A 461,373-nucleotide genomic window follows, 5' to 3' on the forward strand; every position below is an offset into this window, starting at 1 on the left:
AAAATACTTCAGGTCGGGGTTACCCTGCTGGCGGGTAAAGTAATGCTCGCCGGATAGCTTGAACTGCATATCGTCCGAAGGGATATAATTAACCTCGGCCTGCTGCAGCAACTGGTTGATGTGAAAGGCCGATGCTTCCACGGCCGAATGACTGTCGGTTTGTGTAAGGGTGGCCTTATAGCTAAAATTTACCTGGTCGTTCACTTTGGTATTGGCACTTAAATTGGCAGCCTCGGTAGTGGTGTTGAACGGCAGCAGCACATTGTTTTGCAGCTGCACCGAGCTGTTGTTTTGCCATTGCAGCCCGCCGCTAAAAGTGGTTTTTAGCGCAAAGGAATACTTGCTCAGGTTGCCGCTCACCGTCCACGAATTGGTGCTGTTAGGGTAGGGCAGTACCACGCGCTGCTGTAGTGTATTGGTGATCACTTCTGAAGCGATATTATTGGAAGCCGTGTGGTTATAAAGCACATTAATGCCGGCAAAAAACAGGGTAAGCGCCTTACGGTAGTTAAAGCCGGCTGCGGCCGTCTGGTTGCCGCTTTCGGTCAGGCCGGCGTTGTTGGCCAAAAGCGTACGATAATCCGTGAGGATATAGCCGCGGTACAGATCTTCTATGGTACCCGTTTGGTTGCGGTAATTGTAGCCGAATGTGAGGTAATTCTCCAGGCTGGTTTGGTATTTTATCCTTAACTGCGGATTAAAATACAAACGGCTTAAATGCTTATTCAACGCATACAGGTTGTCGGAATAATCGATCTGCTGCAGGCTTACCGGCAAGGTCAGGTTGGCTTTAAGGATAGTGCCCGGCAGGTCGTATGCCGCTTCGGCATACAGCTTTTTCCGGGTCCAGTTCAAATGGTTTAGGGCACTGTCTGACGCAGGGCTGATACTGTTATTATTTTGCAGAACACCAAGATTGGAGGTTAAGGTTTGCGATTGTATGCTAACCCCCGTTCGGTAACTTTGGGTAATAACGCTTGCCGGGATCTTAAACGAGAGGTAATTATTGGTATACCAGGCGGGCACATTCACATTTTGCAGCAATTGGTTATAGGGTATGCTTTTATTAAATACGGTGTCGTTATAGTTTGGCCCTATAGTCCTTTTTTCAGGCTCGGCCGAATGACTGATATACGAATAGACCTGGATGATGTTATTCGATCTCAGCGATTTAATGAGGTTAAATTCGTTCGAAAAATTCAATGCATTATCCGTAAAAACCTGGTTCACCACAGTGCCGTTGGCCTGCCTGCCGGACAGGCCGGTATTCAGCGTTGAATAACTGACCGACCGGTTATTATCCATCAGCAGCGCATCATTCAGGTAATATTTATCCCGGTTAACATTCAGCGTAAATTGGGTATGCAGGATATTGGGGCCGAAACGGTTGTGTTGCGTTTCGTTATAGCGAACCGTGTCGCCCGGCAAAAAAATGGTGTTCAGCTGGCTGTAATCCTGCTTTTGGGTATCATGCAAATACCATGCATTGATCTTTAGCTGGACATTATTTTTTAGGTTGATCAAATTATTAAGGTTGATAAGTCCTGATTGATCAAATAAATACCTGTCGCGTGACAAAGCGGGCGCATGCACCGCGCCAAGGGAAAGCACCGTTGCCGGTACGTCGTTATCGATGCGTTGGGAATTATCGGAAAAGTTATGCGCCAACAGCTCCTGCTGCAGGTCATCCCCGGTATTGTTGCCTTTAATGTAATTAATGGCTTTGTATTTATCCTTAAACATCATAGCATTCAAATTCACATCGTAATTACCGGGCAAGCCTGCGCCTATGCTTTCCTGGCCTACCAATTGCAGTTTGGCCCCTTTCTTTATGGTCAGGTTTAGCGCCACATCATCACTCATCACTTTATTTTGCAGCACTTTAACCGGCTGGTCATTTTGAATTACCTGCACCTTTTCAACCACGCCCTGCGGGATAGTATTGGTAGCAATATTGTATTTATCATCCAGCAGGTTGTCGCCGCCGATATACAGGTTGGTGATGGGCTTGTTATTATAGAGGATGGTGCCGTCCGTTGCTACCGTTATGCCCGGCAGTTTTTTGATCACATCACCTATCGTCCTGTCCTGCGCGGAGGCAAAATCCGACACTTTATAGTTGATGGTATCCCCGTTTATTTTCAGTACCGGCCTGCTGCTTTTCACCACAACCGACTGTAACTGGTTAACCGAGGCCTGCAGCACGAAGTCGACGGGAGCTGTGCCGTTAACAGCCTGCGCCACGCGCCTATAACCTATACAGCGTACTTCTACCAGCAGGCTATCCGGTTTTTCGGCGGAGGGCAACATCAAATTGTACAAGCCTTTGCCATCTGTTATAGTGTAAGCAACAATGGTATTGCTTGTCTTTTTTTTCAGGCTGACGGTGGCAAACGGCACGGCTTTTCCGGCACTGTCTTTAACCGTCCCGTGGATCTTGTCCTGGGCAAAACAAAAGGCAGCACACAGCATGCTGCATAGCAGCAATATAAAAGTTCGCATAATACACATCGTTACTTTTCGCTCAGTTCAACCGGGTTATTGATCACCGGCTGCGGCCCTATCTTGATCTTGATTTGCGGCCTGGGCCCGTTTCCCGGCCCATTCATACCAGAGGATGCCATCATTGCCTGTACAAAAGCATCCGGATCCTTGCGCATGGCATCCTGCAATTTGGTAAATTCTTTATCCGTGGTATTGATAGAACGCGTAGGAAGTTGGATAATAGCCGGATCAGTGTCAGCATCATCTCCTCCTATCATGATCATTCTATGCCCATCGCCGGGCTGCGCATCACTGGCAACTACAAAAGGTTGGGGCGGAGCTACTTTCTCGATGCCGCCAAACTTAAAAACCACTTCTTTTTTGGCGTCGTATGCCTCCAGGATCACGCCGGGCAGGCCATTCAACTTCCATGGCCCGGCATGAAAAGGCATCTCCGCGCAAAACCATGCGGTGTAATCCCTGCCCTTAAAATGCGCAGTCGCTTTCTGGCAATGCATGCCGCCAAAGCTGGCGGTATCGCTGCTTATTTTCCAGTCGATAACAGGTAAGGCGTCTTCAATCAGGTAACTGTTGATGACGAGCGACTCCTTTCTATACAATTTTTGCTGCGCCGGGAATTGAAAATATTGAAGAGGCGAACCTGTGTTTTGCCTGTTTATTTTAATGTTGCCATCGGGCGAGTTAGCCATTGCTTCTTTCACCTGTTTTTTGAACAGGGCATCCTGCAGCTGTTTATCATAACTTTTGTACACACTGGAACTTTTGCCCAGGAACAGCGCCATGTTTTCGGTATACGGATTTGCCCGGTTAGTGGTATCCCTTAAATGCGAAAACTTGTAGTGGACCATGTACGCGGCGGTGTCGGGCTTTTGCGCCCTGGCAACCTGTAATGTTGCTGCCAATAACGCGCATATTGTAAGATATCTTTTCATAATTATTTCTTTTCAGGTAATTCTATCGGGTTGTTAATTACGGGGCCACGGGGGCCAGGGCCTTTCATTACCCTGATATTATCCATTTTTTCCCCGCCACCCCGGGCACTCGCGTTATTGCCGGCATTAACGGCTTGTGCAAATGCTTCGGGGTCTTTCTCCATAGTCGCCTTCAATTTATCAAATTCTTTTTGTGTGGTTTTTATGGTACGGGGCGGCATCCCTATCAAATTCATGTCATCATCCAAATCACGCAATATCGGGGGCTGATCAGCAGGGGCAGGCTCGGTTTTTGCTGGCGCAGGGACTGCTTTTTCTACCCCGTCGAATTTAAATACCACTTCGTTTTTTGCATCATGGGCATCTACGATCACACCGGGTAGCCCGTTTAATTTCCAGGGGCCAATATGCACCGGCAGGTCGGGGCAAAACCATGCGGTATAATCCCGGCCTTTAAAATGGCAGCTGGCTTTCTGGCAATGCAAGCCGCCGAATGTTGCCGTGTCACTACTGATTTTCCAATCGATAGCCGGCATCGGGCCGTCGATCAGGTAGCTGTTGAACAGCTGATCTTTCGTGTATAATTTTTGTTCGTTCGGGTACTGGTAATATTCTACCGGTGTACCTACGCCCCTTCTGTTTATCCTCACATTTCCATCCGGGCTTGCTGCTGCTGCTTCGGCAAACGCTTTCTTAAATTGCGCTTTGTATACTATCCCGTCGTAACTCCTGTACGCACCAGCAATTTTGCCTGCATACAACACCATGTTTTCCGTGTACGGATGCGCCCTGTCCGTGGTGTCTCTCACATGGGTAAACTTGTAATGTACCAGCACACGCGCCGTGTCTGCTTTTTGGGCGCAAGCGGTAAAAAATGTGCCCGGTAAGATGACTGCCATCAATAATTGCTTCTTCATAAAGTGATAATTTTAAGCAATACTATATTTTCGAAATGGCGCCCTAAAAACTTTGTTACCAACAGCGGGTGGAGGCAGGTAAAGCATCGATATTTGTTATTTGCGGATGATACGGATGTCCGGAAAGGAATTTAGGGCAGGCATAATGGCGCGGATTTCAAAATTTGCCCGTTCGCCTGCTAATCCCTCCGGTTAATCACATAAATTAATGAATATGCCCAAAGGTTTCTATTTTTGAATTGATGAACAGCATAAAAAAGAGACAGTTAGCGGAGATCGCCATCCATATCCTTTTTTGGATCTCGGTTTTCTATGCCGTTAACGTAGCAACCAGCACAGCCATTACCATCAGGATCAGCCGCAATAACGCGATAATGGAGCGAAAGGAAATAGTAAGGTTTTTACCTGCCACCTATGGCACATTAGTGCTGTTGGGCATTTTATTTTATGGTAATATTTTTTGGCTGTTTAAAAAGGTCCTTTCCTTTCGCAGCAACCTTGTGCGTTTCGCCATAGCGTTATGTTGGTTTTTGTTGATTTTTGAGCTCGATAATGTTGCGATTAATTTGCTAACCCCGCGCGACCCTGTCAAAATCGGGCCTTCGCCTACCTACCGATTGGATGCTACTTTCAAGTCAAAAAGTGTTCCGTCCGGCCCGCCGGCAATACCAAAAACCGGGCATGTTGTTCCGGATGACGGGCGTCCCCATTTCATCATGGATATGGTTGACCGGTCGCAACTGATCTTATTGCTGCTATTTATAGGTATTATGGGTGTCTCCATTGCTTATTTCTTTTTAAAGGAATGGGCAAAAACCGATGTATTGCGTGTTAAACTGGAGGCTAACCAGTTGAGTACAGAAGTCAAGTTCCTGCGCTCGCAGATCAACCCGCACTTTCTGTTCAATACACTCAATAACTTGTTTTCGATGGCGCAGGCGAAGGGTAACGATGACCTTGCCGACGGGATCTCGAAACTATCGGGCATGATGCGCTACATGATTTACGACAGTAATGCCGATAGGGTGCCGCTGAATAAAGAGATTGAATACCTGGAAGATTGCATCACGCTAAACAAACTGCGTTACGCTGATGAGGAGGCAAAGGTGACGTTTGATTACCCGGCACAAACTGAGGGTATTTTGGTTGCCCCCATGCTTTTTATCTCCTTTGTGGAAAATGCCTTTAAACATGGGGTGATCATTGGTCAATCGTCCGAAATTAATATTTCCATTGCAATGGTTAACAAACAATTAGTGTTTAGCTGCCAGAATACGATTTATAATGTCAGGAAAATGGAAGACGGGAAAGGCGGGATCGGCCTTGAAAATGTAAAAAGAAGATTGGAGTTAGTTTATCCCGGAAAGTACGAATTGTACATAAAAAACGCTGACAATAGGTATATTGTCAATCTTGGAATTATTTTAGAATGATAACCTCTATAGCCATTGATGATGAGCCGAAGGCGCTTGAAGTGATTGAACGTTATTGCCGCAAAACCAGCCTGGTTACCTTGCGGGCCACTTTTCGCGAGCCGGTTAAGGCCATTGAATTCCTGAACCGGGAAAAAGTGGACGTTATATTCCTGGACATTAATATGCCGGACATCAGCGGGATACAGCTGGTACAAACCCTGTCGAGCCGGCCGATGATCATTTTTACAACCGCTTACAGCCACTACGCTGTAGAAAGTTACGATTTGAATGCCGTCGACTACTTGCTGAAACCTATCACTTTCGAACGCTTTTTAGCAGCAGTAAACAAAGCTGAGACCTTTTTGGCGATGAAAAATAAGGCAAGCTTTAAAAGTGAGGTACCGGAAACGATTTTTATAAAAAGCGGCTCGCAAACGCATCACCTTAAAATAAGCGAGATCCTTTATTTACAGAAGGACGGCAATTATATCACCATCGTTTTAAAGGATAAAAAGATCCTTATCCGCGAAAACATGACCGATATTTTTGACATTGTCCCGCAAGACGAGTTTGTTAGGGTGCATAAATCATTTGTGGTAGCCATCAGGCATATTGCCATGATAGAAGTTCACCAGTTGATGATCAATAATGAAAAGATTCCGATTGGGAGTACCTACCGGGAGCCGTTAAGGATGAGATTGGGGTTGGAATGAGGAATTAGTGGCAGTTATTAGTAGCAGTAGCAGTTTTTGCTTGTTATAAATCTAACTGATATTGCTACTTTTACACCGCCGCTAATATTTATTCGACTGCTACTGCTACTTACCCCTGCTACTAAAACAATCTGTCCTTCATCACCAGCGTACCCGCCAGCATATCATGCATACACTGCTGTGTTTTGTTAAAGAAACTGAAAATGTAGCCTAAAAAAAATGGGGCTACAGAAAATAGCTTGGCCACGTTTCGCCATAGCGACCGGCCGAAGCTGATGCGTTTGCCTTCCATATCACAAACTTTTATCCGGATAAGCTGCTTGCCGAACGTTGCCTGTTTCGCCGAGCATTCCATAACGATATGATAGATAATCTTTACCAGTGGAACGATAACTGCCAGGCTAAAGGCTACCATGATGCGCTGCGCCTGATCCTGAATAAATACCGAAACGATAAATGCAATAGGTACACACACCAGTAGAACGAAAAACCAATCCAGCGCGGACGCTGTTAGCCTTTGATCAAAACTGCCGAAATATTGGGGGATGACGGCTTCCTTTTTAAAACCAAAAAGCTCACGGAGTTCTGCAACTTCATGAGCTTGTTTATAATCGTCCATGCCTTCAGTACGTACAAAATCGGCAGGTTTTATTTTCAGGGCCTTTAACTGTTCAATGCTGTACGGTCCTTCGGGTTTACCATTGATAACGAGGAGGTAGGTATTACCTTTGTTGGAAGGTTGCAAAGTTGAAATGTTTAAAGGTTGCATAGCTCTTCAAAATTAACATTTCAACCTTACAACTTTACAACATTTTAACTTTGCTTAATACTTGTTTACTTTAAAGCCTGATACAATGCCTTTAATATGGATGTGTATCTTGTTTTTTGCAGCAGCAAACCCGGTAGTTTCATGCCTGCTGTCGCCCACGTCATTAAAGCCTTCAAAATCATTGCCTGATAAGCCTGTGTCTGTTTCAATCTCACAGGCAGCATTTTGCGGGATCAGGATCCTGACATCCGAGGCTGCATTTGATACTTCAACATTGGTCGATTCGAGCGGGTCTCCTAATTTAACAGTGAATGAACCTGCGGCGCCGTTTAATTTAAGTTCCTTTACTTTGAATTTTGAAAGGTCGAAATCAAGTTTGGCAGCTGCGGCGTCAGCGTGGATCTCCCATATTGGGTTGGTGTTTAAGCTGAAGTCGGCCCTGCTTTTATCTGAGTCAAAGTTAGCGCCATTGCGGTCTTTCATATGAAAATTAACCACGTAAACAGAGTCTTCATCCTTTGAGCTGGTAAGTATGTAACGGTTTGAATTATCGCGGGTAGCGGCGCTGAACAACTGATCAGTAGTGCCCGATAAATAATAGCTTGTTGCGCCACCACTTACGTTCAAACGGGCAACTTTAATCCTGGCATTATAAGGTTCGTTAAATACCCCGTTAACCGCCGGTTTAACATCACCTTTGTCGTTATCGTCGTTATTATCATCTGAGTTGTTGTCATCGTTGTCGTCGTTATTGTTCCAGTTGATATGACTGCCAGGCCAAAAACTATAGCGGTCGCCAAAGTTGCCGAACAATACCAGCCCGAAGCCAAACACCACCACCGAAATTTTCAGGACGGATGCCCAGGGCGATTTGTTATGTGCGAACAGGAGGTTTATACCCCCGATAACCAGGAATATTGGCCACAGGCGGAAGATATTCCACCAATGAAAGTGCAGGTAACCGTAATTGGCCAGCAGGATGGCTGCCCCTATAAGCACCAGGATTACACCCGGGATCAGTTTATCGTTCTTCATGATCTTTAATTTTAATTGGCTATCAGTTTTATTTATTCAGCAGCTGCAGTATTTTCAGTTGCGGGCGGAATGTCGTTAGTATTATCCGGGTCTTTTTTGGCGGGCTGTTCCTCTGCAGTATTTCCCCACACTTGCCGGGTTTGACCGCTTGCAATCAGCGCCAGGCCTATTACAACAAATACAACGGGCCATAATCTTTCAAAATCAAAATCGGGTATCAGGTCGTAATTGTCAATCAAAATACCGGCCCCTATCATAATAAGCACTACCCCTACAATAATGCCCGCGTTTGACCTTTGTTTTGGCGGCATATTGGTCACCGGGTCGGTTTTATACTGGCTGCCGGCAAAAGGGTTGCTTTGCTCATACGGCGGGGTAAAAGTTGAGCCGGGCTGTTGTGGCGGAACGGTATAATCAACACCCTGGCTGCCAAATCCGTTATACGGATATCCTTTTTTTGGAAGCACTATCCACAGTACAATGTAAGGGATAAAGCCTACGCCGCCCGCAAAAAAGGCGAACGCAAAAATCAGGCGGACAATGGTAGGATCCATTTCGAAGTACTCTGCCAGTCCTGCGCAAACGCCACCTATTACCTTGTGGTATTCGTCGCGATATAGTTTTTTGTTCATTTTATTATTATTTTTTAGTGTTGATCTTATATTTGGCCAAAGGCCGGTTTAATTATTATTTCATCTACATTGGCGCCAGGACTCATTTTATAAGCATTAACAATAGCCGAGGCGATATCTTCTGGCAGTACCATTTTATCTTTATCTACCTGCATACCATCCCATGATGCGGTAAGTGTTGAGCCCGGGATAACTGCGGTAACCTTTACACCATATGGCTGCATCTCCAAACGCATTACTTTGCTGAGACCGAGCAGCGCGTATTTTGTTACACTGTAGGTACCAGCCTCAGCAATAGGGGTTAGTGACGCTACCGAACAGATGGTGAAGATATGCCCGCTGCGTGCCGTCATAAGTTTTTTACCGAAATAGCGGTAAAGCTCATAAGCCGGCGCCAGGTTGGTATTTACCTGTTTGGTAAAAGCGTCTTCCGTATCATCCAGTATGCTGGAGTAAGTATACATTCCAACATTGTTTACTATAATACTTATGGTGCCCAACTCAACTTCTGCTTCAAGCGCAAATGCTTTCACCTGTTCTTTTATGCTGCAATCGGTTACCGAAGTAAATATTTTTATTTTAGGGTTGAGGGCAGTTAATTCGGCTTTAACGGCCGCGAGTTCATCGCTGTTCCTGGAGCAGATGGCAAGGTTGATGCCTTCATTAGCAAAAGCTATTGCTATTGCTTTTCCCATTCCTTTTGTTGCTGCGGTGATAATTGCGTTTTTCATTTTGTTACTCTGTAAAGTTTAAATGTTAAAGTTAGCACTGTAACGATACATCCATCAACTTTACTGAAACAAATCTAATTGATAATGCTGCAGGTGTAATTAACCGATTGGCAAAGCAGGTCAAATTTTCGGTAAACAGGGGGAAAGTAGCGGTAAACGCGAAAGAGATTCCTTGGCGGCGCATTAATCCAATCAATTGTACAGGAAAAATGCTGTTTCTGGATCAATAAAAAATAGAATTGTTGGTCTCTGCGCTAGGGTTCTTTTCCTTTACCTTATCCATAAAAAAACCTAAGGTTTTATAAACTGGAAAAAAAGTTACCGATCGCCCGTCACCGTTATTGTCGGTAAAAAAGATCTCCCAGAAATGCATTTTATTCAGCGTAAAAGAGGTTAATTTGACCGCTGTCACTAGTTTTAAAGGGATCTCTTCATATGCTCCTTTCGCGGTTAAATACATGTTTTCATTATCAAAGTTAATAACCGCTGAATGGTGGATCTTGTAAGCGATAAAGATCGAGATTATTGCGATCGGACCCGCTATCAATACCGTTTGGTAGTCGGTTAGGTAAATGATCGTGATATACAAACAAAACAATCCAATAAAACCCAGTTCATATTTAAACGGCTGCAGATTGCGGGTTAGTCTTGATCGTTCCATGATAGGTTTGTTTTAAGCTTTGTTATGCGGCTTTAACTTAAAGAAAAAATAAGTCTGGCTGGTATAGCTGAAGATGGTGATCAAAACGGTGGTTAGTATTTTTGAAGGCGTGGCATACCATCCGAAATAATCTACAAAAAGCTTTAAAAACAAATAGTTAAACACAACGCATATCAGCACAACGATGATATACCTCACCAGTTGTGTATGCCGTTTTAAGCCGGAATGCTGGAAAACGATATAGCGGTTAAGGTAAAAGCCTGAAGGCAAGCTAAAGCAGAAAGCGAAAAATAAGGAGGCGATGTGAGGGCTGAGCGTTAACGGGCCCAGTGCCAGGTTCCGTTTGTTAAATATAAAATGATAGCTTAGGGTAAAAAGGCCAATATCAAAAGCGGTATTTACCCCGCCGCAAGCCGCATACCTGAATGTTTGCAAAGGCATGATCTTATTAAACGGGGTATAAAAAAAATCAATGCTGTGTAAAATATTCCGCCGCAGGGCATGGTGTACGTTTCTCATCCAGGTTGATTTATTGTTTTTGCAATATTTAAACGGAAACTAATTTACGATATGGATCGACAGGAAAGGACATGTAAAGCTAATATTTTAGATTATTTAGATAGTATTAAATAAAACTCTTAAGTCAGTACAATGTTAAAGTATTGGTTTTAGCCTGCATAAAGGCTACTAAAATTAAGCCCGATTGAATTACCACGACAAATTATAGTATTTTTAGCCGATTTTTAATTGATAGATGTTTCATAGTTTAGGACGATACATACTTTTACTTCGTTTAAGTTTCCGCAAACCCGAAAAGTTCAGTGTTTACTGGGACGAGATCATGCGCGAAATGGTATCCATAGGCATAGGTTCTTTAGGGATCATTGCTATTATCTCGGTTTTTATCGGCGCGGTTGCCGCTATCCAGGTAGCTTTCCAGTTATTAAGCCCTTATATTTCAAAATCGGTGGTGGGCAGTATTTCGCGCGATTCAACCATTCTTGAATTTAGCCCAACTATCTCGGCCCTCGTACTCGCCGGGCGGGTGGGCTCCAGTATTGCTTCCCAAATTGGCACCATGCGGGTAACAGAACAAATTGATGCTTTAGAAATAATGGGCGTAAATGCCCCCGGCTACCTGATAGCACCGAAGATTATTGCGGGTTTAACAATGATCCCGCTGTTAACCATTACTTCGGTAATCCTTGGTTTGTCTGGCGGCTATATTGCTTGCGCAGCATCGCGTGATATTGCCACGGCTGATTATGTTTTGGGTTTACAAAATGGGTTTAACCCCGTAATTGTTACGGTATGTGCCGTAAAATCTATAGCATTTGGCTTTATTATAACCTCGGTTTGTTCGTATTTTGGGTTTTATACATCAGGCGGATCGCTTGAAGTTGGCCAATCGGCTACAAAAGGTGTTGTTTTCAGTTGTATCTGGATCTTGTTTGCTGACCTCGTTATTTCAAGCCTCCTGTTATGATTGAAATTGTTGATATTTATAAAACCTTCGGTGAAAACGCGGTGCTTAAAGGCATAAGCGCCAATTTTAAAGCGGGCAAAAACAACCTGATTATTGGCAGTTCCGGTTCGGGGAAAACTACGTTGTTAAAATGTATTGTAGGCTTGCATGAACCAACAAAAGGAGAAGTGTATTACGATAAGGAGAATTTTACATCGATGAATTTTGAAGGGCGTGTACCAATCCGTAAGCAGATAGGGATGCTTTTTCAAAACTCCGCATTGTTTGACTCTATGACCGTTGAGCAAAATATCATCTTCCCGCTAAATTTATTTACCGAAATGTCAAAGTCAGAAAAACTTGACAGGGCTAACTTTTGTTTAAAACGGGTAAACCTGGAAGGGAAAAATAAACTTTATCCTTCAGAGCTTTCAGGCGGGATGAAAAAGAGGGTAGGCATAGCCAGGGCCATATCCATGCAGCCCAAATACCTTTTTGTGGATGAACCCAACTCGGGCCTCGACCCCAAAACAGCTATCCTGATCGATGAACTGATCAACGAAATAACCGAAGAATTTAAAACCACTACGGTAGTGGTAACCCATGATATGAATTCAGTAATGGGGATTGGCGATAATATTATATTTTTGCATAACGGCGAAAAATGGTGGGAAGGTTCCAATCACCAGATCGCGCATACAGATAATAAAGAACTGAACTCCTTTGTATTTGCCAGCAAGTTTATGCAGGCAGCGCGGGAGAAGCTTTAGAAAGTCTTTAGTCCGGAGTCGTAAGTCATAAGTTAGTTTATTTCATATTCCTATATTTGCAAAATCTTAAGTGCTTTATCCGGACTTAGGACTCAAGACTTAAGACTAAAAAATGATCCAACTTCTCACCCCCACTTACTGGAAAGATTACGAGCTGATTGATTGCGGCGATTTTGAAAAGCTGGAACGTTTTGGTAATGTAATATTGATCAGGCCAGAGCCGCAGGCGGTATGGAGTAAGGCATTAAGCAATGCCGAATGGCAAAAGCTGCACCATATTAAGTTTAAGGGTCGCTCGGCAACATCAGGCGAATGGATAAAAAAGAACCCCGCCATGCCCGACCGCTGGCATATTGAATATAAAAACCCCGAAGCAAGCATCAAATTCAGGCTGGCCTTAACGTCTTTCAAGCACCTGGGCATTTTTCCGGAGCAGGCAGTAAACTGGGATTATATCACGCAAAATATAAAAAAATTTAAAACCCCTGAGCCGAAAGTGCTTAACCTTTTTGCATACACCGGGGGCGCCTCCTTAATTGCACAAGCCGCCGGGGCTGATACTACCCACGTGGATTCTATTAAACAGGTGGTTACCTGGGCCAATGAAAACCAGGAGATTTCAGGCCTGACCAATATTCGCTGGGTGGTGGAAGATGCGCTTAAATTTGTTAAGCGCGAATTGAAAAGGGGAAAAAAATATAATGGGATCATCCTTGATCCACCAGCTTATGGCCACGGACCCAACGGCGAGAAATGGAAGCTGGAAGATAATATCAATGAAATGATGGGTGATGTGATGCAATTGCTTGATCCGGATGAGCACTTCCTGATCCTGAATACATATTCGCTTGGCTTTTCCTCTGTAATAATTGAAAACCTGATCAAAAGCGCGTATCCGCAGGTGCAAAACCTTGAAACCGGCGAACTATATCTGCAGGCCACATCGGGACCTAAATTGCCTTTAGGGGTTTTTGGGAAGTTTTTTAAGTATTGAAAGGCGAATGGCTGACAAAATTGCTGTCAAAAAAACCGCATGTCCGCCTGCTATTTATTTTCATACTACTGATAGCGGTATATTTTCAACGGGCATGTACACAGATATTGTTATCTTTGACGCCGTCATGATCAGGGACCGATCAAAACTTTTGACAAACCGTAGCCAAAAACAAATGGTTTAAATATGTTTTTGAAAACCGGGCTTTAACTGTTGATAATTTTAAACATACGGGTAAGCTTAAAGGTGTTATATTGCACGTCCCCGGTTACTTACAAACTCAAATAAAATAAAAGCAAATAATACCCCGCCTTAAGGAAAAAAATATTAAATGAAAAACATCATTCTTTCAGCTGCATTTCTGGCATCATCTATCCTTTTTATATCGGGCTGCAGCCAAAGCAAAAGCACTGCTGCAACATCCGCAAAGGACACTACTAAAAAAGGGGCCATTGCAGCCGCCGCGCAAGACACTATTCCCGAAAAGGTAGTTTACCCGCCGCTGGATAAGAAATTGTATGATACCCTGATGAAACGCCTTGCAAACGGCGATACCACCGGCAAATGGCCGGTTAAAAATGCGCCTTATCCATTGCCCGGAGCGATACTGCCATTTAAACGTGTGGTAGCGTTTTATGGTAACCTATCCGCTAAAAAGATGGGTATCCTGGGCGAGCTGCCGCCAAATGAAATGCTGGCCAAACTACATGGAGAAGTAAAACATTGGGAGAAAGCCGACCCCAAAACACCTGTTCAGCCTGCTTTGCATTATATCGCGGTAGTGGCTGCCGGTTTCCCCGGTAAGGATAACATGTACATCAACCGCATGCCGAGTAAGAAAATAGATAGCGCAGTGCGGCTGGCTAAAAGAGCCCATGCTATACTTTTCCTGGATATACAGGTAGCGTTAAGCAATATCCGCGCGGAGTTGCCAAAGTTGGAAAAATACTGGGAAATGCCTAATGTACATTGCGGTATCGACCCCGAATTTGCTATGAAGGACGGTATCCACCCCGGCAAAAAAATAGGCACTTACGATGCAGCCGATGTCAATTATGTTTCGGCTTACCTGGCCAATGTAGTGAAGAAACATAACCTGCCGCCCAAAATTTTTATTGTACACCGCTTTACGCGTAAAATGCTCACCAATTATCAGAACATTAAGCTGCACCCCGAAATTCAGTTCGTTATGGATATGGATGGCTTCGGTCCCCCTGATTTAAAGACCGGTACCTACCGCGACTATGTATATCACGACCCGGTACAGTTTACCGGCTTCAAATTGTTTTACAAAAACGACTCGTGGTTGCCGCCGCATCATATGCTTACGCCCGAGGAAATAATAAAGATGTACAAACCGCATCCGATCTATATCCAGTACCAGTAGTTTTGAGATTAGAGGTTGGAGATTAGTTAGGAAGACCATGGTCGATAGTCCATAGACCATGGTTTTGAGCGTTGTCTTCCAATATTGCCATGGACTATTGACTATGGACAAAAACACTATGAACAAACTTAAATGGGGAATCATCGGCTGCGGTCGCATTGCTCACAGGTTTGTACAGGGGCTTCGCGCAGTACCCGGAACTGAGTTGGTATCGGTATGGTCGCGCAGGGCAGAGGCGGTTGATAGCTTTGTTGAACAGTACGGCGGTAGGGCTTGCAGATCGGTTGAAGAGTTATTTTTAAGTGATATAGATGTTGTTTATATCGCAACGTTGCCTGATAGCCATGCGCAATACAGTATTTTAGCGCTGAATGCCGGTAAACCGGTACTGTGTGAAAAGCCTGCGGCTACCAATCTTGCCATTTTAGACAGTATACTTGCCATAGCCCGCGAAAAAGGCTTGCTTTTTATGGAGGGGATGAAACCTCCATTCTTTCCCCTATATCAAAAACTAAAAGAATATTTGCTTATTGACCCTATTGGCCCGGTTGGTTATGTCCGGGCGGGGTCATCAGTGGCAGACATCAGCCGAGACCACCCCAATTTCAGCCACGACCTGGTTGGAGGCAGCATCATGCAGATTGGTATTTATGAAGCATTTTTAGCAATTGATTGGTTAGGCGCAACCAAAAAGGTACAGGCACTGGGCAGGTTAGGTGAAACCGGCATCGACATGTTTTCTATCTTTCAAACCGAACATGAAAATGGTTATGCCCAGCTGTATGCAGGTTTTGACCTTCATGGGAAAGGCGATGCCCTTATCTGCGGCACTTTAGGCAACGTCACCATCCATAAAAATTGGTGGAACCCCGCGCGTGCGACGATAGATTACCTTGATGGCCGGATAGTAGAAATTGATGAACCATTTGCTGCCGGTGGCCTTAATTACGAAATAGCTCACTTTTGCGAACTGGTCCGTCAGCATAAGGCGGAGAGCCCAATCATTAGCCATGAAATGTCCCGGCAGATGATCGGTATGCTGGATGAGGCAAGGGCACAGGTTGGTTTGAAATATAAAGGGGAGTAAAATAACCCGAAGCCGCCGTCCAAAAGGCGTTACAGTTCTGCTTATCCTTTTGTAACAATTCCGAAACCTTAGCATCTGTTAAGCCAAAAATATCGTTAAATTAGCTACGTATGAAAAATGGCTACTGCTACTTTACACTACTAGTGCTCTTTATCCTGGCCTCCTGTTCGCCGAAAGGTCCGTATGCGGTAACCAACAAGGTATACAAGGAGAAAACTAAAGGGTATTTAGCCACTATTCAAATGCAAAACCCGGATACATTGCGCGATAGTAGTGGCATGCCGGTACCCTCAGCCTGGGTAGGCACCGTGAACTTTGGAATCCGAAAGCCCAATTACGTGATCATTCACTTTACGGCGCAGGATTCGCTGGCTCAAACGCTGCATACTTTTACGATTACCAGTACACAGGTGAGCTCCCATTATGTTATCGGAAAGGATGGGAAGGTGGTTCACATGGTGAATGATTACCTGCGGGCCAATCATGCGGGCCTGGGTAAATGGGGCAGCGTGACAGATATGAACAGCTGCTCAATCGGCATCGAGATAGATAATAACGGCAGCGAACCTTTTACTGCTCCGCAGATCAACAGCCTGCTGCTATTACTCGCCCAGCTGAAGAAGAGTTATAACATCCCGCAGGCCAACTTTATTGGCCACCAGGACTTTGCCCCCAAACGCAAGCCTGATCCCGGCCCTTATTTTCCCTGGAAAACGCTTGCGGCGCATGGCTTTGGCTATTGGAGTGATGACGTACTCGAACTGGCCCCTGATGGCTTTGACTATAGCATCGCCCTGAAACTGATCGGCTATGATACCTCGGACCCGAAAGCCGCCGTCGTAGCCTTTAAACGCCACTTTGTACAAACAGATATTAAGCCGGAAGTTACCCAGCTGGATTTGAATGTGTTGTATAATGTGTATCAGAAATACAGCCCCCCGGCCCCCTAAAGGGGGAGTAAAAATTCAAACGCTGTGCGCTATGCTCCCCCTTTAGGGGGTTGGGGGGCCTTCCAACTATCCTTCAGCGTTACCGTGCGGTTAAACACCAGCTTATCTGCGGTGGAGTGCTTATCCAGCGTAAAATATCCTTTGCGGATAAACTGGTAACCCTTACCGGGGATAGCCGTCGCCAAATCGTTCTCTATATAGGCGTTGGGGAGTATTTGCAAACTGTGCGGGTTTAAATATTCTTTAAAGTCGTTGTCTTCATTACTTGGGTCCTCTACCTGGAAAAGGCGGTCGTACAGGCGCACTTCGGCAGTTTTAGCATGGGCCACACTCACCCAGTGGATAGTGCCTTTTACCTTTAGCTCGCTGGTATCATGGCCCGATTTGCTTTCAGGCAGGTAAGTGCAGTGGATCTCCGTCACATTGCCTTCAGCATCCTTAACAAAGCTGTTGCAGGTAACAATATAGGCGCTTTTCAACCTCACAGATAAACCCACCCCCAGGCGGAAAAACTTTTTAGGCGGTTCTTCCATAAAGTCTTCGCGCTCAATCCAAAGCTCACGGCTGAAAGGAATCTCCCGGCCACCTTCGCCGCCTTCTGCTTCGGGGTTGTTTTCGCCAAACATGGTTTCCGTTTCATCCTCAGGATAATTAGTGATCACCATTTTGATCGGGTCAAGCACAGCCATACGGCGCCAGGCGGTTTTGTTCAGATCTTCGCGGATGCAAAACTCCAGCAGGCTGACATCGATCATGTTCTCGCGTTTGGCTACGCCGATACGGTCACAGAAATCGCGGATAGAGGCCGGGGTATAGCCACGGCGGCGCAGGCCGCTGATGGTAGGCATACGCGGATCGTCCCAATCTTCAACATGGCCCTCGGTAACCAGTTGCAGCAGCTTGCGCTTGCTCATAACGGTATAATTAAGGTTCAGCCTTGCAAATTCATATTGTTTGGATGGGAAGATCTCGAGTTGTTCAATAAACCAGTTATACAGGTCGCGGTGCGGGATAAACTCCAGCGTGCAGATGGAATGCGTGATCTCTTCGATGGCATCCGACTGCCCGTGTGCAAAGTCGTACATGGGGTAAATACACCAGGTATCCCCGGTACGGTGATGGTTGGCGTGTTTAATGCGGTACATCAAAGGGTCACGCAGGTGCATGTTATGCGATGCCAGGTCGACTTTCGCGCGCAAAACCTTAGCGCCATCCGGGTATTTTCCTGCCTTCATATCAGCAAACAAAGCCAGGTTTTCTTCCACGCTGCGGGCGCGGAACTGGTTTGGTGTGCCGGCTTCCGTTGGCGTACCTTTTTGGGCCGCTATTTCCTCGGCGCTGCTATCATCTACATAAGCCAGTCCTTTTTTTATCAGTACGACCGCAAATTCATATAGCGTATCAAAATAGTCCGAAGCATATAATTCATTGGCCCATTCAAAACCGAGCCATTTTACATCCTCCTTAATACTGTCAACATATTCAATATCTTCCTTAACAGGGTTGGTGTCATCAAAGCGGAGATTGGTTTTGCCGCCATATTTAAGGGCAAGCCCAAAGTTAAGGCAGATGGATTTGGCGTGGCCGATATGCAGGTAACCGTTTGGCTCAGGCGGGAAACGGGTAAGTACCCTGCCGGCATACTTGCCGGTACGTAAATCCTCTTCAACAATCTCTTCTAAAAAATTTAATGACCTTTCTTCACTCATGATATAGTATAACAGAAGGCAAAAATAGGAAAAATTGGGGAATGCGCGTTGAATTGGTGGGTAAAAACACTATAGGTAAGTGTTGCGAAGTTCCGGCATTTCTTTTATCTCCTGGCTTCACTCGCAGATTTGGTCAAAAACAAAACACCCTACATCAATACGCTGATCTATCCGGCCCCCCCCCCTGTAAAACCCGCAATATGATGCCGGTTTACTGGCTGGGCGAATTTAGCTGTTTGTTATTGCGTGGAGTAAGTGGCCTGGAAAGTACCTTCGGTAACATTACAGGTACTGCCGGTGGAAAGGTCTGTTCCGTGAAATGCAAATGTTCCGGCCACAGTAGTACTGGTAAATGAAGTGATGGTTACATTGCCCGAGTCGCCAAAAAACGCGGCAGAAGGCCCGGTACCAAAAGTAGCGGCGCCCGCGCCGGTTGCAAGGTCGAAGCTGCCAACCTTAACGTTATTAGGAATAGCTATATAAAGACTGGTGCTGCTGACAAAACTCCCGATGATTTGTAATGCGCCTTTGCTGTATGCTGCGGTGATGGTAGAGGTACTATATGCCGTTCCGTTAAATTTAAGCGCGATGCTGTTGGTTACTGCCGGCTTAGTGGCGCTTTTTTTACAGGAATTGAGGGTGATAGCGAATACAATAAGCGCTAAAAATGCCCATTTAATTGGTTTCATGATATTAGGTTTTTGATGCAAGGTAGTAAAAAATCACAGCGCTACCCAAATGTCAACCTGAAAAAAATAATTACCCTAACTGCTGTTTAAATGAAGCCCATTGCGCATTCAACATTCTGCAATAAGCATTAAAAAGGGCAAATTTTTTTTACCCCGGCAATTCTCATAACTTAATCTATCTTTGGACACAAATTTTACAAGCGCATTCTCATGGCAAAAGCATCTGAAATTAAAGTAGGGAACATATTACGTTTTAATGGCGAACTGGTAAGCGTTACCGAAGTGTTGCACCGTACACCAGGCAAAGGCGGAGCATTTTATTTAGATAAGTTTCGTAATATCAAAACTGGTAGGGTGGTTGAGGCCCGCTTAGCTACCGATGAGCAGGTGGAGATTTGCCGTGTTGAAACCAATGATTTTCAATACCTGTACGCCGAAGGCGATTACATGGTAATTATGGATAATACCACCTACGATCAGCATAACATCGCCAAATCATTGTTTGGCCCATCAGCCCGGTTCCTTAAGGAGGGCATGAGCGTAATCGTCTCGTTTGAAAGTGAAGAGGCCATAATGGCCCAGGCGCCCAACTTTGTTGAACTCGAAATTACCTATGCCGAGCCTGCCGTCAAAGGGGATACCTCATCAGGCGCATTAAAAACTGCCACCACCGAAAATGGCATAGAAATAAAAGTGCCGCTTTTTGTAAACCAGGGTGATAAAGTTAAAGTAGATACCCGCACCGGCGAATACGTGGAGCGCGTGAAATAGGGGCGAGGAGCTTCGTTTTATTCCAGGCATATTATTTAACCCATAAAACCACCACCCCGTTATTGCGATGACGTTGTGCTGGATTTGTGGGTTAATTTTTGCAACTTGCCTTACCCATCGTCATGATCAAAAACACAGGCATCAATACCTTTTTGCAGTTGGATAGTAATATCCCTGTGGTTGACGTACGCACCCCTGCTGAGTTTGCACAGGGCCATATTTGCGGGGCGCACAATATTCCCCTCTTCAGTAACGAAGAGCGTGTGCAAGTAGGCACTACTTACAAACAAGTAGGTCGCGAGGACGCAATTTTATTGGGGTTTGACCTCACAGGTTCCAAATGGTCGGGATTCATCAAACAGGCGCTGGAGATAGCCCCTAATAAAAAAATAGCCGTTCACTGCTGGCGCGGCGGTATGCGCAGTGGCGCCATGGCCTGGTGTTTGGATCTGTATGGTTTCGATGTTTACCTGTTAACAGGTGGCTATAAACATTATCGCCGCAGAACACTTGATACCTTTGCGGAAAAATTTAACATCAGGGTATTGGGCGGTTTAACTGGCTCGGGTAAAACAAAGGTTTTGCACCAACTGAAAGCACTGGGCGAACAGGTGATCGACCTGGAGGGCCTGGCGCAACACCAGGGTTCGGCTTTTGGGTCGATGAATGGGTTGGAGCAGCCTACGCAGGAACAGTTTGAAAACAACCTGGCTGCAGTACTCCGCTTCCTTGATCGTGAGCGGCCGGTATGGGTGGAAGACGAAAGCATCACTATTGGCAAACGTTTTATCCCCAATGGCTTATTTCACCAAATGCGGGATGCACCTATCACGGTACTTAAAGTCCCGCCCGAAGCAAGGGTTGATTTTTTGGTGGGCGAATATGGTGTGCTCAATAAAGACTTCCTGAAAGAATGTACCCAAAAGATCTGGAAACGCCTCGGCCCCGAACAAACAAAAAATGCGATCATCGCCATTGACGAAGACCGCATTGCCGATTTTATCCGAACTGTATTGGTTTACTATGATAAAACCTACCGAAACGGCTTGAGCAAACGTGACCAGGCAAAAATTACAGAAATTAATGCTGATAGCGCGGACGCCCTGGCCAATGCCAGGCTCATTATGGCGCTGGAAAATAAATTGAAATAAGACTATCGATAATCAATATTTCTAACTTTCTGCTTTACGCATTCAGTTTATAGCTTTCAAAACATGGATACCGAAAATATAAAACTTACCCAATACTCGCATGGCGCGGGCTGCGGCTGTAAAATTAGTCCGGCAATATTGGACACCATATTGCATAGCCCCATCAAACATGCGCCAGATGCCCGTTTGCTGGTGGGTAATGATACCCGCGATGATGCCGCTGTATTCGATCTGGGCAATGGCACGGCGCTTATCTCCACCACCGACTTTTTTATGCCGATTGTGGATGACGCTTATGATTTCGGCCGCATTGCTTCGGCAAATGCCATCAGCGATGTATACGCCATGGGCGGCAAACCCGTGCTGGCTATTGCGATATTAGGCTGGCCAATAGACAAGATTCCTGCGGAAGCGGCCCAAAAAGTACTGGAAGGCTCGCGTGCCGTTTGTGCAGAAGCCGGCATTACTTTAGCAGGCGGCCATAGCATTGATTGCCCGGAACCTGTCTTCGGGCTTGCGGTTAATGGAATTGTGCAGGTTGAAAATCTTAAACAAAATTCCACGGCTACCGCCGGCTGCCGCTTATACCTCACTAAAGCGTTAGGCGTAGGCATATTAAGCACAGCACAAAAGCGTGGTGTTTTAAAACCTGAGGATGCCGCCACAGCCCTGCAAAGTATGTGCATGCTCAACAAAATTGGTGAAGTAATGGGTGCCCTGCCCGAAGTAAAAGCGATGACGGATGTTACCGGCTTCGGCCTGCTGGGCCACCTGGCCGAAATGTGCGAAGGCAGCAACCTGCAGGCTGTGATTGAGTTTGATAAGATCCCCAAAATTGAAGCCGTTGATGAATACCTTGCCCTGGGCTGTATCCCCGGCGGCACCGTCCGTAACTGGAAAAGCTATGGCCATAAAATAGCGCCACTTACCGATCAACAAAAAACCATCCTTGCTGACCCGCAAACCAGCGGCGGCCTTCTCATTGCCGTTGATACCGCTAATCTTGCAGCCTTTGAAGCTTTGCTGCGCGAAAATGGCGTCGCTGAAAAATGTATTTTGCCTATTGGGTGGCTGGAGGAAAGGGCAGACGAACCGCTCGTAAGGGTGGTATAGATTTTTTTGTAATTTTAATGGTATAAACTTTTATACGTTGACCCAGGAACAATACGATACATCAATAGCCACAAGGGAGTTACATCTAAACGGCTTTTGGGAAAAGTCCAGCCATTTTGGCCTGCCTTTTTATACGCTGATCTTCCCAGCCACGCTGGTTTTAGCTCATTTATTTGGGTATTTTAAAAGTGATCCGTTGCCTTTTAAAGCGGGGGAAGCCTGGTTTATTGCCGTGCCGCTGGTATTGGGCTGCCTGTTTTTCTTTATTCAAAAAAGGCGATTGAAGTTTAAGGTCATTCAAACAACTTTAACGCATGACCAAATAAAAGCCATTATTGAAAAGGTGGCAGCCCAATTAAAATGGAATGGACATTTTACATCAGCCAAAATTTATGAAGCGACAACCAACCCGGGTTTCTTTTCGGGCAGTTGGGGCGAACAGATTACGATTCTCCTGCCGGATAACCAGGTTTGGGTCAACAGTATCTGCGACCTTCAAAAACGAAGCTCCGTAGTTTCCATGGGCCGTAACCGTAAAAATGCGCAAACTATTATTGACCGGATAAAAGCAGCGCAGCAAGGTATAACAGCGTCGGTCTGACAAAAAAATCTCACATCACCAAATCATACAATCTCATAAATATTAACACATTTTTCTATATTTATATCACCTCATTTTTCCTGAGCCAAAAACCTCATGGTAGCCTTTAAATATTTAAGCATTATAATAATTGGTTTTTATGTTTTTGCCCAATTATTTTCTATTGTTCCGCAATTGAAGGGGCCTCAAACTATTACGGTTTATAAAGAAAATAATCTGGATACTACTGCTTATATAAAGGGGTATAAAACAGCAGATACCAAAGTGGAGGTGTTCGATGTGAAGGTGACGCCCAATAGTTTTTGGGATCGCCTTTTACTGACCCACCAGGATGAAAACATAATGGTCGATATTTTAAAAGCAGCATGCGGCATGGCATTCGCCTGGTATTTTTTTAAGCTTAAATATGACAATGTTTTTTCAAAAAGAAGCTTGAATTTGTTTTGGCTTGCGCTTTCTCTTTGTGTGATGATTTTTTTAGCGTTGAGCATCGGTCAAGACCACACATCGGATTTCTATTGCGCACTTTTCCTTGCAAAAGGTGGCGATGAACTAACAAAGTATGACTTTCAACGCCAACTTATCAGGAATACAACTCAGCATGATTTGTGGATATACATGTGGGTGCCAATGATCATACTAAACTTTTATAAGGCCTTTAAACTGCACCACGAGGGAAAATCGGAGGAAGAAATGTTTTGGTAGAAATTAGGCAAAAAGATCGCTAAATACTATTCCGCATTCGGCCTTCCGCAATCCGCATTCAAAATAAATCAAAAATAATTCCGAAATCGAAATTCCGCAATCCGAAATCGCTCCATCATTCATACCTCAAAGCCTCAATCGGATCGAGCCTGGAAGCTTTTTGTGCTGGATAATAGCCAAAGAAAATACCGGTAAGGGCGCAAACAACAAAGGATAACAATACCGAAGAGTTGGAAACTACTGTTGGCCATTTGAGTAACAGGGTTACCAGCCAGGTAGACAGAAAACCCAGCAGCACACCTATAACCCCGCCGGTTAAACTGATCAAAATTGCTTCCATCAAAAACTGCAGCAATATATCCTTGCCCCGGGCGCCTATAGACATACGAAGCCCGATCTCGCGGGTACGTTCTGTTACTGATACATACATAATGTTCATAATCCCGATACCGCCGATCACCAGGGAGATGCCGGCAATAACTGTTAATAAAACGGTAAGCAGACCGCTGGTGGAACTGAGCGTGGCGATCAGTTCCTGCTGGGTACGTACGGTAAAGTCATTGTCCTCCGCGTTAGTTAAACGGTGGGAGGTCCGCAGTACCCTGGTCATTTCGCTCACAGCCGAATCGGTAACCGACTCATCAACTGCCGAAGCGTAGATGTTTTGGTAATAGATGGTAGCGAGAATACGCTTTTGTACCGATGTATAGGGTGCGATTAATATATCGTCCTGGTCTTGCCCGAAGGCGTTGAAACCTTTGGCGCTTAACACGCCGATAACCTGGAATGGGATATTACCGAAACGGATCACCTTGCCGATGGGGTTTTCGCCGTTCGGGAAAAGGTTATCAATAACCGTTTGCCCTATCAAACAAACTTTGGCAGAGGTTAAAACATCATTGTCGCTGAAGGCGATACCATCCCTAATGGTTAATTTACGAATGTCGAGATACTCTGGCGCTACGCCGGCCATGGTTGTAGGCCAGTTAAGCGCACCATTGATGGACTGTCCTTTAGCGGAAACCGAGGGCGATACTTCTGTAATATAAACCGGGTTAGCCTTTAGGGCGACAATATCTTTAATGGTAAGCGTTTGGAAACTGCTCCCCGCTATTTTTACGCCGCCGGTTAAATTACTCGCCGCCTGTACGGTGATCATATTGGTGCCCATCTTCGATAGCTGGTCGTGAATGCTTTGTTTCGACCCCTGGCCGATAGCCACCATCGCGATAACCGCCGCCACCCCGATAATAATACCAAGCATGGTTAACAAGGCTCTCAGCTTGTTTCGCTGCAGCGCCTTTAAAGCAATCCGTATCAGGTTAATTAAACTCATCCTTTTTGGTCATTTCTCATTGGGTCATTATGTCATTGAGTCGTTGGGGAGGTTTGATAAATGCAACCATTCACTAATTCACCAACTCACTATTAATAATCATCTGTATGCGGCAAGTTTTTCAACACTTCCGCTGCCGAACGTTTATCTGCTATCTGAAAGTCTTTTTGTATTCTGCCATCACGTAACTGTATAGTACGGCTGCTAAAGGAAGCAATGTCCGGTTCGTGCGTTACAAACACAATGGTTTTTCCCTGGTGACTGTTCAGTTCCTGCATCAGGGCCATGATCTCGTAGGATGTACGGCTGTCAAGGTTGCCGGTGGCTTCGTCTGCCAGTATCATTACCGGCTCGTTAACCAGGGCTCTTGCTATCGCAACCCGCTGCTGCTGCCCGCCGGAAAGCTGGCTTGGGGTGTGGTCCATCCGCTCGGCTAGTTTTACCGATTCTAAAGCATGCATAGCCCTTTCGCGGCGCTCAACGGCACTTACCTCTTTGTTGTACAGTAGAGGCAACTCCACATTTTCAAGCGCGGTAGTACGCGGTAACAGGTTATATGATTGAAAAACAAAACCAATTTTATGATTGCGCAATTGGGCCAGTTCGTCACGCGATAAACTTTTAACGTCTACACCATCCAAAAAATAATCGCCGATGGACGGTTTATCCAGGCATCCCAAAATATTCAATAAAGTTGTTTTACCCGACCCGCTGCTGCCCATAATGGTAACAAACTCGCCGGCCAGTACGTCAAAGGTAACTCCCCGCAGGGCATGTACCGTTTCGCTGCCCATTATGAAATCGCGTTTCAAATCCTTTATTTCTAATATCTTTTTGCTCATCGCGTTCTGCCGCCTCCTGATGGCCGTTTTGGCATAAACGGGCTGCCGCCAACCGATGCCGCCCCCGAGCCTTTAGCCCCACCATTGATGCCCACCGCCACCTGGTCGTTTTCTGTTAAGCCGGACAATACTTCAACCGAAGTATTGTCGTTCAGGCCTATCTCTATTCTTTTTTGTACCAGTTTGGTTCCCTGCAATATCCACACCGATGCTTTTTGTTTAACTACGCCCGAAGTATCGCTCCGGCTTTTGGCGGTATGCGAAACCTGGCTGCTAGCATTGGTTCCGGCAGCGCCGGCTGCTTTGCGTTTGCTTTTTTTGCTAACACGCCCTTCAATCTGGTAGTTCGCCATCAATGAAGAATCCGGGGCAAAAGCGAGCGCTTTTGATGGAATGAGCATAGCATTGTTAACTTCTTTTGTATAGATGATGATATTGGCCGTCATCCCCGGTTTTAGTTTCATATCGTCATTCGGCGCGTTGATAATGGTGGTATAGTTAACCACATTTGCTGATACCGTGGGATGCAGGCGTATTTCGGTTACCTTTCCGCCAAACCGGTCGTTAATAAAAGCATCTACAGTAAACGATGCCCGGTCACCGGCTTTTACATCGCCTATATCTGCTTCATCTACGTTGGCCTGCACTTCCATTTTGGTGATATCTTTGGCGATGATGAACAGGGTAGGGGTGCTGAAACTTGCCGCCACCGTTTGCCCGATACTGATGCTGCGGTTCAGGATCACTCCGTCAATCGGCGAATAAATATCTGCATAGGATAAATTTTTTTGCGCCAGCCGTACCTGTGCCTGCGCGCTGGCAACGCCTGCTTGCGCCGCGTTATAGGTATTCAGCGCACTGTCAAAATCAGCCTTGCTGATGGCCTCCGCTTTAAACAAGGTGTTTTGCCGCTCGTAATTGTTTTTTGCAAACAACAACTGGCTTTGCGCATTTTGCAAAACGCCTTTATACTGATCGAGCGTAGCCTGCAGCAATGATTTATCCAGTTGCGCCAAAAGTTCGCCTTTTTTTACTTTCGAATTGAAATCGACATATAAAGAACTGATGATGCCTGATACCTGGGTGCCCACAGTCACGGTATCAACCGGTTCAATTCTACCTGTAGCGGTAACACTTTGGGCGATATAACCATAAACCGGTTTTTGTGTTACTACCGTTGCCGGAATTTCTTTTGTGCGAAAAAATATGACCCAAACCAGTACTATGGCTATCAATACCACCGCAACGACAAGGATTTTTTTTACTATTGGTTTCATGATAGCCCGTTTTAAAGTTTAATAGGTATTCCTCTGTAAAAATCATAGATCTTCAGGGTAAGTAATTCGTTATATTTTGCCTGTATAAAGGCCTGCTGTGCTTGTATAAAAAGGTTTTTTTGTACCGAATAATCCACCGTGTTGATAGCGCCCACCTTTAGTTGTTCGGTAGCAATGCGGTAGCCCTCCTTATTGAAATTATATTGCTGCAATGCGGCATCGTACTGGCTTTTGGCGTTAGTCACATTCAGGTAAGCGCGCTCAACTGATTGTGATAAGGTGATCCGGGTGTTTTTTAAGTTGAGGTCGGCCTGGTCCACGTTTATTTTAGCTTCTTCTACCTGGGTTTTTACCACCCTCCTGGTAAAAATGGGTACCGAAAGCGTAAGCCCTACTTCCTGGTTAAAGTTGTTGTTCAACTGGTAAGGCAAACTCCCCTGGCCGGTACTATAGCTGGTATTAAGCGCGCCACCTGCCGATAAAACGGGCTTGTAACCGGCCTTTGCTATATCCACGCCATATTGCGCAATTTTTACACCCAGTTCGCTGCTTTTTACTTCGGGGCGGTTTTGCAGGGCCGTTTGCTCAACAGTTTTAAATGCCGTAACCGTATCAATTGGTACAATGGTATCGGGCTTTATAATGTCGAAATTTACATCGCTGGTTAAAAGCAGCAATTGTTTTAGGGTGAGGAGATCGCCCTTTTCGGTGTTTTTTGCATTGATAAGCGTAAACTGGTCGGTTGATTGCTGCGCCTGCAGTTGGATAAGTGCATAACGGGCCACCGCCCCTACATCATATTTCTGCTGTTCCAGTTTTACCTGGGTTGCAGATGTGTTCACCAAATCGGTATCATAAATAATATTTTCCTTATCCAGCAAAACAGCCAGGTAAGCCTGCGTAATTTGCAGGGTGATATCATTTTCCTGTTGTATAATACTCAGGTTGGCCGATTCAACCGAAAGGTTGGCCTGCTGAATGGTGTTATTAATTAAATTGCCATTGTACAAGGTTACCGATGAATTTAAACTATATGACCCCGAAGCGCTAAGCCCGGAGCCGCCGCCAGTCCCCGTCGCCGGATCGTAACTCCCCGCATTTTGATGACTAAAGTTTTGTGTAGCACTGCCGCTTAAATTTGGCAGCCTGGCAGCCTTTGCCAGTAAGTATTGCTGCTGACTGGTTAACAGCGACAAACGGTAGGTGTTGATCAAGATGTTGTTCTTTTTTGCGTAGTCAATGCATTTTGCCAGGTCCCAGTTTATGGTAGTGCCCATAAGGGTACTGTCCTGCGCAAAAAGGTTGTTGAAACAGGCCAGGAGCAACACCAGCGATAAAAGAAATTTTGGTTTTAACGGCATAGTTTTAACCCGTACCGGGAATTGTTTAAAGGTATCAAATGAGGAACAAATATTTTATGATTTAGTTTGTAAAATATTTGATTGACTGCAAGTTATAATAAATTACAACCCCGGAGAAGATAACCCGGGAACATCATTTCAGCCACTTAAACAGGCGCGTTAAAAGAAATCGCTAAAAAAATAAAAGGCTTGAAATGGAACTATTTTGCAGTTCAATTTCAAGCCCGTTGATATGGTGATACAGAAAGGATGAGCCTGCTAAATAAAGGCAAAAACGCTTTGTGCAAAGTTCCCTAGCAGAGGCATCGGCTTTTCTTCCGAATTGGTTGCCGCATTTAGCCCGATTACCCAAAAAGTAAGGAAGACCAGTGTTATCACTATTTTTAACAGGTAAATAGTAAAGATACCGGAGGATTGCACGAAGGTATGCGACACCAGGGTCAAGCCAAACCAAATGGCCAGGTAAGTAAGATATAAAAACAAGGTTTGCCTTAAGTGAAAAGCGCTTAAAGTGTTTTTATTAGGTTGATGAAAGCCGAAATACCCGATAGACCATCCTATCACAAAGAAATAACTCACCATCCCTGCGGTTCTGCCGCCATCCTCAATTCCAAAAAGATATTTACGATCCATGTAATAGATTTTTTTTATAAGCACTTTTACGGAGGAAAGACTCTAATTGTTTCTGAAAATTCGGGTTATTGAAAAACGGATTTTTTTCAGGGGATTTGTATTGACAACTGGTACCATTCAATTTTTTCCTGTTAATTTTTTTGCGAAGCCGGTTTTGTTGCTTTTCTCTTCACATTGTGGAATAACTCAACAATTATAAAACGTTTTCAATTTTATAAGTTATTGATTATGTGTGTAATGTAGTGTTTTGTGTTTTCTGGCATCGTTTTGTTCATTGTTATTGAAATTAGTTAAACATAAAACAAACAAGAAACTATGAAAAAGCTATTTACAGTGCTGATGTTATCAGCTTTTACTTTCGGAACTTTTGCCGCAACTGCTCACACTGCTATGCAGCAAGACACCTCAAAGCATAAAAAATCAAAAAGTGATACCACCAAAAAACCAATGAAGAAGGATTCCACCAAACATTCCTGAAAGTAGTCCATCTTTTAAACAAGGCTTTTCAACGGGCCTTTAAAAAAGCTTTTAGATCAGTTTTCTAAAGGCTTTTTTGTTGAAAATGAGGAACTGCTCTTCCGGCCTGCCTGATGCCGTCTGCGGTTCGTTTTTTCACACCTATTATCAAAAAATTATAGCTAAAATATTCCTTTGATGGTGGCCTGTTTGCCTCTATGCATATTCTCTGCAGTATTTTTTTAGCGGTTTTTAACCCCTCCAAATAATTTGCATGTAAAATTTATTCGAAACAACCCAAAGGCTTATACAACTGTTATATTTGAATGAGGTTTAAGCCAATTTCGTGCTGTCTTTACCATCAATACCCGGAAGTGGGGTTGGTTGGAACTGTGCAAAAAATTAATTGACCGGTTAATGCTATTATCCTAAATTAGAAACTCAAAACCAATCTACTGAATTATGGCAAATATGATCTCTGAAGGGCCTACACCTAACGATGCGGCAAAGTGTCCGTTTCTTGGTGGCGCACTCAAACAAAGCGCAGGCAGTGGTACCAGAAACCGCGACTGGTGGCCTAACCAACTAAAATTAAACATACTTCGTCAAAACTCATCGCTTTCAAACCCGATGGGAGAGGCATTTAATTATGCTGAGGAATTTAAGAGCCTTGACCTGGCGGCAGTGAAAAAGGACATCTTCGACCTGATGACCACGTCGCAGGACTGGTGGCCGGCCGATTATGGTCATTATGGCCCGTTCTTTATCCGGATGGCCTGGCACAGTGCGGGTACATACCGTATCTCTGACGGTCGCGGAGGCGCCGGCTTCGGTACCCAACGTTTTGCACCGCTGAACAGCTGGCCCGATAATGCAAACCTGGACAAAGCACGCCTGCTGCTGTGGCCGATAAAAAAGAAATACGGCAAAAAACTCTCATGGGCCGATCTGATGATCCTCACCGGCAACTGCGCCCTGGAATCAATGGGCCTTAAAACCTTTGGGTTTGGCGGCGGGCGGGCAGACGTATGGGAGCCATCCGAAGATATCTATTGGGGAGCCGAAAGTACGTGGCTGGGAGACAACCGCTATACCGGCGACCGTGAACTGGAGAACCCGCTGGCTGCCGTGCAGATGGGGTTGATCTATGTGAACCCTGAAGGCCCTAACGGAAACCCCGACCCGGCTGCTTCGGCCCGTGACATCCGCGAAACCTTCGGCCGCATGGCCATGAATGACGAAGAGACCGTTGCACTTATTGCAGGTGGCCACACTTTTGGGAAAACCCATGGCGCTGCCGACCCCGGAAAATATGTAGGAAAGGAACCTGCAGCGGCACCGATAGAAGAACAGGGCCTCGGCTGGAAAAACGCCTACGGCACCGGCAACGCAGACGATACCATTACCAGCGGCCTGGAAGGTGCATGGACCACTACGCCGGCCCAATGGAGCAATAACTATTTTGAAAATCTCTTCGGCTTCGAATGGCAGCTTACCAAAAGCCCTGCCGGTGCATATCAATGGAAACCGAAGGATGGCGCAGGCGCCGATACCGTGCCCGATGCACACGATCCGGCAAAACGCCATGCCCCAACGATGCTCACTACGGACATAGCCCTGCGTGTTGACCCTGCCTATGAGAAGATCTCGAGATACTTTCATGAAAACCCTGATCATTTTGCAGATGCTTTTGCCCGTGCCTGGTTCAAACTCACCCATCGCGATATGGGGCCGCGCGCCCGTTACCTCGGTCCGGAAGTGCCTGCAGAAGAATTGATCTGGCAGGACCCAATACCATCCGTTACGCATGAACTGATCAACGACGGGGATATCGCCGCGCTGAAGAGCAAGATCCTTGCGTCGGGACTTTCGGTATCGCAACTGGTATCTGCTGCATGGGCTTCGGCTTCAACCTTCAGAGGTTCTGATAAGCGTGGTGGCGCCAACGGCGCACGCATCCGCCTGGCACCTCAAAAGGACTGGGAAGTAAACAAACCCGCAGAATTAGCAAAAGTGTTAGAAACGCTTGGCGGGATTCAATCGGAGTTCAACGGTGGCCAGCCCGGTGGTAAACAAGTTTCGCTGGCTGACCTGATTGTTTTAGGTGGCAGCGCCGCTGTTGAACAGGCTGCAAAGAATGCCGGACACGAAGTGAAAGTGCGTTTCACTCCCGGAAGGACAGATGCATCGCAGGAGCAAACCGATGTGGAGTCGTTCGCGGTGCTTGAACCTGCTGCAGATGGTTTCCGCAATTATTACAGCAACCGCCAAACGGCGCTGCCTGAGGAAATGCTGATAGATAAGGCACAACTGTTGACACTGACGGCACCCGAACTGACCGTTTTGGTTGGCGGCATGCGCGTGTTGAACACGAATTTCGATGGGGCGCAGCATGGCGTGTTTACCAGGCGCCCCGGCGTACTCAGCAACGACTTTTTTGTGAACCTGCTTGACCTTGGCACCACCTGGAAACCTACCTCGGATGCCGGGAAAATATTTACCGGCGCTGACCGCAAGACAGGCGAAATTAAATGGACAGGCACCCGTGCCGACCTGGTCTTCGGGTCCAATTCCGAGCTAAGGGCCGTAGCCGAAGTTTACGCCTGTGAAGATGCGCAGGCGCAATTTGTGCATGACTTTGTGGCGGCCTGGACCAAGGTGATGAACCTGGACCGGTTTGATTTAATTTAGTTGGTACTTTATTTTTTTTAAAGGCGGTACGGTAACGTGCCGCTTTTTTTATGGTTATTTCATCGTACAAACCATTTAAATAAATGGCGCATTTATTTCCCGATCTATGTTTTGCCCAACCCTGTTTATTCAACGTCAATCAACGTTTTTGCCTGCCTTATTTTGTAGCACCAGGCAAATGAAATATAATTTAATGTAGTGTCTTTGACAAATTGGAAATCAATCTAAACAAATGCAGAACATGCGAGTTATTAGGGAATAAAAAAAATCACATCTATGGAACATAGTAAAAATTGGCACGAAAAACACAGAGAAGCATCGAAATTCGGACAGCGCCTTGCCGATACTGTCGCAAGCGGCATGGGCTCCTGGCGCTTCATCATCATACAAACAGCCATCGTTGGTGCCTGGATGTTGCTAAATGTTGTGGGTTTTATGCGCCATTGGGACGTCTATCCGTTCATCCTGTTAAACCTGTTGTTTTCCACCCAGGCTGCGTATGCCGCGCCGATCATCATGATGGCACAGAACCGCCAGAGCGAACGTGACCGCCACCACGCCGAACAGGATTACAGGACCAATTTAGAAGCAAAAAAAGAGATAGAGTTACTTATAGAAAGATTAAACGTCATCGAGATTGAAAAACTGGATAAAATACTGGAACTGTTGCAAGTGGACAAGCACGAAAAAAAGAAAACAGTTTAAGATTTAACGCCAGATGACACATCAATTTTATGGCGGTACCAGCGGTTTGCTGCTCGCTATGCCAAAGCGGGATTTTCCCCCTGAACACCACGATAAATCAAGACTGGCATTTTATGCCCTGCATCAAAACAGCATCGAGATCAACAGCTCGTTTTATAAACTGCCCCGGGCCAAAACGATCAGCAGGTGGGTTGCTGAGGTGCCGGATCAATTTCTTTTCACCTTTAAGCTTTGGAAAGGGATCACGCATCAAAAAGAACTTTTGTTTAACAACAATGATGTCACCCGTTTTATGGAGGCGATATCGTCGGCTAATGAAAAAAGAGGATGCCTGCTGATCCAGTTTCCGCCAGGGCTTCAAGCTAACGCGAAACCGCAGTTACAGGAGCTTTTAAAGTCGGTTAAAGCATATGACTGGCGGGCAGCGGTCGAATTCCGGCATCCGTCGTGGTACCGCGACAGCATATTCGAATTGTTGAATGCTTACCAGGCGGCGATGGTTATCCAGGATATGCCCAAATCAGCTACTCCGCTGGAACTTACGGCTGATGCCCTCGTTTATCTGCGCTTCCACGGCCCTTCGGGTAATTACAAGGGCAGTTACAGCGAAGCATTCCTCTCCGAATATGCAAACTATATAGCGGAGTGGCAGCAGGAAGGCCGGGCCGTGTTTTGTTATTTCAATAACACCGCGGGCGCCGCGCTCCAAAACCTGAACTTTTTAAAGCACTGCCTGACTCAGATTTCACCAGGCTGAACACCAGGTGTTTCAGGCAAAGGCCTTTCCGCCGGGATCTCATCGGGTACTACCTGCGGGTCTTCGGCTGGCACTTCGGGTTCCGCGGGATCTGAAGGCCGGTTTATTTCGGGCCGTTCCTGTGGTACCGGCATTTCCGGTTTTTCGCCCGGGAATGTATCATGTTGTTTTCCCATTTTTCGCTTCTTGATATTCAATTAAACCATTTACCAGTTTTTGCCACTGCATTCCGGATAGGCCTACCCTGGCCATCAGCGCTATGGCAGTATTCCTGATCTTATCATGCAGGTCAACCCGTTCATTGTTTGGCGTTTCATTACGGCCGTGTGCGCCCGCGCTCAGTAGCAGTCCGTCACGGCGCACTACAAAGGTGCTCGTTGACACGTCCTTATAAAAATGCGCTATCTCGGTATTATCTTTTCCCGGTTCAGGCATCGGGCGCACCGTCATCAGCGTATATTCTTCCGCTGTATTGGCGCCGCCCTCCGTCACCAGCTTTTCAATCATCACCCATTCCAGGCCGTCGCCGGCATCGGGGCCGGGTCCCGGCAGGTCGATACTGATGAACGCCCCTTGCCCGGCCATCTGGTCAACCTCAATGCCCAGGTTATTGCAAAGCGTAAATTTTGCCGAAGCGCCTCCGGCGTATGCGTGCCAGTTATTTACCGAAAGCATGCGCCCTGCAGCAGCCAGGAAAGCTTTATGCGCCGATTCCACGTTAGGGTATTTTTGCTCGTGTGTAAAATCAGTCTGCCGTCCGGTCTCCTGCGTAGGTAATTGATCTGACGCTGTTTTCATATCTAAGCAACGTCTTTGACCGCGCCTTGTTTTCCGATTTTTCAATTTACTTTTCACCGGTTTGTTGTTGCTTTTCGACCTGGGTGCCTTGAACCTGAGAAAATTGTTCTAATAACGAGGGTTAAATGAAGCAGCGGTTTTATGCCGGAATAAAAAAGCCACTTACAAATATTTGTAAGTGGCTGATTGTCAGGTGGAGAATATCGGAGTCGAACCGATGACCTCTTGCATGCCATGCAAGCGCTCTAGCCAGCTGAGCTAATCCCCCTTGTTTTTAGTTTGCAGCAGGCGGTGTGCAGGTTGCAGTTGTTTTACCGTTTCTTAAAAATGCCTGCAGCAAACTGATCTGCGGTCGGCAAAAGTAACAAAAAGTTGCTCAATGACAAACTTGTAAAACGAATTTTAAAAATTGCCTTTTTTTGCCCATTGTTACCTGACCGGCGACGCCCTTAAGCCTTCAGACTTCCGACTGGGGACTTAACCCCCCGCACCATCTGCTCCAGCGCATCGATCCAGGTAGGCGAATCGTTCAGGCTTTCCACCAGTTGTACGTGTTCGCCGCCGAGGGCTTTAAATTCGTCGCCATATTCAACCGTCACTTCGTAAACGGTTTCCAGGCAGTCGGCAACAAAGGCGGGGCAAAATACCAGCAGGCGCTTTTTTCCTTCGGCGGCCAGTTTGGCCACTACTTCGCTGGTATATGGCTGCACCCAGGGATCTTTTCCCAATCTCGATTGAAAACAAATAGAATATTTCTCTTTAGGGAGATTCAATTTTTCGGCGATCAGCCGGGCGGTATCATACGATTGTGCCGAATAGCAAAATTTGTTGGTATCATTAAGGGTATTGCAGCAATTGTCCACCTTTAAGCAATATTTGCCGGTATGGTCGCATTTGATCAGCTGGCGCTGCGGCAGGCCATGGAAACTGAACAGGATATGGTCGTAAGTTTCGGGTTTGTATTTTTTGCCATTGTTGGCAAAGGTTTCAATCATCAGCTCGTTATCATGAAACGAATTAACAAAAGAGATGGAGGGGATAGTTTGCCATTTGCGTACCAGTTCCATCACCTTATCATAAACCGAGCCGGTACTTGCCGAAGCATATTGCGGGAATAAGGCGATCACCTGGATACTATCCACCAAAGCGGCTTTCATCCTGTTTAACGCGGCTTCAATCGACGGGGTCTGGTAGCGCATGGCCAGTTCAACCATATACTCGCCGCCCAAACGTTCCTGCAATAACTGGTGTTGCAATTGGCTGTAATACAACAGGGGAGAGCCGGTTTTATCGTGCCAGATGGCCTTATATAATTTGGCTGATTTTGGACTGCGGAACGGGGCGATAATGCCCTTTACAAGGAGTGCCCTTGATACCGGGTTGATATCGATCACCCGAGGGTCCATTAAAAACTCATCCAGGTATTTACGAACGTCCCTGGTTTCCGGACTATCGGGCGTGCCCAAATTAACCAGTAAAACTCCTTTTTTCGACATATTATTGTTACGCAAAAATAGTGATTAGAGATTGGAGATTAGTGTTTTTTTTTGTGTGAAAGAAAACAAGGAAAGTGAGGAAAGAAGAGCACGCGGATTTAATAAAATTCAACTGCCACTGATGCTTAAAATTTTGCCCGATCCCCCTAAAAGTTACTAATTAATAAGCCTGCAAAACGCCTTTAACCTGTTGCATCAACCACATGGGGGTGGAGGTAGCGCCGGCAATGCCTACTTTATCGCCCGGAGCGAACATCGTATTTTTTAATTCAGAGGGGGAAGATATAAAATAAGTATTGGGGTTATGCTTGCGGCAAACTTCATACAAAACTTTGCCGTTGGATGATTTTACTCCCGAAACGAAGACAATCTTATCGAATTTTGCAGCAAATTTGGGCAGGTCCTGGTCACGGTTGGACACCTGGCGGCAAATGGTATCGTTGGCCTTCAGGTCATAGCCCCGTTGCAAAAGCTGGTCTTTAATACTGTAGAACTTCTCCATGCTTTTGGTGGTCTGGCTGTACAGTGTAATGTTTTTTGGCAGCTCCACATGATCCAGCTCGGCAATATCCTGGAAAACCAGTGCCTCATTATTGGTTTGCCCCTGCAGGCCAACAACTTCGGCATGGCCGTGTTTACCGAAAATCAGGATTTTTTCGTTGGCATCGAAAGAAGTTTTAATGCGGTTCTGCAGCTTTAAAACTACGGGGCAGGAGGCGTCAATCAGCGTAATATTATTTTCCAGGGCTATCCGGTAGGTATCAGGCGCTTCGCCGTGCGCACGGATCAGCACTTTCTCATTCGACAGGTTAACCAAATCGGCATGTTCAATTATCCTTAAACCTTTTGCTTTTAAACGGGCAACCTCTTCATCATTATGCACAATATCGCCCAGGCAATATAAATAACCGTCTTCTTCCAGTATCTCTTCGGCCATATCAATGGCATATACTACGCCAAAGCAAAAGCCCGAATCCTGATCGATAGTAACCTGTAGCTGATAATCACCCATTGTGCTGCAAAATTACGTTAAAAAGTCCGAAAGTCCGAAAAGTCGGTAAGTCCGAAAGTGAAATTGCTTTTACACTCTCCATAGCAACACATACCTATACCCTTCTTCCTTTCCAAACAACTGTTTTGGTAAGATGTTTTTGGATTGAGAGGAATGCGATAATGGCCATATTGATCATTTGAACGGGGTGCAGCAGGATATTGTATAACACATTTTGGCCTGCAGACAACGAAATCATCACACGGGTTAATAAAATTAAACCTCCCATAAAAAAGATCAGGCTAAAATTGAGGGTCGTGATCACGATCATCGGGCCGCTCAGTAGCATCAGCAAATAAATCAATAATCCTGCAATGCTATAATTGAACGCCGCAAGTGCATTTTTGCTGAAACCGGTTATCGCTTCGCTGTAACTGCGGTACATGCGGCAATCCATCATACCGTTAGCCAGTAATACATCGCCATTGAACCCGGCAATTTTAACTTCGCGCATAATGCCGGCATCCTCAACTATCTTATCTTTTACAAGCTGGTGCCATGCATTTTGCCTGTAAACATCCGCATCAAAAAGCATAAACTGCCCGCAGGCTGTTGCCACAGCAGCACTTTTGGTTAAAAAAACCAGCCTGAGCGGCAATAAATTTAATAACAAATAATGCAAAAGGGGCACCGTAACATGTTCACCAAAGGTTTCCATTTCCTGGTTGGCGAAAAGACTGAGCAAGGCCAGTTTATATAACTTCATCCGATGAACGGCGCTGTTGATCAAACCGTTGTTCACCGTATCATCTGCATCTAAAAATAGAAGATAGTCGCCTTTAGCTTTGCCCGCCAATTGGTGGCAGGCATGATTTTTACCCGTCCAGCCGTCAGGAAGTGTTCCGCCCTTTATTACGCTTACATGCTGATATTTAGCCGCATGGTCTGTACAGATCTGATAAGTATTATCCGATGATTCATCATCATACACAATAACCTCGTAGTTTTTATAATCCTGCAATTGGATTGCTTTTAATAGTTTAAGGATATTAGCCTCCTCATTGCGGGCAGGGATCAGTATCGAAACAAAATCGGTATAGTGCTTATTTACCCTGGTTAATTTTGGATTTGATAAAAAATTAAAAAGCGTTACGGTAAACCGCAAAACAACAAAAAACAGGGTAACGGTAACAGCAATGATCATTTATTAATTCCCACTGCAAATAAGTAAATATACTTCATATAACAACGGATTATCACGCCTGTAAATTGAGTTATAGTGGATCAGTGAATAGTCAATTATGGATAGTGGCGGTAATTTGTGAAAAGTGTTCACAATTAGCCGCTCACTATTTTTTTTCAATATGGTTCAAAATGGTGTTAGTTGCCCCGGTATGCTCTTTTACATAAGTCAATATTTTTTTATTCGCGGCCGAATAAAAGGCATCATCGTTTACCAGGGTTTCCATAATAGCGGTCAGTTGTTCTCCATTTGTAATGCTGAATCCCACCTTTAAAGCAACCAGGTCGTTCGCTTCTTTAAACCGGGTATAATTGGGGCCGAATATGACAGGCAGGCCAAAAGCAGCGGCTTCCAGCGTGTTATGGATCCCCGCACCAAAACCGCCGCCAATATAGGCTATTTCTCCATACCGGTAAAGGGATGACAACATTCCGATATTATCGATTACCAATACGCGCAGGTTACTAAAATTGCCATTTAAGCTGGAGATGATAGAATACCGGGCCGATGATTCCGTTGGCAGCAATTCCATCAGGCGATCAAGTTGATCATTATCAATTTCGTGCGGGGCGATAATAAACTTCCAGCCGGGGTACCCGGCTACCAGTTCGGCTAAAAGGTATTCGTCTTCGGGCCAGGTGCTGCCTGCAATAAATACTTTTTGCCCGTTTTTAAATGCCGCTATCTGTGGCAGTTCTTTTGGGGCAAGCGCGTTCTGCCATACCCTGTCAAAACGGGTATCGCCGCTAACCGTAACTTGTTCTTTCCCTATTTTTTTCAATAATTGTTTCGACTTATCATCCTGCACAAAAAACCAGGTAACAAAGCCCAGCATTTTCCGGTGCAGTCCGCCATACCATTTAAAAAATATTTGTCCTGGTCTAAAAATACCAGAAATAATATACAATGGTATATCCCTGCGATACATTTCCTTAAAAAAATTATACCAGTATTCGTATTTGGTAAATATAACCAGTTTGGGTTGAATCAAATCTAAAAATTCCTTTGCATTTCGCGCCGTATCAAGGGGTAAGTAATAAACGGCATCGGCAAGGATGGTGTTTTTTCTAACCTCGTATCCCGAGGGTGAAAAAAAAGTAATAACTATTTTATTTTCAGGATATTTTTGTCTTATCGCTTCTAAAACCGGGCGTCCTTGTTCAAATTCGCCCAGTGAAGAAAAATGAAACCAAATAGCATCCTTTTGACGTACAAAGGACTGTTTGCTACGACCGCTGATCCAGAGTTTCGCCTTTTTATTAAAAAAGGAAAATATCCAGACAACTACAAAATATAAACGTATTGCGGCATTGTATATTAGCAACATTTTGGTTTTGAATTAGTAACTTCGCAATCCGTAAAAGTATCACATTTTAAATATAAAAATCTATGAAAATAGCAGTAGTTGGAACAGGTTATGTTGGCCTTGTTACGGGTACCTGTTTAGCCGAGACTGGTAACCAGGTAATCTGTGTTGATATCAACGAAAAGAAAGTAAAAATGATGCAGGATGGGCAACTGCCTATTTATGAGCCTGGTCTCGAACTTCTTTTCCACAGGAATATAAAACAGGAACGTTTACATTTTACTTCAAATCTTGCCGAAGCCATTGCTGAGGCAAAAATAATTTTCCTTGCTTTGCCCACCCCGCCGGGGGGGGACGGCTCTGCCGATCTGAGCTATGTTTTGGGTGCTGCAAAAGACATTGCAAAACTAATTACTGATTATAAGGTAATTGTAACCAAATCAACCGTGCCTGTTGGCACGGCAGATAAAGTTACAGCGGTAATGAATGCAAATACTACTATTGAGTTTGCAGTAGTATCAAACCCTGAGTTTTTAAGAGAAGGCGTGGCGGTTGAAGATTTTATGAAACCCGACCGCGTTGTTGTAGGTACAAAAGATGAACGCGCCCGCAAACTGATGGCAGAATTATATGCGCCATACGTAAGGCAGGGTAATCCTGTTATCTTTATGGACGAACGCTCCTCTGAATTAACAAAATATGCCGCCAACTCCTTTTTGGCTACCAAAATATCCTTTATGAACGAGATCGCCAATCTTTGCGAATTGGTAGGCGCTGATGTAGATATGGTGAGGCGCGGTATTGGCGCAGATAACCGTATCGGTAAAAGATTCCTGTTTTCGGGCATCGGTTATGGCGGCAGTTGCTTTCCAAAAGATGTACAGGCCCTGGCCAAATCATCCGAGGAAAATAAATACAATTTCAGAATCCTTAATTCGGTGATGGAGGTTAACGAAATTCAGAAAAAGGTATTGGTTGAAAAGGTAAAGAAATATTATAAAGGCGACATAAAAGGGAAAAAATTTGCCATGTGGGGCCTTGCCTTTAAGCCCGAAACGGATGATATCCGCGAAGCGCCGGCATTATATATTATTGATGAGTTATTGGCGGCCGGCGCCGAAGTATCAGCCTTTGACCCGGAAGCGATGAAAAACGTTGAGGCATTATTCGGCGATAAGATAAAATATGCCGCCGACCAGTATGAGGCGATTGATGGCGCTGATGCACTGCTTATCGTAACCGAATGGTCACTTTTCAGAACACCTGATTTTGACCAGATGGACAGCTTGTTAAAAGAAAAGGTTATTTTTGACGGACGTAACTTATACGATTTGGATAAGATGATTGATTGCGGGTATTATTATAACAGCATCGGACGTAAAGAAATAAAATAATGGCTGAACGGAAAAGAATATTAATAACAGGCGCTGCGGGTTTTTTAGGTTCACATTTGTGCGACAGGTTTATTAAAGATGATTACCATGTAATTGGCATGGATAACCTGATAACCGGCGATTTGCGCAATATCGAGCACCTTTTTAAACTGGAAAATTTTGAGTTTTATAATCATGATGTTTCCAAATTTGTTTACGTGCCGGGCGATCTTCACTATATCCTGCATTTCGCCTCGCCCGCAAGCCCGATCGATTATTTAAAGATCCCGATTCAAACGTTAAAGGTGGGCTCGCTGGGTACGCACAACCTGTTGGGCCTGGCCAGGGCCAAAAACGCAAGGATGCTGATCGCGTCAACCTCCGAAGTTTATGGTGATCCAAGCGTAAACCCGCAACCCGAAGAATACTGGGGCAATGTTAACCCCGTGGGTCCAAGGGGTGTATATGACGAAGCCAAACGTTTCCAGGAAGCCATTACCATGGCTTACCATACTTTCCATGGCCTGGAAACCCGGATTATCCGGATATTTAACACTTACGGACCCCGCATGCGGCTTAACGACGGGCGCGTATTACCTGCATTCATAGGCCAGGCCCTGCGTGGCGAATCATTGACCATGTTTGGCGACGGTTCACAAACCAGATCGTTTTGTTATGTTGACGACCTGGTTGAAGGCATCGTTCGCCTGCTTTTCAGCGACTATGCCCAGCCGATGAATATTGGTAACCCCGACGAAATTACCATACGGGAATTTGGCGAGGAGATCATCAAGCTGACAGGGACAGATCAAAAGCTGATCAGCCTGCCTTTGCCCACTGACGACCCCAAACAACGCAGGCCGGATATTACAAAAGCCAAAAGTATACTTGGCTGGGAGCCCAAAGTATCACGCAGCGAGGGCTTGAAGATCACTTTTGAATATTTCAAATCATTGCCTGAAAAAGAGATACAGCATAAGGATTTCACTTATTATAACAAACACTAATGGCTAAAATATTAGTAACGGGCGGATTAGGCTACATCGGTTCGCATACTGTTGTTGAATTGGTAAACGCCGGTTTCGAGCCTGTAATAGTAGATGACCTTTCCAACTCGCATCACCAGATATTAGATCAATTAAGTAAAATAATCGGTTTTAAACCCGCTTTTTACCAGTTTGACCTTTGCGACGAAAATAAGTTAAAAGAATTTGCTGCCGCAGAGCCTGATCTTGAAGGTATTATTCATTTTGCTGCGTTTAAAGCAGTGGGCGAATCAGTAAATAATCCTCTAAAATACTACCATAATAATTTAGCCTCGCTGTTAAATTTATTGCGGCAGTATAGCGGTAAAACATTGAATTTTGTATTTTCATCCAGCTGCACGGTTTACGGGCAGCCGGATGAACTGCCTGTTACCGAAAATGCTGCGGTAAAACCTGCACAGTCACCCTATGGCAATACCAAACAAATTGCTGAAGAAATACTTAAAGATGCAGTTGTATCTGGCGATGCCAAAAAAGTTATTGCCTTAAGATATTTTAACCCGGTTGGCGCGCATGAATCGGCCCTGATTGGTGAGCTTCCAATTGGTGTGCCGCAAAACCTGGTGCCTTTTATCACCCAAACGGCCATTGGCAAACGGGAAAAAATTACCGTGTTTGGTAATGACTATGATACCAGGGATGGCAGTTGTGTACGCGACTATATACACGTGGTTGACCTTGCCAAAGCCCATGTGGCAGCGTTAAAATTAATGGAAGGCGAAACATTTGCCGGGTACGATGTTTTTAACTTAGGCACCGGCAACGGTAACACAGTTTTAGAAGTAATTAATGCTTTTGAACGCGCTACGGGTGTTAAATTAAATTATGAAATCGGGCCGCGCAGGAGCGGTGACGTGGAAAAGGTTTGGGGAGATGTAACCAAATCAGCAAAGCAGTTGCACTGGAGGGCGCAAATAGGGCTTGATACCATGATGTCTTCTGCCTGGGCCTGGGAGCAATATTTATCTGAAAATCCTATTTAATACTATTTTCGTAGGTTAAATTAATGCAAAAAAAATGTAGGCCGTGAATTCGGATGCATTGTTTACCTTTGCAGCCCGTTGTTACACACCTGGTTGTGATGAGAAATTAGAAAATAAGCTCAAAATAGAGCATCCTGCCCGGATAGTTTAGCGCCGGTATTTACAGGCTGTTCAATAATGCCCTTGGTAATCAATAACGGCGGGTTTTGCCTGTAAAGGTTTTGTATGATGTGCACACGATAATTATTGATAAAATGTTTGGGATCTTTAAAAAGAAAGAATACAAAAAAAATATCACGTTTGATTACAGCTCGATAGAGGTAGACATGCACTCGCATGTTTTGCCGGGAATTGATGATGGCGCTAAAAACCCTGAAGAGTCTATAGCGCTGATCAGAAAAATGATGGACCTTGGTATCAGGAAAATAATAGCCACGCCGCATATCATGGCTGATTATTACAGAAATACGCCCGAAACAATTAACGGTGCCCTTGCTTTACTTAAAGCCGAACTGGCAAAAGAAAAGATTGATATAGAGATAGAGGCGGCGGCCGAACACTATTTCGACGAAACATTTGAAGACAGGGTAAATAACGGCGAATTGATGATTATGGGCGATAATTATGTGCTCTTTGAATTTTCGTTTATCAACCAGCCACCCAATACGATACCGGTAGTGCAGCGATTAAGAGACTTGGGCTATAAACCTATCCTGGCCCATCCGGAAAGATATCCTTACCTGGAGATTGATCAGCTGAAGACTTTGCATGACTGGGGGCTGTTGTTCCAGCTCAATACCATATCGCTTACAGGGTATTACGGCAAGGAAACAAAAAAAGCAGCGGAAAATTTAATCGACAACCAGTTGGTTGATTTTATTTCGAGTGATATGCACCACTTAAGGCATGCCGAAGCTTTAAAACAGGCTTTAAAAATGCCCTACCTCGAAAAGATCATGATTGACTACCCGTTGAAGAATATTATGCTGAAATAAATGAGCGAATTTCAGATGAGCAAATGTGCAGATGAAAATCGTATTTGGTGAGCCAGCTTAATGCTCCATTTGAATATTCAGGCATCCGTACTTTACATTCCCATCTGCACATCTGAAATTTGCACATCCGCACATTATTCATACCTCAACGCTTCCACAGGATCAAGTTTGGAAGCCTTTTTAGCGGGATAAAAGCCGGAAATCAGCCCGATACAGGTACAGAGCAAGATTGCTGAAAACAGCCATATCCATGGCGCTACAAAGGCCCCGCTGATATTAATTGCTATAAGATTGCCGGCGGCCATTCCCAATATAATACCCAATATACCGCCGATGAGGCAAATTACAATTGCTTCAATTAAAAACTGCTTCCGGATAATTGACGGCGTTGCCCCCAACGCTTTGCGCAGGCCGATCTCGCGGGTACGCTCGGTTACAGATACCAGCATAATATTCATCAATCCAATGGCGGCCCCTATTAACGTAATAGCGCCTATGGCGGCGCCGCCCATCGTCATCATTGACAGGTTGCCCGACAATTCATGCTGTATCGAGTCACTTCTTTCTATTTCAAAATTATTATCGCTGGTTACATTCAGGCCCCTCACGTTTCTGAAAAGCGAAGTGGCTTCTCCAATCGTAGCGTCCAGGGCAGCAGGACTGCTTACCTGGATGGTTACTGTGAATGTTTTATTGGTATCTGGATCAATTTGTTTGGCCTTTAAAACCGGGATCACACAAAACTTATCACCACCAAACATATTACTTGAGCCCTTTGTTGCAAAAACGCCGATCACTCTGAACTGGGTGCTGCCAATATATATGGATTTATTGATTGGATCCTCATCTTTAAAAAGCTTTTTCTTTATTTCGTTGCCTATCATTACCACGTTTTCGCCGTGTTCCAGTTCTGATGAGGAAAAATTACGACCGAAAGATAATTTATACCCGCTGATCACCAGGTAATTTTCATTTGAACCCGTTACTGATATATTAGGGTTGGTTTTTTTATTGCCGTATTTTGCTACAGCCGTACCGGTAACATCAAGGTTTACCCGCGTTAATACCGGAAGTGCAAATTTCTTTTTAAACCGGTCGGCCTGGTCATAGCTTATTTTGGGATAAACTTTATCATGCCCGCCGTTGCCGAAGTTTAGCCCCGAGCCGCGGTTTTGAATGGTGAATGAGTTGGCGCCGAGGCCTGCAAAGGCGTTGTTTACGGAGGTTTTTACCCCTTCAATGGCTGTTAATATACCCACCAATGCCATAATACCAATAGCGATGATCAGGGATGTTAACGATGTTCTCAACCTATTGCCTGCTATTGACTGGAGGGCGATGGAAACATTTTCACGTAAACTGGTTTTTACCGGCATGGTTTAAAATTAACGAAAATCCTGGTGTTAAGACTATAAGGTACGCCGCTTTGTTACAAGGTTTTTAATTAATTTAAATATGCTGCAAAAAGCTGATCCCGACCGTTAATTTTTTGTTTTTAATATCGAACACCGAACGCCCAATAGTAAATAATGAAGTAATTAACTTTGAACTTCGATATTCAAGAATTCATTATTCGGTATTGTGTTTCCTTAACCAGGCAAAGCCTTAATTTACCTTCTCAAACCTTGCAGCCCATCCGCCTCCGGATGCCATTTTTACCGGTAATTTATCTGCCGCGGTTACGGTGATCACTTTGCGGGTATAGTCGGTGGCGTCATGGTTGGCGTTGGCGCCGTCTTCAAATATGGTAGCTTTGTAACTGCCTTCGCCTAAAAAGGATAGGTCCATGGTGATAACACGCGGGTTCCAGTTGGTCATTACCCCGGCGTACCAGGTGGTGCCTTTTTTGCGGGCAATGCTTACAAAATCGCCAACGCTGCCATCCAGCGCCGCACTGGCATCAAACGTTGTGGGTATGGCGGCGATAAAATCAGTGCTTTCCTGTTCCTTCATGTAAATAGTCGGGTTGTCTGACAGCATTTGCAGCGGGGCCTCAAATATGGTGTACATGGCCAGCTGGTGACAGCGGGTGCCCTGCGTCATCGGGTTTGAGTTTACCGGCCTGAAAGCATCTTTAGTTGCATTGCGCATGCCGCCTGGGGTATAATCCATCGGGCCGGCCATCATCCGTATAAAAGGAATACTCACATCGTAACCCGGCTGGTCGTTTACACCCCATTTCATATTTTCGAGCCCTTTAACACCTTCGCAGTTGATCACGTTTGGAAAAGTACGCTGCATTCCTGACGGTTTGTACATGCCATGGTAATCAACCAGTAAATGGTTATCGGCCGCTTTTTGTGCGAGCGAGTATAGCGAGCTTACTGCTTTTTGGTCGTCCCGGTCGATAAAATCTATCTTAAACCCTTTTACGCCCATCCTGGCAAATTTGGCGAACAGGCCATCGGCATCCCTCGTAATGGCGTACCACGTCGACCATAAAATAACGCCGACATTTTTCTGTCTTCCGTAATCAACAATCTGCTGCACATCCAGTTTGGATTTATTGAGGTCCCAATCGTCCGACCAGCCCTCATCAATAATAATATATTCAAGCTTATTGGCTGCCGCGAAGTCGATATAATATTTATAGGTAGGTACGTTTATGCCGGCCTTAAAATCAACATGGTTGATGTTCCAGTCGTTCCACCAGTCCCAGGCTACTTTGCCGGGTTTTATCCAGCTTACATCACTTATATGCGAAGGTTCGGCGAGGCGCTGCATCATATCATTATCCGCCAATTGTTTATCTTCTTTGCTGATGACCACCACCCGCCATGGAAAGCTGCGTGTGCCATTTGTTTTGGCAATATAACCAGCCCGGCTTTTTACCGCATAGTTAATCCTGCTTACAAATTCTTCAGTCGGCAGCGGCGCAAAAACGCCATGCAGGTTATTGCCATCGCCCGGCGTAAGGTACATGCCGGGATAATCCTGCAGGTCGGCCTCCAGGATCACCGCTTTTAAAGGGTTACCTATATCAACCAGTATGGGCAAAAATGCAAGGGTATCTTTTTAATGGCAGAAATACTGATATGATCGTAATGCGATTCAAACGAGGAATTAAATTTATCCTTATTGCGGTAATCATTCGCAAAAGGAAGAAATGCCATATCGTCATCCTTAAAGTTAAAATTCGCCTCCTCGTTCAAAATGATGATCTCGCCTTTTTTCTGCGTAAAAAAACGGTAGGCGGCTCCATCATTATATGCCCTGAAAACCAGCCCGTAATCGCCCTTGAAATTAATGGTTAGCTGGTTGTAATTATTCCGCACCTGCGTTTTCTTATAAAACGGCGTATTAAATGTTTCGTCGGCCGATGCCGGGATCGTTTTTTTAACAGATACATTTTTACCCAATACTTCACCATTGTCAAGGGTGATGGAAATTTCAGATGGCAGGACCACTTCTGTTTCGCCATGCTTAACGGACCAGGTTACATCGGCCCCGGCAGTTACGGTGATGCCGATCTTTCCGTCAGGAGAGCTTAGCTGGTAGGTTTTAGCACTTTGTGCCGAAACAAATGATAATGGCAAAACAAGACACAGCAGTAACAATATCGTGGGTTTCATCGGGCAATAATTATGGTTTAAAAAGTGGTTTAATATCCGTCTAAGCTAAATAAAATCCGGAAAAATTAAAGTGTAGTATTGACAATTTTTAACTGCAATTGAATTTGCCTATTTTCCTGTAAGCACAATTACCACCCGCCGGTTTTGATCCTGGTCGATCGAACTCATTTCGGGGTAAACTTTGGGTTCTTTGCTGCCCAGGCCTTTATAGGTAAGCCTGTTTGGGCTGATGCCCTCGCTTACCAGGTAATCATAAATAAATTTTGCCCTGGTAAGCGAAAGTTCAAATTTGCGGGTGTCAAAATCTTCGCCGTCTTTGCCGTTGTACTGGCAGCAAATATGCCCCTGTATCTCAATCTTCAGGTTAGGGTGGGCTTTTAACAGCTCTTTTAAAGCCACCATATAACGTACCGCCGATGGCCGCAAAAAATGCCTGCCCGGCTGAAACGTTAATTCGCTAAAACTGATACTGTCGCCCACATTACGGCCGCCGATATTATTGATCCGCGTGTAAACACTGTCGTTTTTCTTTGTTAAACGCGCCGTATCACGTGAACGGGGAACTATAATAATTGGTTTTTTTAGCGCCGGTTTTGGTAAGGCAGGTCTCGCAAAAATGATCTCGACCCTGCGATTAAAGGGATCGCCTATGGCAGAATGCGCCTTTGTTGAAGCATCAATCTGCCCCTTGCCATTAGCAAACAGTCGCTCGCTTTTGCTGTGCAACTTTTGCAGATAGGCTTTTACCAGGTCTGCCCTCGCAGTGGACAGCGTAAAGTTTGAATCCCTTTTGCCCAGGTAATCTGCAAAACCATGAATTTTAACGACGGTAGTATCTTTAATAAAACGGCTCAGCGAATCAAGGGTAACTTTGTGGGCAGGCGTGAGCTCCTTTTGGTTAATATCATAAAACAACCGTATGGTATCCCGCTGGCACGACCAGGAAGGCAAAGCTTTCGCAAGGAAAAAGAGGCAAAATATTAGCTTAAATTTCATTTTTCCGGGTTAACGCAATGGCTTCACCATAATATTTTTAAAAAAGGTCAAACTCTTCGGATCATGCCCCTGCAGGGCAAATGTGCCGCTTGAAAGCACCCGCTCCTCATCGCCTTTTTCACGTTTTACGTTGTCCGGTTCGGTATAGTCAAGCACCACTTTGTCGTTTAATTTAACCAGTACCCTTTTGCCCTCAACGGTAATGTACATGGTAAACCATTCGTTATCTTTTACATATACTTCCTTAATATTATCAATGCCGTATAAACTGCCGGTTCGGATCCAGTCGGTATGGCTGTTGTTTACCTGTACTTCGTAGCCTTTCGAGGGCCATCCGCCCTGCTGGTACCCGGTATGGATATAAATGCCTGAATTGCTTCCTTTGTGCGTCATCACATCGGCCTTAAATTCAAAGTTCTTAAAGTTATGGTTCAAAACCGGCCCGTCGTAAAATAAATGTGCGGTTTTACCGTGCACGATGATCATCCCGCTATCAACCGAAAAGGTTTCGGCGTTATCGCCAACCTTCCAGTTATTTAAGGATTTTCCATCGAACAGCGAGATCCATCCCTTAGCATGTTGTTTTGTTGCCGAACAGGATAGCAACAGGCAGGCAATAAAGCAGCAATACTTAATTTTTTTCATAGCGGAAGTTTTATTTAAATCGGGTTGAAAAATAAAACTAAGCTAATACTATTTATCAATGATTTAAAATGGCCTGAAATTTAGCCTGCTGATCAAGGACGAGAACGACCAGGGGATAACACCTAAAATAACCGATAAAGCAATTATTAACAAAAGTTTAATACTGCCGGTTGTTAAAGGTTTTATCGGGGCGATATTTTTGTATAACAAGTTATTATGCGGATACCCAAAGCCCTTAAGGTAAATATCATCAAATCCATAAAGGTTGCCGCTGCGCTGTGCTCAAAAAAAGGACTAAAAAAACTGGCCGCTCAGCTTTACGATCCAAATCAATCCGACGAACGGAAAGCATTTTCGGCAGCTTTAGGAATCTTCCTGGGCATCATCCCTATTTGGGGTTTTCAAACACTATCAGCAATTTTCCTCTCCGTTTTTTTTAAGCTGAATAAAGCTTTGGTATTAATATTTTCGCACATCAGCTTACCCCCGTTACTGCCCTTCGTTATATTTTTAAGTTACAAGACGGGATCGTTATGGATGCCGGCCAGTGTTCACGGAACCGGGTCTGCCCAAAATTTGAAAGCCCATTTGCAGCAATATATTTATGGCGGTATTTCGTTGGCCGCTGTTGTTTCTCTCGCCACGGGCTTGTTAACGTTTGCCACACTTAAACTCATAAAGTTTGTAAAAAAATACAGGCTGGAAGCGGGTACGAAGGCCACACTTACCCTTGCCTAACCCGGCACCGAAAATTAATTTGCGCCGGCTGGATTCAGTTGTTGCATTTTGTTAGTATTGGGCGTAAGGTATAAACGTGCGTTAAATGGAACGCCTGTTTATCAAAATCTATCTGTATAACCTTTAACCTGTTTTTAATGAAATTCAAACTTCTCCTTATCCTTTTAACTATCATCGGCATGCGTGTATTTTCACAATCCGGCAACGCCATTGCGGTAGTTTATGGTACTGCCAATACTTTTGTAGATATACACGGTTCCATCGGCGATTTTGGCTATAACAACAAAACAGGCACAAATTTTGGCCTTATTTACACTAAAAAGATCACCAAATTACTGTCAATTCAAACTGGGTTGGTTTATTCTGATGATAAAGCCGAAGAAAACTCAATTTTACCTGGGCGGGCAGGCATTAATGATGATGGCGATTTGAAGATCATCTCGATACCCCTCATTGCTAAATTTACATTTTTCAAATATTTGTTTGGCGATGCGGGGCTTTCAATAGATAAGGAAATTAATTACTCCGGCAACTATCTGTCGCTTGACCAATCCGGTATTGGGTTTGAGATCGGCATAGGCGGGCAGTACACATTCAGCCATGTTACGGTATTCGTAAACCCCTATATAAAAGATCATGGGCTTGCCCATTTCAATAGCAAGGAGGGTTTTAACCTGCTGGAAAATGGATTTAAGTTTGGATTGGGTTATAGTTTTTAACTTTTTAAGGAGGCCGCGAATTATTATTCGGTTTCAGCTGTCAGGTTTACCAGGCGGCCTGTATCCCTAATCAAAATACTTTTACCCGAAACGCCAATCAACTTTTCTTCGGTCAGGTCATTTATCACCCTGAATAAAGATTCATAAGAGGCGCCGGTAAAAGAAGCCAGGTCCTGCCGGCTGAGCTCGATATTGATATAACCATCGTTATTTGTTCCGAATTGATTTTTAAGGTTGATGAGCGCCTGGGCAACACGGCCTTTTACCGGCATATGAGCCAGGTTACGCATCCTTTTTTCCGATTCCTTAAGGTCATTGGCTAAAACCATAACCAGTTGTTTGGTAAATTGGGTATTTATATTTAATGTCGAATCAAAAAACTCCATATCCACAAAACAGGCAAGCCCGGCTTCAATAGCTGTTGCCGAAACCGGGTAAGTAGCTTCAGGGCCAAGGCCCATCTGCCCAACAATGTCTCCTGTTTTGGCAAATCGTAATATCAGTTCCTTTTCATTATCCCACCGCTTATGCACCTTTACAGCGCCTGAATAAATAAAGTAGATGCCGGCAGCAGGGTCGCCTTCTTTAAATAATTGCTGCCCCTTTTTTACCTCAAAGTTTTTGCGGTTTGCGGCAATTGCCGGGATCCAGTCCTTTAAACAAAACTTACACAAAAAACAACTTTTAAGGTCGCATTCATTTTTGGCCATGGTCTTTCAAAATCTGTATTGTGCAATATTAATTATATAAATGTAAAAACTGGTTTAATAAATTATTCGTCGGTTTTTATATAAGTTTCGCAACAAAAATTTAATTACATATGTTATATAAAATCAATATAAAAATGTAAATTTTTCAAATAAATATTGCATGTGTAATATTTATTTGAAATTTTATTTCATTTGAACTTCGTCGTTATATACCTTTGCGTTAAAATTAAAGTAGTCAGATCTAAAACTTTCGGGTTTGATTATTTTCATCATGAAATCTGCAATGAGCAACGCTAAAAATACCCCGGATCCTGCGATCCCAATTTCCCCTTTGTTAAGTGAAATGGAAAACAATACGGTAAAGCCTAAAAACAATAAGGGTTTAAAAAAACGATTGCTCTTCATTTCAGGGTTATCTATCGGTGTTGCTGTTGCTGTAAGCGTTATTGCCCGGCTACTGGTTTGGCTCATCAACATTATTACCAATATTTCCTTTTACGGTATATTTTCTCCGGCTTTTCATAGCCCTTCGGCTAACCATTTGGGTGTATGGGTGATTATTATACCCGCGATAGGAGGGATCATAGTAGGCCTGATGGCGCTCTACGGATCGGCTGCCATCAGGGGGCATGGCATACCCGAGGCCATGGAACAAATATTAACCAACCAAAGCCGCATTAAACCTTCCATCACGTTTTTAAAACCCATATCGTCGGCAATCGCAATAGGCACCGGGGGGCCATTCGGCGCCGAAGGCCCCATCATCGCAACCGGCGGGGCACTGGGTTCAACCATAGGGCAGTTGTTTAAAATAACGGCTAATGAACGCAAAGTATTACTTGCCGCCGGGGCAACAGCAGGCATGGCGGCGATATTCGGCACACCAATAGCCGGGGTATTTCTGGCTATTGAATTGCTGCTTTTTGAGTTTTCGCCGAAATCCATTTTGCCTGTTGCGCTGGCTTGCATTACAGGTGCGGCAGGTCATCATTTACTATTTGATGCCGGCCCGGTTTTCCCGATGCCCAACCTTGCAACGCCCACCAATACCGCGCTGGCTATTTATAGTTTAACAGGATTGATCATTGGATTTTTATCCCTCGGTCTTACCAAAATAGTTTACCTTGTTGAAGATGCTTTTGAACATGTACCCGTACACTGGATGTGGTGGCCCGCTATTGGCGGCCTGGCGGTTGGGGTAATAGGTTATTTTGCGCCGCATACGCTTGGTGTAGGGTACGATAATATCATCAATGTTTTATCCGGCTCCATGACGCTGATAATAGTTACCAGGCTGTGCCTGTTCAAATTCCTTTCCTGGGCCATTGCTTTGGGGAGTGGTACGTCAGGCGGTACGCTGGCGCCATTATTAACCATAGGCGGGGCCGCTGGTGCAATCATCGGCTGCGGGGTTTTATACCTGTTTCCGCAGTCGGGCCTAAGTATTCCTATGGCGGCATTGGCAGGCATGTCGGCCATGTTTGCCGGGGCCTCAAGGGCGTACCTTACCAGTATTACCTTTGCACTGGAGGCAACCATGCAATCACATGCTTTGCTGCCCTTACTTGGCGCCTGTACCGCATCCTACCTGGTGTCTTTTTTCCTGATGGAGAATACCATCATGACCGAAAAAATTGCCCGCCGCGGTGTTTTTACGCCTGATTCATTTGAAGCAGATCTGTTGGCTAAACTAACCGTTGAACAAGCGGTAAGCAGCGATGCCTTTTTGCTTAGTGGCGAGAGCACCATCAAAGAAGTGAAGGCCTGGTTAAAAATCAATAACCAGGGGGCCAATGACTTTGTTGTTTTAAATGACGAAGGTAAATTTATTGGCACTGCGTCCAGGATCGATATTTTTACAGGCGGCACAGACCCGGAGGCCCGGGTAAGCACCATTGTAACAGCCGGCCACATATCAATAAAAAAATCGGACACCTTAAGGAAAGCTGTTGAGTTGATGGCCACCCAAACCGCGGAAATATTGCCCGTGTTATCTTCAAACGGAAAGGTAACAGGGGTGCTGTCATACCGGGATATTTTATCTGTTTATAAAGAGCAGCTTGATGAAAATGAACGTGCACATGTTCATATCTCCCTAAAACGCCAGCGGTTAAAAATGCTGGCGAGGGGAAGAAACCAGTTTAATCTTAATGATTGAACAATAAGATACAATAACGTATCGGGCACTTAACCTTATCCTGATTCATTTTGATTTTTTGAACGATAATTTTGTTAAGCGCAATTGGCTTATCTTATAAAAACATTAAAACAATCTCTTTACCCAGGGTGTTCAATCACCAGGAGAAATAATAACTTTTGAGTTAATTATCGGGCGCACAATTAATCATGCCAGCCCCTCAAAAAAACAAGTAACAAACAGGGCAGTTTTAATATTTTTTTAACGCAGTTTTGGTTATATCTCCTTGTAATTTAATAATTAACGAAATAATAAAAACAATTGCATTTATTATTTGTTATATGTAGTTTCAAGCCTCAATAAGCCCATGGATATCACTGAAAAAAAGATTGTAATATTTGATGATGATGAAGATATACTGTCTATCTGCAGCTTCATTCTGGAAGAGCAGGGGTGGACGGTTTATGCGTATACCGATTGTAATAAGATCGTTGAAAAAATTTCAGCTGTTATGCCTGACATTATTATCATGGACAACTGGATCCCTGACGATGGCGGTATAATTGCAACGCAAACGCTCAAAAAAAATGAGGCTTTAAAACATATCCCCGTAATATATTTTTCCGCGAATAGCGACATTGAACAGCTTGCAAGCCATGCAGGTGCCGAAACCTACCTGGCAAAGCCTTTTGATCTTGAAGATCTTGAAATGGTGATCAACAGCGTACTGGTAAAAAACTAAATTTTTCTATTCTTTTAAAAATACCCCCGGTATTATATGTTCCGTGCGGAAGAGTCGTGATTATTCGGGGCTGCCCCCAGGGGCTCCCCCGGGTCCTCCGGCTCCCCCATCTCGTCTGAAACCGCGCATGCCTGGTTCCTGGGTTGGCGCCTTGCCGGCAAATTTTTGCAGCCTCAGCGTAAATGTGGCCAGGTAATAACGTGCCAGCCGGTTAACATGCGTCTCGGTAATTGAATTGGCGTTGGTTGAAGTAGTGAAACCTGTATTTTGGTTAAAAAGGTCAAATGCGGATATACGTATGGTGCCGCGGTGATCTTTCATAAACCGGCGTTCAATATACAGGTTTAAAATATTAGGATTAGTTATTTTAAGGCTCGGATCATACCCATAATTGGTAGCGTGGGTATAATCATAGCTAAAGGTCCAGTCGCCAAAATAATTTTTGCCATTTATACCCGTGTTCCAGGTTCTTACATTTGCCGTCCCGTTGGTTATAAAATCCTTTATTGAATTGTTTGTTTTATTGATGGAATAGTTGGTTAACAATTGGGCGTCAATTCTGTCCGGAATATCCACCCTGAATTGAAACTGGGGGGTAAATTGTAAGTTTTTTGAGATATTTTTTTCCGTTGTTGCAATGTTTGTTGTCGAATCAATATTTGTTAAAAAGCCCACGTTGTTAGCATAAGTAACGGTTCCCCTGAAATATAAAGTAAACTTACGGTTGTCCAGGGGTTTTGCATAGGTCAACTGGCCCGATGTAGTACTGTAGCCGTTTGTGTTTTGATACTTGGTTAAAATTGTGTTTTGAAAAGCAGTGTCAGGCAGGTATTTACGCGGAAACGTAATGGTGTTGGAAGCTACATAGTTGGATACAGACTGGTATTGAATACTTGCGAAAAATATATCCCCGGTTTGAAAACTGAAGTTATTATACCTTATGGAAAAGTTATTTGTAAACTGCGGTTTCAGATTGGGGTTGCCTTCTACGGGGTAAAGGGCGTTCGAAAAATCAATTACCGGCTGCAATTGCGAAAATGAAGGCGTGCTGCTTGATCCGTTATAATTTACAGAGAAGTTCCTGCTGCGCGAAAAATTATAGATAAAGCGGGCCGTTGGTATAATATTAAAGGTTGACACATGTGTGCTGGCCCCGGTTGCCGGAGAATAGCCGTTTAAGTCCGCTTGTTCTGCCCCGACACCAAGGGTATAATTATACTTTTTTTCAATAAAGCGGTAATTAAGGCCTGCCTTATTGGTAGTAAAGGTATAATTGAATTGATTGCTCAGCGCGCTGTCCCTGGTGAACACCGTACTTTGCGGGTCAATTAAAACATCAGCCTGCTTATTGTTTGTTGTAACCGCATAATTTAATGCATAGGTCAACTCAAGATACGATAACTTACCGACAGGTACCAGGTATGATAAGGAAGTCCCATAGTTATTTGTACGGCTGTAGGTGTTGATCATTTGGTTAACCGGCGCTGTTGGCGTACCCGATGTATAAGTATAAACCGGGTTTTGATAGGAGCTTCCCGGCGCAGAATTGAGGGTTATGTTAACGCTTAAATTATTGCGATGCGGCAGCCTGCGATTATACAAGGCAGTAAAGCCATAAGTTGGTGCATGTGAATTGGCATCGGTGAGCACCGTATAAATGGTGGGGGGCGGCAACTTTCGTGTCAAATTGTCGGCTTCGTTGTCAAGTGTATTTGTGCCTGAATAGGAGAAGGTTGGCGTAACTTTTAAATAATTGATGGTATCCGGCTTAAATTCCATATTCCATGTAAACCGGTGGTTTATATTTTCAATTTTATCTATACTGGTTTGCTTCTGTTCACTTGGATTTGTAGGATTTGTATTCCGCTGGTCGTTAATGGTGGTTGTTGATACCGTATTGTCTGCAAAACTGTAGCTGCCATAAACCGAAAGGTATTTACCCCATTGGTCCCTGAAATTGGCCCCGATAGAGTGGGCGTCGCTAATACCATTTTGGGTACTTGTAAGGCTGCCATTGTTTTGCCCGCCCCTGGCAGCGTTACCACGGCCGCCACCCCCGCCGCCGCCACCAAAACCACCGCCGCCCCCTCCGGCACCGCCGGCAGCGTTAAAAGAGAAGGTGTTTGCGTTAGTGTTATTGATACTCCCCAAAACAGCTATTTGCTGATTGCCGTTAAAATTAAAGGCATTTAATGATACTAAATGCCTGTTTGCATCAGGTATTCCCTGGCTTTGCGGAAGTGCATCCTCTCCATCGCCAGCCGTGGCCTGGCCAAAATAGCCATAGTTTTTATCCTTTCGGATAGTGATATTCATGATCTTTTCCGGTTCACCGGTTTTTACGCCGGTAAGATTTGCCTGGTCGCCATAATCATCAATCATCTGGATATTTTCAACTACGTCAGCAGGAAGGTTTTTTGTCGCGCTTTGCACATCGCCACCCATAAAGTCCTTGCCGTTTATCCGCACCTTGGTAACCTGTTTTCCCTGGGTAGTAACATTGCCGTTAATATCAACATCAACGCCGGGTAATTTTTTTATCAGGTCCTCAACCGGGGCATTTTCACGTACTTTGTAAGCGCTGGCCTTGTATTCAACTGTATCTTCTTTTATGGTTATCGGGATCACCCCAACAATATTCACCTGGTTAAGCATGCGCGCTTCGCTTTTTAGCACGATCGTACCTAAATCGGCAGGCGTATTGTCATTTGCAAGCGCATAATGCCTTTTAAGGGTAATGAAACCTATTGACGAAGCCGTTACCACAACTTTAGTGCCTTTGACGGAAGGGAATACGAATTTACCGTTTGCATCAGTAACGGTAATGGTGCTGTCATGCTGATCAGAAACGAGGGTAACTGAAGTTCCGGGGAGTGTTTGTTTAGTTGAATCGACGATGGTTCCGTGTACTTCTCTACCGCTTTGTGCGAAAGCCCCGGTGATGGTAAAAACAGAGAAGATCAATATTGAAAATATAGTTTTCATTTGGGGTATTAAAATACTTTTCGTTTCAATTAAATGTATAAGGCGCAAATCTGATGCAAATGTTCAATTATAAATTGTCAAATAATTAACAATCATAGTATTGTTACATACCTGGTTATAATATTGTTACAAACGAAAAAGCCCCCCGGAGAAACCGGGAGGCTTTACATATTTATTGTTTATGTTAAATATTGATTTTAGTTTGAAAGGTGCAAAGCTTGAGAAACCTGAGAGTAGTTTTTAAAGTTAAGATGCGGATTTGCAACATTCAATTGTGTAAGTCCTGAGCCCGAAATTACAACAATCCTGAAGTCGAACGCATTTGCAAGGGTGAAGTTTGCTTTAAGATCAACGTAACCTACTCCGAAATCTGACAAGTCGATGGTGTTGCCTGCCTCTGAGTAAGGGATAGCATACCAACTGCCCGAAGAGCCTGTGTTTCTCAGGTAGATCAATATTGTGCCCTGGTCAACAATATCTTGCGTAATAGCAGGGATCGAAAGCTTGGTTAAGCCAACTTCAACAACCCCCATTTTGGTTAATATAAAGCTTTGAACGTTAGCATTGCCCTGAGCGCCGGTTGCACCGGTAGCGCCAGTGGCTCCCGTAGCACCTGTTGCTCCCCTTGCACCTGTTGCTCCGGTAGCGCCTGTTGCACCAGTGGCACCCGTTGCTCCTGTAGCGCCGGTGGCTCCTGTAGCACCTTTAACACCCTGTGGTCCTGTTGCGCCGGCTGCTCCTGTAGCACCAGTGGCACCAGTTGCGCCAGTAGCACCGGTTGCTCCGGTTGCACCTGTAGCACCGATAGATCCTTGTGGGCCAGCCGGACCCACTGGTCCTTGAGCGCCATCCTTTCCGTTTGTTCCATTTGTTCCGTTTGTGCCAGTAGCACCTGTTGCGCCTGTTGCGCCAGTGGCTCCAGTAGCACCTGTTGCGCCAGTGGCCCCTGTTGCACCAGTGGCGCCGGTAGCACCTCCTGAAGGACCTTGTGGTCCGGCAGGCCCGGTTGCGCCAACTGCACCCTGCGAGCCTGTAGCTCCGGTTGCACCGGTAGCGCCGGCCGGCCCGGCTGTTTTATCTTTTTTACATGCTGCAATGCTTAACAGGCACATAAATGTAATAGGTAGTAAAAGTCTGTTTGATTTCATAACTAACGAATAATTTAATTTCCTAATAATTTCAAGTTTGATTTTGATTTCCACTTTCTACGGTAATTAGTTTCAATAGGTTACAATTCTTGTTATATGAAAATATTTACTTAGTATTTTATATTATTAAAACAGGCTTAACGATGGCAAAACCCAAACATTTGTTTAAAAATTAACAGGCGATTTTTAAAACTTATGGCACGATTTTTCGTTTAAAAACATTAAAAATTAACCTATGAAAAATGTAAGCGGATCATTGCACTCAAAAGTGCACAGGTGGATTGACGCCATCGGTTTCAGGTTAAACGGATCGCAAACCAATATCAACGACAATGTAACGACCAATCATTATTTTTTTGAAACTTTCAATTTTTTTGAAAAGGCTAAAAATAATGATCCTAAAAGCTCCAAATTTTTATGCTTTGATGCTTACGGCGAGTCTATAAAAGTTAATTCACTTTTAGATCTTCAAACAGCATTCTTTGAAAATATCAGCCAGCTGTAGTAAAAGCAGGTATTTTAAGGCAGGCTTTCAACTATATTTTCCGATTTTGAATTAAACAAAAAGCCCTCCATTTGCGGAGGGCTTTTTGTTTATAAAATGCTGCTTGCATCCTAAGGGCGGCTACCATTGCCAGGCTCAATGTTTTCGTCCACCGGAAGGTCAAGTGTTAGTGCTCTGCCGGTTGATGCCGGCAAATTGATCACCGGTTTATTTGGATTCAATGCATCTTTTATCCTGGCGTCAAGGTCGGCATAATGCGCCGCCGTTATCGGGTCACCGCCTTTAGGTAAACGCGAATCAATCAGCTTTAATTCTACACGTACCATGGGCCTGATATCCGACAAAACCATATTAATTGGCGTCATACCATAGGAGGCAAGCTGACTTGAAGAAATTCCGGGGATGCCCTTAAAATCATCGGTTAATAAACTTTTCAGGTCCTCAATATATGCACGTTGCAGGTTTCTTTTATATACATCAGGTTTGCCGCCAGTAAATATCCCGCCGCGCAGGTCATTAAAAAGGTCAGCAACTGTATAGGCTTTAGTACCATTTTTCGCTTCATTGTCGTACATTCTGGACAGTCGCGGCGGAAAAAGCACATTATTCAGTACAGCGGTTTGTACACTTTTTACCCGGTTTACCATAACACCGTTGTCAAACTTGCTTAATTCGGGGCTGTTGATAAGCCACGATGGAGTAGTAAATAATTGTGTGTTAAAAAATGCGATGGCGTCGTGCTGTTTATCTTTACTTATAAAGTCATAAACAGGTCCGTTTTGATCATACGTTTTAAAGTTTTCGTTCATGCCGCCAACGTTGGTAACCACATGGCCCATGTAGCGGTAAAACTGGGTTAATACTTCCAGGTATAATTCCTGCAGATCGCTGTAATCCTGGCCTTTCTGGTAGGTCCATGTTTCTATGTTAGGCAAAATGCGTTTTAAATTGGCTATGCCGTAAGCGCCGGCCTTCATGGCGTTATCGCCCAGGTCCTCGCTTTGCAGGCGCGGATCGATCATCGTGCCCTGGCGGCCGTAGTAGTACAATGGGTTACCGGCCTTTTCCTTCACCCATTCATCCAGCGTTTCTTTGTCCTGCTTTGGCGTTTTCTTACCCGGGAACCAGGTATAGCCCCATTTAATGGCCCATTTATCATATTCGCCTATCTGCGGATAAAAGTGGGTAACCCCGTCGCCGGGCTGCGCAATATAGTTAAAGCGGGCATAATCCATAATGGATGGCGCCGTGCCATGCTTATCAGTAAAAGTTTTTGACCTTAGCGAATCAACCGGGTAAGCGTAGCTTGACCCAAAGTTATGCGGTAAACCAAGCGTGTGCCCGATCTCATGCGACGAAACAAAACGGATCAGATTCCCCATTTGCTCATCCGTAAATTTAGCGTGGCGGGCGTCGCCGTTAGCGGCCGAGGTTTGCACAAAATACCAGTCGCGCAGTAAATTCATTACGTTATGGTACCAACCCACATGGCTTTCCAGGATCTCGCCTGTACGCGGGTCAGATATATGCGGGCCGTAGGCATTCTCCACGTCCGAAGCAAAATAACGCACTACCGTATAGCGTGCATCTTCTGTGCTGAATTCAGGATCCTCTTTAGGTGTTGGAGCTTCTTTGCCCACAATGGCGTTTTTAAATCCTGCGGCCTCAAAAGCGGCATTCCAATCGTTAATACCTGCGATGAGGTAAGGCACCCATTTTTTAGGCGTGGCCGGATCAATGTAAAATACGATCTGTTTCTTTGGTTCAACCAGTTCGCCGCGGGCATAGGCAGCTTCGTCCTTTGGCTCCAGTTTCCAGCGATGGATGTACGAGGTAACCTGGGCCTTTTGGGCATCGGTGCCGTAATCAGTTTGCGTTTGCCCGAAAAACCCCACCCTGTTGTCGCTCAAACGCGGCTTCATGGGTGTTTTTGGCAGCAGCAGCATCGAGGTGTTAAACTCAAAGGTAATGGCCGCGTTGCTGTTATCTGTTGGCGACTCGCCCGCACGGTAGGTTTTGAGCGTGCGCGCCTCAATATTTATAGGGAAGCTTTTGATGGTATCGATATACGAGCGGCTGTTATCAACGCCCGAGATCTTATAAGCCTTTTTTATTTCATCGGTGATGCCTATGGCGGCTACATCGCCATTATAAAAATCAGTAACATCAATTACTACCCCGGTAGTATCTTTATTATAGGCCTTAATATCAAATGAAGCCAGGATAGCATCCAGGTTGGAGTTTTTTACCGATTTGTACATATCGCTGGTACTATCGGCCCTTATCGTATAGCTGGGCACCTTAATAAAAATCTGTTTATCATGGCGCTCCCACTTCCATACCTGCTCATTGGCTTCTTCGCCGCCGTATTGTTGGGTAAATACCTTGATATTGGCGGGCGTTTTCAGGAAACGGGTAATCACCTCCATCTCGCGGCCCAGCAGCGAGTCCGGGATCTCGTAATAATACTTATTCTCTACTTTATAGGTATTAAAAAGGCCCTTGTCAACCTTGGTTTTCTCAGGGATCACGTCGCTGAATTTTTTAATGCCTTCCTTTTTGTCTTTGCTAACGGTGGCCGTAGTGGTTGTTCCGTTGGGCGTGGTAGTTTTAACAGTGAGCGTTTCCGCCTCCTTTTTGGTTTTGCACGAGCTGACTGCGGCACCGCCTATCAGGGCCGCAATTAACACGTAACGGTTTACTTTTAAATATCCGGGCATATCAATTATTAAATTAGTTGGTAATGATGTAAACTTAGGCAAAATACAAAGTATTTAATAATATCAATGTTTTTGTTACAAAAGGACATTTACCCCAGCCCTGGTAAAACCAACATCATCTTTCTCTCCCTATATCCTGCCAGCCGGCAGGCAGATTTGGGGGAGATGCCGACAAGGTCGACAGAGTGGGTAAAAGGGACGGCACTACCCAAAGTATTCCCCCTGAACACAGTGGAAACAGGTTGCGGTTGATACGGGGTATTGCAATGATTGAGGGCAAGAGGTAATCACCTGAACCACCCGGTACAAATGAATACACATGGTACACCTGGTACACCACATCGCAATTGATAATGAGATGGTTACGAAAATTGGATTTGCAAAAAGAGAAGGATTTGTGTCAAACCGTACCCGGACGGCATGACGGGGCGGATAAAAAGGAGTTTTAGCTCAATGGCAGAATTTGTTAAATTAAAGATGGATATTAGTCATTTATAAATGATATCACCATCCAAAGTAAGCCTTTTCCCATTATTGCCCGAAGTATTCCGGGAAGGGCTCCTGTATGGCCTGATTTCAAAGGAAGAGGTTACAGCATTGGTCGACAGCATCATTGCTGCCGAAGACTCGCCGGACTATTTCTATATTGAACTATCACTTGCACGCGATGGAAACGAGCAAATTGAAATTTTAACCAGGGTAGTTACCGGCTTAAAGCTGCCAATTGTACAGAGGGTAATGATCGGTATTGCATATCAAAAAGTTACAGGTCAAGCTATTAGCCGTGATTTGTTTACCGATGTATGCAGGCAGGTAGCTTTGTCGCAGATACTCTACCCGGTGGAGGATTTTGAACTTTTTGAGTTTGAATTTTACGACGAAATGCTTTTTATGGCCAACCCTGATGATTTTTGGGATGAAAAGATGGCCTATGTCTCTCGATACGCAGGCTTTACCCTTGATAATTACAAGCAATGGATAGCGATCAACAACCGGTTGGAGGAAATTTTAAACAAAGAGCAGGCAAAAGAAGATGAAGCCGCTGCCGAAAGCCGTAAAGCCGGCGCAAAAAGGGCAAGGATAAAAAAGCGATTGATTTATACGTTAATGGCGGCTTTTACAACACTTGCATTTGGAATCATCATCCTGGATTATACCGCTTTCATCAGCAAAACCCTTCCGTCCAAATTTGAAGCCGACCTGTACCAAACCAGCGTAGTTTACCTGGTCATTTTTGTACCCTATTTTATGTTGAGGGTGGCTTACGTTTTGTGGAAGAGGGTTAGGGGGGCTTGGTAGCAGGCGGGTACGTAAGGTGGTATGTTCCGCCAGGCGGATATACTTTTAACTGCTCCCCGGGCTGGTATTTTCATATCTGTCCAATGCCCTTGCCAACTCGGTTTTTATTTGCTTTACCAGGTGGCGTGGGCCCAAAACCCTTATTTTCGACCCAAAACCCAGCAGCTCCCGTTCCAGCTCAAAGTTGGAGATCACCCGGATGCTGAAGATCTTGCCTTCTTCATCCTCACTCAACATTTTTTGGGTATGGTGTACCGGTTTGGTAATGATGTAGGGCGCATTGGCATTGTCTATCCAAAACACCACCTCGCAATCCCGCTGGTTGGGGCTTTTGGTTACCCCTAAAACATCGCTGTAATACGTGGCCAGGTTGATGCTATTGTTTTCGCGGTAGGCATCCTCATGCACATCAATGGCCTGCACCCTATCCAGCGCCAGCGTTAACAAAGGCGAATTCCGCGCATGCGACAGCCCCAGCACAAACCACCGGTTGCGGTATTCCTTCAGTAAATACGGGCTGAAACCAAAGGTGCTTGCCTCCCGCGCCTTAAACGACCTGTAAGTAACAGCAATAGAATTTTTCGCCACAATGGCCTTCCTGATCACCTCAATCCACTCCAACCCCTTCAGGTTATCATTCTTTTCAAAATCGATCACCGGCGGGCTGTGCGTTTTTTGCGTGTAGATCTTATCTTCCAGCTTGCTCACCATTTCGCTTAGGTCGGTAAAATGGTTAAAGCCTTTAAACTGCTGCAGCAGGCTGGTCACCTCGCCCAAAACCTGCATATCGTGGTTGTTAAGGGGGATATTGGTGATGCTGTACGCTTTATCGCTATAGGTATAATACTTTTTATCCACCACCACTATCGGCGCTTCGTAACCCAGCTTGTTGCTGCGCATCATCTCGATATCGGCCTGTATGGTGCGGCGGCTTACGCCGGTATTGATGCCCTGGTATTCGTACAGGGCATCGGCACAGGCGTCGATCAGGTCGTCCAGCGTCCATTTTTTATAGCGGTTTTGGAGGCAGCTGTCCAGGGTGCGGTAGCGGATGAGGGCGTTGCGGTTAACAGGCATGGGGTGGTTTACGATTTGGTTAGTTAGTTATTACGGTTTTACCTGGCATTTTTCTTTTATTCGGAGCCGCTGCCGCTCAATTGCCGCGGGGGCTAGTCCTTTTTGTCTTGATACAAAAAGGACCAAAAAAATCAAGACAGAAAAAAGCTTCAGCGCTGCAGGCCAGACTCCCCGGCCCGCTTTTCTGTCGGGCCTTTGCCCGCTTTTGATTGGGGGTGGCGTCCTGCAACCGTCATTTTCTACATCTGCACATCTGCATATTTGCACATCTTCCGGCTTTTTCCCGAAGCTTATCTGCTGACGGAGAAATTCTTCGTGTCTTTTAGTTCAGCTTGTTCTAATATTTGCACATCTGCACATCTGCACATCTGCATATTTGTACATCCGCACATCTCCTTATTTTTCTTGAAATTTATAAAAATATTTTTTACTGCGCAAATACATTGCGCAGGTGGGGGTTTATTTTGTGGTGTTGAAATTAAAAACCCCTCTTTCCGGCTTGCCGGAGAGAGGGTGGTCGAGCGAAGCAACGACCGGGTGAGTAAATTATACGAGCGACATTGCCGCCGTTCCCTGTCCGCAGGGTTGACTCACCCCGGATTCGCTTCGCTCTCCGACCCTCTCTTTTGCAGGCAAAAAAGAGGGTAAAAATTTAAACGAGGTAAAATGAAAATTGTTAAAAATAAACCCAAAATCAAAAATCTCCCCCACCGGGGGAGATTTAGAGGGGGCTGATATGGAAAAAGAAAAAATAACCAATAACGAACTCAAAGCGCTCGGCATTAACGAAGTGGAGGTGCTTGTCAACTTTAGCCGGGTGGCTAATGGCTTGCTGAAACATGGCGTAATGGACCGTAACCAGATCCTGGCTAACCTGGAGGCGCTGATTGACGACCCGATGCCTTATGCCCTTAAAAAAGGCGGCAAGTTTAAAAACCTGGCCGAAGACGTGATCGCCCTGCGCAAGGAAGGCAAATTTGTAAAACAGCAGCGCAGTATCCACACGTTGAAGGCCGAAATTGCTGATTTCCCGGTTTTCGGGATCGAACATATCGAGACGGGGGCGCTGGCACAGATGAAAACAGCTATACAATTGCCCATAGCTGTCGCCGGCGCCCTGATGCCCGATGCGCACCAGGGCTACGGCCTGCCCATTGGCGGCGTGCTGGCCACTACGGCCAATACCATTATACCCTTTGCCGTGGGCGTGGATATTGCCTGCCGCATGTGCCTCAGCATTTTCGACATGCCGGCCGCAACTGTTGACAGCGAAACGGATCTGCTGAAAGGACTGTTGCTTGACCATACCAATTTCGGTATGGGCGGGGTTACTGAAAAATACCATGATACCTCGCTGTTCGACAGTAAAACATGGGGCGAAACCAAAGTGATCCGTAATTTAAAGGACAAGGCCTACGCGCAGCTGGGTACCAGCGGCACGGGCAACCATTTTGTGGAATGGGGCGAACTCACCATCGCCGAAGGCGCCTTGGCAGGCATCCCGGCGGGGGCCTATTTGGCGCTGTTGTCGCATTCCGGGTCGCGGGGCTTTGGGGGGAATATCGCGAATTATTACTCGAAGATTGCCATGACCAAAACCAAATTGCCGCCCGAGGCCAAACATTTGGCCTGGCTCGACCTGGATAAGGACGAAGGGCAGGAATACTGGATAGCGATGAACCTGGCCGGCGAATATGCCAGCGCCAACCACCACGAGATCCATCATAAAATTGCGAAGGCTTTGAATTTGGCGCCGCTGATGATGATAGAAAACCATCACAACTTTGCCTGGAAGGAACAGCTTGCCGACGGTACCGAAGTAATGGTACACCGCAAAGGCGCCACCCCGGCCGGCGAAGGCGTGCTGGGTATTATCCCCGGCAGCATGAGCACGCCCGGCTTCGTGGTGCGCGGCAAAGGCGACGCGGCCAGCATCAACTCCGCCAGTCATGGTGCCGGCCGGTTGATGAGCCGCAGCGCCGCCTTTAAAACCATCGACAAAGCCGCCGTGGCCGCCAACCTCATCGATAAACGCATCACCCTGATGGGCAGCGACATTGACGAGGCCCCCATGGTGTATAAAGATATCCACACCGTTATGGCCGCCCAAACCAACCTGGTAGAAGTACTGGCAAAGTTTGAACCAAGGATAGTAAGAATGGCAGATGCGAAGGAGAGACCGGAGGATTAGGGGGAAGTCTGGAGTCGAAAGTCTTGAGTCTGAAGTCAGGAATAGGATGGAGAAGAATCTGACTTAAGACTTTAGACTCGGGACTTAAGACTTAAAAGGAGTGGCAGTAGTAGTTGGTAGTAGCAGTAAAAAAAGAAAAAAGGTTTGTCATTTCGACCGTAGGGAGAAATCTTTTACGCCATGCATCCGAACTGTGCAGGCGGTAACGTCAGGTGTCGAAGATTTCTCCTCGTTCCTCGTCGAAATGACAAACCTTTTAAATTAAAAAACAAAAAAATGACCCCACTACGCATCAACATCCAGGCCGCCTTTACCCGGGATTTTTGCATCGAACTGGAATACCATTTATCCCGCGCGTTTAAAAATTGCGACGATAAGAGATATAAATGGATGTGGTGCGACGGCATCGACGATCCCGATATGGCCCATCAGCCATCTAAAAACCCCCGCCACGTTTTTACCATGGCATGGTTTGGCGAAACCGGGCAGCACCGTTATAAAATGACCATTAAATTAGGCAAATGCGCACTCAAAAACTGCCGCGAAGGTTTAAGTTTAAGCGATTGCCTGCCGGATGTTGATACGCTGGATTGGGTTACTTTGGATGCGGAGAATAAGGAGATAGTGTTGAGGTTAAAATAGGGACTTATGACTTTCGACTCAGGACTTAAGACTTAGAAGGAGTGGTAGTTCAATGGTAGAATGCGTGCTTGTCAGGCACGTGATTGCGGATTCGAGTCCCGTCGATTCCACATTAATCGAATCGGGTATTAATTTATAAATTTAAACGAAGTTCTGTTGTTTAAAAGAAGCAGGCATTGCAAATAAAAGAAAAATGATAATTATTGAAAAAGGCGCTAAAGTTAATTTGCCGAAGGAGTATCATTTGGTCAACAATATTTGTGCTCACTTATATGACCATATAACAGAGATATTAGCAGATTCGTATTATTCGGAAATGCGTTCGACAAATATAGTTTTCGGCGAAGATGAAGAACTTAAGAAGAAATTTATTGAAAAAAAGGAACTTGCTCTCGATATCCTAAAATCTTCAAATAAAAACGACGACTTGGAAATTGTCCTAACAAAACACATTGTCATGTCTATCATTTCCGACATGGTAAATTTCATATATGAATCAATGATTATAGCACAAAAAGGCAAAATGAGTGTTGCGTTTGCGTTAGTGAGAAAGCCGTTTACCGATCAACTTTTAATCCTTGAGCAGATTTTGGTTGATAGAAAAGACTTTATAGATCGTTTTTTTCATAAGGGGAATCCGGAAGACTATGACCCAAGCTCTCACAAGTTAAATAAAAAGCAAATAATTAAAAATGCGCTTTCGAAACTCGAATTAAGCGTTTTTGACCCAGAATTGATATTTGAACTTAGGGAAGAATCAAAATACTAAAAGAGATCTGCCATGTCGATTTTTCTATTTACGCCGTCATCGTTAATAAAAAAAAGCTGGAAGGGGAGGGTTTTAAATATAAACCGTCATTTTATAAATTTCTAAATGGCCTGGTCTATAAAGAACTCTTCCGGACATTCCCGGACTTGGATTTAGTTGTGGACGAACACGGGGAAAACGATTTCATGCGCCAGTTTAAAAAATATGTACAGCGCGAGCATATGCCCAATCTTTTTTCAGGTGGCGATTTTAATTTTGGGGCAAGCCATGGCAACACAATGATACAACTGGCAGATTTTATAGCAGGAACCTTAGGAAGATGTTTTGACGAAACAAAAATATCAAAAGAAAGTAAGGACTTTCTGAATATTTTGCAGCCCAAGATCACAAGCCTTAATCATTTTCCAAGCGATAACCGATCATATTATACTGAAGCCGTTAAAGAAGAAGCAACCTTTAACCCGGAAATCGCCGCAGCCGGCTTTAACAGCGCTAATCTATTTATCGATCAAAAGAAAGTAAAAAGCCAGTATGACACCGATCAAATTAACTGCGTCAAGTTGCTTCTATTATATTTCAATAATTACGGATTCAACAAATACACGGGGACGAAAGAATTGATTCGACATTTGACCGTCGGTAGGCCGGATTCCCTAACAGAACATAATTTCAGGACCAAAGTTATTGGCAAGGTCCGGGATGCGGGAGTCTTGGTCGTTAGCAGTAGCGCAGGTGAGAACACTGGCTACAAATTGCCTTCCTCTTTGGAAGATCTGCATAAATTCATTAGCCACGGAAACAGTATGATCATGCCCATGCTACAACGCATTAAATTATTCAGGGACAAAATCAAACTATCGACCCTTAACGGCACCGATATTGTGGAAAAAAATGAGTTCAAAGAATTAAAAAAGCTTTTGGATAGTTTTAAATAGCTTAATCCATGCTGCCGCAAGCGTGTTTTCCCCCGCCCGCTTTCCGTAGTCTGTGTCTACGGATTAGCTATGCGCATAGTCTCTGACTACCGGGGTAGGCCTATCATGCAGCATCAAACTAATTGGCTATTCAACAAATTATTATTTATTTTTGTGTATGCAAACACTCGAGATACAGGTTCCAGATAACAAATCCCAGCAGGTGAAGGATTTCCTGACAGCGTTGGGCGTTTCTGTTAAAGTAAAAAAGGAAAAAAATAGCCCGAATGCCGATACGATTGCTGCGATGAATGAACTGAAAGCAGGCAAAGGTAAAAAGTTTAAAAGTGTTGACGAACTTTTCAGCAGCATCTGATTCTGGCTATGTTCGAAATTGTTACCTCAACCAAGTTCCTAAAAGATTTAAAATTACTTAAAAAACGGTCGGCTGACGATTTTCATGCGTTACAGCAATTAATAACCGTTCTCGCCGAAAAAGGCCACACCGGCCTCGAAAAAAAACATCGCCCACACAAACTTACCGGCAATTATAAAGGCTATTGGGAATGCCATGTAAAACCAGATCTTCTACTTATATGGGACGAAAATGAACAAATAAACCTGCTTGAATTGGTCCGGACCGGTTCGCATGCTGATTTGTTTTAATGTGTCCATCTGCTGGGGCTTATGCCCCTAGCCGCTCTTGCTGTAGACTGTGTCTACGGATTTTGTATGCGCGTAGTCTCTGACTACCGGATAGATGCCTGCCAATAGATTTATTTAAAGCCTCCCCTCCGCCACGACCGTTTTTTTCTTTCGCGGACCACAAGCCGGGAGGACAAGCCGAAAGATTAAAACGGAAAAGTAAATTTTAATATAGGAGGCTTGATATAATAATTAAATATCGTATACTTGTTGATTGTCAGTGATTTGGCTTTCATTCCTGACTATTGATACCGCTTTGGGTATCCGAATTACCAATTATATAACCCCTGTTTGTATTTAAACTATTGTGCCTTTTTCTCCCGAAAGGATTGCATTTTTCCTTTTTAGCCCCCTATAAAAACAAAATTTATCCTGGATTTTTCGATTTGATCTTGCGTAAAATTACGCAAGAGATCACGTAGATACCCTGCAGGGTTTGCATGGCAGGTTCTATAGTTTTGGCGTATGGAAAAAAGGCTGTGTTCATACTCAAATTGGGTAAGTTATTTTTTGCTTACTATCCTTATACGTTTTTAGTGCTCTCCTTTTTCAAACAATAAACAACCAATTTTAAAACTTAAAATCAAACCTAAAATGAAAACACTTACGCTATCACTAGTTGTTTTTTTTGCCGCTACAATGATTATCATCTCGTGCACAAAAAATACCGCTGTTAAACCTGCCAAGATCACAAACGTTACCGCTGACAATTCATTTATTATTGCGACTGACGTAGCTGGTACTGCGATCTGGAGCGGTACCGACAACCCGCCCACTACTGTAGGCAACGTCGGCGATTTTTATATTAACACTACTCTTCACTACTTATGGGGGCCAAAAACTGCAACAGGGTGGGGGGCCGCTACACACCTGGTAGGGACGCCTGGCTCAGTCATTCTAAGCGGCGCCGGTGTGCCGGCTGCTACGCTTGGCAGAGTGGGCGATTATTATATCAATAAGAACAACATGTCTTTTTACGGCCCTAAAACCGCAAGTGGATGGGGTACGGCTGTAAGTTTGAAAGGCACTGCAAATGTAATTTATTCCGATTGGATCACACCTCCGACCTATAAAAAGGATACAATTTTCGGGACTTTCCATTTCGATGCCAATATAGCAGCGTCGGCGATCACCCAGGCTATTTTGGATAAGGGGTCGGTACTTGTTTATGGTAAACTGGATGGATACAACCCGGTTATATGGCCAACCGACCAGGTAAGCAGCCTGCCAATTGTGATAACTTATATGAGTGGCACAGCTGCCAATCTGGATACATGGTCGGATAATGTTACGCTTGGGAATATCCAAATTGATCTGGCCAGCAGCCTTAATGCATACGGCAGTATATCCAATGCACACCAGTTCAGATATGTGATTATTCCGGGAGGTGTACACACACTGGGTGCTGTAAACCCCCAAAATTATTTGGAGGTACAAAAGGCTTTACATATAACGGATTAAGGGGATAATCAGGTTGAGCACGAATTATAGCAGCAAATGGCGCCATAACGGCGCCATTTGCGTTATTTAGCGATGCCGGTTTTACAACATATTTATTATTCCCTGTGCATCATCAGGCATGCGGTCATGCAGACCCGCTGTCCGCAAACTATGTCAACCGATGTTGTATTCCCGATTTCTATGATCTATGCAACTAATCTTTGATAATTATTTTCATATAACCTATTTTGCTTTACACAAGCGAAGATGCGTAGAATAAGCTTGTTTCTGACAGCATTTATAACGCTCATTTTATTCTTTTTTTCGATGTTTACCATGCGTTGGTAGTATAGTTTTATTTCCGGGTCACATTGTATAGCCACCATTGCTGCCAAATGTAAAAGCGTTTTTATTTTTTTGTTGGCCATATGGGATACCCTGGCTTTCTTTGTCACCTTGCCGGAATCATCTGTAAAAGGAGCCACGCCTGAATGACAGGCAAATTGCTTAGGGTCGCTAATGTCTTTAAATTCGTTAGTGGTTACCACAACCTGGACACCAGTTACCTTGCCGACGCCAGTCACAGACGTTACTATGGTAAATAAGCGTGTTAGTTCCTCGTCCGAGCGTATGATTTTATCCATAAGTTGATCGGCCTTTTTAAGATCGGCTTCAATGGCATTTAAAGTTTTTGCACATACCGATTCGTTTTGTTTGGCTATGCGCTTATTTACGAAGGCCCCGGTTTCTTTAAGCGGTGTTTGCAGCATTTTTTTTGCATCTATCAAGCGTGCGCGCGTGGTAGCAAGATGGGCCAATTGCTGGACAACTTCCCGTTTAGGGGTCCATAAACGCAATTCATCGCGGTTTTTGTAAGCATATTCAGCAATACGAATAGCATCTATCTTATCATTCTTCCCTCGGATATTACCCAGCGAATTCTTGATCTGGGTAGCTGCCTCCAAACAAATATTGGCTTTCTTTTTATGCAAACAGTATAGTAAATGATTGTTGTAGATCCCGGTATGTTCCATGCAGAAAACAGCGGTGTTTAAAGCAAATTCCGGTAGTTTGGATAACTCTTTAAGGAACGCAATAATGTCTTGTGGATTATTGGCGATCTCCTTGTGAAATAAAAGTCTCTTACCTTGCATAACGGCAAAGTCCAGTTCATTTTTTGATACATCCGTACCAACGAAATAGGTAAATTCCATAACTTTACTTTTAAATTGTTAATAACAGGGTTAACCGGTTTAAACACAATCAATACCTTACTAATGAGCCTGAGAACTCTAATTTCTATTTGATGCTTGTTTAAACAACTGACAGAGGATTAAATCGGACAATAGGCCTGAATACCTGGTAGTCTCTCTGAAGGCGCCTCTGTCAGTGTTAACCTTTTCAACAAAAATCATGGTTATTAACAAAAGAAAAAGAAGCAAAAAGAAAACTTCAACAAGCAATAACAACTAGATTTTATTGATTTGCTAATCTAAAGGTAATCTCTGACTACCGCAGCATATCTTCGCACGGCAATATTTTGTAAGCCATGTACCGGCATCACACGAATAAGCTTAAATTCGAACCATGTTCATAACCGAAGCCATCGAATTACTCAAAACCTACAACGGCCCGCTCGGATTAACGCTTCATAAAGGAGCAAGCGGGGAGTTGATCAATAAGGCCGAAAATACTTATGGTGTTACATTTCCAACTGATTTTAAAACCTTTTACCGGTTTACCGATGGCTTTGAAACCGGGGAGGATATTTTCCATAAGATACCCCCCTCTCTCTGGGTATGCAGCGCAGGCCAAAAGAGGTGGGGTACTAGTAACCCGCTGCCAGGTATCCGTCATATTAATCAAGCTACAATAAAATAGCGGCAGTTATGACAACACAACAAAGAATCTCTTTATATTCGGACTTGTTTGCATCGCATAGGTGCCCAGTCGTACTGCCAATCTTGGTAAACCCGCGCAAGATAATGAGATTGAACTGGTGAAATTACAAGAAACTAAACCTAAAAATGACTAAAAAAATAACAAACCATGAAGATTGGTCTATATTGTTAGCGCTTGCTAAAGCAGGCGACAATGTTGCTCAATATGAAGTTGCTTCGCATTACGATTACGGATTAGCAGCAGGAGACATAGAAATTGTCGGGCAAAATAAGCCAAAAGCATTTGAATGGTATTATAAAGCGTATAAAAATGGGAATGCTGATGCCATTGTCCTTACTGCGGATTTTTTAAGTGAAGGGATTTATTGTGATCAGAATATAGAATTAGCAATTGAACTTTATAAAACAGCGATTGATAACGGTTCGGGTATTGCGGCAAATAATTTGGCAGTGCTTTTTAGAGATAAAATGGATTATAAAAAGGCATTTGAACTTTATAAGGTTGCTCAAAACCTCGATAACTCAAATTCATTAAAGTTGGCTTTGTGTTATTACTTCGGCATGGGAACTGAAAAAAGTATAAAAAACGCTTTTGAAATTTTTCTGCGAATCTCAAAAGACACCTCTGAATTGAGAAACTGTCAATATGAAATTGATGAAGCAAACTATTTTTTAGGCCAGATATATATAGATGGAGGAGTAGTTGAAAGATCAATTCACAAGGCATCCTATCATTTAAAACTTGCTGATTTGGATAATGACCATCGTTCAGCGCAAGAACTTTTGGTTTTACTCGGAAGAAATATTTAAATCCCGCTGTAAACTATGTCTACCGATGCTATATGCGCGTAATCTCTGGAATACGATAGGATCACCGGAATTTGAAACAACCAGCCAGTTTATCTGCCTTTTAATGAGTTGATTATGGATAATAAAATATTTATAGTACTTTGTATTGCATAATACTATCTAAAGCACTTATCTTTGCAGCTTAATCAATCAGCAAATGAAAATGCTTTTAAAAAGCCTCGTTATCACCATAGTGGCAGTGGTATCGGCAGCAGGCGTGTACGCACAATCGCAAAATGATTATGCCAGGAAAATTAGCCCTGAATTGCTAAAGCAGGACTTCCTGGTATTGAGGGATTCGCTTCAAAACCTTCACGCAGGGCTGTACCGGTATAAATCGGAAAGCGAAATGAATGCGATGTTTGACCGCTGCTATAAGCAGCTGGATCACCCGATGACTGAAACTGATTTTTTTGCCATCGTAAGCAGCCTGGTAAGCAGCATTGAAGACGGGCATACCGAATGCTTTTTGCCGCAGGACATGATAAAAGCCATCATAGCCGGTGTTAAAGTTTTCCCGGTACAACCAAAATACATTGGCGACAAGGCATATGTTCCCTGCGATACCAAAGAATTTCCGGCAGGAACCGAGATCGTTAAAATAGACGATCAACCGGTTAACGAAATACGAAAACATTTATTCAGCCTTTTATCCTCAGACGGCAGTATAGCAACCGAAAAGTATGTAAAGATCAATGATGGGCACGATCCGTTTTCCTATTTGTATTTTGTTGTTTATGGCGAAAAAGCGGATTTTAAAATAACTTATAAAACTTCTGCCGGTGTGTTGGCAGAAAAAATACTTCCGGCGGCGCTTTTTCCCAATATGGAATGTGCACCGGAAAGAGCCACCGTTAATCAATATCTGAGCCTTGAATATAAGCCTGGTGGCATTGCAATAATGACGCTTAAAACCTTTGCAAATGAATATCTGGAAAGGACAAAAGAGAATTTTGAAAAATTTCTTGCGGCTTCCTTCAGGGACCTGAAAGAAAAGAAAATAAGCAAATTGATCATCGACCTGCGCGAAAACGGAGGCGGAGAAGATACCAACGGCCTGCTGTTGTATCGTTACCTTGCTGACCATCCTTTTCACTATTATGCATCGCTGAATTCGGCCAAACACGTCATAACCGATCACCCAAATTTGGCTGTACAACAGCCGGAGGACAATAATTTTACCGGTAAAGTGGAATTCCTGATCGGTGGGAAAAGTTTTTCGGGCGCTGCAGAGTTTTCTTCAATCGCCAGAACTAATTCCAGGGGCGCATTTATCGGGGAAGAGACGGCCGGTGGATATTACGGCAATACCTCAGGCAGTAAAAAAGCCCTCATTCTGCCAAATACAAAGATCCGTGTTAATATTCCGCTAACCAGGTATGTTATGGCGGTTAAAAAGGTAAAATATAAAGACCGCGGGATAATTCCTGATTATACCATCGTGCCTACCATACATGATTACCTCGGTCATGAAGATGTTCAAATGAATTTTGCACTCGGATTAATAAACAAATAAACAACATCGTTTCTCAATCTCCCCACTGTCTATGAGGTACTATCTGCGGACGGCGCAGCTTATTGACTACCGCACGGCATAATTCACAAGCGATGTATCAACATACAGGAATTCTCTGCCCTGCGCTTGCCCCCCTTGCGGCCATAGCCGTTAACCTAAGGATTAAAGATGTCATGAACGATAGCATAAGCAGGTTTTTTTCCTTTTTTGTGTTCGACAAGCAGGTTTTTTATAATGGGGTAAACGAACAATTCACACCAGTCGCTTAAATTCATATTGCCTGCCAGTACTTTTCGTAGAGCATAGCTGTATTGCCTGGCTTGTTTAAAGAACTTCCAGATGGAACATGCATAGCCTGGGGAATTGCTTTTGATAAAACTGTCGATGCACTGAAATATCTTCCAGTTGATTAATATCCAAATGAATCTGGCAATCAATTGACATTCGAGCCTTTCCTTTTTAACGGCCTTAACCTGATGGATGCCCAGGAGCGACTTCCATGTTTTGAACACCAGTTCGATCTGCCATCGCAGGCGGTATAATTGGACAACATCTATAGCCTTGAGTTTTTCTGCGCCCACGTTGGTAATGAATACACTGAACCGACAGCGTTCCTTGTAGTCATCGGAAAGGGCAAAACCGTAGCTTTTAGCTTGTTTCTGTGCCTTGCGTATCCGTTCAGTCCATATCTGTTCAGGTATGACAATAGCGATCAGCCGACAGCAAAAGGCATCCTTACCAGCTCCAATGGTAACCATAGTTTCAAAATGACTATCCTTACCACGTTCCATTTGCAGATAGAGCGCTGCCCAATCAATTACCTTATTAGTATTGATCTCTACCGGCTTCCATTTGGGAGGCATTCTGTTGAGAAAAAAAGCATGTTCCTGGACCACCTTCGACAGATACTGCTGCGTAATATAGCCTTGATCCCGGATCAGCAGGTCGCCCTTGCAGATATGCTGTAATGTCTTTTTTGAATGGCTCTGGTCATTTTGGGTAGCTTTTGTGAACTCCAGGTTCTCCCAGTCGCCGTGCTTAAGGTCAAAAGCATACTGTATATTCATCAGGGCTGATCCACCACGACAACCTCCAAAGCCCGGATAATCCTCCATATATTGTTCGGGCAGGGAGAACTTGCTCGAATCAGCGATTAATACCCGGCCAAACGACTGCCAACAGTTTGCCTGGTCAAGGTTTAATTTTGAAGCTATCTGCGCTGCCAAAACCGACTTCAGGAAATCTTGGCTTCTTGAATTGAACCGCTTATGCAAGGCAACTTTGCTCAAAGATTTCCCATGCTGTTGTGCCAGATCATTGCAGCATTCCTGTAAACTGAGTTGGTTGTGATTAAACCCGCTGAACATCAGTGTATCAACAAATTCCTCTGGTTTAAGCTTGGACTTACGCTGCAAAAAACCACTTTGCCGTGCCAATGCAGAAAGTTTACCCGCGTCAAAGGCAGCGGTGATACCGGTTTGTAATTTGGAAGCACAATTTGCAATAAATGTGCTTTTTTTGAAAATAAATGGCGCTTTTCCCCTAAGAAAAGGGTGTTTGCTTCAAAAAAAACCTTATCTTTATATAAGAAAAAGGCGGTAAAATGTCTGGAAAACAACCGCCTTTTTTATAAAATAAAATCTATACAAATATGGGAAAATCTAAGTGGTTTTGCCCGGCGGCGAAGCCCCGCCTTACAACATTATCAAAAAAAAAATTCTTAGGTTAACGGCTATGCCCTTGCGGCAGGGCAGATAATTCAGCGCCAACGCACACTTTGTCGTTTATATAACACAAAAAAGATTCTTTCAGATCAATAAAATTTTGCTATCTTTTAGGGATGCTTTTTGCGCATTTTTTGATGAAATGCCACCGGAACCTATAAGGGGCAGGGTTATTGGGTATATGGTCGCGTTGGGCATAAGCCTGACTTGACACACATTTTTATCATGAAACTTAATTTTACAAAATCGGTACTTGCCCTGTCTTTAATAGGTTTGTCCGCTACCGCAGTTGCCCAGAATACGGCAACTGATTCTACCAATCGTTTTCAAAAAAGAGAATTTCGCACCTGGTCAATTGGTCTTAACGGAGGCATCCTGACCGCGGCTACCCCTTTTAATAACGTAAATAACGGCGATTTTAAAAGCCCGCAGATCAGCTGGGGTTACGGCGCTTATGTTAAAAAACAAATTTTAGCCGGATTTGGTATCCAGGCCGATTTTATGGCCGGTACCGTTAAGGGCGTCCGGGCCAATACACTGCCCGCAGGATCTGACGCGCAGAACAACAGCAGCTACGTGAGCCGCATCAACTGGTCGGGCGATTTGAGCGCTGTTTTTACAGTTGCCAATTTGAGCCTGAACCAAAAACGCAATTTCCTGGCTCCGTACCTTACAGCAGGTGCGGGTTACATGTCGTCGGCCGCGCTGGTGCGCAATACGCCTGACGGTAATACCACCAATTACCATAACAATTGGTTTGTGCCGATTGGTGCAGGTGTTAAATTAGGACTGTCGCGCGTGATCAATATCGACCTCGGCTACAGTGTTTCTTTTATGAAATCGCGTGATTTTGATGGCGTAGTAGGCCCGCTGAATGACCGTTTCGCCTATGCGCATGCCGGTATCGAAATCGCCTTAGGTAAAAAGAACAGTTCACAATTGCAGAATTTCAGCCCTATTGCCGCTATCCGCGAAGAAAGCGCTGCCGAAAGCAATGAACTGCGTAACCGTTTAGCTATTTCAGAACAGCAGCGCCTGCATGACGAAGCACAATACGCTGCAGCCTCTGCGCAATTAGCCAGAGACATGGCGGATGATGATATGGACGGGGTGGCAAATAAATATGACAAATGCCCGAATACGCCATCAAATACCGTTGTGGACGGCGCAGGTTGCCCGTTAGTTGTTCCTGCACGTATCATACACGAGAAGGTAATTGTAACTGAGGAAGACCGTAAGGTTGTAGGCGAAGCGATCAGGAACCTGGAGTTTGATTTGGGGAAAGCCACGATCAAAGAAAGATCATTTCCTACACTTGACCGCGTAGCTGGCCTGCTGGTGCAAAAAAACTTCAGCCTTAAATTAGCCGGTCATACCGATAATTCAGGTTCAATGTCGCTTAACCTTGCTTTATCAAAAGACCGTGCCGAAGCTGTAAAAGCATACCTGGTATCAAAAGGAGCCAATGCCTCAACTATTGAAGCAACAGGTTATGGCCCTAACCAGCCTATCGCCACTAACAAAACAGCTGCTGGCCGTCAGCAGAACCGCAGGGTTGAATTCTCCTTATTTTAACGGGTGCCCGCAAAGCACTGCTGCTAAATTGAAGGTGATTAGTAAAGCCTTTTAAATTCTATCAAAAAGCCGCTCCTCACAGGGCGGCTTTTTTGTTGCAGCAGGGCGTTCTTCATGCAGTTAATAAACTGTGTGCATGGGTGCGGTATGGCCGGCTGCTCTGCCACCCCCGGCTGGCCAATTCTCTCCTGTACTGCGGGGCTTATGGGGACGGGAATACCCCCTGCCGGTAAATTGCATTGAAACAATTCTGTCACTTTAAGGTTGCTTCAATACGTAGAAAACAATGTGTTTTTTATATGCTAATCAAAAAAATGAAAAAAATAATTTTCTTGTCTCTCTTTACACTACTTACTATTTTCACTTTTTCGTGTAAAAAGAGTAACTCCCATACGGTAAAATACACCATACAGGGGACAGCTAAATCTGCTGTTACCTATGTAGATGGAAATGGCAATACACAAAACGTGACCGGGGCTGACGCCAGCTGGACAACCAGCTTTGCCTCCACAGAGCATGGACTGGCTCTCAAATTAACTGTCATCAGCATTGACGGCAGTAACATTGGTGGCAAGATATTCATTGACGGCAATCAAACCGCTGCAAGCAACGGAAATTCAGGCAGCGTATCTATTACCGCCACATTGCCTTAGATAAGCGCTCTTACTTTTTAAAACCACAAGAGGCCGTTTTTTATAAACGGCCTCTTGTGGTTTTAGATTATATTTTGCTGAGGTAAGCATTTATTATATTTTAAATTTTATTAGTGTGCCATATTAAAAACGTTACCGCTTTTAAATTCAATTTACACAGGCCGTTTTTTTCAAATCAAAAGGCTTTGAAACCTGTCCAAAGCCTTTTGCTTAATGTGATTTTAATTGAGGTGAATGCTGCTGATCCCGTTTTCAAGGGCAGTTTCCTTTACACCCGGTATGTTGGTACCTTCCACGCGGAAAGTGGTAATATCTTTCAGGCCGATAAAGCTTAAGATGTGTTTCAAATAAGGTTCAACATAATCAAAGGGCTTCCATGGGCCTTCGGAATAAATGCCGCCCGAAGATAAAGCGATATACACCTTCTTGCCTTTTATCATGCCATGAGCGCCGTTTTCATCATATTTAAAAGTAATACCTGCCCTTACAATATGATCGATCCAGGCTTTAAGGCTGGAATGGATGCTGAAATTATAAAGCGGTGCGCCAATCACCAGGATATCCGCCTCCTCAATTTCCTGTATGGCTTCGTCCGAATGGCGGGCAGCTTCAATACTGGCCGCTGTCCGGTTTTCGGCCGGTGTAAAAAATGAGGCTATATGCGCCTCTTCCAGTTGGGGGAAGTGTTCGGTAACCAGGTTTCTTTCAACCACCGTGCTGCCCGGGTATTCGGCTTTAATTTTTTCGATAATAGCGTTCCCCAATTTAATACTTAAGGAAGCTGCACCCCTCGGGCTTGATATGATATGCAATATTTTTTTCATCGTTTTTAAATTTTGTTTGGGCAAAGCTATGTACATTTGCTTGTAAAATATTAGTACTATACAAAAGGTTAGTGCTAACCTTTTGTATAGTTTATTGAAAATAAGATAGTTATGGATTTAGTAGAGCCAATAAGTCACCAGGCTTGTACAGGGATGTTAACCGCTGTAGGCGATTCGCTGTATGTCATCGGCGGTAAATGGAAATTGCGGGTAATTGTTGCCCTGCGGGGTGGCAATAAGCGCTTTAACGAGATCCAAAGGACCCTGGACGGGATCTCGGCGCGTGTTTTATCCAGTGAATTAAAGGAGCTGGAGATGAATGGCTTTGTTAAAAGGATTGTTCATACACAATCGCCGGTAGTGGTTGAATACCAGATCACAGATTATGCCGGAACTTTAAATGAAGTTTTGCAGGCCCTGGCTGAATGGGGTACCCAGCACCGCGACAAGATCAGGAGAGAACGGTAGGAATTCATTCAGCCTGGCCTCGGGAGCCGACTATGATTACCGGGCCCGATCAGCATCATTTTAAGCCCACCGGCTATCCTGGCCCGGCAGTTAAATAAAATTTGTTTTTACAGGTTACATAATTTCCTTCAGTAATTACAAACAGGTATAAAACGTAATTATTAAACTTTTTAACTGTTTGTATCATGATCAATCAAAAATACCGCTATGTATATTTTACAATTGGAATTGCCCTGTTTTTATTGATGCAGTTTCAGATCTATTTAAAATACAGGGAAGTTTATGGCGCCGGTGATGCTCCTTTTTCTCTTTGGAATTTTATCGATTCCGTTAATGTTTTGGTTTTTATACTGTCAGCACTTTCCGCATTTTTTATGTGGCTGTGTCTTAAAACATTCCCCGATAACAGTACCGAAACATGGCCCTGAAGCAAAAAAACGCGGGCCGGAGATGTTACGCAAACCCGGTTGCAATATGGGTTTACAAATAGCCACGTAAAAAAAACGGGACCGTCATCACTGATGGTCCCGCTGTATGGGCCGGCCAATGCGTGGTTTATTTTACGCGGGCCGGTCTTTATTCTGTTTTTTTAACGGTAGTGGTAGTAGTGGTTTTTGTAGCCGGCGCGGTAGCTGTTGTTTTTTATAAGTTTTGTGGTAGGTATGTACCGGCTTGTGATACGTGTGTGTGGTGTGGTGGGTTGTTGCTGTAACAACCGGTTTGGTTTCGGTAGTGGTAGTTACCTGGGTTGTTGTGGTTGCGGGTGGCGCAGGTGCAACCACTGGTGCAGGCGTGCGTACAGTATCATGTACTACAACTACCGTGGGTGCCGGTGGTTCCGGTGCCGGTGGTGGCGGGGTGTTTACCACTATCGGGGCAGGTACGGGCGCCGGCTTTAAATGACCCGTTGCCGCGCCATCCGCAGCTCCGCTAATCGCATCGGACGTTCCTGTGCCGGTCATCTTAATTTTGGTTACGGTACGCCCGTGAGCGCCTTTTTTAACCTTCTTTTTAATTTCGATGCGGTTTTTTGTAGTGTCCTGCGTTTGCTGGGCCTTTGCCGTTTGGATGGTCCAAATCATGCCGGCCATAAATATTATTAAACTGATCTTTTTCATAACGATGTATATTGGTTATATATATCATTCTGTAACAAGTCCTTTACAATATTGTTTTTTATTTTATTTATTTAATTTTAAAGAAATAGATATGATTAAATTATTTTATCTGCCTTTATCTGAATACCTCCTTTAGTTTTACCTTACAAAGAAGCCGCTACGCCGCATTGGACTAAAAGAGGGCATACTCGCGGGTTTTTTTATTTGGGGAGGATGTAGCGGTATCATTTAAGATACTTACCTGTTTAAAAAGCGGGTTTTCATGCTCTCGCCTGCAGGCAGGGCGATACCGTAATTCCGCTGTCTGCATTGTTATTTTTTCTGGGTATATTTATTGGCTTTTTGTTTTATTGTAAACAGCGTTAAAACAGAGCAGAGAGAGCGTGATGAGTGAAAAATTAATGAGGACCGGCGTAGCAGCAAAGAATTTACGGAATATATTTATCCTGTTCCTGCTGTTTACCTTTATGATCACCGCAGGTTCGTTGGTGTTAAAGTATTCCATTGGCCGCAAGCTGGAAGGGCTGAGCGCCAGGCTTAAAGAGCCGTCGCCGGCGCCTGAGATCAGCAATATCCTGCTGGAGCTTAACAGCGCTGAAAATGATTTCCAGCAGGCTAACCTCAATGGTAATGCCGGTAAACTGGTGGCTTATAAGGGCAAACTCAGCAATGTCTTTGCCGAAATTAACCGGCTTTTGGTAAAATACCAGGCCGATAGCGCGCGCTATTTCCGAGGCAGCAGGCAACTTATCGCGGGGTCCTTTTCAAAAAAGCTGGAGATTTCGCAGCGGGTCTTCGATCTGAAACAGCATTTCGACTCATTGCTAAAGGCAACCACCCCGGCTATCATCAGCGGTGCGGCGGGCGCCGGCCGGCTTCGTTGGGACAAGCCCGATACTACAGTCAGTATCCGCGAGGAAGCAACGAAAACCGGCCTGCTGCGACGGTTGAAAAATGCGATCTCCAATAAAAGCCAGGTCAAAGTATTAACCATCAGGGAAAGGCAACGCCGGGATTCAGCCAGGCGCCTGCTCACACCGGCACAATTGCTCCGGCAACTCAATAAGCAGAACACCTATTTACTGCTTTCCAATGAACAGCTTATAACAGCCAACCTCAACCTGCTGACACAGCTGCACCAGCTTTTAGAGCAGTTGAAAGATGTTAACCAGGCTTCCTGGGAAAGGAGCCGCAACGATGTGCTGCAGCAGTATCAATCAACCACCAGTGATATGGACCATTTTATTGGCGTGGCCATCGCGCTGATCCTGGCGTTTATTATCCTGCTCATCTACTTTATTCGAAAAGCAGGGGCAGCCGAACAGAATTACCTGATGGAAAATGAGCGGGCGGTAGCTTTAGCAGGTCAAAAATCGGAGATACTGGCGACCATGAGTCATGAGATCCGCAACCCGCTGACGGCCATTACCGGTGCCATTTACATGCTGAATAAAACCGTGTTGTCGCCAAGCCAGGAGGCAAAGGTATCAGCCATCAATCTTTCTTCGGCCATGCTTATGGAAACGGTGAATAATATATTGGATCTCAGCGCATTGGAGCATCAGCAGGGCGCCATGCTTTTAAACGTTACTTTTACGCCTTACCAGGTACTGAGGGAGGCTGTGGAAAGTATGCGCTTTATGGCCGAAAAGAAAGGTATTTTACTGACGACAGAATTCAGTGGAGATGAAAGCGTGACGGTTATGGGCGATATTTTTAAACTTAAGCAGATCATGGTCAATTTGCTAAGTAACGCAATCAAGTACACCGATGAGGGGGGCGTAACGGTGTCAGCCGTGCTGCACACCCCGCCCGAACAAAACGCGATGCTGGAGGTCAGCATCAGCGATACCGGGATCGGCATCGCCAAAGAGCAGCAAGCGGGCCTGTTTACACGTTATTACCAGGCGGGCGGCAGTAATACCAAGCCAGGTACCGGCCTGGGTTTATATCTCTGCAAGCAACTTGTTGCTTTACAGGGCGGAACAATACGCGTGGAGAGCGAAACAGGCAAAGGTTGTGTGATTCGTTTTACGATCCCTTATCCGCCGCCGCCGGTTGATGGCAACTAAAAGCAGGCTATGGCTTTTAGTTTTTTGACAGCCGGATAGCTGCCGGCCTGCTTATAGCATCTTCAATATACTCTTTTTAGCATAGCTAAAGGGCAAGGTTGCATTACCCATGCTATCCTGGAATTTCGGCTGAAAATCTGAGGTGCCGATCAGCATGTTGGTGAGTTTTATGGATGCCCCGTTTTTAAAAACAATTTCAAATGCTTCCACCAGGTCCCGCCTGTCCAAGCGTGTCGCTTGGACACATGGCAATTTAAGCGTGCCGCTTAAATAAAATAACAAATTGCTATTTTATTTATAAATGTTGATATTTATCTCATGTCACGCAATGCCTCAACCGACGAACTTTATTTTGTAACCTTAACCGTAGTAGATTGGATCGACGTGTTTACGAGGCGTGATTATAGCGACTTCATTATCAAAAACCTTGCGTGGTGCCAGCAACACACAAATTTGAATATTTACGCCTACGTCATCATGACGAATCATATTCACATGGTGGCAAACGTTACAGATGGATCGCTTGGCGAAGTATTGGGCCGGTTTAAAAGTCATACGTCAAAAAAGTTATTTGAAATGATCGCCAATAATACGCAGGAAAGCAGGCGGGAATGGATGATCAGAGCTTTTGAGCGGGCCGGGAAATATAACCCCCTGAACGAAAAACATCAGTTTTGGCAGAATGGCAATTATCCGGTTTTTCTTTATTCGCCGGCTGTTATTGAGCAAAAGATTGAATATATTCATGAAAACCCGGTTAGGGCTGGGTTTGTGGGTTCGGCACATGAATATTGGTACAGCAGCGCCAATCCTGAAAGCCCTTTAAAGATAATTTATTAATAAAGAATTTAAGCGGCACGCTTAAATTAAAATATGTCCAAGCGGCACGCTTGGACAGGCGGATTTTATCGTCGACCGGTGATGCCTTAAGGCCTGCTTTTCGGGTGCAGTTAGCAAATCGCTGAAATATGATATTACATAGGTGGCTTTTTCAGCAGTTATCAGGTCCATTTTATAAATATCTCAATTTTTTTAAAATATTTTTTATCTGCGCAAATACACTGCGCAGCAGCCCCCAACCTTTGTATCAACAAAACAAAAGAAGGGAGGTTCCCAATGAAATTTAATTTACTAAGCAAGGCTAAAACACAGGTTACCAACCATGAAGGTGCAAAGGCGTTTACACTGACTCCCGAAATGGAGCTGTACACCGCCGTGGTTACCTGGAGCCTGAACGATTCATTTTACGAAAAGGATGAAGAACGTTTAACCCGTTTGCGCGGCCTGATTGAAAAATGCGATCCGCTGTTTGTGGGTAAGCTGGCGGTTTATGCCCGTACCAAAATGTATATGCGTTCGGTACCGCTGGTGCTGGTTGCCGAATTGGCTAAGCTACACTCGGGCGACAACCTGGTCGCCCGGGTTACAGCCGGGGTGGTAAACCGTGCAGACGAGATCACCGAGTTGCTGGCGTGCTACGAGCTGATGAACAACCGGACAGGTACCAAAAAACTGGATCGTTTATCAAAACAGCTGCAAAAAGGTTTAACCACAGCGTTTAACCGCTTTGATGAGTACCAATTTGCCAAATACAACCGCGACGGCGCCATCAAACTGCGCGATGCATTGTTCCTGGTTCACCCAAAGGCAAAGGATGAACTGCAACAGTTGCTGTTCAACAAAATCGTGAACAGCACTTTGCAAACGCCTTATACCTGGGAAACGGAGCTATCGGCCCTTGGCCAGTTAAACTTCGACAGCGAAGAGGCTAAAGCATTGGCCTTCCGGGCAAAATGGGAGGAACTGATAGACAGCGATAAACTGGGCTACATGGCCCTGCTGCGTAACCTGCGCAACATACAGGAAGCGGGCGTAAGCTATGCACATTTTCAAAAAGTATGTGCAACGCTGGCGGATGCGGATAAAGTGGCGAAAGCCAAACAGTTCCCTTTCCGCTACCTGGCTGCTTACCGCGAGTTGCTGAAAACAGATACAGTGCCTGTTAAAGGTATCGCCCAAAAACTGGGCGAATTGTTCCCGGGAAACAAAGGGTATACCGGCGCATTGCTGGATGCTTTGGAAAAAGCCGTGCAGGCAAGCGCAGCCAATATAAAAGGGTTTGGTTACGATACCCGCGTATTGCTGGCCTGCGACGTGTCAGGCTCGATGCAGACACCCGTTTCGGCAAAGTCGAAAGTGCTGCTGTACGACGTAGGTTTGATGCTGGCGATGCTGCTGCAATCGCGTTGCAAAAACGTGGAGGTGGGTATGTTTGGCAATACCTGGAAAACCATAACAGTGCCACGCAACAACATCCTGGGCAATGTGCAGGAGTTTTACAAACGCGAAGGCGAGGTGGGTTACAGCACCAATGGTTTTTTAGTGATAAAAGATTTGCTGGCGCGAAAAGTAAGAGTAGATAAAGTGTTGCTGTTTACCGACTGCCAGTTGTGGAACAGTTCGTCAACAACCGGCGATCATATCCAGCCTTTGTGGCTGCGTTACAAAGCCGAAGTTGCGCCAACTGCAAAACTCTACCTGTTCGACCTGAAAGGTTACGGTCAGGCGCCCCTGCAGGTATTGCGTAACGACGTGTACCTGGTAGCAGGCTGGAGCGATAAAGTTTTTGATGTATTAGCCGCATTGGAAAACGGCGGTTCGGCCCTGGACGAAATAAACAATGTAGAATTATAATATAGTATGGACCGTAGGTTAATAGGTCCATACTTTAAAAAAATAAGGATGCCGTAGAAACGGGTTACTTCGCTACCATTTAGGGGGATGGGCATTGTGGCGCAAGCTGTGATGAGGGTTCGAGTCCCTAAAGCGCTCCCCCGTCCCGCGTTCGCCTGTTGCTCCTTGTGAAATAAAGAAGGTGTCGTAAATAAGTCGTACTTCGTTGGGACCCGATGCCGGGCAATTGCTACGGGCGGGTAAAAGTGATTTATTGTTTTTTACCCTTCTTTTTTAAAATATTAAAAACAAAAAGGTGTCGTAAATGAGTGTTACTTCGCTGTTAACGTCCAGGTCGCCGGTTCAAATCCGGTCATTGGTTTGGGCCAGTGTAGCTCAGTTTGGTTAGAGCAGGAGCACCGGAAGGTGCATTTCACTTGTTGCCTGTTGCCTTTTTATCTATACAAAACGCCCTCATAAACTCCCCCTTTGGGGGGCCGGGGGCTAAGGTGCCGTAAATATGCGCTACTTCGCGTCGCCGGTTCGAGTCCGGTCGTTGAAGCAATTCAGCGTAGCTAAGCTGGTAGAGCAGTAAAAGCGCATATTGCCTGTTGCCCTTAAAAATATAAAGAAGATGCCGTTGCGCAAGCGTTACTTCGTCTGTCAAACGTACCATCAAACACGCTGCCGTTTGTCGCTCTTCTTTTCAAACAAAAAGGTGCCATAAACCGGTGATACTTCGGTTAGAGCATCCGCCGGAATGCGGAAGGTCGTTGGTTCAAATCCAGCCGGTAATTAAATTACCAGTAGCTCAGTTAAATTCATTCACCGCTTGCCTGTCGCCCTTTTTACCTTTGCTTACGGGTAATACCAGCTTAACGCTGGCAAATCTATAAATAAAGAAATATCTTTATAAAAAACACACCTTACCCTACCCGGTAACCCGCAGGCTAATCAGTAAAATAGCAACATTAAACACTATGTTTTCCTGCATGGACTCGAACCACGATCTGCTGAACCAAAATCAGGCGTGCTGCCATTGCACCACAGGAAATTAATAAGTGGAGGACCCGGGTAACGATCCCGGATCTCCGGATTTTCAGTCCGGCGCATACACCATGTTTGCTAATTCTCCCTTCAAATAAAATAGTGGAAATAAAAGGATTTGAACCTTTAACCGGCACCGTATAAGGGTGTTGCTCTGACCAATTGAGCTATATTTCCAATTTATGTAGGGTGACCCGGACTCGAACCGGGAGCCTCCTGCTCCCAAAGCAGGTAATCTGACCAATTGATATACCACCCTAAAAAAGTCGTTCTAAAACAAAAAATCCCCTTAGATTTTTCTAAGAGGATTCACGTATTTTGTTTATGTCAAGTCAATACATAGCCTATCCTCTCTGATAAATCAGTTGGGGTATAAAGCTTTGTATAGTTGTTGTTTTCATACTGCAAGTATACAACCTATTTTTGTAAATAAAGAATTTTTCTGTAAAATAAATTTTAAATGCAGGGGCCCCCGGGTAGTTTTCATTTCCCTTTTGCGCTTGCGTTTTTTGTAACTTTCGCCAAAATTTACACCAATGATTAAAATCCCTTGTTTGATCTGTATTATGTGGCTTTTACTGCTTAACTGCAGGCCCTGTTTTGCTCAAACGGTCGCGCCTTCAACTGGTAATACATATGGAAAAAAAGAATCCGGAGATTCGACGATTAGCCGTGATAAAGAAGCAAACCCATCAAAGATCAAAGTATTAAAAATTCCCGTGGTGCTTAATTTGAACAGGTCTGCCGGAATAGTGACGGTTGACTTTACAGTTACTAAAAACGGTGATATAATTGAAACCCATATCAACACAAAACATACAACTGTTACAGATACCAGTTTGATAAGAAAATGCGAAGCCGCTGTTAAAAATACAAAACTGGTTATAACGGGTCCAGCGCCTGCTACACAAAAGAGCCACCTGACGTTTACGTTTGAAGTAAAGTGAAGCGCTCAAAATAAATCCTGGTTCAAATAACCAGCATACAAGAGCCCGCTAACTTATAGGGCGATCTTTCGATTATAAATACTATCTTAGTATCGCGATACCCGCCGCTCAGCAGGCGATATATAAAAACTAATCAAACCAATACCATGAACCTTTTCCTCGGCGCAAAACACTGGCAATTATTTTTGTTAACTTTCGGAGTGCCTGTCATGCTAAACATCGTTATGATGTTCAACATTTTCTCGCACTTCGGTAAGCCGTACGGAGGTGAAAACTTTAACGGTGGAATGATCTTTCCGGTGATGATGGTGCTTTTTGCAGGTACACTACTTGGATGGATGTATTCAGTTGCCGTCGGGATGCAAAAAATGGTTCCCGCAACGGTTAAAATGAAAATAACTAAGTTTAAAGTATTCTTTTTTATTCCGGTTACATATATGGTACTGATTTTTTTCTTTATCGGTTTAGCCTTAAAATCTCCCGGCGCGACAGATCTGGGGCAAGCAGCATTGCTCGCCTTCGCAATCATTGTGCCTCTCCACTTATTTTCAATGTTTTGCTTGTTTTACTGTTTATACTTTGTTGCAAAAACCATTAAAACAGTTGAATTACAAAGAGAGGTAACTTTCAGCGATTTTGTTCAGGAGTTTTTCCTGGCATGGTTTTTCCCGATCGGCGTTTGGATATTGCAGCCCAGGATCAATAAAATGATAATTCAATAACAAGCCCCGGGATCCATTAAACTACGGGGCAAAATAATTCAAAGCAGCACATACGACTGATAAATCAACTTAAATACCTGCGGTGTAAGCTCGTCAGTGGTTTTTATCCTGATGTTATTGGCATACTTACCGGCATATAGGGTGCTGTTGATGATGGGATGGCTGTTTTGCGCGGTTAGGGAATAAAACTTTATATCGAGCACCTTTTGCATAGGGCGGATCACGAGGAAGGTTTTGCGGTGAACAAATACAATGCAATGTGGCGTGGTGCTTACAATAACGTCCTTCCAGTCGGTTACCTCAGCAAGCAGCTTGTCAAATACCAGTACAAGCTCTTCCGATTTGCCTTTAAACAGGCTATCAACGCTCACCCTTGCGCAATAGTGCGTTTGGTTTTCTTTTAGCAGCTCTCTGTCGCAATTCGGGCAAACCCAGCTCATTGTTTGTGTGCTATTTATTTATTTTGTAAGTATACAAAATTGCTGTTTTCTATTGTCATTTTCAGATCGTTGGGGGCATATGTGCCGGGTTCCCTTCTTGAGAGGGGCGGGTGTGTGTATCGCTGAGTTGAGGGAGGTTACAGACGAGGTCACTTCAACACTGCCGCCTTTACCGATTCATTCCCTTGCAAATCAACCGACCGAACTGTTATTTTTTTGCTAACGCGAATTTTTGCCGGAACATACCAGTACGTAAGCGGTGTAAAACCGATGCGTTGTCCGTTCAGGTAAATATTATATCCCAAAAGCAGGTTTTTGCTTTTCGGTGCATGCCACCTTAAAACCGCCGCCGTGCCTTTATTATAACTCATGCCAGATGGTGCGGGTGGCATTGCAGTGTTTGGGTGCAAAGCATTGGTGCAATTCATCAACGACCTGAAATTATGATAGGTCCCTTTCCAGATCTGCCCCTTCAGCGCCAGTTTATAATCGGGTTGTTTATCCAGGCCGCCCTGGTACCAGTCGCCATGTTCGTGGTCAATTAAATAGATTTGAATATATTGCCACAGTTGTTCAAACTTAGCATCGTATTGGTATGGATCATGAGGGTATTTATCAGCCATTGTTAACAGCGCATTCAACCCCTCGGCCTGCGCCCACCAGTTTTTGGTGTCGGCAATAATGGTGATGCCGGGTTTATCTTTAAAATAATAACCTTCATCGTAAAAACCGCCAACTTTAGCGTCCCAGCCATTTTCCAGGGCATCATCCACCATTTTTTTGGCGATGCGGTTGGTTAAAGTATCATTCCGGATGCCCAAAACATGTGAAGTCTCCAGCATCAGCCATGCCGTTTCTATATTATGCCCGAAGGAAACATGGTCAAGCTCTTTATGTTTCATCATCACCGCAAAGGTCGAGTCGTGGTAACTAACAGGTGTCCAGTCGGGTTGAAAAAATAATGTCAGATCGCCCCGTTTATCAGTGATCACATCCCTCACCAAATGCAGCATTTCCTGCAAACGCAGCTTTAAAAGGCTATCCGGCCAAACGCTGTACAATTCCGTAAATGATTCCAGCAGATGAATGGAAGTATTCTGATCTTTATAACCCGTCTCTGCCGTGGTAGGCACCGCGGTCGTTCTTTTTATGGGCGTGCCGTCCCGCTCCATGTGCTGGTAATACCCTTTAAAAACCGGGTCGTGGCTATGTGCCTCCAGCCAGTGGAATTCTTTAATTGCCAGGTTAAGCGCGCTGGTATCCCCGGTGCTCTGGTAATAAGCCGCCAGCGCATAAATCGCGAATGAATTCCCGTAAGCTTCCTTGGGTGCAAAGCCGCCTTGTTTCGGGTTGCCCTGCCGGTCGGTATAGGTATAAAAGCCGCCGTATTGTTTATCCCACATCTTATCGCGCAAAAAACGGTAGCCAACTGCCGCGCCTTTTTTATACCAGGGGATTGATGGAAACAGCTCCGCGGCTTTGGCATTGCTCCAAACATGCCTGGCCTGGGTAACAATCATTTTATCCTGGTTGCCCTGCGGTTTAAAATCATAGGTAAAGGTGCTCAAAAATCCACCGTCAACAGTATCTATGGCGGCGGGGTACCAGGGCTTCAGCAGTTCATCCACCATGGATTTTTTCATCTCGCGGCAGATCCTGAAACGCTCATTTTTGATGGTGTTTTTGGTTTGCGGAAATGCCGGTTTAATAAAAAACAGGGTGATAACAAACAGGAGTGTTGAAACTTTCATCAGGATATTTTAAAATAGAATTTGCTGACTGGCTAAAGCAAATTTATAATAAACATGCGTATAAATGGCGCAATAGGATACAACTTTACTACTTCAGCCCCCGCTTTGCTTTATCATACAGATAAATAACATTAAACTTGTGTAATTATAAAACCAATTATGCCGAATTTTAAACCGCTTCCCTACCTGTGTTTCGTTTTTTTATTGTTTGCGGGAATATCTTCCGCCAGCGCCCAGGCCCAAAACCCTGGGGCTGCAATGAAATTGAACAATCTGGAATACCTGGAATACCAGGGTGTAAATGTAATGCTTGCCCATGATTTTTACCCCGAAGGACACCAGGGCGGCGTCGGGATCATTCAAAACGGCATGCGGGTGGCTACCAATGGCGACATCCGGCTGGAGCCGACACCCGGCCAATGGCAACCCATCCCGAAAGTGGGCAAGCGGATGGTCAACCGCCAAAAACAACAGATCAGTGTGCACATGCTTTATCCTGATTCCTCCATCAACCGCAAAGGTTTTAACCCAATTATTTACCCCGACCTGAAATTCGCTTATACCACCCGGGTTGAACCGGCAGGCAAAGGCTTCAGGATCATCGTCGACCTTGACGCGCCGCTGCCTGACAGCTGGATTGGTAAAGTAGGTTTTAATATGGAATTATACCCAGGTATCCTGTTTGGTAAAAGTTATTATGCTGACAACCAGTTCGGCATCTTTCCGCAGCAGCCCAACGAACAGATGTATGCCGACGAAGACGGAGAATTGCAGGTTACCCCGATGGCATCGGGAAAAAAACTGACCGTAGCGCCTGAATCCGAAAGCCAGCGCATGCTCATTGAAAACGAGGGCCCCGGGAAGTTGCAATTATTGGATGGCCGTGGTAAACACAATAACGGATGGTTCGTTGTACGTTCCCTCATCGCGAAAGGCGCCACCAAAAATGCCATTGTATGGCTGGTAACCCCGCATGCCATTGAAGGCTGGCGCGCGCAGCCGGCGGTGCAGGTTTCGCAGATCGGTTATCATCCCAATCAATCGAAAATCGCGGTGATCGAACTGGATAAAAATGACCACCGCAAGCTACAGCCCGAATTATTAAGGATAGCCGAAAATGGCGGATTAATCCCCGTTTTAAAAGCCGGTGCCGAAGTTTGGGGCAATTTCCTGAGATACCATTACCTGCGGTTCGATTTCTCCGAAATAAAAACACCGGGGATGTATAAAGTGCGCTATGGCGATGTAGAAACCAACCCCTTCCAGATCAGCAGTACGGTCTACAGCCACAATGTATGGCAACCGACCCTCGAGTATTTTTTGCCTGTGCAGATGTGCCACATGCGTGTTAACGATAAATACCGCGTTTGGCATGGCCTGTGCCACATGGATGATGCCCGCATGGCGCCCATCGATTCCAATCATTTTGACGGCTATATCCAGGGACATTCAACCCTTAATAAATATCAACCCGGTGAAACGGTGCCTTTTTTAAACCGCGGCGGCTGGCATGATGCCGGCGATTTCGACCTGAGGGTTGAATCGCAAGCCGAAACGGTGCTTGGTTTAACTTTGGCTTATGAGCTGTTTGATGTAAAAGATGACAATACAGCCGTCGACCAGCAAAACCACATGGTTGAGATCCACCAGCCGGATGGCAAACCCGATATTTTGCAGCAGGTGGAGCATGGCCTGTTAAGCATCACAGGTGGTTTCCAATCCATGAACCGTTTTTACCGGGGCATCATTGAACCCACAAAACGGCAGTACACTACGCTTGGCGATCCCGCCAACATTACCGATAATAAATTTTACAAGGCCCCCGCAGATGGCAGCCCCATACCCGCCGTTGGCCAGCCCGGCGCACCGGACGACCGCTGGGTATTTACCGAAGCCAACCCCGGCCGCGAGCTGGAAGTAGCCGCAGCGCTGGCTGCCGCAGCAAGGGTAATGAAAGGCTTTAACGATACCCTCTCCACCCAATGCCTCACCATCGCCAAAGAAGTTTGGAACCGCAATGAAAAGGCCGCTCCCCTGCAAAAATTAAACCTCGCGGTGGAGTTGTTGCAAACCACAAAAGAAAAGCAATATGCTTATTTTCTGACCGGCCATGCGCAGGAGATTGCTGCCAATATGGGCTGGACAGGTTGGTTAGCCGCCCGTTCCGTAAAGCTGGTTAACGACGCGCAATATACCGCCACCATTACCGCAGCAGCAGCAAAACTTTTTGAGCAGGTAAAGGCGGATGGTACCAAAACGCCTTACGGTGTACCATACAAACCCAATATATGGGGAGCAGGTTGGGACATCCAGAATTTTGGTTACAAACAATACTTTTTGCATGAGGCTTTTCCGAACATCTTCCCGAAAGATTATATGCTGAGCGCCATCAATTTTATCCTGGGCTGTCACCCTGGTTCCAATACGTCTTCGTTTGTTTCGGGTGTAGGGGCAGAGTCGATGATCCCGGGCTATGGCTTTAACCGTGCCGATTGGTCATACATTCCGGGTGGCATCAGTTCAGGCACCGCGCTGATTCGTCCTGATTTCCCCGAACTGCTAAAATGGCCCTACCTATGGCAGCAGGGGGAATATGTTTTAGGTGGCGGCACCAGCGATTACCTGTTTTTGATCCTGGCGGCCGATCATATTTTAAAAACGGAGAAGTAGGCGGGTTGTGTGGATATTGGGCCTTCGTCACAGCCGCTTATATTTCATGGCAGGAAAATCATTTTTTAAAGCGATTGCCCGTTAGGGGCTACCTGTTTGTACAAGCGGAGTACCCGACAACAGATTGCCCCGTAGGTGGCAACCCTTTGCCAGGGGGTAACCCCATACGGGGTAATAATGTTGTGTTTCCTTTTTCTACAAAAAGGTAGCCCCTGCCGGGGCATGAATGTCAATATTCGTTATCTAACCGCCCTCAATAAAGCCTTGAAATGGCATCTTGAATAACAAAGCCAGATTTGATAAAAAGAAGTTTTTTAATATACCATTTCAATACTCCGGCTTCATAATCCTGACCCCCTCCGGCCCGGCGATGATCGCTCTTGTTGCCATCCTGTAAAACAGCGAATGTTCCACCACACCGGGGACCATTTTCACAAGTACATTAAGTTCATCCAATGGTATCAACTTCGTAAAATAAACATCAAGCAACATATTGCCGTTATCTGAAATTGCGGCGCCGTCTTTTTTGTCACCCATGCGTAAGTTGATCTTTGCATCGGGAAAGTGGTTAAATAACTGATATTGCACCAATTGAAGCGCTGCTGGTAAGGCTTCGATCACCAGGGGATAAGTAGCATCTAATTTGTTCACAAACTTACCGGCATCGCCTATCAAAATAAATTCCGCCGCCAGTGAAGCCAATATTTTTTCGGAGGTATGGATGCCGCCGCCGCTTTTCAAAGCGTTCAGTTCAATGTCGAACTGGTCGCAACCATCGAAATAAATATCAGGGCTTTTGGTTAGTGCGATGGATTGCACATTGAAACCATATTCCCTTATTAAACTGGTTGTTTTAAAGGATGACGAAACAAGGGTAAGCGATGCCGCAAGACTGCCTTCAGCCGCCAGCAATGCCAGCAGGGCGGCAATAGTAGAGCCCGCGCCAAGGCCAATGGTTTGCCCCGGTTGGATCAGTTTGATCGCCGCTTTTGCAGCTTCCATTTTATAATCGGCCATAGTTAAATGATGATGCCGAATATAGGGAGTTTAAGGATAAACTGAACGACTTTTACGTTTTCCCATTCAAATCAAACATCCTGCATCTTTACATGGACGCAGACGGGTCACCTTTTATGTCCTGATGTATTAATGCAATAAGCAACGGTATTATGGAAGAAAGAAAAACCGCCGCCATTGTATTATCGATATTGGCACTCGTAATTATATTTTTTACGGTTATACTGCCCGAAATCAAATTTAGAGGTACTCAAACTTTATCGTTTAAAGTATCGCAAAAACTTACCCCCTGGCACAGGTACGCGAAGCCTATCGCGACCTGGAGCAGCGGCATACCCGCGGAAAAATTGTGTTGATCCCTTAAATGATCAACATCCAAATATAAATTTTTAAATCATTTATGGAATCGCTCTTCTTCCTGCATCCTACAGGAAAATGAACGATTCCATGAAAAAACTCACCTACTTCCTTGTACCGGTACTTGTATTGTTGATAATACACGTACCGGCAGCCTTTGGCCAAAGCCCGCAGCTTACTGTGGATGGTAAAAGCAATAACGGCGTAAAGCTGCAGCAGCTGAAGATCGATGTCGCGGTGTATGGTAACATCAGCCGCACCACCTGGCAGATGACTTTCTATAACACTACTTCGCGCATCCTGGAAGGCACGCTGTCGTTCCCGCTGAAAGATGGTATCAGTGTAAGCCGTTACGCGCTGGACATCAATGGCAAAATGCGCGAGGCGGTACCTGTCGACCGTGGCAAAGGCACCGCAGTGTTCGAAGCTGTTGAACGCCGCCGTATCGACCCCGGTTTGCTGGAGAAAGTAGAGGGCAACACGTTCCGTACGCGCATCTATCCCATCAACCCGCACAGCACCCGCACGGTAATTATTGGTTATGAGGAAGAAATCCCTTTGGCGAATAACGGCGAACTCAAATTTACCCTGCCCCTTAACGTAAAAGATACCGTGGAGAAATTCTCGCTCAGCGCTTCCGTCATCCAGAGCGCCGCGGCCCCGGTTACGGATAATACAGGTGGTGATAACCTTCAATTCGATAAGCATCAAAACACCTATTTGGCGGCTATAGATAAAATCAATTATGTGCCTAATCATTCATTGTCATTCTCTATACCTAAACCAGTCGATGCCGCTGAAGTAATGATCCAGGCGTTGGGTAACAAATATTACTATTTTATCAATACTACCCTGCAGCCGCAGATCGTAAATAAAGCGCTGCCGCACCGTATCGGTTTGTTATGGGATGCTTCGCTGAGTGGCGCTGCCCGTGACGGCAAAAAAGAGTTTGCGCTGCTGGATGCTTATTTCAAAAAAGTAAACAATGCGGAGATCACTTTGGTCACCTTCAGCAACACCATTATCAACACCAAAACCTATACCATTGCCAACGGCAACTGGGCAGAACTAAAAGCCGCATTGGAGCACACAATCTACGACGGCGCTACCGATTTCGGCAAGATCAACCTCGCGCAATACCCCGCCGACGAATATTTACTGATGAGCGACGGCCACCAGACTTTCGGCGAAAAAACCATCAGGCTAAACAACAAGCCTGTTTACTGTATCAACTCCTCCGCCTCGGCTGATTACAGCAACCTGAAGCTCATCGCCCTGAAAACCGGTGGGGAACTGATCGACCTGACCTCTACAGATAGCCTCAAAGCCCTAAATAGTTTAACCACGCAGCCTTTGCGTTTCTTAGGGATAAAGGTGAGTGGCACGGTGGAAGAAAACTACCCCTCATTGCGTGTAGCCGTTGATCGTACATTTTCTATCGCCGGCATTACCCGCGACCCTAACCAGGTACTTACTTTACAATATGGCTATGGTGATAAGGTAAGCTACGAAAAAGCGGTTACGCTCGACCTGTCGAAAGACGAAGTTGATGATGTTGACGTAGCCAAACTATGGGCGCAAAAAAAAATCAGCGAACTGGATATCAACTACAACGCCAACCGGCAGGACATTGAATCATTGGGAAAGCGCTTTGGCATTGTTACCCGCAATACTTCACTCATCGTGCTGGAATCGGTGAACGATTATATCACCTATAATATTGAGCCCCCTGCCGAGCTGCGCGAACAGTTTGACGCTATAATGAAACAAAGAGGCGTCAATAACCAGCAGGAAAGAGAAAATATCGGCACAGCTGAAGCAATGCAAACAGAGCTGAACAACTGGTGGGGCGCCGATTTTAAACCCAAAGAAATTAAGGTTGCAGCGGTAAAACCAAACCCGCCCGCAAGGCCGCGAATAAGGCGCCGCAGTACCCGAATGCAGGTACCGGCGGGGACCTACCTTGCAAATCTTACCGGCAGGATTATCGCAAGTGATGACCATCAGCCCATTGTTGGAGCAACGGTACAAGTAAAAGGCGGCAATACGGGCGCTGTAACTGACGTTAACGGACATTTTTCTTTGCGCGGCAATGCCGGGAGCGAACTGGTGATATCGTTCATTGGTTTTCAAACCGGTGAGGTGAGGGTTACCGGCAGCGATTTAGGAGATATTGAGTTGCGCCCTGTGTCAAGCCAGCTAAATGAAGTGGTGGTGACTGGGTATGCCACGCAAAAAAGGGTTTCTGTTACAGGCTCCGTGACGACGGTAACCCCGGCAACTGTGCGCGAGACCCCGCCAACCGTTCGGGATATCGAGGTTGCGAACGCTGATCAAACAAAGGTTGTGGTTGCGTCCGATGCAAAAGTTAATAATCCGGCTGCAACACAAATGGGCTATTCAACTGCTACGGTAACTGCAAAAGACCTCAACCAGCCTGTTACCGGCATTGCTTATGGACTCTCGGCCCGGGTTAGCGGCGTTGTTGTTTCTCCCGATAATGCCTCACAAACCACCGCGCCTGTTGACACCAGCCTTTTTGTACGCAAAGCCTCAGCAGGAGCCGCCGAGAAGTATGTTCTTCGGGGGAATGCCAGCTTATCTAACGCCGGCGGCCCGCCGCTTTATGTCGTTGATGGTGTGCAGGTGAATGATGTTTCAAAATTGAACCCCAACGACATAAAAACCATCAACGTTTTAAAGGATGCAAGCGCGACCGCCATTTACGGGGTTGCGGGGGCAAACGGTGTGATTATTGTGACCACCAAAAATGCAAAACCGACACCGGCGAATGCAAACAGCCATATTGGCAACCAAACACCCGATGGCGACATCAGCGTTACCTATCAGCCGGTAGATGCTGATTATTTAAAAACCATCCGAAAAACAGATAAAGCGCTTCAGTATTTTAAGTACCTGGAATTAAGAACTTCGTTTGGCAGCAACCCCATTTATTATTTTGATGTAGCCGAGCATTTCATCAAAACCGGCAACAGGGAATTGGGCGAACGCATTTTAAGCAACCTTGCTGAACTCGACCTGGGCAGCTATGAACTTTACAAAATGCTGGGCTATAAATTAAAACAGCAGGGCGATGTGGAAGGCGAAGTATTCGCCTTTAAAAAGGTTACCGAATTGCGCCCGCTTGATCCGCAAAGTTTCCGCGATTACGGCCTGGCCCTGGAAGACGCCGGCGAACACCAGAGGGCGCTGGATGTGTTATACGATGCCATGACCAAAAGCTATACCAGCGACGCCGATGCACTTTATGATGGCATCCAGGAAATCTTTCTGCCTGAGATCAACCGGATCATCGCTTTACATAAAGGGAAACTGAACCTTTCGGCCATTCCGAAAACCATGATCGAAGCGATGCCCGTTGATATCCGCATCGTAATGGACTGGAACATGAACAATACCGACATCGACCTGTGGGTAACCGACCCTAACGGCGAAAAATGTTATTACAGCCATAACCGTACTGCCATTGGCGGCCGCATCTCGCATGATATGACGCAAGGTTTTGGCCCCGAACAGTTCCTGCTGAAAAAGGCTATCAAGGGTACCTATAAGATCGAGATCAATTATTATGGCGACAGGCAGGTTACTATTGCCGGCCCCACCACCATTATGGCCGAAATGTTTACCCATTACGGCACCCCCGATGAAAAGAAGGAGATCATCGTACTGCAAATGAAAAAGGATGCCAACGGTGCCGTGTATGTAGGAGACCTGGATTTTAAATAGGCATTAAAAAAAATTCTACCCTAAACTAAACACAGGATGCCCCGGCCGGTTGGTTGGGGTATTTTTTTGGTCCGAAAATATAGCAGCCAATTGTTTCAGTAGCACAAATTTACCAAAGGATTTTTAACCCGGCATCCCTGTACTCCGGGATACTTTTATCTTTAGTTATAAAAACCATATTTCGTTGTATGGCCTGCCAGATCAGCATTCTGTCAAACGGATCTTTATGATTGGTTATTTTAAGTTTATAATAAGTTGCACTTTCTTCAGAGGAAAGTGAAATAATTTGGAAGCCTGATTTTAAGGCCAGGGCTGGTATCTCGTCGGGCATCATACCATCTATACTTAGTTTGCCTACAGAGAGTTTCAGCGAAATATCCCAAAAAGAGATCGTGCTGACAAAAAAAGTATTGTCGGGGTCATTAAAGGCTTGGATCACTTGGGCCGAAAATTTCTCCTGGTCTGAAATAGCCCAGATTAAGGTATGCGTATCGAGCAGATAGTTCACAATCCTAAAAATTCTTCTTCAGTCATTTTAAAGTCCGGGCTGAAGGTAAATTTTGCTTTACCCTCTGCTATCCCTAATTTAATTTTAGGTTGATCACGTTTTTCAGGCAAAAAATAGCCAACAACTGTTTTCTTTTTGCCATAGGTTACCGCAAATTCTTCCCCTGATTTTACTTGTTCGAGCACTTCAGAAAAATGTGTTTTAAACTCCCCTACAGACATCGTTTTCATGATGATAAATTCAATTAAGTAAAAATAGTAATTTCTTGTCAAGTTGTCAAGAATGTTTTAAACTTCGTATATGCAATATCCCTTGAAAAGAGCGGAGCTGGGATGTTTGAACAAAATTTATCCATATAATTCATTAGCTAACGGGGACGCTCTTCTCCTCAACACTTCACTGTTTTTTTCTTTTTGGTTAGTGATCCCCGCGCTATGGCTTTGTTTATATACTCCACGGCATCGGGCACTTTACAAGCCGTTCCGCTCGTGTCTACATAAACAGCCCCAATCTCATTGGCCGCGGCAACGGCTTCCGGGTTCAAAGGATTGATATAAGACCCCACGCTAATAACAAAGCTGTTCATCTTTGACCTCACCCTGTTAGGCGATGCATGAATGGTTTTTATCACCCTTTGCAGCAAGCCCCGATAAGCATCAATATCCAGCTCAATATCTTCTTTCAAAGCGGCCAGGTTTGCCAGTGTTGACCACCCTGCAGCGGCGATATGGTCCTGCGGGCTGTCTATCCACTCCATCGCCATTTCAAAACCAAGCTTACCTTCGGCAGCAACCCAGGGCACGGTATATTCGTTAATATTGGTAGATAGTGCCTGCTCGGCCCAGGTTTGCAGGTCGGCTTTGGTCATCTTTTCGTCGTCAGCAATCAGGCCGGCCAGGTACATGGCATCTGCGTTCCCGGTAGCATAAAGGTCTTTTGCCAGCTGGTAATCTTTTTTTATCTTTTTTTGGATAGGTTTTAAATATTCCACCTTCACGCCAAAAAATGGCTCCCTGACGCCATGTTTTAATAAAACCTTTTTGATGCTTTCGCTGCCGTGCGATTGCAGGTCGGCCATAATTTCGTCAACGGTCATGGTTAAAATGGTTTACATATTTGATTTAAAAATACTTATTTAAACTTATGCTGTAAAAAGTTTAGTTTATTTTTTATAAACGCAGGAAGCTTTTAAAAGGCTGCCTGCGTTTGAATGTTACTTTGGATATTATATTATTGCAGCATCCGGAATTCTGTTTTTGAAAGCTTACCGCTAAAGCTCTTCGCCGTGCTGGCTGATGTCCAATCCTGCAAGTTCTTCTCCGGTGGTTACCCGCAGCGGACTGATCCTGTTAGTGACTCTCAATAAAATATATGACCCTATGAATGCGAAAGCCGATACGCCTATCAAAGCCGCAATATGCTTAACAAACAGGGCCGTTTCGCCGTAAAACAAACCATCGGCACCCGCGCTGTTCACGCTTTTGGTAGCAAATACGCCGGTAAGCAACATGCCTACCATCCCGCCGACACCGTGACAGGGGAATACATCAAGCGTATCGTCGATATTGGTTTTTGACCGCCATATCACCACAAGGTTGCTTACCACTGCTGCAACGATGCCAACGATTAATGAGCTGGAAACCGTTACGTAACCTGCGGCGGGGGTAATGGCCACCAAACCTACAACCGCGCCGATACACGCGCCAACTGCCGATGGCTTTTTACCCCTGATCATATCAAAAAATATCCACGACATGGCCGCAGCTGCTGAGGCGGTTGTTGTAGTAGCCAATGCGGTTGACGCAAGCTCATTAGCGCCAAGCGCTGAACCCGCGTTGAAACCAAACCAACCGAACCAAAGCAAACCAGTTCCTAAAATCACATAGCTGATACGTGCCGGGGTATGTGAGTCAGGTATTTCATTGCGTTTTTTTAGATAGATGGCAGATGCCAGCGCGGCCCATCCTGCCGACATGTGTACAACTGTTCCCCCTGCAAAGTCAAGCACCCCTGATTTGTAAAGGAAGCCTTCCGGATGCCAGGTGGCATGCGCCAGTGGCATATAAATAAAAATAGCGAACAGCGTAATAAAGATGAGGTATGAATTAAAACGGATCCGTTCAGCAAAGGCGCCGGTGATCAGTGCAGGCGTAATAACCGCAAATTTTAACTGGAACATAGCAAACAGGATAACGGGGATGGTGCCCCACGATACGCCCAACGTATTTTGCATCATAAAGAATGATTTGGGGTTGCCGATAATACCCAGTCCGCCAACATCCTCGCCAAATGCCAGGCTAAAACCAAACACGACCCATATTATGGTGATAAGGCCCATACATACGAAACTTTGCAGCATAGTGGAGATCACATTCTTTTTTTGCACCATCCCGCCATAAAAAAAGGCCAGGCCGGGTGTCATTAACAATACAAGCGCTGTCGAGATTAGCAACCATGCTGTATCGGCCTTGTCTATCGGGGTTTTTGAGGGTGTTACCGTATTTCCGGGGTATATACAGGCAAGAATTACCACAATGATAAGCATGCCGAAGGGTACAAATTTTTTCATTTTGCAGTTTTTTTGAGAAGAGTTTATACAATAATTTTAGTACATGGATATACGATTCCATGCCATTAAAAGGGTGGCGTAGAAATTAATGCGCCATTAAAATGAATTGTAAAAAACTATTACCAGAAAACATGATTGGGAAAAAGCAGCAGTCGCAGAAAACGCGCATATCCGCTACTGATGGTTTTGCGTTTATTTTTTAAGTATTCAGCGAAAATAAACAGGCTGAAGAGTTCAATAAAAAGACTGTTAAAAGAATGGCCTGTTTTTTGAAACCTGTAGTTCGCGGTTTGAATATAATTACTGCCATTTAGGATAATGTCTTCACCATTATTTCCAATGGAAGCTGTAATATTATGGGCAGGGTTTAACTTATGGACGGCAGAAACAGGTTTTTCGAGAGTTTGAGATGCAAATAGCGGTACTGCACGTAAAAAAAGCGCAAAAAAAAGTGCAATTATTACATAAAATCGCTTACATGCCCTGTTTTGCATATTGCAAATTACTAATTTTTTACTAAAATTAATAATTCACTACAAATTTTATAATAAAATGCATTAAATAACTGTAAAATAAAAAAATAATCAAAGATGGCAGCTAAATTCAATAATAATCAGTTATGGATATTTAACTAATAAATTCTACTCCTTCAAAAATTCTTCCACCAGTATGGCTGTTATTTCAGGCTGCCGGCTGCCTGCTTTAACGGTGCCGGCCTCGCCGATACATGCACCATGTGCTCCCGGCAATATTGCCAGTCGCGCCCCGGGTATTAATTGCGACATTTTTACTGCATGTTCGCATGGCATAACATCCTGGTCGCCTGTCATAATCAATACCTTCGCTTTTATAGCCCGCATAAGGTCATCTGCTATGTCTTTAAATTTCACCATCCTTGCCACATCCTTTTCGAACATGTTTTGCAATGCATTTTGATCAGGCCTGACTTTAAGGAAAGCGGTTCTTAACGGCAGGGGCATATGAGCTAAAGTGACATTCTTAAACCCCTCAAAAAAACCCGGGATAAAGCCATCCCTTTTATAAGCGCCGGCGAGGTTAATTATTTTATTTACAAGTTCAGGATGTCTGATGGCAATTTGCAGGCTGGTAGTACCGCCATTGCTGAAACCGAAGAAATTCGCTTTAGCTATTTTAAGATAATTAAGCAGCCCTGCCACATCATCGGCATCCTGCTCAAATGATTCGGGGACATTCCGGTCGCTGGTGCGGCCATGTGCTTGCAGTTCAACGGCTATCACCTTGCCATATGCGGCAAAATAAGGCAGGATATTCCCAAAAGAAGTTTCAATCGTTGAGCCGCCGCCGTGGATCAGCACTAAGGGCATGCCGCTTTCGCCCCACACTTCGTAATACATTTTAATGCCGTTTACAGGGGCGTACCCTGCTACCTGTATGGTTGCCATAGGTTTATTGTTTTGTGCGTTAATGCGTGTGTTTCCTGATCATTTCATGCCTTCGAGGTAAACATTCAGTTTTTCAATGTTTTGTTTTAGGCCTTCGTCTGCTTTAAATGTTTTCACCACCTGGATAAATTGCTCAGCGGTTTCAAAAAGCATATGCCATTTAATCAGCGTTTTTTCTCCCTGTGCCACAAATTGAATTGTAGCTGTAAATTTTGGCGCCGAAATATGCTGGTATACTATCTTCTTAAACGGGATGATCTCTGTAAAAATGCTCTTGTTTTTATAGTCAGTGCCATCCGGGCCATGCATTACCAGTTCCCATTCGCCGCCTGCTATAAAGTCCATCTTGCTGATGGTATTGGTAAACCCGTTGGGTCCCCACCAGTTGGCTATATGTTCGGGGTTGGTCCAGGCTTCCCAAACCAATTCAACAGGGGCATTTAATGTCCTGGTAAGGAGTAATTCCCTGTCGCGTGTGCTGCTGTTATTTTCCATATCTTTCTTTTTTTAATTTTTCCAAATACGTTTCCAAAGCATCCAGCTTATTTTCCCAGTGCTGGCGGTACTGGTCCACAAAAGCCGATACCTCGCTCAGTTTATCCAGTTGCGCTTCACAAAAACGGTCGCGGCCGCGTTGTTTGATGGTAACCAGGCCACAATCGGCTAATATTTTAAGTTGCAGTGAGATAGCCTGCCGGCTTATGTCAAATTTTTCGGCGATGGAATTCACATTATGGGGTTGGGCAGCAATCAGGTTAATGATCGCTCTGCGCGTCGGGTCGGCTATGGCCTGGTATACGTCTCTTCTGGCTTTCATATTGGCATTAAGTGCTTGCAAATATAAATGCAAGTAATTACTTGCGCAATTTTTTCTGAAATGATTTCTTTAGCCTGCTGGTTAATCGCAAGCTGTCTTAATCCCTGAATTTTGAAATTTAATTTTTAATTATATATTTGATCTTCTAAATAATTTATAGCCGTGAAAGTGAAGAAAAAAGTGCTGGTAGTTGAGAACGATTATGATATAAGGAACATTGTTGCTTTTATTTTGGAAGAGGAAGGTTTTGAATGCATGGGCATTCCCGAGCCGCAGTCATTGGATAGTTTACTGGCCTTTAAACCGCATGTAATCCTGATAGATGAGTTTATCAATAACGAGCCCGGCCACAGGTTATGTTTAAAGATCAAACAATTTGAATCCCTCAAACATATTCCCGTTATCATCCTTTCTACAGCAAATAACATCGAACTGATTGCCGAAGAATGTAAAGCCGACGATTATATCCGGAAACCTTTTGATGTTGATGAAATGGTAGGTAAGGTTATTACGGTGATCGATAAACAACCGCTTACACTTAATTAATACCAAGTCTGCACTAAAACATTCCCGTCGGGGTGTTTCAACAGGCAATATTCAGCTTTTAAAGGGTTAAAAATAATTTGCTATTTTGGCCGTTTGTCTTTATATTTGATGACATATGTCTGTTTTATGGAAAAGCCGAAACCATTTGATTTAAAGGAATTAGGCAATACAGGTGATGAAAGCTGTAAAGCATGGTGGTATTTTATCCCCGGTGAACATTCAGAGGCAAAAGCCGGATGTACTGAAAGGATGGATGTTATCAGCTGCCTGAGGCAGGGATTTCCTTTTGAAACCGTAAATTTTGTGCTCGAAAACACGTGCGTTTCCCGCAAAGATCTTTCAAACATTCTGCATATCAGCACAAGGCAACTAAACCGATACCATAACGAGGACCGGCTTTCGGCGGAACAGTCGAATTTTTTGTATGAATTGAGCCGGCTGTATGTAAGGGGCGAGGATGTTTTTGGAGATCGGCACACTTTTGAAAATTGGCTGCAAAGGCCCCAGATGGCACTTGGCATGGAAGTCCCATTGCAACTCCTCGATACTTCCGAAGGTTTCAGGATGGTGAGCGACCTGTTATCGCAAATTGAGTACGGATTTTACTCATGATCCTTTATCGTATTGCCCGTGAAAAATACGCTGCCGACCTTAGCGGGCGCGGGGGATTGTTGTCCTCGGCGCGCTGGCACGATCATTTGCCCGTTATTTACACGTCTTTCAATTCTGCTACGTGTATCCTTGAAAAGCTGGTCCATTTATTACCTGAAGAGATCCACCATGATTTAATGATGTGCATGATATCGGTAGATGAATCTCTCGCCAGCGAGATTATCGAAATTGAACAATTACCTTCAAACTGGAAGCATTATCCGGCGCCTGAGATCTTGAAAAGAATTGGTAACGCCTGGCTAACCGCCAAAAGCTCACCTCTGCTGTTCGTGCCAAGTGTGATCGATCCTTATTCGCAAAATGTGCTGATCAACCCCTTGCACCCCGGCGCAGCCCGCATTACCGTTGAAAAAATGGAACCTTTTACGTATGATGAACGCCTTACTGTCCACTGGAAAAAGAAATAGAAGAAATTCAATGGACCCATTAAAAGTAGCCCCCTATTTTCCGCCTATACCACCCTGTTCCAGCTGCGCCATCTTATCATACATAACCCTGAAAGTGTTCCAGGGGCTGTTGTCATTATCTTTAGGATTAACTGTTCTACCATAATAGCCATTTAAAAACTGCACAGGCGACGACCATACCGTCTCGGCGATCCCGTAAAAACGCCCTTTTAATTCCTTGCCCGATATTGCTCTTGACCGGTACAGATCCTCCACCTGTTCTACGGCAACGTCAGGCCGGTTCCAGGTGCAGGTAACTACCCTAAGCCCTTTCAGCGCAAAATAAACGGCAGTCTGGTTGTCCTGGTCATATTGCCAGTCGCAGATTACTACATCACGGGGGATCAGGTCAACAGCGCGGTAAGTGTCGTTATAGCTTGCTGCCCATTCGCCAATACCGGTTGCACGGCCATCAATCAGGCGGTCGCCCCATATCCAAAGCTCTTTGCCCCGTTCGGCCAAATGATCCCGGATAGTTTGTACCTCATTGGCAAAAAGTACTGCCTTATCCCGGCCGGCACAGCGCGGGCATTTATCTTCGCCCAGGTAAAAAACTTCATCCATGCCGGCGTGAAAGGCAGAGGCTTCAAAAACTTCCATGATCTCATCTACCAAATCAAAAACCACTTTGTGCACGCCAGGATGCAGCGGGCAATAGCTGCGGCAATAAAGGTTGTCGGCATTTGGCCATTTATAATCGGCCGGCGCAGGCATTTTTATCCATGGCGTTTCATCAAATTCAGGGTAAACCTGCAGTAATTTCTCAGTTTTTGCCGCCCAGCTCTGATGCCCCAGCAGGTTAATTTGAGGGATGATGCTGATGCCATCCTTTTTGCAGGCTTCCAATATAATTTTAACATCATGTTTGGATAAAGCTGCAGAGTCCCTTAGCTCGGGGTGACTTTTATATTCATAGTTAAAATCTATCCGCAGGATCAGTGTGTTCACTTTGCGGGGTGCAAGTTCTTCATTAATAAATTTTACAAAATCAGCAACTCCGCTTGGTTTGGGCGCAGCTATAATAAACCCCTTGACCTGGAACAGGCTATCGGTTTTTGCTTGTGCAAAAATGCTCTCGCTAACTAAGCTGATCAGAAACAGCAGCAGGTATGGATACTTTTTCATTTTGACAAAAATTAAGCTGGTAATTATCCCGACCGCCCCGGCTATACCCGGCCCGGAATACACATGTACAATGTAAATAAAAATCGGCAATCCAAACAAAGGTCACTGTATTGTTGCTCAAGCCCATGTGTCAACTACTTACTAAAATATACCGCTTCATCGGTATTGTGCCGGGTGGCTGCTTCAGATAGCTTTGATAAACACTAAAATCGTTATCAATCATGAAAATTCAACTGCTCATCTTCATTGCCCTGGTAAGTTTTGGCTTATCGGCGCAAGCACAAACCGAAGCGCCGGTAATAACCGAACTACACCAGTTATTACAAAGTGCCAAAAGCAATTTTACCAACGAGATTGGAAAGAAAGTGGAGGAAGATACCGTTACCCAAAACGTTTATTACGAGGCCAAAAAGCCGGCGGTAGCTGCCGACGCTTTTATCTTACATGTAAAGGCAGGCCAAAATATGTTCATTTTAAATTATGACGCAACAGGCGACAAGTTAACTGCCCTGATACCAATTGTTGGCCAGTACATAGATGAATTGAACAAAATGGTAAAAACCGGTGATTATACCGGGAATGATTACAACAATGAAAAAGGAAAAGCCGTTACCGACATCCACGATAAAGACGGCAACCTGGTTTTACGGTACACCAGCGATAAGGTGAGCCAAACAGTTTATTTATATGGATTTACAAACAACAAATAATATGAAAAAAGTAGTTTTAATATGGTTGCTGGTGGTGTCGCTGCTGTTTTGCGCCGCCAAATTATTCGCGCAAACGCCCGGACAGCAATCAGCCAGGACTTTTAAACAGTTTTATTTCCATAGAGTCAACTCAGCTATCCTGCGGGACAACCTGATGACAACGGAATTAGTGAACACAATGCCCGGCCCGAAAAACGGCAGCATTAGCATCAACCTAAGTGATAACTCGCTAAAAATAGCCGCCGATGGCGAAGACGATAAAAATTACACCATAAAAAACGTTGGCGCCGAAACCACCGATCAATACGGTAACAAAAAGCTCATCATTGCATGTACCGACGCCGCGGGCAAAAGTTGCACTGCTACCATCCGGCGCGAGTATGCTTACAGGTCGGATAATGAAATGGTCATTAATATCACCTACCCTAACGGTACAGGGAAAGGGTACTACTGCACTTTGGAAGAGAACTTATTTACGAACTAAACAACATGAAAAAGATAATCACAACCCTGATTTTAAGCGGGGTGTTTATTACTGCTTTCGCGCAAAAAACATTTAAACCAATTCATTACACCATGATCATCTCCGGAGCCAATAAAAACGCCGCCTCAGGGGATATTAAGGTCAATATGAAAGATTCCACCATTATCATCGGCGAAGGCCCGGCAAAAAAATTCAAGATCGAAATGATGGCGCCCGAACAAAACGCATTATCTGATGATAAGTCCTTGACAACATGGTTGAGCTTTCTTTGTAACGGCAGCGATAGCAAATCGTACACCATAATGATAGCACGGCAGCAACAGCCCAACGGCACCAAAATAATGAACGTACAGGTAAACTGCGACGGTGCAGATCCGGTAGTTTATGACTGCGACTACCTCCAGGAACTATACACTGACTGACCCTATAGCTACTATAACCATGAAAAAATTATTTAGCACCATCATACTTTGCGGACTGCTTTTTACAGCTTTTGCACAAAAAGCGTTTAAGCCCATTCACTTTACGTCCTATATGCAAACCCAAAAATCACTGGATTTTAATGGAGATAAGGACGGCCCGGAACAGCATGTATCCGGGATGATCCAGGTAAACGCAAAGGATTCGTTATTCACTATATCTGTTGATACCCAGGTAGTATTAAAACTAAGGATATTGACCATCGGCGACGAATTTGCTGACGGCCAATACGATAAGGTTGTTCAGCTTTCGTGTATGGACGATGCCGGGAAAAAATACGGGATCAGGATAGTTCGCACAAAAACCTCATCCTACACTTACATGAAAATGTATATATCACCGGCATCAACTATGATTTATCAAACTTATTACTGTGATTATTTAAAGAAATTATATTAATGAAAAAGCTCATCACAACATTGGTTTTGTTGCTTGCTGCGGGCATCACTTTCTGTCAGCCCACTCTCAGCCCATTAGAACAGGCCGGCACCGACCTTTACAAACAAGGGAAAATGGATGAGGCCATTACCTCCTTTAAAAAAGCATTGGTAGAAAACCCGCAAAGCCTGTATAGTATGAACGCGCTGGGCAACCTGTACCTGATGAATACCAATTACCAGGATGCTTATACGGTGGCGGATAAGGGCTTTAAACTTACCGGCGGCGCGCCAAATTTTATGGTGGTAAAGGCAAAGGCCGCTATCCGCATCAACAAAGCGCAGGAAGCCTTAACCATGGTGGATGATTATTTAAAAACCCATCAGCCTGATTTTATGATGCTGTTTGTGAAAGGCTCGGCGTATAATGTTTTAGGCGACAGGCAGCAGGCTTTAACCTATTTTAGCCAAAGCCTTGCCGCTAACCCCGATTTCCCTGATGCTTACCTGGGCCGGGGCAAGGACCTGGATGATATCGGCCGTTACCCCCAGGCTTTAAAAGACCTGGATAAATATATTTCCATAAGGGATGATAACGCGACTGCTTATTATTACAGGGCCCTGGTTTACTTTCATTCAAAGAATTTAGATGCCGCATTGGGCGATTGTAATAAATCCCTGGAACTGTCCCCTAAATATTTCGAGGCGCTGGAATTTCGCGGAGTATTGTATACCGACTTGAAGCAAACCGATAAAGCTGTTGCCGACCTGAACGCTGCAATCGCCCTGGCGCCTGACCTTGCGGTCTCTTACTACCACCTGGCTGGTGCCTATATGTACGCAAAGCAATACGACAAAGGTTTACCTTTCATTAATAGGGCAATTGAAATTATACCTAACGCCCAAGAGTACTTCTGGATCAGGTGCAGGCTTTACCTGTATCTAAATAAATACACCGAAGCATTAGCCGACGCCCAAAAAGCGATGGCCCTGGACGCAAAATCGCCGGATAGCTTTCTATTACTGGCAACGGCACAATACAACCTGGATAAATACGACGAGGCCTTACAGGTGATAGCCAAAGGCCTTGTGATAAATCCCGATTATTATCTTTTGTACATGCTGCGTGCCTCAATGTACCGCGATAAAGGGAACAATGCATTGGCCGATGCTGATGACCAAAAAGCCAAACAACTTGCTGGTAATATCAAATAAATGAAAACTGTAATTGCAATAATCCTGGTGATGTCTGCTACCCGTTTGTACGCGCAATGTACGTCGGGTAACTGCACCACCGGCACCGGCACTTATAATTATGGCTGGTGCGTGTACACCGGTGAATTTAAAAACGGCAAGCCCGAGGGTAAAGGTGTAATGAAATACGATGATTATACCTACATGGGGCCGTTTGTAAATGGGTTGGAAGAGGGCGAAGGGGTGATCATCAACAAAGATGGCTCCCGCGAAAATGCAAGCTATCAGGCAGGTAAAAAGATCGTTTCGCAACTTGAGCGGGTTGCGCCCGAGGACTATAATCGGCTTGTTACGCAGAATATCCGCTGCATCAGCGGCGATTGCATTACCGGCTATGGCACTTTTCAGTTTGATTCGGGCGGAAAATATACCGGATATTTTAAAAATAGGCACTTTGACGGCCAGGGGAAATTCGAATTTGCCAACGGAGATAAATTTGAGGGTAATTTTCACGATAACGAAAAGGTAAGCGGCGTATATCGCTATTTTACCGGCGCGGTTTACAGGGGCAATTACGATAGCCGGGGAATGGAATATAATGGAACAATAACATCGCCCAACGGCTTTAGCATACCTTATGTAAATGGCGTTGCAGTAATTCCTGTCGCGCCGGTAATTCCGCCGGGCGCTGATCTGCGTGGTGATCAGCCCCAAAAGGCAGCACCGTCCGGTCCGGTAAAAATTGCCTGTTCGGTATGTTTTGGCTCGGGCGTTCAAAGGCATGTTGAAGATTGGTCGGGCCCGGCAAACACGCACCTCGTTTCTGTGTCTACGCCATGTTACAAATGCCACGGAACCGGTTATGAGCTTTATTAAACGCAGATATTTAATTATTTTATCTTATTAATATCGCATCACCTCATATTTTTTATATATTCATTCATAAATCTTTTATGAGGAAATTCACCCTTCTTCTTCTTTTTACCATTGCGATGCGTTTTGCCGGGTATGGACAGGGCGCAAAACAGCTGATCGATTCCGCGCTGCATTATAAAACACTCAATTATCTAAAGGTAATAGCGTTTGCTGAGCCGGCTTTTAAAAAGGCCCGTGCCGAAAAGAACGAAAAACTGGCAGGCCAAAGCGCCTACTTACTCGGTATGGCCAATTACCTGGGAGGCAACTTTGATGAATCGTTACGTTGGTATTTTACTTCCGAGCGGGCTTATCAGTCTGCAAAGGATACCAGTGGGTTAACGGATCTGTATGCAGACATGTGCGTCTTCTACGTCAAACTAAAAAAATTCAACGCGGCAGACGAGGTAAGTAAAAAAGCGATAGACTTTGCAATAGCCATCAAAAATCAAACTAAGCAAGCTACCGCCTTAAATAACCGGGGGTTGATGTTTTATGATGAAGGAAAAACAGACAGCGCCATTGATGCTTTTAACGCCAGCTTTATTTTATACAAAAAAGTTAACGATAAAGTAGGGATGTCCTATTGCCTGGATTATTTATCGTCGGCGCAGTCCGACAAAGGCAATTATTCAAAGGCTTTACAATTGATGAATTCGGCGAGGGACCTGCGTGCCGGTATAGGCGATAAAACCGGGGAAGCAATGGCGATAGAAAATTTAGGCGAGATCTATTTAAAAGAAAACAAATTACCCGATGCCGCTACATATTTTTTGGACGCGATTGACAGGGCACACCAATTAAATTTTTTAGACCTCGAAATGTACGCCTATAGCATGCTGTCCAAAACATACCAGCAGCAGGGCAACTACCGGGCGGCTTTAACCGCCCAAAATAAATATGTGGAACTGAATAAAAAAATCCAGGACGAAAAGCGGGTTAAAACTATTGAAGAACTGGAAACCAAATATGAAACCGAAAAAAAGCAGGAACAAATCAAACTGCTCAACAAGCAAAACACCATTCAGCAGTTAGAGATCGGCAAGCGGAATGCTACCATAACTATTATTATTGCTGCCTTCGCTTTGGCACTGGTGCTGGCTTACCTTTTTTACTCGCGTTACCGCATCAAACATGCGGCCCAACTGCAGGCAGAAGTGATGCGCCAGCAAACACTGGCATCAAAAGGCATTATTGAAGCCGAGGAACGGGAGCGTAAACGGATAGCTGCCGAACTGCACGACGGTGTGGGCCAGTTATTTACCGCGGTAAAAATGAACATGGAGATATTGGTTGAACGTTTTTTGGTAAAAAAACCAGATGCCGGACTTCTTGCTGAAAAAACAATGGCTATGGTGGATGAAAGTTGCGCCGAGGTACGATCCATAGCACACCAGATGATGCCAAACGCACTGATCAAAAGCGGGCTGGTTTCGGCGCTGCGCGACTTTATCAATAAGATCCCGACTGAAAAATTAAAAATATCCCTGGAGACCAAAGGTATTGACACGCCACTTGACAGTACTACCGAAACTGTTTTATACCGGGTGATCCAGGAGTCGGTAAACAACGTCATTAAACACGCAGCAGCAAGCTCGCTGGATATTCTTTTACTTTGCGACCAACAGGAGATCACTGTCTCTATCGAAGATAACGGCAAAGGTTTTAACAGCAGCGATCCTGCTAAATTTTCAGGTATCGGCTTAAAAAACATCATCAGCCGCGTTGGATATCTTAAAGGGACCGTGGATATATCCTCAGCGCCGGGCAAAGGAACATTAGTAGCAATATTTATCCCGCTTATATAACGATTATGGAAAACGGCCCTAAACGCATTTTTATAGTGGACGACCACCAGATGGTGATCGACGGCATTAACCTGATGCTGGATGGCCGGCCTGAATTTATAGTAGCCGGCGAATGTACGCACCCCACCGAAGCAATTGAAATGCTGAGAACCGCTGCTGTTGATATATTAATAACCGATGTGGGCATGCCCGGCATGAGCGGTGTTGAATTAAGCCGCATCGTAAAAAGCCGTTTCCCCGAGATCAAAATACTGGCCCTTTCAATGTTTGGCGAGAGCCAGGTAATTGCCGAAATGATAGATGCCGGCATCTCGGGCTATATCCTTAAAAACTCAGGGAAGAAGGAACTGATAGAAGCCCTCACTAAAATTGCAGAGGGCCAGAACTATTTCGGCCAGGAGATCACCCTGCAGCTGATGAAATCCTTCAAACGCAACCAGGAGGAATTGAAACTAACCGACAGGGAAATCGAGATCATCCGCATGATTGAAAAGGATATGACCACCAAAGACATTGCCGAAACGCTTTTTATTAGCGAACGTACGGTTGAAACCCATCGCAAAAATATCCTTCACAAAACCAATACACAAACTGTTGTTGGCCTGCTCAAATACGCCTACGAGCGCAAGATCATCTGATATTTTTGAGTTGATTAAGTTAAGCGGTTGATTAAGTTACAGGGGGTGATAACATGTCAACTGGAACAACTTAATCCAACTTCGCCAACCTTTTCCGGGTAATTGTACGTAGTTAAATATGCCGATTGCTCGGTATTTACGCGTCATGATTTATTACCGTGCTTTGTTAAGCAGCTTGCAGCTAACCACTTGCTGCTTAAACAACTAAATCATGAGCAATTCAACCAAACCACCACTCAAAAAAATCGTACTATGCCTTTTTATAGGTTTCACCGCTTTTGCGTGTAAAAAAACAGTTCAAAAACCTGTTGTACAGGTAACGGGCACCGCTTCAACATTTAAGATCGACGGCACAGCAGTAAAGATCGATTCAGCGTCCGCAATGCTGTATACCAATGCAAGCGGCCGGCAAATGGATATTTATGCCTACAAAGGTGGCCAGGAAGTGCTGGAATTTCATTTCGACCCAAAAACAGGTAATAAAACAGCCGGTACCACGCTGGGTTCAGGCGCCTTTTTAACCTACATGGCTTCGCCCGTTTTAAGCTATGATTCCCAATCAGGCGCATTGAATGTAACCGTATGTGATACCATCGGAAAAAAGGTGGAAGCAGATTTCAACTTTGTAGCAAAGCAATACCCCTACACCGACCCTGCATCAAAAACCATCACCGAAGGACATATCTCCATCACCAAAATAAACAAGCAATAATTATGAATATTAAAAAATTATTTCCGGGCATTGTCACCCTGTCAATCCTTTTTGCAACGCAAGCCTTTGCGCAATTACCCGTTCTGGAAAAAAGCTACGACATCTCACGTAAAGCTAAAAATGGTTTTTTGGGTGGGATAGAAGTGGATCAGGCTAAAGGTACTTTTGATATGATATATGTTTTACGGTCAAGCGACCGGAAGATCAAACGTGAGATCTATACCTTTGATAAAGAGCTCAACCTCATCAATACCGTAAAAGACGAAGAGGAGGTTGAAAAAATGCGGCACAAATACAAATGGTTTAATTTTAAAGGCGATACCCGGGTAACGCATAGCTTAACCGCTTCGGCTAACCTCACCCAAAAACTGGTGTTCCGCAAAAAGGAGATCACCTGGAAATACCTGTGGCTTACCGGCAGCTACAGTAAATCTGTTAAACAGCTGGAAAAAGTTAAGCCTGTGTCAGACAATAGCGAGCAATATATTTTCCGTGGAGGATCATACGAAGTAAAATCAGACAGTACCGTTTTAATAGTTGCCGGAAAACAGGAAAAGAAAAACGACCTGGCTGGCTCCATGATGCATTACCAGATCTTAAGTTGCGACAATGATGTAAATATAAAAACCCTTGGTACCCTGGATTTTGAATATGCCAATGCGCCAATTTACTCGGCCCCACTGGAAGATGACGATGCAGAGCTGGATAACGACGATAACCCGCGCGATTGGGTGTTGGTATTTGCGCCCCAGGGCGGTTCGGGTCTGGGCAGCGTTTCTGACCCGAAACCAACCAATTATACTTACGTGCGGTTGAATACGAAGGGCGAAGTGCTGGAGCGCTTTAATTTTCAATCCCCGTCAAACGGATGGCGTATTTTGGGCGCCTATGATCATGGCGGTTCTGTTTTTATGTATGGTTCTGCAAACAATAAAAATGAGGGCAAATACATCAACCAGATCTATAAAACCACCCTGGTGCCCACTACTTCGGCAGATGATAAGGAACAGGAAGAATCAAGTTCAGGTTCGGGTGGTTTTGCAGCGCTTAAAAGCGGTATCTCCATGATCGGCGGAACTGCCGATTTTGGTATCACCCAGTCGAAAATTGATGTGATACTTGATGACCTGAAATATACCAACTTCCAGATCGGCAAGATCAGCAACGGTAAATTTGATTTCCTAAGCTCGCCCGCCGTTGATGAGTTTGACCAGAAAAAGGAAAAGCCGGTAAACCAGAAAAAATACGTTGAATTCGATGGGAAAAGCTTTGTCATCAATGGGATCTCCTTTTCGCGTTCTGGCGACATATTTGTAAACGGGCAGGACTTTAAAAAAGTAAAAGGCAAACGCAGCTATAAGGGCGTTTATATGTTCCAGTTTTCACCTACCGGCGAATTAAGGCGCAATTACGGTGTGTTTTTAGACCAGAGCAAAACTTCGGGCTTTTTTAATAATGCGCCGCTTACTTCAGATAATATTGCTTCGCGAAGCTTTATGCAGGAATCCGGAGATGGTAAAAACCTGTACTGGATGATGCGCATGGCAAAATCCATTCATAAAGAATCCCACACAACCTTCGGCGGATTTTCAAATACGATTACTACAACATGGTCGCCGCTTTACAGCATTGAATATGGATCAATTGATATGGTGAATAACCAGCTTTCAGATTTTAATACACTGGGCGAAAGCGAAAGGAGGAAGTTCTACCTGTATCCAAACATCAATGCAACAACCATTGATAATTACAGCTTGTTTTTCAGCGAGACTGAACGGGGTGATAAAGTTCTTATCTCGCGGGTTGATCTTTCCAAATAAACACTTGCCTGAATTACTACCTTCAAATAAAAACAAACCGTAAAAGCGGGCTGCCGAAAGGCGGTCCGCTTTGCGGTTTTTATGTAAATCTACCTGTAATTTGATTTTTTAACCAGCGACTGGATATCGAGGATCCTGATTTTGCGGCCCTCGGTACTGAGGATGCCTTCATCTTTAAATTCTTTTAACAGCCGGATCACGTTTTCCTGGGCTATGCCGGCCATATTGGCCAGGTCGGCGCGGGAAATATTAAGGTCGGTGTCTTTGTTCCCGCTGTTCACATCCTTAAATTTTTCGCGCAATACGATCAGCGCAATGGCCAGCCTTTCGGTGGCAGTCCGCTGCGCAAATACGGATATACTGTTAGTGAGCACAGTAAACTCGTGGCTCAGCGCTTTCAGCAAACGGTGGGTAAAATTAGGTGAACGGTTCAGTACCTCCATAAAATCTTCTGCAGGTATAAAACTAAGCAGAGACGTTTCAAGGGCAGCCGCCGAATCGGGGTACCGCTCGCCCGACAATACTGCATGGTAACCTATCAGTTCCCCTTCGTTAGCCACATAAATGATCTGTTCCTTACCGCCGCGGTCCGTTTTGTATTTTTTAACTTTTCCTTTTTTTACGATAAAGATCCCCGCCGGAACAGTGCCTTCCCTGAAGATCACTTCGCCTTTATGATATTCCTGGTCGCTTTGGTGGCTCACCAGGTAATTAAAGTCCTCGTCCGACAGCACATTCAGGATAGATTGTGTGGTAAAGTTCCATCGTTCGATCGGGAATATTCCTGATAAGCTCATATGCAAAGATATATATAATTAAAAGCTGATAAATATCAGTTTTTGTGATGATGTGATACCATATCACCGGGCCTGAACAGGTGATAAATTTGCAGGTGACCAAAATTTACCCATATACTGATTTCCCGCCGCGGCCGGATGAGCAATTAAACAGGAAACTAACCCTGGTATCTGACGAGAAAGATACCAACGCTGCGCTTTTTCAAAATGATGCCGCGTTTGACTGGATGTACCCGGAACATTTTCAATTAATATCACTTAAACAGTGGACACCCATAGCCGTTGCCCGCAAAGCTGCCGAGTTTTTAGCCGAACCAGGAGCAAGGGTTTTGGATATTGGCAGCGGGATCGGCAAGTTTTGCCTTACTGCGGGTTACCATTATCCCGAAACTACTTTCCATGGGGTGGAGCAAAGAGAGGAGCTGGTTTATTTTGCTGAAGAGGCGAGACAATATACCGCGTTGGACAATGTGAGTTTTATGAATGCGAATATCACCCAGCTGGATTTCAACCAGTTTGATCATTTTTATTTTTATAACTCATTTTATGAAAATATCGATCCCGATAATAGCATTGACGATACAATAGCCACTTCTTTTAGTTTGTATAGCTATTATACGCAGTACCTTTATAAGAAATTAGCCGAAAAGCCATCCGGAACGCGCCTGGTTACTTTTCATTGTTTTGATGACGTTATACCCCTTGATTACTGCCTGGTCAATACTTCCTACGATACTTTGCTGAGAATGTGGATTAAAAGATAAAGAGATGAAGACTATATTCCGACCAAAACTGATTGATACCCTTAAAAATTATACCAAAGCGCAATTTTACAAAGATGCCATAGCGGGCATGATCGTAGGTATTGTGGCCCTGCCCCTGGCGATAGCATTTGCTATCGCCTCAGGCGTATCGCCTGAAAAAGGATTGTTCACAGCTATTATTGCCGGATTTATCGTTTCGGCCATGGGCGGCAGCCGCGTACAGATAGGTGGACCTACAGGCGCATTCATCGTTGTAGTTTATGGTATTGTAGAGAAATTTGGCGTAAACGGCCTGGTGATCGCCACATTTATCGCGGGTATTTTGCTCATTATAATGGGCCTGGCCAGGTTGGGCAATGTGATCAAATTTATCCCCTACCCTTTAATCGTAGGCTTCACTACGGGCATCGCAGTGATCATCTTCTCCTCGCAGATCAAAGATTTTTTCGGGTTAAAAATGGCAAATGTACCTGCTGATTTCATCAGTAAATGGCTGGCTTACGGGCAGCATTTTAACCTGGTGAATTTTTATTCGCTCGGCATTGGCGCCTTAACCCTGCTTATTATTTTTTATGGCCGCGGGTTACCCATAAGGTGCCGGGCTCATTAATTGCAATAATAGTTACCACCCTGGCTGTTTATTTTTTCCATTTGCACGTCGAGACTATCGGCAGCCGCTTTGGGGCGATATCGTCATCCTTGCCTTCGCCGGTGATCCCAACCGTAAGCTTTGCCACGTTTCAGCAGCTTATCCGGCCGGCATTTACCATCGCCATGCTGGGCAGTATCGAGTCCTTGTTATCGGCGGTAGTTGCTGATGGCATGATCGGCGGTAACCACCGTTCCAATACCGAATTAATTGCCCAGGGCTTCGCCAATATTTGTTCTTCCATCTTCGGCGGCATTCCGGCAACCGGGGCCATTGCGCGTACAGCCACCAATATCAAAAACGGGGGCCGTACACCTGTTGCCGGTATTATCCACGCTGTTACACTGTTGTTAATCCTTTTGTTTATCGGTAAGCTGGCTGCCCTGATTCCTATGGCAACGCTCGCCGGTATCCTGGTGATTGTAGCCTGGAACATGAGCGAAGCCAAAAGCTTTTTATTTGTTTTGAAAGGATCAAAAAGCGATGCGGCGGTTTTACTCACCACCTTTACATTAACTGTTTTTATCGACCTCACCGTGGCTATTGAAATAGGGATGATCCTGGCGGCTTTCCTGTTTATGCGCAAAATGACGAAGGCCAGTTCGGTGGAGCATGCCGGTGTTTCTTCAGAAGATAGCGCCGACGAACTTTCCGTGCCAGACGGGTTGCCTGAAGGCGTTGACGTGTTTGAAATAAACGGCCCTATGTTTTTCGGGGCGGCCTACAAATTTAAGGACACCATGCGGGTAATTGAATATCCCGCGCCGGTGCTCATTATCCGGATGCGCCACGTTCCGGTAATTGATGCGACCGGAATCCGCGTTTTGCGCGAAGTGCACGAAGAAATAAAAAGGCGTGGGAGTAAACTTATTTTATCTGAAGTAACCAGCGAACAGGTGATGACCGAATTGCGAAAGGCACGTCTCGTGTTTCATATTGGCAAAGCGAATGTTACCGATACTTTTGAAAAGGCAATGACCAGGACAAATGAAATTTTGCTGGAGAAAAAACAAGATAAGGCAGGCGGGTAACAGTATGCACCTGCTCTAAAATTTAATGATGGCCTTCAGTTTTCCCCAAAGCTCGTTGTCGAAATCGGACCCGGCTAAATTAACTCCTCCGGCTGTGTTGCCCATGCGGATGATCACCAGCCTTTGCGAAGGCACCACGTAAATTTTCTGGTCATTTTTACCCAATGCCGCAAAAAGGTCAGCAGGTGCGTTCGGGATTATATCATGCGGAAATACCACCTGCGATTGTGGTTCCATACTGCTGGCTTTTCCGTTGAGCCAGGTTAAATAACCATAGCTCAGGTTTAAATTTTGCGATGTATTTACCTGGCTTTTTAAATAATTGGTATCGCTTAATATCACCGTTTGATCCCAGGTACCTTTGTTCAATAGCAACAAGCCAAACCTGGCCATGCTGCGTGCATTGCTGTAGTAAATATTATTTGAATTTGGCGTTTTCACCCAGGTGCCATTCATACCGATCACATTCCTTATTTTTTGCTGAAAATAGGTATTAAAGGAAACTTTTGTCGCATTGGCAATAACGCCATCCAATAGGGTATAGGCCGCATTGTGATAGGCCCAGCGCGTTCCGGCGTCAGCCTTGTAAACCAGGCAGCCCGGTAGCGCGCAATCAGGGTCGGCCACGCCGTCATCCAGGCCGGTAGTCATCGTCAGTTGATTTTTTATGGTGATCAGGTTTTCTTTCGCCAGTGGCTCCGAGGTCCAGCCGGTGCCTAAATATTTGGAACTTGCATCATTGATATCAAGCAATTTTTCCTGTTGCGCTATTCCAACTAAAAAGCCGGTCATTGTTTTGCCTGCCGACGCCCAATACCAAATGCTGTCAGCCGTAAACGTCCCGAAGTATTTTTCCGTTATAATTTTTCCGTCTTTCAAAATGATAAAGGCCTTTGTGCCTTTGCTTTGCAGGTAGGGGTAAAGGTTGTTTAACCCGGTGTCGTCCCAGCCAAGGGATGATGGGGTAGCCGTTTGCCAGTCGGTACCGGTAACCGGCGGAAAATAAAGTTTAATATCCTTTTGAACCGGGGTTGGTGTGCTGTGTTTACTGCAGCTGAAAAATAAGGCTAAAATTAGAAGAATGACGAGGCTAGCGGGTGTTTTTTTCATTACCGACTTAAACGACTTTGATATTAAAAGGTTTAACGAAAGTTTTAGATTTTTTTAGACGAGCTACAATTATCAATGTCCTTATACACCCCTTAAAACGGCATTTAACCACGCTGTTATATCCCGGGTCTAATGCTATATTTGCCTGACCAATCCAGTAAACAATGAAAGCAGTAAATATCACCCTAACTTTTAATAGCCAGGCGGAAGCAGCCTTTAACTTTTACAGGTCGGTTTTTGGCGGGGAATTTATTCATCTGCAGCGCCTGAAGGATATGCCCAGCCCAAATCCGATGTCTGCCGAAGAAGGCGAAAAAATCCTCCATATTGCTTTACCTGTCGGTAGTGCAGTTTTAGCCGGGATGGATATCCCGCAGGGGAGGCCTGAGTCTATCGCCGGAACAAATTTTATGGTGACACTGGATACCAGCAGCGAAGAAGAAACGCAGCAATTATTTGAAGGTCTGTCTGAAGGCGGTTTTGTAATGATGCCGCCGGACCACCAGTTTTGGGGAGCCTATTTCGCCATGTTTACTGATAAATTCGGTATACAATGGATGCTGAGCTATGTAGCGGATAAATAAATCGCCCTTTGTACAAGCAGGCAACCAGATGATTGTCCGCTTGTAGTTTTTATCCATTGATTTAAAACGTTATTTTTAAATCAATACAGCCTGCGTATAATTTTGATGCTGGCAAATATGGAACAGCCGGTAATGATCAGCACTTTATTGGGGTTTATTTTCTGAACGCCGGCCTGACGGTTATCTTCAAAGGTTGCCATGATGAGCGTTTGATCAGTCTCCACCCGCCAGTCTTCCGGAACAATGATGACCGTTTCTCCGAAGGTTTCAGATATATCCAAAACAGCCAGGCCCTGTATATCGGCGTTGGTAAAATCCAGTTCGGTTTTGCCAAAAACGTTATTTATTTTACCCCCTTTAAAGTCTTTGGAGATAATAATTTTTTTAACCTCACCGAATAGCGTATTTGAGTCGATACAATCTGTTGGGTTGGCGAAGAATGCTGCTGTGTTTGTCATGGTCATTAATTTTCATCAATATTATGCGGTATTGGCTGTGGAAAAAAGGCCGGTACTGCCAGGTGTTCAAAATTGTCGGTAAACGGCGGTGTTATATCGGTAAAAGGAGGCGGATGCCTGGATGATTTTACAAAACCGGTATAAATTATTATATAATTCGAAAAAAACTTTTTCCTGACAAAAAAATCTTTAATTTTAAGAACTAACCTGCACCATTCATGCGTCTTAAACTTGTATTGCTAATTCTCGTTTTTTCCGGCTTAAATACACTGGCCCAGGTGCCTGTAATTACTTCCTTCTCGCCAGCTTCGGGGCCGGTGGGTAGTACCGTAACAATTGTTGGCAATAACTTTAACACTACTCCTTCCGCCAACGTTGTATATTTTGGGGCGGCCAAAGCAACGGTTACATCAGCTACAAAAAGCCAGCTTACTGTTACCGTACCCAGTGGCGCGGATTACAGGCCAATTTCTGCTTTAAATACAGCAACGGCGTTAACAGGTTATGCTCAAATTCCATTTGTTACTACGTTTGCAGGAGCCCATAAGATCTCTACTTCTGAATTTGACCCTTACGTGCGCTTTGCATCCGGCATTATACCCACTTCAGCAATTCTTACTGACCTTGACCAGGATGGAAAGCCCGATTTGGTGGTTGGAAATACCAATAGTTCCTCAATTGCTATTTACAGTAATACTTCGGTAAAAGGGACGATCGACAGCAACTCTTTTGCGGGAAAAATCGATATTTCAGTCGGTCAGCTATTCCCGGTGGCTGTTGTGGCCGGAGATCTTGACGGCGATGGTAAACCCGATCTGGTCGTTTCCTACGAGGGGTATAACGGGATGGTTTTCGGCGTATTTCGTAATACTTCAACAACCGGCAACATCTCCTTTGCAGCCGCGGTAAATTACACTTTAACAGGTCAGCCCAGCTCATTAACGATTGCTGACATTGATGGCGATGGCAAGCCCGATCTGGTTGCACTTACCACCAATAGCTCAAAAATAAACACACTAACGGTTTTCAAAAATACGTCAACTCCAGGGGTAATCACCGGTAACTCCTTTGCCAACAGTGTTGATATCATTGCCAATACCTCCGCCACTGCGCTAACCGTCGGCGATATGGATAGTGACGGAAAACCTGACATCATACTGCTAAGTACTTCCGGCAATACCATTTCGCTGCTGCGTAATATTTCTGCCACCGGAACGATCTCGTTTGCAGCCAAAGTTGATTTCGCAACAAGTGTTACGCCCATTGGCATCGCAATCGGCGATTTGGATGGCGATGGTAAGCCCGACCTTGCGGTGAGCAATACCGTAACCGGAACTATATCTGTTTACTTAAATAAATCGCAAAGCGGCAATTTTACAGCATCATCGCTGGCGCCAAAGGTCGATTTCGCTACATCAAATTCGCCAACCCTGTTAAATATTGCAGATATGGACGGGGATGGCAAACCTGATATTTTAGCAGTTAATGGCTCTGAAGGATCAATATCGATGTTTCACAACAGGGCCACTACCGGCGTTATCAATGCAACGTCCTTTGATGTGAAAATTGATATGCCGGCACAGGACGCAAAACAGGTACCGGCATTGCTTGATTCTTTTTGTTTGGGAGATATTGATGGCGACGGCAAACCCGATATGATCGTAGTTACCGATTATGTGGCCGTTTATCATAACAATCCTCAGTTCGTCCCTGTAATTACCGGCATCAGCCCTGCCAGTGCGCAGGTGGGTGCCACAGTAAGCATTGCCGGAAAAAACTTTAATACAACCGCAGCCAGCAATATTGTTTATTTCGGACCGGTAAAGGCTAAAGTAAGCAGCGCTTCGGCAACGCAGCTAAACGTAACTGTCCCGGCAGGTGCGTCATTTGGCCCCATTTCAGTTTTAAATTCCGATTCAAAACTCACCGGTTATTCCGCAACGGCTTTTATTCCAACATTTGCTTCAAAGCATTCCATCAGTTCACTGGATTTTGATCCTAAAGCCGACTTGCCTGTTTCCGGGCAGGTTTCGGGAATAAGTTTTTCCGACGTCGATGGCGACGGCAAGCCTGATATGGTGGTCGCAAATCTTAACAAGGGCTATTTTTATGCATCCGTGTACAGAAATATTTCGACGTCCGGGAGTATCGGCACATCTTCATTTGCACCAAATGCCGATTTTATAACGAAAGGAGCGCCTGGCCCAATTATTTTAGAGGATATAAATGGCGACGGCAAGCCGGATATGATGGTGCTGAATAAAAACAATGGCACCGTGTCCTATCTGCAAAATCAGTGCGTTCCGGGCACAATTGCTTTCGGGCCGCTGGTTGATGTGGGAGGCGCAAGCTATCCGGTTGATTTGAACACTACTGATTTAGACGGCGATGGCAGGCCTGACCTTTTGGTGATATCCCCTGAAACTTATAGTACCACCGCGCTGCAAATAACACATAATATTTCATCCGGAGGAAAAATCGCCTTCGACCGGTCAATTATTTATGATACCGGCAAACAACACCAGGCCATTTGCGTGGGTGATATTGACGGGGACGGCAGGCCCGACGTTATATTGGGCAATACCGATAACACGCTTTCCATACTTCAAAACAACTCCGTTAACGGGAATATCATCTTAGCCGCTGCCATTGATATACCAGCGGCAAGCGGTTCGGTTGCATTTATAAAATTAACAGATATTAATGGCGACGGTAAACCCGATCTGGTCGTGGGGTATCATGAAGCCAACAATACCCAAAGCAATGTTATATCCGTTTTTCGTAACATTTCAACTACCGGCACCATCAGCGCGTCATCGTTTGCCGCTAAAGTGGATATTGCCACGGGAACCTCATCAGGAGAGGCAATCATCGCTGATATGGATGGCGACGGCAAGCCGGATATAGTAGTTACTGATGCGGTAATTTCGGTATTGCTGAATAACTCAACCGGAAGCAATATTACATTTAGTTCAAAAACAGATCTTTTGTCAGGGATAACGACCACTTTAAATCTCTATTCGCCTGAATACATAAATGTTTGCGACGTTGACGGCGACGGGAAGCCGGATATTGTATACCATGATCTTTCTACAAGTACGGTTGGTGCGCTGCATTATAACCCTCAACCTGCTGTTATGGCCGTAGCCCCGCCGGCTATTACCTCTTTTAGCCCTGATACGGCCAAAAATGGCTCAAACATTACCATCAGCGGTTCAAATTTTAATGGCAGCGCAACTGCAAACACTGTGTACTTAGGCACTGCTAAAGCAAAGGTGATATCGGCAACAGCCTCCCAGCTTACTGTCCAGGTTCCAACGGGATCCACCTATTTCCCTGTATCTGTAATCAACACATCCAATGGGCTTTCGGCAGCATCTGCTGTACCGTTCATCAATACATTTCAAAGTAACGGGATCATTGATACCTCGGTGTTTAAACCAAACACGTCCCCTTCAACCGGGTGGACCCCTGCGGCACCTGCAATAGGCGACCTGGATGGCGATGGAAAACCAGATTTAGTATACGCGCAAAGCCCCGGTAATAACCCCACGATCTCCATTTTGCCCAATATTTCCACCGATACCGGTAAAACGTTCGTCTTTAAACCCGAAATTGATTACCTGCTTTTAAGCTACGCAAATGACTTAAAATTACTTGATTTTGACGGGGACGGGAAGCTGGATATCCTGGTAACCTATTACGGGCAACAAAATTACAGTTTCTCTGTATTCAGAAACACTTCCTCTCCCGGAAATATTTCCTTTGCGCCCCAGCTGGAAATTCCGTTTTCGGCCATGTACCTTGCTGCCGGCGATTTGAACGGAGATGGGAAGCCTGACATTGTGGCGATGAACAGCCAGTTTAACCAGGCCAGCCTGGATTACAGGGCCTTTGTTTATAAAAACACTTCGGTACCCGGAAAGATTTCGTTCGGTGACCCGGTTATTTTTGGCACAAACGGCGCCGGGCCATTAAGTATTACCGATATTGACGGGGATGCCAAACCTGACCTTGTGGTGTCAAATACGAGCCTTAATACGGTTACGGTTTTGCGAAACATATCAGCCAATGGCGGTTTTGAATTTGCTGGCGCCGTTGATTTTACTACGGCTGCAGGTTCATCCATATTAAAAACCGGCGACCTGGACGGGGATGGAAAACCGGACATTGTTACAAGTGATAATTTTAAAACGGCAAACATTTCTGTATTGCGTAATACTTCATCGCCAGGGAAAATTTCATTCCAAAATCATACTGAGTTTATTGCAGGCGACGATATCAGGAACATAACTATTGGAGATGTAAATGGCGATGGAAAACCTGAACTTTTAACGGCCAACCTGGCCAGCGGCAATATTTCCATATTGCAGAATAAATCCACGACCGGCAAAATTGCTTTTGCTGCAAAGACAGATTTCACACCGGTATTGGGTCCGGCGTATTTAAGTTTAGGAGATTTAAACGGCGATGGAAAACCTGACCTGGCCGTTGCCTATGATTATTCAACTACTTCAGCTAACTCGTACGGGCTAACCATATTAAAAAATAAAATAAAAACGGTGCCTGTACCCACCATAACAGCCAATGGCCCGCTTGCATTTTTACAGGGAGGGTCGGTGTTGCTTAGCGCCAATCCTTCAACCGGCTACACCTATCAATGGGCAAAAGGAGGCGTCAGTATTCCGTCAGCCACCAAGCCAACGTTTACGGCTACAGCCACCGGCGCTTATACGGTGAGCATTTCCTTAAATGGTGAAACGGAAACGTCTGACAGTGTTAAGGTAGACGCGGCATTTAAACTACCTGCAGATAACTTTAAGCTGAGCGTAACAAGCGCCACCTGCAAAGGAAGCAATAACGGCATGGTGAATATAAACGCGGTACAGCTGCTGAATTATACGGCAACGATTACCGGAAACGGCATCAACGCGGCTAAGGCATTTACGGATACGCTTACGTTTAATAATTTGCCTGCCGGTAGTTATTCTGTTTGTATAACTGTTGCCGGGCACAGCGATTACCAGCAGTGTTTTGATGCTGTGGTATCAGAACCTAAGGACTTGTCGCTATATTCAACCGTTAATGAAGCGGCTAACAACGTAAACCTGGTGTTAGATGGCGGCGAAAGGTATAATATAAATTTGAATGGGGTAGTATACACTACCACCAACAGTGCCATCACGCTACCGCTTACAGCAGGCAATAATGTGCTGACGGTAACTACCGACAAGCTGTGCCAGGGTACTATCAGTAGAATAATCAGTATTTCGGGCAAGATAAACCCTTACCCGGTGCCTTTCCAAAATGTTTTGAATTTGAACCTGGGCAATGCAAACATTGGCAATGTAACGGTAGAAATTCATAATACAACCGACGGCAAACTGGTTTATTCAAAACAATATAATAATCAATCAGGGGTAATACAGTTGGATGTATCTGCTTTAGGCAATGGCATCTATGCATTGCACCTCTCCATGGACAAATCCGAAAAGATTTTTAAGATAATTAAGAAATGAAAAGGGCACTCGTTATAATTTCAGCGATCTTTATTTTGACAGGGTGCGGGGGCAAAAAAAACAACCCGGCGCCGGCTGCGCCGTCAGCGGCGGTGCTTAGTTTGCCATCGCAAAATGAAGTATGTACAACGGGAACCATCATTTCCGCTACCGCTAGCAGTATTACTTTTACCTGGAACGCGTCAGCTAACACCGATAGTTACGCCCTTACATTAAAAAATCTGCTGACTTTAGCTACTACCACGCAAAATACATCTGCCACTAAGCTAACGCTTACTTTGCTCAGGAACACGCCATATTCGTGGTCGGTTACTTCTCTATCATCAAAAACAAGTACCACGGCGCAAAGTGATGTGTGGAAATTTTATAACGCGGGCCCCGGCGTTGTTACCTATGCGCCGTTCCCGGCAGAAATTGTTTCCCCCACTTTTGGCCAGTTAGTAACAGCAAACGCCGGCACAGTAAACCTGAAATGGACAGGTAGTTCCGTTAATCCGGGAACGATCGTAAATTATGATGTTTATTTCGGAACAACAGCAATGCCACCTGTTTTAAAAAGCGCCGTTACCGGTAGTTTTATAAACAATGTAGCCGTTGTTTCAAAAACAACTTACTATTGGAAAATAATAACACGTGATATCCAGGGCAATACCTCTGATTCGGGCATATTTCAATTTACGGTAAATTAAAAAGCATAGACCTGCAATTATCAATATGAACAGCACGCTGATAAAGGTACTGGCGCGCCTGAGTTTTTTTAATTTTAAACGCAACCTGTTTTTCTATATTCCTTTAAACATATCCCGCAATCTTAAATATTTATATACCTTTAAATTCAAGTTTTTTTAATGAAATCAGTTTGCAGGTTATTCATCTTTTTGACAGGAATATGCACTTTAAGCCGGGCGTATGCTGTCTCTTCTGAAGATAGCCTGTTAAATCGCCTTGATGCGGTGCTTGCTCATAAAGAAGATTTCGTGAATAAAAAACTCAGCAGGATCAATGCGATAAAGCATGAATTAAACGGTGTTGCTGGTGCTGGCGGTAAATACCAGGTTTACCAAAAGCTTTTTGATGAATACAAGGCCTTCAGTTACGATTCGGCATATAGCTATTCGAAAAAGCTGATGGCGATTGCAACGCAATTAAATGACCCATTAAAAATTGCAAAAGCCAAGATGGACCTGGGCTTTACGTTTATTTCTTCGGGAATGTTTAAAGAAACACTGGAAACGCTTAACCAGATCGATGTGTCCCTGTTTCCTGATAGCAGCAAGATCCAGTATTATTTCCTGAAAGCGCGTAGTTATTTTGATCTTTCAGATTTCGACCGGAATAGTGATTATACCTCCATTTACAATCCGAAAGGCATCAGTTGCATAGATAGCGGCCTTAGAATCTGTAAACCGGGTGGATATGAATACCTGGAGCTTGAAGGTTTAAAGGAGCTTCGAACGCAAAAAAACGATGCCGGCCTGGGAACTTATGTATCATTGTTGAAATTACATCATCTAACGCCGCATGATTTTGCGGTTAACGCCTGTTGCCTTAGTTATATTTACGAGATAAAAGGGCAGCACGGTAAGTCGCTGGAATTGTTAATTGAGGCAGCTATTTCTGACATCCAGTCGGCCACCAAAGAGACCGTTGCTATTTATAACCTGGCGGACATACTGTTTAAAAACGGCGATATCGACCATTCCTACGTTTATATCAAGCAGGCGATGGATGATGCCACCTTTTACGGGGCACTGCAGCGGCAGGTAAAGATCAGCAGTATACTGCCCATCATCGAAGCCCAATGGATCAGCCAGATAGAGCATCAAAAAAAGTTGCTTTATACCTACTCTTTTATTATCACGCTGCTGGTAATATTTGTATTGGTATTTGCCTGGATCATTTTTAAACAATTAAAAAAACTGCGGGTAGCGGATGAACTGATCAAAGCCGCCAATATTACGCTGCAGGAAAACAACCGGGCACTGGAGGAACTGAACCGGAATTTGAGCACCGCCAACAAGATCAAAAACGAATATATCGGCTATTACTTCAACATCAACTCCATCTATATTGAAAAGCTGGAAAATTTTCAAAAATCTATCGATAAAAAGCTGAGCAGCAAACGCTACGACGACGCCCTTGCCACGGTTAAAAACCTTAATCTTGAAAATGAGCGGCTACAACTTTTCCATACCTTCGATAAGGTGTTTTTACGCTTATTCCCCGATTTTATCAATAAGTTTAATGCACTGTTCAAAAAGGAAGAGATCATTCCTGTGCCCGAAGGGCAGCTGCTCACCACAGAGCACCGGATCTTCGCGTTGATCAGGATGGGCATTCATGATAACGACCGCATTGCAAAATTGCTGGGGTACTCGGTAAACACAATTTATTCCTATAAAAACCGGATCAAGAACAAATCATTTATTCCGAATGACGAGTTTGAGGACAGGATAATGGAAATTGAGTCGGTTTAACCCTGTTCCTCCAAATCTTAAATCTATATTACCCTTTCTTGTTTGTCTTTGTAAGTTGCTTTTAATCAATTTGTTAAGTTTTTTTCATCCGATTATTTTCTATATTGACTCATTGTGCTATTGCCGTTGATCTCCCGGCTCTCTTTCTTTGATTCGGATTTGGCCAGATAAGCCAGGTTCAATTAAACCAATATTAATCTCAATATTAAATGAAAAAAGTTTACTTATTCAAGTATGGTCTGACCGTACTGTTATTAATTTGTGCATTTTCAGTATTTGCACAAAAAAGTACTTTTACAGGCAAGGTGGTTGATGAAACCGCCCAGCCTCTACCGGGAGCTACGGTTCGTATTAAGGGTACCGACAAATCAACCACGACGGATCTCAACGGAAAGTTTACACTACCGGGCAGCGATCAGTCGGCAATTGTTGTAACGATTACCTATATCGGTTATGACACTATGGAAAAGATCATGACCGCCAATGAGCCGCTTACGATCCAACTGATCCCTAACCAAAAAGCATTATCTGAAGTAGTGGTTGTTGGTTATGGTACGGTTAAAAAAACTGACCTTACCGGCTCTGTTTCAAACCTCGGCAGTAAAGATTTAAACCCCGGAGCTGTCACCAATCCTTTACAGCAACTGCAAGGCAAAGCCGCCGGTGTTAATATTAACCAGGTAGGCAGCGAGCCCGGCGTTGCACCCTCTATCCGGATCAGGGGCTTTACATCACTCCAGGGGGGTAACGACCCGCTTGTTGTGGTTGACGGCATCCAGGGTAATATGGACCTGTTACAACAGGTGCCTCCGGGTGAAATTGCCTCGGTTGATATCTTAAAAGACGCTTCGGCAACAGCAATTTATGGTTCACGCGGTGCGCCGGGTGTTATCATCATCACCACCAAAAAAACCAGCGCCGGAAAAACAAGTGTTGAGTACAATGAAAATACTTCGCTTGACGTAATTTCAAAAAAACTGCAGCTGCTAAATGCCGCATCCTGGACACAGGAAGCTAATGCTTTAGGTGTTGATGCGTCGGCAAATCACGGGTCAAATACCGACTGGTACAATTTGCTAACCCAAAATGGTGTTACTCAAAACCATAGCCTGGCATTTGGCGGAGGCTCCAACGAGTTCAATTATCGTGCTTCGCTAACAGCAATCAACGAAACCGGTTTGGTAATTGGTACAGGGTATAAAAATTATATCGGCAGGGTTACAGCGACCCAGAAAGCATTGGATGATAAGCTAACCCTTACCATGAACATTAACAGCGGTATCAATCAAGCTGCTTATGAACCCAATAGCGTGGGAAATGCGGCCTTTACCTCAAACACCATCAGCCAGGCCTATATTGCACGTCCGACTGACCCGGTATTTGATACTGACGGCAGCTACTACCGCGACCCGAACGTATTTCAATATACCAACCCTTATGCGGTAGCCAAAACGGTAAAAAATGATGTAAATTCCAATGAACTCTTCGGCAGTTTAAGGGCCGACCTGGATATTTATAAAGGCCTGTCGGCCGGTGTATTTGGCAGCTGGAGAAAAGTTGACGGCAATACCGGTTTTTACGAACCTACTTCGTCAACCATCCAATACGCGATAGACAACAAAGGCGTAGGCAATATCAGTAACTGGCACAATGACGAAAAATTAATGGACATTAATTTGAGTTACAAGCACGATTTTGATAAAAAGAATCACTTTGATGCCACATTGGTATATGAATGGCAGGCGCAAACTTATAATGGAAGTTATGCCCAGGGCAGGGGTTTTGTTAACGATATTGCTTCGTACAATGCCCTGCAGTTAGGCGATATTTCAAAAGTATTGCAAGGCGATATTTCCTCCTACAAAAATGACAGGAGACTGGTGTCCTTTTTAGGAAGGGTGAATTATAGTTTTGCCAGCAAATACCTGTTAACAGCAAGCATAAGGCGCGATGGTTCAACCGTTTTCGGGGTGAACAACAAATGGGGAAATTTCCCTTCAGCGGCTTTAGCCTGGCGTATTACGCAGGAGGATTTTATGAAGAGCCAACACCTTTTCAGTAACCTGAAATTACGTGTGGGATATGGTATTACCGGTAACCAGCAGGGAATCGGACCGCAAAACTCCATCGCTTTGGTAGGGCAGGCCGGTACCGTATTTTTTGGCGGACAAACTATCCCCAACTACGCGGCAACACAAAATGCCAACCCTAACCTAAAATGGGAAACCAAAAAACAGGCAAATGCCGGGATAGACTTTACAATGTTTAATGACAGGCTGAATGGTAGTGTAGACGTTTATACTTCAAATACCGATAACCTGTTATTTAATTACACAGTGCCGCTTGAAGGACCGTTTTTAACTACAAATATCCTTGCAAATGTGGGCAGCCTGCAGAACCGTGGCCTGGAAATTACACTGAGTTACAAGGTTATTCAATCAAAAAATACCACTTTAACCCTTGCAGGCAATGCTTCATTTATGTCGAACAAGGTATTGAGCCTCGGCGGCAATATCGAAGGATATAATATCCCGACAAATTATGTTGGATTATCAACCCCTAATTCATACCTGGTAGTTGGCAAGCCAATTGGTACTTTCCTGATCCTGCAACATAGCGGTGTTAATGCACAGGGCGTTGAAACAGTGGTTGGCGAAGATGCCAGTGGCAATGTTGACCAGGCCCCGCAAAGTAAATACCGCGTTGACGAAGGACAAGCGCTCCCGAAATATGAATTTGGATTTACACCTGCTTTTACCTACAAAAACTTTGATATGTCAATGGTTTGGAGCGGCGCCGGTGGCAATAAAATTTATAACGGCATCAGCCAGGACTTTAGCATGCTTGAAAACATAGGCAAGCAAAATTTACTGACCAGTGCTATGGCAACAGGCATCCATTCGTCGCCATTTGGTTCTGACGAGTGGCTGGAAGACGGCTCATATATCAGATTCCAAAACCTAACATTCGGTTATAAAGTTAATTTAACTAATGTAAAGTACATCAGTGCCTTACGTATATCCCTGACCGGCCAAAACCTGGCTACTATTACTAAATATAAAGGGCTGGACCCGGAGTTAAATACAAGCGACCTGGGTGCTGGTTATGACCATGGCGTTTATCCGCGTACCAGGACCTTTTCGGTTGGTTTAAATGTTATTTTAAAATAATCAGATCATGAAAAAAATATTATTAAGTATTCTAATAATTGGCCTCGCTGCACAGAGCTGCACCAAGGTTAATGAAAATGTGTACGACAAGTATGCGGCAGCGCAGTTTTATTCGACGCCCGCGGGCGCGGATGACGCGCTGGCCAATGTGTACGCAAAAATTACCGGGACCTGGGGCAGTAATTACGCCGGACGCGATAACTGCTGGTATGATTTGAACAGCTTTTCAGCCGATGAACAGGTGATCCCTCACCGCAACACCGGCGACTGGCAACTGGATTTTGCTCAACTGTATACACGCACCGAATTACCAAGCCTGGGTATTATTAACAATACCTGGAACTGGGCCTATTCATGCATTTACAGCGCAAATCTGGCCGTTTCAGAATTGACTACCGCCAAAGCCGATCCTTCAAAGATCGCCGAAGCAAAAGTGATGCGCGCCTGGCTATATTACCTCCTGATTGATGATTTTGGAGATGTGCCTTTTTATACCGATAACAATACGGACATTTCAAAAATTCCGCAGGAAAAGAGGGCAACCATTTACAGTTTCATCGTTTCCGAACTTAAAGCAAATGTCGACCTGCTTTCCGAAACAAGAGGCGGTACTTATTACGGCCGGTTTAATAAATGGGCCGGTTATATGGTATTGGCCAAGGTGTATTTAAATGCACAGGTTTATACCGGTACACCGCAATGGGCTGCCTGTTTAGATGCTTGCAGCAAAATAGCCGCGGGTAATTTTACCCTGCACCCGGCAACCGCCAATACGGCAGCCCCGCTGGGCAATACCTACTATGAGCTTTTTGGCGATGTGTGCCCTAATGACGAAACCATTTTCGCCTTGTATATCACTGAAAATGTGATCAGCGGGAATATCTATACCATCAGGAGTTTAAATAGCGCTAACGGCACTGCCCTGATCGGTTTTAACGGTTGGAATGGCACGATCATTCCGGGCGATTTTTATGATAAGTATGACGCAAGCGATATCCGCCGCAAACAGTTCCTGGTGGGTGCGCAGGCAGGTGGCGTTACTTATACCGAAGCTGTATCCTCACTGATCAATCCGGGAGCAGGGCCAAATGAAGGCATCAGGGATGATAAGTTTTTCCCGGTTGCCCCGGCAGATGCCAGCGGCGAATCAAACGATTTCCCGGTATACAGGTACGCCGATGTATTGCTGATGCAGGCTGAATGCAACGTGCGTTTAGGAAACACATCCGCTGCGGCGCCATTCCTTAACCAGGTTAGGCAACGTGCAGGTTTAGGCGATATTGCCGCCCCAACCCTTCAGAACATTTATGACGAACGGGGTTTTGAGTTAAATATGGAGGGCCATCGCAGGCAGGATATGATCCGTTTCGGCACTTATCTGCTTCCGCACGGCGCGGCGCCAAATATCGTACCGGCAGGGGCTGCTTACCAGCTGTTATACCCCATACCAACAGCCGCGCTTAATGCGAATACGACCTTAAAACAGAATCCGGGATATCCTAACTAATCATCATTATGAAAATTTTAAGCAAATTAACTTTAATAGCAATAGCCTTTACCGGCCTTGCTTGTCATAAGGAGGCTGCATTAACTACCCTGGCACCTGTTTCGTTTAGCGGCGCTTTAACCACATCAACTAACCAGGTAATACTTACAGCAGCTACCGATACTACTGCAACCTTGTTAACTTTAAAATGGCCTGCGGTGGTATATCCTTATAAAGCAAAGGTAACTTATACCTTGCAGGCCGACTTGCCGGCAGATACCGTTGGTGCAACCGGTTGGGCCAATGCCACACAGGTAACAGTAGGGCAGGACATTTTGACCAAATCGTTTAAAGAAAGCGATCTGAACGCGTTGGCCCTTGCCGTAGGTATTGGTGCCAATGACACGGCAAAAATGGTGTTCAGGGTGCAGGCTTACCAGGACCGCAGCACATTTTCAAAAGGCGTAACGGTAACCGTTAGCCCATGGAAACCGGTGGTTGCCTATTCGCATGGCTGGCCGGTACTTTGGGTACCGGGTGATTACCAGGGATGGTCGCCTTCAACTGCACCAGCAGTTGCAGCAGAAGTTGCTAATATTTACGAAGGCTATATTTATGAAAAAGCCGGAGGCACCTTCCAGTTTAAATTTACCAGCGCCCAGGACTGGAACCACATCAACTACGGCGATGCAGGCAGCGGTACACTTACTACTGATGGCTCAGCGGCAGGTATGACCTTACCGGGCGCCGGCTATTACGAGCTGGTTTGTAACCCGGCAACCCTAACCTGGAGCTATACGCTCACCACCTGGGGAATCATCGGTGATGCAACTCCGGGCGGATGGAGCACCGACACACAATTGACCTTTGACCCTGCTAAACAGGTTTGGACAGTTACCTGCAACATGTTAACCAATGCCTCATTCAAATTCAGGGCTAATAATGCCTGGGCTATTGATTTTGGTATTGATGCAAACGGCCACCTGGGATATGCTGATAACCCGGCTTATCCATACAACGGCTCAATTAATAATATTACCGTGCCCTCAAACGGCAATTACACCATTACTTTGGATCTTCGCGATCCGAATAACTACAATTTTACTTTAAAGAAAAACTAATACCCGTAAGGCAGTGCCCCAGGCACTGCCTTACTTTTTTACCTGTAATATTCATAAAATTTATTTCTGCAATAACTATCATTTTAAACGTACATTTCCTGCTGTTTTTCAGCTTAATCATGTGGTGAAAAAAACATTTAAAAGGGGTAGCCTTTTTTATGGTTTACAGCTGAATATTTGAGCCGCTTAATGAGATTTTAAGGAAAATAAATTTTAAAAAAAATCCATGAAATTTAATAAGATTACCCTTGCGCTTGCTTTTATTATCAATATTACCCGCCTGGTGGCCCAATCGCCGGTTTTAACAACCGGCAATGTGGAGACCGTTACCATTGGCGACCAGGATATAACTTTTAAAACCACCAACGCCTTCGGGAAAATAACTGTTTACAGTTCATCCATTATCCGCATCCGGCTGGATAAGAATCCCCTTAAAGGTGATTTTTCCTATGCGGTAGTTGGTAAACCTCAAAAAACGAAAACAACGATAACACAGGATGATGCAGAAATTACGCTGGTAACTGATTCAATTAAAGCGGTAATTCACAAACAGCCTTATTCCATAACATTTTATACCCCCGACGGTAAAATAATAAATGAAGAGGAGCAGGGTTTAACCACCTCCTGGGTTGGAAATGCAGTAACCACCTATAAGAAATTACAGGACGACGAACACTTTGTTGGCCTTGGCGAAAAAACCGGTAACCTTGACCGTAAAGGAAACGGGTATACCAACTGGAACGAGGATAATTACGCCTACAGCATCACCCAGGATCCTTTGTACTCAACCATTCCTTTTTATATTGGCATCCATCACCATATCAATTATGGGATATTTTTGGACAATACCTATCAAAGCGATTTTAACTTCGGCGCCAGCAATAACCGGTTTTCCTCATTCGGGGTACGCGGCGGCGAGATGAATTATTATTTTATCTGCCACAAACGTGTTGCCGACATCATCAGCTCCTATACCTGGCTTACCGGGCGTATGCCGATGCCGCCGCTTTGGGCGCTTGGCTACCAGCAAAACAGGTACACCTATTACCCTGAGACCGAAGTGTTACGCATAGCACGTACGCTGCGCGAAAAAAAGATCCCGGCAGATGGGATCACGCTGGATATCCATTATATGGACCGTTTCCAGCTTTTTACCTGGAACAAGACACAATTCCCCAACCCGGTTTTGATGAATGATACGCTTAAAAGCCTGGGTTTTAAAACAACCGTTATTGTTGACCCGGGAATAAAAGTAGCACCCGGCGCTCCCGCTTATGAAAGTGGTTTAAAGGAAGATGTATATATCAAATATCCTGACGGGCAGAATTATACAGGCCAGGTTTGGCCCGGCTGGTGCAATTTTACCGATTTTACCAGCGAAAAAGGCCGGGGCTGGTGGCGTAAACAGGTTAAGTTTTTTGCTGCATCGGGCATTAGCGGTATCTGGAATGATATGAACGAAATATCTACCTGGGGTCAAAAAATGCCTGATAATGTGTTGTTTAATTACGATGGCAAACAAACCACGCACCTTGAGGCACACAACGTTTACGGACTGGAAATGGCACGCTCCAGCTACGAGGGCGCGCTGGAACAGTTTAAAGAAAGGCCGTTTATCTTAACCCGTTCGGGGTATGCCGGCTTACAAAGGTATACCGCTATATGGACAGGTGACAACCGCGCAGAGGAAGATCATATGCTGCAGGGCGTTAGGATATTAAACAGCCTGGGATTAAGCGGTGTTTCTTTTACCGGTATGGATGTAGGCGGTTTCAGCGGTAATGAAACTATCCCGCTTTACACCCGCTGGATAGAACTTGGGGCTTTTACTCCATATTTCAGGAACCACACCACGTTAAATACCAAATCAGCCGAGCCATGGACTTTTGGCGAAGATGCCCTCGTTATCGCGCGTAACTATATCAGTCTGCGTTACCGTTTGATGCCCTACCTGTATTCAACTTTTTACGGATCGACCCAAAACGGCTTGCCTGTGATGCGTTCCCTCGCGATTGATTATACTTTCGATCCGAATGTATTGTCGCCTGAATTCCAGAACCAGTACCAATTTGGCGGCGCATTTATGGTTGCACCTTTTGAGAGTACAAGGGAATACGGCAAAGTTTATTTTCCCGGGGGTACCTGGTACGATTTGTATAATGACTCCGTGCAGGAAGGCAAACAAACCAGGGTTGTGCCTTTAAGTTTAAACAGGCTGCCGGTTTATGTTAAAGGCGGAAGTATTATCCCGATGCAATCTTTGGTGCAAACAACCGCAGTAAAGCCGACAGATACTTTATCAGTACATATTTACAATGGCGCCGCCAACAGCTTTATTTATTACGAAGATGATGGCAAAAGTTTTGCATACAAAACAGGTGACTTTTATAAACGCACTATCACGTTTAACCCATCGAACAGGAGTATAACTTTCAGCGAAGCTGAGGGGAGTTATCCGTCTCAATTTAAATATATAAAACTTGTATTGCACGGCTGCGGCCAGGTTGACGGTGTGTACACCGGTAAAAATCAGTATAAACTGCAAAACGATGCTTACTCATTTTTAAATGCGACATCTGCCAGTGATCCTATGGTAAATGCCTCACCGCGCGAAACATGCCCGGTTAAATACGTGGTGATAGAAAATAATGCAAAACTGATTCAATTAAAATACTAATCCAGGAGGAATTGTGAAATGAATGCTAAAAAACAAAAGTTAAACTTAATCGCGTTATTTGTAATAACGACGATGGCCCTGTCCGGCTGCAGTAAATCAAAAACTATTACACCGGTGGTTACCCCACCGGCAACCTACAAAGATCCGGCCCAATATGGTACCCCATTTGCAAATGTACCTGCGACCAAAGACATTGTGATGTACGAGATAAACGAAAAAACGTTTACTCCCGCCAATTTTCAGGGCGTTGATGCACGGCTTGATTCTATCAAAGCACTCGGCGTAAATGTGATCTGGCTGATGCCCACGTACCCGATCGGTGTGCTTAAAGCCTCAGGTTCGCCCTATGCTGTTAAAGACTATGAAGGCGTAAACGCAAGTTTTGGTTCGTTGGATGACCTGCGCGCGCTGGTTACCAGGGCCCACGCACTCGGCATGGCCGTAATACTTGACTGGGAAGCAAATGATACTTCCTGGGATAATGCGTGGATCACAGCTCACCCTTCATGGTACGTGCAGGATGCATCAGGAAATATACAGCAGCTTTCTACTTATTCCGACATCGCCGCATTGAATTTCAATAATTTTGACATGCGCACTGCCCTGATCAGGGCGATGAAATATTGGGTGTTTACCGCGAATATTGACGGTTACCGTTGTGATTTTGCCGATAACGCGCCGACCGATTTCTGGACGCAGGCATTGGATACGCTTAACACCATAAGCACGCACAAACTGATCTACCTGGCCGAAGGCACAAAAGGAAGCGAAATTTCTGCGGGATTCCAGATCAGCTATGGTTTTAGTTATTACGGTACGATAAAAGCTTTATACGCAGGTACCTCAACACCTTCAGGTTTGTTTGCTACCAACACCGCCGAACTGGCTTCGTTGCCATCGCCCGGCGTTAAATTAAGGTATATTACCAACCATGACGATGCCTCATCCGATGGCAGCACCATCAGCGAGTATAAAGGTAAACAGGGGGCGTTATCTGCATTTGTCATCGCGACCTATATGGGTGGGATACCCTTAATTTACGACAGCCAGGAAGTAGGTTATCCAAACGCCATCAACTTTTTTAATACGGTACCCGTGGATTACACAGCCAACCCGGATATGGTTGCCGCTTACAAAAAGATCCTGGCTTTCAGAGCCGCGCATGAGGCGGTGAAAGTTGGTACGTTGACCCCTTACACCGATGCAAGTGTGGTAGCCTTTGAGAAAAAATCAGGTACGGATGATGTGCTTGTATTGGTGAACGCCAGTAACAGTACTGTAAATTATTCTGTTCCGGCAGCGGTACAGGGCAGCTGGATCGACGGCATGTCGGGTACCAGCATCACACTATCCGCACAGCTAAATTTAACCCCTTACCAGTACGTGGTATTAAAAAAGAATTAAGTACTTCTCTTCTATATTTTTATATACAATTTGGTTGCAAAAAGGCGGGAGCTCTCCCGCCTTTTGCTATTTTCATAAGCTCTTTTTTTGTGAGTATTTGGAGTTTATGAGACCTTCTCCACCGCCCTTTTCAATATCTCAACCCCATCCTCCAGTTCCTTTACATTTAATGACGCAAAGCCCATGCGAATGAAATTACAATTATCATTTTTATGGTAATACCCGCTGCCATCACTTATTGAAAGGCCCATTTCTGCTGCTTTTTGTGATATGGCTTTTGCGTTCAGCCCGTTGAGGTACTGCATCCAAACCGCAAAGCCGCCATCGGGGATATTGAAGGATACTTGTTCACCTAATTGTTCCTGCAATAAGCGGCAAAGTACATCGCGCCGTTCGTGGTATATCTTATTGGTTTTTTTAAGGTGACGGCCGATATCGCCGTTTTTCAGCAGGTTGGCCATAGCTTCTTCCAGCAATTGTTCACCCTGCCTGTCTATCATCCGCCGCAGGCGGGTCAATTGTTCAATCAGGTTTTGCGGCGCTACTATAAAACCAACGCGGATACCCGGCGCAATGGTTTTACAAAACGAGCCGACATAAATCACGCTGCCATAATAATCGGCGCTGGCCAAAGGCAATATCGGGCTGCTGGCATAGTGGAAGTCATAATCGTAATCATCCTCCAGGATAGCGAAGCGATATTTCATGGCCAGTTCAAGCAGTTGCATACGGCGTTCGGCGCTTAGTGTTACGCAGGTGGGCCGATGATGGTGGGGGATTACATACAATAGTTTAACTTTTTTCTTTTTGCAGATATCTTCAACGGCATTTAGATCTATTCCATGATCATCCACCGGCACAAAAGCCAGCTGTGCGCCGGTATGCTCAAAAACCTCGTTCGCCATAAAATACCCTGGATCAGGCACGATTACCGTATCATTTTTCGACAGCAGCACTTGTGCGCTCAGGTACATGGCCATTTGCACCCCTTTAGTGATCAGGATATTTTCAGGACTTACCTGCAGGCCCCGCGTTTCCGAAAGAAAACGGGCCAGCTCATTCCTTAAATTTTCCGATCCCTGTTCCGGGCCGTACATCAGGTATTTAGAAGTGAAATGATAATTCCCGAAGCGCCGGTATTCTCTTACCAGCAAGTCAACCGGCGCCAAACGCGTATCGGGGAAACCATCATTAAAAACAATATTTTGCGGGGCAGGCGCTTTAAATTGTAAGGGAAAAGGCACTTGCTGTTCGCCTACCTCGTAATAAGTAATAGCCGCTATACCATTTGTGGCAGCGTTTTGGGCGATGGATTTGGGCTGTACATCGGGCAGGTTTTTGGCCACAAAGATTCCCTTGCGCGGGTACACATCCACCCAGCTTTGGGCATACAACTCATCATAGGCGGCTACAACGGTTTTACGGTGAACTTTTAACGCTGCCGCCAATACCCGGCTGCCGGGGAGAGCCTTTTCGGGCTTTAAAATTCCGCGGCGGATATGCCCAATAATGCTATTGGCAATTTGCAGGTATACCGGCACATTCAATTTTTTATCAACCGTAATCAGGCTTTCAATTATTGGCATATCTGGACTACTTGATTTGTTATTTCTGGACTATTTGTATAGTCCAATTTAGGCATAATTTTGAATTAACAAAAATAAATTACCATGCAGCTGCAAAAGTCAAAGCTTCCATCCATCTACCTGCGGGCAGCTATCGGTTCAGCCTATTTATGGGAAGTTGCAGACCGTTTAGGTCTTCTGGGTGCCAACGGCAAGCCCCATGTAGGCTGGGGCGACTGGGTGCATTTTTTAGCCTACGCCCGCCAGGTAATGAGCTTTTTACCCGCAGGCATCGTGCCTGCGCTGGCAACCTTTGCCACCATCGGCGAAGCCGTATTTGGCCTGCTGCTGATCCTTGGGCTCTTCACCCGGATCGCCGCCATAGGCAGCGGTTTGCTGAGCCTGGGTTTTGCCTGCGCCATGGCAATATCTTTCGGCATAGATTCACCATTGGGCTATTCCGTTTTTACACTCAGTGCAGCAAGCTTCCTGCTGGCAACGCTGCCTGATTATGCCTGGAGCCTGGATGCCCGGTGGCGCAGCGAACTGTGAGGCGCGTTTTGCAAAGAAAATAAATCAACCACTATTTCATCAAAAAAATAAAGACTATGAAAACATCAGCCCAAAAGCCATCAATATTTTTAGTAGTTATTGCCTTTGCCATTGTTTACGTGGTTTGGGGCTCAACCTATTTTTTTATCCAAATGGCCATTCATGGTTTCCCGCCAATGTTGATGGGAGCGCTGCGTTTTTTTACCGCCGGGATATTGTTGCTCACCTGGTGTTATATTAAGGGCGACAAAATTTGGGCGCCTAAAAACGTCCTGAACTCCTGCATCAGCGGACTACTCACGCTGTTCATCGCTACCGGCGTAGTTATTTGGGTGGAAAAAACGTTGCCAAGCTCCATCGTGGCTATCATGGTATCAGCCAACCCCATTTGGTTCGTAGTGTTGGATAAAGCGAACCGGAAGGTTAACCTGGGCAGTAAAACCACCATAGGCGGCATTGTTTTAGGCTTTGCAGGGGTTTTGCTGCTTTTTGGCGAAGCGATCAGCAAATCGCTTGCAGGCAGCATCAGCGCTGCGCAATTATCCGGCTTGCTTTTGTTGCTCATCAGCCCTGTCGCCTGGTGCGGCGGCTCGTTATTTTCAAAAAAGAGGGGCAGTAATTCTCCTGCAAGGTTAAATACCGCCTGGCAAATGATCATAGCCGGTTTGGCCTTTATCCCGGCAGGTTTTGCGCACAACGAATATACCTCATTTCATTTCAGCCAGGTACCGCTGCAGGCCTGGGTGGCGCTCATCTACCTGATTATTTTTGGATCGATAGGGGCATTCAGCGCATATGTTTGGCTGCTATCGGTTAAGCCCGCCACACAGGTTAGTACACACTCTTATATCAACCCGGTTATTGCCGTATTGCTGGGGGTATTATTTGCTCATGAACACCTTTCCGGTTTGCAATTTTTTGGGCTGATAGTGATATTGAGCAGTGTGCTGCTGGTTAATATAAACAAGTATAAATTTAAAATGCCCCGCTTTTTTATCAAACAAAGCAAAATAGAAACTTGTCAGCATATATAAAATCAATTACAAATTAATCACCAATAATATAACAACTATGAAATCGCGGATGAACATTAACCAGGCCGAACCAAGGATCTACAAGGCAATGGCCGTGGCCGATAACCAGATAAAAGATTTTGATATCGACCCCAAATTAAAAGAGCTGATAAAAGTAAGGGTATCGCAAATCAATGGCTGCGGGTACTGTATCGACTACCATACCAAAGATTCCCTTGCACTGGGCGAAAGCTACCAGCGGCTTTTCGCACTCTCTGCCTGGTGGGAAACACCGTTTTTTACCGAAGCCGAACAGGCTGCGTTAAAACTGGCTGAAGAGGTAACTAATATCGCGCACGGTGTGTCGGATGAAACCTATAACAATGCATTGAGACTTTTTGGTGAGAAGGGGATAGCACAGCTCGTTTTCATCACCATTACCATCAACAGCTGGAACAGGATCGCTATCCCCGTGCACATGGTTGCGGGGGTAGATTGATTATTGCTTCTTTTTGATAAAGTTAAAAAAACAGATGGCCGAAGATGGTCATCTGTTTTCTTTGTCACCGGCGAACATGCGGGCCTATGCCGGCCATAATCCCGCCAATTTATTTTTTTATTTGTATTATACTTGGTATTTTACTGCCAGCATTTTATGGCATGAAAAAACTCCCGGTGGCGCTGTTTGCTTTAACCTTACTTCCAGTATTATCATATGCACAAACGGCCGGTAAAGTCGCGGACGAAGCTTTTGTGATAACCCGGATGGTCAGCAAGTTTCATGCAGAGCCGCGTCAACTGAATGCTTCATTTTCGGCAGATGTATTTAAGGGGATGCTGGATAAAGCGGATGAGGACAGGATCTTCTTTACGCAAAATGATATCGGCAGGCTCAATCCATACCGTGCAGTAATTGCAGATGAAATAAAAAAGCGCAATACGGCTTACCTGGATCTTTTTATCAGCATTTACCGGCAAAGGCTGCGGCAGGCTGATTCATTGGTGGAGATCATCGCGAAAAGTCCTTTTAATTTTTATGCTATTGAAAAATTAACGGTTGCCGAAGATACTTTGTTTGCAGCATCGCCGGTGGCTTTGCGGCTAAAATTATACAAGAAGCTTAAGGCAAATGCATTGGACGAACTGGATGATGACATAACGGACGACTTTAAAACCTGGCCGGCGCCTAAACAAAAAAAATATATCGACAGCGCCGGGCTGGCCGCTCAAAAAAAAGTGGTTTCGTCCCTAAAAAGGAAGATCGGCAATATCTTGCAAAATCCGTATGGCATTGAGCGCTATTTGGGCAACCTGTATTGCGAAACCATCGCGTCATGCTTCGACCCGCATACCGAATTTTTCCCGCCGCAGGAAAAGGAAAACTTTGAAAGTGAACTGGGTAAACAGCCATTCCAATTTGGCTTCCGGATGAAAGAAGATAAAAACGGTGGCGTGCTGATTGATAACCTGGAACCGGGCAGCCCGGCGTATAAAAGCGGCAAGCTGAATAAAGGCGATAAATTTATGAGCCTGCAATGGGAAGGCCGTAAAGTAGTTGACGTTTCGGATATCTCCATGGATGACTTTATTGAACTGATCAGGCAGAGCGGTCACAATAAAGTTTTATTCACTATGAAAAAAACCGACGGATCAACAGTGCAGCTGACCCTGGAAAGAGAACAGGTTGCCGCCGGCGGAGGCGAGGATGACGGCAGGGTAAAAAGCTTTGTATTAAAGGGCAAAATTACCGTGGGTTATATTTATTTACCTGCTTTTTACGAAGATTGGGAAAGCAATAACGAAGGCCTTAACGGCTGCGCAAATGACGTTGGCCGCGAGATCATCAAATTAAAAAAAGAAAACATAAGCGGGCTGATTCTTGACCTGAGAAGTAACGGTGGCGGCTCGGTTGGAGAAGCTACTGAACTGGCAGGTATATTTATAGATGCAGGACCGGTTGCGCAGGTAAAAAGCAAGGATGAGAAGGTAGCAACGATTAAGGATACAGACCGTGGCACGGTGTATGACGGCCCGCTGGTGATCCTGGTAAATGGTTACAGCGCCTCTGCATCTGAAATGGTGGCAGGTACCCTGCAGGACTATAACCGCGCTGTTATTATTGGATCGCCCACCTATGGTAAAGCTACTATGCAGGTGGTTTTGCCGATGGATACTACGATTACCCCTGAAAATTTTTCGAAAGTGGTAACTGAGGATAATTTAAAGCTCACTGTTGGCAAACTATACCGGGTTACCGGCGCCTCGGCCCAGTTTAAAGGCGTGCAGCCAGACATTGTGTTGCCTGACATGCTTGACGCTTACATCAGCAAGGGAGCCGATGAGCCTTTTGCATTGCGCCCCGGATCAATCGCCCCCAATAAATATTATACGCCATATGCACCGCTGCCTTTAAAAACACTGGCGCAAAGTATGCAGACCGAAATAGATACCAGCCAATTTTTTAACATGGTAAAAAAATTGGTAGCCTTTACCAAACAACAAAAGGCGGCTAAAGATATACCGTTGAATATTAATGATTATCTGGCTTTAAGTATGGCCAATAATGCAGGCGCCACGCCGCCGGTGCCGCCGGTAAAAAAATTCATTGTACAAAGCAATGCTGATGAACAGGAAAGGCTGCAAGCCAACAGTTTGCTTAAGGAAATGAATGAAGATTTTAGTAAACGGGTGGCGGCAGATGCTTATATTAGCATTGCCTGTGACGTACTTGCAAAAATGAAAACCGAATAACCAACAGCAATAAATAACCCCATGAAAAAACGCTTTACCTGCACTTTATTATTTATAGCAATAGCACTGGGTGTAGTAAAAATCGCCAGAGCGCAAGATCCACAGGCCGACGCGGGTACTTATATGACTGCGATAAGTACTGCCGAAACGGATATGAACAAAGCTTATATGGCCTATATCAGCGCCTCGGCGCATAGCAGCCGTAAACGAAAGATCGAGAAATTGCGGAACATTGCGGTGGATAATATTGTGATCTGCCAGAATACCATCACCAACCTGCCGCCTTATAAAGGGGATAATTCTTTGCGCCAAAGCAGCCTTAAATTTATACAATTATGCTACAAGATATTTAACGACGATTATACCCACATTGTAAATATGGACGATATTGCCGAACGCAGCTATGACGAAATGCAGGCCTACCTTTTACTGGAACAGGCCACCAATGATTCGCTGGAGATGGGCAACAAGCGGATAGCAGCTGCCGAAAAAGCTTTTGCAGCAAAGTACGGGGTAACCCTTATTTCGGAGCGGACGGAACTTGGCGATAAGATGGAAGCCACCGGCCGCGAAACCAGGTACCATGATAAAGTATACCTGTTGTTTTACAAATGCAATTGGGAAGACAACCAGTTGACTGAAGCTGTTAATCAAAAAAATGTAACCAAAATTGAGCAGGTTCGCAGTGCACTTGGCAAATATGCCATTGAAGGCCTTAAGGTATTGGATACATTAAAGGCTTTTGACAATGACGGCTCATTGGCCAATGCCTGCCGGCAGGCGCTCAGTTTTTATAAAACCGAAGCCGACACGCAGGCGCCGAAGCTTACCGACTATTTTATGAAAGAGGAAGCCTTTAACAAACTTAAAGCCACGATGGACGCCAAAAGTGCCGACCAGCGCACCCAGCAGGACGTAGATGCTTACAACAAGGGGGTAAATGAGATAAATGCCGCAGTAAATACTTATAACCAAACCAACCAGGACCTTAACAATGGCCGCAATGATGTGATCAATACCTGGAACGCTACCGAAAAGCAATTTATGGATATACATACTCCGTATTATAAATAGCAGGGCTGAGTGAAGCTAAATGCCGATGCGGGTAGTACGGATAAATGATTTGAGCAGGTCTGTTGCTTTGTGTTGTTTTTCAGTGAGGAGGAGTTTCCTGGTTTCAGGATCTAGAAACCCCGACAAACCTGTGTTGCTAAAGCTATCCATTGCCTTAAACCCCATAGACCACTTTGGGAAATTACGATCTGTGAGTGTGCCGCTATCAATAATGGTTACACCTTTATGGCGGGGGTCGGCACTGATGCGTTCAAAAGAACATTGTACGGTTTCCTTTTCTCCCTCCAGTAATTGAATAAAATTGCCGTCGCCGTATAACAACAGGCCCGTAATACCGTCACGGGTATTGTTCCGATGGCTCACTTTTAAAAGGTCTTTCAATTCGTCACCGGTAAACCAGTTTGTGCCGGCGCTGATGTAAAGAATATAATATAAGTCCATGAGTTCCGGTGAATTTAGTTTGTAACTGAAGATGAGACTCCTTTTTAAAACAAAAACTGAAAATTATGCCAAATGTTTTTGTTTAAAGGGCAATTTCCGGCAGCAAACAAATTAACGCAGCAACTGCCAAAGATGCTTATATATCCGGTTAAACAGGCTATCTTTCAAAAAATAAGCTAAATTCACAGCCTTATCTACGCAATTCACAATACAGGAAATGATAATCCGGGAACGATTGATATTTGGGGAAGAAAACAAACCGACATGAAAAAGATCCTGCTGCTTTTAATATCAATCATTATCGTTTCAAAAGTTGCCCAAGCACAAATCAACTGGTCAACCTATTCCCAAAGCTATTCAACCGGGTTGCTGGATAAGCCCTCAAACGTTGGGATAATCGTCACTATTCCCGAAATAAATAATGCATTTTGGGATCAGCATCCTAATGAATTTTTAAAAGGAGATTTAGTTGCTGATACTTCATTTCAGCAAAACCGGCCGAAAGACTTTGTTGCCATCAATACCTTTGATGCCGCCAAAGCCCAGTTTTTCCTGCATGGGGTTGATAAAACAAACGCAGCAGACTATGAATATAGGGTGCTTGATGGTAAAAGCAAAACAATTGTACCATGGAGTACCATTATAAAATTCCCCTCAAAAGACGTGGGTGTTGTTTCAGGTATCAAAAAAATGGCCTGGCTGGGTGGTTATTCTGCATCATTAGGGAATAGGATCATTGTTGATGTGAGAAAAAAAGGTTCGGCAAATATTCTTTCAACTGCGGTTGTTGCCTGGGTGCCCATCCGGCCTGTTTTATCAGATATTTATTCAGCAAACGAATTAAATATCTTTTTAAACAGACTTTCCCATCCCTGGTCAGGTAGTAAGTACAAAAGTCAATATCCGGTTAAGCAAATAGACAATACAACTGGATTACCTCAAAAATTTATTACCGAGCCAAGAGATAACAATCTCATATTCTATTTGACGGCTAATATTTACAAAAAAGAACAACTGGAATATGAGTTGATAAAAAACGGGGTAATCTTTATCCCCTGGAAAGCAAATGATTTTGACAATGGCTTTGTATGGCTTACCAACCTTCAACCCGGTGAATATTCATTGAAAATGCGGTATACCGCGCAAAGGGAGCATGTAACTGAATACCCATTCCTGATTAAAACGCCCTGGTATCAATCCGGCTGGTTTCATTTCGTCTTTATACTTTTGCTTGCTTTTTTTGGCGGTTTTTTCGTTGTTTTAATCTTGAACAGCAGACATAGGAGAAAAGCTGAAAAAGAGTTGTCCAAAAAAACAAAATTGCAGCTTGAACTAAAGGCCATATACGCACAGCTGAACCCACATTTCATTTTCAACGCATTAAGTTCAATACAGGGCCTGATCAATAAGCAGGATATAAAAGGTGCAAACAGTTATCTGTCTGATTTTGCTGGCTTGCTGCGCGAATCATTAAATAACAGCAATAAGGAACAGGTTGCATTGAAACAGGAGGTAGCTGCTTTGGAAACCTATTTAAAGCTGGAGCAGTTGCGCTTTGGGTTTAAATATAATATATCGGTAGCTGATGATATAAATGTGTACGAAACTGAAATCCCTTCCTTATTATTGCAGCCGCTGGTTGAAAATGCCGTAAAACACGGCGTTTCGGCCCTGCAGGAAAATGGCCGGATCAGCGTGAATTTTATAAGGAAACAAAATGATATGATGGTATCGGTAACTGACAATGGCGGAGGCTTTATGGCTGCGGAAAATGAAAGCGGTTTTGGATTGAAACTAACCCGTGACAGGATAAAACTGATGAACGACCTCGCCAACGGGCAAGCTATCGGCTTTGAAATGAAGGCAAATACGCCATCCGGAACGCTTGCCGAACTTACTTTTAAAAATTGGTTTTTATGAGCGTTAGTGCGGTTTTGATTGATGACGAAAAGAATAACCTGGATAACCTGCAGGAATTGCTGCGCACGTATTGTCCCCGGATAAATATTTGCGCAACTGCTTTAAATGCGGAGGAAGGTAGAATCATCATCGGGAAGCATCAGCCGGATATTGTTTTCCTGGATATCCAGATGCCGCATAAAAACGGGTTCGACCTGTTAAAGGAACTGAATAATTACGATTTCGAGGTGATCTTTGTAACCGCGCATGACCAGTACGCCATCCAGGCCCTGCGTTTTGCTGCGGTAGATTACCTGTTAAAGCCGATCAATATCAATGAGCTGCAAGCCGCAGTTGACAGGGCCATCAAAAAATGCAAATTAAAAGTACAGAACCAGCAGCTTGAAAACCTGATCAGCCTGTTAAAGAGCCAGCAAAACAGGGGGGAACAGCGCATTACCTTAACTACCCTTAAAGAAACCCGGTTTATTAAAACCAACGACATTGTGCGTTGTGAATCATCCAATAATTACAGCACGTTCTTTTTGCAGGGGGGCGAGTCATTATTGGTTTGCAAGCCGATTTATGAATATGAGGAGATTTTAAAAGATTATAATTTTATCCGCTGCCACCAGTCGCACCTGGTGAATAAAAAATCCATTAAAAGCTGGAAGAAAGAATACGGTGATTTTTTGCTGCTCTTAAACGGTGACGAGATCCCGGTTTCACGAAATAAAAAGGAAAGCGTAAAGAAAGCGCTGGAGAATGGGTAGGTGCGGTGGCAGTGGGGCGTAAAGTTTACTTTTATCGCTTTTTTAGCAGCACAACCATCAGCCAAATGATTGAAAATGCCTGCACCATCAGCATACTCCCGAATAATAAGCTGCTGCCCGGCCAGTTCATTATTTTTAACAGCATGGCTGCCATCATAAAAGCAAAACTGGCTATAAACAATACAAGCGGGTATCGGTAATTGGAAAACATCAATTAATTTATTTAGCCCTTTTTTGTTTGATATAGGCAAATATAGCAGGTGATTTCAGGATCAGTAAGGCAACTGCGCCGCCGGCTATAATACTGCTCCAGGTTTCTACTTTTGGGTCGAAATTCATCAAACTGACAACCACCATTATGATGGCAAGAATGCCCACAAACATATACAAGTAAATATTTTTCATACTGCGAAATACGCAACCGGTTAGGCTGTAAATCTAAATAAAAATAGCAGGAATATTACGCCGAGTGCACTTCAAATTGTCGCATAACCACCATGTGTTCCGATGGAACATAAATTGCCTTTATTTTAAGCTACCAACCAGACGTCCCTATGGGACGAACGAATAAAATGTCCCTGCGGGACATCTCGTGGGTAGAAAAAACATACAACAAGGGGCATGTTCCGTAGGAACATTTGGTGCCTTTGCGACAATTTGAATTGCACCTTATTACGCCTTCCCGGTTTTGTTGTTAACCTCGGTCACCATTTTCCACGTTAGCAGGATTAGCAGCAACAGGGCCGCGATGATCGCGATCCAGATGATCATACCGTTATCTTTCTTAATTATCGTCGTATGTATTTGATAGGTCGTGTTTTTGATAACAGCCGTATGGCTGATTTCCGGTATGCGCTGATGAATGCTGTCGATAAAAAACTTCAGGTCGTAATCAGGTGCGGGGGCTTTTTTATCGCCCGTTAAAATTTTATAAGATTGCCCAGCATCGAGGTAGCTTACTATAAACTGATCCGCCTGGAAAACCCTGATGTTTTTTATGCTGAGCGGTAAGTTATCGCCATTATCAATCTGCAATTCAAGTTCGTTCCCCTTGGCGGCAAACAGCAGGCTGTTGCTTTTGCCCGGGAATAGTTCCGCGTTGCTCACCGGTATGCGGTCTTGTTTGTCCATCTGGTAAATGGCAACGTCCCGCCTGTAATATTTGGGCGCGGTTATAGTTAGTTCTATCTTGTTAACCAGGTAATTATCATTTAGCCTGATATCGATATAAGTTACCTTATTGCTGTCCTTCTGACTAACGCGGGCGTCCGGTACCTCAAAATACGACTTTGAAACCGATTGCTCAGTATAAATACCCGCTTCCAGGAATTTTAACGGCGCTTTGTTTTTATCATTTACCAATAGTTTTAAATAGCGGTAATTGCTTGCAGGGAACGAGAGCGATTGCAAATAGGCGCCTCGGCTGTTTAAGCCAGCTTGCTGTAATGGAACGTCTTCCTCAATAGCGAACCAACGTTGCAGGTCGTCACTGCCCGATATATTTACGTTGCGTTTTACCGCGGTGTTCCTGAGTTTTACCCAGAGCATATTTACGGGCAGGCTTTCCCTGTTTTCAATAACATAGGAAGTGCCTGTATCAGTTTTTGAAGCAACCCCTACCCCCGGGAATACCATAAACTTTTCGTTAGCAGGCTGCGGGAGGTTATCAGCCATTATATAGGGTACAAAATACCCCTTTTGGTTGACCAGGCGGATATCCGACAGGTCGGCATTGCTTTTTGCAACAAGCGCCGGCTGCAGGCTTATTTTATAAAACCCGGCTGAATCTGTTTTAGGAATAGTAGCCGCGTATTTAAAAGTGTTTTGTGCCGACGCAGAAAACAGTGCGCAAAACATTCCCGCTAAAAATAGTCCCGCTTTATTCTTTTGACTTCGCCTCATCGTCCACAATAATTTTTTTAACTTTTTGGTACATAAAAGATATGATGAGCAATAACACGCCCAGGCAAAAGAATGCTGCTATCTTGCCGGCAACCGGGATGTTGTTAATATCGAATATAAACAGTTTTAACAACGTAATGGTAAACAGGGTTAATGAAATAATGCGCAGATTCCGTTGTTTGTTGCGCATCCCCAGCCACATCAGGATAAATGAGATCACGCCCCATAATACGGGTAGCGTAGTTTTAATATAGACGGTTTGGATAGTATCTACACTGTTTTGTTTTGAAAAAAACAGCAATTCGCCCAGCAGGCAAATTTCTAAACTAAAAAAAGCCACAATTCCTGCGGATAACAGCCAGGCGCAGGCATCTTTTGTGGTATTGCTAAACTTATCCCGGCAAAGACGGATGATGCTGTAAAATATCATCGCTATAAAAATATCACTCACCCAGTGAACGGCAAAGTGCGACACGCTGATCTTTTTCAACTCCAGCATTTCTGCCAATTGGGTAAAAAATACCGGCGCCAAAAACAGGTAAAAAGTAGCGGTACAGGCCAACAAGGTTAAGGATAGTTCCCAGTTATAATCAGCGCCGTTTAACCTCGCTGAGATAAGACGGAACAGGTAAACAAAAACCGGGACATACAGCGCCAGGTACAAAATATTGATGCTGGTATTTGGGTAGTAGCTGGAAAACTGGTGGTTAACCTCCAGCAATCCGCCTAAAAACAACAGGGTAATGGCAACAATACGAAACATGTTTTTATTGATGGAGAAACCATTAAGTGCCTGCTCCTTGTCTCTTTTTACCAAAATATAAAGCAGGTACGAGCTTACCGCTGCAACCATAATGGTAATAAATCCTTTATTGGCAATGATGGCAAGGTGGGTGCCTGAATTTACATAAACATTGGAAATATCCATCAGCAGGCTAAAGATCATCGCGATGAAGATGACGATAGAGGTCAGTTTCATTAACCTGATGGATGATTTAAGGTAAAGCCAGTAAAGCAGCACCGTTTCAGATGCCCAGAACAGGGTAATGTTATTGCCATGCAGTTGGATGGGTGCAGTTAGTGAAATAAAGGTAAGGGTGATGCCGATGAGCAGGTAAAGAATATTCGGGTCGACAGTTTTTTTACGGAACAGGATATACGACAGCACCAGGTTAATTAATGCCAGCGCCGCGCTGAACAAGCCCCGGTATTGAGGTAGTCCCATTTCGGTTAACAAATACAGGCCTGCTGCAAAGTACAGCGCGGTATTGATGAGCAAAATGCTGAAATCAACCGCCAGGAAGCTTTTGTTTTCGCGGATGTTGTTGATGATATTGATGATGAAGAACAGCAAATAAAAGATAGTAGCGTATCTCAAGCCGATGTAATAATTGGCGCCGGTTAGGGTATACAATACGGTTGCAAAAACAATAACTGATAAACCAAATGATGAAATATTGAGGATACGCCAGGCCTTAAAATAAGCAATGACGAGCAACCCGGCATTTAAAATAAGCAGGTAAATAAAAAGCCCGTTGTAATTGTTAGTGCCGTTACTCACCAAAAATGGGCTGGCGAAACCGCCGATAAGGGCTATAACGGCCAGTTCCTGCTTGTCATACAACAACGCAAGCAGCACCGCGAAAATGGTGATGACTATCAGGATGCATAGGGCCACTAACTGGCTAAACAGGTGGAACTCCTGAAAAGCGAGGGTAATGGTAAAATAAAAAACAGCCAAACCGCCGCCCGTTAATACCGAGCTAAAGGCTTTATAGCTATTGCGCATGCGGTGGGCAAATCCAACTAAAATAGCGCCGCAAAAAATGCCGATACCCACGCGTCCGACCGGGCCTACCCAATTGTTATCAATGGCATATTTTACAAAAAAACCGATGGCCAGTACCAAAATGGCGATACCGATTTTATTCACCAGGTTTTCGCCAATGAATTTTTCAAGATCGGGATAGCGTTCAAAAAATGATGGTTCCGGTTCGGGTTGCGGAGTACGGAAATTTGGCTGCGGATCGAGCGTTTTTACAGGCCGGTGCAGGTTGGCCATCACATCATAAATAACCTCGGTGTGTTTTTCAATAACAGGCTCGGGTTTAACCTCAACGGGTTTTGGCGGCTCCGGCAGTTTGAATTCCTGCGGAATTGCCGGGCCGGGGACTTTTTCTTCAATAGTTGGTAAAGCCGGCATCGGCCTTGGCTCAGGTTTAGGGCTTTCTGCGGATTTGGTTTGCTGGAACTGCCTGAGTAAATTTTGCAGCTCAGCGATCCTGTACTCCAGGTCCCTGAATTTATCGTTGATGCCCGATCTGTTGGTGATGAGCAGAACAAGGATTACTAAAAGTAAAATGATGGTGATTGCGTCCATAATGCGAGGTTGGTGAAATAAAGGTAGAAGATTTAGAGAGAAAACGCAGCATCGCCTGAAATAATGCAAGGAAAAGGCAAATGCGGTAGGGCGGGTTTAGCCTTAAGGATCTTGCTGATGTACACTATCCACGTATAACGCACCAATGACCGTGAATGTGTAAAATATCGGTAACTAATAACAAAAATAAAAAAGCCGTGCCCCTTGATATGGAACACGGCAGGTTGCGTACCTAACGGCACGCTATACGTTTCTTTTTTATTTTTCTACCGATATTTTGCTCCTGAGCATCGAATGCTTTATACAAATAGAATTGGATTGAAAAATTATTCTTTCACCAAAGTACCAATCGGTTCGCCCAAAGCAATTTTCATAAAATTGCCTGGTTTGTTCATATCAAAAACAATGATGGGCAGCTTGTTTTCCTGGCAAAGGGTAATGGCGGTCATGTCCATTACATTAAGGCCTTTGTCGTAAACTTCCTGGTAGGTGATGTTTTCGTAACGGGTGGCCGAAGGGTCTTTTTCAGGATCGGCGGTGTAGATGCCGTCAACGCGGGTGCCTTTTAGTACTACGTCGGCTTTTATTTCAATAGCGCGCAGGGAAGCGGCAGTGTCTGTGGTAAAGTAAGGGTTACCGGTGCCGGCGCCAAAGATCACAATTTTGCGTTCTTCCAAATGGTGCATGGCGCGGCGGCGGATGTAGGGCTCGCAGATCTGCTCCATTTTAATGGCCGATTGCAGGCGAGTTTCAACCCCAATACTTTCCAATGCGTTTTGCAGCGCCATACAGTTGATTACGGTAGCCAGCATGCCCATATAATCGGCCTGGGCGCGGTCCATACCCGATTTCTCGGCGCTCAGGCCGCGGAAGATATTTCCGCCACCAACCACAATGGCCATTTCTATGCCCTTATCATGCACATCCTTAATGTCATGTGCATACTGTAAAACCTGTTTGTTATCAATTCCGTATTGCTTGTCGCCCATCAGCGACTCTCCGCTAAGTTTTAAAAGGATCCTTTTATATGTCATGAGGTCGTTTTGTCAAAAATAGAGAAATATGTTCAGTGTTAAAATTTTATGTCAGATTTGTTAAGTAATACACAAACCTGCCTGCCGGCAAGTTGCACGAATTTTTTCGGATTACACTAATTACCCGGGATCAATATTCCTTTGAAAATAGTGCTTTGTACTTCGAAGTTATCATTAAAAACGATCATATCCGCATCGCAGCCGGGTGCTATCATTCCTTTCTTATCCATTTTAGCTAATTGCGCCGGGTATAACGAAGCCATATTAATAGCTTCGGCAAGGGAAATGCCAACGTGTTCCACGCAGTTTTGTACAGCTTTTAACATCGTAAGGCAGGAGCCGGATAGGGTGCCGTCAGGCATTACAAAGCGGTCGCCGGTAAACTGGTGCTGGTAGGTCCCTTTTGAAGCGGCAGTAACCCTGTCGGTTATCAAAAACAGCTTATCGCCCAGTTCGCGTTTGGCCAGGCGCACCATGGCAAAATCAACATGGATCCCATCGTTTACAATGCTGGTGTATGGCCGCTCCTCAAAAATTGCAGGGATGTAGCCAGGGTCCCGGTGGTGCATTTGGGGCATGGCATTAAATAAATGGGTAACAGCCGGGATGGGTTTATTTAAAAACGACTTGCCCTCGGCGTAGCTGGCATTGCTGTGGCCGGATGACAGGATAACCCCATGATCGTGCAGGTAATTTATGACTTCCTGGTCCTGCAGTTCAGGCGCAATGGTCATCATTTTAATTACCCCGTCCGCACTTTCTATCCAGCGCTGCACTTCGGCAAGCGTGCCTTTTTTAATCAGTTGGGCAGGGTGGGCACCCTTTTTTATAGGGTTAAGATATGGGCCTTCCAGGTGTAATCCCCAAAAGTTTCCCTTGCAGGTTTCACGGTAAATTTTCGCCGATTCAATGCCTCTTTCTACAATGTCATTGGTGTTGGTGCCAATAGTTGCAAAAAAGCCGGTGGTCCCTTCGCTTAACAGGTCCGATTCCATGCGTTCCAGTGCATCAACTTCCGGTTCGCCGGCAAACAATTTGCCGCCGCTGCCGTAAATCTGGAGGTCAATTAAGCCAGGAGCAAGAAAAGCGTTATGCAAATCGGTTTTGTGGGCCTGTTCAGGAATGGAGTGTTCCGGAACGATGTCAATGACCTGGCCATTGCTGATCAGTACAGCTTTGCCATGGCTGATGTTGCCATCAGTAATGAGTTGAAGGTTGTGGAGTGCAGTTATCATATAAGTCAAGCCCCTCTAAATCTCCTCCGCCTATTGGCGGAGAGACTTTTTGCGAAGTATATTAAATATAAAACTATTCTCTTTAAAGCCCTCCCTACCGGGGAGGGTTGGGTGGGGCTGCAAAAAAAATCCCCCCGATAAATCGGGGGGATTAAAATATTTAAGCTCCTAAAGCAACCCGCTTAAACGCGGTTACTGTTAATCCCTTGTCAACCCCGTTTAAAAACTGGGCCACGCTTTTGGATGGGTCCTTTACAAACTCCTGGTTCAATAAAGTTGAATCTTTGTAGAATTTGTTCAGTTTACCTGCAGCGATTTTTTCAACCATTGCTTCTGGCTTGCCTTCCAAACGGATCTGTTCTTTAGCAATTTCCAATTCGCGTTCAATAGTAGTAGCGTCAACGCCATCTTTATCAATAGCAACAGGGCTCATCGCTGCAATTTGCATTGCCACGTCTTTACCTGCGTCATCGGCTCCGGCTACATCTGCGCTTAAACCTACCAATACACCTAAACGGTAATTGCCATGGATATAAGCGATCACTTTCTCAGCTTCGATTACTTCATATTTAGATACGCCGATCTTTTCGCCGATTTTACCTGTTTTGTCGATAACGGCTTCGCCGATTTTCTGACCATCAACAGCAAGATCATTCAGTGCTTCCAGGGAAGCAGGGTTGTTTTCAACGGCAACGGTAGCGATCGCGTTAGCAAAAGCAATAAATTCAGCGTTTTTAGCCACGAAATCAGTTTCGCAGTTCAATTCGATAATTACACCACGTTTGCCATCAGCCGAAGTACGTGCAATAACCACACCTTCGTTTGATTCACGGTCCTGGCGGCTTGCAGCCACTTTAGCACCTTTTTTTCTTAAAAAATCAATGGCCGCTTCAAAATCACCATTGGTTTCAGTTAAAGCTTTTTTGCAATCCATCATACCCGCACCAGTTTGCTGGCGCAGTTTGTTTACGTCGGCTGCAGATATTGTTACTGTAGACATTTTTGTATGTTTATTAGTTAAGTGGTGAGTGGTGAATAGTGAGTAGTGAGGATTATAAAAAACTCACCATTCACAACTCACCACTCACAAATAATTATTCCTCAGTTTTTTCAGCTGCAGGTGTTTCATCAGCTACTGCCGCTTCAGCTTCAACAGCCGATTTGCGTGCACGTTTGCCGCCTTCACCCTGTGCAGAACGATCTGCAGGTGCAGCTGCTTCAGGAGCATCAGCTTTTGCTTTCGCAACTGCCGCTTCTTTTTCAGCTTCGTCTTCTTTTTCGCGTTTGCGTTCTTCCAAACCTTCAACTATTGCCTGGATGATGATACCGGTGATCAATGAAATTGATTTGGTTGCATCGTCATTTGCAGGGATAGGGAAATCGATGTTCGAAGGATCAGAGTTGGTATCCACCATCGCAAAGGTAGGGATATTCAATTTTAATGCTTCCGAAACAGCGATGTGTTCCTTTTTAACGTCGATCAAAAATAAAGCTGCAGGTAAACGGTTCAGGTCAGAGATCCCGCCTAATAAAGTTTCCAGTTTAATACGCTCGCGCTGTATCATCAGCCTTTCTTTTTTCGAAAGGTTTGCATAAGTACCGTCTTTAGTCAATTTATCGATGTTTGACATCTTTTTGATCGACTTGCGTACAGTAGCAAAGTTGGTTAACATACCACCTAACCACCTTTCGGTGATGAAAGGCATGTTTACTGTTTTCGCATAATCAGCAACGATGTCTTTCGCTTGTTTCTTTGTCGCTACGAATAATACTTTACGTCCTGATTTTACAATTTGTTTTATAGCTGCAGCAGCTTCTTCAACCTTGGTTAAGGTTTTATTTAAATCGATAATGTGGATACCGTTGCGCTCCATAAAAATGTACTGCGACATTTTTGGGTCCCATTTGCGGGTAAGGTGACCAAAGTGTACACCTGCATCCAGTAAATCCTGATATGTTGTTCTTGCCATTTTGTTGTCCTCCTTTGATTAACGTTTACTGAATTGGAATCTCTTACGTGCTTTCTTGCGACCTGGTTTTTTACGTTCAACCATACGGTCGTCACGTGTCATGATACCTTTAGCGCGCAGGGCTGGTTTCTTTTCAGGGTCGAGTTCAACGATAGCTTTCGCGATGGCTAAACGAACGGCTTCTGCCTGTCCTTTTACGCCACCACCTGCAACGTTAACCTTAACATCGAATTTTCCGGTTGAACCAGAAACTTCAGTGCTTTGCATAACGATGTATTGTAATGGCAATGTTGGAAAATACTCCTTGTAATCTTTACCGTTTACGGTAATTGCACCGGCTCCCTCTGTCAGGTAGATGCGTGCAACTGCTGTTTTTCTTCTGCCCGAAGTGTTAGTTGTTGGCATTTTTTCTTTTCTCCTTAAATTAAAAGTTAAATGGTTGTTGGGTTTTGTGCTGCATGAGGATGCTCGGCGCCCGCGTAAACATGCAGGTTGCCAAATAATGCTTTGCCCAAACGATTTTTAGGTAACATACCACGAACGGCTTTTTCAATTACGCGTGTTGGATGTTTTGCCATTAACTCCTTAGGAGAAATGAAACGCTGACCACCCGGATAGCCGGTGTACGAAACATACTGCTTGTCGCTGAATTTGTTTCCGGTCAGTTTTACCTTGTCTGCATTGATAACGATCACGTTATCGCCGCAGTCTACGTTTGGGGTAAAGTCAGGCTTGGTTTTTCCACGGATGATCATGGCGATCTTCGTAGACAAGCGCCCCAAAATCTCGCCCTGTGCGTCAACAACAACCCATTGCTTGTTAACGGTCTTCTTATTGGCTGAGACAGTTTTGTAACTTAACGTATTCACTTGCTTTAAATTAAATTTATTAAACGTTTATTATACCCCGCTTTTTCGGGACTGCAAAGATAGCGGTTTTTGTTTAATTGTCAAATGGTTTTTAGGATTAGTTGATTGAGTTGGATCGGGTTGATGAAGTGAGTGGTTTTTTTGTTGGAATGTTGTAAAGTTGGAATGTTTTAAGTTTGGAATATTTGATTTATTTGGATTTTGCAGAGAGGCTATACTTTGCGTCTCCCATGTTGTTTAAATGTTGGAATATTTTAAGGTTGAAATAGGTGGGATAATTGGTTAAACAGGGTTTACGGCAATGGTAATTGGCTTTTCGTTATTTTTAGTATTATTACACATCTTACGCTTTTTAAATACATGAAATATGTTTCTATAATATTGGCTATATTAGGTATTCCGTTAGGATTTTATCTAACCGGGCTGGGTTACACCCAACCGGACGATCCTTTATTAAACAATATCTTATTTTTGGGGGGAATTTTGCTGTCCGGGAGTGCCCTCATCTATTTATTGGTCCGGATGGTTAAGCATTTTGTAAACTGATGTTTTTGTCACCCATCGGGAATAATTCAGGAAGCCTGCTGTCCGCTTGTACCCGCCTGCTGCAGGCCTGCTGCCAACTGCATTTGGGCGTTGCCGCCGTGATAGAACGGCGGCCCGTGCTATCCGCTCATACTGCGCGAGGCCTTATTCACGGGCAGGTATCCCAATGTCATTAAGTTAAGGAAAAAGAGAAAGAAATTAATATCGAATAACGAACCTGCCTGCCGGCAGGCCATAGCCGTTAACCTAAGGATTAAAGATGTCATGAACGATAGCATAAGCAGGTTTTTTTCCTTTTTTGTGTTCGACAAGCAGGTTTTTTATAATGGGGTAAACGAACAATTCACACCAGTCGCTTAAATTCATATTGCCTGCCAGTACTTTTCGTAGAGCATAGCTGTATTGCCTGGCTTGTTTAAAGAACTTCCAGATGGAACATGCATAGCCTGGGGAATTGCTTTTGATAAAACTGTCGATGCACTGAAATATCTTCCAGTTGATTAATATCCAAATGAATCTGGCAATCAATTGACATTCGAGCCTTTCCTTTTTAACGGCCTTAACCTGATGGATGCCCAGGAGCGACTTCCATGTTTTGAACACCAGTTCGATCTGCCATCGCAGGCGGTATAATTGGACAACATCTATAGCCTTGAGTTTTTCTGCGCCCACGTTGGTAATGAATACACTGAACCGACAGCGTTCCTTGTAGTCATCGGAAAGGGCAAAACCGTAGCTTTTAGCTTGTTTCTGTGCCTTGCGTATCCGTTCAGTCCATATCTGTTCAGGTATGACAATAGCGATCAGCCGACAGCAAAAGGCATCCTTACCAGCTCCAATGGTAACCATAGTTTCAAAATGACTATCCTTACCACGTTCCATTTGCAGATAGAGCGCTGCCCAATCAATTACCTTATTAGTATTGATCTCTACCGGCTTCCATTTGGGAGGCATTCTGTTGAGAAAAAAAGCATGTTCCTGGACCACCTTCGACAGATACTGCTGCGTAATATAGCCTTGATCCCGGATCAGCAGGTCGCCCTTGCAGATATGCTGTAATGTCTTTTTTGAATGGCTCTGGTCATTTTGGGTAGCTTTTGTGAACTCCAGGTTCTCCCAGTCGCCGTGCTTAAGGTCAAAAGCATACTGTATATTCATCAGGGCTGATCCACCACGACAACCTCCAAAGCCCGGATAATCCTCCATATATTGTTCGGGCAGGGAGAACTTGCTCGAATCAGCGATTAATACCCGGCCAAACGACTGCCAACAGTTTGCCTGGTCAAGGTTTAATTTTGAAGCTATCTGCGCTGCCAAAACCGACTTCAGGAAATCTTGGCTTCTTGAATTGAACCGCTTATGCAAGGCAACTTTGCTCAAAGATTTCCCATGCTGTTGTGCCAGATCATTGCAGCATTCCTGTAAACTGAGTTGGTTGTGATTAAACCCGCTGAACATCAGTGTATCAACAAATTCCTCTGGTTTAAGCTTGGACTTACGCTGCAAAAAACCACTTTGCCGTGCCAATGCAGAAAGTTTACCCGCGTCAAAGGCAGCGGTGATACCGGTTTGTAATTTGGAAGCACAATTTGCAATAAATGTGCTTTTTTTGAAAATAAATGGCGCTTTTCCCCTAAGAAAAGGGTGTTTGCTTCAAAAAAAACCTTATCTTTATATAAGAAAAAGGCGGTAAAATGTCTGGAAAACAACCGCCTTTTTTATAAAATAAAATCTATACAAATATGGGAAAATCTAAGTGGTTTTGCCCGGCGGCGAAGCCCCGCCTTACAACATTATCAAAAAAAAAATTCTTAGGTTAACGGCTATGGCCGGCAGGCAGGTTTTGAATGCCGGATTTCGAAGTTTTTTACTTCATTACCAGCCAGCCGGCTGGCTGGTTCGGCATTGGGTGTTCGATATTAAAATCCCTTAACTTAATGACATTGGCCGGTATGCGCTGCTATCACTAGCGCTGATCTTCCATAAAACTCAAAACTGCCCCCGGCCACTGCCAAAAACCTGGAAGCACCTGAACCACCCGGGACAAGTGAATAAACCTGGTACACCTGGTACACAAATAAAATCTGTAATTTATTTGTATTTATAAAGAATATTCTGTATAATTGTTCGTCCGATTTATTTTTTAGAAAAACCCGCGTTTTAATTCACCCTCTTTATCGCTTGGTGATAGAGAGGGTCGGCCATCCGCCTAAAGGCGGAGCAGTCGGGGTGAGTAGACTCGCCGCCCTGCATTGGCGGTAATGGCCGCCGGGGTTAACTCACCCGATCATCGCTGCGCTTGATCCGCCCTCTCTTTTGCAGGCAAAAAAGAGGGCAAAAAATAATTTTGGAGCACATGCTGCCTCACTTAATTACCCTTATACCCTTACATCATCTAAAACTAATTCCCCATGTCAACCCGCCCGCCCATCATCGAGATCATGCGCAACGCCATGCGCGACACCACACCACGAGAGCGCGAAAAAAATGCCCTGCTCAGCCAGTTGCGCAACGACCCCTCCCGCGAACTGTTTTATTTTAAACCCGCCGACGTTTGGCTAAAGGAAGAAAGCAAACCCGCCGCCCGCCAGCTGCTGGGCACGCTGTGGTACGAGCATGAGCTCTGCATCCTTTTTGCCGATACCAACCTGGGCAAATCGGTACTGGCCGTGCAAATTGGCAACCACCTTGCCAAACAAACCGCCATGGAACCCTTTGGCAACGAGCTTAACGAAGCGCTGAAGGTTTTATACCTTGATTTTGAGCTCAGCGCCGCCCAGTTTAAAGCACGTTACAGCGACAGCCGCTGGGGCCCGCACCACTTTGGCGGCAATTTTATCCGCGCCGAATTTAACCCCGGCGGCGACGACCCCCTGCTGTACAACAAATACGAAGATTATGTAAAGGAGCGTATCGAATACATCCTGGCCTGCACCAAAGCGCAGGTGTTGATTATCGATAACATTACCTATATGGGCAACCCGCTGGTGCATGGCGGCAGTGCGCTGCAGCTCATCAAAACCCTCAAAGCCATCAAAACAAAATACAGGCTCAGCATGCTGGTGCTGGCCCATACCCCCAAGCGCAACGCCTGCAAGCCCATCACTGTTAACGACCTGCAGGGCAGCAAAATGCTTATCAACTTTGCCGACAGCGCCTTCGCCCTGGGCCAGAGCCATTCGCAGCCGCAGCTGCGTTACCTTAAACAGATCAAGCAGCGCAACGCCGCCGCGCAATACGATGCCGCCCATGTATGCCTGTTCAGCATGGCAAAAACACAAAGCTTCCTGGGCATGCAATTCGAAGGGTTTGACCACGAGATGTTCCACCTGCAAAAAGCCGGCGCCGCCATCAGCCCCGATGTAAAACAACGCATCCCCGAACTCGCCCGCCAGGGCCTGTCCATCCGCCAGGTAGCCGACCACCTGCGCATCGGCACATCAACCGTGCAAAGGGTGCTGGCGAAGTTGAAGGAGGGGGATGGGAAGGAAGGTGATTGAAATTTTGTCGGGGCGCAATGTTTTGCGTCTCGGTTGTTGTAATGTTGGAAGGTTTTAAGGTTGGAATGTTGGGCTGGGAACAAATTTGACGCTTTAATCATACGTTGAACATAGCATGATTATACAAAATTATATGTGGCGATATAAAAACTCCGTGCCTCTCTGTGCCTTCTTTGAGCACTCTGCGGTAAAATTTAACCACGGAGGTCGCGGAGACAAGAACGCAAAGATCACAGAGGCTATTCAACCGTATAATTCATTTTTTGAGGCTTTTTTGGTACTCTTTTTTCATTTCATTTAGCAACGATTTTGCTTCTTCAATGGAAAAGGCAGGGTCGATACCGGCTTCATATCTTCTCACGCGTTCGTCAAGTTCAGCTACGAATTCTTCATCTTCCGACCAATGGTGTCCCGGAATTATCTGATCCTCGAGCAAAGTATAAATAGCCTCGATTTTTTTATCATCCGCTACCCTGATATAATCATACAATCGTTCTCTTATTACCTCGGTTGTCATAATTCAAAACTTTAAATCAAATTTAGCAATTTAAAAATATAAATTGCCTGGTAAAGATTTAGGGCGTTTCGAAACGTCGGAACGCCAACGAAACTTTCGATGTAAAGAGGAAATAAGGCCGTATATTTGATAAAAAGGAATAATTATGCCGGTAGTTAAAAAAGAAGTTAATGAAACCCAATATGGCAGCGCTATAATTGATCGTAATATTAAGAGCCATGCTAATGACCCCTATGTGCTAAAGAAAGTGGAAAAAGCAAAGCAAATGGTTAATAAATTTGGATTACCAGGAGATAAGAAAAAATAAAAGGCCAATTGCAAAACATAAAAGACAGGCTGGAGTTATTTCCGGCCTGTTTTGTTTTCAGGCTGTACGGAAAACAACGCATCCCCGAATTCGCCCGCCAGGGCCTCTCCATCCGCCAGATCGCCGACCACCTGCGCATTGGCTCATCAACCGTGCAAAGGGTGCTGGCGAAGTTGAAGGAGGGGGATGGGAAGGAAGGGGACTAAGATAACAGAGCAAACTTTTCTACTGTGCCCGGGAGGAGAAGGTATGGATTTATCAAATCATTTAAATTTACTACTTTTATCAGGCATTGGCATCTTGTGTCTTTGTTAAATATAAATCATGAGCGCAACCTTCGATGTGTTTACTAAACGAACAAGATTATTTTATGCAGGCTTAGCGATAACCATTGTAAGCGCCATTGTTCTTGGCCTGTGCGGTATATATAATGTGCAGTATGAAACGCCTTGGGAACCCCTTTTTGATGCACTGATCATTATTGCCAGTTTTACCTCCCTGGGCTTTGTACTGCTAATGGGTACGGGCATCGTCAGGACCTATTATAAAGATGGTGAACTAGTGCTGGCGGACGATCACTTGGTAATTAATGGTGTTAAAATTAAGTTAAATGAAGCAAAGGCGATAAACCTGAAAGTATCCATGGCCAGCATAAAAACCGTAGGCAATATGTTAGGCAACAGGATATCTCTAACCGATAGTAATAATGAAACTTATCAAAATCGCTTCGTGGTCAGGGGATATAACAGGTATATCGAATTAGAAAATATTTTAAATCAATGGCGCGCAAACGGCGTGGCTTTTAGCATACGTTATCATAATTTTTGATAATTTCCTGGCGGCGAACCTTTCAGCGGGGCATGAAGCTTTGCGTTTTGGGCCTTTGCGGGGATTCTCGAGAAGAAGGCTGGTACGTTCCGGCCAGCGTTGACCCCAACAGGTTTGGGGATTAATGTTCGAATATTATTCGTTATTTTTGTTATTTATCAATAACCTTATGACCAATTATGACTTCCTGAACCTATCTCCTTATGAATTTGAAGTTTTGACCCGGGATATCCTGCAGGCCCATATGGGTGTGTTTTTGGAATCTTTCGGAGCGGGTACTGACGGCGGGATCGATCTGCGGTATGCTAAAGGTGAGCAGTTTATAGTTCAGTGTAAGCGATACCAGGATTATGATAGCCTTTACCAAGTCTTAAAAAAGGAAGCGAAGTCAGTAAAAAAAATGGCGCCAGTGCGGTATATTTTGGTTACTTCGGTTGGTCTTTTGCCTGACCGTAAAAAGAAGTTATTGGACCTTTTTTCGCCTTATATTCTATCGACTGATGATGTTTTGGGTAAAGATGAACTAAACAACCTCCTGCAGCAGCATCAGGGTGTAGAGCGCAATCATTTTAAACTTTGGTTGTCGAGCACCAATATTTTGCAAACGATCCTGAACCGCCAAATTGTTAACCAGTCAAAGTTTGTCCTGGATGACATTAGGAACAAACTCAGAGTTTATGTGCAAAATGATAGTTTTAGCGAGGCTCGGAAGATACTGGAGGACAATCGGTATGTTATCGTTAGCGGTATTCCTGGCATTGGCAAAACGACCTTGGCGGAGGTCTTGGTTTATGATGCGCTGGCGAATGGCTTCGAGGAATTCGTTTACTTGTCTGGGAGTATCAAGGAAGGATTTAAGATGTATGAGGAGGGGCGTTCGCAGGTCTTTCTTTTTGATGATTTTTTGGGTAAAAACTTTTTAGCAAGTAACCTTGACATTAATGAGGAAAAGCAGCTTATTCGCTTTATTAATAAGTTGCGGAGTAGCAAAAACAAGCTACTGATCTTTACGACTCGAGAATATATCCTAAACCAAGCGCGACTGAAGTTCGAAGAACTGGATAATGCGACCCTGGTTAAATGTATCTTAGATTTATCAAAGTATACAACACTGGTCAAAGCTAGGATCTTTTATAACCATTTATTCTTTAACGGCATTCCTTACCCCTACATCCAAGCCCTCATAGATAAGAAATATTTACCCGCGCTAGTGAAGCACCAAAATTATAGTCCCAGGATTATCGAGTACATTTGTAATGAAGCGATCTGGAAAGATTATAAGGTGGCAGATTTTCCAAATGCGTTGTTGGATATGTTCAAATCGCCTTTTAAGGTTTGGGAACACGCGTTTACGCAACAGATTACGGTGCAGGCTCAAGTGGTATTGTATGCTCTGCTGATATCTGGGTCAGAGGTCGGATTAAGCAGTTTATTTAAACAATATAAAGCGCTTAAAAATGAACCGGAGAAAATGTCTAATTTACAACAAAATTCGATTTTTAAAACGGCGTTGAAAGAATTGGAAGGCTCTTTTATTCACCTGAGCCGTCAAAGGAGTGGTGACACCACCATCAAGTTCCATAATCCGTCCATTCAGGATTTCCTGATCAACTATTGTAACCAAGACGAGACAATACAAGAGGAACTGATTCGCGGATTCTTGTATATAAAACCCGCCTTGGATATTTTTAGTGACAAGTATCCGAAGGCAAAAGAAGAACAGCGCTTTGTGTTCTCAGATCGTTTAATGAATTTATTGCGCAACAGGCTGATAGGTTCTGTTGATACTTTAATTTATTCTCCGGAAGACTATCCTTATCGATCACCGTCTAAGGACGACTTGGTTTGCCTTAAACTTTCGGCCATGGATACTAAAATTTCCTACGCGGAAGGTTCTCCTTTCGAGCAGTTTTTAAGAACGATGTTCCACCCTTTGGTTTATTCAGAGGATATAGGAAGTCGGGGTGTGCATGCATACGACCAATTGTTAATGTGCCATTTCTCGGATGATGAAGAACTGGATGTGGTTCGAATCTTGCTCAATATTACGCCTTGTTTATCGGACCAGAATGATTTTTCGATATTGAGTGATTTTGAAGGCAATTTTCCAGAAAAGTTCGAGGATTTTAAGGAGGAACATTGCGATGAGTACCAGGAGATCTTCTCTGGTATTATTGCCGGTCTGAGCGACGACGGCTTGGAAAGTAAAGATGACCTTAAGCAAAATATTGAAATACTGAACGAATTGGAACGCGACTATGGCGCGGGAGTAGACGAAGTGCGATATGCTTTGGAAAAAGCGATAGAAAACATCGAGGAGCAAGAGCGACTGGCGGCGTATGACGATTATTATTACCACACGAGTCCTCGTCGCCGAATGCCAGATTACCATCATTTTGGCGGTTATGACAAGGATGACCGAGGGAGCTCATGGCCGTCTACTTTTACGAGGTCGCTTAGTGAAAATGAACAAATTGATGATCTTTTCCGATCAATGCACCAAGCCGAATAACCCATTCCGGTTTCCCTCCTCTGGCAGTATCCGCGTGGGCCAAAAGTGATGGGCTATTCATGCCCCGTTGACAGGTAGCCGCCAAACAGGTAATGAATGCACCCTGAATTGATTTGCATATGTAGAGATTGCTTCGTGCCTCGCAATGAGCGGGCGGGGGGGGATGCCTCACCTTTGTAATCCTTAAATCCGTTCATCCTACGAATCCTGGTTCAGACAAAAGGCAATGAGCAGGTGGCAAACTCCGATGCCCTCCGATGTTCCGATTTTCAAACTACGGACGAAATGCCTTGAGACTTCGTCTCAACTATCAAACTGACCGCTAACGGACAGGCTGGCCTGGTTGTTTTTTGACCGGATAACCCGCGGATTGGCAAAAGGGATATATTGATCTGGCTATAAACCCAACTGCGCAATATCAGCCATCGGCAGGAACATCTTTCCGCTGTCGGGCAGCAGGATAAATCCAAATTTTTGATAAAATGCTGTTGCCTCTTCGTCTAAAGGGTCAACAACAACGCCAATGGATCCTAAACTTTCACCCGCGACGGTAAAACTTCTTTTTAGTGCATCTAACAAAAGCAGGCCACCCAATCCTTGTCCTTTATATTTTATATCGACTGCTAATCTTCCGAGTAGTGTAACGGGAAGTGCGGTATAAGATCCCGGCATCTTCTTTTTAATGGCTTCGGGCATCAGTTCAGCGGGGACAGATGCGCTTGAAAGCGTATAATAACCTTTTATGGCAGTGTTCTCAAATAGGGCGAAAACTACGCATAGCTTGCGTTTAACATCCTGGCTTGCCTGTGTATGCAGGTATTTATCCAGCAGGTCTTTGCCGCAGCTGAAATCCTTTTTATTTAATGTCGGATTCAGCAGGTCTAATTTAACACTCATTTATTCTCTTGTATGAATAATTTATAACGTGCCGCAGCATCCCGCAGTTTTTGGTTCGGGCCTTGCGGATTCATTAGCGCATTAAAAAATATCTCCTGGTCTTTTTCAGAGGCTAAAATGGTGTTATGTTCACGGATAATGGTATTGGCTTTTTCTTGCACCGCGTTAATGATAAAATCGGTCAGTGTTCTAAATCCGCCCAAACTGGCCGCATACTCAAAAAGCTCTTTCTGTACTTTTGGTATTTTGGCATCAAACCTGGCTTTTTCTGAAAGTGTTAATTGCTTTTCCATGATCCGCTATTTTCTTAAGACAAAGATACGGAAATAATACGTACAAAATGAAAGGGAAATAATTTATCCGCTGTCGGCAGTTTCGCAACTACGGACGACTATGCCTTGAGACTTCGCCCCAACACCACCTCTCCGTTCTTCAAAACCGATGTTCAAAGTTACCGGTTGAATTGATAATCTGAACATAACTCTTTATCTTCGTTCATCCCCATTAAAAAACCTAAATACTTTAATTATGCCAGATTCAACCAACACCCTTCCCGAACAAATTATTGAAACGAGCCGGGCATTTACCCAAACGCTCGAAATGGAAAATGCGGTTTTCAGCGGCCAGGTCAATGGCGCCATTGAAATGACCGTACATGCCTTTGGTGAACTGATAGCACTTTGCAAAGCAGCGATAGCTGTTGCAAACGTTGATGTAGCCGGGGGAAAGCAAAAACTTGCAGAGACCGCACAGCAGGCGCTGTCCGACGTTCAGCACGCGGCAGGTCAGCCTGGTAGTCCTCCAACGGAGATTACACCTGCCGAGGCAATGCTTGATTCTGCCGTTTTACAGGCCGTGGGCCAGTCGTACCAGAACGCAGTAACCGCCCAGCAGCAAATGTATATCACGCAGCAGGCGGCCGCCACCCAAATAATAGCCACCATTTTAAGTGTGGCCACTGCAACGCTGGGCGTAGCCGTTAAAGAGGCAGAAAGCGAAGGGCATTAAATTCGTTAGTCCGATGTTCGTAGTTTCCAAACTACGGACGACTTTGCCCTGATGCTATACTTTTACCTTCTCGCCCGATAAAGCCAAAGAATTTGCTTGACCCCGTCTATTAAAAAAAAGATACCGGGTTAACCGGTAACATGCATACACAACAACCGGCGCTGCCAAAACATCAATGGTATAATGCACATGTTGTAAAAGCAATAAACAGGCAACGGCAATAGCGGCTATCAGCGCTATTATTTTATCAGTTCTTTTTTCAAGGCATAAAAAAATCGTCACCATTGTAGCGGTGTGCCCCGAAAAAAACAGGTCTTTGGTAATAACGGCGTTATGGTAAAAAGCACTGTTGACAGGGTCAGCCAACAGGATCATGCCCTGGGGCGGGTTGAGCGCGGCCAGGCTGAGGGTGACGAACCTCACCAAATAAATGAATATATACGTCCAGCAAAAGGTAATATAAATGGAAGGATTTTTGATGGTCCGGAAGATGATCAATAACGCCATTCCCCAGATCAGCCCAAAAATAAATACAGATACATTTTGCGGCGGGATGCGCGCCAGCAGCCAATCATTTAGCACTACCCCTTTTCTTTTTTCCAGGTAGCCAAAAAAGAAGGGTAAGGTATAAATGATGGTAAGCATGATCGCGGTGCCGGTAACCAACTGAAGCCGTTTGTAACGTGAGTTCCAGGTAAGGGTCCAGGTATCTGTTAGGGCAGGGGAAGACATTTTTTAGCGGGTTGTTATTTTGGGTGTGGCAAAATTAATAATTGATAACGTATTCGGGAGCCTTTACGTAAGTTGGCTAATTCTTATGTTGACCATTAGGATTCATGGTCCGCAGGTAAGGGAGGTGCACAGTGTAAAAATTTGACCTATTTCCATTGGTTAGCAAAGCGTATTAAATACCAGGCGACAAACTTTGGCGATAATCTTGTTAAAAAGTAAAGCATCTTGGCATCCGGGCCTACTATTAAACGCATTTTTTTACGTTTTATGCCTGCGATGATGGCTTTAGCCGCTTTTTCCGGTGTGGTGACAAATAAACGCTCCACTTGCTTAATGGCATTTTCATCGTTGCCCGCATAACGTGCATGCCTGGCGATATTTGTTTTGATGCCCCCGGGATGCACAGACGTAACGGTGACGCCTGTTTTAAGAACGCGTTCCTCAATAGCTAATGACTCTGTAAAACCCCTGATGGCAAATTTTGTGGTACAATAGGCCGCCTGATTTGGAAATCCGAGAATACCAAAAATGCTGGAAATATTTACAATAGCCGACTCCTTTTGTTTCCGTAAATGCGGTAAAAAAGCCAGGCTGCCGTACATCATTCCCCAAAGATTGATCCCCATGATCCATTCATAATCGGCAATGCTAACTTCTGATGCGGTCAGTTTGAAAATAGCCACACCCGCATTATTGATAACCAGGTCTACGCGTCCGTAATGCGCAATTACCTTGTCTGCAAATTCGTAAAACGCCGATTTTTCAGCCACATCAAATGCCTGGTGATATATATTTTGCGGTCCGCCGGCCAGCGCTACCGTTTCAAGCAAAGCAATTTCATTATTGTCGTTAAGTGCCAGTTTTGCGCCTGCCTTTTGAAACGCAAGCGCTAAAGCACGTCCTATACCCGAACCGGCACCCGTTATAACCACCACTTTGTTTTCAAAATTCTTCATTTTTTTAGTTAGTTATTTTTTTTGCAAATGGTTTAAAAAAGCAACAATTGGCTTGTAAACGGCCTCCGGGTAAGTATACAAAGTAAAATGATCGCCAATAACTTCATCGTAGGGTTCCCGCGGTGGCCTCACCACCAGGTCGGCCCGGGCGTGGATCCTTAAATCAGGGTGCACCGTAACCCGTTCGGGTACCGGTGTAAGAATGAGGCGGAGCTGATTGATGATATTCTCTTTGTTCCCGGCAATTAATCTATCAAAAATTTCTTCATAAATCTGTTTGGATGGCTTGCCTTTATAGCCCTTCGCCGTGAACAGGCGTTTCAAAAAACGGTTGAAGAACAAACCATTTCTTACCAACCAGTAGATGATTTTTACATTTTTGAGCGGTTTAATTGGCCGGTCAGGATCTGTCCAGGAAGCAATTTGAACTACCGGGCTGCCGGTAAAATGTTTAATATGCCAAGCTATCCAGCCACCCATTGAATGGCCAATAATAACATCATGTTGTGTTATATCATATTTTTCAACCAGGCTTTGCGCAAAAACCAAAACGTTTATACCGGGCAGTGGCTTATCGCCCAATAATTCCCAAACGTTTAAAAACGTATGCCCGCCCGGGATAAAAGGAACTACCTTGCTGAAAATTGATTCATTTTCGCCGAAGCCATGGATAAATATTACCCTCATGTATTGGTTATTTATAAGTTAAAATACCATCGTTAAGCGGACTTTTTTCGAACATTTTTTTGTCGTAAAAATAATTTTGTTCAATCTTCCATGGTTTTCTATTGCCCATTTTTGGTAATTTATCCAGCACTCTCAGCACATAGCCGGGGTTAAAATCAAGAAAAGGTTTTAACACCAGGTCCGGGTCATTTTGCACAGGCATGCATTGTTTATATCCCTGCTTTGACATGTAATTAATGATCCGGCAGGTATACCGGCTGGTCATTTCGCATTTCAGTGTCCACGAGGCATTGGTATAGCCAAACGCATAGGTCATATTCGGGATGCCATCAAACATCAGGCTTTTGTAGGTAACTTTTTTTGAAAAATCCACTTGCTTACCATCAACCCTAAAGTCAACATTATTAAAAAGTGCGGCGTTTAATCCTGTTGCCGTTACGATGATGTCAGCCGGCAAAAAATCGCCTGAAACCAATTGAATGCCGTTTTCTGTAAACTTTTCAACCTGGTCGGTTACAACGCTGGCTTTTTTACTTTTTATTGCTTTAAATAAGTCGCCATTTGGCACCAAACATAAACGCTGGTCCCAGGGGTTATAAGCCGGTGCAAAGTGCCTGTCAATATCAAAACCCTCCCCCATGCGCCCTTCCAGTTTTTTGCGCAGCACTTTTTTCATCAGGCCTGGAAACCGCCTCGAAAAGGCATACGAAAACCGTTGAAAAAGAATATTCCGAAAGCGATTTATTTTGTAGGCTGTTTTTTTTGGTAAATTATTATTGAGCCAAACCGCTATCTTGTCTATGTCAGGCAAGGCTACAACATAGGTGGGGCTGCGCTGCAGCATCGTTACATGCGCTGCTTTTTGGGCCAAATTAGGGATGATCGTCATTGCAGTGGCGCCACTGCCAATCACCACAATTTTTTTGCCGGTATAGTCGAGCGTTTCGTCCCATTTTTGTGGATGTACAATCGGGCCTTTAAAATCGTTGTATCCGGCGAACACTGGCGTATAGCCACTGTCATAGCTATAGTAACCCATACAGAGTGACAGGAAAGAGCAAGTGTAAAGTTGGGGATTAACTGAGTTGGGCGTTGCTACGGCAAGTGACCAGTTGGCAGTTTCGGATGACCATGACGCACTGAGTAATTTATGTTCAAACAGGATGTGCTGATCGATTCCTTCCTCCTTAACGGTTTCTGCTAAATATTCGATGATATCTTCACGCGGCGCAATGGCTTTAGGGTTTGTCCACGGTTTAAAGGCAAAACCGAAAGTATACATATCTGAATCTGAACGTATGCCCGGATAACGAAACAGATCCCAGGTACCACCGATATTTTTGCGTCCTTCCAATATGGTATAGGTTTTATCAGGGCAATCAGTTTGCATATAATGAGCAGCACTGATCCCCGATATGCCGGCGCCAATAATAATGGTGTCGAAGTAAAGAGGTTCCATTTTTAATTCGTTTTATTCCCTCGGGGTCTGTTGCAGCGGCGCCGGCCTTATTCAAGCAAGTATCACATCAATTTTAACTCTTTTAGCACTTCCCTGTCCGTCAGCACAGTTATTTTCATCTTCACCTCATTATCCGGGTTGCCATCCTTATTAACTTTTACAGCAGTTACTTTGTCAATAAAATCCATTCCTTTTACAATTTCGCCGAACACGGTATAGTTCTGGTCTAAAAATGGTGTGCCGCCGATGGTGCGGTAGGTTTCGCGCTGTGCTTCGGTAAAATGCCAGCCGAGTTTTTTTTCAATGATGTCCAGTTGCTCGTTGGTATAGGTTTTACCATCAACAAAGTAGATCTGTGTGGTAAAAGACGCTTTGTCTTTATTATCATCGCGGCCCATAGCCAATACGCCCCGCTTATGGAACAGTGCCGGATTAAATTCCGGCTGGATCCATTTTTGCGCTGGCTTTAAAGTTTTTGACTTGTCATACAGCGAATCCGGGTCGCCGCCCTGGATCACGAAACCTTTCAGGATCCGGTTAAAGGTCGTGGCATCAAAGTAACGCGCCTTAACCAGTTTGATAAAATTATCGCGGTGTACCGGCGTTTCGTTATAAAGCTTCACCACACAATAACCCTGTGGCGTTTCAATTTTTACATAGGTGTTTTTTTGCTGTGCTATGGCCGGCACCAGCAGGCAGCATAAGATGACAGTAATAAAGGACTTTAATATTTTTATCATAGCTTAAAGGTATAAATAAGCTTTGATATGGTGAATGCGCCGCTATCCACTATTTGCATTTTGAATTTAAGAAATGTATTTTTAAATCATTTCCGGTGTAAAATGTTCAATTAACCGCGGGGTATAAAAAATGGCTGCAAACACATTTAAATTGACGATTCACATGGTTGCAAGTCTCGACGGCTATATCGCTAAAAAGGATAACAGCGTTTCGTGGTTTGAGACAAAGGATAATTATGAGAAAGGTATTAAGGTTTCCCGGGAGGCCATGTGGGAATTTTTAAAAACGGTAGATTGTTACATAATGGGGGCGCGCACTTACGAACTCGCCTTCGATCTGTCAAAAACATATGGCTGGGCCTATGGCGATGTACCCACTATCGTGCTAACGCACAGAGACCTGCCGGTTGAACGGCCGAACATCGAACTTTATTCAGGCGACCCTGGTACGCTGGTGAATGAACGGCTAAAACCTAAATACAAAAATGTTTGGCTGGTTGGCGGCGCGATGCTGGCGAAAGATTTTATTTGTTCAGATCTGGCAGACGAAATAAGGCTATCCATTTTACCCATCATTTTGGGCGACGGGCTCCTGTTTTTTGATCACATAGGAAAAGAACAGGTATTACATTTACTCAATGTGACCGCCTATAACACCGGCATGGTGGAGTTGTGTTATGAAATAAAGAAATAATAACAGGGATAGCGAACTGAATACCTTCCCGCCCGCTGCCCAAACCTGTTAATTCCATACCACCCTATCTTTGCTGGCTAAGTTTTCAATCTTTAATTACTATACAATCTGCTCTTCTAAACCTGGCCAAAATCTGTAAAGGAAAGTCATTTGTCATCCCCGCCTAATCTTTTAAATAAATTGGAACGTTCGTTCCAATAAGTGTTTATGTTTGCGGAACGATTATTCCAAATATAGAAAAATTAATCCTACACAACATGAAAAAGTTAGCAAACAAAGTAGCAGTAATAACCGGTGCATCAAAAGGGATAGGCGCAGGCATTGCCAAAAGCCTTGCCGCCGAAGGGGCGTCAGTAGTAGTAAATTATGCTTCGGCTAAAGCCGGTGCAGATAAGGTAGTGGCAGAGATTGTAGCCAATGGCGGTAAAGCTATTGCTGTACAGGGCAATGTTTCAAAAGCAGAAGATGTAACCCGCCTTTTTGCCGAAACCGCCAAAGCCTTCGGCGCGGTAGACATCCTGGTGAATAACGCAGGCGTTTACAAGTTCGGCGCGATTGAGCAGATCAATGAAGCTGATTTTCACCATCAATTTGATACCAACGTATTGGGATTATTGCTGGCAACCCAGGGCGCCCTTAAAACCTTTAACGAGGCGGGCGGCAGCATTATTAACATCGGCTCGATCGTCAGCAATGTTGCGCCGGTTGGCAGTTCAATTTACACCGCAACAAAAGGCGCTGTTGACGCCATTACCCATGTTTTATCCAAAGAACTTGGATCGAGGAAGATCAGGGTGAACTCTATCAACCCGGGCATGGTTGAAACAGAAGGTACGCATAGTGCCGGCTTTATTGGCAGTGATTTCCAGGCAGAACAAGAGCGCACCGCGCCGCTGGGCCGAATAGGTCAGCCTGAAGATATCGCGCTGGTTGCCGTATTTCTTGCTTCTGAAGAATCACGCTGGTTAACCGGCGAAACCTTACTGGCCGGCGGCGGGGTAAGGTAATTTATCGAGAGCCAAGAGCCAGGACTCAAGATAAAAGAGAAATGAGGATTATTTAAGGTGCCAATGAATTTTAATAATCTGCACATCTGAAATCTGCACATTTGCACATCAATCTTAGTCTTGACTCTTATTAAAATTGAATAGCTTTGCGTAATTACAGGCAAGGCTATTCCGCATTATGGCAAGAACAAAAGATTTTGATGAAAATGAAGTGCTGGGCAAAGCCATAGATATTTTTTGGCACAAAGGCTATAATGGTACCTCTATGCAGGATCTTGTAGACGGGCTCGGCATCAGCCGTTCAAGCCTATACGACACCTACGGCGACAAACACACCCTTTTTATTAAAGCATTGGAGAGCTATCAAAACAAAGGTTCCGCAAAAGTTTGCGCCATTGCTAATAGCGCCGCGCCTGCTAAAGAAGTTATTAAAAAATTATTGGACCTGATTACGGGGGAATTACTAACGGACCAAAAGCATAAAGGCTGTTTTATGGTAAATGCCGAAGTTGAGGTAGCCCCGCATGATAAAGAAGTTAGCCAAATGGTATGTGCCAATGACCAGCAGGTGGAAGACGCCTTTTACCAGGTGATCAAAAAAGGGCAGGAGTCCGGCGAGATTAGCAAGCGGCAGGATGCTATGGCGCTGGCAAGGTTCACCTTCAACACCGTAAAGGGTATACGTGTTACGGCAAAGTCAACAACTGATAAAGCAGTTTTTGATGATATTATCAGGCTTACTTTAGCCATGCTGGATTAAGGAGTCAAATTACTTGCTGATAGGGCCCTTCCCTAAAAACAATGCGCCGCATAAATACGCTGATTCTGCCCCGGTTTTTCCCAAAATAGACTACTTTTCTGTCCAAAAAAACATACACATTTCTCTTGTCGTTGCTCGTACATACCAACGCGGCGGTGTGGCATAATTTTTATTCATTTATCAGCACAACTTAAAAACTACTATTATGAAAACCACAGCAACAAAACCAACCGTTTCGCTTAAATCAGTAGAAAAAGAACTTAAGGCAATTTTAGAGCAGGATGTTAGAAAACTGAATGCCCCGCAATATATCAATCATAAATATGCCGCTTTTTTGCAGTTGATCGCTGCTTAATATGGAGTCTTCAAAACCTGCCCCGATTATGCTTAATGCCGATGACGGGCCAAATGTATCGGTAGTTGGCGATACTTACCGGATACTGGCTTCCGGCAAGCAAACAGGCGGCGCCTTTGCTACTATTGATATGCTGGTGCCACCGGGCGGCGGCCCAGGCCCGCATTCGCACCCGGATTTCCAGGAAACCTTTTATGTTATTGAGGGAGAAATAGAGGTTAAATCGGAGGTTTCAACATACATCGCCAAAAAAGGGGCCTATGTAGTTATTCCGAAAGGCGGCATTGTGCATTGCTTTAAAAATAAAACGGATACGCTGGCACACCTGCTTTGTACCGTGGTTCCTGCCGGGCTTGAAGAAATGTTTATCACGATAGGTACCCCGATTGATGCAGGTGTATTCTTACCTCCACCGGCGATGGATCCCGAAAGTATTGGCAAGCTAATAAAAATTGCAGAACAATACGGGCAGAAAGTATTCCCTCCCGATTTTTTAGGATAATGGGAAATCTGGCTTTCCCTGCTCGAAATCCTATTTTATTTTTTTAGGTCAATTGGCTAAATATCAAATAAGTAATTAAATTTGATCAACCAATTTTATCTTTTATGAAAAAGATATCCCTGCTCGCTATCCTGTTTATGCCTGCGCTCTTTTTTACCGGTTGTAAAAAAAGTTCAACTAATTCTCCGGTGGCGCCGGCATCTGCTGATTCCTACCTGCCTGTTACCGCAGGTTCATCCTGGGATTATTACGCGCAGGTTGCCGGCTATACTGATACCATCAGTATAAGAATGACCGGCTCGACTACTAAAATAAACGGTTCCGATTTTTTTACCGCTACAGGTGTTTCGCATTTTAATAAAGCGATAGTGGAGAATTTTTACGAAGCTAACCACCTGTATATTGAACGTTATACCATTGGTGGCGATGTTTATGCAACCAATATTGATGTGGTTTTATTAAACGATACGCTGGCTGCAGGCCATACTTTTACCGCGACGGTAACCGCCATCGGCGGAATTGACGTGCAGCCGATGAGAATAATCAATACCACTGTTGAAAAAAATATAACGAAAGTAGTTGGCGGAAAAAGCTTTTCCGGTGTAATTCATACCCGTGTTCAATTGCAGGATGATTCCGGCAGCGGTTTTGAAACCAATTCAATTTACGACTACTTTATGGTTAAAGGCGTAGGTATTATTGAAATGGATTCCAGTGCACCCGGTGGCGCCGTTGATGAAACCCAAACAATAATGAATTATACGGTTAAATAAACCTATAAAATTTGTTTGTGCCTTGTATGCCTTAAACAGTTCAAATAACACTGATGCAAAATAAAACCGCCAAAAATATTTTGCGCTATTTTTTAAAAAAATCAATAGGTTTAGCCAGGTTGTTTTAAAATGCCATTCGCTTTGCTATTTTTACGGCGCGTTTGTAATTACCTGAAACAAACAGAGACCCTATGATAATTATAAAAAATTACCCCGAGTTTGAAGGCTACTTAGGTGAGGAGTTAGGTGTGTCGGGCTGGCATACCATTACCCAGGAGCAAATAAATAAGTTTGCCGATGCCACTATTGATCATCAATGGATCCATACAGACGTTGAAAGAGCCCAAACCGAAAGCCCTTTTAAAGCAACCATTGCGCATGGTTATTTAACGGTTTCGCTGCTCCCATATTTCTGGCACCAGATAGCAGATGTACAAAACCTTAAAATGCAGATCAATTACAGCATTGAAAACATCCGGTTTGCGCAACCCGTTATCGTGAATAGCCAGGTGCGGCTTAAAGCTAAACTGGTGGCTATTGTTAATTTGAGGGGCATCACCAAAGCTACTATCGGTGTTGAAATGGAAATAGACGGGCAGAAAAAACCCGCTTACACCGGGGAGGTAGTTTTTCTTTACCATTTTATCGATTAAGTGATAGAACAAGGAACCAAGGGCGAAGACTCAGGAATGATGTACGCGCATTATTCTTTTATAGGGAAGGTTGCGATTTTTTTGTCTTGACTCCCGGCTCTTAACTCCTGAATCTTTCCCTCCGCGCAATATTTTCTTCGTTTCAATGTTTACACTATAACCTGTAAACAAAAACCTTAATGAAGAAAACCTTTACCCTTATTTTAGCTGTCGCGGTTATATTCATCAGCAGCTGTAAAAAAGATTCAAAAAACAATCCGGCATCCAGTTCAACCAATAACGATTACTTTCCTTTAACTTCCAATTCGGCCTGGAAATACCTGGTAACCGGGGCAGGCGGAAGTGATACCCTTACGGTTAAGCTCACCGGTTCGGCCACGGTTATCGATGGAAAAACTTATTATAATACCAATAGTATGTACCAGAAAATGGGTACCAGCGTTGGTTATTTTTTCAGGCAAAACCATCTGTATGGCTCCAACTCATCAAACGCAACAGCAGGCTTAACCATTGAGTTCGAGTTTTTGAACGATACCGCCGCAGCCGGGCATAGCTGGATAAGCTTACCCACGGTGAATGGCCTGGTAAACAGTGTGCCGGCGCGTACGGTGAATACCATCAGGGAAGTTAATATCAGCAAAACCGTCGGCGGTAAAATATTTACCAATGTCATTCATGCGGAAGTTGATCTTCAGTACAATTATGGGAGAGGTTATGAAAGTTCGGCGGTTTACGAATTTTATTTTGCAAAGGGGGTGGGCATGATTGAAAACTCAACCTTTATTTCAGGAAATATGTATGAAACGGAAAGTATTATCAGCTACGATATTTCAGCTGTATTGATATAGATAATGCTTTAACAACCGCGTTTTATAACTTAAGTAACACGATTGTTGATATGTTGAATGTTTTACCCCTGAAATATTTTTTTATTATCAATATTTGAGCGATAAATTATTGATAGAACGTAAATGCGAAAAAACTTTTTTGTCATTCTGGCTTTACTGACAATTGGTTATTTCAGCTGCAATAAAAACCCCTATCGGGCGGCGCCACCTTTAACAGCTTACAGCTATTTCCCGCAAACTTATGGTTCCACCTGGCGGTACCGCGATTCTGTTTTTGGCGAGGCTTCCAATCCGTTAGCTATATTCGGTGTTAAAAATGACACCCTGACTTATACCATGAACGGCGCCACCACCGATTTTAACAGTAAAATATGTTACGATGTGGATGTGTCGTCCCGGCTTTTCCCCCGGCATATCGCCGATTATTTTGTGAGTAAGCATATTTATGAATTGATTGAACCCTCACTGGCCTTCGGATTGATTGATCTGCAAATTTTGAATGATACGGCGCATGCAGGGTACACCTGGAACAGTACACCTTCATTAACAACTTTACTGCATAACAGCCCGGTACGTGCTATCAATACCATCGTTGAAACAGATATGACGAAGATAGAGGCAGGCCGGATTTATACCAGCGTAACACACACCGCCATTAATTTTCAGATCAACGTTAATAACCAGGGGTTTTACAATATTGCCCATTTTGATTTTTACCTGGCGGGCGATGTCGGTATTATTGAAAAAGACGCTTATTATTATGGCTACTTAAATGAGACGCAAACGATTGTTGATTTCCATATCAAATAGCATCAGGTCATCCCTTCTTCCTTAAATCTTTACAATCACTCCACAACCACTTCCGTATTTTTGTGTTGTTATAACATATATGGACACAAAAAATATCCGCCTCGGTGTATTGGATCAATCTCCGGTACGTAAAGGGCTCACAGCTGCAGAAGCGGTTCAAGAGACAGTAGAACTTGCAAAATATACCGATGCTTTAGGCTACACCCGCTTTTGGGTATCTGAACATCATAATACGGGCGCGCTTGCGGGTTCAACGCCCGAAGTGCTGATGGCACACCTGGCAGGGCAAACAAAAAATATCCGCATCGGCTCGGGCGGGGTAATGATGCCCAATCACAGCGCGCTAAAGGTTGCCGAAAACTTCAGGACGCTGGAAGCCCTGTTCCCCGGGCGCATTGACCTGGGAATGGGCCGCGCTCCGGGTACCGACCGGCATACAGCGGCTTTGCTTAACCCATCCAACCAGTTTCGCGAGCAGGATTTTGTGGAACAACTGTATGATCTGAATAACTTTTTTCATGACAGGGGCGACCCTGGTACGCCGATGGCTAAAATAAGGGCCATACCACAGGTTAAAACTGTGCCTGCCATGTGGCTGTTAAGCTCCAGCGGGCAAAGCGGCATATTTGCTGCTCATTTTGGGATGGGTTTTTCCTTCGCCCATTTCATCAATCCAAACGGGGGCCCGCAGGCTGTTGAAGCCTATCGCGAACGTTTTCAGCCTTCCGAAGAACTGCAGCAGCAACAGGCCAATATGGCCATTTTTGTTTTTTGTTCGGAAGATGAGGAAAAGGTTGAGCGCCACCAGGCTTTAATGGATTATCGTTTTAACCAGTTTGAAAAGGGCGCCGGTATTGTGCCCATTGGATATGACGATATTAAACATGTTACCTATTCGGCAGGGGAGCAGGAAAGGATCTGGTACAACCGGAAAAGAGTAATTGCCGGTACGCCTGACCGGGTGAAAACAAGACTGACCCAGCTTGCGGAGGAATATAATGTTGATGAAATTATCGCGGTAACCATTACGGAGCATTTTGAGGACAGGCTGCAATCGTACAAACTGCTGGCCGAAATGTTTATAAGCTGAAAGCCCAAAGCTAAAAGCCGAAAACTACCCTGTGACTTAAACTTCGCATATTTGAAACAAAGCTTTCAGCTTTAACCTTTCAGCTTTGAGCTTCAATACTGGCAGGATAGTTGTTTGATGGGTTAAACATCAAAAACTATTTACCATGGAAACTACAGAAAAATCAATTGAAGTTTTAAATGATCTGATAGAGATCAATAACGACAGGGTTGCTGGCTTCGCCCACGCTGTACATGAATTGAAAGAGAACGATGGCGATCTGCGGGTGCTTTTTTTGCAGTTAAGGGAAGAAAGCAGGGAAAACGTTCATGAACTTGGCACTGCGATTAATAAACTTGATGCCGAGGTTGAAATGGGAATGAGCAGCAATGGCGCCTTGCACCGCATGTGGCTTGATGTAAAAGCTGCCTTTACCGGGCATGATCGCAGGGGGATATTAGCGGAATGTGAACGGGGAGAAGACGCAATAAAAAAAGCCTATGAAAGCGCCCTGTCGCCTGATAATGAACTGTCCCCCCATTTAACCGAAATACTTTTGCGGCAACAACAGGATATAATTGCATCTCATAACCAAATCAAGGCTTTGAGGGATAGTGAGGCTTAGATTTTAAATTGACTTTAAAAAATGGAGGATGTTTTAAACAGGCATCCTCTTTTTTTTACTGAATGAAATCAAAAAGCTTTAAAAAATCTGCCGGCGACAAAATGGGGATATTGTTAAAAGGATGCAGGATCAGTAAATCCTGGTCGCCGCTTACGATACAGGATGCTCCGGCAGTTACTGCAAGTTCAAGAAATTTGTTGTCTTTTGCATCACGGCAGGCATTGATGGCTATCGATGGAAAGAATACAAGTGCATTACGCTCAATTTGATCAATAGCTTCTAATCGTTCCTCATCTTTTAAAAAATATTTGTCAAACTTTTTTCGGAAAATAACTTCAGAAAACTCGGACAATACCGATTCGGAAATTACTATCCTTCCAATTTCTATTGCCCTGTTCAACGCCTGAGCATTAATTGATTTTTGAAGAAGGGCCGCACTAATAAGTGAATTCGTATCAAAGACAAATTTATGCTTCATCTTTTAATATGTCATCCAATATTTCCTGGGTTAGCCCTCTTTCAGCCATTTCGTTACGGAGGCCATCAAGATATTGAAGAAAGGCGGCTTTATCATATTCAAACAATTCTTTACTCATACGAATATTAATTTTGTTCGAAATATCCCTCCTTTTATCGGAAGGGGCGTCCCGCCACGCTTTTGCTACTTTATCATCTACTTCCAAAACAATTCGTTCCATAATCTACACTCCTTTTGCTATTATTCAAATATACCAAACATTTAATAATCTTAAACCGCCCCATTTTTGTTTTTACTTTTCAAATTAATTTAATCGTATCTTTGAGCAGATTATAAACATTTCTATTTTATACAATACTTCTGTGATTATTTTAATATTCTTTTTGGCCCATTGGTTCCTTTCTTTGTTCTTTCAAACATTTTATCTGCATCGCTACGCTTCTCATAAAATGTTTATTACCAATAAATTTAACGAACGTGTTTTTCATCTGCTGACATTTATTTGCCAGGGATCGTCGTTTTTAAACCCGCGTGCTTATGCTATTATGCACCGCGAGCACCATGCTTACAGCGACACCGAGAAAGACCCGCATTCACCCTATTTTTTCAGGGATGTTTTTCAAATGATGTGGCGCACGGCACAAAGCTATAAGCTTTATGAACAACGGTTGAAAGAACCGGAGCCGCAATTTAAAGGTAACTATCCTGAATGGCGTTTATTGGATTATTGGGGTTCAACCCATGTGTCGCGCCTGGCATTTGGCGCTTTTTATGTAGTTTTCTATATTTTTTTTGCTACCCATTGGTGGATGTTTTTACTGCTGCCGATCCACTTTTTAATGGGGCCTATCCATGGCGCTATTGTTAACTGGTGCGGGCATAAATACGGCTACTCAAATTTCGATAATGGCGATAAATCAAAAAACACTACACCGTTTGATTTTTTTATGCTAGGCGAGTTATTCCAGAACAATCATCATAAACGCCCCAACAGCCCCAATTTTGCCGCAAAATGGTTTGAGTTTGACCCGGTTTACCCGGTGATGAAATTTATGCACTGGATCCATTTGATCAGGTTACGGGAAGCATATTTGTAGTGGAGGTAAAAGGTTAAAGGCGAAAGGTAAAAGGTTTGCCTGCCGTATTATATCGAGGCTTGGTTTTAATCACCAGGCCTTTTTTATGAGCTTTAAGATAAAAGAACGAGTTAAACCTTTCGCCTTTTACCTTTTTCCTTTCACCTCTCCTTTATAATCCGCAATATTCAGCATTGCATCGCAAAAGTTATATTCATGCTCCTGGTTGGAGCAGATAATGGTGAGCCTGTTTTTTGAGAATTGCTGTACCAGGCTCAAATACCAGTCCACGCCCTGGGCATCCAGGTTTGAAGTCGGTTCATCAAGCATCAGCATGGGGGTATCTGCGCAAAATGCCAGGGCCAGTTTTAGCCGCTGCTTCATCCCTGATGAAAAATATTTGATCAGTTTGTTTTTACTGCCCGGCAATGACAACAGCTCGATCAGCCCATCTTTCCCAATCCCTTCCTTGAGCACGTTGAATTTAAAATGAAAATCGATCATTTCAGCCAGGCTAAATTCTTCTATCAGTTCAAGGTATGGCGCTGCAAGGCTCAGATGCTGGTACACTTTCTCCACCCCGACAGGCTGATCCTCAAAAAAGTAATCAATTTTACCTGTAGATGGCGCCAGGCTGCCGTTCAAAACCTGCAATAGAGTAGATTTTCCGGAACCGTTAGGGCCAAGGATAGCATAGATGCTACCCGAATTAAAAGAATAATCCACCCCTCTGAAAATCCAGTCGCGGTTAAAACGCCGGCCAATGTTTTGAAGGGTGATGTTCATTTTTTGGTCCATAGACCATGGACCATAGTCCATAGCTTTTTATTACTGATGTGAAAAAATCTTTGTTTTAACCCGTGCCTGCCATGGTCCATGGACTATCGACCATGGACTAAATTAACTATTCCCAAACCCCTTCATAATTCCCCGCTGCGAGTTTTGTACAAAATTGATGATCTCGTCGCGTTCAACAGTTGGGTTGAATTCGGCTTCAATAATATCGAGCGCTTTGGTAATATTATATTTTTTAAGAAAGATAATGCGGTAAATTTCCTGGATCTCGTTTATCGTAGCGGCAGAAAAACCCCGGCGGCGCAGGCCAACAGAATTAATACCCACATAAGACAATGGTTCGCGGCCGGCTTTGGTATAAGGCGGCACGTCTTTACGAACCAAAGAACCACCCGAGATCATGCTGTGTGCGCCGATCTCCACAAACTGGTGAACCGCTGATGTGCCGCCAATAAAGGCATAATCATATACATTGATATGCCCGGCAAGCTGAACCGAGTTGGCAATGATCACATTATCGCCGATAACGCAATCGTGCGCCACGTGTACATAAGCCATCAGGAGGCAATTGCTGCCGATGGTTGTGGTGTTTTTGTCCAGTGCGGTACCGCGGTTTAATGTTACGCATTCGCGGATGACGGTATTATCGCCAACCGAAACGGTGCTTTGTTCGCCGCGGTATTTAAGGTCCTGAGGAGGTGCTGAAATTACAGCCCCCGGGTAAACACGGCAATTTTTGCCGATACGGGCGCCGTCCATAATGGTGCTGTTTGAACCGATCCACGATCCTTCGCCTATCTCAACATCTTTGTGTATCGTCACAAACGGCTCAATTACCACGTTGTCGGCTATTTTAGCCTGGGGATGTATGTATGCTAAGGGTTGGATCATTCTTCGTCAGTTTTTTGCTTTTTTACAATTTGTGCCATTAGCTCAGCCTCAACAACAATACGTTCGCCAACCATGCCGATACCTTTCATTTGTGCTATACCCCTGCGGATAGGTGCGATCAGGTTGCAATGAAAGATCAGCGTATCCCCTGGCGTTACCGGTGCTTTAAACCTGGCATTTTCTATTTTAAGGAACAAGGTAATATAATTTTCGGGATCGGGCACGGTATTTAAAACCAGGATGCCGCCGGTTTGTGCCATGGCCTCAATCTGCAGCACCCCGGGGAATAAAGGCATCCCCGGAAAATGGCCCCTGAACATTTCTTCATTCATGGTAACATTTTTCAATCCTACTACATGGCTTTTGGTAAGTTCGAGGATTTTATCAATCATCAAAAACGGCTGCCGGTGGGGTAAAATGTTCATGATCTGGATGGTGTCATAAACGGGCTTTGCGTTCGGGTCGTAAATTTTTACGTGCTTACGGCTTCTTTCCTTCTTTATAAGGGTCTTTATTTTTTTTGCGAAAGCCACATTGGCCGCATGGCCGGGCCTTGCTGCCATAATGTGACCGCGTAACGGAACGCCCACCAGTGCAAGATCGCCTATCATATCCAGCAGCTTGTGCCGGGCCGGCTCATTCTGGTGGCGAAGTTCAATGTTATTTAAAATGCCCTGCGGCGCTACTTTAATATCTTTGCGGTTAAAGATCCGGGCCAGGTGAGCCAGTTCTTCTTCATCTACTTCTTTATCAACAACCACAATCGCATTGTTCAGATCGCCGCCTTTTATCAGGTCGTGCTTTAAAAGCATTTCCAGTTCATGCAAAAAACAAAAGGTACGGCATGATGCGATCTCTTTATTAAACTCGGATATCGTAGAAATACTTGCATGCTGGCTGCCCAACACTTGCGAATTATAATCAACCATGCAGGTAAAACGGTAGTCGTCCAGCGGCATTGCCACCATTTCAACTTTGCGGTCGGGCTCAGAGTAATGAATGTTATAAGGGATATGGTAATATTCCCGGTCGGCTTCCTGTTCAACAAAACCGGTTTCTTTTATCGCATCAACAAACTGGATGGAACTGCCATCCATTATCGGCGTTTCGGGTCCGTCCAAATCAATAAGCACATTATCAACTTCCAAACCAACAAGGGCCGCCAATACGTGCTCAATAGTACTTACGCTGGCGCCATTTTGCGAAATAGTGGTGCCGCGCGAGGTATCAGTAACGTTATCACAATCAGCATCAATGATGGGCGATCCGGTAATGTCTATCCTTCTGAATTTATAGCCATGATTTTCGGGAGCCGGGTTAAACGTCATGGTAACCCGTTCGCCGGTATGTAAACCAGTGCCCGAAACCGAAACCGGCGCCTTAATTGTTTTTTGTTTTACATTCATTTTATAAGACTGTTCATTGGTTCATTGGTTCAGTTGTTCATTGGTAAATAGTTCATTAATAGCCGCAAGATAGGACCAATGAACTAATGAACAAGTGAACTAGTGAACATCCTTTGTCAATTCTTTAATTATTTTTTCAAGTTCATCAATTCTTTTTTCGAGGGCGGGCAAACGGCTAAACACGATTTGCGAGCGCATGTGGTCGTTATAGGCAAATGCCGGCGAGCCCATCCATCTTTTACCTTCTTCTTTTAAGGTGCGGCTCACGCCTGATTGTGCCTGTACCTGGGTGCCTTTGGCAAGGGTAATATGGCCTACGATACCAACCTGGCCTCCGATAATACAGTTTTCGCCTAATTTGGTACTGCCGGATATGCCTGTTTGCGCAGCAACTACCGTATTTGAGCCGATCTCTACATTATGGGCAATCTGGATCAGGTTATCCAGCTTTACCCCTTTGCGGATAATGGTTGAACCCATCGTAGCCCGGTCGACAGTAGTGTTTGAGCCGATCTCCACATCGTCTTCAATAATTACATTCCCTATCTGGCTTATTTTGGCATATGTGCCATCCCCGGCAGGCGCAAACCCAAAACCATCGGCACCTATGATGGTGCCCGAATGGATGATGACGTTATTGCCCAGTATACAATCAAAATAAATTTTCACTCCCGGAAACAACGTTACATTGTCGCCTAATATTACATCATCTGCGATATAGCACCCGGGATAGATTTTGCAGTTATTGCCGACTTTTACATTTGGACCGATGTAGGCGAATGCACCAACATAAACATTTTCGCCCACCGTTGCAGACGGGTGAATAAATGACGGCTGTTCAATGCCTGTTTTATGAAGCTTCAGCGTATTGTATTTTTCCAGCAATACGGTTATCGCGCTGTACGCGTTCGGTACCCGTATAAGCGTGGACTTTACAGGTTCGGCCAAAACCTGGTCGTTATTGATAATAACGACGGATGCTTCCGTGGTATATAAATACTGCTCGTATTTAGGGTTAGCTAAAAACGATAACGACCCTGCACGGGCCTCTTCTATTTTGGCAAGTTGATTTACCGGCACCAAGGGGTCTCCCTCAACAGTTCCGTTTAGCATCAAACCTAATTCATGTGCGGTAAATTGCATCGGGCAAATTTAGTGTTAAAATTGATTTTATTTGAATATGTGAAAATTTGAAGATTTGAAAATGAAAAAAATAATTTTCAAATCTTCAAATTAACTAATTTTCAAATTATTAAGTCCTTTTTATAACAAAGTATATACTTTTTAACCGTTTTTGCTAATGCTTCCAAATTTGAATTATCGCTGGCTGCGGTTATGTCTTTTATTGTGCCGTCTTTCATTAAAATACGGATGTTGCCGTCGCCGGGGCGGTAAGCATTATTCCGTATCGTATCCTCAAATACAAAATAGGATGCCTCATGTGCTGTAAGGTCATATTTCGCCATTGCTTTTGCGGTCAGCCTTTCTATAAATTGCTTGTCCGGAGGCTGATTGGTGATGTCAACCTTGTACAGGTTGCGGTATATCATATCCTGGCAAAGTTTCGAGAGTACCCAATCATCATGTGTTGCCCATACTTTAATCGCGGCCATTATATCCGTATCATCCAGTGTGGCAAAGGTTTCCAGGTGATGATCTTCATTCATAAAAGCATCGCTGCTGATAGGCTTTCTTAAAAAATGGCTCAGCGCCGGTGTGGTAAAAACAGGCGTTCCCATTAAGGTAAGTTCGCGGCTGCGTTTCATTATCCGCGCTAAAAGTTGCTCGGCAGCGATGACGGTTTTATGCAGGTACACCTGCCAGTACATCAACCTGCGTGCAATTAAAAATTTTTCGACGGAATAGATTCCTTTTTCTTCAACGGCTATCTGGTCGTCCTTCACATTCAGCATCTTGATGATCCGGTCTGAACTGATCACCCCTTCAGAAACGCCGGTAAAAAAACTATCACGGTTCAGGTAATCCATCCGGTCCATATCCAATTGGCTCGAAACCAGCTGGTGCAGGAATTCGCGCGGATAAAGGCCTTTAAATATTTCGATAGCCATCGTTAAGCGGCCGCCAAATTCAGTATTTAGCTTACCCATCAGCATTGCTGAAATATCTTCATGTGAAATGCCCTCAACAATGGTTTCTTCAAGCGCATGCGAAAAGGGGCCGTGCCCTATATCATGCAGCAGGATAGCAATAATAACGGCTTCCTCTTCCTCGTGCGAGACTTCGTGACCTTTGTTGCGCAATGTTTCAATAGCCATGCCCATCAGGTACATTGCCCCCAGGGCGTGATGGAAACGGGTATGCAGGGCGCCCGGGTACACCAGGTGTGTCATTCCAAGTTGTTTGATATAGCGGAGCCGTTGAAAATACGGGTGTTCAATCAGGTCAAATACCAGCTCGGTAGGGATGCTGATAAAGCCGTAAACGGGGTCGTTTATTATTTTCTTTTTATTCAAAGTTTTTAATAGACTGCAAAAATGTAAATAAAGGTAATAACCCTGTACTATATTTGTTAATTTTTGTTAATGATTAGTATTAGCCGTAACAAAACCCGTGCTTTGCAGTTAGAGATTAGAGGTTAGTTGATTAGAGATTAGTTGAACGATGGTGATTTCGATAGTAACCTTCCTGGTTTAATACCCAATCTTTAATAATAAACCGATATTTAAAATTTATGCCATGCAAGATACATCCATTTTATGGGCCGACGATGAGATTGACCTTTTAAAGCCGCATATACTATTTTTAACCGAAAAAGGCTACAAAGTTACTACCGTAACCAATGGCGCCGATGCGGTTGAAACCTTCAAAAGCAACTATTTCGACCTGGTTTTCCTTGACGAAAATATGCCGGGGCTAACCGGTCTGGAAACATTGTCGCAGATCAAGAATATCAATAATGATGTGCCCATTGTGCTGATCACCAAAAGTGAAGAGGAATATTTGATGGAGGATGCCATTGGTTCAAAAATTGATGACTACCTGATCAAGCCGGTAAACCCCAAACAAATACAGTTAACCATAAAAAAACTGACTGAAAATAAACGCCTGGTTACCGAAAAAACAACCATGGCTTACCAGCAGGATTTCAGGAACCTGGGAATGACATTGAATGACAACCTGAGCTTTACAGAATGGGCCGATGTTTATAAAAAACTGGTTTACTGGGAGCTTGAGCTGCAGCAACTGGAAGATGCAGGTATGCACGAGATCTTAACGCTGCAAAAAGCCGAAGCCAACACACAGTTTTGCAAGTTTGTTGAAAAGAACTACCTGAACTGGGTAAAAAACCCGGAAAACGGGCCTGTGATGTCTCCGGCTTTGTTTAAAAAGAAGGTTTTTCCGCGGCTTGACGGGAAGGGCCCGGTATTTTTTATCTTGATAGATAACCTGCGGTACGACCAGTTTAAGATCATTAACTCGATATTGATTGAGTATTTCAGGCTGGAGGAAGAGGATACTTATTATAGTATTTTGCCTACAGCAACCCAATATGCAAGGAATGCGATATTCAGCGGCCTGATGCCATTGGATATGGAAAAACGCTATCCTGAAATGTGGCAGAATGATGAAGATGAAGGTGGTAAAAATCTATACGAAGGCGATTTTATTGCCGACCAGATCAAACGGGTTACCCGAAGGGACGTGAAGTTTTCGTATCATAAAATATTGAATATTGATGAAGGCCGCGCGCTGAATGAATCAGTAAACAACCTGATGAATAATGAGCTGAATGTGGTGGTGTATAACTTTGTGGATATGCTTTCGCATGCCCGTACCGATATGCAAATGATCCGCGAATTGGCCAGTGACGATGCCGCGTACCGCTCATTAACCTTATCATGGTTTGAACACTCGCCTTTATACGACCTGCTTAAGTTTTTGGCGCAAAAACAGGTGAGAGTGGTGCTGACCACCGACCATGGTACCATAAGGGTAAAAAACCCAAGCAAAATTGTAGGCGACAGGAATACCAATACCAACCTGCGTTACAAACAGGGTAAAAACTTAAACTTTAACCCGAAAGAGGTTTTTCATGTGCGCAACCCGCACGATGCCATGTTGCCCAAATTGCATGTAAGCTCGAGCTTTGTTTTTGCCAAGGAAGACAGCTATTTTGTTTACCCTAACAACTACAATCATTTTATGAATTTTTATAACGAAACCTTCCAGCACGGGGGCATTTCGCTTGAAGAAATGCTGATCCCGATTGCCGTTTACGGGCCGAAGTAAAATCAAATCTAACGGCTTGTATAAATATCGAACACCGAATGTAGAATAAGGAATTTAGAAAGAAACTTCGATGTTCATTATTATCAGGCCATCGGATTTTATCGGTTATTTAAGTAATTTTGACTTATTTCCAGAAAATATGACGAACGAAATACCTCAATGGCAACAGGAATTGGTTCTGGATCGAATTGAACAAGCAAGGTTGCATCCGGAAACGATGTTAGATTGGGATGAGGTTTCCAAGACGCTGATGGCTAGTCAAAGCAAAACAAAATCGGATATTAAAAAATTGCGTACAAGGCAAATTCAAAGACATAACAAAAATTCGAAAACTAACACCTAACACTTTATTAATATTTTATTAAATTTGAATATGGTTTTAGTATTAAAAGGCAGCAAAGACATTAAAAAGGTTAAAGATTTATTGGCCGAACGGCCAAGTAAAAAAAACTTTGATGCCAAAAAATTCTGTGGAGCGTTAAAAGTTGATGAAGATGCCTTAGTTATTCAAAAGCGTCTAAGAGATGAATGGAACTGATCTATTTATAGATACTAATATCTGCATCTATCTATTAAATGGCGACATTGTTTTAGCCGAACTCCTGCAGGGTCAAAATTTATATATTTCCATTATTACTGAAATGGAACTTTATGCTTATCATGGTGACAACGCTTCGGCAATTCAAGTTTTGGACAATTTCTTAAAATCGATATCAGTAATCAACATTGAAGAAAAAGTTAAGATAAACACTATTGAAATAAGAAAGCGCTCCAAACTCAAACTACCAGATAGCATAATCGCCGCTTCGGCCATATCCTTTGGCTTGCCGCTAATTACTGCCGATAAAGGATTTAGAAAAGTCAATCACATGGATCTCATATTGTTCGAAAAATAAACCGTGCTTTTATCCTCAACAACTACATCTCAACTCCCTGCGACAGCCGCTCAAATAATTGAGTTCGCCGCAAATTCCCGCATCTTCCTTTTTTACGGCGATATGGGCGCCGGGAAAACCACTCTTATTAAAGCCCTATGCGAAAGTTTAGGAACGACAGAGCCTGTTACCAGTCCCACCTTTTCCATCGTAAATGAATATGAAGGTGCCACCGAAAGAATTTATCACTTTGATTTTTATCGCCTGAAAAACGAAACGGAAGCGCTTGATATGGGCTACGAGGAGTATTTTTATTCGGGGGCATATTGTTTTATTGAATGGCCCGAAAAGATCCCCAGTTTGCTTCCCGATCATTATATCAGCATAAAAATTATCGTAAAAGATGATGATTTGAGGGAGATAAACATCGAAAACATTTAATTTATACTTAATTAGATTTTTTCCTTATCTTCATCAGCCAGAAAATACTACATAATGAGTTCAGGGAAATACAGCGGGTTTTCGGATATAGCCAAACAAGCGATGATGCAGCCCCAGGAGTCGATGCTGGAGGTGAAGAATAAAAAACACAAACTGTATATCGGCATTCCAAAAGAAATATCCTTCCAGGAAAACCGTGTACCGCTAACACCCTTATCGGTTGCTTTATTAGTAAACAATGGGCACGAGGTGATGCTGGAAAGCAATGCCGGTGCCGCCGCCAAATTTTCGGATAAGGATTATAGTGAACAGGGGGCGCAAATTGTTTACGATACCAAAAAGCTGTACGAAGCCGACATCATTTTAAAAATTGCCCCACCCACCCTGGGTGAAATCGAGATGATGAAACCGGGCCAAACGCTGATCTCGGCCCTGCAGTTATCAACATTTAAAGCCGAAAGCCTTCATGCCCTCATCAACAAAAGGATAACCGCGCTTTGTTTTGAGCATTTGCGGGATGAAGGCGGATCGCTGAGTGTGGTAAGGGCGATGAGCGAAATTGTGGGCGCCACTTCCATCCTGATCGCTGCGGAATATTTAAGCAACATCTTCGACGGAAAAGGGCTAATGCTGGGCGGCATCACCGGTGTACCCCCAACAGAAATTGTAATATTAGGAGCAGGTACGGTGGGCGAATATGCTGCCCGTACCGCCATATCACTTGGCGCAGAAGTGAAGGTTTTTGACCCATCTATTTACAAACTCCGCCGTTTGCAAAATAACATTGGCAGCAGGGTTTTTACCTCGGTTGTACAGCCCATTGTGCTGGAGAAAGCAATAACTACCTGCGATGTAGCTATCGGCGCCATGCGTGCAGAGGATGGCCGCAGCCCCTGTATTGTCAGCGAATCAACTGTAAGCCGGATGAAACCAAATTCGGTGATCATTGATGTGAGTATTGACCAGGGGGGCTGTTTTGAAACTTCGGAGGTAACCAATCATACGCACCCTGTTTTCAGAAAATACGATGTGATCCATTATTGCGTGCCAAACATTGCTTCGCGGGTTGCCCGCACAGCAACGTATGCACTTACCAATATATTTGCGCCCATTTTACTGGATATTGGCGAGCACGGCGACCTGAAGAACCTGATATGGCAAAAGGCCGGGCTGCGCGAAGCCGTTTATATTTATAAAGGGCACTTAACCAGCAAGCATATGGGCGAACGCTTTTCCATCCCCACAAAAGACCTCGACCTGTTGATTGTATCTCACCATTAAACTATGAAACGGTTTGTCCTGTTAGCATTATCAGTTGCCATAAGTACAGTAGCCTTTGCGCAGAAATACAAATATATCGACAGCTCAAAAGTAATGGGCCCTGATAGTTATTTAAAGGATATAAAAGCGCATCCCGAAACCCGGTTGGTTGAAATAAAAAAGTATATCCCCGAAATTGCGCTGGATATCCGTTATGCTACCACCAATAATTTTACGCATCAGCAAATGTACGGCGAGGCAAGGGCTTTTGCCCGGCTACCGGTAGTGCTGGCCTTAAAACAGGTGGAAGCTGACCTTAAAAAGCAGGGACTGGGACTGAAGATTTTCGATGCCTATCGCCCCTATGCCGTTACCGCTCATTTTTACGAAGTGGCGCATGATACAAATTTTGTAGCCGACCCCCGCAAAGGCTCGAAACATAACCGTGGTTGCGCGGTCGACCTTACGGCGATAAACCTTAAAACGGGTAAGGAACTGGACATGCCCACCGGCTTTGACAGTTTCAGCAAAAAGGCGGCCGCTGCTTATATGGATTTGCCAAAGGCCGAAATAGCCAACAGGGCAATTTTAAAAACGGCTATGGAAGCCCATGGCTTTCGTGAAATCGCGACGGAATGGTGGCATTTTGATTTTAACGGGTGGTCTGAATTTCCCTTGCTTGACATTCCGTTTTCCGAAATAAAATAAGGGTTCGGAAAAGCAATTAAAAACAATTTTTGTGAAAAAGCCTTGTTACCGATAGGAGAGCCTCATCCCACTCTCTCTCCAAAGCACACGGCGGCAAAAAGAGCTGAGTATACATCCTCTCCCCTGCAGAGGGATGAGTTGAGGGCTTTGCCGGTTAGATGAAGCATAAAACATAAAAAATAAGAGGATTATTTGATTTGATATGAGCACTTTCAGGAAGCATTATTTTTTAAAGAAAACATGGAAGATATTGTCGGCCACTTTTATGGGTTTTATTGATGACAATGGTTTAAAACTAAGTGCATCATTAGCTTATTATACCATTTTTTCTATCGCTCCCTTACTCATCCTGGTTATTTCAATTGCGGGCCTGGTATTAGGCCCAAAAGCCGCTGAAAATAAATTATACCCCGAAATTGCACATTATGTGGGCGCCCAGGCAGCAGCGCAGATCCAGGAGGTTTTAAAGAACCTGCAGCTTTCAGGTAAATCAGGCACCGCAGTGGTTATCGGCACCATAACGCTTTTAATTGGCGCCAGCAGCACCTTTATTGAGATGCAGGATTCATTGAACATGATATGGCGGGTAAAAGCCAAACCAAAAAAGGGTTGGGTTAAACTGATAGAAAACCGTTTTCTGTCCTTTTCGCTGATCATCGGGCTGGGCTTCCTGCTACTGGCATCGCTTATCGTAAGCGTGGTGATGAATGCAATAACAAGAGACATAGGGCAATATTTGCACGCCATAACCGCGCCACTGGTAAAAGGCGTTAACCTGGGGATCACCCTGGCGGTTACCTCACTATTATTTGCCATTATTTTTAAAGTTTTGCCAGATGTAAAGATCAGGTGGAAGGATGTAATGTGGGGCGCCGTTTTTACTTCGGTACTTTTTATGCTGGGGCAGTATTTAATAAATTTGTATATCCAGTACGCTGCCAAAACTTCCGCCTATGGAGCAGCAGGCTCCATATTGGTGATATTGATCTGGATCTACTATACTGCAGCCATCGTTTACATCGGCGCCGAATTTACCCAGGTTTACGCCGAAGCTATTGGCTGTAAAATTGAACCGGCTGATTATGCAGTGAGCGTTCAACAAACCGAAATTATCAGGGAAGTGAAGGTGCTGCCGCGTCAGAACCCCGAATTGGATGAAGTGTTGAAAAAAGGGAGTTGATTAAGTTAAGTGGTTGATTAAGTCGATTGAGTTAGGACGAAAGTTTGAAAGAAGCTTCAACAACTTATTCAACTTAATCTAACTTAATCAACCAATCAACTAATACTCATCATGTATCCATGTAATAATCCTCGCCATTTCGGCGCGGACTTCCGATGCCGGCCGGGTAAAGTTGTTGTTCATGAAAGAGAAAGCCAGGCGCTTGCCTTTGCGGGTAACAAAGTAGCCCCCCTGGTTATAAACATTATTTAACGACCCTGTTTTTGCCCAGATAAATGGCTGCCCCTTATCCGTTTTATAGGCGTGCCTGATCGTTCCAGCCACACCGCCTTCGGGTAGCAGGCTATGCAACAGGCTGTCATTTTTTACTTCGTTATCTATTTTTTGAAGGAGAGCAACGATGCTGCGGGGGGTAAATAAATTTTGCCGCGAAAGGCCCGACCCATCGGCCCATTGGGGTATATCGGGCAGATCATTCAAAAAATGAATTTTCGCATAACTCCTTACCGAATCGGAACTAAGGGTTTTAAATTTTGCGGATGAGCAAACCAGTAAAAGCTGTTCGGCAATAAAATTGTCGCTTGGCTGCAGCATGTGCCGGTAAACCGTATCGGCGTTGGCGCCGTAAATGGTTTTGGCACTATCAGGCATAGGTAGATTGATTTCCAAAACGGGCAGCTTCAGGGTATCCTGCAGCAAAGCCAGCGTTAAGGCTGTACTTGTTTTCCATGGGATATCCTGCACAAAACCCCTGGGTGGTTTTGCGGCTGGGTAAACAAATTTATTGCTGCTAAAATCGCGCTTAACGCTGAAGTTGGATGGGCGGTAATTACTGTCGCACTTTATATATCTTTTTAAATAGGAAGGCCTCACCCGGATGGAATCATTTTTATCAGTATAAAACTCAGCTACGTTATTTTCAATGGGCAATCCGGTAATTTCGGGCTGGTAGTAATCATTATAATCATTCCAGGCCCAGCCATCTCCATAAAAATCACCACTATAGTTGCCTGTTGCAAAAAATAGTTTTTTATTGGCGGCTTTCAATAAATTAAAGGCTTTTATCGCTTTAAGGTCGCTGTGCAGAAAAGAGGGGTCGCCGGTGCCCCAAAAGATCAATGAATCATGGCGGATAACATATTTTAGTGCCGGGATGCTGTCGCCCAGCATTTTAAGGCAGGTATAAAAAGTAAATAGCTTTGTATTGGATGCAGGGGTAAAATATTTATCAGCGTTTTGCTGCCATATCATTTTTTTATCATCCAGGTCGTAAAGGGCGAAGCCGGTAAAATGATCGTTCAGGATGGCGGAATGTTTAAATTGTTTTTTTATTTTCCGTTTGCGGATATGACCTGCAGCAGCATCAGTGGTTTGTAACAACAGCGCACCGAGCGCCGTCAAAATGATAAATACTTTTTGTCGCATCAGGGTTTTATGTGATTAAATTGTATATTTAATATCCAAATATAAACTTTAGTTGACGCGCCTGTCCCATACTTTAAAAATGTTACGAGTAACAGTACTGCTGGCCTTTTTGTGGTGCTGCAGCATGCCTGCCCGTGCACAATATTTCGACCTGGAGGGTGGCCGCAAACGGGTTACTGTTCCTTTCCGCCTCATCAGGGACCTGGTGGTAATCCGCTTAAACATAAACGACAAAGGCCCTTTTAACTTTATACTTGACACGGGTGTTGGGCTTATGCTGATTACCGACCCTAAATTAGTAGATTCCATCAACCTGGTTAATAAACGCACAATACATATAGAAGGACTGGGTGAAGGTGACGACCTGGAAGCTTATATTACCGCGGCATTAAACGTGCAGATACCTGGCCTTAAAAGCTATGATGTAGGCGCCGCGATTTTAAAAACAGACCATTTCGGCCTTTCTAACTATGCCGGTATCCCCATACACGGCTTACTGGGCTACGAGTTCTTTAATAATCTTGCTGTTAAAATCAATTTTGCCGACAGCACCCTGACTATTTCAAAGCCCAAAGACATGCGTCTTTTTAACAAGGGCAATAAGATTCCGCTAAAAGTTGAGAACCGTAAACCCTATTTGCAGGCGAAGGTTACTTTTACCAACGGTACTAAATCAATAGACAAGCTCATCTTCGATCTTGGCGCAGGGCACCCCCTGTCGCTTGAAAACATTATTGAAAAGCATGGCCTGCCTGATAAATTTATTGCTGCTAACCTGGGCGTGGGCCTTACCGGGCCTATTAATGGTTTTGTAAGCAGGGTAAAAGAAGTGGATATCGGGAAGTATAAAATCAAAAATGTGATCACCTCGTTCCCGGTTTCAAATGCCGGCGAAAAATCAGTTGAACAACGTGACGGCAACCTGGGGATGGGTATTTTGAAGCGCTTTACATTGATAGTGGATTATCCCGATAGCGTGCTGTACTTAAAGCCGGGGCCCAACATGGATGAACCCTATGAGCATGATATGAGTGGCCTTGAATATTACAGCACCGGTAAGGATTTAAATCACGTGGTCGTCAGCCGGGTTGAGCCCGGTTCTCCGGGAGATGAGGTAGGGCTGGAGCCGGGGGATGAGATCATGGCGATTAACTTTAAATCAGTTACAAAAATGACGCTTGAGGAAATCGATGGCATTTTCAAATCAAGGCCCGACCGCGCACTGCTGCTGGAAGTATATCACGATAAAAAATTTGACAATGTGATCATTACTTTAAAACGGCGGATTTGATTTGCAGATGTGCAAAATGACTGAAAGGGCGGCCAAACGGGGCGTCCCTATGATAATATTACCAGCGCCTCTGCTTGAAAAATGGTTACAATTCCCTTCTAAACCTCCACCGTATTTTCTTTCATCGCTTTCTTTGCTGCCAGCAAGGCCAAAAACGTGATCGCGGCAGCTATGCATAAATAGTAACCAACATAGGGTAATCCGTATTTTGTTGCAAGGGTGGTTGCCACCATCGGCGTTAAGGATGCCCCTATGATGCCCGCCAGTGTAAAAGAAACAGACGCCCCGGTATAACGCACGGATGCCGGAAAGATTTCGGCCAGCGCAGTTCCAAGCGGGCCATAGGTCATTCCCATTAAAAACATACCAAGTACCAGGAAGATTACCGTTATACCCCAACTGCCCGTACTGAACAGCGGTGCGAAAAACAACCCGAAAATAAAAATCCCCAGGGTAGCGATAGTGAGGATCTTGTTTCGGCCGTACTTATCGGCCAAAACAGCTGATAACGGTATAGCCAGCGCGAAAAACACATAGGCGATCATCTGGCCGATAAGAAAGCTTGTTCGCGTATAATGCAATGTTTTGGTTCCCCAATCAAGCGTAAACACCGTGATCAGGTAAAACAGCAGGAAAGTAGTAATGGTAATAAAAGTGCCAAGGATAAGCACTTTGGTATGATTAATAAATACGTTTATGATCGGGACCTTAACCCGCTCATTTTTTTCAATCACCTTTAAAAAATCCGGGGTTTCGGTTATCTTTAACCGGACATACAAGCCCACAAAAACTAAAATAGCGCTGGCAATAAAAGGGATGCGCCACCCATAACTAAAAAACTGCTGATCGGTAAGGGTTTTGCTGAGGATAAGAAAAGTTGCGGTGGAGATCAACAGCCCGATGGGCGCACCCAGTTGCGGGAACATACCATACCATGCCTTTTTTCCTTCGGGGGCATTTTCTGTAGCCAGCAATACTGCGCCGCCCCATTCGCCGCCCAGGCCCAGGCCCTGCCCGAAACGGAATAGCGCCAGCAGTAGCGGCGCAACAATGCCTATCGACTGGTAGGTGGGTAGCAGGCCAATGGCAACGGTTGAGGGCCCCATGGTCATTAATGCGGCCACCAGGGTGGCTTTGCGGCCCTTCCTGTCGCCGAAATGCCCGAACAGGGCAGCCCCTAACGGCCTTGCAAAAAAGGCCAGCGCGAAAGTTGCCAAAGAAGCAAGAGTAGCGGATGCCGGGTCGCCGGCAGGGAAAAATAGTTTCGGAAAAACGAGGACGGCTGCGGTTGCATAGATGTAAAAATCAAAAAATTCAATGGTGGTGCCTATCAGGCTGGCTACCAGCACACGCCTGGCCGAATTTCCGGTACTGTTTTGCTGACTCATTAATTGTTCTTTTAATTGTGATAAAAACAAACCCAAACATATCACATTCCCTGCAATAATACGTCAATAAAATAATCGGGATTGAAAACCCTGCATCGGTGAAAAGTCTGACTTATGGCTTCGGACTCAAACTTTTAACTTATCCCATGTGTTCCCAGGCACTTTGGTACCCTCCGATACCTTCAGCATAACTGATAAGGCCGGCGTAAAAGGGAAGCCGGCTAAGGGTTGAACTGTCGCCGATGATCACCAGCTTTTTACGGGCACGAGTCATGGCCACGTTCATCCGCCGGATGTCAGCCAGGAATCCGATAGTGCCTTCGGCATTGCTGCGGGTTAAACTGATGAGCACCACATCGCGTTCCTGCCCCTGGAAGCTGTCGATGGTGTTTACCGAAATTTTGTCGCCATACACATGCAGCGATGGCGTATTTGCGGATTGCTCTTTTAGCAGCCGCACCTGCTCGCTGTATGGGGAAATTATCGCGACGGATGGAAAATCGGCTAAAGCATAATGATCGCCGATTGTTTTTGCCATGCCCTCAAGATACCTGAAAAGAAAAGCTGCTTCTTCGGGATTTGATACGCTGGTACCCGCAGGTTTTTCATCAAACCCGCAGCCGGCGGTGTCAATAAATACCATCGGCAGTTCACCGTCAAAAAGTAAGCGCTCCGCAACCGTGTGATGTGCTTTCAGCGCATTATTATAAAACACGCCGGAAGAGTAGCCCATGATGGCTTTATTCATGCGGTACTGTTCCTCCAGCAACACAACCGCTTCGGGATGCAGGGCGATGCATTTTTCGATCAGGGTGGTGCTTAAGCCATTGCGCGCCGCTTCGTTTGATTTAATGGTAGGCGATAGCTGGCAATGATCACCTGCAAGAACCACTTTCTGTGCTTTCAGTATCGGGATCCAGCAGGCAGGTTCAAGCGCCTGCCCGGCCTCATCAATAAAAACCGTATTGAAATTAAGGTTTCGGATCGTCCAATGATTGGCCCCGGCCAGCGTGGCAGTTACTACCTGCGCTTTGGTTACCAGATCGTTAATGATAAACTCCTCCGTTTTGGCCACCTCCTTCATAATCTTGTGTGCCTCGTCAAACAGGGCCTTGCGCTGGTCGCGTTCGGCTTTTCCAAAACTGCGTTTGTATTTATGGCCCATGTTTTTGAACTCGGCCGCCTGTTTTTTAAGGCGTTTGCTTTCCTTCATATAAGGGTGCAGCGTCATCTGGCTATCTAAAGTGAGATTCATCAGTTTATCCGAAACCCTCGCCGGGTTACCTATCCTGATGACGTTCAAGCCTTGCTGAGAGAGTTTCTCACTCAGCAAATCAACGGCCGTATTGCTTGGCGCCACTACCAAAACCTGTTGGTTTTGCTGTTTCACTATTTGGCTGATGGCTTGTACCAGCGTGGTAGTTTTACCGGTACCCGGCGGCCCGTGAACAATGGCCAGATCTTGCGCAGCCATAATCTTCTCTACCGCAGCCTGTTGAGATTGATTCAAACCTGTCCCGGGTAGTGCCATTGGCTCCGACACAAACAGCGGGCTTTTTTTACCGGTGAGGATTTGTGCCAGCCGGCCCTCAACCGGATTTTCTATTAGTTTGGCAGCCTGCTTTAGCGCCCCAAACATCTCGTCATAGTTGTTATTGTCGAACAATAATTCAATACCCAACTTCCCGTCGCGAGCCCAATCGGGCGTTTCTTCGGTAAAAATATTGATCTTGATGCGGTCGCCGCCGATGTACGAAATTACGCCTTCAACGCGGTCGTGTTTCGGGTCGTGATTGGAGAATAACACTGCCGGGCTGCCAAACCGAAGCTGGTGAATCACATCCAGGTGTGTTTTTCTTTCGGCTTCAACGTTCAGGTAATCGCCGCGGCTGGGTTCGGTGCCGGTAATAGCGATAGGGTACCATGCCAGCCCTGCGGCCCGCCTGTCGGTTACCGAAGTAGACGAGGCTTGTTTTAAATAAGCCTCGCGGTCCTCCGTTTGTTCAATTTTCAACAGGTCGGCAAGGTTTTTGAAATAGTCCATTTACGCAAAGGTAAGCAATACGGCGATTGAAAGAATGGGTGGAAAGAACTGTTTAGATAATTTACGAAACTTACGCGGGGCTGCGAAAACGTGAAAAAAGGCCGATTTTAGGCTTATTTAAGCCAATTTAATTTTTTTTAAAATTTATTGCGAAATTAAGCCGGAAATCATACTTTTGCACACTCCAAACCGGAAAATACTCCTGAGTAGCTCAGCCGGTTAGAGCATCTGACTGTTAATCAGAGGGTCGCTGGTTCGAGCCCAGCCTCAGGAGCTTAATTATCAAGCACTTACATCATATCCGATGTAGGTGCTTGTTGTTTTGTACCAACTTTGTAAAACAATAAATGATTTATCTTTCTCACGTTACTTTCTGATCCATTAAAACTGTTGCGCGTGAAATCATATTTCTTGTCTTAGTGTTCCCCAACAGCGACTTCCTCTCCGGGATAATAGATTTTCATCAATACCAGCAATCGTTCAAAGCCTGTTAATACCAATACTGCAAAAAGTCTTTACAAAAAAATGGCAGGCGCTCAATACGCCCACCATCCAACAATCAACTAAACCCTCATTTTTTTAAGAATTAAAATACAGTTTTCATCAGTCAAATCCTCAAAAATCCAGGACGTTTGCTCCTATTTATAATACTCAATACGCTGCGGTCACCGCTCATATTTTCAATAGTAAAAACAATAACCTTAAACTCATTTAATTTAAAAATACGGTTTATTCATTTTTTGTCACTTTTACCCAATCAACCAACATTTTGCATTGGTTGTTTTTTACAGCTTGCGCTGTGGAATCGGGCATCCCGTAATAAGGGGCCTTTACACCGTTTAATTTTACAGGGTAAGCGCCGCCAAGTGCAAAATTCAGGATCAGGTATTCAGGCGTATCGAACGACCATTTGCCATAGTGCTCGGCCATGGTCCTGTTTACGCGAAACATGGGTACGCCATCATATTTAAACAACAAAGCATCAGGTGTCCAATCTACTGCGTAGGTATGCCATTGACTAACATCGTTACCAGGCTCAAAATATTTTCTGTTAACAAACGGCGTTTCGCCACTGTATCCTGACCCATGTACTGCGGCGCTGATCCAATCCCGCTCGCCAACAAATTCCATAATGTCAACTTCTCCTGTTGTGGGCCAAATGCCACCGCCCAACAGCCACCATGCAGGCCAAAGCCCCGCGCCTGACGTCATTTTTATCCGGGCTTCGGCAGTACCATAAATAAACTCAAACTTGTTTTTGGTGTTTATTCTGCCCGATATAAAATCATATCGTTGACCGTCTTTGGTTTTAAAACCAGGAGATGACCGTGGCTGTAAAACTAATGCCCCATTTTTAGCCCCCTGAGCCAAAGCTCCATGAACGATGTAGATGGTTTTTTCGGAATCAACATATGCCTGCAGCTCATTGTTGAAATGTATGCCCGTTATTTCGGTGTTCCATTTTGACCTGTCAAGTTTTGTACCGGAAAAATCATCAAAAAAAACCACCTTCTTGTTTTTGTGTGAAGGCCTTTTTATCATCAGGGATGAAGTGGTAATGATCAAGGTCATTGCACTAATAATCGGGAGAATATACTTGTATTTATTTTTTTGATAGTTCATTAAATTAAGAATAATAGGACTATAAATCCTGTTCTGGAAACCTTAGTGCCCTTTTTTGATAGTTCAACGGCTGCACTGAAATGGTGTATTTTTATTTTTTATCGATTACTGATACACCCTTACATAATCAACTTCCATAGTGCCGGAAGTAAAGTTGGGGTCAACTGAGCCGCCAAAACTACCTCCCATTGCTAAATTTAAGATGACAAAGAAGTTTTGATTAAACGGCAATGTATTATCATTGGGCACCGTAAAAAAAACATTACCGTCAACTGAAAAATTAATGGAAGCCGCCGACCAGTCGAGTGTATATAAATGAAACTGGGTTGAACTATTTTGGATGATAGTTGTGCTACCCCTTCCGTTGGCGCCTGAATGCCCCGGGTAATGAAGCGTGCCAAAAATCTTATTCAGCTCTGATCCCCGCTGCTCCATAATATCGATCTCGCCGCAATTTGGCCACCCGGCAGTTGAAAAATTATTACCCAACATCCAGATCGCTGGCCATGTGCCCAAACCCGCAGGCAATTTCGCACTTATCTCTATTCTCCCGTATTTAAATGAGAACTTACCGTTTGACAGCATACGGGCGGAAGTATAGGCGCTGCCATTGTAATTTTCTTTCACTGCCGTAATTTTGAGGGTGCCGTTAGATACGTTAACATTATTACTTCTGCTGGTATAATATTCCAGTTCGTTGTTACCCCAGCCACCTCCGCCGGTTCCGGTATCATAACCCCATTTTGAAGGATCGGGCGCACCATCGGTATTGAATTCGTCTGACCAAACCAGTGTCATCCCAGCAGGACCACCGTTTGAAACGACGGTTACCTGTACAGATTTTGCGATCGTTTGCCCGCCGCTGCTTTTAGCAATTACATTAACCGTATAAGTACCCGATGAAGGGTACTTATACGTAATAATTCCTGATGGCACAGTTTGGAACGTGCCGTTACCGAAATCATAATCATAACTTACAGCATTAGTAGCTGTTGCAGTAAAGGCAACATTACCGCTATTATCGGTACTAATTGCTGCGCTTATTGTAAGATCTGTTGGCGCCGGGCTCATATTACCATTGCTGCTGCTTTTTGAGCAGTTGGAAAATGCCATGGGCATCAAAAGGATCAAAATTATTTTTAAATATTTCATGATATGACTATTTAACTTTCAGCTTTTGATACCAGGCGTTCCCGTCGATACCAATGTTCCTCAAATAAAGGGTTGTTGGCGTAATGGCTAAGATCTCGTAAGTATTACCGCCCGTGCCAAAATTGACGAGGCCATTACCCGGCACCATAAACTGTATACCGGTTGACACAGCTGATGTAGAGCCTGAAGTGGCATTCATAAACGTCAATTGTTTGGCTCCGCTCAGCGTTACATCATAGCAGCCATCGCCACCGCTTTGGCCATAAAATGAAGTGGAGGCTGCGATCAGAAACGATTGCCCCATATTATTGATGGTCATTGAAATATTTCCGTTGGCATCTTTTGAAAATGTGATCTCATCATCATACTGGCAGGCGGCCCTTGAGTTTGGTGTTGCAGCATAGTAATCGGGCGAAAATGTGCCTGCCGGCCCAACGCCGACATGTCCTACCGCGCCTGCATCCGTGATCCAAACCTGGGATGATCCGTTTGTCAAGTCCTGGACAATATCCGTAGGTATAGTAAAGGCTGTAAAAACGGTCACTTCTTTCGTGATAGTCGAAATTGAGCCTCCGGTGCCAATTGCATTTACAGTAATGGTATAAACGTTTGTCCCCGGGGTTGAATATTTGTAGACTATATTTCCGGTAGGTACTATCTGGCTTGTGCCATCACCAAAATCAATTTTATATTTTATAGCGTTGGCTGCTGTTATGGAAATGGTTACTTCGCCTGATCCGCTGCCGTTTGGATTATTACTATCTGCACCTGATACAACGGCGTTTAAGCCTAATCCCGAAGGAGCCTGTAATGAACCAAATGAATATATTTCCTTCTTGCAGCTTATGAAAGCCATTAGCATAAAAAGGAATGTGGTTATCGATATTCTTATTTTCATGATTATTTTTTTTATTAATTAAGTGAAATATCATCAAACAGGTAAGTAAAATTAGCCGATCCGTCGCCCATTGTACCCAAATCAAATATGATGGTTACCTTGTCATAAGACTGCGAAACATCGATGGCGCTGAAATCAAACGTCAGGTTTTCCCATCCGTTAGCAGTTGTGGTGTTAACCGCCTGCTGATAACTAATTGCTCCATTTGTGCTGTTTTCAACTTTCAACAGTACATTTGCGCCAACCCTTGGCGAGTACACTTTCATACTGAAAATTTTCTTTGTTGAAAAATCAATGGGGTGGGCTAATGTGATAGAGCTTCCCCCATAAACCTGCCCGGCATTTTTTATCATTTGGGCTACGTGACCGCTTGTGTTGGTCCCGGATAACTGGGGATTTGCGACAACGGCGCATTGTCCTCCTCCAAAATCAGTAAATGTATAGGTAAGTGAAGTTGACTCAAAATCTAAAGGGAGTGCCAATACGTTAGGTACAACATTTGTAGCCAAAAACTTTACATCATCCCAATAATAGGTACGGCCATCACCGCCGTTATTAAAGTCAAAGAAGATTGACGCCATATCATACCGGTAGGTATTGTTGAAAGCAGCTGTACCTGTAGCCTGGTATTTAAAATCGAATATCAAGGTCTCCCAGGTATTGGCAAGTGAAGTTACTGCTTCGGTCTCTACCGAATGGGTATTGTCAGCATGGTCTTCAACTTTTAGCCTAACATGGATCCCTGCGGCCGGCGAATAAACCCGTACACTCATTTGGCTTGTATTCGCGGTAAGCGGAATGGCAGATGAGAATCCGGAGCCTGTTCCTAAAGTGGTACCAGCCCAGCTTGCAGCGCCTGCAGGTTTGGTAGTAATTTTAACTTTATTCGCGCCGTTTGCAGGGTCAACGCCATCCTTGGTTTGTGCATTGCCAAAATCTATCACCGAATAATCAACTGTTGGATCATCAAACGTTACAGGAAGGCTTATTTGCGTTAATACAGGTGGCGGTAAAAATACAAGGTCATCTGCGTAGAAAACTGCGCCGGAGCCGGCATTACCAAAATCAAAGAAGATGGATACTTTATCATACGTATCCGCAGTATTTAAAGCCGGTGTACCCGCTGCTTGATTTTTAAAATCAAAAACTAAAGTTTCCCATTGATTTGACTTGGTCGTCTTGACATCAGTTTCAACCGAATTGGAAGAATTGTTATGATCTTCAATTTTTAATTTGATGTCTGCCCCGGCTATTGGTGAATAAACCCGCACACTCATTTTTGTAGCAGCGAAGGTAACCGGAATAGGCGTAGCAAAACCAAGCGCTGTTCCAATGGTAGTGCCGGCCCAAACCTGGGCGCCGCTGGTTTTAGTAACTTTCAACGCCATGTTTGCACTATTAGCCGGGTCTGGAGCGACTGTTGAGCTGTTACCGCCAAAATCCGACATGGTGTAATCATACACGGGATTGTCAAAATTAACAGGCAAATCAATTTGCTTGCCTACTTTTATTGTATCTAACAAGGTAGTAGTTGCAGCCCCGCCACTTAATGCCACAACGGTGATATAGTAAACCCCTGCATTAGGATAAGTATGATAAACTGTTTGCCCCTGCAAAAAGGATTGAAAGTGTAAAGGGCTTACATTGGTTGAATCCCCGTAGTAAACCTTAAAAAGGGTTTGGTATTTTGCGGTTGCCGATAATCCGATGGTTAACCCATTGGTAGTTGTAGTAACCTTAAGGCTTTCAGGTGCCCTGAAAGAAACCGTTAACGGTTGCGTCATTTCAGTAGTTTTGCCTGTTATGCCGTGGCCCACAACTTTCACCGTGTATGCGCCTTCGGCATAGGTGTGCTTGGTGTTTTTGCCTGCGGCAACATTAGTAAAACCCGAACCCCCATCACCATAATAAATGTCATAGGATGTGGCGCCCTCACCGTTAGGTGTGATGGTAACCAGGCCAGTATTATCTTGTGTAATATCAAACATTACAGATAATTTAGCCGGTGAACCAGCCGTGTTTACAAACGAGGTATCGTTGAAGTTGTCTTTTTTACAGCTTATTACTACAAGTAATAAAGCCATACCAAGAAAATATTTTGTTAAATTCATGATTGTTCTTTTAAATAATGATCAATTAATAACCTGGATTTTGCTGTAAATGAGAAACAACAACCTCACTTTGCGGTATCGGGAACAACTCACTTTTTCCTGCTTTGAAATTAGAACCCAGTACGGTTGCTGCCTGACCGGTTCTTACCAGGTCAAAAAAACGTTCACCTTCCATCGCCAACTCTAATCTTCTTTCATTTAAAATGGCGGTATACAAAGCCGGTCCGGAAGCAGTAACGTCGAAGCTTGCATCGGATACCTGGAATGCCCTGCGGCGAACCTGATTCAGGTATAATTGCGCCTTGCTGTCATTATTGGTTTGGTTATAGGCTTCGGCAGCCATTAAAAGTACATCAGCATATCGTATGGTGCGGTAGTTGTTCAGGTAATTTAACTCAACCTGTCCACTTGTCTGGCCTTTACGCGGTAAATACTTTTTATCATAATAGCCGGTATTCTCGTAGGGTGCTACTTCGTAGGTGATGTTATAAGAAGGGTTGGCGGCAGCATAGGCGGCGACGTCAAACAAAGTGCCATCACGGCGCTGATCGCCTGCCTGGTAGGCATTATACAGATTGCCTGATGGTAGATTTGTACTCCATCCCGCGGCATAAGGCATATCGTTTGAGCCATTTAACTGCCTTACTCCACACTGTTGTACTGCATAATTGCCTTGTCCCTGTAAAACATTTGACCATTGATAATAAGGAGAAGTATTTGTGTACTGAATCTCGAATACCGATTCAGGACCATTTTCACCGGATTTAACAAAAATGGAATCGAATTTTGCTACCAGGCTGAATGTACCTGCATCAATAACACTTTGCAATACTGCCGACGCCGGAGCATATTTCTTTTCATATAAATACACTTTACCTAATAATGCTTGCGCGGCATATTTTGTTATCCTTCCGGCTTGTGATTGTACGGTAGGTAAAACAGCTATGGCACTATTTAAATCCGCTTCAATTTGCTGGTAAACATCAGCTGCTGCGGCCCTTTTTAATGTTCCTGAAGCCGAAAAATCCAAACGCTTATCTGTAAAAAGCGGTACGCCGCCAAACATTTTCACTAATGTGAAATAGTAATATGCCCTTAAAAAATAAATCTCGCCATACATGGCGTCTTTACCGGCAAAATTAACCTGGCTGCCGGCAGGGTTTGCTGTTTTGTACTGTGTAAGGTAATTGGCTCTGTTTACGCCCTCGTAGGCAAATTGCCAGATATTTAAAAGCGAACCATTGGTTGGTGAAGTTGTAAACTGATCAATTTGCTGCAAATCGAGCACATCTGAAGCGCTTTCACCTCCTGCAACAGCATTATCGGAAGCGATATCCCCAATGGGTACAACCTGGTTTAACCATTGCAATGGTGTATATACACTTATTTCCATGGTGCGGTAATCACTTTCGGATTGCAGATACGATGATGCGGTTACCAGGTACGCATCCTGTGGTTTGTAATCAACAAATTTCTTGCAGGATGCTATTAAACCAATAGCGCCGAGAAAAACTGCTATTTTAATGTTTTTTTTCATATCGATATTTTTATGATTAAAATTTAAAATCAAGACCTAAAAGGAAAACGCGTGCCTGCGGGTAATACCCGTAATCAACTCCGCTGTTTAGTAATCCGCCGGAGATTTCAGGGTCAAAGCCGGTATATTTGGTGAAAGTGTATGCATTTTTTACCTGTGCATAAATCCTGAAAGAGGTGTTTTCCCCTTTTAAAACAGACTTAGGAAGAGTATAGCCTAATTGCAAATTCTTAATTTTTACAAAAGATCCGTCTTCAATGTACCTGTCCGAAACACGGGCGTTATCATTTGGATCGGTGAAGGTATACAGTGGGTACTCTGCGTTGTTGGTAGTCCCCGGTCCTGTCCAACGGCCTAATATTGTGCTTGGCTTATTGGTAAAGTTTGCGTTCCTGTCCCAGGCTTTGAATATTTTATTGCCCTCAGATACGTAAACAAAGGCGGTAAAATCAAATTGTTTGTAAACAAGGTTCAGGTTCCAGCCGATGGTGAATTTAGGGAAAGCATTGCCAAGGCTGGTTTGATCGGCACTGTTGATTACCCCATCTCCGTTGATGTCTTTATACTTAATATCGCCAGGTTGTGCGCCTGTTTGGGTTGGTGAAGCAGCAATCTGTGCAACTGTTTGGAAAAGCCCGTCAGTTTTGTATCCCCAAAAAGTGCCGGGCGCATAACCTTTCTTAAATATTGTTGTGGGTTGCGATTGGCCATTGAAAAAGTAACCGCCCTGCACAATAGCGCTATTATCTGAGTTGGTTGACGTTACTAAACTGGAAAATGTGCCAAAAGTTAATGAAGTACTAAGTTTGAAATTTTTAGATATCCTGTCATTGTAACTAACCATGGCATCAATTCCTTTGGTGCTGGTAGTTCCAATATTTGCGTTGGATGCAGGTACTGTACCTAAATAGGCTGATTGTGATGGCGTAAATAACAAACCGCTCACGTCTTTTTTATACACATCCAGGGTGAAGGAAAATTTATGGCTGAGTTCAATGTCGGCGCCAATATCAATCTGCTTGTCCTTTTCCCATGCCAGATCAGGGTTGGCCAGCGAGCCTATTGATGAACCTGAATAGAAAACATTATTAAAGTTATAGCCATTACTGTTTCCAATGTTATTGTAAGGCCCCCCGGTTATAATGGAAGTAGTTTGCACGTTGGATGCATTGCTATTTCCGGACACGCCATAGCTACCCCTTAACTTCAGGAAATCAACAAGGTCTGAATGGAAGAAATCTTCCTTCGAAATGATCCACCCCAAAGAACCTGCATAGAAATTACCGAACTTATTGTTGGCGCCAAATACCTGGTCGCCGTCTATTCTGTCGCTCAGCGTTACTAAATACTTTTCTTTATAATCATAATTCAAACGGGCGAAGTAGGATAATTTATTATCTGAGTACTGGTAATAATAGCCGGTTTGCGCATTGGTATTTGTAGCAGTATTTACGCCGGTGGCGGCAGTATAATCAGCAAATGTCCACGAATTAAAAGGAACATCCTGGCGGCTTACACCGATCTGGTTTCCTGATGATTCGGCCAACGCAAAACCCACAACCGCCTGAAAATGATGGTCGTTTTTTAAAGTATAATCATAATTGGCGTAGGTATCCCAATTCCAGTTAAAATTGCTGTTTCTTACCGAAGTAACGGAATTATGATCGCCAACCACTGGTGATTGGTCTGCGTTCATGGTATTATCCGTATTGTTTAAGCCATAAAAAACAAGCGGATTAAATGATTTCGCATTGTCGTTATAGTCGGTATAGCCGAAGCGCGAGGTAAGCTTTAAATCCTTGATCAGCTCATACTGTAATTCGAATTTGCCATAAAGTTTATTCCCTAATCTTTTATTGTAGGTGTTTTGTAAAGTGGTTAAAGGATTATGAACTTCCTGTAATTCAAGCGTACTAAAACCATATTGCCCTGTTGTATTAGCCACATTATTGTAGACCGGAACCGTAGGGTCAAAATTTAACGCCTCGCCTATAATGCTGTTGAAAGAGTTTTCGCCAACACCTTTTGAGTTTAATACCACATCGGTTACATTAAAAATGAATTTTAATTTGGAGGTTAGGTCGAAATTAAGGTTGGCCGTAAAATTATAACGTCCGTAGTCTGATTTACTTCCACCGCCAACTATACCCGCCTGATCTGTTGCGCCGGCTTCAAGAAAGTAAGTGATCTTTTCAGACCCGCCTGTAGCAGATAGCGCATAATTTTGCAATGGGGCCTTTTTAAAGATCTGGTCTTGCCAATTAGTGCCTACGCCAACCGTGCTCAGGTTAGGGAAAATTGGGGCTCCGCCTGAAAGTGTACTCCCCTCGTTTAACATTGCAGCATACTGGCTGGCATTTAAAACAGCAACCTCATTGGCTACTTGCTGCTGGCCGTAGCTGCTGCTCAGCCTGAATTGTGTTTTCTGATTTTTTTTGCCGGATTTGGTCGTAACCAATACAACGCCATTACCGCCTTTTACACCGTAAATTGCTGTTGCGGCCGCATCTTTTAAAATAGATACCGACTCAACGTCCATAGGGTTAAGTGAATTGAAATCAGTAAGCGTCTGTTCTACGCCATCAATAACTACCAAAGGATCGCTGCCTGTGTAAGAAGGAACACCGCGGATTAATAGGGTGGGATTAGTTCCGGGCGATCCGCTTTGAATGATCGTAACGCCGGAAACTTTGCCCTGTAAGGCATCCTCAATCCGCACGGCATTTGTTTTCTCTATATCCGTGTTTTTGATTGTAGCGATTGAGCCGGTCACTTTTTCAGTTTTTTGCGAACCATAGCCGATCACAACGACTTCGGATAGTGATTTTGAGGCGCTTTCCACCAGCGGGAAATTTAATTCACCACTCTGGTTAACAATTTTTTCAATGGTTTCAAAACCAATGAAACTCACCACCACTGTTGCGCCTTTTTGTGGGAGGGTAAGTGTGTAGTTCCCATCCTGATCAGAAGTTGTCCCGGCGTTGGTGCCTTTTATTTTAATGGTAGCACCGGATAAAGCTTTTCCGTTGCCGTTTTCTGTTACTTTACCGTTTATGTGAATATTTTGAGCATAAGCACTGCTTCCAAAAAATATTAATAAAGTGAAAACCAAACAAAACGTAAATTTTAATTGCATATAAATTTTAATTTTTAGAATGATAAATATTGATTGCTTTTGCATTGGCTGTATTTGCCCTTGCAGGTATTTCTTTAATGAATAAAGACGAAGCGTGGGCTGGGTCAGGGCGGCGAAAGTTCTATTAAATGAATTGCGATTAAATGAGCACTAAAAATTTTGCGCCTGCGGGGAGCAAAAAGTTTACAAAAACTTCTTTTTCTCATATAAGTTACTTTAGGTCTTAATTTAAAAACGTAGATGACGTCGGTTTACAGCGGCAAATGTATTTGGGTATTCACATTAAGGTGAAAATCGGACTACGTCACTACTACACAGTGTCGAAAAATCTTCGATTTGACGGTTATTACCCGCATATTTGATAGATTTATAAAATATAGACCATCACTTACTATGTTTTTACGGGGTATACTATTTTTTCTGGCGCTTGCGGCAATGCAGTGGGTTTCGGGGCAAGCTCATATTGGCCAGCGCGAAATCATTAATTACCGGAAGGGCCAGTATAACGCCGGTACACAAAACTGGAAAATTCGCCAGGATGAACAGGGGAGGATGTATTTTGCAAATAACGAAGGCCTGCTGGTGTTTGATGGAATTAACTGGCAGTTGTACCCTTTGCCTAACAAGACGATAGTACGGTCTCTTGAGTTGGGTACTGATAAGAAGATTTACGTAGGCGGGCAGGATGAACTGGGGTATTTTTCTTCTGGTAAGGCTGGGGCTTTAGTTTTTACTTCAATAAAAACATTGCTTCCTGCGGCAGACAAAAATTTTTCTGATATCTGGGATATTGTCAATTTCCAAAATTCAGTTTTTTACCGTTCACATTTTAAGATTTTCAGGTACAGTGCTGGTAAAATCACTGTCTATCACTCCAATTCATCATGGTTATTCTTTGGTAATCATCTCGGCAATTTGATTGCCCAGGATGAAAAAAGTGGCTTGTTAATATTGAAGAATGGGAAATGGCAAACATTTATCGAACAAAACCGATTACCAAAAGATTTTTACATTACTTCGATAATTAAATATAGCAAAGATACCAGCCTGGTTACAACATCTAAGAACGGCGTTTTTTTGCTTTACGGCAATCAATTAAAACCCTGGCCGCTCACCGGAATAAAAGTAGATAACAATCAGGTTTTTTCAAGCGCCCTGGCTTTAGACAAAAGTAATTTCCTCATCGGCACCTATTCAAACGGTATTTATTTAGCTGACAGGTCAGGCAACATAGTTGAAAATATCTCCCAGAAAGAAGGTTTACAAAACGGTAATGTGCGCAGTAACTTTGTTGATTCAAACCATAATCTTTGGCTTGGATTGGACAATGGGATAGATTACATCGCTTATAATAATGCGGTTAAGCATATTAATCCGCCAATTTTTAAAGATGGGGGAGGCTATGCGGTGAATGAATTTGGGGGCAGTTTGTATTTTTCTTTATCAAATGGAATTTACCGCCTGCCTGTTATTAATTCGGGTGACCGAAGTTCAAGTGCTGAAAATATAAGTACAGTTACACAGGGACAATCATGGCATCTTGGTGTTATCGATAACTGTTTGCTTGCGGGTAATGATAACGGTGTGTTTCAGATCAGGAACAATCAACCTGTTACTATTGATCCAAGTTATGGATTTTGGATATTTCGGTCGCTTGTGGATAAATCGGGTACTAAACTTGTTGCCGCGGGGAATTACTACGGTGTTGAACTTTTTGAATATAAAAATGGCACTTTTATAAGTAAAGGCAACCTGGGTAACTATAAGGAATCAGCCAGATTTCTGGAAATAGACAAAGACAATAGTATTTGGACATCCCATCCATACAGGGGGGTTTATAAACTCACATTGGGTACCAGTGATAATGTAAAACTGTACACAAAAGCACAGGGGCTTCCGTCCACATTAAATAACTTTGTTTATAAAATTAAAGGTACGGTAGTTGTAGCAACTGAAAAGGGCGTTTTTGAATACAATAAAAAAGCGGATAAATTTGAAATGTCGAAACGGTTTACGGCTGATTTTGGCAACAGGAATTTAAGATATCTAAAAGAAGACCCTTCCGGTAATATTTGGTTTGTAGAGGGAAAAAATGTAGGTGTAGTAGACTATTCCACATCAAGGCATGAGATCATATATTTTCCGGAGCTCAATAATCGTATTCTCAGCGGCTTTGAAAATATTTATACTAAAAATGATTCGAACGTTTTTGTAGGTGGAGAGAATGGCTTTTATCATATCAATTTCGCCAAGTACAAAGCCAATATTCAACCTATAAAAGTTTATATCAGGAAAGTAAAGGCGATATCTACTACAGATAGCCTGCTTTTTGGCGGTTATATTGATAACTCATCCGATTTAAAAAATGCTAAAAAAAGCACTTTGGCATTAAGCTTTCTGTGGAACTCTCTGCATTTCGAGTTTTCTTCGCCGGTATTCGAGGCGCAATCTACGGTTGAATACAGCTATTTGTTGGAAGGTTATGATAAGGGTTGGTCTGAGTGGTCAAAAAAAGCGGAAAAAGATTATACAAACCTCTCGTGGGGAAAGTATGTTTTTAAGGTAAAGGCAAGAAACCTACAAAACAATACATCTTCTATTTCCAGCTACGCCTTTTACATTAATCCGCCATGGTACCAAACCATTTGGGCATACACTGTTTACTTGTTAATATTTGCCGGATCGCTGTATTATTTTTATAAGTTGCAGGAGAAACGACATGTAAGGAACCACGAAAAAGAGCTGCTGTTACAAAGGCAAAAAAATGAAGAGGAGCAGCAACAAATGGCCTATCTTCATCAGCTTGAATTGGAAATATCTGAAAAAGAAGTTATTAAGCTAAAAAATGAAAAATTAGAAACGGAGATTGAGTACAAAAACTCCGAACTGGCTTCTGCAGCAATGAACATCGTTCAGAAAAAAGAATTTTTAATCAAGGTAAAAGAGGAGTTGCAAACGCTTATCAAATCCGGCAAAGAAAGTATACAAACGTTTGAAATAAAAAGAATAGCCCGCTTGCTTACTGAGGATAAAAAAATCAATGAGGAATGGGAGCAGTTTTCCATTCATTTTAATAAGGTGCATGGTGATTTTCTTAATAAAATCAAGGAAAGGTATCCCACAATTAATCAGCAGGAGTTAAAACTATCTGCCTACCTGATCATGAACTTGTCAAGTAAAGAAATAGCGCAATTGATGTGTATTTCAGTGAGGGGCGTAGAGATCAGCAGGTACAGGCTCCGCAAAAAGCTTCAAATTCCAACAGAAACCAATCTTTTTGAATTTCTTTTTGAGATACAAAGGGAAGGGATCGCCCAATAGTTTAGCGCACAGGTCAGTATGTTTGCTGTTATAATTAAAAAATTGGGGTAAACTGGTACGATAAGAAGGGCGTGTAGCTGTGACCTTACTTATTACTGATAAGTCAGCACGTCCGGAAAGTTATTATAAGATGGAAGCTGCATTTAGTGATAATCTGTTGATGCCAAGAAAAGTTTAAACCCACCTGTCAACACCTGTGAAAGGACAATCAACCAATTTCTCAAAAAGGATAAAAACTTTATAGTGTACATTTTATACACTGTACTGTTCATCGGATGTACTTGTTTAAGGGATAGCTAAGAATATATAAAAGTGGAAATTCTCATCACCGTTTAAGGTATCGGGCTTTAGAAGTTGGGCAGGTTATCGTTTACACCAGATGACATTTAATCCTTATACGATTACGGAGCTTAAAAGTTAAAAAGCGGATAACTGTAAAGTTGTCCGTTTTTTTTAGGGATTTAATTGACTTCGTCCCGCATATGTTGATTCCTGCCGGCTTGTTCGTCAATGAACCGAATGCTTACCTGATTGAATTTGACAAATATTCTACCCATATGGCTGAAAGCCCGCACTTTTCTTCTTAAATTTTACGACCTTTGCGCAAAAATTTAACACATACTTAATGAGCCTTTTAGTTATTGGTACTGTAGCGTTCGACGCCATTGAAACCCCTTTTGGCAAAACAGATAAAATTGTTGGCGGCGCTGCCACTTATGCAAGCCTGGCGGCTTCGTATTTTTATGATAAAGTAAAGATTGTAGCCGTAGTTGGCGACGATTTTCCGCAGAGCGAAATAAAAGATTTTAACAACCACCAGATCAATACCGAAGGCTTGCAGGTAAAAGCCGGAGAAAAATCTTTCTTTTGGTCGGGCCGGTATCATAATGATATGAACAGCCGCGATACTTTGATCACCGAACTCAATGTGCTGGCTGAATTTGATCCTATTATCCCAGCCTCCTACCAGGATTGTGAATTCCTGATGCTGGGTAATTTGCAGCCGCAGGTACAGCAAACGGTGATTAACCGCCTTACCAATCGCCCAAAGCTCATCGTAATGGACACCATGAACTTCTGGATGGACGTTGCCCTTGAGGAACTGCTGGATACCATTAAAATGGTGGATGTGCTTACCATTAACGATGCCGAGGCCCGCCAGCTTTCGGGCGAACATTCGCTGGTAAAAGCAGCCCATAAAATTTTAACCATGGGCCCCGAATATTTGATCATCAAAAAAGGCGAGCATGGCGCTTTGCTCTTCCACGAAAATAAAATATTTGCCGCCCCCGCGTTACCCCTTGCCGACGTATTCGACCCAACCGGCGCCGGTGATACTTTTGCAGGTGGCTTTATCGGTTATATGGCGAAAGTAGGTACCGTTAATTTCAATAACATGAAAAATGCCATCATTTTTGGCTCAGCATTAGCTTCCTTCTGTGTAGAAAAGTTCGGTACCGAAAAGATCCGCAATCTTAGCCAGCAGGAAATAGCCGCCAGGGTGCAGGAGTTTGTGAGCTTATCGAAGTTTGAAATATAGTGTAAAGTCTAGAGTCTGAAGTCTTGAGTCGAAAATAAGTATGACTCAAGACTTTCGACTTAACACTCAGGACTTCAAAACCCCTATCGGGTCAAAATTCTGGAAAACCCACTCATCATGCGGGGCGTCTTTCAGTTCATCGGTAAGGTCCTGCCCGGCCCAGTGCTCGTAGTGGCGGCCCCGCATCCATAGCCTGCTGCGCGAAACATCATAGATCATTCCCTGATAGGCGATCCAGATCTCCGGCTTATCGCTTCCGTTCCTTAGCGCCAGTTGCGACTTGGTATATACAGGCAATTCACTCATTTTATTTCGGGTATTGTACTTGTTCACCCTCTCCCCTGGAGACGGCAGTGTGAAGCTTGCAAAATAGCCAAAACAATTCACTTTGTAAATCAAAAAAATTCTTAAAGCCCCTCTCCTTTGGAGAGGGGTTGGGGGTGAGGCCACAAAAAAAATCTCCCTGCTAAAAAAACAGGGAGATTCAAATTATATATGTTGAGCTTGTTAATTTTCAGCGTAAACAGGTTTGGCAACGCCTGTATCGTAAGCTTTAAGGCTCTTTTTAAGCAGCTTGCGGGCAACGTGAATACGGGTTTTAACAGTGCCGATCGGGATTTCCAGATCATCAGCAATTTCGTGGTATTTATGGCCTTCAAAATACATTGTGAAGGGTACGTAATAATCAGCGGGCAGCCTGTCTAAAGCTTTTTTCAAATCGTCCATCACAAATTTGGCTTCGCCCTGGTTTTTGGTCGAACTGAATACCAGGTTCGGCGAGCTGATCTCGTCGCTCTTGGTAACAAAAGTGTTCATTTTTATAAACCGGCGGTAGTTGTTAATGAAAGTATTTTTCATGATAGTGTATAACCACCCCTTCAAATTTGTTCCTTCCTTAAACTTGTTGTAATAGGTTATCGCCTTCAACATTGTGTCCTGGACAAGGTCGTTAGCATCGTCTGCGTCGCGGGTAAAGTGTAAGGCATATGACCTTAGCGAGGTTGCCTGACGTAGTACTAGGGTGTTAAACTCAATCTTTGTCATCTGTTAATGTTTTGTATCAACAGTAAGACAAACATAGTACCACTAAAAAATAGCAGGGCACAGGGCCGCCGGGCCGGTCTGCCAAATATCAATCGCCGTAAAGCTCAATTTATTAAACACTAAGGTGGTATTTAAAGTGCTGTAAAACAGGCGTTTGCTTGTGTAGTTTGTTGGGGTGTCATCTGCAGCGATTGAAAGCCGGATGCTTCAGGAAGTGGCAGTTTATTAAACCGCCTTTTGGTAAAAATAAAAAAACCTATTCAATAATGTTCACTTCGCGCTGTAGCCTTACGCCAAATTTGGCGTACACACTGTCTATAATTATGGACGAAAAACTATACACTTCCTCTCCTGTGGCCCCGCCATGGTTCACTAAAACCAGCGACTGGTTTTTCCAGGTCCCCGTATTTCCTACCACTTTTCCCTTCCAGCCGCATTGTTCAATCAGCCAGCCGGCGGCTAACTTTACATGGCCATGGCTGGCTGGATAGTGCACCAGCTCCGGAAACCGCGACTCCATCAGCTCAAATTCCGCCAGGCTGATGATGGGATTTTTAAAGAAACTCCCCGCATTCCCGATGGTAGAGGGATCAGGTAATTTGGAAACCCGGATGTGCGACACCACCTGCGACACATCCCTGATGGTAGGCGCCGTAATGCCCCTATGCTGCAGCTCCTGCTCAATGGCCCCGTATTTAAGGTTGAGGTTGGGGACGGTGCTCAGCTGGTATTTTACCGATACGATGATATATTGCCCCTTCAGTTCACCCTTAAATATGCTTTCGCGGTAGCCAAAGTAACAATCGGCTTTGGTAAAAGTTTTAAAAGCGCCCGTAGCCAGTTCAAAAGCGCAGCAGCTATGGAACACATCCTGCAGTTCCACCCCGTAGGCGCCGATGTTCTGGATCGGCGAGGCGCCTACCGAACCCGGTATCAAACTCAGGTTCTCCATCCCGGCATAGCCGCGCAGTACGCAAAAGTTCACCAGGTCGTTCCAAACCTCCCCGGCGCCGGCTTCAACGTACACGTCGGTATGGCTGATGCGGTGTTCAATACCCCGGATATTCATCCTGATCACCAGGCCGCCGAAATCGTTCACCAGCAGCATATTGCTGCCGCCGCCCAGCACCAGCAGTTCCGTTTGCCGCCATTGCGGGTCAAGGAACAGCTCCGTCAGGTCCGCCCGGTGGTTAATCTCCACAAAATAGCGCGCATTGGCCTCAACCCCAAACGTGTTGAAGTTCCTGAGCGAAACGTTTTCCTGTATCTGCAGCATGGTGGGCGAATTTAGTGTTTTTTGCGATTACACCGATTGTTTTGTGATTTCACCGAATGTTTTAGTCGATGATCCATAGTCCATGGTCCATGGTAGAAGTGGATAGTCCATAGTAGGAGTCCATAGTCCATAGTCCATGGAATGAATAAAGAAGCACAAGGCGTTTGCTATGGACCATCGACCATGGACTTCCCTCCTTTCCCTTTTTTACCATGGTCTATGGACCATCGACCATGGACTCTTCCCTTCCTCCCTTTTACCATGGTCTATGGACCATCGGCCATGGACTTCCCTCCCCCCCGGGCCCCCTGAACCACCCGATACAGATGAATAAACCTGGTACACCTGGTACACAAATAAATTCTGTAATTTACTTGGATTTTTAAAGAAAAATATGTATAAATTATCCTAACCCACCATGTCATTGCGAGCCTGCCGGCAGGCAGGCGCAGCGTGGCAACCTCGTCGCTGACAGGTCGACGATATGCATTTGCGACTGTATTGGCGGTTACTGGTCTGCCATAAGTAAGGAGGATACCGCACGCCGGAAATGTTTAGCCGGCCAGGGATGAGCCCCTGCTTTTGACTTACGACTCCAGACTTAAAACTACGCCCATGCTGGTGTTTTCACCAACATGTACCGACAGGCCCGAAGTAAGGGCGATCCATCACACCCCGAAATGTTTGAACAGCCCGGAACGGCCCCGACTTTTGACTATAGACTCCGGACTTAAGACTTAGAAACGGGGCCCGGGCCAGCCGTTCATACGCCGTTGGCCTTAGGCGCGGGCCGGTATCCACTTCCGTCCCTAACGCAGGGATACTGAATTAAATATTTATATTTTTAAAAATAATATTAAATAACGTTTAATGTTACTTTTGACGCGGATACCCCAAACCAAATCAACCTGATATTTTCAACCTTATTTATTAGCAATTATTTTTTAAAAGATGGCCCAATTTAAAAGTGGTAGTGCATTAAACGCGCAACTAGAAAAATTAATAGGAGAAGCAGACAAAGTTTTATGGCTTATTTCTCCTTACATAAAACTACATAATAAAATTATAGCTGAACTAAAGCAAAAAGCAAGTAATCCTGAACTATCAGTAATCGTTTTATTTGGGAAAGGTGATGACGGGGTTAATAAATTGAGTTATGAAGACGCAACTTTTTTTAAGACGTTTGCGAACATCGAAATTCGGCACGAGAAGAATCTGCACGCCAAGTATTATGCAAATGAACATGGTGGTATGATTGCTTCTATGAATCTGTACGAGTTCTCACATAATAATAATATAGAATGTGGAGTCTGGCTGGATACTCCGGGGGCAGCAGAAAGGTTGATCGGACTATCTAAAGACGCCGAAGTGGATGATGACTCTACGAAATTCTTTTTAAGAGTGATAAAAAACAGCGAATTATTGTTTAAAAGAGAACCGGAATTTGAATCGGGGCTTATCAGTATATTGAAGAAAAAGTATAAAGGGTCGATTACAAAGGTCGACAAACTAGACGCCTACATAAAGGCCGACGAGAAAAAGAAAGAAAGTTCGTTTTCCGGGTTTAAGAACTATGGTGAGACCAATTCGAACAAGTCTGCTGCAAGTCCAGCCTATAAGTCGAACGAATACCAGCGCGGGAATAATACTTACAATCAAAGCCGAAATAACAATGATGCGTTTGCATCGCCAAAAGGGTATTGTATCAGAACAGGTGTCGAAATCCCTTTTAATCCCGAGCGGCCATTTTGTTATGATGCATATAATACCTGGTCACAGTTTAGCAATTACGATTACCCGGAAAAATATTGTCATAAAACTGGCCGGCTTACTAATGGGAAGACTTCGTTTAGAAATCCAATTTTATAATTGCGTTTCGATGGATGTTAATAAAAAATATTAATGCAATAGCTATTAAGTGAAACTCACAGGGGAAGCTATTTCACTACCTGTCAGAGGTGAACAAGGAGCCCACCCCTGCGGGTCTTTACACGGATTCTCGCGAGAGAAGGGAGTATATTTTTTTTAATTATAGGTAATAAGATCAGTTTTATATTTAACTTAGATAATGTTTGATTTAGATTACCTTTATTGCCTTAAAACGTTCAAAAATTAGATGGAAGCAGAGGAAATAGAGATTGTTGAAACCAAGATCCCACATTTATTAAAGTACATGGGATCAAAAAGAGAGATTATAGGTTTCGTTACGGACGCAATAAAATCTTTAGATGTGCAAAGTACCTGGCTTTGTGATTTGTTCGCTGGAACATCTGTTGTTGCCGGCTCGCTAAAAAGTTCATATAATATTCATGTTAACGATATTCAAGCTTATTCGGCTGTTTTAGCAAATACTTATTTATCGAATTTAAAAGGCACAATTGCACCCGATGCGTTAGATAAAATAAAATTAAAAGTTAATAAACTAGTTCGTGAGTTTTTAAATAAATATCCCCAACTAAATTACGATTACGATAGTGCCACTACGTTAGATCAATTTATAGCTTTAGAGCAGGCGCAACAAAAGCTAATCGACAAAGATTTTCAAATTGGATTTCACTTGTTCGCTAAAAACTTTTCGGGTACTTATTGGTCTTATAGTCAATGTGTCTGGATTGACTCCATACGTGCAGTGGCCGATCAGTACATTGGGAAACCCGAATATTATGCGATTTTGTCCTCTCTGATATTTGCTATGTCGTATGTTTCCCAAAGCACCGGGCACTACGCTCAATTTAGGGATACTACTCAAGACAATATGTTGGATATATTAAGCTATCGCAAAAGAGACTTATGGGAATATTTCGAACGAAAATTTAAAGAACTTACTTTAAACCTTAATGGTGAAGCTTCTAAAGAGTATAAGACTACGACTCTCGACTATCTTGATTGCTTGCGTATAATTGAAGAAGGTTCCATAGTGTATGCTGATCCCCCTTACCAGTCAGTTCATTACTCCAGATTTTACCATGCTTTGGAAACCCTTGTACGATATGATTATCCTAAAGTATTGCATAAAGGTAGATATAGAGATGATAGGCATCAGTCTCCATTTTGTAAGAAAACAACCGTAAACCAGGCTTTCTCTGCTCTTTTCGAATGTATTAAAAAGACAAATTCTCATTTAGTTTTAAGCTATAGTGATTCGGGTATGATCAAATTACAAGATATTGAACGCCTTGCATATGTTATATTTCAAGATGACTACATATATAGCCTACTTGAAAAGGATCATATTCATAGCACTATGGGTAGAAGTGATGAAAGACAACAAGACGTAAAGGAGTACATATTAATATACAAAAAAAATAAATGGCACCTAAACCGGACATTTTAAAATTAAAATCTTCAGGGACAAAATTCGATATCGTCAAAGTAATTTCAATTACGATCGAGAACGATATCTCTTCGTATTTAAAAAAAGAGAAAGGAATAGATATTCCTACACTTTGTCATTACTTGGGGATAAATACTATAGGAGATGAATTACCTTCATTTTGGTCAAAAATATATGATTACCCTGACCAGGTGGGCTTATTTTCGCTTATGGCAGCAATTTTCACACACCATGAAAATATTGATCTATTTGCACATAAATATGGAAATGAAAGTATGTCCGGCACCCTTACAATGCAGGAAGGCAAGCTTTTTACTAATTTAAGAAGCGCTTTAGTTGTTTCTGGAGCCTCAGATAAAATATTTCGCACTAAAAAAGAGGTGCCGTATGATTTATCTAAATTATTTCAATCTGGAGATGTCGGTGTTTTGATGAAACAATTACTAATAAACAGATTGGTGACCATTGGATATTCACTCAAAGAGTCGAAGGAAAAATTTTTGGAGCTGACTACGGAATTAGATTTTCCAAAAGCTTTTAGCCTCACAAATAAGCAATTTGAAGATTGGACCAATGGCATCGGGATTTCTAACTCGCTATATGAATTGGAAAAAAATGGAATTACTTATTCAAAATACGGCCGAATTAAAGCCTTAAAAGTAAAGCAATGGTTAAATGAATGGGATAACGTTTCAAAATTTGGTCAAAAGAATAGAAGAAAACCTGAGCCATATTTTTATCAATTTAATATTCCAGCTCTCTTGCTAAAAAGGATATACGAAATACACACAAGACATGCATTTGTTGGCAGAAAAGACGAGCCATTCAGCCAGCGTAAACATAGTGAAGAGAGATCAAATGAAATTAGGGAATTTATTAAAGGAGGTTTCCCTTGGTCAACAATTTCGCTACAGCAGAAGGAAGGCGAGACATTTAAAAATTTGCAAATGCCGGGGTGGCTCCCAACGAGCATAATTGCTAATATATTAAAACCAGATAGTTTACGGAGACAAAAAAAAATTGAGGAGGATTCCGTAATAAAAATTGAACAAATCGACGATAACTTTGCTGAACTTGTTCTACCTTCAAAAATTTGGTCTGATAAATGGACCCCAATAGTATCACCAATAGAAATTATTGACGGACAGCATCGGATTAAAGCATTTGATCACATTTCTGATTTAAGTGGAAATTTCGATTTTCCCGTGGTTGCTTATCATGATTTGGATTTTACTTGGCAGGCGTATTTGTTTTACACGATAAACATTAAGCCCAAAAGAATTAATACGAGTTTGGCATATGATTTAATGCCATTATTAAGAATTCAAGATTGGCTTGAACAGGATCTTAACGGTCCAGATATTTATAAAAAAGTTCGTGCGCAAGAACTTACCGAATTACTGTGGAAGAGTCATATAAGCCCATGGCACAATAGAATAAATATGCTTGGAAATACGGGGGAATCAAAAGGCTCTCCGGTATCTCAAAATGCATTTATTAATTCATTAACTACGAGTTTTGTAAAAAAGTGGGAAGGTAAAATTGGGGGGCTTTTTGGTGGTGAAATGACCGAAGGACAAGAAGACGTAATTCAATGGGACAAAGAAACGCAGGCGGCTTTCTTAATATTAATTTGGAGATCAATAAATACTGCAATAGGTAAAAGTAAAGTTGAATGGGTGACGGATTTGAAAGCCCGCAGTACCGATAATTTGGTTAATTCTTCTGGAATAGACTTAAGCATACCTTTTTATAGCCCTCTAAGTTTTCTAACCACTGATCAAGGTATAAGGCCTGTTTTATTTATTTTTAATGATTTATGCTTTGTTGCCAATGAGATTTTGGGATTAAAAGAATTTTTTGTAGATGTTGATTACGAAAAGTACACGAGCGATGAAATAATTGAAATTATAGTAAATGCATTTCGTGCGAATAATAATATTAATAATTTTATTAATATTATTTCCACCATTTTAATAGATAAGTTTGATTGGAGGACACCTTCAGCATTTGATCAAAACGATTTAATTCAGGATACGAAAAGACAACACCAAAATCAATTTCGAGGAAGTGGTGGGTATCGGGAAATGAGAGTACAACTTCTAAGGATTTTGGCGGCGTCAACGGAAGTTTTGAATGTCGGTGAGATTGATATTCAAATAAAAGATTTAGCTGTCGAAGTTCAATCGAAATTAGGACTATAATATGCCGCCACCTACTCCCATCACTAATCTTCATTTGGCATCGGGTTCCGCTATTGCCGCAGCGTTATCTAATCTAAAAGGTACTTTTAATGGAATTAACGGGTGGCAGAATGCAGCAAATAATAAATATATAATAGATACTGTAGATGAAATAGGCAGGGATTTTAGGGCCGGCAGTATCAATAATATAGAGATAGTGAATTATATTGCTACTTCAGCGTGTATTCATTGTTTTAACGGATGGTCCTACCTTTCTAGCTCAATTAATTCATTGTTGGAAGGTGATTATGGAAATGCCATACACAGTGCTTATTATGCTGAATTGAGAGGAATAACCTCTTTTCTTGCCTCTCAAGGAATTGGCGTTTTCAATGGAAATAACGTTATAATTGATCAACTAGGCGTTGCTCATGAAGCTACTCCCAAAAAGCTACAAACGCATGTGTTTGCTAAACAGGCATTTGATGAATGGCTGAATAACCCTGCTAATTCTGAAACACTTTTAAAATCATTTATTATAGAAAATAGTTCATTAAGTGATTGGATGGTCGCCACTGGGTTTTCTACGGATATGGCCCCTCGGTTAGCATCGATCTGGTTACAAGATTGGAGCATAGACCTAAGCGTAATAAACACCGAGCAAAAACTAAGGAATTATGTGAGTTATAATCCTCAAAACTTTGATTTATCTATAGTAAGAGGAGCCGATAATATTCGAGATAGAGTAAGCTTTATAGTTGAACTATGGAAATTATGTTCTCCTAATGAAATATTTCCAAACTCGATCTTAAGGAATACCTACGAGATGCTTTACAGCAATCTCTTTTCAATGAATTTAACCGAATTAGACAGGGTGAAAGATTGGAATCCAATATTGACTGCACTAGGGAAAAATCCTGCAGATAACAGGAGCGATTTTATCATTCAATTTCTGTTACGTCAGATTGAGCCTGCAAATAATATCGTATTTGATTATGCGAATTCTGTCAGGTATTCTGTACCTGTATTAGAACATGAAACAAATCCAATAGGTATTATTTCTAGAGCTTGCTTAATTTTACTGGTAAATACTAAAATTGTAGAATCCATGCTCAAGCAGTCAGGTACAACTAAGGCAGATTTGCGATTTTGGTTCGATAATATTGGGTTAAAGTTAGGGTACTGGAATGCGGGAGCAGAACCTTATTTATTGTCTGATTTATGGAGTGATGTTGAACTTGAATTGGATAGCTTAGAGGCTTGGGTTTCCAATCCTTCAACAATTTTCACTCCGTATAATTACAAGACAAATTTCAAAGGCTCAATGCCACATTTCAGACACTTGGGTAAGGCCTGCTTATGGAATATTGGTCTATAGAAGGTTTGGGGCTACCCATGCTGCTCCTCTCGCGCGAGAATGCAGCCCCGGCCTGCAGCGTTGGGGTTCTCGTGCGCCGCTGACAGGTAATGAACCAGTTGCCGCCCCTCTTCTGGCCCTCTTCTGGCGCTGGTATGCAGCGCAGGCCAAAAGCGTGGCGTACCAGTGCCCCGCTGATAGGTAATGGCCCACAGTTTTAAACGGCGCCGCAAATCTCGGTTTTACTGTAACGAATGCTCTCCTATTTCGCCAGGGGTAGCCGCCTAACGGGGCAATAAATAATTTGAAATGAATTTTCTACAAAGGTTTTGCCCCTATGGGGCATGGCTGCCTGGTTATCTCTCAGGCCCTGTTGGCGGAGTGATGGCCGAGCACTTCAATCTTGTTGACAAAGGAAATATTAAAGTCGTCATCAATTATAGAGGATATTTTAGAATAAACTATTTCGGCCAAAGCCTGCCGGTAAACTCAATTAATGTATTTGAGTCTATTAATATCTCTTTCCCATTCAGCCCGGCTTTGCTCAATGTCCTTAATCATTCGCTGTGCATCGTCTTTGCTAATGTCAATAAGTTTGGCATAATCAGACGGCTTCATGCGATCAGTTGATTCCGACTTGATGGTAACGCCGAGTTCTTTAAGGATTTGCCGCACCAAGGGCCCTTTTTTATCAGGAACGTTAATCACTAATGTTTCCATAGAAACAAATTTAATCAATTTAGTACTTTGTTTTTCTATACTATTAAAATTTAAAAGCCTTGTTGGTGACAACGCCAACAAAAGCGAAAAATGCCCATCGCGGGAATAGCACTGGCGTTTATGCATTGGCTACGAGGTTGCTTCGTCGTTCCTCCTCGCAATGACAAATTTTTTAGGGAGAACCCCGAAGCTTATCTGCTGACTGAAGGAAAAAATTCCTTTTGAGAAGCGTTTCCAGAATTAAAGAAAAATCAAAAGCGGGCAAAGGCCTGACAGAAAAGCGGGCCAGGGAGTCTGGCCTGCAGCGCTGAAGCTTTTTTCTGTCTTGATTTTTTTGGTTACTTTTTGTATCAAGACAAAATTGCGATAGCAATCATTCACACCTAAAAAAATAAACAACCCGTGAATAACGAACAGCCCCCGCGGCAATTGAGCGGCAGCGGCTGCGGGTGAAACCAAAATGCTTATCGCGGGTGACGTCTCACCGGTTTGATTCTCCACGTTTGTTGGTGACAACACCAACAAAGGCGAAAATGCTCATCGCGGGAGTGGCTCCCCGGTTTGTATATCCTTAATCATTTGCTGTGCATCGTCTTTGCTAATGTCAATAAGTTTGGCATAATCAGACGGCTTCATGCGATCAGTTGATTCCGAGTTCTTTAAGGATTTGCCGCACCAAGGGCCCTTTTTTATCAGGAACGTTAATCACTAATGTTTCCATAAAGACAAATTTAATCAATTTAGTACTTTGTTTTTCTATCCCACAAATATTTACGCCGGACCGACCTTTTGAGGCAGGCCCGGCAGAAAAGCAAACAATTCTTCATCCTATAACCCTTCCATCCCATGTATCATAGTTCATCCCCATCAAAAAAACACCGCTACCCTCAGCTTCGCAAAAAACGGCGTGCCGGGGGTAAAGCTCATCTGGTCAATAGGGGCGGTTTCGCCGCGCAGGCGGCTCACCTGTTCAACCGCGTATTCCTGCCATTGGGTATTCAGCAGGTTTTCGATGGTTAAACCCACTTCGTAACGCTTTTGGGTATAGTTCACCTTCAGGTCGGTAACAAAATAGCCATCGGCCTTAAGGGTGTAAGTATTATTGCCGGGCCTGTCGTGCATGTAGCGGTAGCTCAGGCCGCCGTTAATGCCGTTCTTCAGCTTAAAATCAAGCCCGCCGGTGCTGGTAAAAGTAGGGGCCAGGGGCAGGTAGCCGGTTTTCGCGGCGCTGTCAGCCAGCCGTGGCCGGGCCAGGTTTAGGTTGACGGCAGCAAACAGCCAGGGCGCCAGCTGGTACCGTGCCGACAGGTCCACCCCCATGCGCCGGGTGCGGCCGCCGGGGGCAATGTCGCCGTCGTCGGTATAAATAAATTCCTGCTGCAGGTACAGGTACCAGGCGGCGGCGTTTATGTAGAGGTGCGGCATGGGTTTCCAGTTCAGGCCCAGGTCGGCGCCATAAGCGGCAGGCAAAGTTTGCAAGCCCTTATTACCGATCACCGCTATGGCATTATTGGAATGAAAGCCCTTGCCCGCTTTTAAATAAAACTGAACCTGGTTGTTAGCAGTATACTGTACATTCAGTTTCGGGCTGGCAATCACTTCCGTTTTGGTACTTCCGGCAAAATTAAAGCTGAAATAATCCAGCCGCGAGCCTGCGTTTAAAAGCCATTTGCCGCTTTCAAAAGTTTCGTCGAGGTATAGGCCCGTGTTGTTCTGGCGAATATCGCCATGGGTAACATTACTCAAAAACCGGTACTGTTGGGTCACAAAACTATAGTCCGTCCCATACGTCCGGTCGAACCGGCTGCTCAGGCCCACTGCGGAGGTCAGCTGGTTATTGCCCCAGTATTTCCTGTGGCTCAGTTTTCCGTTATAGCCAAACATGTCCCGTTCTTCGTGCTGCTGTTTCTCATCGCCATTAACACTGTCGAGTGCAAAAAAGGTAGAATTTACATGTAGCAGGAACTTATAATGGGTATAATACAGCTGGTTATCCATGGTCCAGTTATTGCCAAGGTTGGTGCTCAGTTTGGCAATGGCGTTTACGCGGCTGGTTTTGCCGCCTTGGGCACTGTCAATAGTACCAAAGCGGCTGATGGTAACCGGCGCGGCCGGGATGGTAATGGGATTACCGTTATCGTCGAGCGCTGTGCTGCCTGCCGCTACCGCCCGCTGCGGGATCTCCCCCGAAGCCACCCAGCTGGTGCTGAAAGTGGATGCGCTCAATGTCAGTTTATTGCCCTCACCCATTTGCTTGCTGTATTTGGCAAATAAATTGGTGCGTTTGTAATGTTCGGGCAGTTTAAAGGCGCCGTCGGTATAGTTGTATTCGCCTGCGATGTAGGCGTTTTCGCCATTTTGTTTGGCTTTGGCGTTTAACAGATCAATCAGCCCGGCCGCGCGGAAGGTATTAAATTGCCCCCGCTCCAAACTGATGGTGCTTTTGTCGGGCGCGTCTTTGGTGTTAAAAGCCAGGTAGGCCGCGGTGGTAAAATCGCCATAGCCTGTGTAATACGGCCCTTTGCCATAGTCAAAAGTGGCAATGGTTTCGGGGATGAGGAAATGCAGGTCGGCATAACCCTGCCCGTGGATATGTGATACCATATTTACCGGCATCCCGTCTACCGAAACATTAACGTCGGTACCGTGGTCGGCATCAAAACCGCGCACAAAAATCTGCTCCGCCTTGCCGCCGCCCATGTGCTGGGCAATAAACAAGCCCGGCACCAGCCGCATCAGATCCTGCGACGAATTGATGGGGCGAACGTTCAGGTCGATATTGCCGAGCGTATGGAAGGAATTGTTGTTTAGCCCTGGTAGTATCACCACCTCCTTCAGGTCGATAGATCCCCGGTTCAGGCTGATGAGCACAGGCCGGGCATGTTCGGCCTTAACCTGTTGTATGGTGTAACCGATAAATGAGACGGTTAGTGTAGCGGAATCGGCGGGGAGATTAAGGCGGAAATCGCCGTTTTTATCGGTGTTGGTGCCTTTGCCGGTGGCGCTCACCGTGGCATATTCAACGGGTTGGCGGGTAATTTGGTCAATAACGGTGCCTTTGTATATTTTTTGAGCGTGGCACAGGCTGATGCCTGCAATTAGCAACAGGGCTATGGGCGCTGTTTTTTTTAAAAAATGCATATAAGTATAAGATGGATAGCAGGCTGCCTTCAAAACCGGCTCCTTGTGCCCTTTGTGAAACCTTTGCGCCCATCGTGGTAAAAAATAAACCACAATGACCACGAAGAATGCACGAAGAACACTAAGCCTGTATAACTGGCAGCAGCAACTTTGTTTTTAAATAAATGTGTTGAATGGCCTCAGATGATTCCTTTTTCCTCCCTCTCCTTTGGAGAGGGCCGGGGTGAGGCGTAAAGTGTACGATTACCCGAGCCGGGGCGGCTGGTAAATGGGCAGATCAACAACGGGCAGGGTAAAACGGTGATTGGGCACCTGCATTACCTGCACTACGTGCGAGTAAAACCGGGTTTCGGCTTTTTGTCCGAATAAGGCTTCCTGGAAAAGGTTCTTCTGCGACTGGCGCTCATCATTCTTTTCTTTTTCTTCGGCCTGCCTTATTTTTTTCATGAAATAGCATTTGCCATTACAATGCAGCCATGGCTTGTCCCGGTTTTCGCATAAATGTGCGGCGATATAATTTCTGTTCAGCTCGAAACCTGCAAAAACAAACAGGCGCGAAAAACTGGCAGACATTACCGCGACAATCAGCAAATAAGCAATTAAAGGGCGTACCATATGGCCGCAAAGGTAAAAATGCCGCCGCAATTAAAATGTGTTTAAGATCACTTTTTTGCAAGAGGCCGTAAAAGATAAAAAAACGGGTATACGGCGGTCTTTGCCGGATGGTAGGTGCTTTTGCACCAGCATTTTTTATGATAAAAACAATTTGTTTGAAATTATTTTCCTCAATGTAATTTACTGCTGACATAAGGCTGTCACCGGCCTGTATTTTCTTTGTATAAAGAACAAAACAAAACCATCATGAAACAGCAAGAATTAACCATCGAAACAAACGTATCGCCAATTGTTTACTTAATGAAAAATTATGCCGGCTATAACCTTTGGGCAAACGCAAGCCTTGTAAACTGGCTGCGTACAAAGCCTGCTGATGTATTGGAACAGGAAGTGCCATCAAGCTTCACTACTATAAAATCAACCATTGTACATATCTGGAATACGCAGCGTTACTGGTTATCAATCATAAAAAGAAGCGGGCCGCAACGCGTTGAAGAATTTACCGGTACGTTGGAAGATGCTTTCAGAGGCCTCGTTGAACACTCGGACGAATTTGCTGATTATATCGAATCAATGACAGATCAGCAGATCGAAGAAAACAATATGGTGATCAATCGCTGGTTTCAATGCGATTTTCAGAATTTTGAATATATTATGCAGGTGATGAACCACAGTACTTATCATCGCGGGCAAATTGTAACCATGGGCCGCAGCCTTGGCTTTACCGATGCACCCATGACAGATTATAATTTTTATAATATCCATGGCCGGTAAGCGTCTCCACCATAAATTACGGAAAAGAGGCTGTCCCCATACAGGTACAGCCTCTTCAATACATTTAGCGGGGTATAATAACAGCGGTTACTTATCGCGTTTCAGCGTTGCATGCATTTTCATGCCGTTAAAGTCAATATCCATCCCTACCGAATCAGCATCAGGATAAAATTTACCGGTATGTTTTACATCGGTACCGTTAACCGAAACGTTGAAGGTAAAATCAGTAGGATCAATAAATTTACCATCAGTAATGTTTACGTCGCCCTGTGGCGAGGAGGCCACACCCGTTAATTTGCCGCTGTCGGTTTTAAAAGTGTAAGTCAGCGGGAACTGGTTACCATCAGGGGTATTAAGGGTGCCTGTCCATTTACCGGCTAAGCTGGCTGCAAATGCAAATGCCGCCACAACGCAGCATACCAATGCCGCAGTTGTAAAAAGTCTTTTTTTCATTATTAATTTAGTTTGCTATAAGATGCTGTAAAACAGCTGGTGTTACAGTTGGAAGAAGATTTTTAGGGAAAAGAGCCAGAAGCAGGAAGTCCATAGTCGATAGACCATAGTCCATAGCCAGGAAAAGGATGACGAAAACGTTTTCGCGTTATAAATAAATGCCTTAGTTCTTCTTTTATTTATAAAATCGTGATTCCAACTATGGACCATGGACTATGGTCTATCAACTTTACTTAGGCCTGCTCAGCTTAATATGTCCCTTATTGCCTTCAAAGGTAACATCCATACCGATAGAATCTCCGGCGGCAAAATATTTCCCTTTGTGCGAGTAGGTAACACCCTGCACCGAAACGCTGAAACTCAGGTCGTCACCGGAAACCTTGCCGCTGTCAAGTGGTACGCTCATGCCCGAAGTTTCCAGGGTGCCGGTAAGGCTGCTGCCTTCCACTTTAAAGGTGTAGCTCAGCGGGTAGGCATTGCCATCCGGCGCGTTAAATGTCGACGACCATTGGCCGCCCATGTCTGCAATTGCTGCGTAGCAAAGGGCAAAGCAGCATAACAGCACTGCTGTTATTAATAATGTTCTTTTCATATTTGGGTTGGTCTTTTAAATAAAAGTATATTTTTAGGCAGATAAAAGCAAGCCCGGGTAAAATATTTTTATCGCGCTTATTGCGCAACCCGTTTCAAGGTGGCGTGTGATTTTGCATCGCCCAGGCTGATATCCACCCCAACCGAATCGCCATAGAATTTGCCCTCATGGTCAATCTCCATATTGCTTATGATCACGTTAAAGGTAAACTTATCACCGGTGATCTTGCCATCGTTAATGGGCAGCTCGCCTTTAGGTGTTTTGGCAGTTCCGGTCAGTTCGGTGCCGGCAATTTTAAAACTGTACAGCAGCGGGTACTCATCGCCCTGGTCGGTTTTTAACAGGCCGGTCCATTTGCCGTTCAGGTTTTCAGTGGTTGCCGAAGCATAAAAAAAGCAGATCAGAAATAAGAAAGTTGCGAAGATTCTTGTTTTCATAATGGGTTATTTTTTCGTAGTTTGATTTTTTTTTCAATGGCACTCAAGTTGGCTACGCCGTTTTTCATCGCTAAAGGTAGAATCAGTATTAAAGCATATCATCAACAATATGTTAAGTTTGTTGTCGCGATGGTTTATCTGTCAACTATTTTTTAACATATTAACATATCTTAGTTGTAAAATATATGGGTTTTTATTTACGTAACTTATTGTTGATGTTGTGTTTATGTGGCACGTCAGCACTGGCGCAAACTTTTAATATCAGGGAGTACGGGGCCCTTAACGATGGCAAAACCGTTTGCACCGCCGCTATACAGAAAGCCGTTGACGCCTGCTACCAAAACGGCGGCGGCAGGGTATACGTTCCGGCCGGGCAGTTTATCACCGGTACGGTTCATCTAAAAAGCAATGTAAACCTCTGCCTGGAAAGCGGCGCGGTATTATTGGGCAGCCCTAACCTGCAGGATTACGAAAGCTATACCAAAGCAGGCTACGGCATTAATTATTATGGTATCCTATATACGGCAGATGCTGAAAATGTATCCATCAGTGGCTCAGGCGCTATTGACGGCAACAACAAAGTTTTTTTGACTTCGGCCACGCCAAAAAGATCGACGCCAACAGCGCCCGCTTCACCCGGCAAAAAGATAATTACCGCCATGTGGAAACAGGTATCGGCGATGGCCCCGTGGTGCCGAAGGACCGTCCGCGCCAGATGGTTATCTTCAGCAACTGCAAACACGTGCAGCTGCGTGATATTTCGCTGTTAAACTCCCCATTCTGGACGCTTCACTTTGCCGATTGCGACGACGTCAGCGTAAACGCCATCCGCCTGTGGAGCGGCATCCTGGTGCCCAATGCTGATGGCATCGATGTAACCAGCTGTTCCAATGTGGTGATCGCCAATTCAGATATCCGCTCCGGCGACGACGCCATTGCCATTGTGGGTTACGACCATCATTTCGAGATCCCCGGTTTTGAGGGCATCAAACATGTTTCGCAAAATATCATTGTTACCGGCTGTAACCTGCAGTCATATTCCAGCGGCATCCGCATAGGCTTTCTCGATCAGAACACCGTGCGCAACGTACACGTGAGCCATTGCAATATCACCAACTCCAGCCGCGGCATCGGTATTTTTTTGCGCGATGAAGGCTCGCTCGAAAATCTCACCTTCAGCGATATCACCATCGAAACCCGGATGCATACCGGCGACTGGTGGGGCAACGGCGAACCCATCCATATCTCGGCCGTGCGTGGTAAGGAAAACGTAAAACTTGGCACCATCAAAAATGTTGAGTTCAATAACATCACTTGTAAAGGCGAAAACGGAATCCTTTTGTATGGCTCGGAAGACAGCCAATTGCAGGATATCCGCTTTAACCATGTCTCCATGGAGTTGGTGAACAGTAAACTGAACGACGTTATGGGCGGTAATATCGACCTGCGCGGCTGCCTGGACGAACACCAGCAGCTGTTTGCCGCCAATATTCCCGGCCTGCTGGTCCGTCACATTACCGGCTTAACCCTCAATGATTTTAAACTAACCTGGGACCCCACCGTCAATCAGCCTTATTTTACAAATGCCATCACCGTGGATAATTTTAAAGATATAAAAATTGTCGATTTTGCAGGAACGGCGTCGCCGGCGGATCAAAACGCGGCGCCAATTTTATTGGAAAATGGCGACGGGGCGAAAGTGAACGGGAAAGTTAAAGTAGATAAGGTGGGGGTGACGGGGTTTGAGGGGGTGAAGTGAGGTTTTATATTTGACTGTACATCTCGTTACGCAGGGTCGTTTCCAGGTTTAAGTTTACCCATAAAATTTGATCAGGCGGATATAATCGTCGATTTCACCAAACGTTCCTACGGAACGCAGGTATTGGTAATTGTATTTTCTACCAACCAGACGTCCGCCAGGGGCGGACGAAAAAATAAAAAGTGCGTTCCATAGGAACGCCTGGTCGGTAGAAATCGATCAAAAAACGCATTTTCGTTCCATAGGAACGTTTGGTAGTCGCCGAATTAACAATGGTAAAGCGATATTTGCGCCTATTTTTATGGGTAAACTTAAACTTCCAGGAGATTATGCGGGGACAGAAAAACACGCAAACAAATATACCGAAATTGAATTTATTGCCGAAAGGCAACGTTTTCAATTTGAAAGATATGAGTCCGCCGCTGCGCTTTGACCAGTAGCGGCAGATTCGCGACTGAAGAGATAAAAAAATAAAGATTTTTTTTATCTTTATGGAATTAAAAGCTAATGCCTTCATTCATCCCTGATCCTAATCTTTGTGCTTAAAAATTTATTACCCTTATTAGTGCTGATATTGTTTATAGCGGCATGCAAAAAAGAAACCGGGCCTAAGACTACAAAGATAAACCAGGCGCAAGGGACAATAAAAGTAGATTGGGGCGATACCATAACCATTTCCGGCCAAAACTTGCCCGCACAGGTAAGCGTATTTTTGATAAAGTCTCCTCACAGGTAATCTCGAGCAATGGCCAGCAGATACGATGTGTGGTGCCCTATTTTAACACCAATCCCACCGTTTCGGTAACAGTTATTTACGGTGCCGATACCGTCAAACTAAATAATTACGCCACGCTTAACGCCCCGGTGATAACCTCTTTTACCCCAACACAGGCCCTTGGCGATACAGTTATAATAAATGGCGATCATTTTGAAAATACGGGCCTCCTTGTAACATTCGGTAGTGTACAATCGACTGTCATCTATGGATCTAAAAAAATGCTTAAGGTAATTGTGCCGGACGGGATCCAAAGCACACATACAACTATCAGTGTTAAGTCGCAATTACAAACCGTCGCTGCTACGTCCAATTTCGTGCTCCTGGAGCCGGTTATAACCAGTATCACACCTTCTGCCTTTATAGGTAATGTGGTTACAATAAAAGGTAAATATTTTCATCCCCTGGGCCCGTTCCAGCTACTCCTCGACAATAAGCCGGCAAATTTTGAGATACAGGATGATGGCACGATCACTTTCAAGGTACCGTATCAGGCTTATCCACGCAGGAAAACGACTATAACGCTAAAACTGCTCGACTATACAATAACCTACCCTGTTGATCTGATAATTAAAGATAATTGGGTTTTGGTAAAACAGGGTATTCCGTTTGAACCGTACAATGCTACGCCCCTTGCTGTTGGTTCAGATGTATATGTGATAGCACCAATAATCAGCCCTTCGAATAACCAGTTTTATTTGTGGCATTTTAACCCGGCAGATTTTTCGTGGACAGCAGTCGGCACCCAGTTATCTTTTACGAACGGTAATATTTGTACCGGGACATGCGGCAACAAAATCTATTTATATAATATAACGGGTCCGGATACTTTTTATGAGTTTGACCCTGCTACCAGCAATTGGACCGCGAAAGCGGGCTTTATTGGGCCGCCGCGCTACAACCCAATAATGTTTAGCATTAGCGGCAATTTATACTTGGGCTCCGGCCAGCATGTTGTTAATGGACAAATACAGTCTGTTGCCGATTGGTACATGTATACGCCAGGTAACGATCAATGGTCCCGTGTAGCCGATATGCTTGCCGGTTTCAACAGTAGTTACCCTATGACTTCGGCGCAAGCTGTTGTGATCAATAATATTGCATATGTAGTTTGCGGGGGATGGTTTTTTGATTATAAATACGACCCGGCAAACAATACTTGGTCGCCAATGCAAAATATGCTCGAACCACGTGTAAATGCCGGGGTAGTGGTTTATAATCAAAAGTTGTATACATTAGAAGGTACCGTAGTACAGAACGTGGGTAACCCCAACCGTAACCTTTTTAAATATGACCCGGTTGCTGACCAATGGCAGTACCTGCCCTTTTCAATGGACCCTTATGGGGCTGAATTAAATATAGCGTTTACTACAGGCGGAAAGATATATATGGTTTCATATGACACCTACGGAAGTATAAATAACCTTTATGAAGGGCTTTCGCTACCATAGGCTAACTTTATAAATTTGTGTTTCAACTGGGTCTTTCTCAGCGAACCCTGCGTTTGGTGCCGTACATCTGCCGGCACAAGGTTTCTTGCATAAAACCCCGAATGCTAATAAGTTAAAGGGAGATAATTTTTTTGATTGCACCGTTAGGTGAAAAATATTGGTAGAAAAATAGATAAAAAACGAAAAGCGTGCCATCGGTACGCAACAATCGTAGCGGCATTAGCCCTAATGATTTGCGTTTAGGTTTCGTACCGGCGGGCAATGTCATTAAGTTAAGAGAGTTTCTTTTTTTTGCCCTCTTTATCGCGTAGCGAAAGAGAGGGCGGACGAGCGTAGCAACGTCCGGGTGAGTCAACGGAGCGCGTTTATAAGCGCCATTGCCCGCTTAACTTAATGACATTGACCGGCGGGACGGGAACACCTGGTGTTTTTTCTGCCAATATTAGCCCCTGGATTGGGGCTGGTCAACCTTATTTATTAGTAGCGTTGAGGAGACCCGGCGCCACGGGAAGAGCATTTCCTGGCGGGCGAAATTTATGAGCCCTACTGTTTCTTCACTTTTGAAACCCTTTTTGTTTTGAGCAGCGCTACTTGTTTCCGCATGTCTTCTAAGGAAAGTTTGGACTTTTTTGAGTTAGCTTGTTCGGCCAGCTTGTTCATCTCCGAGAATGATATGTTGTAATTCATCCTTTATATTTTTCATTAAGATTCAACGTTCAAATATGGAGCTTTTTTTGAACACCGCAGAAGCACAATGGTTTGCCGGCTATTAGTAAAACAGCCATTTAATTTGGATTTCCGCCCGCCTCATTTCGCCAATCACCACCCCCAACACCGTAACCAACGCATTGATCCTCACCTTTGAACCCACCACCAGTGGTAAAATAATATTCCTATCCAAAACATGGGTAACGAGAAAAGTAATGAACACATAAATAACGGCGGTACTATCGGCCGATGTGCCGGGGGGTGTTGCACTGAGCACTATGCCGGCAAAGATCCCGAAATAGGGGAGGAGGTTAAAAATACCCGTGATGAGGCCCGGCAGGATGGGATAGGGTACACCCACAATAAAAAGCGTGACACTGACTGCCGTAGCGACGATCGTCATTGCTGCCAATGATCCGGGTACGGGCATTGCAAACAAATAAATTTTTTACCCGGAACAGAGTAACATTTGGATAATATTTTTTTAAGTATATTGTAACCGGTTTAAATCACTCACAATTTCACGTACCCGATGCTGCCTGATAAACCAAATGTCTCACAACCCTGCAAAAAAAGGAACAGCCTGTTTGTCGTCCTGTTATTAATATTTTTCGGCTGGTTTTTGCCCGTCCGTGCACAATTTCACCAAATTCATATCGAGCCTGATGTGGACCATGCCGTTAAACTAAGTTTTTATACGCCAGCCCAGGGCTTTGTAGCTTTTAATAAATATATCGGATTTACGACCGACAGCGGGCGAACCTTTACGCAGAAAACAATTACTGCCGGCAACGTTGACTACAGCGGCAACCCCGTCAACCTCACTTTCGGGTTTAGTATAAGTGGCGTAAAGACTTTCGATAGTAATAATATTTTTGTTTATGGCGATTATGGCTTTCAGCCAACTATCCTGCGCTCGACGGATGGGGGTAATACATTCAAGATCGTGTTCTGGATTGCGACGAATCTGGCAACAAGTACGTCTACCATTACCGACCTTGTCTTTCCGCAGAACGGCAATATTGGTTATGCCATATACGCCAATAACGTAATTAAAACAACCGATGGCGGGCAGACCTGGGCTGAAGATGCGGTGATTAACGACACCAACTACACTAACCTGCAATTTATAGACGATACGCATGGCTATGCTTTTGGCCCTAATGCATCCGTCATTTCCTACACCACCGATGGCAGCAGGTGGTTTACACTTGCCGCGACCGGCGGAACACTTCAAAGCGCCTTTTTTTTGAATACTACCAGGGGATGGGCCTGTAATACGGACGGAAGTACTTATATGACACAGGACGGGGGCAGGTCGTGGTCGCTGCAGACCATTCTGTCAGTCAGCAATAGGGTACTTACTAAAATGCAATTTGTAAACGACAGCACAGGCTATGCCATTGCCGCAGGGTTTGAAGTTTACAAAACTTCGAATAGTGGAAAAATATGGGAGCGCCTGCCCCGTAATACCACCTATCACTACCTGGGTTATTCGTTGAACGACCTGCAATTGATGAATAATTTTACCTGGGCGGCAGGCGGGCATGGCTATGTAGCGCTGAGTACCAATAACGGAGGCCCGACGGTACCGCTCCCCCTTTTTACCACCGATACCACCGGCTATTTCAATACCGGCATAGTAAAACTTGTAAACTATTCCAGGTCGGGTTACAGTTATAACTGGTTTGTAAACGGTAAGTCCGTCAGTACATCATACAACAGTTCCTATGTACATAACCCGAATCACTTTTATGATACGATTTCTTTAATTAACACCAACGGAAAGTATAAGGACACGCTGACACAATATGGCAACCACTTTTACGAGGTAATTGTAAAAAGTTTTACCCCTGCCACGGCCAAACAAGGCGATGTGGTCACCATTACCGGCGCCCGGCTGGATTATACCATAGGCGTTGAATTCGGCGGCGTTCCCGCGGCATCATTTACCATCGTATCGCCATCAACCGTTACGGCGGTGGTGGGCGCCGGGGCCTCCGGAAAAGTATCGGTGTATTCGGCCCTTAATACCGCCTCACAAGCCGGCTTTAAATTTCTTCCGGGGCCTGTTATCAGTTCTTTTTCACCGTTAACGGCCCAGGGGGGCAGTACCATCACGCTGACAGGCCAGTATTTTACCGGCGCTACCGCTGTTACGTTTGGCGGCGTGCCGGCGGCATCGTTTAAGGTAGTATCTGATACGCAGCTTACGGCAGTATTGGGTAAAGGCAGTTCGGGCAGCATTGTAGTAACCAGCCCCGGCGGCACGGGGTCTATAGCAGGGTTCGTCATGCTGCCGGTTATTGATAGCTTCACCCCCGCCAGCGGCGGTGCCGGCACATCTATAAGAATAAACGGGTCGGGGTTGGACGGTCCCACCGCAGTTACCATTGGCGGGGTCGCGGTGCAATCATTTGTTGCCGATGCTGTCGGCCATATCACTGCGGTGGCCGGAGCTGGTGCAACCGGCGTTATAACCGTGACCACAGCCGGGGGTAATTTCTCCTCAACGGCATCATTTACCTATTACGATCAACCGGTAATCACCTCATTCGCGCCTGTAACCGCAAAGATTGGAGATGTAATCACCATAAAAGGGCAGCATTTTACCGGCACAACAAGTGTTATGTTTGGCGGTGTGGCGGCGGCGTCATTTAACGTCATCTCCGACACTCAAATTACGGCGGTTTTAGGCAAAGGCAGTTCGGGAACCGTGACGGTGACTAATCCGGGTGGTACGGGTTCAATCACGGGTTTCACGCAAACACCCGTTATTGACAGTTTTACACCTTCGGCGGGTGCGGGCGGTACTATCATCAGTATTAACGGCTCCGGTTTTAGCACAGTCACAGCGCTTACCATTGGCGGGGTCGCCGCGCAGTCATTCGTCGCCGATTCTGCCGGGCACATCACGGCGGTTGCCGGTGCCGGCGGCACCGGTGTAATAACCATAACCACGCCTTCAGGCAATTACAGTTCAACCGCAACATTTACTTATTATTATCCGCCGGCAGTTACATCGTTTGCGCCTTTAAACGGTCCGGCAGGCGCTACTATCACCGTTAATGGCGGTCACTTTTCAGCTGCAGCTTCTGACAATGCGGTTTATTTTGGCGGCGTGCCGGCAACGGTGTTAAGCGCTACGCCGACTGCATTAAAAGTAACCGTGCCTGCCGGCGCAACTTATGGCTTCATCACCGTGCAAACACGTAACCTGGCTGGTGTTTCGCGGCTGCCTTTTACCGTTACTTTCCCCAACGGCGGCGTGCTGGATGCCTATTCATTCCCTGCGGCAACAAAAAAGATAGCGCCGAATGCCGGCACCAGCCCCATTGTGGCGGATATTGACGGCGACGGCAAGCCCGATATCCTAACCCGCAACTCAACCGGTATAAATGGGTTTTCCGTACAGCTAAACACGGGTACACCGGGCAATTTTTCCTACACACAACAAAATATCGACGGCATGAATGCTTATGCATTTGCGCTCGCCGACCTTGACGGCGACGGCCTGCCCGAGCTGCTTACTACCGATAACACTACAAACAACGTTGTTATTTATCATAACATTTCAACACCGGGCCACGTGGCCTTTGGCGATACGTTTTCCTTTACCCCAACCAGCTTCTCAACCTTTTCTATGGCTATTGCCGCCGCAGATCTGGATGGCGATGGTAAACCTGATATTGTGGTTACCAACAGTAATGGTCTGAACGAAATAGACCTTTACCGCAACACTTCACAACCGGGGAAGCTGTCTTTTGATACTGCTTTTCCACTGGGGGGTACGGCAGACAGTTTTACAATAGCGGATTTTGATGGTGACGGCAAACCCGACCTGCTCGCTACCTTCGGTAACAACTCCAACGGTATTGATATGCTGCGCAACACCAGCACACCGGGCAATTTTAGCTTCGACCGGGTGCCGGATGTGTTTCCGGCAAATCCTTATCCCATTTGCGCCGGTGACATAGACGGCGACGGAAAATTGGATGTGATCATCCTGGACAGGCAGAGCAATTATATCGATGTGTACCGCAACTTATCCACCCCGGGTAAAGTAGCGTTTTCCACCCTGGCCACTTATGCCGTGCCGGCCTGGCCGGTAAATGCCATGATGGCTGATTTTGACGGCGATGGCAAGCCGGATATAGCCGTTAACGCCTATGACGGCAATACTCCCGGCAACACCGTTGCAACCATTTTTAAGAATATTTCTACACCAGGTAAATTATCGTTGCTAGCCCCGGTTAATTATGCCACCGGCATTACCGTGGGCGATTTGATGGCGGCCGCGGACGTGGATGGAGACGGAAAAGCCGACTTGTTGTTTTCAGCTGACGGGCAATCGCTTCAGGCGCTTATCAACCACGTAAAACCTTCGCCAATGATCTATACGCTAACGCCCACAAACGGCGTAAAAGGCGATACGGTGCACATCAGCGGCGTAAACCTGGCAACGGCGACGGCGGTAAGCTTTGGCGGGGTTGCAGCATCTTCGTTTATCGTAAACGCTGATCAGTCTATCACTGCCACACTGGGCAATGGCGCTACCGGCGCGGTGCAGGTTATCAATCCTTACGGCACCGCCTCCGGCCCCAATTTTGTTTACGGAGGTATCCCGTCTGTTATTTCGTTTACACCGGCTACGGGCATCGCCGGCACACAGGTAACTATTACCGGTACTAATTTCGATACTGAGCCGGCTAAAAATGTAGTTTATTTCGGCGGTGCGAAGGCTACCGTCACTTCCGCCTCCGCAACACAATTGGTGGCAACTGTACCGGCCGGCGCTACCTACCAGCCCATAACCGTGGCCACCCACAACTTTGTTGCTTATTCGGCGCTGCCCTTCACACTTGCCTTTAACGGCGACGCTACCCTCGATGCGCAATCGTTCAGCAAAAAATTCACCATGCCCGGCAATGTGGTAACCACCGGCGATATCGACGGCGACGGCAATCTCGACCTGCTGTTCATGTCGCCAGCCAACGAACTGATAGTAGCGCGCAGCCAGGGGCTTAAGGATAGCGTGGCTTTTGATGCCAACAAAACAATTGCCACCGGTCTCAATATCCGCCATATTTATTTAGCAGATATTGACGCAGACGGAAAGCCCGATATTGTATGCCTTACGGTATCACCTAATCAAATTATTGTTTATCGCAATACCAGCATCGGCAGCAATATCAGTTTTGATACCGGTGTTCCTTTACCTACAGGCGGTGCAGAATACGCATATCTTACCATTAATGATGCCGATGGTGACGGGCTGCCCGATATTGTATCTACCAACTTTGCCCGGCAGTCGCTAATTGTTTACCGCAATACCACGCAGGCAGGCAAAATAAGTTTTGCGCCGCCGGTATATCATTACGTTGCCAATGCCAGCGACGAGGCGGTATTAACGGATCTTGATGGCGACGGTAAAACTGAAATGGTATCCTGCGGGGTACAAAACGTATCACTCAGTATTACAACGAATGCCAGTACACCGGGCAATTTTAATTTCGGGTCCACAACGGTTTTGTCTGGCAGCACCAGTGGCTTACTGCAGGTAGCTGATTTCGACGGCGACGGCAAGCCCGACATCGCGGCGGCCTTCGACTACTATTTTCAGCCAACCCCGACTTTTTTCCGGAATACCGGGACCGGAAAACTGGCTTTCAGCAAAGTAGTGATATCAAAAGATTTCGCCCCGAGCGCCGTACTGGCCGGTGACCTGAACGGCGACGGCAAGCCGGAGTTTATCGCGGTAGACCCTGGCTTTCAAAGGCTGGCGGTGATGGTTAATACCAGTACCCCGGGTACGATATCGTTTAACAAAGATTATTTTATTGCAAACAGGGACGCGCAGTCGGGCATTGGTACCACTGATGCCTATTCGCAGGTAGCGGCAGGCGATATGGACCAGGATGGTAAGACGGACCTTATTATATCAACCAACGGGATCATAACCATTTATCGTAACATCAGGGCGACATTAAAAACACTGCCTGATACCGACTTGAAAGTTAAATTTACCAGCCTCAGCTGCAGGGGAACGAAAGATGGTTCTATCAACTTAACGGCGGCCGTATCGGCCCCATACACCGCCACCGTGACCGACCAAAACGGTAACGTAATAGCGACCGGCAATTTTACCAAGACCTATAGCGCAACCAGCCTGGATACCGGCTATTATAACATTTGTGTTACCGATGCGGATATTTCCGGTTTCCAGCAATGCCTTAGCGGGCGCCTGGGCGAGCCCCAGGACCTTTCGGCTTTTTCGGTGGTAAACAACGGCAAACAAACCGCCGATTTGCATTTAAGCGGGGGCGATGCCTATACCATACAGGTAAATGACGAAACTTATCATACCAGTCAATCCGATTATACCGTTCCCCTGCAAAAAGGCAATAATAAATTAACCATTACAACCGGTAAGGAATGCCAGGGCGTATTTATGCAACGCATTACTATTGGCAACACCATGGTAATATACCCCAACCCTTTTGTGGCCGGTGTGCAGATAGATGTGGGCGATAGCCAGGCTTCGGCAGGAACGGTGGAGATTGTTGATGCGCTGGGGCGAAACGTATATAAAGACAATATTACCAACGATTACGGTAAGCTGAACATGGATCTGTCCGGGCTGAAAAGCGGGTTTTACGTGGTGAAACTTACTATCGACAACAAACAAACGGTTTATAAGCTATGGAAAAAATAAGGTTGTTTATATTTTTAGGCTTATTGGTTGCTGTGCTCGCCTCATGCAGTAAAAAAAGCGCACCGCCGCCGCAACCGCCGCCCGACACGGTAACCGTTAAGCCACCCGGCAAAGCCGTCCAGCTAACGCCTGCGAATAACGAACCGTGCACCGTTGGCACGAATGTTACCGGCACACAAAGCAAAGTTACTTTTACCTGGACCGCCGCCACCGCAACGGATACTTATGAGGTGCACATAAAAAACCTCGTTACCAATAACATTACAGTGCTTTTAACCCCTAACTTAACACTTGACGCTACCCTGGCGCTAGCCACGCCATATTCGTGGTATCTTGTTTCAACATCTAAAAAAAGTACGCAAACCGCGCAAAGTGATACGTGGAAATTTTACAATTCGGGGCCGGGCATTACGTTTTACCCGCCATACCCCGCCGAAGCTGTATATCCTTTGGTTGGACAAACATTGTCATTTCCGGTTGGTGCGGGAGGCGGAAGTTTAACCATAAAATGGCAGGCATCGGCAGGCAGCAGCCCGATAAAGAACTACACGTTACGCTATACAAATTTGTTATATAATATTAACACCACCAACGCATCTATAGTTACAACCACCACTAATTCGGCAACCGTTTCCGTAAGTGCGGGCAACACCTATTACTGGGAAGTAGTTACAACCGATACTGCAGGCAATACATCTGCCTCGCAGGTTTACAATTTTTACGTGGAGTAAAACAGCGGGGTAATTTGTTGGCATGGCCGGCTTAGGATGTTGATGTACAGTAATGTCCGGGAGAATTCAACATAGTTCTCGCAGTTGACCCTGCGTTTGGTTCCGTACATCTCCCGGCGCAGGGTCTCCTGAAGATTTAAGTTAACCCATAAAACTTTGTCAGTTGGGTATGGTGTCTATTTCACCAGGCGTTCCTCCGGAACGCGTTTACACCTTGTTGTTTTTCTACCAACCATACGTCCGTACCGGACGAAAGAACAAAAAAGCGTTCCATAGGAACGCCTGGTCGGTTGCAACATGGCCAAAACCCGTTTTTACGTTCCTACGGAACGTTTGGTGGTCGCGGAATTTTCATGACGGGCCGCCTCCACCATTTTATGGGTTAACTTAACCTTTCAGGAAACCCTGCGACAATGAAAAATTTGAGAATTTTATCTCCGTTTTAGCGGGGTCTCTCGCAGAGGACCCTGCGTTGGATCTTGTAAATCTCCCGTCGCAAGGTCACTTTCAAGAGACCCCGCGACGGTGAAATTTATGAGTGGCCCTTCAGCAGAATCTGTCAACGTGTTTAACCTTTTGCATCCCTCATTCCGCCTCCTCCTTATCATCTACTTCTACTTTCGTGGCCAGTTTGTTTTGTTTCTTCTCTTCGTCGCCAGGGATGATACCCCATAGCTGCAGGCTTTCCACCCGGCCTGCCGCAAGCAATTTTCACAGCCTCACCATTTATCAGGCACACTGAAAAAATATCACTTCTTTAAGTAAAATTCCGGTGTTGTATAAAAAACAGTATCAACAAAAAATAAAACAGAATTTTTTGATAGCACATTTTCATCATGAAGGTCTTCAAAAATAATTCCCAGGTCTGTATTGACGTAGTCGTTGTTGCGCGGATTAAAAAACTGATTTTAGCTCTGCTGTTTCTTTACTTTTGAAACGCTTTTTGTTTTGAGCAGCGCTACTTGTTTCCGCATGTCTTCTAAGGAAAGTTTGGACTTTTTTGAGTTGGCTTGTTCGGCCAGCTTGTTCATCTCCGAGAATGATATGTTGTAATTCATCCTTTGTATTTTTCATTAAGATTCAATATTCAAATATGGGTTTTTTTAAACACCGGAGATGCGCAATAATTTGCCCGGGGATTAATAAAACATACATTTAATTTGGATAAAAGCTGGGGTCACTCCTCCGCCACCTCCTCCTTTTCCACTTTAAGTTTCTTAGCCAGCTTATTTTGTTTCTTTTCTTCGTCACCAAGGATAATGCCCCAGGGCTTCAGGCTTTCCACCCGGTCGAAGATGATTTTGAGCACGGCAATAACCGGGATAGAGAGGAACATGCCGGAAATGCCCCAAAACATTTCGCCAATAACCACACCCAGCACGGTAACCAGGGCATTGATCCGGACCTTGGAGCCAACCACCAGGGGTAAAATGATATTGCTGTCGGCCACGTGGGTAACGAGAAAAGTAATCAGCACATAAATGACGACGGTGCTGTCGGCCGATGTGCCGAGGGTTACTGTTGCACTGAGCACCATGGCGGCAAAGATGCCGAAATAGGGGATGAGGTTAAAAATACCGGTGATGAGGCCCAGCAGGATGGCGTATTGCACGCCCAGTATAGAAAGCGTGACGCTGACTGCAGTAGCGACGATCGTCATTTCGATGAGCAAGCCGACAATATACTGCCGGATAATTACTTGCACCTGTTCGATCACATCGTGTACCTTTTGTTTGTTTTCTTCCAGGAATACCGATTCCAGGAACTTCAGGATAAGGCGGCGGTACATCAGGAAAAAGAACGTATAGATAAAGGTAAAGATGAGGAAGAGCAAAATGGACGAGAGTGACAAAAGTGTTGTACCCACGAGTGCCGCATTGGGCGAGGTTACCTTGCTGGCGGCCGAATTGACCACGTTGAGCTGCTTGCGGCGGGTGATGCCAATGTTCTCAGATATCCAGCCGCGGAAGTTCCAGAGCGAACGGCTGATCTGCGCCTGGAAGGCCGGCCAGTCCCTTATCAGGTTGGCGATTTGCGAACCGATCACGTAAAGCACCACGGTGATCAGTGAAAGCAGTATAATTACTGCTATCATTGAAGCCGCGCCGCGCGGCAGCCGGATGCGTCTTTCAAAGAAATTGGCCAGTGGCATCAGCAGGATAGCAAACAAACAGGAGAAAATTAAAGGCGCTAAAATATTTTTAGCCAGGATCACCAGCGCACCCAGCGCAAAAAGGCTGAACAGCACACAGGCAAGTTTGATATAAAAGGGCAGGCGGCTAAAGTTTTTCAGGTCCATATGTTATTTGTTTGTCGTATAAGCGTTTAATCAACAATTTGTTTGAATTACTCACGCATGTGCGGCATATTCCAGGCGTAAATGTCGCAACTTTTGGTGATGATAAGTAATTGTGTCTTTTACGTTGATGTTTGCTTTGGCTGTACATCTTGTTGCGCAGGGTGCCCGTTCAAATTACCCCACACGTATGTCCCAATTGTCCATGCACTTACTACCTTTGTCCATGTTCCGGGGGCATAAAGTGTGGCACTTTTGTATTGTCAATACAGACAAATAAAAATACATAAAAATGCCACGTATAAAAGCACTCGATCCGGAAACAACTACCGGGAAATCAAAAGATCTGTTCAACGCCATCCAGGGCAAGTTGGGTATGGTTCCAAACATGATGCGCACCATGGGTAATTCGCCCGCCGTTTTAAATGGCTATCTTGCCCTAAGTGGCGCCCTTGGCGAAGGTAAACTGGGCGCAAAATTAGGCGAGCTGATCGCCATTGCCGTAGCCAATGCAAATAGCTGCGCATATTGCAACGCTGCACATAGTTTTATTGGCGAAAAGCTGGTTCATATCGATACCAATGCCATCGCTGATGCACGTTCAGGTAAATCGGATAATGAAAAGACAGCTGCTGCCCTTGATTTTGCCAGGGTGGTTGTTGAAAAGAGAGGTATGGTTGGCGATACCGATTTGGATGCGGTAAGAAATGCCGGTTATGATGACGCCGGGATCGCCGAAATAGTAGCGCATGTGGGTTTAAATATCCTAACCAACTACTTTAACAATACTGCCCTTACGGTGGTGGATTTCCCTGAAGCGGAGCTTATTGAAGCTGCTGCTATTTAAAAAACCAGGAACCAGGAATCAAGAGCAAAGATAAGAATGCAAAAGACGGCCGGTTTACAGTATGAAAAACAAACTATGCTATCTTGCATCTTTTTATAACCTTTACACTACATCAATTTTTTTCGTTACTCTTAGCTCTTGCTTCCGGTCTCTTTATGCTAATAAAAAACAAAATGGAACAAAAACTACCGCTTCCACCCTTTACGATGGAGACCGCTTTGGAAAAAGTGCAATTGGCCGAAAATGCCTGGAATACCAAAGACCCCGAAAAAATATGCCTGGCTTATACCATTGATACCGAGTGGCGCAACCGGACCGACTTTATCAATGGCCGGGAAGAAGTAAAAGCCTTTTTAAAAAGAAAATGGGAAAAGGAATTGGACTATAAGCTGAAAAAAGAGTTATGGGGCTTCCGCGAAAACCGGATGGCCGTAAGGTTTGAATATGAATGGCATGACCATAGCGGCCGGTGGTACCGGAGCTACGGAAATGAACTATGGGAGTTTGACGAAAATGGCCTGATGGCCAAACGTTTTGCCAGTATCAACGACCTTGAGATTACTTATGCCGACCGCAAACTATTTTAAACCTTTATACCTTGATGACCCAGACAGCCTCTACATTGATCAACCCGGAAACTAAAGCATTGGCTTTTAAAATATTTGCTTTTGAGGATGATGCTTATTTTAAAGAGGTAAAAAATTATAATTATTATTCGATGGTGCTGGTAACGGAGGGTACAGGCACGCTGCGGGCCGATTTTTCGGAGTATTTGCTTGAGGCGCACTCCCTGGCGTGCTTTTCTGTTTACCAGCCATTTATGATCAAAGCCGATACTGATTTAAAAGGCATCCTCATCAATTTTCACCCCGATTTTTTCTGCATCCATAAACACCAGCAGGAGGTGGCCTGCAACGGGGTGCTTTTTAATAATATCTATGAGTCTCCGGTGGTTAGCCTGGCTCCGGCAGAGGTTCATTCGCTGTTACAGATTATAAATGAATTAAAGGCGGAGATGCAAAACGCCGCTTTGGCACAATACGAATTGCTGGTTTCTTATCTCAAGATCTTCCTGATCAACGCATCCCGGATTAAATTAAATCAAAACCAGCCGGTAATACCCGGCAATAAGCAGGAGCCTTTTATCCTGCAAACATTAAAAGATGCCATCGAGGCACATTATAAAACCAAACACAGCGCCGGCGAGTATGCCGGTTTGCTCAACATATCCACCCGGGCGCTCAACAGGATAAGTAAAGTGCATTTTAATAAAACCATCACTAACCTGATTGCCGAACGGATCATTATTGAAGCCAAGCGGGAATTATACCTTACCTCGAAGCCGGTTAAAATGATCGCTTACGAACTGGGGTTTAACGATGAATTTTACTTTAGTCGTTTTTTTAAAGGCAATGCAGATGTATCGCCGCAGCGATACCGTGATACAGTTGGTTTTTCGCGGGCGGAAGCATAAGGCGTTCCGCAAGGCAATTTTTACCCGTTATACTGTTCGTCACTCACCTGTTCCATCCAGTCAACCGGCGAGCCGTTCAGTTTTTCCTGTATGGCGATATGGCTCATGGCCGTTGTTGCCGTTGCGCCGTGCCAGTGTTTTTCACCAGGTAAAAAGTACACAACGTCACCCGGGTAAATGAGTTGTTTTGCTTCGCCTTCGCGCTGCACCCAGCCCGAGCCTGCAGTAACAATAAGGGTTTGCCCGAAAGGATGGGTATGCCAGGCTGTACGCGCGCCGGGTTCAAAGGTTACCAGCGCCATGGCTACCCTGGCCGGTTCAGGCGGGTTATTAAGCGGGTCAACCCTTACCGATCCGGTAAAATATTCAGCGGGCCCTTTGCCCGAAGGCTGCGAGCCTGCACGTTTAATTTCCATAGTGGTTATTTTTAATATCAGATTTATAAACAGTTTACCGCCCCTTAAGTTTGGCATGTTTCGGCATAAAAGTCAATAGCATGCAAACCTTAACAGTGTATTATTCCTCCGCAAAAATGGCGGCCATCTTGTCAATGCTCTGTTCCAAACCAATTTGTGCAAAGTTGCTGATCGAGCCAAATTCCGCGTATTCGGTAACGGTCATGGCGGTTTTGCCACCCGCAAGTTCGCTAAAAGTTACAATGGTTTTAATGTCCCGCGGAAAATCAGCCGGCATACCCACATTTGCCGGCTCAACTTTATTGCCGTCTTTATCGGCCAGGCTTTGGATAAACTCAATTTCTTTCAAGGGGACGATCTTTATATACTCCCAAACGGAATACCATTCCTGCCCGCCCATTTCGGCCGGGGCGAGCATGCTCACCAGTGATCTGCCGCCTTCGCGGAAGTCAATTACAGCTACCGGCGATGTAAAATGCTTCGGCCCCCACCAGCGTTTTACCAGCTCCGGATCCACCCAAACCTGCCATACCATTGCAACCGGGGCGTTAAAAATTCTCTTAACCTCAATTTGCTTAGCCATAATTTTTTACCTTTTAATAAAAATCAAGCGTTTTGCAGCGCTTCGATATCAAACTTGCGCATTTTCATAAAGGCCTGTACCACGCGTGGCATTTTTTCCGGATCTGACATCAGCTGGCCCAATATCTCGGGCACCACCTGCCATGACAAACCAAACTTGTCTTTACACCAGCCGCACATACTTTCTTCGCCGCCGTCAGCAATAAGTTTATACCAGTAATGGTCAATTTCTTCCTGGTCTTTACAGGGGATCACAAACGAAACGGCCTCGTTAAATTTAAAATGCGGGCCGCCGTTAAGGCCCATAAAAAATTCGCCGTTCAATTCAAAATTTACCACCATCCCGTTGTCAGCAACTATTTTTGAATTGGGGAAAATGGTGCAGTAAAAATCTGCTGCTGCCCTGGCATTACCATCAAACCACAGGCAAGGATACACTGGTTTTTTCATCTCGTTTAGTTTTATATTGGTTTAACTGTTATTTTGAGTTCGTGTTTTCGCCTGCATTTCGTTTAACAAATCGTCCATAGCGTTTAACCTTTCGTCCCATAGTTTACGGTAGGGCTCCAGCCAGTCGGCCACTTCTTTCATTTTATTGGGATTGAAATGGTAATAAATCTCCCTGCCCGATTGCGTTTGAGTGAGCAAAGCACACTCATTTAAAATTTGAATATGTTTTGAAATGGTTTGCCTCGATGAGTTAAAATTATCAGCAATGGCGCCGGGCGTCATGGCGTGTAAAGCCACCAGGCCCAATATGGCCCGGCGGGTAGGATCGGCTATGGCTTGAAATACATCTCTGCGGATTTCCATTATTTATGCAGTTATCTGACTGCAAATATAACGCAGTTATTTGACTGCGCAATATTTTAACATTTTTTTTAAATTTAATAGCTAACACAAATCAGGTAAATGGTGTTGTAATCATAAAAGTAAAAAAAATGAAGCTGATTGTACCCACCACTTTACTGCAGGATGTTTTTAGAATAATATTAGGAACCCTGATGGCGTTTGCCGCTGTTGCGCATTTTACGTTTGAACGCGCAGATTTCCAGGCACAAGTGCCTGATTGGATACCCATGAGTAAGGACCTGGTGGTTATCCTCTCCGGGATTGTTGAATTGGGGCTCGGTTTATGCCTGGTATTTTGGGCCGGGGAAAAAGTGCAGCTGGGTATTGCCCTGGCTATATTTTACGTTCTGGTTTTTCCCGGCAATATTGCCCAATACACCAATCATGTTTCGGCCTTTAATTTAAATACAGACAGGGCCAGGCTGATCCGCCTGTTTTTTCAGCCCGTGTTAATTTTATGGGCATTGTGGTGTACAGGCGCTTTAAAGTATCTTTTTTACCCGGGCAAATAGGCGGTCTGCGCTTATAGTTTTGCATAAAATAATTGTACAGGCGCAGTACCGGATCATTTTATACGTCAGTTCAGATTAAGGTGTAACTTTATGATATTGATAATGCCGCTCGCGGCGATCTGTAACCCCACACAGAAAATTAAGAAAGCCATAAACCTGTTGATGATCTGCTCGTTTCGCAAACCAATAAAACTGATGAGGCGGTTAGTGTTGAGGTAAAAAATAAAGATGAGGATGCATATGCCGATGATGGATACCAGTAAAGCGCAAATATTCAGCAGGTAAACAGAGAGATCGGCATTTGCGCCCTGGGCGCTTAACGTAAACAATACCGCTATAGTGCCAGCCCCGGCAGTAATAGGGAAGGTAATCGGATAAAAAAGGTTGTTCTCGGCCGATTTGGCATGTTCAGGCTCAGCTTTTTCTTTTACCTCTTTTTCTTTTACCTCTTTATCGTCAACAGTAAGAAATTGCCACCCGATGCGGCAGATCATGATACCGCCCGCCAATTGTATCACGGGGATGGATAAACCAAACAGTTCTAAAATCCAATGCCCTACCAATACGGTGGCAGCGCAAATGATGAAGCAGTACAAAGCAATTTTTTTTACAAATCTTATTCTCTCCTTCCGGGTTGTATCTACAAAATAAGGACTTACGATAAACGCTGAACCAATGGGGTTAACCACCGGGAACAGGGCCACAAAGCCTATAAATACCAGGTGAATGAAAGTGTTAATTTGCTGCGGCATATAAAGTACGATTAAACAAAAGTAGTACTAAATAATCAAATCCGCGTCCGGAAAAGTTGCACGATGCTGGGTTTGCCCTATACGCCTCGTTGCTTTCAATACACCCTCCGGAGTCAAAAAAAACAGAAAGGGCTTTGTGCCGCACGGTTCAACCGCTCGAACTTATTGATGTTGACCCGATAGCGCTGGTGGCAAGCCAGGTTAATGTTAAAGACTGTTAAACCCGCGCTGTCACTGAAATAAAAGCTTGTTTCCCCTGTTTCTATGTTGAAAAACCACACAACATAAAAACAACACTTAACATTATGAAAACAACACTTAACACTTTAATCGCAGCAACCATTGCTTGCTTTCTTTTTATCAATAATGCAAAAGCCCAAACAGCGCCCGTTAGCCCATGGCGATTCGGGGTAGGGCTTGAAACAGGTATCACCACATCCGGAATCTTTTCTAAAACCGAAATTGGCGGAACCGCCCGCCTGCAATATGACCTTTCAAAATCCTTTGCTTTAACCCTTACTTCCGGTTATTACCAATTTATCGGGAATTCCCGCGAGGCCATGGGGTTAATCCCTGTAAAATTAGGCTTTAAGGCCTTTGTGGGTTCAGGGTTTTATTTTAGCGGAGAAGCCGGCGCCGGATTTGAAACGCAAAACTTTAACGTGATTAAAAATTTAGATAATGGGGTTCCAAAAACCACCAAATTAATTTTATCGCCGGGGTTTGGCTACGCAGCTAAATCATGGGATTTTTCGTTACGGTATGAAAACTTTTCCGGCAATAACAAACCCAACTACAGCAACAGCGATTTTGGTATGGTGGGCCTGCGGGTTGCTTATTCGTTTGGTTTATAACATAAATAGCTAATTACCGGTATCAAACCGGCCCAGAATTATTTCTGCTCAATATCCTGCTACAGCCTCCGGATTTATCCGGGGGGTATTTTGAAATGCAATCAATAAATAGCCAATTCTATTACTAATACTTATTCAGGTATTCGGCATCATATGAATCATAGTAGTAATCCGGTATTTTGGTCTTCCGGTAGTCCATCCCATGTTCTTTCAAAAATGCAACTATCAGCATTTTCTTTTTATATTTCTCTGACCCAAGATCAAAACGCCATGTTCTCAAACTTTCTGTAATATATTCCTTACTACCGCTATCTGTAATGAACAACGGCTTGGTAAAATCAATGCCTTTTTGTATTAAAAACATAACAAGATCAGGATTATCGGAAAGCATAGCTGAATACAAAAGAGAACTGTGAGTCGAATAATTTTTATTGATATCTGCCCCGGCGTTGATCAATATTTTAACATATGATAGATTTCCCTGGGCGCATGCAATCATTAATGGAGTTTGGCCATGTGAGCCGCTATAATCGATATATTTTTGTTGGTTGTTTGGATTGCCGCCGTGTTTTAACAACAATATTAATAATCTGGAATCTGTTTCACCGTCAGCATACCCAATATTGACAGCCTCCATTAATGGCGTTTTCCCATCATAATTATTAGGGGCGTTAGGGTTTGCGCCTAAGTCAACAAGCGCTTGGCAGGAATTGTATTTGTCATTATAAACTGCTAATCCTAATAGCGTTTGTCCGTATTTGGGGTCTACAACATTAATCAGATGTTTATTTTTACCTACGATCTTTATAATCTTTTCGCGATCGTTACCATCAATTGCTTTAGCAAGGTCCCATGCAATTGTACCATGGAATATCCTATAATCACTGGCTAACAAGTTTTGCCCGTCTGCAACGGCATCCCCGCCCGTACATTTTGTAAGACCGATATTTAGAACTAAGCAGATAAAAAAAACTTTGCAAATATTCATAATAAGGTTTTTACTAAATTAGGTATTACATTATTGATTTGAAAAACATTTAAATCAAAAGGTAACTTTCGCGGATCCGGTTAGATATTTCTTCCACTATCCTACCACCATGTATTATTAAAAGTACAGTAAACCGCTAAAATATGGTTACAACTCGCTAATAATCGTTCATTTTAAATTTTTATAGTTTGTAATTTTGTTCTGCGTTAACATTTGTAAAATCCCTGTATAGCGACGGGTTTGAAACCCGTCGCTATGGTAATGCAAATTGATATCGCCGCATTATATCAGCTATAATTATTAAAATGATTAAAAAGCTCTGTTTGTTATTCACCCTCGGCCTCGCTTTATCAGCATCCGCGCAAAAAAAGGATTACCCAATTCAGCCGGTACCTTTTACCAGCGTAAAACTGGACGATCAATTCTGGTCATCCAAAATAGAAACCAACCGTACGGTAACCATCCCCGCATCCTTTGCCCGCTGCGAAAGTACTGGTAGGGTAAAAAACTTTGTGATGGCAGCCGAGCACCAGGGCAAATTTTGCACCGTTTATCCTTTTGATGATACCGATATTTATAAAACCATTGAAGGCGCGTCTTATTCGATGGCCGTCCATCCTGATCCCAAATTATCGGCCTATATCGATTCATTGATCAATATCGTAGGTAAGGCGCAGGAGCCGGATGGCTATTTATACACCGCCCGCTCTATCGACCCCATACATCCGCAAGCCTGGGCAGGCCCCGAACGTTGGGTGAACGAACAAAAAAGCAGTCACGAATTATATAACTGCGGCCACATGTACGAAGCTGCTGCGGCCCACTTTATGGCAACCGGCAAACGCAATTTTTTAAACATCGCCCTAAAAAATGCCGACCTGCTGGTACGCACTTTTGGTCCCGATAAAAAGCATGTTGCCCCGGGGCATGAAATTGTTGAAATGGGTTTGGTGAGATTATATCGCATTACCGGCAAAACTGACTATTTAAACCTGGCCAAGTTTTTCATCGACCAGCGCGGCATCAAAGCCTACAATAAAAAAAGCACCAATGTTTACGAGAATGGGACTTATTTCCAGGATGATAAACCGGTGGTTGACCAGGATGAAGCCGAAGGCCACGCAGTGCGTGCGATGTACCTGTATTCGGGCATGGCTGATGTTGCGGCGTTGACGGGCGATACCGCTTATTTGAAAGCCATCGACAAGATCTGGAACAACATGGTAGGCAAAAAGATGTATGTGCAGGGTAGTATCGGCGCAGTGGGCGATGGCGAACGTTTCGGCGATAATTACGAGTTGCCAAATGCAACCGCTTATAACGAAACCTGCGCGGCCATAGGCAATGTGTTTTGGAACGAACGGATGTTTTTACTCCATGGCGATTCGAAATATATTGATGTGCTGGAAAAAACGCTTTATAACGGACTCATCTCTGGCGTTGGCCTGGATGGCAAATCCTTCTTCTATACCAATGCCATGCAGGTAAGCGATAGTTTTACCCATCCCGATCTGGAGCGCGAACGTTCCGGCTGGTTTACCTGTTCCTGCTGCCCTACCAACCTGGTGCGGCTGCTGCCATCAGTGCCCGGCTACATGTATGCCGAAAACGGGAGCGATGTTTACGTTAACCTGTTCATCAGCGGTACCGCCAGTTTAATGGTGAATAACAAGGCGATAAAGATCACGCAGCAAAATAACTACCCATGGCAGGGCGCTTTGGCCTTTACTATCGACCCTGCAGCTGCCACCGAAATGAACCTGATGATCCGTATCCCCGGCTGGGCGCAAAACCGGGCTATTCCATCAGATCTGTACTCTTATGAACAACCGTCAACCCAAAAAATAGAAATAAAAGTGAATGGCAAGCCGGTGGATTACCATATGGTAAAAGGCTATGCCGTGATCAGCAAAAAATGGAAAAAGAATGATAAAGTCGAGCTGACGCTGCCAATGGATGTGCAGCGGGTGATGGCCAATAAAGCCTTACCCGAAGACAGCGCCAAAGTGGCCCTGCAGCGTGGCCCGGTGATGTACTGCGCCGAATGGAAGGATAATGGCGGCAAAGCTACCAATATCATTATCCCAAAAAATACAGTTTTTGATGCCGCGTTTGAGCCCTCGCTGTTAAATGGCGTAATGGTGCTGAAAGCAAATGTAAAAAGTGTTAATATTGATGTTGCAAATCAAACCATCAGCACCGAAACCAAATCCATGACCGCTATTCCCTATTATGCCTGGGCCAACCGGGGTAAAGGCGAAATGACGGTATGGTTTCCGGAACAGGTGAAAGCTATTGAACTATTAACCAGGTAAATCAAAACTAAATGAAGAATCTTTTTAGCGTAACACACCCCTGCCCCTCTCAAGAGGGGAACCCCGAGCACGGGGCCATTAACAATAATCATAAAAGCATTGGCCTGTGCGATTCCCCTCTCGAGAGGGGTGGAGGGGTGTGTTTGACGGATGTCCCTTTTTGGTGGCGCTTTCGGCCCGCAATAAAAATATTAATGGTGATCTTTCTGGCCGCCACCCTTGTAACGGGTGCCGCTGCCCAGGGAATTTCTATTGAACACGGCTGGCAATTCGCCAAAGGGGATTCATCCCAATGGTCATCGCCCGCGTATAACGATCTGAACTGGAAACACATTGACGTAAGCAAACCCTGGGAAGAACAGGGTTACCCTCAATACGACGGTTTCGGCTGGTACCGGCTGCATTTTGTGCTGCCATCATCCATTAAAGAAAAAGCTTTTTTGAAAGATAGCATCCGCATTAACTTAGGTGTTGTTGACGATAACGACGAAGTTTACCTGAATGGCAAACTGATAGGTAAGTACGGGGGCCTGGCGGGTGATATCAAAACTTCGCAATATGGCCCGCGCAGCTATACGATAGCGACCAGTAACCCAGCTATTTTGTGGGACAAGGAAAATGTGCTGGCCGTGCGTATTTTTGATACCGGCGGCGATGGGGGCCTTTATGGCAATAACCACAGCATTAATATGCTGAGTTTGATGGATAATGTGAGCATCAATACCAATGGTGATTTTTATTTTGGCGACAACAATAGCCTAAGCAAGTCCATCTCCCTATCCACAGGCAGCAATTATGTATACAAAGGCAAACTGACTTTTAAAGTAACTGATCCCGAAAATGATAGTGTAAGGAGTTTGATGAGCACCGATATTCAGTTTAGTGCGGGCAAGCCGTTTAATTATGCAATTTATGTTGCAAAGCTGCCTAAAAGATCATACCGGTTAACCTATACATTTGTTGAAGAAAAATCGCACGATGTGATGGTGAAAACCGAGGGTACGCCCTATGTGCTCACCCCCGACCCGGGTGCAAAACCCAGGATCAATGGTCCTGATGTTTATGGCGCAAGGCCCGGAAATCCGTTTTTATACCTCATCCCTGCAACCGGGAAACAGCCGCTCAGCTATTCGGCAACAGGCCTGCCTGGTGGCTTAAAGCTGGATGAAAGAACAGGGATCATTTGTGGCACAGTTACCCAAAAAGGAGATTACCCCGTAGTATTTACGGTGCACAACCGCCTCGGCACCAAAACAAAAAAATTTACCATAAAAATTGGCGACGTGATCGGTTTAACCCCGGCTTTGGGCTGGAACAGCTGGAACGCATTCGGCTTAACGGTAAACGACCAGAAAGCCCGCGTTGCTGCCAAAACCATGACGGATAAATTGAGCGCCCATGGCTGGAGCTATGTAAACCTGGATGACGGATGGGAAGCCCCGCAGCGCTTGGCCAGCGGAGAGATCACCCCTAACCAGAAATTCCCGGATATGAAGGGGCTGACGGACTATGTACACAGCCTCGGGTTAAAAATGGGGATCTATTCATCTCCCGGTCCGCGTACCTGCGGCGGTTATTTAGGCAGCTGGCAGCATGAAGACCAGGATGCCAAAACCTACGGCGATTGGGGCATCGATTATTTAAAATATGACTGGTGCTCGTATGGCGAAATAGCGCCGGCACATCCCTCTCTTGACGAATTTAAAAACCCTACCAGGTAATGCGCGCCTCTTTGAATAAGATCCCGCGCGATATCATGTTCAGCTTTTGCCAGTATGGCATGGGCGATGTGTGGAAATGGGGCGCCGAAGTTGGCGGCAACAGCTGGCGTTCAACAGGTGATATTGAAGACACCTGGCAAAGTATGTCAACCATCGGTTTTAACCAGGTTGCTGATGGCCCCTACGCGCAGCCAGGCCATTTTAACGACCCCGATATGCTGGTAGTAGGCAAAGTAGGCTGGGGCGATAGCCAGCGCAACAGCCGCCTGAGCCCGGATGAACAATATACCCATATCAGTTTGTGGAGCCTGTTATCTGCTCCGTTGCTTATTGGTTGCGATATGGGCAAACTGGACAGGTTCACGCTTAACCTGCTCACCAATGATGAAGTGATTGCCATTGACCAGGATGCTTTGGGTAAAGAAGCACACCAGGAAGTAAAAAAAGAAAATTATCAAATCTGGATGAAGGATTTAGAAGATGGCGGCAAAGCGGTAGGGGTGTTTAATACGTCCGATAAATATCAAACCATCACCCTTAAAACAAGTGAAAATGGTTTAAAAGGCTATACCAAAATAAGGGACGTATGGCAGCAGAAATATTTGATCGCCGCGGGAAATAATTTAACAGTGAAAGTAGCGCCGCACGGTGTGGTGCTGGTGAAGTTGAGTAAATAAAGACCGGTTGTGCATTGGCGGGCGATTTACTCACCCGATCCGCGCTACGCTGGATCACCCTCTCTTCGCCGAAGGTGAAAAGAGGGTTGGAGAAGTTTTTTCACCCTCATTAACGCTTGCGGAAGAGAGGGTGGACAAGCGTAGCGAAGTCCGGGTGAGTCAACGGAGTGCGTTCATTACCGCCAGTGCAATAAAAGAATAGTAATAAAATAGAAACAATATATGAGTATCATCTGGAAAGGCGTTTTCCCGGCAGTGACCACCAAATTCAACGACAAAGATGAGTTGGATTTCGACGCATTCGATAAAAATATCGAAGCGCAAATAGAAGCCGGTGTTAAAGGAATCATTATCGGCGGTTCGCTGGGCGAAGCCAGTGTTTTAACCGATGATGAAAAAATTACATTATTGGAGCATACGGTTAAAACCGTTAACAAGCGCGCGTATGTGATATTGAATATCGCGGAGCAAACCACCAAAGCTGCACTTTTATGTGCTGAAAACGCGTTGAAATACGGTGCAGATGGTTTAATGATGCTGCCACCGCTGCGTTACAAAGCGGATGAAAATGAAACCTTGCAGTATTTTGCAGCGGTTGCCGAAAGTACCCCGCTGCCCATCATGATCTATAATAATCCTTACGATTATAAGATCGAGGTAACGCTGGATATGTTTGAGGAGCTTTCAAAATATGATAATATCCAGGCGGTAAAGGAATCAACCAGGGATATCAGTAATGTTACCCGCATGATCAACAGATTTGGCGACAGGTTTGCCATACTTTGTGGTGTAGATACCTTAGCTTTGGAAAGTATTTTAATGGGTGCCGATGGCTGGGTTGCTGGTTTAGTGGATGCCTTCCCGAGGGAAACGGTAGCTATATTTAACCTGGCGAAGCAAGGTCGCCACCAGGAAGCGATAGCGATTTACCGCTGGTTTTTACCGGTGCTTGAGCTGGATATCCACCCCAAGCTGGTGCAATACATCAAACTGGCTGAAACAGAAACCGGCCTGGGTACCGAAACCGTGCGTGCACCACGTTTGGCTTTAGAAGGCAAGGAACGCGAAGCGATATTGGGCATCATCCGCAAGGCGCTAAAACACCGCCCTGAATTGCCTGCAGGCAGTTGGGGAGTGGAGACAGAAGTGGATGTTACCGGGGTGAGTTAAAAAAAACACGATTTATGCCCCGCAAGGGCTACCGCTTTGTAGAAAAATATTAATTAAATGACATTGCCCCATAGGGCAATGTCATTAAGTTAAGAGTTTTAATATCGAACACCCGATATCGAATGTAGAACCTGCCTGCCTGCCTGCCGGCAGGTAATGAAGTGAAAAACTTCGAAGTTCGACATTCAAAATTCGTTATTCGATATTAATTTCTCTTTTTCCTTAAGTTAATGACATTGCCCCATAGGGGCTACCCTAAACGTTCAAGGTCGCGAACCTACGGCTCGCGTTTTGGATTTTAGATGATGATTCTACAAAGGGGTTGTGCCGATGGCACATGATTTTATGCCCTGTGGGGGCTACCGCTTTGTAGAAAAATATTAATTAAATGACATTGCCCCATAGGGCAATGTCATTAAGTTAAGAGTTTTAATATCGAACACCCAATATCGAATGTAGAACCTGCCTGCCTGCCTGCCTGCCTGCCTGCCGGCAGGTAATGAAGTGAAAAACTTCGAAGTTCGACATTCAAAATTCGTTATTCGATATTAATTTCTCTTTTTCCTTAAGTTAATGACATTGCCCCATAGGGGCTACCCTAAACGTTCAAGGTCGCGAACCTACGGCTCGCGTTTTGGATTTTAGATGATGATTCTACAAAGGGGTTGTGCCGATGGCACATGATTTTATGCCCTGTGGGGGCTACCGCTTTGTAGAAAAATATTAATTAAATGACATTGCCCCATAGGGCAATGTCATTAAGTTAAGAGTTTTAATATCGAACACCCGATATCGAATGTAGAACCTGCCTGCCTGCCTGCCGGCAGGTAATGAAGTAAAAAACTTCGTAGTTCGACATTCAAAATTCGTTATTCGATATTAATTTCTCTTTTTCCTTAACTTAATGACATTGCCCCATAGGGGCTACCCTAAATGTTCAAGGTCGCGAACCTACGGCTCGTGCTTAGAATTTTAGATGATGATTCTGCAAAGAGGTATTGCCAATAGTACATGATTTTATGCCCCGCAGGGGCTACCGCTTTGTAGAAAAAAAGATAAACGATTAATATTGCCCCATAGGGGCTACCCAGAACATGCAACGTCGCGAACATATGGCTCGAGACAAGGTTTTAGACAATAATGTTACAAATGGGTTATGCCGATGGTACATGATTTTATGCCCTGTAGGGGCTACCGCTTTGTAGAAAAAAAGATAAACGATTAATATTGCCCCATCGGGGCTACCCAGAACATGCAACGTCGCGAACATACGGCTCGAGACAAGGTTTTAGACAATAATGTTACAAATGGGTTATGCCGATGGTACATAACTATAGATAATAATTAAATAGTGTTATAGCATCTCATATATGAATACACAAAACCTGGCAGGTTACAAATACCTGCCGAATAGCGGCAAAAAATTCAACGGCTTTAACCCGGCTACAGGTACCGATCTGCCCGGCGATTTTTACCCGGCAACATTAGCCGAGGTTGACGAAGCCATGAACCTGGCCGATAAAGCCTTTGCCGAATATCGCCATATCGACCGCTTTAAAAAAGCAGCATTTTTACGCAGCATTGCGGATGAAATAAATGCCTTAGGCGATGAACTGATTGAACGCGCCATGGCAGAAACCGGTTTGCCTGCGCCCCGTTTACAGGGCGAGCGCGCGCGTACCACCAACCAGATGTACCTATTTGCACAACTGGTGGAAGAAGGTTCGTGGGTGGAAGCTATTGTTGACACGGCCATCCCCGACCGCAAACCATTGCCCCGTTTGGATATCCGCCAGATGAAAGTACCCATTGGGCCGGTAGTGATGTTTGGCGCCAGTAATTTCCCGCTGGCCTATTCAGTTGCCGGTGGCGACACTGCGGCTGCACTGGCATCAGGTTGCCCGGTGGTGGTAAAAGCTCACCCTGCGCATCCCGGCACCAGCGCATTGGTAGCCTCGGCGGTTAAAAAGGCTGCGGAGCAAAACCAAATGCCAGAAGGTGTTTTCTCGATATTATATGATAGCGGCTACGCCGTCGGCGAGGCATTGGTAAAACATCCCAAAACAAAAATTGTAACCTTTACCGGTTCATTAAAGGGCGGAATGGCCCTAATGAAAATGGCTAACGAACGCGATGAGCCCATCCCGGTTTTTGCCGAAATGGGCAGCATTAATCCTGTTATTTTTATGCCGCAGGCAATGGAAGCCCGTGCTGAAGAATTGGCAAAAATTGCCGGACCCATAACCATCAATGCCGGACAGTTTTGCACCCAGCCCGGCTTGTTGATCGCCGTAAAATCACCAGGATTGGAAAGATTTAAAACAGCGCTTGCCGGCGCCATAGCTGAGATCAGTTCGACAACCATGCTTACCCCTGGTATTTGTGCCAACTTTGGCAAATTGTCGGCTGAAAGGCTATCGAACAAAACAGTGTCAACCATCGCTAAGTCTGAAGTTACAGATGCTGAACTGGCTAACCAGGGCCAGCCAATTGTTACCGAAATATCGGCAGCTGATTTCCTGGCCGATCCTCAGTTTAAAGAGGAAGTTTTCGGGCCATTCTCATTGCTGGTAGTTGCCGATGACATGACGCAGGTACAGCAGGTTGTGGGTTCATTACACGGGCAATTAACGGCCAGCATTATGGCCGAGCCGGGAGAACTGGAAAACTATAAACAATTAACCGATACACTGGCCAACTTAGCCGGAAGGGTAATCCTGAACGGCCCGCCAACAGGGGTTGAAGTAGGCAATGCCATTGTACATGGCGGCCCCTTCCCGGCAACAACCGATAGTCGTTTTACATCGGTAGGCACCACCTCTATCAAACGTTTTGTACGCCCAGTTTGCTGGCAAAACTGGAGCGATGAGCTGCTGCCCGATGAATTAAAAACCGACAACCCGCTAAAGATCTGGCGCCTGTTTAATAACGAATGGACTAAGTAGTCATTATGTCATTGGGTCATTGAATAGTTCATTAAAATTCAATCGCCAACCACCCAATGACTTAATGACCCAATGACAAATATCAATGACAAAAACTTTTTTCTGCATAGACGCTCACACCTGCGGCAATCCTGTCCGGCTGGTGGCCGGAGGCGGCCCGAACCTGGTGGGCGATAACATGAGCGACAAGCGCCAGCATTTTTTAAAGGAATTTGACTGGATCCGCAAGGGGCTGATGTTTGAACCACGCGGGCATGATATGATGTCGGGCAGTATTTTATACCCGCCGCATGATCCTGCAAATGATGTAGCCGTATTGTTTATCGAAACCAGCGGCTGTCTGCCCATGTGCGGGCATGGCACTATCGGTACCATCACCATCGCGATTGAGGAAGGATTGATCACCCCAAAAATACCCGGTATTGTCCGTATGGAGGCACCAGCCGGATTGGTATTGATCTCCTATAAACAGGAAGGTGGTAAGGTGAAATCAGTAAAGCTCACCAACGTGCCTGCTTACCTCGCTGCCGAAAATTTAACGGTGGAATGCCCTGACCTGGGTACTTTAACCGTTGACGTAAGCTATGGCGGTAATTTTTATGCCATTGTAGACCCGCAGGAGAATTTTAAAGGGCTGGAAAACCATACCGCCGATCAGCTGATCTCGTGGAGCAGGGTTTTAAGGCAAAGGATAAACGAAAAATACACCTTTATCCACCCCGAAAACCCCACCATTAACGGCTGCTCGCATATTTTATGGACAGGCAAAACCATTTCGCCTGAAGCTACGGCCCGCAACGCCGTTTTTTATGGCGATAAAGCGATTGACCGTTCACCCTGCGGCACCGGCACTTCAGCACGCATGGCGCAATGGCACGCCAAAGGGAAATTAAAAAAGGGCGATAAATTTATCCACGAGAGCATCATCGGCAGCCAGTTCACCGGCACAGTGGAGGATGAAGTAACAGTGGGAGGGAAACCTGCCATCATCCCCGGCATTGAAGGCTGGGCCAGGATATACGGCTATAACACCATCAAAATTGATGATGCCGATGATCCGTATGCGTTTGGGTTCCAGGTGATATAAGCCCCACCCAAACCCTCTCCGCCAATTGGCGGAAGGGCTTTTAAAAGATATATTATAGCAATTTAAACAAAATCAAAAAGTCTCTCCGCCAATAGGCGGAGGAGATTTAGAGGGGGCTTATGAGTAAAGCAATCATTATCGGCGGGGGCGTAATCGGCCTGTTTTCCGCCTACTACCTGCACAAATCGGGCTGGGAAGTTGAAATTCTGGACCAGGGCGACCTGGCGGATAATTGTTCGTATGGCAATGCCGGGATGATCACCCCGAGCCATTTTGTGCCCCTGGCATCACCAGGTATGGTGGAGCAGGGCATCCGATGGATGTTTGACAGCAAAAGCCCGTTCTATGTAAAGCCGTCATTAAGCGGTGAGCTGATAGGCTGGGGCCTTAAATTTTTAAAAAGCGCCACCAAAAAGCATGTGGAACGTTCAGCAGGGGGCTTACGGGATATCGCCATGTACAGCCGCGGATTGTACCACGAATTTGAAAAAGATTCGGGTGTTGAGTTTGGTTTGGAGGATAAAGGGATCCTGATGCTGTTTAAATCGCCCAAAGTTGAAGAGGAAGAGCTTCATATGGTTGAGAAGGCCACCAACCTGGGCCTCGACGCACAATACCTCAGCGCAGCAGAATGCCGTAAACTGCAGCCCGATGTGGAACTGGATATTTTAGGAGCAGTACATTATCATTGCGATTCGCACCTGTACCCCAACCAGTTGATGAAGGGGCTGATAAAATACCTGGAGACTGCAGGTATAAAGATCCATCGCCGTACCGAGGTGACCAGGATCATGCATGACAACGATAAAATAACGGCTGTAAATACACACAATAAGGAGTTTAAAGGCGACGCCTACCTTATTGCGGGGGGATCCTGGTCGCCGGCAATTGCTAAAATGGTGGGATTGAATGTGCCGCTGATGCCGGGCAAAGGCTATTCCTTTATGGTAAATAACCCGGTTAAAAAAATGAGCATCCCATCCATTTTATGCGAAGCCCGGGTTGCCGTAACCCCTATGAACGGTGGTATCCGTTTTGGCGGCACCATGGAGGTGGGCAAAATCAACCAGCAGGTAAACATGAACCGGGTAAAAGGTATTGTTGAATCGGTACCCAAATATTTCCCTGAGTTTAAACTGCCCGTACCCGATCAGAAAGAGGTTTGGTTTGGCTTCCGCCCGGTTTCGCCGGATGGATTGCCCTATATCGGCTTATCATCAAAATACAAAAACCTGGGTATCGCCACAGGCCACGCCATGATCGGCCTGGCATTGGGCCCTGCAACAGGTAAGTTGATTGCTGATACGTTTAACAGTGATAAACCGGCTGTTGATTTGGGTATATTTGCGCCCGGAAGGTACGATTGATTTCCGCAGAAAGCGATTTGACAGCTTTTCTAAAGAGTTGTCAAATTTGAGTTAATCTTTGAGTCGGTTTCTTAAGTTCAACGAATGAAAGGCCTCTAATATTAGTGATAGGGATGGTAAACAAACAGCTTTTTTTGTGCCAAAAGCAGTTTCCCTTGATTTTTTAATTCCTTTTTCTATGCTGATTTTTCGTCATATTCAATGAAATCCTTCATTACAGTGGTTTTATGCGCGGAGCAAATTTTCGTACAATTCGTAATTTTCATTGTCAAAGCAAACGAAAGTTACCTTTTTGATTTTGTCAGTTTCAGATAAAAATTGACTTACCGTGTTTACAGCAATAGTTGCAGCTTCTTTTTTAGGAAAGTGATAAATACCTGTACTAATGTTAGGGAATGCAAGGCTTTGGCAATTATTAGCAATCGCCAGCTGCAGAGAATTTTTATAACAATTGGTCAGTTTATTTTCCTCGTCATATTTCCCGTTATTCCAAACCGGGCCAACCGTATGGATAACAAATTTTGCCGGCATATTTCCGGCTGTTGTAATTACTGCTTCACCCGTCTTGCAACCGCCTTGCCTGGCGATTATTTTACGGCATTCTTCCAAAATCGCCTGGCCACCTGCACGGTGTATTGCTCCGTCAACGCCACCACCGCCCAAAAGCGATGTGTTTGCCGCATTTACTATGGCATCAACTTTTATTTTTGTGATATCGCCCTTTACTATTTCTATCTTATCTCTCATAATGGTATTCGCTAACAAATATCCAATAATAAAATTCAAAGTAAATAATCAATTACCCCATCAAACACTCACTTAATAACTAATTTTACAAAATGAAAGTCCTGCCCTTTACCATTCCTGTACCCCACGATCGGACCATCATCGTGCTGGAAGAGGTATTGCCGCATTTTTACACTTACCTGCACCGTCATGCCGAAGTGCAGATCACCTGGATCCAAAAGGGGGAGGGTACCTTGCTGGCCGGGAATAGTATGCACGCTTTCAAAGACGGTGAAATTTATCTCATCGGTGCCAATCTGCCGCATTTGTTTAAAAGCGACCCCGCCTATTTTCAACCGGATAGCGGGTTGGAGGTGCGCACGATAACAATATTTTTCAACCCCTCGGGCAAATTGTCTGCGCTTTTTAGCCTGCCCGAAATGAAATCTGTTGGTACTTTCGTGGAGCAATCGCAGAATGGTTTTAAAGTGCCGGACGGGAGCTATACGGACACAGCCAGGCAGATAGCTGACATACAACAGGCAAGCGGGGCTGTGCAATTATCGCTTTTTATTGAATTACTCCATAGTTTGAGTATCAACACAGCGATGGAACCCCTGGCATCGGGCAACTATACCCATTCCATGAGCGATCCTGAAGGCATGCGCATTGCCGCGGTGTACAATTACATTATGCAGAATTATAATAATGTGTTATCGCTTAACGAAGTTGCAATGCAGGCCCATTTAACCCCAACCGCTTTTTGCCGCTATTTTAAAAAACATACCCGCCACACCTTCGTCCACTTCGTAAATAAAATAAGGGTCAACGAAGCCTGCAAAATGCTGGTAAACGGATCGCCGGACAGCATCGCTGCAATAGCCTACAGCTGCGGCTTCAATAGTATTACCAATTTTAACCATGTTTTTAAACAGCTCACCGGCGTATCGCCGCGCGATTATGTGAACAGTTATTCAAAAACCGTTGAATAGTTTTTAACCAAAGCAATTAAAAATCAGGTATCGAATATTGTGCGGAACATGAATGGATGTCACACAACTAAGGCCCTCTCTTTCCTGGCTCCTGGCTCTTGATTCCTGGCTCTTTCCTACGGTATCCTGTAATAATAAATAGGGGTATAAACACCTTCGCTGCAGGTGTAGTAGCCCTTGCCATCAGGTGTAAAGCCAATACCTTCGCCTTGTTTTTCTTCTTCGTAAGGCAAAAGTTTCCATGGTTTTTGTACGGTTTTCCAAATGGGTTCATCGCGGTCCCGTTTCCAGTAATAAACTTTATTATAGCTTTTTATCAAAACCTGTTGTCCGTCTTTTGAGATGTCGCCGGCGGTGATCCACTTAAATGGTTTGATCCCCGGGAAAAATACTTTACAGCGTTTGGTTAGCGTAACCGTATCGTCCGGCCTGAAAATTAGCGGCGCGGTATAAACTCCTACGGTATCATGCCTTTTTGAAACGATATAGATCAGCTTTTCAACCGGGTCAACCATTAATGTTTCAGCGTCTTTAGGTCCGTCGGGGTACTTTAGATAAACCGGGGTGGCGGTGGTATTATAGTTTTTTCCACCAGCCCATTCTTTTTGTTCTTCCATCCGGTAAACCACCAGGTATTTGCGTTCGGCGTCATTATCGCCAATGTCACCCAAGTAAATGTAGCTTTTTCCCTGTACCGGACCGGGGCCAACGGCAATATCTTCGCAATCATGCACACCATATCTTTTTTCCCTGGGGTCTCCGTTAAAATAAACGGTCGATTTTAATTCACCTGAGGGGTATATCGCAAAAAAGCGGCTGGTATCACCGCTGTCGTTATGTACATAGTAAAGGTCTTCATTTATGCCCGACGCTGCGATGCCCGAAATTTCATCCATATCCCGGGTTTGAAGCCTGCCAACGATATTGCTATGACGGTCCTCATGTTTGTGACTTGCATAAGCAACCAAAAACAGGATAAAAATAATGGGAACAATCAGCCTTATTTTTTTTGCCTGGCTCATGCTTTATACAGGTAATCTAATTTAGTAAAGTTAATTAACGCAAAAATAAGCTTTTAGTGCGGCATTGAGATTAGAGATTGGTTAATTATGGATTGGGCACAAAAAAACCGGGTGCTTAAAGGACATCCGGTTTTGTAAATATTTTAAAGTGTGTTTTATTGAAAATCATTCAACCTCATCAACCATTCTCTCAATCAACTAAGCAAATCAAATCAAACAATCGTCTCCTCGGCGTACGCTGCTGCTTCATCAGCCTTAACCAATTCGATATCGGGCATTGATTCATCGGTAAGGGATACCTTTCCGCGTTCTTTTCGTACGATCCGGTTAAAAAGCGAGATCTCCTGTTCGAACAGGAACCTGAAAAATAGTTTGGTCCACGAGGTATGGTAAAGAAGCGTATCATAATACTCGGGCGCAGTTTTCTTAATCTCGGGGAGCTTGTTCCAGGGGATGGACGGAAAGTCATGGTGTTCATTATGAAAACCTACGTTAAACGCGGTAAGATTTAACGGCCCGTAATAGCTGTATGTTTCCTGCTGGCTGTCGAAAGTAAGGTAATGTTCCTGTACCCAACGTGCGCCTACCGGGTGCAAACCGATAGAGAACCAAAAACTGATAAACAAAAATGCAACGGCCTGCCCGCCCATAAAATACCATATAGCTGCTGTAAACGCAACCTGCACCAGGATGTTAACCACTACCCAGCCATCAAAAAAGTTAATTTCTTTCAGCCGCGATACGCGCGTTCCCTGGAATAAAGGGAAAAACAACAACCATAAAGTTTTACCCAAAAAGGAGTTGTTGATTAGTTTTGCTTCCCATTTGTTAGGCAGGTCGGCATCCAGCTCATGAATACCCTGGAATGAGTGGTGTTTCAAATGATATTTTTCAAATGAAATAGCACCTGGCATAACATGCGGTAAATTGGCAAATATAGCGGCCCAGCGGTTTGCCAGGCGGTTTTTAAATAGCAACTGGTGGGTACACTCGTGGATCATCACAAATAATGCATGGTTTACAAAAGCGCCGAACAAATAGGCGGCAGCGAAAACGATCCACCACGATTGGTCGCGGACCAGCCAGGCAACGCCTATCATTGATCCTACCAGGGCTAATATTACCACCATGGTGAATGGGTTTTTACCGATAAGGTTTCTTAATTCCGGAAACTCTCTTAAAATCTGCTTGGTACGAATACGGTGTGGCTCAGGCGCTGCTGAGTGTACAAAATCACTTCTCTTTATCATTCGGGCTAACTAGGGGGCATCAGTTGGTAAATATAGGAATATGTATTTAAAATATTATTTTATCGTGAATTTTATTTTAATTTTTTAATTAATTATATTAACTGTTGCAATAAAACGCTACCTTGCGGCTTTTGTTACTTAGGTGTTTAACTGAACTTGCACTAGGAAGAACGGACGCCTAATATCGAATAATCAATGACGAATTTCGAATATTGAAGTAACTTCTTTTTTCAAAATTCGACATTCGGTGTTCTATATTTCTTTTGTTCCGGCTCTTGGCTGTTCCCCCTTACTGCAATTTAAACACCAATACCTTAAAAGTGTTTGGTATTACTTTGCGCGTGCCGGGTTCAAAATCGGCAACGCTTAAATATATTTTGTGGCTCCGGGTATCTAAAGCCATTGTTTTTGCCCTTACCGGTGTTTTTAAGGTTTGAATAACGCTATAATCATCGGCTGAATTTTGTTTAATGATGGTAGTGGTGCCATCGCCGCATGAGCAAAAAATCAGCTTGGTTCCCGGGTCATAGCAAACCGCATCAACACCGCCGCCGATAGGTAAGGTGGTAATTACCTTGCCCGAAGCAGCATCAAGTACGCTCATTCCTTTGTTTTGACGACAAACAGTAAAGATGCGGCTATCGGCATCATCCAGGGCAATACCTGTAGGTCCACCTGCAGGAGCCAGGGAATAATTGTTGATCACTTTTAAAGTCTTGCTGTCAATTACATTCACGCTATTTTTATCTTCCAGGTTATTATAAATCTTTCCTTTTCCATCAGATACTGCAAATTCAGGTGCGCCACCAAGCGCCACTGTACCTACCTGTTTCAATGTGTTAGGGTCAACTACCGAGGCATTGTTGCTATCGCCGTTAAAGCTAAAAACCCTGTCAGAATAGGGATCATAGATGATACCATCAGGACCGGTTGCAGTAAGCGGGATAGTGGCAATAACTTTAAGTGTTGTTAAATCAAACGCGACAACAGCATTCGCCCTGCCGTCGCTGATAAAGCCACGGTTGATTTTGTTGACAACTGCAACACCGTGCATGCCTTTTAAATCACCAATCACGCCTATTTGCTTGTCGGTGGTAAGGTCAACAATATTTAACATGGTGCCGTGCGACACATACAAACGGTTAGCCGACATGTCGATAGCAACATAATCGTAGCCCGAATCGCCGGTTAGCGGTATTGTTTTATCCAAAACGTAAGTCTGTGCATGAAGGGATAAAGACATCATGCCCGCAGCCAAAATGGCTAAAAAAATCTTTTTCATAAACTGTTGTTTTTATTGGTAAAGATGAAGGGTGATTCTGGATAAAGTCTGAATAATAGGCACGAATTTAAATTTACACGAATTTCACGAATGGGTTAGAATGGACACTAATGCAGGCTGACTATTAGCGGCAGTATTCGAATCAAATGTTAGTTATTTTTTTCGCAAAAATCTTTATCCGCACGACAGGATTCGTGAAAATTCGTCCTCATTCGTGAAATTCGTGTCATTATAAATTCGTGCTAATTCTATTCGTGCGCATTCGTGTTAACTTCTGCTTTACTGTTTTCAGGGAAGTGCCCCTCCTTATAAAATATCCGCATCAAACTTGGTAAAACAATCAGCAACATGGGCAGCGCTACCACAAAGCCGCCAATTACGGCAATCGCCAAAGGCTGGTGCAATTGTGCGCCGGCGCCTATACCTAATGCCAGCGGCATCAAAGCGATGATTGCCCCCAGCGCCGTCATCAATTTGGGCCTTAAGCGGGTGGAGATGGAGTAGGTGACCGCTTCATCAATACTGTTCTCTACTTTTTTAGCCAGGTTTTCCAGCGCTCTTTGCTTAAACTGCAAGAAAGTAAAAATGGCGTTCTCGCCAATAATCCCAACGATCATGATCAGCCCGGTGTAGCTCCCCACGTTGAGCGGGGTATGGGTGACGAATAGCGCCAGGAAACTCCCGGAAATCCCCAAAACTGCTACAATTAAAATTAAAAATGCTATCCTGAATTGTTTGAACAGGAAAAGGATCACACAAAAAACCAGCAGGCTCGAAGTGATCAGGATGATCAGCAATTCTTTAAAGGATTGCTGCTGCTGGGCATAGTCGCCGCCATATTCAACATGATACCCCTGTGGCAGGCCAATTTTTTGTTTAATGCTTTTTTGGATCGCCGGAATCACCGAACCAAGGTCGCTACCCTCAAGGCGGGCGCTCACTACGCCCATGGATTGCAGGTTCTCCCGGTTGATTTCCGCATCCCCGGGTTTTAACTGTACCGATGCCAGTTCGCTGAGGGGCACCAGTTTGCCGCTGGGTACAAATACGGTTTGATTCTCAATACCGGCAACATTTAAACCGCGGTTGCCCGGGTAAACCATCCGGATAGGATTTAATTGTTCGTTTTCAAGAATATTACCGATCACATTTCCCTCCAATGCGGTTTGCACCTGGAACTGCAGACTGGCAGGCGTAATATTGTATTGGGCAAGTTTGCTGTAATAAGGATCGATACTTACCGAAGGGCCGGCAATCGTTATCCCGTCAAAAACATCGGCGGTGCCTTTTACATTGCGCACTACCTCAGCAACCTGTTTTGACAGGCTTTGCAACTTTTGCGGGTTATCGCCAAATATTTTTATTTCGATAGGTTGAATCGACGTCATCAGGTCGCCCAGCATATCGGTGATCACCTGGCCAAAATCAATTCTTAAGGCTGGCTGGTTGCCGGCTATTTTCTCTCTCAGTTCACTGATCACTTCTTCGGTGGTTTTATCCCGTTTCTTTTTTAACTGTATCAGGTAATCGCCACGGTTAGGTTCGGTAATAAAAAAACCCATTTCGGTGCCCGTACGCCTGGAGTAAGCTTCTACTTCGGGTTGTTTAATGATGATCTTTTCAATTTGCCGCAACATCCGGTCGGTTTCATCCAGCGAAGTGCCCGGCGGCGAAGAATAATCAAGCACAATACTGCCTTCATCCATCTCGGGGAGGAAGCCTGTTTCCAGCATTTTTGGTATAATAACTATGGTGGCTATGGCGGCTGCGATGATAATTAAACTTACATAGGGCCTTAAAATAAACCACTTTACCCATTGTTGTTTTTTTACTTCGTGAGCTACCTCTTTTACTTCCCCGGCATAATCTTTCTTGTGCCGGCTCAGCAAAATATAAACCACCGGTAAGCCAATCCACGTAACAAAAAACGAGCAAACGAGCGTAATGATCATGGTATTGGTGAGCACTTTAAAATAAGCGCCGGCAACCCCGGTCATCAATAAAAACGGAATGAATATGACGATAGTGCTGATGGACGAACCGATCATCGCCGGGAAAAGGTAATCAATGGCTGTTTTTACCAGCTTTAAAGGATGTTCCTTCGGGTGCTCTTCATGCGTACGGTGAATTTGTTCAACTACTACGATGGCATCGTCAATAATCAAACCCAAAGCGGCTGCAATGGCGCCCAGCGTCATAATATTAAAGGTGTAGCCTATACCATAAATCACCATCAAACTCAGGCAAAGGGTTATGGGTATAGTGATCAGGATCACCGCGCTGGCTTTGATGGAGCGCAGGAAAATAATGGCTACAATGATAGCCAGCAACAGCCCGATCCACAAACTATCGCTTACACTTTTTATGGAATCCTTTACAAAATCAGCCTGTTCGTAATAAGGCTTTATGCTTACATCGTGCGGCAATATTTTTTGCAGCTGCGCCACCTTGTCATCCATATCGCTTGACAGCGAAACCAGGTTGGCGTCCGGCTGTTTAATAACCGCTATTAAAACGCCGTCCTGCCCGTTGGCATTTATGCGGGTATATTCAATGCTTTCCTGTATGGCTATATCCGCAAAATCTTTAAGGCGCACCACCCTTTTCCGGTTATTGCTGATCACCAGGTTCTCTAATTGATCTTTAGCATTAATAGTGGCATCCGTAACGGTAAGGTAAAGCATTTTGTAATCAGCCAGGTAACCTTCTGACTTTACAAAATTGGTGGTGCTCAGCGTTGTATTGATGATATCAGGCGTAAGGCCCAGCGAGCTCATTTTTTGTTTATTGAGCGTTAACCAGTATTCCTTGGCTTTGCCGCCGATCACCCTGATCTCCGAGATCCCGTCAACCTGCGACAAAAAAGGCTTTACCGTGTAAGTAGCCAGCTGCCGCAATTCAATCGCCGAGCGGGAATGACTCTCTAAAGTATACCCGCTCACCGGTAAAATAGAGGGGTTCATTTTTGCGGTGGTGATATTCACATCAGCGGGCAGGTCGTTTTTTATCTGGTTGATATTGGCCTGTAATTTGGTAAGGCTTTGGTCGATATCAACATCCCAACTCATGTAGGCTGATATTTCGCAGCTGCCCCTGCTGGTGGTACTGCGTACCATTTGCAGGCCGGGAGTTTGTTTAATAGCGTCCTCCAGCGGCTTGGTAACCGTTACCATCATTTTATTTACCGGCTGCAAACCCTCATCCGCAATAATTTTTATTTTCGGGAAGGTAATCTCCGGAAACAGGGAGGTTTGCAATTTGGAGTAAGCAAACAAACCGCCCATGATGATGATAGCCAAAACCAGGCTGATGGGCTTCCTGTGGCTTATAAAAGTATCTTTTATCTTTTCGGGGATAATCATTGCTTCACAATTTTAACTTTGGCAGTATCTGTAAGGCCATAATTCCCTGTAACAATAATTTTGTCCTGCGGCGAAAATTTGGGCGACAGGATCTCTACCCTATCCCCTGATTGTATGCCTTCTTTTACAGGCACCTTCACTGCAGTAGTATCGTTTAACAGTTTCATTACCCAAAATTCCGTTTGAGTTTCATTAGCCAGTATGGCCGATTTTGGCAAGGTAGCGGTATGGCTTTTTTCCGATTTTACAATCCTTGCCTTTGCCACCAGGTTTTCAGGTATTTGCTGGCTGGAATTGATGCCGATGACAACCCCCTGTGTTTGGGCAACGGTATCCACTGATGGCATAAATGATTTTACTGTGCCAACTATCTTTGTGCCCCCGGGAAGCGTAAGGTCAACATTCTGGCCCATTTTTACATATTGTTTCAGCTCATAAGGCAACTGCATTAAAAATACAAAGCTGGAGCGGTCGCTGATTACTGCCAGCGCTTCGCCGTCCTGCACATAGTCGCCGGTTTGGTGGCTTAAGGCCGAAATATAACCCGATGCTGAAGCCTTTATTTTATTTACGCCCGAAAATTTAAAGCTGGTATCCAGTACATTAATGCTGTTGCCAATGGTTTGTGCTTCCTTAGTTTTAACCGTAAAAAGTACCTGGCCCTTGCTTACATTTTGCCCCGGCTGTACATTTGATTGGGTGATATAGCCAATCGCGTTTGATTTTACATAATTTTTTTGCAGCGTGGTTGAGGTCGCATTCAGGTCGATATAATCAACCAGGGTGCTGTCGTTAACCGTTGTAACGCCAACAGGAGTTTGCGAGGTTACTTTAGCGTCCTCATCATCGGCTCCGCTGTCCTTTCCCTTGCACGAATACAGCAATACCGGGATGGCTATTATCAAATAGAATTGCCGGATAGCAGTATATTTACTGTTTAATGTTTTCATGTTACCTGTTATAGTAATTCAGCTGGTTAATAAGCTGCAGTTTAGTAATATTGGTGGTGGTACGTAAGTTTTTTATGGTCAGATAGTTGTTGATGGCAAGTATCAGGTCGGCTATGCGTACATCGCCGGTTTGCAGCAGGTCGCTGTCAACTTTTACCAGGCTTTCGGTATATTTTATCTGTTCGTCAATTTGTTTCAGCAGGTTATCATTTTCGCTGATTTGCTGGTTCAGCTGTGCTATCTGTTGTTTAAACTGTACGTTAAAAAAAGCTTTGTAATTTTGGCGGGTGTCTTCTTCCAGGCTGATTTTCCGGTATTGCATTTTGCGCTGCCCGCCATCGTATATCGGCATGGTAAAAGTAAAGCCGGCACTCACGCCAAAATTTTTATAGGCCTGGCCCATAAAATCGGAGTTATACCCACCATCCGCAGTAACGCTTAATTTAGGTTTATAACTAAAATCAACCAGTTGCCGGCTATTTACCAGCTTCAAACTATCCAGTTTATATTGCCTGAAAAAAATAGAGGTATTTGGGTCGGGAAGAATTGGTTTTTGGATGACAGGTTCCGCCAGCTCAATCATACTGGTATCGGCAACCCCCGCCAAATAATTCAGCGTTGAGTAATCGTTTTTATAGAGCAGCCGTGCTTGCAATAGCGCTAATTGCTGTTGTTTTAGGGTTACCAAAAAGGTAAGGTAATCGCTCTGACGGTATACATTGGCACGGGTAAGTTTTTTAAGCAGGTCCTCTTCTTTGCTAAGCAATGCGATCACTTCCTGGTTAAACCGTACCTGTAACAGATCGCCGTAAGCAGTAATGTATTGGGTAGTAATTGCTTTTTTCAGGTCCTGCTCTGATATTTTGGTGGTATTGCCAATCGACTGCGATTGCAGTGTTATCGCATCCAATTGGGCGTTTATATTTTTTTTACCGATGATGGTTTTATTCGCGCTCATCAGGGCATTCAGCGTATGTTCATTGGTAATCGCGCTGGCATATCCATACCCGCCAATTACAGGCGCGTACAAGCCGCCGCTATTGGCATTTACCTGGGGTTTTAACCCGGCGAGCAGGCGCAGGCTGTCAACGGAATTTGAGGCAACCTGGTTATGCAGGTCTTTCAGTAAAGGGCTGTTGTTTTTTGCAACATCAAGGTAATGATCAAGCGTGTAAGTTTGTGCCAGCGAAACTGAACAGGTAAATAAACAGAAGATCAGGCCGTATAAAAATTTCATTCAATGTGCTGAAAAGGGTATTTATGTAGCTAAACTAAAACTTAATTTTGGATTATTTTGGGATGGGGAAGATTTTTGTTTTTAAAAACAACCGGTTTTGAACCGTTTAGTTTTAACAGAATGCATTGTAGAGGCAACCTCTTTGTAGCCTCAAGTCGCAATGATAATATTGCCCCGTCGGGTTTACTCAATGGGCGAAGGGTAGCCTCTAACGAGGCCATATTGTTTTGTTTTTATTTTCTACAAATGTTATACCCCGATGGGGTATAAAAATGCAAGGTGTCCGGGTTTTGTTTTAAGTGATGGGTGCTTGTTTTTACGGACAGATGCTTAAATAGTCTGCTTTTTACCACGCTGCCTCATAGAGGCAACCCCTTTGTAGCCTCAAATCGCAAATATAATATTGCCCCGTCGGGGGTTACCCAACCGGCGGACGGGAGATGAATTTGTGATTGTTTTTGGATAGAGGTGATTTTTATAAGCATTTTTCATAGCGATGTATTTCAACCCATCGCTATCAGCTGTTCTGCTTTAAAACCCAGCCGTAAACGTATGATACACACCCTCAAAACTATACTTTAGAGAGAAACCAAAATTTCCGCAGATTTGTTTTGATATCGTTAACCCTAATCCGCTGCCTTCTGATCCTGATGATTTATGGAAACGGGTAAATATCTTTTCCTCATTCAGCTCCGCTCCATTCCCGGTATTTTGCACCATCAAGCTATCGCCGGTTAAACTAATCACTACTTCGCCACCAGTATAATTATGCCTGATGGCATTGCTAATGAGGTTACTTAATAAAACTTCAGTAAGGTAGGGGCTGGCGTAAATTTCCTTGTCATGTAAACTGCAAGTTACTTTTAAATTTTTGTCCTGGAAGATCTCTTCAAACTGCGTGACCATTTCTTCAGTTAGTTCCCGCAGATTGATCTTTTGCTGCTCATGCAGCAAGCGGTTCTCAATTTTTACCAGTAGTAAAAGAGATTGATTCAGCCGGTTCAGGCGTGACACTGCGCTGTACAGGTCGTTTAACAACTTGCTTTGTCTTTCGTTAAAGTTTTCTGTTTGGATTAGTGTATCCAGCTTGGAATTAATAACGGCTATCGGCGTCATTAATTCGTGCGAGGCATTTTCGGTAAATATTTTCAGGTCCTTGTAATCATGTTTTGCCCTGGAGGCCATATCCACCACTACCGTATTTAATTCGTCAAATTCATCAATATCAGTTTCCAGTTTGGGGATCTCGCGGGTATCGGCGACGTTAAACAGCCGCAGCTCTTTCATAATGTTGTAAAAAGGCTTCCACAGGCGGTTTAAAATAAAGCGGTTGGTCACCAGCAAAACCAGCAGCAGCAATAAAATAACGGCAATGGTAATGGTAAAGATCAGCCGGATCAGGTCTTCCGTTTCTACCTTCGATTCAACAATCAGGATCTTATAATATTTATCACCAACCGTTACCGATGTGATCAGCCCGCGCCCCGATTCGTATTCGCCTTCACTCCGGTGTTTATGCCGTTTAACGCCTTTATCCCTGTCCCATCGTTTGTAATACTCTGTATTGATAAATTCGCGTTTTATCGAACCCGGTTTGGCTTCGCTAAAAGTGATCTGCTGGTCGTTTGATTCAAATGTCTGGGGTAAGTGATGGTTAAGCGCAACGTATTCAAATATCTCCTGCTCCTCAACCTTAAGGTCCTGGTCCTTTTGCCGGGTCAATATCCAGCTGATGGCCTGGTAATAAATAATACCGGTAATCAGCAATACAACCACGGTGGTTGCCAGGTTTACATAATTATAGCGGGTCTGCAGCTTCATTATTCGGTAAATTTATAACCCATGCCGTAAGCGGCCTGGATGTAATCGTGGCAGCCGGCTTCCATTAATTTTTTGCGCAGGTTTTTAATATGCGAATAGATAAAATCAAAGTTATTGGCCATATCAATACCATCACCCCATAAATGTTCAGCAATGGCATTTTTTGATACTACTTTTCCTTTGTTCGCAATAAAATAAAGCAGCAGTGCATATTCTTTACGGGTTAGCTTTACGGGCAAATGCTCTACTTTAACTTCTTTAGCCAGCAGGTCGATGTTGAGTTCATTAAACAGCAGCAGGTTGCTGCCGTTAAATGTTTTGCGGCGGATAATGGCCGATACCCGCGCCTTTAACTCGGACAGATGAAAAGGTTTTACCAGGTAGTCGTCGGCGCCAAGGTTAAGGCCATCAAGCCGGTCGTCAAGGGAATTTTTTGCCGAGATAATAAGCACGCCATCAGGATGATTATTGGCTTTAAGTTCCTTCAGGATATCCATACCATTGCCACCCGGAAGGGTAATGTCGAGCAAAATACAATCATACCGGTACATGCTGATCTTACTCAGCGCGGCAGGATAATTAGCAGCCGTTTCGCAAATATTGCCGTCTTCAGAAAAGTATTCTTCTATACTTTCCCTTAATCCTTCCTCATCTTCAATGATCAGTATTTTCAAAACTGTTTTTTTGTTAAAGGTACAAACACAAAGTTGGAAAGATTTTGGATAATTTGTCTGAACACGATTTACAGGGTTTAACACGATTTAACGATTTTAACACAATTTACAGGATATTTGCGTTAATCCTGTTTATCGTGTCCAGATGAGGATATTTGCATTTAATCCTGTTTATCTTTAAAATCATTAAATCGTGTTAAAAATCGTGTAATATGTGGTGGATCTTCGCATTACTCTCGGCATTTTTTGCGGCGCTTACCGCAATTTTTGCAAAAGTTGGTATCAAAGGGGTTGATACCGACCTGGCAACAGCCATCCGTACCGTGGTAATATTGCTCATCGCCTGGGCAATTGTCATTTTCCGGGGTGGCGAATGGTCTGTAAGCGGCCTTACCAAAACCAACTGGATCTTTTTGATCCTGTCGGGCTGCGCCACCGGCCTTTCGTGGATCTGTTATTTTAAGGCATTGCAATTGGGCAAAGTTTCGCAGGTGGCGCCTATTGATAAGCTGAGCGTGGCCCTGGCCATTATTTTAGCAGTTGTATTTTTAAAGGAGACATTGAATATTAAACAAATAATAGGCGCCCTGCTGATCATCAGCGGAAGCATAGTATTGATTTTTGCATAATATTTTCATTTCTGCAAAACAATTAGTGATATCCGTCACATTTTGCAAAAAATGTAAAAAAAGCTCTTGTTCTTTCGCATTTTTTTATAACTTGCCCATCGTATATGAGGACAAAGCTATTAACCCTGATTATCCTTTTCTTTGCAGTTATTGTATGCTGCAATACCGCATATGCCCGAAAAAAATCTTCCAGAGCACATAAAAGAAGGATGGCCAGGGTTGCTCATTTACGTTATAAGATCAATACCCGGGATTTTCATCCCATCAATTTTGATACCGACAGTATTTCCGGTGACAACATCGTAAACTTTGCACAAACTTTAATTGGCACCCCTTACCGCCCTGCTACTTCTGATCCGGCAGTTGGCTTTGACTGCTCGGGCTTTGTGCATTATGTGTTTAAATATTTTAATGTTGACGTACCGCGTTCATCGGGCGATTTTATTGATGTGGGCGAAAAAATAAAAATGGAAGATGCCCGTCCCGGCGATATCATCGTTTTTACCAGCCCTACTGACAGGCACCGCATCGGGCATGTAGGCATTGTGCTCCATAACGGCGGCGATGATTTTACGTTTATCCATTCCACTTCCGGCAAAGAATATGGCGTTACCATTACCGCTATGGACGATACTTACCGCCGCCGCTTTGTTCAGGTGATCCGCGTATTAAAACAAAATGATATACCTGGAATCATTCCTCCAATCGCGTTAAGTTTTTAGCCTTATTGTAACAATAACACTAATTTGGTAACAATTACTTTACGTCAGGCTAAAATCCAGTTTTAATCCAGTTTTACTTATCTATTTTTGCGCCAATATTTACATAGGCGTATTACATGAAGATTTACCTCATATTATTTTTATTATTTGCCCTTTCGTTTAATTTAAAGGCCCAAAATAATACTACTAATGGAAAAATAACGGGCAAAGTAACTGATGCGGTTACCAAACAACCGGTTGATTTTGCTACCATAAGCGTTTTTAAACAAGGCAGCACCTCTCCTTTTAATGGCGGTAGTACCGATCCAAAAGGTAATTTCAAAATAGACAATGTTGCCCCCGGCGACTATATCTTAACCGTTGATTTCATCGGCTATAAACAATATAAAATTGCCCATGCGGTGGTTTTAAGTACCAATAAAAATTTGGCACTTGGCGAGATCCTGCTTACTCCGCTTCAAACACAATTGAAAGAAGTTTCGGTAACGGCAACCGGCCCGACCGTTGCCAATAAGATAGATAAACTGGTGTACAGCCCGGCAAACGATCTTACCTCGCAGGGCGGAGTTGCACTGGATGTGTTGCAAAAAGTACCGATGGTATCCGTTGACATCAATGGCAACGTGGAGCTGATGGGCAATACCAACATCCAGTTCCTCATCAACGGCAAACCCTCTACCATTTTTGGCGCCAGTATTACTGATGCCTTACAGGCCATACCTGCCAGCCAGATAAAAAGCATCGAGGTAATTACCAATCCCGGCGCCAAATACGACGCCGCAGGAACCGGTGGTATCATCAATATCGTACTGAAGGACAATAATATCCAGGGTGTTAACGGCAGCGTTAACCTGACGGCCGGTACACGTTTGGAGAATGGCAATTTTAATATTAACGCCAAAAAAGGTAAAATTGGCGTGGGGGCTTTTTTTAGCGGTAATGAAAATTTAACCAGCGCAACCCCAAGCTCAGGCAACCGTACTTCCTATAGCAACACGCGCGATACCGTTACCAATTTGGGCCAGAATGGGGTAAGTAATTTTAAAAGAAGCGGGTACCGTTCAGGCTTTAATATCAATTGGGATATCACGCCAAAGGATGCTTTATCCGCCTCTGTTAATTTTAACCATTTTGGTAATAACAGCAATGGTTATGTAAATAATTTTCAAACAACATCTGTTGGTGGCTTATCAATTGATACCAATAGTGTTAACCACTCCACCAGTAAGTTTAATAATAACTCAACTGATTGGAGCCTTTTTTATAAAAAGACCTTTAGTAAGAAAGACCAGGAACTGGATGTTTTATACAACCAGAGCATTGGCCATAATACAAACAATTATACCCAGCAGCAGGATTATACCAATGTGCCTTTTCCTTCCTCAGGTTCAATAGGCAGCAACCCCGGCACGGATAAGGAGACGAATATCCAAATTGATTATAACCAGCCTGTAACTGAAGATTTCTCTATTGAAACCGGGGCAAAAGCGACCATCGAAAACATTGACAACGCTGTAAATACGCAAATGCTGTCCAACGGGGCTTATGTAGCCAATCCGTTTCAAACTTATAGCTTTACCTACAGCCGGAAAATTTATGCGTATTACCTGTCAACTACGTTTTCCTTATTTCATAATTTTATTGATGGTAAAGCAGGCCTGAGGGATGAATACACCGTCTCGACGTCTGATTTTCCGAACACTACTATCCCTTCCTATAATATTTTAGCACCTTCTTTTGTACTGTCGCATAAGATCGATAAAACACAAACCATCAAATTCAGCTATTCATACAGGCTGGAGCGGCCTGATTACAATGGTTTAAACCCATTTTATAATATCAGCGATCCGCATAATATCAGTACCGGCAACCCCGAGCTTAAACCCGAATACGGGCATAACTTTGAATTGGGTTATAATAAATCATTTAGCAACGGGGCCAATATTTACGTTGCCGGTTTCTATCGCTACAACACAAATGATATACAATCATTCACTACTTTTTATCCCAGCTTTACCATCGGCGACTCTACCTATACCAACGTTTCGCTTAATCAAAGGTATAATATTGGCCGCGAGGTAACCGAAGGCGTGAATTTATTTGGATCGATTCCTGCCGGAAAGTTTACGTTCCGGTCGAATATGTTTTTTGCTGACAGGATCACCAGCAACCCCGGCTCCGTACAGGTTAGTGGCTTAGCCTATCGCATCAACTTAAACACCAGTTATGAGTTTGCCAAAACGCTTGCCGCCGAATTTTTTATCAATTACCGGTCGTCACAAAGGGGGATCCAGGGAACCAACCCGGCATTCCTGTTCTACAACTTTGCCGTGCGTAAGCAGGTATTGAATAAAAAAGCAAGTATCGGTTTAACCGCTGCCAACCCTTTTAACCAGTATGTAAACGTTAATTCAACAACTTACGGGTCTAACTTTAACCAAAATAGCCTAAGGGAGATTCCCCTTCGTTCATTCGGCATCAGCCTGATGTACAAATTCGGTAAGCTTGAATTTAAAAAGGACAGAGAACAACAGGATAACGCTGCACCGGATGAAGGCGGCGCGGGCGGAGGCAGCAAGTAATTTTTAAGTCCGAAAGTCCGAAAGTCCGAAAGTCCGAAAGTCCGAAAGTCCGAAAGTCCGAAAGTCCGAAAGTCCGAAAGTCCGAAAGTCCGAAAGTCCGAAAGTCCGAAAGTCCGAAAGTCCGAAAGTCCGAAAGTCCGAAAGTCCGAAAGTCCGAAAGTCCGAAAGTCCGAAAGTCCGAAAAAAAGCGCATGCTTTTTTTCGGACTTTCTTCATAGTGACAAACTTCTGTACGCCCGACAGTCATCTTTCGGACTTTACTGACTTTTCCGACTTTCGGACTTCTTCCCCCCCTCCAACATTTATCCAGAATTTATGCTTAACTATACTCAAAAATAACCATTATGAAACCGACCCTTAAACCATTTTGCATGCTGTTTTGCGCGGTATGCATTTTGCCGTTATTCTTATCGGCACAAACAAAAACAGGCTTTCATGTTATAGCTGATTACGCCGTCCATAGCACCGGCGGCTGGGATTATATTACTGCCGATGGCTTATCCGGCAAGGTATATGTCTCCCATGGTATGCAGGTAAATATCCTCGACGCAGCCAGCGGTGACTCCCTTGGTTATATCCCAAACACCCAGGGCGTGCATGGTATAGCTATAGCACATGATTTTAACAAGGGCTATACCAGCAACGGCAGGGCCAATAACGTGAGCGTTTTTGATTTAAAAACCAACCAGGTGATAAAAACGGTAACCGCCGGCACTAATCCGGATGCTATTTTTTATGATGATTTTTCGAAAAAAGTGTATGCTTTCAATGGCCGCAGTAATGACGCTACGGTAATTGACGCTGCAACCGATAACGTGGTAGCCACTATCCCCCTTGGCGGCAAGCCCGAAACCGGTGTATCAGACGGTAAAGGAAAAGTATTTGTAAATATTGAGGATACCGGTGAAGAAGTGGAAATTGACGCCGCTACCTTTAAAATACTAAACCGCTGGAAATTGACCGGCGGCGAAGAACCCTCAGGCCTGGCGATGGACCGCGAAGCCAACCGCCTGTTTATAGGCTGCGGCGGTAACCAAAAAATGATCGTTCTGGATGCCACAAACGGCACTATAGTCGCCACATTCCCTATTGGTCGCTGCGATGGTACGGGCTTTGATCCGGGGCTTAAATTAGCGTATAGCTCAAACGGCGAAGGCACCATTACCGTAGTGCGTGAATTAAGCGCCGATAAATTTGAACTGGTAGAAAATATCACCACCGAACCTGGCGCACGTACCATTGGCGTTGACGTTGTTACCCATAAAATATACCTGCCTACAGCGCAATTAAAGCCGGTTGCACCAACAGCTGATAATCCGCACCCAAGGCCCCAGCAGATACCGGGTACTTTCCATGTAGTGGTGGTTGGGAAATAAGCTATGGCCCCCGGCGCCCTTAAGCGGAAGTATTGATAGACATTAAAAGCAGAAGGACAAACGTATTGGTCATTCTGCTTTTGTTTTCAGCATTTACACGCAGCCAATAATAAAAACATGGTGCGGTTGTTGTATAACGTCAACAAATTATTTTCACCATGATGTGTTTAAAGCTACAAAATGATCTTTAAAAAATACCAGCGCCAAATTGTCAATTTTGTACTCGGCAGCATCAGTGCCGGTTTTGTGGCGCTTACCATACTTATTATCATTTTCCCCCATTCGTTTGTTGATTTAAAATTTTCGCAGGAAATGCAGGAGCACCAGAATCCATTTTTGGATGCCACAATGAAAACGGCAAGCTGGTTTGGCTATTTTCCGGGTTCTGCCATTGTTGTATTAGGGGGAACGCTGTTGTTTTTTATCTTTAAATACCGGAGAGAAGCATTATACGTTTTTCTCACTTCGCTATCCGGTTTGGTAAGTTCAGTTATAAAATTATTGGTAAACCGGCCCCGGCCAACCTCGCCTGATGTACGTATTGTGCAAAAGGTGTATGAACAAAGCTTCCCCAGCGGCCATGTGTTGTTCTATATCGTGTTTTTCGGATTTTTAATTGTGCTCATGTACCAATTAAAAACCATTGGTAAAGTGATAAGGATCAGCGTTGCTTCTTTCTCCGCCCTGTTGATCTTTGCTATACCTTTCTCGCGCATCTATCTTGGCGCCCATTGGTTTACCGATGTGCTGGGCGGTTTTTTATTGGGTATGCTATGCTTATACCTGCTTTGCATCTTCTATTTCCGAAAAACGGCGGCGAATAAGCAGAAAGCTAAAAGCTGAAAGCCTTTCACCTTTCACCTTTTACCTTTCGCCTTTTACCTTTCACCTTTTTCCTGTATTTTTATTTCTTTATTAATTTGTGAACGAAGAAGCCATCCCATCCCGAAGCCCTCAACAATACCGTATAGGCGCTGCCATATTCTTTTTTATCTCGGGTTTTGGATTTTCATCCTGGGCGTCGCGCATCCCAACCATACAAAACCAGCTCCATTTAAACGACGGGCAATTAGGCACCGTGTTGTTTGCCCTACCCATCGGCCTCATGTTTACCATGCCCATTTCCAACTGGTTATTAAGCAAATATAGCAGCAGGGCCATTATGCTTTCCGGCTCGTTGTTTTTATGCGTGATATTGGTTTTAATCGGACTTGCTAACAGTATGCTTCAATTGATTGTGGTACTATTTTTCTTCGGGTCGGCGCGTAACATGATGACGCTTTCTATCAATACACAAGGGGTAGGGGTGCAAGCCTTGTACAGTAAATCTATAATGGCTACCTTTCATGGTATCTGGAGCATGGCCGGTTTTGCGGGTGCGGCAGTCGGGCTGGTAATGGTTTACTTTAATGTGGCGGTACCTTATCATTTTCTCATCATAAGTATACTCCTGGCAGTGCTGACGCTTTATTTTATCAATGATACACTGTACAGTAAACCAAAACCACAACCCCGCAAGCCTGTTTTTTCCCTCCCCGATAGATACCTGTTGAAATTTTCGCTCATTTGTTTCGCCTGTATGGCCTGCGAAAATACCATGTACGACTGGAGCGCCATTTACTTTCAAAAAGCAGTGCATGCCGATAAAACAACCTCAACCGCCGCATTTGTAATTTACCTTGTAGCCATGACCACCGGCCGTTTTTTCGGCGATAGGGTGGTAACCCGCCTGGGCATAAAAGCAGTACTTAAATTTAGCGGTATCTTTATTTTTACAGGCCTTGCAATGGCCGTGGCGCTGCCAATGGTTGCTACCGCTATGGTTGGTTTCATCCTGGTGGGTTTTGGCGTATCCTGTATTGTGCCCATGGTTTTCAGCCTGGCCGGCAAGTCGAAAAACATGAGCAGTTCATCGGCACTGGCTTCCATATCAACTGTAGGCTATCTTGGCTTTGTTTTGGTACCCCCTCTGGTTGGTTTTATTTCGCAGAACTTTGGCTTACGGATTTCTTTCAGCATTATCGCATTGTTTGGAGGCATTGTTGTGTACCTGGTTTCAAAGTTAAGTGATCATGATGAACAAAGCGCGCCGGTTGTATTTCCGGGTTTTGAAGAATAAATCATCTGTTTTTCTCCCTTGTCCAATAATGTTTTACCGCTTAACAATATTTGCTTTTCAATCCATGATTTGGGTATATTTATACAGTTAAATATAAACCCAGGCAGTACTTTTTCCCGGCTATTATTCTTCTGAAAATATTTTATATTTTGATAGTACTATCATGCCCTTCATCCGACTATTGACAGATTATACCTAACACGTTATGAAGAAGTTTTTATTGATGGCAATTATTTTTGGACTTGGTTTCCAAACAATTGCTTTTGCCCAACCCGGTACCGACGCAGTAAACACTGCGGTATCAAACCTGAAATCTTTACTTACCGATCATATTATAGAAAAGGCGTACCTGCACTTTGACAGGCCTTACCCGTACTATGTAGCCGGCGAGGTGGTGTATTTTAAGGCCTATGTTACCCTGGGCGAAAAGCACGAAGCATCTACCTTAAGCAATATTTTGCATGTCGATCTGATCGATAAGAATGATGTGCTGATGCAGTCCATCGTTTTGCAGCTTACCGGCGGCACTGCCTGGGGCGATTTTCTGTTACCTGATTCCCTGCAAAAGGGAAGCTACCGGATCCGGGCGTATACGCAATGGATGCGCAATGATAAAACGCCGTACTTTTTTGACCAGTACATATCTGTTAGTTCAGCTAATGGCGGGCAACTTGCTGAAAATACTACGCAGGGGCTTAAGCCAAACCTCCAGTTTTTTCCTGAAGGTGGAAGCCTGGTTGCCGACGTGCCCGCCAGGCTCGCTTACAAAGCGCTTGGCACTAATGGGCTCGGCACCAGCGTAAAAGGCATTGTTGTTGATAATGAACACAAGGAGGTTGCACAGATCAACTCCGCCCACCTGGGAATGGGGATGCTTAATTTTATACCCGAAACCGGGAAAACCTATAAAGCCATGGTTACGTTTGCCGATGGCTCCCAAGGCAGTGTCGACCTGCCGGTTGCGCAGCCCAAAGGCATTACATTGTCGGTAAATACCGATGACCCGGCAAAAATTGCGATCGTCATCAGGGCCAACCGCGCTTACTACAAAGAGAATCAGAATAAAAAACTTAACCTGCTGGTATATTATGCGGGAGCCCTGAAACGCTATTCACCGGTACTGGATGGCGAAATTCTTGGCCTCGACCTTCCGGCTAAGGATTTCCCTACCGGGATCTTAAAAGTTACCCTGCTCTCTGAAACAGGGGAGCCATTGAATGAGCGCATCTCGTTTATCCAAAATCCCGATTTGCTAAATCTCGCGTTGACGCCTGATAAACAGGTGTACAGTGCCAGGGAAAACGTACAGGTGAGTTTGAACGTTAAAAACAAAGAAGGCAACCCCGTAAGTGGCTCATTTTCGGTATCGGTTGTTGATGAAAGTAAAATTTTGGTGGATGAGGATGCGGAAAATACCATCTTGTCGTACCTGTTGCTCAGCACCGAAGTAAAAGGATATATCGAAAAGCCAAACTACTATTTTGCAAACGTTACAAAAGAAACCCGTGCCGGGCTTGATATATTAATGCTTACCCAGGGCTACCGCCGGTTTGAATGGGCAGCTCTTGAAAACGGCAGCCTGCCTGTTACAGCAAGCGCTTTTACCGCTGAAAAAACAATGGATATTTCGGGGGTGTTTAAAACCAAAAGCGGTGTGCCCATACCCGATTGTGTCCTCACCCTTATCCCAAAATCCGGTGGCAATCTGCAAACGGCTACAACAGATAACGAGGGGAAATTCCGCTTTTCAAATATGGACTTTTCTGCAGGTACCGCATTTGTATTAAAAGCCATGTCTTCGTCCGGAAAAAAAGGTGTGTTAACGCTTGATAAACCGCTGGTGCCGCCGGTAATTGCACCGGGAGAGCCCTTTAATAAAAAATACAATGCCAGTGCTGACCTGTTGATGTCTTTCCAGGATGAACGTAAAGCAAAAATAGCAGAGGCCGGTAATTTAATAACCAACCAGGCCACAACTGATACTAAGGGCAATTCATCAAAAAGGCTTGATAACTATCATTCGTCCAATATTGGCGGGCCCGGTCATGCCGACCAGGTTGTTTTAGGTGATGCCATCAAGGATGCGCCCTCTATTTCAAGCGGCTTAAACGGTTTGCTGCATGGCGTACAGTTTAATAACGGGGTGCCTTCGCTGCAAACGGGTGTTACGCTTTCAGGCGGTGGTGCCCAGATCGACCCTATGCTGGTAATTTTTGATGGTGTAACACTTGGTAACGGTGTAAGTGTTGATATTATTAATCCGGGTTCGGTTGATGCGGTTGAGTTGTTAAAAGGAGCAAGCGCAACTATTTATGGCGCCGCCGGCGGACAAGGGGTGTTGGTGATCACCACACGCTCAAGCATTGCCTCTGAACAGGTGATCAGTAAAGAAATGTCGCCGGGTATTTTTTCAATTGAACCTAAAGGATTTTTTAAAGCGCTTGAATTTTATTCGCCTGCCTATACCGGCCAGAATGCGGCTAACAAACCGGACCGGCGCACTACCATTTACTGGAAACCGGATGTAATTACCGATGCCTCCGGCAACAGCTCATTCAGCTTTTTTAATTCCGATGGTAAAGGAACTTATAGGGTTGAAGTACAGGGGATGGATAGCAAAGGTAACTTAGGTATGCAGGTATTTAGGTATAAAGTGCAATAATGGGTTCTGACGATAATTAAATCGCGTATCCTTAACCGGGGTATTGCTTCAAATATTTTTATCCATAGTTATTTAATACCATTTGTTATGAAAAAGGTGGCATTAACAACGATGATTTTGGTGGCTTTTTGTCAATCCGCCGTATTTTGCCAAACTGGTAACGGTCCGCTCAATAGTGTGATTGCGAATCTGAAAACATTATTGACTGACCATGTTTCCGAAAAGGCTTACCTGCACTTTGACAGGCCGTATGCCTATTACCGGGCCGGTGAAGTCGTTTTTTTTAAAGCCTATGTCACCATGGGCGAGCGGCATGAGCCATCAACCATCAGCAGTATTTTGCATGCCGACCTGATCGGTAAAAATGACGTTTTGATACAAACAATTGTACTGCCACTTACAAATGGCACAGGCTGGGGTAATTTTGTATTGCCTGATACCCTGAAAAAAGGTAATTACCGGGTACGGGCGTATACGGAATGGATGCGTAACGATGAACACCCCCGTTTTTTTGACCAGAATATTGCGGTAACGGCAGCTGCCGGTTCTGCCGAATCTCCGGCTCAGGCGATGAAACCAGCTCTGCAATTTTTCCCGGAAGGTGGGAATATGGTAGCAGGTGAGCCGGTAAGGGTAGCGTTTAAAGCGCTTGGCCCAAATGGCCTTGGGATGTATGTAAAAGGTATTGTTGTTGATAATGAACAAAAGGAAGTTGCCAGGATCAATGCTGTACACCTGGGTATGGGTGCGTTTAGTTTTATCCCGGTGGCAGGCAAAACCTACCAGGCACAGGTAACTTATGCCGACGGCAGCCAGGAACGCGTGGATTTACCTGTTGCTGAAGAGAAAGGGATCATGCTGACTGTTAATATGGAGGATCCTTCAAAAATGGCCATACGTATCAGGGCCAATCATGCTTATTTTGATGAGAACCGTGGAAAGCAGCTTAGCCTGCTCTTGTATTTTGCCGGTACATTAAAAACCTACAGCCTTAAGCTGGACGCCGAAGTACTTGGCCTGGAATTCCCGGCCAGGGTTTTCCCTACCGGGATTTTAAAGATGACGCTGTTTTCGGATACCGGGGAACCTTTAAATGAACGCCTTGCCTTTATTCAAAATCCGGACCTGCTGAAACTTTCAATAAACGGCGATAAACAGGTTTTTGCTACACGCGAAAATGTAAAACTCAACCTAAGTGCACGGGATAAAGCAGGGAACCCTGTTACAGGATCATTTTCGGTCTCGGTGGTTGACGAAAGTAAGGTTTTGGTTGATGACGATGCCGGAAATTCAATCCTCTCGTACCTGTTGCTGAGCGCTGAGGTAAAGGGGTATATTGAAAAACCAAATTTCTATTTTGCAAATAACACGCCTGAATCCCGGGCCGACCTTGACCTGTTGATGCTTACCCAGGGCTACCGCCGGTTTGAATGGAAAGAACTTCAAAATAACAATTCAGTTGCTGTAAACAGGTTCAACCCGGAAAAAGCCATAAATATTTCAGGCGTTTTAAAAACCCGTTCGGGTGCGCCTTTTGGCAACGCTGTAATTACTTTAATTCCGCGCGAAGGCGGGAGCATGCAAACACAAACGACAACCAGGGATGGCAGTTTCCGTTTTGCAAATGTGGATTTATTGGCCGGTGGCAGGTTTATTTTAACGATGGTATCGCCCGCCGGAAAACAGGGTAAAGTAATTCTGGACCAACCCCAGCCGGGGCCGGTTATTAATCCCGTAAACGCTGCTGAAATACGCTATGATTCCGGTGCAGACATCCTGTCGCCCATCCCCGGCGTTCAAAAAAAGGATATTTTTATGGTCGGCGATGTGTCATTAGCCGGGCAGCAACCTGGCCGGAAGCCAAACGGGATGGCAAGAATGGATAATTACCGCTCATCCAGTTTAGCAGGTCCCGGCCACGCCAACCAGGTTATACCAGGTGAAGCGATCAGAAATACGCCTTCGCTTTCAACAGGCCTTAGCGGGTTGCTTCGGGGCATACGGTTTAGCGGGGGCGTACCCTCGCTGGTTACCGGTATTGTTATCTCAGGGAGCGACACCCGCATCGCAGGCGTAGCGATAAATTCAGGTGTAAAAGTGGATCCGATGCTGGTGATTGTTGATGGGGCAAATTTAGGGAACGGGGCGGATATAGATATGATCAGCCCGGGATCGGTTGAAACAATAGAAGTTTTAACCGGAGCAAACGCCACAATTTATGGCGCTGATGGCGGCCAGGGGGTGATGATCATCACTACAAGGATATCAGATACCGCTGAAAAAATTATAAGTAAGGAAATGTCGCCGGGGATATTCGCTATTGAGCCAAAGGGCTTTGTTAAAGCGCTGGAGTTTTATTCGCCCGTTTACGGTGTTGGCAATGGGGCTGACAGACCTGACAACCGTACAACTATATTTTGGAAGCCGGATGTACTTACTGATACTTCCGGCAATAGCTCTTTTAATTTTTTTAATTCCGATGGTAAAGGAACCTACAGGGTTGAAGTGCAGGGGATGGACAGTAATGGTAATTTGGGCATGCAGGTTTTAAGGTATAAGGTGCAATAGTTTTTTGGGGAACACCTATTCCTTTTTTTTGCAGTTTTGGAATATAGTAAGCAACTGTGATAAATAATTTTGTTTTTTTATAGTACGTCAGGGCTGCTCATCCGACAATGTATCGTTGCGCCTGTTATAAAGGCATGGCTTTAACCTATATTTCCTTATTAACCTTAGGCATATGAAGCATTTATCATTTATTTTCAGATTGATTTTTATCGGAGGATGGTGCTGCTCATTTGCCTATGGGCAAAATATTAGCCCGTCACAAACCATTACAGCAAGGCTGACGGCATTCTCGGTCGGCCAGCCGGCGGAGAAAGCTTACCTTCAATTGGATAAGCCTTACTACGCTGCCGGCGATACGATTTATTTTAAAGCCTATGTAACGGCCGGTGAGCAGCACATGCTGAGTAGTTTAAGCGGCGTTTTACATGTCGACCTCATCGGCACAAAAGATAAGATCAGCCAATCCATCAAATTGCAACTGGATAGCGGCATAGCCTGGGGTGATTTTGCCTTGCCTGATTCGTTGCCGGCGGGTAATTACCGCATCCGCGCTTATACCCAATGGATGCGCAATAATGCCGACTTTGGTTTTTTTGAAAAAGAGATCCCCATAGGTTCGGTAAAAGCGGCCGGGATTCCGGAAAGTTTATCGAAAAATTCTGCTCCCGCTAATATGAAACCAGATATTCAATTCTTTCCCGAAGGGGGCAGCCTTGTTGCCGGTATCCTTTGCAAAGTAGCTTTCAAAGCCACTGGCGCAAATGGCCTGGGAATGGATATTAAGGGACGCATTGTTGACAATGATAACAGACGGGTTGCCATCTTTGCATCGTCACATTTAGGTATGGGGTATTTTTACCTTGAGCCGGCGGAGGACAAAACGTATAGCGCCGAAATAAACTATTCTGACGGCCGCACAGGCAACGTCAAATTGCCAACCCCCGAACCCAATGGGCTGGTTTTATCGGTTGATAACGATTCTATTCCGCGGGCATCTGTCAGTATAAAAACCAGTAAAACCTATTTTGCGGAAAACCGGAACAAGGTTTATACCCTGCTGATCTATTCAGGCGGATTGATCACTACCGTAAACTGCAGGCTGGACAGCCCGGTAATAAAACTGGAGATCTTAAAAAGAAAGTTGCATACAGGTGTGGCTACCATTACGCTGTTTTCGTCGGATAATGAGCCCTTATGCGAACGCTTGATTTACATACAAAATTACGACCGGCTAAGCCTTAACCTCCGTAGCGACAAAAATACTTACACTAAAAGAGAAAAGGTGAACATTAATCTGGATGCGCTAAACCGCAAGGGCGAACCGGCCGAAGGGCATTTCTCGGTGTCCGTAATCGATGAAAGCCAGTTGCTGCAGGCCGAGGATAACGGGGATAACATCCTCACTGATCTGCTCCTTACTTCTGATTTGAAAGGTTATATCGAACATCCTGCTTATTATTTCTCTGGTTCGGATACGCTTGCCCGCAAAAACCTGGATGTATTGCTGCTTACCCAGGGCTACCGGAGGTTTACATGGCAACAAGTGCTGGACACGGCAAAAAAAGAACGGGCTTACCTGCCCGAAAAAGGGATTGAGCTTTCAGGGCAGGTAAAAAACCCGTTCAACAGGCCCATTGCAAACGGAACTGTTACCCTGATTCCCTCAAAAGGTGGCGGCCTGTTAAGCACCAGTTCGGATGACAAAGGAATGTTCCGCTTTTCGAACCTGGTTTTTACCGATACCGCAAATTTTGTTTTAAGCGCTGTAAACGCTAAAAATAAGAATACGACAAAAATCACCTGGTTTGATGAAGCAAAGTACGCGCCGCCGGTGCAAAAAAACCTCACCGGCGCTTATCCGGTGTTCAATACTACCGCGATGGCCAGCTACCTGGCCAACGACAAGATCCGCCTGGCCGATGCAGTAAATTTCAAGGGTAAAGGCATCCAGTTAAAGCAGGTAGATATTCATGAAAAAAAGCCCGATGACCCATACCGCACATTCAGCCTGGCAGGTGCCGGGCATGCCGACCAGGTAATGCATGCAGAAGAAATTGAAAAGGTTCAGGGCCCGATTGGATCAAGTCTGAATGGGCGTTTACGCGGTGTAATTTTTGTTGGTTCCAATCCGATGTCGCAGGTTGCCTATTTGCGAACAAGTCTCGGTCCTCCAATGTTGCTAATCATTGACGGTGCAGAAGTTCCCGCGGGCGATATTAACTTTTTAACCCCTAACGACATTGAGACCATAGAAGTTTTGAAATATGCAAGTTCGACAATTTACGGCATGTCAAGCGGCAACGGCGTGCTGGTGATCACCACAAAAAACACAAGGAAATTAGATGCCAAAGACATCGCCTCTATTGGCGTTTTACCTATAGCCCCCATGGGTTTTTACAAAGCCAGGGAATTTTATTCGCCTAAATACGATAATACTACCTGGGTATCCAAACAAAAAGACCTGCGCTCCACCATTTACTGGCAGCCGGAGTTGAAAACAAATAAAGAGGGTAACGCTAACTTTGATTTTTATAATGCCGATGGTACCGGTAATTATAAAATAATACTGGAAGGGATTGATAAGGATGGCAATATCGGCAGGCAGGAATACACGTATAAAGTTGAATAGAAAATAACCTTAACCCCGGGTAATGTATAAATATCTTGTTTTATTGCTGTTGATTCTGCCACTGGGCAGTTTTGCCCAGGTAACCATAGCGGGAAGGGTTATAAACCAGGCCGACAAAAAACCGGTTGCCAACGCAAGTGTGTTTTTAAGCAACTCATCTGTCGGTAGTAAATCAACAGATGATGGTAAATTTAACTTAAGCAGGGTAAAGCCTGGTAAATACGACCTGGTGATTACCGTGATAGGGTTTGAAACTTACAGGCAATCCATTACGGTGAATGCCGCCGATTTGGAACTGGGAGATATACAGATTATCCCCAAAGTGATGGTTTTGAACGAAGTGCGCATAAGGCCGGTAATTGACCCTAACCGTGACAGGAACCTGACCTGGTTTAAGGATGCCTTTTTGGGCCTTTCGGGCCTGGCCAAAGATTGCACCATCGAAAACCCGGATCTCATCGATTTAGACTATGATGAACATACTGCTACGCTTACCGCCTCAGCATCAGATTTTATCGTAATCGATAATCCGGGCCTGGGCTACAAATTAAAATACCTGCTCACCAGTTTTACCTTAAATAAAGATCCGGCAGCCAAATTTCAGTTGAGTTATGAAGGGTCTGTTTTGTTTGAAGAAATGCAAGGAAAGCCATCGGAACAAAAACGCTGGAAAAAGCACCGCCAGGAAGTTTACGAAGGGTCGATGATGCATTTTTTACGTGCTTCGCTTCAAAATGAAATTACCCGCGAAGGTTTCAGGGTACTGCGCATAGCCAGGCATACCAATCCGGCCCGCCCTGCTGACAGCGTAATTGCCGCAAGAATCAGTTTTTATAAAAATGCGAAGTCGGCGGGCAGCGCTCCGGGTGCACGCGATTCACTTTCAGCCTGGATTAAACGATCAAAATTGCCCAAAATGGTGCAGACTTTAATCACCCAGCAAATGTATCCATCGGCCTACATCAAGCCAACCAACCAGCAGGGGTTGTATGCTTTTGGCCTTGCTAAAGACAGTGATGCCCTTTATGTTACCTATAATAAATACCAGCACTTTTACTCGTGGTACAATAAAAATGCAACCCGGCTGGACGATCCGCAAAATGTAGATAATACCCGGATAGATTTTTTTAACCCTTATGCCTTTTTTGATAATAACGGTACCGTTACCAACCCAACCAGCCTGGTGCTGAGCGGTGTTTGGAGCAGGAGCAGGGTAGCCGAATTGTTGCCTGCGGACTACGAAGCACCCGAAACGGAAAATTCGCTTGCCCAGCCGCCGGCAGGTAATAATATCGTTTCGCTGTTAAATACTTTTACCAGTACTCATGATCCTGAAAAAGCCTGGTTGCAATTGGATAAGCCCTGTTATGCCGCAGGTGATACGGTTTACTTTAAGGCATACGTTACCAAAGGAGACGATCACAAGCTGAGTACTTTGAGCGGTGTATTACACGTTGATTTGATAAATCCGGGTAACAGGATCATCCATTCCATCAAATTGCAGTTAGACAGCGGCATTGCATGGGGCGACTTCGCATTGCCCGATACCTTGCCGGGGGGTAATTTTAGTATCAGGGCGTATACCCAATGGATGCGGAACAACCCTGATGGCGCTTTTTTTGAGAGAATCCTGCCTGTTGGTGCATTAAAAGCCTCCATATTAGCCAGCAAACCGCTAAAACGGCTGCCTCCCAATACACCGAAGCCCGATATGCAGTTTTTTCCTGAAGGGGGCGAACTGGTTACGGGTATCCGCTCAAAAGTAGCATTTAAAGCCATGGGCGTAAACGGGCTGGGGGTTGCTGTAAAAGGTGATGTCTTCGATAATGAAAACAAAAAGGTAGCCTCTTTTGCATCATCACACCTCGGTATGGGTTATTTTTACTTCGAGGCCAAACCGGGTAAAACCTATACGGCCAGGCTAAGTTACCCTGATGGGCGGCAGGATGAAGTGGACCTGCCAAAGGCCGACCCCGATGGCATTACCCTATCGGTAAATAATGATTCGCTGCCGAAGGCCATTGTTAAAATTAGTACCGGCGAGGGGTATTTCCAGGCTAACCAGAACAAAAACTACACATTGGTTATTTACTCCGGCGGCATGGTGACAACGGTAAACTGCAGCCTTACCGACATGGAAATAAAGCTGGATGTACTCAAAAGAAAACTGCGTACCGGTGTAGCCCTGATTACCCTCTTCTCGCCGGAAAATGAGCCTTTATGCGAACGGCTGATCTATGTGCAGAATTATGACCAGCTTAACCTTAACCTTAACCTTACCGCCGGCAAAGAACAATATGCGCCCCGGGAAAAAGTAAACATCAAACTCAACTCCCTTAACCGAAGGGATGAACCGGCCGAAGGCCATTTTTCAGTTTCGGTAACCAATGAAAGCATTGTGCATGAAAGCGAAATTAACCCGGAGAATATTTTAACCCATTTACTGCTGACATCAGACCTGAAAGGTTATGTGGAACAACCGGCCTGGTATTTTGCCGATACCAGTACGATTGCCCGCGACAACCTGGATATCCTGATGCTGACACAGGGCTATCGCCGCTTTACCTGGAAACAGGTATTGGATACCACCAAACAAACGCCCAGGTGGCAGCCTGAAAATGCGATCGAAATAGCAGGGCAGATCAAAAACCTGCTGAATAAGCCCATCGAAAACGGCACCGTTACCCTCATTCCTGCAAAAAAGGGCCCGCTTTTTACCGCTACCTCTGATGAAAAAGGAATGTTCCGTTTTAAGGACCTGATGTTTCCGGATTCTACCCGTTTTGTTTTGAGCGCGGTTAACGCAAAAAACAAAAACTCCACTAAAATTACCTTTTTTGGTCCTCAGCCTGCGCCCTTGCTGAGCCCGGCTTGGTTGCGCAACCTGCCTGCTGTTGCGGATACGGTGCTGTCCCTGTTGGTTAATAACGACAAATTGCAACAGGATGAACTGGTAAAATCCGGCCACTTTAAAGGTACGCTGCTGAAACAGGTAAATATCCACGGGCAAAAAATTGAGGAAAACAGGTCGAAAAGCTATGTGGCTGAATTTGCCGCCGACCAGGTAATTCATGGTAAAGATATCCCGCATAGCGGCTCACTAATGGTCGACCTTGCCGGCTTAATCCACGGCGTGCACCTTTCCGGCTCAATGGCCATAGTAAACAACATATCACAGGGGCCGTTGACATTGATCATTGATGGAGCAACGATGGAATTTAGCAGCATCGAGGCCGATGACATCGACAGGATTGAAGTTTTGCAACCGCCAAATTCTTTTATTTATGGGCACGATGGCCTGAATGGCGTATTGGTGATCACCACCAAATCAAGGATGCAGAAAGCCGACGACATCGTTTCCATAGGCGTATTGCCAATAGCCCCCATGGGTTTTTATAAGGCCCGTGAATTCTATTCACCCAAATATGATCATCCTGAAGCTGCGGACAAAAAACACGATCTCCGCTCCACCATTTACTGGCAACCAGAGTTGAAAACGGATAAAAATGGCAACGCAACTTTCGAATATTACAACGCCGATGGCCCGGGTACCTATAAAATAATTATTGAAGGGATTGATAATGACGGTAACATCGGCAGGCTGGTGTACCGGTATAAGGTGGAGTAAAGTAAAATTAGAAATATCGAAAACTGAATGTCCAATTTCGAATGATGAAGTTTTAACTTCGATATTTTTTATTCGGCGTTCTGTATTCGGTATTCATGATGATAGGCCTGATTGGTTGCTGCACCTTGATTTATTTCCTTATCAGGTATACTTTTTCAAGCACGGTAGAACGCGTATTTGCATTGATAAATGCCGGCAGGATATTCTCTTTTGGGTAATCAGTAAACGCCCGTACGATAGTGAATTTTGCGTGGGTATGCACCAGTTGGTCCATCGATTGCTGGTTCACATAGATCAATGCATTAGCTGGAAACGGGTATTTGCCGAAATCCTCTGCCGGCACAAGGTCAACCTGCCGGTTACAGTAAAACTGGTATAGGTTGTTTTCTGCATTTAATACATACAGCGGGTCTCCGCTGTATTGCTGCTGGTTTGCAAAACCAGCAGCAGCTATTTGTCCTTTGTAGGGTACTATCTCGTTGTAAAAAGTAGTATTTACGTAAAAGCCTGCAAATAAAACGGCAATACAGCTTAGCAGGAAAACTTTGCTGTAAGTTTCTTTTATTTTGATGATCACCAGCGCAGCCATTAATCCGCCAAGTAAAATTCCTGTAAGGATAAAAAAGTTATTTTGAGGCTTTAACAACGTGTTCAGTACAATTACCGCAACCGGCAGCAGGATGATAAACACCCACTGAACGATCAGCCTGAATTTTGTACCGAATTTGCTCAACTCACCCAAACATAAGGGGGCTGTAACAATGGCAAATAAGGGGAAAATAGCATTGGTATAAAAAGGCAGCTGGAACCTGGAGAGCGAAAAAAGCAGCAATAACAACACGCCGCCGCTGATGGCATAATATTCGGGAAGGACCTCTTTTTTGTAAACTGATTTAATTTTTTTGAAAACAGCATAAAAAAACAATAGCCCCCATGGCGCAAAGGCCCATAACAGGGTATGGCCGTAAAAAAATATGCTTCCGGAAGTTTTGCGGTTAATGGGCCCGTTGTTTACAAAGCGGCCAAACTGGCTGTCCCACAAAAACCAGCGGATCCCTGATACCTGCTGCCTGTCAAATACCACCTTTTCGGGGTGCAGGTCGAATTGTATGTACAGGGCGTAAAACTCCGGCAGGGTAAAAATAAAAGTCAGCACAAACAGCAGCAGCCATTTGAATTGAAAAATGGTTTTGAACTTTTTTTGTAAGATCAACTGCCCCAGCAAGGCCCCGTAAATGGCTGTGATGACGAATATGCCTTTGGTCATAATGGCAAAGGCGGTAAACAGCGCGGCTAACAGCAGGTGTTTAAACTTATAGCGTTGCTGCAGCCCGGCAATGTGGTAAATACTGCCGATGATGAGCCCCATCAAATAGGGTTCGGCCCTTAGGTCGGTGTTGCCCAATATGGTGTTCAGCGCTGTCGCCAGTATCAATACGGCTATGGCAGCAGTTTCCCAACCATAAAACTTTTTAGTAAACAGCCAGGTATAAACCAGGCTCATCAAAAAAAACAGCAAAGCCGGCAGGCGATAGGCCCATTCGCTGATGCCAAACAGTTTAAAGCTAAAATACACCATCCAGAAAGGGAAGTGCGGCTTATCAAGCCAGTCGCGGTTGTAGGTAAACAATTCAAAAAATTGTTTTTTGTAGACCAGGTTTTTAGCGATGGAGGCGTAGAGCCCGGGGTCATCCGTAAAAAAATGCACATTGATGCCGGCAAAATTTACCGCAAGCGCCAGTATAAATATCAAAAGGTAAAATATCCTGGGGTTATCCTTCATTAATATGGCGGGCCAAATGTACCGGCAAATATAGGTTTATGTTATAAAATAATGATGGGCAAACAAAACGGCGCCAGTAAATCGTTTTTGAAATTTATCAAAACGTTTTTTATCACTAATTTCGTTTGAAACAGAACCTGTTTGAGGCATTTTTAACCCTCTTTGCGGCTTGCCGGAGAGAGGGTGGTCAAGCGCAGCGATGACCGGGTGAGTCAACCCCGGCGGACATTACCGCTAATGCGTCTGAGTTATGCTCAAACAATTTTCCAAACAAAACGCCCTCCGTATTTGTACCATTAAAAACAAAAACCCCGCATCTGTACAGACACGGGGCCAAAATCACAACAATTGTTTAACCTTTCGGTCAATTCCTAACTGCAACGTGATTATGTTATAAAAACGCTTTTATTTGCAATAAGTTTTATAACTGAACTGCTTATCGAAAATATTTATTTTGTTATCCTGTAACGAAATCAATATTTATGAGTCACAATAAAAGAATTCCCGCAATTTCAGTTTACCTTTATACCAACTAAATTAATAACCAGTATTTCACTATGAAAAGATCATTTCAATTGAAGGCCCTTACCGTTTTTGTATGCGCCTTTTTAGTATCGTCTATAGCTTTTGCGCAAAAGGGTAAAGACGGAAAACCTATACCAAGCCCCCGCGATAGTGTAAGCGGAACTGTAGCAGGTTCAAATATTAAAATATGGTATGGCAGCCCGTCGGTTAAAGGCCGCGTAATTTTTGGCGAACTTGAGCCATGGGACAAAGTTTACCGTGCCGGCGCCAATGAAGCCACACAGTTTACCACCAGCAAAGACATTAAAGTTGAAGGCCAGGTGCTGCCCGCCGGTACTTATGCCTTTTTTGTGATCCCGGCAAAAACCGGGCAATGGACCGTTATTTTTAACAAAAAAGCCAAACAATGGGGCGCATTTAGCTACGATAAAAGCCTCGACCAGTTGCGTGTAATGGTAACCCCAAAAACGATTAGCAACCAGGAAAGAATGGTTTACAAGCTAAACAAAAAAGGGTTTAGTATGGATTGGGCCACCACAAGTGTGCCGGTAACTATCAGCAAGTAAATACAACCGTTAAATATTTTGAAGAGCTCCCGGTTACCCCGGGGGCTTTTTTGTTGGATTTGATAGTTTAAACATAAAGTTTTGGCAGGTTTTAATAAGCATTATATTTACGCCCAATGAAGCTTACCCCGGGCAAAAAAAAATTAATGATACGGATTGGCGTTATTGTGGCGCTGGAGATCATTAATATTTTATTAATGTGGCTTGCCAATTACCCAAAACTGGTTGAGCGCTATTATGCCGAAGGCTTTTACCCGGTTATTTGTAAAATATTGCACCCGGTATTCAATATTTTCCCCTTTAGTGTTGGCGACGTTTTTTACATACTGGTTAGCGCTTACCTGTTGTATGCCCTGTTCCGGCTTATTAAACTGGCATTTAAAAGGCAATTTAAACAGGCAGTTATGTTTTTACTTGCTTTAATTATTGTTGTGCAAACAGGCATCCTGGTGTTTTACTTGTTTTGGGGGATGAACTATTTCCGCCCCGGTGCAGGGGAGCGGCTTAACCTGAGGGATACCGGCTACACCACCGAAAATCTTGTCAAAGTAACCAATATGCTGATAGACAGTGCCAACGTTGCCCGTGCCAGGATAAACCCCGCTGATCTTCAGCAAAATAACGACAGCATTTATCACACCGCCATAGCTGCGGTAAAAAGGCTTTCGGCCGATTCGGCTAACTTCCGCACCTGGTACCCGCGCGTTAAATCGTCGTTGCTTACCCCGCTGATGAATTACATGGGCACCTCCGGTTATTATGATCCCTTTACCGGCGAGGCGCAAATGAATTCGCAAATGCCCCTGGTGAACAGGCCATTTGTAGCCTGCCACGAGCTGTCACACCAGGTAGGATTCGCTACCGAAGATGAAGCCAACTTTGGCGGTTTTATTGCCGGTATCAACTCCCCCGACCGCCTGCTGCGCTACTCGGCCTATAATTTGGCGGTAGAGGAATGTATGTATGCCCTATTTTTTAGAGATAGCCTGCAGTTTAAAAAGCTAAAACCCCGTCTCTCGCTGCCGGTGCGTAACGATTACAAGGCCGAGCGCCTTTATTGGCAAAAATATGAGAGCAGGCTCAACCGCATCAGCGGTATCTTTTACGATCATTTCCTCAAACACAACAACCAGCCCCAGGGCCTGGGCACCTATAACCGCATGGTGCTTTTAGTGATGGCTAAGTACAGGCCGATGGTGGAGCATGGGGCACGTGCAGATTCAACAGAAGAAAAATTCGATTCATTTTTCAGCAAGTTTCAAACGGATTCCGTATTTCAAAAATCGAGGATCGTTTTTCCTCTTAAATATAAGGTTTCAAGTGATGAAGGTGAAAGCGGCACTGTTAAGTTTATTCCAAAGAACAAGTTGAGCTATTTCGGCCTTTTTGTGGCAAATGGAAAAAAGGGGATCATCAAACAAATTAACCTAAACCCGGCCACGGTTAAAATACAGTTTCAAATAAAAGATACCGGTTATCAAAAAGATTTCACTTTTGTTAAAAAGCGCGGCCAATGGCAACTTGTTTTTATTGAGGATAATTCTGATTGAGGTTACCACAGATTCAAATAAACCGGAGTGACGGTAAATGAGTCGATAGACCATAGTCCATGGCGGGAAAAACCGTTTGGAAATACTTAGAAACACTACCAACATGTGTTTCCAATGTTTCCAAATGTTAGTAACAACTATGAAATTTAATTATGAAAGAAATTGCAAACAAATTGGTCGAAATTTTGAAACAGCAAGCCGAATTATTTTTATTGGATGCCGGGCAATTCTTTCCTTTCGGTACGTATATCAATATGCAAAATGAGATCATACCAGTTGGTGCTTATTTTGAAAATGATCAAACATCATCAGCTGAAGTAATTGAATTGCTTGAAAAAGCACTGAATGATCACATTGAAAAGAGAGAATGCCAAATCGCAGCCATTGCCATTGATGTCACTATCAAAGAAAACCAGGTGAGTTATGACGCGATTGAATTACGTTTTTTTGAGCCTGAAAAGGAAGCCTGCAATATGTATCTTAAATATACTATTAAAGGCAGCACAGTTGAATTTACCCAAGCCTGATTGCGCAAACTATAGCAACTGTTTCCAATTAGCCAACCTAAACATATTACAAGAGCTGAAAGCTCATTTTATGCTTTACCGCGAGTTACGCTGCGCTAAACTCGCGGTAGCAAAGGGAGCAGGCTCAACCGCATCAGCGGTATCTTTTACGATCATTTCCTCAAACATAACAACCAGCCCCAGGGCCTGGGCACCTATAACCGGATGGTGCTTTTAGTGATGGCTAAGTACAGGCCGATGGTGGAGCGTAGTCCATAGCTGGTGGTTCATGGTCGGAGCAAAGTCTTTTGGAAACAATCAGAAACACTACCAACATTTGTTTCCAAATGTTTCCAATTTGGCTATGGTCTATGGTCCATTGACTATGGTCTTTCCCATCCATGGTACATCGATTATAGTCTTTCCTGCCATGAACCGTGAACCATCAACTATGAATCACCTCACACTTCCACGCCTTTTTCGGTAAACCGCAGCTGGTTAAGGCCGGCCTGTACGGAGTTGCCATAGCCGTTATTGTTTACAAAAAGCTTTTCGCTTTGTGCGCTGATGTGCAGGTCGCCCAGGATAAAGTCGCCAAAAATGCGGATCACTACCACCGGCATACTCACTTCCAGTTCGGCGGTAATGTTATGTTCAAGGCTCATGGCGGTATCATCGTCCAATTGATGTATGTGGATGAGGGTGCTGCCATCCGTTCTTAAAACCTCAACACTGTCGCGTGCGGTTTTTACAGTATAGGGTCCGGCATTTACGGCTTTGTTGGCAAGCAATGTAACAGGCGTGCCGTTAAGGTCTTTGATATTAATGTCGCAATCCAGGTGAGTTTCGGGAGCAGGGGCACCCTGGTCGTGGTAAACGGAGTTGATCCTCAGAAATTCCTTGTCTTCCCCCAAATTGGCATAGCTGATCACCTTACTGTGAACAACAAACGCGTTCGATCCGATAATATAGGCGTATTTCATGATATGGGTTTTTTAATAGATAATAGCAGAAATGACGAAAATGTTTATACTATTTTTTTAAAACCGGCAGAAATAAAACAGGGGGTGTTAAAGGTATTAAAGGAATCTTCGGGAACGTTACCGGAAATAAAAAATGCGTTCCGTATCTCACCCCGGAACGCATTACAACATCATCAATCAAATAATGTTGATCAACTAAATCTCAGACCTCATGTTTACTGATCATCCAAGTTCTTTATTTGAAAAATACCAGTCAGATTGCGACCGGCAGTTTAGAAATGCATTTGGTTTCCCGGAGCAAAATTAATGCCCAAGTGTTTTATTTTCAGCTATTTTGCCAAACAGCTTACTTTTAACGGGGGCTTTGTAATATTATTATGTAATATAACGTAAAATTAAGAATATTTTAGAAAAATTGTATCAGGTTGTGTTTTTTGTTTTAAATTATTCTGCAAAAATAGTGTTGCTACGATGAAATACATATTATTATTAGTGATCGTCCTGATGCGCTTTGCCGGCTTCGCTCAAAAAAACACAGCCGCTGCAATAAAGCGATTTGAGGCCGAAGCCAGGGCGGTTACCATCATTCGTGATAACTGGGGTATCCCTCATATTTATGGTAAAACCGATGCTGACGCTGTTTTTGGGCTGATGTATGCTGAATGCGAAGACAATTTTAAAGGCATCGAACAAAATTATTTATACCAGCTGGGCAAACTTACCGAAGTAGATGGCGACAAAAGTTTATACCAGGATATACAGTTACAAATGATTGCGGACACAGCTGACGCGATAAAAGATTATCAAACCGCACAACCCGGATTTCGTAAACTATTGGATGCTTTTGCCGACGGGTTGAACTATTATCTATACAAGCACCCTGAGGTTAAACCGGCTGTTTTTCAGTATTTTGAACCCTGGTATGCGCTCATGTTTACGGATGGCAGCGTATCCGCCACCGTTACGGGCGGCTTAACCCTGGAAGATACACGCAATTTGTTTGGTAAGGGGGATGAAAAGCTGGGCGCTATTAATAAACCTGCAGTTGACGAAAGGGAGACAGGATCAAACGGTTTTGCCATAGCGCCATCGCGTTCGGCATCGGGGCATGCGCTGTTGTATATCAATCCGCATGTGCCTTTTTATTTCCGCAGCGAGGTGCAAATGGCAAGTGATGAAGGGCTTAACGTTTACGGCGCAGTTACCTGGGGGCAGTTTTTTGTTTACCAGGGCTTTAACCGGCACTGCGGCTGGATGCATACCAGCAGTAATGCCGATGTAGGCGACCTGTATGCCGAAAAGGTTGTTAAAAAAGACGGCCATTGGTTTTACGAATACAACGGCGCATTAAAACCGGTTAATGAACGTAAGCTGGTAATAAAAGTTAAAACAGGCGATCATACCGAAGAAAAAACAATTACCGGTTATTATACCCACCATGGGCCGGTACTGGGCAGCCGCGAGGGCAAATGGCTGGCGCTGAAAGCCAATAACCGGTCGTACAACGCCCTGCTTGAATCCTGGCTCATTACTAAGGCCAATACTTTTGCTGAATATAAAAAAGCGATGGGCCTGCTTTCCAACGGCACCAATAATACGGTTTATGCCGACGACCAGGGTAATATTGCATTTTGGTATGGCAATTTTATGCCGAAACGCGACCCGAAAGTCGACTGGACCTTACCTGTAGACGGTACCACCCCGGCAACCGAATGGCAGGGACTGCACACGGTGGATGAAATTGTCCATGTGTATAACCCCGCTACGGGCTGGATCCAGAATTGCAATTCAACTCCTTATGCATCATCTGGCAAAAGCAGCCCCGATAAAAATAAATACCCGGCGTACATGGCGCCCGACGGGCAAAACTACCGCGCTGTAAATGCCATTAAATTATTAAAGGATGCCAGGCAACTTACACTTGACGGCCTTATTGCCAAAGGGTACGACCATTACCTGGCCGCCTTTGATGTTTTGCTGCCGGCCCTGTTTAAGGCTTACGATACAGCGCCCGATTCGGAAAAGCAGCCGCTTGCCGAACCCATAACCGTATTAAAACGATGGGATAAACGTTCGGCTATCAATTCAGTCGCCACCACGCTTGCGGTGGAATGGGGAACCCTGATGATGCGCTCAATGCCCCCGGCCAAAACGGCCGAAGCAGCTGTTTACGTAACGGATAGGGTGGACAATATGGTGAACACCCTGCCGCAACGTATTTATACCGGTAATTTAAAACAAGCAGTAATTGATTTAGGTAAGCGCTATGGAACATGGAAGCTGCCATGGGGCGACATCAACCGCTACCAGCGCCCTGCAGACGGTATTACCTTTAGCGATAGCCGGCCAAGCCTGCCTGTTGGGCAAACTTCGTCGTTGTTTGGGCAGCTGCCATCATTTGTGAGCCGAACCATGAATACACAAAAACGGTATGGCTATTCGGGCAATAGTTTTATTGCAGCTGTGGAATTTGGTACCCGAATTAAGGCAAAAAGCATTATAACCGGCGGAGAATCATTCAATTCCACTTCAAAAAACTATACAGACCAGGCTGGCATGTATATTGAAGGTAAGTTTAAAGATGTATGGTTTTATAAAAAAGAGGTGTTGAAACATGCCGCAAAAACATACCATCCGGGAATGTGAGTGAAGATCAAAATAAGTATATTTGAGTAACCATTACTTTTTACCATGAAAAAATACCTGTTCCTTTTACCTTTACTGCTTTTAGGCAGCGCCAAAATGTACGGGCAAAGCATCAAATTTGACCAGCTGGTTAACCTGGCAACCCTGAATAATGATGCGGTGTATGCCACCCTTAAACAGGGCAATGCTTTTAAACAGGATTACCTTGAAGAGGTAGACGGGCAGCAAATGGAATATTTTAACAGTATTGGTGCAAAACCCGGTTCTGAAAAAATTGCAGCCGGAAGCTTTGTTAAACTTTATAATGGTACCGTATTGCGTACGCTTGAATATACCTCAACTGATGTGCAAAACATCATTAATATGGCGGGGCAGGCGAAAAGGTATGGGCTGGATCTGCTGTTTCGGGGTGTTGACGAAACCGATAACATTTATTTGTACTCCAATAGTCTTTACATGGTGAATATCCGCATTCGCCGTGACCAGACCATGGGCGTTGTTGAGATTAAGCAGAAAGAATACCTTGGGTTGGAGTAATACTTGATTTATTGATCATCCTATTATTATATTTTTCCGAACATCATCATTAATGCTATTAACATGAAAAAGTTCAAGAAAATACTTTTGTGTTATGCTGTGGTTTTAGCCGTTGCCGCATTTTATGCCGACTTTCTTTCGCATCAAAAACTCCCTTACCTGCAGGTTATTAATTTTGCATTGTCAATTTTAAATTTCACGCTCATCGGCATCCTGCTTTACCATTGGGATAAAGTAAGGCGGTGGAACCTGGAAATTGAGCATGCTGTAGAAAATGCTGAGCCGGAACCTGAAAACGCACTTGCAGCAGGTTAACCTGAATGGTCATGCAGGATCTTCCAGCCATATTTGGTATGGATCATTACCAGCGAATACCTGCCCGATCGATCAGGTAGATTATTCCCATACAAGGTAAATGCCCCGGTTAATAAAGCATAATTATCACCCAATAGCCTCACTTTCATGTCCGAATAACGCAGATTTTGTTTGGGCATCTTACCGTTAAAGTATTTATTTACATACAAAGCCCTTATGGCATCCAAACCTACCGGGCCCGACGGCATCATCATCGTTGCTGATGGATCGTACAGGTTCATGAAACTTTCCAGGTCTCCCTTATTCCATTCAGCAGCCGAACTGTCCATTGCTGCGGTAATTTGCGCAGTGGCGGCATCAGCATTAGTTGCCTGGGCATGTACTTTTGTGGTGGCAAACGCAAAAAGCAGCAACATCACCGCTAAAATCCCTTTTTTATAATACATCAATTTTTGATTTTTCAATTTTACACTTAAACCCGTCCTGCCGTAAGGCAGGTTTCACCTTTCACCTTTCACCTTTCACCTTTCACCTTTCACCTTTCACCTTTCACCTTTCACCTTTCACCTTTCACCTTTCACCTTTCACCTTTTCTTCGACGCCTTCGCCGTTGGGTTAAAAGCCAGGCAAAGCTTTATCCAGTGGTCAAAATCCTGCTGTCGATGAAAACCTTCCGGGCTTACGTAAACATAATCCCTGGCGGGTTTATCGCGGGCCATTACCATCTGGCGCACATCGTTGTTCTCCAGCGCTGCTTCCATCTCATTGGCGCCAATACGGCATAGCAGGTCATCATGGCTAACGCAAACACACATTTTGCCATTCACCATAAAATATACCCCGCTAAACATTTCTTTTTCCTCCACATCGGGCAAATGCTGCAGGGCTTCCCGTACGCGGTCTGCAAGTGGGTTGTTGTATTTGGCCATTTTATTTTAGTTAGATAAAAAATATTTTCACCCTCTTTACGGCTTGCCGTAGAGGGGGTCGGAGAGCCTGTTTGCCGGCAGGCAGGCGAAGCGAATCCGGGGTGAGTAAACTCGCCGCAATTCATTGGCGGTAATGTCCGCCGGGGTCGACTCACCCTGCCATCGCTACGCTTGGCATCCCTCTCTTCAGCAAGCGGTAAAGAGGGATAGGAAGTTTTATTACAACCCTTACAACACACTACAACTTAATCAACCTAATCTAACTCAATCAACTTTTCCCCCAACCCAACCTTCTCCCAATCCCTATAAAACTACGATGGTTTAGCGGAAATTCCAAAATCACATGGGTAAGGCTCAGTAGAAACAGCCATTTAATACCTAGGCGGTAATTGTAAAAATACAAAGCTACGGATGCGATCCAAACCACGCCGATAAAGACTGCCCTTACCATACTGATTTGGTGCCAGTCGATGATGCGCGTTTTGCTGAACCAGTTGATATAATGGTAGGTATAAGCAAAGGCAATAAGCCTTGTTAGTAAAATGCTGATGGAGTTATTAAAAATATCAAGCTTATTATTTTTTAGGGTGACGGTATTAAGGCGGCCAAAATCGCCATAGCTATGAATGGCCCAGTTTGCGGTGCTATTATGCCAATGGGTAAACAACACACATAACAATACCGGGCAGGCCAAAAAAATGAAAAAGGCTATGTAGCCAGAAATAATTTTGTCTTTCAGCGCTCCAAATAGCATAAAGGCCCCGGTAAAAAAATAAACGTGGATGAGCGTAGGCACATACAATCCGAAAATGGTTTGCAGCAGGTTATTCCCCAATATAAAATAACCCGCCACAATGAGCAGGCAAAAAGCAAGCGCACGGTAAAGCATACTGCCGGTAACCAGCAAAATAAAGGAAAGCCCGAAGGCATAAAAAATGATATAGCCGTAAGGCAACTTCAATAAATAGGCAATGATCGCGACCGCGACAACAATGGCGTAGTCGTATTTTTTTAAGGTGAAAAACTTGCGTTCATTTAACCACGAAATCTCGGTAAGGTAATGCGCAGGCCCTAATATGGCGTACGACAACAGCACCAGCTCAAACGGAATAACCACCGCCAGGCAAGCCGATAACAGCATCGCAAGGATGTTGTAGTAATTTATCCTGTTTAATTGGGTGTTGGTCATTGAGTTAAGGCAGATATTTCTCCCGGACTTTCGGACTTTCCCGACTTTCGGACTTTTTCTAAAAATAAATTAAAATCTTTTAAAAACACAATCGTCTCTATCTTTAAACAATCATACAATTGACAACAGCCGTAATGTCCGCAGAAAAAAACAACACTATCATACAAGCCATTGGTGCGTATGGTAAAAATCTGCTGGGCTTTATCAGGCGAAGGGTTAAGAATGATGCCGATGCTGAAGACATCCTGCAGGATGTATGGTACCAGTTCAGCTCGGTATTAAATTCCGAACCTATTGAACAAACCGGCGCCTGGCTTTACCGGGTAGCTCGCAACAAAATTATTGACAAACATAAAAAACATACAGAAACGTTACTGGATGACATGATTGTGGATGATGATGAGGACGAGGCGCTGGATTTTAAGGCCATCCTGATGACGGAAGCAACCACCCCCGAAACGCAATATTTGCGCAACCTGTTTTGGGAGCAATTGTTTATAGCGCTGGATGAGCTGCCCGAAGAGCAAAGGCAGGTGTTTATCTGGCAGGAGCTTGACGATATTCCCTTTAAAGAGATAGCCGAACGTACCGGCGAGAAAATACAAACGCTGGTATCGCGCAAGCGGTATGCGGTACTACACCTGCGCCAAAGGCTGCGCCAGTTGTATGATGAAATAACTGAATATTAAAATATTAAAAAGATAAAAGATGAAACCATTTTTATACAGAGGGCGATTTATATTTATTCCGATAGCAATTGCCGCCTTCGTTGCACTCACCGGGTTTGTGGTGATGAATTTATGGAACTGGCTGATCCCGGCCATTTTCCACCTCGGATTTATTGATTTTTGGCAGGCTGTGGGCTTGTTTGTACTGAGCAAAATACTTTTTGGCTTTGGTAAAGGCGGACGCGGAATGCATGGCGGTGCGCCCTGGATGCGCCACCGCATGGAAGAACGCTTTAAAAACATGACGCCCGAAGAAAAGGAGCAGTTTAAGGAAAAAATGAGGCAAAGATGCGGCCACGGTAAATGGGGCCGTAACTGGGACGATTTTGCCGCCGAAACACCTAAAGAGCAGGTGTAAAGTCTGAAGTCTTGAGTCCGGAGTCTAAAGTCACATTTGGATTAACCGGACTTAAGACTTTTGACTCCAGACTAAGGACTTAAGACTTAACAAAATGGATATACTTATTTTTACAACAAGCGTTGAAAAACCCGAACAGGTAAGGGAAGTAAAACCCCTGTTAACCTCTGTTCCGGCAATAACCGGGTGGAACTTCGACCTGGAAGATTGTGATAAAATTTTAAGGATAGAGGCCGATGATATTTCGCCGCGCTATATCGAATCGCTGCTGCAAACCGCCGGGTTTGATTGCCGGGAGCTGGAGTATTAGCCCCCTGGCCCCCTAAAGGAATTGCAGGTATGGGAAGAAGTTAATATCGAATAATGAATATTGAATGTCCAATATCGAAATTTCTTACTTCATGATTCTACACCAGCCTGCCGGCAGGCTGGTTCAGTGTTCGATATTAAACCTGACGATAAAACCTAAAAGTATTGTTCAGATTATATTGCGCTTTATTGTGCCTCATCCGAAAAAAGCTTTCGCCTTTTACCCCTGCCTGTCGGCAGGCAGGTTTCAGCTTTCACCTCTCCAACTACACAAACTGGCTGATCACCCGCTGTAATTCACCCGCCTGTATTACCCCGCTTTGCCGCCATTTGGTTTGGCCGTTTTTAAATATCATGAGCGTGGGTACGCTTTGTACCTTGTAAGCATCGGCCGCCTGCGGGTTTTTATCAATATCAATTTTAATGATCGTTACTTTCTCGCCCATGGCGTCCTTTACCTGTTTAAGGATCGGCGGCATCATTTTGCACGGGCCGCACCACTCTGCCGAAAAATCAACCAGCACGGGTTTGTTTGACGCGATCATCTCCTGGAAATTTGCCATAATTATCTTGGTTTACAGAAGTATAACAATAATATAAATAAAAGGATTTTTTTTATTCCTTAAAATGTTCCCCATCATTTTTAGATGCAAATAAATTATCGCGCTGTCACACCATGCGTTCCGATAGAACGCTTTTTCCTTCCTGTATTTTTCTATCAACCACACGAGGCTGTATCAAAAGTCTATGAACTGAAAAGCAAACGAAATAAAATATGAATTTAGTGTTCTTAGTGAATTCTTAGTGCCCTTAGTGGTTTGTTTTTTTACCACGATGGGCACAAAGAAAGTACACTATGATCACAAAGTTCTATATGTTCAAAATATAATTTGGTTGCCTTTCACATGTAGAGACTTTTGAGACAGCCTCGTTGTAATTTGCAGGTACATCCCATAGGGATGTTTGGTGGGTAGAAGATAAAAAACAGACAGCTTAATGTTCCATCGGAACATCTCGTGATTTTACGGCAATTTGGATCGTGCCCGTCATTTTTAATTTATAAATATTGTATCTTCATTGGTTTATTCAACAACCAAACGCACAATTGTAATATGGCTAACCTGTACGAACCATCCGGAAAGCAGCGTATCGAATCGATCGACATTTTACGCGGGGCCGTAATGCTGATCATGGCTATTGACCACTGCCGCGATTTTTTCCATCACGCCGGCGCACTGGGCGATCCTACCAACATGGCAACAACCACGCCTTTTTTCTTTTTTACCCGCTGGATCACCCATTTTTGTGCACCAACTTTTTTGTTTTTGAGCGGCATATCGGCATTTTTGGCAGGTACCCGCCGCACCAAAGCTGAGCTAAGTGCTTTTTTAATAAAGAGAGGTCTCTGGATCATACTGGTTGAGCTGGTATTGCTGACCTTCGCTTTAACCTTTAACCCGTTTTATAATTCATTTATTTTGCAGGTGTTGTGGGCCATAGGCTTTAGTATGGTGATACTGGGTTTAGTGGTGCGCGCCCCACTGGCGGTTATAGGCATTCTAGGCGCATTGATATTTTTTGGGCATGATATACTTGATTTTGTAACCCTGCCAAAAGCCGGCGCAGCAGCCATTTTAATAAAAATATTCCTTACGGCGCAGGGTACGGTTATCCCCCTGGGCAAAACACACTTTATATTTGACTTGTATGCCGTAATCCCCTGGACGGGCGTAATGTTGCTGGGGTATGTTTTCGGTACCCTGTTTCAAAAAACAATCAACCCGCAACAACGCAAAAAAATATTGCTGATCACCGGGCTATCGGTAACGGCATTTTATATCATCCTGAGGTTTACCAACCTTTATGGCGACCCTAACCCCTGGGCAGTGCAGCGCAATGGGGTGTATACGGTGTTATCATTTTTAAATACCAGCAAATACCCGCCATCGCTGTTGTACCTTTGCATGACGCTGGGGCCGGCCATTACACTGCTCGCCCTTATTGAGCATACAAAAAACAAGTTTACCGCCATATTAACCGTTTATGGCAATGTGCCTTTCTTTTACTATGTACTCCATTTTTACCTCATACATTTAATAACTGTGGTGTTGTTTTTTGCGTCGGGCTATACCGTTCATCAAATTAACAGCCCCGGTGCTTTCTTCCTGTTCCGCCCGGTTGATTTTGGGTATAGCCTTGGTATTGTGTACCTGATATGGTTTTTGGTGATCACTTCACTGTACCTGCCCTGCCGCTGGTTCAGCAAATACAAAAAAACGCATAACCAGTGGTGGTTGAGCTATTTGTAGGGGATTTCGGATTTATTTTAGTGTGGAAGTCGGAATGCTGATTTCGGAATGAGGGTATTGGTAACAGCTGGTAACAATAGTAACACCTGTTTCCAATGTTTCCAACTGTTTCAATCATCGCCATGGACCATTTGTCCATCAACTATGGAATTTATTTGCCAACACTACCAACATCTGTTACCAATGTTGGTAAATGTTTGCACCAAATCAGCACGTCATAACTGCTCAATATTGACTATAGTATCGGATGCCGATACCAGTATTATTTTGACTTGCTTCATTGCTGCACTTTTCTTGTTTTAAATTTTGAGTATTGTTATATTTGTATGATATGGCACGGAAAGTTATAAAAAAAATAGTTTCAAAAGGAGAGCGGCTGGGCTGGACACCACTTGATCAGGTGCAGTCGGTAACGCTTACTTCTGTTATTGTGAAGGGAAAACGTGTTAACCCCAGGCGTCGTGTCAGGGCTTCAGTACAAGCGTCACAAAACCAAACCTCCTTCTTAATCCCTTGATATTTAATTCTCCGGGCTATCCTTTAAGGTTTATACAAAGGCAACTTTGCAGGGATGGCAGTGACCACCTGTTTACTTTAATTTATAAATTTAATTCGCCGGTTACACGCTACGCGTATATTCTGCGTGCTGAATATCACTCAGAAAATGTATTTGCATTGAAATTTTATGCACAAAAAGATAGTAAAAGCGACTTTAAATATTCGCATATTCTAAATAAGGGAGATATTTTTAACATTCTTATCACTTGCTTAAGATCCGTACAGCTCATTTTACAGGATTACCCTGATGCTTCCTTTGGTTTTATCGGAGCAAGAACAATAGACCCAATTTCAAATCGGGCAGAGGATTTTGAAAACACCCAACGGTTTCGGGTTTACAGCCAAATTGTACAGGCGACAATAGGAGATCAGACTTTTGACCATTTTACCTATGAATCGGTTAGCGGATACCTTTTAGTAAACCGAAACGCAGGAGATATTGACAACAAAGAACAATTAATAAGGCAAATGTTTACCAGTACTTATAATAATTTACTTGATATCTGATCTGCCAATCAGAGCATATCTACGCCGCTATTTGGAAACATTTACCAACACTACCAACACCTGTTTCAAATGTTTCCAACAACGCCCTGGTCTATGGTCCATCAACTATGGACTTTTCTGCCTAATGCTCCACCTTCGGCCTGTCGCCTTTTACCGGTTCAATAATATTATTGTCGTACAGCCAATCGGTTAACCTGGCGGGCCAGGAGCTGATGCTGCGTAATTTGGAGCGGTAGCCCATGTTAAAGCCGTGTGCACCCTGGGTGTACAAATGCGCCTCAACAGGCACCTTAGCAGCACGGTAAGCATCCAGCAATCGCATTAACGATACCGAGCAGCAGGGATCGTCGTTTGCCGCTAATAAAAAAGTAGTTGGGGTATCCTGCGGTACGGTATCAGGGATGAACAGCGGACCGGGATAGATCTGGATCACAAAGTTTGGTTTGGCCGTAAGACGGTCAACCGGGTCAGGGGCATTGGCATCAGGGCCGTTAGGCCCAAAGGTTACCATATCCACCACCTCGCCGCCAGCCGAAAAGCCCATTATGCCTACACGGTTTGGGTCGATACTATATTCAGCGGCATGGCTGCGTACCAGGCGCATGGCGCGCAGCCCATCCTGCCGGGCATGTACCTCAATTTTAAAAGGCGAAAGCGTATCACGGCCCAGCCGGTATTTCAGCACAAATACGGTGAAACCTAAATTGCTGAGGTATTTGGCCGGGTCGATGCCTTCGGCTGTCCAAACCAGCAGGCGGTGGCCGCCGCCAGGGCAAACCACAACTGCCGCGCCGTTCGCTTTGTCTTTAGCTGGTAAAAACACGGTAAGCGTAGGATTGGTAATGTGCCGCACCCAGTAATCTTTAGCCTGCTCTGGCTCGTTGCGCAATTGCTCAAAACCCGGTGCACCGTTTGGCCATAAGGGGATAACGGCAGGATGATCCTGCGCATGTAAAGCGGCGGGCAGGATGAATGTGCAGAGTATAAGTTTGAGGTAATTGCGCATTTTAGGTTTTGTTTACTGCTAATATAAATATTTTATTTGCCAATTGCTGCCGGTTCAAAAATCCTCATGTCCACCGGCTGATCAGCTTTCACATCATGATAAGTTTCTACCTGTAAAATCTTATCGTTGATATAAAAACTGCATTTGGTTTCGCTCCAGGCATTTTTTACAGGGATCTGTTGTTCAAAAAAACCTTCTTCCTTGGTGCCGTCATCATATTTAATAAAGCGGACGGCCACCAATTTATCCCGGTCTATCCAAAGCTGGTTTAACCTGTCGCCATCTTTACCGGCCCCAAAAACATAAACAGCTTTTCCTTTCCACGTACTGGTGTGAAATTTGGAAAGATTATAATGCAATCCGGCAAAATGGCTTAAAACTTTATCAAACGGCATGGCATACATCCCACCCAGGAAAAATATCAGCTCATTTTCGCCTTTAGTTGCCCGTACCACTTTGTTATCGCGGAACGCATAGATGGAGTCGTGCCTGAAAATTACGCCGCCGCTGCTCCGGACCGAATCAAAATCGATCCTTAACAGGTCAGGATAAACCATGGTTTCGTACCAGATACTTTTCTTTATAAGGCTGTCGTTTCGGTAGCGTTCGGTGGTCTGGTTAAAGGTGAGCGATTTATGCCAGGTTGTATGGTAACGTTTGTACATCCTTTGCAGCACCTCTGTAGAGTTTGCATTTTTTTGCATTGCCGGAAGAAAAAGACAAAGCAGCAGGGTGGATAGTATTTTCATTTGGCAGTAATCAGGATGCTTTAGTTAGTTCCTCGTAAGCAGCGGTAATGCCGCGCTGTATGCCATCGCCCTGCCAGTCGGCAATACCCGGGATGGAGGTAGCTTTTAAAATATCGTCTTTACTCTTGCCTGCTTTTATGCTGCCGGCCACATAATCTTCCAGTTTTTCCATAAAATTTTGCATGGCAATCACGTCATCCATGGTGCCGGTAACCTTTTCGGGGTCAAAGGCATGGCCGAAAACAAAAAGGGTATCCTTATCAAACTTTTTCCGGGCTTTTTCCAATGCCTGCGGCCAGTGCTGTACCGATGCACCTGCGCTGTTGTCAACAAAGGGGTAGCGGCGGTTAAACACCAGGTCGCCCATGTGTACAATATTGGCGTGCTCAAAATGGATCATGGCATCGCCATTGGTATGGCCGGTACCAAAGTAATGTGCGCTAATCTTTTCATCGCCTACCTTAATTTTCCAATGGTCGGTAAAGGTGGTATCCGGGTACAGCTGTTTATCCTCGTTTTTATTTTTTATGGCGACGGCAGTCTGGTTTTTAAGCGAGTTTTCATGCGCGGCCACATTTTTTACGATGCCTTTAAACGAGATATTACCGCTGGTATGGTCGCCATGGTGATGCGTATTGATGAGCCACTCAAAAGGCAGGTCTGATTGTTTTTTTAACAGGCCGATGAGGTGCGTAGCGGGGTCGGGAAATTCGGCGTCTACAACCACGATACCTTCTTTATTGATCATCCAGGCAATGGTGCCGCCCTGTTCGGCAAACATGCCCACATTGTTGCGCAGCGGCTTAAACTGGTAAGTTGGGTCGGCAAGCAGCGAAGCAAAACTGCGGTTGCGCATCAGGGCAACCGAGGCAGCAGTTAAAGCGGTGGTTTTTAAAAAGTTTCTTCTTTCCATGGGGGTTGGTTCATTAGTTCATTGGTTCATTAGTTCATTGGTGTTTTGATGGCCAAATATCAGGTTCAACGGGTAAAAAAACATCGTCTTAAAAAGCATTTTGGGCGATTAAATATCGGGGGATATTATTGAAAATCAGCGTAAAAACAATGTAAAATTGTTGATGGGGTAAGATGGTGCGGGGTAATGATCCGGAGCGTTTTTTTATACCAATTGTATTTTTTGTAACTTTATATCACAATTAAGGTTTATGTCAAAGGAATCAATAGAGAATAAAGAGGATGCCCGTGTTTTGGCGATGCAGCAAGTGATCAGGAAGCTAAGGCACGATGATTTAAATGAAGGGCACTGTTTTATGATTTTTGATGATGAACTTCCTGAAGGGCAGGCCTACTACGAATACCCAGACGGCAGTGTCCGGGTAGAGCAATTGGATAAGTTAAATCTTGATATACCGCGCATGGTTATAAGTGAGCTTAATAAGGATGAAATAGCATCGCTGAAAGAGAAGCATGAAGTTTTCCGGTAGGCCCCAATTATTTATTATTACGGCAGTAATGGCGCCGGGAAATCAACTTACAGGCAAGCTTTGTTGCCACCCGAGTTCAATACACTTGATATTTTCGATGGGGACATCTTTTTCACTCAACAACGTACTGCCTTTTACAAAATCAACCGTTCATCTAAGGAATCCAGAAAACTCGCAGACGATGCACTTGAACAGGAATTTTTGAGGCTTGTTGATTTGAGTATTTCACAAAAAAACAATTTTGCTTATGAGGGTCATTTCACTGGTATTGGTGCGTGGGCAATCCCCGAAAGATTTAAAAAAGAAGGCTTTGAAATTCATTTGATTTTTTGTGGATTAAATACGCCTGTAAAATCAATTCAAAGGGTAGACATGCGTGTTAAAAAAGGCGGTTTTCATGTTACTCCGCTTGCTATTGAGAATAATTATTTCGGAAATATGGAAATGCTTGATAAAAATTACAGCATGTTTGACTCTGTTGACCTAATTGATACTTCTAATTTAGTTATTCCAATTGCCAGGCTTGAATCCGGAGAGCCTGTAAGTGCTGTCCCATCAAATCAAATACCTGAGTGGTTAAGAAAAGGGATGCCGGCTATTTATAAAGCGATTGAAGGCTTTAATTGTAATAGCCACAACTTGATCTGACAGTCGGGTGGTTTTAAAGATTGTCAGATGGAATTTGTGAATATAACCATTTCTCGTCTAAATGCACTGACTCAGATTCTTCTGAGCCCTTTTTGTGAGGGCTCTGAAGAATCTGGTCTTCGGCGAGCCTCTCCAATAATTTTTCCTGGGCCATCGGAATACTGCTGGTGAAAGTTTGCATCGGTGTTTTACCGAAGCAGTACTTACCGCTGTGCGTCCTTTCATTGTTATAGTTATACATCCACCTGTCCAGATCGGCTTGCAATTCAGCTATGCTCCTGTATATCTTTTTGCGGAATGCAATGGCATAAAACTCATCCTGAATAGTGCGGTGGAACCGTTCGCAAATGCCATTGGTCTGTGGGCTTTTGGCTTTAGTTTTAGTATGGTCGATGTCTTCAATAGCCAGGTATAACTGATACTCATGCTGTTCCCTTGCACCGCAATATTCGGTTCCTCTATCGGTAAGCACTCTCAATAAACGCAGATCATGCTGCTCATAAAATGGTACTACTTTATCATTAAGCATTTCTGCTGCAACCAATGCATTTTTACGATCATACAGCTTGGTAAAGGCCACTTTAGCATAGGTATCGATAAATGTTTGCTGGTAAATGTGGCCAACGCCTTTGATGTTGCCTACATAATAAGTGTCCTGTGCGCCGAGATAACCCGGGTGGTAAGTTTCTATTTCGCCATGCGCTTTCTTTTCTTCTTTCGCTTTCTCCAAAGCAACAACTTGAGCTTCTGTCAACACCAATCCTTCCTGTGCCGACTTGGCTTCCAATGCCTTTAAGCGAAGCTTAAAGGTCTGCAAATCGTGACGCAGCCAAATGCTCCTTACCCCTCCGGGAGATATTAATATGCCTTGTTTCTTTAGTTCATTGGAAACCCTTAGCTGGCCTAATGCAGGTTGGTCAATCGCCATTTCAACAACGGCTTTTTCCACCTGTTCCTCCACACGGTTTTTTAATACCGGCTTCCTGCGGCTGATTTCCTGAAGGGCCATTTCTCCGCCCTGCTCGTAAAGTTCTTTGAAACGATAGAAGCTATCCCGTGAGTAGCCCATTACTTTGCAGGCCTGCGATACGTTTCCTAAATGTTGGGCAAGCTCCAATATGCCCAACTTGTTTTTGATGATCTTTGCTTGTGTTGTCATAATACTAATCTCTGTTACGTGTTTTAATTTTTCGTAACTGTCAGATTAAGTTTTGACTATTTCACTTTAATAACCGGTAGTGATTCTCTTTCTTCACGTTTTAAACGTCGTGATTCCTTGCAATTTATTTCTCTTAAACTGTATCGTTTAAATTTCCTGTTGCGTAATGTACAATAACCAACACGAAAAACAGTATTCACTCAAACTGATCTTATGAACGTTTATCGCAAAACTCCGCTTTACTTATTGTGTTCATTTATTGTTTGCTTCGCTTCCTGCAAAAAAGGCAATAAGGTTACTCCTCAAAATCCGGGCAAAAACCTGGTGCTTACCTCATTTGAACAACAAAAAGTAACGGCGGACAATGCGTTTACGCTTCGCTTATTTAAAAACCTCGACAGCACCAATGGCATCTTCAGTAACTTATTTGCCTCGCCTTTAAGCGTAAGTTTCGCCCTGGGCATGACGAGCAATGGCGCTGCCGGAACTACGCTTACCGCCTTTAAAAATACGCTCAACTTTTCGGGTTTAACACAAGACCAGGTGAACGCCTATTATAATAACCTGGTGACCAATTTGCCGCAGCTTGATCCGAATACAACACTTAACATTGCCAACTCCATTTGGTACAGGCAGGGGTTTAGCGTGCAGCCGGCATTTTTAAAAACCGACAGCACGAACTTTAATGCGCAAATAAAAGCGCTTGATTTTAGCAGCCCCCCGGCTGTGGGTACCATCAATAACTGGGTAAACGATAAAACCAACGGAAAGATCCCGAAGATCCTTGACAATATACCGGGTAATGCAGTAATGTACCTGGTTAACGCCATGTACTTTAAAAGCAGCTGGAAAGAGAAATTCGACCCTGCAAAAACCAAACCGCAGCCTTTTTACCTGGCGGATAACAGTAATGTGCTGGCAAATTTTATGACGGGTAATATTGATTTTAATTATTATGTGAGCGATAAGGCAAATGTTTACGAACTGCCTTACTCCAACAATAAATACAGCATGGTAATTATTACCCCCGGTTCATCCATAGCAGGATCAGGCACTACCTTAAGCCAGCTGGCTGCAGGCCTTGATTCATTGCAATGGGAAAGCTGGATGAGCAAATTGCAGCCCACCAAAGGTACCGTTACCATGCCAAAATTCGCTTTTAGCTATGGTAATTTGCTGAACAGTGCGTTAACCGACCTGGGGCTGGGGATCGCGTTTTCTGACGGGGCCGATTTCTCGCTCATTAACCCAACCGCAAAACTACAGATAAGCCAGGTGGTGCATAAGGCATTTGTGGAGGTAGACGAAAGCGGCACCACCGCAGCTGCCGCTACTTCGGTAGGGATTATTGCCACCGTTGCCGGCCCGCAGTATAACCCTACCTTTAATCATCCTTTTATCTTCGCTATAAGAGAAATGAGCAGCGGACTGATCCTTTTTATTGGCACCATGAATAACCCGCTACTGACCGGAAATTAAGCCCCATGCCCCTTGTATGCCCAACTCTCGCGGGCTAAAAGGGGCTTTTTTTAAATTTACTTTCAGATAACTTTGTGCTTATTAACTTGCGGCATCAATCAATTAATAAACCTGACGTTATGGATAATTTTTTTGCTGAACTTTTTGAACGCGAGCTGTTAAAGCTAAAAGACGAATTAAATAAATTTAAGGACGAAAATAACATTTGGCAGGCTGCCGCCGGCATTACCAATACGGCCGGTACCCTTACATTGCATTTGCTCGGCAACCTGAATTTTACTATTGGTACCCAACTTGGCCAAACGGGTTATGTACGCAACCGCGAGCAGGAGTTTTCTTTAACCGGCGTACCGCGCGAAACGCTGGTTGCTGATATTGAAAAAACGATAGAGGTGATCAGGTTCAGCTTTGAAACGGTAGACCGGGCCAGGCTTGATGAACCCTACACGCTTGACTTTGTGGGCCCCAAAAGCACAGGCTGGTATTTAACCTTTTTTTATGGCCATTTTACTTACCACATGGGGCAAATAAACTATTTGAGGCGGATACTGGAAGCAGATTAAGTTAACTTTCTACCCTACTGTTGCTCTATCAACCTGCCTTTAAGGTGATTGTATTCGGCCTCGCTGATGGTACCATTGTCTAACAGTTGTTTGTAATATTGCAACTGTACATTAAATGGAATGACCTGTTTCCGCGTGGATACCAAAACGATGATGAGGCCGATTGAACCGAGTACAAAGCCAATAAAGCCTGAGGCAATGGGGCCTATCTCGCGTTGAGCGCCAATAAAATAGCATGCTACGCCAAAAACGAGGCCATGAACTACAATGAGTAAAATAACTTGTGAAACTGACATAAGCTTATGGATTAAGTGTGAAAAGCGTTTTTCCGGAATTGGCCGGTTCTTTTTGACACTAAATTTTAGCTGATGTTACAGGTTTTTAAGGCTTTAAAATGTGATAGATCTCACATTTTAAAGTATGTAGGATAGGTGCATGTCATTGGGGCATTGCTTCGCGTCGTTCGGCCAATTGCTCTTCGCCCGGCAATGACTTTATGACTTAATGACCCAATGACCCGAATGACGTTTCGCCCTAATGTGCTAAATCCCCTGCCGCGCCTTCATCCAGCAAAATAACTGATGATGGCAGTGTTTGAAAGATGGATGCCGGTATGTGCTGGGATATGTCGCCATCCAGCGCCTGTTGAATAATGCCTGCTTTTTTAGCGCCTGCCGCTAACAATACCGCCGTTTTTGCTTCCTGGAGGTATTTAAGGCCAAGGGTAATGCCTTCCGTAAGTGCAGTTTGCTTTTTAAAGTATTTTTGACCAACCTCAACAGTTACCTGCGCCAAAGGGGCATGGTGGCAATACAGGTTAAAATCGGTGCCGGGTTCGTTCAAGCCGATATGGCCGTTCATGCCAATGCCCACGATCATCATATCCAGGGGGCCATGCAGTTTTATAAAAGCATCCATATCCAGGCAGGCGGCATCCAGATCTTTGGCTTTGGCATCAAAAAACTTTACCCTTGCCATGTCCGCTTGCAGCGGGGTAAAAAAATGCTCGTATAAAAATTTGGTGCAACTGCCATCATCATCCTTACCCAAACCCACCCATTCATCCAGCCCGACAAAATAACACTGGCTCAGATCAACCCTGCCGGCCTTAACGTCTTCAATCAAATACTTAAACATTCCCGCAGGCGAATCCCCGGACGGAAAACAGATCAGCGAGCCAGGCTTAGCTTTAACTTGCTCAACAACCAGGTCGGCCGCCGCACGGCTCATTTTGTCGTAATCTTTATTTATTGATATTTTCATTTTATTGGTTCATTAGTTCACTGGTTCATTAGTTCATTTGTGGATAGCTGATCAACTCAAACTTGCATAAAAAGACTTAACGGACTTTTTACCAATGAACTAATGAACTATTGAACCAATGAACTACATAAGTGTAAATCCATCCTCCAGCCTGATATCATCCGATGCGCTGCCGATCATCAGCCTGAAATCGCCGGGCTGGGTGATCCATTGCAGCTGGTCGTTATAAAACGACAGTTTTTGTTTGTTGATTGTAAAGGTAATAGTTTTTGTTTCGCCGGGCTGAAGCGATACTTTTTCAAAACCTTTCAGCTCTTTTACGGGCCTTACCGGCTGCGATACCAAATCGCGCAGGTAAAACTGGGCCACTTCTTCGCCTGCATATTTGCCTGTGTTTTGCAGGTCGAAGGTAACGGTGATCGATCCATCCTTTCGCATCGATTTTTTACTCAGCTTAAGGTTGCTGTACTTAAACGTTGTATAACTTAAGCCATGCCCGAAAGCAAATTTAGGGCTGTTTGGCAGGTCGATATAAGCCGAGGTATAGTTTACATCGTTATCGCCGTGCGCAGGCCTGCCGGTGTTTAAATGGTTGTAATAGATAGGGATCTGCCCTTCGGTTCTTGGGAAAGTGATAGGCAGCTTAGCCCCGGGGTTATATTTGCCGAACAATACATCGGCCATCGCAGTACCGGCCTGGTTGCCCAACCACCAGGTGTATAAAATAGCCGGAACATGGTCGGCCGTCCAGTCAAACACCATTGGCCGTCCTGACATCAGCAATACCACCACCGGTTTGCCTGTCGCCATTATTTTTTGGATCAATTCTTCCTGTACGCCCGGTAAATGAATATTTGAACGGCTTTTTGCTTCGCCGGTCATATCCGGTCGTTCGCCCATGGCCATAACTACCACATCGGCCTGCATTGCTGTTTTGTAGGCTTCATCAAAACCGGCTTTGCTGGTATCGGTAATAGCGCAGCCTTTGGCATAAAGCAGGTTGGCTTTCGGCGCAGCCTGCTGCATCCCTTCGTAAAGCGACACGATCTGGCTTTCATCACCAATATTTTGCGCCCAAAAACCTTTCATTTCTGCTTTTGATTTTACCAGCGGGCCTATCAACGCAATTGAACTCAGGTTTTGTGATAGCGGCAATAAGTTGTTCTCATTTTTCAACAAAACAATGCTTTTGTCGGCCATATCTTTTGCAGCAGCAATATGCGCCGGTGCGTTTAATACGCTGTTCTCGCGGTCGGCATTGCAAAAGCGGTAAGGGTCGTCAAACAGGCCCATTTCAAATTTTTTGGTCAGGATCCTTTTTACGGCATCATCAATTACCACAACGGAAACTTTTTTATCAGCCACCAGTTTAGCCAGGTTGTTGATGTAGCTGCGGCTTTCCATATCCATATCGCTGCCTGCGTTTATGGATGCTTTGGCAGCTTCGTAATTATCTTTTACATAACCATGGTTGATCATTTCGCCTATCGAACCCCAGTCGCTCACCACAAAGCCTTTAAAGCCCCATTTCCCTTTTAAAATATCGCGCATCAGGTAGCTGTTGGCGCTGGCCGGGGTGCCGTTCAGGTCGTTAAAGGAGTTCATAAAGGTAGCTGCGCCGGCATCTACGGCAGCTTTAAACGGCGGCAGGTATATTTCCCATAAGGTACGCAAACTCATGTCCACGCTGTTATAATCCCGGCCGCCAATGGCAGCGCCATAAGCAGTAAAGTGCTTGGCACAGGCCATAACAGCATCTAAATTACCTAAACCTTTACCCTGGAAACCACGTACCCTGGCGCCTGCTATCAGCGAACCTAAATATGGGTCCTCACCGGCGCCTTCCATCACCCGGCCCCAACGCGGGTCGCGGGCAATGTCCACCATGGGGGCAAATGTCCAGTGAACGCCGCCTGCCGCAGCCTCGGTAGCCGCCACACGGGCCGAACGTTCAATAGCCGGGAGATCCCAGCTTGCCGCTTCGGCCAGCGGGATAGGGAAGGTAATGCTGTAACCATGGATCACATCCTGCCCGAATAATAAGGGGATCTTTAACCGGGATTGCATCGCTGCTTCCTGGAAAACGCGGGTGTGTTTTACGCCGGTGATATTGAGTATCGAACCCACCTCGCCGCGTTTAATGGCATCCAGTTTATTGCCTACGTCTTTGGTAACCGGGCCGGTGGCATCCCAGTCGCCGTTATATTGGTTTAGCTGGCCAATTTTTTCGGCAAGGGTCATCTTTTTTACTAAAACCTCAACCTTTTGCTGTACCGTAAGTTTTTGTGCTGACGCGATATTAAAGGACGAAAGGATACCTATAAGGCAAAACAGGATAAGCGGTTTAATGCGTGCCATTGATTTCTTTTTTAATCAGGATAAAATAATTGGTTATAACAGGATTTGATAAATCATTTCAAGATTAGTGAATTAAATTTTAATCAGGAAATAATAGGGAAAATGGAATTGGCATTCGATTTTAAATATTCAGGGTAACCATCGGTTAAAGAAAATTAAAACGCTATTCGTGCTCCGTTAGGGGCTACCTGTTTGTAGAAAAAGAAATCACAACAAAATATTACCCCGTCAGGGGTTACCCATTCGCAAAGGGTAGCCCCTGACGGGCAATTGCAGGACGCGTATCGAACGCTACAAACAGGTAGCCCCTAACAGGGCATTCGCTTTTTAAACGCGATTTTACCGAAAAATGAACAGTTTGGGCAAAATGTTCAGTTTTTAATAAAAAATTGGACATGTTTCTTTTTTTGTCCGGTTTTTGAGTTTGTTATTGCGCCAAAAAGTGCTCTACTATGTCCAAATAGGTTTTAGGTTCTTCAAACATTGGTGCATGGCCCGAATATTTCATCTCCACAAACCTTGCATTTTTAATAAGTGAAGCCACTTCCTTTCCGTCTGCCGGCGGGTTCAATCCATCATATTTACCGCTGATCACCAGCGTTTTTGCTTTTATCATGGAGAGATCTTTTCTGAAATCAAAAGCACCAATTGCTTTGTTGGTGGCATCAAATTGTTCAGGGCTTAGTGTTGTTTCGAATATCTCCAGGTGGTTTTTCATCAGTTCAGGGTCATACACCATGTATTTTAAAAGTTTCACAATGGTTGAGTGCATATCCAGGCCTTTAATTTCCGCTTCATTTTCTTTAAATAAACGCTGTACAGATGAGGTGAGCCCGTTGGATTTGGTAACCGTCAATATCAATTTATCGATACGGTCCGGAGCTCTAATAGCTACCAGTTGGGCAATATAGCTGCCCATGGAAACGCCCAGCAAATGCGCTTTTTCAATACCAAAATGATCCATGATCCCCAAAATATCGTTCGCATGATCCTCAATAGTAAATTGTGATGGTTTATCTGATTGCCCGTGACCACGGCAATCCAATGCAATAGTTTTAAAGCTTTTCGACAGTGGTTTTATTAGGTTTTTTAAATGCGCAAGGTGATCTCCGCCCACGCCATGTACTAATATGATCGGAAATCCTGCACCTTTAACTGCCACAAAAAGTTGAATACCATTAATTTTTATTAGTCCCATACAGATCGGTTAAAATTGCCTTTGTGATACAAAGAAAGCAATTAGCTGGTTGTTTTAAATAGAGATAATAATTACGGATATGATAATGCCTATGTACAAAGTAGTATAAAGAAAAAGCCCCCTGACCAATTGACCAGGAGGCTTCTTCCTATACCTGTAAATTATTGAGCCTGGTTTGATAATTTGTCGTGCCGGATCTCCTCGAGGTACCCGCGCTCATTGATCGCATACCGGGCATCCGAAGTATCCTTGTGATTTTTAGGTAATTTGATGGCCCCTGTTTTCTTTTTTGCCGGTAAAAACAGCGGAATAATAAGTAATGCCATCAGTGCGCTGATTTCTAATACTTCAATAAACATAATCTTCTAAATAAGTAAATTCATACGGATAGCACTCATTTTTAAGTACGCGGAAACATCTTCCTTGTCTGTATAATTTAAGGTTGGTGCAATCGGTTCTATCAAAGCTAAATCAATGCCAAATAATTTCATAGCTTTAAAGTATTACTTAGAAAATGGTAAAAAAGCGTTAAAATCTCAAAAACGTTTTATTAAAAACCGGACTTAAAGCTATCATTTTGATAAGTATTTACCACTTTGATAATAATTTTAATAACCCGTTTTTTTTATTTTAAAAGATTTTCGGCGCTAAAACAGGCGAATATCTGCGTAAAAATTACTATGCATGCATAATTAAATAAACAGTTGTGAGAAATAAAATACAATGCGGTAACACTAAATAGGGGTTTAAAGTGTTAAGTATGAAATTAATGATTAAAATAAAATTTACGGTTATGAATAGATTAATGCTGGGTATAGCGCTTCTTAGCGGTTTGGTGTTTGCCGGTTGCGGCGGGCAGGGGAACAAGTCGGCAAAGGACAGCTCCAACGCAACTTCGTTTGGTTCAAATTCAAACGCCAACGTATTGCTGGGGGCGGGCAGTACCTTTGTTTATCCCTTATTTTCAAAGCTGTTTGCCGAATATGCCAAAGAGAACCATGTAATGGTTAATTACCAGTCTATAGGTTCGGGCGGCGGGATCTTACAGCTCACCAATAAGACCATTGATTTTGGCGATTCGGACGCGCCGCTGAATGAGGAGCAAACCAAAAAGATGAGTGCGCCGGTATTGCATATCCCCATGTGCTCTGGCGCGGTAGTGATCAGTTATAACCTGCCCGGATTGAAGAGTACCTTAAAACTTAATCCGGAAGTGCTGGCCAATTTGTTTTTGGGAAAGATCACCAAATGGAACGACCCGCAGATAGCGAAAATTAACCCCGGCGTTTCGCTCCCTGAAACAGGCGTGTTTATCGTTCACCGCTCTGATGGCAGCGGCACCACCAACATATTTACTACCTATTTATCAAAAGTAAACAGCGACTGGAACACCAAACCGGGTAAAGGCTCGGCCATTAACTGGCCGGCTGGTTTGGGTGGCAAAGGTAATGAAGGTGTATCCGGATTAATCAAACAAACACCCGGCGCCATAGGCTACATCGAGCTGGCGTATGCCATACAAAATAATATGGCTTTTGCCGATATGCAAAACAGCAGCGGTAATTTTATAACCCCAACTGTTGCCTCAACCAGCGCCGCCGGTAATATTACCATCCCTGATGATGCTAAAGTATCGCTCAGTAATACCGGTGCTAAAGATGGCTACCCCATCAGCGGCTTTACCTGGGCGCTTATTTATAAAGAACAGAATTATGACGGCCGCAGCCTGCAGCGTGCTCAAAAAATGCTTAAACTGCTTTGGTGGAATATCCACGATGGCCAAAAATATTGCAAGGACCTTAACTATGCCCCGCTGTCGCCCGCAGCCGTTGCCGTTGGCGAAAAGATCCTGAAATCAGCCACATTTGACGGGAAACCAATATTGGAATAGGGGGGAAGAAGTCCATAGTCGATGGACCATAGACCATGGCAAAAAGAATTTCAGCCATGGACCATGGACTATCACTACTGTCCGGTAGAAAAAAGTTTAAAGAAAAGAGCTCAAAAGATTAGTTTTGAATTACCACATTTAAAACAATCCAATGAGCTCAATTCACAGAAGTAAAAGTAATGACAAGTGTTTGTTTAGCCAAATCCTCGGCTTAATTCCTTCTACAATATTAAGTAAGTGTATTAATAAGAATTCTTCCGATGATGGCTTTAGGCGCTATAATACAGAAAGTCAGCTAATTGCTATGCTTTTCGGACAGCTGAACGGCTGTTATAGTCTCCGGGACATCACTTTAGGCATGAATGTAAACACATTGTTCCTAAAAGAACTTGGCTTAAAACAATCTCCGGCCCGTTCCACAATGTCGGATGGGAATGCAGAGCGTAACTATCAAGTATATGAGTTATTGTTCTCCGAATTAATAACTTACTACAAAGGACTGTTTTCAAAAAGCGAGCATTATAAGATCATTGAAGAGATTAAAGGGCGCTCAGTAAAGTTGATAGATTCCACCACGATGACCGTATGCCTAAACCTGATTAAATGGGCAAAATTCCGGACAGCAAAAGGCGGGATCAAGGCACATGTGAGCTTCGACCTGGCAAGCCAAATACCGGAAATGGTCTATATCACCGATGCTAAGACAGATGACAGGAAGGCTCTATCTCACCTCAAAACAAGCTACCAAAGTATTTTGGTATATGACAGAGGGTACCTTGATTTTGCCTTTTTTAAAGATCGTATTGATAACAATGGCGACTTTGTTACCCGCCTGAAAGAAAAAATAAGTTACCAGGTGCTGGAAGATCGGCCTGTAATATCCGGGGAAAACACAATCATCATTTCTGATCAGATCATCCAGATCACAGGGGAAAAGGCGCGCACTACCGGCTTGGGCACTTGTAAAATGCGGAGAGTAGTGGCTTATGACAGCATAAATAATCGTGAGATAGACCTGTTAACAGCTAATTTAGAGTGGTCTGCTGAGACGATAAGTCTGATTTATAAATCTCGCTGGAATATTGAACTGTTTTTTAAGGGAATGAAACAGAACTTACAGATTAAAACCTTTTTAGGCACATCCGAAAATGCTTGTAAGTCTCAGATATACATCGCCATGATCGCTTTTTTACTGCTGGAAGTCATCAGAAGATGCATCAGTAAAACTGTACATGGCTTTTCTAATTTTGTAAACCTGATTCGCATTTGCTTAATGCATTACCATAGCCTATCCTATATCGTTAATGACATTAGAGAGATTACGGTTCGACTAAAGCTAAAAGCAAGCCCGCAAGCTAACCTTTTATTCCCGATTTAGATACTTTTTCCCAGTCAAAATCAACTTTTAAAACGTGTCTCAATCATTTAAACATGCTTTTTTTGTAAGTTTAAACTTTCTACCGGACACCCATGATGGACTATCGACCATCAACCCAATTACCAACAGTTGGAAACATTGGAAACAGGTGTTTCTATTGTTTCTAAATGTTTCTAAGTGTCACCATTCAGCAAGTTGGGACCTGTCAAACTGTATTCTAACCAGCGCCGTTAGGTGCTGAATATTGGTAGAAAAATTCATTATTGATATTTGGCGTGCCATCGGTACGCAACCCCGCCGTGTTCCGTACCTACGGCCAATGTCATTAAGTTAAGCGGACAATGGCGATCATAAACGCGCTCCGTTGACTCACCCGGACGTTGCTACGCTCGTCCGCCCTCTCTTTCGCTACGCGATAAAGAGGGCAAAAAAAAAGAAACTCTCTTAACTTAATGACATTGACCTACGGCACGGTATTGGGTGTATGGTGTTTTTTTCTACCGATATTTGACCCCGATGGGGTCGGTGATTTGGAAACAGTTGGAATCAATGGAAACAAGTGTTGGCAGGAAGGTTCATAGTCGATGGACCATAGTAAAAAGCGTTTCTGCAATGGATCCATATCAGCCGATATAAAAGGATGTCACCCTGAGGCACTCGAAAGGTGTGCGTAAAGGCCTTTGCCCGCATGGTTCAGGTGCTTCACCATGACAACCTTTATCAAATCTGGTAATGCGTTTTGATTTACCAATATTGGTAACAGGCGCTGGTATCCAAATGTTTCCAAATCGCTTTCTTCCTACTATGAACCAAGTAAAGTCGATAGACCATGGACCATAGTAAAAAAGTCAATGGACCATGTACTATAGTCTATAGCCATATTGCTTCCTGCCATGGACCATGGACTATGGTCCATCGACTAAAAACCATCTACCTAAACCCAATCTACCAGCACCTGCCTTGCTTCACCTAAACCATCGATGCCTAATTCAACAACATCGCCTGCTTTGAGGTAGAAGGGTGGTTTCATACCGAGGCCTACGCCTGCTGGGGTGCCGGTGGAGATGATATCGCCGGGCAATAAGGTCATAAACTGGCTGGTGTATGATACCAGCGTTGGCAGGTTGAAGATGAAGTTGGCGGTGGTACCGTCCTGCATTATTTTACCGTTTACTTTTAACCACAGGCGCAGGTTATGCGGATCGGCAATTTCATCTGCAGTAGCAAAAAACGGTCCGATAGGCGCAAATGTGTCGCAGCCCTTGCCTTTATCCCAGGTGCCGCCTCTTTCTAACTGAAACTCACGTTCGGACACATCATTATGCAGCACATAGCCGGCAATGTAGTCCATCGCGTCAGCTTCATCCACATAGCTTGCTTTTTTGCCGATCACTACGGCCAGCTCCACTTCCCAATCGGTTTTTACGGAGTTTTTTGGGATGACGATGTTATCATTGGGGCCTGTGATAGCGGTGGTCGATTTCATAAAGATCACCGGTTCAGTCGGTGGCGTAGCATTGGTTTCCCTGGCATGGTCAACATAATTTAAGCCGATACATACAATTTTGGAGGGCCTTGCCAGCGGGCAGCCCAGCCTGGCATCAACGGGTATTTCTGTCAGCAGGTTATCTTCTATAAAATAACTTAAACGGTTTAAGCCATCGGTTTCAAAAAACGCTTCTCCGTAATCTTCGCCAAAGGCCGAGGTATCATATTTTTTATCGTTAACAATTACACCGGTTTTTTCTTTACCCGGTTCGCCAAATCGTATAAGCTTCATGTTGTATTTTTATTTGTTATAGATGCTATCAATTCCGAAATCAAAAATCCCTGCCTGCGGCAGGCAGGCTACGTCCGAATTTCTACAAATTAATTATTTAAAGTAATAAACCCGCCGTCAATAGGGTAATCGGTACCGGTAATAAAACCTGCTTCGTCCGAGCATAGGTATAAAGCCAGTGCCGCTACCTCTTCCGGCTGGCCCATACGGCCAATCGGTTGCGATTTGGAGAGCTTTTCGAAGATCTCCGCTTCCTTGCCGGCATAATTTTTGGCGATAAAGCCGTCCACAAATGGCGTATGCACCCGGGCCGGACTGATACTGTTGCAGCGGATGCCCTCGTGCAGGTAATCGCGGGCAACAGATAAGGTCATGGCATGGATAGCGCCTTTACTGGTGGAGTAGGCAAACCTGTCCACAATGCCCACGCTGGCGGCTATGGATGCGGTGTTTAAAATTACGCCGCCGTTATTGGCTTTCATCAATGGTATAGCGGCAAACAGGCAGTTGTAAACCCCTTTGATATTAACGTTATAGATCCTGTCGAAATCCGCTTCGCTGGTATTATCGGCACGGCCAATGTGGGCAATACCGGCATTATTTACCAGGATATCAATTTTGCCGATCTTATTCATTGTTTCAACCACCTGCGCCTGCTTGCTAACATCGCAGGCATGGCCGAAGGCTTTGCCGCCAAACGCAGTTATTTCGTTAACGGTTTCTGCGGCTGCATCGCTGTTGAGTTCGATGATATGCACTTCGGCGCCCTGTTTTGCAAAAAGGACGGCCATTGCTTTACCGATGCCGCTTCCGCCACCGGTTATTATTGCTGATTTATTGGTTAGTTTGAACATAGTAGCCCCACCCAACCCTCCCCGGTAGGGAGGGCTTTAAAAAAAATGAAAAATTAAAAGTCTCCCCTACCGGGGGAGATTTAGAGGGGGCTGCTTTACAGCGATATTCCCCTCTTCCACGGAATCCAGTCATCCTGGCCTAATTGTACCGCTTTTGGTTCAGCCTCGCCGCTGGCTACCTGGATCACGTAATCCAGGATCCGTTCACCAGCCTGCTGTATGGTTTCTTCGCCTTCAATAATGGTACCGCAGTTAATGTCAATAATATCAGGCATTTTTACTGCCGTAGCTGTATTGGTTGATAGTTTGATCACCGGGGTAACCGGGTTGCCGGTTGGTGTACCCAAACCTGTAGTAAACAAAACTACGGTGGCTCCGGAGCCTACTTCGGCGGTGGTGCTTTCCACATCGCTGCCGGGGGTACATAGCAGGTTTAAACCGGCTTTTGTTGCTTTCTGCGGATAATCCAGTACATCGGCTACCGGCGAAGTGCCACCTTTTTTGGCTGCTCCTGCCGATTTAATGGCATCGGTAATCAGCCCATCCCTAATGTTTCCGGGGGATGGATTGGCATAAAACCCTGAACCATCCGCTTCTGCACGGGCATTGTAGGTGGTCATCAGTTGCATAAAATAGTTGGCCTTTTCCTCATCAACACAACGGTCGCTCAGCTCCTGTTCAACCCCGCAAAGTTCAGGGAATTCGGATAAGATAACCGAACCGCCCATGGACACCAATAAGTCCGAAACATAACCCAAAGCCGGATTAGCCGAGATACCCGAAAAACCATCAGATCCACCGCATTCCAGCCCAATGCATAGTTTGGATAGGGGAGCGGGCTGCCTTTCGGTTTCGTTTGCTTTAACCAGGCCTGCAAAAGTTTGCTTCAGGGCCTGTTGCATCAGTTCAGCCTCCGTGCCGGTTTTTTGCTGCTCCAGTATCACCAGCGGTTTGCTGAAACTGGCATCACGGGCCTGGATTTCCTGCTGAAGGATGCTTACCTGTGCATTTTGGCAACCCAAACTTAATATGGTAGCCCCAGCAACATTGGGGTTAGTGATATAACCGGCTATCAACCCACAAAGGGTTTGCGCGTCAGACCGGTTACAACCGCAGCCCATATCGTGGGTGAGGAATTTGATGCCGTCGATATTTTTAAACAGTCGTTTTGATTTTGCCTTATCGGGCGCAGCCTGGATATCGGCATTAATAATTTCTTCTACCGATTTGCCTGCCTGGTAAAGGCCGATCAGCTGATCTACATCCGCCTCGTAGCTTTTGGCTTTTTTATAGCCCAGCTTTTCGGATAGTGCCTCTTTTAATACATTGATATTCCTGTTCTCGCAAAAAACCAGGGGGATCACTACCCAGTAATTACCTGTCCCTACCGAGCCATCGGCGCGGTGATAGCCCATAAAGGTACGGCCCTCAAATTTGCTGGTATCGGGTTGGTGCCACTCGGTTTTACGTTTGCCCAGGTGAAATTCCCCGGAAGCATGGTGAACAGTTTCAATACTGATGGGGCCGCCTTTAGGGATCTCCAGCGTTGCTTTGCCTACCAGTACCCCATACATCAGGATTTCGTCGCCGGCTTTCAGTTCAGTTAAGCTGAATTTATGTTTGGCGGCAATATCCGTAGTTAATGCAAATGTGTCACCCTCAAAGTTAATCACGGTTCCGGCTGCAAGGTTCTGCAGGGCAACCAGTACATTATCATGCGGGTGGATCTTTAAAAATTGTTGTTTCTGCATTGGCATTGTATTCTTTTGAGATTTGAGACGCGAGATATGAGATTTGAGACTCCTATCCCATGTTCAAAGCTATTTTTTTTTGATCTTTTGGCTATTAAATTATCGTATCTCTCATTTTTTTACAAGATTTGAAACGTTAGATATTAGATTTGAGACCCTTGTCCCATGTTCAAACCATAGTTTTTTGTTTGGTCTTTTAAATTTCTCATATCTCACATCTCACATCTCACATCTATTGCAACGTTAATTCAACAACAGGTATTTCGTACGGTGGTTTTTTAAGCGGAACGGTTAACTCCAGGTCATCCTTATTTGCTGCTGACGCTTTTAAAATCAATTCCGAATGGTCGTTTAAAAACTGCGCGTATTTTATTTTGCCGTTATAGCCAGGCAGCGTTATCTTTCCGTTGGTAGGATAATTAAACAAATGAACATACAGTCGTCCGTTTACTTTGCTGTAAGTAAGCTTATCACCTTCAGGTACTTTATAAGCAGCAGGCGCGTAAGTGCAGTTGTAAATAGCAACGTTATTGGCATGCATCCAGTACGACAGGCTGTCAAGCGCACGGGTAGCCCTGTAATCAAATTCGCCGCGACCGGTTGGCCCAACGTTAAGGATGAGGTTGCCGCCGTTGCTTACCGAAGTAATCAGCAGGTCGAGCAATTGCCGGTGGGTTTTCCAGCTGTTTTCGTCGCGGTAGTAGCCCCATGATCCTGAAAAGGTCTGGCAGGTTTCCCATGTGCGGCCCTTGTATTTAGCCAGCTCATCAGTACCTACCTGTTCAGGGGTTTCAAAATCGCCGCCATCTTTGTAATCATACAAACCAAGCCGGTTGTTTACAATAATGCCGGGCTGCAGTTTCCTAACCAGTTTGAGCAATTCAACAGCGCCCCAGTCATCAGCTCCTTTGCCGCGTTTGGCGCCTTTATCCCAGCTCCAATCCAGCCATAATACATCAATCTTGCCATAATTGGTGAGCAATTCGGTGATCTGGTTGCGCATGTACTGGCGGTATTTAGCCATGTCGCGGCCTTTATTCAGGCGTTTGTAGTTGGCCTCGGTGGTATCCACCTGGGTAAGCGGGTGGGCATCGTCCATGGTATAATCAGGGTGGTGCCAGTCGAGCAAGGAATAGTAAAAACCAACTTTTAGCCCCTGGGAGCGAAAGGCGTTAACATATTCACGTACCAAATCCCGTTTGGCGTGGGTGTTGGTAGCTTTATAATCGGTATATTTTGAATCGAACAAACAAAAACCTTCGTGGTGCTTGGTGGTCATCACAGCGTATTTCATGCCGGCTGCTTTGGCTTCTTTTGCCCATTTAACCGGGTCGAACAGATCAGGGTTAAACTGGTCGAAATACTTTTGGTATTCCTCGTTGGTGAGGTGTTCATTATGTTTCACCCATTCGTGCCTGGCAGCGCCCGAGTAAAGGCCGAAGTGGATAAACATCCCAAAGCGGCCGTCCTGCCACCATTCCATGCGCTTGTCTTTTTGCGCATCGGTTTCGTTGCCAATACGTTTTTGTTGAGCAAATGCGGGCGAAAGGATAAATCCCAAACCTACCACTAGTAATTGTAATTTTTTAAGCATGATTGTTTTTTTAGGGTAAAGAATCAAGAACCAGGATTCAAATGTAATATCGAAAAGTCAAAATAAATTATTTTTATTCAGATTCCTGTCTGTTTTACAGTTATAGTTTGAAAATCTTATTCATTAAAACCCACTTTTCGCCTTTCAGCGCATTTTTAAGTGGTTGCTGGTATTTCCACATCAGGGTTTCCCATTCCTGTACTTTGGGGTTAGCGGCGTCTGCGGCACCCTTTTTTTCGAAACTGAAGGTGTCGTCCACTTCCATGATCATAAACAGGCGGTTGTCAAAACGATAGATCTCCATATTGGTGATCCCTGAACTTGTTATACTTTCATGTATTTCGGGCCAGATGGCTTCGTGGTATTTTTCGTATTCGGCAATCAATGCAGGGTCGTCTTTCAGATCAAGGGTTAAGCAGTATTTTTTCATTAGGGTGGATTGGTGGCTAAAAAGTAATAGTAATCAAATCAAAGGTGGAAAAAAATAACCATAAAAAAAGCGTTCCGTTTCTCACCTCGGAACGCCCTGTTAAGATTTAAAAAATCAATAACAATCAACTAAATCCAGGCCGGGTATCTCACATCCGGCCTTTTCTCATGCTCCCTTAGGGAACCCTAAGCTCTTTTTATATTGAATTTTGAAATTCATTTTTGTTATTAGACGCCTTATACTTCAATTTGTTACAATTTTAATTGTCAAAATTACACTTTTGTTTGTGATTTCCAAATTTTTCATCCGGCTTAGTGTAACGGGATTTAATAACAATTATTGAACCTGCCCGCTCACCAACCAAATTCATATGGTTGATTATCAATCAGGTCCACCCCCTGGTGGCGGCCCGCCCGGGCCACCCCCGGAGGGCCAAACCCACGGCCAGGGCCGCGTTCAGGCGCTTTGCCTGCCATTTTCGAGAAACGGTAGGTAAAAGTTAACAGGTAATACCGGCCTAAACGGTTGTAATTTGTTGTTGACGTGTAGCTGCCTGTTTGTGTACTGGAGTAACCGGTATTCTGGTTAAACACGTCAAGCACCGAAAAACGCAGCGTTGCCATATTGCCTTTCAGGAACCTGCGTTCCAGGTAGGTGTTAAACACATTCGGGTTTTTAGCACCCGGGTAGTTATAATAAAACGTTTTTGAATAATCGTAGCTGTAGGTCCAATCCTTAAACAAATAGTTTTTGCCGTTTAAGCCAACTACCCAGCTCCGGTAGTTATCCAGCACACCGGCTTGTGGTATGGAGTTTTGTGATGAATTGATGCTGTAAGTGGTGTTTGCCTCGGCATCAATAACATCGGTAATGTCCAGCCTGAAACGGATGCCTTGTGATGCGGTCAGCGTTTTCGCAACATTCTTTTCAGTATTTTCTGCAAAAGTAACCGGCGCTATATCTGTAATGTACGAGATGTTATTGCTGTAGGAATAATTGCCGACCAGGAACAAATTGTATTTCCGTTTCTCCCATGGTTTGGCAAATACAAAAAATGCCGAGGTTGAATAGTAGCCGTTAGCATTTGCATAGCTGGTACCTGTAGTTTTTGACAAATGGGTATTTGGCGTGTAATTGTCCGGGTAATAAATGGTGTTGCTGGCAATATAATTATCAGCCTGGATAAAGGATAAATTACTGAAAAATACGTTACCTGATTCAAAATTGAAGTGATTGTACCTTAACGACAAGGTGTTGTTATACTGCGGGTTAAGGTTGGGGTTACCTATTACCGGGTATAATGCGTTGCTTAGGTCAGGTACCGGCTGCAATTGCGTATAGCTTGGCATTACACTGCTTCCGCTAAAGTTTGCACTGAATGACTGCGTACGCGAGAAATTATAAATAAAGTGGGCGTTTGGCGAAAAATTAAAACTTGTTTTATGTGTAGGCGAAATGTTTGGTGAACTTCCGTCCAATACGGATGGTTGGGCTGTTACACCTAAAACGTAATTGTATTTCTTTTCAACAAAGCGGTAATTAAGCCCGAAACGATTGGTTACAAAGGTGTAGTTGTAATCGTTACTTAGTAAGGCATATTCATTTAACTGCCCGGAATCGCTTAAAGTATCCGTTACTTTATTGGAGGTGGTATAACTATGCTTGTAATTATAGTTTACCTCAAAGTATGACTTTTTGCCGATAGGTTCAATGTAGGATACAAAGGTACCCACTGTATCTGTATTGGCATTGGTAGTAATAAACTGGTCGGCCGGGGTATTTGGAGCAGAAGTAATTTTTGAATAAATATTATCCGGGTTCTGGTATTGGTCGGTAGTGGACCGGCCTACACCCACATTGATACTGAAATTGCGCCCATGGTTATTAAAACGGTGATTATACAATACATTGATTCCGTAATTTGGCGATGACGACCGGCTTATTACATTGGTAGTGTAAGCCAAAGCCGTAGTATCTGCAATGGTTTGATTAAATGTTTCGGCCTGGGTTGAATGTACACCTGCAAACGAGTAGGATGGGCTGATCTTGAAATAATTCAAAGTATCAGGCCGGTATTCCATGTTGAAAGTGAACCGCTGGTTGATTTTTTTATCGATCTCGTTATTGGTTGAACTGGTAGCGTTCGTTCCGCTTAATCCGTAGTTTTTTTGTATCGTACTGCTGATCGTGTTTACGGTATTGTCAGTAAAACTGTAGCTGCCATAAACCGTTAATTTTTTGCTCCAGTTATCACGGTAGTTTACGCCGATTGAGCGTGCTGTGGTGATACCATTGGTACTATTGCCGCTTCCCGGAGGGCCACCCGCACCGCCACGGCCGCCACCGCCACCCGGCCCGCCAAAATTAAACAGGTTGGTATTGGTGTTGTTATAATTAGCCAGTATGGCAATCTGGCGGTTGCCGTCAAAATTAAACATATTGCCTTGTGCAATGTAGCGTGCGGCATCTTTGGTGCCGTCAACCTGCGGTATTGCATCCTGGCCGCCGCCGGCGCTCACCTGGCCAAAAATGCCATGGTTCCTGCTGGCTTTTATATTGATATTTAATACGGTCTCGGGCTCGCCTGTTTTTATACCGGTAAGGTTAGCCTGGTCGCCGTAATCATTTACAAACTGCACGTTTTGTACTGCATCGGCCGGTAAATTCTGGGTAGCAGTTTTTAAATCGCCCCCAAAAAAATCTTTTCCGTTTACGCGCACCTTGGTTACGCTTTTTCCCTGGAAAGTTACGTTGCCGTTAGCATCAACATCCGCACCGGGTACTTTTTTAATCACGTCCTCAATAGGTGCGCCATCGCGTACTTTATAAGCAGCCGCATTAAACTCAACCGTATCTTCCTTTATTTTAACGGGTAATACGTCGGATATGGTAACCTCCTTCAGCATCTGGCTGGAAGGTTTTAAAATGATGGGCCGCAAAAAAACCGGCTCGTTGCTGTTATTAAGTGCGATACGTTTTCTTACCGGCTCAAAACCGATTGACTGAACAACCAAACTAAACTGTGCTGCTTTAACGCCTTTAAACAAAAAGGCTCCTTTGGCGTCAGTAGCGGTGGAGATACTGTCGGTTGCTGTAATAAGTCTCACTATCGAGCCCGGCAAAGTTACTTTTGTGGAATCGGTAACCGTGCCATGCACATCGCGGCCGGTTTGGGCGTGGATGTTCGCACTTATCAAAAGGGCGGCTATAAAAAGGTAAAATAATTTCATTTTATCTGTTATTTAGATGTGCAAATCAATAGTAAAGATCTTACACCCTAAAATGCAATAGACAAAGGGGGTAAATAAGTAGATAAAAGCCCCGCTTTAGCCTATAAAACTACTTTAAGCCACGCAATCGCCAAAAAGCGCTTTTTGGCGATGTTTTTTTGCTGCCCGTCGGTGAACTAAAGCCCCTGATAGATTATTATTGGCGTTAAGTAGTTTACATTTGTAATATTGTTGTTATAATTGAGTTACAGCCAGTTGCAAAATCTAAAAATGTTATCACCTGCGTAATCCATGGCGGTAGTTTCCCATTGCAACGAGTACAACTTTTATAACTTATTTCAACAATACTGAAATGATATTTACAAAATCAAAAAGCAAACTGGTAACCGTGATCATCCATTTATTAATATGGGCCGTTTTCGGTACGATCTACTTCACCCAGCCATTGTCATGGCGGATCTCGGTGCCGTACCAGTTGTGGGTAAAAAACGGGCTTATTTTAGGTCTGCTGGTGATGGCTTATTATCTTAACGCAATAGTATTGGTGCCCCGGTTTTTGCTGAAAAACCACACGGGCCTTTATTTGCTGATTGTTTTGGGCGTGGTGGCGATAGTGGTTTTTTTAAACAGTTACTTTGATTACTGGCTAAACCTGCACCAGTTGCTTGACGAAGCTTTTCATAAAATGGGGCCGCCAAGGCATCATAGAGGCGGCCACCAGTGGGATATCAGTATGATTGTTGCCATGATCAGTACATGCGCGCTGGTTATCGGGATCAGTACGAGTATCATCACCATAGAAAAATGGCAAAACGATAAACAAAAACACCAGGAAATGGAACAGGATAAGATCAGTTCGGAACTTTCGTTCCTGAAGGCACAGATCAACCCTCATTTCTTTTTCAATACGCTGAACAATATTTACGCGCTCACTTTGGTGAATGTTGAAACGTCGCGCAAGGCCATACACCAGTTGAGCCGGATGATGCGGTACGTCTTGTACGATACCCAAAATACTACCACGCAGCTGAGCCAGGAGATTGCTTTTGTGAAGGATTATATCAGCCTGATGCAATTACGTTTAACCGATGCGGTTAAAATTAATTATTCTTCGCCGGCAACATTAAGGGATGTCGCGATTGCACCTATGATATTTTTACCCTTTGTTGAAAATGCTTTTAAACACGGCGTGAGCGCTACGCAGCCCAGCTATATCAATATTAACATCAGCCAGCAAAACTCTTCGGTTGAATTAAAGGTGGTGAATACGATCATTAAGGAACAAAATAATAACTTAGAGGCAGGCAGCGGTATCGGGCTCAACAATACCCGCCGCAGGCTTGATCTGTTATACCCTGGCAAATACGAATTAAAAATTGAAGAAGACACTGCCGAAAATATTTATTCCGTTCACTTAACGCTCCACCTGTCATGATACTAAATTGCATAGCTGTTGACGATGAACCCCTGGCCCTGGGCCTGGTTAGTTCATTTATTGAACAAACACCTTTTTTAAACCTGGTTGGCCGGTTTTCAAGCGCTGTGGATGCCTTAAAGGCTATCCATTCGCAAAAAATTGATGTGTTGTTCCTGGATATTCAAATGCCTGACCTGAACGGGATTGAACTGGCGCGGGTACTGGATAACAGCAAGGCTAATAAACCGCGCATCATTTTTACTACTGCCTATAACCAGTTCGCGCTGGAAGGCTATAAGGTGGATGCGCTCGACTACCTGTTAAAGCCATTTAACTACGAAGAGTTTTTACACGCCGCAACCAAGGCATTAAATTATGCCGAACTGGTTGAAAAATCAAATGCCCCTGCCGCCGCAGCAGCTCCCGTGGCGGGTGTTGCGGAAGAACGCATAGAAGATGAATACCTGTTTTTAAAGGTAGAGTACCAGCTGGTGCGTATCGCCTTAAATGATATTTTGTACATTGAAGGCTTAAAGGATTATGTAAAAGTTTGGCTGAAGAGCGCCGAAAAGCCCATTCTTTCGTTAACCAGCCTGAAATCGCTTGAAGAAAAGTTGCCGTCGAAAAAATTTATGCGTGTTCACCGGTCCTTTATCGTATCGCTCGATAAAATAAATTCCATTACCCGTAACGCATTGCAAATAGGGAAAGTCAATATTACCGTTGGCGATCAGTATAAAGAAGCGTTCAGCCAGTTTTTAAGCAAATGGGTTTGAGGGAGAAGTTGTAATGTTGTAAGGTTGAAAAGTTGGAATGTTGCTTCGCCGATATAATATTAACCCGGAATTGGGCAAACGTTTAAAATTAGTTGCTATTGGTTGAAGTTTTTTGCATTCAAACAAAATACTGACCAGTTTCGGTCACCGGAGGCAAACCAGGGGATAGCGCCAATTATGACACAAGGAAAATAATGATATTAAATGTATTGACAATATTTTTAAACAAAGCGGTTATCTTTGCCCGCTTACTTATTCTTTTTACTTACCACAACTTAATGAACTTCAGTAAAAGTCTATACCGCGTCATTGGCGCTCAAATAACACCAGGCAGTATGCAAAAATTAACAATAGCAGTTTTGATGCCCTGTTTGTTGTTTTTATTTTCGTGCGGTGACAAAAATGCACAGAAGAATGCCATGTTTGCACAGGGGCCAGGTACTTACAAAGTAGTTACCCTGCAGCCCCGGACGGTAACTTTGAGTACCGACTACCCCGCAAGTATCCAGGGCTTGCAAAACATTGAGATAAGGCCCAAAGTTGACGGCTATGTTGAAAAGATCTTTGTGGATGAGGGATCGCTCGTTAAAAAAGGCCAGTTGTTATTTAAAATAAATGCCCCGCAATATGAGCAGGATGTGCGTACTGCCCAGGCCGGCATTAAAACCGCCGAAGCCGATGTAAATACGGCCACTTTGCAGGTGAACAAAGTGAAGCCGCTGGTTGAAAAAGATATCATCAGCCATTACGAACTTGAGTCGGCGCAACTGACCTTGCAAACTAAAGAGGCTGCCCTGGCACAAGCCAAAGCAGCGCTGGAAAACGCCAGGATAAACCTGGGATACACCACCATTTTAAGCCCGGTAGATGGCGTTATTGGTTCGTTGCCTTATAAGCTTGGAAGCCTGGTTTCAGCTACCACTGCAGAACCGTTAACAACGGTTTATAACACAGCCAATGTATACGCCTATTTTGCGATGAACGAAAAGCAATTGCTTGATTTTACCCGCGACAGCACCAGTAATACCAGCTTCAAATCGAAATTAAATAATATCCCTTTGGTTACCCTGGTACTTTCGGATGGAACGATATATGACTATAAAGGTAAAGTGGAAACCGTAAACGGGCTGATCAATACCACAACCGGTTCGGCAAATTTCAGGGCTGGTTTCGCTAACCCTAAAGGGCTGTTGCGCAGCGGCAGCAGTGCATCGGTTAGGATACCCAAAACAGTGAAAGATGCCATTATTGTACCGCAAAACGTTACCTACGAATTGCAGGACAAGCGTTTTGTATTCGCGGTAGATAATCAAAACAAGGTGAAGAATGTCGCAATAACCGTAATGGAAAATACACCGGGGCAGTTTTATATTGTAACCGGCGGCTTGAAAAGCGGCGATCGGATTATTGCCGAAGGCGCTAATAATATAAAGGACGGTACAGAGATTAAACCTGTTGAGGTTAACGCCGGGTCGGTTTATAAAGATCTTAAATAAGTCTTGAGTCCGAAGTCTTGAGTCTGAAGTCATCAGAATAGTTACAAGTGAGAATAATTAACAATAATTTGACTTAAGACTAAGCACCTTAGGATTAAGACCATAAAAAATAATATGCTAAAAAGATTTATAGAGCGCCCCGTACTTTCCACTGTTATTTCGGTGCTGCTGGTTATCCTGGGGGTTATCGGGTTAATCAACCTGCCGATCTCGCAATACCCTGATATAGCGCCGCCAACGGTAAATGTTTCAGCTGATTACAGCGGGGCCAACGCAGATGTGGTACTTAAGAGTGTGATCATCCCGCTGGAGGAACAGATCAACGGCGTGGAAAACATGACCTACATGACCTCGTCTGCAGGTAATGATGGCTCAGCGTCCATCCAGATCTTCTTTAAAGTAGGCACCAACCCCGACCTGGCCGCAGTAAACGTGCAAAACCGCGTGGCAAGGGCAACCAGCCTGTTACCCCAGGTAGTAACGCAGGCGGGTGTTACCGTTACCAAAAGCCAGAACAGCAACCTGCTGATATTTACCTTATACAGCAAGGATAAAACCTATGATGCTACCTTTTTACAGAATTATGCCAAAATAAACCTGGTGCCCGACATACAGCGGGTAAACGGTGTTGGTACCGTGCAGATCTTCACCCAAAGGGATTATTCGATGCGGATTTGGCTGAAGCCTGATGTAATGTCAAGATACGGGCTGGTGCCGGATGATGTTACCCAGGCTTTGAACGATCAGAATATTGAGGCCGCGCCCGGCAAGTTTGGTGAAAACAGCAATGAATCATTTCAATACGTGATCAGGTACACCGGCCGTTTAAAAAGTGCGAAAGAATTTGGCGATATCGTGCTTAAATCAGCAGGTAAGGGGCAATTGCTCCGCTTAAGTGACGTGGCACGAATTGAATTAGGCGCGCTGGACTACTCAGTGGACCTGCAGGCTAATGGCCAGCCGGCTATTGGTGTTGGCATTTCGCAGGCTGCCGGTTCCAACGCCCGTAACGTGATCAATGATACAAAAGTAATTTTAGAAACTGCACGCGCGGCTTTCCCAAAAGGGATCGACATGATCTACATGGTGGATGCCAATGAATACCTTAACGCCTCCATCGACAAGGTGATCCACACGCTGATAGAAGCCTTTATCCTGGTGTTTATCGTGGTGTTTATTTTCCTGCAGGATTTTCGTTCAACGCTTATCCCCGCCATTGCCGTACCGGTGGCTATTATTGGTACGTTCTTCTTTTTAAACCTGTTTGGTTTCACCATTAACCTGCTTACGCTTTTTGCCATGGTGCTTGCCATCGGTATTGTGGTGGATGATGCCATTGTGGTAGTTGAAGCAGTACATGCCAAATTGGATAAAGGCTATAAATCGGCCCGAAAGGCTTCGGTTGATGCCATGAGCGAGATTGCGGGCGCAATCGTATCCATTACCCTGGTAATGTCCGCAGTGTTTTTGCCGGTTACGTTTATTACAGGGTCTACAGGGGTGTTTTATAAGCAGTTTGGCATCACCCTGGCGGTGGCTATCCTGCTTTCTGCAGTCAACGCTTTAACGCTTAGCCCCGCACTCTGTGCAATATTATTAAGGCCGCATTCCGAAGAAGAAAAGAAAAAGCGATTTTTTAACTTTTTCTACCACCGCTTTGATGTGGTTTTTGACTCGGTAAAAAAGAGGTATGAACGCTCTGTCGGTTTTTTGGCCGGTAAAAAATGGATAGTAGTGGTCGTGATCGTTGTTTTTGCGGCATCTCTGGCCTTCCTCATCAAAACCACGCCTTCCAGCTTTGTACCGAGCGAGGACCAGGGGACTATTTTTGCCAGTGTTAGTTTACCCCCTGCCGCAGGCTTGCAACGCACCCAGGCCATCACCAAAAAGATTGACAGCATAGCCCATACCTTACCGGCGGTAAAAAATACGCTGCAAATAGTTGGTTTTAACTTTTTGGCCGGCAGCGGCAGCGCCTACGGCATGGTGATCGTTAAACTAAAAACCTGGGACGACAGGCCGCAAGATAATATAGAAAGTGTTATCGGCCAGCTTTACGCCAAGACGGGCGGCCTGCATGAGGCTAAAATATTCTATTTCTCGCCGCCAACTATCCAGGGTTTTGGCGCCGGCAACGGGTTTACTTTCCAGCTGCAGGACAAGGGCGGTAACAGCATGGCCGACATCTTTAAAGTTTCCAATGAATTCCTGGCTGCATTAAATAAACGCAAGGAGATTCAAAACACCAATACTTCTTTCAATCCAAATTTTCCGCAATACCAGGTGGAAGTAAATGTGCCCAAATGTAAAGAGGCCGGTATTTCCGTTAATTCGGTGGTAACTACGCTCCAGGGGTATTATGGCGGATTGTATGCCTCTAACTTTAACCAGTTTGGCAAGCAGTTCCGCGTAATGGTTCAGGCCGATTATGCTTACCGGGCCAATGCTACCGGTTTGAGTAAAATATTTGTGAGGAGCGCCGATGGCACCATGGCGCCTATTACCGAATTTATCACACTGACAAAAGTTTCCGGCCCCGAGGCTATCCAAAGGTTCAACCTGTTTACAGCGGTGTCGGTTAACGGGCAGCCCAAACCGGGTTACAGTACAGGTGATGCGATCAATGCCATTAAAGCTGTCGCCGCCGAGAAGCTTCCGCCAAGTTATGGTTACGATTTTTCGGGCCTTACCCGCGAGGAAATAGCATCCGGTACGCAATCGCTTTACATATTTATGCTTTGCCTGGTTTTTGTTTACTTTTTATTGAGTGCCCAGTATGAAAGCTATGTTTTACCTTTTGCAGTTTTACTGTCGTTGCCGATAGGTTTAACCGGTACTTATTTGTTCGCCAGGATCTTCGGGATCGACAGCAATATTTATGTACAGATCTCGCTTATTATGCTCATCGGCTTGTTATCAAAGAACGCGATACTGATCGTTGAATTTGCGCTCGACCGCAGGCGGGCCGGAATGCCCATTGTACAGGCGGCAATTGAAGGCGCTGAAGCCCGTTTAAGGCCGATTTTAATGACCTCGTTCGCGTTTATCTTTGGGATTATGCCATTGATGTTTGCAACCGGTGCCGGTGCATTGGGTAACCGTTCCATCGGTACGGGTGCGGTTGGCGGCATGCTGATCGGTACGGTATTCGGCATATTTGCCATCCCGGTACTGTTCATTATTTTCCAGACATTCCAGGAAAAGCTGCGCAGCAAAAGGCACCATGATGAGGATGAAGAAGAAATAACAACTGCCGGTTAATCACCGGGATGAAAAGAAATTAACAATGCGTAAATCCATTATAAAATATATCCTGCTAATAACCGCAATGACGGGCGCTTCATTATCGTGCAAAGTAACCAGGCCTTTCCGGGACGCCGGTACGGTAACGAACGATTTGTATCGCGGGCAAAATTCAACAGATACTACTACTATTGCCACGCTGCCCTGGGGAAGCCTTTTTGCTGACACGACATTAAATGGCTTAATAAAAGAAGGGCTTGACAATAACCTGAATTTAAAAACAGCCATTCAAAAAATAGCCGAAGCGCAAGCCGCACTCGGGCAAGCCAGGGGGGCGCTATTTCCGTCATTAAGCGGTAATGCTACCGTTACCCGGTCGAAGCAGTCTGAGGCAAGTTTAAACTTACCGGCTGGCTATTCGGTTAGTACCTTAACAACATCCTACCAGCTCAGTTTAAGCTCCTCCTGGGAGGCGGATATTTGGGGAAAGCTGGGCAGCGCCAAAAAAGCGGCTTATGCCAATTTGCTGCAAAGTGATGCCGCAAAAAGGGCGGTGCAAACGCAACTGATAGCTGATATAGCCAACAACTATTATAATTTGCTGGCGCTTGATAAACAATTGGAGATTACCAACCAGGCTGTACAATTCCGTATCAAAGACGTGGAAACCATGAAGACCCTGAAAGAGGGCGATGTGGTTACCGGCGCTGCTGTGGTACAAAGCGAAGCCAACCGTTATGCTGCCGAGGTAGCCATCCCCGATATTAAACGCAACATCCGCGAAACTGAAAACGCCATCGACCTGTTGCTCGGCCGCCCGCCGGGCCCCATAAACCGCGCCAAACTGGATGACCAGCAGCCGGTAAGTAACCTGCAAACCGGCATCCCGTCGCAGTTATTACAAAACCGGCCCGATGTGCAGCAGGCGCAATACGCTTTCAGGGCTGCGTTTGAAAATACCAACCAGGCACGTACCTATTTCTATCCGGCTTTAACCATTACCGCTTCCGGGGGCTTCTCCAATTTAACGCTGAAGGATTTTTTCGTCAATTCGATTTTCTACAATATCGCCGCCGGTCTCACCCAGCCTATTTTTAACCAGGGCATTAACAAAGCGAGGCTGAAAACGGCGCAGGCCCAGCAAATGGAAGCGCTCAATAATTTTCAGCAAACTTTATTAGTGGCAGGGCAGGAGGTTTCCAACGCGCTTTATGCTTACCAGACAGGTATTGAAAAAGATACTTCGAGGACGAAAGAAATTGAAGCATTGAGAAAATCTGTTGACTACACCCAGCAATTGCTACGGTACAGCTCTGCAACCAATTATAACGATGTACTGATTGCGGAGCAAGCCCTGCTGGCAGCGCGCATCAGCGGTATTAATGATAGGTTACAGCAGTTACAGGCCATTGTTAATTTGTATAGGGCGCTTGGGGGTGGGTGGAGATAAATATCTTTGGTTGTTTTGACAATGTTTGCTATTTTTAAACTGAATAGCTGTAATGAGTTAGTGTTTAAAAGCCTTGTCCATTTCAATCTCAATCAATGAAAATTAGCAAAATAGTTACTATTATCCTTTTCGTTTTAATGCCGGCATCATTAATTTATGTAGGTGTTTCTACCTACCTGCATCACCGTTGTGCAAATAGCTTTGGAACCGAATTTAATGGAAAACGAAAGGAACTGCATATTCCAATAATTCCTTCAGATTGGCCGGTTTACCATAAAGATGAAAATTCGACGATCTGGCAGGAGCCGAAGGTCAAAAAAGGACATGGTTTCAAATTGGTAGCTTATCACGGTTGCGAATTAGACCTTGAAGAAGATCATTATTATTTTAGTTCAAAAAAATTGCAGGACACTGTTTTAACAATGGATCATAGCTATGTTAACTCCCAACGAAAAAGAGATTCTACAATATTCACATTACATAGAGGCAACCGACTTGATACTATCACCCGGAAACAAGCCGACAGTATTTTTATTGCTTATAAAATAGATAAGGATTATTGAGGTAATTCTATAAGATGTAAATTAGCATTTATAAACTTACTACCATGGAAGAAGAAATCTGCAAACACCTTACCGCTATAAAACACCTTAAACATGCAAAAGATTATGTATGTGAGGAGTGTATAAAAACACATGATACCTGGATGCACCTGCGTACCTGCCAGGAATGTGGCGTAACGCTTTGCTGCGATAGTTCGCCCAATCAGCATGCCAGTAAACATGCCCATGCGACTGGCCACCCCGTGGTGATCTCCGCCGAACCCGGCGAGCGCTGGCTATGGTGCTATGTGGATGAGGTGATGGCGGAGTATTAGCCGAAGGTACTCCGTTATTGGTTTCGCAACTAACTGGTGTCATGTCATTAATAAATTGACGTTGAGGCTTTATCCGCACTGCTTAAAATACCGGGAGGAGGTTATGTAAAATAGTGTAAACCCTGTTTTAATAAATAAACATATAAATAACTCATTATTAGGAATTTAAAAAATTAAAAACCTTAAATGTGTAAACCTTTTGTAAACCCTTTTTGCGTTTAATGAACTTGTAGATTGACGATTGGTCAATTTATGGTTGACACGACACCAGGCTAGAAAAATATAAAAGCCGGTCTAACATAACCAGCTTTTACTCATCAAAAAAATCAGACAATAAAAATGTTTAATAATCAAATGGCGCTACCAATGATGAGGTTATCGTAATCCCTTGCTTTTTAAATACTGCACTAATGCATGCGGGTTATCTGTCTGCAGCCCGGTTAAGCCAATTGAAATAGCTTTATCCCACACCGCGGAGCCTTCTTTAGGGCCTTGTGCATCGGGCCAAACCTGCAAGCCTCCTGCCTTCGCCAAAGCTACCATATCAGCATTGTAATCAGTATAGTCCCCATCAAGCACATCAGGTTGGTATTTATTTAAAAATGACTGCAGCGATGCCGTACTTTTAACTGAATCCGGAAGGCTTAACATTAGCGGCATCGACGGATCGGTTTTGCGCCAGTCGGTATATTGGGATGGTTTGTTGATATAAACCAATACCTGCTTTTCCATATGGTATTGCTTTAACATTGTTAAAGTGGCCGTAGCGTCAGCTTCTTTAAAATCAATATAGATGTGGATCTTGTTGCGGCAAAGTTTCAGGATCTGTTCAAACGTCGGCACGCGGTAGGTTGCCGTATCTGTATTGTTCCTCGGGTTTACTTTCAGCGCTTCTACTTGCTGCAGGGTAAGGTCTTTTATCAGTCCTTTGCCATTTGTCATGCGGTTAACGCTGCCGTCGTGCATGCTCACCAGCTGGTTGTCGCTGGTGGTACGCAGGTCTATTTCAACATAATCCGCTTCGTTTTTTGCGGCCATGGCATAGCCCTCCAACGTATTTTCAGGATATTGGGTATGATCGCCGCGGTGGGCGATCACAATAAAGCTATGTTTCTTTTTGGGAACCGGGTTAGGCTTATACCCGATATCAACCAGGGTTAAAAGCAATAGTGATATAATGGTGGTGAATTTCATTGTTAATGCGATTGGAAATTGAATATTTAATTGCCGTTATCAGTTTTTGTCGTCTTTATTGCGCTCGCTGCGCTCATGTTCTTCGTCATCCATGTCCGGGCCTTTCTCAATTTTACGCCAGTCTATTACATTATGGTATCTCGCCATCGCTTTTTGCGGGTCGAAGATCCTGGTATCGCTCCTCAGGAAGGAGTAAGGCGTAAAGTCGGGCTTATCGGTAAAAAAGTCGGTGAGCAGCGTTCCGGTGGCATCATATTGGTTCACATAGGGGACGTCGAGGATATTGTAAATGGTTTTCAATATCGCCCCAAAGTTGGCATGGGTATGGCTTACGTAACCCTTTTTTACATAAGGGCCGGCCATCATTAAAATTGAACGATGGGCATCGATGTGGTCAACACCGCCCTGCGGGTCATCCTCGGTGATGATCACCAGCATATTCTTCCAGTATTTGGTACGCGAAAGAAAATGCAGGATCCGCCCAACCGCAAGGTCATTATCGGCTACGTACGATTGTTTCATCGGGTAGCCGTCTTTCGCTCTTGGGTCGGCTGTATGGTCATTGGGTACCTGCATAGTAATCAGCGCCGGCATTGTTTGTTTGCCCCTGATCCACATTTTGGTAAATTCACTTTCAAACTGATCCATCCGGAACTGATCGGGAATGTTGGTGTTAAAACCGGCATAATTATGGCTGGTACGCGGATACAAAGCTTTTTGCATCGGCACCATTACCAAATGCCCGGAGCCGGTTAAAGTATCGGTCCAGATCTCGCGGTTATGGGCGGTTTCATTACCCTCGCCAAAATTGTAAAAATTAACGTGGCTGCGTTCCATAGCTTCCCATAAACCACCGCGCTCAGCGTAGTCTTCAGGGTCCATGCTTCCTGTTGAGCCGGGAAAGCGCCGTCCGGGTGCGTCCGAAAATAATTTTGCTGTTTTATCAACATTTGAGTTGGCTTCTACCCATTCATTCGGTATAACACCCAGCATCCAATGATGCCCGTGGATGGAGGCATCGCTGTCGCAATAGTAATTATCCGAAAAGGCAAATTGCTGTGCAGCTTTAATGTGGTTGGGCGCAACATTAAGCCCCGGTAATTTAACGCGCAGTGCATCAGGCAGGGTGTATTCGCAGTGTACGCCAAACCTTGCCAGTGTACTATCGCCATTTGCATTTTTTAGCTGGCCCAAAACTTCATCGTAGGTCCTGTTCTCTTTAGTAATATAAACGATGTATTTTATTGGCGTAGCTGTCGCACCCGGTAGGGCGGGTAAAGGGTTTTTGGGATCGATGTCAACCTTCTTTGTCAAAAAGGTATTGCCGATTACCTGGCTGGTATAGCCTGCAAGCCGGTGTGCATCAGGCACCGGCAGCTTTTGGAAAAGGCCAAGCTGGATATCACCGATATAGGTTCCCTGCGGGGGGCGTACAAAGCCTTTGCCACCATTTGGGCCCGCGCCAAAGCCCCGGCAGGAGGTAATATACAGTTCTTTTTCATCGGCTGATAGTTTTACCCTGGATGGCCCCCAGCCGGTGGGGATCAAGCCTGTAGTTGTTTTTGATGGTACGTCAATTACCGCTACGGCATTGAAGCCCAGCAAGGCAACATACAGTGTCTTCTCATCTTTGCTTAAACAAATACCGAATGGAAGCAAACCACGGTAATGGTCTATCCTGTTATCGACACGGATGGGTATTTCGCCTAATATTTTGTTGTTTTTATAGTCGATAATGGATATATTATCATTGGTGGCATTGGTCACGTAGGCGTATTGCGTGCCTACGGCAATGGAATTCGGGCTGGCGCCGCCCACTACTTCAGCCCCCTCAATCATTTGCCCTACCTGGTAGCCGGTTTTAAACTTATTGATCACTTTATTGGCGCCCAGGTCGATAGTGAAAACGCTCATCGCTTCGGGCGACAGCGGGCTTCCAACGCCGGGAATTTTCCTCCCCTCAACAACGGTCCCTTCAATCGATTCTTTGGTGTCATTTCCGTATGGATGATGGGAGATCATAATGGAGTCGGCATTTTGAGGGGTTGCGCCCGTTATCAGCGGGTATGAATACATACCCACATTGGCAACAAAAGCGGTTTTTTTATCCGGACTTAGTGACAGCCCGAACGGCTGCCTTCCGGCAGGAATGGATGCTGTAATAGTTTTAGTTGCAAGGCTAAAACGCACCAGCCTGAAATTGCCGCGGTCAAGCACCAGTAGCTCATTGTTACCGGCATTCAGCAGCAGGTCAGATGTAAAACTGTCCTGGTAATCCTTGCCGCCAACTTTTCCATTGAGCGATAGTGAATCTGTTCGCTGCAGCTTTTCGGTATCGTAAACCATAATTGCGCCATCGTCGCCTCCGCTCAGGTAAACAGTTTTTGAATCAGGTGCAAAAGCCACGCCCAAAAATGAGCCATCAAGTATGGGCGAGACAATTTTTTTGTCGTAGGAGGGAACCCTAACGGCATCCATCGTAGCAAGGTCGATCAGTGTAATAACCCCATTGTGCAGCGTTACGGCTTTTTTTCCGTCAGGTGAGATGGACAGCCCGAATGGATCATGTGTGATACGGACAAAATCGCCGGCCGGCGTAACAAACCTGCCACTTGGCAGTACCGATGTTCCATGTGGGGTAATGATACAATATTTATCTGTACCGGGTACCTCTAATATCGAGACCTGTTTTTGTGCATAACTTTGACAGATTGCACAGGTAACCAGAAACATGGAAAAAAATAACTTTTTCATAGCGTTGGTGAATTATGTATTAAAAAAGTATGGGGGCCTTTAAGTAAATAAAAGCGCCGTTTAATTTTTGGATGCACTTAAAGGACCGTTTATCATTGACTTTTATTCAAAATACTAAAAATAAAATAAAGGCGGGATGTTATTCCCGCCTTCGCCAATTAATTAATTAATCCTCAATAATTAAAAAAAAGAACTTTATTTTAACACCCACATTGTGCCGTTTATGTCGTCGTTTCCTCCGTATTGGCTGGCTAAAGCAGCATTGTAGTTTGCGGTATTAGCCGATTGTTCAGACGAAGGGTATTGGAAACGCAAGGCAATCCGCTGTCCGTTACCGGTACCCGGTCCTGTTGTAAACGCTGGTACACCAGTTCTGCGGAACTGAAAATAGGCTTCCAAACCTGAGTGGCGGAATAACGCCAGGTATTTTTGCTGCAGGATTTGGGTTAAGCCGGTTGTGCTGCCAGCATATTTTACCGCCGGTTGCCCATAATAAGTGTTCCAGTTGGTGTTGATTAAATAAGTATCATAATTTGATATACTGGCAACACCTGTTGAACCCGGCTTGTAAAAATAGGCGGTAAATGAGCCTGTTGCCGGGATACTGTAAGATGCCATAGAGGCCTGTATGCCAGCGATATAATAGGATTCGGCATTCCCGGTGGCCCAGCCGCGGTTGATCCCTTCGGCGATGTTGAACATCAATTCAGGGTACCCGATCTGTACGCTTGGCTCGCCGGTATAGGTTGAGTAATAGCGGTGGCGGTTAAGGAATGAATAATCCTGTGCGTTTGCGTTGGCATACATGATACCAAGGTCAAGGCCCGGATCCGCTCCAACAAAGGACGCAAAATCGGTTGGGCTCTGGTGAAGATCATCTACCAAATGACGCGCAGGTTCAGCAACAGCATAAACCCTTGGATCCTGGAAGGTGGTCAGCAATTTGATATAGGTTTGCGACGAGTTTTGCCTGGAACCATTTTGCCCGAAATTATCAGGCGTTTGCGGATAATAGTTATTCGGCCCAACAAAAATGAATTGCAGGTTATCAGATGAACTTGCCATTAATGGATATTTTGCCGGATTGCTAACGATGCCTGCAAATTGTGCCGGGACATTTAAGTCGGCATCGGCAGCTTGTTTGCTCAATTCCAGCAATAAACGGATATGGAAAGCATTAACCGCCTTTTGCCATTGAGACAGACTGCCACTGTAGAAGAAATCGCCGGCTAATGAACTGTTTCCGGAAGCGATCAGGGCGGTCATATCCGAGTTTGCACTTTCCAGCCAGGCTAATGACTGGATCATTACTGCTTTTTGTGTGTCATATTTTGGAGAAAGGTTACTCAAACCCTGTAAAGCCTGGGTCATCGGGATATCACCCTCCTCGAGACTCATTTTACTAAAGAAGTAGGCTCTGAAAAATTTACCGATAGCGCTGTAAGGGTTTACGGCCGGCGAACCTGCTTTTTCTGCTTGCTGCTCCATTAATATCACATTTTTAAGCGTGGTATAATAATTGTCGCCCGAGCCAAAATTATACTGATTGTTGCCATAATAGTTATAGTTATAGATATAATACTGGTCGTAAATTTCCGGCGAGTTATCCGGAAAATCCACCATATTATATTCTATACCGTTCAGTAACAACGAGGCTGGTACGCTCGTCGGAACGTTGTTATTTATCGAGTCAGCAAGAAATGTTTTCTTACAGCTGCTTACCGTAAGTGCTAAAAGCACCGGCATTAAACAAATTTTTATTAATTTTTTCATGATCTTTATCCAATTTAAATTAGAATGAAAGTTTTATGTTCAGGCCATAACTGCGAACCGACGGCGACTGTAAGCCTGTGCCTCCTGCCGAAGAGTTTGCGTATTGATCCAGGTCAACGTCTTTAAATTCCGGATTTTTGTAGAAGTACAATAAGTTGCGACCGTAAATGGTAAGCGAAGCCTTAGTGATAAAGGTGTTCTGCAACCAACGTTTCGGTAAATCGTAATCCAAAGTTACTTCCCTTAGTTTAGCATAGGTTTTGCTCATCAGGTTGGCTTCAGTTACACCATAATATTCGCTGGCAAATTCCTGTACAAAAACCGGCGTGGTATTAGTGCCATATTGCAATGCGCTATAATTTAATACTTTACCGGTATGTGAATCATAGTTTGGCGCTACACCGTTAGATATAACTACCCCCGGGGCAACGTAGCTGCCGGTATAGTTTGGATTGGGAGTGATATTGTTTAGCGGGAAATTTTTCCAGTCCTGGTAGCGTGCCGCACCTAATGCACCTTCGGCGGTTAAGGCATTTGCACCACCGCGCATTGTTTTATTGTGCATATAATCTGAAATAACGCCACCCACAGCACCATCAAACTGGAAGCCCAGGCTTACGCTTTTGTAATGAAATTTGTTATAGAATGACCAGTTAAAATCAGGTGTGGCATGTCCCAGGTTTTGAGCTACCGGGTTTACCAATGCTTCACCGTTTGAGCCAAAGATAATTTGTCCTGTTGGCGTTCTAACAAACGCTGAACCGTAAACAGCGTCAGTTCTGTCACCCTGGTGGAAGAAGGTGTTATAGGTTGACTGTCCCGGAGGCAACTGATCAAATATTTGCTTGTAAGTAGAGAAGTTGGCCAAAACATCCCAGCCAAAACCGCCAAGATCCTTTATTGGAGTACCTGTTACGCTCAATTCATAACCGGTTGTTTTGGTTTTCAAAGCGTTAATATATTCGATTGTATATCCGGATGCGGTTGAAATTGCGTTGGCCAATATTTGTGGACCGTCAATGTACTGGAAGGCTGTACCACTTAGTCCTAAACGGTTTTGCAAAAATTTGATGTCGAAACCTTCTTCGTAGTTAACACGCGTTGAAGTTTTGATACCGTTAGCATACAAATTGTCGGGGCCGTAACCTGCCGTTTGGCTGTTATAAGGCTTAGCCGTTGAATAGGAAGTATTTAAGGCATAAGTTGGGCCATTGTAAGGGGAGTTATAGGTACTGCCGTAGCCCAATGGGTTGTCAAATAACGATGGGCCTGTACTGCCACCAAATGCGGTGATTGAACTATATGGAGCAGGGCCAATGGTTGGGCTGGTGGCATCACTGCGGATATTGGCATAGGAGGCCCTGGCTTTGAGGAAGGTGATGAAATCAGGCATTTTAATATAATCCGAGATCACGGTAGCAAGTGATAAACTTGGATATAAATAAGTTGTAGGTTGCTGAAATGCCGATGAGTATTCATTACGGATAGTACCTGATAAAGTAGCATATTTGCCGAAAGAAGCATCTAATGAAGCGAATTCGCTTAACTGCAGTTGCGCTGAATTAAAACTGGTGGCCTGCAGGGCATTTTCTGAGTTGCTGAATGAGTAAACACCCGGTACATTCAGGTAGTTGGTAGATACCCAGCTGGAGTTGTATTTAAAGCTGCGCAGATTGCTGCCCACCAAACCTGATAAGTTAAGGAATTTTGCTACGGTATAATTGTAGTTTAATGTTAACAGGGTATTGTTGTCAAACAGGTCGCGGCGATCCTCACGGTAATCACCCATGTTGCCTTCACGTCCGTAAGGGTGTGCCGAATATGGCATATCTTCCGTCCGTAACAGGTTATAGGTACTGATCTGTGATTTTAATGCAACATTCAGGTTATCATTCAATTTATAAGTACCACCCAGGTAACCGTAAACATCGTTTTTGTGATGACCGCGGGTCCAGATCTTTGTCAGGAAATAAGGGTTATGGTAACGGGTATATTCTTCAAATTCCGAAGCTACACCAACTTTACCCGGCTGCCAGATGGCTTTAATGTCAGGCGAGTTAACGCTCCAGTCAGCGCCTGTCCAAATCGCCATGTTGTAAATGATAGAGTTAGGGCCGTATTGAACATCCGGAAAATCATCTGTGCTCTGGCGGTTAAAGTCAAGGCTTGCTTCAAATTTTAAGCGGGAAGACGCATTAAAGGAAGCATAAACGTTTGCGTTGGCAATATCAAGGTACTGCGAAGGAATGTAACTTTGCTGATGTTCCTGCGAAGCTGAAAACCTGATGTTGTAATTATCGCCATTGGCAGTTATCGCAACATCATTATTGGTTTGATAACCTGTTTGTAAAAAATTGGCCAGGTTATTTGCACCGAGGGCTGTCCACGGCGTACCCTGGCGAACGCCGTTGACAACTGGGCTGTCATATTGCGGGATCAACTGACCATTAAAATATGGCCCCCAGATATCGTAATCACTATCTACGCCGCCGGGTGCGCCGCCTTTACCGTCAACAAATTCATAAAAAGTGTTTTCGCCCGGGCCGAAGGAATGCTGTACCCGCGGAAATGCGATGAACCCTTTATTTAACACGGTGCTGCTGTTGATATCAACAGTAATACCTTTTTTGTTTTTATCGCCTTTTTTGGTGGTGATAATGATGGCGCCAAACTGCGCGCGGCTGCCGTAAAGCGCTGCTGCCGCAGGTCCTTTTAATACGGTATACGTTTCGATGTCATCAGGGCTGATATCATAAGTATCAGAGTTGAACGGTAATCCGTCAATAATGAACAATGAAACGGTATTACCGCGAATAGTTACGTTTGGTACGCCTAAAATTTCTGAAGTGGCGCCTACCTGCAAACCGGCAACTTTACCGATCAACCCGTTAATTGGGTTGGGGTCGCGGGCCGTGGTCAGATCGTCGCCATTAACTGATTGGGTTGCGTAACCGATGCGCCTGGTTTCTTTTTTAACACCCAGCGCGGTTACTACTACTTCATTCAACCCTTTGGCACTAACCTTAAGGGTAACATCAATAGTTGTCTGATCGGCAACTTGTACACTTAGTTCTTCGTAGCCGATAAAACTAAATTTTAATGTTTGCCCTTTATTAACAGCAATTGAATACCGGCCGTTAACATCGGTAATGCTGCCTGTTTTAGTACCAGCTACCCTTATGTTTACGCCGGGCAATGGCTGATGTGTGTCATCAGTAACTGTTCCTGAAATTTTGGTTTGCGCCATTAGTGCGTATGGCGCAACACAGAATAACAATACCGTTACTACGGTTTTGATTGTTTGGTAAATCTGTTTCATCTGTTAAAGTTTAATAGTGAAGGAAGTTGATTTTTCATTCAGCAATACTAAACTTTGTTTATTATTGATAAACAAACTCAGGATTAAGCTATATTTAAGATTAGATTTTGATAAGGTTAAGCGTTGGCTTTATTTATAACGGGAATATTACATATAACTCACACGGAGTTAATATTATATTAAAATAATATGCTTATAATTTGGGTAGATATCCGCTTAAAACCTGCTAATGCTTATCAATACCAGCGTAAAGCCCGTTTTTGCGGTAAAAAGTGCTGCTATACCTTGTTGGCAGCCCGGTTGGTTAAATGGTCAAGCGCAAGCATTTTAAGGTGCCCGATATTGTTAACCGCTACATCTGTTTCTTTTGCCATATCATCCCAGTAACGCAAACGGATGATCAGGTCAAGATCTGGCTTTTGTTCAAATGCTGCTGCTTCTTCCGGGCTCATCATCCCTCCCTGGAATTCCAGTGTTACTTTACTGGCGGGCGAAAGTTTGTTATAATATTCGGCATATCTGTAAGTAAGGTAACGCTTGGCAATAACATGTGCCTGCACCAATTCGGCTATCCGTTCTGAAAAGCCATGTGCTAAAAGGTAATCAGCACCCAATTTTTCATGATCCATATTACCCATTCCGTCCATGCTTTCAGTTTGTCCCGCTCCGGCGCATAAATGGCCAATGTCGTGAAAAAATGCCGCCAGGATCACTTCATCGTCGTACCCTTCTTCTTCAGCAAGCCGGGCCGCCTGCGACATATGTTCCAGTTGCGAAACCGGCTCCCCGATGTAATCTTCATCACCATGCTTTTCATAAAGAGAAAAAACTTCGTTAACAACAGCTTCAGGGTTGATGGTTGGGCTCATAAAATATATTTTGCGCAAATTAAACTATTGAATGTTATTTAATTATTAAAAAATCATTCACGTTTAAGTCAGTCAAGTCAAACCTTTTTAACTATAATTAACAAAAATATTGCATTGCGACATTTACTAATTTGTTTATTTTGCGGCCATAACCTATTGTCGATAAATGGAAGAAGATGTTCTGATACAGATCAGCAACCGCATTAAAGAGCGGCGGCGCGAAAAAAACATTACCGTGCAGGAACTGGCTACCAGGGCCAACGTTAGCAAGGGCCTTATTTCGCAGATTGAAAACAGCCGTACCATCCCTTCCTTACTGGTACTGATTGAAATTATTAAGGCGCTCGAGATCGATCTGAATGAGTTTTTTAAAGATATCCGCTCGCGCACTGCGGACCTGCCCGTTGTTATTAAACGTAAAAGCGAATACGATCATTTCGAGAAGGAACATGCCAGTGGCTTTCATTACCAGCGGATATTTACGCAATCCATCACCCAGTCAACCATAGATATTGTTATCCTGACGCTGGAACCTGATGCCATACGCCCCCTGGTTGAAACGGATGCATTTGAATATAAATATGTATTATCCGGAAAGATAGAATACCAGTTTAAAGAAGAAAAAATCATTTTAAACCAGGGAGATTCCATGCTTTTTGACGGGCGCATGCCCCATACGCCCATCAACCTGGGCACTACAGAAGCAAGCATGCTGGTGATTTATTTTTTTGAAGAGAAGAAATGATTTTGATTTGAAGATTTGACAATTTGCTAATTTGAAAATGGGAATGAATTCGTTTTTCATGATTTTCAAATGCACAAATCGGCACATTTTCAAATTGCCACATCTTCAGATGTCAAATTGGATATCATTTTCAAATTGTCACATCTTCAAATTTTCAAATTAGTGCGATCATTTTCAAATTACCACATCTTCAAATCTTCAAAATAACATTAAGTTTTTGTTAACCGGTAACGTCGTTCAAAAGCAATTGCTACTTTTGATCATCAATTTATCGCTATGAGACTAAAACTGCAACCGCTGCTCGTCGCCGCTATTTGTTTAACCGCTTCTTTTGCTTACGCCCAATTGCCGGGGAAGATCCGGAAGACCGGGCAGGTTTTGCTGCCTAACGGCTGGAAACTTAGCCCGGCCGGGCGTGCTTTGCAACTGGGAGATCTGCCCCTTAATATGCAGTTATCTCCGTCAGGTAAATTACTGGCGGTTACCAACAACGGCGAAAGCACACAGTCCATTCAATTGATCGACCCAAAAACCGAAAAACAGCTGGATGAAAGAATTGTTGGCAAAGCCTGGTACGGGCTGGCATTCAGCAATGATGAAAAAATGCTGTATGCCGGTGGCGGCAATGATAACTGGATCATGGCATTTCATATCCAGAATAATAAAATTGGCAAGGCAGATACCATAAAGCTGGGTAAACCCTGGCCGGATAATAAAATATGCACCACAGGCATCGCTGTAAATAAGGCCAATACCCGCCTTTACACCGTAACTAAAGAGGATAGTGCATTATACGTAATAGACCCCGCGAGCCGTAAAATTGTTAAACGGGTAAAGCTGGCGGCCGAGGCCTATAGCTGTATCCTTTCGCCTGACGAGGCAACTTTGTATATTTCTATCTGGGGTGGATCGGAAGTTACCTGTTATAATACCCATACCGGAAGTATGACTGGTATTGCTGCCGGCAGTCACCCGAATGAACTGCTGTTAAATAAAACAGGCAAAATACTATTTGTGGCCAACGCGAATGATAATTCGGTTTCGGTAATTAACACCCTAACAAAAAAGACGATAGAAGTAATATCGACAGCGCTTTACCCCACCAGATTAACCGGTTCAACCAGTAATGGGCTGGCGCTGTCTGCCGATCAGAAAACATTGTATATTGCCAACGCCGATAACAATTGCCTGGCCGTTTTTGATGTAAGCCAACCCGGCAGCAGCCATAGTTTAGGCTTTATCCCCGTAGGCTGGTACCCAACTTACGTGCGTACTTTGGGCAACAAAATATTGGTGGCTAACGGCAAGGGTTTTACCAGTATGGCAAATCCTGAGGGGCCGCAGCCTGTTAAAAAAGCTGACAACAGCGGTTACAAAAAAGCGCCTACCTCAAGGGGCGAACAATACATCGGCGGTTTGTTTAAAGGCACGCTGTCATTTATTGATGCGCCGAAGGGCGATCAGCTAAAAAAATACACCCGGGAAGTATACGCCAATACCCCTTTTAATAATAAGGTATCAGCATTTGCGGCCGGTATCGAGGGCAACCCGATACCCCGGAAAAGCGGACAGGCATCACCCATAAAACATGTATTTTACATTATTAAAGAAAACCGCACTTATGACCAGGTTTTGGGCGATGTACCGCAGGGAAACGGTGATACTTCGTTATGCATTTTTGGCGAAAAGGTTACCCCCAACGAACATGCCCTGGTAAATAATTTTGTTTTGCTGGATAATTTTTATGTAGATGCCGAGGTAAGTGCCGATGGACATAACTGGAGTACTGCTGCATACGCCACCGATTTTATTGAAAAAACCTGGCCCACCAGTTACGGTGGCCGGGGCGGTAACTACGATTCAGAAGGCACGCGCAAAATTGGCGACCCGCGCGACGGTTATATCTGGGATTATTGCAAGAGGGCAGGGGTAAGCTACCGTACCTACGGCGAATTTGCCGACGACTATAAGCCCAATATTAAATCACTTATTGGCCATTACTGTGTTAAAGCGCCAAGCTTTGATCTCGACATTACCGACCGCTACCGTGAGCAGGTATGGGCGCATGATTTTGACTCGCTGGTTAAAATCAATAAAGTACCGCAATTAAGCACTATCCGTATTTCCAACGATCATACCAGCGGGCAGCAAAAGGGCGCCATCTCGCCGATTGCCGCTGTTGCCGATAACGACCAGGGCGTTGGATTGTTAATTGAGCATTTATCCCAAAGCCCGATCTGGAAAGAATCGGTAGTGTTTGTGTTGGAAGATGATGCCCAAAACGGCCCTGATCATATTGATGCGCACCGGTCGCCGGTTTACCTGGCCGGGGCTTATGTTAAGCGCAATGCCGTTATCCATAATATGTATTCAACATCCGGCGTATTGCGCACTATCGAACTGATATTGAACCTGCCGCCCATGAGCCAGTACGACGCTGCAGCCGTACCGCTTTTTGAGTGTTTCAATGATCAACCCGACTTATCGCCCTACAAAGCCATACCGGCCCAGGTTAACCTGGAACAACGTAATGTGGCGGATAACCAAAGCAGTAAACGTTCGCAATTTTTTAATCTCGCGAAAGAAGATGCCGTTCCGGACCTCGACCTGAATGATGTGATCTGGAAATATGTAAAAGGTGAAAGCGCCGTTTTACCCGCGCCAAAACGCAGCGCCTTTGTGATTTTGGAAAAGAAAAAGAAGGATGATGATTGATTAAAATAAGGCTTGCAGATTGATTTAAAGCTACTTATTCATACATTTAAGCCACCTGACAAGTGGCTTTTTTGTTAAACTTAAAAACGCTATCAAAAAACGGTTTGGCTGTAAAAATAACATAATATGAATTCATGGAAAGTATTTAGGGTTATTGCTGGTGCATTTTTTATAATTATTGGAGTTCTTTTATTTGTTTTTTTACGAGAATTGAATGACCCGGAAGTAGAAGGAGATTCAGGAAGGATCGGTTTAGGTTCATATTTAATATCCCTTATTCTTATAATAATTGGGGTAATTATTCTATTTATTCCAAAAAAACAATAAAAAGTCAAACCGAGACTTTACCAAAATATCCATAGATCGCTTTTAAATTTTAATTAAATAAATTTGTTTATGGAAACATTGATCATGCATCCCCCAAATAAAGAGCATACACAGGCTCTAAAGGCCATTGCCAAAGCATGGAAAATAAGGGTTGAAACAAGCCCCTATGATCCCGCTTTTGTCGCGATGGTAAAAAAAGCTGAGAAAAGAGGAAATTACAAAGAACTTGATCCTAATAATATAGGGCGCAATTCAAATTGTCGCCTATATCCTGTTTGTTTGCCTCGCTTATCCGACCTGCGGAATTTGGCTAAAGCCATACCTTGACGCTCCTTTGTCCGTCGGTTAAAACCGACGGCAATAATGAAAGGTGTAATTAATTGCCGTCCCTTTTAAGGGACGGGTCAGTAACCGCCAGGCTATGGGCTTTAGCCAAAATTAGCTGGTTAGCGACAATTTGAATTGCACCCGATAATATATGGGGCAGTTTATAAATCCTTTATATTCTAAAAAACGAGGGGTGTCACCCTGAGCCTGTCGAAGGGCGCGCGTAAAGGCCCTCGCCCGCATGCTTCCCTTCGTTAAACTCAGGGCAAGCTCACCTCAGCATGACACCCCTGTTTCCTTTATTATCTACACCTCCGCCAGATACTTATGCACAAAGCTGATCGCCATCGAACCTTCACCAACGGCAGAGGCAACGCGGTTCATCGCCCCGGAGCGTACATCGCCGGCGGCAAAGATACCTTTGCAGCTGGTTTCCAGTAAAAACGGGTCACGGTTCATTTTCCATATTTTGGCAAAATTATCATACCGCCTTAGTTCGCGACCGGTTTCTATAAAGCCCTTTTCGTCGCGGATAATATCCAGCTTTATCCAGTCGGTATAGGGTTTGGCGCCGATAAATACATACAGCGCAACAGCCTCTTTAGTAACGGTCTCTTTTGTCTTCACATTGATGAGCGTTAGTTTTTCAAGGCAATTGATACCATGGGCTTCCGTTATTTCCGTATCGGTAATCACCTGGATGTTCGGGATATTCTCAATCTGTGTGATCAGGTAAGCCGACATGGTGTAACTTAAACTATCCCGCCGGATAATAATGGAAACCTGTTTTGCAAATTTTGACAGGTATACTGCCGACTGCCCGGCAGAATTCCCCCCGCCGATGATAAACACATCTTTGTCTTTACAGGCGGAAGCTTCCGTCATCGCGGCACCGTAATAAACGCCGGCGCCGGTAAAATGCTCAATGCCTTTCACTTCCAGCTTCCGGTAATCTACCCCGGTAGTAATGATTACCGTGCGGCTGATGATCTCGGGCCCGTCTTCCAGGATGATGGTTTTATAACCATCTTTTTGGGTGATATCGCTTACCGATTGCGGCGATAAAAACTCGGCGCCTAAACGCAATGCCTGGCTGATGGCGCGCCGGGTTAAATCAGCGCCGCTAAGGCCCGCCGGGAAACCAAGGTAATTCTCGATCCGGGAACTTGAACCTGCCTGTCCGCCGGGTGCTTTTCGCTCTATTAACAACGTTTTTAATCCTTCGGAAGCACCGTAAACTGCGGCGGCCAGCCCGGCTGGTCCTGCGCCTACAATCACCACATCATAAATTTCGTTGGTAATCTGCGGGTTTTTACCCACCTTTTCGGCAATCTGCCGGATGGTTGGCTGGCATTCGTAGCTGCCGTCTTCATAAACAATTAAAGGCAGTTTATCCTCACTGATTTTGTTAAGCGCTAATTTTTGCCTTGCTTCCGGGTTCTTATCCACGTCAAACCACCGGTAGGGAATCAGGTTGCTGGCCAGGTAATCCTTGATCATATGCGATTGCGGCGAAAACTGGTAACCCACTACTTTTATGCCTTTAAACTCGGGGATATAGCTACCCTGCCAGTCGTCCAAAAGATCGTTTAAAACCGGGTATAGCTTTTCTTCGGGCGGGTCCCATGGCTTCATCAGGTAATAATCAAGGCGCACATCGTTGATCGCTTTTATCGCGGCTTCCGTATCAGAATACGCAGTAAGCAGTACCCTTTTGGCATCAGGGAATATTTTGATGGCTTTCTCCAAAAAGGCAGTACCTTCCATTTCGGGCATACGCTGGTCGCAAACAAACAGCGCCACCACATCCGAACTATTTTTCAGGTCAGTCAAAGTGTCCAGCGCTTCATTAGCCGATGTTGTACTCAGAATTTTAAACTCCTTTCCATACATCGTTCGCAGGTCGCGGCTTATCGCCCGCAGCACCTGCGGGTCATCATCTATTGAAAATATTATAGGTCGTTCCATGTTTTCTTAGTGTACAGGTAAATTTTTAAGTCTTGAGTCGAAAGTCCTAAGTCTTGAGTTGAAAACAGCAATATCTGACTTACGACTCAGGACTTAAGACTTCGGACTCAGAACTATCCGTCAATCGGGAAACAAACGATAAACTCTGTTCGCCCGGGTTCCGATTTTACTTTTATGGAGCCATTGTGCTGGTGTACTATCCGGTGCACCACCTCAAGGCCCATACCTGTGCCTTTTCCCATTTCTTTGGTAGTGAAAAACGGGTCAAATATCCGTGATTTTATTTCATCGGGTATGCCCGGGCCATCGTCAATAATATAAACCCGCACAAATTCCCTGTCTTTTTTTGTTTTTATGGTCAATGTGCCCTTGCCGTTGGGCTCCATTGCGTCCAGTGCATTGTCAATCAAATTCGTCCAAACCTGGTTCAGCTCGCCTATCATGGCATTTACCGGCGGCAGGGTTTGGTCAAATTCCTTCACCATGGTGATGTTGCCTTTCTTGATTTTATAGATCAGCATCATCAGCGTGTTTTTTATCCCGATATGGATATCTGCGTACTGCTTGTCCGATCCGCGGTCCATATGGGTAAATACCTTCACCGAGTTTACCAGGCTGGCGATGCGGTGTGATGACTCCTGGATATTTTGCACCATTCTTTCCGTAGTGAGCAAATTGCCTATCCAGTTAAAAACCGGCGAACAGGAATCCGTCGGGATATGGCTGCAAAAAGTCTCCAGGTTATCTACACCAAAACCAAAATCTACAAAATTCTCGGCAAGGTCGTACCTATTTTCAATATTTCGTTCATCAAGCCAGTCTGCAATCTCCTCTTCGCGTTTGGTCCTTTCCTTAAGGGATAGCTCGGGGTTGTCCTTAACCGCCAGTAACCTGAATAATTCATTATTCACAGCATCTATCTGTTCGCCGGTCATTTGAATGGAAATCACTTTTTTAAAGCTTACCGGTTCCATTTTTAAATGTTCCAAAAGCGACACCGAATCGCGCACAATGGCCGATGCCGGGTTATTCAGTTCATGCGCCAGGCCTGCCGACAGTTTTCCCAGCGCCATCATCTTTTCATTTTGCTGCTGCATAGCCGTAAACTCGCGCACGCGGTTACTCATTACATGTACCAGTGCCTGGGTTAATTCAAAATGGTCTTTAACCATTTCCCTGATCTTTTCTGTCGGAAACGACATGATCTGCGCCCCGCCAACTGCATGGCTGCTGGCAGTTGCTGTAACGCCGCGGGAATAGGGCAGATAGCCCGAGATATCGCCGGGGCGCATTGTGGCAATTTCGCGCCGGCTGCCATTTTGTATAATGTAAAGCACTATCCGGCCTTTGATCATAAAATGCGGCCCGGCAAGCGGTTGGCCCTGTTGGGTTAAATATTCTCCATCAGCCAGCAAGCGGTCTTTGCTTTTGTCAATGAGCCATTGCAGCTGATCATCAGGCACATTCTTTAACGCCTCAAAAGTTTTTAAAGTTGAAACGGTTACTGTTTCCATACATTTAAAAGTAAGGATTATTCTTTATTTTTACGGGAACTGAGTTTTAATTTTTAAGAAAATCCGAAAGTCCGAGTGTCCGGGAGTCCGAAAGTCGGGAAAGCCCGCATGGCGGGCGGCCAGGTCCGGAAGCTCGGAAGAAGCTGCAATTGGCGTTTCGGCAAATAACTTACGTACATACTATACAATGGAAATACAAAACAAAAACGATGGCAAACGTGGTGCTTTTTATATAGAAGACGGTGGAAAAGAGATTGCTTTAATGCACTATATTTTCTCCGGGCCGGGTAAAATGATTATCGACCATACCGAAGTTAATGATGCATATGCGGGCAAAGGTCTTGGTTTGCAGCTGGTAAAAGCCGGCGTTGCCTATGCGCGCGAAAACCATATGAAAATATTGCCGCTTTGCCCTTTTGCGAAAAAAATATTCGATATTACTCCTGCGTTTGCCGATGTGCTTTTTGGTTCATAGTTCATGGATCATAGTTCAGAACCGAATTCGGCAGATGGTGAAAATTAATGTGAGGAACAATGAAATCTTTTTTAACCCTCTTTACGCTTGCGGAAGAGAGGGTCGGAGAGCACAGCGAATCCGGGGTGAGTAGACTCGCCACCATGCATTAGCGGTAATGTCCGCAGGGTTTACTCACCCGATCATCGCTACGCTCGACCACCCTCTCTTTTGCAGGCAAAAAAGAGGGTAGCTGCAATTCTTTTGATTTCGAACAGATCGTAACCGACGAAAAATAGAAATAAAAATACAATGAAATACAAGTTTGAGCACCCCATTATTTCCCGCATCGGGACGGAAAAATATAAATGTACCGTTGAATGGCGCCACGGCAAATTTATTACGGATGAACCCGAGACCTCGGGTGGCAAAGACCTGGGACCAGATCCCTATACTTTATTGGTATCGTCCGTGGCTACCTGTACCATCACCACCCTGCGGATGTATATTGACCGTAAGGGTTGGGATATCCCCCGGATTTCAGCCTCGGTAAATATGTATTTCGAGGAAAAGGATGGCCAAAAGGTTACCGTGATTGACCGCGACCTAGATTTTTCAACGCCTGTAACGGATGAACAACGTGAGCATCTGATCCAGATAGCAAAAGCCTGCCCTATTTCAAAAATACTTGAAGGCGGGATCCGGATCCGCACATTTGCATATAGTGAAAACGAAGAAAAGGAAAAACATACCTATACAAACGATGAGATCACGGTAGCATGGAAACCTGAACTTTGCCGTCATGCCGCGCGCTGCGCAACGCAGTTGCCACAGGTTTTTAATTCCCAGGCTAAACCATGGGTTAATATGGATGGCGCCACCAGCCAGGAAATAAAGGAACAGGTAGCCAGGTGCCCGACAGGAGCGTTAAGTCTGGAAGTTAAGCCAAAAGCATAAAGACCAAAGCGAGAAGCTAGATGATGTTTTCTTTCGGACTTTCTGACTTTCCCGACTTTCGGACTTCCAACACCGGCTTGTTCATCACCCGATAAAAAAACAAACCGCCGATACAGTAAAGGAACACATCCACCCAGTCGGCGGTATAGGTTTTGGAGAGTAGCGGCAATAACCCTTCAAAAAGCGCACTGATATAAATCACCATAAAGACAACCTGCAGGGGTGACAATACATAATAATTACTTTTAATGATGAACACCCTTTGCAGCCAGAGGCCTATGCTGGTAATTACGGGCACGGCAAAAAAATCGGTGAGATAGCTGTTTAACCAGGGGACAGGGATATCAAGCACCCGGGTTGTTTTTACGATCAGCCATACCAGGCAACCGGCAATGAACCATGGGTTGAGCAATGTTTTCATCTATACGGCCATCAGGCTTAGTAACACCAGCAAACAGGTTGCAAACAGAAAAAACGCGATCTGAACATAATACACCGTCCAGCGCAATGAATTTAAACTGCTTTTATACCAACGGGTAAAAGCGCCGTCGCCGGGTTTTATAAACAGGTAATCGTTTTCTTTTAACAGCTCGCGGTTTACTTTTATTTCTACCTCGCGCGAAAAGCGCTGGGGCTCCAAAAAACCATTGCAATACAGGCAGCGGTCGTCAATATCCCCGTTCCATAAAGTCCATTCACCGCAATGCGGGCATTTTATTTCCCTTACCTGGCTCATTTATAAAATCTGCAAACCAAATATAGGCAAATAAGGGCCAGTTTGGTGACGTTAAACGTTACAAATAGCTACAGGGAGTTTGGGAATTCAACGTATTTTTTGTGCTTATTGCCTGACCAATCGCTTTAACAATGATCGCTTTTTAGGTTCAACTATGGGTTTTTCACTCTCCGTTAAATAAATAGCGCCAGTTCTCGAGGTGACAGGCTTTAGCATTTCCCGCTTTTCAATCACCAGCATGCTGTCATAGTAATGCATGGAGCTTGCCGATTTGGTAAAAGAATCGATCTCCTCTGCCTTTTTAAAATGCCAGGCGTTCAGTTTATCGATCAACTCTTTTGAATATTCGATAAAGGTACCGGGCAGTTTATAGCCACCGCCGAAATTATCCCAGTACGAGGTATGCAGGTCCTCGCACAGGTAGGTGCCGTCGGGTTTAATATGATCAAATAATTCTTCGAACGAAACGATCTGTTGCTGCATGGTATGGCCGCCATCGTCAATTAAAATATCAATCGGCGGGATATCTTTGAGCACGTTCCTTAAAAAGTTACGGTCGGATTGTGAGCCGATAAATACTTTGATGTTTTCTTCCTCTACCTGTTTACAATCAGGGTTGATATCAATGCCATAAATTTTGGCCTTGTCACCAAAGTAATGCTTCCACATTTGCAAACTGCCGCCCTGGAAGGTGCCGATCTCTAATAAAACGATTTCTTTATTCCGGTATTTGCTGAAATGGCGTTCATAAATTTCGAAGTAATGATGCCATTTATCAATTACCCGTTTGTTATTTTGTTTAAAATAGGTTTCCAGATCGTTCATGTGCTGAGTAGATTAGTCAGGGTGTTTTGCGACAAAGGGGGTACTATAAATGTATTAAAAAAATATCATGGTTTAGCCACCCTGCCGTATTTATATTACGTTACTGTTTTAAAATTTGTAACACGAATGATAAAAAATTTCGCAATTGTTTAACTTTCTTTATCGTTTTCGTCGCCCCAAACCACCTTCTTATCTATAATTCTTCCCTGCTTATCGATTCGGATTTTATGTAAATGTTTATATATTTACCTTTAATTGTGTCGATAAAACACAATGAGCCGATCGACCTCGTTATCTGTTATAAGCCTGTTTAATAACCACCAATTATTAATGTGTATTCCTGTATTTATTTATGAAGAAGAACTTTAACTCATCTCCAATTCTTTACTTTTCTGCAGCGGCAATTGTTGTGGCATCATTAGCCGGAATGTCGGCAGCCAGTCATTTTGATCCTTCGAAAAAATGGTTTTCCAGGCCTGCGGACTCCACTGGTATTGTTTTGGTAAAAAATGCCGGCGGGCCAACGCTTGGGTATTCCACCAGGTCGGGCGTAAAAATTTTAACTGTGGATGGCCTGGCATTTAAGGACCTGAACAAAAACGGCAAACTGGATAAGTATGAAGACTGGCGCCTGCCGGTTGATGAGCGTGCGAAGGACCTTGCTGCACAGCTTTCTATCGACCAGATAGCGGGGTTAATGCTGTACAGCGCACACCAGGCTATTCCGGCCATGTCGGGCGGGCCATTCGGTGCCGGCACGTATAACGGGAAAAAATTTAATGAGGGTGGTATTGATCCGGCGGACGTATCCGATCAGCAAAAAAGCTTTTTAATCAAAGATAACTTAAGGCATGTGCTGGTCACCTCGGTACAATCGCCTGCCGTGGCGGCCCGCTGGAACAATAACGTGCAGGCCCTGGTAGAAGGTTCGGGTTTTGGTATCCCGGCAAACAATAGTTCAGACCCGCGGCACAGCGCCAATACCGGTTTTGAATATACCGCCGGAGCAGGCGGAACTATTTCGCAATGGCCCGATGAACTGGGACTTGCTGCTACATTCGACCCGGCGGTAACCCGGCAATTTGGCAGCATAGCTGCGCAGGAATACCGGGCACTGGGGATAGCCACGGCTTTATCGCCGCAAATCGATTTGGGATCGGAGCCACGCTGGGCGCGGATCAACGGTACATTTGGCGAGGATCCGCAGCTCGACGCAGATATGGCAAGGGCCTATGTTGACGGTTTTCAGACCTCGGCAGGAGATGCCGAAATAAAAGATGGCTGGGGCTATAACAGCGTAAATGCCATGATGAAGCACTGGCCCAGCGGCGGCCCTGAAGAAGGGGGCCGTGACGCGCATTTTGCTTATGGCAAATTTGCCGTTTACCCGGGCAATAACTTTGATGAGCACCTGGTTGCATTTGTGGACGGTGCTTTAAAACTATCAGGCAAAACAAAAATGGTGTCGGCAGTAATGCCTTATTATACCATTTCGTACAACAGGGATAAGCAGGGCAATGCGGGCAACAGCTATAGCAAATACCTGATCACCGACCTGCTTCGTGGAAAATACGGGTACGACGGTGTGATTTGTACCGACTGGATGGTAACCGCCGACGAAGGTAAAACACCTGATACTTTTTTAGGGAAATCGTGGGGGATGGAAACGGCTACCGTTGCCCAGCGCCATTATAAAATATTAATGGCCGGGGTTGATCAGTTTGGCGGAAATAATGATGCTGGGCCGGTAATTGAAGCCTATAATATGGGGGTTAAGGAACATGGCGAAGCGTTTATGAGGGCCAGGTTTGAGCAATCGGCAGTAAGGTTGTTAAAGAATATCTTCAGGGTGGGCCTGTTTGAAAACCCATACCTTGATGTGGAACATACAAAACAAACGGTTGGCAAACCTGAATTTATGACCGCCGGCTACAATGCACAGCTGAAATCAATAGTAATGTTAAAGAACCACGATAACGTGCTGCCGCTGCAAAAGGGTAAAACCATCTACATGCCCAAAAAATACTTCCCTTCAGTAAAGGGATTTTTTGGCCCGCCATCCAAAGAAAGATGGGAAGACGCCGTACAGGCCAGCCTGATCGGTAAATATTTTAATGTAACAGATGATCCGGCCAAAGCCGATTATGCCATTGTTTTTGTGAGCAGCCCAAGCGGCGGTGCTGGTTATGATGCCGATGATCTGAAAAATGGCGGTAACGGTTATGTGCCCATCACGCTGCAATATGGTGCCTATACCGCCACTGATGCCCGCGCTCATAGTATCGCCGCCGGCGACCCGGTTGAACCCGGCATTACTAACCGCAGCTATAAAGGCAAATCTATTACGGCAGCCAACTATAACGATTTAAAAACTATCGAAGAAACTAAAAAGGCGATGAACGGCAAGCCGGTGATCGTTGCCATCACATTATCAAAACCTGCGGTATTGGCCGAATTTGAGAAAGATGCTAACGCGATAGTGGCAGGTTTCGGTGTGCAGAACCAGGCGATGCTGGATGTTTTAACCGGCGCTGCCGAACCATCAGGTTTGCTGCCATTCCAGATGCCGGCCAATATGCAAACGGTTGAAGTGCAGGATGAGGATATTCCGCATGATATGATTTGCTATACCGATGCGGATGGACATACCTACGACTTTGGCTTCGGGATGAACTGGAAAGGTGAGATCCATGACGCACGTACTGCTAAATATGTGGGGATTGTGGCGAAACCCGTGTTCCATTTAAAAGGAAATACCGTTACCTTGACATGTTCGACACCTGGAACAAAAATCTATTATACAACCAACGGTGTAATACCTGCATTTGTTGATGAATACGAATTTACAAAACCGTTCACCATCAAAAAAGGCACCACTATAAAAGCTATTGCTAAAAAATATGGTGTGGATAATAGCAGTATGGTGGTATTGGTTAAAAATTAACACTTTAAACGTTTAATAAAAGGTTTGTGATTAAATGTTCGCGCGGTGGCGCTTGATGTCGGGCATAAATAATGTCAGGCCGGGGCTGCAAACCTAAAATAAGATTGCCGGTTGCAGCGAATGCGCCCTGGCCGATCTGATGGCGAGATATTGGCCTTGAAACGTTTGTTTTAAACTAATTATTTTGAAATAACAAACCAGCGGTTAACGGAATTATAAGGAGCCCCGATGTAAACTTTGTAAAAGTTGGATGGTAAGTTTTTAACGGATACCAGCGCGTGCTGATCCGCCACGGGAACTTCGGCAAGCATTTGGTAATTGTCGGGGTTCCCGTCTTTAAAATTATTGGTTGAAGCTACCCAAATTTTCACCTTGCCTTTTTTATCAAGCGCCTTCCATGTAACATCCAGGTCACCCTGGATATAGTTAACCTGGGGCATCGCGATTGATACAGGCCCGATCAGTGAGCTGCCATCAATTTCGCGCAATTGGGCTTCGGGTATTTTTACCTCCAAAAAGTTTGCTATTGTAGGTGTGATATCAATAATGCCTGGCGTAAAGTACCGGGCATAATCATTCAATGCATTGTAGTTGGTAACCATCCATGTAGTACGTTGCCTGGCAGATTGCCCGCCGTGATTTTTACCGCTCTGTTCATCCCGCCCGTGGTCGGTAGTGATAAATATGAGCCAGTCCTCATTGTTGTGTTTTTGGCGGTATTGGATAGCCTCCCAAATCCGCCCAATTTGTTTGTCGGCCATCTGCACAGCTTCATAGGTTTGGGGGCTGTCGCCGTAACGATGGCCCATATCATCGGTGTATTCCAGGTACACCCAGCTCAGGTCGGGCGCTTTATCTTTAATGCAGACGGCAGCTGAGTTGGCTACCTGCTCATCAATTAAATGCATATACAGGCCCGCTTTATCGTGCGGAAATTTTATCGTATCCAGTTCATAACCATCATAAGCATAGTCAATTTTTAAATTGCCGGTTTGCGGCAGCCCTTCGCCAAGCAGTTTGGTGCGGTTATCTGTCCAGCTGGAAAATATTGCCGTTGTTTTGTTTGGCCAGGCATTTTTAAACATTCGGAAAATAGTCCAGTAATTATAATCAGGGGCCTTAATTTCGTTACCCCAAACGTTATGCTTATTTACCCACGTACTTGTTAATAAACTGTTATACCCATTGGCCGAAATGGTAGGCGTTTGCGAATAGCCGCCCTTTTCGCCGCCAACATAGGCCCGCATATAGGCGCCCTGTGTTTCGATAAGCCTGAGGTTTGGTGTGTTTAATTTTTCAATCACATCGGCCGGTATGCCGTCAACGATAATGAAAACTGCTTTCCTGGTCCTGGTTTGCGCAAAGGCGGTTACCGCAACAAGCAGTAGTGGTAATAATAAGATTTTTTTCAACTGTAACATATGGGCCTAATAAAGACAAATTTACCGGCTTGTAAAAGATGGGTGAGTTAATTAATTGTTATTTTTTGCGCTTTGCTCTATGAACAGCCCAATTACATCTATAAGGGCGTTGTTTTAAGCGATAAAAACTATATTTTGCTTATTATTAAGCAATTACAGTGTTTGAAGATTGATTTTTTGTGTTGGTCTATATAAAAACGCTGGTGGTCTATTTCATTTTTTAAGGGTTTAAAGTTGCCGTTACTTTGTTCTGTCAAATAAAACGAACAATAATTTAAAAACATTTAAAATAACAAGATCATGAAAAATTCAATCAAATTAACCGCATTATTAGTATTGGCAAGTGTAGGCGTTTTTGCAGCAAATCCGGCTAAAGCCACAGTACCTGCAGGCGATAAGATCAGCTTTTCGGCACTGCCCTCACATCAGGGTGTTGATATTAAAGTGCAGTCTGCCTCGGCAGCCAAGGCTATTGTAATTATATCCGACCAGGACGGAAATGTGATTTTTAAAGACGCTATGCCGGCCTACAAAGAAATGGAGAAAGGTTATATCCTTAACCAGTTGGACAACGGCGACTATACCATCGAGGTTATTGCGGATCATCAAACCGTAACTAAGGATGTGCATGTTTATGATGAAGACGGCGCAAAGGAGTTTATCATTTCGGAATAATTGCGATCCAACTATTCGCAAAACAAAAAGCATCGCCCCTTATCCGGGCGATGCTTTTTGTTTTAGGAGCTTTTTTTAAATCATTATGCCAGGTGCATTACCGCATATAACGCCCCCGCGGATATGGCTATCCATAAAATAACCCCCTGCAGGAAGGGTTTAAAGCCAACGGATGAGATCACCTTCCGCGACAGCCCGGCGCCGATCAGGAAAAGCGTAAGGGTTAACCCCGCTTTGGCTATTATTACCAAATATGGGCTTAACAATTTTACAGCGGGCAAATAGGTATTGGCAATCAAAGCAAGAATAAACAAGCCAATAAAATAGGGGACGCTTGTCCTGCCCGACCCGGTTTTAAATATATAGGACGAAATAAAAGTGACAGGTACAATCCACAAGGCCCTGGCCAGTTTTACCGTAGTGGCAACTTCTAATGCATGTGCGCCGTATTTGCCCGCCGCGCCGACTACCGAACTGGTATCATGTATGGCGATGGCGCACCATAAACCAAACTGGGTTTGGGATAAATTTAAGTGATGCCCGATTACCGGAAAAATAAAAAGGGCGACAGAATTCAAAATAAATACGCAGCCCAGCGCCACGGATATTTGTTTTTCTTCGGCCTTGATAACGGGTGAAATAGCGGCGATGGCGCTGCCACCGCAAATTGCTGTACCGGCTGAAATAAGAAACGACGTTTTTTTGCCTGTTTTTAACCATTTGCCCAAAAAGTAACCGGCCAACAAGGTTCCGCTGATGGACGCGGCAGTAAACAAAACGCCTTCTTTACCTGCCTGCAATGCTGCCTGCAAATTCATGCCAAAGCCCAGGCCTACTACCGAGGCTTGCAATAAAATATGAGTGGCTTTATGGTTTAAATGCAAATAAGGGTGCCCGGTTGATTGGGCAATAATAAGCCCGAGTAAAAGCGCCACAGCTGGGCTGGCATAGGGCGTAACACAAAATGCAGCGCTCATAATAAATAAAAGCTTCCGTCCATTGTTATTGATATTGATTAAAAATCCGTGCTGTTGTGTTAGTTGATGCTGGCTATCCATAACCTGTAATTATTTGATAGCGCAAAGATGCAGCGTATTATGCTGGATTTTTTATCATAAAATGAGATAGGGGATAACTGTTTGTTATGGGTTGAATAAGTTGATTAAGTTGGATGAGTTAGAGGAAATAAAATTAAGTTGATTAGTTTTTAGCCCAATCAACCTAATCTAACTTAATCAACTAAACAACTACCTCTCCGATTCAACAATATCGCCGCTATCAATTCGGCTTCTTTTGATGTTTACGGTGACGTTTCCGCGGTAAAGTTTGTAGTTATTGAAATAGTTTGGCAGCCCTTCCGAAGCCAGCTCCTTTGAGCCGTTGGTTACCGAATAGTGCAGGTGCGGATACATTGACCGGCCCGAAAAACCAACCGAACCAAGTTCATCACCTTCCTTAACCATTTGCCCGGGCCTTACCTTCAGGCTGCCGGCTTCCAGGTGCAAAAGCATGCTGTACTCGCCGTTGGCGTGTTGAATAATTACATAGTTGCCCATGCCCTCGGGATCAATAGCGGATGCTGATTTGGGTGATTTAATGGTTTTGCCATCATATTCATTATCGGGAACGCTGTTTTGTATGGCGATGATCTTCCCATCTAAAGGAACATAAACAGGTTTTCCGAAGCTGTACCAGTTTTCTTTTTTATAAGGCGAACCGCCATACATCGACCCGTTACCATCCACATTCATCAGGTCGTAGGCATAACGGCTGGAGTTGGAGGTTATTTCTTTTACTTTAGCATCGGCAATATCAGTTGACCTGCGGTTACGGGAATAAAAATCATGACCGTCCCAAACAATTATTTTGCCCTTTAATGGCAAAAAGTAGTCGTTTTTGGCAATGTATACCTGCGGGGTTATTACTTTTATTACCGCAGCATCAAAATCAACGGGCAGCCTTTTCTTATTCATGTCAATTTGCTGCTGCGTATCAGCATAATTAAAAAAGAAGCCATATTTAACAGATGCTATCGTCAAATCGGGCGGAAAAGTATGAAATGGGTTAAAAACGTTAACCGTTTCGCCAGGTTTAATGGTGGTATAAACCAGCAGGTCTATCCCGGGCGCCTTCCCGTTGCTGTTCATGAATTTTCTTAGTACCAGTTTGCCTGTTTTATCCATTACAGAGGCCTCTACCGAACTTAACTCAATGGTATGTGTGGTTTGATTTTTTATAGTGATATCAAAATTCATGTAATAACCATAGATATCTTTTTCTATCAATGGCCTTACCGGAGAAATGGTAATGGCAACCTTTGAGGTGTCTGTGTCGGGCCCCTTCAACCCTGGTCGGATATTACCGCCTTTAAAGCTATTCAGAATCAATAAAAGGCAAATCAAGGCAGTGTATTTAAGCATCTTAAATTGTAATAAAAACAGTTTAAATTATTAGCCGCTTTTCGTTTTTTTGAAAATTTGGCAAAGCGGTTTCAGTTATCGTATCCTTGTACGCTATAAATGGGGTATTTGTTGCGCAGCGGCGTTACAGGGAGATTTTGGGCACAATAATAAACCCTGCATTCCTGGTATTAAGCTGGTTAATACAGGAATGCAGGGTTATATAAAAAAAGCTATTATTATTTGTGCAGGGGCCTTAAGGCTTAAAAAAATCGAGGTTTTTTGTTTTGAGCAGGAAGTAAGGAAAAGCCATTACCAGCGCTCCGCAAACACCGGAGATCACCAGCGCTTTTGTAAGTACACCCATGTCCATAGCTACCTTATAGCTGCCCAACCCGATGGGTAAAAACAGGAATATGGCCGTGAACATACCCGGGGAAAATTTCCTTTTGGCACGGACATATGGAATAATATGAAAAATGATGGCATTTACCAGCATCGCAGCCGGGAAAATAAGGCTAAAAGTTGGGTGTGCCCAGCCAACTTCGGCACACGAAAGGCCTAAAAACAAAACTGCTGTATTCATCACGTAAAATGTAGTCCAGTCCACATCAAGTTTCATGATTTTTTGCGACCAGGTCTTCCAGTCATAGCTATATTCTTCTAATATATGGAATGCGTAAGCCGCCACAGCGACCCAAAAAAGGTAATCAGGTTTCATCAATAATCTGTTTAAAAACCTGAAGATAGAGAAAATTATCGCGATTGGGGGGGTAAAACTTAAAATAAGTGCTACGCTTGCCAAAATTGGCTTCTGGCTAATAAGTGTTTGCGCGCAGACATTAATATCAACTGCAAGGCCGGGTTGCCCCGGCCGTTGCAGCATCAACCCTAACTAATTTATTTTCCGATGAGGTAGTATAGTTTCTTCCAGTCAATCAATTTTATTACCGCGTTAATATCAGCGGCATCGCCTTTTATCTGTACCACAATATTCTGGGTAACGGGTACACCGATTTTTGATTTATCAAAGGCGATAGCATATCGTGTTCGTACTTGCCCGTCGTGCCTGTCATCAGCTGTTTGGCCCGCAACAGGTTTGCCCAGGAATATGATGGCATTATCATAATAAGCATCACCCGGAGACATGTCCGGCCGGCCGTCTGACATAAAAGGGCATCCATCAGAATGTGTACCTATTAATGCAAGGGTAGTGGGCACGGGTAGAGTGATTTTTTCAGGCGGGTTTTTGGAACAATAGCTCAACAGAAACGCACCTGACTCGCCTGAGGAGATATTGACCATTACCTGGATTGATAGTTTTGACTTCGCTGTGCTTTTAAGCGCCGCAGCAATTTGGGTGGCATTGTTAAAATCAGTAATTGTTTTATAGGCGGAACCTGCGAGGCCATCGCTCTGCTCAGACGGCATGCTGAATTCTATTTTATAATTCAGCGAATAGGGATCGCCTTTGCCTAATGAAACCGGGCATTTCCCGCGGCAGCTATTGTCGGCATATTCAACGGGGCAAAAATATTTGATCACATCAAAATCTTTACCATCGCCAACAGCTTTCCAATCAAGGTATTCGTGGGGTACAACGTTGTATAATACGGGGTAAAGGTTATTGAACCAGGCAATTTCATCCTGCCTCAATGGCCGCTCCTGCCCGCTTGCGGTAAACAGTATGCCGTTAACAATTAAACAAACCAATAAGATTTTTTTCATTTTTTGCTGATATGCGTTTTTACTGAGCCGGTGTTTAGTTTTCGTTCACCATACCCAAAAAAGGAAGTCGTTGCAATGGAACTTACCATCGTTTTTAAAATTATTGTTTTACAAATTCCACCCTGCGGTTATTGGCTTTACCTTCAATAGTCATGTTATCGCCGATAGGTTTGCTGTCGCCAAAACCTTTTGACGAAAGGCGCGATGCATCAACACCCATCGTGATCAGCCGGTTCATTACGGCGTCTGCCCGTTGTTTGGATAACATAAGGTTATGCTGTGGGGTACCGGTATTGTCTGTATGCCCGTCAATTTCAAATTTTACGTCCGGGTTATCCCGCAATACGCCGGCGATCATATTAAGCGTACCCATGCTTTCGGGTTTAATGGTAGCTTTATCCACATCAAAGTTGATCCCATGGGTGATGATCCTGGCATCGGTAAATTTTTTACCCAACATATTCATCCCGCCGCCATTAGCAATGCGAAAGTTTGCAATAACAATAGGGGCTTTAGCATCGCCTATGCCTTCAATGTCAATGGCATGTGGTGCTATCCCTACATTAGGTACTACCAATACACGATACTGATCAACATAAACCTTTATCTGGTTCTTTTTATAGGCAATGGCAATGTGGTGCCATTTATTCAGATATTTTTCTCCGGTTATGTCAGCCGGAAAATTACCCTGCAGGTCAATGGTTTCGCCTTTATATTCAATGCCGCCCCAGCCATTGTGGTCGCCTATGGCCAATTCGCCCAATACCCCGCTGGCAGCAGTTGCGCTGGCATTTGAACCATAAAAGTATAGATGAGGCTGATACCCGCCGGTTGAGTAACTATCAAACTCGATAGTAAAAGCATCGCTTAAATAGGAGGGCGACTTGATCAGCGGGCTTACATGTGCATAATTTCCGTCGGTTAATAAAATGGCTTTTACGGTGCCAATGGTATTCATTACTGCCTGCCCGCTTCCCAGGTTCCAATGTGCCGGGAACTCGCCGTTCTGGTCGTCGGCAAAATCGTCATAAAAAACAATTTGATCACCCGGTACAAAATCGTAGTTATTATAGGCCGCAAATGAAGCGCCTGTTGCAGCAGGGGCGCTGTTGTTAATGCCGGGTTCACTTCTTTTAACAGTGGAACTGGAGTCAGCTGGTTTTTTCTTTTTTTTGAAAAGTCCTTTTATGGCGCCTTCAGCTTTACCCAATCCATTATCAATTGTACTGTTTTCATTGCTGTTTACCCGGCTTGCTGCGTCATCTGCCGCAACATCTTTGGGTTTGTCAATTACCTGTGCATAACCTATGCCGGTAACAGCGCTTAAGGCAATAAGGATCATCAGCTTTTTCATTTTTATGATTTTTTGTAGCATAAAAGTGAAAAATACCCCGTGTGATTTGCAGCTCCTTTAGTAACTGGCGTTTATGGCTTAATAAGTGGTGGTTATATTGACGAAAGCAGTTCGAGGAATGCACTTTTGCGCCTGCGGCTCACTTCTATTTCAACATCATTGCGCATAATCACGCTGCCGCCTTCGCCCTTTATGTATTTTTTGATATGGTTCATATTGATAAGGTATGAATGATGCACCCTGAAAAAGAAATGGGGTGATAAAAGATCATCGAAATCCTTAAGGTTTTTGGTGGAAGTAATAACGGTATTATTTAAATAAACCTCGGTATAGGCATTGTCGGCCTTGCAGTAGACAATGTCATTGATGTTCACAAATTCGATAGCAGTAGCTGATGCTATGGCTATTTTATCAAACCTGTTTTTAGATTGTTGTAACTGTTGCAGTAAGTGTGGTACTTGCTGAACAGAATGTACAGGCAGGCTATTTAAACGCTGTATGGCTTTACCAAGGTCATCCAGGTCTATGGGTTTTAATAAAAAATCAATGGCGGATAGCTTAATTGCATTGAGCGCGTAATGATTATGGGCCGAAACAAAAATGATCTTAAAATCAATGTTACCAAGTTCCTTTAACATATCGAAGCCGTTTTTGCCGGGCATTTCAACATCTAAAAACACTACGTCAGGCTTCCATGCATCAATACGCCTGATGCCTTCGTCGGCATCGGCGGCCGTTGCCACTACTTTTATTTGCGGAAAATGCTGCGTTAATAATTGCAGCAGGATGTTTCTGCCCTTTGGCTCGTCATCAACAATAATGGCTTTCATCAGTATTAAAATTCTAATGGAATAATTATAATTACCTCAGTTCCGCAGGCGTCTCCATTCGCGTCTTTTAAATCATTAATGGTAATGCTTGCTTCTTTTTCCAATAACTGCAGCCTTTCCTCTGTAATTTTTACCCCCATGGAATGTTTTTTTATTTGTGTGTTTGTATTGACTTCGGCCGCCAGGTTTCGGCCAACCCCATTGTCTGTTATGATGCATTCCAAATTACCATTTTTCTGATCGAAACATAAGGTAAGTTTTTTTTCGCCTTTTTTACGGATCAGGCCGTGCCAAAGGGCATTTTCAACAAATGGCTGGATGATCATTGCCGGAATATTAACAAATGAAGTGTCCAGTTTAGGGCCGATATCTATCCTGTATTCAAACGAGCTGTCGAAACGTAATTTTTCGATCGAAAGATATAACCTGAGGGTCTCGATCTCATCAGCCAGTGTTATAAATTGTTTTTCTGAATTTTCAAGTATCATCCTCACCAGTTTTGAAAAATTTGAAAGATAGGCGTACGCCGTATCGGTATTTTTGGTGATGATGCACTCCTGGATGGAATTAAGCGCGTTAAAGATAAAATGCGGGTTCATTTGTGCGCGGAGGGCTTTCATTTCCAGTGCGGAAAGCTGTAATTGCAAGGCTGATTTTTTTTGCTCCCGCAGCCGCACACTACGGATGATTAATAATAGCGACAGGACTAACAGGAAGATCAGTAAACAGATAAACCAAACCGTTTGGTAAAACTTTGGCGCTATGGTAAAGGCTACTGATTTTTCATCGCCGGCCAGGCCATCTGCTGTAACAGCTTTATACCTGAAAATATAATGGCCCGGCGGCAGGTGATTATATTCAATATGGCCTTTATTGCCGGTGTAGTTCCACTCTTTGTCAATTTTTTCAAGTTTATTGTAATACCTGTTTTGCAGGGGGTTGGTATAATTAAGCAATGCCCATTTAAAGGTGACTTTTTCGATGCCTGCCGGTACTATTATATTTTTCAGGCTGCTCACATTTAAACTTGTATCATCAGCAATTATTCCGGTAAGCAATAACTTCTTTTTAGCAGGGGTTCTTAGCAGTTCAGTAGGCTTAAAGCTGGTAATATAGTTTTCGCCGGCATAAACCATTAACCCGCCTGATGCTTTTTTTATCGTGCCGTCCATATCATTATTGATCAGGCCGTCTTCTTCGGTGTATTGGTTGAAACTATGATTGGCCGTATTAAATACTACTAAGCCGGTACGGCTGGCTATCCAGATATTGCCATTCCGGTCATCCGTATAATAATATACATGTTTATTCATCCCGGCCGGCAGGGGCCAGCTGTTGGTTTTGCCGGTTAGCGCATTAATGGCTACCACGGCGTCGTTGTCAATCAACCAAAGGTTGTTTTTTATATAGATGATATTAACTGCGCGGGAGTAAGGCGTGATATCTTTGTTTACAATGCGTTGGAATTTTTTAGTTGATGCATCATATTTTACGACGCCATAATCCAGATCGGTCAGCCATATATTTCCCCTGCTATCGCTTACAGCATCCTCCACATTTACCCCCTTTGGCTTTCCGTAAGCATCGGGCAATGTTTCAATCAAAGGTTTGAATTTATTAGCGGTGCTATCAAAACGCCAAATCCCCCGGCGCCATGGAAAACACCACAAACCATACCTGGTGCTGAGCACATTGTTAATAAACCCGGATATTTTTTTAGTGCTATCTCCAACTGTTTTGCATAGTGCCGTTATTCTATCAGTTTTGGTATCCAGTTTTAAGATGCCCGAGGTTGTTGCAAGCAGCAGAATGTTTTGCCGGTATGGTGTAATATTCATTATAGCAATACCCGGTTCGTTAAAACCGGTAGTATTTTGTATGGCCCGGGTGTAATTTTTTAGCAGGTGAAACTTATCGTCGAATACTTCCAGTTGTAATTTAGTATCTCCGCCCATCCAAAGGCGCCCGTTTTGCTCCAAAAGTGCCGGGTTTTGGTTGGTAATACTATTTTGCCCCGCAATAAAATAATGTTTAAAGATCTGCCGTTTAGGATCAAGTATAAAAACGCCCTTTACCGTTGAGATCCATAATAGGTTATCCCGCGACACATAAACGCATCGCGGTTCTAGGGAGGCCGCTTCAGGAATCGGTTTCAGATCATGCTGCTCAGTTTTTAAATCTTTTTGGTTAAACTCGGTCAGGTATTCGCTTAGCCATAAATGGTATTGTTTGTTTTCATCACGCTGTTCAACAATACTCATAATATGTGCAGGTATTCCAGCCAAACCACTAAAGTTGATGACGGTGCGGTTTTCAGGAATTACCTGTTTTAAACCGCCGCTCCAGCAGCCTGTCCATATTTTACCATCATGGTCTTCAAATATGGTATTCACCATCCCATCATATTGAGGGTCGTTTTTAGGGCCATCGTATTGCCCGTAGGTGAGTTTTGTGGTGTCAAACAGCCAGAGGCCATTCACGGTGGCCAGCCAAAGCCTTTTTTTCGAATCTAAAAGTAATGCATTGCATTCATTGTTCAAGCGGCTGGTGTTAGTGGATTTGCCTGCGGTTTCATTTAAAAAATGCCTGAATGTTTTTTGCCGGGTATCAAACAGGAGCAATCCGTCGCCGGTGGCTATCCATAGTTTAACACCGTCAACAGCAAGGCTACGCATCCTGTTGTCCCCATCATATTGCCACGAATGTATTTTTTCAGTACCCGGGTCTATAACGGAAAGGCCGTTTGAGGTAGCCATCCATATCCTGTGCATCGCATCCTCGGTAATAGCATTTACCTGGCCGCTTAAAAGCTGGTCGTTTGAGGGCTGGTCGCCCGGGCGCCAGGTTTTTAGTTCGGAGCCATCAAACCGGTTAAGGCCATTTTGTGTCCCCATCCACATGATCCCCTGGCTATCCTGAAAAAAACAGTTGACCATATTATCAGCCAGGCCATCTTTTTCGCTGACGTGGTAGTAAAGCTGTTTTGCCTTGTTAACCTGCGCCCAAAGCCTGCCGCAAAAGAGTGGCAGTATAATTAACAGGATATAGTATTTTAAGCGCAAATGGGTTGATTGTGAAAATATTAATAAATATTAAAAGTACATTTTATTTACTAAGTTGAAAATGCAATAAGCCGGATTAATAAAAATAGCTTAAAGAAAAACAATACCGGAAATTTACTTCACAGGAAAAAATAATTTTTGAAAGTTGTTTTATAATGCACTATATTTAGTGGATCAATCTTGTACACAAAGACATTGAAAAAATTAATCGCTGCTTTCCTGCTTTTTATCTACCTGTTCAACGTAGGTGGTCAGCTGGCTTTGCACCATTATTTTTCAATTTTATCCGACCGGTTCTTTACCGAACAAACAGCAAAAGGGCTTTACAATGTGAGTGACCTCACCGAAGTTAAACTGCCCGTAAACATGCCCGGTATAACTGATTGGAAGGGATATGAAAATATAAGCGGACAGATAAAGTTTGAAAACAATAGCTATAACTATGTAAAAATGAAGATAACCAGGACTGCTCTATACCTGATGTGCATCCCTGATTATCAAACTACCCGCCTGGCCAATCAGAATGTTATTGATGCCAAACAGGCAAAAAGCGTTCCGGTACCCAAAAAGGAACATGTGCCGTATACCAAAACAACACTGTCAGATAAATTTAGCTTTGCCTTTACGCAATTTGCTTTTGTTGCTTTTTCAAAAACAAGGCAAACACTACGTGTTCAGCATGTACAAAGGGTAATATTCCATCATTTATCCATTCCGGATCAGCCGCCACGGCTATCCTGTTAATTTTTCTCTATTCTAATTCATCCCGAAGGGCGTATCAAAATTGCTGCTTTTAAAAGCTTTAATTTGTTGGTTTTCTGTCGACTGGTCATTTGGCCTTAATTCCGGCAAATCAACACAACCAGCCAATTGAGCAACTGATGTTTATCACTTTCGGTTACTATCAAATTTTCACATATTCATTATGCCTTATATACCATTGGAATCCCATCTGCCGGGGATAACCGGTTTGCTGGAATATCGCCGCGACACGGCGCAACCTATCAGGGAACTTACCGAGATCTTACTTCGCGGGCCATCAAGCCTTACGCGTGGCGAACGGGAATTGATCGCCACCGTAGTATCCAACGGTAACCAATGCAAATTTTGTTCGGCGGCCCATGCCGCTACGGTGGACATGCTTTTAGGAGAGCACGAAACATCAAAGCAAGTGAAAGCTGATATTTTAACAGCGCCGGTGAGCGAAAAAATGAAAGCACTTTTAACTATTGCCGATAAAGTGAGAGAAGACGGTAAACTGGTAACAACCGCGCATATTGAGAAAGCAAAAGCCGAAGGCGCAACAGACATTGAAATACATGATACGGTATTGATAGCCGGTTTGTTTTGCCTGTACAACCGTTATGTTGACGGTATGGCAACTGCTATGCCAGAAGATAACGGCTATTTCACTGTGTTGGCCGACAGGCTGGTTAATCATGGTTACTACCGTTTGCCGCAGGGCTATGATCATTTAAAAAAACATTAAAACAATGCAGACAGAACTAATAGCTACTCCTGTGGCGCAACAATCGGTAAAATCAGTTCGGTTGATTTTATTATTTATCGTTTGCTTCGCCGGCAACATGTTTGCCGGGTCGGTTTCCACCCTAATGGCGGTTTACCTGCACGTAGTGGTAAGGGAATTCCAGGGCAACCAAAGCAGTGCCCAACTGAATAGTATCAGCGCCTATATCAATTCACTGTTCATTTTTGGCTGGGCGACCGGCGGATTTTTATGGGGATTGATCAGCGACAAAACAGGCAGAAAAGCCGCCTTGTTGTTATCAATAGGCAGTTACGGCATATTTACGATGCTGACCGCCTTTTCACAAAGTTGGGGCGAAGTGATGATATGCCGGTTTTTTAGCGGTTTTGGCGCCGGAGGCCTGCTCGTCATATCTTTTACATTAATAAGCGAGGTTTGGCCTGAAAAAAGCAAGGCGGTTTTTACCGGTATATTATCAATTGCAATACCTATAGGTATTTTTTCGACGGGCTTACTCAATTATATTGTTGCGTCGTGGCGGCAAGGCTTCCTGGTAGGAGTTTTGCCGGTATTGTTTGCTATAGCAGGTTACTGGATGATAGATGAATCGGGACTATGGTTAAAGGATAAATCGGAAGAGCAGATGGATAAAAAGCACGCTCCTCATTTGTTCGGAGCTTCCAACCTCAGGATATTGATAGTGGGTTCCGTCATATTCGGGACGATGCTCATTGGCTTATGGGCTATATTTTCGTGGCTTCCAACCTGGATACAGAGCCTTATGAGCACAGATGCCCATAAGGAAGGTGATTTAAGCATTATGTTTTTGGGTATGGGCGGGCTTATCGGGGGCTTCCTTTCGGGTTGGGTAGTAAAACTGGTGGGTTTGAGAACGTCGTTGATTGCCAGTTTTGTGGTATGCTTCGCTTTGTCCTTTATTTTGTTTAAGACTAACAGCTCTTTCTCACCGGTAATTTACGCTGAGATAGCCGTTTTAGCATTGTTTTTCGGGGCTAGCCAGGGCATTTTGTCGCTTTATATTCCGGCGCTGTTTCCGGCAGTAATAAGGGCGTCTGCAACAGGTTTTTGTTTTAACACAGGCCGCCTGCTTACTGCTTTAGCCGTTTTATTTGCGGGGGTATTGGTAGATGTTTTAGGCGGCTACGGCAATTCCCTGTTTATTTTTTCATTTGTTTTTTTAATGGGCCTGCTGGTTGTTGTATTTGTTAAAAACATACAGCCGGTTCAACCTGCAGAATAAACTAAAACTAACAATGATGGCGCATATCGAACTAAATAATGACTTACCCGACATACGGGGCCTGATGGCCTACAGCCCCCAAATAGCTGAAGTTTTAAACGCTTTAGCGGAAACGCTGTTGCGGAACGACGATAATACCTTAAGCCGCGGCGAACGTGAATTGATAGGTACCTATGTGTCCTATCTGAACGATTGTTTCTTTTGTCAAAACGTACATGGTGCAATGGCGGGGCATTACCTTAACTGCGACATCCAGCAGATTGATGGCATTAAGCATGATTTTAACTCAGCAGACCTGTCCGGCAAAATGAAAGCATTGCTCAGCATTGCAGGCAGTGTTCAAAAGGGCGGAAAATATGTAACGGAAGCGCAGATTGAAGAAGCAAAAATGAATGGCGCAACAGATAAGGAGATCCATGATACGGTTTTGATAGCCGCCTCGTTTTGTATGTTTAACAGGTACGTTGACGGTTTGGGTACATGGGCGCCGCAAGACAGGGAGTTTTATGTAAACAGGGCGCCTCAACGTGCTTTGGAGGGTTACCAGTCGAGTGTATATAAATGATGGTTGATTGAGTTTATCAGGTTGATTAAGTGAATAGTTAATTCAACCCGGTAAACTAATCAACCCAATAAACTTAATCTAACTCAATAACTAACAAATATGCCACATATTAACTTACCACAGGAATTTCCGGGCATCAGGAGCCTGTTTATGTTCAGGCCGGAAACTGCTGCCCCATTGAATGCGTTGGTGCAGGCGATGCTGCATAACCCGCACCCAACATTAAGCGCAGGCGAGCGGGAGCTGATAGCCACCTATGTATCGCGTTTAAATACCTGCAAATATTGCTGCAACATACATGGCGCCATCGCGCAGCACCAGTTGGGTAATAATGCCGGAATTGTACAACAAGTATTGGCAGACCCGGAAACAGCGCCCATCAGCAATAAAATGAAAGCATTGTTAAAAATTGCCGCCAAAGTACAGTCCGGCGGGAAAAACGTGCTTCCGCAGGATATTGAACTGGCCCGGAGCGAGGGGGCTACCGATATAGAGATCCATGACGCAGTTTTAATAGCCGCAGCCTTTTGCATGTATAACCGCTATGTTGACGGCCTTGCAACCTGGCAGCCCGATGACCCGGCACTGTATGATAAAATGGGAGAACAGCGCGCCCGCGAGGGCTATTTAACGCTTCCGTTTAAGGTGGTAATTAATCATTAGTCATTAGTCATTGCTTAACTGAATTTTAACATTGCAACTTTACAACGTATCAACATTACAACAAATAATCAAACCAATAAACTAAATCAACCAATATGGCACATATCAAATTATTGAACGAAGAATTACCAGGCATAGTAGGCCTGTTAAACTACCGGCCCGAAACCGCGCGGCCATTGCTTGACCTTGCGGAGACCTTATTAAGAGGAGAATCGAGTTTGACCAGTGGCGAAAGGGAAATTATAGCAGCCTCAGTTTCATACTGGAATGGCTGCCATTTTTGCCATACCTCGCATGCCGCAGCTGCTGCCGCGCACTTAAAAAGCGGTATAGGCCTGATAGACGATATTAAAGCCGGCTTGCCCACTACTCCGGTTTCCGATAAACTGAGGGCTTTGCTGCACATTGCACACCAGGTGCAGCGCAATGGTAAAAATGTTACTGAGGATGATATTGCAGCAGCCCGCGCTTTGGGTGCAACAGATATTGAATTGCATGATACCGTTTTAATAGCTGCTGCCTTTTGCATGTATAACCGCTATGTTGACGGACTGGGCACCTGGGCGCCCGGGCCTAACGAAGCCTATGCCGAAATGGGTGAAAGAATGGCACATGTTGGTTACGGCAAATATTAGTAAAACAAATTATAAATATTAAGGGGCGGACCGTTTCACCGTGTTCGCCCTGTTTCGAAATATAACGTTGTGCTTTAAGCCAACAATTATAAAGTGAAAAAATTAATTGCCATAGCACTGCTTTTAATCCACTTCTATAATATAGGGGGGCAATTACTATTTCATGAATATTTGGTGTACCAGTCTGACAAGTTATTTAATGAACAGATCAGTCAAAATCGCTACAATATTGATGACCTCACCGAAATCAGGATCCCGGCAAATATGCCCGGCATCAGCGACTGGAAAACCTATCAGAATTTAAACGGCCGCATCCAGTTTGGCAATACAGCCTATAATTATATAAAAATTAGAATGACAAGGACGGCCATTTACCTGGTTTGTATCCCCAACTACGCAACTACCCGTTTATGTGATAAAAACGTTATCAATGCTACACAAATTCCCGACATACCGGTGCCAAAAAAAGGTCATGTGCCTTTTGGTAAAATAAATTTGGCAACTTATAGTCATCAATGTGTACATTACAAGTTTTCAATCCCCATTTTCATGATCCAGGCGGGTATTTTCTATAAGCAAGCCGATATACTCTATTTAACTATGATCGGCCCTGGTAGGCCTCCTGACGTAAAGACAATATTTTCCTGAACAAATTTTATGATGGTTTATCCGGAATGAACCAGGCTTGCCTTACAGGCTCATCACTTTATTCAAATATCGTGACGGATTTGAAAGCAGTGGGTTCCTAGTGGCACCGCAGTTGGCGCTTCATATACTTTCCGGCAAATACACCATGCAGATAGAAATTATTTAATAATAAAATATAGCGCCGCAGTAATAAGCCGGAAACAGGTTTGCTGCGCGCCGGTAAATTAATATGAAAATAAAATGTTTAAAAATAGAAAAATTCAGATAGGTCTTTTTTTACTGTCGGGCTTTGCAGTCTTGTTGTTGGGGTTTTCGGTTATCAATTATTACCACGAATCTTCCCATCAACAAATGGTCGACTTGCTAAAAGCACTTACAAAAAAAAATCTGAGTGTCCAAAATCCCTTCAATCCCGAAGTGAAAAAGGCACGTATTGATTCCCTGCTTCAAATACCGGGTAATAATAACAATAGCTACCTGCTGGCTTTAAAAGCATCGCTCGCGCTAAAAACCGGGCAGGAGGAAGAATCGGTAAAAACATATGAAGAGGTTGTTAAAAATATTGATGTCATGTCTGTTGACCATATGATGCCCGATATTGCCATAGCGTATATGCGATTAGGGGAAAGAAACAATTGCATGCTTAACCATAACGGATCTTCATGCATCTTCCCGATAAAAGACGGCGGCATCCATGTACAAAAGACCGGATCAACCAGGGCGATTGAGGTATATGAAGAGATCTTAAAAAATCACCCGGATGACTATGAATCAAAATGGTTGCTTAATATCGCCTTTATGACGCTGGGCGGATACCCTAAAAAAGTACCCCGGGCGTTTTTGCTTCCCGGGTTAGACGCGGATACTGCTTATAACGTAAAACCTTTTACAGATATAGCTGCCGACCTTGGCCTGAATGTAAATGGAAGAGCAGGGGGTGTTATTGTTGATGATTTTAATAATGACGGCTACCTGGACATTGTAACATCAGGCTGGGACCTTACCGACCCTTTGCATTATTTCCAGAACAATAAAGATGGTACTTTTAGCGACCTTACTGAACACAGCGGTTTAAAAGGGATAACCGGCGGCTTAAATATCCAGCAGACGGATTATAACAATGATGGCAACCTTGATATTTTTGTTTTACGGGGCGCATGGAATACACAGGGTTTTGGCAATCAGCCCAGTTCGTTACTGCGAAACAATGGCGACGGCACGTTTACTGACGTTACCATCCCAAGTGGCCTGCTTTTTTATAAACCCACCCAGGCCGCTGTTTGGGCAGATTTTAACAATGACGGCTGGCTGGACGTATTTGTTGGCGCAGAAGATTCAGGAACGATAGACGCCGGTGGTATACATACCTGCTCGCTGTATATTAATAACCAGGACGGGACATTTACTGATGTTGCTGAGCAGGCACATTGCAATTTTACAGCATTTGTTAAAGGTGCAACCTCTGCTGATTTTAATAATGACGGCTGGCCGGATTTATTTTTATCAACCATGAACGGAAAAAAATATCTTTTGAAAAATAAAGGAAAGCCCGGAATAATACCTGACTTTGAAGATGTGAGCGACCAGTCGGAAATTGCAAATAACACCATGAGTACTTTTACCACCTGGTTTTACGATTATAATAATGATGGCTGGCCGGATGTTTTAGTAAGCGGTTATGGGTTTAACAAGAGTTTGGCCTACTATGCCGGAGCGGCTGCAGCAGGGAAGCCTGTGCCCCAGGCGGGCAATGTGTTTTTATATAAAAATAACCAAGATGGTACTTTTACCGACGTTACCAAAAACGTTGGGCTCGACAAAGTAGTTTACAGCATGGGCGGCAATTTTGGCGATATTGACAATGACGGCTGGCCGGATATGTATTTTGGTACTGGTAATCCCGATTTTAAATCGTTGGTACCCAATAAAATGTTTAAAAATTTGGGTGGAGAGAAATTTGCGGACGTTACCACATCTTCACGGACGGGAAACCTTCAAAAAGGACATGGTGTGGCTTTTGCCGATATCAGGAACAGCGGGATCCAGGATATTTTTATAGAAATGGGTGGGGCCTATAAAGGGGATTCGTACACCAGTTCGCTATACATGAACCCGGGGCAGAGTAACAATAACTGGATAAGTTTAAAACTGCAGGGGGTGAAGGCAAACAGGGCTGCGATAGGAAGTCGTATAAAGGTTACTTTCACCGAGAACGGTCATAAACGGAGTGTTTACAAAGATGTTAACTCAGGCGGAAGTTTCGGATCTTCGCCATTGCGGCAGGAGATCGGGATAGGACAGGCCGGCTTGATTGACGAGATTGAAATCAGGTGGGCCGGATGTAACGCAGTTCAGCATTTTAAAAATATCGCCCCAAACCAGTTTTTGCACATCACGGAAGGAATTGGCAAACCTGAAGTGATTAACCTGGCCAAAATGGCTTACAAAAGAAAACTGAACGGCCCTTTGTGTATGCCGGTGGCTTCAGCATTAACTGTAAAATAAAACAACAGGGTTTGTTTAAAAATCAACCACAAACCAACTATCGCTCTTTTAATTATATAAACAATTTATTACCTTTAAACTATAAACACCAATTAATTCATTAAAACGATGAAAAAACTATTTTTAATTTGCTGCCTGTTTGTTGGATTAACCACAGCAGGTTTTTCTCAACCCAGGAGCGGGCCACCGTCTGACCCGGTTCAGAAAGCCAAAGGATTGCAAAAGGAATTAAAATTGACAGATGATCAAACGTCAAAAATTGCAGGCATCTATAAAGAGTCGGCCCAGCAATTTGATAAAATAAAAGCAGCTGACAACGGTAATACCAATAAAATGCTGGTTGACGTAGGCCCGTTGCGTAAGGCAACCATCAAAAAAATAAAATCTGTTTTAACAGCAAGCCAGTCGGCAAAATACGATGCTTTGTTGAAGGAAAATAAAAACGCCTCATTAAATGGCGGTTGGAGTGATGGCTGGGGTTGATCAATTTAGCCCGGTAACCCTAACAAAAGAAGAGCGGCCGTTTAGCCGCTTTTCTTTTTACTGAATTTTAAATTTTATTCAAGCACCCCGAATTTACCTGATTGAAATTCCTCAAACGCTTCCTGCAATTCGCGATGGGTATTCATTACAAAGGGGCCGTACTGTGCAATGGGCTCATTAATGGGCTCGCCACTTAGTAACAGCAATACGCCTTCTTCATCAGCGCTGATGGCAATTTCTTCGCCCGTATTTTTAAACAATACAAGATCATGTAACCCTGCTTTTTCGCCATTGACGGAAATAGCGCCGCTTACCACCAATAATACCGTATTATGATCGGCTGGTATGTTAACAGCAAGCGATTTACCTTTGTTAATTCGGATATCAAACATATTAACAGGTGTAAAAGTGGTGGCCGGGCCTTGGTGCTGGTTAAATGAACCGGCGATCACGTTAACTACGCCACCATCGTCGTCAAGTATAACTTTTCCCATCTGGTCGGCAGTAATGGCCTGGTATTTTGGGCCGGTTAATTTATGTTTAGCCGGAAGGTTTACCCAAAGCTGTACCATTTCAAAAGGCCCGCCAGTTTTGGAGAATTCTTTTTCATGGTATTCCTTGTGCAGGATCCCTGAACCTGCAGTCATCCACTGCACATCGCCCGGATTGATCACTCCGCTGTTTCCCGTACTGTCGTGATGCGCAACACTGCCTTTGTAGGCGATGGTTACTGTTTCGAACCCTTTATGCGGGTGCACATCCACGCCACGTAAATGGTCTGATGGGCCGAAATCAAATTCAGCGTTAAAATCCATCATCAAAAACGGGCTTACCCTTTGCTGGCTCAAACCATTGTTAGGGAAATAATTAAAGACCCTGAAACCATCGCCAACCATACCTGGCCGAAGCGGCCGGCTATATATTTTTTCAATTTGCTTTTGCATTGTTATTTTTCCTTTTCAATGCAAAGATAACATCTATACCCCGTTAGGCTGCTTGATGTAGATTAAGAAAAGGGTGGAGGTGTTTTATCGTGTTGAGGCCTCATCCACCAAACTTTTTAATTCCGTATACCTTTCGTGCCGCCCGGCACTTTTTATATAATACGTCATCATAAAGGCGGCGTACTTTTTATCGTTATTTACCCAGGGAAAGCTGCCAAATAAACCGGGGCTGGTAACGGTTTTTTCGTCCATCACCCATTCGCCATAACCATAGCCAAATGTACCGGCCTCTGCGGGCGCATAGGCGATCTTTACATTGGGCGTACAGCGGTTCAACTGCATTTGTGCAACGCTGGTTTCGCTTAAAATTCTTTTGTTATTAAAGACGCCTTTATTGAGGATCATCACCAAAAAATCCAGGTAATCTTCGGGAGTACTGTAAGCGCCACCGGCAGGCAACGCCACCTTTCCGTTGCCGAAATCGGTATTTTTCATTTGCAGCGGTTGGGCAATTCGCTCAGCAAATAAGGTTTCAAAACTTTTTCCGCTTATTTTTTCCAAAACAGCCCCGGCTATTTGCAGCCCAACATTGCTGTAGCGGAATACTTTGCCCGGCTTGCCCTCCATAGGCATCGCGGCTATTTGTTCAATGGCTTCGTCCATGCTGCTCACCTGTTTCATATCTTTAAGGCTTTCCTTTAAATCAGGCGCTTTTATAGCGGTTAGGTGCGAAAGGCATTCGCTTACAGTAATATTTCCTTTGCCATGCCGGCTAAGCACCGGGAGATACTTGCCCACCGTGTCGCTAAGTTTTAGCTTGCCCTCATCAATAAAGGTCATTACCAGGGCTGCACTAAACCATTTACTGCAGCTGGCAACCGGAATTCTGGAAGTTGGCGTGAAGTCATCCAGATCGGCAGTTTTGCCCTGACGCCGGGCTATCATTTTATCTATAAATTTTTGTCGCCGGTTCATGTCGTTTACCGCATGTGAGTAAACAATATGACCGTTTTGCCAAACCAGGAGGATTGATCTTCCGCCCATTTCAGCGGTATTTTCCGAAAGCCATGAATCGATTTTGGCGCCTTCAAACTGTGCATTTGCGCGCCCCCACAAAAGGAAAAAGGCGATAATCAAAAATATATTTCTAGTATTCATTATAATTCAATCGAAATTAGTCGTGTAAAGCCAATGGGAACTAAATTAGCAAAATTGAAGTTTATATAACGTGAAATTTGCCGCGAAGCTGATAAAATCGGGTGCGAAAGGTTTATAATTTACTTATTTAAAAAATATTTGTCAAAAAGAAAATGGAGGATGATTTCAATCATCCTCCATTTTCTTAAATATACAAAATGTAAAAATATTCCTGAAAACCGTATTTACATAAAATAAGTATTCGTAATAATGTCAACGGCCAGCTTATCAGTACTGGTAGTGCCGGCGTTTAGGCCGTGGAACCAGACAGTGTAAAGGAAGCCGCTTTGGAATTTAAGATTGTTGAGTGTAGCCAGAACGGTTGAAGTGCCTGCTGCATGTACCTCCAGTGTATAAAAATCGGCCTGTACAGGTATAAAAGTTGAATGCTCTTTAAATGTCATGTTGGAGGCCAGTGTGGAACCACTTTTTATAACAAGATCTACCGCCGGCGCATCGGGGCTTAAATCAATAAAACGTATGGCGGCATCAGAGCCTGCCGGTTTTGATAGCGTATCAGGTAATAAAAACAATTGCGGGTGACTTACTGTATTTGTCAGAAATAAGGAATATGCCACATTTTGGAGCAGCGTCAGGGTGTCAGTTACTATGGCTTTTACTGTGGCATCATTATACAGTGCAACAGGGACTTTTCCTGCATTTACCGTAGCATAGCTGAAAGTATTTCCGTAGGAAATAGGGGTAGTATTGTATTTTGTATTGTTGAAAAAAATATCCAATACGGGTTGATCAGGAGAGGCCTGTACAAATGCAACACCGGCAATAGGTGTGCTTACATTGCCGTTTACTACTGGTTTTGAACACGATGCGAGAAATAAAACCGGTAAACCCAACGCCAGGACCGTAGTTAAAATACTTTTGAGATTTTTAGTAGAATTTTTCATGTTTGAAAATTAGTGAAACAAACTTATAATTTATATAACGTAGTCTGTTTAAAAAACGTAACAACCTTATATAAATTTTAAATGCGTTTAAAATTTGCATGGCTTAAAAATAATCCCTGCTTTTTATAAAATAAAGAGGCTTTCTCAAAAGTCTCTCCATGTAAAAGGTAACCAAATTATATTTTGAACAGTTAGGTCTTTGTAGCCATAGTGTTCTTTCTTCGTGTCCGTTGTGGTAAAAAAACAAACCACAAGGGGCACAAAGTATTCACTAAGAACACTAAGTCCAAATTTTATTTCGTTTGCTTTTAGTTCATAGACTTTTGATACAGCCTCTTTACTATCAACGCCGGTTAAAGAGTTTTTGTGCGTTTGGGTTTTTATTATAAAGCAAAGCGGATGGTTGATACAGCGCCGCAGCCGGGCCCGTTACTGCTGATTGCGAACGAGCCTGCGTGGCTTTCAATAATAGTTCGGATATTGTATAGCCCAAGGCCGGTGCCATTTTTTTTGGTTGTAAATCCGCGTACGAAAAATAAATTTGCTGTCTGCGCGTCAAACCCCTGGCCATTATCTGTAATAATTAACTCCAGCAGGTTGTCAACAGTATGCATGTTTATGGTGATGATTTTCTCGGGCGCGTCTATGTTTATCGCCTCAATACTGTTTTTCAGGATATTTAATATCACCTGCATCAGTTTGGTGTGATCGCCTTTAATAGTGTATGTGCCTGGTTGTATATTTATACTGAACCGGATACCCTTTTTATCAATACTGGCGAAAAGCATTGATTTGCAATCATATAATATATTTTCCAGGTTCACGGGTTTTCGTTCGTGCAACCCCTTATGACCGCGTACAAGTTGCCTTTGAATATTCAGAATTTCCTGTATATGGGTAATGATATTTAATAATTCGGTTATCGAGGTATGTATTTCGAGGCCGTTATTTGTTTGCGTTGCTTCAAAACCTTCGGTTACCGAAACCAACGCTGCCGCTTTGTGCGCACCTATTGCACCTGCGATGGCCGTTTGGTTGGTTTTTAGGAATACGGTTAAGCTTTTAAGGTTATTGAGGTTATTTTGGTCAACAACCCGGTTGATGCGGTTCAGGTGCGAGCCGAGCCCAACCATGGCATTGCCGATGTCATGCAAAAACTCTGAAGCGATCTCAAATTTCCCCTGGGCTATTGCCTTTTCAAGTTCCTGTTCTTTTTGTTTTTCCAACTGCAGGTTAAGCGCTTTTAAATCGGCAGCTTGTTTACTCAATTCTTCCGACTGCAGGCGAAGATCCTCGTTGAGTTTTTTTAATACTTCGTCGGATTGTTTACGCATGGTAATATCGTGCCCGATGCCTAAAAGGCGAATAATTTTCCCACGCCCATCCTTAACCGGTAATTTTGAAGTAAGTAACCAACGCTTTTTACCCCTGCTATCTAAAAAATATTCTTCTTTATTGATAATAGCTTCGCCTGTTTTTATGATGCGCATATCATCTTCGTAACCGCGAATGCCTATATCATTATTGCCAAACAGATCGAGGTCGGTTTTGCCCAAAACCTCCTCTTCTGCCGAAACGCCGATACATTCAACATCGGCGCGGTTTGCAATAATTTTCCTTCCCTGGATGTCCTTCACATAGATGGTATCCGGCAGATTGTCAATCAACGTTCTTAATAAGATCCGTTCGCGCTGTATTGCTTCTTCGGCTTTTTTATGCCTCGTGATATCCACATGGGTGCCTATGGCGCCAAAACCCGACTTTTCGTTTTGAAAAACTCTGCCTCTCGACCAAATCCATACCCAGCTCCCGTTACTGTGTTTCATCCGGTAATAGCTTTCGTGTGTGCCTTTAGGGTTTTTTAAATATTCGGCAAAATGGTTGGTGGCAACATCCTTATCTTCCGGGTGCAGCAGGTCAATCCAAACTTCTTTTAAATTATTGGGGCTTGCAAAGTCATAGTCATTGATATCCCTCCCCAGCATCGAAAAATAAATATCATTGCACCACAGCGATTCCGTATCCGGAAAATACTCCCAGGCGCCAATGTCTGATGCATGCACCAACGCTTTATAACGTTCAAGGTTGCCGGATTCTGTCCGGGCAGCTGAAAATGATTTATTATTTGCGATTGCGGCAGGCCGGGTATTGCTAAATTTCATATTTGAAAATAAGAAGGTAAGACTGATTGGTTTTTACAGGGGCAATGTTATCGTAAATGTAGCGCCATTGTTGTTATATACAGCTATTTTGCCACCATGGCCAATGATGAATTGTTTTACAATAGACAGCCCTAAGCCTGTTCCGTTCTTTTTATGGCAGGTAACGAAAGGTTCAAACAGTGTATCCTTTATTTCGGGCGGGATCCCCGGGCCATTATCCGTAATTTTCAATGTCACTTCTTTCCCTTCTGCATGCGCTGATATCGTGATCGCACCGTTATGTACATTTTTTTCGTGGAGTACATCAATCGCATTATTTACCAGGTTGATGATGGTGCCCCGCAGCTTGCTTTCGTCGCCCGGAACCACTAATGAGTCGGGAATATTTTTGCTGATCGTTACCTGCTCAATACCAGCCCTGCTTTCAGCCTGTTGTATCGCTTCACTTACAATTTTATTGACGTTTACTGATACCTTGGTTATTTTAGTTTCTTTAATAAAGTCGAGGAAATCATCAAATATTTTTGCCGCCTGTTCGGCCGATTGATCTATCAGATCTACCATTTCACTGGTATCGCCCTCATCCCGCATTAAACCGGTAATTACTTTAATGTTTTTTATAGGCGAGCGGAGATCGTGCATCACCATTGCCAAAACCTGGCCTACGGCGGAAAGCTTTTCCTTTTGTACCAGCTTCTCGTTTAATTCCGCATTTCTTATCGCCTGGGCCGCGTTTTGTACAAACAGTTTCAGCATGTACATTTTTTCGGTTTTAAGCTTTCCATGGTTTTTTAGCAGCGCGAAAACCGAATAGTTATCCATCCGCGCTAAAACAAGGTCCTCCAGTTGAATCACCTCATCCCTTTCAATTGATATATTTTTTATGCGTGAAACAAGTTCTTCAAGGTTTACCTTATCCTCAAATGCCCCGATTGAAAATAGTTTTTCATAAACAAAACCATCATGCAGTTTGCCCAGCAGCGCCATGTCGGTTTCCAATGATCCCGCAAGCTGTTCCAATATGTTTTTTAATAATGACGTTAGCTGGTGGTTATTTAAGCCGATCTTTGAGATAGACTCGATCAGTTTTTCAAGGTTGCGCAATTTGTTATAATCCGTTACCGCTTTGGTCGCCAGTTGAATGATCTCTTCAGATGCATAAGGCTTGCAATGGTAACCCACGTTTTGCCCGGCCTGTTCAACAATTTCTTCGATGGAACAATCGCTGTAAGCTGTAACAAAAATGATCTCCGCTTTAATATCATATTTTCTTATCTCGATGGCAGTCTCCAGTCCGTTAATCCCCGGCATGCGCATATCTAAAAAAATAACCGCATAAGGACGGCCCTGCTCAGCAGCTTTGCGTACCTTTTCTATGCCTTCCATCCCATTGGATGCTTTATCGACTGTGAAAACCGGGATATTGCGGGTGCGGGGCGCAAGCAGCGTAGCAGGTGTATCAAACAAAATGTTTACTGCGTTATCAATTCCGTATTGTTCCTGCGAAATGCTGCGCGGCACGAGGATATCCTCAATATTGTCGCGAACCATTTCTTCGTCATCGATTACTAAAACTGATGTGTTAAGTTCATTCATATGGTGTGTAATATTAGGTATTGCTATCACTAAACCTTAGTGACAAATTTCAACCTTATACGCGCTTGATTTTATTTTGTTATGGTTAAATGATATATTAAAATATTCAGCGCCGCTTTTTATTAATGTCTATATTACAAGTGTTTATACTGGTGGCGTTAAATTTGATAAGATTGCAATGGCAGGTTACAAGAAATAATAGATCAAAACAGGAGGGGTTTAATATTGGCTGCCTGGGGTTAAATTGCCGTCGTCAATTTCGCAGATAGTTGCACTGGTTGCAGTTACCTGCAAGCTGATGGAATGTAGCATCATTGTTATACACAAGATTAAAAAAGCAGTAGCGTTTTCGAGCAATTTGGTTGATATTTGATTTATTCAGCCGGTGTGCTGATCTTACAACCAATTGTCAATTCTTCAGGAAGGTAAGCACCTATATTATGGAAAAATCGCGTCGAATTTTTATCAAACAGGCTGCATTGGCCGGTACCGGTGTATTGCTGGCAAAAACCGGCTGGAGCGCCGCAAGCTACAAACGCATTATCGGCGCTAATGACCGGGTGCGGGTGGGTGTAATAGGGTTTAGCGACAGGCACAAAAGTTCGCATATCCCCAGCTTTATGAATCATTACAAGGAGCTTAACTTTGAAGTGGTTGCGGTATCCGACATCTGGAGCAAACGCCGTGAAGAAGGCGCTGCTACCTGGAAAGCAAAAATGCAGAACGAGGTAAGGGCGTACCGCAACAACGAAGAATTGTATGACAGTAAAACCATAGATGCCGTATTTATCAGCACCGCCGATTTTCAGCATGCGCGGCATGCCATTGAGGCGGTAAAGGCCGGCTGCGATGCCTATGTAGAAAAACCTTTCGCCGAAACCATGGAGGATAACCGCGCCGCGTTGAAAGCGATAAAAGAATCGGGTAAGATCGTCCAGATCGGCTCACAGCGCAGGAGCGGGGCCAATTATCATGCGGCGAATGATTTTATCCGTTCAGGGAAGTTTGGGCCGATCACTATGGTTGAACTCACCTGGAACGTTAACCAGCCGGGCCGCTGGCGCAGGCCTGACCTTTTAGGCACCCTAAAACAAGAAGATACCGATTGGAAGCGCTGGATCATGAACCGCCCCTATGAGGAATTTGACCCGCGTAAATATTTAGAGTTCCGGCTTTTCTGGCCGTATTCATCCGGGTTGCCGGGGCAGTGGATGAGCCACCAGATTGATACGGTACATTGGTTTAGCGGGCTCAAACACCCGCGCAGTGTGGCCGCCAACGGCGGTATTTACATGTGGAAGGATGGCCGCCGTAACTGGGATACCCTAACGGCGGTATTTGACTATGGTCCTTTGGATGATCTATCAAGCGGTTTCCAGGTTACTTTTGCTTCGCGGATGCACAATGGGGACGAGAATCCCTCCGAGATTTACTATTCAAACGGGGGTGAGTTGAACCTGATCACCAATAAAGTATCACCAACCGGGGGCCTTACCGAAAAAATGGCCGCAGCCATGGGCATGAAGGCCAATCTGCTGCCGGAGATCGACCTGGCCAATACCGAAAAAGTGGTGGCTTCAGCCAATACAGGCGGAGACGTGCTTACCTCCAACCATGTACGCAACTGGATGGAATGTGTGCGCAGCCGCAAGGAACCCCATGCACCGGTGGAAGCTGGTTACAGCCATTCCATCGCTAATATCATGACCAACGCTGCCGTGCATACCGGCTATAAGGCCACCTTTAATGAAGCGACGCAGGAAGTAATGGCGAATGGCAAAGTGTTTAAATATTAGTTAGCGCCAGGAATCAGGGGTTGGGAACCAAAAATGTTTATATGACAAGGTATAGAAGTTTGGGTTTTGCTATCGCGATGGCTTTTGCAACTTCCCTGTGTTTTGCTCAGAAAAGCGAAAACGTGCAGGTGGTCAAGTCGGCCACTGAAAACAGGGATGATATCCTTATCGGAGGCCAGCCTTTTACGAGTTTCCTTTATCCGGATAGCCTGGAAAAGCCGGTTTTATATCCTATCCGCGCGGCTAACCGTACTGTTGTTACCCGCGGTTTTCCCCTGGCGCCCAATGCCGGCGAGCCCACGGATCACCCGCACCATGTGGGCCTTTGGTTTAACTTTGAAAATGTAAATGGGCTCGATTTCTGGAACAACTCCTATGCTATACCTGCTAACAAAAAAAGCCTGTATGGCTGGATCCGGACTGATCGCATCACCGAAACTAAAAGCGGCAGTACCGGTATATTAGCCTACCATGCCAATTGGGTTAACCAAAAAAAGCAGGTATTGCTGGAAGAAGCCACCCGCTTCGAATTCAGCGCGAGTGCGAGCCAGCGCATTATTGATCGTTTTACCACTTTAAAAGCCGATACAGACGTTACTTTTAATGATGCCAAAGATGGTATGCTGGGCCTGCGCCTGGCACATGAACTGCAAATCCCTGCTAATGAAGACCAGCAGTTGACGGATAATAAAGGTAACGTAACGACAGTAAAAGGGGGCACGGACCATATTGCCAATGGTAACTACCTCACCAGCGCGGGCAAAACGGGCAATGATACCTGGAGCACCCGCGGCGTTTGGTGTAAAGTATTCGGTAAAATGGGGGCCGACTCGGTGAGTATTGCAATCATCGATCACCCTAAAAACCCCAATTACCCTACCTTCTGGCATGCGCGTGGCTATGGTTTGTTTGCTGCCAACCCGCTTGGCGAAAAGGTTTTTACCAATGGTAAATCTTCACTCAACCTGAAACTAAAAAAGGGAGAATCGGTAACCTTCAGGTACCGGATTGTGATCAACAGCGGCGATAAAACCATCAGCATTGCCGTATTAAATAAGTTGGCCTCGGAGTTTGCGGGAAAATAAGCGTGGCTGCACACGTTCCGCATGCAGCGTGTTGAAAGTGATTTTGGTTTGTTTTAAAAGAATCATCGCGACATCCTCTCCCAAACAAAAAAACAGGACCTTTTTACGGTAGCCCTGTTTACACAAAACAATACAGAAAAAGAACTTTTTATTTACGGGACAAAAATCCAGTAGATGAGGCAACAAATTGCGCCGCCAATGATGAGCAGGATGATACCGTTCACTCTTTTTTTCTTCAGGAAGCAAAGCATTATGAGGCCTGTTAGCGATACCAGCGTTAAAAACACCGCCGATACATCGATCAGCCAGCTCCAGCCGGCGCCGCTGTCGCGGCCCTTGTGCAGGTCGTTCAGTACGGCCACTACGCCAAGCCGCAGCTCGCTTAACTGAAATTTGCCGTCTTTGCGGCTGATAAAGGCGTCGGCGCTGTAGCCGGGCCCTTTAAAGGATACAGAACACTGGTCGTCCTGGATGATAAAATCGCTCACATAACCTTTGATGCCATAGTTTTTACGCAGCAGCTCCACAATTTCCAGCTTTTTGATCTGTGCAGTATCCCGCACCTTTACCCATGCTGCAGGTACCGCGCCCTTATACTTTTTTTCAACCTGTTTGCCATCAAACCATTCGGCGTGGTTTAAGGTAAGACCGGTTACAGCGAAGAAAAGCACCACTACAAAGCTGAGCATCGACAAATAAATATGCACCCAGCGCGAAAAAGTGATGGTTCCTTTCTTCCATGCGGATTTTGGCTTCTTCGCGTCTTTTACAGGTTTGTGCTGCACCGGGTTAATTGTTTCCATCAGTCTTTTTGCGGTAATCAAATGATGCGGAGGCCACTTCAGCATTGCCGGTAAGGTCAATGTGCTGCGGTTTTTTCGGGTTAAAATCCTGGCTCAGCAGGTGGTAGCCGGCATGTTCGCGCGCCGATTCAATATTGATGGTATAGGTGCCTTGTTTTACCAGGTTGCCTTTATCATCCCTGCCATCCCATTTGAGCGTATATTTCCCCGGCGAACGGGTAGCGCTGGTGGTTGAGCTGATGCTGGCACTGCCCGCTGAATAGCTGTCGTAATAGGCCTCATACCAGGCAGGTAATTCGTTCAGCCATCTTGGTTTATTGTACCAAAGCGCAATCTGCCTTACGGGTTTTTTATCAGCATCCACTACCCAAACTGCTACAAAGGGGCGGTGTACCCGCATGCCTTCCATGGTAGCCAGTTCCAGGTTGATGGCCAGCTCATAATTAGGATCCCATGTTTTATCACCGGCAACAGCGGTAGTTGTTGTAAGCACAGGTTTTTCTTCGGGCAATAATGCTTTTTTCCAGCCGGCGCTTTCAAATTGTTTACCATCAGCAGTGATCAGCATATATTCAGCGCCGGGCACTTTGGCTACCAGCAGTTTACCTTCGCCCGGGCTAAGTACGCTTAACGCGGTCGCTAATGCCCCGGCATCGGTAGCTTTATCGGCGATTACGGTTGAGCTGATCACCTCACCAGCCGGTATACCGGTCCGGGGGTCAACAATATGCGAATACCATTTACCATTTATCAATTCGCCGCGGCGGTAATTGCCGCTGGTAGCAATAGTTTTATTGCTTACCTGTACCCTGGCAACCGGCGCATCATTTTCGGCATCCGCTTTAGGGTTGCTCACCTGCACCTGTTCGGTATGCTGCCCGCGTACCAAAATATCACCACCTATATTAATCACCAGGCCGTTTACGCCTGCTGTTGTCATAGCCACATTAGCAGCCTTGTTCATGATATAACTTTTCGCAAAGGAGTTCAGGATCAGCGGCGCATCATCCAGGCGTTGCGCGGTGTGGTTTTGTGCATTTAATATATAATGCTGCTGTTGTACCATTTTTACCGCATTTGCAATTTCATCGGATGATGGCAGGCGGTTTTGTTTGGCCGCATTGCGCCATACCTTCGTAATAGTTTCGGCCGAGGCATCCAGCGCGCCGTTGCTTTTAATGCGCCATTGTTCAAAAAGCGATAGTACTTCATAAAGCGCTGCCGAAACAACTACAGGCTTTTTATCCGCTTTCATCCACCGGCTGAATTCGCTGGATGGGTTATAGCCGCTCAGGATCATATTCAGCCTGTCCACTTCGGCCAGCGCGGCGTCTTCCGCTTTTGATGCGTTGGGCTCCGTGTTCGCTGCGATTTTTATTTCCATGGAAGTGCCCAGCACGTTCTCATAGTCAGAGACATATAGCTTATTTGTTTTGAGCGGGGGTGTGGCACTGGCCATTACCAGGAGCAGCAATAAAGCCCCGGATAATAATGTGATTGGTTTTTTTAACATGTCGGGATTTAATTTAAAAATAGTTATACCATCAACCTTTAACGTCGTTTTGTGTTTTAAATGCAGTAACATTTGCGATACAGATTATCCACCGTTGATCATGTCAGACACCACCCCTTTGTGGCCCTTTCGTTCGCCCAAAACCACCCCGGCCAGGTGAATAAAAATAAAGCCCAGGATCAGGTACATAGTAAACTCATGGATATCCCTTAAAAAATGCATATTTTTAAGTGCGGCAATATCATCCCTGAAAGCCAGTGCCAGCCCGGTAACAACCATCACCAGCAACAAAACATAAAACAATGCATATGACGTTTTAACCAGCATTTCGTTACGGGATGCAACCCGGTTTTCCTGCCTCAGTTGAAAAGCTGCTTTTGCAGCCCTGATCTTCCGGATCAGTTTTTTATCAGCTACTTCAAAAAATTCGAGCAGGATGCGCAATACAAACAATGCTGCCAGTGCATAGCCCAAATACGTGTGTAATGCCCATACTTTATCGCTCAGGGCAAAAGCCACAGGTTTCGCCTGTTCTTCCGATATTTTTACCCCGTTTTCACCCAGCTTATCTGCAATCAAACCGGCGTTTGTCCATGGTTTTAACACCGTGGAGTTAACCAGCACTGTTAATAATGAGCCAGCGATTACCAGTGCGTTTAGCCAGTGCCATATGCGCATTCCTGAGGAGTATTTTTTGGTGCGGTTTGCATTAACGGACGCTAAAACCGCGGTTGCCTGTAGTTCCATGTTTATTGTTGTTATTCCGGCACGAATAAACAGCATCAAATGAAAAGATTAAAATGGAATAGACTATGAGGGGTTAAAAGTCGACTACGGGCTTTTTTTAATGGATTAGCGCTGGATTTAAGCATAATCGCGCTTTCATCGTTAAAAAAAGGGTTTATGTCGATAGGATACGGGTTTTAGGCGATGACAACCCTGAGGCAGAAAAACTAATCGCCTAAAATCTTCCCCCTGTCGATAAATTCCCGGCCGGGGTCGATTTTAAAAAAAATTGATATATGAGGTGATTAACTTCGGACACTGAAAGAAAAGTTTTATGCATTTTAAAAATCGACTTACCATAAATATCAGCATGCTTATTGTAATCGCTTTAAGCGTTGCCGCCAAATTGCCGGGTAATCAAAGTTCACAAGCGGGCTCAAACGCACAAACTCCTGTTACCCGCTCGTCCATCACGTTCGAAATTAAAAACCTGGGTATTAATACCGGGGGATCCATTGGCGGGCTGGCAGCCAAAGTCAATTTTATCCCTGCCAATCTCAGCACCAGCAGTATAGAAGCATCGGTTGATGTAAATACGATCAATACTGACAATTCCAGTCGCGACGAGCACTTGCGGAGTGCGGATTTTTTTGATGTGGCCCGCTTTGCAAAAATCTCGCTCAAATCCGTAGCGTTTAAACATAAAAGCGGCAACAATTATACCGGCACTTTTATCCTTACCATTAAAGATAAAACAAAGCAAATTGAAATGCCCTTTACGTTTTTGGATAAGGACAATACCAGTGGGTTTAAGGGTACCTTTAAAATAAACAGGCTTGATTTTGGGGTGGGCAGCGAAAGCATGATCCTGTCCAACGATATAACCGTTACTATCGATTGCGAAGGAAAAAAACAGGATGCAGCTTAACGGGGTATTATAGCTTGGTCCTTATTAAAACCATTATTAACTTTAAAGTATCGATCTATAAATTATTCCTACCATGAAAAATATAAAACCCCGTCTCATCAGGGTACTCGCTGCTGGTTTACTAATGTGCACCCTGGTTTATACCGCCAATAATTGCGCTGCGCAGGCAACACCTGCCCGCACATTGCTTGCCCTTTCGAAAGGCGATCATGTTTTGGCGATCATCGACCCGGTTAGCCTGAAAGTAATCGCCACAGTTCCGGTAGGTTCTGATCCGCATGAGGTGGTGGCTTCTGCTGATGGAAAAACTGCTTATGTTACCATCTACGGGGGCGGCAGCATGCATGAACTGAATGTGATTGACCTGGTAGGGCAGAAAGCTTTACCAACCATTGATACCCGCCCGATGATGGGTCCGCATGGTATTACCTTTGTTGACGGCAAAGTGTGGTTCACCGCCGAAGGCACCAAAACCGTTGGCAGGTATGATCCTGCAAGCGGTAAATTCGATTGGGTGATGGGCACGGGCCAAAGCCGCACGCACATGATCTATGTTGTGCCGGGTGGCAAACGCGTGTACACCACCAACGTTGCTTCGGGCACCGTAAGTATTTTGCAGGATAGCCTCATCGTTTCAAGGCCGTTCCCTAATGGTTTTACGCCGCCACCGCACCACGACTGGGTACAAACGCTCATCCCCGTATCTACCGGTTCCGAAGGGTTTGACGTTTCGCCGGACGGTAAGGAATTATGGACTGCTGCGTCTGATGACGGCACCATAGCGGTGATCAACCTTGCCGCTAATAAATTAGCCACTACAATTGATGCAAAGGCCATTGGCGCCAACCGCCTTAAGTTTACGCCTGATGGCAAGCGTGTGCTGGTAAGCAGCCTGCGCACAGGCGATCTGTTTGTATTTGACGCAGCAAGCCACCAACTCATCAAAAAGTTGAACACCGGCAAAGGCGCAGCAGGGATCCTGATGGATGACGATGGCTCGCGTGCATTTATCGGCTGTACCGGGGATAACTACGTAGCGGTTATCGACCTGAAAACCCTGGAAGTTAGCGGGCATATTGACGTAAAAGGGGCGGATGGATTGGCCTGGGCGGTGAGGCGGTAGGGAAAATCTCTGTATTTATATTAGACTTTTCTTTTTTCTTTACTAGGGCCAAACGTTTTTCTTTACTAGGGCCAAACGTTATTTATCCAAATTTATCCAAAGCTATTGAATTTTCTTATCCATATGCGAATCTTTCATTGAATCGACCAAAGCCCTCGAAGTTGATAGTAAAATCAAATTAGCCTATTCAATACTGAAATATTAGAATAAGTTTGTATATAAATATTTAAGGGCAACGCTCTGATCGAATAATTATAGTATAATTGTTTTAATTGTATTGATCTGAAATCCATGAGTGAAGAGAATTTCATAGCTGAAGACGAAATCGAAAAGGAAGATATTGGCGCCAACCTATTAATGGAAAAACCATTTGATCCGAAGAAAATCGATATTAAACAGAAAACATTGTCAATTGACTTAATTGTGAAGAGACTGGCCGCTAAGCCGCCAGAAATTGATCTTTATCCAGATTTTCAGCGAAAGGATGATTTATGGGATCCCGCCAAGCAAAGCCGACTGATCGAATCCATTTTAATAAGTTTTCCGCTGCCAGCATTTTATTTCGACGGGACTAACGACAATAAATGGCTAGTTGTCGACGGCCTACAAAGATTGAGTTCTTTTCGAAATTTCATGGTCACTAAGTCTTTAAGATTGGTAGGGCTAGAGTTTTTACACAATTTAAAAAATAAATCATTTGATGAGTTACCTAGAACGTTGCAAAGACAAATTGAAGAAACTCAAATTGTAGCATATATCATAAATCCGGGAACTCCTGAAGAGGTGAAATTTAATATTTTTCAAAGAGTAAACACAGGTGGGTTGTTAATGGAACCTCAAGAAATTCGTCACGCACTTAATCAAGGCATCCCGGCAAAGTTTGTTGCAGAACTTGCATCAAGTCCGGAATTTATAAGTGCAACTTCCGGAAAAATCAAATCTGATAGAATGCTTGACAGAGAATTTGTCACTAGATTTGTGAGTTTTTACATAAAACCTATTTCCGAATATAAACCCGATTTGGATACATATATGAGCCAAAAAATGGGAGAATTAAAGACGCTCAGCTCTGATCAAAGGACTGATGTGAAATCCAACTTCGTCAAAAGCATGAAATTAGCCAAGGAAATATTTTCTCATTGGGCTTTTCGAAAAGTGTTTAATAAAAATGAAAGGCTTAAACCAATAAATAAAGCACTTTTCGAAGTATGGAGTGTTGAACTAGCTAAGCTTTCGGATGAGCAACGCAAAATAATAAAGATACGAAGAGATACAATATTTGACAATTTTGTGAAGCTAATGAACAGTGATGAAACGTTCGTTGCAGCGGTTACTGCAAGCACAGGAGATAAAACCAAGGTTTTATACCGTTATACTACAATTGAAAATTTGATAAAAGAAACTTTAAAATAATGATTTCAAAAATTGAAATAAGAAATTTCAAATCTTTAAAAAAGATAAGGTTCGATGCTAGGCAGTTATGTATATTGATGGGGTTGAATGGAATGGGCAAATCTTCGCTTATTCAAACTATATTGCTGCTTAGGCAAAGCAGGGACATATATAGAGGAAATCTTAGTTTAAACGATTATTTAACTGAAATCGGTAAAGGCAAAGATGCGATGTACCAATATAGTGTCAATGAAACAATTGAATTCGACTTCGAATTTACAGAACAAGAACCATTAAAATGGGCTTTTAAATATAATCCTGAAAGCAATTATCTGCAAAGTGATCAAAATTATGATTTTAATATTCTAAATACCTATTCGTTATTCAATGCCAACTTTCAATATCTACGGGCAGAGCGCATAGGGCCTCAGACTGACTATCAAACATCATATTCGGAAGTGATAAATGATAGACAGATTGGATCAGACGGAAGACTTGCAGTACATTATTTAAATACTTTCGGGAACGAAAAAGTTAGCGACAAGTCCTTACATCATCCGAAAGCAAAATCGAGTGTATTAATTCATCAAGTTGATGCGTGGTTAGGTGAGATAACACCTGGCGTGAAACTTAATACAACTGAAATTCCCGGTACAGATAAGGTCTTGTTAGATTTTCAATTCGAAGCGGGATCTTTATATACAAGCCGTTTTAGACCAAAGAATGTCGGTTTTGGATTGTCATATGTTCTTCCTGTGATTGTGGCTTTACTATCCACGAAACAAGATAAACTTCTTATAATCGAGAACCCAGAATCTCACATTCATCCAAGAGGGCAGTCTGAATTAGGAAAACTAATTGCGTTGTCCGCGCAATCAGGTACCCAGTGCATAATTGAAACACATAGCGACCATATTTTAAATGGAATCCGTGTTGCAATAAAAGAGAAACTAGTCGAGAAGAGTAACGTAGGTATCTCCTATTTCGAAAGAATTACAGAAAATGAAGAACAATTTACAAAAATGATTTCTATTAAGGTAGACGAAAATGGAGAGTTAAGTGACTATCCTAAAAACTTCTTAGACGAATGGAGTAATCAATTATTGAAACTTATTTAATTACTCTATGCAACTAATTTGTAATGAATTATCATTTCTCCCGTTGGCGGAAAACGAAAGTATTGCCGAGGAAAGATTTTATCAATTGATTAAGACATTCAAAAAAGCAAAAGAGAGATATGGATTCAATCATATTCGCTTTCCGCTAAATCACCATGACCAACAAGTTACTTTAAAGCGAAACTTTTATGAAGTGGTTTCAAATTTCAGTAATCAAACATATAAGAACCTCATCGTCGATCTTTGTAAGTCCCCATTCATAGACGACTTAGAAGACGATGAATTAAACATGTTCTATTCAAGTAAATACGAAATTATCGATGAGGATGTTCCGACGAAAGCATCCCCATTGGGCTTGCCGGTAGCGTTTATTAAATCGTCACCGGCTGTAAGCTTAAACTCCCATCCATTTTGGAGAAAAAAGAAGATATCAATATTAAAGTCCAGTGAAAATGAAATCGAAAATGCTATTTTGATTGTTTATAACATCTGTTTAGAAACGGACGTTGATGCCAAAGAGCTTTCCGAATGGGCGGATAACTTTTTACCGAGTGAGTTAACTACGGAAGAAGAAATAAAAAAATATTTAAACTACACAAAGTATTCCATTGTATTTTCCCCGGAATTTTTGGTGCAATTTTTCGAATGGAAAACTAACGACACCGATAAATACAAGTACTTATTGCAGTTATTAAAGGATGTTGAGGTACATCCTTTTACAGGGGGCATGGGACAAACAGAAAACTTAAAGTATAGGGGCAAAGAAGCCTCAAAAAGGGTGACTCAGGCAGATCGACTCAGTTATACATTGGATAATAATTTAGTAACATTTTTGGCGTGCAAAGGACATTATAAATTTCATTAATGCTCCGTTGGCACACACGGCACATATGCAGCTGCACTGCTTCGATAGCGACGACACATTTTCATCGCAACTTCAAAGCCCCTCACCTCAATATTTAATCATCTCAATCTTCACCGGCCCTAAAAGCCCTGACGATTCCAACCCCGACTTCGGATCAGGCCCGAAAGTGGCCGAAACCTTTCTTTGATCCGCAGGCAGCTTGCTGTCGCCAATCAGCCGGTTCATCCAGGTATTCACTACTTTTATCTCGATTTTATTGATGCCTGGCTTAAGTGCTTTGGTAATATCCAGTTGGTAAGGTGGCGTCCATGCGCCGCCTACTGCCATGCCGTTAACGGTTACTTTGGCAATCGCCCTGGCAAGGCCAAGGTCGATGATATAATGAGCACCAGGGGTAAGTTTGCCTATTTTAAAAGTATTATGATAAAACGCCGGGCCCGAGTAGTATTTGATGCTGTCATTCGCATTAAGCGACCAGTCGGTTAGCGTATTGAACACTACGGGCTTTGCCGGGCCGCGCATAGCCTTATCAAAATTAACTATCCATGGTGTCGTAATGCCAATGGTTTTGGTGGGCGACGGATAATTTGATCTGCTGGTATCTCCCTTTGTTCCATTTTTCCTGAAGATCACAAACGCGCTTTCAAAGGGCTCCAACTGCAACGGTACAGAGGTAGTGGTTCCGCTTTGGCTGTATGCGGGCAGCATACGCCCGGTGCCGGTAACGGCATTCCATAATTCAGGGCTTTTGCCGGTGATGCGGAAGGCCGTTGAAATATTTACAGGCGTATATTTTTGGTTCGACACAAAATAGATCGAACCGTCCTTCAGTTGCCTGTGGATAAAAAGGATGGAGTCACTCTTGGTTATTTTAAGGTCGGGTTGAACTTTTACCAGGTCCAGTGCCTGCTGCATATCCATGCCGCTAATTACCATGCCTTTGCCATAATGATTAACTTTTGTGGTTACCCCATCAACATTACCCCAAAGTTCGGCCGTAAGGCTTTGCACCTGCTGATCAGCTGCCGGGTAATTGGCCAGGCTGGGCGACCTGTCGGGTTTTGGTCCTAAAACTACTGCCCCCTGCTTTACCAGCTCTTTAATTTTTGCCAGCAGTTCGGGACGGATGGTGCGGAGTTTTGGCAGCACGAGGATGCTGTAGCTGATGCCGTTTGGCAGCACCAGTTTTCCATCCTTTACGGTTAGCTTTTGTTTGATCACATCGCCGTTGATATAGTCGTATGAGTATCCCTGCGGCAGCGCCGGATCGGTAACCCCGATCATTTTTGGCGCATCTTCGCCAATAAAGTAGGCCACGTCGGCTACATATTGGCCCTGCTGCAGCATCATGTTGCATCTTTTCATGTATTTTAAAAATACATCCATATCAAAAAACCAGGTATTCAGGCGGTTAAATTCAACGCCAAACCAGGCGGTTACCCCCGGCCCTATATCATCTTTTGGCTGCGAGACATAAACATGCAGCAGGGTGTTGTTGATACCTTCGGTAAAAAAGCGGTCGCCGCGTTTTTTAAACATAGCCGGGTACCGGTAAAACGGGGCGCCTGCCGCTGTGAACGATTCGGCAGATACCTTGATTTTTCCATAAATATGGGCGGATGAAGAAGCCGCGCGGTTTTCTATATCTCCCAAATCTCCCTCACTCCAAAACTCCCCGCCTACCTCGTCCGACTGCCCGCCATATTGCAAAAACTCGCCGGGGTAGCCCCAGTGGCCATAATTTTCCAGCCAGGTGGTTAACCCGTTTTTGTGGCTGATCTCGCGCAAACCACCCACATATTTAAAGGAAACATCATCGGCTACCAGCCGCCTTAAGTCCCATAAAAAACGATCGGACTGGTCTTCGCTGCCCACCACCTTTCCCTGTAAAACGGGTATATACGGCGTTGGATCGTAATTGTATTTTTGTTTGAATTCGGCGATCAAATTATCGGTCCAGTTCTGGCTCCCGGTTTCGTAGCTATCTTCAACGGCTACCTTAAATGATTTGCGGTCCTCCGCCGGGATGCGTTTAAGGATTTGGCCTAAAAAAGCGTTAAAATGTTCCGCCACGTGTGCCTTGCTCATTTTGTCAATTTCCAAACCCTGGCCCTCGGGCGGCGCAGGGCTGTTGGTAACATTGGTGGGCGTCATCCCGGTGCGTTCAATGATCCAGTTACCGGTGGGCACCTGCCAGTTAAGCGTACCATCCGCCGCCATGTAGCTTGAAATATCAATTACTTTATCAGGGTCGATGATATATTTCGAGGCTTCGTCCGGTTGCGGCGCCCACTGGTAGTTTTGCCAGAAAGGGTGTGGGGTGGGCCACATTTTTGCCAGCGTTTTTTCGATATAATCCTCTACCATCGGGGTTGATGAGAGCTTTAACTCCGTAATGCCACAATCATTGGAGATACTGGTAAACACCAGCCTGATGCTGGTTGCCGTGCTTGCGGGGATGGATATAGCCGCCTGCCCCCATGGCGTAAAACCTGTATTTAACGCAGGGTTTGTACGGTCAATGGCGAAGTGTTTTATGGTGACGTATGCGCCGTTTATTTTGGCCTGTACGTCGCCTTCCAGGTACACGGCCTGCTGCGTTGTGTTAATGATGATGCTCCGCAAGGTATCGGGTGTTGTTTTGCTGATTTCCAGCGAAAACTGCTGCCCGTTATGCAGATGTATGGCCGTGGCCGTATTATTATCCGTTAAATTGCTCAGCGAATCAATTGCCGGTATAGAAGACAGCTGCGTACCTATGGCAGCGTCATAACCAGCAGGCACAGGGTAGGCCAGCACTTTAACATCCTGGAATTCTTTTTGCGGCTGAGTGAGTTTTTGATGATATGCCATTGGCCCCTGAACAGTAACCTGTGAGGAGGTTAAATAACGCATAGACTGGCCCGGTTTTACCCACGGCCCGCCGGATTGGCTCCAGCCCGGCCCGTTAAAGATACCGATCTGAATATTGAGGCGTGTTGCCGCTTTTAGCGTCGCGTGCAAAATGTCCCACCATTCGTCGGTAAACATTTTTACTTTACCACCGGGCACGTTATCCAGGCCAATATTGCCGATAAAGGCCCGGTTGATCCCCACTTTTTTCATGGCTTCCAGGTCTTTAACAACACCCTCTTTGGAGATATTACCTGAGATCCAATACCAATAGATACTTGTTTGAACGGAATCCGGGATGTTTTTAAAGGTGGTTTCAATAGCGCTAAATTTCCCCGCTTGCAGTTTTGTTTTCGCCTTTAACTTTGCCTGCCCATAGGCACAGGTAACTAATAAAAAGAGAGCCAAAACTAAGCATCGTATTTTAAATAAAAGCGGTTTTACAGTACGTAATAAAAACGATTTAGCTAGTTTTTTTTTCATTACAGAACAGGGTAAGGTATATGAATACAGTAAAAATTCTAACAGATTAAAACCCGGATATTTTAGTTTTAAATATCAAAGATATAAGACGCCAAAGTAACAAAAACAATAGACTGGCAATTGTAAAATTTGTAATGTATTTTAATTTGCTTTTTGGTAAACATTTTTAATAATCCCGGTTAGCAAAGGGTGTGTTTTTTTGCCTGTTGATAGTCATTTAATTAATAGATCTATCGGGGCATGTTTATTGTGCTATATTGCGCAGTTCCGGTTTTTTTGCGCTTAGCATCTCAAAATCAGCTTTACACTTTGGCTATCGGCCTGTTCGGACAGGGGGGATAGCCTTTATTTAAAAAGAGGATTATGATGGGCAGGAATGAGCTTTCAGAACGATTGGTGATAGCCAACGAAGAAAAAGCAAGACTGGAAGCAGAGCTTATCCTTGCGAATATTGAACTGGATTTTCAGAACGAAGAAAAGAAAAAGCGCGCTGCTGAACTTAACCTGGCGAATATTGAGCTGGAATTTCAAAACAGGGAGAAACTTAACCGCGCCAGGGAACTCATCATTGCTAACAGGGAACTTGATTTTCAGAACGAAGAAAAAGGCAAACGTGCCGCTGAATTGATCATCGCCGGCAAGGAACTGCTTTTTCAAAATGAGGAAAAGGAAAAACGTGCAGCGGAGTTACTGTTAGCTAATACCGAACTGGTTTTCCAGAATGCAGAAAAAGAAAAACGGGCGGCCGAACTGATCATCGCCAACAAGGAGCTGCTTTATCAAAATGGTGAAAAGGAAAAGCGCGCGGCGGAACTGATCATCGCCAACCTGGAGTTGATTTTTCAAAATGAAGAAAAAGAAAAACGGGCAAATGAGCTGATCATTGCCAATAAAGAATTGACTTACCAAAACGGCGAAAAAGAGAAACGGGCGGCCGAATTGATTATTGCGCTGAAAGAGTTGGGTTACCAGGATGAAGAAAAAGCAAAACGCGCTGCTGAACTGATTATTGCTAACCGTGAGCTGTTGATCCAACAGCAGGAAAAAACAAGACGGGCGGCTGCAGAGGCAAAGAAAGATGAATTCTTTAATATGGTTAGTCATGAATTCAAGACACCATTGACCAATATAAAAGCCATAAACCAGCTGCTTGAAAAAACAACTGACCGGGCCAATAAACATTATCCATTTATTTTAAATGCCGGCCATAGCATTAAACGGCTTGAAAAACTAATTGCGGACCTGCTGGATGTAACCAAGATCAACTCAGGCCAGATAGACCTGAATATCGCGGCGTTTTATTTCCCGGATGCACTCACCAACAGTATAGCCAATATCCAGCTTACGGCAAACAACCATGAGATTATGCTGGAAAATTCGGCAGATATCCTGTACGCCGGCGACCAGTTCAGAATTGAACAGGTACTGATTAACCTGTTAACTAATGCCATCAAATATTCTCCTGAGGCCGGCAAGGTATTGGTAAAAGCTAAAATTGAATCGGGCGACCTGGTGGTGACCGTGCAGGATTTTGGTATTGGGATTGCAAAACACGAGATCGATCAATTATTTCAGCGTTTTTACAGGGTAAGTGAAACGGCTATGCTTTTCCAGGGCGTCGGCTTGGGTCTGTTTATTGCGTCCGAAATTGTCAAAAAACATAATGGCAGGTTTACTATTACCAGTGAGCCGGGCGAAGGCAGCAGTTTTAGTTTTACACTGCCATTGCCCGCCTGAGATGGATCGGCAAATCATAAAAAAATCCCTCAACCAATTGGTCAAGGGATTTTTAAACATAATTGAATCATAGGCCGGGGTTACTTCCACCCGCCGCCTAGAGACCTGTAAAGTTCAGCCACTGCGCTTAATTCTTCACTTTTTATCGATGCCAGTTCAAGCTCACCTTGTAATACGTTACTTTGGGCGGTAATCACTTCCAGGTAATTGGCGATGCCGTTTTTAAATAACAGGTTGGCATTGGCAGTAGCATGCTGTAATGTATTTACCCGGCTGGCAGCGATGTTTTGCTGCTGCTTTAGCTTTTCAATTTTCACCATTGCGTCCGATACTTCGCCCACCGCATTTAAAACTGACTGACGGAATTGCAGTACGGTTTTTTCGCGTTCAACCTGCGCTACATCGTATTGGGTTTTTAATTTTTTGTGTTCAAGCAGGGGCTGTGCGATGCCGCCTGCCACAATGCCAAACAAGGATGCCGGCATATTAAACCAGTTACTTGCTTTAAACGAATTGACGCCGCCGGTTGCTGTAATATTTAAAACAGGATACATGGCGGCTTTGTTGATGCCGACATTGGCATTGGCCGTAACCAGGGCAAGTTCGGCGCTTTTGACGTCTGGGCGGCGACTTACGAGGTTGGCAGGTAACCCGGCCGAAACATTAGCCGGGGTAACCATTTGATCAAGGATGGCGGTACGCTCAACCCTGCCGGGCAATTCGCCGGTGAGAATACGAAGGGCATTTTCCTGGATGCTGATGTTTTGTTCAAACTGGGGCACCAATTGTGCAGCGGTCTGTTCCTGTGCTTCGGCTTGTTGTACAGCCAGCGAAGTTACCTGCCCTGCATCATATTGCAGCCGGATAATGCGCAGCGTGCTGTCGTTTAGCAGTACATTTTTATGGGCGATATCCAGTTGAGCGTCCAGCATCAGCAGGTTATAATAACCCTGCGAAATATTGGACACGAGGGTAGTTTGGATAGCCTTTTTAGCCTCAACAGTTTGCAGGTAAGCAGCTAAAGCTGCTTTGCTTTGGTTATGGATTTTCCCCCAGATATCTGCCTCCCACGAAACAGCCACATTGGCCGAGTAGTCTTCGATATGGTTGGTGCCGATATTGTACTGGCTTAAACTGAGCCCGGTAAGGCTGTTGTTTGATGGACGGTTGGTGTTGGCGGTGACATTCAGGTCCACCTGCGGTACATTGTTCCACTTTACCTGTTTGAATAATAATTGCGACGCCTCCATATTTTTTAGGGCGATCTGCATATCGTAGTTTTTAGCAATAGCGCTGTCGATCAGCTTTTGCAAAACCGGGTCGGTAAAGAAATTCTTCCAGCTGATATCTGCGATGCTGCTGGTATCGCTTGCCGCAGCCGCGCTGCCGAAATGATCGGGCAGGGCAGGTTTAGGCGTTTCAATATCTTTTGAAACTTTACAGGCGCTTAATATCAACAGGATAAAAGCGAGACTGATTATGTTATTTTTCATTTGTGTGATTTTTAATTTGTAAAATTCTACTAAAGCGATGGGTTTTAAACCAAGGGTGCTCGAAACCTGGTCGCCTTAGCTTTTGGCCTTGTGTGATCGGTTCCCCTCTTGAGAGGGGCATGGGGTGTGTTAACGAACTTTGCTCTAAAACGAACCTCCACCCTTACGTTCCCGACACACCCCTCCGCCCCCTCTCAAGAGGGGAATCGCACGAGGCCGCCGCCTTTTTAAACGTTTCGGACACTTAGTTTTTCTAACCCATCGCTATTGGCGATGAAAATCATCCCTTACTATACTCTCCCTGCAAAGCCAACACATCCACATTATTTGCGCTGTCATCCGCTTTTTGCCGGTGCAACACCGCTAGTGGCACGCCGGTAACTTTCTCCTGCAAATGCTGGAAGATGACGAACAATACCGGGATGATAAACAGCCCAAGAATCACTCCCGCAACCATACCCCCGGCTGCGCCGATACTGATGGAGTGGTTACCCTGCGCCGAAGGACCGGTGGCAATGCTCATAGGGAACAGGCCGAAAACAAAGGCCAGCGAGGTCATGAGGATTGGGCGGAGCCGTAACCTTGCCGCTTCAATAGCCGAGGCTACCAATTGATGCCCCGCCTTGCGTCGTTGTACCGCAAATTCCACAATAAGGATGGCGTTCTTGGCCAGCAGCCCGATCAGCATGATAAGCGCTACCTGTACGTAGATGTTGTTTTCAATCCCGGTAAGGCCCAGCACCGCAAATACGCCAAACACGCCTGTTGGGATAGACAGGATCACCGCCAGTGGCAGGATGTAGCTTTCGTATTGCGCCGAAAGCAGGAAGTAAACAAATATCAAACACAGGATAAATACGATGACCGATTGCCCGCCGGATGAGATCTCTTCGCGGGTTTGCCCGGTAAATTCATAGGCAAAGCCTGATGGCAGCTGCTCTTTGGCGACCTCTTCAATTGCCCTGATCGCATCGCCCGAGCTATAACCCGGTTTTGGTATGGCGTTGATTTCGATCGAATTGAACAGGTTAAACCTTGATGCCGTTTCGGAACCGTAAACCCGGGTTAGCTTTACCAGTGTGTTGATGGGCACCATGTCGCCGGTTTTGCTTTTTACAAAAACCCGGTCGATAGACGAAGGATCTGTCCTGTCGGCGATATCCGCCTGCACAATTACCCGGTAATATTTACCAAACCGGTTAAAATCCGAAGCCTGCGCACTTCCGAAATAGGCCTGCATGGTTTCAAGTATGTCCTTTACATTTACACCCAGCTGGTTTGCTTTTTCATCATCCACTTCTAATTGTAATTGCGGGTAATCCGCTTTAAAGGAGGTAAATGCATAGGCTACGGCCGGTTTCTTCATCAGCGCGCCAATAAAATTGTTGGCTACGCCGCTGAACTTGTCCAGCTGACCGCCGGTTTTATCCTGCAGCACCATATCCAGAGCCTCCACATTGCTAAAGCCCGGTACGGTAGGGAAGCTGAAAACAAAGAAACTTCCCCCGGTTATTTGGCCCAGCTGGCCCCTGATCTGGTCCATAATGGCGTTGATGTCCTTTACTTTACCTCTTTCATCCGGTTTCTTCAATAACACAAAAAATACGGCAGATGATGGACTGGTAGAGTTGGTGAGCAAGTTGAAACCGGGTAAGGAGGTTACAAACCTGGCCGCTTCCAGTTTACCAACGGTATTTTCGGCCTGCTGCATTACTTTGGATGTACCATCCAGCGAAGTGCCCGAAGGTGTATTTACAGCGATAGCAACGAAGCCCTGGTCCTCGGTAGGGATAAAACCTGTTTTGGTGTTCCTTACCATCAAAACGGTGGCTGCAGTGATCAAAATAAGCCCGGCAATACCCACCCATTTATTTTTCACCAGGAACTTTAATCCACCCACATAGCGGTTGGTTATGGTGTTAAAACTGCTGTTAAAACCGGTGAAGAAACGTTGTTTAAACCCTTGTTTAACGGTGCCGTTTCTTTTATCGGCATGGGTGTCTTTTAAAAACAGCGCGGCCAATGCCGGGCTAAGCGTTAAGGCGTTAACCGCCGAGATCATAATGGCGATGGCCATGGTAAAGGCAAACTGCCGGTAAAAGATCCCTGTCGACCCCGTCATAAAACCAACCGGTAAAAATACGGCAGCCATTACTAAAGTGATGGAAATGATTGCGCCGGTGATCTCGTGCATCGCTTCAACTGTCGCCGGTTTTGGGGCGAGGTGTTTGTGCTCCATTTTGGCATGCACCGCCTCCACCACAACGATCGCGTCGTCTACCACAATGCCTATCGCCAGCACCAGCGCAAACAGCGTAAGCAGGTTGATGGTGAAGCCAAACAGGTTCATGAAGAAGAAGGTACCGATAATGGCTACCGGCACGGCTATCGCAGGTATCAAAGTCGACCGGAAATCCTGCAGGAAAATATACACCACAAGAAATACCAGGATAAATGCTTCTATCAATGTATGCTCTACCTGGGTAATAGATTCATCAAGGGCTGTTTTGGTTCGATAAAAATTATTGTATTTAATACCTGCGGGGAAATCTTTGGATGCTTTTTCCATCAGTTTATCCACCGCTATCTGGATCTCATTGGCATTTGAACCCGCCAGCTGGATAATACCGATTGCGATACCGTTGTGACCATTTAAGCGGGTTAAACTGGTATACGAATAGGCGCCCAGTTCAACACGGGCCACATCCTTTAAATGCAGTACAGAACCATCAGCATTGGCGCGGATGGCAATGTTTTCGTATTCTTCGGGTTTGGTAAGCTTGCCTTTGTATTTAATCACATATTCAAAGATCTCCTTGCTTCTTTCGCCCAGCTTACCGGGGGCAGCCTCCAGGTTTTTATCCTGTATGGCGGCCATTACCTCGGCCGGGGTGATCTTATAAGCGGCCATCTGGTTTGGATTGAGCCATACCCGCATGGAGTAATCCTTCACCCCGCCGAATATACTTGCAGAGCCTACACCCGGGATCCGTTTAAGCTCGGGGATAATATTGATCTGCGCATAGTTGGCTACAAAAGTCTGGTCGTATTTTTTGGGGTCTTCGGTATAAATACCCACCGCACCGATCAGGCTGTTTTGCTGTTTGGTAGTGGTGATGCCCTGCTGCACTACTTCGGCAGGCAGCTGGCTGGTGGCCTGTGCCACACGATTTTGTACGTTCACGGCTGCCTGGTCGGGGTTGGTGCCCTGCTTAAAGTAAACCGTAATGGCTAAAGTACCATCATTACTTGCAGTCGAGCTCATGTAGCTCATGTTTTCCACCCCGTTAATGGATTCCTCCAGCGAGGGCGCTACCGAACGGAGTACCGTTTCGGCATTGGCGCCGGGATAAACCGCGGTTACCAGCACCGCCGGTGGCGCTATATCCGGGAACTGCTGTAAGGGTAATTTAAACAGGCTTAGCAGCCCGAGGATTACCAGCAGTATGGAGATGACGGTAGCGAGTACCGGTCTTTCTATAAATTTTTTAAACATCGTTTTAATTTTAATGTGTGTGAAGCCTCACCCAACCCTCTCCAGGGGAGAGGGCTTTAATTTCTTTTGCTCCCCTCTCCTTTGGAGAGGGGCCGGGGGTGAGGCGTTTTAATTTTTAGCCAAATTATCGCTGGCTTTTTTGGGCTGAATTACGGTACCTTCCTGCAAACGATCAAAGCCGCTCAGTACGATCTGGTCGCCAACTTTCACGCCGTCTTTTACCAGGTAATTGTTGCCGCTTTTGCCAATAATAGTGATAGCCTGTTTTTTAACCTTATTGCTGTCGGCCACTGCAAAGACAAATACTTTGTCCTGCATTTCAACGGTTGCCGATTGCGGGATGATCAGCGCATCTTTATGCTGAAGGCTTAAACGGATTTTACCTGTATTACCTGATCGCAATAAACCCTGTGCATTCGGGAAACTTGCTCTCAGCGTAATAGCGCCGGTGTTTTTATCAAACTGGCCGTCAATCATGTCGATCTTTCCCTGTTGGGTAAACTGGCTGTTATCAGCTAATACCAGGCTTACAGCGGGCAGTTGTTTTAATTTGTCCTTTAGGGTACCGCCCGGATATTGCTCTTTAAAGCTCACAAAATCCTGTTCGCCCAGCGCGAAATAAACGTGGACATTATGTACGTCAGATAATAGCGTTAACGCTTCGGCATCCGCAGGTGCAACCAGGCTGCCCTGTTTCTTTAGCAGGCGGCCGATATAACCGCTCACCGGGGCTTTTATTAAAGTGTAACCCAGGTTGATCTGCGCGGTAGATACATTTGCTTTTGCCTGTTCGATATTGGCTTTGGCGACATCGTAGGCAGCCTTTGCAGTTTTTAACTGGTAATCGGATACCACCTTGTTTTGTACAAGCAGGGTAAGTTTGTCAATTTCCAGCTGTGCATTGGCTAAAGCGCCTTCGGCGGCGTGCTGGCTGGCAATGGCATTGTTTAAAGCGGCGCGGTAAGGCTGATCGTTAATTTTAAAGATCGGTTGCCCGGCGTTTACAAAAGCGCCTTCGTCAACAAATACTTTATCAAGCGAACCGCTTACCTGCGGGCGGATCTCCACATTTACCGCACCCTCAACCGAAGCAGGGTATTCCTGGTAAGTGGTATCGGTACCCGCAATAATGGTGGCCACCGGCAATGATGGTGGCGGCGGTGCTACAGCCGTTTGCGGTTTTGGTGAACAGCTGTATAGCGTTAGGGCGACAAGCGCCAGATAGATGGTTTTCATGTTAATTATTGATTTAGTGAATTTGCGAACTGGTGAATTAATGGGTTTGTGACCGGTTGGAATTCGTTTCCACCGTGGCAGCGGCCCGGCCACTTTGTTATTTATTTAACACTGTTAAATTATCTAACGAGTGTAAATATTTCTGAATAAATTTGTTTAACCTTTTTCATGACATTATTAATTTAAATTAAGTACTAAACCTTCCGGTGAAACCGGAGAACAAAACTCACTGCCTGGGGGCAGTATTAAAACCCGGTTCTTGCGTTTCTGGTTGTTTGCAAACGGGTGGCGGCTCTTATGTGCCGGTTTTATTTATGGGTATGTTATTTATTCAACACTTTTATTTTCTTTAACGGGCGCAGTCCCTGGCGAAAATTGACCAGTCATTGACCTGATAATTGCGCCGATGGCGTCTTTTAAAACCTGCCGGTTAATCTCGTCCGAGTTTCCGCGGCTCAATATATTGATAGAGATTAACCCATGCACCACCGACCAAAAGGTATAATATTTTGTACAGATCATGTTCGACTCCATATCCTGTATACCCATCAATTCGCCAATTACCGCGGTAAACAAGTCCCAGGGTCTTTCTGCCTCGGGCAGGGTGTTCATCAATTCGCAACTGTAATTCGTGTTCACACCGTACATGGCCTGGTATAATTCCTTATTGGCAAAGGCAAAGTTCCAATAGGCCAGCCACATGGCTTCCAGTTGTTTTGCAGGCAGGCGGTGCTTGCTTTTGGCCTCTTCCAAATCCCTCGACAATATTAAATACCCCTTGCGGGTAAGCTCCAGTATAATGGCGTCCTTGTTCGAAAAATATTCGTAAATAATAGGCGCCGTATACTCAATTACATCGGCAATTTTACGCATGCTTAACGCCTGCCATCCCTCTTCCTTAACAATCTGAAGCGCAGCCTTCAGGATGTTCATCCTGGTATCTTCTTTCAGACGTTGTATCCTCTCTTTGCTTGCCATTTTAAACTCACAGCATTAAATCATTTAACACTGTTAAGCAAATGTACACCGATAAATGGAAAAGTGTGTTCATCTGATTGTCAAAATTTGTAAATGGGGCTTTCCGCGTGAGTAGTTCTTTTGTTGGTTAGACCGGAATAGCATGGTTAGCCTTACGGAATTTGCAGAATATAAACCTATTAAATTATTGCCGGTTAGATAATTACGCAAAAAGTATTAAATTTATCACCATCTAAATATATTTTATCATGCCGATATTCATGGATGTTCATATTGTTCCGGGCGTGAAAGCCAAAGATGTGGCCGAGGCGCACCGTTTGGACCTGCTCCACCAACATGAACATGGATGTAACTGCATGACGTATTGGATAGATGAAGCCCGCGAAAGTATTTTCTGCCTGATTGATGCCCCTGATAAAAATGCGGTGGCCGAAATGCATAGTAAAGCGCACGGCCTTATTCCAAATAAAATTATTGAAGTGAACAGTAACCTGGTGGAAGCTTTCCTGGGGCGTATCTATGACCCCACTGATGCACCAGTATCCAATAATGGCTTGAAAGTTTTTGCCGATCCTTCTTTCCGGATTTTACTGGTGACCAAAACAGCCGACCCGGTATTGCTAAAACACCAGTTTGGGGATGAGCAGGCGGGTGAATTATTAAGCGCGCATACCAGCATCATCCGTAAAAATATTTTAGCGCAGGGCGGACGCGAAGTTGAGCATGAAGGAAGCGGTTTTGTGGTTTCATTTTCATCTGCAGCTAAAGCGGTGGATTGTGCCCTATCGGTCCGCAAGGAATTGCCGTCTTCTATTGCGGAACAAATCGATTTGCGGATAGCGGTAAATGCGGGCGAACCGGTTGAGCGTAGCGAGCACCTGTTTGGCGAAACTATTGAATTTGCAACGAACATGTGCCGGATTGCCAAAGAGGGGAAGATCGCCATCGCATCAGCGGTTAAAGAATTGATTGCGGAAGATATTTTCCAGAAAGAGCGAAAATATTTCCTGAACCTTTTACCGCCTGAGGAGCATTTATTGAAATTGCTGTTCAGTAAACTGGAGGAGAATTGGCAGGACGCGGATTTCGACCTTTCAGATTATTGCAACGCCACGGCGATGAGCAGCTCTCAATTATACCGAAAAACCATCGCACTAACCAGCCTGCCACCCAACTCACTGTTAAAGGATTTCAGGTTGCATAAAGCAAAAGACCTGATGCGGAAAAAGTATTACAATATCGCACAGATCACTTTTGATTCGGGCTTTACCAGTGCGTCTTATTTTACCAAATGCTTTAAAAAGAAATACGGCCTGCTGCCCATGACCTATCTTGAATTACTCCACTAATAATTACTACCGGTTAAATTTTACCATTTATTGACGGATTTGTTTCATCCCGTTTGCTATTTATTGAATGATTTGTTATAGCCGCCGCTATTGGCCGCCGCTAACTTTGAGTATTCTTAAACAATTAAACTCAACGTTATGAAACTCATTAAAAACGCCACCCTGATCCTGATGATCGTCCTGTTCGGCAGCATGATCGCCAAAGCGCAAACCTCAGTAAAAGACAGTTCAAACAAATTAACCACAGCAACAATGAAAACTTACCTCATCGAAAGAGACATCCCGAACGCCGGCAAGTTAACGCCGGAGCAGTTAAAATCAATTTCGCAAAAATCATGCAGTGTCCTGCAGCACATGGGGCCGCAAATCCAATGGATCCAGAGTTATGTAACCGGCGACAAGATTTTTTGTGTGTACAAAGCAGAAAATGAAGACCTTATCCGCGAGCATGCCAAAGAAGGAGGCTTCCCTGCCAATGTGATTACAGAAATTTCAACCACCATCAGCCCTGCAACTGCCAAACAGTAAGCTGGTAGAAGAAATCATTTATTGAAGAAACCCGCTTGATGCGGGTTTTTTTATGCAGACTGCTAAGTATGATATGTTGTTTGCACCTCTACTCCACGGGCGAGTGTTTGGTATACCACACAATACCTTTCGGTTAATTTTTTAAGGGCCGAGATTTGCTCTTCGCCGGCATCGGTATCGATGTCAAATTCAAGGCGGATAACTTTAAAGCCCACGGGGGCTTCTTTACTTACCCCTAAAGTTCCTCTGAAATCGAGGTCGCCTTCCGCCCGTACAGTGCCGCTTTTGAGATTCACTTCAATTGCGGTTGCCACGGCTTGCAAGGTAACGCCTGCACAAGCCACCAGCGCTTCCAGCAGCATGTCGCCTGAGCAAGCCAGCATGCCCGTGCCTCCCGTAGCAGGATGCAGTCCTGCTTCTACAATGGATTTGCCGGTTTCCACTTTACAGGAAATACCCTCGCCGATCTTTCCTTCGGCTTTTAAGGTGATGATCGCCGACCCGGGATGCTCGCGATATTGATCTTTGATCGGGGCCTGGAGATTTTTGAGTTCTGTTGCATTCATGATGACAAGTTAAAAAAAATCTGACAAGCTGTACGGGCAATAATTTTGGCAGGTTTTTTTTCTGGTAGTTTTACTAACAGATATGCCCCCGGCGCTCTGACCATCCGGCCATCCCGCTTCGGCGTATCAATTTTGCTAAATCGTTTTATTTATTAAATATCGTTTGTTATTTTTGTTTTTTATCCGGTATAATTGCCCCGGTTAAACGTTGAAAATATAAATCATGAAATACCTCAAAATTTTAGCCCTGCTGCTGTTTTGCCAAACAGCATTTGCACAAACCGATCAAAAACCTGCCGAAGTAAAAACAGAAGAGCAAAAAAAGCAGGACTGGGAGAACTTTCAAAAGATGATTGAACACCGCATCCATAACGACTGGGCCTGGCTGGAGCGCTATGCGGATGACAACCAAAAGCTGCCAGCACCGGCAAAAGGCGAACGGCGGGTAGTTTTTTTAGGCAATTCCATTACCGAAGGCTGGATCAACACCGACCCTGATTTTTTTAAAGGTAAAAATTATGTTAACCGCGGCATCGGCGGGCAAACCACGCCGCAAATGCTGGTGCGTTTCCGCGAGGACGTGATCAACTTACAGCCCGAAGTGGTGGTGATCCTGGCGGGGATCAATGATATTGCCCAAAATACCGGCCCTTCGAAAATTGAAAACGTAGCCGGCAACATATTTTCTATGGCCGAGCTTGCCCGCGTTAACCATATCAAAGTGGTTTTATCCTCTGTTCTTCCTGCTGCTGCTTTTCCATGGCATCCCGGCATCGATCCGGTACCCTCTGTCATCAAATTAAATGAACTGCTGAAAGCCTACGCCGAAAAAAATCACCTCGGCTATATCGATTATTATTCGGCCACGGTAACCGGGGACAAAAGCTTTAAAAAAGAATTGACCGTTGACGGGGTACATCCCAATATGGCCGGCTACAAAGTGATGGAGCCGCTGGTTGAAAAGGCGATAGGGGAGGCGTTGAAGCAAAAATACAAATAGACAAATAATCAGATAAAGAATTTTCTTCCTTGTCTGCCGGGCTTCCTGCAGATTGTCCCGCGTTTTTGGAGGCATGGTACAGCATGGTCCCGTGCCGGTTTAAGTTAACCCATAAAATGGTGGAGGAGGCCCGTCATGAAAATTCCGCGACCACCAAACGTTCCGTAGGAACGTAAAAACAGGTTTCGGCCATGTTGCAACCGACCAGGCGTTCCTATGGAACGCTTTTTTGTTCTTTCGTCCGGTACGGACGTATGGTTGGTAGAAAAACAACAAGGTGTAAACGCGTTCCGGAGGAACGCCTGGTGAAATAGACACCATACCCAACTGACAAAGTTTTATGGGTTAACTTAAACGTGCCGGAGACTGGAAGGTGCGTATTCCTAACGATTCGCTGAAAAAATGACATCGGCACTGAAATATTTTCACCAAAAAGCTGTAAATTTTACATCAGATTGAGTTTGGCATTGACCTTGCTGTTGGGGTTATAGTTTAATTAATTATTGATCATTTATTTTTTAGATTAACATTTAAAGGAGAAAAGGCCATGACCTTAGTTAAATTCAACAACAACCGCAACAACACATTATTGCCAGGCTTTAATGATGTTTTTGAATCAATTTTCAATGATACTTTTTTTAACGACCGGCTGGTAACCCGGGTGCCTGCTGTTAATATCAGCGAAAGCGACAACCACTACCATGTGGAACTGGCCGCGCCTGGCTTAAAGAAAGACGACTTTAAGCTGCACCTGGAACATAATCAACTTACCATTTCAGTGGAGCAATCAACAGACCACCAGGACAATCAAAAAAATTTCAGTAAGCGTGAATACAGCTACAGTTCGTTCGTTCGCTCATTTACCCTGCCCGAAAGTGCCGATGATAACCGGATTGATGCTAGTTATACCGATGGGATCCTGCGTATCGATATTGCCAAACGCGAAGAAGCCAAAGCGGTGCGCCGCCTGATTGAGATCAAATAAGCGCTAAATAGTTTTTAACCCAGAGAGCTCCTGCTTGCAGGGGCTCTTTGATTTTGTGAAAGGCTATGAGAACACAATTTTATATCTTACTGAGTCTGAAAACACCGCAGGGCTTTTTGGACTACGGGCAATATTTCTTCGGCAACGACCGTGAAACTGCTTACGGCCTGTTCCGGCAATTGAAGGGGGACGAAAATATTAAAGATTCATGCCTGCTGCATATCGACCTAATGGAAACAATTGATGAGTTGCCTGTCAGGATCAAAACAATTTGCTGTACCCTGGATGAAGTAGGCGCTAATTGCAAACTTATCGCCCGCGAGTTGTTTCGCGTAAAAAACCTGGAGGAAATGGGATGAAAAATAAATTATCGTCGTTACAAACATTGATCGCCTTGCTGACGATCGGGATATTGGCCTGGGATATTCTTTTATGTCTGACCCGGCATATGCGATCTTTACCACACCAGGACATGGTGCTTACGGGCTCCCTGCTCTGGCTCGTTTCTTTGTTTTTTCCGCAGCAAAGCGACGATGACTGGGCGGGACAGTTTTGATTCGCTTAATGATTGTAGTACCGTAGTATTATTATTTAGTCATTTTAACCGGCCTGAGTAATGTTGAGAAGGTGAGAGATCCCATTTTCCATTTGCCGTCTTCTTTCAGGTAAACTTCGGTAACCATAAATGCATGCACGACTTCGTTGCTGCCCACTACTGCCAGCAAGTCGATGTCGTTTAATAAGATGGCAGTATTACCAAAAATATTAACAGATGCACCATAAACTTTAGCTTTTTTATACCAGATAAAGCCGCCTTTAATAGTATTCAGTTCCTGGGTTTTGCCCCAACTACCGCCCATATGGACAAATACGCAATTTTCGGCAAACAGTCCACTTAAAGTATCTACGCTTTTGTTCGCCATCCATTGCCACTTGCTTTTGGAAAGGTCAAGGAGTTCCTGTTCTTCTTTCGTTGGGCTGGCTTTAGGCGCACTGGGTAAACTTGCCTGCGCATGTGAAATTTGTATGCTGCCTATGCAACACAGGATGGCGATAATTGCTTTTTTCATGGTTTTAAATTTTAGTTTATAATTGGTTCAGTTTATATTGATCTGTAATGATTAATCGTTCATTTTTCGCTCGCCCAGCCACTTTGCCATTTTAGGGTCGCGGTGGTCAAAGAAGCTGCTGGCTTTGGTATCGAGGGTTTTGATCTTTTCCATCTCCTCAGCACTTAACTCAAAATCAAGGCTGTTTAAATTCTCTGCCATACGTTCTTTGCGAACTGATTTAGGGATGGCAACTACGCCACGTTGCGTGAGCCAGCGCAGCACCACCTGTGCGATTGATTTATTATACTTGTTTGCGATGGACTGCAGCAGTTCATTATGGAAAAGATTGTTTTTGCCTTCGGCGAATGGTCCCCAGGATTCGATCTGCACTTTGTTTTCGATCATGAATTGCTGCGCTTCGTTTTGCTGGTTAAACGGATGGGTTTCTACCTGGTTTACCGCAGGGACTATTTCGTTGTTCACGATCAGGTCCATCAGCCGGTCGGGTTGAAAATTGCTCACGCCTATGGCTCTTATTTTTCCTTCCTTATAAAGTTCTTCCATTGCCCGCCATTCGCCATATACATCGCCAAAGGGCTGATGGATCAGATATAAGTCCAGATAGTCGAGTTGCAATTTCCGTAAGGACTTTTCAAAGGCTTTTTTTGCGCCTTCGTAGCCCTTGGCCTGGATCCAGAGTTTGGTAGTGATGAACAATTCCTCACGCGCTATTCCACTGTTTTTAATCGCTTTTCCAACCGCTTCTTCGTTCATGTAAGATTGCGCGGTATCAATCAACCGGTAGCCGGTTTCAATGGCGTCAATCACACTTCTTTCACATTCCGCCAGGTCTGTTACCTGGAAAACGCCGAATCCTAAGATGGGCATTTCAACGCCGTTATTTAATTTTACTGTTTGCATAGGCTCTACTTTAATCATTCTTACAAGCTGAAATTTATGCCATAATGGCCTGATTTACTTTTGACAATACAAAGGTCGGGCGTTTTATCTGCACCGACAGGATACAGATTACGGATGTTAGTACCATTTTTACTGATTGCGGAATTGATAATGGTGAAATGGCAGATTAAGTAATAACTTTGATTATAATACATGAAGGAAATGGATAAGCTATTAAGGTTCAATACGATCAGCGAATACAACGCATTCAACAATAATGCAACCAAACATCCGCTGGTTAGCGTTGTCGATTTTTCAAAGGCAGCGCCAAGAAGCGGCTCAAAGATGTATTTCGGCTTCTATACCATTTTCCTGAAAGATGTAAAATGCGGCGACCTGGTTTATGGCCGGAATACCTACGATTACCAGGAAGGTACCATGGTTTTTATGGCGCCCGGGCAGGTGGCCGGTGTAAACAGCAATGGGGAGATTTACCAGCCGAAAGGCTATGGGGTAGTGTTTCACCCTGATTTTATCCATGGCACTTCGCTTGGCCGGCACATGCAGGAATATACCTTTTTTGGCTACCAATCGCATGAAGCGCTGCACCTGTCGGACAGGGAGAGGGAAATAGTGCAGGATTGCTTTTCAAAGATCGACTACGAGCTGGATCATACCATCGATAAACACAGCAAAAGATTAATCTCAACTACCATCGAATTACTGTTAGGTCATTGTATCCGATTTTACGACCGCCAGTTTATAACGCGTGATCACGTGCACCATGGCATCCTGGAGAAATTTGAGCAGCTTTTAAATAACTATTTTGCCACTGATCAACCGCAGCTAACAGGGCTGCCTTCTGTTGCCTGGTGCGCAGATAAACTCAACCTGTCATCAAATTACTTTGGCGACCTTATCAAAAAGGAAACAGGAAAAACAGCATTGGAGTTTATACAGGCCAAACTGATCAGCGTAGCTAAAGAACGGATTTTTGATACCGAAAAAACAGTAAGCCAGATCGCGTTCGATCTGGGTTTTAAATATCCCCAGCATTTCGCCCGGCTTTTTAAACAGCAGGTAGGGCATACGCCGCTTGAATATCGTTCACTGAATTAAGACGGGGCCTCCCGCAGTTTATTAAGGGCTGAGCCACGGGCGCTGTTGACAGCCCTTTCTTTTTAACTCAACGTAACTTTTCGATCAGTCGGCCGGCCTCTACCTGCGAGCGGAGCGTCTTTTCTGCGATCGGAATAGCTACCGGGCTGGAGGAGCACCGTATCTACAGTTCTATATTTTATTAAAATTGTTTTGGTAGACCCTATGTTCCCCTTTATTAATTTGACGGATTCGCCGCCTCCATTTTTGGTTATTGGATTTGCTTTCTACTGGGCTATCCCCGCCCTTGTAATTCATTATTTCATCGGTAAAATTAAGCGGTCGCAAAAAAAGATGATTCCTTCCCGGTGGGGTACCGCGCAAGGTTCCGTTCCTGATACCGCGTAAAGATGTTATCTAAAGGAACGTCATCTCTACAAACTGATATTTGACAAACGGTATCAACTAATTAAATGGTTATTTTTGCGGCGGGTAAAAATTCAAAAATGTCAATAGCCACCGAAAACGAAAGAATTGGAATGGAGCAGGCCAGTGAGGCTGTAGCCATCACGCTAAAAAAGATGCGGGCATATGCCCAACCGGGCATCTCCACAAAAGAACTTGACGAATACGGCGGCGAATTGCTGGCAGCTTTGGGCGCACGTTCGGCACCTTTATTAACCTACAATTTCCCCGGGCATACCTGTATCAGTGTTAATGAGGAGTTGGCGCACGGCATCCCGTCGGCTGATAAGATTCTTAAGGAAGGCGACCTGGTAAATATCGACGTTTCGGCCGAGCTGAATGGCTTTTGGGCGGATAATGGCGGCTCCTTTGTTTTAGGAGAAGATATCCAGGGCCATGGCAAGCTGGTTGAAGCATCGAAAGAGATCTTGAAAAAAGCGATCAGCAATATTAAAGGTGGTGTCAGGATCTCCGAGATCGGCAGACTGATAGAGACGGAGGCAAAAAAGGCCGGCTACGTAGTTATCAAAAACCTCACCGGGCATGGTGTCGGTCGCAGCCTGCACGAGGAGCCACATGAGATTGCCAACTACTGCGACAGGTATAATACAGCACGTTTTAAAAAAAATTCGGTGGTAGCGATCGAGACTTTCATCTCCACACGGTCGACCATTGCCGATACACAAGCCGATGGCTGGACCCTGAATGGTAACAGAGGTGGTTTTGTGGCACAGCACGAGCACACCATTATGGTAACTGGTGGCGAACCGGTGATATTTACTGCGGGGAATGGGATTTGGGATTGATAATTCCAATAATACCCCAACGGCACAGGGTGGGCAAAAGCCCGTTTTTAGAAGTTTGCAAATTAACAGCCCCGGACGCTATTTTTTTTAAAATTTAATGCACAAAAATTCCGGTAAAAGCAAGGAAATTACTAATAATATTAGTGTACCAGGTGTACCGGGCTTATTCATGCGTCCCGGGTGGTTCAGGTGGCCAGGGTATTAGACTTTGTTTTTTTTGTCCTCTCAGGGGGGATCGCAGATAGGTCTGCGTTCTCCCCATGCATATTGCAATGCATGGTCGCCATGGCGGAGATTCCGGTATCATTAATCAAAAATTAATATTTAACCGCCATTTCCAACAGCGTAAAAATCCCGCTCTCATAATGCGCAGGCAGGTCGGGGGTGTAATCCACCGTAGTATTGGTATTAATAACAGTAAAGCCGCAGCGTTCGTAGTAATTGATGAGGCGTTGGTTGCCGCTGCCGGTATCCATGCGGATAAAGGATAATTGGTGCTGTTGGGCATAGGTTTTAGCCCATTCAATAATATGTTTAACCAGGTCATTCCCCCGGCTGGCCTGTGCCGTGGCAATCCGGTGAATATATACGGCAGGGTCATCCTGTGCAAGTTTCCATATCAGTTTGTCGTCCAGTGTAATGATAAAAGTACCGCCGATCTTTCCGTCAAGCAGGATTTTAAAATGGCGGTTTTCGTTTATTTCCTTTTCAATAAGCGCCACCCCGAAACCGAGCCAATAGTTATTGCCAACCTGTTTCTGGTAAGCAATGGCCTCATCATAAAGGTTGAAGATCGCCGGGATGTCGGCAGGCGTCGTATTTTGGATCTGTATCAGCATTGCTCAATATAAACTATATAAACGTAATCAACAGGCGTTAAACCTGCTTTCGTCAACTAATTTTTGAGGTGTAATTGTGGCAATATTTGTGTTATTACATCTTGCTGCAACAACTCAGGCTCGGTTACCGGGATCAGGTGGCCTGATTTTTCAAACCAGAATATTCCCTTTTTGGGTGCAACAAGTTGCTTATAATATTTTTCGGAGATCATGTAATTTGTTTGATGATCTTTCCGTCCCACAAAAAAATAAACCGGGCAATTAACTTTCGGCAGCGAAGTGGTTAAATTAATAAAGTTCGCTTCTTTAAAAAGGGCCGTCATTTCGGAGTTCTCCAAAAAGTATTTTTTAAATTCGGTAGTGTCGTCAATGGTTTCCCCGTTAAAAATAGATAACCATTTCCGGTCGTAGTAATTTTGCAGCCCATTCTCAAATGGGATTTTAACTTTGCCGAGTTCAGCTATGGCACGTTTATTTTTTTGTGCTGCAGCCCTTTGTTTTAATTCTTTTAAAGAGATCCGTTCGCTTTCCCATTGATTAACTGCCGGGCTTACCGCCAGATAGGCATAAACCTGGTCGGGATGTTTGTCTGCCATATAAAAGCCCAATACTGTTCCCCATGACCAGCCCATAATAACCATCTTTTTTTGATGGAACTGTTTCAATAAGGCAGAGACCAATTCATGGGTATCATTTTCATATAACTTCACCGTAAGTTTTACGGGTGATGGGTTGAGCTTTAAGGTTTGCCCGCAGTTACGTTGGTCCCAGGTAACCACCACAAAATGTTGTTTTAAAAGATGAAGATAACTTTGGTTTTCTTTGTAAATCCCCTCCGAACCCGGCCCGCCCGTTATAAAAAGGAACAAAGGTTTGGTACGGTCCTTTCCCTGTATGGCGATTACCTGTTTAATTCCGCCTGCGTTAACAGCTTCGGTAGTGTCAATCGGCGTTTGAGCGAAACAATCAATGGCGAAAAAAATGGCCACTAAACCCAGACAGAATTTGGGCGCTGATTTAAGCATCTTTATCATTAATTTTTTGAAATAATGATAAAGGTACTAAATGTAAATTGAGATCATCAATTGAGGCACCTTTAAACCCGTTTCAGCGCAAGGCGGCAGTCGCTGCGTCAAACACCCGGCAAAAATTACCGCCGCCTGCCTTGCCGATCTCGTCCGCGGTAAATCCGGTCTTTAACAGTGCATCCACCACCAGGTAATAAAACCCTTTTTGCTGGTCCTGCCAGGCCTGGTTGGTTCGTTCGCCGGTCCGCGCGCCACTTTGTCCGCCGCCGGGGCCGATATGGTCTTTATCCATGGGTGGTCCGTCGCGATGATCGGCTGGTTCGCCACCGGGAGGCGGCGGCGGGGCGCTTGGTTTTGGGCTGAGTCTGCCCGGGCTTCTGTAAGCCGGGGTGAGTTTAGTATCTGTACCGATGCAAACATGGTCGATGCCGATCACATCCACCAGCGCCCTCACATTCTGCGCATAGGCCAGCGGTGAGTCCGCCAGGTGTGTCCAAACACCGATGACGCCACCCGCACCGGCCACTATTTTAGCCTGTTCTTTGCTGATAAGCCGTGGCCGCATCATACGGGCCATGCCTTCATTGTTGCCCAGCTGCGTATCAAGGCCGGTGTGCGATATAATTACCGGGTGTGCCGCCACTTTCAATGCCGCAGCAATGGTTTCCTTGCTGGCATGCGCCAAATCTACCAGGATGCCCAGTCGATTGCATTCGCGGATGACATCGGCCCCAAATGAGGTTAGTCCTCCATAGCGGGGCGGGTTGGTATAAACATCGCCCAAAGGCACGGAAGCATCGCTGTCGTGCAGTAACCCCAGGTGCCGCAGGCCGCGCTTATAGGCTGCTTCAACCCGCTCCAACCTGCCCTCCAAAAAGTGGCCTCCCTCTACGGATTGGATAACGGTGGGCTGGCGTTGGTCGTGGGCAGTCCGCAGGTCGGCCATGTTTAGCGATCGCTTCATGCCGTTGGCAGCCAGTTGCTGATCCATGGCATCCAGTCCATTCAAAAACCGTTCATAGGCTTCGCCGGGGTTTTGTAATTTCTGATAATCGAGGGCGAAGGTCATGCAGATGGCTGACAAGCCTGATATTTTCATTTCGCGGGCCAGTTCAATGCGCGGACCAGGCACTTCGGCGGCGATAAGCGGTACATCGATATGGTTGTGCGTGTCGACGCCTATGGTTGCGGCAACAATGGCTGCAACCCCAGGGTCGATGCCATCAAGCGCCCACGCTGCAAGCGGCAGCTGCGCAAGCGCTGTACCTGCGCCGGCGATGCCTATGGTTGATAGAAATGCACGGCGTGACCAATTGGATTGAAACTTCATAGTTATTGGGTATAATATCGGTTGAAGGTAAAAACTGTTTAGCACATAGCCGTGGGTAATCGCCGTTTAACTACAATACACCGACGAAACGGCTGATACCAACCGCAGGAAAACAGAATGGTGGTCATTTTTAAATTATGTATAAAGTGTTACTGCCTGTATTTTATTCCATGGGTTTTAAAGCAGGGTTGGCTTTTGGCGAAAATTTTGTACACATAATCACCGCCACCAGTATAAGGAATGTTGCGCTTGCATATAATATTGCAGGGCTATAAAAATAGATTGCCGCCGCCACCAGCGGAATAAGCATATTATTGGCCGCCTGCAGGCTTTGGCTCACACCCTGTAATTTGCCCTGTTTGCTTTCGTCAACCAACTGCGACAACTTCCCGTTGTAGGCAGGGTCAAATAAACCTTCGCCCGAAATTATAAATATGATAGCAAGGGCAACAACAATTACCGAATGGATAAAGATGCTTGCCAGGATCAATCCCAGGCCAATTCCGAGCCCGAGTAAACCAGCTATCCTGATACTTCTTTCGTTAAAATGTTTCAGCAGCCAGGGTAATAACAATGCGCGGGTAATAATATCACAAATACCTACAATCGTTAGCATCCCGCCAATAATTGCCGGCCCCCATTTATAAATATCTTTCAGGAAAACAATAAAATTGAACTGGAAAATGCCCAGGCCGGTATAAAAAAGTACACCCAATATTAGCAGTAGTTTAACTTCCTTCAAGCTGAATATATCTTTAAAATGTGAAAAGGTATTGAAGCTGTGAAGCGTTAAATGTTTGGTTCTCTTTTCGGGGGCCAAAGATTCAGGCAATAAAAAATACACAGCCAAGCCCGAAATAAATATCAGTGCGGCAGTAACATAAAAGGGCAATGCAAGCGCAATGCTTCCCAGTAATCCGCCCAATGCCGGGCCTCCCAGTTTGCCTATGCCCATCACCGAGCCGACATAGCCAAACCACCTGGTCCGTTCTTCGGGTTCGGTACTGTCTGATATATAGGCAAACAGCGTACTGATATTACCGGCGGTGAGTCCATCGATAATGCGCCCGAGGAAAAGGATCCACAACGCGCCCCCGATTCCAAACAGAATATAGCCGATGACAGAGCCCAGCAGGCTGATGATCAAAATGATTTTCCGTCCGTACCTGTCGCTTAAAGCGCCAAAAATTGGCGCTGCAAAAAACGTGCAGGCAGCAAATACGGATAGGAGGGCACTCATACCAAAAACAACCTGTTGAACGGGAAGATATTTGCCCACTATGAAAGGCAATAGAGGAAGTACCACAGACAGGCCAATAGAATTTAATGAAACTATCCCTATAATGATCCACAGCCTGTTATTTTTCGACTTCAGGTTTGCGTGTGAATTTTGTTTGAAGTCCTTGCTTTCCGTTTTTGCTATCATACCGGCAAAGTTCCGGAATCCAACGGCCTTAGGATTGTACAAACGCGACAAAATCGCTGCCTGTAGCCTTTTTCCTTTGCTTTGCTTTTTGGGCGAATGCCGCCGGCGTGGTGCCGCTGTAGCGTTTGAATTCCCTGCTCAGGTGCGATTGATCCGTATAACCCAATTCATGGGCAAGGCCGGCAAGTTTCGAGTCCGGATTGAGCCATAATTGATTTCGTGCCTGCTCAAAACGCATCAGGCCGGACACATCCTTAACCGTGTAGCCCGAAGATTGCCTGAAGGTCCTTTGTAGTGTGCGAACCGTAGCATGGGCCGCAGCCGCTACCTGGCTTACAGGCAGGGTGCCGCTCGCTTCCCGCATAGCAACGCCCGCCTTGAATAACATGCTGTCAACGGCAACGCCCGCCCGTTCCTGCAGGAAATACTGTGTCACCCTGGCCAGCGCTTCATCTATCCTGCCGGTATTAATTAAATTGTTCAATGTGGATTGAAGCCCGGCGACAGGATGCTTAAATATGCGTAGGCCATCTTTGCCCGGTGGCAGTCCGAGCAAATCAAATACGGTCCAGGGAAAGCACCGGATCCCAATGATCTCTAAACGGTTTTTTGCGGAAAAAATAACAGGCTGACCGAGCAGGCCGATCATAAACGGCGATGGCAAGGGTTGCAGGCTTCCGTTGTTTACAATGCTGCAGCCGCTGCCAAAATGAAAGATAATTTCAGCATAACCATCAGGCACCACCTCGAAACCTGATTGCCGTTCTCCAAAGTCCCTGCTGTTGTACCAGAAACACTTTATGGTATCCCGGAGTGCTTCGGGCGGTTCAAATTCCTGGTGCTGCATTTTTAAAGATAGTGTTTTTTGCCGTTGCAGAAAGATTCGCTAAAGAATTTGCGCCGGGATAAAACTGACGTGTATTTGTTTTTTATGTGATACTGCTCATGTTTTTACCCTATCGGCGCCGATACTTTTGCCCGGTATTTTAGCACCCCTCATAATCTATTCTAATTTTGAATTCCCTCAGTATGCTTTCTCCGCTTCGTCCTGCCAAATCAATCCGCCGGATTTTCATTTTCATGGCTTTCTTTTTACTGGTTAATAACGCTTTCAGCCAGCAAACTACGCCGGCTTATCCCCGCATGGTGGGCTATTTCAGCGTTTACCACCCGGTCGAAACACTAAGCAGCGGTTCTTTTACCGGCAACTTTGGCAAGGCGTATACGGTATCGTTCCCCTTTGGCCTGCATATTTTAAAAAGTGATCATTTTGGAGTGAGTTTCGAAATATCCCCCTGTATCCGTACCGAGCATAATATTTCAAAAGTAAGTTCGGTAGCCTTTAACCCGGGCGCGTTGTTCAGGTTTACACATGGCTACACTTTGGTTTCGCGGCTGGCTTTCGAGAGCAGCGGCCGGTTTGGATTTACACCTGCCCTTATCAAGGTACTTAAAAGAGGTAAAGATTGCAACCTGTTTACGGCGGTGGCCTTTCCTGCGCGCTTTGGCAATAACCTGGCATCTACCTTTAGTTCGGGCTTGCAACTGGGGGTTACTTTTTAGAGAAGCCGGATCAACCCATTAAATTGAAAAAAAGCCTTCAACTTTCGTGAAATGCTTTTGTATTGTTTATAAAAAATTCCCGGACTACTTTCCGGAAGAATTAAGAAAATGATTTTTGTCAAAGGGTCAATATCATTTCAAACCGGTCAATAAACTGTAGGACCTTTTGGGGTTAACAAGTTTAATACGGCCATCAGCCGAAACATCGGCGCCGCTTTTGATCAAACTGACTATTTCAGGCGGGCTGAGAGATGGTTTGACGGCAATAAGCTTTGCAGCCAGATTTGCGATATAAGGTGTGGCCATAGAGGTGCCGGATAGCAAAATTTTCTTGCCACCGGGGGCATCGCTTTCTACAAGGTAACCATTTGCATGAACGGTAACTTTGCTTCCCGTGGCTGTAAAATCTGTTTCGAGGCCAGCGCTGTTAACAGAACCCACACCTATCATATTAGGTATTTCCAATGCGGCAGGGTAACGAAAGTCCATATCTGAATTGGAGTTTTTATTGCCATTGGAAGCGATGAAAAGTATTTCGGGCGCAGCGTGAAATGCTTCATAAAGTGCATTTTTACGCATGGTCCACAACTTTATGGCAAGGGCTTTTTGCTCCGCTTCCGGCATTTTAGGGTTATATTTTTGAATGTCATTTTGGTAATCGCTTATAAAATAGCCCCAGCTCATTGTTACTACACGCACTTTTGCAGCTTTCCAATATTTTACAAGGTCCTTCAAATTTTGGGCTACCTTTAATTCAGTTTCAACACTGGGCGATTTTCCGTTGGGCGTAAAACCCACATCCTCACTAAACCTTACGGTTAGCAACCGTGCATACGGGTTGCCACGCATGGCTATGCCTGCAACGTGTGTACCGTGCGCATAGTCGCCTACAAAATTAATCATCGCCCATAAAGAATCCCGTTGTACCACATTGGCTTTTGCAATCTCATCTTTATAATAATGGTAATCGGCGCTCTCAATCCCAGCCTCTTCGTCCCCGTTACCCCTCATTAACCTTAGCGCATTGGGATACAATTTTTCTTGCTGTGCTGTTAAAGGCGGAAGTAGTTGGCTGTCTTTATTCTCCTGCAGATCATAAGCAACGCCATGTATATCATCTATATAGCCATTATGGTCGTTATCGATGCCGTCAACTTTTTCGTTTGGATTTGTGTATAACCTGTCTTTAAAAAGAGAAATATCCGTACCTACGTCAAATACGCAGATCACCACAGGTGCATATGGTTTTCCTGGCGGCAATTCCAGGTCGCGCGCCGGCCAAATATTAACCTGGTTGCGTGCGTTTGCCATGGTTAGGCTATCCATAACAGCTGTAACTACCTTGCTTACCTTATCAAAGTCATGCATCTCGTAAAATAAGAACAATACATAATCCAGGTTTCTTACTGAAAGCGGGCCCGCTGCGATAGGTGGGTTTAAATCGCTGGCGGCAATTTTAACAAATTCGGCCGCCGTCATATTGGCGTACTGCTGCCTGATACGCTGTAATGAAGACGCTGCGGAAATATATGGAATGGCAGTTACGCTTTTAGTAAATATATTGCGAAAATTGCTGATATAATTTGCGGCTGCCGGGTCGCCTGATGCTATCAAACTTCTTTTTACCAAAGCGCTTGTTACTTTCGCCGCAGGTTTTATTTCTAAGGATCTCAAAGTATCATAATAGGCTAAGGATTTGCCGTTCTCGCCATCATAAAACGCCAGGTCACCCAATATCCGGTAATGGGTCTTCAACGCTGCTGTATCGTGTATCTCATAGCCGGATAGATCGGTAATAAGGTCATGTTTCAATTGTTCTTTGAGGGCTTTTACCTGCTGCGCATCCGCCAGTAAAACCGCGAGGCTATCCTTAATTGAATAAGTGTGAACAGGCGGCTGTTTATCAGAACCCTTTGCAGTATTTTGGCTATACGAGAAACCAGCAAACATGAATAGTAAAGGTAGTGTAGCAAAAACTTTTTTAAAGGTACGGCCCGGGCTCATTAAAAAATAATGGTGATAACGATTCATGTCTAAACGGATTTAGTTCAAATATATAATTATAGTAGTAAAATAGTTGAAAAATTGTGACCGGCCGTTATTGCATAAGTAGCCGGAGTTAAAAAAGCAAAAGCCTCAAATCTTCCTACTTGAGGCTTTTGACTTAATGTAGCGGGGAGCAGGATCGAACCGCCGTCCGTCCGGCAATTTGACGGACGGATATGAATCCTGCGTTCTAACCATCTGGGCTGTCAAATTTTTCCTGAATAATATCCCGGGCGAATTTCCTGCCCTGTGTCGATTTTAAATAGTTTTCTCTTTTAATGGCTTCTGTTTTGGATTGATATTCTTCAGTGTATGCAATTACCCAGGGGCGATATTTAATGGTATGGCCTTTAGTTGCTAATTCGTTATGCGAAAGGAAGCGGTTGGGTAAATCAGAAGTGTAACCAATATAAATTTGGTTGAATTTGTGAGAATATAATATGTAGACAGTAAACATAAGTTTTAGGTAAAAATAAAAAGGCAACACCGAAAGGTGTTGCCTGGTAGCGGGGAGCAGGATCGAACTGCCGTCCGCCTTGAGGCGGATATGAATCCTGCGTTCTAACCATCCGGGCTGTCAAATTTTTCCCGAATAATATCCCGGGCGAATTTCCTGCCCTGTGTCGATTTTAAATAGTTTTCTCTTTTAATGGCTTCCGTTTTGGATTGATATTCTTCAGTATATGCAATTACCCAGGGGCGATATTTAATGGTATGGCCTTTAGTTGCTAATTCGTTATGCGAAAGGAAGCGGTTGGGTAAATCAGAAGTGTAACCAATATAAATTTGGTTGAATTTGTGAGAATATAATATGTAGACAGTAAACATAAGTTTTAGGTAAAAATAAAAAGGCAACACCGAAAGGTGTTGCCTGGTAGCGGGGAGCAGGATCGAACTGCCGACCTTAGGGTTATGAATCCTACGCTCTAACCATCTGAGCTACCCCGCCGGGTTTTATTTTTGTATGGTTACTTTAATAATATTTTAACTCCAGAACTGCCGTCCGCCTTGAGGCGGATATGAATCCTACGCTCTAACCATCTGAGCTATCCGCCTTGAGGCGGATTGTTTTTTGTATGGTTACTTTAATAATATTTTAATTCCAGAACTGCCGTCCGCCTTGAGGCGGATATGAATCCTACGCTCTAACCATCTAAGCTATCCGCCTTGAGGCGGATTATTTTTTGTATGGTTACTTTAATAATATTTTAACTCCAGAACTGCCGTCCGCCTCGGGGCGGATATGAATCCTACGCTCTAACCATCTGAGCTATCCCGCCGGATTATTTTTTTTTCCTAAAACACCCTTTCTGATTATATTGAGCCGATTAATAATTTTAACAGGCCATCCTTCTCAAAAAGGTTTGCAAATATAGCAGAAATTCGTTTTCTTTAGAAAAAATGTTAACATTTACAGCTTACACCAGTATTCAAGCATAAACCTTCAATGTCTGAGAAGAAAAAATTTAATATCGAGTATGAAATAAAATCGTCTCCGCGCATACTCTACGGATTCCTGAGTGAGCCTAATGGTTTAACACAGTGGTTTGCTGATGATGTGAGTGTTAGGGACCAGGTTTATACTTTTACCTGGGATGGTGAGCAGCAAAAAGCAAAGCTTTTGGCCATGAAGGAAAACAAAATGGTACGCTTCAGATGGGTTGACGACGACCCGTCCTATTATTTTGAAATGGAAATTATTCAGGACGAATTAACCAACGATGTGGCCCTTAGTATTACTGATTTTGCAACAGAAGATACCATTGGCGAGCGTAAACTGATATGGGACAACCAGTTTGAATACCTGGTAAGTGTTTTAGGCGCATGATTTCAAGTCCAAAGTCTTAAGTCCAAAGTCTTAAGTCGTGTTTTTTGTTGACTCTGGACTTAAGACTATAGACTCAAGACTTAAAAAACAACATCCCGGTATAAAAATTATCCTATTTTTGCGCCGAAACATTTTCGTTCCATTTTATACCGTCAGGTAAAAATGGACGTTATTGTGAGTGCCCGGTCCCTGGTAGGTTTCCGGCCCTGCAAAACAGGTCATTCTGATGAAGAAAATACACCTTTTAATTCTTAAGTCATTCATAAGGCCCTTTTTGGTCACCTTCCTGATCGTGATGTTTGTGTTATTGATGTTATTTTTATTCAAATACATCGATGACCTGATCGGTAAGGGCTTTGAATGGTATGTGATTGTCGAACTGATGATGTATGCATCCGCCACCAACGTACAGATGGCCCTGCCACTGTCAGTCTTGCTTTCGTCCATCATGACCTATGGCAGCCTCGGCGAGAACTACGAACTGGTAGCCATTAAAGCAGCAGGTATTTCGCTAAAGCGGGCCATGTACCCTATGCTGGTGATCATCATGATCTTAAGTGTTTCGGCATTTGTATTTTCCGACTATATGCTGCCGATCGCCAACTTAAAATATTACAATTTGTTGTATGACGCCCGGCAGCAAAAATCGGCCAATTTTTTGCCCGAAGGTGTATTCAGCAATAGTTTTACCGGGTACTCCATCAGGGTAGGAAAAAAGGACGCCGATGGGCAGACACTACATAATGTAATGATCTATTCAAAAAACCAAACGGAAAACAATACAGACATTACTTTAGCCAGGGAAGGTAAAATGTACCGGACGCCAAACGGGCAATTTTTGGTTTTTAAATTGAAAGACGGTATAAGGTATTCTGAAACACCCGGAGAAGTGGCTTACAATATCCGCGAAAGGCTAACGCGGTATCGTTTTAAAACTACCGAACAAAAGTTTGATATTTCAGGACTGAAATTACACCATACCGATGAGAGCGAGTTCAAGTCGGCATTGCAAATGATGAATTTGAAGCAGCTAAACGATAATGCCAAGTTGTCGCACCGGCAAATAGATAGCGCTGTTAACGTAAATTATACGCTGCTCACGGCTTATTTTAAATATTATTCGATACCCGTAAAAAAGAACCCACGGATAAAAATTCTGCCGTCGGATGGTAATGAATTTTCAAAGGCCGACGTGCACCAGCAGATGAGCCAGCTGGCAAACGCGGCAAGCGAGGCCCGCTCCATACAGGACCTGTTAAAAAACAGGGCGCAGCACCTCAAAGACCTCCAGCAAAACGAACAAAAGGCCCGGCTGGAATACCAGAAAAAGTTCACACTCTCTGCCGCCTGTATCGCATTGTTTTTGATAGGCGCCCCGTTGGGCGCGATCATCAGGAAGGGTGGCCTGGGCCTGCCGGTAGTGGTATCTGTTATATTCTTCCTGTTTTATTATATCATCAGTACCATAGGCGAAAAGTATGTTAAAGATGGGGATCTTTCCCCGATTATCGGTTCATGGATCGCCATTGTCATCATCACCCCGATTGGTTTATTCCTTTCGTATAAAGCAGCTACTGACTCTGTAATATTTGATATGGAACTGTACAAAAGGTTTTTTAATAAATTATTTAAAAGGAAGAAGATTGTTAAAGCTGAATGAGCTTGATCACGCTGGCAACCAATAGTTAATGCCGTACGTACATATTTACAAAGCGCCGACCCGAATGATCTTAATATCTCGTAAATTTGTACCTGTAAGAAAGATGATCAGGTTGTAGGTTAAAAGTGACAATGGAAATATTAGGGTAAACCAACATTTCAACTTTGCAACGTTACAGCCTTTCAACAACTTATCTCTAAAAAAATAATAATGCTAAATACCATACAGGAAGCCATTGAAGCAATCAGGAATGGCAAAATAATTATAGTAGTTGATGATGAAGATCGTGAAAACGAGGGCGATTTTTTAACAGCCGCACGAAATGCTACCCCCGAAACCATCAATTTTATGGTTAAATACGGGCGAGGTTTGGTTTGTGCGCCTATTACAGTAAAACGCGCTGCAGAACTTAACCTTGAACCCATGGTTAGCCATAACACCACCTCGCACGAAACAAATTTCACCGTTTCGGTAGATTTGCTTGCAGGCTGCACTACCGGGATTTCAGCATCTGACAGGTCGAGGACAACGCTTGCGCTAATTGATCCGGCCACCAAACCTGAGGACCTGGGCAGGCCCGGGCATATTTTCCCGCTGATAGCCAAAGACGGCGGCGTGTTGCGCCGATCTGGCCATACCGAAGCTGCTATTGACCTTTCAGTAATTGCCGGTTTTGAACCCGCGGGCGTAATCTGCGAGATTATGAAAGAAGACGGTGAGATGGCGCGCTTGCCCGACCTGCTTGAAATGGCGAAAGAGTTTGACCTTAAAATTATCTCGATAAAGGATCTGATCGCCTATCGGCTCGCTACTGAATCATTGGTAGTTAAAGATGTATCAGTAAAAATGCCTACCCAATGGGGTGATTTTGATATGATCGCCTACACCCAGGTAGATACGGGTGATAATCACCTGGCCCTGGTAAAAGGTAGTTGGGAGCCTGATGAGCCTGTTTTGGTACGGGTGCACAGTTCATGTGTAACCGGCGATATCTTTGGATCCTGCCGCTGCGATTGCGGCCCCCAGTTACATGCCGCCATGGAAATGATCAACAAAGTGGGGAAAGGCGTCATTGTTTACATGAACCAGGAGGGAAGGGGCATCGGCCTCATCAATAAACTCAAGGCATATCATCTGCAGGAAAACGGAATGGATACGGTTGAAGCCAACCTGGAACTCGGCTTTAAAATGGATCAGCGCGACTATGGTGTTGGCGCACAGATATTGCGCAGCCTGGGGATCTCAAAAATGCGGTTAATGACCAACAACCCTAAAAAAAGGGCCGGGTTAATTGGATACGGCCTGGAGGTTGTTGAAAATGTACCGATCGAGATCGCTTCAAACCCGCATAATGAGGTTTACCTGAGAACAAAAAGAGATAAAATGCAGCATACCATTATGCTCGATCACTGATCTTCATCCTCTTGCGGGCCCGCAGGCTCTTTGGGAGGTGTGGTAACCGGTATATCGGTGGTGGGTTTTGGCGGGGTATTGTTTTGATTGATAGGAATGATCTTTTTTGGATTCGTTCTGAAAAGATATCTCAGGAACTCGCCGAAATTATCAAAATCCCGCTGGTAAACCAATCCTAAACCGTTTACATATTGCTCGGTAAGGTTACTGTAAAGCGTTGTTAATGTGGTACTGTTTAACACCCTGTAGGAGTACCTGGCGCTAAGGTCGCCATTTTTCCTGATCAGGTACTGCGCTTCAAAATCCTTGGTTAACTGGTTGAAGTTGGAATTAAAAAAACTGTTGGTGTTTTGAAACAGCGTATTACTATAAGCGCTGTTGCTGTTGTTTATTTTTGTGTTAAATAAGCTCCCCGTAATAGTTAGCCTGTTCATAAACCTGAACGATGCGCTGGCGTCATTAAACGACCGTATGTTGAGATCGAAATTTTTAATATTCGACTGGGATATCAGGTTGTTTAGCTTATTAAACGCAAACTCACTTACGGCCTCGCTTGCAGTGCCGAAAACCTGGTTAGTAAAATTACTATTGGCGCCGTTGGAGAATTGACGCCGTACGATAATACTTAATGCTTGCTGGCTGCGATTGTTAGCATCTGAAAGATAAGTGCTCAAATCTTCCTTAACAGAGGGATCCAGCGGGAAATTGAAATCGAAATCGATGGTAGGCTGCAATAACGATTTGGTTAATATCAGGTCAGCCTGCACCAGCTCAAGTGACTGCCCCTTGGGAGACGCTGAACCTGCAGCAGTATACAGCGGAGAAATGTCTGTCCGCACTTCATAAATGGCGTTAAGGTTAATGGTAGCGTTGGATGGGTTTCCCGTCCAGCGGATGGTGCCCCCCTGGTTCACGGTAAAGTTTTTACTGATAAAATCTTTTGCGGTAAACTCAAATTTCCCTGTACTTATCAAAAAGTCGCCAAACATTTCAAAGTCGCCCAAACTATTTATATTAAGTTTCAGGCCTTTTGCCTGCCCGTTACCTTCCAGTACACCATAGTCGGTGCTGATCTTAACCGTGGTCTTTTCATCCACGGTAAGGTCAAAATTCAGTGTAACGCCATTGAAGGCGCGCGGCTGGGTGCTTTGTTGTTTGGTGGTGTCGTTGTGGCTTACAAATTTTATAAAGTCATAATCACTTACGGTTGAAGACGTATTCAGCGGAATGTTAAATACCGTGCCGGCTTCTGTTTTTGCAGTAATATCAATTTTCATGTTATCAACCGGGCCGCTAAAACTAAATTTGCCGCTGCCGTAAGCGGTGCCGTAATATACATGGTTATCCCTAAAGGTAGTATTCAGCGCCATCAGGTTTTTAGCGGTTACCACCGCTTCAATATCCGGGTTGGCAAAATCGTTAAGGTCTACCTTTCCTGTTACAATACCTACCCCTTTTTTATTATCCCTTAGCGTCATATGGTTAATGTTGATCACACTATTCACCACATCTACGGTGTCGGTAATGGTATAAGGTGTTTTCAAATAATTAACCGTAATGCCGGTATTGGCTAAAATTATGTTGCCGTTTAACTGCGGTTTTGATGGTGGCCCAGTTAACTTAAGGTTGGTGGTAACTGTCCCTTTAATGTTGGAAACCAGGTCTTTTATAAAAGGTTCAAATATAATCGCCTCCGTCTGGTTCATTATTACATTAAAATCCATACTGTCATCCGTTTGATGCCCCAGTAAATAAACCCCTGCAATATTCATGGTCTCCAACCCGTGGTTGTGGATGTTTAGTTTGATATTGGCTTGTTTGCGGTCGTTCCCAAGGTTCGATTCAATCTTCACATTTCCAACCAGTGTTTTGTTCATCGTAAGCGAGTCAATTCCCAGCAAGGCGTCAATCCCCGGCGACTTCATGATGGATGTAAATTTAACATCGCCGCTTAATGTGCCTTTTAGTTTAATGCCGGCAGCCTTGGTCAATTGGTTAAGGGTAGCCATATTAAATTTCTCGAAGGTTAGCTTGAGCTGATCTGCCGGGTTATCCGAAATAAACCCGTCTATCCTAACCTTTTGCGGCCCGTTTGAAAGCTCGAAACCCGAAACCTGGGTTTTGCCATCAAGCAACCTTACCCTTACCTTTTCCTGGAGCCGCCAATCCCGGTGCTCCAAAATCACATCCGACGGTAACAGCTGCAGCTTTGCAGTAGTATCCCGGCCGAAATTAACAAGGCCGTATAAATCCAGCGAATTTACTGCGTTCTGATCCGAAAGTTTGACGTTGAAATTTAAACTGTCGTTTTTGACTACGTTAATAAGCGTGATGTTTTTAACAAACAAACTATCGGTAATATTAATTTTGCTTAATGACATGTTTAAAGAAAGGTCGCTGCTGCTGGTGCTTTCGTCAATAATAAAATCATGAAACACCATTTTACCTAATTGTATGGTTTTTACGTACACGTTTAGGGTGGCCGTTTTATCTGCCGAATTAAACTGCCCTATAAAGGTGCCCTGGTCTGGTATTTTAAGCTCAGGTTTAAAAATAGCAATCAGCAGGTCTGGGTTTTTGAGTGTCAGGTTAAACGCAAAATCCTGTGGTTTTGGAGGCGCAATATCCGTTTTTAGTGATGGGATGTATTTTTTTATGATAGTTTTAAAATAGGAGGGAAGCGTTGCCAGGTCAAATTTTCCTTTTATATAGCCGTCAGTAACATCCGAGCGCAGGCTGATCATCCGGTTGTTACCCGTACCAGTTGAAGAGAGGATCACCGAGTCAATAGGCACATTGTTTCTTGGGTCGATAAGCCTGGTGTTTTTCAGGGATATATTGCCGGTAAGGTTAGTGAGGTCATTCCCCGCAAAATCAGTGGATAGGGTTGTTGTCAGCGTAACGGTGTCGCCCATTAATTTTAAATCGTGCAAATGCGCGTTGGTGATACTGGCATCAATTTTATATTGGGGTAGGGCCGGGTTTAAGTTTATGCTGCCGTTTAAATCAAGCTTTATGTTCTTGTCATCAATATTAATTTTTGCGATCGCTGTTTTTTTATTAAAAGAGCCGTTTATAGTTACATTTTGGTAAGTATAGCCTTTAAAATCAATTAACCCCGCGCTTGCGTTCAGGGTTGCGTTCAGATTTTTTAATGCGTCTCCGCTACCTTTCACGTTGGCAGTTAGTGTGGCGCGGCCAAGGTCAGCCTGGCCTAAAAAACTGCCAAAATCAAATGCATAAGTATCAAGCTTGCCACTATAGGATGGAATGCCTGCTTTATTGATCTTTAAATTGATATCCGGATCAAAGCGGCCCAGTTTGGTTTTAAAAGTACCGTATGCCACAAAATCGTTCTGGAAGCCGGTGAACCTGCCGTTAAAATTTATGTTGCCGAATTTGGCTATTATTTCAGGCGCATGCCGGTTGGGTGTGCCTGTAAAATTGCTGTACAGGTAATCCATATCGGCTTTGTTGGTCGCTATCTGCTCAAAATTCAAATCGAGGAAAGTGTTTTCCCAACGCGGCAGGCCGCGTAAATTAAAGTCGCCTTTAATATAGGTTGCTTTACCGCCGGTGATCAGCAGGTTTTTTGCCTTCAGGTTATTCACCAGGCCTTTGATGCGGCCATCAAGGCCAAGGTCAAACCGAACACGGTCAAGCCCGCCGGTAAAGTAAGAAATATCGCTGGACGATATCTGGGATGCGTGGAAATCCCCATCCATAAAAACTTTGTCCTCAATATCCTGGAAGTCGTCAAACGACTTAAATTTCATCCTGAAATAATTTTTTAGAGATGAACGGTTTGTTAACACATACAGGTTTTGTGCAAGGATCTGGTTGGTATCAATCGTAGCGTTGGCATCAAACCTTTTAAGGTAGAAACCGCTTTTTTCGCGCAGCGTCAGATTAGTTACATTGGCTTTAAACAGGTGGTGCACAATGTCCATATTTTTGATGGTGGCGCTAAAGTTCTTCACATCTATATCATCAAAATTCACCTGCTTCATAAAGGTATCCACCAGTTTGTTTTTATACCGGAAATGGAGATTATGGATCACTGTTTTTTCAAAAATAAGCTGCGTAGGCGCAGATTTGGTTTTCGTTTTAGCAGTATCCTTTGAGGCAAAATAATCAAGGATGAATTTAAGGTTGGAGGTACTGTCCTTTTGTTTTTTCAGGTAAACCGAACCATTATCCAGCTGGATCAGTTTAAAATCAATAACATGTTTCTTTTTGCCGAAAAGCGTTAATGCATTCAGCTCCACCGTTAGTTTAGGGGTACTTACCAACGTGTCTTTTTGTTTATCCAGCACATACAGGCTATCGATAACCACCGAGCTAAATGGCTGAAAATAAAGGCCTGCAATACCTACTTTGGTTTGAAGCTTTTCAGACAAATAAGCCGCAGCTTTTTTTGCCGCCCAGGTTTGTACAGGTTTGTATTGAAATAGCAGCAACACGATACTCAGCACCAGCAGCACAACCAATACAATACTTAACGCTATTTTGAGTAGTTTTTTAATAACTTTGCAGATTAAATAATTAGTGATTTAGTGAATTGTTGAATTAGTGATTTAATTTCCATACTAATTGAAAAATTCCACTGCTGAATTAATGATTTTTTTATCGTTTAACATTATTAACGGAATATAGTTTAATGATCAGGATCATAATTCAATAAAAACTCATTTATTCAACAATTTACTAATTCACTAACCCACTTAATTCAATAACAGTGTCTGTAATACTCGGGATCGAATCTTCATGTGATGAAACATCAGCCTCCGTTTGTGTTGATGGTGCAATATTAAGCAATGTAATTGCAAATCAAACCATACACGAAGCTTATGGTGGTGTTGTCCCCGAGCTTGCCTCGAGGGTTCATCAGCAAAATATTGTCCCTGCCGTACAGCAGGCATTAATTAACGCAAAAGTAAACAAAAATGATATTGATGCAGTAGCATTTACCCGCGGCCCGGGCCTTTTAGGCTCATTATTGGTGGGCGTATCCTTTGCAAAGGCTTTTGCGCTTGCCAAAAACATCCCGCTTATTGATATTAACCACATGCAGGCCCATGTGCTGGCGCATTTTATCGGAGATAATAAACCCTCATTCCCGTTTCTATGTTTAACGGTATCGGGCGGGCATACGCAAATTGTTTTGGTGAAAGATTATTTTGATATGGAAGTGATCGGCCAGACATTGGACGATGCTGCCGGCGAGGCCATGGATAAAACAAGCAAAATTTTGGGTTTGCCTTACCCGGGCGGCCCCTTGATTGATAAGTATGCCCGCCTGGGCAATGCTGACGCCTACAAATTCCCCGAGCCGCAGATCCCGGGGCTTAATTTTAGCTTCAGCGGCCTCAAAACATCAATCCTGTATTTTATCCGCGACCACGTTGCCGCTGATCCGGAATTTATTCAAAAAAATTTAAACGATATTTGCGCCTCAGTTGAAAAACGCATCGCTACTATTTTATTGAACAAACTAGCCAAAGCCGCAAAGGAATATGATATAAAAGATCTGGCGCTGGCAGGCGGGGTATCTGCCAATACAGGTTTAAGGCAGGGATTGCTTGAATTATGCGAAAAAAATAACTGGCGCAGCTTTATCCCCAAAATGGAATATTGTACCGACAATGCCGCGATGATAGCCATAGCAGGTTATTATAAATTTTTAAAAGGCGAATTTACAGGGCAGGGGGTTGCGCCGCTGGCGAGGTATCCGCTTTAGTTCATGGTTCGATAGTCCATAGACCATGGACCATGGATAATATAACTTAAGTATTAATACAAAATTTCTAAAATAACTATGGACTATGGACCATGGTCTATGGACTAAAAAAAATGAACATACCATCACTTATCTTTTACTCAGTTTTTGTAATACCGCTTGTTGTATTTTTAGTTTGGCTGATGCGCCAGGATAAACGCAAAGGTAAAGCAGGCCTCATAGTGCTCGCCTTTATCGTTATCGGGGGGATTGCCTATATGTACTGGAAAACCAAGGGGCAGTAAAGCGCTACATAAAAAACTCCCGAAGTTTTTAAAACTTCGGGAGTTTAATAATTTATCTGTAAATCTTTGCAATCTTGTAAATCGTGTCCTATTTACCGCTGCCCACCTGCATCGGGTTTACCCCGGTAGATTGCCCGCGGCCGCCTGCGGCAGCTTTTTGTTTAAACACCTGGAATTTTGACGGCTCGGGCAGTTTGCCCCAATAATTATTGCTTTCGTCAATATCGCAGGTTTCCCTGTAGGGGTCAACCTGTATCGAGGCTACTTCCTTATCCTGCACGTAAAATTTAGATACGTGCTTTTCATTCAGCCGCCATACCTGCGCAGGGATCCGGTCGACCAGCTTACTGCCATCCGTATAGGTAAACTGTACAATGATCGGCATTACCAGGCCTCCTTTATTGCTGAAGTTCAGCTCATAAAAAAACTTATTGGCATATTTAGCTTTATCAGCATCAGTAAACGGCTCGGGCGTGCGGTTGTCAGCCATGTTTTTAGCCTTCGTCATGTCCTTGAATTTCGAACTGTCTACCGCTGCAAGCCCGCGGTCATAGCGCCAGTAAAAGTCGCGAACGGTAGTGTCCTTGTCAACGTAAAACTGGATCGTCTTGTCCTCGCGGTTGCGGATCTTCGAGATATCTTCATAATTGTTCACAATCGGCGCCGCAACCTTATTGGCAGGGGCGGTGCCTGGCGCTCTGCCCTGGGCAAATGTTGCCGGAAGGTTGCCGTCAAGGTCGGCTTTGGCCACCTTTACCGAATCAAGCGAAATATCGCAAGGGTCGATACCATAGAACCATCCTCTCCAGAACCAGTCGAGGTTTTCGCCGCTGGCATCTTCCATCGTCCTGAAAAAATCGCCGGGGGTAGGGTGCTTAAACTCCCAGCGCCTTGCATATTCTTTAAAGGCAAAATCAAACAGCTTGCGGCCCATAATGGTTTCGCGCAAAATATTTAAGCCGGTTGCCGGTTTGGTATAAGCATTTGGCCCAAAGCGAACGATGTCCTCAGAATTGGTCATGATAGGCTCCAATTCGTTTTTCGGCAACTTCATATAGTCCACCTGGGTATAAGCAGCTCCTTTTTTGCTGGGGAATTTATTGTCCCAAAGCTCTTCGGTCAAATATTCAACAAATGAGTTAAGGCCTTCGTCCATCCAGCTCCATTGGCGCTCATCGCTGTTTACGATCATCGGGAAAAAGTTATGGCCCACTTCGTGGATAATTACACCGATCATCCCATTCTTGGTGCTTTCGCTATAGGTGCCATCGGGCTGGGTACGGCCATTGTTAAAGCAGATCATCGGGTATTCCATGCCGTTTGCTGCTTCAACGCTTTGTGCAACAGGGTAAGGGTAAGCAAAGGTGAAACTTGAATATGTTTTTACCGTATGTGCCACAAGGCGGGTTGAGTATTTACGATAAAGGCCATAAGCCTCTTTACCGTAAAAGCTCATACACAATACATTATTGCCTTCAACAGGCTGGCCCATGCCGTCCCAAATAAATTTACGGGACGATGCCCAGGCAAAATCGCGCACGTTATTGGCCTGGAATACCCAGGTTTTGGTAGCAGTGCTTGGGTTGGTTTCCCGTTTTTTAGCCTCATCAAGGGTAACAATCTCCACCGGTACTTTTGATGTTTTTGCCTGGTTGTAACGGGCTAATTGTGCCGGGGTTAACACCGCGGCATAGTTGATACATTCGCCGGTACCGCCAATTACATGGTCGGCCGGAACGGTCATTTGCACGTGGAAATTACCGAAGGTTAGCGCAAACTCGCCACGGCCGGTAAACTGGTGGTTTTGCCAGCCCTGGAAATCGCTGTAAACGCAAAGGCGGGGGTACCATTGCGTCATGGTGAATAAATAGTTGCCGTCGCCAGGGAAATATTCATAACCACCGCGACCGCCCATAGTCATCCTGTCGCTTATTTTATAGCTCCATTTTACATGGAAAACCATATGCTGGCCGGGTTTTAAGGAAGCAGGCAAATCAATCCTCATCATGGTTTTGTTGATGGTATAAGGTAGTGCTTTACCCAGTGCATCGGTAATGCTGGCAATTTTATCGCCATAACCATTGTCTTCTGTCGCAATTTCGGCCCTTTCAAGTGCGGTTGTGCTGGCCACCTTTGGCATAGTGGTACTGCTCTGGTAGTTGGCATTGTCAAAGTTGTTATGCTGGTTTTCATCCAGCTGCAGCCAGATATAATCCAGCGGGTCGGGCGAGTTGTTGTAATACGTTACTGTTTCCGAGCCCGTAAGTTTAAGGGCTTTCTCGTCCAGTGAGCATTTGATGTCGTAATCTGCGCGTTGCTGCCAGTATTTGGCGCCCGGTGCGCCGCTGGCGGTTCGCTGCTCATTTGGCGTAGGCAAAATAGTGCCCAGCTGCTCAAATTTATTCCCGTGGTTGCTGCCCGGATTATTCTGGATATCCTGGGCTTTTACCATGCCGGTAATAGCGAGTGCGAAACATAATGAAGAGTAAACTTTTTTCATGTTATTAATTATTTAGAGGTCAGTTTTGTTTTTTAGTCCGGAAAGTCGGAAAAGTCCGAAAGTCCGGAAGATGCATTGTTTTAGTCCGAAAGTCAGTAAAGACCGAAAGTCCGGAAGATGTATTGTTTTTTATCTGGGAAGTTGGCTCGTGCTATTTTTTGTCTTTCGGACTTTCCTGACTTTTCCGACTTCCTCAAAATGGAATTCTCTCCAGCGCCATTTTAACCGAAAGTGCAAACACGCCCGAAGACAGAAAAAACACCCAGTCCCGTTTTTTAATTTTTAAAATATTTAAGAACAATATACCGATGATCAGGATAATGGCCACGCAAAATATCTGCCCGGCTTCCAGCCCTATATTAAAACCAAAAAGGCCCCAGCCGATGGTTTGATCCTTTGCCAGCATGATCCGGATGGCGTTGGCGAAGCCCATGCCATGGATCAAACCAAAACACAAGGCAAGATAATAATTTATCCTTGCGCTTTTACCCTTGTTATCCACCTGGAATATATTATTCAGCGCAGTTATAAAAATAGTGCAGGGTATTAAAAACTCTGTCCATTTGCCGGGGAACCGGATAATATCATACACGCTTAACGCCAGCGTAAGTGAGTGCCCTATGGTAAAAGCAGTAACCAGTATCAATACACGCTTTATATCGCCAATAGTGTAAACGCAGGCCAGCGCCAGGATAAACAGCTGATGGTCAAGCGCATCTTTGCTGATGATATGTTCCCAGCCCATTTTAAAATAAAAACCAAAATCGGACATTGCGAACTCAGCGATTAAAGCACTAATTTAGGGCGTTTTTTTAATTATTAAAATTTCAATACACTATGGGGGGCTTTATTTTTAAACCGCTATTATATTGTTACATTTTGCTTGGCCAACTGGCACCGGTAAAGCCAGCGGCTAAATTGCCGCACCCCATCCATGTAAGCACCAGCAATATTGAGTACAATGTAAAGGACAACAGGTTCGAAGTGATCTGCACGGTTTTTACCGATGATTTTGAAGCTGCACTTGTTAAACAGTACCATGCTAAAACCGACCTGAACAAAACCGAAATGCATGCCGCCATGGATGCGCTGATTAAAGAATATATTGCTGCAAACCTAAAGCTGAGCGCTGATAATGCGCCGGTAAAATTAAACTACCTCGGTTTCGAGATCAATCGCGGTTCAACGGATATTTACCTTGAATCAGACAAATTGCCGCCGGTAAAAAAGGTAGATGTGGATGCCAGCCTGTTGTATAACCTTTTTGACGACCAGATCAACATTGTACACATTATAGTAAATGGAGTACGGAAAAGCGAAAAAGTAAATTACCCCGATAAAAGGGTGGAGCAGGTATTTTAAGGGGCGGTATATTTAAGTATCAGCAAATGAACCTTGCCAAAATCAATCTTATTGCCTATAAGGCCGTTTGCATCATCTGTTGTGCTGCATTCCTGTTCATTGGCCTTAAAATTCTCTCCGATAACCTGTACGTTAAGGGGATGGTGTCACTGATATGTGCTGCTATTTTTTCATTGATCATGTTTCAAAAGCCGGCGCTGCGTACCTGGTTACAGGTTATCGCGGTAATCATCACCGGCGTAATGATCATTGGAGAATTAGCGAGGATTTGAGTCAGCCAGGTACCGCTAATCTTCCTGTACACCCTGCTCTTAACTCCCGGATTAAAAGCCGTTGCACTTGCCGGTTTGACAGTCGTTGGTCTTTCAGCCGCTGAAGAAAACAGGCGGCAAGTGGCTGTTAATATTATTTTACAATCATTATCAATTATTTAAATCAATGGTTGTTAATAGGTAAAGTTTCTATAAAAGAAACTTTATTTATTTTATAAAACCTTTAGTTAATTTTTTTGTTACTTATTCATAAATTAGTTTAACCTCCATTTAAAAAACATTTTATGAAAAAGATATTATTAGCTGCAGCAGTGTGTATGGCTGGCTTAAGCAGCGTTAAAGCGCAAATAGCCAAGGGGAATTTATTTGTCGGTTCGGATATCGGCACGGCTACCTTCAATTCAGGTACTTTAACCTATGATTATTCCACAGGAAATATTCAAAAAACAGACCATAAAAAATTCGAGATCGGTGTTAGCCCTGCGCTCGGCGTGTTCGTTACTGATCATTTGGTTATTGGCGGTAATCTTAATGTTAACTACAGCCATATTAAAGATAATATTACCCTTACTGATGCGTCGGGAACGGGCACAGTGGCCACATCTAACAGTTCAACGTACGCCATCGGGCCTTTTTTAAGGTATTATTTTTTTAATACCACCCCGTCAAAAACCTTATTATACATACAAGGTGTTGCTTTGGTAGGTTCAGGTAGCGGCAGTACAAATGAATCGCACGTTTCACCGGGCGATAGTTATGTTAGCACTTCAAATGATAACAACATGTTCATATTCAGGGCAAACGGCAGTTTGGGTATTACTCATTTTATCGGAAAAAGTGTAGCACTGGATGTTGCGCTGGGATATTTGTACAATTATGAAAAATATACTACCAATTATAATATCCAGCCAACCAATGGAGCAGTTAACTCAGGCAGCGTAAAAACTACTGTGCCCGAAAACGGCGTTGCACTTTCTGCAGGGTTTCACTTCTTTTTGCCCTAACCGGAAATTTTAAAAACGTTCTTGGTCTTTATAGCTAAAAGTCCCTGCCCGTAGCATTTGCAAAGATCACCGGCAGGGATTTTTGTTTACTATTGGCTTTATCATTTATTAATTTCCTAATTTTAGGGCTTAACCTTTCAATTATGGAAATCCTGGTCAAAGCCTTAATTGCCCTTGTAGCGGTATTGCATCTTTATTTTTTATATCTCGAAATGTTTGCCTGGACAACCCGCGGGCCCAAAGTTTTTAAAACTATCCCGGCTGATCAGTTTGCTTCAACAAAAACAATGGCTGGTAACCAGGGTTTGTATAATGGCTTCCTGGCGGCAGGCCTTATCTGGAGCCTGCTGATCAAAAATCCCGGCTGGCAGCAAAATGTGAGCCTGTTCTTCCTGGCATGCGTGGCTATCGCCGGCATTTACGGTGCAATAACAGTAAGCCGGAGGATTTTTTTTATACAGGCGGCGCCCGCGCTGGCGGCAATAGTATTATCGCTGTATATCGGCGGGCGCTGATAAACCGGCGATACTACCTCCCCCGGGATCAGGCAGGTAAAAGTATTATTGTTACTGCTGTAACAAAATACAAAATCTAATGTTAACAGAATCAGGTTAGTTAACATAATGATAATATGGATTTTATGTTCCGTTAACGTAACTTCGCATCAATCCCAATAACAATATGAAAAATAATGATCATAAATCCGCGGTGAAAACCGCCAGGAAAGCCGCCGCTGCCGATATTGAACAAAGCGTGCTGAAAGCCCTTAAATCAGCTGCATCCAAGCTCAAACAGGAATCGGAATCTTTTGCAAAAACCATAGAAAAGGCTGCAAAAAAGCTGGCAAAAAAACTTTCCAAAGAAATAGAATTTGAAAAAGAGGTTTTATCGCTTGAAGTGTTGAAAAATGTTAAACCTGATGTAAAGGCCCCAAAGGCAAAAACAAAAAGTAAGCCATCTGCCGCACCTGCAAAACTTGAAACACCGGCCGTTGTAAAACCGGTTGAGACAATGCCTGCAGCCGATGAAAAAGCGGTGGCCGTTAAATCTTCAACAAAACCTGCAAAAAAATAGCATTTCAATGCTGGCGATGTTACCGGTTTTCCTTAGAAACCGGTAACATCGCTACTCTGTTATTTCGGCGGTGCAATAATGCATTGCAAAGGTCGCCGCCGGATTTGCCCGGTTCACCTCTTTCCTTCCGGTTGATTTACCTTCCTGGCATCATGAAATCGTTTCTCTCATTTATTTGGAACGGAAAAACCGCTCTTCACCCGGTGCGGTTTGAGGCCTATTTATAGGATTTTAAAGGCCGCAGCCCGCCATTTTTGAAAATTTCCCTCAGGTATTTGTACCACTTTTAACAATTGGTTCGTTTAAAGTGTAGTTTAGTTCTGTTGCATATTGTGCGGCGGGCTGCTATAAATGTTTAATAAATTCACAAAAAATTCGAAAAACCCACTATGAAATTTATCCGTTCAAGTTACGTTCCTATAGCTATTTTATGCGCACTAATTTCGTTACAGGCATGCAAGGCCAAAAAGGTGATCGCAAAAAAAACGGTGCAGCCGGCTGAAACTACAGCCCCTGCAGCAGCTCCGCCGGTTGAACAGCCAAAACAGCAGCCGGAAACCGAAACCAAACCGGTTGCCCCGGTGGAAAGAGAAAAGCCTGATTACAATTTTGGTAATATCCAGTTCGATTTTAATTCTGCAATATTAAAAACAGCTTCGTACCCGGTTTTGGATAAAGCAGCAGCAACAATGAAGATGAATCCAAACGCCAGGTTTACATTAAGCGGGTATGCTTCCGTTGAGGGCACTGAAGAATATAATAAAACCTTATCGGGCGACAGGGCAAATGCAGTAAAGGAGTACCTGGTTAATTCAGGGGTAAGTGCGGCAAATATAACCGCTGCAGGGTACGGAACCGCCAATCCCGTTGGTGATAACAGTACTGAAGCAGGCAGGGCTTTAAACCGCCGGGTTGAAATTCATAAGCAAAACTAACCGGCTCAAACTCCGGCTCCTATCCCTTTAGGGCAGCGGCAAAATTAAAGGCCAAAGTGTAAATATATTATGCTTTGGCCTTTGATGTTACCAGCAGGTTTTAACCCGCGTTAAACCGCGGGAGGAAGAAACATTATCAAACAAAAAATTTTGCATAAAATGCATCAATTTTAGTTGAATTCCGGTATAAGGATAAAACATATTAGCTGCAAATGCCTTGTAACTAAATGGATATTCCTCATATGACAATTTTGAACAATGAGTTGGCTTTTTTGATATGAAAAAACTTGTCGTGCTTTTTTCTTCAATGATGCTGCTGTCCGTGGTTTGCTACGGACAAATTGACGATATCAAAAATCTTCAAAAACAACTGCCCTTAATAAAAGATAGCCTCCGCTATGTAGACGCATTAAACAAACTGGCCCTGCTTTTTTATGAAAACAATGTGGACAGTACATTTGCCTACACACAACTTGCACGCAACATTGCCGAAAGGCTGCAATATGATAAGGGAAAGGCTGAATCAGCTAACAACCTAGGGATAGTTTATGATATGAAGGGCGACCTTGAACTGGCGCTTCGCTATTATAATGATGGCTATAACCGCTTTAAGTCTATTGGCGACACGGCCAACATGGTCCAGTCGATGATGAATATTGCCATGGTATACAATGAAAAGGGTGTGGATAAAAAAGCGGTGGGCAGCTTTAAAGATGCCCTTGAAGCGGGCAGGCGGCTCAGCCGCGATTCCATCATGTCATTGGTTTGGTATAACTATTTAATATTATATCCCGGCAATTTTCAAAAGGATTCGCTCACTGTCTATATCAACAAGGCAAAAAAAATCGGCGAGAAATATAAAGACAGGCGTGTTTTACTTGCTATTGAGCAATTGACGGCTGATAATTATATCAAAAACGGGCAGCGTGACAAAGGCCTGGCCCTATTGCAGCAAGCCGCTTATGATGCCATAAAAAACAAACTTTTTTATTTAAGCCTCGATATCCTGATTGACCTTGGCGACTTATTTGCGCAAACTGATTCGGCCCAGGCGGTAAGCTATTATAAACAAGCGTTGTACATTACCCAGCTAAAAGATTATAAAGTTTATACAGAATCAATCACCAAAAAATTATATAATTTTTACACCGCCCGCAAGGATACCTCAAAGGCTTTTTTTTACAGCCAGCAGCTGGTAATGTTGCATGAAGAGCGGGACAGGGTTGAAAATAAATCGGGAATTGATTTTATTGCGTACGCGCTTAAAGATCAGCAATTGGAGGCAGCCCAGGGGCAATCCAGGTACGAGTTAAGGTTTTTATTCCTTGCGGTGTTTATTTGCGCACTGATGATAGTTATCCTGGTGATCTTATGGCGCAACTGGAAGAAATTGCGAAAAACATCAGATGCCCTGCGCCTGCAGTTTGAACAGTCAGAATCCACTATGGAAGCGCTTGACGTAATGAATAAAAACTATTCAAGGTTGATAAAAATTGTTGCGCACGATCTTCGTAACCCAATCAGTGCGATTAGTACCATTAGCGGAATGCTTCACCCCGATGAAAATTTACCTGCAGATATGAAGGAGTTGATGGGCCTGGTACAGGTAAGCAGTAAAAATTGTTTAGACCTGATCAATGAACTGCTGGAAACAGATTTTGACCAAAGGCAAAAGATTAAAACTGAAACTATCAACCCCGATGAATTGCTTCAGCAGTGTGTTAGCCTGCTCAGTTTCAGGGCACAGGATAAAGGCCAGCAACTCACTTTAAACAGCAATGTGCAGGTTAAAATTAATGGCGATACCGAAAAGTTATGGCGGGTGATGAACAACCTGGTTGTAAATGCTATTAAATTCAGCCCGGAAGGCTCAGCGATACATATCGAAAGCAAACAAATTGAAGATAAATTGCTGATCAGCGTAAACGATGCCGGCCTGGGTATACCCGAAGACATCCGGAATAAGATCTTTGATCCGTTTACCTCGGCACGCAGGACTGGTACCCAGGGTGAACAACCTTTTGGCCTTGGCCTCTACATCAGCAAACAAATTATTGAGGACCACAATGGCCGTATCTGGTTTGAAAGCGTACCCGGCAAGGGAACAACTTTTTATGTGGAGCTGCCTGTTTCTGCGGCCGCCTGATCCATTTTCTTTACATACAATTCGTCTACCAAAATAACCAGCATGGCCAGCAGCGGCACGGCCAGGATAATTCCTAAAGCGCCCGACAAAGCACCCATAATTAACTGGCTGATCAACGTTAAAGCAGGTGGCAGGTTGATCATCTTTTTTTGGATCAGCGGGGTAACTATATTGGCCACAATGGTTTGTGATACGATATACAACAACGCCACGATAACAGCGGTGCCGCCACCAACGGTTAACCCAAGCAGTACCCCCGGCGCCATTGCGATCAGCGGCCCGAAGTTGGGGATGATTTCCAGTATTCCTGTTATCAATCCCAGTACCATGGATGCAGGTATGCCGACAATGGTTAAGCCAACAGCGATTAAAATGGTAATAAGCACCATGGATAACAGCATGCCCTTGAGCCAGCCTTTAAGAGCCAGGCTTATCCTGTCGAAGATCCGGTTGGCCACCGGCTTTTTATCCAGTGGGATCAGCACCAGCATCCCGTCTTTATAAAGCGAGGGGCTGGCGGTGAAAAATATACCAAGGAACAGAATGATATACAGGTCGCCCAATACGCCAAAGCTGGTGTTAAAAAAAGTTTGTACCGTATCATAAAGCTTTTTTGAGTTGTCGCCCGAAAAACTGTCAAGCACTTTTTGTCCCACCGGGGTTTCATTCAATTTAGCTTTTGCATTATTGATGGTGTGCGGCAGGCCGTTGCTTAACTGGGTTACCTGCGTTTGTATTTTTGCACCGATAAACCAAAATAAAAGCCCCACAATGATGATCGTTCCTGCTATGGAAATCATCATGGAAAAGGTGCGTTTCATCCCTGTGTTTCGCTGGATCATATCTCCAAGTCCGTGAAAATAAACCGCCATCAGCGATCCGGCCAGCGCCATCAGCAATACATTAAAAGCAACCCGGGCGATAAGGATAAATACTACCAGTAATGCTACTATGGCTACTGTTTGCCAGACCTTGTCAATATAGGATAACTCTTTTTTGGTAGTTCCGGAGGATTTATTGTCTGCTGGCATTTGATGGTATTTAGCGAAAGTACTTAAAGGTACTTGATATTCCTTATATTTTAATTGCGTTTAAATTATTGCGCATCGCCGACCGCAAAAACTATACCCCAGGCTTAAGTTTTTCAGTTACTTTCCACACCACAATAATTTTTAAGGATTTCAGTTTTAAGTACGTAAATCCATCGCGATGAAAAAGCCTTTCACCATTATTTCAATTATCATTGCCGTTTATTTTTTTGTTACCTCCTTCAATATAGGCAAGCCAGAAAATAACCGTGTTGCTGCCGGCCTGGCCATATTTAAAAGCCGTGTGCAGGAGTTTCAAAACAGCGATCTGGCTAAAACTGATCCCGATTTAATGGCGCTTTCCTACGCAGCTTCCAATAATAGCCTTTTGCTTTTTGATGCACGGGTGGATGATTTTTCAGCCACCAGGCTGGGCCGTATTAAGTTGAAAGATGATGAACTTTTTTATGCCTGTTCGGTAAATGACCTGGCGACTTTTAAAAACCGGCTGCAGGAATTCCAGAACGTCGGCCTTGACGGTCTGGACGTTTCGCGCGGTGCATTATACTATGCAGGGTCAAAATATGACCTGGTTACTTTTAAGGCCCGCCTGGCCGAGTTTGCGAAAGGCCCATACGCTCATGGTGATTTTGCTCGTTACAGCAACGATTACGCCCGCTCAGTAAATGACCCGGATACCTTTAAAGCAAGGCTGAAAGAATTTAAGGCGAGTTCACTAAACGATATAGCGGTGAGCATTGCAGCATCCTTATATGCCGCGTCCGGCAATTAGCCGCTATCTTCAACGCTTATTTCTTCACCACGGGGAAAGCAACGATCCGCACCTTTGTAAATCCATACGGAATCAAGGTAAAGTGGGATAAGGTATCACTCACAGCTCCCCTGTAGCCGCCGTCCCTGTCGGTTACGGGCTGATTGGCCACGCCATCGGTTAATTGCCAGTTGGGGATCAGCCTGCCCTCGGCCTTTATTTCAATCGGGGCATGTTGCAGGTTCCACACAAATTTCCCGCTTAATGGCTTTTCTGTAACTGTAAGGGTTTTGGCAGGGTCGCTCACAATTTGTTCAGACAGGCCATAATTCCAGTTACCGGTGGGGTAAACGCTAAAATAATCGCCTTCATGTTCATCATGTCCCTTTTCCCACCGTTCGCCAAGTTTGAGCGCGTAAACCAATGGCCCGCGTTCAACCGCCCTTGAGTTGCGCCCCCATTCAGATACGCTCACTTGCATAGGTAGTTTCAGGCCGATCTGATCGCCATTTTTCCAAATCCGGCTGATGTTAACCAGTTGCCCGCCTTTACCTGTTTTTGCTGCAACGCCATTGATGCTGATGGTAGCCGAGCTACACCAGGAGGGAATCCGGAACTGCCAGTCAAACTGCACCGGTTTTGGGGTTGATAAATTGAACCCGATCTCATCGCTGAAAGGATAATCCGTCACTTCAGCAACGCTGATGGCCGTATTACCAGCACCAACGGTGGTTTTAAGTTGATTAGGGCCGTAAACCAATGATGCCAGCCCGTTATGCTGCGTTTTAAACCACAGGTGCTGCGTATATTTCGTCCAGCCCTGGTGCATATTGGCCAGGCAGCAGGTATAACCGCTGCGCATCCCCAAAACATTGTTCATCTCGCGGCCAAAGGGCAGCGAGAAATCGAAAACGCCCCGGGCAATTTCCACCTGGTTAGCCACCTGGAAATATTGTTTATTATTATAATCGTCCGTTGTTTGGGTAGGCAAAGCATTAAAAGTGATCC

Annotated in this window: 406 protein-coding genes, 8 tRNA genes and 2 pseudogenes (2 of these 416 only partly in view); 220 read left to right on the top strand and 196 right to left on the bottom strand. The window is 44.4% G+C overall.

Annotation, left to right across the window (positions count from 1 at the left end; all coding sequences use genetic code 11):
- The 3 genes in view from MgSA37_RS02355 to MgSA37_RS02365 are tightly spaced (at most 11 nt apart) and all read right to left on the bottom strand, a layout consistent with a single transcriptional unit that may run on beyond the window.
- Window positions 1–2,502, bottom strand: the 5' portion of a protein-coding gene (locus MgSA37_RS02355) for a carboxypeptidase-like regulatory domain-containing protein (RefSeq protein WP_157750389.1). The gene continues 183 nt to the left of window position 1, outside the view; only the first 2,502 of its 2,685 coding nucleotides appear in the window; it begins with the start codon at window positions 2,500–2,502; the stop codon falls past the left edge of the window.
- An 11-nt stretch (window positions 2,503–2,513) separates the two neighbouring features.
- Entirely contained in the window at window positions 2,514–3,437 is a 924-nt protein-coding gene (locus tag MgSA37_RS02360; RefSeq protein ID WP_096349669.1) for a GLPGLI family protein, read from the bottom strand.
- 2 nt (window positions 3,438–3,439) lie between these two features.
- Window positions 3,440–4,354, bottom strand: a complete 915-nt coding sequence (locus tag MgSA37_RS02365; protein WP_096349670.1) for a GLPGLI family protein — start codon at window positions 4,352–4,354, stop codon at window positions 3,440–3,442.
- Window positions 4,355–4,596: 242 nt separating this feature from the next.
- Here MgSA37_RS02365 and MgSA37_RS02370 point away from each other — a divergent pair, with 242 nt between their 5' ends.
- Together MgSA37_RS02370 and MgSA37_RS02375 are read left to right on the top strand one after the other, a co-directional pair.
- Window positions 4,597–5,787 carry a sensor histidine kinase gene (locus MgSA37_RS02370; RefSeq protein WP_096349671.1) on the top strand — a complete coding sequence of 397 codons (1,191 nt, stop codon included), beginning with the start codon at window positions 4,597–4,599 and terminating at the stop codon, window positions 5,785–5,787.
- Window positions 5,784–6,482 (top strand): LytR/AlgR family response regulator transcription factor, encoded by a 699-nt coding sequence (locus MgSA37_RS02375; protein WP_096349672.1) that lies wholly within the window; start codon window positions 5,784–5,786, stop codon window positions 6,480–6,482. Before MgSA37_RS02370 ends, MgSA37_RS02375 begins: the two co-directional genes overlap by 4 nt.
- A 121-nt stretch (window positions 6,483–6,603) precedes the next feature.
- Here MgSA37_RS02375 and MgSA37_RS02380 read toward each other — a convergent pair whose 3' ends face one another.
- From MgSA37_RS02380 to MgSA37_RS02405, 6 genes are all read right to left on the bottom strand, one after another.
- The gene (locus MgSA37_RS02380) at window positions 6,604–7,227 is read right to left on the bottom strand and encodes an RDD family protein (RefSeq protein WP_232010770.1); all 624 of its coding nucleotides are present in this window, start codon (window positions 7,225–7,227) and stop codon (window positions 6,604–6,606) included.
- A 78-nt stretch (window positions 7,228–7,305) separates the two neighbouring features.
- Entirely contained in the window at window positions 7,306–8,286 is a 981-nt protein-coding gene (locus MgSA37_RS02385; protein ID WP_096349674.1) for a LiaI-LiaF-like domain-containing protein, read from the bottom strand.
- A 32-nt stretch (window positions 8,287–8,318) separates the two neighbouring features.
- Window positions 8,319–8,918, bottom strand: a complete 600-nt coding sequence (locus MgSA37_RS02390) for a PspC domain-containing protein (RefSeq protein WP_096349675.1) — start codon at window positions 8,916–8,918, stop codon at window positions 8,319–8,321.
- 26 nt (window positions 8,919–8,944) lie between these two features.
- A complete protein-coding gene (locus tag MgSA37_RS02395; RefSeq protein ID WP_096349676.1) occupies window positions 8,945–9,649 on the bottom strand; it encodes an SDR family oxidoreductase in 705 nt (234 codons plus the stop codon).
- 223 nt (window positions 9,650–9,872) lie between these two features.
- Entirely contained in the window at window positions 9,873–10,310 is a 438-nt protein-coding gene (locus MgSA37_RS02400; protein WP_096349677.1) for a hypothetical protein, read from the bottom strand.
- 12 nt (window positions 10,311–10,322) lie between these two features.
- The gene (locus MgSA37_RS02405; RefSeq protein ID WP_197706070.1) at window positions 10,323–10,829 is read right to left on the bottom strand and encodes a GtrA family protein; all 507 of its coding nucleotides are present in this window, start codon (window positions 10,827–10,829) and stop codon (window positions 10,323–10,325) included.
- A 235-nt stretch (window positions 10,830–11,064) separates the two neighbouring features.
- Between MgSA37_RS02405 and MgSA37_RS02410 the strand changes: the two genes are divergently transcribed.
- From MgSA37_RS02410 to MgSA37_RS02435, 6 genes are all read left to right on the top strand, one after another.
- Window positions 11,065–11,796, top strand: a complete 732-nt coding sequence (locus MgSA37_RS02410) for an MlaE family ABC transporter permease (protein ID WP_096349678.1) — start codon at window positions 11,065–11,067, stop codon at window positions 11,794–11,796.
- The gene (locus MgSA37_RS02415; protein WP_096349679.1) at window positions 11,793–12,545 is read left to right on the top strand and encodes an ABC transporter ATP-binding protein; all 753 of its coding nucleotides are present in this window, start codon (window positions 11,793–11,795) and stop codon (window positions 12,543–12,545) included. Before MgSA37_RS02410 ends, MgSA37_RS02415 begins: the two co-directional genes overlap by 4 nt.
- Before the next feature lie 112 nt (window positions 12,546–12,657).
- The gene (locus MgSA37_RS02420; RefSeq protein WP_096349680.1) at window positions 12,658–13,539 is read left to right on the top strand and encodes a class I SAM-dependent methyltransferase; all 882 of its coding nucleotides are present in this window, start codon (window positions 12,658–12,660) and stop codon (window positions 13,537–13,539) included.
- 331 nt (window positions 13,540–13,870) lie between these two features.
- Window positions 13,871–14,926 carry a hypothetical protein gene (locus MgSA37_RS02425; RefSeq protein WP_096349681.1) on the top strand — a complete coding sequence of 352 codons (1,056 nt, stop codon included), beginning with the start codon at window positions 13,871–13,873 and terminating at the stop codon, window positions 14,924–14,926.
- 118 nt (window positions 14,927–15,044) lie between these two features.
- On the top strand, window positions 15,045–16,013 hold the full coding sequence (locus MgSA37_RS02430; protein WP_197706071.1) for a Gfo/Idh/MocA family protein: 969 nt from the start codon (window positions 15,045–15,047) through the stop codon (window positions 16,011–16,013).
- A gap of 110 nt (window positions 16,014–16,123) precedes the next feature.
- Entirely contained in the window at window positions 16,124–16,963 is an 840-nt protein-coding gene (locus MgSA37_RS02435; protein ID WP_096349683.1) for an N-acetylmuramoyl-L-alanine amidase, read from the top strand.
- A gap of 29 nt (window positions 16,964–16,992) precedes the next feature.
- Here MgSA37_RS02435 and MgSA37_RS02440 read toward each other — a convergent pair whose 3' ends face one another.
- Both MgSA37_RS02440 and MgSA37_RS02445 read right to left on the bottom strand, forming a co-directional pair.
- Window positions 16,993–18,672 (bottom strand): glutamine--tRNA ligase/YqeY domain fusion protein, encoded by a 1,680-nt coding sequence (locus tag MgSA37_RS02440; protein ID WP_172885283.1) that lies wholly within the window; start codon window positions 18,670–18,672, stop codon window positions 16,993–16,995.
- Between the two features lie 239 nt (window positions 18,673–18,911).
- Window positions 18,912–19,361, bottom strand: a complete 450-nt coding sequence (locus MgSA37_RS02445) for a DUF6252 family protein (protein ID WP_096349685.1) — start codon at window positions 19,359–19,361, stop codon at window positions 18,912–18,914.
- A gap of 210 nt (window positions 19,362–19,571) precedes the next feature.
- On the opposite strand from MgSA37_RS02445, the gene efp reads away from it, so the two are divergent.
- The 5 genes from efp to MgSA37_RS02470 all read left to right on the top strand — a co-directional run bounded on the left by efp (window position 19,572) and on the right by MgSA37_RS02470 (window position 23,702).
- Complete coding sequence (gene efp, locus MgSA37_RS02450) at window positions 19,572–20,132, top strand: elongation factor P (RefSeq protein ID WP_096349686.1); 561 nt, start codon at window positions 19,572–19,574, stop codon at window positions 20,130–20,132.
- Between the two features lie 122 nt (window positions 20,133–20,254).
- Window positions 20,255–21,283, top strand: a complete 1,029-nt coding sequence (gene mnmH / locus MgSA37_RS02455) for a tRNA 2-selenouridine(34) synthase MnmH (protein ID WP_096349687.1) — start codon at window positions 20,255–20,257, stop codon at window positions 21,281–21,283.
- Between the two features lie 63 nt (window positions 21,284–21,346).
- Complete coding sequence (selD, locus tag MgSA37_RS02460) at window positions 21,347–22,396, top strand: selenide, water dikinase SelD (protein WP_096349688.1); 1,050 nt, start codon at window positions 21,347–21,349, stop codon at window positions 22,394–22,396.
- A gap of 37 nt (window positions 22,397–22,433) precedes the next feature.
- Window positions 22,434–22,997 carry a hypothetical protein gene (locus tag MgSA37_RS02465; RefSeq protein ID WP_096349689.1) on the top strand — a complete coding sequence of 188 codons (564 nt, stop codon included), beginning with the start codon at window positions 22,434–22,436 and terminating at the stop codon, window positions 22,995–22,997.
- A 96-nt stretch (window positions 22,998–23,093) separates the two neighbouring features.
- Window positions 23,094–23,702: a hypothetical protein gene (locus MgSA37_RS02470; RefSeq protein ID WP_096349690.1), complete on the top strand. Its 609-nt coding sequence runs from the start codon at window positions 23,094–23,096 to the stop codon at window positions 23,700–23,702.
- Window positions 23,703–23,817: 115 nt separating this feature from the next.
- Here the strand turns inward: MgSA37_RS02470 and MgSA37_RS02475 are convergent, their stop codons facing one another.
- From MgSA37_RS02475 to MgSA37_RS02500, 5 genes are all read right to left on the bottom strand, one after another.
- Window positions 23,818–25,038: an ABC transporter permease gene (locus MgSA37_RS02475; RefSeq protein ID WP_096349691.1), complete on the bottom strand. Its 1,221-nt coding sequence runs from the start codon at window positions 25,036–25,038 to the stop codon at window positions 23,818–23,820.
- A 92-nt stretch (window positions 25,039–25,130) separates the two neighbouring features.
- The gene (locus MgSA37_RS02480) at window positions 25,131–25,880 is read right to left on the bottom strand and encodes an ABC transporter ATP-binding protein (protein ID WP_096349692.1); all 750 of its coding nucleotides are present in this window, start codon (window positions 25,878–25,880) and stop codon (window positions 25,131–25,133) included.
- Window positions 25,877–27,157: an efflux RND transporter periplasmic adaptor subunit gene (locus MgSA37_RS02485; protein WP_096349693.1), complete on the bottom strand. Its 1,281-nt coding sequence runs from the start codon at window positions 27,155–27,157 to the stop codon at window positions 25,877–25,879. The genes MgSA37_RS02480 and MgSA37_RS02485 overlap by 4 nt, the downstream gene beginning before the upstream one ends.
- Before the next feature lie 11 nt (window positions 27,158–27,168).
- A complete protein-coding gene (locus MgSA37_RS02490; RefSeq protein WP_232010771.1) occupies window positions 27,169–28,518 on the bottom strand; it encodes a TolC family protein in 1,350 nt (449 codons plus the stop codon).
- Between the two features lie 258 nt (window positions 28,519–28,776).
- Window positions 28,777–29,151, bottom strand: coding sequence for a hypothetical protein (locus tag MgSA37_RS02500; RefSeq protein WP_157750390.1), 375 nt, complete (start codon window positions 29,149–29,151; stop codon window positions 28,777–28,779).
- Between the two features lie 315 nt (window positions 29,152–29,466).
- Here MgSA37_RS02500 and MgSA37_RS28045 point away from each other — a divergent pair, with 315 nt between their 5' ends.
- The 4 genes from MgSA37_RS28045 to MgSA37_RS02520 all read left to right on the top strand — a co-directional run bounded on the left by MgSA37_RS28045 (window position 29,467) and on the right by MgSA37_RS02520 (window position 33,760).
- Window positions 29,467–29,628, top strand: coding sequence for a hypothetical protein (locus MgSA37_RS28045; protein WP_157750391.1), 162 nt, complete (start codon window positions 29,467–29,469; stop codon window positions 29,626–29,628).
- 441 nt (window positions 29,629–30,069) lie between these two features.
- Window positions 30,070–32,298 carry a catalase/peroxidase HPI gene (gene katG, locus MgSA37_RS02510; RefSeq protein ID WP_311732894.1) on the top strand — a complete coding sequence of 743 codons (2,229 nt, stop codon included), beginning with the start codon at window positions 30,070–30,072 and terminating at the stop codon, window positions 32,296–32,298.
- Between the two features lie 276 nt (window positions 32,299–32,574).
- Window positions 32,575–33,003 carry a DUF1003 domain-containing protein gene (locus MgSA37_RS02515; RefSeq protein ID WP_096349698.1) on the top strand — a complete coding sequence of 143 codons (429 nt, stop codon included), beginning with the start codon at window positions 32,575–32,577 and terminating at the stop codon, window positions 33,001–33,003.
- A gap of 13 nt (window positions 33,004–33,016) precedes the next feature.
- Window positions 33,017–33,760 carry a DUF72 domain-containing protein gene (locus MgSA37_RS02520; protein WP_096349699.1) on the top strand — a complete coding sequence of 248 codons (744 nt, stop codon included), beginning with the start codon at window positions 33,017–33,019 and terminating at the stop codon, window positions 33,758–33,760.
- Here the strand turns inward: MgSA37_RS02520 and MgSA37_RS02525 are convergent.
- From MgSA37_RS02525 to MgSA37_RS02555, 7 genes are all read right to left on the bottom strand, one after another.
- Window positions 33,742–33,936, bottom strand: coding sequence for a hypothetical protein (locus tag MgSA37_RS02525; protein ID WP_096349700.1), 195 nt, complete (start codon window positions 33,934–33,936; stop codon window positions 33,742–33,744). The genes MgSA37_RS02520 and MgSA37_RS02525 overlap by 19 nt on opposite strands.
- On the bottom strand, window positions 33,920–34,558 hold the full coding sequence (locus MgSA37_RS02530; protein ID WP_096349701.1) for a hypothetical protein: 639 nt from the start codon (window positions 34,556–34,558) through the stop codon (window positions 33,920–33,922). The genes MgSA37_RS02525 and MgSA37_RS02530 overlap by 17 nt, the downstream gene beginning before the upstream one ends.
- 194 nt (window positions 34,559–34,752) lie before the next feature.
- Window positions 34,753–34,826 (bottom strand) — tRNA-Ala (locus tag MgSA37_RS02535).
- 181 nt (window positions 34,827–35,007) lie between these two features.
- Window positions 35,008–36,054, bottom strand: a complete 1,047-nt coding sequence (gene hemH / locus MgSA37_RS02540) for a ferrochelatase (RefSeq protein ID WP_096349702.1) — start codon at window positions 36,052–36,054, stop codon at window positions 35,008–35,010.
- Window positions 36,055–36,214: 160 nt separating this feature from the next.
- A complete protein-coding gene (locus MgSA37_RS02545; protein WP_096349703.1) occupies window positions 36,215–37,066 on the bottom strand; it encodes a 4-hydroxy-3-methylbut-2-enyl diphosphate reductase in 852 nt (283 codons plus the stop codon).
- A gap of 94 nt (window positions 37,067–37,160) precedes the next feature.
- Complete coding sequence (locus MgSA37_RS02550; RefSeq protein WP_096349704.1) at window positions 37,161–38,249, bottom strand: glycosyltransferase; 1,089 nt, start codon at window positions 38,247–38,249, stop codon at window positions 37,161–37,163.
- A 145-nt stretch (window positions 38,250–38,394) separates the two neighbouring features.
- On the bottom strand, window positions 38,395–39,615 hold the full coding sequence (locus MgSA37_RS02555; protein WP_096349705.1) for a 3-deoxy-D-manno-octulosonic acid transferase: 1,221 nt from the start codon (window positions 39,613–39,615) through the stop codon (window positions 38,395–38,397).
- Window positions 39,616–39,677: 62 nt separating this feature from the next.
- Here MgSA37_RS02555 and MgSA37_RS02560 point away from each other — a divergent pair, with 62 nt between their 5' ends.
- The 4 genes from MgSA37_RS02560 to MgSA37_RS02575 all read left to right on the top strand — a co-directional run bounded on the left by MgSA37_RS02560 (window position 39,678) and on the right by MgSA37_RS02575 (window position 43,991).
- Entirely contained in the window at window positions 39,678–40,988 is a 1,311-nt protein-coding gene (locus MgSA37_RS02560) for a UDP-glucose dehydrogenase family protein (RefSeq protein WP_096349706.1), read from the top strand.
- Complete coding sequence (locus MgSA37_RS02565; protein WP_096349707.1) at window positions 40,988–41,974, top strand: UDP-glucuronic acid decarboxylase family protein; 987 nt, start codon at window positions 40,988–40,990, stop codon at window positions 41,972–41,974. The genes MgSA37_RS02560 and MgSA37_RS02565 overlap by 1 nt, the downstream gene beginning before the upstream one ends.
- Complete coding sequence (gene galE / locus MgSA37_RS02570; protein WP_096349708.1) at window positions 41,974–42,996, top strand: UDP-glucose 4-epimerase GalE; 1,023 nt, start codon at window positions 41,974–41,976, stop codon at window positions 42,994–42,996. The genes MgSA37_RS02565 and galE overlap by 1 nt, the downstream gene beginning before the upstream one ends.
- Window positions 42,997–43,250: 254 nt before the next feature.
- Window positions 43,251–43,991 (top strand): tyrosine-protein phosphatase, encoded by a 741-nt coding sequence (locus MgSA37_RS02575; RefSeq protein ID WP_096349709.1) that lies wholly within the window; start codon window positions 43,251–43,253, stop codon window positions 43,989–43,991.
- A gap of 134 nt (window positions 43,992–44,125) precedes the next feature.
- Here MgSA37_RS02575 and MgSA37_RS02580 read toward each other — a convergent pair whose 3' ends face one another.
- The 5 genes from MgSA37_RS02580 to MgSA37_RS02595 all read right to left on the bottom strand — a co-directional run bounded on the left by MgSA37_RS02580 (window position 44,126) and on the right by MgSA37_RS02595 (window position 49,204).
- Window positions 44,126–45,367 carry an ABC transporter permease gene (locus MgSA37_RS02580; protein ID WP_096349710.1) on the bottom strand — a complete coding sequence of 414 codons (1,242 nt, stop codon included), beginning with the start codon at window positions 45,365–45,367 and terminating at the stop codon, window positions 44,126–44,128.
- Window positions 45,368–45,596: 229 nt separating this feature from the next.
- Window positions 45,597–46,988 (bottom strand): glycoside hydrolase family 97 protein, encoded by a 1,392-nt coding sequence (locus MgSA37_RS02585; protein WP_197706072.1) that lies wholly within the window; start codon window positions 46,986–46,988, stop codon window positions 45,597–45,599.
- Window positions 46,967–47,563, bottom strand: coding sequence for a glycoside hydrolase family 97 N-terminal domain-containing protein (locus MgSA37_RS28690; RefSeq protein WP_197706073.1), 597 nt, complete (start codon window positions 47,561–47,563; stop codon window positions 46,967–46,969). The genes MgSA37_RS02585 and MgSA37_RS28690 overlap by 22 nt, the downstream gene beginning before the upstream one ends.
- 108 nt (window positions 47,564–47,671) lie before the next feature.
- Window positions 47,672–48,559, bottom strand: a complete 888-nt coding sequence (locus MgSA37_RS02590; RefSeq protein WP_096349711.1) for an OmpA family protein — start codon at window positions 48,557–48,559, stop codon at window positions 47,672–47,674.
- A gap of 9 nt (window positions 48,560–48,568) precedes the next feature.
- A complete protein-coding gene (locus tag MgSA37_RS02595) occupies window positions 48,569–49,204 on the bottom strand; it encodes a 3-keto-disaccharide hydrolase (protein WP_096349712.1) in 636 nt (211 codons plus the stop codon).
- A gap of 216 nt (window positions 49,205–49,420) precedes the next feature.
- On the opposite strand from MgSA37_RS02595, the gene MgSA37_RS02600 reads away from it, so the two are divergent.
- Complete coding sequence (locus MgSA37_RS02600) at window positions 49,421–49,942, top strand: DUF2062 domain-containing protein (protein WP_096349713.1); 522 nt, start codon at window positions 49,421–49,423, stop codon at window positions 49,940–49,942.
- 137 nt (window positions 49,943–50,079) lie between these two features.
- Entirely contained in the window at window positions 50,080–50,661 is a 582-nt protein-coding gene (locus tag MgSA37_RS02605; RefSeq protein ID WP_096349714.1) for an outer membrane beta-barrel protein, read from the top strand.
- A gap of 23 nt (window positions 50,662–50,684) precedes the next feature.
- On the opposite strand, the gene MgSA37_RS02610 is transcribed toward MgSA37_RS02605, so the two are convergent.
- Entirely contained in the window at window positions 50,685–51,371 is a 687-nt protein-coding gene (locus tag MgSA37_RS02610) for a Crp/Fnr family transcriptional regulator (RefSeq protein WP_096349715.1), read from the bottom strand.
- A 271-nt stretch (window positions 51,372–51,642) separates the two neighbouring features.
- Here MgSA37_RS02610 and MgSA37_RS02615 point away from each other — a divergent pair, with 271 nt between their 5' ends.
- The gene (locus MgSA37_RS02615; RefSeq protein WP_232010772.1) at window positions 51,643–53,529 is read left to right on the top strand and encodes a chloride channel protein; all 1,887 of its coding nucleotides are present in this window, start codon (window positions 51,643–51,645) and stop codon (window positions 53,527–53,529) included.
- Window positions 53,530–53,875: 346 nt separating this feature from the next.
- Entirely contained in the window at window positions 53,876–54,250 is a 375-nt protein-coding gene (locus tag MgSA37_RS02620; protein WP_172885284.1) for a response regulator, read from the top strand.
- A 60-nt stretch (window positions 54,251–54,310) separates the two neighbouring features.
- On the opposite strand, the gene MgSA37_RS02625 is transcribed toward MgSA37_RS02620, so the two are convergent.
- Together MgSA37_RS02625 and MgSA37_RS28695 are read right to left on the bottom strand one after the other, a co-directional pair.
- Window positions 54,311–57,235, bottom strand: a complete 2,925-nt coding sequence (locus MgSA37_RS02625) for an outer membrane beta-barrel protein (RefSeq protein WP_096349716.1) — start codon at window positions 57,233–57,235, stop codon at window positions 54,311–54,313.
- A 197-nt stretch (window positions 57,236–57,432) separates the two neighbouring features.
- The gene (locus MgSA37_RS28695; RefSeq protein ID WP_183476239.1) at window positions 57,433–58,383 is read right to left on the bottom strand and encodes a hypothetical protein; all 951 of its coding nucleotides are present in this window, start codon (window positions 58,381–58,383) and stop codon (window positions 57,433–57,435) included.
- A 235-nt stretch (window positions 58,384–58,618) separates the two neighbouring features.
- On the opposite strand from MgSA37_RS28695, the gene MgSA37_RS02635 reads away from it, so the two are divergent.
- Window positions 58,619–58,888: a hypothetical protein gene (locus MgSA37_RS02635; protein ID WP_096349717.1), complete on the top strand. Its 270-nt coding sequence runs from the start codon at window positions 58,619–58,621 to the stop codon at window positions 58,886–58,888.
- Between the two features lie 110 nt (window positions 58,889–58,998).
- On the opposite strand, the gene MgSA37_RS02640 is transcribed toward MgSA37_RS02635, so the two are convergent.
- Entirely contained in the window at window positions 58,999–61,608 is a 2,610-nt protein-coding gene (locus MgSA37_RS02640) for a zinc-dependent metalloprotease (protein ID WP_096349718.1), read from the bottom strand.
- A 66-nt stretch (window positions 61,609–61,674) separates the two neighbouring features.
- Here MgSA37_RS02640 and MgSA37_RS02645 point away from each other — a divergent pair, with 66 nt between their 5' ends.
- Both MgSA37_RS02645 and MgSA37_RS02650 read left to right on the top strand, forming a co-directional pair.
- Complete coding sequence (locus MgSA37_RS02645) at window positions 61,675–61,860, top strand: hypothetical protein (protein WP_096349719.1); 186 nt, start codon at window positions 61,675–61,677, stop codon at window positions 61,858–61,860.
- A gap of 246 nt (window positions 61,861–62,106) precedes the next feature.
- A complete protein-coding gene (locus tag MgSA37_RS02650) occupies window positions 62,107–62,907 on the top strand; it encodes a hypothetical protein (RefSeq protein WP_096349720.1) in 801 nt (266 codons plus the stop codon).
- Between the two features lie 45 nt (window positions 62,908–62,952).
- Here the strand turns inward: MgSA37_RS02650 and MgSA37_RS02655 are convergent, their stop codons facing one another.
- Window positions 62,953–63,984, bottom strand: coding sequence for a helix-turn-helix transcriptional regulator (locus MgSA37_RS02655; RefSeq protein WP_096349721.1), 1,032 nt, complete (start codon window positions 63,982–63,984; stop codon window positions 62,953–62,955).
- Between the two features lie 736 nt (window positions 63,985–64,720).
- Here MgSA37_RS02655 and MgSA37_RS02660 point away from each other — a divergent pair.
- The 8 genes from MgSA37_RS02660 (at window position 64,721) to MgSA37_RS02695 (ending at window position 70,666) form a co-directional block, all read left to right on the top strand.
- Complete coding sequence (locus tag MgSA37_RS02660) at window positions 64,721–66,175, top strand: RtcB family protein (protein ID WP_096357211.1); 1,455 nt, start codon at window positions 64,721–64,723, stop codon at window positions 66,173–66,175.
- A 276-nt stretch (window positions 66,176–66,451) separates the two neighbouring features.
- Window positions 66,452–66,817: a hypothetical protein gene (locus tag MgSA37_RS02665; RefSeq protein WP_096349722.1), complete on the top strand. Its 366-nt coding sequence runs from the start codon at window positions 66,452–66,454 to the stop codon at window positions 66,815–66,817.
- 38 nt (window positions 66,818–66,855) lie between these two features.
- Window positions 66,856–66,927 (top strand) — tRNA-Asp (locus tag MgSA37_RS02670).
- An 83-nt stretch (window positions 66,928–67,010) separates the two neighbouring features.
- The gene (locus tag MgSA37_RS02675; RefSeq protein ID WP_096349723.1) at window positions 67,011–67,586 is read left to right on the top strand and encodes a hypothetical protein; all 576 of its coding nucleotides are present in this window, start codon (window positions 67,011–67,013) and stop codon (window positions 67,584–67,586) included.
- 146 nt (window positions 67,587–67,732) lie between these two features.
- Window positions 67,733–68,521, top strand: a complete 789-nt coding sequence (locus tag MgSA37_RS02680; protein WP_172885285.1) for a DUF3800 domain-containing protein — start codon at window positions 67,733–67,735, stop codon at window positions 68,519–68,521.
- A gap of 157 nt (window positions 68,522–68,678) precedes the next feature.
- Window positions 68,679–68,876: a hypothetical protein gene (locus tag MgSA37_RS02685; protein ID WP_096349725.1), complete on the top strand. Its 198-nt coding sequence runs from the start codon at window positions 68,679–68,681 to the stop codon at window positions 68,874–68,876.
- A gap of 8 nt (window positions 68,877–68,884) precedes the next feature.
- A complete protein-coding gene (locus MgSA37_RS02690; RefSeq protein ID WP_096349726.1) occupies window positions 68,885–69,166 on the top strand; it encodes a type II toxin-antitoxin system YafQ family toxin in 282 nt (93 codons plus the stop codon).
- 633 nt (window positions 69,167–69,799) lie between these two features.
- Window positions 69,800–70,666 carry a hypothetical protein gene (locus MgSA37_RS02695; protein ID WP_157750392.1) on the top strand — a complete coding sequence of 289 codons (867 nt, stop codon included), beginning with the start codon at window positions 69,800–69,802 and terminating at the stop codon, window positions 70,664–70,666.
- A gap of 185 nt (window positions 70,667–70,851) precedes the next feature.
- Here MgSA37_RS02695 and MgSA37_RS02700 read toward each other — a convergent pair whose 3' ends face one another.
- A complete protein-coding gene (locus tag MgSA37_RS02700) occupies window positions 70,852–71,859 on the bottom strand; it encodes an IS110 family RNA-guided transposase (RefSeq protein ID WP_096349728.1) in 1,008 nt (335 codons plus the stop codon).
- Between the two features lie 373 nt (window positions 71,860–72,232).
- Here MgSA37_RS02700 and MgSA37_RS02705 point away from each other — a divergent pair, with 373 nt between their 5' ends.
- From MgSA37_RS02705 to MgSA37_RS02715, 3 genes are all read left to right on the top strand, one after another.
- On the top strand, window positions 72,233–72,526 hold the full coding sequence (locus MgSA37_RS02705) for an SMI1/KNR4 family protein (RefSeq protein WP_096349729.1): 294 nt from the start codon (window positions 72,233–72,235) through the stop codon (window positions 72,524–72,526).
- Window positions 72,527–72,672: 146 nt separating this feature from the next.
- Complete coding sequence (locus MgSA37_RS02710; protein WP_096349730.1) at window positions 72,673–73,356, top strand: tetratricopeptide repeat protein; 684 nt, start codon at window positions 72,673–72,675, stop codon at window positions 73,354–73,356.
- A gap of 196 nt (window positions 73,357–73,552) precedes the next feature.
- The gene (locus MgSA37_RS02715) at window positions 73,553–74,911 is read left to right on the top strand and encodes a S41 family peptidase (protein WP_096349731.1); all 1,359 of its coding nucleotides are present in this window, start codon (window positions 73,553–73,555) and stop codon (window positions 74,909–74,911) included.
- A 155-nt stretch (window positions 74,912–75,066) separates the two neighbouring features.
- On the opposite strand, the gene MgSA37_RS02720 is transcribed toward MgSA37_RS02715, so the two are convergent.
- Window positions 75,067–76,437 carry an IS4 family transposase gene (locus MgSA37_RS02720; protein WP_311732904.1) on the bottom strand — a complete coding sequence of 457 codons (1,371 nt, stop codon included), beginning with the start codon at window positions 76,435–76,437 and terminating at the stop codon, window positions 75,067–75,069.
- Window positions 76,438–76,860: 423 nt separating this feature from the next.
- Here MgSA37_RS02720 and MgSA37_RS02730 point away from each other — a divergent pair, with 423 nt between their 5' ends.
- Both MgSA37_RS02730 and MgSA37_RS02740 read left to right on the top strand, forming a co-directional pair.
- Window positions 76,861–78,210 carry an OmpA family protein gene (locus MgSA37_RS02730; RefSeq protein ID WP_096349734.1) on the top strand — a complete coding sequence of 450 codons (1,350 nt, stop codon included), beginning with the start codon at window positions 76,861–76,863 and terminating at the stop codon, window positions 78,208–78,210.
- A gap of 314 nt (window positions 78,211–78,524) precedes the next feature.
- On the top strand, window positions 78,525–78,863 hold the full coding sequence (locus MgSA37_RS02740) for an MmpS family transport accessory protein (protein ID WP_157750394.1): 339 nt from the start codon (window positions 78,525–78,527) through the stop codon (window positions 78,861–78,863).
- A gap of 221 nt (window positions 78,864–79,084) precedes the next feature.
- On the opposite strand, the gene MgSA37_RS02745 is transcribed toward MgSA37_RS02740, so the two are convergent.
- Window positions 79,085–79,687 (bottom strand): FMN-dependent NADH-azoreductase, encoded by a 603-nt coding sequence (locus MgSA37_RS02745; RefSeq protein WP_096357213.1) that lies wholly within the window; start codon window positions 79,685–79,687, stop codon window positions 79,085–79,087.
- Between the two features lie 111 nt (window positions 79,688–79,798).
- Here MgSA37_RS02745 and MgSA37_RS02750 point away from each other — a divergent pair, with 111 nt between their 5' ends.
- Together MgSA37_RS02750 and MgSA37_RS02755 are read left to right on the top strand one after the other, a co-directional pair.
- Window positions 79,799–80,155: a winged helix-turn-helix transcriptional regulator gene (locus MgSA37_RS02750; protein ID WP_096349737.1), complete on the top strand. Its 357-nt coding sequence runs from the start codon at window positions 79,799–79,801 to the stop codon at window positions 80,153–80,155.
- Window positions 80,156–80,340: 185 nt separating this feature from the next.
- Window positions 80,341–80,583: a hypothetical protein gene (locus tag MgSA37_RS02755; RefSeq protein ID WP_096349738.1), complete on the top strand. Its 243-nt coding sequence runs from the start codon at window positions 80,341–80,343 to the stop codon at window positions 80,581–80,583.
- Between the two features lie 132 nt (window positions 80,584–80,715).
- On the opposite strand, the gene MgSA37_RS28700 is transcribed toward MgSA37_RS02755, so the two are convergent.
- Window positions 80,716–81,273, bottom strand: coding sequence for a hypothetical protein (locus tag MgSA37_RS28700; RefSeq protein WP_197706074.1), 558 nt, complete (start codon window positions 81,271–81,273; stop codon window positions 80,716–80,718).
- Between the two features lie 386 nt (window positions 81,274–81,659).
- Between MgSA37_RS28700 and MgSA37_RS02765 the strand changes: the two genes are divergently transcribed.
- Entirely contained in the window at window positions 81,660–83,345 is a 1,686-nt protein-coding gene (locus tag MgSA37_RS02765) for a sensor histidine kinase (protein WP_096349740.1), read from the top strand.
- A gap of 51 nt (window positions 83,346–83,396) precedes the next feature.
- Here MgSA37_RS02765 and MgSA37_RS02770 read toward each other — a convergent pair whose 3' ends face one another.
- Complete coding sequence (locus MgSA37_RS02770; protein WP_096349741.1) at window positions 83,397–83,627, bottom strand: hypothetical protein; 231 nt, start codon at window positions 83,625–83,627, stop codon at window positions 83,397–83,399.
- Window positions 83,628–83,663: 36 nt separating this feature from the next.
- Between MgSA37_RS02770 and MgSA37_RS02775 the strand changes: the two genes are divergently transcribed.
- Window positions 83,664–84,185, top strand: a complete 522-nt coding sequence (locus MgSA37_RS02775) for an REP-associated tyrosine transposase (protein WP_096349742.1) — start codon at window positions 83,664–83,666, stop codon at window positions 84,183–84,185.
- A 21-nt stretch (window positions 84,186–84,206) separates the two neighbouring features.
- Here the strand turns inward: MgSA37_RS02775 and MgSA37_RS28055 are convergent, their stop codons facing one another.
- Window positions 84,207–84,356 (bottom strand): hypothetical protein, encoded by a 150-nt coding sequence (locus MgSA37_RS28055; protein ID WP_157750395.1) that lies wholly within the window; start codon window positions 84,354–84,356, stop codon window positions 84,207–84,209.
- Window positions 84,357–84,461: 105 nt separating this feature from the next.
- Here MgSA37_RS28055 and MgSA37_RS02780 point away from each other — a divergent pair, with 105 nt between their 5' ends.
- Window positions 84,462–86,039: a TROVE domain-containing protein gene (locus MgSA37_RS02780; RefSeq protein ID WP_096349743.1), complete on the top strand. Its 1,578-nt coding sequence runs from the start codon at window positions 84,462–84,464 to the stop codon at window positions 86,037–86,039.
- A 412-nt stretch (window positions 86,040–86,451) separates the two neighbouring features.
- Here MgSA37_RS02780 and MgSA37_RS02785 read toward each other — a convergent pair whose 3' ends face one another.
- From MgSA37_RS02785 to MgSA37_RS02800, 5 genes are all read right to left on the bottom strand, one after another.
- Window positions 86,452–86,694 carry a hypothetical protein gene (locus MgSA37_RS02785; RefSeq protein ID WP_096349744.1) on the bottom strand — a complete coding sequence of 81 codons (243 nt, stop codon included), beginning with the start codon at window positions 86,692–86,694 and terminating at the stop codon, window positions 86,452–86,454.
- Between the two features lie 307 nt (window positions 86,695–87,001).
- Window positions 87,002–87,072: transfer RNA gene (locus tag MgSA37_RS02790), tRNA-Gln, on the bottom strand.
- An 8-nt stretch (window positions 87,073–87,080) separates the two neighbouring features.
- Window positions 87,081–87,153 (bottom strand) — tRNA-Phe (locus MgSA37_RS28060).
- 15 nt (window positions 87,154–87,168) lie between these two features.
- Window positions 87,169–87,242, bottom strand: a tRNA-Ile gene (locus MgSA37_RS02795).
- Window positions 87,243–87,250: 8 nt separating this feature from the next.
- A tRNA-Pro gene (locus MgSA37_RS02800) sits at window positions 87,251–87,324 on the bottom strand.
- Between the two features lie 277 nt (window positions 87,325–87,601).
- On the opposite strand from MgSA37_RS02800, the gene MgSA37_RS02805 reads away from it, so the two are divergent.
- The gene (locus MgSA37_RS02805; protein WP_096349745.1) at window positions 87,602–88,012 is read left to right on the top strand and encodes a hypothetical protein; all 411 of its coding nucleotides are present in this window, start codon (window positions 87,602–87,604) and stop codon (window positions 88,010–88,012) included.
- Window positions 88,013–88,158: 146 nt separating this feature from the next.
- Entirely contained in the window at window positions 88,159–88,734 is a 576-nt protein-coding gene (locus MgSA37_RS02810; RefSeq protein WP_096349746.1) for a hypothetical protein, read from the top strand.
- Window positions 88,735–88,772: 38 nt separating this feature from the next.
- Here the strand turns inward: MgSA37_RS02810 and MgSA37_RS02815 are convergent, their stop codons facing one another.
- Window positions 88,773–89,174, bottom strand: coding sequence for a DUF5655 domain-containing protein (locus tag MgSA37_RS02815; RefSeq protein ID WP_096349747.1), 402 nt, complete (start codon window positions 89,172–89,174; stop codon window positions 88,773–88,775).
- Window positions 89,175–89,323: 149 nt separating this feature from the next.
- Entirely contained in the window at window positions 89,324–90,925 is a 1,602-nt protein-coding gene (locus MgSA37_RS02820) for an AGE family epimerase/isomerase (RefSeq protein ID WP_096349748.1), read from the bottom strand.
- A gap of 258 nt (window positions 90,926–91,183) precedes the next feature.
- On the opposite strand from MgSA37_RS02820, the gene MgSA37_RS02825 reads away from it, so the two are divergent.
- Window positions 91,184–93,595, top strand: a complete 2,412-nt coding sequence (locus MgSA37_RS02825) for a glycoside hydrolase family 9 protein (protein WP_197706075.1) — start codon at window positions 91,184–91,186, stop codon at window positions 93,593–93,595.
- Window positions 93,596–93,922: 327 nt separating this feature from the next.
- On the opposite strand, the gene rpiA is transcribed toward MgSA37_RS02825, so the two are convergent.
- Window positions 93,923–94,612, bottom strand: a complete 690-nt coding sequence (gene rpiA, locus MgSA37_RS02830; protein ID WP_096349750.1) for a ribose 5-phosphate isomerase A — start codon at window positions 94,610–94,612, stop codon at window positions 93,923–93,925.
- A gap of 289 nt (window positions 94,613–94,901) precedes the next feature.
- Between rpiA and MgSA37_RS29640 the strand changes: the two genes are divergently transcribed.
- Both MgSA37_RS29640 and MgSA37_RS02840 read left to right on the top strand, forming a co-directional pair.
- Window positions 94,902–94,976, top strand: coding sequence for a hypothetical protein (locus tag MgSA37_RS29640; RefSeq protein WP_221199457.1), 75 nt, complete (start codon window positions 94,902–94,904; stop codon window positions 94,974–94,976).
- Between the two features lie 83 nt (window positions 94,977–95,059).
- On the top strand, window positions 95,060–98,716 hold the full coding sequence (locus MgSA37_RS02840) for a VIT domain-containing protein (protein WP_183476348.1): 3,657 nt from the start codon (window positions 95,060–95,062) through the stop codon (window positions 98,714–98,716).
- A 109-nt stretch (window positions 98,717–98,825) separates the two neighbouring features.
- On the opposite strand, the gene MgSA37_RS02845 is transcribed toward MgSA37_RS02840, so the two are convergent.
- The 7 genes from MgSA37_RS02845 to MgSA37_RS02880 form a co-directional block, all read right to left on the bottom strand.
- Window positions 98,826–99,224, bottom strand: coding sequence for a type II toxin-antitoxin system VapC family toxin (locus tag MgSA37_RS02845; RefSeq protein WP_096349752.1), 399 nt, complete (start codon window positions 99,222–99,224; stop codon window positions 98,826–98,828).
- Window positions 99,221–99,454, bottom strand: a complete 234-nt coding sequence (locus tag MgSA37_RS02850) for a type II toxin-antitoxin system Phd/YefM family antitoxin (RefSeq protein ID WP_096349753.1) — start codon at window positions 99,452–99,454, stop codon at window positions 99,221–99,223. The genes MgSA37_RS02845 and MgSA37_RS02850 overlap by 4 nt, the downstream gene beginning before the upstream one ends.
- Window positions 99,455–99,612: 158 nt before the next feature.
- On the bottom strand, window positions 99,613–100,320 hold the full coding sequence (locus MgSA37_RS02855; RefSeq protein ID WP_096349754.1) for a DNA alkylation repair protein: 708 nt from the start codon (window positions 100,318–100,320) through the stop codon (window positions 99,613–99,615).
- 174 nt (window positions 100,321–100,494) lie between these two features.
- Window positions 100,495–101,793: an ammonium transporter gene (locus MgSA37_RS02860; RefSeq protein ID WP_096349755.1), complete on the bottom strand. Its 1,299-nt coding sequence runs from the start codon at window positions 101,791–101,793 to the stop codon at window positions 100,495–100,497.
- 641 nt (window positions 101,794–102,434) lie between these two features.
- Window positions 102,435–103,217 carry an alpha/beta fold hydrolase gene (locus tag MgSA37_RS02870; RefSeq protein ID WP_096349757.1) on the bottom strand — a complete coding sequence of 261 codons (783 nt, stop codon included), beginning with the start codon at window positions 103,215–103,217 and terminating at the stop codon, window positions 102,435–102,437.
- Between the two features lie 39 nt (window positions 103,218–103,256).
- A complete protein-coding gene (locus tag MgSA37_RS02875; protein ID WP_096349758.1) occupies window positions 103,257–103,712 on the bottom strand; it encodes an SRPBCC family protein in 456 nt (151 codons plus the stop codon).
- Window positions 103,702–104,034, bottom strand: coding sequence for an ArsR/SmtB family transcription factor (locus MgSA37_RS02880; RefSeq protein WP_096349759.1), 333 nt, complete (start codon window positions 104,032–104,034; stop codon window positions 103,702–103,704). Before MgSA37_RS02880 ends, MgSA37_RS02875 begins: the two co-directional genes overlap by 11 nt.
- Before the next feature lie 162 nt (window positions 104,035–104,196).
- Between MgSA37_RS02880 and MgSA37_RS02885 the strand changes: the two genes are divergently transcribed.
- The 3 genes from MgSA37_RS02885 (at window position 104,197) to MgSA37_RS02895 (ending at window position 105,659) form a co-directional block, all read left to right on the top strand.
- Window positions 104,197–104,580, top strand: coding sequence for a response regulator (locus MgSA37_RS02885; RefSeq protein ID WP_157750396.1), 384 nt, complete (start codon window positions 104,197–104,199; stop codon window positions 104,578–104,580).
- Window positions 104,581–104,706: 126 nt separating this feature from the next.
- Window positions 104,707–105,192, top strand: a complete 486-nt coding sequence (gene parS / locus MgSA37_RS02890) for a type II RES/Xre toxin-antitoxin system antitoxin (RefSeq protein ID WP_157750397.1) — start codon at window positions 104,707–104,709, stop codon at window positions 105,190–105,192.
- Window positions 105,189–105,659, top strand: a complete 471-nt coding sequence (locus MgSA37_RS02895; protein ID WP_096349762.1) for an RES family NAD+ phosphorylase — start codon at window positions 105,189–105,191, stop codon at window positions 105,657–105,659. Before parS ends, MgSA37_RS02895 begins: the two co-directional genes overlap by 4 nt.
- Before the next feature lie 33 nt (window positions 105,660–105,692).
- Here the strand turns inward: MgSA37_RS02895 and MgSA37_RS02900 are convergent, their stop codons facing one another.
- Window positions 105,693–106,823 carry a family 20 glycosylhydrolase gene (locus tag MgSA37_RS02900; RefSeq protein ID WP_096357217.1) on the bottom strand — a complete coding sequence of 377 codons (1,131 nt, stop codon included), beginning with the start codon at window positions 106,821–106,823 and terminating at the stop codon, window positions 105,693–105,695.
- 221 nt (window positions 106,824–107,044) lie between these two features.
- Between MgSA37_RS02900 and MgSA37_RS02905 the strand changes: the two genes are divergently transcribed.
- From MgSA37_RS02905 to MgSA37_RS02950, 10 genes are all read left to right on the top strand, one after another.
- Window positions 107,045–107,533, top strand: a complete 489-nt coding sequence (locus tag MgSA37_RS02905) for a hypothetical protein (protein WP_096349763.1) — start codon at window positions 107,045–107,047, stop codon at window positions 107,531–107,533.
- Between the two features lies 1 nt (window position 107,534).
- Window positions 107,535–108,017, top strand: coding sequence for a hypothetical protein (locus MgSA37_RS02910; protein WP_157750398.1), 483 nt, complete (start codon window positions 107,535–107,537; stop codon window positions 108,015–108,017).
- A 5-nt stretch (window positions 108,018–108,022) separates the two neighbouring features.
- Window positions 108,023–108,439, top strand: coding sequence for a hypothetical protein (locus MgSA37_RS02915; RefSeq protein WP_096349765.1), 417 nt, complete (start codon window positions 108,023–108,025; stop codon window positions 108,437–108,439).
- Window positions 108,440–108,458: 19 nt separating this feature from the next.
- Window positions 108,459–108,896 (top strand): hypothetical protein, encoded by a 438-nt coding sequence (locus MgSA37_RS02920; protein ID WP_096349766.1) that lies wholly within the window; start codon window positions 108,459–108,461, stop codon window positions 108,894–108,896.
- The gene (locus MgSA37_RS02925; RefSeq protein ID WP_096349767.1) at window positions 108,896–110,089 is read left to right on the top strand and encodes a tetratricopeptide repeat protein; all 1,194 of its coding nucleotides are present in this window, start codon (window positions 108,896–108,898) and stop codon (window positions 110,087–110,089) included. The genes MgSA37_RS02920 and MgSA37_RS02925 overlap by 1 nt, the downstream gene beginning before the upstream one ends.
- The gene (locus tag MgSA37_RS02930; protein ID WP_096349768.1) at window positions 110,090–110,944 is read left to right on the top strand and encodes an MORN repeat-containing protein; all 855 of its coding nucleotides are present in this window, start codon (window positions 110,090–110,092) and stop codon (window positions 110,942–110,944) included.
- Between the two features lie 77 nt (window positions 110,945–111,021).
- On the top strand, window positions 111,022–112,791 hold the full coding sequence (locus MgSA37_RS02935) for a tetratricopeptide repeat-containing sensor histidine kinase (protein WP_096349769.1): 1,770 nt from the start codon (window positions 111,022–111,024) through the stop codon (window positions 112,789–112,791).
- A 5-nt stretch (window positions 112,792–112,796) separates the two neighbouring features.
- Window positions 112,797–113,429: a response regulator gene (locus MgSA37_RS02940; RefSeq protein WP_096349770.1), complete on the top strand. Its 633-nt coding sequence runs from the start codon at window positions 112,797–112,799 to the stop codon at window positions 113,427–113,429.
- A 211-nt stretch (window positions 113,430–113,640) separates the two neighbouring features.
- Window positions 113,641–114,141, top strand: coding sequence for a hypothetical protein (locus tag MgSA37_RS02945; protein WP_096349771.1), 501 nt, complete (start codon window positions 113,641–113,643; stop codon window positions 114,139–114,141).
- 2 nt (window positions 114,142–114,143) lie between these two features.
- Window positions 114,144–115,961: an ABC transporter ATP-binding protein gene (locus tag MgSA37_RS02950; protein WP_096349772.1), complete on the top strand. Its 1,818-nt coding sequence runs from the start codon at window positions 114,144–114,146 to the stop codon at window positions 115,959–115,961.
- Between the two features lie 89 nt (window positions 115,962–116,050).
- Here MgSA37_RS02950 and MgSA37_RS02955 read toward each other — a convergent pair whose 3' ends face one another.
- Window positions 116,051–116,758: a Crp/Fnr family transcriptional regulator gene (locus MgSA37_RS02955; protein WP_096349773.1), complete on the bottom strand. Its 708-nt coding sequence runs from the start codon at window positions 116,756–116,758 to the stop codon at window positions 116,051–116,053.
- 95 nt (window positions 116,759–116,853) lie between these two features.
- On the opposite strand from MgSA37_RS02955, the gene MgSA37_RS02960 reads away from it, so the two are divergent.
- From MgSA37_RS02960 to MgSA37_RS29650, 3 genes and pseudogenes are all read left to right on the top strand, one after another.
- Window positions 116,854–117,522: a class I SAM-dependent methyltransferase gene (locus MgSA37_RS02960; protein ID WP_157750399.1), complete on the top strand. Its 669-nt coding sequence runs from the start codon at window positions 116,854–116,856 to the stop codon at window positions 117,520–117,522.
- Between the two features lie 88 nt (window positions 117,523–117,610).
- A pseudogene (locus MgSA37_RS29645) lies at window positions 117,611–118,614 on the top strand (SulP family inorganic anion transporter); the annotation flags it as partial.
- 261 nt (window positions 118,615–118,875) lie between these two features.
- Window positions 118,876–119,202, top strand: coding sequence for an STAS domain-containing protein (locus tag MgSA37_RS29650; RefSeq protein WP_232010867.1), 327 nt, complete (start codon window positions 118,876–118,878; stop codon window positions 119,200–119,202).
- A 15-nt stretch (window positions 119,203–119,217) separates the two neighbouring features.
- On the opposite strand, the gene MgSA37_RS02970 is transcribed toward MgSA37_RS29650, so the two are convergent.
- Entirely contained in the window at window positions 119,218–120,312 is a 1,095-nt protein-coding gene (locus MgSA37_RS02970; RefSeq protein WP_096349775.1) for a serine hydrolase domain-containing protein, read from the bottom strand.
- A gap of 164 nt (window positions 120,313–120,476) precedes the next feature.
- On the opposite strand from MgSA37_RS02970, the gene MgSA37_RS02975 reads away from it, so the two are divergent.
- Entirely contained in the window at window positions 120,477–120,896 is a 420-nt protein-coding gene (locus tag MgSA37_RS02975) for a VOC family protein (protein ID WP_096349776.1), read from the top strand.
- Between the two features lie 80 nt (window positions 120,897–120,976).
- Here the strand turns inward: MgSA37_RS02975 and MgSA37_RS02980 are convergent, their stop codons facing one another.
- Window positions 120,977–121,354, bottom strand: a complete 378-nt coding sequence (locus tag MgSA37_RS02980; protein WP_157750400.1) for a LiaF domain-containing protein — start codon at window positions 121,352–121,354, stop codon at window positions 120,977–120,979.
- A 218-nt stretch (window positions 121,355–121,572) separates the two neighbouring features.
- On the opposite strand from MgSA37_RS02980, the gene MgSA37_RS02985 reads away from it, so the two are divergent.
- From MgSA37_RS02985 to MgSA37_RS03020, 8 genes are all read left to right on the top strand, one after another.
- The gene (locus MgSA37_RS02985; RefSeq protein WP_096349778.1) at window positions 121,573–126,873 is read left to right on the top strand and encodes an FG-GAP-like repeat-containing protein; all 5,301 of its coding nucleotides are present in this window, start codon (window positions 121,573–121,575) and stop codon (window positions 126,871–126,873) included.
- Entirely contained in the window at window positions 126,870–127,562 is a 693-nt protein-coding gene (locus tag MgSA37_RS02990; RefSeq protein ID WP_096349779.1) for a hypothetical protein, read from the top strand. Before MgSA37_RS02985 ends, MgSA37_RS02990 begins: the two co-directional genes overlap by 4 nt.
- A gap of 159 nt (window positions 127,563–127,721) precedes the next feature.
- Entirely contained in the window at window positions 127,722–129,350 is a 1,629-nt protein-coding gene (locus MgSA37_RS02995; protein ID WP_096349780.1) for a DUF6377 domain-containing protein, read from the top strand.
- Between the two features lie 209 nt (window positions 129,351–129,559).
- A complete protein-coding gene (locus MgSA37_RS03000; RefSeq protein WP_096349781.1) occupies window positions 129,560–132,520 on the top strand; it encodes a SusC/RagA family TonB-linked outer membrane protein in 2,961 nt (986 codons plus the stop codon).
- 7 nt (window positions 132,521–132,527) lie between these two features.
- Window positions 132,528–134,027: a RagB/SusD family nutrient uptake outer membrane protein gene (locus MgSA37_RS03005; RefSeq protein ID WP_096349782.1), complete on the top strand. Its 1,500-nt coding sequence runs from the start codon at window positions 132,528–132,530 to the stop codon at window positions 134,025–134,027.
- Between the two features lie 8 nt (window positions 134,028–134,035).
- Entirely contained in the window at window positions 134,036–135,127 is a 1,092-nt protein-coding gene (locus tag MgSA37_RS03010) for a SusE domain-containing protein (protein ID WP_096349783.1), read from the top strand.
- Window positions 135,128–135,353: 226 nt separating this feature from the next.
- Window positions 135,354–137,804: a glycoside hydrolase family 31 protein gene (locus tag MgSA37_RS03015; protein WP_096349784.1), complete on the top strand. Its 2,451-nt coding sequence runs from the start codon at window positions 135,354–135,356 to the stop codon at window positions 137,802–137,804.
- Window positions 137,805–137,822: 18 nt separating this feature from the next.
- Complete coding sequence (locus MgSA37_RS03020; RefSeq protein WP_096349785.1) at window positions 137,823–139,208, top strand: alpha-amylase family glycosyl hydrolase; 1,386 nt, start codon at window positions 137,823–137,825, stop codon at window positions 139,206–139,208.
- Between the two features lie 104 nt (window positions 139,209–139,312).
- On the opposite strand, the gene pdxR is transcribed toward MgSA37_RS03020, so the two are convergent.
- Window positions 139,313–140,794 (bottom strand): MocR-like pyridoxine biosynthesis transcription factor PdxR, encoded by a 1,482-nt coding sequence (pdxR, locus tag MgSA37_RS03025; RefSeq protein ID WP_096349786.1) that lies wholly within the window; start codon window positions 140,792–140,794, stop codon window positions 139,313–139,315.
- Between the two features lie 84 nt (window positions 140,795–140,878).
- Here pdxR and MgSA37_RS03030 point away from each other — a divergent pair, with 84 nt between their 5' ends.
- The 5 genes from MgSA37_RS03030 to MgSA37_RS03050 all read left to right on the top strand — a co-directional run bounded on the left by MgSA37_RS03030 (window position 140,879) and on the right by MgSA37_RS03050 (window position 146,163).
- Window positions 140,879–141,325, top strand: a complete 447-nt coding sequence (locus MgSA37_RS03030) for a TQO small subunit DoxD (RefSeq protein WP_096349787.1) — start codon at window positions 140,879–140,881, stop codon at window positions 141,323–141,325.
- Between the two features lie 56 nt (window positions 141,326–141,381).
- Window positions 141,382–142,359: an EamA family transporter gene (locus tag MgSA37_RS03035; RefSeq protein WP_096349788.1), complete on the top strand. Its 978-nt coding sequence runs from the start codon at window positions 141,382–141,384 to the stop codon at window positions 142,357–142,359.
- Window positions 142,360–142,396: 37 nt separating this feature from the next.
- Window positions 142,397–142,837 carry a carboxymuconolactone decarboxylase family protein gene (locus MgSA37_RS03040; protein ID WP_096349789.1) on the top strand — a complete coding sequence of 147 codons (441 nt, stop codon included), beginning with the start codon at window positions 142,397–142,399 and terminating at the stop codon, window positions 142,835–142,837.
- Between the two features lie 161 nt (window positions 142,838–142,998).
- The gene (locus MgSA37_RS03045; protein WP_172885286.1) at window positions 142,999–145,089 is read left to right on the top strand and encodes a S41 family peptidase; all 2,091 of its coding nucleotides are present in this window, start codon (window positions 142,999–143,001) and stop codon (window positions 145,087–145,089) included.
- Window positions 145,090–145,110: 21 nt separating this feature from the next.
- Window positions 145,111–146,163: an LIC11966 family surface protein gene (locus MgSA37_RS03050; protein WP_096349791.1), complete on the top strand. Its 1,053-nt coding sequence runs from the start codon at window positions 145,111–145,113 to the stop codon at window positions 146,161–146,163.
- 15 nt (window positions 146,164–146,178) lie between these two features.
- Here MgSA37_RS03050 and MgSA37_RS03055 read toward each other — a convergent pair whose 3' ends face one another.
- A complete protein-coding gene (locus MgSA37_RS03055) occupies window positions 146,179–146,604 on the bottom strand; it encodes a BLUF domain-containing protein (RefSeq protein ID WP_096349792.1) in 426 nt (141 codons plus the stop codon).
- 264 nt (window positions 146,605–146,868) lie between these two features.
- On the opposite strand from MgSA37_RS03055, the gene MgSA37_RS03060 reads away from it, so the two are divergent.
- Together MgSA37_RS03060 and MgSA37_RS03065 are read left to right on the top strand one after the other, a co-directional pair.
- The gene (locus MgSA37_RS03060; RefSeq protein WP_096349793.1) at window positions 146,869–148,524 is read left to right on the top strand and encodes a sensor histidine kinase; all 1,656 of its coding nucleotides are present in this window, start codon (window positions 146,869–146,871) and stop codon (window positions 148,522–148,524) included.
- Window positions 148,521–149,276 carry a LytR/AlgR family response regulator transcription factor gene (locus MgSA37_RS03065; RefSeq protein ID WP_096349794.1) on the top strand — a complete coding sequence of 252 codons (756 nt, stop codon included), beginning with the start codon at window positions 148,521–148,523 and terminating at the stop codon, window positions 149,274–149,276. The genes MgSA37_RS03060 and MgSA37_RS03065 overlap by 4 nt, the downstream gene beginning before the upstream one ends.
- A 31-nt stretch (window positions 149,277–149,307) precedes the next feature.
- Here the strand turns inward: MgSA37_RS03065 and MgSA37_RS03070 are convergent, their stop codons facing one another.
- The 11 genes from MgSA37_RS03070 to MgSA37_RS03125 all read right to left on the bottom strand — a co-directional run bounded on the left by MgSA37_RS03070 (window position 149,308) and on the right by MgSA37_RS03125 (window position 160,829).
- Window positions 149,308–149,487: a hypothetical protein gene (locus MgSA37_RS03070; RefSeq protein WP_096349795.1), complete on the bottom strand. Its 180-nt coding sequence runs from the start codon at window positions 149,485–149,487 to the stop codon at window positions 149,308–149,310.
- Between the two features lie 8 nt (window positions 149,488–149,495).
- Window positions 149,496–149,681: a hypothetical protein gene (locus MgSA37_RS03075; protein WP_096349796.1), complete on the bottom strand. Its 186-nt coding sequence runs from the start codon at window positions 149,679–149,681 to the stop codon at window positions 149,496–149,498.
- A 267-nt stretch (window positions 149,682–149,948) separates the two neighbouring features.
- A complete protein-coding gene (locus MgSA37_RS03080) occupies window positions 149,949–151,178 on the bottom strand; it encodes a DUF3999 family protein (protein WP_096349797.1) in 1,230 nt (409 codons plus the stop codon).
- Window positions 151,156–153,558 carry a DUF2339 domain-containing protein gene (locus MgSA37_RS03085; protein WP_096349798.1) on the bottom strand — a complete coding sequence of 801 codons (2,403 nt, stop codon included), beginning with the start codon at window positions 153,556–153,558 and terminating at the stop codon, window positions 151,156–151,158. The genes MgSA37_RS03080 and MgSA37_RS03085 overlap by 23 nt, the downstream gene beginning before the upstream one ends.
- A gap of 326 nt (window positions 153,559–153,884) precedes the next feature.
- A complete protein-coding gene (gene pyrH / locus MgSA37_RS03090) occupies window positions 153,885–154,592 on the bottom strand; it encodes a UMP kinase (protein ID WP_096349799.1) in 708 nt (235 codons plus the stop codon).
- A gap of 116 nt (window positions 154,593–154,708) precedes the next feature.
- Window positions 154,709–155,827: an N-acetylglucosamine-6-phosphate deacetylase gene (gene nagA, locus MgSA37_RS03095; RefSeq protein ID WP_096349800.1), complete on the bottom strand. Its 1,119-nt coding sequence runs from the start codon at window positions 155,825–155,827 to the stop codon at window positions 154,709–154,711.
- Window positions 155,828–155,987: 160 nt separating this feature from the next.
- Window positions 155,988–156,827 carry a translation elongation factor Ts gene (gene tsf, locus MgSA37_RS03100; RefSeq protein ID WP_096349801.1) on the bottom strand — a complete coding sequence of 280 codons (840 nt, stop codon included), beginning with the start codon at window positions 156,825–156,827 and terminating at the stop codon, window positions 155,988–155,990.
- A 94-nt stretch (window positions 156,828–156,921) separates the two neighbouring features.
- Window positions 156,922–157,797, bottom strand: a complete 876-nt coding sequence (gene rpsB / locus MgSA37_RS03105; RefSeq protein WP_096349802.1) for a 30S ribosomal protein S2 — start codon at window positions 157,795–157,797, stop codon at window positions 156,922–156,924.
- Window positions 157,798–157,815: 18 nt separating this feature from the next.
- Complete coding sequence (gene rpsI, locus MgSA37_RS03110; RefSeq protein ID WP_096349803.1) at window positions 157,816–158,202, bottom strand: 30S ribosomal protein S9; 387 nt, start codon at window positions 158,200–158,202, stop codon at window positions 157,816–157,818.
- A gap of 26 nt (window positions 158,203–158,228) precedes the next feature.
- A complete protein-coding gene (gene rplM, locus MgSA37_RS03115; protein ID WP_096349804.1) occupies window positions 158,229–158,666 on the bottom strand; it encodes a 50S ribosomal protein L13 in 438 nt (145 codons plus the stop codon).
- 792 nt (window positions 158,667–159,458) lie between these two features.
- Window positions 159,459–160,829 carry an IS4 family transposase gene (locus MgSA37_RS03125; protein ID WP_311732904.1) on the bottom strand — a complete coding sequence of 457 codons (1,371 nt, stop codon included), beginning with the start codon at window positions 160,827–160,829 and terminating at the stop codon, window positions 159,459–159,461.
- Between the two features lie 794 nt (window positions 160,830–161,623).
- On the opposite strand from MgSA37_RS03125, the gene MgSA37_RS03135 reads away from it, so the two are divergent.
- Window positions 161,624–162,712, top strand: a complete 1,089-nt coding sequence (locus tag MgSA37_RS03135; protein ID WP_096349806.1) for an AAA family ATPase — start codon at window positions 161,624–161,626, stop codon at window positions 162,710–162,712.
- A 256-nt stretch (window positions 162,713–162,968) separates the two neighbouring features.
- Here the strand turns inward: MgSA37_RS03135 and MgSA37_RS03140 are convergent, their stop codons facing one another.
- Window positions 162,969–163,229, bottom strand: a complete 261-nt coding sequence (locus tag MgSA37_RS03140) for a hypothetical protein (protein ID WP_096349807.1) — start codon at window positions 163,227–163,229, stop codon at window positions 162,969–162,971.
- Window positions 163,230–163,374: 145 nt separating this feature from the next.
- Between MgSA37_RS03140 and MgSA37_RS28535 the strand changes: the two genes are divergently transcribed.
- The 4 genes from MgSA37_RS28535 (at window position 163,375) to MgSA37_RS03155 (ending at window position 166,876) form a co-directional block, all read left to right on the top strand.
- Window positions 163,375–163,536, top strand: a complete 162-nt coding sequence (locus MgSA37_RS28535; RefSeq protein ID WP_172885287.1) for a hypothetical protein — start codon at window positions 163,375–163,377, stop codon at window positions 163,534–163,536.
- A gap of 8 nt (window positions 163,537–163,544) precedes the next feature.
- Window positions 163,545–163,742, top strand: a complete 198-nt coding sequence (locus MgSA37_RS03145) for a helix-turn-helix domain-containing protein (RefSeq protein WP_157750401.1) — start codon at window positions 163,545–163,547, stop codon at window positions 163,740–163,742.
- A 118-nt stretch (window positions 163,743–163,860) separates the two neighbouring features.
- Window positions 163,861–164,364: a hypothetical protein gene (locus MgSA37_RS03150; protein WP_096349809.1), complete on the top strand. Its 504-nt coding sequence runs from the start codon at window positions 163,861–163,863 to the stop codon at window positions 164,362–164,364.
- Window positions 164,365–164,533: 169 nt separating this feature from the next.
- Window positions 164,534–166,876 carry an nSTAND3 domain-containing NTPase gene (locus tag MgSA37_RS03155; RefSeq protein WP_157750402.1) on the top strand — a complete coding sequence of 781 codons (2,343 nt, stop codon included), beginning with the start codon at window positions 164,534–164,536 and terminating at the stop codon, window positions 166,874–166,876.
- Between the two features lie 396 nt (window positions 166,877–167,272).
- Here MgSA37_RS03155 and MgSA37_RS03160 read toward each other — a convergent pair whose 3' ends face one another.
- Window positions 167,273–167,773, bottom strand: coding sequence for a GNAT family N-acetyltransferase (locus MgSA37_RS03160; protein WP_096349811.1), 501 nt, complete (start codon window positions 167,771–167,773; stop codon window positions 167,273–167,275).
- The gene (locus tag MgSA37_RS03165) at window positions 167,770–168,066 is read right to left on the bottom strand and encodes a type II toxin-antitoxin system TacA family antitoxin (protein WP_096349812.1); all 297 of its coding nucleotides are present in this window, start codon (window positions 168,064–168,066) and stop codon (window positions 167,770–167,772) included. The genes MgSA37_RS03160 and MgSA37_RS03165 overlap by 4 nt, the downstream gene beginning before the upstream one ends.
- A gap of 235 nt (window positions 168,067–168,301) precedes the next feature.
- Here MgSA37_RS03165 and MgSA37_RS28715 point away from each other — a divergent pair, with 235 nt between their 5' ends.
- Window positions 168,302–168,781 carry a RebB family R body protein gene (locus MgSA37_RS28715; protein ID WP_197706078.1) on the top strand — a complete coding sequence of 160 codons (480 nt, stop codon included), beginning with the start codon at window positions 168,302–168,304 and terminating at the stop codon, window positions 168,779–168,781.
- A gap of 54 nt (window positions 168,782–168,835) precedes the next feature.
- On the opposite strand, the gene MgSA37_RS03175 is transcribed toward MgSA37_RS28715, so the two are convergent.
- From MgSA37_RS03175 to MgSA37_RS03195, 5 genes are all read right to left on the bottom strand, one after another.
- Complete coding sequence (locus MgSA37_RS03175) at window positions 168,836–169,513, bottom strand: phosphatase PAP2-related protein (protein ID WP_096349813.1); 678 nt, start codon at window positions 169,511–169,513, stop codon at window positions 168,836–168,838.
- A gap of 146 nt (window positions 169,514–169,659) precedes the next feature.
- Window positions 169,660–170,469 carry an SDR family NAD(P)-dependent oxidoreductase gene (locus MgSA37_RS03180; RefSeq protein ID WP_096349814.1) on the bottom strand — a complete coding sequence of 270 codons (810 nt, stop codon included), beginning with the start codon at window positions 170,467–170,469 and terminating at the stop codon, window positions 169,660–169,662.
- A gap of 12 nt (window positions 170,470–170,481) precedes the next feature.
- Window positions 170,482–171,156 carry an alpha/beta hydrolase gene (locus MgSA37_RS03185; RefSeq protein WP_096349815.1) on the bottom strand — a complete coding sequence of 225 codons (675 nt, stop codon included), beginning with the start codon at window positions 171,154–171,156 and terminating at the stop codon, window positions 170,482–170,484.
- 7 nt (window positions 171,157–171,163) lie between these two features.
- Window positions 171,164–172,615 carry a flavin-containing monooxygenase gene (locus tag MgSA37_RS03190; protein WP_096349816.1) on the bottom strand — a complete coding sequence of 484 codons (1,452 nt, stop codon included), beginning with the start codon at window positions 172,613–172,615 and terminating at the stop codon, window positions 171,164–171,166.
- A 62-nt stretch (window positions 172,616–172,677) separates the two neighbouring features.
- A complete protein-coding gene (locus MgSA37_RS03195; protein WP_096349817.1) occupies window positions 172,678–173,355 on the bottom strand; it encodes a peptidylprolyl isomerase in 678 nt (225 codons plus the stop codon).
- A 130-nt stretch (window positions 173,356–173,485) separates the two neighbouring features.
- Here MgSA37_RS03195 and MgSA37_RS03200 point away from each other — a divergent pair, with 130 nt between their 5' ends.
- From MgSA37_RS03200 to MgSA37_RS03245, 11 genes are all read left to right on the top strand, one after another.
- Window positions 173,486–174,049: a dihydrofolate reductase family protein gene (locus MgSA37_RS03200; RefSeq protein WP_197706079.1), complete on the top strand. Its 564-nt coding sequence runs from the start codon at window positions 173,486–173,488 to the stop codon at window positions 174,047–174,049.
- A gap of 257 nt (window positions 174,050–174,306) precedes the next feature.
- A complete protein-coding gene (locus MgSA37_RS03205; protein ID WP_096349819.1) occupies window positions 174,307–175,056 on the top strand; it encodes an SDR family NAD(P)-dependent oxidoreductase in 750 nt (249 codons plus the stop codon).
- A gap of 178 nt (window positions 175,057–175,234) precedes the next feature.
- Complete coding sequence (locus MgSA37_RS03210) at window positions 175,235–175,816, top strand: TetR/AcrR family transcriptional regulator (RefSeq protein ID WP_096349820.1); 582 nt, start codon at window positions 175,235–175,237, stop codon at window positions 175,814–175,816.
- Window positions 175,817–176,021: 205 nt separating this feature from the next.
- The gene (locus tag MgSA37_RS28065) at window positions 176,022–176,171 is read left to right on the top strand and encodes a hypothetical protein (RefSeq protein ID WP_157750403.1); all 150 of its coding nucleotides are present in this window, start codon (window positions 176,022–176,024) and stop codon (window positions 176,169–176,171) included.
- Between the two features lie 28 nt (window positions 176,172–176,199).
- The gene (locus MgSA37_RS03215) at window positions 176,200–176,673 is read left to right on the top strand and encodes a cupin domain-containing protein (RefSeq protein WP_232010774.1); all 474 of its coding nucleotides are present in this window, start codon (window positions 176,200–176,202) and stop codon (window positions 176,671–176,673) included.
- 104 nt (window positions 176,674–176,777) lie between these two features.
- Window positions 176,778–177,446, top strand: a complete 669-nt coding sequence (locus MgSA37_RS03220) for a hypothetical protein (RefSeq protein WP_096349822.1) — start codon at window positions 176,778–176,780, stop codon at window positions 177,444–177,446.
- A gap of 191 nt (window positions 177,447–177,637) precedes the next feature.
- Window positions 177,638–178,099 carry a MaoC family dehydratase gene (locus tag MgSA37_RS03225; RefSeq protein ID WP_096349823.1) on the top strand — a complete coding sequence of 154 codons (462 nt, stop codon included), beginning with the start codon at window positions 177,638–177,640 and terminating at the stop codon, window positions 178,097–178,099.
- Window positions 178,100–178,278: 179 nt separating this feature from the next.
- On the top strand, window positions 178,279–178,947 hold the full coding sequence (locus MgSA37_RS03230; RefSeq protein ID WP_096349824.1) for a hypothetical protein: 669 nt from the start codon (window positions 178,279–178,281) through the stop codon (window positions 178,945–178,947).
- 123 nt (window positions 178,948–179,070) lie between these two features.
- The gene (locus MgSA37_RS03235) at window positions 179,071–179,757 is read left to right on the top strand and encodes a hypothetical protein (RefSeq protein ID WP_096349825.1); all 687 of its coding nucleotides are present in this window, start codon (window positions 179,071–179,073) and stop codon (window positions 179,755–179,757) included.
- A gap of 79 nt (window positions 179,758–179,836) precedes the next feature.
- Complete coding sequence (locus tag MgSA37_RS03240) at window positions 179,837–180,847, top strand: LLM class flavin-dependent oxidoreductase (RefSeq protein WP_096349826.1); 1,011 nt, start codon at window positions 179,837–179,839, stop codon at window positions 180,845–180,847.
- Between the two features lie 145 nt (window positions 180,848–180,992).
- Complete coding sequence (locus MgSA37_RS03245) at window positions 180,993–181,451, top strand: PA2169 family four-helix-bundle protein (RefSeq protein WP_096349827.1); 459 nt, start codon at window positions 180,993–180,995, stop codon at window positions 181,449–181,451.
- Between the two features lie 55 nt (window positions 181,452–181,506).
- Here MgSA37_RS03245 and MgSA37_RS03250 read toward each other — a convergent pair whose 3' ends face one another.
- A complete protein-coding gene (locus MgSA37_RS03250) occupies window positions 181,507–181,929 on the bottom strand; it encodes a putative toxin-antitoxin system toxin component, PIN family (RefSeq protein ID WP_096349828.1) in 423 nt (140 codons plus the stop codon).
- Window positions 181,919–182,149, bottom strand: a complete 231-nt coding sequence (locus MgSA37_RS03255; protein ID WP_096349829.1) for a hypothetical protein — start codon at window positions 182,147–182,149, stop codon at window positions 181,919–181,921. Before MgSA37_RS03255 ends, MgSA37_RS03250 begins: the two co-directional genes overlap by 11 nt.
- 142 nt (window positions 182,150–182,291) lie before the next feature.
- On the opposite strand from MgSA37_RS03255, the gene MgSA37_RS03260 reads away from it, so the two are divergent.
- The gene (locus tag MgSA37_RS03260) at window positions 182,292–183,026 is read left to right on the top strand and encodes an acyl-CoA desaturase (protein WP_096349830.1); all 735 of its coding nucleotides are present in this window, start codon (window positions 182,292–182,294) and stop codon (window positions 183,024–183,026) included.
- A gap of 126 nt (window positions 183,027–183,152) precedes the next feature.
- Here the strand turns inward: MgSA37_RS03260 and MgSA37_RS03265 are convergent, their stop codons facing one another.
- The 5 genes from MgSA37_RS03265 to MgSA37_RS03285 form a co-directional block, all read right to left on the bottom strand.
- Complete coding sequence (locus MgSA37_RS03265; protein ID WP_232010775.1) at window positions 183,153–183,824, bottom strand: ABC transporter ATP-binding protein; 672 nt, start codon at window positions 183,822–183,824, stop codon at window positions 183,153–183,155.
- Between the two features lie 81 nt (window positions 183,825–183,905).
- A complete protein-coding gene (gene lpxA / locus MgSA37_RS03270; protein WP_096349831.1) occupies window positions 183,906–184,691 on the bottom strand; it encodes an acyl-ACP--UDP-N-acetylglucosamine O-acyltransferase in 786 nt (261 codons plus the stop codon).
- On the bottom strand, window positions 184,688–186,097 hold the full coding sequence (locus MgSA37_RS03275; RefSeq protein WP_096349832.1) for a bifunctional UDP-3-O-[3-hydroxymyristoyl] N-acetylglucosamine deacetylase/3-hydroxyacyl-ACP dehydratase: 1,410 nt from the start codon (window positions 186,095–186,097) through the stop codon (window positions 184,688–184,690). Before MgSA37_RS03275 ends, lpxA begins: the two co-directional genes overlap by 4 nt.
- Window positions 186,098–186,196: 99 nt before the next feature.
- Window positions 186,197–187,240, bottom strand: coding sequence for a UDP-3-O-(3-hydroxymyristoyl)glucosamine N-acyltransferase (gene lpxD, locus MgSA37_RS03280; protein ID WP_096349833.1), 1,044 nt, complete (start codon window positions 187,238–187,240; stop codon window positions 186,197–186,199).
- Between the two features lie 101 nt (window positions 187,241–187,341).
- Complete coding sequence (locus MgSA37_RS03285; RefSeq protein WP_096349834.1) at window positions 187,342–188,571, bottom strand: HD domain-containing protein; 1,230 nt, start codon at window positions 188,569–188,571, stop codon at window positions 187,342–187,344.
- A gap of 223 nt (window positions 188,572–188,794) precedes the next feature.
- Here MgSA37_RS03285 and porX point away from each other — a divergent pair, with 223 nt between their 5' ends.
- The 8 genes from porX (at window position 188,795) to MgSA37_RS03320 (ending at window position 194,812) form a co-directional block, all read left to right on the top strand.
- Window positions 188,795–190,348, top strand: a complete 1,554-nt coding sequence (gene porX / locus MgSA37_RS03290; protein ID WP_096349835.1) for a T9SS response regulator signal transducer PorX — start codon at window positions 188,795–188,797, stop codon at window positions 190,346–190,348.
- Between the two features lie 70 nt (window positions 190,349–190,418).
- Window positions 190,419–190,691 carry a hypothetical protein gene (locus MgSA37_RS03295; protein ID WP_096349836.1) on the top strand — a complete coding sequence of 91 codons (273 nt, stop codon included), beginning with the start codon at window positions 190,419–190,421 and terminating at the stop codon, window positions 190,689–190,691.
- 30 nt (window positions 190,692–190,721) lie between these two features.
- A complete protein-coding gene (locus MgSA37_RS28070; RefSeq protein WP_157750404.1) occupies window positions 190,722–190,886 on the top strand; it encodes a hypothetical protein in 165 nt (54 codons plus the stop codon).
- Complete coding sequence (locus MgSA37_RS03300; RefSeq protein ID WP_096349837.1) at window positions 190,873–191,244, top strand: type II toxin-antitoxin system VapC family toxin; 372 nt, start codon at window positions 190,873–190,875, stop codon at window positions 191,242–191,244. Before MgSA37_RS28070 ends, MgSA37_RS03300 begins: the two co-directional genes overlap by 14 nt.
- Before the next feature lie 3 nt (window positions 191,245–191,247).
- A complete protein-coding gene (gene tsaE, locus MgSA37_RS03305) occupies window positions 191,248–191,664 on the top strand; it encodes a tRNA (adenosine(37)-N6)-threonylcarbamoyltransferase complex ATPase subunit type 1 TsaE (protein ID WP_096349838.1) in 417 nt (138 codons plus the stop codon).
- A gap of 54 nt (window positions 191,665–191,718) precedes the next feature.
- Window positions 191,719–192,945 (top strand): alanine dehydrogenase, encoded by a 1,227-nt coding sequence (locus tag MgSA37_RS03310; protein ID WP_096349839.1) that lies wholly within the window; start codon window positions 191,719–191,721, stop codon window positions 192,943–192,945.
- Window positions 192,946–192,948: 3 nt separating this feature from the next.
- Window positions 192,949–193,632, top strand: coding sequence for a M15 family metallopeptidase (locus MgSA37_RS03315; protein ID WP_096349840.1), 684 nt, complete (start codon window positions 192,949–192,951; stop codon window positions 193,630–193,632).
- A 202-nt stretch (window positions 193,633–193,834) separates the two neighbouring features.
- Entirely contained in the window at window positions 193,835–194,812 is a 978-nt protein-coding gene (locus MgSA37_RS03320; RefSeq protein WP_096349841.1) for a YihY/virulence factor BrkB family protein, read from the top strand.
- 99 nt (window positions 194,813–194,911) lie between these two features.
- Here the strand turns inward: MgSA37_RS03320 and dacB are convergent, their stop codons facing one another.
- Entirely contained in the window at window positions 194,912–196,237 is a 1,326-nt protein-coding gene (gene dacB, locus MgSA37_RS03325) for a D-alanyl-D-alanine carboxypeptidase/D-alanyl-D-alanine endopeptidase (RefSeq protein ID WP_096349842.1), read from the bottom strand.
- Between the two features lie 79 nt (window positions 196,238–196,316).
- Here dacB and MgSA37_RS03330 point away from each other — a divergent pair, with 79 nt between their 5' ends.
- Entirely contained in the window at window positions 196,317–197,528 is a 1,212-nt protein-coding gene (locus MgSA37_RS03330; protein ID WP_096349843.1) for an aspartyl protease family protein, read from the top strand.
- Between the two features lie 98 nt (window positions 197,529–197,626).
- Here the strand turns inward: MgSA37_RS03330 and MgSA37_RS03335 are convergent, their stop codons facing one another.
- Both MgSA37_RS03335 and MgSA37_RS03340 read right to left on the bottom strand, forming a co-directional pair.
- The gene (locus tag MgSA37_RS03335) at window positions 197,627–198,916 is read right to left on the bottom strand and encodes an MFS transporter (RefSeq protein WP_096349844.1); all 1,290 of its coding nucleotides are present in this window, start codon (window positions 198,914–198,916) and stop codon (window positions 197,627–197,629) included.
- Window positions 198,917–199,055: 139 nt separating this feature from the next.
- Window positions 199,056–200,960 carry an AAA domain-containing protein gene (locus MgSA37_RS03340; protein ID WP_096349845.1) on the bottom strand — a complete coding sequence of 635 codons (1,905 nt, stop codon included), beginning with the start codon at window positions 200,958–200,960 and terminating at the stop codon, window positions 199,056–199,058.
- A 200-nt stretch (window positions 200,961–201,160) separates the two neighbouring features.
- Between MgSA37_RS03340 and MgSA37_RS03345 the strand changes: the two genes are divergently transcribed.
- Window positions 201,161–201,234 (top strand) — tRNA-Asn (locus tag MgSA37_RS03345).
- 455 nt (window positions 201,235–201,689) lie between these two features.
- Here the strand turns inward: MgSA37_RS03345 and MgSA37_RS03350 are convergent.
- From MgSA37_RS03350 to MgSA37_RS03375, 6 genes are all read right to left on the bottom strand, one after another.
- Window positions 201,690–202,583 (bottom strand): glycoside hydrolase family 16 protein, encoded by an 894-nt coding sequence (locus MgSA37_RS03350; protein WP_096349846.1) that lies wholly within the window; start codon window positions 202,581–202,583, stop codon window positions 201,690–201,692.
- A 105-nt stretch (window positions 202,584–202,688) separates the two neighbouring features.
- Complete coding sequence (locus MgSA37_RS03355; RefSeq protein WP_096349847.1) at window positions 202,689–203,735, bottom strand: family 16 glycosylhydrolase; 1,047 nt, start codon at window positions 203,733–203,735, stop codon at window positions 202,689–202,691.
- Window positions 203,736–203,742: 7 nt separating this feature from the next.
- Window positions 203,743–204,633, bottom strand: a complete 891-nt coding sequence (locus MgSA37_RS03360) for a PKD domain-containing protein (RefSeq protein ID WP_096349848.1) — start codon at window positions 204,631–204,633, stop codon at window positions 203,743–203,745.
- 14 nt (window positions 204,634–204,647) lie between these two features.
- Window positions 204,648–206,744 (bottom strand): hypothetical protein, encoded by a 2,097-nt coding sequence (locus MgSA37_RS03365; RefSeq protein WP_096349849.1) that lies wholly within the window; start codon window positions 206,742–206,744, stop codon window positions 204,648–204,650.
- Between the two features lie 25 nt (window positions 206,745–206,769).
- A complete protein-coding gene (locus tag MgSA37_RS03370; protein ID WP_096357223.1) occupies window positions 206,770–208,281 on the bottom strand; it encodes a RagB/SusD family nutrient uptake outer membrane protein in 1,512 nt (503 codons plus the stop codon).
- Window positions 208,282–208,297: 16 nt separating this feature from the next.
- A complete protein-coding gene (locus tag MgSA37_RS03375) occupies window positions 208,298–211,417 on the bottom strand; it encodes a SusC/RagA family TonB-linked outer membrane protein (RefSeq protein WP_096357225.1) in 3,120 nt (1,039 codons plus the stop codon).
- 393 nt (window positions 211,418–211,810) lie between these two features.
- Between MgSA37_RS03375 and MgSA37_RS03380 the strand changes: the two genes are divergently transcribed.
- Both MgSA37_RS03380 and MgSA37_RS03385 read left to right on the top strand, forming a co-directional pair.
- On the top strand, window positions 211,811–214,738 hold the full coding sequence (locus MgSA37_RS03380) for a ligand-binding sensor domain-containing protein (protein WP_096349850.1): 2,928 nt from the start codon (window positions 211,811–211,813) through the stop codon (window positions 214,736–214,738).
- A gap of 625 nt (window positions 214,739–215,363) precedes the next feature.
- Window positions 215,364–216,278, top strand: a complete 915-nt coding sequence (locus tag MgSA37_RS03385) for a PfkB family carbohydrate kinase (RefSeq protein ID WP_096349851.1) — start codon at window positions 215,364–215,366, stop codon at window positions 216,276–216,278.
- Window positions 216,279–216,344: 66 nt separating this feature from the next.
- On the opposite strand, the gene MgSA37_RS03390 is transcribed toward MgSA37_RS03385, so the two are convergent.
- From MgSA37_RS03390 to murB, 3 genes are all read right to left on the bottom strand, one after another.
- Window positions 216,345–216,584: a cytochrome b5 domain-containing protein gene (locus MgSA37_RS03390; RefSeq protein ID WP_096357227.1), complete on the bottom strand. Its 240-nt coding sequence runs from the start codon at window positions 216,582–216,584 to the stop codon at window positions 216,345–216,347.
- Between the two features lie 201 nt (window positions 216,585–216,785).
- Window positions 216,786–217,322: an RNA polymerase sigma factor gene (locus MgSA37_RS03395; protein ID WP_096349852.1), complete on the bottom strand. Its 537-nt coding sequence runs from the start codon at window positions 217,320–217,322 to the stop codon at window positions 216,786–216,788.
- Between the two features lie 256 nt (window positions 217,323–217,578).
- Entirely contained in the window at window positions 217,579–218,598 is a 1,020-nt protein-coding gene (gene murB / locus MgSA37_RS03400) for a UDP-N-acetylmuramate dehydrogenase (protein ID WP_096349853.1), read from the bottom strand.
- A 951-nt stretch (window positions 218,599–219,549) separates the two neighbouring features.
- On the opposite strand from murB, the gene MgSA37_RS03405 reads away from it, so the two are divergent.
- From MgSA37_RS03405 to MgSA37_RS03420, 4 genes are all read left to right on the top strand, one after another.
- The gene (locus tag MgSA37_RS03405; RefSeq protein WP_096349854.1) at window positions 219,550–220,467 is read left to right on the top strand and encodes a phospholipase D family protein; all 918 of its coding nucleotides are present in this window, start codon (window positions 219,550–219,552) and stop codon (window positions 220,465–220,467) included.
- 247 nt (window positions 220,468–220,714) lie between these two features.
- Window positions 220,715–221,932, top strand: coding sequence for a DNA adenine methylase (locus tag MgSA37_RS03410; RefSeq protein WP_096349855.1), 1,218 nt, complete (start codon window positions 220,715–220,717; stop codon window positions 221,930–221,932).
- A complete protein-coding gene (locus tag MgSA37_RS03415; RefSeq protein WP_096349856.1) occupies window positions 221,908–224,136 on the top strand; it encodes a DGQHR domain-containing protein in 2,229 nt (742 codons plus the stop codon). Before MgSA37_RS03410 ends, MgSA37_RS03415 begins: the two co-directional genes overlap by 25 nt.
- A gap of 1 nt (window position 224,137) precedes the next feature.
- Window positions 224,138–225,493 carry a hypothetical protein gene (locus MgSA37_RS03420; protein ID WP_096349857.1) on the top strand — a complete coding sequence of 452 codons (1,356 nt, stop codon included), beginning with the start codon at window positions 224,138–224,140 and terminating at the stop codon, window positions 225,491–225,493.
- Between the two features lie 468 nt (window positions 225,494–225,961).
- Here MgSA37_RS03420 and MgSA37_RS03425 read toward each other — a convergent pair whose 3' ends face one another.
- From MgSA37_RS03425 to MgSA37_RS28720, 4 genes are all read right to left on the bottom strand, one after another.
- A complete protein-coding gene (locus tag MgSA37_RS03425) occupies window positions 225,962–226,318 on the bottom strand; it encodes a hypothetical protein (protein WP_096349858.1) in 357 nt (118 codons plus the stop codon).
- 114 nt (window positions 226,319–226,432) lie between these two features.
- The gene (locus MgSA37_RS03430) at window positions 226,433–226,693 is read right to left on the bottom strand and encodes a hypothetical protein (RefSeq protein WP_096349859.1); all 261 of its coding nucleotides are present in this window, start codon (window positions 226,691–226,693) and stop codon (window positions 226,433–226,435) included.
- A 366-nt stretch (window positions 226,694–227,059) separates the two neighbouring features.
- Window positions 227,060–229,333, bottom strand: coding sequence for a TonB-dependent receptor (locus tag MgSA37_RS03435; protein ID WP_096349860.1), 2,274 nt, complete (start codon window positions 229,331–229,333; stop codon window positions 227,060–227,062).
- Window positions 229,334–229,576: 243 nt separating this feature from the next.
- Complete coding sequence (locus tag MgSA37_RS28720; RefSeq protein ID WP_183476221.1) at window positions 229,577–229,948, bottom strand: hypothetical protein; 372 nt, start codon at window positions 229,946–229,948, stop codon at window positions 229,577–229,579.
- A gap of 246 nt (window positions 229,949–230,194) precedes the next feature.
- On the opposite strand from MgSA37_RS28720, the gene MgSA37_RS03445 reads away from it, so the two are divergent.
- Entirely contained in the window at window positions 230,195–230,722 is a 528-nt protein-coding gene (locus MgSA37_RS03445) for a DinB family protein (protein ID WP_096357229.1), read from the top strand.
- An 87-nt stretch (window positions 230,723–230,809) separates the two neighbouring features.
- Here the strand turns inward: MgSA37_RS03445 and MgSA37_RS03450 are convergent, their stop codons facing one another.
- The 3 genes from MgSA37_RS03450 to MgSA37_RS03460 all read right to left on the bottom strand — a co-directional run bounded on the left by MgSA37_RS03450 (window position 230,810) and on the right by MgSA37_RS03460 (window position 232,204).
- Complete coding sequence (locus tag MgSA37_RS03450) at window positions 230,810–231,175, bottom strand: glycoside hydrolase (protein WP_096349861.1); 366 nt, start codon at window positions 231,173–231,175, stop codon at window positions 230,810–230,812.
- 229 nt (window positions 231,176–231,404) lie between these two features.
- On the bottom strand, window positions 231,405–231,767 hold the full coding sequence (locus MgSA37_RS03455) for a glycoside hydrolase (protein WP_096349862.1): 363 nt from the start codon (window positions 231,765–231,767) through the stop codon (window positions 231,405–231,407).
- Between the two features lie 77 nt (window positions 231,768–231,844).
- Window positions 231,845–232,204, bottom strand: a complete 360-nt coding sequence (locus tag MgSA37_RS03460; protein WP_096349863.1) for a glycoside hydrolase — start codon at window positions 232,202–232,204, stop codon at window positions 231,845–231,847.
- Between the two features lie 185 nt (window positions 232,205–232,389).
- Here MgSA37_RS03460 and MgSA37_RS03465 point away from each other — a divergent pair, with 185 nt between their 5' ends.
- From MgSA37_RS03465 to MgSA37_RS03480, 4 genes are all read left to right on the top strand, one after another.
- Complete coding sequence (locus MgSA37_RS03465; RefSeq protein ID WP_096349864.1) at window positions 232,390–232,974, top strand: glycosyl hydrolase family 28-related protein; 585 nt, start codon at window positions 232,390–232,392, stop codon at window positions 232,972–232,974.
- Window positions 232,866–233,963 (top strand): glycoside hydrolase family 28 protein, encoded by a 1,098-nt coding sequence (locus MgSA37_RS03470; RefSeq protein WP_157750407.1) that lies wholly within the window; start codon window positions 232,866–232,868, stop codon window positions 233,961–233,963. The genes MgSA37_RS03465 and MgSA37_RS03470 overlap by 109 nt, the downstream gene beginning before the upstream one ends.
- A gap of 130 nt (window positions 233,964–234,093) precedes the next feature.
- Complete coding sequence (locus tag MgSA37_RS03475) at window positions 234,094–234,396, top strand: hypothetical protein (RefSeq protein WP_096349866.1); 303 nt, start codon at window positions 234,094–234,096, stop codon at window positions 234,394–234,396.
- 221 nt (window positions 234,397–234,617) lie between these two features.
- Window positions 234,618–236,189, top strand: a complete 1,572-nt coding sequence (locus tag MgSA37_RS03480) for an IPT/TIG domain-containing protein (RefSeq protein ID WP_157750408.1) — start codon at window positions 234,618–234,620, stop codon at window positions 236,187–236,189.
- 543 nt (window positions 236,190–236,732) lie between these two features.
- Here MgSA37_RS03480 and MgSA37_RS28080 read toward each other — a convergent pair.
- A complete protein-coding gene (locus MgSA37_RS28080) occupies window positions 236,733–236,876 on the bottom strand; it encodes a hypothetical protein (protein ID WP_157750409.1) in 144 nt (47 codons plus the stop codon).
- Window positions 236,877–236,958: 82 nt separating this feature from the next.
- Window positions 236,959–237,327 carry an AI-2E family transporter gene (locus MgSA37_RS03485; RefSeq protein WP_096349868.1) on the bottom strand — a complete coding sequence of 123 codons (369 nt, stop codon included), beginning with the start codon at window positions 237,325–237,327 and terminating at the stop codon, window positions 236,959–236,961.
- A 102-nt stretch (window positions 237,328–237,429) separates the two neighbouring features.
- Between MgSA37_RS03485 and MgSA37_RS03490 the strand changes: the two genes are divergently transcribed.
- The gene (locus tag MgSA37_RS03490) at window positions 237,430–243,612 is read left to right on the top strand and encodes an FG-GAP-like repeat-containing protein (protein ID WP_096349869.1); all 6,183 of its coding nucleotides are present in this window, start codon (window positions 237,430–237,432) and stop codon (window positions 243,610–243,612) included.
- The gene (locus MgSA37_RS03495; RefSeq protein WP_096349870.1) at window positions 243,600–244,343 is read left to right on the top strand and encodes a hypothetical protein; all 744 of its coding nucleotides are present in this window, start codon (window positions 243,600–243,602) and stop codon (window positions 244,341–244,343) included. Before MgSA37_RS03490 ends, MgSA37_RS03495 begins: the two co-directional genes overlap by 13 nt.
- A gap of 585 nt (window positions 244,344–244,928) precedes the next feature.
- Here the strand turns inward: MgSA37_RS03495 and MgSA37_RS29330 are convergent.
- The 4 genes from MgSA37_RS29330 to MgSA37_RS03500 all read right to left on the bottom strand — a co-directional run bounded on the left by MgSA37_RS29330 (window position 244,929) and on the right by MgSA37_RS03500 (window position 246,642).
- Entirely contained in the window at window positions 244,929–245,051 is a 123-nt protein-coding gene (locus MgSA37_RS29330) for a hypothetical protein (RefSeq protein ID WP_260146929.1), read from the bottom strand.
- A gap of 41 nt (window positions 245,052–245,092) precedes the next feature.
- Window positions 245,093–245,206 carry a putative polyvalent protein kinase domain-containing protein gene (locus tag MgSA37_RS29655; RefSeq protein WP_172885385.1) on the bottom strand — a complete coding sequence of 38 codons (114 nt, stop codon included), beginning with the start codon at window positions 245,204–245,206 and terminating at the stop codon, window positions 245,093–245,095.
- Window positions 245,207–245,237: 31 nt separating this feature from the next.
- The gene (locus tag MgSA37_RS28085; protein WP_157750410.1) at window positions 245,238–245,417 is read right to left on the bottom strand and encodes a hypothetical protein; all 180 of its coding nucleotides are present in this window, start codon (window positions 245,415–245,417) and stop codon (window positions 245,238–245,240) included.
- Between the two features lie 103 nt (window positions 245,418–245,520).
- Window positions 245,521–246,642 carry an AI-2E family transporter gene (locus MgSA37_RS03500; protein WP_096349871.1) on the bottom strand — a complete coding sequence of 374 codons (1,122 nt, stop codon included), beginning with the start codon at window positions 246,640–246,642 and terminating at the stop codon, window positions 245,521–245,523.
- Window positions 246,643–246,931: 289 nt separating this feature from the next.
- Between MgSA37_RS03500 and MgSA37_RS03505 the strand changes: the two genes are divergently transcribed.
- The 3 genes from MgSA37_RS03505 (at window position 246,932) to MgSA37_RS03515 (ending at window position 248,960) form a co-directional block, all read left to right on the top strand.
- Entirely contained in the window at window positions 246,932–247,486 is a 555-nt protein-coding gene (locus tag MgSA37_RS03505) for a carboxymuconolactone decarboxylase family protein (protein WP_096349872.1), read from the top strand.
- A 173-nt stretch (window positions 247,487–247,659) separates the two neighbouring features.
- Complete coding sequence (locus tag MgSA37_RS03510) at window positions 247,660–248,073, top strand: nuclear transport factor 2 family protein (RefSeq protein WP_096357231.1); 414 nt, start codon at window positions 247,660–247,662, stop codon at window positions 248,071–248,073.
- 14 nt (window positions 248,074–248,087) lie between these two features.
- Entirely contained in the window at window positions 248,088–248,960 is an 873-nt protein-coding gene (locus tag MgSA37_RS03515; RefSeq protein WP_172885386.1) for a helix-turn-helix domain-containing protein, read from the top strand.
- Window positions 248,961–248,980: 20 nt separating this feature from the next.
- On the opposite strand, the gene MgSA37_RS03520 is transcribed toward MgSA37_RS03515, so the two are convergent.
- From MgSA37_RS03520 to MgSA37_RS03535, 4 genes are all read right to left on the bottom strand, one after another.
- On the bottom strand, window positions 248,981–249,376 hold the full coding sequence (locus tag MgSA37_RS03520) for a (R)-mandelonitrile lyase (protein WP_096357233.1): 396 nt from the start codon (window positions 249,374–249,376) through the stop codon (window positions 248,981–248,983).
- Window positions 249,377–249,476: 100 nt separating this feature from the next.
- Window positions 249,477–249,959, bottom strand: a complete 483-nt coding sequence (locus MgSA37_RS03525) for an SRPBCC family protein (RefSeq protein WP_096349874.1) — start codon at window positions 249,957–249,959, stop codon at window positions 249,477–249,479.
- Between the two features lie 23 nt (window positions 249,960–249,982).
- The gene (locus MgSA37_RS03530; RefSeq protein ID WP_096349875.1) at window positions 249,983–250,408 is read right to left on the bottom strand and encodes a VOC family protein; all 426 of its coding nucleotides are present in this window, start codon (window positions 250,406–250,408) and stop codon (window positions 249,983–249,985) included.
- 21 nt (window positions 250,409–250,429) lie between these two features.
- On the bottom strand, window positions 250,430–250,771 hold the full coding sequence (locus MgSA37_RS03535; RefSeq protein WP_096349876.1) for an ArsR/SmtB family transcription factor: 342 nt from the start codon (window positions 250,769–250,771) through the stop codon (window positions 250,430–250,432).
- A 128-nt stretch (window positions 250,772–250,899) separates the two neighbouring features.
- Here MgSA37_RS03535 and MgSA37_RS03540 point away from each other — a divergent pair, with 128 nt between their 5' ends.
- Window positions 250,900–251,322 carry a DoxX family protein gene (locus MgSA37_RS03540; protein WP_096349877.1) on the top strand — a complete coding sequence of 141 codons (423 nt, stop codon included), beginning with the start codon at window positions 250,900–250,902 and terminating at the stop codon, window positions 251,320–251,322.
- Window positions 251,323–251,387: 65 nt separating this feature from the next.
- Here MgSA37_RS03540 and MgSA37_RS03545 read toward each other — a convergent pair whose 3' ends face one another.
- On the bottom strand, window positions 251,388–252,074 hold the full coding sequence (locus tag MgSA37_RS03545; protein WP_096349878.1) for a MarC family protein: 687 nt from the start codon (window positions 252,072–252,074) through the stop codon (window positions 251,388–251,390).
- A 305-nt stretch (window positions 252,075–252,379) separates the two neighbouring features.
- On the opposite strand from MgSA37_RS03545, the gene MgSA37_RS03550 reads away from it, so the two are divergent.
- The gene (locus tag MgSA37_RS03550) at window positions 252,380–252,928 is read left to right on the top strand and encodes a hypothetical protein (protein ID WP_096349879.1); all 549 of its coding nucleotides are present in this window, start codon (window positions 252,380–252,382) and stop codon (window positions 252,926–252,928) included.
- Window positions 252,929–253,052: 124 nt separating this feature from the next.
- On the opposite strand, the gene MgSA37_RS03555 is transcribed toward MgSA37_RS03550, so the two are convergent.
- Window positions 253,053–253,916: an ankyrin repeat domain-containing protein gene (locus MgSA37_RS03555; RefSeq protein WP_096349880.1), complete on the bottom strand. Its 864-nt coding sequence runs from the start codon at window positions 253,914–253,916 to the stop codon at window positions 253,053–253,055.
- Window positions 253,917–254,221: 305 nt separating this feature from the next.
- Here MgSA37_RS03555 and MgSA37_RS03560 point away from each other — a divergent pair, with 305 nt between their 5' ends.
- The 7 genes from MgSA37_RS03560 to MgSA37_RS03590 all read left to right on the top strand — a co-directional run bounded on the left by MgSA37_RS03560 (window position 254,222) and on the right by MgSA37_RS03590 (window position 265,198).
- A complete protein-coding gene (locus MgSA37_RS03560; protein ID WP_096349881.1) occupies window positions 254,222–256,231 on the top strand; it encodes a glycoside hydrolase family 127 protein in 2,010 nt (669 codons plus the stop codon).
- Between the two features lie 11 nt (window positions 256,232–256,242).
- Window positions 256,243–257,952 (top strand): putative Ig domain-containing protein, encoded by a 1,710-nt coding sequence (locus MgSA37_RS29335; RefSeq protein ID WP_096349882.1) that lies wholly within the window; start codon window positions 256,243–256,245, stop codon window positions 257,950–257,952.
- Window positions 257,952–258,629, top strand: a complete 678-nt coding sequence (locus tag MgSA37_RS29340; RefSeq protein WP_096349883.1) for an alpha-galactosidase — start codon at window positions 257,952–257,954, stop codon at window positions 258,627–258,629. Before MgSA37_RS29335 ends, MgSA37_RS29340 begins: the two co-directional genes overlap by 1 nt.
- Before the next feature lie 222 nt (window positions 258,630–258,851).
- A complete protein-coding gene (locus tag MgSA37_RS03575) occupies window positions 258,852–259,799 on the top strand; it encodes a dihydrodipicolinate synthase family protein (protein ID WP_096349884.1) in 948 nt (315 codons plus the stop codon).
- Window positions 259,800–261,169: 1,370 nt separating this feature from the next.
- Window positions 261,170–262,744 (top strand): aldehyde dehydrogenase (NADP(+)), encoded by a 1,575-nt coding sequence (locus MgSA37_RS03580; protein WP_096349885.1) that lies wholly within the window; start codon window positions 261,170–261,172, stop codon window positions 262,742–262,744.
- Window positions 262,745–262,829: 85 nt separating this feature from the next.
- Window positions 262,830–263,831 (top strand): 4-hydroxyproline epimerase, encoded by a 1,002-nt coding sequence (locus MgSA37_RS03585; protein ID WP_096349886.1) that lies wholly within the window; start codon window positions 262,830–262,832, stop codon window positions 263,829–263,831.
- A 119-nt stretch (window positions 263,832–263,950) separates the two neighbouring features.
- Window positions 263,951–265,198, top strand: a complete 1,248-nt coding sequence (locus MgSA37_RS03590; protein ID WP_096349887.1) for an NAD(P)/FAD-dependent oxidoreductase — start codon at window positions 263,951–263,953, stop codon at window positions 265,196–265,198.
- A gap of 225 nt (window positions 265,199–265,423) precedes the next feature.
- On the opposite strand, the gene MgSA37_RS03595 is transcribed toward MgSA37_RS03590, so the two are convergent.
- The gene (locus MgSA37_RS03595; RefSeq protein WP_096349888.1) at window positions 265,424–265,945 is read right to left on the bottom strand and encodes an O-acetyl-ADP-ribose deacetylase; all 522 of its coding nucleotides are present in this window, start codon (window positions 265,943–265,945) and stop codon (window positions 265,424–265,426) included.
- Between the two features lie 92 nt (window positions 265,946–266,037).
- On the opposite strand from MgSA37_RS03595, the gene MgSA37_RS03600 reads away from it, so the two are divergent.
- The gene (locus MgSA37_RS03600) at window positions 266,038–266,916 is read left to right on the top strand and encodes an AraC family transcriptional regulator (protein ID WP_096349889.1); all 879 of its coding nucleotides are present in this window, start codon (window positions 266,038–266,040) and stop codon (window positions 266,914–266,916) included.
- A gap of 116 nt (window positions 266,917–267,032) precedes the next feature.
- On the opposite strand, the gene MgSA37_RS03605 is transcribed toward MgSA37_RS03600, so the two are convergent.
- The 8 genes from MgSA37_RS03605 to MgSA37_RS03640 all read right to left on the bottom strand — a co-directional run bounded on the left by MgSA37_RS03605 (window position 267,033) and on the right by MgSA37_RS03640 (window position 278,514).
- The gene (locus tag MgSA37_RS03605; protein WP_096349890.1) at window positions 267,033–267,938 is read right to left on the bottom strand and encodes a hypothetical protein; all 906 of its coding nucleotides are present in this window, start codon (window positions 267,936–267,938) and stop codon (window positions 267,033–267,035) included.
- A 212-nt stretch (window positions 267,939–268,150) separates the two neighbouring features.
- Complete coding sequence (locus tag MgSA37_RS03610; RefSeq protein ID WP_096349891.1) at window positions 268,151–269,188, bottom strand: fatty acid desaturase; 1,038 nt, start codon at window positions 269,186–269,188, stop codon at window positions 268,151–268,153.
- A gap of 289 nt (window positions 269,189–269,477) precedes the next feature.
- Window positions 269,478–270,470, bottom strand: a complete 993-nt coding sequence (locus MgSA37_RS03615; RefSeq protein ID WP_096349892.1) for a YncE family protein — start codon at window positions 270,468–270,470, stop codon at window positions 269,478–269,480.
- 248 nt (window positions 270,471–270,718) lie between these two features.
- Window positions 270,719–273,832, bottom strand: a complete 3,114-nt coding sequence (locus MgSA37_RS03620; protein ID WP_221199447.1) for an efflux RND transporter permease subunit — start codon at window positions 273,830–273,832, stop codon at window positions 270,719–270,721.
- Window positions 273,829–274,782: an efflux RND transporter periplasmic adaptor subunit gene (locus MgSA37_RS03625; RefSeq protein WP_096349893.1), complete on the bottom strand. Its 954-nt coding sequence runs from the start codon at window positions 274,780–274,782 to the stop codon at window positions 273,829–273,831. Before MgSA37_RS03625 ends, MgSA37_RS03620 begins: the two co-directional genes overlap by 4 nt.
- A 1-nt stretch (window position 274,783) precedes the next feature.
- Window positions 274,784–276,019, bottom strand: a complete 1,236-nt coding sequence (locus tag MgSA37_RS03630; RefSeq protein WP_096349894.1) for a TolC family protein — start codon at window positions 276,017–276,019, stop codon at window positions 274,784–274,786.
- Window positions 276,020–276,550: 531 nt separating this feature from the next.
- Window positions 276,551–277,840 (bottom strand): sensor histidine kinase, encoded by a 1,290-nt coding sequence (locus MgSA37_RS03635; RefSeq protein WP_096349895.1) that lies wholly within the window; start codon window positions 277,838–277,840, stop codon window positions 276,551–276,553.
- Window positions 277,840–278,514: a response regulator transcription factor gene (locus MgSA37_RS03640; protein ID WP_096349896.1), complete on the bottom strand. Its 675-nt coding sequence runs from the start codon at window positions 278,512–278,514 to the stop codon at window positions 277,840–277,842. The genes MgSA37_RS03635 and MgSA37_RS03640 overlap by 1 nt, the downstream gene beginning before the upstream one ends.
- A gap of 212 nt (window positions 278,515–278,726) precedes the next feature.
- Here MgSA37_RS03640 and MgSA37_RS03645 point away from each other — a divergent pair, with 212 nt between their 5' ends.
- From MgSA37_RS03645 to MgSA37_RS03695, 10 genes are all read left to right on the top strand, one after another.
- The gene (locus MgSA37_RS03645) at window positions 278,727–279,143 is read left to right on the top strand and encodes an EamA family transporter (protein ID WP_096349897.1); all 417 of its coding nucleotides are present in this window, start codon (window positions 278,727–278,729) and stop codon (window positions 279,141–279,143) included.
- Between the two features lie 104 nt (window positions 279,144–279,247).
- Window positions 279,248–279,865, top strand: coding sequence for a C40 family peptidase (locus tag MgSA37_RS03650; protein ID WP_096349898.1), 618 nt, complete (start codon window positions 279,248–279,250; stop codon window positions 279,863–279,865).
- A 116-nt stretch (window positions 279,866–279,981) separates the two neighbouring features.
- Window positions 279,982–282,447, top strand: a complete 2,466-nt coding sequence (locus MgSA37_RS03655; RefSeq protein ID WP_096349899.1) for an outer membrane beta-barrel family protein — start codon at window positions 279,982–279,984, stop codon at window positions 282,445–282,447.
- Between the two features lie 344 nt (window positions 282,448–282,791).
- Entirely contained in the window at window positions 282,792–283,823 is a 1,032-nt protein-coding gene (locus tag MgSA37_RS03665) for a YncE family protein (RefSeq protein WP_197706080.1), read from the top strand.
- 180 nt (window positions 283,824–284,003) lie between these two features.
- Entirely contained in the window at window positions 284,004–284,666 is a 663-nt protein-coding gene (locus MgSA37_RS03670; protein ID WP_096349900.1) for a phosphatase PAP2 family protein, read from the top strand.
- A 79-nt stretch (window positions 284,667–284,745) separates the two neighbouring features.
- Window positions 284,746–285,942, top strand: a complete 1,197-nt coding sequence (locus tag MgSA37_RS03675; protein ID WP_232010776.1) for an MFS transporter — start codon at window positions 284,746–284,748, stop codon at window positions 285,940–285,942.
- A gap of 205 nt (window positions 285,943–286,147) precedes the next feature.
- The gene (locus MgSA37_RS03680; RefSeq protein WP_096349901.1) at window positions 286,148–288,604 is read left to right on the top strand and encodes a TonB-dependent receptor plug domain-containing protein; all 2,457 of its coding nucleotides are present in this window, start codon (window positions 286,148–286,150) and stop codon (window positions 288,602–288,604) included.
- 87 nt (window positions 288,605–288,691) lie between these two features.
- Complete coding sequence (locus tag MgSA37_RS03685) at window positions 288,692–291,172, top strand: TonB-dependent receptor plug domain-containing protein (RefSeq protein ID WP_096349902.1); 2,481 nt, start codon at window positions 288,692–288,694, stop codon at window positions 291,170–291,172.
- A gap of 172 nt (window positions 291,173–291,344) precedes the next feature.
- Window positions 291,345–293,801 carry a carboxypeptidase-like regulatory domain-containing protein gene (locus tag MgSA37_RS03690; RefSeq protein ID WP_096349903.1) on the top strand — a complete coding sequence of 819 codons (2,457 nt, stop codon included), beginning with the start codon at window positions 291,345–291,347 and terminating at the stop codon, window positions 293,799–293,801.
- A gap of 22 nt (window positions 293,802–293,823) precedes the next feature.
- Window positions 293,824–297,429 (top strand): carboxypeptidase regulatory-like domain-containing protein, encoded by a 3,606-nt coding sequence (locus tag MgSA37_RS03695; protein WP_096349904.1) that lies wholly within the window; start codon window positions 293,824–293,826, stop codon window positions 297,427–297,429.
- Between the two features lie 130 nt (window positions 297,430–297,559).
- Here the strand turns inward: MgSA37_RS03695 and MgSA37_RS03700 are convergent, their stop codons facing one another.
- Window positions 297,560–299,212 carry an ArnT family glycosyltransferase gene (locus MgSA37_RS03700; RefSeq protein WP_096349905.1) on the bottom strand — a complete coding sequence of 551 codons (1,653 nt, stop codon included), beginning with the start codon at window positions 299,210–299,212 and terminating at the stop codon, window positions 297,560–297,562.
- Between the two features lie 557 nt (window positions 299,213–299,769).
- Here MgSA37_RS03700 and MgSA37_RS03705 point away from each other — a divergent pair.
- The 4 genes and pseudogenes from MgSA37_RS03705 to MgSA37_RS29660 all read left to right on the top strand — a co-directional run.
- The gene (locus MgSA37_RS03705) at window positions 299,770–300,303 is read left to right on the top strand and encodes a DUF2911 domain-containing protein (RefSeq protein WP_096349906.1); all 534 of its coding nucleotides are present in this window, start codon (window positions 299,770–299,772) and stop codon (window positions 300,301–300,303) included.
- A 116-nt stretch (window positions 300,304–300,419) separates the two neighbouring features.
- Window positions 300,420–301,853: a DUF3810 family protein gene (locus tag MgSA37_RS03710; protein WP_096349907.1), complete on the top strand. Its 1,434-nt coding sequence runs from the start codon at window positions 300,420–300,422 to the stop codon at window positions 301,851–301,853.
- 152 nt (window positions 301,854–302,005) lie between these two features.
- Window positions 302,006–302,380 (top strand): hypothetical protein, encoded by a 375-nt coding sequence (locus MgSA37_RS03715; RefSeq protein ID WP_096349908.1) that lies wholly within the window; start codon window positions 302,006–302,008, stop codon window positions 302,378–302,380.
- Window positions 302,381–302,509: 129 nt separating this feature from the next.
- A pseudogene (locus tag MgSA37_RS29660) lies at window positions 302,510–302,638 on the top strand (hypothetical protein); the annotation flags it as partial.
- A gap of 182 nt (window positions 302,639–302,820) precedes the next feature.
- Here MgSA37_RS29660 and MgSA37_RS03720 read toward each other — a convergent pair.
- A complete protein-coding gene (locus MgSA37_RS03720; RefSeq protein ID WP_096349909.1) occupies window positions 302,821–303,342 on the bottom strand; it encodes a hypothetical protein in 522 nt (173 codons plus the stop codon).
- 471 nt (window positions 303,343–303,813) lie between these two features.
- Between MgSA37_RS03720 and MgSA37_RS03730 the strand changes: the two genes are divergently transcribed.
- From MgSA37_RS03730 to MgSA37_RS03740, 3 genes are all read left to right on the top strand, one after another.
- On the top strand, window positions 303,814–305,988 hold the full coding sequence (locus MgSA37_RS03730) for a penicillin acylase family protein (protein ID WP_096349911.1): 2,175 nt from the start codon (window positions 303,814–303,816) through the stop codon (window positions 305,986–305,988).
- Window positions 305,989–306,033: 45 nt separating this feature from the next.
- Window positions 306,034–306,525 carry a hypothetical protein gene (locus tag MgSA37_RS03735; RefSeq protein ID WP_096349912.1) on the top strand — a complete coding sequence of 164 codons (492 nt, stop codon included), beginning with the start codon at window positions 306,034–306,036 and terminating at the stop codon, window positions 306,523–306,525.
- Window positions 306,526–306,588: 63 nt separating this feature from the next.
- A complete protein-coding gene (locus MgSA37_RS03740) occupies window positions 306,589–306,840 on the top strand; it encodes a hypothetical protein (protein ID WP_096349913.1) in 252 nt (83 codons plus the stop codon).
- Here MgSA37_RS03740 and MgSA37_RS03745 read toward each other — a convergent pair.
- The 3 genes from MgSA37_RS03745 to MgSA37_RS03755 form a co-directional block, all read right to left on the bottom strand.
- A complete protein-coding gene (locus tag MgSA37_RS03745; RefSeq protein WP_172885288.1) occupies window positions 306,837–307,304 on the bottom strand; it encodes a YybH family protein in 468 nt (155 codons plus the stop codon). The genes MgSA37_RS03740 and MgSA37_RS03745 overlap by 4 nt on opposite strands.
- 120 nt (window positions 307,305–307,424) lie before the next feature.
- Entirely contained in the window at window positions 307,425–307,769 is a 345-nt protein-coding gene (locus MgSA37_RS03750) for a TfoX/Sxy family protein (protein ID WP_096349915.1), read from the bottom strand.
- 268 nt (window positions 307,770–308,037) lie between these two features.
- A complete protein-coding gene (locus MgSA37_RS03755) occupies window positions 308,038–308,958 on the bottom strand; it encodes a hypothetical protein (RefSeq protein WP_096349916.1) in 921 nt (306 codons plus the stop codon).
- 134 nt (window positions 308,959–309,092) lie between these two features.
- Between MgSA37_RS03755 and MgSA37_RS03760 the strand changes: the two genes are divergently transcribed.
- The 3 genes from MgSA37_RS03760 (at window position 309,093) to MgSA37_RS03770 (ending at window position 310,354) form a co-directional block, all read left to right on the top strand.
- Entirely contained in the window at window positions 309,093–309,647 is a 555-nt protein-coding gene (locus tag MgSA37_RS03760; protein WP_096349917.1) for an RNA polymerase sigma factor, read from the top strand.
- 19 nt (window positions 309,648–309,666) lie between these two features.
- Entirely contained in the window at window positions 309,667–310,044 is a 378-nt protein-coding gene (locus tag MgSA37_RS03765) for a hypothetical protein (protein ID WP_096349918.1), read from the top strand.
- A 94-nt stretch (window positions 310,045–310,138) separates the two neighbouring features.
- Complete coding sequence (locus MgSA37_RS03770; protein ID WP_096349919.1) at window positions 310,139–310,354, top strand: hypothetical protein; 216 nt, start codon at window positions 310,139–310,141, stop codon at window positions 310,352–310,354.
- Window positions 310,355–310,619: 265 nt separating this feature from the next.
- On the opposite strand, the gene trxA is transcribed toward MgSA37_RS03770, so the two are convergent.
- Window positions 310,620–310,916, bottom strand: coding sequence for a thioredoxin (gene trxA, locus MgSA37_RS03775; protein WP_096349920.1), 297 nt, complete (start codon window positions 310,914–310,916; stop codon window positions 310,620–310,622).
- 549 nt (window positions 310,917–311,465) lie between these two features.
- On the opposite strand from trxA, the gene MgSA37_RS03780 reads away from it, so the two are divergent.
- The 3 genes from MgSA37_RS03780 (at window position 311,466) to MgSA37_RS03790 (ending at window position 313,727) form a co-directional block, all read left to right on the top strand.
- Window positions 311,466–312,662 (top strand): DUF1624 domain-containing protein, encoded by a 1,197-nt coding sequence (locus tag MgSA37_RS03780; RefSeq protein ID WP_096349921.1) that lies wholly within the window; start codon window positions 311,466–311,468, stop codon window positions 312,660–312,662.
- A gap of 331 nt (window positions 312,663–312,993) precedes the next feature.
- A complete protein-coding gene (locus MgSA37_RS03785) occupies window positions 312,994–313,179 on the top strand; it encodes a hypothetical protein (RefSeq protein WP_096349922.1) in 186 nt (61 codons plus the stop codon).
- 158 nt (window positions 313,180–313,337) lie between these two features.
- The gene (locus MgSA37_RS03790) at window positions 313,338–313,727 is read left to right on the top strand and encodes a hypothetical protein (protein ID WP_157750411.1); all 390 of its coding nucleotides are present in this window, start codon (window positions 313,338–313,340) and stop codon (window positions 313,725–313,727) included.
- Between the two features lie 121 nt (window positions 313,728–313,848).
- Here MgSA37_RS03790 and MgSA37_RS03795 read toward each other — a convergent pair whose 3' ends face one another.
- Genes MgSA37_RS03795 through MgSA37_RS03805 form a run of 3 tightly spaced genes read right to left on the bottom strand, consistent with a single transcriptional unit; the run spans window position 313,849 to window position 316,395 of the window.
- Entirely contained in the window at window positions 313,849–314,733 is an 885-nt protein-coding gene (locus MgSA37_RS03795; protein ID WP_096349924.1) for an alpha/beta hydrolase, read from the bottom strand.
- 32 nt (window positions 314,734–314,765) lie between these two features.
- Window positions 314,766–315,482, bottom strand: a complete 717-nt coding sequence (locus MgSA37_RS03800) for a hypothetical protein (protein WP_157750412.1) — start codon at window positions 315,480–315,482, stop codon at window positions 314,766–314,768.
- A gap of 10 nt (window positions 315,483–315,492) precedes the next feature.
- Entirely contained in the window at window positions 315,493–316,395 is a 903-nt protein-coding gene (locus MgSA37_RS03805; protein WP_096349926.1) for an MBL fold metallo-hydrolase, read from the bottom strand.
- Between the two features lie 250 nt (window positions 316,396–316,645).
- Here MgSA37_RS03805 and MgSA37_RS03810 point away from each other — a divergent pair, with 250 nt between their 5' ends.
- Complete coding sequence (locus MgSA37_RS03810; protein WP_096349927.1) at window positions 316,646–316,924, top strand: hypothetical protein; 279 nt, start codon at window positions 316,646–316,648, stop codon at window positions 316,922–316,924.
- Between the two features lie 60 nt (window positions 316,925–316,984).
- Complete coding sequence (locus MgSA37_RS03815) at window positions 316,985–317,572, top strand: hypothetical protein (protein ID WP_157750413.1); 588 nt, start codon at window positions 316,985–316,987, stop codon at window positions 317,570–317,572.
- Window positions 317,573–317,585: 13 nt separating this feature from the next.
- Here the strand turns inward: MgSA37_RS03815 and MgSA37_RS03820 are convergent, their stop codons facing one another.
- Window positions 317,586–318,731 carry an IS481 family transposase gene (locus MgSA37_RS03820; RefSeq protein WP_096349929.1) on the bottom strand — a complete coding sequence of 382 codons (1,146 nt, stop codon included), beginning with the start codon at window positions 318,729–318,731 and terminating at the stop codon, window positions 317,586–317,588.
- A gap of 213 nt (window positions 318,732–318,944) precedes the next feature.
- Here MgSA37_RS03820 and MgSA37_RS03825 point away from each other — a divergent pair, with 213 nt between their 5' ends.
- Both MgSA37_RS03825 and MgSA37_RS03830 read left to right on the top strand, forming a co-directional pair.
- The gene (locus tag MgSA37_RS03825) at window positions 318,945–320,210 is read left to right on the top strand and encodes a serpin family protein (RefSeq protein WP_096349930.1); all 1,266 of its coding nucleotides are present in this window, start codon (window positions 318,945–318,947) and stop codon (window positions 320,208–320,210) included.
- Between the two features lie 119 nt (window positions 320,211–320,329).
- On the top strand, window positions 320,330–320,773 hold the full coding sequence (locus MgSA37_RS03830) for a DinB family protein (protein WP_096349931.1): 444 nt from the start codon (window positions 320,330–320,332) through the stop codon (window positions 320,771–320,773).
- Between the two features lie 14 nt (window positions 320,774–320,787).
- On the opposite strand, the gene MgSA37_RS03835 is transcribed toward MgSA37_RS03830, so the two are convergent.
- The 6 genes from MgSA37_RS03835 to MgSA37_RS29345 form a co-directional block, all read right to left on the bottom strand.
- Window positions 320,788–321,069, bottom strand: coding sequence for an SHOCT domain-containing protein (locus tag MgSA37_RS03835; RefSeq protein WP_096349932.1), 282 nt, complete (start codon window positions 321,067–321,069; stop codon window positions 320,788–320,790).
- A gap of 238 nt (window positions 321,070–321,307) precedes the next feature.
- Window positions 321,308–322,036, bottom strand: a complete 729-nt coding sequence (locus tag MgSA37_RS03840; RefSeq protein WP_096349933.1) for a glucosamine-6-phosphate deaminase — start codon at window positions 322,034–322,036, stop codon at window positions 321,308–321,310.
- Window positions 322,037–322,159: 123 nt separating this feature from the next.
- Window positions 322,160–324,394 (bottom strand): beta-glucosidase BglX, encoded by a 2,235-nt coding sequence (bglX, locus tag MgSA37_RS03845; protein WP_172885289.1) that lies wholly within the window; start codon window positions 324,392–324,394, stop codon window positions 322,160–322,162.
- Window positions 324,395–324,821: 427 nt separating this feature from the next.
- Complete coding sequence (locus MgSA37_RS03850; RefSeq protein WP_096349934.1) at window positions 324,822–325,592, bottom strand: alpha/beta fold hydrolase; 771 nt, start codon at window positions 325,590–325,592, stop codon at window positions 324,822–324,824.
- A gap of 161 nt (window positions 325,593–325,753) precedes the next feature.
- Window positions 325,754–325,951, bottom strand: coding sequence for a hypothetical protein (locus tag MgSA37_RS03855; protein ID WP_096349935.1), 198 nt, complete (start codon window positions 325,949–325,951; stop codon window positions 325,754–325,756).
- 6 nt (window positions 325,952–325,957) lie between these two features.
- Window positions 325,958–326,083 carry a hypothetical protein gene (locus MgSA37_RS29345; protein WP_260146932.1) on the bottom strand — a complete coding sequence of 42 codons (126 nt, stop codon included), beginning with the start codon at window positions 326,081–326,083 and terminating at the stop codon, window positions 325,958–325,960.
- 302 nt (window positions 326,084–326,385) lie between these two features.
- On the opposite strand from MgSA37_RS29345, the gene pstS reads away from it, so the two are divergent.
- Complete coding sequence (gene pstS, locus MgSA37_RS03860; RefSeq protein WP_096357243.1) at window positions 326,386–327,483, top strand: phosphate ABC transporter substrate-binding protein PstS; 1,098 nt, start codon at window positions 326,386–326,388, stop codon at window positions 327,481–327,483.
- Window positions 327,484–327,634: 151 nt separating this feature from the next.
- On the top strand, window positions 327,635–328,861 hold the full coding sequence (locus MgSA37_RS03865) for an IS4 family transposase (protein ID WP_096349579.1): 1,227 nt from the start codon (window positions 327,635–327,637) through the stop codon (window positions 328,859–328,861).
- Between the two features lie 934 nt (window positions 328,862–329,795).
- Here MgSA37_RS03865 and MgSA37_RS03870 read toward each other — a convergent pair.
- The 6 genes from MgSA37_RS03870 to MgSA37_RS03895 form a co-directional block, all read right to left on the bottom strand.
- Window positions 329,796–330,641, bottom strand: coding sequence for a fumarylacetoacetate hydrolase family protein (locus MgSA37_RS03870; RefSeq protein WP_096349936.1), 846 nt, complete (start codon window positions 330,639–330,641; stop codon window positions 329,796–329,798).
- A gap of 89 nt (window positions 330,642–330,730) precedes the next feature.
- Window positions 330,731–331,495, bottom strand: coding sequence for an SDR family NAD(P)-dependent oxidoreductase (locus MgSA37_RS03875; protein WP_096357245.1), 765 nt, complete (start codon window positions 331,493–331,495; stop codon window positions 330,731–330,733).
- Between the two features lie 95 nt (window positions 331,496–331,590).
- Entirely contained in the window at window positions 331,591–333,252 is a 1,662-nt protein-coding gene (locus tag MgSA37_RS03880) for a UxaA family hydrolase (RefSeq protein ID WP_096349937.1), read from the bottom strand.
- Window positions 333,253–333,478: 226 nt separating this feature from the next.
- On the bottom strand, window positions 333,479–334,840 hold the full coding sequence (locus tag MgSA37_RS03885; RefSeq protein ID WP_096349938.1) for an alpha-L-fucosidase: 1,362 nt from the start codon (window positions 334,838–334,840) through the stop codon (window positions 333,479–333,481).
- A gap of 100 nt (window positions 334,841–334,940) precedes the next feature.
- On the bottom strand, window positions 334,941–335,270 hold the full coding sequence (locus MgSA37_RS03890) for an L-rhamnose mutarotase (RefSeq protein WP_096349939.1): 330 nt from the start codon (window positions 335,268–335,270) through the stop codon (window positions 334,941–334,943).
- Window positions 335,271–335,623: 353 nt separating this feature from the next.
- The gene (locus tag MgSA37_RS03895) at window positions 335,624–338,500 is read right to left on the bottom strand and encodes an outer membrane beta-barrel protein (protein ID WP_096349940.1); all 2,877 of its coding nucleotides are present in this window, start codon (window positions 338,498–338,500) and stop codon (window positions 335,624–335,626) included.
- Between the two features lie 352 nt (window positions 338,501–338,852).
- Here MgSA37_RS03895 and MgSA37_RS03900 point away from each other — a divergent pair, with 352 nt between their 5' ends.
- From MgSA37_RS03900 to MgSA37_RS03930, 7 genes are all read left to right on the top strand, one after another.
- Window positions 338,853–339,935, top strand: coding sequence for a sensor histidine kinase (locus tag MgSA37_RS03900; RefSeq protein ID WP_096349941.1), 1,083 nt, complete (start codon window positions 338,853–338,855; stop codon window positions 339,933–339,935).
- On the top strand, window positions 339,932–340,693 hold the full coding sequence (locus MgSA37_RS03905; RefSeq protein WP_096349942.1) for a LytR/AlgR family response regulator transcription factor: 762 nt from the start codon (window positions 339,932–339,934) through the stop codon (window positions 340,691–340,693). The genes MgSA37_RS03900 and MgSA37_RS03905 overlap by 4 nt, the downstream gene beginning before the upstream one ends.
- 278 nt (window positions 340,694–340,971) lie before the next feature.
- On the top strand, window positions 340,972–342,189 hold the full coding sequence (locus MgSA37_RS03910) for an efflux RND transporter periplasmic adaptor subunit (RefSeq protein ID WP_232010777.1): 1,218 nt from the start codon (window positions 340,972–340,974) through the stop codon (window positions 342,187–342,189).
- A gap of 114 nt (window positions 342,190–342,303) precedes the next feature.
- On the top strand, window positions 342,304–345,450 hold the full coding sequence (locus MgSA37_RS03915; protein ID WP_096349943.1) for an efflux RND transporter permease subunit: 3,147 nt from the start codon (window positions 342,304–342,306) through the stop codon (window positions 345,448–345,450).
- Between the two features lie 25 nt (window positions 345,451–345,475).
- Window positions 345,476–346,882 (top strand): efflux transporter outer membrane subunit, encoded by a 1,407-nt coding sequence (locus MgSA37_RS03920; RefSeq protein ID WP_096349944.1) that lies wholly within the window; start codon window positions 345,476–345,478, stop codon window positions 346,880–346,882.
- 95 nt (window positions 346,883–346,977) lie between these two features.
- Window positions 346,978–347,445 carry a hypothetical protein gene (locus MgSA37_RS03925; protein WP_096349945.1) on the top strand — a complete coding sequence of 156 codons (468 nt, stop codon included), beginning with the start codon at window positions 346,978–346,980 and terminating at the stop codon, window positions 347,443–347,445.
- 44 nt (window positions 347,446–347,489) lie between these two features.
- Window positions 347,490–347,759 carry a UBP-type zinc finger domain-containing protein gene (locus MgSA37_RS03930; RefSeq protein WP_096349946.1) on the top strand — a complete coding sequence of 90 codons (270 nt, stop codon included), beginning with the start codon at window positions 347,490–347,492 and terminating at the stop codon, window positions 347,757–347,759.
- 375 nt (window positions 347,760–348,134) lie between these two features.
- Here the strand turns inward: MgSA37_RS03930 and MgSA37_RS03935 are convergent, their stop codons facing one another.
- The 5 genes from MgSA37_RS03935 to MgSA37_RS03955 form a co-directional block, all read right to left on the bottom strand.
- Complete coding sequence (locus tag MgSA37_RS03935; protein ID WP_096349947.1) at window positions 348,135–348,953, bottom strand: glycerophosphodiester phosphodiesterase; 819 nt, start codon at window positions 348,951–348,953, stop codon at window positions 348,135–348,137.
- A gap of 39 nt (window positions 348,954–348,992) precedes the next feature.
- Window positions 348,993–351,707 (bottom strand): phosphoesterase, encoded by a 2,715-nt coding sequence (locus MgSA37_RS03940; protein WP_096349948.1) that lies wholly within the window; start codon window positions 351,705–351,707, stop codon window positions 348,993–348,995.
- Window positions 351,708–351,902: 195 nt separating this feature from the next.
- Window positions 351,903–353,480 (bottom strand): SusD/RagB family nutrient-binding outer membrane lipoprotein, encoded by a 1,578-nt coding sequence (locus MgSA37_RS03945; protein ID WP_096349949.1) that lies wholly within the window; start codon window positions 353,478–353,480, stop codon window positions 351,903–351,905.
- Window positions 353,481–353,499: 19 nt separating this feature from the next.
- Window positions 353,500–356,799: a SusC/RagA family TonB-linked outer membrane protein gene (locus MgSA37_RS03950; protein ID WP_096349950.1), complete on the bottom strand. Its 3,300-nt coding sequence runs from the start codon at window positions 356,797–356,799 to the stop codon at window positions 353,500–353,502.
- Between the two features lie 278 nt (window positions 356,800–357,077).
- Window positions 357,078–357,668, bottom strand: a complete 591-nt coding sequence (locus MgSA37_RS03955; protein WP_096349951.1) for a phosphonate degradation HD-domain oxygenase — start codon at window positions 357,666–357,668, stop codon at window positions 357,078–357,080.
- A 166-nt stretch (window positions 357,669–357,834) separates the two neighbouring features.
- Between MgSA37_RS03955 and MgSA37_RS03960 the strand changes: the two genes are divergently transcribed.
- The 4 genes from MgSA37_RS03960 (at window position 357,835) to MgSA37_RS03975 (ending at window position 361,782) form a co-directional block, all read left to right on the top strand.
- Window positions 357,835–358,413 (top strand): helix-turn-helix domain-containing protein, encoded by a 579-nt coding sequence (locus MgSA37_RS03960; protein WP_096349952.1) that lies wholly within the window; start codon window positions 357,835–357,837, stop codon window positions 358,411–358,413.
- A 276-nt stretch (window positions 358,414–358,689) separates the two neighbouring features.
- Window positions 358,690–361,128: a bifunctional YncE family protein/alkaline phosphatase family protein gene (locus MgSA37_RS03965; protein WP_096349953.1), complete on the top strand. Its 2,439-nt coding sequence runs from the start codon at window positions 358,690–358,692 to the stop codon at window positions 361,126–361,128.
- 126 nt (window positions 361,129–361,254) lie between these two features.
- The gene (locus tag MgSA37_RS03970; protein ID WP_096349954.1) at window positions 361,255–361,455 is read left to right on the top strand and encodes a hypothetical protein; all 201 of its coding nucleotides are present in this window, start codon (window positions 361,255–361,257) and stop codon (window positions 361,453–361,455) included.
- 69 nt (window positions 361,456–361,524) lie between these two features.
- A complete protein-coding gene (locus MgSA37_RS03975; protein ID WP_096349955.1) occupies window positions 361,525–361,782 on the top strand; it encodes a DUF2683 family protein in 258 nt (85 codons plus the stop codon).
- A 306-nt stretch (window positions 361,783–362,088) separates the two neighbouring features.
- On the opposite strand, the gene MgSA37_RS29505 is transcribed toward MgSA37_RS03975, so the two are convergent.
- Together MgSA37_RS29505 and MgSA37_RS03985 are read right to left on the bottom strand one after the other, a co-directional pair.
- Entirely contained in the window at window positions 362,089–363,750 is a 1,662-nt protein-coding gene (locus tag MgSA37_RS29505) for a response regulator (protein ID WP_096349956.1), read from the bottom strand.
- A gap of 113 nt (window positions 363,751–363,863) precedes the next feature.
- On the bottom strand, window positions 363,864–365,264 hold the full coding sequence (locus MgSA37_RS03985; RefSeq protein ID WP_096349957.1) for a sensor histidine kinase: 1,401 nt from the start codon (window positions 365,262–365,264) through the stop codon (window positions 363,864–363,866).
- Between the two features lie 187 nt (window positions 365,265–365,451).
- On the opposite strand from MgSA37_RS03985, the gene MgSA37_RS03990 reads away from it, so the two are divergent.
- Window positions 365,452–365,739 (top strand): GNAT family N-acetyltransferase, encoded by a 288-nt coding sequence (locus MgSA37_RS03990; RefSeq protein ID WP_096349958.1) that lies wholly within the window; start codon window positions 365,452–365,454, stop codon window positions 365,737–365,739.
- Window positions 365,740–366,030: 291 nt separating this feature from the next.
- On the top strand, window positions 366,031–366,675 hold the full coding sequence (locus MgSA37_RS03995) for a (4Fe-4S)-binding protein (protein ID WP_096349959.1): 645 nt from the start codon (window positions 366,031–366,033) through the stop codon (window positions 366,673–366,675).
- Window positions 366,676–366,691: 16 nt separating this feature from the next.
- Here MgSA37_RS03995 and MgSA37_RS04000 read toward each other — a convergent pair whose 3' ends face one another.
- From MgSA37_RS04000 to MgSA37_RS04010, 3 genes are all read right to left on the bottom strand, one after another.
- On the bottom strand, window positions 366,692–367,096 hold the full coding sequence (locus MgSA37_RS04000; protein WP_096349960.1) for a hypothetical protein: 405 nt from the start codon (window positions 367,094–367,096) through the stop codon (window positions 366,692–366,694).
- The gene (locus MgSA37_RS04005; protein ID WP_096349961.1) at window positions 367,097–367,411 is read right to left on the bottom strand and encodes a hypothetical protein; all 315 of its coding nucleotides are present in this window, start codon (window positions 367,409–367,411) and stop codon (window positions 367,097–367,099) included. It abuts the gene before it with no gap.
- Window positions 367,412–367,516: 105 nt separating this feature from the next.
- Window positions 367,517–368,236: a class I SAM-dependent methyltransferase gene (locus tag MgSA37_RS04010; RefSeq protein ID WP_096349962.1), complete on the bottom strand. Its 720-nt coding sequence runs from the start codon at window positions 368,234–368,236 to the stop codon at window positions 367,517–367,519.
- Window positions 368,237–368,588: 352 nt separating this feature from the next.
- Here MgSA37_RS04010 and MgSA37_RS04015 point away from each other — a divergent pair, with 352 nt between their 5' ends.
- Complete coding sequence (locus MgSA37_RS04015; protein WP_157750414.1) at window positions 368,589–371,180, top strand: glycoside hydrolase family 3 N-terminal domain-containing protein; 2,592 nt, start codon at window positions 368,589–368,591, stop codon at window positions 371,178–371,180.
- A gap of 179 nt (window positions 371,181–371,359) precedes the next feature.
- Here MgSA37_RS04015 and MgSA37_RS04020 read toward each other — a convergent pair whose 3' ends face one another.
- A complete protein-coding gene (locus MgSA37_RS04020) occupies window positions 371,360–372,601 on the bottom strand; it encodes an alkaline phosphatase family protein (protein WP_096349963.1) in 1,242 nt (413 codons plus the stop codon).
- 300 nt (window positions 372,602–372,901) lie between these two features.
- Between MgSA37_RS04020 and MgSA37_RS04025 the strand changes: the two genes are divergently transcribed.
- Window positions 372,902–373,276 carry a hypothetical protein gene (locus MgSA37_RS04025; RefSeq protein WP_096349964.1) on the top strand — a complete coding sequence of 125 codons (375 nt, stop codon included), beginning with the start codon at window positions 372,902–372,904 and terminating at the stop codon, window positions 373,274–373,276.
- 83 nt (window positions 373,277–373,359) lie between these two features.
- Here the strand turns inward: MgSA37_RS04025 and MgSA37_RS04030 are convergent, their stop codons facing one another.
- The 7 genes from MgSA37_RS04030 to MgSA37_RS04060 form a co-directional block, all read right to left on the bottom strand.
- On the bottom strand, window positions 373,360–374,334 hold the full coding sequence (locus MgSA37_RS04030) for a YeiH family protein (RefSeq protein WP_096349965.1): 975 nt from the start codon (window positions 374,332–374,334) through the stop codon (window positions 373,360–373,362).
- A gap of 189 nt (window positions 374,335–374,523) precedes the next feature.
- On the bottom strand, window positions 374,524–375,696 hold the full coding sequence (locus tag MgSA37_RS04035; protein ID WP_096349966.1) for a M23 family metallopeptidase: 1,173 nt from the start codon (window positions 375,694–375,696) through the stop codon (window positions 374,524–374,526).
- Between the two features lie 235 nt (window positions 375,697–375,931).
- A complete protein-coding gene (locus MgSA37_RS04040) occupies window positions 375,932–376,396 on the bottom strand; it encodes an HXXEE domain-containing protein (RefSeq protein ID WP_157750415.1) in 465 nt (154 codons plus the stop codon).
- 179 nt (window positions 376,397–376,575) lie between these two features.
- Window positions 376,576–377,403 carry a hypothetical protein gene (locus MgSA37_RS04045; protein WP_096349968.1) on the bottom strand — a complete coding sequence of 276 codons (828 nt, stop codon included), beginning with the start codon at window positions 377,401–377,403 and terminating at the stop codon, window positions 376,576–376,578.
- Between the two features lie 100 nt (window positions 377,404–377,503).
- On the bottom strand, window positions 377,504–378,757 hold the full coding sequence (locus tag MgSA37_RS04050) for an OmpA family protein (RefSeq protein WP_157750416.1): 1,254 nt from the start codon (window positions 378,755–378,757) through the stop codon (window positions 377,504–377,506).
- Window positions 378,758–378,849: 92 nt separating this feature from the next.
- Entirely contained in the window at window positions 378,850–379,587 is a 738-nt protein-coding gene (locus MgSA37_RS04055; RefSeq protein ID WP_096349970.1) for a LytR/AlgR family response regulator transcription factor, read from the bottom strand.
- 5 nt (window positions 379,588–379,592) lie between these two features.
- Window positions 379,593–382,649 (bottom strand): sensor histidine kinase, encoded by a 3,057-nt coding sequence (locus MgSA37_RS04060; protein ID WP_096349971.1) that lies wholly within the window; start codon window positions 382,647–382,649, stop codon window positions 379,593–379,595.
- A gap of 195 nt (window positions 382,650–382,844) precedes the next feature.
- Between MgSA37_RS04060 and MgSA37_RS04065 the strand changes: the two genes are divergently transcribed.
- The 9 genes from MgSA37_RS04065 (at window position 382,845) to MgSA37_RS04105 (ending at window position 390,898) form a co-directional block, all read left to right on the top strand.
- The gene (locus tag MgSA37_RS04065; RefSeq protein WP_096349972.1) at window positions 382,845–383,393 is read left to right on the top strand and encodes a hypothetical protein; all 549 of its coding nucleotides are present in this window, start codon (window positions 382,845–382,847) and stop codon (window positions 383,391–383,393) included.
- Between the two features lie 181 nt (window positions 383,394–383,574).
- On the top strand, window positions 383,575–384,138 hold the full coding sequence (locus MgSA37_RS04070; RefSeq protein ID WP_096349973.1) for a carboxymuconolactone decarboxylase family protein: 564 nt from the start codon (window positions 383,575–383,577) through the stop codon (window positions 384,136–384,138).
- Between the two features lie 4 nt (window positions 384,139–384,142).
- A complete protein-coding gene (locus tag MgSA37_RS04075) occupies window positions 384,143–385,399 on the top strand; it encodes an MFS transporter (RefSeq protein WP_096349974.1) in 1,257 nt (418 codons plus the stop codon).
- A 13-nt stretch (window positions 385,400–385,412) separates the two neighbouring features.
- Entirely contained in the window at window positions 385,413–385,964 is a 552-nt protein-coding gene (locus MgSA37_RS04080) for a carboxymuconolactone decarboxylase family protein (RefSeq protein ID WP_232010778.1), read from the top strand.
- Window positions 385,965–386,063: 99 nt separating this feature from the next.
- A complete protein-coding gene (locus tag MgSA37_RS04085; protein ID WP_096349975.1) occupies window positions 386,064–386,627 on the top strand; it encodes a carboxymuconolactone decarboxylase family protein in 564 nt (187 codons plus the stop codon).
- 95 nt (window positions 386,628–386,722) lie between these two features.
- The gene (locus tag MgSA37_RS04090; protein WP_096349976.1) at window positions 386,723–387,262 is read left to right on the top strand and encodes a carboxymuconolactone decarboxylase family protein; all 540 of its coding nucleotides are present in this window, start codon (window positions 386,723–386,725) and stop codon (window positions 387,260–387,262) included.
- A gap of 93 nt (window positions 387,263–387,355) precedes the next feature.
- Window positions 387,356–387,910: a hypothetical protein gene (locus MgSA37_RS04095; protein ID WP_096349977.1), complete on the top strand. Its 555-nt coding sequence runs from the start codon at window positions 387,356–387,358 to the stop codon at window positions 387,908–387,910.
- A 240-nt stretch (window positions 387,911–388,150) separates the two neighbouring features.
- Window positions 388,151–390,415 carry a CRTAC1 family protein gene (locus MgSA37_RS04100; RefSeq protein WP_096349978.1) on the top strand — a complete coding sequence of 755 codons (2,265 nt, stop codon included), beginning with the start codon at window positions 388,151–388,153 and terminating at the stop codon, window positions 390,413–390,415.
- 108 nt (window positions 390,416–390,523) lie between these two features.
- Entirely contained in the window at window positions 390,524–390,898 is a 375-nt protein-coding gene (locus MgSA37_RS04105; RefSeq protein WP_096349979.1) for a hypothetical protein, read from the top strand.
- Between the two features lie 74 nt (window positions 390,899–390,972).
- Here the strand turns inward: MgSA37_RS04105 and MgSA37_RS04110 are convergent, their stop codons facing one another.
- The 5 genes from MgSA37_RS04110 to MgSA37_RS04130 all read right to left on the bottom strand — a co-directional run bounded on the left by MgSA37_RS04110 (window position 390,973) and on the right by MgSA37_RS04130 (window position 397,702).
- Complete coding sequence (locus MgSA37_RS04110) at window positions 390,973–391,842, bottom strand: pirin family protein (RefSeq protein WP_096349980.1); 870 nt, start codon at window positions 391,840–391,842, stop codon at window positions 390,973–390,975.
- A gap of 84 nt (window positions 391,843–391,926) precedes the next feature.
- Window positions 391,927–393,000: a serine hydrolase domain-containing protein gene (locus MgSA37_RS04115; protein ID WP_096349981.1), complete on the bottom strand. Its 1,074-nt coding sequence runs from the start codon at window positions 392,998–393,000 to the stop codon at window positions 391,927–391,929.
- A gap of 224 nt (window positions 393,001–393,224) precedes the next feature.
- Entirely contained in the window at window positions 393,225–393,944 is a 720-nt protein-coding gene (locus tag MgSA37_RS04120) for a DUF4397 domain-containing protein (protein ID WP_096349982.1), read from the bottom strand.
- Window positions 393,945–394,327: 383 nt separating this feature from the next.
- The gene (locus tag MgSA37_RS04125; protein WP_096349983.1) at window positions 394,328–396,106 is read right to left on the bottom strand and encodes a PAS domain-containing protein; all 1,779 of its coding nucleotides are present in this window, start codon (window positions 396,104–396,106) and stop codon (window positions 394,328–394,330) included.
- A 33-nt stretch (window positions 396,107–396,139) separates the two neighbouring features.
- Window positions 396,140–397,702: an ATP-binding protein gene (locus tag MgSA37_RS04130; RefSeq protein ID WP_096349984.1), complete on the bottom strand. Its 1,563-nt coding sequence runs from the start codon at window positions 397,700–397,702 to the stop codon at window positions 396,140–396,142.
- A 440-nt stretch (window positions 397,703–398,142) separates the two neighbouring features.
- Here MgSA37_RS04130 and MgSA37_RS04135 point away from each other — a divergent pair, with 440 nt between their 5' ends.
- Together MgSA37_RS04135 and MgSA37_RS04140 are read left to right on the top strand one after the other, a co-directional pair.
- Window positions 398,143–399,498: a Gfo/Idh/MocA family protein gene (locus MgSA37_RS04135; RefSeq protein ID WP_096349985.1), complete on the top strand. Its 1,356-nt coding sequence runs from the start codon at window positions 398,143–398,145 to the stop codon at window positions 399,496–399,498.
- Between the two features lie 41 nt (window positions 399,499–399,539).
- A complete protein-coding gene (locus MgSA37_RS04140; protein ID WP_096357251.1) occupies window positions 399,540–400,583 on the top strand; it encodes a DUF6807 domain-containing protein in 1,044 nt (347 codons plus the stop codon).
- A 152-nt stretch (window positions 400,584–400,735) separates the two neighbouring features.
- Here the strand turns inward: MgSA37_RS04140 and MgSA37_RS04145 are convergent, their stop codons facing one another.
- The 3 genes from MgSA37_RS04145 to MgSA37_RS04155 all read right to left on the bottom strand — a co-directional run bounded on the left by MgSA37_RS04145 (window position 400,736) and on the right by MgSA37_RS04155 (window position 403,646).
- The gene (locus MgSA37_RS04145) at window positions 400,736–401,386 is read right to left on the bottom strand and encodes a PepSY-associated TM helix domain-containing protein (RefSeq protein ID WP_197706081.1); all 651 of its coding nucleotides are present in this window, start codon (window positions 401,384–401,386) and stop codon (window positions 400,736–400,738) included.
- Complete coding sequence (locus MgSA37_RS04150) at window positions 401,373–402,899, bottom strand: DUF2271 domain-containing protein (protein ID WP_096357253.1); 1,527 nt, start codon at window positions 402,897–402,899, stop codon at window positions 401,373–401,375. Before MgSA37_RS04150 ends, MgSA37_RS04145 begins: the two co-directional genes overlap by 14 nt.
- Before the next feature lie 84 nt (window positions 402,900–402,983).
- Window positions 402,984–403,646: a cytochrome b/b6 domain-containing protein gene (locus MgSA37_RS04155; RefSeq protein WP_096357255.1), complete on the bottom strand. Its 663-nt coding sequence runs from the start codon at window positions 403,644–403,646 to the stop codon at window positions 402,984–402,986.
- A 349-nt stretch (window positions 403,647–403,995) separates the two neighbouring features.
- Here MgSA37_RS04155 and MgSA37_RS04160 point away from each other — a divergent pair, with 349 nt between their 5' ends.
- The 5 genes from MgSA37_RS04160 (at window position 403,996) to MgSA37_RS04180 (ending at window position 409,051) form a co-directional block, all read left to right on the top strand.
- Window positions 403,996–404,553 (top strand): YceI family protein, encoded by a 558-nt coding sequence (locus MgSA37_RS04160; RefSeq protein WP_157750418.1) that lies wholly within the window; start codon window positions 403,996–403,998, stop codon window positions 404,551–404,553.
- Window positions 404,554–404,626: 73 nt separating this feature from the next.
- Entirely contained in the window at window positions 404,627–405,676 is a 1,050-nt protein-coding gene (locus MgSA37_RS04165; protein ID WP_096349988.1) for a YncE family protein, read from the top strand.
- A gap of 291 nt (window positions 405,677–405,967) precedes the next feature.
- Window positions 405,968–407,089 (top strand): DUF262 domain-containing protein, encoded by a 1,122-nt coding sequence (locus tag MgSA37_RS04170; RefSeq protein WP_096349989.1) that lies wholly within the window; start codon window positions 405,968–405,970, stop codon window positions 407,087–407,089.
- Window positions 407,089–408,186 (top strand): AAA family ATPase, encoded by a 1,098-nt coding sequence (locus MgSA37_RS04175; RefSeq protein WP_096349990.1) that lies wholly within the window; start codon window positions 407,089–407,091, stop codon window positions 408,184–408,186. Before MgSA37_RS04170 ends, MgSA37_RS04175 begins: the two co-directional genes overlap by 1 nt.
- Before the next feature lie 43 nt (window positions 408,187–408,229).
- Window positions 408,230–409,051, top strand: coding sequence for a type II toxin-antitoxin system YoeB family toxin (locus MgSA37_RS04180; RefSeq protein ID WP_157750420.1), 822 nt, complete (start codon window positions 408,230–408,232; stop codon window positions 409,049–409,051).
- Between the two features lie 87 nt (window positions 409,052–409,138).
- On the opposite strand, the gene MgSA37_RS04185 is transcribed toward MgSA37_RS04180, so the two are convergent.
- Window positions 409,139–412,426: a glycosyl hydrolase gene (locus tag MgSA37_RS04185; protein WP_096349992.1), complete on the bottom strand. Its 3,288-nt coding sequence runs from the start codon at window positions 412,424–412,426 to the stop codon at window positions 409,139–409,141.
- A 363-nt stretch (window positions 412,427–412,789) separates the two neighbouring features.
- Between MgSA37_RS04185 and MgSA37_RS04190 the strand changes: the two genes are divergently transcribed.
- On the top strand, window positions 412,790–414,163 hold the full coding sequence (locus MgSA37_RS04190; protein WP_096349993.1) for an ATP-binding protein: 1,374 nt from the start codon (window positions 412,790–412,792) through the stop codon (window positions 414,161–414,163).
- A gap of 80 nt (window positions 414,164–414,243) precedes the next feature.
- Here the strand turns inward: MgSA37_RS04190 and MgSA37_RS04195 are convergent, their stop codons facing one another.
- From MgSA37_RS04195 to MgSA37_RS04210, 4 genes are all read right to left on the bottom strand, one after another.
- On the bottom strand, window positions 414,244–415,656 hold the full coding sequence (locus MgSA37_RS04195) for an efflux transporter outer membrane subunit (RefSeq protein WP_096349994.1): 1,413 nt from the start codon (window positions 415,654–415,656) through the stop codon (window positions 414,244–414,246).
- Window positions 415,657–415,936: 280 nt separating this feature from the next.
- Window positions 415,937–419,152, bottom strand: coding sequence for an efflux RND transporter permease subunit (locus MgSA37_RS04200; protein WP_096349995.1), 3,216 nt, complete (start codon window positions 419,150–419,152; stop codon window positions 415,937–415,939).
- A 108-nt stretch (window positions 419,153–419,260) separates the two neighbouring features.
- Window positions 419,261–420,388 carry an efflux RND transporter periplasmic adaptor subunit gene (locus tag MgSA37_RS04205; protein WP_096349996.1) on the bottom strand — a complete coding sequence of 376 codons (1,128 nt, stop codon included), beginning with the start codon at window positions 420,386–420,388 and terminating at the stop codon, window positions 419,261–419,263.
- Window positions 420,389–420,715: 327 nt separating this feature from the next.
- On the bottom strand, window positions 420,716–421,366 hold the full coding sequence (locus MgSA37_RS04210; protein WP_096349997.1) for a TetR/AcrR family transcriptional regulator: 651 nt from the start codon (window positions 421,364–421,366) through the stop codon (window positions 420,716–420,718).
- 248 nt (window positions 421,367–421,614) lie between these two features.
- Here MgSA37_RS04210 and MgSA37_RS04215 point away from each other — a divergent pair, with 248 nt between their 5' ends.
- Both MgSA37_RS04215 and MgSA37_RS04220 read left to right on the top strand, forming a co-directional pair.
- Window positions 421,615–422,715 carry a nickel-binding protein gene (locus MgSA37_RS04215; RefSeq protein ID WP_096349998.1) on the top strand — a complete coding sequence of 367 codons (1,101 nt, stop codon included), beginning with the start codon at window positions 421,615–421,617 and terminating at the stop codon, window positions 422,713–422,715.
- A 138-nt stretch (window positions 422,716–422,853) separates the two neighbouring features.
- Window positions 422,854–423,243, top strand: a complete 390-nt coding sequence (locus tag MgSA37_RS04220) for a DUF4242 domain-containing protein (RefSeq protein WP_232010779.1) — start codon at window positions 422,854–422,856, stop codon at window positions 423,241–423,243.
- Between the two features lie 62 nt (window positions 423,244–423,305).
- Here MgSA37_RS04220 and MgSA37_RS04225 read toward each other — a convergent pair whose 3' ends face one another.
- Window positions 423,306–423,809: an OsmC family protein gene (locus MgSA37_RS04225; RefSeq protein WP_096349999.1), complete on the bottom strand. Its 504-nt coding sequence runs from the start codon at window positions 423,807–423,809 to the stop codon at window positions 423,306–423,308.
- 223 nt (window positions 423,810–424,032) lie between these two features.
- Here MgSA37_RS04225 and MgSA37_RS04230 point away from each other — a divergent pair, with 223 nt between their 5' ends.
- The 4 genes from MgSA37_RS04230 (at window position 424,033) to MgSA37_RS04245 (ending at window position 426,350) form a co-directional block, all read left to right on the top strand.
- Window positions 424,033–424,809, top strand: a complete 777-nt coding sequence (locus tag MgSA37_RS04230) for an SGNH/GDSL hydrolase family protein (protein ID WP_096350000.1) — start codon at window positions 424,033–424,035, stop codon at window positions 424,807–424,809.
- Window positions 424,810–425,356: 547 nt separating this feature from the next.
- The gene (locus MgSA37_RS04235; protein WP_096350001.1) at window positions 425,357–425,794 is read left to right on the top strand and encodes an Hsp20/alpha crystallin family protein; all 438 of its coding nucleotides are present in this window, start codon (window positions 425,357–425,359) and stop codon (window positions 425,792–425,794) included.
- Window positions 425,795–425,859: 65 nt separating this feature from the next.
- Window positions 425,860–426,153: a hypothetical protein gene (locus tag MgSA37_RS04240; RefSeq protein WP_096350002.1), complete on the top strand. Its 294-nt coding sequence runs from the start codon at window positions 425,860–425,862 to the stop codon at window positions 426,151–426,153.
- Complete coding sequence (locus MgSA37_RS04245; RefSeq protein WP_096350003.1) at window positions 426,150–426,350, top strand: hypothetical protein; 201 nt, start codon at window positions 426,150–426,152, stop codon at window positions 426,348–426,350. Before MgSA37_RS04240 ends, MgSA37_RS04245 begins: the two co-directional genes overlap by 4 nt.
- Window positions 426,351–426,381: 31 nt before the next feature.
- On the opposite strand, the gene MgSA37_RS04250 is transcribed toward MgSA37_RS04245, so the two are convergent.
- Together MgSA37_RS04250 and MgSA37_RS04255 are read right to left on the bottom strand one after the other, a co-directional pair.
- Window positions 426,382–426,864 (bottom strand): nuclear transport factor 2 family protein, encoded by a 483-nt coding sequence (locus MgSA37_RS04250; protein ID WP_096350004.1) that lies wholly within the window; start codon window positions 426,862–426,864, stop codon window positions 426,382–426,384.
- Window positions 426,865–426,915: 51 nt separating this feature from the next.
- Window positions 426,916–427,785, bottom strand: coding sequence for an aldo/keto reductase (locus tag MgSA37_RS04255; protein WP_317046623.1), 870 nt, complete (start codon window positions 427,783–427,785; stop codon window positions 426,916–426,918).
- Between the two features lie 183 nt (window positions 427,786–427,968).
- Here MgSA37_RS04255 and MgSA37_RS04260 point away from each other — a divergent pair, with 183 nt between their 5' ends.
- Window positions 427,969–428,865 (top strand): helix-turn-helix domain-containing protein, encoded by an 897-nt coding sequence (locus MgSA37_RS04260; RefSeq protein ID WP_096357260.1) that lies wholly within the window; start codon window positions 427,969–427,971, stop codon window positions 428,863–428,865.
- 485 nt (window positions 428,866–429,350) lie between these two features.
- Window positions 429,351–430,115, top strand: a complete 765-nt coding sequence (map, locus tag MgSA37_RS04270) for a type I methionyl aminopeptidase (protein WP_096357262.1) — start codon at window positions 429,351–429,353, stop codon at window positions 430,113–430,115.
- 317 nt (window positions 430,116–430,432) lie between these two features.
- On the opposite strand, the gene MgSA37_RS04275 is transcribed toward map, so the two are convergent.
- The 5 genes from MgSA37_RS04275 to MgSA37_RS04295 all read right to left on the bottom strand — a co-directional run bounded on the left by MgSA37_RS04275 (window position 430,433) and on the right by MgSA37_RS04295 (window position 435,585).
- Window positions 430,433–430,954, bottom strand: coding sequence for a GNAT family N-acetyltransferase (locus MgSA37_RS04275; protein ID WP_197706082.1), 522 nt, complete (start codon window positions 430,952–430,954; stop codon window positions 430,433–430,435).
- 56 nt (window positions 430,955–431,010) lie between these two features.
- Window positions 431,011–431,979: an alpha/beta fold hydrolase gene (locus MgSA37_RS04280; protein ID WP_172885290.1), complete on the bottom strand. Its 969-nt coding sequence runs from the start codon at window positions 431,977–431,979 to the stop codon at window positions 431,011–431,013.
- 82 nt (window positions 431,980–432,061) lie between these two features.
- Window positions 432,062–433,312 (bottom strand): dipeptidase, encoded by a 1,251-nt coding sequence (locus MgSA37_RS04285; protein WP_096350007.1) that lies wholly within the window; start codon window positions 433,310–433,312, stop codon window positions 432,062–432,064.
- 163 nt (window positions 433,313–433,475) lie between these two features.
- Window positions 433,476–434,738, bottom strand: coding sequence for an MFS transporter (locus MgSA37_RS04290; protein WP_232010780.1), 1,263 nt, complete (start codon window positions 434,736–434,738; stop codon window positions 433,476–433,478).
- A 28-nt stretch (window positions 434,739–434,766) separates the two neighbouring features.
- A complete protein-coding gene (locus MgSA37_RS04295; RefSeq protein ID WP_096350008.1) occupies window positions 434,767–435,585 on the bottom strand; it encodes a helix-turn-helix domain-containing protein in 819 nt (272 codons plus the stop codon).
- 233 nt (window positions 435,586–435,818) lie between these two features.
- Here MgSA37_RS04295 and MgSA37_RS04300 point away from each other — a divergent pair, with 233 nt between their 5' ends.
- Window positions 435,819–436,301, top strand: a complete 483-nt coding sequence (locus tag MgSA37_RS04300; protein WP_157750422.1) for a hypothetical protein — start codon at window positions 435,819–435,821, stop codon at window positions 436,299–436,301.
- Window positions 436,302–436,433: 132 nt separating this feature from the next.
- On the opposite strand, the gene MgSA37_RS04305 is transcribed toward MgSA37_RS04300, so the two are convergent.
- The 4 genes from MgSA37_RS04305 to MgSA37_RS04320 form a co-directional block, all read right to left on the bottom strand.
- The gene (locus tag MgSA37_RS04305) at window positions 436,434–438,332 is read right to left on the bottom strand and encodes a S8 family serine peptidase (RefSeq protein ID WP_096350010.1); all 1,899 of its coding nucleotides are present in this window, start codon (window positions 438,330–438,332) and stop codon (window positions 436,434–436,436) included.
- A 205-nt stretch (window positions 438,333–438,537) separates the two neighbouring features.
- Complete coding sequence (locus MgSA37_RS04310) at window positions 438,538–438,804, bottom strand: GIY-YIG nuclease family protein (RefSeq protein ID WP_096350011.1); 267 nt, start codon at window positions 438,802–438,804, stop codon at window positions 438,538–438,540.
- A 104-nt stretch (window positions 438,805–438,908) separates the two neighbouring features.
- Complete coding sequence (locus MgSA37_RS04315; protein ID WP_096350012.1) at window positions 438,909–439,175, bottom strand: GIY-YIG nuclease family protein; 267 nt, start codon at window positions 439,173–439,175, stop codon at window positions 438,909–438,911.
- 44 nt (window positions 439,176–439,219) lie between these two features.
- A tRNA-Met gene (locus MgSA37_RS04320) sits at window positions 439,220–439,296 on the bottom strand.
- 498 nt (window positions 439,297–439,794) lie between these two features.
- On the opposite strand from MgSA37_RS04320, the gene MgSA37_RS04325 reads away from it, so the two are divergent.
- The 3 genes from MgSA37_RS04325 (at window position 439,795) to MgSA37_RS04335 (ending at window position 443,248) form a co-directional block, all read left to right on the top strand.
- Window positions 439,795–440,175: an START-like domain-containing protein gene (locus MgSA37_RS04325; RefSeq protein WP_096350013.1), complete on the top strand. Its 381-nt coding sequence runs from the start codon at window positions 439,795–439,797 to the stop codon at window positions 440,173–440,175.
- Window positions 440,176–440,401: 226 nt separating this feature from the next.
- Window positions 440,402–441,835: an LptF/LptG family permease gene (locus MgSA37_RS04330; RefSeq protein ID WP_096350014.1), complete on the top strand. Its 1,434-nt coding sequence runs from the start codon at window positions 440,402–440,404 to the stop codon at window positions 441,833–441,835.
- Window positions 441,836–442,045: 210 nt separating this feature from the next.
- Window positions 442,046–443,248: a bifunctional 3,4-dihydroxy-2-butanone-4-phosphate synthase/GTP cyclohydrolase II gene (locus tag MgSA37_RS04335; RefSeq protein ID WP_096350015.1), complete on the top strand. Its 1,203-nt coding sequence runs from the start codon at window positions 442,046–442,048 to the stop codon at window positions 443,246–443,248.
- Here MgSA37_RS04335 and MgSA37_RS04340 read toward each other — a convergent pair.
- A complete protein-coding gene (locus tag MgSA37_RS04340; RefSeq protein WP_157750424.1) occupies window positions 443,242–447,732 on the bottom strand; it encodes a translocation/assembly module TamB domain-containing protein in 4,491 nt (1,496 codons plus the stop codon). The two genes, MgSA37_RS04335 and MgSA37_RS04340, sit on opposite strands and share 7 nt — an antisense overlap.
- Before the next feature lie 254 nt (window positions 447,733–447,986).
- On the opposite strand from MgSA37_RS04340, the gene tsaD reads away from it, so the two are divergent.
- Both tsaD and MgSA37_RS04350 read left to right on the top strand, forming a co-directional pair.
- Window positions 447,987–448,988, top strand: coding sequence for a tRNA (adenosine(37)-N6)-threonylcarbamoyltransferase complex transferase subunit TsaD (gene tsaD, locus MgSA37_RS04345; protein ID WP_096350017.1), 1,002 nt, complete (start codon window positions 447,987–447,989; stop codon window positions 448,986–448,988).
- Window positions 448,989–449,101: 113 nt separating this feature from the next.
- Window positions 449,102–449,272, top strand: a complete 171-nt coding sequence (locus MgSA37_RS04350) for a hypothetical protein (RefSeq protein WP_157750426.1) — start codon at window positions 449,102–449,104, stop codon at window positions 449,270–449,272.
- 88 nt (window positions 449,273–449,360) lie between these two features.
- Here the strand turns inward: MgSA37_RS04350 and MgSA37_RS04355 are convergent, their stop codons facing one another.
- The gene (locus tag MgSA37_RS04355; protein WP_096350019.1) at window positions 449,361–451,772 is read right to left on the bottom strand and encodes a M1 family metallopeptidase; all 2,412 of its coding nucleotides are present in this window, start codon (window positions 451,770–451,772) and stop codon (window positions 449,361–449,363) included.
- A gap of 193 nt (window positions 451,773–451,965) precedes the next feature.
- Window positions 451,966–452,544, bottom strand: coding sequence for a HupE/UreJ family protein (locus tag MgSA37_RS04360; protein WP_096350020.1), 579 nt, complete (start codon window positions 452,542–452,544; stop codon window positions 451,966–451,968).
- 107 nt (window positions 452,545–452,651) lie between these two features.
- Between MgSA37_RS04360 and MgSA37_RS04365 the strand changes: the two genes are divergently transcribed.
- From MgSA37_RS04365 to MgSA37_RS04395, 7 genes are all read left to right on the top strand, one after another.
- Window positions 452,652–453,134 carry a DUF6702 family protein gene (locus MgSA37_RS04365; RefSeq protein ID WP_157750428.1) on the top strand — a complete coding sequence of 161 codons (483 nt, stop codon included), beginning with the start codon at window positions 452,652–452,654 and terminating at the stop codon, window positions 453,132–453,134.
- A gap of 26 nt (window positions 453,135–453,160) precedes the next feature.
- The gene (locus MgSA37_RS04370; RefSeq protein ID WP_096350022.1) at window positions 453,161–453,406 is read left to right on the top strand and encodes a hypothetical protein; all 246 of its coding nucleotides are present in this window, start codon (window positions 453,161–453,163) and stop codon (window positions 453,404–453,406) included.
- A gap of 284 nt (window positions 453,407–453,690) precedes the next feature.
- Window positions 453,691–454,410 (top strand): hypothetical protein, encoded by a 720-nt coding sequence (locus MgSA37_RS04375; protein WP_096350023.1) that lies wholly within the window; start codon window positions 453,691–453,693, stop codon window positions 454,408–454,410.
- Window positions 454,411–454,553: 143 nt separating this feature from the next.
- The gene (locus MgSA37_RS04380) at window positions 454,554–454,925 is read left to right on the top strand and encodes a DUF1304 domain-containing protein (RefSeq protein ID WP_096357267.1); all 372 of its coding nucleotides are present in this window, start codon (window positions 454,554–454,556) and stop codon (window positions 454,923–454,925) included.
- A gap of 166 nt (window positions 454,926–455,091) precedes the next feature.
- Window positions 455,092–455,484, top strand: a complete 393-nt coding sequence (locus MgSA37_RS04385) for a hypothetical protein (protein ID WP_096350024.1) — start codon at window positions 455,092–455,094, stop codon at window positions 455,482–455,484.
- Window positions 455,485–455,873: 389 nt separating this feature from the next.
- Window positions 455,874–456,419, top strand: a complete 546-nt coding sequence (locus tag MgSA37_RS04390) for an OmpA family protein (protein WP_096350025.1) — start codon at window positions 455,874–455,876, stop codon at window positions 456,417–456,419.
- 277 nt (window positions 456,420–456,696) lie between these two features.
- Window positions 456,697–458,565: a tetratricopeptide repeat-containing sensor histidine kinase gene (locus tag MgSA37_RS04395; RefSeq protein WP_096350026.1), complete on the top strand. Its 1,869-nt coding sequence runs from the start codon at window positions 456,697–456,699 to the stop codon at window positions 458,563–458,565.
- Here the strand turns inward: MgSA37_RS04395 and MgSA37_RS04400 are convergent.
- Complete coding sequence (locus tag MgSA37_RS04400) at window positions 458,532–459,596, bottom strand: AI-2E family transporter (protein ID WP_096350027.1); 1,065 nt, start codon at window positions 459,594–459,596, stop codon at window positions 458,532–458,534. The genes MgSA37_RS04395 and MgSA37_RS04400 overlap by 34 nt on opposite strands.
- Window positions 459,597–459,774: 178 nt before the next feature.
- On the opposite strand from MgSA37_RS04400, the gene MgSA37_RS04405 reads away from it, so the two are divergent.
- On the top strand, window positions 459,775–460,386 hold the full coding sequence (locus tag MgSA37_RS04405) for a hypothetical protein (protein WP_096350028.1): 612 nt from the start codon (window positions 459,775–459,777) through the stop codon (window positions 460,384–460,386).
- Between the two features lie 16 nt (window positions 460,387–460,402).
- Here MgSA37_RS04405 and MgSA37_RS04410 read toward each other — a convergent pair whose 3' ends face one another.
- Window positions 460,403–461,373 carry the 3' portion of a beta-L-arabinofuranosidase domain-containing protein gene (locus tag MgSA37_RS04410; RefSeq protein ID WP_096350029.1) on the bottom strand. It continues 1,063 nt past the right edge of the window, so 971 of the gene's 2,034 nt are visible here — the last part of the coding sequence; its start codon lies off the right edge, out of view; the stop codon is at window positions 460,403–460,405.

Origin of the sequence: Mucilaginibacter gotjawali, from assembly GCF_002355435.1 — a bacterium.
GTDB classification, from domain to species: Bacteria; Bacteroidota; Bacteroidia; order Sphingobacteriales; family Sphingobacteriaceae; genus Mucilaginibacter; species Mucilaginibacter gotjawali.

Coding starts and splice junctions, on each gene's coding strand:
- MgSA37_RS02360 (WP_096349669.1), bottom strand. CDS start 3,437: ATGAAAAGATATCTTACAATATGCGCGTTATTGGCAGCAACATTACAG.
- MgSA37_RS02365 (WP_096349670.1), bottom strand. CDS start 4,354: ATGAAGAAGCAATTATTGATGGCAGTCATCTTACCGGGCACATTTTTT.
- MgSA37_RS02370 (WP_096349671.1), top strand. CDS start 4,597: ATGAACAGCATAAAAAAGAGACAGTTAGCGGAGATCGCCATCCATATC.
- MgSA37_RS02375 (WP_096349672.1), top strand. CDS start 5,784: ATGATAACCTCTATAGCCATTGATGATGAGCCGAAGGCGCTTGAAGTG.
- MgSA37_RS02385 (WP_096349674.1), bottom strand. CDS start 8,286: ATGAAGAACGATAAACTGATCCCGGGTGTAATCCTGGTGCTTATAGGG.
- MgSA37_RS02390 (WP_096349675.1), bottom strand. CDS start 8,918: ATGAACAAAAAACTATATCGCGACGAATACCACAAGGTAATAGGTGGC.
- MgSA37_RS02395 (WP_096349676.1), bottom strand. CDS start 9,649: ATGAAAAACGCAATTATCACCGCAGCAACAAAAGGAATGGGAAAAGCA.
- MgSA37_RS02400 (WP_096349677.1), bottom strand. CDS start 10,310: ATGGAACGATCAAGACTAACCCGCAATCTGCAGCCGTTTAAATATGAA.
- MgSA37_RS02405 (WP_197706070.1), bottom strand. CDS start 10,829: ATGAGAAACGTACACCATGCCCTGCGGCGGAATATTTTACACAGCATT.
- MgSA37_RS02410 (WP_096349678.1), top strand. CDS start 11,065: ATGTTTCATAGTTTAGGACGATACATACTTTTACTTCGTTTAAGTTTC.
- MgSA37_RS02415 (WP_096349679.1), top strand. CDS start 11,793: ATGATTGAAATTGTTGATATTTATAAAACCTTCGGTGAAAACGCGGTG.
- MgSA37_RS02420 (WP_096349680.1), top strand. CDS start 12,658: ATGATCCAACTTCTCACCCCCACTTACTGGAAAGATTACGAGCTGATT.
- MgSA37_RS02425 (WP_096349681.1), top strand. CDS start 13,871: ATGAAAAACATCATTCTTTCAGCTGCATTTCTGGCATCATCTATCCTT.
- MgSA37_RS02430 (WP_197706071.1), top strand. CDS start 15,045: ATGAACAAACTTAAATGGGGAATCATCGGCTGCGGTCGCATTGCTCAC.
- MgSA37_RS02435 (WP_096349683.1), top strand. CDS start 16,124: ATGAAAAATGGCTACTGCTACTTTACACTACTAGTGCTCTTTATCCTG.
- MgSA37_RS02440 (WP_172885283.1), bottom strand. CDS start 18,672: ATGAGTGAAGAAAGGTCATTAAATTTTTTAGAAGAGATTGTTGAAGAG.
- MgSA37_RS02445 (WP_096349685.1), bottom strand. CDS start 19,361: ATGAAACCAATTAAATGGGCATTTTTAGCGCTTATTGTATTCGCTATC.
- efp (WP_096349686.1), top strand. CDS start 19,572: ATGGCAAAAGCATCTGAAATTAAAGTAGGGAACATATTACGTTTTAAT.
- mnmH (WP_096349687.1), top strand. CDS start 20,255: ATGATCAAAAACACAGGCATCAATACCTTTTTGCAGTTGGATAGTAAT.
- selD (WP_096349688.1), top strand. CDS start 21,347: ATGGATACCGAAAATATAAAACTTACCCAATACTCGCATGGCGCGGGC.
- MgSA37_RS02470 (WP_096349690.1), top strand. CDS start 23,094: ATGGTAGCCTTTAAATATTTAAGCATTATAATAATTGGTTTTTATGTT.
- MgSA37_RS02475 (WP_096349691.1), bottom strand. CDS start 25,038: ATGAGTTTAATTAACCTGATACGGATTGCTTTAAAGGCGCTGCAGCGA.
- MgSA37_RS02480 (WP_096349692.1), bottom strand. CDS start 25,880: ATGAGCAAAAAGATATTAGAAATAAAGGATTTGAAACGCGATTTCATA.
- MgSA37_RS02485 (WP_096349693.1), bottom strand. CDS start 27,157: ATGAAACCAATAGTAAAAAAAATCCTTGTCGTTGCGGTGGTATTGATA.
- MgSA37_RS02490 (WP_232010771.1), bottom strand. CDS start 28,518: ATGCCGTTAAAACCAAAATTTCTTTTATCGCTGGTGTTGCTCCTGGCC.
- MgSA37_RS02500 (WP_157750390.1), bottom strand. CDS start 29,151: ATGGATCGTAAATATCTTTTTGGAATTGAGGATGGCGGCAGAACCGCA.
- MgSA37_RS28045 (WP_157750391.1), top strand. CDS start 29,467: ATGAAAAAGCTATTTACAGTGCTGATGTTATCAGCTTTTACTTTCGGA.
- katG (WP_311732894.1), top strand. CDS start 30,070: ATGGCAAATATGATCTCTGAAGGGCCTACACCTAACGATGCGGCAAAG.
- MgSA37_RS02515 (WP_096349698.1), top strand. CDS start 32,575: ATGGAACATAGTAAAAATTGGCACGAAAAACACAGAGAAGCATCGAAA.
- MgSA37_RS02520 (WP_096349699.1), top strand. CDS start 33,017: ATGACACATCAATTTTATGGCGGTACCAGCGGTTTGCTGCTCGCTATG.
- MgSA37_RS02525 (WP_096349700.1), bottom strand. CDS start 33,936: ATGGGAAAACAACATGATACATTCCCGGGCGAAAAACCGGAAATGCCG.
- MgSA37_RS02530 (WP_096349701.1), bottom strand. CDS start 34,558: ATGAAAACAGCGTCAGATCAATTACCTACGCAGGAGACCGGACGGCAG.
- hemH (WP_096349702.1), bottom strand. CDS start 36,054: ATGTCGAAAAAAGGAGTTTTACTGGTTAATTTGGGCACGCCCGATAGT.
- MgSA37_RS02545 (WP_096349703.1), bottom strand. CDS start 37,066: ATGGGTGATTATCAGCTACAGGTTACTATCGATCAGGATTCGGGCTTT.
- MgSA37_RS02550 (WP_096349704.1), bottom strand. CDS start 38,249: ATGATCATTGCTGTTACCGTTACCCTGTTTTTTGTTGTTTTGCGGTTT.
- MgSA37_RS02555 (WP_096349705.1), bottom strand. CDS start 39,615: ATGTTGCTAATATACAATGCCGCAATACGTTTATATTTTGTAGTTGTC.
- MgSA37_RS02560 (WP_096349706.1), top strand. CDS start 39,678: ATGAAAATAGCAGTAGTTGGAACAGGTTATGTTGGCCTTGTTACGGGT.
- MgSA37_RS02565 (WP_096349707.1), top strand. CDS start 40,988: ATGGCTGAACGGAAAAGAATATTAATAACAGGCGCTGCGGGTTTTTTA.
- galE (WP_096349708.1), top strand. CDS start 41,974: ATGGCTAAAATATTAGTAACGGGCGGATTAGGCTACATCGGTTCGCAT.
- MgSA37_RS02575 (WP_096349709.1), top strand. CDS start 43,251: ATGTTTGGGATCTTTAAAAAGAAAGAATACAAAAAAAATATCACGTTT.
- MgSA37_RS02580 (WP_096349710.1), bottom strand. CDS start 45,367: ATGCCGGTAAAAACCAGTTTACGTGAAAATGTTTCCATCGCCCTCCAG.
- MgSA37_RS28690 (WP_197706073.1), bottom strand. CDS start 47,563: ATGAAACCCACGATATTGTTACTGCTGTGTCTTGTTTTGCCATTATCA.
- MgSA37_RS02590 (WP_096349711.1), bottom strand. CDS start 48,559: ATGAAATTTAAGCTAATATTTTGCCTCTTTTTCCTTGCGAAAGCTTTG.
- MgSA37_RS02595 (WP_096349712.1), bottom strand. CDS start 49,204: ATGAAAAAAATTAAGTATTGCTGCTTTATTGCCTGCCTGTTGCTATCC.
- MgSA37_RS02600 (WP_096349713.1), top strand. CDS start 49,421: ATGCGGATACCCAAAGCCCTTAAGGTAAATATCATCAAATCCATAAAG.
- MgSA37_RS02605 (WP_096349714.1), top strand. CDS start 50,080: ATGAAATTCAAACTTCTCCTTATCCTTTTAACTATCATCGGCATGCGT.
- MgSA37_RS02610 (WP_096349715.1), bottom strand. CDS start 51,371: ATGGCCAAAAATGAATGCGACCTTAAAAGTTGTTTTTTGTGTAAGTTT.
- MgSA37_RS02615 (WP_232010772.1), top strand. CDS start 51,643: ATGAAATCTGCAATGAGCAACGCTAAAAATACCCCGGATCCTGCGATC.
- MgSA37_RS02620 (WP_172885284.1), top strand. CDS start 53,876: ATGGATATCACTGAAAAAAAGATTGTAATATTTGATGATGATGAAGAT.
- MgSA37_RS02625 (WP_096349716.1), bottom strand. CDS start 57,235: ATGAAAACTATATTTTCAATATTGATCTTCTCTGTTTTTACCATCACC.
- MgSA37_RS28695 (WP_183476239.1), bottom strand. CDS start 58,383: ATGAAATCAAACAGACTTTTACTACCTATTACATTTATGTGCCTGTTA.
- MgSA37_RS02635 (WP_096349717.1), top strand. CDS start 58,619: ATGAAAAATGTAAGCGGATCATTGCACTCAAAAGTGCACAGGTGGATT.
- MgSA37_RS02640 (WP_096349718.1), bottom strand. CDS start 61,608: ATGCCCGGATATTTAAAAGTAAACCGTTACGTGTTAATTGCGGCCCTG.
- MgSA37_RS02645 (WP_096349719.1), top strand. CDS start 61,675: ATGTTTTTGTTACAAAAGGACATTTACCCCAGCCCTGGTAAAACCAAC.
- MgSA37_RS02650 (WP_096349720.1), top strand. CDS start 62,107: ATGATATCACCATCCAAAGTAAGCCTTTTCCCATTATTGCCCGAAGTA.
- MgSA37_RS02655 (WP_096349721.1), bottom strand. CDS start 63,984: ATGCCTGTTAACCGCAACGCCCTCATCCGCTACCGCACCCTGGACAGC.
- MgSA37_RS02660 (WP_096357211.1), top strand. CDS start 64,721: ATGGAAAAAGAAAAAATAACCAATAACGAACTCAAAGCGCTCGGCATT.
- MgSA37_RS02665 (WP_096349722.1), top strand. CDS start 66,452: ATGACCCCACTACGCATCAACATCCAGGCCGCCTTTACCCGGGATTTT.
- MgSA37_RS02675 (WP_096349723.1), top strand. CDS start 67,011: ATGATAATTATTGAAAAAGGCGCTAAAGTTAATTTGCCGAAGGAGTAT.
- MgSA37_RS02685 (WP_096349725.1), top strand. CDS start 68,679: ATGCAAACACTCGAGATACAGGTTCCAGATAACAAATCCCAGCAGGTG.
- MgSA37_RS02690 (WP_096349726.1), top strand. CDS start 68,885: ATGTTCGAAATTGTTACCTCAACCAAGTTCCTAAAAGATTTAAAATTA.
- MgSA37_RS02695 (WP_157750392.1), top strand. CDS start 69,800: ATGAAAACACTTACGCTATCACTAGTTGTTTTTTTTGCCGCTACAATG.
- MgSA37_RS02700 (WP_096349728.1), bottom strand. CDS start 71,859: ATGGAATTTACCTATTTCGTTGGTACGGATGTATCAAAAAATGAACTG.
- MgSA37_RS02705 (WP_096349729.1), top strand. CDS start 72,233: ATGTTCATAACCGAAGCCATCGAATTACTCAAAACCTACAACGGCCCG.
- MgSA37_RS02710 (WP_096349730.1), top strand. CDS start 72,673: ATGACTAAAAAAATAACAAACCATGAAGATTGGTCTATATTGTTAGCG.
- MgSA37_RS02715 (WP_096349731.1), top strand. CDS start 73,553: ATGAAAATGCTTTTAAAAAGCCTCGTTATCACCATAGTGGCAGTGGTA.
- MgSA37_RS02730 (WP_096349734.1), top strand. CDS start 76,861: ATGAAACTTAATTTTACAAAATCGGTACTTGCCCTGTCTTTAATAGGT.
- MgSA37_RS02740 (WP_157750394.1), top strand. CDS start 78,525: ATGAAAAAAATAATTTTCTTGTCTCTCTTTACACTACTTACTATTTTC.
- MgSA37_RS02745 (WP_096357213.1), bottom strand. CDS start 79,687: ATGAAAAAAATATTGCATATCATATCAAGCCCGAGGGGTGCAGCTTCC.
- MgSA37_RS02750 (WP_096349737.1), top strand. CDS start 79,799: ATGGATTTAGTAGAGCCAATAAGTCACCAGGCTTGTACAGGGATGTTA.
- MgSA37_RS02755 (WP_096349738.1), top strand. CDS start 80,341: ATGATCAATCAAAAATACCGCTATGTATATTTTACAATTGGAATTGCC.
- MgSA37_RS28700 (WP_197706074.1), bottom strand. CDS start 81,273: ATGAAAAAGATCAGTTTAATAATATTTATGGCCGGCATGATTTGGACC.
- MgSA37_RS02765 (WP_096349740.1), top strand. CDS start 81,660: ATGAGTGAAAAATTAATGAGGACCGGCGTAGCAGCAAAGAATTTACGG.
- MgSA37_RS02775 (WP_096349742.1), top strand. CDS start 83,664: ATGTCACGCAATGCCTCAACCGACGAACTTTATTTTGTAACCTTAACC.
- MgSA37_RS28055 (WP_157750395.1), bottom strand. CDS start 84,356: ATGGACCTGATAACTGCTGAAAAAGCCACCTATGTAATATCATATTTC.
- MgSA37_RS02780 (WP_096349743.1), top strand. CDS start 84,462: ATGAAATTTAATTTACTAAGCAAGGCTAAAACACAGGTTACCAACCAT.
- MgSA37_RS02785 (WP_096349744.1), bottom strand. CDS start 86,694: ATGGTACGTTTGACAGACGAAGTAACGCTTGCGCAACGGCATCTTCTT.
- MgSA37_RS02805 (WP_096349745.1), top strand. CDS start 87,602: ATGATTAAAATCCCTTGTTTGATCTGTATTATGTGGCTTTTACTGCTT.
- MgSA37_RS02810 (WP_096349746.1), top strand. CDS start 88,159: ATGAACCTTTTCCTCGGCGCAAAACACTGGCAATTATTTTTGTTAACT.
- MgSA37_RS02815 (WP_096349747.1), bottom strand. CDS start 89,174: ATGAGCTGGGTTTGCCCGAATTGCGACAGAGAGCTGCTAAAAGAAAAC.
- MgSA37_RS02820 (WP_096349748.1), bottom strand. CDS start 90,925: ATGAAAGTTTCAACACTCCTGTTTGTTATCACCCTGTTTTTTATTAAA.
- MgSA37_RS02825 (WP_197706075.1), top strand. CDS start 91,184: ATGAAATTGAACAATCTGGAATACCTGGAATACCAGGGTGTAAATGTA.
- rpiA (WP_096349750.1), bottom strand. CDS start 94,612: ATGGCCGATTATAAAATGGAAGCTGCAAAAGCGGCGATCAAACTGATC.
- MgSA37_RS02840 (WP_183476348.1), top strand. CDS start 95,060: ATGAAAAAACTCACCTACTTCCTTGTACCGGTACTTGTATTGTTGATA.
- MgSA37_RS02850 (WP_096349753.1), bottom strand. CDS start 99,454: ATGAAAACGATGTCTGTAGGGGAGTTTAAAACACATTTTTCTGAAGTG.
- MgSA37_RS02855 (WP_096349754.1), bottom strand. CDS start 100,320: ATGACCGTTGACGAAATTATGGCCGACCTGCAATCGCACGGCAGCGAA.
- MgSA37_RS02860 (WP_096349755.1), bottom strand. CDS start 101,793: ATGAAAAAATTTGTACCCTTCGGCATGCTTATCATTGTGGTAATTCTT.
- MgSA37_RS02870 (WP_096349757.1), bottom strand. CDS start 103,217: ATGGCAACCATACAGGTAGCAGGGTACGCCCCTGTAAACGGCATTAAA.
- MgSA37_RS02875 (WP_096349758.1), bottom strand. CDS start 103,712: ATGGAAAATAACAGCAGCACACGCGACAGGGAATTACTCCTTACCAGG.
- MgSA37_RS02880 (WP_096349759.1), bottom strand. CDS start 104,034: ATGAAAGCCAGAAGAGACGTATACCAGGCCATAGCCGACCCGACGCGC.
- parS (WP_157750397.1), top strand. CDS start 104,707: ATGGAAAAGCCGAAACCATTTGATTTAAAGGAATTAGGCAATACAGGT.
- MgSA37_RS02895 (WP_096349762.1), top strand. CDS start 105,189: ATGATCCTTTATCGTATTGCCCGTGAAAAATACGCTGCCGACCTTAGC.
- MgSA37_RS02900 (WP_096357217.1), bottom strand. CDS start 106,823: ATGAAAAAGTATCCATACCTGCTGCTGTTTCTGATCAGCTTAGTTAGC.
- MgSA37_RS02905 (WP_096349763.1), top strand. CDS start 107,045: ATGAAAATTCAACTGCTCATCTTCATTGCCCTGGTAAGTTTTGGCTTA.
- MgSA37_RS02910 (WP_157750398.1), top strand. CDS start 107,535: ATGAAAAAAGTAGTTTTAATATGGTTGCTGGTGGTGTCGCTGCTGTTT.
- MgSA37_RS02915 (WP_096349765.1), top strand. CDS start 108,023: ATGAAAAAGATAATCACAACCCTGATTTTAAGCGGGGTGTTTATTACT.
- MgSA37_RS02920 (WP_096349766.1), top strand. CDS start 108,459: ATGAAAAAATTATTTAGCACCATCATACTTTGCGGACTGCTTTTTACA.
- MgSA37_RS02925 (WP_096349767.1), top strand. CDS start 108,896: ATGAAAAAGCTCATCACAACATTGGTTTTGTTGCTTGCTGCGGGCATC.
- MgSA37_RS02930 (WP_096349768.1), top strand. CDS start 110,090: ATGAAAACTGTAATTGCAATAATCCTGGTGATGTCTGCTACCCGTTTG.
- MgSA37_RS02935 (WP_096349769.1), top strand. CDS start 111,022: ATGAGGAAATTCACCCTTCTTCTTCTTTTTACCATTGCGATGCGTTTT.
- MgSA37_RS02940 (WP_096349770.1), top strand. CDS start 112,797: ATGGAAAACGGCCCTAAACGCATTTTTATAGTGGACGACCACCAGATG.
- MgSA37_RS02945 (WP_096349771.1), top strand. CDS start 113,641: ATGAGCAATTCAACCAAACCACCACTCAAAAAAATCGTACTATGCCTT.
- MgSA37_RS02950 (WP_096349772.1), top strand. CDS start 114,144: ATGAATATTAAAAAATTATTTCCGGGCATTGTCACCCTGTCAATCCTT.
- MgSA37_RS02955 (WP_096349773.1), bottom strand. CDS start 116,758: ATGAGCTTATCAGGAATATTCCCGATCGAACGATGGAACTTTACCACA.
- MgSA37_RS29650 (WP_232010867.1), top strand. CDS start 118,876: ATGTTTTTCGGGGCGGCCTACAAATTTAAGGACACCATGCGGGTAATT.
- MgSA37_RS02970 (WP_096349775.1), bottom strand. CDS start 120,312: ATGAAAAAAACACCCGCTAGCCTCGTCATTCTTCTAATTTTAGCCTTA.
- MgSA37_RS02975 (WP_096349776.1), top strand. CDS start 120,477: ATGAAAGCAGTAAATATCACCCTAACTTTTAATAGCCAGGCGGAAGCA.
- MgSA37_RS02980 (WP_157750400.1), bottom strand. CDS start 121,354: ATGACAAACACAGCAGCATTCTTCGCCAACCCAACAGATTGTATCGAC.
- MgSA37_RS02985 (WP_096349778.1), top strand. CDS start 121,573: ATGCGTCTTAAACTTGTATTGCTAATTCTCGTTTTTTCCGGCTTAAAT.
- MgSA37_RS02990 (WP_096349779.1), top strand. CDS start 126,870: ATGAAAAGGGCACTCGTTATAATTTCAGCGATCTTTATTTTGACAGGG.
- MgSA37_RS02995 (WP_096349780.1), top strand. CDS start 127,722: ATGAAATCAGTTTGCAGGTTATTCATCTTTTTGACAGGAATATGCACT.
- MgSA37_RS03000 (WP_096349781.1), top strand. CDS start 129,560: ATGAAAAAAGTTTACTTATTCAAGTATGGTCTGACCGTACTGTTATTA.
- MgSA37_RS03005 (WP_096349782.1), top strand. CDS start 132,528: ATGAAAAAAATATTATTAAGTATTCTAATAATTGGCCTCGCTGCACAG.
- MgSA37_RS03010 (WP_096349783.1), top strand. CDS start 134,036: ATGAAAATTTTAAGCAAATTAACTTTAATAGCAATAGCCTTTACCGGC.
- MgSA37_RS03015 (WP_096349784.1), top strand. CDS start 135,354: ATGAAATTTAATAAGATTACCCTTGCGCTTGCTTTTATTATCAATATT.
- MgSA37_RS03020 (WP_096349785.1), top strand. CDS start 137,823: ATGAATGCTAAAAAACAAAAGTTAAACTTAATCGCGTTATTTGTAATA.
- pdxR (WP_096349786.1), bottom strand. CDS start 140,794: ATGCCAATAATTGAAAGCCTGATTACGGTTGATAAAAAATTGAATGTG.
- MgSA37_RS03030 (WP_096349787.1), top strand. CDS start 140,879: ATGCAGCTGCAAAAGTCAAAGCTTCCATCCATCTACCTGCGGGCAGCT.
- MgSA37_RS03035 (WP_096349788.1), top strand. CDS start 141,382: ATGAAAACATCAGCCCAAAAGCCATCAATATTTTTAGTAGTTATTGCC.
- MgSA37_RS03040 (WP_096349789.1), top strand. CDS start 142,397: ATGAAATCGCGGATGAACATTAACCAGGCCGAACCAAGGATCTACAAG.
- MgSA37_RS03045 (WP_172885286.1), top strand. CDS start 142,999: ATGAAAAAACTCCCGGTGGCGCTGTTTGCTTTAACCTTACTTCCAGTA.
- MgSA37_RS03050 (WP_096349791.1), top strand. CDS start 145,111: ATGAAAAAACGCTTTACCTGCACTTTATTATTTATAGCAATAGCACTG.
- MgSA37_RS03055 (WP_096349792.1), bottom strand. CDS start 146,604: ATGGACTTATATTATATTCTTTACATCAGCGCCGGCACAAACTGGTTT.
- MgSA37_RS03060 (WP_096349793.1), top strand. CDS start 146,869: ATGAAAAAGATCCTGCTGCTTTTAATATCAATCATTATCGTTTCAAAA.
- MgSA37_RS03065 (WP_096349794.1), top strand. CDS start 148,521: ATGAGCGTTAGTGCGGTTTTGATTGATGACGAAAAGAATAACCTGGAT.
- MgSA37_RS03070 (WP_096349795.1), bottom strand. CDS start 149,487: ATGTTTTCCAATTACCGATACCCGCTTGTATTGTTTATAGCCAGTTTT.
- MgSA37_RS03075 (WP_096349796.1), bottom strand. CDS start 149,681: ATGAAAAATATTTACTTGTATATGTTTGTGGGCATTCTTGCCATCATA.
- MgSA37_RS03080 (WP_096349797.1), bottom strand. CDS start 151,178: ATGAGGCGAAGTCAAAAGAATAAAGCGGGACTATTTTTAGCGGGAATG.
- MgSA37_RS03085 (WP_096349798.1), bottom strand. CDS start 153,558: ATGGACGCAATCACCATCATTTTACTTTTAGTAATCCTTGTTCTGCTC.
- pyrH (WP_096349799.1), bottom strand. CDS start 154,592: ATGACATATAAAAGGATCCTTTTAAAACTTAGCGGAGAGTCGCTGATG.
- nagA (WP_096349800.1), bottom strand. CDS start 155,827: ATGATAACTGCACTCCACAACCTTCAACTCATTACTGATGGCAACATC.
- tsf (WP_096349801.1), bottom strand. CDS start 156,827: ATGTCTACAGTAACAATATCTGCAGCCGACGTAAACAAACTGCGCCAG.
- rpsB (WP_096349802.1), bottom strand. CDS start 157,797: ATGGCAAGAACAACATATCAGGATTTACTGGATGCAGGTGTACACTTT.
- rpsI (WP_096349803.1), bottom strand. CDS start 158,202: ATGCCAACAACTAACACTTCGGGCAGAAGAAAAACAGCAGTTGCACGC.
- MgSA37_RS03135 (WP_096349806.1), top strand. CDS start 161,624: ATGTCAACCCGCCCGCCCATCATCGAGATCATGCGCAACGCCATGCGC.
- MgSA37_RS03140 (WP_096349807.1), bottom strand. CDS start 163,229: ATGACAACCGAGGTAATAAGAGAACGATTGTATGATTATATCAGGGTA.
- MgSA37_RS28535 (WP_172885287.1), top strand. CDS start 163,375: ATGCCGGTAGTTAAAAAAGAAGTTAATGAAACCCAATATGGCAGCGCT.
- MgSA37_RS03150 (WP_096349809.1), top strand. CDS start 163,861: ATGAGCGCAACCTTCGATGTGTTTACTAAACGAACAAGATTATTTTAT.
- MgSA37_RS03155 (WP_157750402.1), top strand. CDS start 164,534: ATGACCAATTATGACTTCCTGAACCTATCTCCTTATGAATTTGAAGTT.
- MgSA37_RS03160 (WP_096349811.1), bottom strand. CDS start 167,773: ATGAGTGTTAAATTAGACCTGCTGAATCCGACATTAAATAAAAAGGAT.
- MgSA37_RS03165 (WP_096349812.1), bottom strand. CDS start 168,066: ATGGAAAAGCAATTAACACTTTCAGAAAAAGCCAGGTTTGATGCCAAA.
- MgSA37_RS28715 (WP_197706078.1), top strand. CDS start 168,302: ATGCCAGATTCAACCAACACCCTTCCCGAACAAATTATTGAAACGAGC.
- MgSA37_RS03175 (WP_096349813.1), bottom strand. CDS start 169,513: ATGTCTTCCCCTGCCCTAACAGATACCTGGACCCTTACCTGGAACTCA.
- MgSA37_RS03180 (WP_096349814.1), bottom strand. CDS start 170,469: ATGAAGAATTTTGAAAACAAAGTGGTGGTTATAACGGGTGCCGGTTCG.
- MgSA37_RS03185 (WP_096349815.1), bottom strand. CDS start 171,156: ATGAGGGTAATATTTATCCATGGCTTCGGCGAAAATGAATCAATTTTC.
- MgSA37_RS03190 (WP_096349816.1), bottom strand. CDS start 172,615: ATGGAACCTCTTTACTTCGACACCATTATTATTGGCGCCGGCATATCG.
- MgSA37_RS03195 (WP_096349817.1), bottom strand. CDS start 173,355: ATGATAAAAATATTAAAGTCCTTTATTACTGTCATCTTATGCTGCCTG.
- MgSA37_RS03200 (WP_197706079.1), top strand. CDS start 173,486: ATGGCTGCAAACACATTTAAATTGACGATTCACATGGTTGCAAGTCTC.
- MgSA37_RS03205 (WP_096349819.1), top strand. CDS start 174,307: ATGAAAAAGTTAGCAAACAAAGTAGCAGTAATAACCGGTGCATCAAAA.
- MgSA37_RS03210 (WP_096349820.1), top strand. CDS start 175,235: ATGGCAAGAACAAAAGATTTTGATGAAAATGAAGTGCTGGGCAAAGCC.
- MgSA37_RS28065 (WP_157750403.1), top strand. CDS start 176,022: ATGAAAACCACAGCAACAAAACCAACCGTTTCGCTTAAATCAGTAGAA.
- MgSA37_RS03215 (WP_232010774.1), top strand. CDS start 176,200: ATGCTTAATGCCGATGACGGGCCAAATGTATCGGTAGTTGGCGATACT.
- MgSA37_RS03220 (WP_096349822.1), top strand. CDS start 176,778: ATGAAAAAGATATCCCTGCTCGCTATCCTGTTTATGCCTGCGCTCTTT.
- MgSA37_RS03225 (WP_096349823.1), top strand. CDS start 177,638: ATGATAATTATAAAAAATTACCCCGAGTTTGAAGGCTACTTAGGTGAG.
- MgSA37_RS03230 (WP_096349824.1), top strand. CDS start 178,279: ATGAAGAAAACCTTTACCCTTATTTTAGCTGTCGCGGTTATATTCATC.
- MgSA37_RS03235 (WP_096349825.1), top strand. CDS start 179,071: ATGCGAAAAAACTTTTTTGTCATTCTGGCTTTACTGACAATTGGTTAT.
- MgSA37_RS03240 (WP_096349826.1), top strand. CDS start 179,837: ATGGACACAAAAAATATCCGCCTCGGTGTATTGGATCAATCTCCGGTA.
- MgSA37_RS03245 (WP_096349827.1), top strand. CDS start 180,993: ATGGAAACTACAGAAAAATCAATTGAAGTTTTAAATGATCTGATAGAG.
- MgSA37_RS03250 (WP_096349828.1), bottom strand. CDS start 181,929: ATGAAGCATAAATTTGTCTTTGATACGAATTCACTTATTAGTGCGGCC.
- MgSA37_RS03255 (WP_096349829.1), bottom strand. CDS start 182,149: ATGGAACGAATTGTTTTGGAAGTAGATGATAAAGTAGCAAAAGCGTGG.
- MgSA37_RS03265 (WP_232010775.1), bottom strand. CDS start 183,824: ATGGACTATGGTCCATGGTCTATGGACCAAAAAATGAACATCACCCTT.
- lpxA (WP_096349831.1), bottom strand. CDS start 184,691: ATGATCCAACCCTTAGCATACATACATCCCCAGGCTAAAATAGCCGAC.
- MgSA37_RS03275 (WP_096349832.1), bottom strand. CDS start 186,097: ATGAATGTAAAACAAAAAACAATTAAGGCGCCGGTTTCGGTTTCGGGC.
- lpxD (WP_096349833.1), bottom strand. CDS start 187,240: ATGCAATTTACCGCACATGAATTAGGTTTGATGCTAAACGGAACTGTT.
- porX (WP_096349835.1), top strand. CDS start 188,795: ATGCAAGATACATCCATTTTATGGGCCGACGATGAGATTGACCTTTTA.
- MgSA37_RS03295 (WP_096349836.1), top strand. CDS start 190,419: ATGTTCATTATTATCAGGCCATCGGATTTTATCGGTTATTTAAGTAAT.
- MgSA37_RS28070 (WP_157750404.1), top strand. CDS start 190,722: ATGGTTTTAGTATTAAAAGGCAGCAAAGACATTAAAAAGGTTAAAGAT.
- MgSA37_RS03300 (WP_096349837.1), top strand. CDS start 190,873: ATGAATGGAACTGATCTATTTATAGATACTAATATCTGCATCTATCTA.
- MgSA37_RS03310 (WP_096349839.1), top strand. CDS start 191,719: ATGAGTTCAGGGAAATACAGCGGGTTTTCGGATATAGCCAAACAAGCG.
- MgSA37_RS03315 (WP_096349840.1), top strand. CDS start 192,949: ATGAAACGGTTTGTCCTGTTAGCATTATCAGTTGCCATAAGTACAGTA.
- MgSA37_RS03320 (WP_096349841.1), top strand. CDS start 193,835: ATGAGCACTTTCAGGAAGCATTATTTTTTAAAGAAAACATGGAAGATA.
- dacB (WP_096349842.1), bottom strand. CDS start 196,237: ATGCGACAAAAAGTATTTATCATTTTGACGGCGCTCGGTGCGCTGTTG.
- MgSA37_RS03330 (WP_096349843.1), top strand. CDS start 196,317: ATGTTACGAGTAACAGTACTGCTGGCCTTTTTGTGGTGCTGCAGCATG.
- MgSA37_RS03335 (WP_096349844.1), bottom strand. CDS start 198,916: ATGAGTCAGCAAAACAGTACCGGAAATTCGGCCAGGCGTGTGCTGGTA.
- MgSA37_RS03340 (WP_096349845.1), bottom strand. CDS start 200,960: ATGGACTATTTCAAAAACCTTGCCGACCTGTTGAAAATTGAACAAACG.
- MgSA37_RS03350 (WP_096349846.1), bottom strand. CDS start 202,583: ATGAACTATCAAAAAAATAAATACAAGTATATTCTCCCGATTATTAGT.
- MgSA37_RS03355 (WP_096349847.1), bottom strand. CDS start 203,735: ATGAAATATTTAAAAATAATTTTGATCCTTTTGATGCCCATGGCATTT.
- MgSA37_RS03360 (WP_096349848.1), bottom strand. CDS start 204,633: ATGAAAATAAGAATATCGATAACCACATTCCTTTTTATGCTAATGGCT.
- MgSA37_RS03365 (WP_096349849.1), bottom strand. CDS start 206,744: ATGAATTTAACAAAATATTTTCTTGGTATGGCTTTATTACTTGTAGTA.
- MgSA37_RS03370 (WP_096357223.1), bottom strand. CDS start 208,281: ATGAAAAAAAACATTAAAATAGCAGTTTTTCTCGGCGCTATTGGTTTA.
- MgSA37_RS03375 (WP_096357225.1), bottom strand. CDS start 211,417: ATGCAATTAAAATTTACGTTTTGTTTGGTTTTCACTTTATTAATATTT.
- MgSA37_RS03380 (WP_096349850.1), top strand. CDS start 211,811: ATGTTTTTACGGGGTATACTATTTTTTCTGGCGCTTGCGGCAATGCAG.
- MgSA37_RS03385 (WP_096349851.1), top strand. CDS start 215,364: ATGAGCCTTTTAGTTATTGGTACTGTAGCGTTCGACGCCATTGAAACC.
- MgSA37_RS03390 (WP_096357227.1), bottom strand. CDS start 216,584: ATGAGTGAATTGCCTGTATATACCAAGTCGCAACTGGCGCTAAGGAAC.
- MgSA37_RS03395 (WP_096349852.1), bottom strand. CDS start 217,322: ATGACAAAGATTGAGTTTAACACCCTAGTACTACGTCAGGCAACCTCG.
- murB (WP_096349853.1), bottom strand. CDS start 218,598: ATGCTGCAGATACAGGAAAACGTTTCGCTCAGGAACTTCAACACGTTT.
- MgSA37_RS03405 (WP_096349854.1), top strand. CDS start 219,550: ATGGCCCAATTTAAAAGTGGTAGTGCATTAAACGCGCAACTAGAAAAA.
- MgSA37_RS03410 (WP_096349855.1), top strand. CDS start 220,715: ATGGAAGCAGAGGAAATAGAGATTGTTGAAACCAAGATCCCACATTTA.
- MgSA37_RS03415 (WP_096349856.1), top strand. CDS start 221,908: ATGGCACCTAAACCGGACATTTTAAAATTAAAATCTTCAGGGACAAAA.
- MgSA37_RS03420 (WP_096349857.1), top strand. CDS start 224,138: ATGCCGCCACCTACTCCCATCACTAATCTTCATTTGGCATCGGGTTCC.
- MgSA37_RS03425 (WP_096349858.1), bottom strand. CDS start 226,318: ATGCATAAACGCCAGTGCTATTCCCGCGATGGGCATTTTTCGCTTTTG.
- MgSA37_RS03435 (WP_096349860.1), bottom strand. CDS start 229,333: ATGCATTTTTTAAAAAAAACAGCGCCCATAGCCCTGTTGCTAATTGCA.
- MgSA37_RS28720 (WP_183476221.1), bottom strand. CDS start 229,948: ATGGTACGCCCTTTAATTGCTTATTTGCTGATTGTCGCGGTAATGTCT.
- MgSA37_RS03445 (WP_096357229.1), top strand. CDS start 230,195: ATGAAACAGCAAGAATTAACCATCGAAACAAACGTATCGCCAATTGTT.
- MgSA37_RS03450 (WP_096349861.1), bottom strand. CDS start 231,175: ATGAAAAAAAGACTTTTTACAACTGCGGCATTGGTATGCTGCGTTGTG.
- MgSA37_RS03455 (WP_096349862.1), bottom strand. CDS start 231,767: ATGAAAAGAACATTATTAATAACAGCAGTGCTGTTATGCTGCTTTGCC.
- MgSA37_RS03460 (WP_096349863.1), bottom strand. CDS start 232,204: ATGAAAACAAGAATCTTCGCAACTTTCTTATTTCTGATCTGCTTTTTT.
- MgSA37_RS03465 (WP_096349864.1), top strand. CDS start 232,390: ATGGGTTTTTATTTACGTAACTTATTGTTGATGTTGTGTTTATGTGGC.
- MgSA37_RS28080 (WP_157750409.1), bottom strand. CDS start 236,876: ATGAATTACAACATATCATTCTCGGAGATGAACAAGCTGGCCGAACAA.
- MgSA37_RS03485 (WP_096349868.1), bottom strand. CDS start 237,327: ATGCCCGTACCCGGATCATTGGCAGCAATGACGATCGTCGCTACGGCA.
- MgSA37_RS03490 (WP_096349869.1), top strand. CDS start 237,430: ATGCTGCCTGATAAACCAAATGTCTCACAACCCTGCAAAAAAAGGAAC.
- MgSA37_RS03495 (WP_096349870.1), top strand. CDS start 243,600: ATGGAAAAAATAAGGTTGTTTATATTTTTAGGCTTATTGGTTGCTGTG.
- MgSA37_RS28085 (WP_157750410.1), bottom strand. CDS start 245,417: ATGAAAAATACAAAGGATGAATTACAACATATCATTCTCGGAGATGAA.
- MgSA37_RS03500 (WP_096349871.1), bottom strand. CDS start 246,642: ATGGACCTGAAAAACTTTAGCCGCCTGCCCTTTTATATCAAACTTGCC.
- MgSA37_RS03505 (WP_096349872.1), top strand. CDS start 246,932: ATGCCACGTATAAAAGCACTCGATCCGGAAACAACTACCGGGAAATCA.
- MgSA37_RS03510 (WP_096357231.1), top strand. CDS start 247,660: ATGGAACAAAAACTACCGCTTCCACCCTTTACGATGGAGACCGCTTTG.
- MgSA37_RS03515 (WP_172885386.1), top strand. CDS start 248,088: ATGACCCAGACAGCCTCTACATTGATCAACCCGGAAACTAAAGCATTG.
- MgSA37_RS03520 (WP_096357233.1), bottom strand. CDS start 249,376: ATGGAAATTAAACGTGCAGGCTCGCAGCCTTCGGGCAAAGGGCCCGCT.
- MgSA37_RS03525 (WP_096349874.1), bottom strand. CDS start 249,959: ATGGCTAAGCAAATTGAGGTTAAGAGAATTTTTAACGCCCCGGTTGCA.
- MgSA37_RS03530 (WP_096349875.1), bottom strand. CDS start 250,408: ATGAAAAAACCAGTGTATCCTTGCCTGTGGTTTGATGGTAATGCCAGG.
- MgSA37_RS03535 (WP_096349876.1), bottom strand. CDS start 250,771: ATGGAAATCCGCAGAGATGTATTTCAAGCCATAGCCGATCCTACCCGC.
- MgSA37_RS03540 (WP_096349877.1), top strand. CDS start 250,900: ATGAAGCTGATTGTACCCACCACTTTACTGCAGGATGTTTTTAGAATA.
- MgSA37_RS03545 (WP_096349878.1), bottom strand. CDS start 252,074: ATGCCGCAGCAAATTAACACTTTCATTCACCTGGTATTTATAGGCTTT.
- MgSA37_RS03550 (WP_096349879.1), top strand. CDS start 252,380: ATGAAAACAACACTTAACACTTTAATCGCAGCAACCATTGCTTGCTTT.
- MgSA37_RS03555 (WP_096349880.1), bottom strand. CDS start 253,916: ATGAATATTTGCAAAGTTTTTTTTATCTGCTTAGTTCTAAATATCGGT.
- MgSA37_RS03560 (WP_096349881.1), top strand. CDS start 254,222: ATGATTAAAAAGCTCTGTTTGTTATTCACCCTCGGCCTCGCTTTATCA.
- MgSA37_RS29335 (WP_096349882.1), top strand. CDS start 256,243: ATGAAGAATCTTTTTAGCGTAACACACCCCTGCCCCTCTCAAGAGGGG.
- MgSA37_RS29340 (WP_096349883.1), top strand. CDS start 257,952: ATGCGCGCCTCTTTGAATAAGATCCCGCGCGATATCATGTTCAGCTTT.
- MgSA37_RS03575 (WP_096349884.1), top strand. CDS start 258,852: ATGAGTATCATCTGGAAAGGCGTTTTCCCGGCAGTGACCACCAAATTC.
- MgSA37_RS03580 (WP_096349885.1), top strand. CDS start 261,170: ATGAATACACAAAACCTGGCAGGTTACAAATACCTGCCGAATAGCGGC.
- MgSA37_RS03585 (WP_096349886.1), top strand. CDS start 262,830: ATGACAAAAACTTTTTTCTGCATAGACGCTCACACCTGCGGCAATCCT.
- MgSA37_RS03590 (WP_096349887.1), top strand. CDS start 263,951: ATGAGTAAAGCAATCATTATCGGCGGGGGCGTAATCGGCCTGTTTTCC.
- MgSA37_RS03595 (WP_096349888.1), bottom strand. CDS start 265,945: ATGAGAGATAAGATAGAAATAGTAAAGGGCGATATCACAAAAATAAAA.
- MgSA37_RS03600 (WP_096349889.1), top strand. CDS start 266,038: ATGAAAGTCCTGCCCTTTACCATTCCTGTACCCCACGATCGGACCATC.
- MgSA37_RS03605 (WP_096349890.1), bottom strand. CDS start 267,938: ATGAGCCAGGCAAAAAAAATAAGGCTGATTGTTCCCATTATTTTTATC.
- MgSA37_RS03610 (WP_096349891.1), bottom strand. CDS start 269,188: ATGATAAAGAGAAGTGATTTTGTACACTCAGCAGCGCCTGAGCCACAC.
- MgSA37_RS03615 (WP_096349892.1), bottom strand. CDS start 270,470: ATGAAAAAGATTTTTTTAGCCATTTTGGCTGCGGGCATGATGTCTTTA.
- MgSA37_RS03620 (WP_221199447.1), bottom strand. CDS start 273,832: ATGATTATCCCCGAAAAGATAAAAGATACTTTTATAAGCCACAGGAAG.
- MgSA37_RS03625 (WP_096349893.1), bottom strand. CDS start 274,782: ATGAAAACATTAAACAGTAAATATACTGCTATCCGGCAATTCTATTTG.
- MgSA37_RS03630 (WP_096349894.1), bottom strand. CDS start 276,019: ATGAAATTTTTATACGGCCTGATCTTCTGTTTATTTACCTGTTCAGTT.
- MgSA37_RS03635 (WP_096349895.1), bottom strand. CDS start 277,840: ATGAAGCTGCAGACCCGCTATAATTATGTAAACCTGGCAACCACCGTG.
- MgSA37_RS03645 (WP_096349897.1), top strand. CDS start 278,727: ATGTGGTGGATCTTCGCATTACTCTCGGCATTTTTTGCGGCGCTTACC.
- MgSA37_RS03650 (WP_096349898.1), top strand. CDS start 279,248: ATGAGGACAAAGCTATTAACCCTGATTATCCTTTTCTTTGCAGTTATT.
- MgSA37_RS03655 (WP_096349899.1), top strand. CDS start 279,982: ATGAAGATTTACCTCATATTATTTTTATTATTTGCCCTTTCGTTTAAT.
- MgSA37_RS03665 (WP_197706080.1), top strand. CDS start 282,792: ATGAAACCGACCCTTAAACCATTTTGCATGCTGTTTTGCGCGGTATGC.
- MgSA37_RS03670 (WP_096349900.1), top strand. CDS start 284,004: ATGATCTTTAAAAAATACCAGCGCCAAATTGTCAATTTTGTACTCGGC.
- MgSA37_RS03680 (WP_096349901.1), top strand. CDS start 286,148: ATGAAGAAGTTTTTATTGATGGCAATTATTTTTGGACTTGGTTTCCAA.
- MgSA37_RS03685 (WP_096349902.1), top strand. CDS start 288,692: ATGAAAAAGGTGGCATTAACAACGATGATTTTGGTGGCTTTTTGTCAA.
- MgSA37_RS03690 (WP_096349903.1), top strand. CDS start 291,345: ATGAAGCATTTATCATTTATTTTCAGATTGATTTTTATCGGAGGATGG.
- MgSA37_RS03695 (WP_096349904.1), top strand. CDS start 293,824: ATGTATAAATATCTTGTTTTATTGCTGTTGATTCTGCCACTGGGCAGT.
- MgSA37_RS03700 (WP_096349905.1), bottom strand. CDS start 299,212: ATGAAGGATAACCCCAGGATATTTTACCTTTTGATATTTATACTGGCG.
- MgSA37_RS03705 (WP_096349906.1), top strand. CDS start 299,770: ATGAAAAGATCATTTCAATTGAAGGCCCTTACCGTTTTTGTATGCGCC.
- MgSA37_RS03710 (WP_096349907.1), top strand. CDS start 300,420: ATGAAGCTTACCCCGGGCAAAAAAAAATTAATGATACGGATTGGCGTT.
- MgSA37_RS03715 (WP_096349908.1), top strand. CDS start 302,006: ATGAAAGAAATTGCAAACAAATTGGTCGAAATTTTGAAACAGCAAGCC.
- MgSA37_RS03720 (WP_096349909.1), bottom strand. CDS start 303,342: ATGAAATACGCCTATATTATCGGATCGAACGCGTTTGTTGTTCACAGT.
- MgSA37_RS03730 (WP_096349911.1), top strand. CDS start 303,814: ATGAAATACATATTATTATTAGTGATCGTCCTGATGCGCTTTGCCGGC.
- MgSA37_RS03735 (WP_096349912.1), top strand. CDS start 306,034: ATGAAAAAATACCTGTTCCTTTTACCTTTACTGCTTTTAGGCAGCGCC.
- MgSA37_RS03740 (WP_096349913.1), top strand. CDS start 306,589: ATGAAAAAGTTCAAGAAAATACTTTTGTGTTATGCTGTGGTTTTAGCC.
- MgSA37_RS03750 (WP_096349915.1), bottom strand. CDS start 307,769: ATGGCCAAATACAACAACCCACTTGCAGACCGCGTACGGGAAGCCCTG.
- MgSA37_RS03755 (WP_096349916.1), bottom strand. CDS start 308,958: ATGACCAACACCCAATTAAACAGGATAAATTACTACAACATCCTTGCG.
- MgSA37_RS03760 (WP_096349917.1), top strand. CDS start 309,093: ATGTCCGCAGAAAAAAACAACACTATCATACAAGCCATTGGTGCGTAT.
- MgSA37_RS03765 (WP_096349918.1), top strand. CDS start 309,667: ATGAAACCATTTTTATACAGAGGGCGATTTATATTTATTCCGATAGCA.
- MgSA37_RS03770 (WP_096349919.1), top strand. CDS start 310,139: ATGGATATACTTATTTTTACAACAAGCGTTGAAAAACCCGAACAGGTA.
- trxA (WP_096349920.1), bottom strand. CDS start 310,916: ATGGCAAATTTCCAGGAGATGATCGCGTCAAACAAACCCGTGCTGGTT.
- MgSA37_RS03780 (WP_096349921.1), top strand. CDS start 311,466: ATGGCTAACCTGTACGAACCATCCGGAAAGCAGCGTATCGAATCGATC.
- MgSA37_RS03785 (WP_096349922.1), top strand. CDS start 312,994: ATGGCACGGAAAGTTATAAAAAAAATAGTTTCAAAAGGAGAGCGGCTG.
- MgSA37_RS03795 (WP_096349924.1), bottom strand. CDS start 314,733: ATGCGCAATTACCTCAAACTTATACTCTGCACATTCATCCTGCCCGCC.
- MgSA37_RS03800 (WP_157750412.1), bottom strand. CDS start 315,482: ATGAAAATACTATCCACCCTGCTGCTTTGTCTTTTTCTTCCGGCAATG.
- MgSA37_RS03805 (WP_096349926.1), bottom strand. CDS start 316,395: ATGGAAAGAAGAAACTTTTTAAAAACCACCGCTTTAACTGCTGCCTCG.
- MgSA37_RS03810 (WP_096349927.1), top strand. CDS start 316,646: ATGTCAAAGGAATCAATAGAGAATAAAGAGGATGCCCGTGTTTTGGCG.
- MgSA37_RS03820 (WP_096349929.1), bottom strand. CDS start 318,731: ATGACAACACAAGCAAAGATCATCAAAAACAAGTTGGGCATATTGGAG.
- MgSA37_RS03825 (WP_096349930.1), top strand. CDS start 318,945: ATGAACGTTTATCGCAAAACTCCGCTTTACTTATTGTGTTCATTTATT.
- MgSA37_RS03830 (WP_096349931.1), top strand. CDS start 320,330: ATGGATAATTTTTTTGCTGAACTTTTTGAACGCGAGCTGTTAAAGCTA.
- MgSA37_RS03835 (WP_096349932.1), bottom strand. CDS start 321,069: ATGTCAGTTTCACAAGTTATTTTACTCATTGTAGTTCATGGCCTCGTT.
- MgSA37_RS03840 (WP_096349933.1), bottom strand. CDS start 322,036: ATGAAAATATCAATAAATAAAGATTACGACAAAATGAGCCGTGCGGCG.
- bglX (WP_172885289.1), bottom strand. CDS start 324,394: ATGGCACGCATTAAACCGCTTATCCTGTTTTGCCTTATAGGTATCCTT.
- MgSA37_RS03850 (WP_096349934.1), bottom strand. CDS start 325,592: ATGGGACTAATAAAAATTAATGGTATTCAACTTTTTGTGGCAGTTAAA.
- MgSA37_RS03855 (WP_096349935.1), bottom strand. CDS start 325,951: ATGTTTATTGAAGTATTAGAAATCAGCGCACTGATGGCATTACTTATT.
- MgSA37_RS29345 (WP_260146932.1), bottom strand. CDS start 326,083: ATGAAATTATTTGGCATTGATTTAGCTTTGATAGAACCGATTGCACCA.
- pstS (WP_096357243.1), top strand. CDS start 326,386: ATGAATAGATTAATGCTGGGTATAGCGCTTCTTAGCGGTTTGGTGTTT.
- MgSA37_RS03865 (WP_096349579.1), top strand. CDS start 327,635: ATGAGCTCAATTCACAGAAGTAAAAGTAATGACAAGTGTTTGTTTAGC.
- MgSA37_RS03870 (WP_096349936.1), bottom strand. CDS start 330,641: ATGAAGCTTATACGATTTGGCGAACCGGGTAAAGAAAAAACCGGTGTA.
- MgSA37_RS03875 (WP_096357245.1), bottom strand. CDS start 331,495: ATGTTCAAACTAACCAATAAATCAGCAATAATAACCGGTGGCGGAAGC.
- MgSA37_RS03880 (WP_096349937.1), bottom strand. CDS start 333,252: ATGCCAATGCAGAAACAACAATTTTTAAAGATCCACCCGCATGATAAT.
- MgSA37_RS03885 (WP_096349938.1), bottom strand. CDS start 334,840: ATGCTTAAAAAATTACAATTACTAGTGGTAGGTTTGGGATTTATCCTT.
- MgSA37_RS03890 (WP_096349939.1), bottom strand. CDS start 335,270: ATGAAAAAATACTGCTTAACCCTTGATCTGAAAGACGACCCTGCATTG.
- MgSA37_RS03895 (WP_096349940.1), bottom strand. CDS start 338,500: ATGAAATTATTTTACCTTTTTATAGCCGCCCTTTTGATAAGTGCGAAC.
- MgSA37_RS03900 (WP_096349941.1), top strand. CDS start 338,853: ATGATATTTACAAAATCAAAAAGCAAACTGGTAACCGTGATCATCCAT.
- MgSA37_RS03905 (WP_096349942.1), top strand. CDS start 339,932: ATGATACTAAATTGCATAGCTGTTGACGATGAACCCCTGGCCCTGGGC.
- MgSA37_RS03910 (WP_232010777.1), top strand. CDS start 340,972: ATGAACTTCAGTAAAAGTCTATACCGCGTCATTGGCGCTCAAATAACA.
- MgSA37_RS03915 (WP_096349943.1), top strand. CDS start 342,304: ATGCTAAAAAGATTTATAGAGCGCCCCGTACTTTCCACTGTTATTTCG.
- MgSA37_RS03920 (WP_096349944.1), top strand. CDS start 345,476: ATGCGTAAATCCATTATAAAATATATCCTGCTAATAACCGCAATGACG.
- MgSA37_RS03925 (WP_096349945.1), top strand. CDS start 346,978: ATGAAAATTAGCAAAATAGTTACTATTATCCTTTTCGTTTTAATGCCG.
- MgSA37_RS03930 (WP_096349946.1), top strand. CDS start 347,490: ATGGAAGAAGAAATCTGCAAACACCTTACCGCTATAAAACACCTTAAA.
- MgSA37_RS03935 (WP_096349947.1), bottom strand. CDS start 348,953: ATGAAATTCACCACCATTATATCACTATTGCTTTTAACCCTGGTTGAT.
- MgSA37_RS03940 (WP_096349948.1), bottom strand. CDS start 351,707: ATGAAAAAGTTATTTTTTTCCATGTTTCTGGTTACCTGTGCAATCTGT.
- MgSA37_RS03945 (WP_096349949.1), bottom strand. CDS start 353,480: ATGAAAAAATTAATAAAAATTTGTTTAATGCCGGTGCTTTTAGCACTT.
- MgSA37_RS03950 (WP_096349950.1), bottom strand. CDS start 356,799: ATGAAACAGATTTACCAAACAATCAAAACCGTAGTAACGGTATTGTTA.
- MgSA37_RS03955 (WP_096349951.1), bottom strand. CDS start 357,668: ATGAGCCCAACCATCAACCCTGAAGCTGTTGTTAACGAAGTTTTTTCT.
- MgSA37_RS03960 (WP_096349952.1), top strand. CDS start 357,835: ATGGAAGAAGATGTTCTGATACAGATCAGCAACCGCATTAAAGAGCGG.
- MgSA37_RS03965 (WP_096349953.1), top strand. CDS start 358,690: ATGAGACTAAAACTGCAACCGCTGCTCGTCGCCGCTATTTGTTTAACC.
- MgSA37_RS03970 (WP_096349954.1), top strand. CDS start 361,255: ATGAATTCATGGAAAGTATTTAGGGTTATTGCTGGTGCATTTTTTATA.
- MgSA37_RS03975 (WP_096349955.1), top strand. CDS start 361,525: ATGGAAACATTGATCATGCATCCCCCAAATAAAGAGCATACACAGGCT.
- MgSA37_RS29505 (WP_096349956.1), bottom strand. CDS start 363,750: ATGGAACGACCTATAATATTTTCAATAGATGATGACCCGCAGGTGCTG.
- MgSA37_RS03985 (WP_096349957.1), bottom strand. CDS start 365,264: ATGGAAACAGTAACCGTTTCAACTTTAAAAACTTTTGAGGCGTTAAAG.
- MgSA37_RS03990 (WP_096349958.1), top strand. CDS start 365,452: ATGGAAATACAAAACAAAAACGATGGCAAACGTGGTGCTTTTTATATA.
- MgSA37_RS03995 (WP_096349959.1), top strand. CDS start 366,031: ATGAAATACAAGTTTGAGCACCCCATTATTTCCCGCATCGGGACGGAA.
- MgSA37_RS04000 (WP_096349960.1), bottom strand. CDS start 367,096: ATGAAAACATTGCTCAACCCATGGTTCATTGCCGGTTGCCTGGTATGG.
- MgSA37_RS04005 (WP_096349961.1), bottom strand. CDS start 367,411: ATGAGCCAGGTAAGGGAAATAAAATGCCCGCATTGCGGTGAATGGACT.
- MgSA37_RS04010 (WP_096349962.1), bottom strand. CDS start 368,236: ATGAACGATCTGGAAACCTATTTTAAACAAAATAACAAACGGGTAATT.
- MgSA37_RS04015 (WP_157750414.1), top strand. CDS start 368,589: ATGAAGAAGAACTTTAACTCATCTCCAATTCTTTACTTTTCTGCAGCG.
- MgSA37_RS04020 (WP_096349963.1), bottom strand. CDS start 372,601: ATGTTACAGTTGAAAAAAATCTTATTATTACCACTACTGCTTGTTGCG.
- MgSA37_RS04025 (WP_096349964.1), top strand. CDS start 372,902: ATGAAAAATTCAATCAAATTAACCGCATTATTAGTATTGGCAAGTGTA.
- MgSA37_RS04030 (WP_096349965.1), bottom strand. CDS start 374,334: ATGGATAGCCAGCATCAACTAACACAACAGCACGGATTTTTAATCAAT.
- MgSA37_RS04035 (WP_096349966.1), bottom strand. CDS start 375,696: ATGCTTAAATACACTGCCTTGATTTGCCTTTTATTGATTCTGAATAGC.
- MgSA37_RS04040 (WP_157750415.1), bottom strand. CDS start 376,396: ATGAAACCTGATTACCTTTTTTGGGTCGCTGTGGCGGCTTACGCATTC.
- MgSA37_RS04045 (WP_096349968.1), bottom strand. CDS start 377,403: ATGAAAAAAATCTTATTGGTTTGTTTAATTGTTAACGGCATACTGTTT.
- MgSA37_RS04050 (WP_157750416.1), bottom strand. CDS start 378,757: ATGAAAAAGCTGATGATCCTTATTGCCTTAAGCGCTGTTACCGGCATA.
- MgSA37_RS04055 (WP_096349970.1), bottom strand. CDS start 379,587: ATGAAAGCCATTATTGTTGATGACGAGCCAAAGGGCAGAAACATCCTG.
- MgSA37_RS04070 (WP_096349973.1), top strand. CDS start 383,575: ATGCCTTATATACCATTGGAATCCCATCTGCCGGGGATAACCGGTTTG.
- MgSA37_RS04075 (WP_096349974.1), top strand. CDS start 384,143: ATGCAGACAGAACTAATAGCTACTCCTGTGGCGCAACAATCGGTAAAA.
- MgSA37_RS04080 (WP_232010778.1), top strand. CDS start 385,413: ATGATGGCGCATATCGAACTAAATAATGACTTACCCGACATACGGGGC.
- MgSA37_RS04085 (WP_096349975.1), top strand. CDS start 386,064: ATGCCACATATTAACTTACCACAGGAATTTCCGGGCATCAGGAGCCTG.
- MgSA37_RS04090 (WP_096349976.1), top strand. CDS start 386,723: ATGGCACATATCAAATTATTGAACGAAGAATTACCAGGCATAGTAGGC.
- MgSA37_RS04100 (WP_096349978.1), top strand. CDS start 388,151: ATGTTTAAAAATAGAAAAATTCAGATAGGTCTTTTTTTACTGTCGGGC.
- MgSA37_RS04105 (WP_096349979.1), top strand. CDS start 390,524: ATGAAAAAACTATTTTTAATTTGCTGCCTGTTTGTTGGATTAACCACA.
- MgSA37_RS04110 (WP_096349980.1), bottom strand. CDS start 391,842: ATGCAAAAGCAAATTGAAAAAATATATAGCCGGCCGCTTCGGCCAGGT.
- MgSA37_RS04115 (WP_096349981.1), bottom strand. CDS start 393,000: ATGAATACTAGAAATATATTTTTGATTATCGCCTTTTTCCTTTTGTGG.
- MgSA37_RS04120 (WP_096349982.1), bottom strand. CDS start 393,944: ATGAAAAATTCTACTAAAAATCTCAAAAGTATTTTAACTACGGTCCTG.
- MgSA37_RS04125 (WP_096349983.1), bottom strand. CDS start 396,106: ATGAAATTTAGCAATACCCGGCCTGCCGCAATCGCAAATAATAAATCA.
- MgSA37_RS04130 (WP_096349984.1), bottom strand. CDS start 397,702: ATGAATGAACTTAACACATCAGTTTTAGTAATCGATGACGAAGAAATG.
- MgSA37_RS04135 (WP_096349985.1), top strand. CDS start 398,143: ATGGAAAAATCGCGTCGAATTTTTATCAAACAGGCTGCATTGGCCGGT.
- MgSA37_RS04140 (WP_096357251.1), top strand. CDS start 399,540: ATGACAAGGTATAGAAGTTTGGGTTTTGCTATCGCGATGGCTTTTGCA.
- MgSA37_RS04145 (WP_197706081.1), bottom strand. CDS start 401,386: ATGGAAACAATTAACCCGGTGCAGCACAAACCTGTAAAAGACGCGAAG.
- MgSA37_RS04150 (WP_096357253.1), bottom strand. CDS start 402,899: ATGTTAAAAAAACCAATCACATTATTATCCGGGGCTTTATTGCTGCTC.
- MgSA37_RS04155 (WP_096357255.1), bottom strand. CDS start 403,646: ATGGAACTACAGGCAACCGCGGTTTTAGCGTCCGTTAATGCAAACCGC.
- MgSA37_RS04160 (WP_157750418.1), top strand. CDS start 403,996: ATGCTTATTGTAATCGCTTTAAGCGTTGCCGCCAAATTGCCGGGTAAT.
- MgSA37_RS04165 (WP_096349988.1), top strand. CDS start 404,627: ATGAAAAATATAAAACCCCGTCTCATCAGGGTACTCGCTGCTGGTTTA.
- MgSA37_RS04170 (WP_096349989.1), top strand. CDS start 405,968: ATGAGTGAAGAGAATTTCATAGCTGAAGACGAAATCGAAAAGGAAGAT.
- MgSA37_RS04175 (WP_096349990.1), top strand. CDS start 407,089: ATGATTTCAAAAATTGAAATAAGAAATTTCAAATCTTTAAAAAAGATA.
- MgSA37_RS04185 (WP_096349992.1), bottom strand. CDS start 412,426: ATGAAAAAAAAACTAGCTAAATCGTTTTTATTACGTACTGTAAAACCG.
- MgSA37_RS04190 (WP_096349993.1), top strand. CDS start 412,790: ATGATGGGCAGGAATGAGCTTTCAGAACGATTGGTGATAGCCAACGAA.
- MgSA37_RS04195 (WP_096349994.1), bottom strand. CDS start 415,656: ATGAAAAATAACATAATCAGTCTCGCTTTTATCCTGTTGATATTAAGC.
- MgSA37_RS04200 (WP_096349995.1), bottom strand. CDS start 419,152: ATGTTTAAAAAATTTATAGAAAGACCGGTACTCGCTACCGTCATCTCC.
- MgSA37_RS04205 (WP_096349996.1), bottom strand. CDS start 420,388: ATGAAAACCATCTATCTGGCGCTTGTCGCCCTAACGCTATACAGCTGT.
- MgSA37_RS04210 (WP_096349997.1), bottom strand. CDS start 421,366: ATGGCAAGCAAAGAGAGGATACAACGTCTGAAAGAAGATACCAGGATG.
- MgSA37_RS04215 (WP_096349998.1), top strand. CDS start 421,615: ATGCCGATATTCATGGATGTTCATATTGTTCCGGGCGTGAAAGCCAAA.
- MgSA37_RS04220 (WP_232010779.1), top strand. CDS start 422,854: ATGAAACTCATTAAAAACGCCACCCTGATCCTGATGATCGTCCTGTTC.
- MgSA37_RS04225 (WP_096349999.1), bottom strand. CDS start 423,809: ATGAATGCAACAGAACTCAAAAATCTCCAGGCCCCGATCAAAGATCAA.
- MgSA37_RS04230 (WP_096350000.1), top strand. CDS start 424,033: ATGAAATACCTCAAAATTTTAGCCCTGCTGCTGTTTTGCCAAACAGCA.
- MgSA37_RS04235 (WP_096350001.1), top strand. CDS start 425,357: ATGACCTTAGTTAAATTCAACAACAACCGCAACAACACATTATTGCCA.
- MgSA37_RS04240 (WP_096350002.1), top strand. CDS start 425,860: ATGAGAACACAATTTTATATCTTACTGAGTCTGAAAACACCGCAGGGC.
- MgSA37_RS04245 (WP_096350003.1), top strand. CDS start 426,150: ATGAAAAATAAATTATCGTCGTTACAAACATTGATCGCCTTGCTGACG.
- MgSA37_RS04250 (WP_096350004.1), bottom strand. CDS start 426,864: ATGAAAAAAGCAATTATCGCCATCCTGTGTTGCATAGGCAGCATACAA.
- MgSA37_RS04255 (WP_317046623.1), bottom strand. CDS start 427,785: ATGATTAAAGTAGAGCCTATGCAAACAGTAAAATTAAATAACGGCGTT.
- MgSA37_RS04260 (WP_096357260.1), top strand. CDS start 427,969: ATGGATAAGCTATTAAGGTTCAATACGATCAGCGAATACAACGCATTC.
- map (WP_096357262.1), top strand. CDS start 429,351: ATGTCAATAGCCACCGAAAACGAAAGAATTGGAATGGAGCAGGCCAGT.
- MgSA37_RS04275 (WP_197706082.1), bottom strand. CDS start 430,954: ATGCTGATACAGATCCAAAATACGACGCCTGCCGACATCCCGGCGATC.
- MgSA37_RS04280 (WP_172885290.1), bottom strand. CDS start 431,979: ATGCTTAAATCAGCGCCCAAATTCTGTCTGGGTTTAGTGGCCATTTTT.
- MgSA37_RS04285 (WP_096350007.1), bottom strand. CDS start 433,312: ATGAAGTTTCAATCCAATTGGTCACGCCGTGCATTTCTATCAACCATA.
- MgSA37_RS04290 (WP_232010780.1), bottom strand. CDS start 434,738: ATGATAGCAAAAACGGAAAGCAAGGACTTCAAACAAAATTCACACGCA.
- MgSA37_RS04295 (WP_096350008.1), bottom strand. CDS start 435,585: ATGCAGCACCAGGAATTTGAACCGCCCGAAGCACTCCGGGATACCATA.
- MgSA37_RS04300 (WP_157750422.1), top strand. CDS start 435,819: ATGGCTTTCTTTTTACTGGTTAATAACGCTTTCAGCCAGCAAACTACG.
- MgSA37_RS04305 (WP_096350010.1), bottom strand. CDS start 438,332: ATGAATCGTTATCACCATTATTTTTTAATGAGCCCGGGCCGTACCTTT.
- MgSA37_RS04310 (WP_096350011.1), bottom strand. CDS start 438,804: ATGTTTACTGTCTACATATTATATTCTCACAAATTCAACCAAATTTAT.
- MgSA37_RS04315 (WP_096350012.1), bottom strand. CDS start 439,175: ATGTTTACTGTCTACATATTATATTCTCACAAATTCAACCAAATTTAT.
- MgSA37_RS04325 (WP_096350013.1), top strand. CDS start 439,795: ATGTCTGAGAAGAAAAAATTTAATATCGAGTATGAAATAAAATCGTCT.
- MgSA37_RS04330 (WP_096350014.1), top strand. CDS start 440,402: ATGAAGAAAATACACCTTTTAATTCTTAAGTCATTCATAAGGCCCTTT.
- MgSA37_RS04335 (WP_096350015.1), top strand. CDS start 442,046: ATGCTAAATACCATACAGGAAGCCATTGAAGCAATCAGGAATGGCAAA.
- MgSA37_RS04350 (WP_157750426.1), top strand. CDS start 449,102: ATGAACATACCATCACTTATCTTTTACTCAGTTTTTGTAATACCGCTT.
- MgSA37_RS04355 (WP_096350019.1), bottom strand. CDS start 451,772: ATGAAAAAAGTTTACTCTTCATTATGTTTCGCACTCGCTATTACCGGC.
- MgSA37_RS04360 (WP_096350020.1), bottom strand. CDS start 452,544: ATGTCCGATTTTGGTTTTTATTTTAAAATGGGCTGGGAACATATCATC.
- MgSA37_RS04370 (WP_096350022.1), top strand. CDS start 453,161: ATGAACCTTGCCAAAATCAATCTTATTGCCTATAAGGCCGTTTGCATC.
- MgSA37_RS04375 (WP_096350023.1), top strand. CDS start 453,691: ATGAAAAAGATATTATTAGCTGCAGCAGTGTGTATGGCTGGCTTAAGC.
- MgSA37_RS04380 (WP_096357267.1), top strand. CDS start 454,554: ATGGAAATCCTGGTCAAAGCCTTAATTGCCCTTGTAGCGGTATTGCAT.
- MgSA37_RS04385 (WP_096350024.1), top strand. CDS start 455,092: ATGAAAAATAATGATCATAAATCCGCGGTGAAAACCGCCAGGAAAGCC.
- MgSA37_RS04390 (WP_096350025.1), top strand. CDS start 455,874: ATGAAATTTATCCGTTCAAGTTACGTTCCTATAGCTATTTTATGCGCA.
- MgSA37_RS04395 (WP_096350026.1), top strand. CDS start 456,697: ATGAAAAAACTTGTCGTGCTTTTTTCTTCAATGATGCTGCTGTCCGTG.
- MgSA37_RS04400 (WP_096350027.1), bottom strand. CDS start 459,596: ATGCCAGCAGACAATAAATCCTCCGGAACTACCAAAAAAGAGTTATCC.
- MgSA37_RS04405 (WP_096350028.1), top strand. CDS start 459,775: ATGAAAAAGCCTTTCACCATTATTTCAATTATCATTGCCGTTTATTTT.